393 protein-coding genes, 2 tRNA genes, 1 other RNA gene, 4 pseudogenes and 1 riboswitch (1 of these 401 cut by a window edge) are annotated in these 461,373 nt (G+C 62.5%); of the genes and pseudogenes, 208 read left to right on the forward strand and 192 right to left on the reverse strand.

The window, feature by feature from the left end; all coding sequences use genetic code 11:
• Positions 1-78 precede the first annotated feature (78 nt).
• Genes DSC91_RS28660 through fahA form a run of 3 tightly spaced genes read left to right on the forward strand, consistent with a single transcriptional unit; the run spans position 79 to position 4,162 of the window.
• Positions 79-1,443 (forward strand): MFS transporter, encoded by a 1,365-nt coding sequence (locus DSC91_RS28660; RefSeq protein WP_115781939.1) that lies wholly within the window; start codon positions 79-81, stop codon positions 1,441-1,443.
• 47 nt (positions 1,444-1,490) lie between these two features.
• The gene (hmgA, locus tag DSC91_RS28665; RefSeq protein ID WP_115781940.1) at positions 1,491-2,837 is read left to right on the forward strand and encodes a homogentisate 1,2-dioxygenase; all 1,347 of its coding nucleotides are present in this window, start codon (positions 1,491-1,493) and stop codon (positions 2,835-2,837) included.
• Complete coding sequence (fahA, locus tag DSC91_RS28670; RefSeq protein WP_115781941.1) at positions 2,834-4,162, forward strand: fumarylacetoacetase; 1,329 nt, start codon at positions 2,834-2,836, stop codon at positions 4,160-4,162. The genes hmgA and fahA overlap by 4 nt, the downstream gene beginning before the upstream one ends.
• Before the next feature lie 618 nt (positions 4,163-4,780).
• On the opposite strand, the gene DSC91_RS28680 is transcribed toward fahA, so the two are convergent.
• From DSC91_RS28680 to DSC91_RS28690, 3 genes are all read right to left on the reverse strand, one after another.
• Entirely contained in the window at positions 4,781-5,944 is a 1,164-nt protein-coding gene (locus DSC91_RS28680; RefSeq protein ID WP_115781942.1) for an MFS transporter, read from the reverse strand.
• Positions 5,945-6,138: 194 nt separating this feature from the next.
• On the reverse strand, positions 6,139-7,305 hold the full coding sequence (locus DSC91_RS28685) for an MFS transporter (protein ID WP_115781943.1): 1,167 nt from the start codon (positions 7,303-7,305) through the stop codon (positions 6,139-6,141).
• A gap of 213 nt (positions 7,306-7,518) precedes the next feature.
• Positions 7,519-8,343, reverse strand: coding sequence for a crotonase/enoyl-CoA hydratase family protein (locus DSC91_RS28690; protein ID WP_115781944.1), 825 nt, complete (start codon positions 8,341-8,343; stop codon positions 7,519-7,521).
• Positions 8,344-8,419: 76 nt separating this feature from the next.
• Between DSC91_RS28690 and DSC91_RS28695 the strand changes: the two genes are divergently transcribed.
• Entirely contained in the window at positions 8,420-9,043 is a 624-nt protein-coding gene (locus tag DSC91_RS28695; protein WP_115781945.1) for a plasmid fertility inhibition factor family protein, read from the forward strand.
• Here DSC91_RS28695 and DSC91_RS28700 read toward each other — a convergent pair.
• Complete coding sequence (locus tag DSC91_RS28700; protein ID WP_115781946.1) at positions 9,040-10,038, reverse strand: 2-hydroxyacid dehydrogenase; 999 nt, start codon at positions 10,036-10,038, stop codon at positions 9,040-9,042. The two genes, DSC91_RS28695 and DSC91_RS28700, sit on opposite strands and share 4 nt — an antisense overlap.
• Before the next feature lie 214 nt (positions 10,039-10,252).
• Entirely contained in the window at positions 10,253-10,459 is a 207-nt protein-coding gene (locus DSC91_RS37675) for a hypothetical protein (protein ID WP_162831475.1), read from the reverse strand.
• A 125-nt stretch (positions 10,460-10,584) separates the two neighbouring features.
• Between DSC91_RS37675 and aspT (DSC91_RS28705) the strand changes: the two genes are divergently transcribed.
• From aspT (DSC91_RS28705) to DSC91_RS28720, 4 genes are all read left to right on the forward strand, one after another.
• Positions 10,585-12,267 carry an aspartate-alanine antiporter gene (gene aspT / locus DSC91_RS28705; protein ID WP_115781947.1) on the forward strand — a complete coding sequence of 561 codons (1,683 nt, stop codon included), beginning with the start codon at positions 10,585-10,587 and terminating at the stop codon, positions 12,265-12,267.
• 118 nt (positions 12,268-12,385) lie between these two features.
• Positions 12,386-14,068, forward strand: coding sequence for an aspartate-alanine antiporter (gene aspT / locus DSC91_RS28710; RefSeq protein WP_115781948.1), 1,683 nt, complete (start codon positions 12,386-12,388; stop codon positions 14,066-14,068).
• A gap of 112 nt (positions 14,069-14,180) precedes the next feature.
• Complete coding sequence (locus DSC91_RS28715) at positions 14,181-15,845, forward strand: bifunctional aspartate transaminase/aspartate 4-decarboxylase (RefSeq protein ID WP_115781949.1); 1,665 nt, start codon at positions 14,181-14,183, stop codon at positions 15,843-15,845.
• Between the two features lie 112 nt (positions 15,846-15,957).
• Positions 15,958-17,187 carry a pyridoxal-phosphate-dependent aminotransferase family protein gene (locus DSC91_RS28720; RefSeq protein WP_115781950.1) on the forward strand — a complete coding sequence of 410 codons (1,230 nt, stop codon included), beginning with the start codon at positions 15,958-15,960 and terminating at the stop codon, positions 17,185-17,187.
• 826 nt (positions 17,188-18,013) lie between these two features.
• Here the strand turns inward: DSC91_RS28720 and DSC91_RS28725 are convergent.
• Positions 18,014-19,225, reverse strand: coding sequence for an MFS transporter (locus tag DSC91_RS28725; RefSeq protein ID WP_115781951.1), 1,212 nt, complete (start codon positions 19,223-19,225; stop codon positions 18,014-18,016).
• Positions 19,226-19,614: 389 nt separating this feature from the next.
• On the opposite strand from DSC91_RS28725, the gene xdhA reads away from it, so the two are divergent.
• From xdhA to xdhC, 3 genes are all read left to right on the forward strand, one after another.
• Complete coding sequence (gene xdhA / locus DSC91_RS28730; RefSeq protein WP_115781952.1) at positions 19,615-21,150, forward strand: xanthine dehydrogenase small subunit; 1,536 nt, start codon at positions 19,615-19,617, stop codon at positions 21,148-21,150.
• 28 nt (positions 21,151-21,178) lie between these two features.
• Positions 21,179-23,545, forward strand: coding sequence for a xanthine dehydrogenase molybdopterin binding subunit (gene xdhB, locus DSC91_RS28735; RefSeq protein ID WP_115781953.1), 2,367 nt, complete (start codon positions 21,179-21,181; stop codon positions 23,543-23,545).
• Positions 23,546-23,721: 176 nt separating this feature from the next.
• Positions 23,722-24,288, forward strand: a complete 567-nt coding sequence (gene xdhC / locus DSC91_RS28740) for a xanthine dehydrogenase accessory protein XdhC (protein WP_115783545.1) — start codon at positions 23,722-23,724, stop codon at positions 24,286-24,288.
• Positions 24,289-24,404: 116 nt separating this feature from the next.
• Here the strand turns inward: xdhC and DSC91_RS28745 are convergent, their stop codons facing one another.
• The 3 genes from DSC91_RS28745 to DSC91_RS28755 form a co-directional block, all read right to left on the reverse strand.
• Positions 24,405-25,385: a LysR substrate-binding domain-containing protein gene (locus DSC91_RS28745; RefSeq protein WP_115781954.1), complete on the reverse strand. Its 981-nt coding sequence runs from the start codon at positions 25,383-25,385 to the stop codon at positions 24,405-24,407.
• 246 nt (positions 25,386-25,631) lie between these two features.
• Complete coding sequence (locus DSC91_RS28750) at positions 25,632-26,276, reverse strand: 2-hydroxychromene-2-carboxylate isomerase (protein WP_115781955.1); 645 nt, start codon at positions 26,274-26,276, stop codon at positions 25,632-25,634.
• A gap of 165 nt (positions 26,277-26,441) precedes the next feature.
• On the reverse strand, positions 26,442-27,929 hold the full coding sequence (locus DSC91_RS28755) for a TAXI family TRAP transporter solute-binding subunit (protein WP_115781956.1): 1,488 nt from the start codon (positions 27,927-27,929) through the stop codon (positions 26,442-26,444).
• Between the two features lie 701 nt (positions 27,930-28,630).
• Here DSC91_RS28755 and DSC91_RS28760 point away from each other — a divergent pair.
• A complete protein-coding gene (locus DSC91_RS28760; RefSeq protein ID WP_115781957.1) occupies positions 28,631-28,984 on the forward strand; it encodes a BON domain-containing protein in 354 nt (117 codons plus the stop codon).
• A gap of 322 nt (positions 28,985-29,306) precedes the next feature.
• Positions 29,307-29,555: a hypothetical protein gene (locus tag DSC91_RS28765; protein WP_115781958.1), complete on the forward strand. Its 249-nt coding sequence runs from the start codon at positions 29,307-29,309 to the stop codon at positions 29,553-29,555.
• 97 nt (positions 29,556-29,652) lie between these two features.
• Here the strand turns inward: DSC91_RS28765 and DSC91_RS28770 are convergent, their stop codons facing one another.
• Together DSC91_RS28770 and DSC91_RS28775 are read right to left on the reverse strand one after the other, a co-directional pair.
• Positions 29,653-30,441 carry a sulfite exporter TauE/SafE family protein gene (locus tag DSC91_RS28770; protein WP_115781959.1) on the reverse strand — a complete coding sequence of 263 codons (789 nt, stop codon included), beginning with the start codon at positions 30,439-30,441 and terminating at the stop codon, positions 29,653-29,655.
• Between the two features lie 323 nt (positions 30,442-30,764).
• On the reverse strand, positions 30,765-31,424 hold the full coding sequence (locus tag DSC91_RS28775) for a LysE family translocator (protein WP_115781960.1): 660 nt from the start codon (positions 31,422-31,424) through the stop codon (positions 30,765-30,767).
• Between the two features lie 198 nt (positions 31,425-31,622).
• On the opposite strand from DSC91_RS28775, the gene DSC91_RS28780 reads away from it, so the two are divergent.
• From DSC91_RS28780 to DSC91_RS28795, 4 genes are all read left to right on the forward strand, one after another.
• A complete protein-coding gene (locus tag DSC91_RS28780) occupies positions 31,623-32,516 on the forward strand; it encodes a LysR family transcriptional regulator (protein WP_115781961.1) in 894 nt (297 codons plus the stop codon).
• A gap of 229 nt (positions 32,517-32,745) precedes the next feature.
• Positions 32,746-33,723 (forward strand): hydroxymethylglutaryl-CoA lyase, encoded by a 978-nt coding sequence (locus DSC91_RS28785; RefSeq protein ID WP_115781962.1) that lies wholly within the window; start codon positions 32,746-32,748, stop codon positions 33,721-33,723.
• Entirely contained in the window at positions 33,720-34,976 is a 1,257-nt protein-coding gene (locus DSC91_RS28790) for a CaiB/BaiF CoA transferase family protein (RefSeq protein ID WP_115781963.1), read from the forward strand. Before DSC91_RS28785 ends, DSC91_RS28790 begins: the two co-directional genes overlap by 4 nt.
• Positions 34,977-35,028: 52 nt before the next feature.
• Positions 35,029-36,513 carry an MFS transporter gene (locus tag DSC91_RS28795; protein ID WP_115781964.1) on the forward strand — a complete coding sequence of 495 codons (1,485 nt, stop codon included), beginning with the start codon at positions 35,029-35,031 and terminating at the stop codon, positions 36,511-36,513.
• 47 nt (positions 36,514-36,560) lie between these two features.
• Here DSC91_RS28795 and DSC91_RS37940 read toward each other — a convergent pair whose 3' ends face one another.
• From DSC91_RS37940 to DSC91_RS28820, 6 genes are all read right to left on the reverse strand, one after another.
• A complete protein-coding gene (locus tag DSC91_RS37940) occupies positions 36,561-36,701 on the reverse strand; it encodes a hypothetical protein (RefSeq protein WP_166618355.1) in 141 nt (46 codons plus the stop codon).
• Positions 36,702-37,020: 319 nt separating this feature from the next.
• Entirely contained in the window at positions 37,021-37,503 is a 483-nt protein-coding gene (locus tag DSC91_RS28800) for a lysozyme inhibitor LprI family protein (protein WP_115781965.1), read from the reverse strand.
• 37 nt (positions 37,504-37,540) lie between these two features.
• Positions 37,541-37,888 (reverse strand): hypothetical protein, encoded by a 348-nt coding sequence (locus DSC91_RS28805; RefSeq protein ID WP_244218028.1) that lies wholly within the window; start codon positions 37,886-37,888, stop codon positions 37,541-37,543.
• Positions 37,889-37,934: 46 nt separating this feature from the next.
• Positions 37,935-38,513 (reverse strand): lysozyme, encoded by a 579-nt coding sequence (locus DSC91_RS28810; RefSeq protein WP_115781966.1) that lies wholly within the window; start codon positions 38,511-38,513, stop codon positions 37,935-37,937.
• Positions 38,510-39,088, reverse strand: a complete 579-nt coding sequence (locus DSC91_RS28815; RefSeq protein ID WP_115781967.1) for a PAAR domain-containing protein — start codon at positions 39,086-39,088, stop codon at positions 38,510-38,512. Before DSC91_RS28815 ends, DSC91_RS28810 begins: the two co-directional genes overlap by 4 nt.
• Entirely contained in the window at positions 39,088-39,810 is a 723-nt protein-coding gene (locus DSC91_RS28820; protein WP_115781968.1) for a PAAR domain-containing protein, read from the reverse strand. Before DSC91_RS28820 ends, DSC91_RS28815 begins: the two co-directional genes overlap by 1 nt.
• 607 nt (positions 39,811-40,417) lie before the next feature.
• Between DSC91_RS28820 and DSC91_RS28825 the strand changes: the two genes are divergently transcribed.
• Positions 40,418-40,888 (forward strand): hypothetical protein, encoded by a 471-nt coding sequence (locus tag DSC91_RS28825; protein WP_115781969.1) that lies wholly within the window; start codon positions 40,418-40,420, stop codon positions 40,886-40,888.
• A 736-nt stretch (positions 40,889-41,624) separates the two neighbouring features.
• Here DSC91_RS28825 and DSC91_RS28835 read toward each other — a convergent pair.
• Positions 41,625-42,539: a helix-turn-helix domain-containing protein gene (locus tag DSC91_RS28835; RefSeq protein ID WP_279636320.1), complete on the reverse strand. Its 915-nt coding sequence runs from the start codon at positions 42,537-42,539 to the stop codon at positions 41,625-41,627.
• A gap of 331 nt (positions 42,540-42,870) precedes the next feature.
• Here DSC91_RS28835 and DSC91_RS28840 point away from each other — a divergent pair, with 331 nt between their 5' ends.
• Together DSC91_RS28840 and DSC91_RS28845 are read left to right on the forward strand one after the other, a co-directional pair.
• Positions 42,871-43,647: an SDR family NAD(P)-dependent oxidoreductase gene (locus DSC91_RS28840; protein ID WP_115781972.1), complete on the forward strand. Its 777-nt coding sequence runs from the start codon at positions 42,871-42,873 to the stop codon at positions 43,645-43,647.
• A 76-nt stretch (positions 43,648-43,723) separates the two neighbouring features.
• Positions 43,724-45,262 carry an amino acid permease gene (locus DSC91_RS28845; protein ID WP_115781973.1) on the forward strand — a complete coding sequence of 513 codons (1,539 nt, stop codon included), beginning with the start codon at positions 43,724-43,726 and terminating at the stop codon, positions 45,260-45,262.
• A 121-nt stretch (positions 45,263-45,383) separates the two neighbouring features.
• On the opposite strand, the gene DSC91_RS28850 is transcribed toward DSC91_RS28845, so the two are convergent.
• The gene (locus tag DSC91_RS28850; protein ID WP_115781974.1) at positions 45,384-47,327 is read right to left on the reverse strand and encodes a hypothetical protein; all 1,944 of its coding nucleotides are present in this window, start codon (positions 47,325-47,327) and stop codon (positions 45,384-45,386) included.
• A gap of 662 nt (positions 47,328-47,989) precedes the next feature.
• Here DSC91_RS28850 and DSC91_RS28855 point away from each other — a divergent pair.
• On the forward strand, positions 47,990-49,075 hold the full coding sequence (locus DSC91_RS28855) for a glycosyltransferase family 4 protein (RefSeq protein ID WP_115781975.1): 1,086 nt from the start codon (positions 47,990-47,992) through the stop codon (positions 49,073-49,075).
• 25 nt (positions 49,076-49,100) lie between these two features.
• Here DSC91_RS28855 and DSC91_RS28860 read toward each other — a convergent pair whose 3' ends face one another.
• The 4 genes from DSC91_RS28860 to DSC91_RS28870 all read right to left on the reverse strand — a co-directional run bounded on the left by DSC91_RS28860 (position 49,101) and on the right by DSC91_RS28870 (position 54,839).
• The gene (locus DSC91_RS28860) at positions 49,101-51,491 is read right to left on the reverse strand and encodes a PIG-L family deacetylase (protein ID WP_115781976.1); all 2,391 of its coding nucleotides are present in this window, start codon (positions 51,489-51,491) and stop codon (positions 49,101-49,103) included.
• 158 nt (positions 51,492-51,649) lie between these two features.
• Positions 51,650-52,102: a GDP-mannose mannosyl hydrolase gene (locus tag DSC91_RS28865; protein ID WP_115781977.1), complete on the reverse strand. Its 453-nt coding sequence runs from the start codon at positions 52,100-52,102 to the stop codon at positions 51,650-51,652.
• Positions 52,103-52,190: 88 nt separating this feature from the next.
• Positions 52,191-52,340, reverse strand: a complete 150-nt coding sequence (locus tag DSC91_RS37945; RefSeq protein WP_167470530.1) for a hypothetical protein — start codon at positions 52,338-52,340, stop codon at positions 52,191-52,193.
• A gap of 186 nt (positions 52,341-52,526) precedes the next feature.
• The gene (locus tag DSC91_RS28870; protein ID WP_115781978.1) at positions 52,527-54,839 is read right to left on the reverse strand and encodes a hypothetical protein; all 2,313 of its coding nucleotides are present in this window, start codon (positions 54,837-54,839) and stop codon (positions 52,527-52,529) included.
• An 809-nt stretch (positions 54,840-55,648) separates the two neighbouring features.
• On the opposite strand from DSC91_RS28870, the gene DSC91_RS28875 reads away from it, so the two are divergent.
• From DSC91_RS28875 to DSC91_RS28915, 9 genes are all read left to right on the forward strand, one after another.
• On the forward strand, positions 55,649-56,635 hold the full coding sequence (locus DSC91_RS28875) for a GlxA family transcriptional regulator (protein ID WP_115781979.1): 987 nt from the start codon (positions 55,649-55,651) through the stop codon (positions 56,633-56,635).
• Between the two features lie 99 nt (positions 56,636-56,734).
• Positions 56,735-58,324 (forward strand): sugar phosphate nucleotidyltransferase, encoded by a 1,590-nt coding sequence (locus tag DSC91_RS28880; protein WP_115781980.1) that lies wholly within the window; start codon positions 56,735-56,737, stop codon positions 58,322-58,324.
• Between the two features lie 55 nt (positions 58,325-58,379).
• A complete protein-coding gene (locus tag DSC91_RS28885) occupies positions 58,380-59,765 on the forward strand; it encodes an undecaprenyl-phosphate glucose phosphotransferase (protein ID WP_115781981.1) in 1,386 nt (461 codons plus the stop codon).
• 71 nt (positions 59,766-59,836) lie between these two features.
• The gene (locus DSC91_RS28890) at positions 59,837-60,976 is read left to right on the forward strand and encodes a polysaccharide biosynthesis/export family protein (protein WP_115781982.1); all 1,140 of its coding nucleotides are present in this window, start codon (positions 59,837-59,839) and stop codon (positions 60,974-60,976) included.
• Positions 60,977-61,024: 48 nt separating this feature from the next.
• Positions 61,025-63,259 (forward strand): polysaccharide biosynthesis tyrosine autokinase, encoded by a 2,235-nt coding sequence (locus DSC91_RS28895; protein ID WP_115781983.1) that lies wholly within the window; start codon positions 61,025-61,027, stop codon positions 63,257-63,259.
• Between the two features lie 81 nt (positions 63,260-63,340).
• Positions 63,341-64,459 carry a GDP-mannose 4,6-dehydratase gene (gmd, locus tag DSC91_RS28900; protein WP_115781984.1) on the forward strand — a complete coding sequence of 373 codons (1,119 nt, stop codon included), beginning with the start codon at positions 63,341-63,343 and terminating at the stop codon, positions 64,457-64,459.
• Between the two features lie 5 nt (positions 64,460-64,464).
• On the forward strand, positions 64,465-65,424 hold the full coding sequence (locus DSC91_RS28905) for a GDP-L-fucose synthase family protein (protein ID WP_115781985.1): 960 nt from the start codon (positions 64,465-64,467) through the stop codon (positions 65,422-65,424).
• A 113-nt stretch (positions 65,425-65,537) separates the two neighbouring features.
• Positions 65,538-66,680: a glycosyltransferase family 4 protein gene (locus DSC91_RS28910; RefSeq protein WP_115781986.1), complete on the forward strand. Its 1,143-nt coding sequence runs from the start codon at positions 65,538-65,540 to the stop codon at positions 66,678-66,680.
• A 55-nt stretch (positions 66,681-66,735) separates the two neighbouring features.
• Positions 66,736-68,073, forward strand: a complete 1,338-nt coding sequence (locus DSC91_RS28915; RefSeq protein WP_115781987.1) for a glycosyltransferase WbuB — start codon at positions 66,736-66,738, stop codon at positions 68,071-68,073.
• A gap of 31 nt (positions 68,074-68,104) precedes the next feature.
• Here DSC91_RS28915 and DSC91_RS28920 read toward each other — a convergent pair whose 3' ends face one another.
• Positions 68,105-68,596, reverse strand: a complete 492-nt coding sequence (locus tag DSC91_RS28920; RefSeq protein WP_229758297.1) for a hypothetical protein — start codon at positions 68,594-68,596, stop codon at positions 68,105-68,107.
• A gap of 197 nt (positions 68,597-68,793) precedes the next feature.
• On the opposite strand from DSC91_RS28920, the gene DSC91_RS28925 reads away from it, so the two are divergent.
• Together DSC91_RS28925 and DSC91_RS28930 are read left to right on the forward strand one after the other, a co-directional pair.
• Complete coding sequence (locus tag DSC91_RS28925) at positions 68,794-69,414, forward strand: LbetaH domain-containing protein (protein ID WP_115781989.1); 621 nt, start codon at positions 68,794-68,796, stop codon at positions 69,412-69,414.
• Between the two features lie 228 nt (positions 69,415-69,642).
• The gene (locus DSC91_RS28930; protein WP_115781990.1) at positions 69,643-71,385 is read left to right on the forward strand and encodes an FAD-dependent oxidoreductase; all 1,743 of its coding nucleotides are present in this window, start codon (positions 69,643-69,645) and stop codon (positions 71,383-71,385) included.
• 57 nt (positions 71,386-71,442) lie between these two features.
• Here DSC91_RS28930 and DSC91_RS28935 read toward each other — a convergent pair whose 3' ends face one another.
• Positions 71,443-72,660, reverse strand: a complete 1,218-nt coding sequence (locus DSC91_RS28935; RefSeq protein ID WP_115781991.1) for a glycosyltransferase — start codon at positions 72,658-72,660, stop codon at positions 71,443-71,445.
• Positions 72,661-72,674: 14 nt separating this feature from the next.
• Entirely contained in the window at positions 72,675-74,177 is a 1,503-nt protein-coding gene (locus tag DSC91_RS28940) for an O-antigen ligase family protein (protein ID WP_115781992.1), read from the reverse strand.
• 282 nt (positions 74,178-74,459) lie between these two features.
• On the opposite strand from DSC91_RS28940, the gene DSC91_RS28945 reads away from it, so the two are divergent.
• Positions 74,460-75,608 (forward strand): acyltransferase family protein, encoded by a 1,149-nt coding sequence (locus DSC91_RS28945; protein ID WP_115783547.1) that lies wholly within the window; start codon positions 74,460-74,462, stop codon positions 75,606-75,608.
• A 151-nt stretch (positions 75,609-75,759) separates the two neighbouring features.
• Here the strand turns inward: DSC91_RS28945 and DSC91_RS28950 are convergent, their stop codons facing one another.
• Positions 75,760-76,950 (reverse strand): glycosyltransferase, encoded by a 1,191-nt coding sequence (locus DSC91_RS28950; protein WP_115781993.1) that lies wholly within the window; start codon positions 76,948-76,950, stop codon positions 75,760-75,762.
• 349 nt (positions 76,951-77,299) lie between these two features.
• Between DSC91_RS28950 and DSC91_RS28955 the strand changes: the two genes are divergently transcribed.
• Positions 77,300-78,553: an oligosaccharide flippase family protein gene (locus DSC91_RS28955; RefSeq protein WP_115781994.1), complete on the forward strand. Its 1,254-nt coding sequence runs from the start codon at positions 77,300-77,302 to the stop codon at positions 78,551-78,553.
• Entirely contained in the window at positions 78,553-79,635 is a 1,083-nt protein-coding gene (locus tag DSC91_RS28960) for a glycosyltransferase (RefSeq protein WP_115781995.1), read from the forward strand. The genes DSC91_RS28955 and DSC91_RS28960 overlap by 1 nt, the downstream gene beginning before the upstream one ends.
• Positions 79,636-79,685: 50 nt before the next feature.
• Here the strand turns inward: DSC91_RS28960 and DSC91_RS28965 are convergent, their stop codons facing one another.
• The 4 genes from DSC91_RS28965 to DSC91_RS28980 form a co-directional block, all read right to left on the reverse strand.
• Positions 79,686-80,690, reverse strand: a complete 1,005-nt coding sequence (locus DSC91_RS28965) for a hypothetical protein (RefSeq protein WP_115781996.1) — start codon at positions 80,688-80,690, stop codon at positions 79,686-79,688.
• A gap of 80 nt (positions 80,691-80,770) precedes the next feature.
• Positions 80,771-81,400, reverse strand: coding sequence for a hypothetical protein (locus tag DSC91_RS38350; protein WP_115783548.1), 630 nt, complete (start codon positions 81,398-81,400; stop codon positions 80,771-80,773).
• 267 nt (positions 81,401-81,667) lie between these two features.
• Positions 81,668-82,519, reverse strand: coding sequence for a hypothetical protein (locus DSC91_RS28975; RefSeq protein WP_115781997.1), 852 nt, complete (start codon positions 82,517-82,519; stop codon positions 81,668-81,670).
• A 476-nt stretch (positions 82,520-82,995) separates the two neighbouring features.
• Positions 82,996-84,576: a methyl-accepting chemotaxis protein gene (locus DSC91_RS28980; RefSeq protein ID WP_115781998.1), complete on the reverse strand. Its 1,581-nt coding sequence runs from the start codon at positions 84,574-84,576 to the stop codon at positions 82,996-82,998.
• 661 nt (positions 84,577-85,237) lie between these two features.
• Here DSC91_RS28980 and DSC91_RS28985 point away from each other — a divergent pair.
• The gene (locus DSC91_RS28985; protein WP_115781999.1) at positions 85,238-86,368 is read left to right on the forward strand and encodes a porin; all 1,131 of its coding nucleotides are present in this window, start codon (positions 85,238-85,240) and stop codon (positions 86,366-86,368) included.
• A 304-nt stretch (positions 86,369-86,672) separates the two neighbouring features.
• On the opposite strand, the gene DSC91_RS28990 is transcribed toward DSC91_RS28985, so the two are convergent.
• On the reverse strand, positions 86,673-87,077 hold the full coding sequence (locus DSC91_RS28990; RefSeq protein ID WP_115782000.1) for a DUF2471 domain-containing protein: 405 nt from the start codon (positions 87,075-87,077) through the stop codon (positions 86,673-86,675).
• Positions 87,078-87,115: 38 nt separating this feature from the next.
• Complete coding sequence (locus DSC91_RS28995) at positions 87,116-87,397, reverse strand: CppA family protein (RefSeq protein ID WP_115782001.1); 282 nt, start codon at positions 87,395-87,397, stop codon at positions 87,116-87,118.
• 678 nt (positions 87,398-88,075) lie between these two features.
• On the opposite strand from DSC91_RS28995, the gene groES reads away from it, so the two are divergent.
• Positions 88,076-88,366, forward strand: coding sequence for a co-chaperone GroES (gene groES / locus DSC91_RS29005; protein WP_008923887.1), 291 nt, complete (start codon positions 88,076-88,078; stop codon positions 88,364-88,366).
• A 53-nt stretch (positions 88,367-88,419) separates the two neighbouring features.
• A complete protein-coding gene (groL, locus tag DSC91_RS29010; RefSeq protein ID WP_115782003.1) occupies positions 88,420-90,060 on the forward strand; it encodes a chaperonin GroEL in 1,641 nt (546 codons plus the stop codon).
• A gap of 130 nt (positions 90,061-90,190) precedes the next feature.
• Here the strand turns inward: groL and cysC are convergent, their stop codons facing one another.
• The 3 genes from cysC to DSC91_RS29025 form a co-directional block, all read right to left on the reverse strand.
• On the reverse strand, positions 90,191-90,820 hold the full coding sequence (cysC, locus tag DSC91_RS29015) for an adenylyl-sulfate kinase (RefSeq protein WP_115782004.1): 630 nt from the start codon (positions 90,818-90,820) through the stop codon (positions 90,191-90,193).
• An 18-nt stretch (positions 90,821-90,838) separates the two neighbouring features.
• A complete protein-coding gene (locus DSC91_RS29020; protein ID WP_115782005.1) occupies positions 90,839-92,050 on the reverse strand; it encodes a sulfotransferase family 2 domain-containing protein in 1,212 nt (403 codons plus the stop codon).
• A gap of 413 nt (positions 92,051-92,463) precedes the next feature.
• Positions 92,464-93,324 (reverse strand): hydroxymethylpyrimidine/phosphomethylpyrimidine kinase, encoded by an 861-nt coding sequence (locus tag DSC91_RS29025; RefSeq protein ID WP_115782006.1) that lies wholly within the window; start codon positions 93,322-93,324, stop codon positions 92,464-92,466.
• 309 nt (positions 93,325-93,633) lie between these two features.
• Here DSC91_RS29025 and DSC91_RS29030 point away from each other — a divergent pair, with 309 nt between their 5' ends.
• From DSC91_RS29030 to DSC91_RS29065, 8 genes are all read left to right on the forward strand, one after another.
• The gene (locus DSC91_RS29030; RefSeq protein ID WP_006047743.1) at positions 93,634-93,804 is read left to right on the forward strand and encodes a rubredoxin; all 171 of its coding nucleotides are present in this window, start codon (positions 93,634-93,636) and stop codon (positions 93,802-93,804) included.
• A gap of 256 nt (positions 93,805-94,060) precedes the next feature.
• Positions 94,061-95,470 carry a FimL-related protein gene (locus tag DSC91_RS29035; RefSeq protein ID WP_115782007.1) on the forward strand — a complete coding sequence of 470 codons (1,410 nt, stop codon included), beginning with the start codon at positions 94,061-94,063 and terminating at the stop codon, positions 95,468-95,470.
• Positions 95,471-95,730: 260 nt separating this feature from the next.
• Positions 95,731-96,309 (forward strand): YqgE/AlgH family protein, encoded by a 579-nt coding sequence (locus tag DSC91_RS29040; RefSeq protein ID WP_054041678.1) that lies wholly within the window; start codon positions 95,731-95,733, stop codon positions 96,307-96,309.
• Entirely contained in the window at positions 96,306-96,746 is a 441-nt protein-coding gene (gene ruvX, locus DSC91_RS29045) for a Holliday junction resolvase RuvX (protein ID WP_115782008.1), read from the forward strand. The genes DSC91_RS29040 and ruvX overlap by 4 nt, the downstream gene beginning before the upstream one ends.
• A complete protein-coding gene (pyrR, locus tag DSC91_RS29050; protein WP_115782009.1) occupies positions 96,733-97,275 on the forward strand; it encodes a bifunctional pyr operon transcriptional regulator/uracil phosphoribosyltransferase PyrR in 543 nt (180 codons plus the stop codon). Before ruvX ends, pyrR begins: the two co-directional genes overlap by 14 nt.
• 152 nt (positions 97,276-97,427) lie before the next feature.
• Positions 97,428-98,453: an aspartate carbamoyltransferase catalytic subunit gene (locus DSC91_RS29055; RefSeq protein WP_115782010.1), complete on the forward strand. Its 1,026-nt coding sequence runs from the start codon at positions 97,428-97,430 to the stop codon at positions 98,451-98,453.
• Between the two features lie 15 nt (positions 98,454-98,468).
• Positions 98,469-99,752: a dihydroorotase gene (locus DSC91_RS29060; RefSeq protein ID WP_115782011.1), complete on the forward strand. Its 1,284-nt coding sequence runs from the start codon at positions 98,469-98,471 to the stop codon at positions 99,750-99,752.
• A 34-nt stretch (positions 99,753-99,786) separates the two neighbouring features.
• On the forward strand, positions 99,787-100,668 hold the full coding sequence (locus DSC91_RS29065) for a lysophospholipid acyltransferase family protein (protein WP_115782012.1): 882 nt from the start codon (positions 99,787-99,789) through the stop codon (positions 100,666-100,668).
• Positions 100,669-100,703: 35 nt separating this feature from the next.
• Here the strand turns inward: DSC91_RS29065 and DSC91_RS29070 are convergent, their stop codons facing one another.
• Entirely contained in the window at positions 100,704-101,606 is a 903-nt protein-coding gene (locus DSC91_RS29070) for a symmetrical bis(5'-nucleosyl)-tetraphosphatase (RefSeq protein WP_115782013.1), read from the reverse strand.
• 225 nt (positions 101,607-101,831) lie between these two features.
• Here DSC91_RS29070 and DSC91_RS29075 point away from each other — a divergent pair, with 225 nt between their 5' ends.
• From DSC91_RS29075 to DSC91_RS29170, 20 genes are all read left to right on the forward strand, one after another.
• Complete coding sequence (locus DSC91_RS29075; RefSeq protein WP_115782014.1) at positions 101,832-102,740, forward strand: GDP-mannose 4,6-dehydratase; 909 nt, start codon at positions 101,832-101,834, stop codon at positions 102,738-102,740.
• Between the two features lie 308 nt (positions 102,741-103,048).
• Complete coding sequence (gene rfbB / locus DSC91_RS29080; RefSeq protein WP_115782015.1) at positions 103,049-104,110, forward strand: dTDP-glucose 4,6-dehydratase; 1,062 nt, start codon at positions 103,049-103,051, stop codon at positions 104,108-104,110.
• Positions 104,111-104,120: 10 nt separating this feature from the next.
• Complete coding sequence (gene rfbA, locus DSC91_RS29085) at positions 104,121-105,014, forward strand: glucose-1-phosphate thymidylyltransferase RfbA (protein ID WP_115782016.1); 894 nt, start codon at positions 104,121-104,123, stop codon at positions 105,012-105,014.
• On the forward strand, positions 104,999-105,550 hold the full coding sequence (gene rfbC, locus DSC91_RS29090) for a dTDP-4-dehydrorhamnose 3,5-epimerase (protein WP_115782017.1): 552 nt from the start codon (positions 104,999-105,001) through the stop codon (positions 105,548-105,550). Before rfbA ends, rfbC begins: the two co-directional genes overlap by 16 nt.
• Positions 105,551-105,560: 10 nt before the next feature.
• A complete protein-coding gene (gene rfbD, locus DSC91_RS29095; RefSeq protein WP_115782018.1) occupies positions 105,561-106,487 on the forward strand; it encodes a dTDP-4-dehydrorhamnose reductase in 927 nt (308 codons plus the stop codon).
• A 244-nt stretch (positions 106,488-106,731) separates the two neighbouring features.
• On the forward strand, positions 106,732-108,147 hold the full coding sequence (locus DSC91_RS29100) for a mannose-1-phosphate guanylyltransferase/mannose-6-phosphate isomerase (protein ID WP_115782019.1): 1,416 nt from the start codon (positions 106,732-106,734) through the stop codon (positions 108,145-108,147).
• 1 nt (position 108,148) lies between these two features.
• Complete coding sequence (locus DSC91_RS29105) at positions 108,149-108,967, forward strand: ABC transporter permease (protein WP_115782020.1); 819 nt, start codon at positions 108,149-108,151, stop codon at positions 108,965-108,967.
• 4 nt (positions 108,968-108,971) lie between these two features.
• Positions 108,972-109,748 carry an ABC transporter ATP-binding protein gene (locus tag DSC91_RS29110; protein ID WP_115782021.1) on the forward strand — a complete coding sequence of 259 codons (777 nt, stop codon included), beginning with the start codon at positions 108,972-108,974 and terminating at the stop codon, positions 109,746-109,748.
• A 212-nt stretch (positions 109,749-109,960) separates the two neighbouring features.
• Complete coding sequence (locus tag DSC91_RS29115) at positions 109,961-111,343, forward strand: phenylacetate--CoA ligase family protein (protein ID WP_115782022.1); 1,383 nt, start codon at positions 109,961-109,963, stop codon at positions 111,341-111,343.
• A complete protein-coding gene (locus tag DSC91_RS29120; protein ID WP_115782023.1) occupies positions 111,340-112,920 on the forward strand; it encodes a polysaccharide deacetylase family protein in 1,581 nt (526 codons plus the stop codon). Before DSC91_RS29115 ends, DSC91_RS29120 begins: the two co-directional genes overlap by 4 nt.
• A complete protein-coding gene (gene wecB / locus DSC91_RS29125) occupies positions 112,917-114,038 on the forward strand; it encodes a non-hydrolyzing UDP-N-acetylglucosamine 2-epimerase (RefSeq protein ID WP_115782024.1) in 1,122 nt (373 codons plus the stop codon). Before DSC91_RS29120 ends, wecB begins: the two co-directional genes overlap by 4 nt.
• Positions 114,031-115,287, forward strand: coding sequence for a glycosyltransferase (locus tag DSC91_RS29130; protein ID WP_115782025.1), 1,257 nt, complete (start codon positions 114,031-114,033; stop codon positions 115,285-115,287). The genes wecB and DSC91_RS29130 overlap by 8 nt, the downstream gene beginning before the upstream one ends.
• Positions 115,284-116,411: a glycosyltransferase gene (locus DSC91_RS29135; protein ID WP_115782026.1), complete on the forward strand. Its 1,128-nt coding sequence runs from the start codon at positions 115,284-115,286 to the stop codon at positions 116,409-116,411. Before DSC91_RS29130 ends, DSC91_RS29135 begins: the two co-directional genes overlap by 4 nt.
• 25 nt (positions 116,412-116,436) lie before the next feature.
• Positions 116,437-117,861 carry a UbiA family prenyltransferase gene (locus DSC91_RS29140; protein WP_115782027.1) on the forward strand — a complete coding sequence of 475 codons (1,425 nt, stop codon included), beginning with the start codon at positions 116,437-116,439 and terminating at the stop codon, positions 117,859-117,861.
• Positions 117,858-119,177 (forward strand): FAD-binding oxidoreductase, encoded by a 1,320-nt coding sequence (locus DSC91_RS29145; RefSeq protein WP_115782028.1) that lies wholly within the window; start codon positions 117,858-117,860, stop codon positions 119,175-119,177. Before DSC91_RS29140 ends, DSC91_RS29145 begins: the two co-directional genes overlap by 4 nt.
• Entirely contained in the window at positions 119,174-119,914 is a 741-nt protein-coding gene (locus DSC91_RS29150; RefSeq protein WP_115782029.1) for an SDR family oxidoreductase, read from the forward strand. The genes DSC91_RS29145 and DSC91_RS29150 overlap by 4 nt, the downstream gene beginning before the upstream one ends.
• Positions 119,915-119,922: 8 nt before the next feature.
• On the forward strand, positions 119,923-121,578 hold the full coding sequence (locus DSC91_RS29155) for a hypothetical protein (protein WP_162831477.1): 1,656 nt from the start codon (positions 119,923-119,925) through the stop codon (positions 121,576-121,578).
• A gap of 167 nt (positions 121,579-121,745) precedes the next feature.
• A complete protein-coding gene (locus DSC91_RS29160) occupies positions 121,746-122,684 on the forward strand; it encodes an NAD-dependent epimerase/dehydratase family protein (RefSeq protein WP_115782031.1) in 939 nt (312 codons plus the stop codon).
• A 14-nt stretch (positions 122,685-122,698) separates the two neighbouring features.
• A complete protein-coding gene (locus tag DSC91_RS29165; protein ID WP_115782032.1) occupies positions 122,699-123,982 on the forward strand; it encodes an NAD(P)/FAD-dependent oxidoreductase in 1,284 nt (427 codons plus the stop codon).
• A 2-nt stretch (positions 123,983-123,984) separates the two neighbouring features.
• Positions 123,985-124,407 (forward strand): GtrA family protein, encoded by a 423-nt coding sequence (locus DSC91_RS29170; RefSeq protein ID WP_115783549.1) that lies wholly within the window; start codon positions 123,985-123,987, stop codon positions 124,405-124,407.
• Between the two features lie 17 nt (positions 124,408-124,424).
• Here the strand turns inward: DSC91_RS29170 and DSC91_RS29175 are convergent, their stop codons facing one another.
• Together DSC91_RS29175 and DSC91_RS29180 are read right to left on the reverse strand one after the other, a co-directional pair.
• Positions 124,425-125,432: a methyltransferase domain-containing protein gene (locus DSC91_RS29175; protein ID WP_115782033.1), complete on the reverse strand. Its 1,008-nt coding sequence runs from the start codon at positions 125,430-125,432 to the stop codon at positions 124,425-124,427.
• A gap of 593 nt (positions 125,433-126,025) precedes the next feature.
• Complete coding sequence (locus tag DSC91_RS29180; protein WP_115782034.1) at positions 126,026-127,966, reverse strand: hypothetical protein; 1,941 nt, start codon at positions 127,964-127,966, stop codon at positions 126,026-126,028.
• 799 nt (positions 127,967-128,765) lie between these two features.
• Between DSC91_RS29180 and DSC91_RS29190 the strand changes: the two genes are divergently transcribed.
• Complete coding sequence (locus DSC91_RS29190; protein ID WP_115782036.1) at positions 128,766-129,494, forward strand: class I SAM-dependent methyltransferase; 729 nt, start codon at positions 128,766-128,768, stop codon at positions 129,492-129,494.
• Positions 129,495-129,531: 37 nt separating this feature from the next.
• On the opposite strand, the gene DSC91_RS29195 is transcribed toward DSC91_RS29190, so the two are convergent.
• From DSC91_RS29195 to DSC91_RS29230, 8 genes are read right to left on the reverse strand one after another with little or no spacing between them, the layout of a single operon-like run.
• Positions 129,532-130,410: a hypothetical protein gene (locus DSC91_RS29195; RefSeq protein ID WP_115782037.1), complete on the reverse strand. Its 879-nt coding sequence runs from the start codon at positions 130,408-130,410 to the stop codon at positions 129,532-129,534.
• Entirely contained in the window at positions 130,407-131,000 is a 594-nt protein-coding gene (locus tag DSC91_RS29200) for a histidine phosphatase family protein (protein WP_115782038.1), read from the reverse strand. Before DSC91_RS29200 ends, DSC91_RS29195 begins: the two co-directional genes overlap by 4 nt.
• Before the next feature lie 17 nt (positions 131,001-131,017).
• Positions 131,018-132,073, reverse strand: coding sequence for a glycosyltransferase (locus tag DSC91_RS29205; RefSeq protein WP_115782039.1), 1,056 nt, complete (start codon positions 132,071-132,073; stop codon positions 131,018-131,020).
• A gap of 1 nt (position 132,074) precedes the next feature.
• On the reverse strand, positions 132,075-133,058 hold the full coding sequence (locus DSC91_RS29210; protein WP_115782040.1) for a glycosyltransferase family 4 protein: 984 nt from the start codon (positions 133,056-133,058) through the stop codon (positions 132,075-132,077).
• The gene (locus DSC91_RS29215; protein WP_115782041.1) at positions 133,055-134,122 is read right to left on the reverse strand and encodes a glycosyltransferase family 4 protein; all 1,068 of its coding nucleotides are present in this window, start codon (positions 134,120-134,122) and stop codon (positions 133,055-133,057) included. Before DSC91_RS29215 ends, DSC91_RS29210 begins: the two co-directional genes overlap by 4 nt.
• Positions 134,119-136,461, reverse strand: coding sequence for a glycosyltransferase family 4 protein (locus DSC91_RS29220; protein WP_115782042.1), 2,343 nt, complete (start codon positions 136,459-136,461; stop codon positions 134,119-134,121). The genes DSC91_RS29215 and DSC91_RS29220 overlap by 4 nt, the downstream gene beginning before the upstream one ends.
• A gap of 4 nt (positions 136,462-136,465) precedes the next feature.
• Positions 136,466-138,640, reverse strand: a complete 2,175-nt coding sequence (locus DSC91_RS29225; RefSeq protein WP_115782043.1) for a glycosyltransferase family 2 protein — start codon at positions 138,638-138,640, stop codon at positions 136,466-136,468.
• Between the two features lie 4 nt (positions 138,641-138,644).
• Positions 138,645-139,622, reverse strand: a complete 978-nt coding sequence (locus DSC91_RS29230) for a glycosyltransferase family 4 protein (RefSeq protein ID WP_115782044.1) — start codon at positions 139,620-139,622, stop codon at positions 138,645-138,647.
• A 617-nt stretch (positions 139,623-140,239) separates the two neighbouring features.
• On the opposite strand from DSC91_RS29230, the gene DSC91_RS29240 reads away from it, so the two are divergent.
• Genes DSC91_RS29240 through DSC91_RS29250 form a run of 3 tightly spaced genes read left to right on the forward strand, consistent with a single transcriptional unit; the run spans position 140,240 to position 144,145 of the window.
• A complete protein-coding gene (locus DSC91_RS29240; protein ID WP_115782046.1) occupies positions 140,240-141,199 on the forward strand; it encodes a UDP-glucose 4-epimerase family protein in 960 nt (319 codons plus the stop codon).
• A 10-nt stretch (positions 141,200-141,209) separates the two neighbouring features.
• Positions 141,210-142,232, forward strand: coding sequence for an MraY family glycosyltransferase (locus tag DSC91_RS29245; protein WP_115782047.1), 1,023 nt, complete (start codon positions 141,210-141,212; stop codon positions 142,230-142,232).
• An 11-nt stretch (positions 142,233-142,243) separates the two neighbouring features.
• Complete coding sequence (locus tag DSC91_RS29250) at positions 142,244-144,145, forward strand: polysaccharide biosynthesis protein (RefSeq protein ID WP_115782048.1); 1,902 nt, start codon at positions 142,244-142,246, stop codon at positions 144,143-144,145.
• 51 nt (positions 144,146-144,196) lie between these two features.
• On the opposite strand, the gene DSC91_RS29255 is transcribed toward DSC91_RS29250, so the two are convergent.
• Complete coding sequence (locus DSC91_RS29255; protein ID WP_115782049.1) at positions 144,197-145,297, reverse strand: MraY family glycosyltransferase; 1,101 nt, start codon at positions 145,295-145,297, stop codon at positions 144,197-144,199.
• Positions 145,298-145,565: 268 nt separating this feature from the next.
• Between DSC91_RS29255 and DSC91_RS29260 the strand changes: the two genes are divergently transcribed.
• Positions 145,566-147,122: a methyl-accepting chemotaxis protein gene (locus tag DSC91_RS29260; protein ID WP_115782050.1), complete on the forward strand. Its 1,557-nt coding sequence runs from the start codon at positions 145,566-145,568 to the stop codon at positions 147,120-147,122.
• Between the two features lie 188 nt (positions 147,123-147,310).
• Entirely contained in the window at positions 147,311-148,807 is a 1,497-nt protein-coding gene (locus DSC91_RS29265; protein ID WP_229758253.1) for a hypothetical protein, read from the forward strand.
• A gap of 94 nt (positions 148,808-148,901) precedes the next feature.
• Here the strand turns inward: DSC91_RS29265 and galE are convergent, their stop codons facing one another.
• From galE to DSC91_RS29285, 4 genes are read right to left on the reverse strand one after another with little or no spacing between them, the layout of a single operon-like run.
• Positions 148,902-149,930: a UDP-glucose 4-epimerase GalE gene (gene galE, locus DSC91_RS29270; protein WP_115782052.1), complete on the reverse strand. Its 1,029-nt coding sequence runs from the start codon at positions 149,928-149,930 to the stop codon at positions 148,902-148,904.
• Positions 149,931-149,942: 12 nt separating this feature from the next.
• Entirely contained in the window at positions 149,943-151,091 is a 1,149-nt protein-coding gene (locus DSC91_RS29275; protein WP_115782053.1) for a glycosyltransferase family 4 protein, read from the reverse strand.
• 51 nt (positions 151,092-151,142) lie between these two features.
• Positions 151,143-151,970 (reverse strand): glycosyltransferase, encoded by an 828-nt coding sequence (locus tag DSC91_RS29280; protein ID WP_115782054.1) that lies wholly within the window; start codon positions 151,968-151,970, stop codon positions 151,143-151,145.
• A complete protein-coding gene (locus tag DSC91_RS29285) occupies positions 151,967-153,229 on the reverse strand; it encodes an oligosaccharide flippase family protein (RefSeq protein WP_115782055.1) in 1,263 nt (420 codons plus the stop codon). Before DSC91_RS29285 ends, DSC91_RS29280 begins: the two co-directional genes overlap by 4 nt.
• A gap of 304 nt (positions 153,230-153,533) precedes the next feature.
• Here DSC91_RS29285 and DSC91_RS29290 point away from each other — a divergent pair, with 304 nt between their 5' ends.
• From DSC91_RS29290 to DSC91_RS29310, 5 genes are all read left to right on the forward strand, one after another.
• A complete protein-coding gene (locus DSC91_RS29290) occupies positions 153,534-154,928 on the forward strand; it encodes a phosphomannomutase/phosphoglucomutase (protein WP_115782056.1) in 1,395 nt (464 codons plus the stop codon).
• Between the two features lie 248 nt (positions 154,929-155,176).
• Positions 155,177-156,178 (forward strand): lipopolysaccharide heptosyltransferase I, encoded by a 1,002-nt coding sequence (gene waaC / locus DSC91_RS29295; protein ID WP_115782057.1) that lies wholly within the window; start codon positions 155,177-155,179, stop codon positions 156,176-156,178.
• A 61-nt stretch (positions 156,179-156,239) separates the two neighbouring features.
• Positions 156,240-157,124 (forward strand): Kdo hydroxylase KdoO, encoded by an 885-nt coding sequence (gene kdoO / locus DSC91_RS29300; protein WP_115782058.1) that lies wholly within the window; start codon positions 156,240-156,242, stop codon positions 157,122-157,124.
• A 76-nt stretch (positions 157,125-157,200) separates the two neighbouring features.
• The gene (gene waaA, locus DSC91_RS29305; RefSeq protein WP_115782059.1) at positions 157,201-158,517 is read left to right on the forward strand and encodes a lipid IV(A) 3-deoxy-D-manno-octulosonic acid transferase; all 1,317 of its coding nucleotides are present in this window, start codon (positions 157,201-157,203) and stop codon (positions 158,515-158,517) included.
• A 124-nt stretch (positions 158,518-158,641) separates the two neighbouring features.
• Positions 158,642-159,394, forward strand: a complete 753-nt coding sequence (locus DSC91_RS29310; RefSeq protein ID WP_115782060.1) for a Fic family protein — start codon at positions 158,642-158,644, stop codon at positions 159,392-159,394.
• Between the two features lie 4 nt (positions 159,395-159,398).
• Here DSC91_RS29310 and ureG read toward each other — a convergent pair whose 3' ends face one another.
• The 13 genes from ureG to urtA form a co-directional block, all read right to left on the reverse strand.
• Positions 159,399-160,052, reverse strand: a complete 654-nt coding sequence (gene ureG, locus DSC91_RS29315; protein WP_115782061.1) for an urease accessory protein UreG — start codon at positions 160,050-160,052, stop codon at positions 159,399-159,401.
• Between the two features lie 11 nt (positions 160,053-160,063).
• Positions 160,064-160,744 carry an urease accessory protein UreF gene (locus DSC91_RS29320; protein ID WP_115782062.1) on the reverse strand — a complete coding sequence of 227 codons (681 nt, stop codon included), beginning with the start codon at positions 160,742-160,744 and terminating at the stop codon, positions 160,064-160,066.
• Entirely contained in the window at positions 160,731-161,363 is a 633-nt protein-coding gene (ureE, locus tag DSC91_RS29325; RefSeq protein WP_115782063.1) for an urease accessory protein UreE, read from the reverse strand. Before ureE ends, DSC91_RS29320 begins: the two co-directional genes overlap by 14 nt.
• A 3-nt stretch (positions 161,364-161,366) precedes the next feature.
• Complete coding sequence (ureC, locus tag DSC91_RS29330) at positions 161,367-163,073, reverse strand: urease subunit alpha (RefSeq protein WP_115782064.1); 1,707 nt, start codon at positions 163,071-163,073, stop codon at positions 161,367-161,369.
• 55 nt (positions 163,074-163,128) lie between these two features.
• A complete protein-coding gene (locus tag DSC91_RS29335) occupies positions 163,129-163,434 on the reverse strand; it encodes an urease subunit beta (RefSeq protein WP_054041797.1) in 306 nt (101 codons plus the stop codon).
• A gap of 17 nt (positions 163,435-163,451) precedes the next feature.
• On the reverse strand, positions 163,452-163,754 hold the full coding sequence (ureA, locus tag DSC91_RS29340; RefSeq protein ID WP_063495016.1) for an urease subunit gamma: 303 nt from the start codon (positions 163,752-163,754) through the stop codon (positions 163,452-163,454).
• A 162-nt stretch (positions 163,755-163,916) separates the two neighbouring features.
• Positions 163,917-164,720 carry a transporter substrate-binding domain-containing protein gene (locus DSC91_RS29345; protein ID WP_115782065.1) on the reverse strand — a complete coding sequence of 268 codons (804 nt, stop codon included), beginning with the start codon at positions 164,718-164,720 and terminating at the stop codon, positions 163,917-163,919.
• A gap of 217 nt (positions 164,721-164,937) precedes the next feature.
• The gene (locus tag DSC91_RS29350) at positions 164,938-165,819 is read right to left on the reverse strand and encodes an urease accessory protein UreD (protein WP_115782066.1); all 882 of its coding nucleotides are present in this window, start codon (positions 165,817-165,819) and stop codon (positions 164,938-164,940) included.
• A 181-nt stretch (positions 165,820-166,000) separates the two neighbouring features.
• Positions 166,001-166,693 (reverse strand): urea ABC transporter ATP-binding subunit UrtE, encoded by a 693-nt coding sequence (gene urtE / locus DSC91_RS29355; protein WP_115782067.1) that lies wholly within the window; start codon positions 166,691-166,693, stop codon positions 166,001-166,003.
• A gap of 73 nt (positions 166,694-166,766) precedes the next feature.
• Complete coding sequence (urtD, locus tag DSC91_RS29360) at positions 166,767-167,630, reverse strand: urea ABC transporter ATP-binding protein UrtD (RefSeq protein ID WP_115782068.1); 864 nt, start codon at positions 167,628-167,630, stop codon at positions 166,767-166,769.
• A complete protein-coding gene (urtC, locus tag DSC91_RS29365) occupies positions 167,627-168,835 on the reverse strand; it encodes an urea ABC transporter permease subunit UrtC (RefSeq protein ID WP_115782069.1) in 1,209 nt (402 codons plus the stop codon). Before urtC ends, urtD begins: the two co-directional genes overlap by 4 nt.
• Position 168,836: 1 nt before the next feature.
• Complete coding sequence (gene urtB / locus DSC91_RS29370) at positions 168,837-170,462, reverse strand: urea ABC transporter permease subunit UrtB (RefSeq protein ID WP_115782070.1); 1,626 nt, start codon at positions 170,460-170,462, stop codon at positions 168,837-168,839.
• Positions 170,463-170,644: 182 nt separating this feature from the next.
• Entirely contained in the window at positions 170,645-171,943 is a 1,299-nt protein-coding gene (gene urtA / locus DSC91_RS29375) for an urea ABC transporter substrate-binding protein (protein WP_115782071.1), read from the reverse strand.
• Positions 171,944-172,249: 306 nt separating this feature from the next.
• Here urtA and DSC91_RS38355 point away from each other — a divergent pair.
• A pseudogene (locus tag DSC91_RS38355) lies at positions 172,250-172,407 on the forward strand (omega-aminotransferase AptA); the annotation flags it as partial.
• Positions 172,408-172,496: 89 nt separating this feature from the next.
• Here the strand turns inward: DSC91_RS38355 and DSC91_RS29385 are convergent.
• From DSC91_RS29385 to DSC91_RS29410, 6 genes are all read right to left on the reverse strand, one after another.
• Positions 172,497-173,939 (reverse strand): DUF3443 domain-containing protein, encoded by a 1,443-nt coding sequence (locus DSC91_RS29385; protein WP_308422838.1) that lies wholly within the window; start codon positions 173,937-173,939, stop codon positions 172,497-172,499.
• A 29-nt stretch (positions 173,940-173,968) separates the two neighbouring features.
• Complete coding sequence (locus DSC91_RS29390; protein WP_115782073.1) at positions 173,969-174,418, reverse strand: DUF2844 domain-containing protein; 450 nt, start codon at positions 174,416-174,418, stop codon at positions 173,969-173,971.
• A gap of 141 nt (positions 174,419-174,559) precedes the next feature.
• On the reverse strand, positions 174,560-175,888 hold the full coding sequence (locus DSC91_RS29395; RefSeq protein ID WP_115782074.1) for a DUF3443 domain-containing protein: 1,329 nt from the start codon (positions 175,886-175,888) through the stop codon (positions 174,560-174,562).
• A gap of 31 nt (positions 175,889-175,919) precedes the next feature.
• The gene (locus DSC91_RS29400) at positions 175,920-176,393 is read right to left on the reverse strand and encodes a DUF2844 domain-containing protein (RefSeq protein ID WP_115782075.1); all 474 of its coding nucleotides are present in this window, start codon (positions 176,391-176,393) and stop codon (positions 175,920-175,922) included.
• A gap of 316 nt (positions 176,394-176,709) precedes the next feature.
• Entirely contained in the window at positions 176,710-177,033 is a 324-nt protein-coding gene (locus DSC91_RS29405; protein ID WP_115782076.1) for a rhodanese-like domain-containing protein, read from the reverse strand.
• A gap of 77 nt (positions 177,034-177,110) precedes the next feature.
• Positions 177,111-177,764 (reverse strand): protein-L-isoaspartate O-methyltransferase family protein, encoded by a 654-nt coding sequence (locus DSC91_RS29410; protein ID WP_115782077.1) that lies wholly within the window; start codon positions 177,762-177,764, stop codon positions 177,111-177,113.
• Positions 177,765-178,140: 376 nt separating this feature from the next.
• Between DSC91_RS29410 and DSC91_RS29415 the strand changes: the two genes are divergently transcribed.
• The 6 genes from DSC91_RS29415 (at position 178,141) to DSC91_RS29440 (ending at position 185,103) form a co-directional block, all read left to right on the forward strand.
• Complete coding sequence (locus DSC91_RS29415; RefSeq protein WP_373291882.1) at positions 178,141-179,196, forward strand: LacI family DNA-binding transcriptional regulator; 1,056 nt, start codon at positions 178,141-178,143, stop codon at positions 179,194-179,196.
• A gap of 3 nt (positions 179,197-179,199) precedes the next feature.
• Positions 179,200-180,687 (forward strand): sugar ABC transporter ATP-binding protein, encoded by a 1,488-nt coding sequence (locus DSC91_RS29420; protein WP_115782079.1) that lies wholly within the window; start codon positions 179,200-179,202, stop codon positions 180,685-180,687.
• Positions 180,668-181,681 carry an ABC transporter permease gene (locus DSC91_RS29425; RefSeq protein ID WP_115782080.1) on the forward strand — a complete coding sequence of 338 codons (1,014 nt, stop codon included), beginning with the start codon at positions 180,668-180,670 and terminating at the stop codon, positions 181,679-181,681. Before DSC91_RS29420 ends, DSC91_RS29425 begins: the two co-directional genes overlap by 20 nt.
• 83 nt (positions 181,682-181,764) lie before the next feature.
• The gene (locus DSC91_RS29430) at positions 181,765-182,727 is read left to right on the forward strand and encodes a substrate-binding domain-containing protein (RefSeq protein WP_115782081.1); all 963 of its coding nucleotides are present in this window, start codon (positions 181,765-181,767) and stop codon (positions 182,725-182,727) included.
• Positions 182,728-182,806: 79 nt separating this feature from the next.
• On the forward strand, positions 182,807-183,856 hold the full coding sequence (locus DSC91_RS29435) for a sugar phosphate isomerase/epimerase family protein (protein ID WP_115782082.1): 1,050 nt from the start codon (positions 182,807-182,809) through the stop codon (positions 183,854-183,856).
• A 95-nt stretch (positions 183,857-183,951) separates the two neighbouring features.
• Entirely contained in the window at positions 183,952-185,103 is a 1,152-nt protein-coding gene (locus DSC91_RS29440; protein ID WP_115782083.1) for a Gfo/Idh/MocA family protein, read from the forward strand.
• A 101-nt stretch (positions 185,104-185,204) separates the two neighbouring features.
• On the opposite strand, the gene DSC91_RS29445 is transcribed toward DSC91_RS29440, so the two are convergent.
• The 3 genes from DSC91_RS29445 to DSC91_RS29455 all read right to left on the reverse strand — a co-directional run bounded on the left by DSC91_RS29445 (position 185,205) and on the right by DSC91_RS29455 (position 187,721).
• The gene (locus DSC91_RS29445; protein WP_115782084.1) at positions 185,205-185,465 is read right to left on the reverse strand and encodes a hypothetical protein; all 261 of its coding nucleotides are present in this window, start codon (positions 185,463-185,465) and stop codon (positions 185,205-185,207) included.
• A gap of 119 nt (positions 185,466-185,584) precedes the next feature.
• Positions 185,585-186,745 (reverse strand): ABC transporter substrate-binding protein, encoded by a 1,161-nt coding sequence (locus DSC91_RS29450; RefSeq protein WP_115782085.1) that lies wholly within the window; start codon positions 186,743-186,745, stop codon positions 185,585-185,587.
• A 34-nt stretch (positions 186,746-186,779) separates the two neighbouring features.
• Positions 186,780-187,721 (reverse strand): CysB family HTH-type transcriptional regulator, encoded by a 942-nt coding sequence (locus DSC91_RS29455; RefSeq protein ID WP_115782086.1) that lies wholly within the window; start codon positions 187,719-187,721, stop codon positions 186,780-186,782.
• A 235-nt stretch (positions 187,722-187,956) separates the two neighbouring features.
• Here DSC91_RS29455 and DSC91_RS29460 point away from each other — a divergent pair, with 235 nt between their 5' ends.
• From DSC91_RS29460 to DSC91_RS29490, 7 genes are all read left to right on the forward strand, one after another.
• On the forward strand, positions 187,957-189,636 hold the full coding sequence (locus DSC91_RS29460) for a nitrite/sulfite reductase (protein WP_115782087.1): 1,680 nt from the start codon (positions 187,957-187,959) through the stop codon (positions 189,634-189,636).
• Between the two features lie 22 nt (positions 189,637-189,658).
• Positions 189,659-190,198, forward strand: coding sequence for a DUF934 domain-containing protein (locus tag DSC91_RS29465; RefSeq protein ID WP_115782088.1), 540 nt, complete (start codon positions 189,659-189,661; stop codon positions 190,196-190,198).
• Positions 190,195-190,950 carry a phosphoadenylyl-sulfate reductase gene (locus tag DSC91_RS29470; protein ID WP_115782089.1) on the forward strand — a complete coding sequence of 252 codons (756 nt, stop codon included), beginning with the start codon at positions 190,195-190,197 and terminating at the stop codon, positions 190,948-190,950. The genes DSC91_RS29465 and DSC91_RS29470 overlap by 4 nt, the downstream gene beginning before the upstream one ends.
• A gap of 131 nt (positions 190,951-191,081) precedes the next feature.
• A complete protein-coding gene (gene cysD, locus DSC91_RS29475; RefSeq protein ID WP_115782090.1) occupies positions 191,082-192,044 on the forward strand; it encodes a sulfate adenylyltransferase subunit CysD in 963 nt (320 codons plus the stop codon).
• A gap of 18 nt (positions 192,045-192,062) precedes the next feature.
• The gene (locus tag DSC91_RS29480; RefSeq protein WP_115782091.1) at positions 192,063-193,376 is read left to right on the forward strand and encodes a sulfate adenylyltransferase subunit 1; all 1,314 of its coding nucleotides are present in this window, start codon (positions 192,063-192,065) and stop codon (positions 193,374-193,376) included.
• 71 nt (positions 193,377-193,447) lie between these two features.
• Complete coding sequence (gene cobA / locus DSC91_RS29485) at positions 193,448-194,200, forward strand: uroporphyrinogen-III C-methyltransferase (protein ID WP_115782092.1); 753 nt, start codon at positions 193,448-193,450, stop codon at positions 194,198-194,200.
• A 712-nt stretch (positions 194,201-194,912) separates the two neighbouring features.
• Positions 194,913-195,365 (forward strand): hypothetical protein, encoded by a 453-nt coding sequence (locus DSC91_RS29490; RefSeq protein WP_115782093.1) that lies wholly within the window; start codon positions 194,913-194,915, stop codon positions 195,363-195,365.
• A gap of 162 nt (positions 195,366-195,527) precedes the next feature.
• Here DSC91_RS29490 and DSC91_RS29495 read toward each other — a convergent pair whose 3' ends face one another.
• From DSC91_RS29495 to lptF, 3 genes are read right to left on the reverse strand one after another with little or no spacing between them, the layout of a single operon-like run.
• Positions 195,528-195,914: a sirohydrochlorin chelatase gene (locus tag DSC91_RS29495; protein ID WP_115782094.1), complete on the reverse strand. Its 387-nt coding sequence runs from the start codon at positions 195,912-195,914 to the stop codon at positions 195,528-195,530.
• Positions 195,915-195,925: 11 nt separating this feature from the next.
• A complete protein-coding gene (gene lptG / locus DSC91_RS29500) occupies positions 195,926-197,074 on the reverse strand; it encodes an LPS export ABC transporter permease LptG (RefSeq protein ID WP_115782095.1) in 1,149 nt (382 codons plus the stop codon).
• A 3-nt stretch (positions 197,075-197,077) separates the two neighbouring features.
• A complete protein-coding gene (gene lptF / locus DSC91_RS29505; protein WP_115782096.1) occupies positions 197,078-198,175 on the reverse strand; it encodes an LPS export ABC transporter permease LptF in 1,098 nt (365 codons plus the stop codon).
• A gap of 137 nt (positions 198,176-198,312) precedes the next feature.
• On the opposite strand from lptF, the gene DSC91_RS29510 reads away from it, so the two are divergent.
• From DSC91_RS29510 to DSC91_RS29520, 3 genes are all read left to right on the forward strand, one after another.
• Positions 198,313-199,869 (forward strand): leucyl aminopeptidase, encoded by a 1,557-nt coding sequence (locus tag DSC91_RS29510; RefSeq protein ID WP_115782097.1) that lies wholly within the window; start codon positions 198,313-198,315, stop codon positions 199,867-199,869.
• Positions 199,870-199,921: 52 nt separating this feature from the next.
• The gene (locus DSC91_RS29515; RefSeq protein ID WP_115782098.1) at positions 199,922-200,338 is read left to right on the forward strand and encodes a DNA polymerase III subunit chi; all 417 of its coding nucleotides are present in this window, start codon (positions 199,922-199,924) and stop codon (positions 200,336-200,338) included.
• A gap of 92 nt (positions 200,339-200,430) precedes the next feature.
• Positions 200,431-201,213: a DUF2486 family protein gene (locus DSC91_RS29520; RefSeq protein WP_115782099.1), complete on the forward strand. Its 783-nt coding sequence runs from the start codon at positions 200,431-200,433 to the stop codon at positions 201,211-201,213.
• Between the two features lie 107 nt (positions 201,214-201,320).
• On the opposite strand, the gene DSC91_RS29525 is transcribed toward DSC91_RS29520, so the two are convergent.
• Together DSC91_RS29525 and ilvD are read right to left on the reverse strand one after the other, a co-directional pair.
• Complete coding sequence (locus DSC91_RS29525) at positions 201,321-201,659, reverse strand: c-type cytochrome (RefSeq protein WP_115782100.1); 339 nt, start codon at positions 201,657-201,659, stop codon at positions 201,321-201,323.
• Between the two features lie 184 nt (positions 201,660-201,843).
• On the reverse strand, positions 201,844-203,517 hold the full coding sequence (gene ilvD, locus DSC91_RS29530; protein WP_115782101.1) for a dihydroxy-acid dehydratase: 1,674 nt from the start codon (positions 203,515-203,517) through the stop codon (positions 201,844-201,846).
• Between the two features lie 223 nt (positions 203,518-203,740).
• Here ilvD and DSC91_RS29535 point away from each other — a divergent pair, with 223 nt between their 5' ends.
• Both DSC91_RS29535 and lgt read left to right on the forward strand, forming a co-directional pair.
• Complete coding sequence (locus tag DSC91_RS29535) at positions 203,741-204,730, forward strand: LysR family transcriptional regulator (protein ID WP_115782102.1); 990 nt, start codon at positions 203,741-203,743, stop codon at positions 204,728-204,730.
• A gap of 133 nt (positions 204,731-204,863) precedes the next feature.
• On the forward strand, positions 204,864-205,769 hold the full coding sequence (gene lgt / locus DSC91_RS29540) for a prolipoprotein diacylglyceryl transferase (RefSeq protein ID WP_115782103.1): 906 nt from the start codon (positions 204,864-204,866) through the stop codon (positions 205,767-205,769).
• 168 nt (positions 205,770-205,937) lie between these two features.
• Here lgt and DSC91_RS29545 read toward each other — a convergent pair whose 3' ends face one another.
• The 5 genes from DSC91_RS29545 to DSC91_RS29565 all read right to left on the reverse strand — a co-directional run bounded on the left by DSC91_RS29545 (position 205,938) and on the right by DSC91_RS29565 (position 208,360).
• Positions 205,938-206,669 (reverse strand): SIMPL domain-containing protein, encoded by a 732-nt coding sequence (locus DSC91_RS29545; protein ID WP_115782104.1) that lies wholly within the window; start codon positions 206,667-206,669, stop codon positions 205,938-205,940.
• 196 nt (positions 206,670-206,865) lie between these two features.
• A complete protein-coding gene (locus DSC91_RS29550) occupies positions 206,866-207,324 on the reverse strand; it encodes an EVE domain-containing protein (protein WP_115782105.1) in 459 nt (152 codons plus the stop codon).
• A 95-nt stretch (positions 207,325-207,419) separates the two neighbouring features.
• Positions 207,420-207,601, reverse strand: a non-coding RNA gene (gene ssrS / locus DSC91_RS29555) — 6S RNA.
• A gap of 91 nt (positions 207,602-207,692) precedes the next feature.
• Positions 207,693-208,007, reverse strand: coding sequence for a cell division protein ZapA (locus DSC91_RS29560; RefSeq protein WP_028200473.1), 315 nt, complete (start codon positions 208,005-208,007; stop codon positions 207,693-207,695).
• The gene (locus DSC91_RS29565) at positions 208,004-208,360 is read right to left on the reverse strand and encodes an ATPase (protein WP_115782106.1); all 357 of its coding nucleotides are present in this window, start codon (positions 208,358-208,360) and stop codon (positions 208,004-208,006) included. Before DSC91_RS29565 ends, DSC91_RS29560 begins: the two co-directional genes overlap by 4 nt.
• A gap of 207 nt (positions 208,361-208,567) precedes the next feature.
• A riboswitch (cobalamin riboswitch) is annotated at positions 208,568-208,824 on the forward strand.
• 91 nt (positions 208,825-208,915) lie between these two features.
• Here DSC91_RS29565 and DSC91_RS29570 point away from each other — a divergent pair.
• From DSC91_RS29570 to cobC, 6 genes are all read left to right on the forward strand, one after another.
• Positions 208,916-210,811, forward strand: a complete 1,896-nt coding sequence (locus DSC91_RS29570) for a TonB-dependent receptor domain-containing protein (protein WP_115782107.1) — start codon at positions 208,916-208,918, stop codon at positions 210,809-210,811.
• A 27-nt stretch (positions 210,812-210,838) separates the two neighbouring features.
• Complete coding sequence (locus DSC91_RS29575; protein WP_115782108.1) at positions 210,839-211,894, forward strand: FecCD family ABC transporter permease; 1,056 nt, start codon at positions 210,839-210,841, stop codon at positions 211,892-211,894.
• Complete coding sequence (locus DSC91_RS29580) at positions 211,891-212,730, forward strand: ABC transporter ATP-binding protein (protein ID WP_115782109.1); 840 nt, start codon at positions 211,891-211,893, stop codon at positions 212,728-212,730. Before DSC91_RS29575 ends, DSC91_RS29580 begins: the two co-directional genes overlap by 4 nt.
• 37 nt (positions 212,731-212,767) lie before the next feature.
• On the forward strand, positions 212,768-213,829 hold the full coding sequence (gene cobT, locus DSC91_RS29585) for a nicotinate-nucleotide--dimethylbenzimidazole phosphoribosyltransferase (RefSeq protein ID WP_115782110.1): 1,062 nt from the start codon (positions 212,768-212,770) through the stop codon (positions 213,827-213,829).
• A gap of 63 nt (positions 213,830-213,892) precedes the next feature.
• A complete protein-coding gene (locus DSC91_RS29590) occupies positions 213,893-214,669 on the forward strand; it encodes an adenosylcobinamide-GDP ribazoletransferase (RefSeq protein WP_115782111.1) in 777 nt (258 codons plus the stop codon).
• The gene (gene cobC / locus DSC91_RS29595; protein ID WP_115782112.1) at positions 214,654-215,244 is read left to right on the forward strand and encodes an alpha-ribazole phosphatase; all 591 of its coding nucleotides are present in this window, start codon (positions 214,654-214,656) and stop codon (positions 215,242-215,244) included. The genes DSC91_RS29590 and cobC overlap by 16 nt, the downstream gene beginning before the upstream one ends.
• A gap of 249 nt (positions 215,245-215,493) precedes the next feature.
• Here the strand turns inward: cobC and DSC91_RS29600 are convergent, their stop codons facing one another.
• The 4 genes from DSC91_RS29600 to cobU are packed head-to-tail and all read right to left on the reverse strand — an operon-like array spanning position 215,494 to position 218,933.
• Complete coding sequence (locus DSC91_RS29600; RefSeq protein ID WP_115782113.1) at positions 215,494-216,405, reverse strand: cobalamin-binding protein; 912 nt, start codon at positions 216,403-216,405, stop codon at positions 215,494-215,496.
• On the reverse strand, positions 216,402-217,427 hold the full coding sequence (gene cobD, locus DSC91_RS29605) for a threonine-phosphate decarboxylase CobD (RefSeq protein ID WP_115782114.1): 1,026 nt from the start codon (positions 217,425-217,427) through the stop codon (positions 216,402-216,404). The genes DSC91_RS29600 and cobD overlap by 4 nt, the downstream gene beginning before the upstream one ends.
• 16 nt (positions 217,428-217,443) lie before the next feature.
• Entirely contained in the window at positions 217,444-218,379 is a 936-nt protein-coding gene (gene cbiB / locus DSC91_RS29610; RefSeq protein WP_115783550.1) for an adenosylcobinamide-phosphate synthase CbiB, read from the reverse strand.
• A complete protein-coding gene (gene cobU / locus DSC91_RS29615; protein WP_115782115.1) occupies positions 218,379-218,933 on the reverse strand; it encodes a bifunctional adenosylcobinamide kinase/adenosylcobinamide-phosphate guanylyltransferase in 555 nt (184 codons plus the stop codon). Before cobU ends, cbiB begins: the two co-directional genes overlap by 1 nt.
• Positions 218,934-219,193: 260 nt before the next feature.
• Between cobU and DSC91_RS29620 the strand changes: the two genes are divergently transcribed.
• A complete protein-coding gene (locus DSC91_RS29620) occupies positions 219,194-220,663 on the forward strand; it encodes a cobyric acid synthase (protein ID WP_115783551.1) in 1,470 nt (489 codons plus the stop codon).
• A gap of 141 nt (positions 220,664-220,804) precedes the next feature.
• A complete protein-coding gene (locus tag DSC91_RS29625; protein WP_115782116.1) occupies positions 220,805-221,221 on the forward strand; it encodes a DoxX family protein in 417 nt (138 codons plus the stop codon).
• A gap of 268 nt (positions 221,222-221,489) precedes the next feature.
• Here DSC91_RS29625 and DSC91_RS29630 read toward each other — a convergent pair whose 3' ends face one another.
• Complete coding sequence (locus DSC91_RS29630) at positions 221,490-221,909, reverse strand: PaaI family thioesterase (RefSeq protein ID WP_115782117.1); 420 nt, start codon at positions 221,907-221,909, stop codon at positions 221,490-221,492.
• 210 nt (positions 221,910-222,119) lie between these two features.
• Here DSC91_RS29630 and DSC91_RS29635 point away from each other — a divergent pair, with 210 nt between their 5' ends.
• Complete coding sequence (locus DSC91_RS29635) at positions 222,120-222,758, forward strand: ParA family protein (RefSeq protein ID WP_115782118.1); 639 nt, start codon at positions 222,120-222,122, stop codon at positions 222,756-222,758.
• A 91-nt stretch (positions 222,759-222,849) separates the two neighbouring features.
• Here the strand turns inward: DSC91_RS29635 and panD are convergent, their stop codons facing one another.
• The 4 genes from panD to DSC91_RS29655 all read right to left on the reverse strand — a co-directional run bounded on the left by panD (position 222,850) and on the right by DSC91_RS29655 (position 225,371).
• Positions 222,850-223,236, reverse strand: coding sequence for an aspartate 1-decarboxylase (gene panD / locus DSC91_RS29640; RefSeq protein WP_012432059.1), 387 nt, complete (start codon positions 223,234-223,236; stop codon positions 222,850-222,852).
• A gap of 50 nt (positions 223,237-223,286) precedes the next feature.
• Positions 223,287-224,120, reverse strand: a complete 834-nt coding sequence (panC, locus tag DSC91_RS29645; RefSeq protein WP_115782119.1) for a pantoate--beta-alanine ligase — start codon at positions 224,118-224,120, stop codon at positions 223,287-223,289.
• Positions 224,121-224,308: 188 nt separating this feature from the next.
• Complete coding sequence (locus DSC91_RS29650) at positions 224,309-225,181, reverse strand: segregation and condensation protein A (protein ID WP_115782120.1); 873 nt, start codon at positions 225,179-225,181, stop codon at positions 224,309-224,311.
• 4 nt (positions 225,182-225,185) lie between these two features.
• On the reverse strand, positions 225,186-225,371 hold the full coding sequence (locus DSC91_RS29655) for a DUF3460 family protein (protein WP_054035105.1): 186 nt from the start codon (positions 225,369-225,371) through the stop codon (positions 225,186-225,188).
• A 435-nt stretch (positions 225,372-225,806) separates the two neighbouring features.
• Between DSC91_RS29655 and DSC91_RS29660 the strand changes: the two genes are divergently transcribed.
• Both DSC91_RS29660 and DSC91_RS29665 read left to right on the forward strand, forming a co-directional pair.
• Positions 225,807-227,645: an autotransporter assembly complex protein TamA gene (locus DSC91_RS29660; protein WP_115782121.1), complete on the forward strand. Its 1,839-nt coding sequence runs from the start codon at positions 225,807-225,809 to the stop codon at positions 227,643-227,645.
• Between the two features lie 28 nt (positions 227,646-227,673).
• Positions 227,674-231,933 (forward strand): translocation/assembly module TamB domain-containing protein, encoded by a 4,260-nt coding sequence (locus DSC91_RS29665; RefSeq protein ID WP_115782122.1) that lies wholly within the window; start codon positions 227,674-227,676, stop codon positions 231,931-231,933.
• Positions 231,934-232,046: 113 nt separating this feature from the next.
• On the opposite strand, the gene metG is transcribed toward DSC91_RS29665, so the two are convergent.
• Both metG and DSC91_RS29675 read right to left on the reverse strand, forming a co-directional pair.
• The gene (gene metG / locus DSC91_RS29670; protein ID WP_115782123.1) at positions 232,047-234,191 is read right to left on the reverse strand and encodes a methionine--tRNA ligase; all 2,145 of its coding nucleotides are present in this window, start codon (positions 234,189-234,191) and stop codon (positions 232,047-232,049) included.
• Positions 234,192-234,591: 400 nt separating this feature from the next.
• Complete coding sequence (locus DSC91_RS29675; protein WP_115782124.1) at positions 234,592-235,245, reverse strand: YiaD family glycine zipper/OmpA-like lipoprotein; 654 nt, start codon at positions 235,243-235,245, stop codon at positions 234,592-234,594.
• A gap of 331 nt (positions 235,246-235,576) precedes the next feature.
• Here DSC91_RS29675 and apbC point away from each other — a divergent pair, with 331 nt between their 5' ends.
• The 5 genes from apbC to DSC91_RS29700 all read left to right on the forward strand — a co-directional run bounded on the left by apbC (position 235,577) and on the right by DSC91_RS29700 (position 241,353).
• A complete protein-coding gene (gene apbC / locus DSC91_RS29680) occupies positions 235,577-236,665 on the forward strand; it encodes an iron-sulfur cluster carrier protein ApbC (RefSeq protein WP_115782125.1) in 1,089 nt (362 codons plus the stop codon).
• Positions 236,666-236,796: 131 nt separating this feature from the next.
• The gene (locus DSC91_RS29685; RefSeq protein ID WP_115782126.1) at positions 236,797-237,330 is read left to right on the forward strand and encodes a superoxide dismutase family protein; all 534 of its coding nucleotides are present in this window, start codon (positions 236,797-236,799) and stop codon (positions 237,328-237,330) included.
• A gap of 337 nt (positions 237,331-237,667) precedes the next feature.
• The gene (gene dcd, locus DSC91_RS29690) at positions 237,668-238,237 is read left to right on the forward strand and encodes a dCTP deaminase (protein ID WP_028200499.1); all 570 of its coding nucleotides are present in this window, start codon (positions 237,668-237,670) and stop codon (positions 238,235-238,237) included.
• Between the two features lie 84 nt (positions 238,238-238,321).
• Positions 238,322-240,607 carry an arginine/lysine/ornithine decarboxylase gene (locus DSC91_RS29695; protein ID WP_115782127.1) on the forward strand — a complete coding sequence of 762 codons (2,286 nt, stop codon included), beginning with the start codon at positions 238,322-238,324 and terminating at the stop codon, positions 240,605-240,607.
• Positions 240,608-240,609: 2 nt separating this feature from the next.
• Positions 240,610-241,353: a lysozyme inhibitor LprI family protein gene (locus tag DSC91_RS29700; RefSeq protein ID WP_115783552.1), complete on the forward strand. Its 744-nt coding sequence runs from the start codon at positions 240,610-240,612 to the stop codon at positions 241,351-241,353.
• Between the two features lie 722 nt (positions 241,354-242,075).
• Here the strand turns inward: DSC91_RS29700 and DSC91_RS29705 are convergent.
• The 3 genes from DSC91_RS29705 to zwf form a co-directional block, all read right to left on the reverse strand.
• On the reverse strand, positions 242,076-243,992 hold the full coding sequence (locus DSC91_RS29705) for a bifunctional transcriptional regulator/glucokinase (RefSeq protein WP_115782128.1): 1,917 nt from the start codon (positions 243,990-243,992) through the stop codon (positions 242,076-242,078).
• The gene (gene pgl, locus DSC91_RS29710) at positions 243,970-244,677 is read right to left on the reverse strand and encodes a 6-phosphogluconolactonase (RefSeq protein ID WP_115782129.1); all 708 of its coding nucleotides are present in this window, start codon (positions 244,675-244,677) and stop codon (positions 243,970-243,972) included. The genes DSC91_RS29705 and pgl overlap by 23 nt, the downstream gene beginning before the upstream one ends.
• A 196-nt stretch (positions 244,678-244,873) precedes the next feature.
• Complete coding sequence (zwf, locus tag DSC91_RS29715; RefSeq protein ID WP_115782130.1) at positions 244,874-246,337, reverse strand: glucose-6-phosphate dehydrogenase; 1,464 nt, start codon at positions 246,335-246,337, stop codon at positions 244,874-244,876.
• A gap of 533 nt (positions 246,338-246,870) precedes the next feature.
• Between zwf and DSC91_RS29720 the strand changes: the two genes are divergently transcribed.
• The 4 genes from DSC91_RS29720 (at position 246,871) to DSC91_RS29735 (ending at position 251,322) form a co-directional block, all read left to right on the forward strand.
• Positions 246,871-248,118: an ABC transporter substrate-binding protein gene (locus DSC91_RS29720; protein ID WP_115782131.1), complete on the forward strand. Its 1,248-nt coding sequence runs from the start codon at positions 246,871-246,873 to the stop codon at positions 248,116-248,118.
• Positions 248,119-248,316: 198 nt separating this feature from the next.
• On the forward strand, positions 248,317-249,255 hold the full coding sequence (locus DSC91_RS29725; RefSeq protein ID WP_115782132.1) for a carbohydrate ABC transporter permease: 939 nt from the start codon (positions 248,317-248,319) through the stop codon (positions 249,253-249,255).
• Positions 249,245-250,102, forward strand: a complete 858-nt coding sequence (locus DSC91_RS29730) for a carbohydrate ABC transporter permease (RefSeq protein WP_115782133.1) — start codon at positions 249,245-249,247, stop codon at positions 250,100-250,102. Before DSC91_RS29725 ends, DSC91_RS29730 begins: the two co-directional genes overlap by 11 nt.
• A gap of 104 nt (positions 250,103-250,206) precedes the next feature.
• Positions 250,207-251,322, forward strand: a complete 1,116-nt coding sequence (locus DSC91_RS29735; RefSeq protein ID WP_115782134.1) for an ABC transporter ATP-binding protein — start codon at positions 250,207-250,209, stop codon at positions 251,320-251,322.
• A gap of 137 nt (positions 251,323-251,459) precedes the next feature.
• Here the strand turns inward: DSC91_RS29735 and DSC91_RS29740 are convergent, their stop codons facing one another.
• The 6 genes from DSC91_RS29740 to trxB all read right to left on the reverse strand — a co-directional run bounded on the left by DSC91_RS29740 (position 251,460) and on the right by trxB (position 256,320).
• Positions 251,460-252,377 (reverse strand): LysR family transcriptional regulator, encoded by a 918-nt coding sequence (locus DSC91_RS29740; protein WP_115782135.1) that lies wholly within the window; start codon positions 252,375-252,377, stop codon positions 251,460-251,462.
• 158 nt (positions 252,378-252,535) lie between these two features.
• Positions 252,536-253,195 (reverse strand): glutathione S-transferase family protein, encoded by a 660-nt coding sequence (locus DSC91_RS29745; protein ID WP_115782136.1) that lies wholly within the window; start codon positions 253,193-253,195, stop codon positions 252,536-252,538.
• A gap of 350 nt (positions 253,196-253,545) precedes the next feature.
• Positions 253,546-254,166 carry a trimeric intracellular cation channel family protein gene (locus DSC91_RS29750; protein WP_115783553.1) on the reverse strand — a complete coding sequence of 207 codons (621 nt, stop codon included), beginning with the start codon at positions 254,164-254,166 and terminating at the stop codon, positions 253,546-253,548.
• 13 nt (positions 254,167-254,179) lie between these two features.
• Complete coding sequence (locus DSC91_RS29755) at positions 254,180-254,938, reverse strand: Smr/MutS family protein (protein WP_115782137.1); 759 nt, start codon at positions 254,936-254,938, stop codon at positions 254,180-254,182.
• 4 nt (positions 254,939-254,942) lie between these two features.
• On the reverse strand, positions 254,943-255,134 hold the full coding sequence (locus tag DSC91_RS37685) for a hypothetical protein (protein ID WP_162831478.1): 192 nt from the start codon (positions 255,132-255,134) through the stop codon (positions 254,943-254,945).
• A 187-nt stretch (positions 255,135-255,321) separates the two neighbouring features.
• A complete protein-coding gene (gene trxB / locus DSC91_RS29760) occupies positions 255,322-256,320 on the reverse strand; it encodes a thioredoxin-disulfide reductase (RefSeq protein ID WP_115782138.1) in 999 nt (332 codons plus the stop codon).
• Between the two features lie 336 nt (positions 256,321-256,656).
• Between trxB and DSC91_RS29765 the strand changes: the two genes are divergently transcribed.
• On the forward strand, positions 256,657-258,972 hold the full coding sequence (locus DSC91_RS29765) for a DNA translocase FtsK (protein ID WP_115782139.1): 2,316 nt from the start codon (positions 256,657-256,659) through the stop codon (positions 258,970-258,972).
• Positions 258,973-259,177: 205 nt separating this feature from the next.
• Entirely contained in the window at positions 259,178-259,915 is a 738-nt protein-coding gene (lolA, locus tag DSC91_RS29770) for an outer membrane lipoprotein chaperone LolA (RefSeq protein WP_115782140.1), read from the forward strand.
• 221 nt (positions 259,916-260,136) lie between these two features.
• On the opposite strand, the gene DSC91_RS29775 is transcribed toward lolA, so the two are convergent.
• Complete coding sequence (locus tag DSC91_RS29775) at positions 260,137-261,057, reverse strand: LysR family transcriptional regulator (protein WP_115782141.1); 921 nt, start codon at positions 261,055-261,057, stop codon at positions 260,137-260,139.
• Between the two features lie 170 nt (positions 261,058-261,227).
• Between DSC91_RS29775 and speB the strand changes: the two genes are divergently transcribed.
• Positions 261,228-262,217: an agmatinase gene (gene speB / locus DSC91_RS29780; RefSeq protein ID WP_115782142.1), complete on the forward strand. Its 990-nt coding sequence runs from the start codon at positions 261,228-261,230 to the stop codon at positions 262,215-262,217.
• 105 nt (positions 262,218-262,322) lie between these two features.
• Here the strand turns inward: speB and cytX are convergent, their stop codons facing one another.
• Positions 262,323-263,639: a putative hydroxymethylpyrimidine transporter CytX gene (gene cytX / locus DSC91_RS29785; RefSeq protein ID WP_115782143.1), complete on the reverse strand. Its 1,317-nt coding sequence runs from the start codon at positions 263,637-263,639 to the stop codon at positions 262,323-262,325.
• Positions 263,640-264,182: 543 nt separating this feature from the next.
• On the opposite strand from cytX, the gene DSC91_RS29790 reads away from it, so the two are divergent.
• The 3 genes from DSC91_RS29790 to DSC91_RS29800 all read left to right on the forward strand — a co-directional run bounded on the left by DSC91_RS29790 (position 264,183) and on the right by DSC91_RS29800 (position 267,258).
• The gene (locus tag DSC91_RS29790; protein WP_115782144.1) at positions 264,183-265,496 is read left to right on the forward strand and encodes a replication-associated recombination protein A; all 1,314 of its coding nucleotides are present in this window, start codon (positions 264,183-264,185) and stop codon (positions 265,494-265,496) included.
• Between the two features lie 193 nt (positions 265,497-265,689).
• Positions 265,690-266,985, forward strand: coding sequence for a serine--tRNA ligase (gene serS / locus DSC91_RS29795; RefSeq protein ID WP_115782145.1), 1,296 nt, complete (start codon positions 265,690-265,692; stop codon positions 266,983-266,985).
• 183 nt (positions 266,986-267,168) lie between these two features.
• Positions 267,169-267,258, forward strand: a tRNA-Ser gene (locus DSC91_RS29800).
• A gap of 514 nt (positions 267,259-267,772) precedes the next feature.
• Here DSC91_RS29800 and DSC91_RS29805 read toward each other — a convergent pair.
• From DSC91_RS29805 to DSC91_RS29810, 3 genes are all read right to left on the reverse strand, one after another.
• Positions 267,773-268,165: a hypothetical protein gene (locus DSC91_RS29805; protein ID WP_115782146.1), complete on the reverse strand. Its 393-nt coding sequence runs from the start codon at positions 268,163-268,165 to the stop codon at positions 267,773-267,775.
• 117 nt (positions 268,166-268,282) lie between these two features.
• Positions 268,283-268,615 carry a hypothetical protein gene (locus DSC91_RS37690; RefSeq protein ID WP_162831479.1) on the reverse strand — a complete coding sequence of 111 codons (333 nt, stop codon included), beginning with the start codon at positions 268,613-268,615 and terminating at the stop codon, positions 268,283-268,285.
• A 283-nt stretch (positions 268,616-268,898) separates the two neighbouring features.
• Positions 268,899-269,423: a hypothetical protein gene (locus DSC91_RS29810; RefSeq protein WP_115782147.1), complete on the reverse strand. Its 525-nt coding sequence runs from the start codon at positions 269,421-269,423 to the stop codon at positions 268,899-268,901.
• 472 nt (positions 269,424-269,895) lie between these two features.
• On the opposite strand from DSC91_RS29810, the gene DSC91_RS29815 reads away from it, so the two are divergent.
• The 8 genes from DSC91_RS29815 to DSC91_RS29850 all read left to right on the forward strand — a co-directional run bounded on the left by DSC91_RS29815 (position 269,896) and on the right by DSC91_RS29850 (position 276,410).
• Complete coding sequence (locus DSC91_RS29815; protein WP_115782148.1) at positions 269,896-270,654, forward strand: hypothetical protein; 759 nt, start codon at positions 269,896-269,898, stop codon at positions 270,652-270,654.
• 42 nt (positions 270,655-270,696) lie between these two features.
• On the forward strand, positions 270,697-271,887 hold the full coding sequence (locus DSC91_RS29820; RefSeq protein WP_115782149.1) for a transporter substrate-binding and LysM peptidoglycan-binding domain-containing protein: 1,191 nt from the start codon (positions 270,697-270,699) through the stop codon (positions 271,885-271,887).
• Positions 271,888-272,158: 271 nt separating this feature from the next.
• Entirely contained in the window at positions 272,159-272,944 is a 786-nt protein-coding gene (gene map / locus DSC91_RS29825) for a type I methionyl aminopeptidase (RefSeq protein WP_115782150.1), read from the forward strand.
• Positions 272,945-273,129: 185 nt separating this feature from the next.
• Positions 273,130-273,663: a GNAT family N-acetyltransferase gene (locus DSC91_RS29830; protein ID WP_115782151.1), complete on the forward strand. Its 534-nt coding sequence runs from the start codon at positions 273,130-273,132 to the stop codon at positions 273,661-273,663.
• Between the two features lie 226 nt (positions 273,664-273,889).
• On the forward strand, positions 273,890-274,729 hold the full coding sequence (gene minC, locus DSC91_RS29835) for a septum site-determining protein MinC (protein WP_115782152.1): 840 nt from the start codon (positions 273,890-273,892) through the stop codon (positions 274,727-274,729).
• 104 nt (positions 274,730-274,833) lie between these two features.
• Positions 274,834-275,649: a septum site-determining protein MinD gene (minD, locus tag DSC91_RS29840; protein ID WP_006048490.1), complete on the forward strand. Its 816-nt coding sequence runs from the start codon at positions 274,834-274,836 to the stop codon at positions 275,647-275,649.
• 14 nt (positions 275,650-275,663) lie between these two features.
• Complete coding sequence (gene minE / locus DSC91_RS29845) at positions 275,664-275,927, forward strand: cell division topological specificity factor MinE (RefSeq protein WP_028196771.1); 264 nt, start codon at positions 275,664-275,666, stop codon at positions 275,925-275,927.
• 171 nt (positions 275,928-276,098) lie between these two features.
• Positions 276,099-276,410, forward strand: a complete 312-nt coding sequence (locus tag DSC91_RS29850; protein WP_115782153.1) for a YXWGXW repeat-containing protein — start codon at positions 276,099-276,101, stop codon at positions 276,408-276,410.
• A gap of 234 nt (positions 276,411-276,644) precedes the next feature.
• Here the strand turns inward: DSC91_RS29850 and DSC91_RS29855 are convergent, their stop codons facing one another.
• On the reverse strand, positions 276,645-278,069 hold the full coding sequence (locus DSC91_RS29855) for a chloride channel protein (protein WP_115782154.1): 1,425 nt from the start codon (positions 278,067-278,069) through the stop codon (positions 276,645-276,647).
• Positions 278,070-278,281: 212 nt separating this feature from the next.
• Here DSC91_RS29855 and waaC (DSC91_RS29860) point away from each other — a divergent pair, with 212 nt between their 5' ends.
• Positions 278,282-279,286 (forward strand): lipopolysaccharide heptosyltransferase I, encoded by a 1,005-nt coding sequence (waaC, locus tag DSC91_RS29860; RefSeq protein WP_115782155.1) that lies wholly within the window; start codon positions 278,282-278,284, stop codon positions 279,284-279,286.
• A 718-nt stretch (positions 279,287-280,004) separates the two neighbouring features.
• Complete coding sequence (locus DSC91_RS38565) at positions 280,005-280,139, forward strand: hypothetical protein (protein ID WP_256390474.1); 135 nt, start codon at positions 280,005-280,007, stop codon at positions 280,137-280,139.
• 162 nt (positions 280,140-280,301) lie between these two features.
• Here the strand turns inward: DSC91_RS38565 and DSC91_RS29865 are convergent, their stop codons facing one another.
• From DSC91_RS29865 to DSC91_RS29875, 3 genes are all read right to left on the reverse strand, one after another.
• Positions 280,302-280,481, reverse strand: a complete 180-nt coding sequence (locus tag DSC91_RS29865; RefSeq protein WP_093643889.1) for a hypothetical protein — start codon at positions 280,479-280,481, stop codon at positions 280,302-280,304.
• 98 nt (positions 280,482-280,579) lie between these two features.
• Positions 280,580-281,887, reverse strand: coding sequence for an MFS transporter (locus tag DSC91_RS29870; protein ID WP_115782156.1), 1,308 nt, complete (start codon positions 281,885-281,887; stop codon positions 280,580-280,582).
• Between the two features lie 246 nt (positions 281,888-282,133).
• Positions 282,134-282,685: an energy transducer TonB family protein gene (locus DSC91_RS29875; RefSeq protein WP_115782157.1), complete on the reverse strand. Its 552-nt coding sequence runs from the start codon at positions 282,683-282,685 to the stop codon at positions 282,134-282,136.
• Positions 282,686-282,862: 177 nt separating this feature from the next.
• Here DSC91_RS29875 and DSC91_RS37695 point away from each other — a divergent pair, with 177 nt between their 5' ends.
• Positions 282,863-283,132 carry a hypothetical protein gene (locus DSC91_RS37695; protein WP_162831480.1) on the forward strand — a complete coding sequence of 90 codons (270 nt, stop codon included), beginning with the start codon at positions 282,863-282,865 and terminating at the stop codon, positions 283,130-283,132.
• On the opposite strand, the gene argH is transcribed toward DSC91_RS37695, so the two are convergent.
• Together argH and DSC91_RS29885 are read right to left on the reverse strand one after the other, a co-directional pair.
• The gene (argH, locus tag DSC91_RS29880) at positions 283,104-284,510 is read right to left on the reverse strand and encodes an argininosuccinate lyase (protein ID WP_115782158.1); all 1,407 of its coding nucleotides are present in this window, start codon (positions 284,508-284,510) and stop codon (positions 283,104-283,106) included. The genes DSC91_RS37695 and argH overlap by 29 nt on opposite strands.
• Positions 284,511-284,655: 145 nt before the next feature.
• A complete protein-coding gene (locus DSC91_RS29885; RefSeq protein ID WP_115782159.1) occupies positions 284,656-285,468 on the reverse strand; it encodes a helix-turn-helix transcriptional regulator in 813 nt (270 codons plus the stop codon).
• A 198-nt stretch (positions 285,469-285,666) separates the two neighbouring features.
• Here DSC91_RS29885 and DSC91_RS29890 point away from each other — a divergent pair, with 198 nt between their 5' ends.
• Entirely contained in the window at positions 285,667-286,419 is a 753-nt protein-coding gene (locus tag DSC91_RS29890) for a class I SAM-dependent methyltransferase (RefSeq protein WP_115782160.1), read from the forward strand.
• Positions 286,420-286,665: 246 nt separating this feature from the next.
• On the opposite strand, the gene ppc is transcribed toward DSC91_RS29890, so the two are convergent.
• Positions 286,666-289,893 carry a phosphoenolpyruvate carboxylase gene (ppc, locus tag DSC91_RS29895; RefSeq protein ID WP_115782161.1) on the reverse strand — a complete coding sequence of 1,076 codons (3,228 nt, stop codon included), beginning with the start codon at positions 289,891-289,893 and terminating at the stop codon, positions 286,666-286,668.
• 460 nt (positions 289,894-290,353) lie between these two features.
• Here ppc and hemC point away from each other — a divergent pair, with 460 nt between their 5' ends.
• The 3 genes from hemC to DSC91_RS29910 are packed head-to-tail and all read left to right on the forward strand — an operon-like array spanning position 290,354 to position 294,572.
• Positions 290,354-291,358, forward strand: coding sequence for a hydroxymethylbilane synthase (gene hemC / locus DSC91_RS29900; protein ID WP_115782162.1), 1,005 nt, complete (start codon positions 290,354-290,356; stop codon positions 291,356-291,358).
• Positions 291,358-293,379, forward strand: coding sequence for a fused uroporphyrinogen-III synthase HemD/membrane protein HemX (hemDX, locus tag DSC91_RS29905; RefSeq protein WP_115782163.1), 2,022 nt, complete (start codon positions 291,358-291,360; stop codon positions 293,377-293,379). The genes hemC and hemDX overlap by 1 nt, the downstream gene beginning before the upstream one ends.
• A gap of 2 nt (positions 293,380-293,381) precedes the next feature.
• Positions 293,382-294,572 carry a heme biosynthesis protein HemY gene (locus DSC91_RS29910; protein ID WP_115782164.1) on the forward strand — a complete coding sequence of 397 codons (1,191 nt, stop codon included), beginning with the start codon at positions 293,382-293,384 and terminating at the stop codon, positions 294,570-294,572.
• Positions 294,573-294,800: 228 nt separating this feature from the next.
• Here the strand turns inward: DSC91_RS29910 and DSC91_RS29915 are convergent, their stop codons facing one another.
• The 3 genes from DSC91_RS29915 to DSC91_RS29925 form a co-directional block, all read right to left on the reverse strand.
• Entirely contained in the window at positions 294,801-296,120 is a 1,320-nt protein-coding gene (locus DSC91_RS29915) for an MFS transporter (protein WP_115782165.1), read from the reverse strand.
• 84 nt (positions 296,121-296,204) lie between these two features.
• Positions 296,205-296,963: an SDR family oxidoreductase gene (locus DSC91_RS29920; protein ID WP_115782166.1), complete on the reverse strand. Its 759-nt coding sequence runs from the start codon at positions 296,961-296,963 to the stop codon at positions 296,205-296,207.
• A 118-nt stretch (positions 296,964-297,081) separates the two neighbouring features.
• Complete coding sequence (locus DSC91_RS29925) at positions 297,082-298,521, reverse strand: aldehyde dehydrogenase family protein (RefSeq protein WP_115782167.1); 1,440 nt, start codon at positions 298,519-298,521, stop codon at positions 297,082-297,084.
• 285 nt (positions 298,522-298,806) lie between these two features.
• On the opposite strand from DSC91_RS29925, the gene ppa reads away from it, so the two are divergent.
• Both ppa and DSC91_RS29935 read left to right on the forward strand, forming a co-directional pair.
• The gene (gene ppa, locus DSC91_RS29930) at positions 298,807-299,334 is read left to right on the forward strand and encodes an inorganic diphosphatase (protein ID WP_115783554.1); all 528 of its coding nucleotides are present in this window, start codon (positions 298,807-298,809) and stop codon (positions 299,332-299,334) included.
• A gap of 319 nt (positions 299,335-299,653) precedes the next feature.
• Positions 299,654-301,759, forward strand: coding sequence for an FUSC family protein (locus tag DSC91_RS29935; protein WP_115782168.1), 2,106 nt, complete (start codon positions 299,654-299,656; stop codon positions 301,757-301,759).
• Between the two features lie 123 nt (positions 301,760-301,882).
• Here DSC91_RS29935 and DSC91_RS29940 read toward each other — a convergent pair whose 3' ends face one another.
• The 9 genes from DSC91_RS29940 to DSC91_RS29975 all read right to left on the reverse strand — a co-directional run bounded on the left by DSC91_RS29940 (position 301,883) and on the right by DSC91_RS29975 (position 312,943).
• Positions 301,883-302,173 (reverse strand): PAAR domain-containing protein, encoded by a 291-nt coding sequence (locus tag DSC91_RS29940; RefSeq protein ID WP_115782169.1) that lies wholly within the window; start codon positions 302,171-302,173, stop codon positions 301,883-301,885.
• Between the two features lie 233 nt (positions 302,174-302,406).
• A complete protein-coding gene (locus tag DSC91_RS29945; RefSeq protein ID WP_115782170.1) occupies positions 302,407-302,985 on the reverse strand; it encodes a lysozyme inhibitor LprI family protein in 579 nt (192 codons plus the stop codon).
• A gap of 279 nt (positions 302,986-303,264) precedes the next feature.
• On the reverse strand, positions 303,265-304,296 hold the full coding sequence (locus DSC91_RS29950; protein ID WP_115782171.1) for a hypothetical protein: 1,032 nt from the start codon (positions 304,294-304,296) through the stop codon (positions 303,265-303,267).
• Positions 304,297-304,322: 26 nt separating this feature from the next.
• A complete protein-coding gene (locus DSC91_RS29955; protein WP_162831481.1) occupies positions 304,323-305,042 on the reverse strand; it encodes a lysozyme inhibitor LprI family protein in 720 nt (239 codons plus the stop codon).
• Between the two features lie 180 nt (positions 305,043-305,222).
• Positions 305,223-306,134: a hypothetical protein gene (locus tag DSC91_RS37700; RefSeq protein WP_162831482.1), complete on the reverse strand. Its 912-nt coding sequence runs from the start codon at positions 306,132-306,134 to the stop codon at positions 305,223-305,225.
• Positions 306,131-308,890, reverse strand: coding sequence for a lytic transglycosylase domain-containing protein (locus DSC91_RS29960; RefSeq protein ID WP_115782173.1), 2,760 nt, complete (start codon positions 308,888-308,890; stop codon positions 306,131-306,133). Before DSC91_RS29960 ends, DSC91_RS37700 begins: the two co-directional genes overlap by 4 nt.
• A gap of 73 nt (positions 308,891-308,963) precedes the next feature.
• Complete coding sequence (locus DSC91_RS29965; protein WP_115782174.1) at positions 308,964-311,267, reverse strand: type VI secretion system Vgr family protein; 2,304 nt, start codon at positions 311,265-311,267, stop codon at positions 308,964-308,966.
• A 170-nt stretch (positions 311,268-311,437) separates the two neighbouring features.
• Positions 311,438-311,764, reverse strand: coding sequence for a GIY-YIG nuclease family protein (locus DSC91_RS29970; RefSeq protein ID WP_115782175.1), 327 nt, complete (start codon positions 311,762-311,764; stop codon positions 311,438-311,440).
• Positions 311,765-311,773: 9 nt separating this feature from the next.
• Complete coding sequence (locus DSC91_RS29975; RefSeq protein WP_115782176.1) at positions 311,774-312,943, reverse strand: GNAT family N-acetyltransferase; 1,170 nt, start codon at positions 312,941-312,943, stop codon at positions 311,774-311,776.
• Between the two features lie 133 nt (positions 312,944-313,076).
• On the opposite strand from DSC91_RS29975, the gene DSC91_RS29980 reads away from it, so the two are divergent.
• Both DSC91_RS29980 and glnK read left to right on the forward strand, forming a co-directional pair.
• Positions 313,077-314,801, forward strand: a complete 1,725-nt coding sequence (locus DSC91_RS29980) for an NAD+ synthase (protein WP_115782177.1) — start codon at positions 313,077-313,079, stop codon at positions 314,799-314,801.
• 137 nt (positions 314,802-314,938) lie between these two features.
• Entirely contained in the window at positions 314,939-315,277 is a 339-nt protein-coding gene (gene glnK / locus DSC91_RS29985) for a P-II family nitrogen regulator (protein WP_006048444.1), read from the forward strand.
• A 266-nt stretch (positions 315,278-315,543) separates the two neighbouring features.
• Here the strand turns inward: glnK and DSC91_RS29990 are convergent, their stop codons facing one another.
• The 5 genes from DSC91_RS29990 to DSC91_RS30010 all read right to left on the reverse strand — a co-directional run bounded on the left by DSC91_RS29990 (position 315,544) and on the right by DSC91_RS30010 (position 320,588).
• Positions 315,544-316,695 (reverse strand): porin, encoded by a 1,152-nt coding sequence (locus tag DSC91_RS29990; RefSeq protein ID WP_115782178.1) that lies wholly within the window; start codon positions 316,693-316,695, stop codon positions 315,544-315,546.
• A gap of 592 nt (positions 316,696-317,287) precedes the next feature.
• On the reverse strand, positions 317,288-318,067 hold the full coding sequence (locus DSC91_RS29995; RefSeq protein ID WP_115782179.1) for an ABC transporter ATP-binding protein: 780 nt from the start codon (positions 318,065-318,067) through the stop codon (positions 317,288-317,290).
• 54 nt (positions 318,068-318,121) lie between these two features.
• Positions 318,122-318,835 carry an ABC transporter permease gene (locus tag DSC91_RS30000; protein ID WP_115782180.1) on the reverse strand — a complete coding sequence of 238 codons (714 nt, stop codon included), beginning with the start codon at positions 318,833-318,835 and terminating at the stop codon, positions 318,122-318,124.
• The gene (locus tag DSC91_RS30005; protein WP_115782181.1) at positions 318,832-319,521 is read right to left on the reverse strand and encodes an ABC transporter permease; all 690 of its coding nucleotides are present in this window, start codon (positions 319,519-319,521) and stop codon (positions 318,832-318,834) included. The genes DSC91_RS30000 and DSC91_RS30005 overlap by 4 nt, the downstream gene beginning before the upstream one ends.
• A 290-nt stretch (positions 319,522-319,811) precedes the next feature.
• Positions 319,812-320,588 (reverse strand): ABC transporter substrate-binding protein, encoded by a 777-nt coding sequence (locus DSC91_RS30010; RefSeq protein WP_115782182.1) that lies wholly within the window; start codon positions 320,586-320,588, stop codon positions 319,812-319,814.
• Positions 320,589-321,084: 496 nt separating this feature from the next.
• Here DSC91_RS30010 and DSC91_RS30015 point away from each other — a divergent pair, with 496 nt between their 5' ends.
• Complete coding sequence (locus tag DSC91_RS30015; protein WP_115782183.1) at positions 321,085-321,795, forward strand: pirin family protein; 711 nt, start codon at positions 321,085-321,087, stop codon at positions 321,793-321,795.
• A 219-nt stretch (positions 321,796-322,014) separates the two neighbouring features.
• Here DSC91_RS30015 and DSC91_RS30020 read toward each other — a convergent pair whose 3' ends face one another.
• Positions 322,015-322,542: a Spy/CpxP family protein refolding chaperone gene (locus tag DSC91_RS30020; protein ID WP_115782184.1), complete on the reverse strand. Its 528-nt coding sequence runs from the start codon at positions 322,540-322,542 to the stop codon at positions 322,015-322,017.
• Between the two features lie 219 nt (positions 322,543-322,761).
• Here DSC91_RS30020 and DSC91_RS30025 point away from each other — a divergent pair, with 219 nt between their 5' ends.
• The gene (locus DSC91_RS30025) at positions 322,762-323,487 is read left to right on the forward strand and encodes a response regulator (RefSeq protein ID WP_054035058.1); all 726 of its coding nucleotides are present in this window, start codon (positions 322,762-322,764) and stop codon (positions 323,485-323,487) included.
• Complete coding sequence (locus tag DSC91_RS30030; RefSeq protein ID WP_115782185.1) at positions 323,471-324,790, forward strand: ATP-binding protein; 1,320 nt, start codon at positions 323,471-323,473, stop codon at positions 324,788-324,790. Before DSC91_RS30025 ends, DSC91_RS30030 begins: the two co-directional genes overlap by 17 nt.
• 148 nt (positions 324,791-324,938) lie before the next feature.
• Here the strand turns inward: DSC91_RS30030 and DSC91_RS30035 are convergent, their stop codons facing one another.
• Together DSC91_RS30035 and DSC91_RS30040 are read right to left on the reverse strand one after the other, a co-directional pair.
• Positions 324,939-325,205: a hypothetical protein gene (locus DSC91_RS30035; protein ID WP_115782186.1), complete on the reverse strand. Its 267-nt coding sequence runs from the start codon at positions 325,203-325,205 to the stop codon at positions 324,939-324,941.
• 179 nt (positions 325,206-325,384) lie between these two features.
• Positions 325,385-327,076 carry a sensor domain-containing diguanylate cyclase gene (locus DSC91_RS30040; RefSeq protein WP_115782187.1) on the reverse strand — a complete coding sequence of 564 codons (1,692 nt, stop codon included), beginning with the start codon at positions 327,074-327,076 and terminating at the stop codon, positions 325,385-325,387.
• Positions 327,077-327,801: 725 nt separating this feature from the next.
• Between DSC91_RS30040 and DSC91_RS30045 the strand changes: the two genes are divergently transcribed.
• Both DSC91_RS30045 and DSC91_RS30050 read left to right on the forward strand, forming a co-directional pair.
• Complete coding sequence (locus DSC91_RS30045; protein WP_115782188.1) at positions 327,802-329,553, forward strand: ABC transporter permease; 1,752 nt, start codon at positions 327,802-327,804, stop codon at positions 329,551-329,553.
• 19 nt (positions 329,554-329,572) lie between these two features.
• The gene (locus tag DSC91_RS30050; RefSeq protein ID WP_115782189.1) at positions 329,573-330,919 is read left to right on the forward strand and encodes an ABC transporter ATP-binding protein; all 1,347 of its coding nucleotides are present in this window, start codon (positions 329,573-329,575) and stop codon (positions 330,917-330,919) included.
• A 62-nt stretch (positions 330,920-330,981) separates the two neighbouring features.
• Here the strand turns inward: DSC91_RS30050 and DSC91_RS30055 are convergent, their stop codons facing one another.
• The 3 genes from DSC91_RS30055 to DSC91_RS30065 form a co-directional block, all read right to left on the reverse strand.
• Positions 330,982-331,509 carry a hypothetical protein gene (locus tag DSC91_RS30055; RefSeq protein ID WP_115783555.1) on the reverse strand — a complete coding sequence of 176 codons (528 nt, stop codon included), beginning with the start codon at positions 331,507-331,509 and terminating at the stop codon, positions 330,982-330,984.
• Between the two features lie 89 nt (positions 331,510-331,598).
• Positions 331,599-332,195 (reverse strand): hypothetical protein, encoded by a 597-nt coding sequence (locus DSC91_RS30060; RefSeq protein ID WP_175171914.1) that lies wholly within the window; start codon positions 332,193-332,195, stop codon positions 331,599-331,601.
• Positions 332,196-332,639: 444 nt separating this feature from the next.
• Positions 332,640-333,701, reverse strand: coding sequence for a sigma-54 interaction domain-containing protein (locus DSC91_RS30065; RefSeq protein WP_115782190.1), 1,062 nt, complete (start codon positions 333,699-333,701; stop codon positions 332,640-332,642).
• A 355-nt stretch (positions 333,702-334,056) separates the two neighbouring features.
• On the opposite strand from DSC91_RS30065, the gene DSC91_RS30070 reads away from it, so the two are divergent.
• From DSC91_RS30070 to otsA, 6 genes are all read left to right on the forward strand, one after another.
• Positions 334,057-334,374, forward strand: coding sequence for an ElaB/YgaM/YqjD family protein (locus tag DSC91_RS30070; protein ID WP_115782191.1), 318 nt, complete (start codon positions 334,057-334,059; stop codon positions 334,372-334,374).
• Positions 334,375-334,422: 48 nt separating this feature from the next.
• The gene (locus DSC91_RS30075) at positions 334,423-334,695 is read left to right on the forward strand and encodes a hypothetical protein (protein ID WP_115782192.1); all 273 of its coding nucleotides are present in this window, start codon (positions 334,423-334,425) and stop codon (positions 334,693-334,695) included.
• Between the two features lie 313 nt (positions 334,696-335,008).
• On the forward strand, positions 335,009-336,409 hold the full coding sequence (locus DSC91_RS30080; protein WP_115782193.1) for a sigma-54-dependent transcriptional regulator: 1,401 nt from the start codon (positions 335,009-335,011) through the stop codon (positions 336,407-336,409).
• Positions 336,410-336,895: 486 nt separating this feature from the next.
• Complete coding sequence (locus DSC91_RS30085) at positions 336,896-337,126, forward strand: hypothetical protein (RefSeq protein WP_115782194.1); 231 nt, start codon at positions 336,896-336,898, stop codon at positions 337,124-337,126.
• 153 nt (positions 337,127-337,279) lie between these two features.
• On the forward strand, positions 337,280-337,489 hold the full coding sequence (locus DSC91_RS30090; protein ID WP_115782195.1) for a hypothetical protein: 210 nt from the start codon (positions 337,280-337,282) through the stop codon (positions 337,487-337,489).
• Positions 337,490-337,700: 211 nt separating this feature from the next.
• The gene (gene otsA, locus DSC91_RS30095) at positions 337,701-339,128 is read left to right on the forward strand and encodes an alpha,alpha-trehalose-phosphate synthase (UDP-forming) (RefSeq protein WP_115782196.1); all 1,428 of its coding nucleotides are present in this window, start codon (positions 337,701-337,703) and stop codon (positions 339,126-339,128) included.
• 46 nt (positions 339,129-339,174) lie between these two features.
• Here the strand turns inward: otsA and DSC91_RS30100 are convergent, their stop codons facing one another.
• From DSC91_RS30100 to DSC91_RS30115, 5 genes are all read right to left on the reverse strand, one after another.
• A complete protein-coding gene (locus DSC91_RS30100; RefSeq protein ID WP_115782197.1) occupies positions 339,175-340,617 on the reverse strand; it encodes an MFS transporter in 1,443 nt (480 codons plus the stop codon).
• 148 nt (positions 340,618-340,765) lie between these two features.
• Positions 340,766-341,269 carry a YbhB/YbcL family Raf kinase inhibitor-like protein gene (locus DSC91_RS30105; protein ID WP_115782198.1) on the reverse strand — a complete coding sequence of 168 codons (504 nt, stop codon included), beginning with the start codon at positions 341,267-341,269 and terminating at the stop codon, positions 340,766-340,768.
• Positions 341,270-341,464: 195 nt separating this feature from the next.
• Positions 341,465-341,911, reverse strand: a complete 447-nt coding sequence (locus DSC91_RS38050) for a very short patch repair endonuclease (RefSeq protein WP_175171916.1) — start codon at positions 341,909-341,911, stop codon at positions 341,465-341,467.
• A gap of 30 nt (positions 341,912-341,941) precedes the next feature.
• A complete protein-coding gene (dcm, locus tag DSC91_RS38055; protein WP_175171918.1) occupies positions 341,942-343,225 on the reverse strand; it encodes a DNA (cytosine-5-)-methyltransferase in 1,284 nt (427 codons plus the stop codon).
• 275 nt (positions 343,226-343,500) lie between these two features.
• Positions 343,501-343,824, reverse strand: coding sequence for a hypothetical protein (locus DSC91_RS30115; RefSeq protein ID WP_115782199.1), 324 nt, complete (start codon positions 343,822-343,824; stop codon positions 343,501-343,503).
• 176 nt (positions 343,825-344,000) lie between these two features.
• Here DSC91_RS30115 and DSC91_RS30120 point away from each other — a divergent pair, with 176 nt between their 5' ends.
• The 3 genes from DSC91_RS30120 to DSC91_RS30130 all read left to right on the forward strand — a co-directional run bounded on the left by DSC91_RS30120 (position 344,001) and on the right by DSC91_RS30130 (position 345,594).
• Positions 344,001-344,192, forward strand: a complete 192-nt coding sequence (locus DSC91_RS30120; RefSeq protein ID WP_115782200.1) for a CsbD family protein — start codon at positions 344,001-344,003, stop codon at positions 344,190-344,192.
• Between the two features lie 227 nt (positions 344,193-344,419).
• Complete coding sequence (locus DSC91_RS30125) at positions 344,420-344,641, forward strand: hypothetical protein (RefSeq protein ID WP_115782201.1); 222 nt, start codon at positions 344,420-344,422, stop codon at positions 344,639-344,641.
• Between the two features lie 245 nt (positions 344,642-344,886).
• Positions 344,887-345,594, forward strand: coding sequence for a glutathione S-transferase N-terminal domain-containing protein (locus DSC91_RS30130; RefSeq protein WP_115782202.1), 708 nt, complete (start codon positions 344,887-344,889; stop codon positions 345,592-345,594).
• A gap of 49 nt (positions 345,595-345,643) precedes the next feature.
• Here the strand turns inward: DSC91_RS30130 and DSC91_RS30135 are convergent, their stop codons facing one another.
• The 5 genes from DSC91_RS30135 to DSC91_RS30155 all read right to left on the reverse strand — a co-directional run bounded on the left by DSC91_RS30135 (position 345,644) and on the right by DSC91_RS30155 (position 347,863).
• Positions 345,644-345,856, reverse strand: coding sequence for a hypothetical protein (locus tag DSC91_RS30135; RefSeq protein WP_115782203.1), 213 nt, complete (start codon positions 345,854-345,856; stop codon positions 345,644-345,646).
• A 319-nt stretch (positions 345,857-346,175) separates the two neighbouring features.
• Positions 346,176-346,595, reverse strand: a complete 420-nt coding sequence (locus tag DSC91_RS30140; RefSeq protein ID WP_115782204.1) for a lysozyme inhibitor LprI family protein — start codon at positions 346,593-346,595, stop codon at positions 346,176-346,178.
• Positions 346,592-347,086, reverse strand: coding sequence for a lysozyme (locus DSC91_RS30145; RefSeq protein ID WP_115782205.1), 495 nt, complete (start codon positions 347,084-347,086; stop codon positions 346,592-346,594). Before DSC91_RS30145 ends, DSC91_RS30140 begins: the two co-directional genes overlap by 4 nt.
• A gap of 272 nt (positions 347,087-347,358) precedes the next feature.
• Positions 347,359-347,433: transfer RNA gene (locus tag DSC91_RS30150), tRNA-Arg, on the reverse strand.
• Positions 347,434-347,671: 238 nt separating this feature from the next.
• The gene (locus DSC91_RS30155) at positions 347,672-347,863 is read right to left on the reverse strand and encodes a rubredoxin (protein ID WP_115783557.1); all 192 of its coding nucleotides are present in this window, start codon (positions 347,861-347,863) and stop codon (positions 347,672-347,674) included.
• A 326-nt stretch (positions 347,864-348,189) separates the two neighbouring features.
• Between DSC91_RS30155 and DSC91_RS30160 the strand changes: the two genes are divergently transcribed.
• The 5 genes from DSC91_RS30160 (at position 348,190) to DSC91_RS30180 (ending at position 356,182) form a co-directional block, all read left to right on the forward strand.
• Complete coding sequence (locus tag DSC91_RS30160; RefSeq protein ID WP_115782206.1) at positions 348,190-348,591, forward strand: DUF4399 domain-containing protein; 402 nt, start codon at positions 348,190-348,192, stop codon at positions 348,589-348,591.
• A 233-nt stretch (positions 348,592-348,824) separates the two neighbouring features.
• Positions 348,825-350,756, forward strand: coding sequence for an ATP-binding cassette domain-containing protein (locus DSC91_RS30165; protein WP_115782207.1), 1,932 nt, complete (start codon positions 348,825-348,827; stop codon positions 350,754-350,756).
• Between the two features lie 283 nt (positions 350,757-351,039).
• The gene (locus tag DSC91_RS30170; RefSeq protein WP_115782208.1) at positions 351,040-353,025 is read left to right on the forward strand and encodes a DNA topoisomerase IV subunit B; all 1,986 of its coding nucleotides are present in this window, start codon (positions 351,040-351,042) and stop codon (positions 353,023-353,025) included.
• 66 nt (positions 353,026-353,091) lie between these two features.
• Entirely contained in the window at positions 353,092-355,416 is a 2,325-nt protein-coding gene (gene parC / locus DSC91_RS30175) for a DNA topoisomerase IV subunit A (protein WP_115782209.1), read from the forward strand.
• Between the two features lie 307 nt (positions 355,417-355,723).
• Positions 355,724-356,182, forward strand: coding sequence for a CopD family protein (locus tag DSC91_RS30180; RefSeq protein ID WP_115782210.1), 459 nt, complete (start codon positions 355,724-355,726; stop codon positions 356,180-356,182).
• A gap of 33 nt (positions 356,183-356,215) precedes the next feature.
• On the opposite strand, the gene DSC91_RS30185 is transcribed toward DSC91_RS30180, so the two are convergent.
• The 6 genes and pseudogenes from DSC91_RS30185 to DSC91_RS30210 all read right to left on the reverse strand — a co-directional run bounded on the left by DSC91_RS30185 (position 356,216) and on the right by DSC91_RS30210 (position 363,378).
• A complete protein-coding gene (locus tag DSC91_RS30185) occupies positions 356,216-357,424 on the reverse strand; it encodes a chromate transporter (protein ID WP_115782211.1) in 1,209 nt (402 codons plus the stop codon).
• A 219-nt stretch (positions 357,425-357,643) separates the two neighbouring features.
• Positions 357,644-360,010, reverse strand: a complete 2,367-nt coding sequence (locus DSC91_RS30190; RefSeq protein WP_115782212.1) for a bifunctional diguanylate cyclase/phosphodiesterase — start codon at positions 360,008-360,010, stop codon at positions 357,644-357,646.
• A 576-nt stretch (positions 360,011-360,586) separates the two neighbouring features.
• Positions 360,587-360,712, reverse strand: a pseudogene (locus DSC91_RS30195) (PhzF family phenazine biosynthesis protein); the annotation flags it as partial.
• A gap of 181 nt (positions 360,713-360,893) precedes the next feature.
• The gene (locus tag DSC91_RS30200) at positions 360,894-361,358 is read right to left on the reverse strand and encodes a RidA family protein (RefSeq protein ID WP_115782213.1); all 465 of its coding nucleotides are present in this window, start codon (positions 361,356-361,358) and stop codon (positions 360,894-360,896) included.
• A gap of 58 nt (positions 361,359-361,416) precedes the next feature.
• Positions 361,417-362,613: an aminotransferase-like domain-containing protein gene (locus DSC91_RS30205; RefSeq protein ID WP_115782214.1), complete on the reverse strand. Its 1,197-nt coding sequence runs from the start codon at positions 362,611-362,613 to the stop codon at positions 361,417-361,419.
• A gap of 75 nt (positions 362,614-362,688) precedes the next feature.
• Complete coding sequence (locus DSC91_RS30210) at positions 362,689-363,378, reverse strand: VOC family protein (RefSeq protein WP_115782215.1); 690 nt, start codon at positions 363,376-363,378, stop codon at positions 362,689-362,691.
• 280 nt (positions 363,379-363,658) lie between these two features.
• On the opposite strand from DSC91_RS30210, the gene DSC91_RS30215 reads away from it, so the two are divergent.
• Together DSC91_RS30215 and htpG are read left to right on the forward strand one after the other, a co-directional pair.
• Positions 363,659-365,113, forward strand: coding sequence for an aminotransferase-like domain-containing protein (locus tag DSC91_RS30215; RefSeq protein WP_115782216.1), 1,455 nt, complete (start codon positions 363,659-363,661; stop codon positions 365,111-365,113).
• A gap of 175 nt (positions 365,114-365,288) precedes the next feature.
• Complete coding sequence (htpG, locus tag DSC91_RS30220; RefSeq protein ID WP_115782217.1) at positions 365,289-367,187, forward strand: molecular chaperone HtpG; 1,899 nt, start codon at positions 365,289-365,291, stop codon at positions 367,185-367,187.
• Positions 367,188-367,347: 160 nt separating this feature from the next.
• Here the strand turns inward: htpG and DSC91_RS38360 are convergent, their stop codons facing one another.
• Positions 367,348-367,617: a hypothetical protein gene (locus tag DSC91_RS38360; protein ID WP_115782218.1), complete on the reverse strand. Its 270-nt coding sequence runs from the start codon at positions 367,615-367,617 to the stop codon at positions 367,348-367,350.
• 270 nt (positions 367,618-367,887) lie between these two features.
• Here DSC91_RS38360 and DSC91_RS30230 point away from each other — a divergent pair, with 270 nt between their 5' ends.
• Positions 367,888-369,774 carry a tetratricopeptide repeat protein gene (locus DSC91_RS30230; protein ID WP_115782219.1) on the forward strand — a complete coding sequence of 629 codons (1,887 nt, stop codon included), beginning with the start codon at positions 367,888-367,890 and terminating at the stop codon, positions 369,772-369,774.
• A gap of 122 nt (positions 369,775-369,896) precedes the next feature.
• Here DSC91_RS30230 and DSC91_RS30235 read toward each other — a convergent pair whose 3' ends face one another.
• Positions 369,897-370,400 (reverse strand): OmpA family protein, encoded by a 504-nt coding sequence (locus tag DSC91_RS30235; RefSeq protein ID WP_115782220.1) that lies wholly within the window; start codon positions 370,398-370,400, stop codon positions 369,897-369,899.
• 243 nt (positions 370,401-370,643) lie between these two features.
• Between DSC91_RS30235 and DSC91_RS30240 the strand changes: the two genes are divergently transcribed.
• The 6 genes from DSC91_RS30240 (at position 370,644) to DSC91_RS30265 (ending at position 376,130) form a co-directional block, all read left to right on the forward strand.
• Complete coding sequence (locus tag DSC91_RS30240) at positions 370,644-371,405, forward strand: chorismate--pyruvate lyase family protein (protein WP_115782221.1); 762 nt, start codon at positions 370,644-370,646, stop codon at positions 371,403-371,405.
• Positions 371,405-371,878 (forward strand): DNA-deoxyinosine glycosylase, encoded by a 474-nt coding sequence (locus DSC91_RS30245; protein ID WP_115782222.1) that lies wholly within the window; start codon positions 371,405-371,407, stop codon positions 371,876-371,878. The genes DSC91_RS30240 and DSC91_RS30245 overlap by 1 nt, the downstream gene beginning before the upstream one ends.
• Positions 371,875-372,798 (forward strand): class I SAM-dependent methyltransferase, encoded by a 924-nt coding sequence (locus tag DSC91_RS30250; RefSeq protein ID WP_115782223.1) that lies wholly within the window; start codon positions 371,875-371,877, stop codon positions 372,796-372,798. The genes DSC91_RS30245 and DSC91_RS30250 overlap by 4 nt, the downstream gene beginning before the upstream one ends.
• 293 nt (positions 372,799-373,091) lie before the next feature.
• Entirely contained in the window at positions 373,092-373,331 is a 240-nt protein-coding gene (locus DSC91_RS30255; RefSeq protein WP_115782224.1) for a DUF3311 domain-containing protein, read from the forward strand.
• Positions 373,331-374,881 (forward strand): monocarboxylate uptake permease MctP, encoded by a 1,551-nt coding sequence (mctP, locus tag DSC91_RS30260; protein ID WP_115782225.1) that lies wholly within the window; start codon positions 373,331-373,333, stop codon positions 374,879-374,881. Before DSC91_RS30255 ends, mctP begins: the two co-directional genes overlap by 1 nt.
• A gap of 124 nt (positions 374,882-375,005) precedes the next feature.
• The gene (locus tag DSC91_RS30265; protein WP_175171922.1) at positions 375,006-376,130 is read left to right on the forward strand and encodes an FUSC family protein; all 1,125 of its coding nucleotides are present in this window, start codon (positions 375,006-375,008) and stop codon (positions 376,128-376,130) included.
• Between the two features lie 214 nt (positions 376,131-376,344).
• Here DSC91_RS30265 and DSC91_RS30275 read toward each other — a convergent pair whose 3' ends face one another.
• From DSC91_RS30275 to DSC91_RS30300, 5 genes are all read right to left on the reverse strand, one after another.
• The gene (locus DSC91_RS30275) at positions 376,345-376,764 is read right to left on the reverse strand and encodes a VOC family protein (protein ID WP_115782228.1); all 420 of its coding nucleotides are present in this window, start codon (positions 376,762-376,764) and stop codon (positions 376,345-376,347) included.
• A 284-nt stretch (positions 376,765-377,048) separates the two neighbouring features.
• Positions 377,049-378,002, reverse strand: coding sequence for a transaldolase (gene tal / locus DSC91_RS30285; RefSeq protein ID WP_115782230.1), 954 nt, complete (start codon positions 378,000-378,002; stop codon positions 377,049-377,051).
• Between the two features lie 246 nt (positions 378,003-378,248).
• Positions 378,249-379,469 carry a benzoate/H(+) symporter BenE family transporter gene (locus DSC91_RS30290; protein ID WP_115782231.1) on the reverse strand — a complete coding sequence of 407 codons (1,221 nt, stop codon included), beginning with the start codon at positions 379,467-379,469 and terminating at the stop codon, positions 378,249-378,251.
• A gap of 39 nt (positions 379,470-379,508) precedes the next feature.
• Positions 379,509-380,684 carry a vWA domain-containing protein gene (locus DSC91_RS30295; RefSeq protein WP_115782232.1) on the reverse strand — a complete coding sequence of 392 codons (1,176 nt, stop codon included), beginning with the start codon at positions 380,682-380,684 and terminating at the stop codon, positions 379,509-379,511.
• 83 nt (positions 380,685-380,767) lie between these two features.
• Positions 380,768-381,610, reverse strand: a complete 843-nt coding sequence (locus tag DSC91_RS30300) for an AAA family ATPase (protein ID WP_115782233.1) — start codon at positions 381,608-381,610, stop codon at positions 380,768-380,770.
• 425 nt (positions 381,611-382,035) lie between these two features.
• Here DSC91_RS30300 and DSC91_RS30305 point away from each other — a divergent pair, with 425 nt between their 5' ends.
• Positions 382,036-382,404 carry a c-type cytochrome gene (locus DSC91_RS30305; protein WP_115782234.1) on the forward strand — a complete coding sequence of 123 codons (369 nt, stop codon included), beginning with the start codon at positions 382,036-382,038 and terminating at the stop codon, positions 382,402-382,404.
• 59 nt (positions 382,405-382,463) lie between these two features.
• Positions 382,464-382,847: a c-type cytochrome gene (locus DSC91_RS30310; RefSeq protein WP_115782235.1), complete on the forward strand. Its 384-nt coding sequence runs from the start codon at positions 382,464-382,466 to the stop codon at positions 382,845-382,847.
• Between the two features lie 209 nt (positions 382,848-383,056).
• Here the strand turns inward: DSC91_RS30310 and DSC91_RS30320 are convergent, their stop codons facing one another.
• The 3 genes from DSC91_RS30320 to rsxB form a co-directional block, all read right to left on the reverse strand.
• On the reverse strand, positions 383,057-383,491 hold the full coding sequence (locus tag DSC91_RS30320) for a DUF1841 family protein (protein ID WP_115782237.1): 435 nt from the start codon (positions 383,489-383,491) through the stop codon (positions 383,057-383,059).
• Positions 383,492-383,691: 200 nt separating this feature from the next.
• A complete protein-coding gene (nth, locus tag DSC91_RS30325) occupies positions 383,692-384,336 on the reverse strand; it encodes an endonuclease III (RefSeq protein ID WP_115782238.1) in 645 nt (214 codons plus the stop codon).
• 20 nt (positions 384,337-384,356) lie between these two features.
• Positions 384,357-385,205: an electron transport complex subunit RsxB gene (gene rsxB / locus DSC91_RS30330; RefSeq protein ID WP_115783558.1), complete on the reverse strand. Its 849-nt coding sequence runs from the start codon at positions 385,203-385,205 to the stop codon at positions 384,357-384,359.
• Positions 385,206-385,588: 383 nt separating this feature from the next.
• On the opposite strand from rsxB, the gene DSC91_RS30335 reads away from it, so the two are divergent.
• Complete coding sequence (locus DSC91_RS30335) at positions 385,589-386,221, forward strand: TetR/AcrR family transcriptional regulator (protein WP_115782239.1); 633 nt, start codon at positions 385,589-385,591, stop codon at positions 386,219-386,221.
• A 130-nt stretch (positions 386,222-386,351) separates the two neighbouring features.
• On the opposite strand, the gene DSC91_RS30340 is transcribed toward DSC91_RS30335, so the two are convergent.
• Positions 386,352-387,629 (reverse strand): polyhydroxyalkanoate depolymerase, encoded by a 1,278-nt coding sequence (locus DSC91_RS30340; protein WP_115782240.1) that lies wholly within the window; start codon positions 387,627-387,629, stop codon positions 386,352-386,354.
• Positions 387,630-387,808: 179 nt separating this feature from the next.
• A complete protein-coding gene (locus DSC91_RS30345) occupies positions 387,809-389,695 on the reverse strand; it encodes a glycoside hydrolase family 15 protein (protein WP_115782241.1) in 1,887 nt (628 codons plus the stop codon).
• A gap of 230 nt (positions 389,696-389,925) precedes the next feature.
• On the opposite strand from DSC91_RS30345, the gene DSC91_RS30350 reads away from it, so the two are divergent.
• Positions 389,926-390,171 carry a hypothetical protein gene (locus DSC91_RS30350; RefSeq protein ID WP_115783559.1) on the forward strand — a complete coding sequence of 82 codons (246 nt, stop codon included), beginning with the start codon at positions 389,926-389,928 and terminating at the stop codon, positions 390,169-390,171.
• A 248-nt stretch (positions 390,172-390,419) separates the two neighbouring features.
• Here the strand turns inward: DSC91_RS30350 and DSC91_RS30355 are convergent, their stop codons facing one another.
• Entirely contained in the window at positions 390,420-390,572 is a 153-nt protein-coding gene (locus tag DSC91_RS30355; RefSeq protein WP_073429502.1) for a DUF3096 domain-containing protein, read from the reverse strand.
• 265 nt (positions 390,573-390,837) lie between these two features.
• Between DSC91_RS30355 and DSC91_RS30360 the strand changes: the two genes are divergently transcribed.
• On the forward strand, positions 390,838-392,133 hold the full coding sequence (locus DSC91_RS30360) for a lactonase family protein (protein WP_115782242.1): 1,296 nt from the start codon (positions 390,838-390,840) through the stop codon (positions 392,131-392,133).
• A 13-nt stretch (positions 392,134-392,146) separates the two neighbouring features.
• Here DSC91_RS30360 and DSC91_RS38365 read toward each other — a convergent pair.
• Positions 392,147-395,053 (reverse strand): annotated as a pseudogene (locus DSC91_RS38365) (DNA translocase FtsK); the annotation flags it as partial.
• Positions 395,054-396,303: 1,250 nt separating this feature from the next.
• Positions 396,304-396,843 carry an META domain-containing protein gene (locus tag DSC91_RS30370; protein WP_115782244.1) on the reverse strand — a complete coding sequence of 180 codons (540 nt, stop codon included), beginning with the start codon at positions 396,841-396,843 and terminating at the stop codon, positions 396,304-396,306.
• Between the two features lie 194 nt (positions 396,844-397,037).
• Between DSC91_RS30370 and purT the strand changes: the two genes are divergently transcribed.
• The 6 genes from purT to DSC91_RS30405 all read left to right on the forward strand — a co-directional run bounded on the left by purT (position 397,038) and on the right by DSC91_RS30405 (position 404,709).
• Complete coding sequence (purT, locus tag DSC91_RS30375; protein WP_115782245.1) at positions 397,038-398,252, forward strand: formate-dependent phosphoribosylglycinamide formyltransferase; 1,215 nt, start codon at positions 397,038-397,040, stop codon at positions 398,250-398,252.
• 135 nt (positions 398,253-398,387) lie between these two features.
• A complete protein-coding gene (locus DSC91_RS30380; protein ID WP_115783560.1) occupies positions 398,388-398,600 on the forward strand; it encodes a DUF6726 family protein in 213 nt (70 codons plus the stop codon).
• Between the two features lie 164 nt (positions 398,601-398,764).
• Positions 398,765-399,133: an MliC family protein gene (locus tag DSC91_RS30385; protein ID WP_115782246.1), complete on the forward strand. Its 369-nt coding sequence runs from the start codon at positions 398,765-398,767 to the stop codon at positions 399,131-399,133.
• 321 nt (positions 399,134-399,454) lie between these two features.
• Positions 399,455-401,107: an acetolactate synthase large subunit gene (locus DSC91_RS30390; RefSeq protein WP_115782247.1), complete on the forward strand. Its 1,653-nt coding sequence runs from the start codon at positions 399,455-399,457 to the stop codon at positions 401,105-401,107.
• 183 nt (positions 401,108-401,290) lie between these two features.
• Positions 401,291-402,727, forward strand: coding sequence for an aldehyde dehydrogenase family protein (locus DSC91_RS30395; RefSeq protein ID WP_115782248.1), 1,437 nt, complete (start codon positions 401,291-401,293; stop codon positions 402,725-402,727).
• A 494-nt stretch (positions 402,728-403,221) separates the two neighbouring features.
• A complete protein-coding gene (locus DSC91_RS30405) occupies positions 403,222-404,709 on the forward strand; it encodes a DEAD/DEAH box helicase (protein WP_115783561.1) in 1,488 nt (495 codons plus the stop codon).
• 131 nt (positions 404,710-404,840) lie between these two features.
• Here DSC91_RS30405 and gluQRS read toward each other — a convergent pair whose 3' ends face one another.
• Positions 404,841-405,725, reverse strand: coding sequence for a tRNA glutamyl-Q(34) synthetase GluQRS (gene gluQRS, locus DSC91_RS30410; protein ID WP_115782249.1), 885 nt, complete (start codon positions 405,723-405,725; stop codon positions 404,841-404,843).
• Between the two features lie 172 nt (positions 405,726-405,897).
• Positions 405,898-406,761 carry a sulfurtransferase gene (locus tag DSC91_RS30420; RefSeq protein WP_115783562.1) on the reverse strand — a complete coding sequence of 288 codons (864 nt, stop codon included), beginning with the start codon at positions 406,759-406,761 and terminating at the stop codon, positions 405,898-405,900.
• A 271-nt stretch (positions 406,762-407,032) separates the two neighbouring features.
• Here DSC91_RS30420 and dnaE point away from each other — a divergent pair, with 271 nt between their 5' ends.
• The gene (gene dnaE, locus DSC91_RS30425; protein ID WP_115782251.1) at positions 407,033-410,611 is read left to right on the forward strand and encodes a DNA polymerase III subunit alpha; all 3,579 of its coding nucleotides are present in this window, start codon (positions 407,033-407,035) and stop codon (positions 410,609-410,611) included.
• Between the two features lie 70 nt (positions 410,612-410,681).
• On the opposite strand, the gene DSC91_RS30430 is transcribed toward dnaE, so the two are convergent.
• Entirely contained in the window at positions 410,682-411,434 is a 753-nt protein-coding gene (locus DSC91_RS30430; RefSeq protein WP_115782252.1) for a glycosyltransferase family 2 protein, read from the reverse strand.
• A gap of 288 nt (positions 411,435-411,722) precedes the next feature.
• On the opposite strand from DSC91_RS30430, the gene msbA reads away from it, so the two are divergent.
• Positions 411,723-413,516, forward strand: coding sequence for a lipid A export permease/ATP-binding protein MsbA (gene msbA, locus DSC91_RS30435; protein ID WP_115782253.1), 1,794 nt, complete (start codon positions 411,723-411,725; stop codon positions 413,514-413,516).
• Positions 413,517-413,984: 468 nt separating this feature from the next.
• Positions 413,985-415,028 (forward strand): glycosyltransferase family 2 protein, encoded by a 1,044-nt coding sequence (locus DSC91_RS30440; RefSeq protein ID WP_115782254.1) that lies wholly within the window; start codon positions 413,985-413,987, stop codon positions 415,026-415,028.
• A 30-nt stretch (positions 415,029-415,058) separates the two neighbouring features.
• Here the strand turns inward: DSC91_RS30440 and DSC91_RS30445 are convergent, their stop codons facing one another.
• Complete coding sequence (locus tag DSC91_RS30445) at positions 415,059-416,084, reverse strand: glycosyltransferase (RefSeq protein ID WP_115782255.1); 1,026 nt, start codon at positions 416,082-416,084, stop codon at positions 415,059-415,061.
• 154 nt (positions 416,085-416,238) lie between these two features.
• On the opposite strand from DSC91_RS30445, the gene DSC91_RS30450 reads away from it, so the two are divergent.
• Positions 416,239-417,318, forward strand: a complete 1,080-nt coding sequence (locus tag DSC91_RS30450; protein WP_115782256.1) for a glycosyltransferase family 4 protein — start codon at positions 416,239-416,241, stop codon at positions 417,316-417,318.
• A gap of 144 nt (positions 417,319-417,462) precedes the next feature.
• Here DSC91_RS30450 and DSC91_RS30455 read toward each other — a convergent pair whose 3' ends face one another.
• A complete protein-coding gene (locus tag DSC91_RS30455; RefSeq protein ID WP_115782257.1) occupies positions 417,463-418,761 on the reverse strand; it encodes an O-antigen ligase family protein in 1,299 nt (432 codons plus the stop codon).
• A 506-nt stretch (positions 418,762-419,267) separates the two neighbouring features.
• Between DSC91_RS30455 and DSC91_RS30460 the strand changes: the two genes are divergently transcribed.
• Positions 419,268-420,113: a glycosyltransferase family 2 protein gene (locus DSC91_RS30460; protein ID WP_115782258.1), complete on the forward strand. Its 846-nt coding sequence runs from the start codon at positions 419,268-419,270 to the stop codon at positions 420,111-420,113.
• 106 nt (positions 420,114-420,219) lie between these two features.
• Here DSC91_RS30460 and DSC91_RS30465 read toward each other — a convergent pair whose 3' ends face one another.
• Positions 420,220-420,540 carry a hypothetical protein gene (locus DSC91_RS30465; RefSeq protein ID WP_115782259.1) on the reverse strand — a complete coding sequence of 107 codons (321 nt, stop codon included), beginning with the start codon at positions 420,538-420,540 and terminating at the stop codon, positions 420,220-420,222.
• Between the two features lie 155 nt (positions 420,541-420,695).
• On the opposite strand from DSC91_RS30465, the gene DSC91_RS30470 reads away from it, so the two are divergent.
• The 4 genes and pseudogenes from DSC91_RS30470 to DSC91_RS30485 all read left to right on the forward strand — a co-directional run bounded on the left by DSC91_RS30470 (position 420,696) and on the right by DSC91_RS30485 (position 425,278).
• Positions 420,696-421,619, forward strand: coding sequence for a recombination-associated protein RdgC (locus DSC91_RS30470; RefSeq protein ID WP_115782260.1), 924 nt, complete (start codon positions 420,696-420,698; stop codon positions 421,617-421,619).
• 109 nt (positions 421,620-421,728) lie between these two features.
• Positions 421,729-422,070, forward strand: a pseudogene (locus DSC91_RS30475) (DUF308 domain-containing protein); the annotation flags it as partial.
• Between the two features lie 623 nt (positions 422,071-422,693).
• Positions 422,694-425,018, forward strand: a complete 2,325-nt coding sequence (locus tag DSC91_RS30480) for a DUF6531 domain-containing protein (protein ID WP_229758256.1) — start codon at positions 422,694-422,696, stop codon at positions 425,016-425,018.
• Positions 425,018-425,278: a hypothetical protein gene (locus tag DSC91_RS30485; protein ID WP_115782261.1), complete on the forward strand. Its 261-nt coding sequence runs from the start codon at positions 425,018-425,020 to the stop codon at positions 425,276-425,278. Before DSC91_RS30480 ends, DSC91_RS30485 begins: the two co-directional genes overlap by 1 nt.
• Positions 425,279-425,412: 134 nt before the next feature.
• On the opposite strand, the gene DSC91_RS30490 is transcribed toward DSC91_RS30485, so the two are convergent.
• Complete coding sequence (locus DSC91_RS30490; protein WP_341869799.1) at positions 425,413-426,132, reverse strand: glycosyltransferase family A protein; 720 nt, start codon at positions 426,130-426,132, stop codon at positions 425,413-425,415.
• Positions 426,133-426,449: 317 nt separating this feature from the next.
• Here DSC91_RS30490 and DSC91_RS30495 point away from each other — a divergent pair, with 317 nt between their 5' ends.
• A complete protein-coding gene (locus DSC91_RS30495; protein ID WP_229758257.1) occupies positions 426,450-426,776 on the forward strand; it encodes a transglutaminase N-terminal domain-containing protein in 327 nt (108 codons plus the stop codon).
• A gap of 114 nt (positions 426,777-426,890) precedes the next feature.
• Positions 426,891-427,694 (forward strand): transglutaminase-like domain-containing protein, encoded by an 804-nt coding sequence (locus DSC91_RS30500; RefSeq protein WP_115782263.1) that lies wholly within the window; start codon positions 426,891-426,893, stop codon positions 427,692-427,694.
• An 83-nt stretch (positions 427,695-427,777) separates the two neighbouring features.
• Here DSC91_RS30500 and DSC91_RS30505 read toward each other — a convergent pair whose 3' ends face one another.
• From DSC91_RS30505 to DSC91_RS30520, 3 genes are all read right to left on the reverse strand, one after another.
• Positions 427,778-428,986 (reverse strand): MFS transporter, encoded by a 1,209-nt coding sequence (locus tag DSC91_RS30505; protein ID WP_115782264.1) that lies wholly within the window; start codon positions 428,984-428,986, stop codon positions 427,778-427,780.
• A gap of 190 nt (positions 428,987-429,176) precedes the next feature.
• Entirely contained in the window at positions 429,177-429,653 is a 477-nt protein-coding gene (locus DSC91_RS30510) for a VOC family protein (RefSeq protein ID WP_115782265.1), read from the reverse strand.
• A 299-nt stretch (positions 429,654-429,952) separates the two neighbouring features.
• A complete protein-coding gene (locus DSC91_RS30520) occupies positions 429,953-431,590 on the reverse strand; it encodes an SH3 domain-containing C40 family peptidase (RefSeq protein WP_244218029.1) in 1,638 nt (545 codons plus the stop codon).
• A 384-nt stretch (positions 431,591-431,974) separates the two neighbouring features.
• On the opposite strand from DSC91_RS30520, the gene DSC91_RS30525 reads away from it, so the two are divergent.
• The 5 genes from DSC91_RS30525 (at position 431,975) to DSC91_RS30545 (ending at position 435,710) form a co-directional block, all read left to right on the forward strand.
• On the forward strand, positions 431,975-432,397 hold the full coding sequence (locus DSC91_RS30525) for a TOBE domain-containing protein (RefSeq protein WP_115782267.1): 423 nt from the start codon (positions 431,975-431,977) through the stop codon (positions 432,395-432,397).
• A 177-nt stretch (positions 432,398-432,574) separates the two neighbouring features.
• Positions 432,575-433,075 carry a GAF domain-containing protein gene (locus tag DSC91_RS30530; RefSeq protein WP_115783564.1) on the forward strand — a complete coding sequence of 167 codons (501 nt, stop codon included), beginning with the start codon at positions 432,575-432,577 and terminating at the stop codon, positions 433,073-433,075.
• 164 nt (positions 433,076-433,239) lie between these two features.
• Positions 433,240-434,319, forward strand: coding sequence for an aromatic ring-hydroxylating oxygenase subunit alpha (locus DSC91_RS30535; protein WP_115782268.1), 1,080 nt, complete (start codon positions 433,240-433,242; stop codon positions 434,317-434,319).
• Between the two features lie 42 nt (positions 434,320-434,361).
• A complete protein-coding gene (locus tag DSC91_RS30540; RefSeq protein ID WP_115782269.1) occupies positions 434,362-434,529 on the forward strand; it encodes a rubredoxin in 168 nt (55 codons plus the stop codon).
• A complete protein-coding gene (locus tag DSC91_RS30545; protein ID WP_115782270.1) occupies positions 434,526-435,710 on the forward strand; it encodes an NAD(P)/FAD-dependent oxidoreductase in 1,185 nt (394 codons plus the stop codon). The genes DSC91_RS30540 and DSC91_RS30545 overlap by 4 nt, the downstream gene beginning before the upstream one ends.
• A gap of 159 nt (positions 435,711-435,869) precedes the next feature.
• Here the strand turns inward: DSC91_RS30545 and DSC91_RS30550 are convergent, their stop codons facing one another.
• The gene (locus DSC91_RS30550) at positions 435,870-436,790 is read right to left on the reverse strand and encodes a LysR family transcriptional regulator (protein ID WP_115782271.1); all 921 of its coding nucleotides are present in this window, start codon (positions 436,788-436,790) and stop codon (positions 435,870-435,872) included.
• A 432-nt stretch (positions 436,791-437,222) separates the two neighbouring features.
• Between DSC91_RS30550 and DSC91_RS30555 the strand changes: the two genes are divergently transcribed.
• On the forward strand, positions 437,223-438,941 hold the full coding sequence (locus DSC91_RS30555) for a putative bifunctional diguanylate cyclase/phosphodiesterase (protein WP_115782272.1): 1,719 nt from the start codon (positions 437,223-437,225) through the stop codon (positions 438,939-438,941).
• 167 nt (positions 438,942-439,108) lie between these two features.
• Here DSC91_RS30555 and DSC91_RS30560 read toward each other — a convergent pair whose 3' ends face one another.
• The 11 genes from DSC91_RS30560 to upp form a co-directional block, all read right to left on the reverse strand.
• The gene (locus DSC91_RS30560) at positions 439,109-440,263 is read right to left on the reverse strand and encodes an extracellular catalytic domain type 1 short-chain-length polyhydroxyalkanoate depolymerase (RefSeq protein ID WP_115782273.1); all 1,155 of its coding nucleotides are present in this window, start codon (positions 440,261-440,263) and stop codon (positions 439,109-439,111) included.
• Between the two features lie 129 nt (positions 440,264-440,392).
• Entirely contained in the window at positions 440,393-440,818 is a 426-nt protein-coding gene (locus tag DSC91_RS30565) for a CopG family transcriptional regulator (protein ID WP_115782274.1), read from the reverse strand.
• A 492-nt stretch (positions 440,819-441,310) separates the two neighbouring features.
• Complete coding sequence (gene rng, locus DSC91_RS30570; protein ID WP_115782275.1) at positions 441,311-442,780, reverse strand: ribonuclease G; 1,470 nt, start codon at positions 442,778-442,780, stop codon at positions 441,311-441,313.
• A 9-nt stretch (positions 442,781-442,789) separates the two neighbouring features.
• Positions 442,790-443,419, reverse strand: a complete 630-nt coding sequence (locus DSC91_RS30575) for a Maf family protein (RefSeq protein ID WP_115782276.1) — start codon at positions 443,417-443,419, stop codon at positions 442,790-442,792.
• A 254-nt stretch (positions 443,420-443,673) separates the two neighbouring features.
• A complete protein-coding gene (rlmH, locus tag DSC91_RS30580; RefSeq protein ID WP_093639533.1) occupies positions 443,674-444,144 on the reverse strand; it encodes a 23S rRNA (pseudouridine(1915)-N(3))-methyltransferase RlmH in 471 nt (156 codons plus the stop codon).
• 78 nt (positions 444,145-444,222) lie between these two features.
• Positions 444,223-444,678 carry a ribosome silencing factor gene (gene rsfS, locus DSC91_RS30585; protein WP_115782277.1) on the reverse strand — a complete coding sequence of 152 codons (456 nt, stop codon included), beginning with the start codon at positions 444,676-444,678 and terminating at the stop codon, positions 444,223-444,225.
• A gap of 4 nt (positions 444,679-444,682) precedes the next feature.
• Entirely contained in the window at positions 444,683-445,435 is a 753-nt protein-coding gene (locus tag DSC91_RS30590; protein ID WP_115782278.1) for a nicotinate-nucleotide adenylyltransferase, read from the reverse strand.
• A gap of 26 nt (positions 445,436-445,461) precedes the next feature.
• On the reverse strand, positions 445,462-446,385 hold the full coding sequence (gene hemF, locus DSC91_RS30595; protein ID WP_115782279.1) for an oxygen-dependent coproporphyrinogen oxidase: 924 nt from the start codon (positions 446,383-446,385) through the stop codon (positions 445,462-445,464).
• Between the two features lie 230 nt (positions 446,386-446,615).
• Positions 446,616-447,914, reverse strand: a complete 1,299-nt coding sequence (purD, locus tag DSC91_RS30600) for a phosphoribosylamine--glycine ligase (RefSeq protein ID WP_115782280.1) — start codon at positions 447,912-447,914, stop codon at positions 446,616-446,618.
• Positions 447,915-448,177: 263 nt separating this feature from the next.
• The gene (locus DSC91_RS30605; protein WP_115782281.1) at positions 448,178-448,906 is read right to left on the reverse strand and encodes a YebC/PmpR family DNA-binding transcriptional regulator; all 729 of its coding nucleotides are present in this window, start codon (positions 448,904-448,906) and stop codon (positions 448,178-448,180) included.
• A gap of 457 nt (positions 448,907-449,363) precedes the next feature.
• Complete coding sequence (gene upp / locus DSC91_RS30610; protein WP_115782282.1) at positions 449,364-450,014, reverse strand: uracil phosphoribosyltransferase; 651 nt, start codon at positions 450,012-450,014, stop codon at positions 449,364-449,366.
• Between the two features lie 235 nt (positions 450,015-450,249).
• On the opposite strand from upp, the gene DSC91_RS30615 reads away from it, so the two are divergent.
• The 11 genes from DSC91_RS30615 to sugE all read left to right on the forward strand — a co-directional run.
• Positions 450,250-451,032: an SDR family oxidoreductase gene (locus tag DSC91_RS30615; protein WP_115782283.1), complete on the forward strand. Its 783-nt coding sequence runs from the start codon at positions 450,250-450,252 to the stop codon at positions 451,030-451,032.
• A 76-nt stretch (positions 451,033-451,108) separates the two neighbouring features.
• Positions 451,109-451,498, forward strand: coding sequence for a methylglyoxal synthase (locus DSC91_RS30620; RefSeq protein WP_115782284.1), 390 nt, complete (start codon positions 451,109-451,111; stop codon positions 451,496-451,498).
• 53 nt (positions 451,499-451,551) lie between these two features.
• Positions 451,552-452,526 (forward strand): quinone oxidoreductase family protein, encoded by a 975-nt coding sequence (locus DSC91_RS30625; RefSeq protein WP_115782285.1) that lies wholly within the window; start codon positions 451,552-451,554, stop codon positions 452,524-452,526.
• Positions 452,527-452,697: 171 nt separating this feature from the next.
• Positions 452,698-452,811, forward strand: a complete 114-nt coding sequence (locus tag DSC91_RS30630; protein WP_028196918.1) for a hypothetical protein — start codon at positions 452,698-452,700, stop codon at positions 452,809-452,811.
• Positions 452,808-452,900 (forward strand): K(+)-transporting ATPase subunit F, encoded by a 93-nt coding sequence (kdpF, locus tag DSC91_RS30635; protein WP_091795945.1) that lies wholly within the window; start codon positions 452,808-452,810, stop codon positions 452,898-452,900. Before DSC91_RS30630 ends, kdpF begins: the two co-directional genes overlap by 4 nt.
• On the forward strand, positions 452,897-454,702 hold the full coding sequence (gene kdpA, locus DSC91_RS30640; RefSeq protein ID WP_115782286.1) for a potassium-transporting ATPase subunit KdpA: 1,806 nt from the start codon (positions 452,897-452,899) through the stop codon (positions 454,700-454,702). The genes kdpF and kdpA overlap by 4 nt, the downstream gene beginning before the upstream one ends.
• Positions 454,703-454,770: 68 nt before the next feature.
• Positions 454,771-456,855 carry a potassium-transporting ATPase subunit KdpB gene (gene kdpB / locus DSC91_RS30645; protein WP_115782287.1) on the forward strand — a complete coding sequence of 695 codons (2,085 nt, stop codon included), beginning with the start codon at positions 454,771-454,773 and terminating at the stop codon, positions 456,853-456,855.
• Positions 456,856-456,885: 30 nt separating this feature from the next.
• Positions 456,886-457,464 carry a potassium-transporting ATPase subunit KdpC gene (kdpC, locus tag DSC91_RS30650; protein ID WP_115782288.1) on the forward strand — a complete coding sequence of 193 codons (579 nt, stop codon included), beginning with the start codon at positions 456,886-456,888 and terminating at the stop codon, positions 457,462-457,464.
• Positions 457,465-457,697: 233 nt separating this feature from the next.
• Positions 457,698-460,532 (forward strand): DUF4118 domain-containing protein, encoded by a 2,835-nt coding sequence (locus DSC91_RS30655; protein WP_115782289.1) that lies wholly within the window; start codon positions 457,698-457,700, stop codon positions 460,530-460,532.
• Positions 460,525-461,223 (forward strand): two-component system response regulator KdpE, encoded by a 699-nt coding sequence (gene kdpE / locus DSC91_RS30660; protein WP_115782290.1) that lies wholly within the window; start codon positions 460,525-460,527, stop codon positions 461,221-461,223. The genes DSC91_RS30655 and kdpE overlap by 8 nt, the downstream gene beginning before the upstream one ends.
• 144 nt (positions 461,224-461,367) lie before the next feature.
• Positions 461,368-461,373: the beginning of a quaternary ammonium compound efflux SMR transporter SugE gene (gene sugE / locus DSC91_RS30665; protein WP_093639567.1), read on the forward strand. Its footprint extends 315 nt past the window's final position; the window shows 6 of its 321 coding nt (coding positions 1-6); its start codon is at positions 461,368-461,370; its stop codon lies beyond the right edge, outside the window.

Here is a 461,373-nt window from a genome sequence, read left to right on the forward strand (position 1 = left end):
GGACAGGGCGCGTTTCCTGATCGTCGATCGAATGCGCGCCGCGACCGAACCATCCAGTCAGGACGAAGGGACAACCCGATGAGCGCTAAACCGGCCGCGGCCGCCGCCAATGTGATCGAAGTCGAGCGCGTGCTCGCCGACACGCATCACCCGGCATTCCAGTTGATGCTGCTCGCGCTATGCGGGCTGTGTCTCGTGATCGACGGCTTCGACGCGCAAGCGATGGGCTACGTCGCGCCGAGCGTGATCGGTGAATGGCATGTTTCGAAGGCGGCACTCGGGCCCGTGTTCAGCGCCAGCCTGTTCGGCATGTTGCTGGGCGCGTTGGGGTTGTCGGTGCTGGCTGATCGCGTGGGGCGGCGTCCGGTATTGATTGGCGCCACGTTTTTCTTCGCGCTATCGATGCTGGCCACACCCTTCGTCGCGACGATCCCCGCGCTGATCACGCTGCGCTTTATCACCGGCCTCGGGCTCGGCTGCATCATGCCGAACGCGATGGCCTTGGTCGGCGAATTCTCCGCCCCCGCGCATCGCGTCAAGCGCATGATGCTGGTGTCGTGCGGTTTCACGCTCGGCGCGGCTTTAGGCGGTTTCATCAGCGCCGCGCTGATTCCCGCGTACGGTTGGCGCTCCGTGTTCTGGGTGGGCGGCGCGGTGCCCTTGTTGCTCGCGTTCGCGATGCTCGCGGCATTGCCGGAGTCGCTGCAATTCCTTGTCCTCAAAGGACGCAGCGACCGCGCGTTGCGCTGGCTCGCGAAGTTCGATCCTGCGCTGGCGGTCGATGCGAATACGCGGGTGGTCGTGCGTGAGAAGGGCAACGGCGGGGCGCCCGTCGCCGAACTGTTTCGCGCGGGCCGTGGTCCGGTCACGCTGATTCTGTGGGCGATCAGTTTCATGAACCTGATCGATCTTTACTTCCTGTCGAACTGGCTGCCCACCGTGATGCGCGATGCCGGCTACTCGGCGGGCACGGCTGTGATCGTCGGCACGGTGCTGCAGACGGGCGGCGTGGCCGGCACTTTGCTGCTCGGCTGGTTTATCGAGCGGTTCGGCTTTGTGCGCGTGCTGTTCGTGTGTTTCGCCGGCGCGGCGCTGGCGGTCGGCACCATCGGTACGGCGGCGCATGCGTTGCCGTGGCTGTTGCTCGTCGTATTCGCGGGCGGCTTCTGCGTGGTCGGCGGACAGCCGGCGGTCAACGCGCTGGCCGGTCAGTTTTATCCAACCACGCTGCGCTCCACCGGTATCGGCTGGAGTCTCGGCATCGGGCGTATCGGCTCGGTGATCGGACCGCTGGTCGGCGGACAACTGATTGCGCTGAACTGGTCGAACGAATCGCTGTTTCATGCGGCCGCTGTGCCGGTGCTGTGCTCCGCGTTGCTGGTGATCGCGCTGGCCGCGGCGACGCGGCAACGCGGCAGCCCATCCGAGCCGCGCACGGCCTGAGACAGACCTCGCACGCCGATAGATCAAGTATCAACGGAGAACCTTGCATGGAAACCCATAACCGCACACCGAATACCGCCAGCTCGCGACTCGAGATCGAGCCGGGCTATCAGTCGGGATTCGCCAATGAATTCGCTACCGAGGCCTTGCCGGGTGCGTTGCCGGAGGGGCGCAATTCCCCGCAACGTGCGGCCTATGGCTTGTACGCCGAACAACTGTCGGGCACTGCGTTCACTGCGCCGCGCGGCCATAACCGCCGTTCGTGGCTGTACCGGATTCGTCCGGCGGCGGTCCACAAGCCGTTCACGCTGCTATCGTCGGAGCGGCTCGTCGCCAACTTCGCCGAGGTGCCGCCCACGCCGCCGAACCAGTTGCGCTGGGATGCATTGCCGATGCCGACCGGGCCGACCGATTTCGTCGACGGCTGGGTGACGATGGCGGGCAACGGTTCAGCCGAAGCGATGAACGGCTGCGCGATCCACGTGTACGCGGCGAATCGCTCGATGCAGGATCGTTTCTTCTACAGCGCCGACGGCGAATTGCTGATCGTGCCGCAGGAAGGCCGCCTGCATATCGCCACCGAGATGGGCCGACTCGATGTCGAGCCGTTCGAGATCGCGGTGATCCCGCGCGGCGTGCGCTTCGCGGTGAGCCTGCCGGACGGCGCGGCGCGCGGGTATATCTGCGAGAACTTCGGCGCGCTGCTGCGGCTGCCGGACCTCGGCCCGATCGGTTCGAACGGCCTCGCCAATCCACGCGATTTCCTCACGCCGCATGCCGCCTATGAAGACCGCGAAGGCGATTTCGAGCTTGTCGCCAAGATGAACGGCAATCTGTGGCGCGCGGACATCGGCCATTCACCGCTCGATGTGGTGGCATGGCACGGCAACTACGCGCCGTACAAATACGACCTGCGCCGCTTCAACACGATCGGTTCGATCAGCTTCGACCATCCGGATCCGTCGATCTTTCTGGTGCTGCAGTCGCAAAGCGATACGCCGGGTGTCGACACGATCGACTTCGTGATTTTCCCGCCGCGCTGGCTTGCGGCCGAAGATACGTTCCGCCCGCCCTGGTTTCATCGCAACGTCGCGAGTGAATTCATGGGCCTTGTGCACGGCGTATACGACGCGAAGGCCGAGGGTTTCGTGCCTGGCGGCGCGAGTCTGCACAACTGCATGTCGGGTCATGGCCCGGATGCGGAGACCTTCGAAAAAGCCTCGCATGGCGATACGTCCACGCCGATGAAAGTCGGCGACACGATGGCCTTCATGTTCGAAACGCGCACGCTGATCAAGCCGACTCGCTTCGCTCTCGAAACCGCGCAATTGCAGGCGCATTACTACGAGTGCTGGCAAGGTCTCAAGAAACACTTCAACCCGGAGCAACGATGAACGCATTGAGCGATCTCCAGGCGACGCTCGATCCGTCGCGCAAGAGCTGGGTCGAGTCGGCCAACGATTCGACCCACGATTTCTCGATCCAGAATTTGCCGTTCGGTATTTTCAGCGACAGGAACAACGGCGCGCGCCGAGTGGGCGTAGCGATTGGCGATGAGATCGCCGATCTGAGCGCACTCAAGTCCGCCGGCTTGCTCACGCTCCCGGTCGTTTCGAGCGATCCATCGATTGCGACGAAAGACCGGGCGTTCGAGCAAGACACGCTCAACGATTTCATCTCGCTCGGCCGCGACGCGTGGCGCAGCGTGCGCATCCAGTTGAGCAATCTGCTGGCGCGCGACACCGCGACTTTGCGCGACGATGCCGCCTTGCGTTCGAAAGTACTGGTGCGCCAGGCCGATGCGCAACTGCATCTGCCCGTGCAGATTCCGGGTTACACCGATTTCTATTCGTCGAAGGAACACGCGACGAACGTTGGCTCGATGTTTCGCGATCCGAAGAATGCGCTGCTGCCGAACTGGTCGGAAATGCCGATTGGCTACAACGGACGCGCGTCGTCGGTCGTGGTGAGCGGGACGCCGGTGCGGCGTCCTAACGGCCAGTTGAAGCTGCCGGATCAGGAGCGTCCCGTGTTCGGCGCATGCCGCAAGCTCGACATCGAGTTGGAGACGGGTTTCGTGATCGGCAGCGGCAATACGCTGGGCGAGCCGATTGCCTGTGCCGATGCCGAGGCGCACATCTTCGGCATGGTGCTGCTGAACGACTGGAGTGCCCGCGATATTCAGCAATGGGAATACGTGCCGCTTGGTCCGTTCAACTCCAAGGGTTTCGCGACCACGATCTCACCGTGGATCGTGACGCTCGACGCACTCGAGCCGTTTCGCGTCGAGCAGCCGGTGCAGGAGCCGCAACCGCTGGCGTACTTGCGCCATGACGGCAAGCACGCATTCGACATCGCGTTGGAAGTGACACTGCGGCCGCAAACGGCAAGGCAGGCCACCACAATTTCGCGGACCAATTTCAAGCACATGTACTGGACGATGGCGCAACAGCTCGCACATCACACGGTATCGGGCTGCAATACGCGGGTTGGCGATCTGATGGGTTCGGGCACGATCAGCGGCCCGACCGCCGACTCATGCGGCAGCCTGCTCGAATCCACGTGGAACGGCAAGAATCCGCTGGAATTGAAGGAAGGCGGCACACGCGGGTTTATCGAAGACGGCGACGAACTGACGTTTACGGGCTGGTGCCAGGGTGAAGGCTATCGCGTAGGCTTCGGGACATGCACCGGTAAGATCTTGCCCGCACAGAAGTAGACATAACGGAGGGCAGAAGTAACGGCGCCAACGCAGCTCGCCGACCCCCAAAAACGGGGAAGCCATGATGGCTTCCCCGTTTTAATATCGGTGCAGCACAGCACAGCACAGCACAGCACAGCACAGCACAGCACAGCACAGCACAGCACAGCACAGCACAGCACAGCACAGCACAGCACAGCACAGCACAGCACAGCCCACATCACGACGTCAAACCGGGGGTATGGCTGGGACATCTCGCGGAGGCAAAGCGGTCGGTTTTTCGCGAGTCGCAAACGGGGCATGTGGTTTCCCATGCATACCCGTCCGCGACGCACGCAGTGCGGAGTGGGAGCTGATGACACCCTAGTCACAAGCGCAAGCAGGTGCACGGGCACGGACTCCACGGAGCCACTACCCGATCCAGACAACGGTGCCCACTTAGCAAGATCGGTGTGAGCCGCTTTCTTTGCTTATCTTTCTTTGCGGCGGCAAAGAAAGTAAGTGCCGCCCCGCACAGGGGCGAACGCTAATAGACCACTAACAAATCAAGGAAACCCAAAAAATCCAGATCTAGGAAACCCCCCCCAAAAAAACCGAAATCAAAGAACCCCCACCACCACATACAACTAACAAAACTCAAGACCCCACAACCCGCATCGGCGCACGCCGCCTTTCCCACCAAACAGCCCCAAGAAACGCAAGCGCAGCAACCACCAGCACGCCGACCATCGCATCATTGCCGACCCCCTTCATCAACGCGCCAGCCACCAGCGGCCCACCAAAACTGGCCGCGCTCCACGACGCCCCCACCAGCGAGCTTGCCGACACCAGCGCGACACCGCGAAACCGCTCGCCGCAGGCGGCCATCGACAGCGTATAGATCGCCCCGGCCGTCGCGCCGAGCACATAGAGCAACGGCCAGCACGACCATGGCGAATTCACCGCCCACGGCAGCAATGGCAGCAGCACCACAACAATCACACCACAACCGATATGCACACGTTCGCGGCCGAGCCGGTCGGCAAGCCAGCCGATCGGAAACTGCATGGTCGTGTCGCCGAGCAGCAGGGCCGAGGCGAACAGCACGGCCACCTCGCTCGTGACGCCGTGCGACATTGCAAAAAGCGGCAGCAGCGACAGCGCGATCGTGTCGAACAACGCAAAAAAAGCCGTGCCGATCACGAGCACCGGCATCTGCGGCAGCACGTGGCGCCAACTGCCGTGCGCCGTGTGTTCGTCCTTCGACGCTTGCGGCGTCTTGCGAATGCTGGCTAGCGCGGGCAGGGCCAGCAGGAAGATCGCGCCGCAAATCAGGAAGCGCCAATGCATGAAGTCGGCGATCTGGCTCACCAGCACCGGGCCCGACATCTGGAATAGCGTGAAGTTGGTCGCGTAGATCGCGATGACCCGGGCGCGTGTGGCGTCGTCGGCGAGCTGGTTGACCCATGCTTCGCTGATCGTGAAGAGCAGCATCAGTGCAGCGCCGCAGAGTATGCGCAACGCGGCCCAGAGCCACAGATTCGAAGTGAACTGCATCAGCGCGGTCGCGACTCCAACGGTCAGCACCGCGCCGACGATCACCTGGCGACCGCTGAAACGCGCCGCGACCCAGCCGGCCAGCGGCACGACGATCAGGCCGCCGCCTGCTTGCGCGGCGGCCAGCAGACCGACCACGTCGGTGCCATAGCCGGCTTGCGTCAGCGCGAGGGAGGTGAGGGGAAGCGTGGCGCCGCTGCCGAGTCCGACGACGGCGACGCTAAGGATCAGGGCGAGGAAATCGCGCGTGAAGATGACGTTCATCGGCGGAGATGCTACTACGGCCGGCGGCCATTCGCATCTGGGTTCGGATTGCATGACTGCGGTCGAGGGCCGCGTTCGCTTCCTATCGAGGCGCTGCCCACCGCCCGGTCTGCAACGGCGCGTGGCCGGCGGCGGCGACACGGAACCTGTCCTGACCGAAGCCGTCCGCAGCAGTCTGCGCGCCTGTGCCTCAGTTATCCCGCCACGGCCATCCGCTGAGCGCGCCGGTCGATCGACACCGACCACAGCGTCAGCGCCAGGGCGCCAATCGACGTCGCCACGCCGACCCACGGCAGCGTGGTGAGCGGTGCGCCCGCGCCGATCGCCATGCCGCCGAGCCACGCGCCCGTGGCATTGCCGAGGTTGAACGCACCTTGATTGAGGGTCGACGCCAGATTCGGCGCATGGCTCGCGCGGTCGACGATCAGCATTTGCAGCGGCGGCACGATCGCGAAGGCCAGAATGCCCCACACGAAGATCGTGATCATGGCCGGGATCTCAGCGTGCATCGTGCCGGCGAAGACCGTCAGGATCACGACGATCGCCAGCAGAAACGCAACCAGCGAGGGCATCAGCCGCCAGTCCGCGAGCTTGCCGCCGAGCGTGCTGCCCACCGTCAAGCCGAGGCCGAACAGCAACAGCACGAAGGTGACCGCGTGCGGCGTGAAGCCGGTCACGTCTTCGAGAATCGGCGTGATGTAGGTGAAGGTGGAAAACAGGCTGGCCGACGCGAGCACGCTGATGCCGAGCACCATCAGCACTTGCGGGTTCTTCAGCACGCTGAATTCGCGCACGAGGCTCGCCTTCTGCATTTCAATCTTCGCCGGCAGGCACACGGCGAGCGCGCCCGCGGCGAGAACGCCGATGCCGGTCACGGCCCAGAAGGTCGCGCGCCAGCCGACTGCCTGGCCGAGCGCCGTACCGAGCGGCACGCCGAGCACGTTGGCGAGCGTCAAGCCGGTGAACATCAGCGCGATGGCCTGCGCACGCCGGTTCGGCGCGACGAGGCCGGCGGCAACCACCGAACCGATGCCGAAGAACGCGCCATGGCAAAACGCCGTGACGATGCGCGCGGCCATCAGCACCGCATAGCCCGGCGCGATCGCGCACAGCAGATTGCCGACGATGAAGACACCGATCAGGCTCATCAACGCCTTCTTGCGCGGCATGTTGGCCACGGCGATCGCCACGATCGGCGCGCCGATGGTGACGCCAAGCGCGTAAGCCGATACCAGCATGCCGGCCGCCGGGATCGACACGGACAGATCGCGCGCGACGTCGGGCAGCAGGCCCATGATCACGAATTCAGTGGTACCGATTCCAAAAGCGGCAACGGCAAGGGCGAGCAGGGGCAAAGGCATGGTGATGGAGCGTGAATCGGCGCGACGGGAAGCGTCGTGCGGCAGGCGCGCATTTTTCGGGACGAGAACGCATGCGCCATGCGAGGGGAAATCAGTAGGGGATTCTACCTAAGTCAAAAGAGCCTTGCTGAGCGTCGAGCAGGCTGTTGTTTTTTGCTGAAAGCTGTCCTGGCGTGCGCTTTGGCGTCGGTCTCCCAGCGTAGTGGCGTCGTTTTATGGCGTGCTTTCGTCTGACTTGAAAGTGTTGCCGTGACGGCCGGCGCCTTCCGTGAAACGCGTGGCGCCTGCAACACCCTCATCGAATACCGCCTGATAGCCGCCAGCGCCTTCGCGTTGCAGCGCCAGGGCGAGATCCTCGAGCGTGCCGTTTTCCAGCGCGGAGCGGCGGTCCGCGAGCAGCGCCGCCTGCGGAAAGGCCGCCAGTTCAGCGGCCAACCGTTCCGCCGCCGCGCGTGCCTCACCCTTACGCACGACGCGGTTGGCGAGGCCGAAACTGAGTGCTTCCTGCGCATTCACGGCGCGGCCAGTCAGGATCAGATCGAGTGCGCGCGATAGCCCGATCAGACGAGGCAAGCGGATCGTGCCGCCATCGATTAGCGGAATTCCGACGCGCCGGCAGAACACACCGAGCACGGCATCTTCCTCGACGACGCGCAGATCGCACATTGCTGCCAGTTCGAGGCCGCCCGCAACCGCGTAGCCCGCAATCGCGGCGATCACCGGCTTGCTGAAGCTCATGCGCGTCGGTCCCATTGGACCGGGACCGCTGCCGTCGGCGTGCAGTTCATTGCGGCGAGCCTCGTCGGTGAGCGCGGTGAGATCCGCGCCCGCGCAGAAGGTGCCGCCCGCGCCGAACAGCACGGCCGCGCGCCATGCCGGCTCCGCTTCGAAGCGGAGGAAGGCGGCGTTGAGCGCTTCGGCGGTGGGACGGTCGACGGCGTTGCGCCGCGCGGGCCGTTCGAGCACGATCGTGGCGACACCGGTGTCCTCGTTGGCTTCGATGCGCACGTGTTCATTTAGATTTTGCGTGGTTATCATCGTTATGTCCGTCAAGGTTTGCGTCCGGCCGCTCGCGCCGGATCCTCATGCAGTGTGATTAATACCGATGGTTGTCATGCATCTTTCACAATCGGCTCGTAGCGTTAGCGCTCTTTTAACGCGCTGGCGTGTTTTTGCCAGCTTATCGAGCCTGCTTTTGCCCTTGTCCAATTCATCGCCCGAAACCGCGCTGGGCTCTGCCGAGACGGTCTGGATCGTGCCTCTGCATGAACGTGAACATCCATGGTACGACCATGTGCGCCTTAAACGTGTCTTCGTGACGGACGGCACGCGCCATCAGGTGGTCATGGTCGACGCGCGCAAGTTGCTGGAATGCGCGGATCGCGACAACACCGATTACGTGTTGAAGCCGGTCGCCGAATGGCATTCGGGCAAGGTGCGCGGCATTCGCGAGTTCCTCGATCCAGAGAATCCACGCATTCCGCAGATGCCGTACGTGACGATCTCGACGCGTCGCGCGCAGGGTCTGCTGGGCTGGTTCGGTCTCGAGCGCGAGGGGGTGGTGGCGTTTCGCAACGGGCAGCATCGCGCGCGCTATCTGGCCGATGCGGGCGCGCGCTGGTTTCCGGTGGAAGTGCACGAGCGCGAGGTGGCCTTGCTGCGCGAGATGTGCGGCGCGGTGGACGACGCCCGCACGGCGATCCGCCCGACTACCGTGGATGGCGGCGGCAACCCCTAACTTCGCGCCTGCACGACATTGCGCGGCGTGCCGGCCTGCCAGGCCGCGACGTTCTCGAGCGTGGTCTGCGCGATCTCGTTCATCGCCTCGCGCGTGAAGAATGCCTGGTGCGCGGTCACGATCACGTTCGGGAACATCAACAGACGCGCCAGCACGTCGTCCTGCAACGGCAGGTTCGAGTGGTCCTCGAAAAAGAGGCCGCCTTCTTCCTCGTACACGTCGAGCCCGAGATGGCCGAGCTGGCCGTCCTTCAATGCACCGATCAGCGCATTGCTTTCGACCAGCCCGCCGCGCCCCGTATTGATCAGCATCGCACCGCGCTTCATCTTCGCGAGCGCGGGCCCGTCGATCAGATGGTACGTGCCGGGCACCAGCGGACAATGCAGACTGACGACGTCGCTTTCAGCCAGTAGCGTGTCGAGCGGCACGTAGCGCGCGCCGAGCGCAAGCAGATCGCCGGCCGGCGTGCCCGGGTCATGGGCGAGCACCTGCATGCCGAAGCCCGCCATGATGCGGCCGAACACGCGGCCGATCACGCCGGTGCCGATCACGCCCACCGTTTTGCCGTGCAGGTCGAAGCCGAGCAGCCCATGCAGCGAGAAGTCGCCTTCACGGGTGCGTGCGACGGCGCGCGGCAGGCGCCGGTTCAACGCCAGAATCAGGCCGACCGCATGCTCGGCGACTGCGTGCGGCGAATAGGCCGGCACGCGTGCAACAGTCATACCGAGACGGTCGGCCGCGGCCAGATCGACGTGATTGAAGCCCGCCGAGCGCAGCGCGATCATGCGCGTGCCGCCCGCGTGGAGACGCTCCAGAACGTTGGCGTCGACGTTGTCGTTGACGAACGGGCAGACCACTTCATAACCCTGCGCAAGGATCGCCGTTTCGACATCGAGGTGCGATTCCTGGAAGTGCAGATCATAGTGATGCGTGCGGTTGGCCTCGCCGAACGTGTCGCTGTCGTATTGGCGGCTACTAAACAGGATCATGCGCATGGGTGGCTCCGAAGGATGCGTGCCGGTGCGGCGAATGTCGATTCACGACGCGGCATGCCGGCAGGTCAGTATATCGGCCCTATATGGGAATGACCGCCGCTTGCAATGCGCGATTGGAAATTCAAATCGAACTTTGCTAAAGGTCATCTTTTGCGAAGCAAAAGCGGTCGCAAATGAAAATCATATTGACAGCGATGCTGAACTACAATATTTATTAAAAAAGAAGTCTCAAAGACGCACGAACATATCGTGCTGAAAACCGGCCATCAGCAGGGTATGTCTTTTTCATCGCATTAGACAACTTCGCGAGGAATGCGTGACTATCGAGCTTGCTGAAAAGCATTGCACTATTGTCGCTGCACTGCGGCACATCTTCTTCTTTGGCGCTAAAAGCGTCATGCCATTGCCATAATTTTTCCATTCAATGGAATCCGGTGATGCCGAATGAATAGTTCCTGAGTCGGAGTGACTCGGGTCGAATTCGTTTCATATTCCAGAAAGATTTTTTCAACTTTCTGCTAATAAACCGTAAATCGGCGAGCCAACATGATCGGTGAATTGCTGAGGTCTCAAGCGGAGATCGCGCTGTTCGCAAGCCTTGCAATCGGGTATTTCATTGGGTCGTTTCGCGTGGGGCCAATTCAGCTGGGCGGCGTCTGCGGCACGTTGATCGTGGCTTTGCTGCTGGGACAGACGGGCGCGCGGATTGCCCCCGATCTGAAGAACATCGCCTTCGCGCTGTTCATCTTCGCGCTGGGTTTCACCGGCGGACCGCAGTTCTTTGCCAACATTGGCCGGGGCTGGCGCTATGGTTTGCTCTCGGTGGTCGAGATCGTGTCGGTGCTGGTGCTGATCATGATCGCGGTCCTCGTGATGCGGCTCGATGCCGGCACGGCGGCCGGCTTGCTGGCCGGCGCCGCGACGGAGTCGGCCGTGATCGGCACGGCTTCGGAGGCGATTGCCAAACTCGGTTTCAGTGACGCAGAGACGCTGCGTCTGCAGGCCAACATCGTGACCGCGTACAGCGTGAGCTACCTGTTCGGCCTGATCACCATTGTCCTGTTTACCAGCCAGTTCGCGCCGCTGCTGCTGCGCGTCAATTTGCGCGAAGAAGCCGAGCGCGTATGGCACAAGCTCGGCGGCGACGGCGCGTTCGGCGAGGGGCAGGGAGCCGCCGCGCCGGCGCTCGTGGGCCGCGCATTCCGGGTCGACATGGCGGCCGGCGGGACGATCCGGGCGCTTGAACAGACGTACGGCTTCAACCTGACCATCGAGCGCGTGCGGCGCAACGGCGCCGACGTGCCGGTCGAGCCACAACTGACCTTGGCCGCCGGCGACCTGATCCTCGTGACCGGGCGGCGCGAAGCGATCGTGGCCGCGGCTGCCTGCCTCGGCGAAGAAGTGGCGGACGCCGGCTTCGGCCAGTTCGTGATGGACAAGCTCGACGTCGTGCTCACGCGTGGCGAGGCGCACGGTCTGACGGTCGCGCAGGTGCGCGAGCGGGCAAAGCCGGAAGAAGGGCGCGGCGTCTATATCGCGGCCGTCACGCGGTTTGAGACCACGGTGCCCGCGCTGCCCGGCACCGAGCTCAATCGCGGCGACGTGCTGACGCTGGTGGGCGCGAAGGCGGACGTCGAGCGCGGTGCGCGGCGTCTGGGCTACGTGCTCCCCGCGACTCAGAAAACCGACTTCGTGTATCTCGGCCTGGGCGTGCTGGCCGGCATGGCGATCGGCCATCTCGGCGGACGCATCGGCGGTGTGTCGATCGCGCTCGGCACGGGCGGCGGCTGCCTGCTGTCGGGTCTGCTGTTCGGCTGGATCCGTTCGCGTCATCCGCTGGTCGGCTCGCTGCCTTCGGCTGCCGCGCAAATTCTCAAGGACTTCGGTCTTGCCACCTTCATTGCCGCTGTCGGGCTGTCGGCGGGACCCGATGCGATCAAGCTGGTGCGCGAATACGGTCTGGCGCTGCCGGTCGCCGGCATTCTGATGGTGCTCGTGCCCGGTCTGTTGTCGCTCTGGATCGGCCGCGCATTTCTCAAGCTCGAAGCGCCCATGCTGCTCGGCGCCATTGCCGGCCAGCAATGCAGCACGCCGGCGATCAGCGCGCTGGTGGGCGTGACCGGCAACTCGACACCCGTGATCGGCTACACGATCACCTACGCACTCTCGAACATTCTGTTGCCGTTGATGGGGCCGGTCGTGGTCGGCCTCGCCGGGAAGTTCGGCTAGACGGGCGGATGGGCTGCGCGCGGCGTGGCGCGCAGTCGGGCGCATGCGGATGCCGTGAGGTCCGTATGTGCATGCAGTACCCAGTACTCAGTAGCGCAAACTATCCAGCGAGGGCATGATGGACTGGCTACATCACATTTTTCAAAAATCACCCGAGATTGCGCTGTTTCTGTCGCTTGCTGCCGGCTACTTCATCGGGCAGATCAACTTCGGTAAGTTCCAGTTGGGCGGTGTGGGCGGTTCATTGCTGGCCGCGGTCGTGATCAGTCAGGCGGGCGTGACGATCGACAACGGTGTGAAATCGGTGATGTTCGCCGTGTTCATTTACGCGGTCGGCTACGATTCCGGGCCGGGCTTCTTCAACTCGCTGAACCGCAAGACGCTGCGCGAGATCGCGATGGCGTTGTTTCTTGCTGTCTCCGCGCTGATCACCGTCGTGGTCTGCGCGAAGCTGTTCCATCTGAACAAGGGCCTTGCTGCGGGGCTCGCGGGTGGTGCGCTGACGCAGTCGGCGATCATCGGCACGGCCGGCGACGCCATCGCGCGTCTCGGTCTGCCCGTCGATCAGGTCAAGTCGCTGCAATCCGACGTGGCGATTGCCTACGCGGTGACCTATGTGTTCGGCTCGCTCGGCGCGATCATCGTCTGCGTGAACATCTTGCCGAAGTTCATGGGGCAGAGTCTGCGCGACGCCTCGATCGAAGCAGAGCGTGAGCTGTCTTCGGGTTCGTCGTCACTCGGCGCGGGGCAAATTCGTGCGTTGCCCGAACTCGTGGGGCGCGCGTACAGGATCGACGTCAGCGCCGGGAAAACGGTCAAGGCCGTCGAGACCCTGCATCAGGACATGTTGACGATCGAGCGGATCAAACGGGACGGCAAGAATCTGGAGCCGACGCCCGATCTGACCTTGCAACTCAACGACGAAGTGCTGGTGGTGGGCCGCCGTGAAGCGGTGGTCGCATTCGGCGCGAATGGCAACGAGATCGCGGACGTCGAGGACATTGGCGTCGTGATGCAGGCGCGCGAAGGCGTATTCACCCGCAAGGGCATGAACCACACGACGATCGCCGCCGCCCGCGAGGTTGTGGATCGGGACATGCGCCACGGCGTCTATATCCAGAGCGTCTCGCGCGCCGGCCAGCCGCTGCCCATCCTGCCCGAAACCAAGCTTGAGCACGGCGATGTGATCACCTTTTACGGGTCGCCGAAAGACACCAAGCGCGCCGTCGATGCAGCCGGCTACGAACTGCCGTACAGCAACAAGACCGACTTCATCTATATGGGTGTCGGCATCGTGCTGGGTCTGCTGATCGGTCTGATCGTCGTCGACGTAGGCGGCGTTCCGCTCACGCTCGGCTCCGGCGGCGGCTGTCTGCTGGCCGGCCTGCTGTTCGGCTGGATGCGCGGCAAGCATCCGATGTACGGCGCGATGCCGTCCGCGGCTTCGCAGTTGCTGAAGGATTTCGGCCTCGCGGCGTTCGTCGCGGTGGTCGGTTTGAATTCGGGCTTGCAGGCCGTGGTGACCGTCAAGCAGAGCGGCATGACGATCTTCCTGCTCGGCGTGATCGTCACGGTGATGCCGCTGGTACTGACGATGTTGTTTGGCCGTTACGTGCTGCGCTACAACAACGCGGCCATCCTGGCTGGCGCGCTGACAGGTTCACGCAGTGCCAATCCGGCATTCGGCGGTGTGCTCGATAAGGCGGAAAGCGCGGTGCCGACCGTGCCGTTCGCGATCACCTATGCGATTGCGAACGTCGCATTGACGCTGCTCGGACCGCTCGTGGTCGGGCTGGTTTAGCCTGACCTGGCCTGGTTTAGCGTACGCATTTATCGATCTCTCTTACGCCGGCGACAAGTGAACGATCACTCGCGACGCCGGTGTCATTCCCGTGCACATTGGAGAACGCATCATGGCAAAAGAGAAAAGCGGCAAGAAACAAGGCGACATGGCCCAAGCCGGCCTGGCGGCGCTCAGCCCGTTCGAACTCAAGGACGAACTGATCAAGGCCGCCGGCGGCGGCGCGGTGGAGCGTGCCGCCAACATGTCGATGCTCAACGCGGGGCGCGGCAACCCCAATTTCCTCGCGACGATTCCGCGCCATGGCTTCTGGCAGCTTGGCCTGTTTGCGATGCGCGAGTCGGAGCGTTCGTTTGCGTTCATGCCCGAGGGTGTTGGCGGCTTCCCGCGCCGCGAAGGACTCACGGAGCGCTTCGATCTGTTCCTGCGCGAAAACAGGGGCGTGCCCGGCATCGACTTTCTGCGCGGCGCCGTGTCGTATGTGCGCGATCAGCTCGGACTCTCCGCGGGCGACTTCCTCTATGAAATGTGCGAGGGCATTCTGGCGTCGAACTATCCGGTGCCGGACCGGATGCTTAAGTTATCCGAACTGATTGTCGGTCAGTATCTGCGCCGCGAGATGATCGGCAACCATCCGTTCGTGGGCGAGTTCGACGTGTTCGCGGTGGAAGGCGGCACGGCGGCAATGACGTACATCTTCAACACGATGCGCGAGAATCACCTGATCAAGCCGGGCGATACGATTGCGCTCGGCTTGCCGATCTTCACGCCGTACATCGAAATTCCGCGCCTGAACGACTATCGGCTGAACGTCGTCAATCTCGAAGCTACCGTTGAAAGCGGCTGGCAGTATTCGAAGAAGGAACTCGACAAGCTGCGTGATCCGAAGGTGAAGGCGTTCTTCCTCGTGAACCCGAGCAACCCGCCTTCGGTGAAAATCGACGACGAGAGCCTTCAATACATTGCGGACATCGTCAAGGAACGCCCCGATCTGATTCTGTTGACCGACGACGTGTACGGCACCTTCGCCGACGACTTCGTCTCGCTGTTCGCGCTCGCGCCGAAGAACACGATCCTCGTGTACTCGTACTCGAAGTATTTCGGTGCGACCGGCTGGCGTCTCGGCGTAATCGCGACGCATCGCGACAATGTGCTCGACAAGCTGATCGCCGAGCTGCCGAAAGACGCGAAGAAGCAGTTGCACGAGCGCTATGAATCGATCACGACGGAACCGGACAAGCTCAAGTTCATCGATCGGCTGGTCGCCGACAGCCGCACGGTCGCGCTGAATCACACGGCGGGTTTGTCGACGCCGCAGCAGGTGCAGATGGTGCTGTTCTCGCTGTTCTCGCTGATGGACACACCCGATGCGTACAAGAATGCGCTGAAGCGCCTGATTCGCAAGCGCAAGCAGGCGCTGTACGAGGAGGTCGGCATCTCGTTCGATGACGACGATCCGAACCAGGTCGACTACTACACGATTCTCGACATCGAGTTCCTTGGCGAGCGCATGTTCGGGCGCGAGTTTGTCGACTGGCTGCTGAAGAACACCGAGCCGTCCGAATTGCTGTTCCGCCTCGCACGCGAAGCGCGCGTGGTGCTGTTGCCGGGACGCGGCTTCGGCACGCAGCATCCTTCGGGACGGGTGTCGCTGGCCAATCTGAACGAGTCGGACTATCGGCAGATCGGCCGCGCGATGCGCAAGCTGATCGAGGAATATGTCGAGCGGTATAACGCGGCGACCGGCAAGAAGCTCGATAAGTCCAAGGTGAAGTGACAAACTCCTTGCGCAATCGCGCGGATCGGTGAATGATCGAACAGGCGGCCCCGCCAGTGTCATTGCTGGCGGGGCCGCTTGTCCCTTGCGTTCTGACATTCACGTACCGATCATGCCGACTTCATCGCTCTCTACCGAACCTGTTTCCTACGCTGTGCCCTGTCCGGTTGTCGAATCGCTCGACGCCATTCTTCCCGAAGAGCCGTTGCTGATGATGGGCGCCGGCCCCGTGCCGATTCCCGCGGCGGTAGCCAAGGCCAATACCGTGGTGATCAATCACCTGGGCAGCACGATGGTGAAGGTGATCGGCCAGGTGAAGACCATGGCGCGCTACGTGTTCCAGACCAATTCGAAGTGGGTGTTGGGCGTGGCCGGGCCGGGTTCTGCGGCGATGGAAATGGCGATCTCCAACCTCGCATGGGAAGGCACGAAAGTGCTCAGCATCAAGAACGGCTTTTTCAGCGAGCGGATGGCGGAGATGGGCCGGCGCGTTGGCGCGCACGTCGCGATGCTCGACGTCGAGGACGGCACGGTGGCGAGCCTCGAAAGCGTTGCCGAGGCGATTCGCCGCGAGCGGCCGGAGATCGTGACGATCGTGCAGGGCGAGACCTCGAACACGGTGTGGAATCACCATCTGAAGGACATTGCGGCGCTTGCGAAGGCCGCGGGTGCACTGGTCATCGTCGACGCGGTGTGTACGCTGAGCACGATGCCGCTCGAGATGGACGCGTGGGGGATCGATGCGGTGATTACGGGCGGGCAGAAAGGCTTGTCGTCGATCCCGGGTGTCTCGCTGATCGCGTTTTCGGATGAGGCGTGGGCACGCGTGAAGGGCCGCACGGCGTCGAATGCGCATTGGTGCCTCGATGCGTCGCTTGCGGAGAACTTCTGGCACAACGCGGGCTATCACTACACGGCGCCCGTGTCGGGTGTGCTGGCGCTGCACGAGGCGCTGCGTCTCGTATGCGCGGAGACGCTTGAAAAGCGCTTTGCGCGGCACTTGAAGTGTTCAGTGGCGCTTCAGGCGGGGATTACCGCACTGGGCTTGCAGCTTTACGCGCCGGCGCCTTGCCGACTGAACTCGGTGGTTGGCATCGTCGTGCCGGAGCGCTTGAGTTCTGCCGATATTTGTGGGCACATCTCGCGGCAACACCAGGTGGAAATTTCGGGTTCGTTCGGTTTGCCGATCGTGCGGATTGGGCAGATGGGGGAGCAGTGCCGGGAACACAACCTGTTCAGAACCTTGCATGCGCTCGGACGAACGATGGTGGATCTGGGCGTTAAGGTTGAGTTGCCGGCTGGCGTGGCGGCGCTTGAGCGCGGGTTGTCGGAAGGGAAGTGAGGGTTTTGTTTTCGCGGTGCTGGTTCTGTTTTTGTACCTGCGGTGTTGGGCTGTTTGCCTGTTCGGCGCGTTCGTGTCTGTGTGCCTGCGGTGTTGGGCTTTCCTTGATTTGTTAGTGGTCTATTAGCGTTCGCCCCTGTGCGGGGCAGGCACCTACTTTCTTTGCCGCCGCAAAGAAAGTAGGCAAAGAAAGCGGCTCAAACCGCTAATGCTAAGCGGGCACCGTGGTCTGCAACGGGTAGTGGTGCATCTGGAATCCGTGCCCTCGCACCTTCACGCGCCAGTGACAAAGGACTCATCAGCTCCCACTCCGCACTGCGTGCGTCGCGGACGGGTCTGCATGGGAAACCAGGGGCTTCGGTTCAAGTCAGTGGGGCCATCGGCTTTGCCTCGGCGACGCGCCAAGGCGACAGAGGCGAAACACTACGCCACTGCGCCGAAGGAGGCGTGAGCGCTAAAACGCAGCGATCGGTTTTCGGAAGTACGCTTCGGCGCGCGCAGCGCCGCCGGAAGTATGACGCCCTTGTCACTAGCACAAGCAGGGGCACGAACACAGATTCCAGATGCACCACTACCTGTTGTGGGCTGCGGGACCCACTTAGCAGGATCGGTGTGAGCCGCTTTCTCTTGCTTACTTCTCTTTGCGGCGGCAAAGAGAAGTAAGTGCCTGCCCCGCACAGGGGCGAACGCTAATAGACCACTAACAATGCAAGGAAAGGCACCAAACCAAGAAGCACAGACAAAAAGCACAAAACAGGCAAGCAGATCAAGAAAAGCCCCCCGCCGTAGGCAAACAGACAACAAGCACCCAGCAAGGCAAAAGAACTCAAGTCGCCGCAGGCGCATTAGGCACGCGCGAATTGCGCAAATACATCATGGTCGACAGCACGACTGCCAACGCAGAAGCCACCGCTGCAAAAAGAAACACCTGCGCATAACCGAACTCCCCAGCGATATACCCGGCCAACGGCCCCGTAATCCCCAGCGAGAGATCGAGAAACACAGAATAAGCCGACAAAGCCGCCCCACGGCTGGCAGGCGGCACGAGCCCAACCGCTTCGACGCCGAGAGCAGGGAACACCAGCGCAAACCCAAACCCGGTCAACGCCGCCCCCGCGAGGGCAATATGCGGCTCCGGCGCCAGCCACAACATCAACAGCCCCGCACATTCAAACGAAAACGAAGCAATCGCGACCCTGAACCCGCCGTAGGCCTTGATCGTGTTGGCGAACAACAGGCGCGCACCGATAAACAGCGTGCCGAAGACAGTCAACGACAAAGCCGCATTAGGCCAATGCCGCGCGGCATAAAACAGCGTGATGAACGTCGCAATCGACCCAAAGCCGGCCGAACCCAGCGCCAACCCGATCCCATGCGGCAGCACCCGCGTGAACACGCTTCGATACGACATCCGCTCGCCGTGCACGATCGGCACCGCCGCGATGGGCCGCGCCAGATAAAAACCGAGTGCCGCCAGCAGAATCACCAGAATGCCCAACGCGGCGAACCCGATCGCATGCGCGATCGCTACGCCGAGCGGCGCGCCAACCGCGAGCGCGCCGTAAGTCGCAATACCGTTCCACGAAATCACCCGCGCATTGTTGCTCGTGCCCACCCGGCCGATGCCCCACAGAATCGCGCCGGTGCCGCACAGGCTTTCGCCGAAACCCAGTACGAGACGGCTGCAGACCAGTAGCCCGAGGCTCAGCGCGGGCCAGCGCCCGCACAACACGGCCAGCAGCAACAAGATCCCGCTTGCCCCGCAACCCAGCAGGCCGATCGTCACTGTCCGCTTCGGCCCAAGCGAGTCGGCCGAGCGGCCGGCGAGCGGCCGCGATGCCAGCGTCGCCAGGTACTGCACGCTGATCGCCGCGCCGGCCAGGATCGCGCTGTAACCCAGGTCATCGTGGACGTAGCCAGGCAGCACCGCGAGCGGAATTCCGATCGTCAAGTAGCAAAGAAACGTGAAAAAGACGACCGGAATGATCTGCATGGTCGTCGCAAATTCGCTGCGAGGTGTCGCTGAGTCGGTGGGCATCGGGAAAACGAGACTTGAAAACGGCGGGAAGCCGTGATTTTCCCATGGAACCGATTCCCTTGCAGGGCTTGCTTAATAATTTCGTCGGCTAGATAAGGGTGCCGGATCGATATAGTGGTCCGTTTTCGCCCTGTACGAGTGGTCTTTTGATGCTTGACGGGTTAATAGGCTCTAGCTGTGTATGGCTGAAAAACTTTAATTCAACTAAAAATGCGGCAAAACAGCCATGCCAACATAAGCCAACCGACTCTCAAACCTATCTCTATATCGCTTCACGAATATGTCCCGCATGCGATCCGCGCTATGGGTTGGTTTTATTGATGGTGATAGTTTTCGAACCATCATCGCAGCACGTCCCCACGGACACAGAACAGTGAGAGTAACGAGACATGACTGAGCCGATTCGCTTCTACCACCGCAACGCGATCCGTGAGATCAAGGACGCGCCTGTCACCCGCACCGTTCTGCAGTACTTGCGCGAGGACGCGCATTGCACCGGCACCAAGGAAGGCTGCGCCGAAGGCGATTGCGGCGCGTGCACGGTCGTGATCGGCGAGCGCAACGAGGCGGGCGGCGTCGACTTCAAGGCGGTCAACGCCTGCATCCAGTTCGTGCCGACGTTGGACGGCAAGGCGCTCTTCACCGTCGAAGACCTGCGTCAGCCGGACGGTTCGCTGCATCCGGTGCAGGAAGCGATGGTCGAGTGCCACGGTTCGCAGTGCGGTTTCTGCACGCCGGGTTTCGTCATGTCGATGTGGTCGCTGTACGAAAAGCACGGCCACGAACATAGCTGCGCGAACCGGACCGTGCCGTCGCGCGACACCATCAGCAACGCGCTGACCGGCAATCTGTGCCGTTGCACTGGCTATCGTCCGATCGTCGACGCGGCCGTGCGCATGTTCGAAGCGCCCGCGCCGAAAGCGCCGGTCAATGTCGAAGCCTTGTCGAATGCGCTTGCCACGCTCGAACGCAAGGACACATTCCACTACCAGCACGCCGGCCAGCAGTTCGACGCGCCGCGCACTGTCGACGCGCTCGCGAAAATCAAGGAAGCCGAACCGGCGACCCGCATCCTCGCCGGCAGCACGGACATCGGCTTGTGGGTGACCAAGCAGATGCGTGAGCTGGGCAACATCGTCTACGTTGGGCAGATCGCGGCGCTGCAAAAGCTCGAAACCAATGACGAGTGGATCGAGATCGGCGCGGGCGTGACCGTCGAAAAGGCCTACGCCGAAATCGCGAAGCAATATCCGGAACTCACCGAAATGTGGCAACGCTTCGCGTCGCTGCCGATCCGCAACGCCGGCACGCTCGGCGGGAATATCGCCAACGGCTCGCCGATCGGCGATTCGATGCCTGGCCTGATCGCGCTCGGCGCGCATGTGATCGTGCGCGGCGGCGAGATCGAACGCGAAATGCCGCTTGAGGATCTGTACCTCGCGTATCAGAAGAAGGACATGGCGGAGCATGAGTTCGTCGTCGGACTCAAGGTGCCGACCCGCACCGGCGCACGCAAGAATCTGCAGTTCCGCACCTACAAACTGTCGAAGCGTTTCGACTCGGACATCTCGGCCGTGTGCGCCGCGTTCTCCTTCATCGCCGACGGCAACGTGATCCGCGAGCCGCGCATCGCGTTCGGCGGCATGGCCGCCACCTCGAAGCGCGCGACGCACGCCGAGGCCGTGCTGCGCGACGCCGAATGGCACGAAGCCACCGCGCAGGCCGCGATGCTCGCGCTCGGCAACGACTACGCGCCGCTGTCCGACATGCGCGCGACCAGCAACTACCGCCTCGAAGCGGCGAAGAACACCTTATACCGCTTCTGGCTCGAAACGCGTCCGAACAATCCGCTGCCGAAGAGCGCACTGGATGTTCGTGCAGTTGCCGCGGCCTGCGCCCCGGCCAGCGCCAGTGCCAGCGCCTGAAACGCCATAAGGATACGGAGAACAAAGAATGAATCAGCATGCCGAACCGTTCCTGAAAGACCTTCAGGATCTCGACGACTTTACCCAGGTCCACATCTCGCGTCCGCACGAGTCCGCGCACCTGCACGTAAGCGGCCGCGCCACTTACACCGACGACATCCCGACGCTGGCCGGCACGCTGCACGCCGCCCTCGGCCTGTCGCCGAAAGCGCACGCGAAGATCGTCTCCATGGCGCTCGATAAAGTGCGCGCCACGCCCGGCGTGGTCGCGATCTTCACCGCGGGCGACATTCCCGGCGTCAACGACGTGGGTCCGATCATCCACGGCGACGATCCGATTCTCGCGGACGGTATCGTGCAATACGTCGGCCAGCCGATGTTCATCGTAGTCGCGACCTCGCATGAAATCGCGCGTCTCGCTGCGCGCCGCGCCGAAGTCGTCTACGAAGAGCTGCCGGCCATCCTCACCGCGCAACAGGCCCGCGCCGCGAACCAGCACGTCTTGCCGCCGATGAAGCTCGCGCGCGGCGACGCCGGTACGAAGATCGCCCGCGCGGCGCGTCGCGAAGCCGGAGAGATGCTGCTCGGCGGCCAGGAACAGTTCTATCTGGAAGGCCAGATTTCGTACGCGGTGCCGAAGGACGACGACGGCATGCACGTCTACTGTTCGACCCAGCACCCGACCGAAATGCAGCACATGGTCGCGCACGCGTTGGGCGTGGCGTCGCACAACGTGCTGATCGAATGCCGTCGCATGGGTGGCGGCTTCGGCGGCAAGGAATCGCAATCGGGTCTGTTCGCGTGCTGCGCGGCGCTCGCTGCATGGAAGCTGCTGTGTCCGGTCAAGCTGCGTCCGGATCGCGACGACGACATGATGGTCACCGGCAAGCGCCACGATTTCCACTACACGTATGAAGTGGGCTACGACGACCAGGGCGTGATCGACGGCGTGAGCGTCGACATGACCTCGCGCTGCGGCTTCTCCGCCGACCTGTCCGGTCCGGTGATGACACGCGCGCTGTGCCACTTCGACAACGCGTACTGGCTGTCCGACGTATCGATCGACGGCTTTTGCGGCAAGACCAACACGCAGTCGAACACCGCGTTCCGCGGCTTCGGCGGTCCGCAAGGCGCATTCGCGATCGAGTACATCATGGACAACGTCGCGCGTTCGGTCGGCGAGGATTCGCTCGACGTGCGCCGCCGCAATCTGTACGGCAAGACCGAGCGCAACCAGACGCCGTACGGTCAGGTGGTCGAAGACAACGTGATTCACGAGCTGATCGACGAGCTCGAAGCGACCAGCGAATACCGCGCGCGCCGTGCGGCGATCAACGCGTTCAATGCGAACAACGAAGTACTGAAGAAGGGGCTGGCGCTCACGCCCGTCAAGTTCGGCATCGCGTTCAACGTGACTCACTTCAACCAGGCCGGCGCGCTGGTGCACATCTACACCGACGGCTCGGTGCTGGTGAACCACGGCGGCACCGAAATGGGCCAGGGTTTGAACACGAAGGTCGCGCAGGTCGTCGCGCATGAACTGGGCATCGGCTTCAACCGCATCCGCGTGACGGCAACCGATACGAGCAAGATCGCCAATACGTCGGCGACCGCGGCATCGACGGGTTCGGACCTGAACGGCAAGGCTGCGCAAGATGCCGCGCGCCAGTTGCGCGAGCGTCTGTCGGCTTTCGCCGCGGAGCGTTTCGGCGCAGGGCAGGTGGCTGCCTCGGAAGTGCGTTTCGTGCACGACCGCGTGGTGGTCGGCGAGGCGATCGTGCCGTTCGAAGAAGTGATCGCGAAGGCCTACGTCGCGCGTATCCAGCTCTGGTCGGACGGCTTCTACGCCACGCCGAAGCTCTACTGGGATCAATCGAAGCTGCAAGGCCGGCCGTTCTACTACTACTCGTACGGCGCGGCCGTGTCGGAAGTGGTGATCGATACGCTGACCGGCGAAATGCGCGTGCTGCGCGCGGACGCTTTGCACGACGTGGGCGCTTCGTTGAACCCGGCGCTCGACGTCGGCCAGGTGGAAGGCGCGTTCATCCAGGGCATGGGCTGGCTCACGACCGAAGAGTTGTGGTGGAACGCGGGCGGCAAGCTGATGACGCACGCGCCGTCCACCTACAAGATTCCGACCGTCAACGATACGCCGCCCGATTTCCGAGTGCGCCTGTTCAAGAATCGCAATGCGGAGGACAGCATCCACCGTTCGAAGGCGACCGGCGAGCCGCCGTTGCTGCTGCCGTTCTCGGTGTTCTTCGCCGTGCGCGATGCCGTGTCGGCCGTGGGCGACCACAAGGTCAATCCGCCGCTGAATGCGCCCGCTACCAGCGAGGAAATTCTCAAGGCCGTGGGCGCGGTGCGGGCAGCGACTGCGGCGGCGCGGCAGTAGACGTTGCGATGAAGGCGTGACGCTGGCCGGCCGCCGTGACACGCCGGAAATCGCGAGGAATTGGCGGCCGCCGCCAGGACCTTCAGCGCAGCCGGCGGCTGACCGCAGCGAGCAACTGTTAGAAACCGTCGGGCAGAGTAATCGTGCAATCATTGAAACCAACTGGATTGATCGCCATGAACGACTTTTCTTCCGTTCAGATCGGGCGGCGCAGCGCCGTGCAAGCGCCGCGTCCGGCGCCGATGCACATCGTGCTGTTCGGCGCGGGGCACGTTGGCCATGCGCTCGTCACGCTGCTCGGCAGCTTGCCGTGCGTCGTCCAGTGGGTCGATGAGCGCGACGAACTGTTTCCCGACGAAACGCCGCCCAACGTGCAGATCGAGGCGACCGACACGCCCGACGCGATCGTCGACGCGGCGCCGCCCGGCGCGTATTTCCTCGTGATGACGCACAACCACGCACTCGATTTTTCGCTCGCCGCGCGTATCATGCGGCGGCGCGATTTCACCTACTTCGGCATGATCGGCTCGAAGACGAAGCGGGTGAAATTCGAGCGCCGGCTGCTGGATCGCGGAGTGGATCTGGATCGGCTGGTGGAGATGACGTGCCCGATCGGCGTGACCGGCATCGTCGATAAGGCGCCTGCGGCGATCGCGGTGGCGGTGTGCGCTGAATTGCTGCAGATTCGGTCACGCCAGATCGCTGCGCTGGCAGTAACGCAGAAGCTTTGCGCGAGCGTGTGAGTAGAGAGTGCGAGGCGCCTGGCGTAAGGAGTTCAACGTCAGGTTCGTCACTTGAATTGCGCAGAAGAAAGGCGTACCGCATCAAGCGCTCGCCCGCCAGACTTCAAACCAGCACGTCAGCCCGCCGCGGCTGACGTTTCCTTTTTCGCCGGCCGTTTCGCGCGCCGCACCTTCTGCGCAACCAATTCATCCGACACCTGCGACATCAACGTGCGCAGCCAACCGACATCGCTCGGGCGATCCGGCTGCGGATGCCATAGCTGATAGCACTTGATGCGTGGAAACGGAATCGGCACGTCGACCACGGCGAGCGGCAGGATGCTCGCATAGTGCATCGCGAAACGGCGCGTGGTCGTGAAGATCAGATCCGATTGCAACAGCGTTTGCGGCACGAGGCCGAAGTAGGGCAGCGTGGCGACGATGCGCCGCTCGGCGCGGGCTCTCGCGAATCCAATGTCGACGGCGCCGCCGCCTGCGCCGCTATAAGGCGTCGGCGCGAGGTGCGGCGCGGCGAGATACGCTTCGCGCGTCATCGGCGTGCGCGCGAGCGGATGATCGGCGCGCATCAGGCATACCACCGTATCGGAGAACAGGTCGCTGCGCTCGAAACGCGGATCTGGCTTCGGCCAGTTGCCGATCACCAGATCGAGTTCACCCGCATCGAGCGCGGCCGAATGGTCGAGCATCGGACTTAGCGAATCGATCTCCAGACGCGCATGCGGCGCGGCTTCGCGAAACTGCGCGATCACGGTGGGCATGAAGAAGTCGTTCAGATAGTCCGGCGCGGCCACGCGGAAGGTGCGGCGCGAGCGGCCGGGATCGAAGTCGCCGTGCGGCGTCGCCACGAAATCGACTTCGCGCAGCACGCGTTGCGCCGAAGCCAGCAAGGATTCGCCGTATTCGGTCGGCACCATGCCCGACTTGCCGCGCACGAGGATCGGATCGTTCAGGGTCTCGCGCAGTTTGCGCAGCGCGGTGCTGATGGCGGGCTGGGTCTGATTCAGCCGCAGCGCGGTTTGCGTGACGCTGCGCTCGACCAGCAGCGTGCGCAGCACGCGCACGAGCCAGATATCGAGGGAGGCGGCGGAGTCGTCCATGGTTTAGGCGAGGCGGTGCAAGCAGGTCGGACCCGGATCAAGCGTCGTACGGAGCCGCCCGCGAACCGGATCGCGAGAGCGGGGCGCAAAGGTTATAACCTTAGGCCCGTTTCTGGTGTGGTGGCATAGCAGGCACGGTATGGCCGGCATCAGCGCGGCCTTTTTTGACGCCATCATGTCGAAAAAGGCGTGCGCGAGCGTAGGCACGGCGTGCCTGTTTGCACCAATCTTACGCCGTGCTTTCGCTCAAATGTCCGCAAAGCCCGAAGGCAGCGAACTCACCCGCTTCACTTCCTTCGAGTCGAGCCAGTTCGGCGTGCGTGCGCAATACAGCACCATGGGCAATGCGTCTTCGCCCCAGAACAATTGATCGTTCAGGTAGAAGGTCGGCACGCCGTAGACGCCCAGGCCGATCGCATCCGCGGTGTTGCGTTGCAATTGCGCCGCCACATCTGCATGCTTGATGAGTTCCGGGCCGTCGGGCATTCCGACGCGCTCGCACAGTTCGGCGAATGCCGCATCGCTCGACGGATCGCGTCCTTCGCGCCAGATGAAACGGAAAATCTCGCGCACGAAGCCGATGTCGCCCTTCGCCGCGGTGGCGAGCAGGAGCGGCTTCATGGAGTCGAACGGGTGGGCCGGCGGCATCTTGAACGGAATGCCGAGTTGCTCCGCGCGAAACAGCGCGTGACGGTACATGAAGGTGCGCTTGGCGGGCACGCTATAAGCGGGCCGCTGGCCCCAGTGGCGATACAGGTCGTTCAGCGCGACCGGCGTGAACGCGAAGTCGAAGCCCGGCCATTTGTCGTGTTGCTCGAGCAACAGGTACGTGAACGGCGAGACAAAATCGTAAAACCACAGTGGTTGCCTGGGGTCGGTGCCAACGGTCATGAATGTCTCCCGGATTGCCCTTTCCGCACGGTGTCGTCTGCTGGACCGTCGGAATTGTAATGATCTTACGCGGTGCAGCCGCTGCTTGCACCGGTCATTATCGTTTTGAGCCGGCGACGGCCAGCCGGGGGCATCGAACCCGATCGTGCGGGCTCGATGCGGGTCCTAGGCCGGGCGGCCGGCCGAACGCTCGTCGGCCTCGGCGGCGCCCCGCGCTTCAGGCGATTCCGTTGCGTCGTCGGCTTCCGGCTCGTCCGCTGAAGCAGGCGGCTGGGGGCCGTCGTCCGGCTCGCCTGCTGCGTCGCGCTGGGCCTCGCGGTTTTGCGTGAGCCGCTCGCGCACGAAGCCGATATGCTCGCGCAACACATAGAACTGATCCGCATAGGCGAGCGGCATCTTCAGACCGTTCACCGATTCCTCGATGGCATCGAGCCGCTCGATCAGCGACGCACGCTCGGCGGCCGAGTGCTCGCTGAGCGCGCTGCGTTCGATCGCGATCAGCGCGCCGTACCAGCGGTAGATGCGCGACTTCACCCGCCACGTGTACAGCGACGGCACGACGCGCAGCGCGGGAATCAGCAGCACGATCAGCGGCACCACGACCACCAGCAGCCGGTCCGCGAGGCTCGCCAGCCAGAACGGCAGGATCCGGTAGAGGAAGCTCTTGCCTGACTTGTAGTAGCGGGCGGCGTCGTCGCTGATCGGGAAATCGTGCGCGAGCGGCGCGGGGAATTCGCCGGCACGCTGCATGACGTTCGCTTTGCCGTGAACCTCGCGCGCCGCTTCGATCAGCAGATCGGACAGCGCGGGATGCAAGGAGTCGCGCGCCACCAGTTCGGCGGTCGGCGCCACCATGTGAATCGGCGTGGACGGCAGGTTCTTGCCGAGGTCGAACGCGCCCATCGGCATTTCGAGCTGCGTCAGATACGGAAAACGGCGCGTGTAGGCATCGGCCTGCGTGAAGTCGTAGAACTGGACGTTCGGCGTGCGATAGAGCTTACCCATCACCGCCGGTTGCGCCGAATCGCCGGCCAGAAACGCCGCGTCGACTTTGCCGGCGACGAGTGCCTGGGCGGCTTCCTCGCCCGAGAGCGGCAACAGCTTGGTCGGGCCGCCCGGCACGATGCCGTTTGCCTTGAGCAGCGCGAGCGCCAGTTCGCGCGTGCCGCTGCCCTCGGCGCCGACTGCGAGGCGCAAGCCCTTGAATTCGGAGAGCCGTGCGACCGTCGGCCCGTGATAGAAGATCGCCAGCGGGACATAGGCCACGCTGCCGAGCGACATCAGGCCATCGCTCGCCGGGCCGGGCGCAACGCCGTCCTGGACGAAGGCGACGTCGACGTTCGACTTCGGGTCCGAGAGCCGCTTGAGATTCTGCAGCGAGCCTTCCGAGGGCAAGACGTTCAAGGTGATGCGGTTGCGCGCCAGAATCTCCTTGTACTTCTGGGCCGCGTTCCAGAAGGTGCTGCCTTGGGGGCCGGCGCTGATCGTCAGCGTACTGGGCGGGGCGGGCTGGATCAGGCGCACGGCGACCCAGATCGCCGCGGCGGCGATCAGCAGGATCGGTCCGAACGAGACCGCCAGATCGCGCCAGGAGATCGCCACGAAACGGGCGACGAGACGGGGAGGGCGTTTGCGGCCGGTGGCTGGCTTCATCAGGTGAGGTGACGGCTACGGTCGAAAGTGAACGGAATGGCGGCCGCTCTGCGGAGCGCGAACCGGGGCGAAGCGTTCGCGCCATGCCGGGCGGGACGCCGCGCAAGGCGCACCCGCCGCGCGGCGGCGTGTCGCGCCGATGGTACCTGAGATTCGCGCGGCGGCGCAGCGTCCGGCCGGGAGGGGCGCCGTCAAACCCGTAACAATTCGTGAACGGCGCGTGAATGCCACGTGAATGGCGCGTGAACCGCGCGTGAACATCCCATGAAAGCCTCATGATGGTTCGGCGAAGCACGCCAGGGCCAAAAATATGAACGGCGCATGAATAAAACACGATCCATGCCGCCATGACAAGCGGCGCACCCCTCGCGTATGACTAAACCCTTTGCGCTTCTGGCGCGGCTAGATTAAATTGTGCATCGCTGCCGCGAACAGATGTTTGCGCAGCGCGACCCGGCACGACAGACAAGAACCGGGCGCGCTGGCGGACTTCGCGGCTTGCCGGCTCCCGTACCGCATTGCCTGCGCGATATCGCAGGCAACCACGGCGGCCGGCTTCTCTCGCCTCTCGCACACCGTGTCGCAGCCCTAGTCGGCCGTCGCTGAGCCGCGCCTTGTCGCGTCCAGAGCATGGCCGCCGGTAGTCGTAACGAAGCCGCTTGTACATGCGGTCCAATGTGTAGCTAAGGAGAATAGAAACTATGAAATCGGTCGGTTTTCTGAAAACGCTGGGCTCGGTTGTGGCAATGGTGGTGGCGTGCAATGTGTACGCTCAGGCAAGCGACGCAACGGCTACGGGCACGACCGCAGCACCGGCTGCAAGCGCCAAGGCCAGCAAGAAGGCGAATAGCCAACTGGGCCGCAAGGTGCGCGGGGCGCTCGCCAAGGCGCAAGGCATCGACGTCTCGAACATCGCCGTGCGTGCTCGTGGCGGCGCGATTACCTTGACGGGCTCGGTGCCTGATCAAAGCCAGATCGACGCTGCCGGCGAAACGGCCAAAGGCGTCGCCGGCGTGACGTCGGTGTCGAACAAGCTGACCGTGGTTCAGCAGTAAGACCGCTGCAATGAGCAGGCCGCGACAAGCGGCCTGGCATAGCGGCTTGCAGCAAGCGCGAAAGGCTGCAACAGGGGGTGCGTGCGATTCGATATCGCGTTATGCGCCATCGTGATGCATGCCAGTGCGAGGGTTCCGGCGAATAACCGGAGCCCTTTTTTTTCGCTTTATTTTTCGCAGCGGCGATTTTTGAAGCGATGATGATGGTTCCAGTCAGTGCCGGACTGAACGCCGGCGCCGCAACGGCCCGTCTGTGTGCTGTGACACACAATTGACGCGGCGCGAAGCGTACTGTGATGCAAGCGGAACCGGAGTCAACGTCATGGAAACCACGCCTTTGCGCTATACCGATCTGCCGCTCGGCGATCGGGCGGCTTTCGAACTGGTCTGTGCACGGCACGGCTTTGCGCCGGCGCATTTCGACATCAGCGCCTGCCCGGACCCGGTCGATGCCGAGCATGAGCGCCTCGTCACGGTTCGGCGGGGCGGCTGGGCGCAGTGCTATCACGACCAACACGGTCAATGGGTCAGGCAGTTCGAGACCGATCTGACCTGCAGGTTTTTCAAATAGAGCGGCTTGGGTGCGCCGGCGTCTTTATCCGCACCGAAGGCGGGCGCTTCGAACTGGGTATCGAGGCTGCCTGTTGATGCGGCCTGTCAGGGCCGCTTTATGACAGCACGAGGCGCACGCCAACCAGCGTAAGCGTGGCGGCGAGCACGTTGCGCAGCAGCGCGTCCGGTGCGCGCGACGACAGAAAACTGCCGATCGCGATGCCCGGCAACGACCCCACCAGCAGCGACAGCAGCATCGACCAGTCGACCGAGCCCAGCAGCCAATGACCGGCACCCGCCAGCAGCGTGAGCGGCACCGCGTGCGCGATATCGGAGCCGACGATGCGCGTGGTCGGCAGCAACGGATACAGCAGCAGCAACACCGTCACGCCGATGGCGCCCGCACCCACCGAGGTCAGCGACACCAGCACGCCCAGCACCGCGCCGGTCAGCATGGTGAGCGCGAGCGTACGCCCTTGCCTGGGCGCGCGCTGACGACGCGCGCCGAGCGCCGCGAGTTGCGGGCGGAATATGAGCGCCACGGCCGTCACCAGCAAGGCGGCGCCGAGCACGATCTGGATCAGCCGGCTCGCGCCCGGCGTGTCCATCCCGTACCGGTGTAGCAGGATCAGGGTGATGGTTGCGGCCGGCACGCTGCCGGATGCGAGACGCAGGGTGACCTGCCAGTCGACGGAGCCTTTCAGACCGTGCACCAGCGTGCCGGTTGCCTTGGTGGCGGCGGCGTACAGCAGATCGGTGCCGACCGCCGTAGCCGGGTGCACGTTGAACAGCAGGACCAGGATCGGCGTCATCAGCGAGCCGCCGCCGACACCCGTCAGTCCGACCAGAAAACCGACGAACAGGCCGGAGACGGAGTACAGCAGATCGATGTGGGGAAGAGCCATTGAGCGGACCGCTGACGGTCGGGTGGGTTGGACAGGTTAGACGGCAAGGCCGGCGCGCACTTTCTTTCCAGCGTCGGCGCATCCCGGCGACAGGCCCGCGACGGCGCGGCGAAAGCCGCTATTGTCGCAAAACTGCCGCGCTTGCGTACAAAGTGCTATGACGCGTCCTGTTAGGCCGTGCTGACCGGCGAGCGCCCGGGACTCGCGACGCTATGCGGTGGGTGGCGTCTGCCGGCGTGGTGTTCGTGGCGTTGCGCGGTCGCTCGTGAGTCTGGGGGCGCATCGTTGAGCACCCTTGCTTGCGCAGTGCCGTCAAACCTCACTCAAAGCGCGCGGCGAATTTCGACGATACCGAACGCCGCGAGCGTGATCCCGACGATCCGGTCGATCGCGACGCGCAGCTTGCTGCCGATCGCATGGCGCGCGAGCGACACCACGGTCACGAGAAAACACCACCAGGCGATCGAGCCACAGAACACACCGCCTACCGTGGTCAACGCGATGCCCGATGAAAATGCCCCGCGTGGTGCGAGCGTCGTGAACAGCGCGGCGAACATGATGACGGTTTGCGGATTGGTGAGCGTGAGCAGCAAGGAACTTGCATACGCGCGCAGCGCGCCGGCGCGGCCCACTTGTGCGAGCTTGGTGTCGCCGTTGCCGTTGCCGTTGCCGTTGCCGTTTGCCGCGTCGGCGGGCGCTTTCTGCAGCAGCGCACGCACGCCGAGATAAAGCAGAAACAGACCGGCGAGCAGATGCAAAGGCCGGTCGTAGGCGAGCATGAACTGCGAAATGCCGACAAGGCCGAGCGCCGCGATCAGACCGTAAACCGCGTCGCCGGTCGCAATGCCGAAGCCGATTGCAAGCCCCGCTCGCGGACCGCCGGTTAGCGTGCGGCGAATGCATAGCATGCCCATCGGGCCGACCGGTGCGGCAATCGCGAGGCCGACACCCGCGGAAGTGACGAAGAGACTGGCGGTGGACATGGGGAAACCTTTATCGGTTGTTCTATCGAGTGGTTCGTTGTGTGCGCAGTGATTTTGACACACGCTCAGCCCTCGTAACCTGCTGTGCGATCAACGATGCAAACCGGCGCACCGGCCGTGGATACCCTGGGAGGGACTCGGCCGCCGCCTTCCTCGGGCATAATTTTCCCACTTCATACACCCGGGGCGCGCCCGTTCATGTGGCAAATCGATCAGGTGACGTTGCGCTTGTTCATCGCCGTCTGCGAGGAAGGCACGATCGCGCGGGCGGCTGAGCGCGAGTTCATCGCGCCGTCCGCCGTCAGCAAGCGGCTCGCCGATCTCGAGGCGCTGGTCGACGTCGCATTGCTCTCGCGCAGCCAGCGTGGCGTGCGCGCGACCGCCGCCGGCGAGGCGCTGCTCAGGCATGCGCGGCTCATCATGCGCGGCCACGAACGCTTGCAGGCGGAGCTCAGCGAATACGCGGCCGGTGCACGCGGCCATGTACGGGTGCTGGCGAATGTGTCGTCGATGGTCGAGTTTCTGCCCGAGGCGCTGTCGGTGTTTCTGAAGGCCAATCCGCAGGTCCGTGTCGACGTCGAAGAGCGCGTCAGCGCCGAGATCGTGCGCGGTGTGGAAGAGGGCGTGGCCGATCTCGGCATTTGCCGCGATGTGGTGCCGATGGGCAGTCTCGACGTGCTGCAGTATCGCGCCGATCATCTCGCGCTGCTCGTGCCGCGCGATCATCCGCTGGCCGGCGAGGCCGCGATCGGCTTCGAGCAGACGCTGGCGTTCGATCATCTCGGTCTTGCATCGAACGCCTCGATGAATGCGCTGATGCAGCGCATTGCGGTGGAAAAAGGCAGCGAGCTCAATTATCGAACCTACGTATCGACTTTCGACGCCGCCTATCGTTTTATCCAGGCCGGCCTTGCCGTGGCGATCCTGCCGGGCGAGGCGCTGCCGAAGCACGCAGCCGATGAATACGGCATCGTCGCCGTGCCGTTGCGCGAAGCATGGGCCGAACGGCGCTTCGTGATCTGCATGCGCGACCGCAACGCGCTGACGCTGACGGCGTCGCATTTGCTGGACCATTTGTTGCGCTCGGCTTGAGCGTCGGCTTCTGGTTTCCGGCTGCCTCTGAGCTCCTTCTGAAAAGCCCTTAAGGGTTTCCCCTTTGCGGCGGCGCACGCCCGTCCAGCGTGCCTCTGCCGCCATCGCGAGCGGCGATGGAGTGCGTCGTCAACGCAGACTTTGCCGCGCAGCCGCGCGCGGGCACGCTGTCACTCAGCTGCTTCATTCCCTGCACTCCACGCAAGATTCAAGACCGGGATTCCAGACCATGAGTGAGACCCACGAGCGCGTCGTCGTAACCGAAGTCGGCATGCGCGACGGCCTGCAAAGCATCGCACGCACGATGCCCACCGAGTTCAAGCGACGCTGGATCGACGCCGCCTATGCCGCCGGCGTGCGGCATATGGAAGTCGCGTCGTTCGTGCCGGCGAAGCTGTTGCCGCAAATGGCCGACGCCGACGAAGTGATCGCCCATGCGCTCACCTACGACGATCTGATCGTGACAGCGTTGGTGCCGAACCTGAAAGGCGCGCAACGTGCGCTCGACTCCGGGGTGCACCGGATCGTCGCGCCGATTTCGGTGAGCACGGCGCATAGCTTGGCCAACGTGCGCAAGACGCCTGTCGAGATGATCGAGTCGTTTGCCGCGATGCGTGAGCTGATCGATGGCACGGCCGGCACGAACGCGCGGCGGGTGGAATTGATCGCCGGATTGTCGACCGTGTTCGGCTGCACGCTGCAAGGCGCGGTGCCTTACGCCGATATCGCCGCGATTGCGCGCGCCGCGTTGCAGGCAGGCGCCGATGTCATCGCACTCGGCGACACCACCGGTGAGGCGACGCCGCGCCAGGTCGGCGAAATCATCGAACTGGTCCGAGGGATCGCGGGAAAGAAGCTGCGCTCGCTGCATTTCCACGACACGCGCGGCCTCGGTCTCGCCAACACGCTGATCGCGCTGCAGCACGGCATCCGTGAATTCGACGCGTCGCTGGCGGGCCTCGGTGGTTGTCCGCATGCGCCGGGCGCGACCGGCAATGTGAACACCGAGGACCTCGTGTTCATGCTCGACAGCATGGGTTACGACACCGGCATCGACCTCACCCGGCTCATTGCGTCGCGCGACGTGCTCGCCGACGCGCTGCCTGGCGAACCGCTGTACGGCTATCTGGCGCGTGCGGGTGTGCCGAAGCAATTCAGTGCCGCCGCTCGACGTGTCGAATCCTCCGAATCACAGGTGCCGCAATGAATCCGCTTTCTTCCTCTTCAGCTTCTTCCGCATCTGCCGCATCTGCGTCTCCAGGCGCGCAACAGGGCGCGTTGCCGCTTGCGGGCATTCGCGTGGTCGAGCTGTCGCATATGGTGATGGGGCCGACGTGCGGGATGATTCTTGGCGACCTTGGCGCTGAAGTCATCAAGGTCGAGCCGCCGCGCGGCGACGGTACGCGCCGTTTGCTCGGCACCGGTGCGGGTTTTTTTCGGACCTTCAATCGCAACAAGAAAAGTGTCGCGCTCGACCTCGAATGTGAAGCGGGACTGGCCGCATTGCACAAGCTGGTCGATACCGCGGATGTTTTCGTCGAGAACTTCAAGCCGGGCCGCATGGCGGGCCTGGGTCTCGATTACGCGTCGCTTCGCGAACGCAATCCCAGGCTGATCTATGTTTCGCACAAAGGCTTTCTGAACGGGCCGTACGAACACCGTCTCGCGCTGGACGAAGTCGTGCAGATGATGGCCGGCCTCGCCTATATGACCGGACCGGTAGGCCGTCCGTTGCGTGCGGGCAGTTCGGTGAACGACATCATGGGCGGCATGTTCGGCGCGATCGGCGTGCTTGCCGCGCTGCACGAACGACATGTGAGCGGACGCGGCAAGGAAGTGCAGAGCGCGCTGTTCGAGAACTGCGTGCTGCTTTCCGCGCAACACATGCAGCAGTTCGCCGCGACTGGCGTGCCCGCTGCGCCAATGCCCGAGCGCATCAGCGCATGGGCCGTCTACGACGTGTTCCGGCTTGCCGACGACGAGCAGATGTTCATCGCCGCGACCGGCGATGGCCAATGGCGCGCGCTGTGCGCGATCCTCGGTCGCGCTGACCTGCTGGCGGACCCGCGTCTCGCGACCAATAACGACCGCGTGCTGGCGCGCGAGTGGTTGCTGCAGACACTCGGCGAAACCCTGAGTCGCTTCGAGGGCGCTGCGCTTGCGCCGCTGTTCGAACGTGACCATATTCCGTTCGCGTCGATCACGAAACCCGAGGACCTGTTCGACGATCCGCATTTGAATGAGAGCGGCGGCCTTGCGCGATTGACGCTCGATGACGGCAGCGAAACCGCGATGCCCTTGCTGCCGATTTCGATGGACGGCGCTCGTCTGCAACCGCGCCGGCCGATCGCAAAGATCGGCGAGCACACCGCCGATGTGTTGCGTGGTTTGGGCTACGACGAGGCGCAGATCGCGGCCTTGGGCGGTGGCGTGACGAAGGCGCCGCGAGAAGCTGCGTGAGTGTGGTCGGTCAATCTCATCCGGCGATAGACCGGAACATAGGAGACGGACGATGAAATCGTCGAATCAAACGGTGTTTGCAACAGCGGTCGGCGATGCCGGCACGTTGGGTGGTATGCCCTCAGGCGCTGGCGCATCGGCGACTGGCCGCGCAGAACAGATTGCGCTGGAAGGTGCGCGAATTTCCGCGCGGCTCGACCGCTTGCCGGCCACGCGTTCCATCTGGCAACTAGTAATGCTGCTAAGCCTCGGCCTCTTCTTCGAACTGTACGACTTGATGTTCTCGGGCTATATCGCGCCGGGCCTCGTGCGCAGCGGCATTCTCACCGCGACGACACACGGCCTGTTCGGCACCAGCGGGGTGGCGAGTTTCATCGCGGCGTTATTCGCGGGACTCTTTATCGGCACGGCGGCATGCGGTTTTCTCGCCGACCGCTTCGGGCGGCGTGCGATCTTCACGTGGTCGCTGCTGTGGTACACCGCGGCCAACATCATCATGGCGTTCCAGGACACGGCGCTTGGGCTCAACCTCTGGCGCTTCATCGCGGGAATCGGCATCGGCGTGGAGATCGTGACGATCGGCACATACATCTCCGAGCTCGTGCCGAAGCACGTGCGCGGTCGTGCTTCGGCCTTCTCGCAGGCAGTCGGTTTCTGCGCGGTGCCGATCGTCGCGTTTCTATCGTACTTGCTGGTGCCGCACCGTTATTTCGGTCTCGACGGCTGGCGGCTGGTCGTGCTGACCGGTGTAGTCGGCGCAATCGTGGTGTGGTGGATTCGTCTGCGTTTGCCGGAGAGCCCACGCTGGCTGGCACAGAAAGGCCGCATCGAGGAAGCCGACGCGGTGATGAAGCGACTCGAAGCGCGCGTGGAACGGGAATATGGACGGCCTTTGCCGGAGCCGGCGTTGCCTGAACCGGTGCGTGCGCGTGCCGCGTTTCGCGATCTGCTGGTGCCGCCGTATCGCAAGCGCACGCTGATGCTGATTATTTTCCACGTATTCCAGACGATGGGCTATTACGGCTTCGCGAACTGGATTCCGACGCTGCTGATCAAACAGGGCATTACCGTCACGACGAGTTTGATGTACGCGAGCGTCATCGCGATTGCCGCGCCCCTTGGACCATTGCTCGGGATGCTGATCGCCGACCGCTTCGAACGTAAGACGGTGATTATCTGCATGGCGGCGGTGAACGTGGTGTGCGGGCTGCTGTTCAGCCAGGCGCGGGAGACGGTGTTGCTCGTGAGCTTGGGGGTGTGCCTTGTGCTGGCGGGCAACATTATTTCGTACAGCTACCACGCCTATCAGGCCGAGCTATTTCCGACCAGCATTCGGGCGAGGGCGGTGGGATTTGTTTATTCGTGGAGCCGGATTTCGGCGATGTTTTCCGCATTTGTGATTGCGGGATGCTTGAGCCGGTTTGGCGTGAACGGGGTGTTTGTGTTTATCTCCGGCGCGATGATGATCGTCATGCTGGCCATCGGGACGCTTGGGCCGAAGACACGGGATGTCGCGTTGGAGGATATTTCGAAGTAGTGCTTTGCGGAGGGGCGATGCCCGCCTGGTGGGGCGGGCCTGCTCGTTTAGTGCTTCTTTGGCGTTGCCGAAACGGTCGGCGCCACGCGGATCGGCGGCGCGCCTGACGGCGTTGTGGCCGGTGTAGGTTTCTTGGCCTGCTTCGGTTTCTTTACTTCCCGGTTGCTGCGCATTTGACCTTTTGCCATGATGGACTCCCGATTGGCTTTTGTCGCTCCGTGAGGGAGCAGTTAGATAGTGTGCGCTGATTTCGGGGTTTAGGGGCGGGATTTTCTTTTTGCCTGCGTGGCAAAAAAAGGACGCTGCGTTAAGTGCTACCTTCCCCTGGTCGTGGACCGACTAGCGATTCCACCACGTGCCGAACCGAGGCGCCTTGGATGCCACGAAATTTGACCTTACTGGTTGGCGCGTGCGGCGCTCAACCAGTAAGGTCATGTTATTAACCACACCGAAGAGGTGCAAGCGCCAATGCTGGCGCTTGGGCAGCTATTTCATCCTCTGGCGAGCTTATTCATCAGTGTTCGCCTTCGCCAGTTCGTGAAGTCGATTTCTGGTGATCCGAGTCATGCAGTCCCAAAACTCAATAAAACGCGACGATGCAGGGCCGGTTTCATACACCTCGGCGTAGCAATAACTATCTCTGTATATTTCCCAATGGGCTTGCGCTTTTCTAAAATAAGGTAGTGCTTCGGGTTCGCCTTCGGATCGTAGAGCTTTGTCATTCTTTTCTATTTCCCGCGTAGCTATTGACACTCTTTTATTTAAGGAGTCAATTGCGATCTCAAATTCAAAGTGGGCGCACGCTGCTAAATCAAATCCTCCTAGCCTATCGTTTTTGCAATACAACTCAATCTGCTCACGGGTCTTGCCGGTGAAGTATACACTTGCGGGCTTGGCCTTCTTGTAGTCGAACGTCCGGCCGTAGATTGTTTCGGCGGACGCCGAATGAGAAATCGTGGAAAGCAATAAGAAAATAATAATGGATCGCATCGTAAATTCCCGTTCCCGCCAAAGCGGGGTATATTTTCTACCAATTTGCCATTGTTAGCAGATCCGTGAGGAACTTGTTTTGAATTTTGCGCAGCTCAAATATGCACTGTTGGTATAGCGCGGGATACATGGAACCGTCTGGGTTAGTCTCCCATCCAGCGCCGGCGTCGCGTTGCAATTCACAGAATTTCACCCCGTCGTCCTGCGCGGCCATATAGGCATCAAGCACTGCTGCATGCTCGTTGCTAGCCGGGATTTTTGAACGTATTTTCCTGTACAACAATTTGTTTTCTTCGGCCACCTCCGCTTGCAAACCGGCGAAGCATTGCGCATCGGAAAAACCGCCGCCTAAGTGCTTCAGGCATTCTGGGTTTGTTTTCGCCAATGCCCAGTCAGAAGATAGGACGAGGACCATAATTGCGAAGAGTTGCCTAGTGAGATGCATCGTAGAGCCCCGATGCGAAAAGGCGAGCTTCGGAATAACGACGCGGAGGAAGCCCTGGATTGCTGCCGATACGATACGTTAGAATGAACTCGAACATTCCGGTGTAATTTCCCGTGTTAAGCTTTCTAATTATCTCATCGGCTCCAGAGTTTGGTCCGCAATTGTAAACGATGCTTACCAGAGCGTCATATTCGAATTGAAAGAGGGGTACGTGTATGTCGTCGTTTAAACGACGCTCCATTCGCGCTACATCGTGCTTCTTGAAATCTCTCGCGCGCTCAAGCGAAATTGTCTGCCCGACCTGGATATGGTCCGATGGCACGATGCGATGTCCGCAGGCGACCGTTGGAATTCCAACGTTGTCGCGATACGCCTTTAGAATAAATCCGTCTGTAACGTAGTGTCCCTGAAAATTTGTACCATTCAATATGCCGGACTCCCATACCGCTATAAAGGAAAGCCCGTCATCGGACATTGTCCATGGTTTGCCCAGTCGCTGTGTGTAGACCGTTACAGACGAGTTTGGATTGGTGTTCGTCACTACGATTGCAAGTGGCTGAGTCATTGCGCACCTCGCAAATGGCCGAGGTGGATAGAAATATTCCTTGCGTGGTCTGTCTGATAGCGCGCCGTTCGCCCCTGCGAGTCGGTTACTCCATGCTTCAACTCACCAGACGGCAGGCGGATCGAGTAGTAGGTTTCTGCCAAAGGCTGACCATGCATATCCTTCAGTACGACCTGTTCGTCATAATGGCCGGTGAATGCGCTGCCGTTTTCTTCTGAGCGCGCAACGCCCGTGAAGCCGACGCTGCCTTGGTCAATCAGTCGGCAGCACTGGCCGTAAACGGAAATGACACGGGGGTGCGGCGTGCATTTGCACAGCACATGGTCGCCACCAAGGGCCATGTCTTGCCCCAATTCGCCGCTGTGTGGACGCCGGACCGAAACCGGGAACACGCCCGGAACGATCTTCCCCGCACTTTTACATTTGTCGCACCATGCCTCGTGTCCAATGTAGGCCACTCGCCTGGATCGTCCGTTGTCGTCCGTGATCGTGCAATTGTCTTTGCCCGTAACCACACAACCGCCGCCGCCGCTATCAAGCGGATCGCCTTCGACTACTGCGTAATAGATGGGCATTATTCAGCCTCCGCTCCGTGGCCTGGGAATAAGCCGGTCTCTTCGCTGATCGGATAGTGAGTGGCGGTGGCGATGTTCGCGTACATTGGGACGAAGCTGGTCGCATGTCCGTTGCGATGCGGGCTGTCAGTAATCACATCGCCGTTGTCCAGCATGCTTCCCACTACTGCGAGCGGTTTAAAGTGAGGCGTGTCCGGCAAGCCGACACCCGTGACGATTTGCGCGCGAGTGCCATCGGAGTATTCGATGAAGTCACCCGTACATGCCGCATTGCGGCCGGTATCACGGATTTGAAACGTACCAGTTACCTTGCGCAGTACGCCGCCTTGACGCGTTGTTGCTCCTGTGACGGCAAAGCGCCAGAGTTGGACGGTACCGGGTGGAGGAACATAGCCGCTATCAAACAGGCCTGCGATGATTTCGCCTTCGTGCACGGTGAAATAGGCGTCTTTCCACAGCGTCTCAATGATGCGGTCGCCATTGCTCAGACTACTTCCGACCAATGCAGCGGGGCGACCATTTAACACGCACATAAAACCCGAGCCGTCCACAATCACTGCCTCGCTGCCGTCGGTGTATGTCACAACATCGCCGACAGATGCCAGGCCGAGGCCGCAATGAGACGCACCACCTGTTGCGGTAGTAACACGTCCTCCGCGCTCGGTTAGCGAGCCGATTGTCGCGCACAGATATTTGATTTCTTTGCTCTGCTTATCTTTCATATGCTGTCTCCTGCAAGTAGTTGAACAAGACCAACTTGCCGAGACTCACTGCGTCTGAGCGCGACTGCTATAGGACAGATCCGAAACGATAACAATGTGATTCAGGGTGCATGAGCAATTGCATGAAACGTTAGGGACGGTGGCGGGATCGTTGTGAGTTCGGTTAAAGGTGCGTTAACTCTGGCTCTTGTGGCCGGGGGAAAGGCGACGTAGGAACACGTGCTGAGTATTGAAGATGCGTTGGGCGATTTACCCGATCCGCGCAGCGCCACGCCACGCCGTGCGCGGGGAAAATGTAAAGATTAGTTATAATTTGCGCGTTTAGCCTGTTTGGGCGATCGTCCCAAAAAATAGGTGATTTACATTGTTCCTGCCGTTAGACAAAAACGGCGCGGGTTTGACGGCCCGATGTTGTGTATGACCGCACTGCCTACGAGAGTAGGTAGTGCTCATCTCTGCGCGTTCTCTATGGGCGGGCGGTGGTGAGGGAGCCGCAAGGCTCGCCGGTTAATGGTCTCACAACCCGGTCCGTCAACCTTGCCACGTGCCCGCTCACCCATCTGTTAGTGAGTGTCGGGCGATTCAGGAACGAACTGGAAATCGCACCATGAGTAAAGCCACTAAGAAGACCCAATCCGCAGCACGTCCCCCTGTTGACGCTATCCAGTACGAAAGACTAGCGCTATCGGCGCACAACTTGTGCGGCCGGCAGTTGGATCAACTCAGGCGACTGTCTATTCTTGCGGCCTCAATATGCAGGAGTCCATCCATGACGAGGGAGGAGCGGCAGAGCCAGAAGGCGCTATTGGAACTGCTGGTTGAAACAGCTGAGGGGTATGAACGGGAGGTGGAATGCGATCGCGAACTGTACCAGGTGATCGCACTCGACGCTAAGGGGGTACCTCACAGTCGCATCACGGCCAACGTTGCGGCGAAACTGCTGTCCGAAGCCGCGCAAGCGGCGGGGGAAACATGGGCTGACGCGGAGCCGAGTACGAGTACGACTGCGACGGGCAAGCCAGTGCCAACAAGACCTGCCGCGAGGGCCGACGAGCAGCAGGCGGTCGTACAACACTGACCAGCCGCAGCGGTGACCACTTCGCACCGGAGAAGATGGTTCGAATTGCTCGCAGTCGATGCGGATGATGCGGTCGATGCGGATGGAGAGGCAGTTATCGTTGTTTGAACTGCCTTATCTAGACCGGGTTCTCCGTTCAGAAAAGGGGACTGCGAGCGTGGAAGCGAGGCACTTGCAGGCGATGTCGAGTCGGATGCGTTTGGTCCCGTTGTCCATAGCAGTTGGTTTCATGAAGTACCCGTCGGCGCGCGCAGCGCCGCCGGAAGTATGACGCCCTTGTCACAAGCACAGGCAGGGGCACGAACACAGATTCCAGATGCACCACTACCGTATGCTGGCTACGGTGCCCACTTAGCATTAGCGGTTTGAGCCGCTTTCTTTGCTTACTTTCTTTGCGGCGGCAAAGAAAGTAAGTGCCTGCCCCGCACAGGGGCGAACGCTAATAGACCACTAACAATTCAAGGAAAGGCCAACGCCGTAGGCGCACCGACACGAACGCGCCGGCAGGCAAACAATTCAAGGAAAGGCCAACACCGTAAGCACACCGACAAAAATGCGCTGCGCAGGCAATCAATTCAAGGAAAGACCAACGCCATAAGCACTCGGACGAAGAAGCGCCGCGCAGGCAAAGAAAGCCAGGAAAAGTCCAACGCCGCAGGCATACAAGCGAACAAGCGAACAAGCGAACAAGCGAACAAGCAAACGAACAAACGCCGCGCAGGCACAAACCCCAAACTCACCCCCCACGGCCCTTACTACGCCGCCAGGTCTCCGACGGCAACTCCCCAAACTGCCCACGATACTCGTTGGAGAAATTCCCAAAATGCCAAAACCCCCACCGCGTAGCGACTTCGGTCACCGAACCAGAACCTCCCAATTCACGCCGCACATGATCAAGCCGAACAGCACGTATATACGCTGAAGGATTCACCCCCAGGGTATCCTCAAACGCATACTGCAACGTGCGCCGGCTCGCACGAAACCGCGCACATAGCTCGGCCACGGACAGCGGGCAATCGGGCGACTCTTCAACCTGCTCACGAACGCTGCGCACGAGTTGCCAGTTCCGCGCGGTACGCGCTTCGACGCTCCCGTGTGGATCCGCATCCCGCACGCCCTGCAAGGCATCGGCAAGACCGAATATCACCGACTTCTCGAACGACGCCGCCACGCCGCGATCGTCGAGCAAAGCCGGCGTCGCAGCCACAGCGTCGAGCATTTGCTTCAGTACCTCGCGAAGGCCCTGCAATCTCGCGGGATCGATATTCAACACGCCCGGCCTCGCACCTAGCAGCAGCGCAATTTCATCGAGCTGCGAGCGCACCCGTTCATCGCTGATCGCACTGGGTTCGATCTCCAGATTCACCACCACGTGCTTGTCCGGCGATAAAAACTCGAACCCGCCATCGCCGGAAAACACATGCAGACCGTCACGATGACTCGTCTGCCCGCACAGGAGCGCATGCCCTTCGAGTTGGAAAGGAACGCCCACGGCAAGCTTGGAGCGCGCCACCTGACCGCGTTGATAAACCGTGCGGTTCAGCCGCTCCACCAGCACCCGTACACCGCCCGCGGCGAACGAACTCACCGAACCGTCGAAGGCGCCGCGCGAAATCTGGCAGTAGCTCTGGTTCCACGCGTCGAGCAACATCGCCTGCTCGTCGATGTTCCGGCAACGGCGAATCTCGACGGCGCTGCTTGTCTGATTGACCGGCTGCATAGCTTCTCCCGATTCCGTTAGCGCTCCCCGAAAGCCTCATGCCGACCAGTGTATGCGAAAAAAAATCCGCGCCGCACCTGGGGTTCAGGCTGTCCGCGCGCGCCCGGCGCGCTCGAATCGCTTCATGTAATGCATTTGTCAGAAAGGCGGATTTTTACGGGATTTTTACTTTTTGCCAATTTTGGATAGTCGCCGCTTTTTGCCGCCCCTACTTTGTGCACAACGCATTGCAACGCACTGGACACTCGAACGGGAGTCGCGCATGAGCAGATCGGCAGGCAGGCTGGAAGGCAAGATCGCAATCGTGTCGGGCGGCGCGACCGGCGCGGGCGGCGCGGCGTCGCTGCTGTTTGCGCAGGAGGGCGCGCAGGTCGCCGTGGTCGACATCAATACCGATGCAGGCGAGGAAGTCGTGACGCGAATTCGCGCGGCGGGCGGCACAGCGGAACTGTTCGCCGCCGATGTCTCGAAGCGCGCCGCCGTGGACGGCGCCGTGGCGAACATCATGGCGCGCTTCGGGCGCATCGACGTGCTGTTCAACCACGCCGGCAGCATCGTCGTGAAGCCGTTCGTCGATACCACCGACGAAGACTACGACTGGCTCATGAACGTCAACGTGAAAAGCATGTTCATGATGACCCGTGCGGTGCTGCCGCATATGCTCGCCGCGGGCGGCGGCTCGATCGTGTGCACGGCGTCGATTTCGTCGGTCGCGGCCACGCCGCTCGAAGTGCTGTACTGCACGACCAAGGGTGCGTGCGCCATGTTCGCGCGCTCGATTGCCGTCGAGTATCGCGACCGTGGCATTCGCTGCAATGCCGTATGCCCTGGTTTCATCGATACGCCGCATGGGCGCCGCGAAATCAGCGCGCTCGCCAAGTATGGCTTCGATGCGAGCGAGGCGGCACTGTCGGTGCAGCAGGGCCGTCTGTGCGCACCGGAAGAAGTCGCCCGCGCCGCGCTCTTTCTCGCCAGCGACGACGCCAGTTTCGTCAATGGCGCACACCTGTACGTGGATAACTGCTTTACGGCTGCGTGAGCCGGTCCTTCGTCGCGCGGTCACGCCTTAGCATCGCTCAGCCGCTTCGTCTTAACCCTGTTCAAAGGATCGCGTCATGGACATCAACACGGCGGTGCCGTCGGCGGAGTCGGCCGACAACGACGTCAAGCTGTTGCACAAGATGGGCTACGCGCAGGAACTGTCCCGGCGCATGGGGGCGTTCTCGAACTTCGCGGTGTCGTTCTCGCTGATCTGCATTCTGTCGGGCGGCATCACGTCGTTCCAGATGGGCTTGTCGGCGGCGGGCGGGGCCTCGATCGGACTCGGCTGGCCGCTCGGCTCGCTGTTCGCGTTGGTCGTGGCGGCGGCGATGGCGCAGATCGCGTCGTCGTATCCGACGGCCGGCGGCCTCTATCACTGGAGTTCGATTCTCGGCGGCAAAATGTGGGGCTGGCTCACTGCCTGGCTGAATCTGCTCGGTCTCGTGTTCGTGGTTGCCGCGATCAATTACGGCACCTATGATCCGTTCTTCCGCACGCTGATCGCGCCGATGTTCGGTGTGAGTCCCGATTCGCTCGGCTGGTGGCAGCAGACGCTCTTTCTGACGGTGATCACCGCTTCGCAAGCATTCCTGAATCATCGCGGCATTCGCATCACCAGCAAGATCACCGACCTGTCGGGCTATCTGATCTTTGTGGTGACAGTCATGCTGGTGGTGTCGCTGCTGGTGTATTCGCCGGTCAAGATCGATCTGTCGCGGCTCTATACGTTCACCAACTTCACGGGTGTCGATGGCGGCGCGTGGCCCAAGCAAACCATCGCCATGGCGTTTCTATCCGGCTTGCTGCTGACCGCTTATACGATCACGGGCTTCGACGCGTCCGCGCATACTTCGGAGGAGACGCATGAGGCGGCGCGCAATGTGCCGCGCGGCATCGTCGGCTCCGTGTTCTGGTCGACGACCTTCGGCTACGTGATGGTATGCGCGTTCGTGCTGGTGATGCCGGATATCGCTGCGGGGGTGAAGCAGGGCACCGGATTCTTCGAAGCGATTCTTGCGCCGATTCCGGGACCGTTGCGCATCCTGATCGAATTGCTGATGTTCTTCATCAACTACGTTTGTGGTCTTGCAGCCGTCACGTCGACCTCGCGCATGATGTTTGCGTTTGCCCGCGACGGCGGCTTGCCTGGCTCGAAGTGGCTGCGCAAGGTGAATGCGGCGCACCGCACGCCGGGCGCGGCGATCTGGACCTCGGCGGTGCTGGCCATCGTGGTGACCTTGTACGGCGATGCGTTTACGGTGCTGAGCGCGGGTAGCGCGGTGTTCCTGTTCATCTCCTACGCGATGCCGATTGCCGCCGGCATTTTCGCCGAGGGGCGCACGTGGAAGGAAAAAGGGCCGTTCCAGTTGGGCATGCTGTCGAAGCCGTTCGCGGTGGCAGCGGTCTTCGGCGCTCTCGTGCTCGCCTATGTCGGCATGCAGCCGCCGAATCAGAAAGTCGTGTACGTGATTGTCGGGTTGCTCGCGGTGTTGCTGGCGATCTGGTACGGAGCGGGTGTGCGCAAGAGCTTTGCGGGTCCGCCGATCGGTAAGGTGTCGAAGGAACGCGAGCAGGAACTGAGCGGGCTGGAGGGGCAGCTGGGGGAAAGCTGACGCGTTGCGAGTGCGCGGCCAGTGGTCGCCACGCATGTCTGAAAAAATAACGTCAGCCGGCTCTGAAGCCGGCTGACGTTTTTACATCATGCGGCATGCCGCATACCGCTGCGGCAGCGGGTTAGATACCGGTGTATCCCACCGGCACCGTCGCGTTGGACTTGGCAATGGACGCGTTGTTCGACACCACATACACCGGCGATTCGGTCAGGTTGAGCGCGAGCGTGCCGTTGCTGTAGTTCGCGATCGACGCATTGCCCATCATGTCGACCACCTTCACCGTGCCGCTCGTGCCCGGTGCGTCCACCGTGAGGCTATACGGCACGCCATAGGTCGAGCTGAAGCCGACGCTCGCGTCCCACACGCTATTGTTGTGCGCCCACAAGGCAGTGATCACCGCGCCGTTACCCACCTGCTGGAACGCGTAGGCGTAGACGCCGGTCGGCGTGCCGTTTACGGGTCCGAGCGTGTGCGTGCCGTCGAGCGTATGCGTCATCGCGCTGATCGCCATCGCGACCGGCTTCGGACTGATGTTCGTCGCGCCAAATGCGCCTTGCGCGTCGCTCAGGTCGAAGAACGTGCCGTAGCCGACTTCGCCCGGATAGTCCGCACCGTAGAACACGTAGGTCTGATCCGCGCCTTCGCCCAGCGTGATGATGTGCATGCGCGCCGCGACCGCCGCTTGCGCGTACAGCACGTTTGCGGTCGGATAGTTCGGACCGTAGGAGGCGCCGAGGTCGTAGCTGATGCCGGCTTCCGTCGAGAACAACTTCATGCCCGTGCGGTAGTCGGTGGCCATTTCCGCGCGCAGAGCGCGCATCTGGCCGCGCAGCGAACCTGAGGCGGTCGAGGGGTCGCTGTCGTAGCGCTCCGGCGGATGCGACGGCGAGGTGCCCGCGTCGTAGTAGCCGTGCGTCGACACCGCGTCGATGTATTGGCCGAAGCCGAGCGGCGCGAGACGCTTCAGACGCGTCGTGGTCAGGCTCGGGAACGCGTCGGCCGGGCCCATCACCACCGCGCTCGAATCGGTCGAGTGGATGCCTTGATAGACGGACTGATACAGCGCGATGAAATTGGCGTCGGTGTCGGTCCAGAACTGGTTGGGCTCCCACGTCACCTGATAGTAGTTCGCCGACTGGGTCGGGAAGTACGCCGCGCGAATCGCGCTCGATTCCGTGCCGACGCGGCTCATGTAGTTCTGGTAATACGAAAGGCTGGTCGGCACGCTCGTGTCGTCCTGGAACGCGCCGGTGCTGCTCGCCCAGGCGGGGATGCCGTCGAGACGGATCAGGCGCATCACGTTACCGGTCTTGTAGAACGGATCGAGATTGCTGGCCGAGGGATTGAACGTGTTCGCGCCGTTCGGCTCCATCGTCGAGAGTTGACGGTCGTCGATCGTCGACGAGATGCCGAGGTCGGCCAGCAGAGGACCGTTGTCGTTCGCGCCTTGCATGCCGAAGCGGTGCTGCTCCTGGTGTGCGTAGGTGACGGCAGGCACGACCTGGGAGAGATTCGGCAGCACACCGAAGGTTGCGATTCCGACTGGACGCGTGCCGGCTTGCGGCAGTTGACCGCCGTTCTGCGCGAGCGTGCCCGTCGCGGCGAAATAGCCGGCGAGCGTCGAGGTGCAGTTGAGCGTGATGGTCTTCGAACCGCTCGGGACGGCGGTGCTGCCGCTCGCCGCCACTCGGCCGATGGTGTCAGTGACGGCCCAGTTCAGCGTGTCGGCGTTCGGCACGTTGGTGCTGAAGGCGAGCTGGAAGGTGCTGCCGGACGCGAAGATGCGCGTGCCGTCCGCGCTGGGCGTGTCGGCGGAAAGGGTGGCGCTGCCGGAACCCGCCGAGACAGCCGGCGATGCACAACTGAGTGTGGCGATGACGTTGCCCGCGCCGTTCACCGTGGCGGTGCCGCCGGTGCTGCTGTTGCCCGCCGCAGTCGAGTTGGACGAGCCGGAGCTGCCGTTGAGCTGCGTTGTTGCGTTGCTGGCGCCATTACCGCCGCCGCCACCGCCGCAGCCTGCTAGTGCCAGGGAAAGTGTCGAGAGTAGGAGTAGTTGCGATTTCATCAATCTCTAACCAATGCGTTTTTTGAACGTACGAATCCGTGCCGCTCGTCATGGCGGAACTGGCGGAATCGGACGGCCGGGGAAGGTGTGACGAAAACAACTAACGTCTTGAGGAACAGCGCATTCCACATCGGAGTGCTTGAGTTCATCGCGCCGTTCGATGAACTTTTTACTGTCCTGTAAGCAGGAAAGGCTCGGATGGGAAGAATCGACAGCAACAATACGCATTAGTATGTTTAAAAGAAGTAACGAGTCGTTACGTATGAACAATGCCGCAGTACTAATTGCATTGATCGAATCAAAAAAATACGTGTGAGGAGACTAGTTCTTATCCGCCATTCGAAAGTAGGGTCGAAGAGATTTGCAACGGATGCCTAACTATGCGAATCAGGGTAAACCGCGGAGAAGTGGGCGATAGCGCTCATTCCATAGCCGATGGAGTCTTGGAGATGGCGTAAAAGTGCTGGGCCTTCGGTGTAAGGTTTTCTCGCGACAGTGACTTCGCAGCGGAACTGGCGCTGTTTTACGGAGACGAGGCGGTGTCCCGCGAAAGGGGCGCGCCGGATAAACGATGATGGATGCCGACGTTTTGGGGCGGGTGCTTTGCTCGTCGGCTTGTCCATCCGCTGCGCAAAAAAGGCGGTTATCCAGAGAGATAAATCGTGAGAATTCTTCAATTGGTTCATGCGCCGCGACTATCCGGGGCAGAGGTACTCGTAAAGGGTCTCGCGATTCAGCATCAGCGCGGCGGCCATCAAGTCTGCATTGCGTCGCTGCTTCCCCAGCAGGACGATTTCGTCGGCATTCGCGCAGAGCTGGAAGCCGCGGGTGTCACCTGCCTGTTCCCGAGCACTCGCTACGGCAGGGTGGGCAAACTGCTGCACCTGTATCGCGTGGTGCGCCAGTTCCGTCCCGACTTCATCGTGGCGCATGCCACGCTCGCCGCGCTCTACGTGCGTCTTCTGCCCGTGCACACGCCGATCGCCTGGGTGATGCACTCCGGTGTCAACGACTTCGAGAACGGCGCGCTCAAGCAGGCCGAACGCCTCCTTTCACGGCGCGCGAGAGCGATCATCGGCGTGTCGCAGCAAAACATCGACGACTACCTGCGAGAGATCGGCAGGCATCCGGCGATGGTCGTGATCCCGAATGGCGTGGACGCGTCGCTGTTCGCCGAAGACAGCAACACATCCGCACCGGATCTCGCCGTGCCTGCGAAACAGATTGTTCAGCTGGGCCGTTATATAGAAGGGAAGAGCCAGCTGCACACGATTCGCGCATTCGAGCGTGTCGTGCAGAGCGAGTCTGAAGCGCGCCTGCTGCTATGCGGTGTGGTCGAGGACGTTTCCTATCACGAGGCGGTGCTGTCGCTGGTTCATCAGCTCGGACTGGACAGCCGCGTGACGGTCTGCGGGCCACGTCTGGATGTGGCCGCGATCCTTCGGACCTCGCGGGTCTTTGCCATGCCTTCACGTTTCGAAGCGCAGAGCATCGGCTTTCTGGAGGCGCTCGCCTCGGGTATTCCTGTCGTGGCGAGCCGGATTCCGTCGTTCGGCTTTGCCAGTGGATTTGCCGGCGTCACTCTCGTCGATACGGCGGACCCTGAGGCCTATGGCGGCGCGTTGCTCAGGGCGCTCGACATGCCGCGTGCGAAACGGCAACTGGCGGGTTACACGTTGCACGACACGGCAGATCGCTACATGACGATCGCGCGGCAGTTCGTGCAGCCGCTGCGAGTGTCGACCTGAACCGGGTCGGATCGATCGGCTCGCGTTACTGCGCCAACCGGTCGATCCGCACCGTTTCCGAGAACAGCCCCGGCAGTTCAGCGAGTTCTTGGGCTGGGCCCAGCGCGAAACCGTCGCTTACCGGATAGCGTGTCAGCGCCGGTGCGCCGCCGGTGAAATAGAAATCGCCGAGCGTCGCGTCGGTTCGTCGGTAAAGCACGAGCGCTGAATTGCGCTTGTCGTGCACGAAAGCCGGAAAGACATCCGACCACGACATGCCACGCAAGGTCGCCGCCTGAACCGGCGCGCCGTTCGCATCCGCTGCGTCGAGCGTGGCAATGTCGATGACCGCGTCCTCGTCCGTCCCGTCGAGATGCGGAGTCAAAAAAATCAGCGTATCGCCTGCGTTGCCTTGCGCGGCACCCACCGTCACTTTGACGAAGTCGGGCAGGAAACTCGCTGGCAATAGTTTGCGTTCGCCGATGGTCATGCGCGTGCCGTCGTTGGCGATTGGCGTGAGCGCGAGCCGTCCGTCCGCTCCATCCACCGCGACCAGGGACGCGCGTGATCCGCCGGTTCGGACTGGCAGGAGATTGACGTTTTGCCGCAGCGTTTTTGCCTGCGCCAGGAGTGTCGGTGCTGTGCCCGATGAACCGGCTGAGCCTGTGGAAGACGTCAGCCAGAGGTCGAGCCCGCTATCGGTGCGCTTCTGCGCGAGCAGCACGCCGGCACGTCCTGTTCCGCCGAAATCGGCCGCCACATATTGCTGTGTCAACTCGGGCCTGAATGCACGGCTGGTCTGGAGCCAGAGACGCGGGGCCTCGAAGTGCTCGCCGGTACTGCGAAGCAACCAGAACGCGGTGCCGCCGTGGCGCGCGGTGATGATCATCAGGTCGGCCTTGCCGTCGCCGTCGAAGTCGCCGAGCAGAAAGCGCGCGCTATCGAAGCACAGTTTGTCATCCGCGCAACTGGGCGCCGTGGCGCGGGGATCGAAAGGGACAATGCCGGCGTACCAGAGGGCGGGTGGCGCCGCTTTCACGAGCGACGCCGCATACACGTTGAAGCCGGGTCCGTCGTGTTGCCGTTGCACGTAGACCGCGGCTTGCTCCCCCGTGCCGCCGATGTCGCCGACCATCGCGGCAGCGAGCCGCAGATCGGTGGCTTGAGTGCGTTGCGTGGTCGCCCAACGGTAGCGCGTGGTGAGCAGGGTGCAGCCGCGCATGGTGAGCTTGCCGTCGTTTTCGCCGAGACAGTGCCGCAGCGGCGTGTAAACGAGGCCGAAGTCCCACGGCGTCCAGCGTTGCGCCATGTCCCATTGATCGCAGGTCTCGGAGATCAGATAGCCGTCGCGCTCGGCGATGCATTGCGAAGTCGCAACGCTGACGAGCGCGGCGTTGCGCGTATTGCCGGGATAGACAGTCACGGGATCCCAACGCCATTGTTGCGCGGCTGAGCCCGTGCACGCGGCGAGTGTCGGCGCCCGGCCGCTGCCCGCCGAGGTCAGGCAGCGGCTCGCCGCCGCATTGAAGAGCTGAATGGGATGCGCTTGAAAATCCGCCATGCGGCGGTCGCTGCGATCGGCAAAGGCATAGCGGCGCGCGACCCAATTGCCGTTCCACTGAAACTCGCCGAATACGTGCGAAAAGTCGCTGCCGTCGACAGAAAAATAGCTGGCGACGATATCGCGCTTGCGTTGAACTTCGGCCGCCGGCACGTTGCCGGGCCAGTCGCCGGTCGGATAGGTAATGTGGTATTCGATCGGCACGCTTTTGTTCAGCGTCTGGGCGACGTGGCGCGTGATGCGCGCGGTGTAGATGTGATCGGGATGCTCGAGAAACGGTACGGTGTCCGGATTGAGCGTGTAGATTTGCGATGCCCCGGCGAGTATTGCTTTCAGTGTGGCCGACAGCGAGGCCCGGTCGTATTGCACGCGCACGGAGCCGTCGGCATTCATCGGATAGGTGGAAAGCGTGGCGTGCTGTTCCCACAGGAGGCCGAGCGGTTCGCGGCCGCCGCGCACGGCGCCGCCGGGCAGGCGGAATTCGAGCAGACGGACTTGCGGCTTCGCCTTCAGCACCATCTGATGCACGAGCTTACCGGCGATCGGAATATTCGTTTCGATCCATTCATCAGGCACTCCCGCCATGCGTGCATATGCGAGCCGCGAGGCCCGCTCGCGGGTCTGCACGTAAGCGAAATCCGCGCCGTTGGCGCCGCCGATCAGATGCACCGTGGTGATGCACCAGCCGGCGTCGAGCCGCTCGCTGATGGCGGGGTCCACGAAGAGCAGATCGTCGTCGAGGTGGGCGACGACGGTCACCAGCGTGCCGGCGCCGCAATCTGCCGCACGCGCGGAACTGGGAAGGAAAGCGAAGAAAAGTAGCGCTAGAAAAGCAATGGATGAATCGCGAACGAACCTGGCTGGCGATGATCGCATGTTGATTCGGGCCCTGACGGTGGGTTCGATCATACTGCACCGGCATGGGCCGCCGCGTTGGCGAACTCACAGTGGGCGTTACTTTGCGCGCCGCCGGCCGGTCATGGGAGCGCCGGGGCTTACTGGTGCCAACGGCAGCCGTGGCGTTAGCGCTGGCGCTAGCGGAAATAGGCCTTGGTGTTCTCGTGAACGTCGGGGCGCGCGAGCAGATCGGAAGGCGCAAGCCAGAGATAACCGCTGTGCTGGTCGAGCCGGCCTATCGAGAGGGTGCTGGTGAACTGCAGCGCATAGGCAAGCACGATGTAGTGTGTCGACACGTCAGGCTCGGCGGCGAAATTGTCTGCGTAGTGGTGCTCGAAAACGCCCTCGAAGCGGGCGGTCGAGCGTCTCAGTCTTGCGATGCCCAATTCGGCGTCGGCGATGCGTGTGAACGCTGCATCGAGCGTTTCGTCTTTGAGAATGCGGCCGCCGGGAACGAACCATGTGCCGCGAGCCGGACGATTGCGCCGATGACCGACCAGCACGCGGCCCTCGGCGTCGCTGACGATCAGATCGATCGCGACCAGCGGTGTCAGACGCACCACGTCCAGGAAATCGATCTCGGTCAGCATGTCATCTCCTGCGGGGCGCGCGCCGGTCGGGCGCGGGTTGGTCGTGAGGTGAATCCAGAACAATTCTGAAAGCGCGATTCTGAAGGCGTCAGTAGTCACGACCGTGCTCATCGTCCCGGGTGAGACGATTCGACACATTCGCCAGCAGCAGTGCGACCAGAATCGCGCCGATCGTGGCGAACAGAAACGCCCCGGCCATCGCGGCCAGCACCAGCATTGTCCATGCGAGGCCGTTCATGTCTCGGCTCCAGCGCGTCGATATGCGTGCGATCCAGCATTCGCCTGGATTCTACGTGCGCCAACAACGCGCTGCCCTGTCACATCACGCCGAAGTATCGGCACATCGCGACAGGGTGCGGTGGCGGCCGATGCGGCCGCGGCGGCCACCACGCGCGCCGTGCGCGGCACATCCGGAGAGACGCATTCAGCGAGGTGCGTAGCCCTCCGGCGTCGTGACCGAGTCCTTGAACACGCCGGCGTTGGCGGAGACCACATAAATGGGCGCCGGCGACAGCTTGAGACTCGCGACACCGTCGCGATACGGCAAGCTCGATGCGTTGCCCATCATGTCGAACACGGTCACTTCGCCCGACGTCCCGGGCGTGTCGACACGCAGACGATAGTCCGCGCTCTGGCTCGCGCTGAAGCCGGTTTTGGCGTTCCATGCGTCGTTGTCATGCATCCACAACGCGGTCACGATCTTGCCGCCGCCGAGCCGGCGGAACGCGTACGCGTAGACGCCTTTCGGTAAATCCTTGAGCGGCCCGAGCGTATCCGTTCCGTCGACGAGCCGCGTCATCGCGGCCACTGCGAGCGCGGCCGGCTTGGGGCTGATGCGAGCGGCGCCGTACGCGCCATTCGGGTGATCGAGTTCGAAAAAAACACCATAGCCGGGCGCGGCGTCCGGCATGTCCGCGAGGTAGAACACATAGGTCATGTCCGCGCCTTCGCCGAGCAGGATGAGATGCGTGCGCGCCACGACCGCTGCTTGCGCATACAGCACGTTCGCGCCCGGATAGTTCTTGCCATACGCCGCGCCGATGTCGTAGCTGATGCCAGTCTCGGTGACGAATAGCGGCGCGCCGGGTTTCAGGTACTGGTGCAGCTCGTGGCGCAGCGCGCGCATCGCGGCGGGCAGCGCGCCCGGCACGGTGCCCTGGTTGCCTGGGTCGGCCACGCGCTCGGGAGGGTGCGACGGCGTCGTGCCGATGTCGTAATAGCCGTGAATCGTCATACCGTCCATATAGCGGCCGATCCCGAGCGGACCGAGACGGCGCATCCACGTGACATTCGCCTGCACCGAGGCATACGTCACGCCCATCACCACGGCATGCGGGTCCGTCTGATGAATGCCCTCCCAGACAGCCTTATACATCGCGACGAAATTCGCGTCGGTATCGCGCCACGGCAGGCCGCCGTCGGCGTCCGGTTCCCACGTCACCTGATAGTAGTTGTCGCGCTGTTTGGGGAAGTAGGTCATCCGCGTGCGGTTGGACTCGGCGCCGACTTTGGCCATGTAGTCCTTCATCTGCGCGAGCGAGGTCGGTGCGTAGCTGTGCGTCTCCTTGCCGGTCGGGCTTGCCCACTGAGGAATGCCGTCGAGCTGGATCAGGCGCATGATGTCGCCGCGCCGGAAATAGGGGAGCAGCTGCTTGTTCGCAGGATCGAAGGTGCCCGCGTTTTTCGGCTCCTCCATGTACCAGTTGCGGTTGTCGTTCGCCCATGACAGACCGAGCGCGGTATAGACGGGCCGATAGCCGTCGCCGTCGCAACAGTGCTGTCCGGGTGCGAGGTAGGCGGTGCCCTGTCCGCCGAATCGATGCAGATCTTCGTAGGGAAAGCGAACGGCTGGCAACGCAGCGGAGGTGTCGGGCAGTATGCCGAAAGTGGCGATGCCCGCAGGACGTGTGCCGCGCGATTCGAGCTGACCGTGGGCGCGTTCCAGCGTGGCGGAGACGGCGAAGTAGCCGGCAACGGTCGACGCGCAATTGAGGGTCGACAGCGTGGCGCCCGCCGCAACGGGAAAGCGGCCGCTGGCACGCGCGGTATTCCAGCTGTCGCGGATCTGCCAGTTGAGCGTGTCGTTTTGCGTCGGACGTGTTGTGAAGACGAGCGCGAAAGGTTTGTCCACGGCGAACAGGCGCGTGCCGTCGCCAGGCGTGTCCGCTTCCAGCAGATCGCCGTTTGCGGGCGCACGCGTTTGTGAGGACGGCGCGGCGCAGCGCAGGCCCTGTCCGGGCGGCGCTTTCAAGGAAGTGGGCACCGTTGCCGCGGATTCTGGCGCGGGGGCCGTCGCAGTGTCCTTGTTAGCCGAGGCCGGCGCTGCAGCGGTGTTCCGGGCCGCCGCGCTCGAATCAGCCGCGCTCTGCGCAACCGCGCAACGCTTTTCCACACCGGGTGCCGGATCGCCGAACACACCGTTGTTGCAATCGGCGCTGTTAGAAAACGTCTTGATGACATGTTGCTCGACCGTGCCGTACAGCACGTCGCGTGTACCGCTGAACTGGCAGGTGCCGTATTCCGCCGCGCAGGGCGCCCACTTTCGGCCGTCAATCGTCAGATCGGCATTGCTCGCGCTGTCAGGACCGGCCGAACCCGCTGCTGCACCATACGAGGAGGTTGTCAGGATGCCCAGCACGATCAATGCCGCCGCGGAGGTGGCGCGCAGCACTAACCCGTGGACACCAGAGGCGCCGGCGAGTGATGGCGGCGCGCGATATTCGCGAACATCAGACATATGTTCCCCATGTCGTTCGACGATTGAGGTCGGGCACGTTCCTGCACCAAAGCGTCGCCGGATTGCTAGTTGACCAGGCCAGAGCCGCCTCAGGCTACCTCGTGTTGCAGAGTGTTGCGGAAACCACATAGGCTATTTCCGCAATTCGATGGCGTAAACGTACCGGCTCTCATCCGACAGAATCCGTCATTGGCCCGTCTATTGCCCGGCGGAATAAAGGTGTCTTATTGCCGTGTTTCACGTCTGAAACATTAATCGTCATGTTTATATTCTCCAGATCGAGTAACAACAAATTAGATAATTTTTTTCTCGCGAAAATTGCTTATATTGGATGCAGCTTTATATGTCCCTGCCGACCGAATATATTGTCAGAAGAAAGCCCTTCGGGCATCCGGTAAGAGTAAAGACTGGTGCAAGCAAGGGGCTGCCCTCATTCTGGCGATCTGGTGGAAAGAAGTCACTTCAAATCTGCGGAATGTCGGGCAGATCAAATTGCGACTCAAGCATTTCGAGTGGCGATTGTATGTGCATCAGCGCACAAAAAATCACATTAATCAGCAACTGGATTCGCGGAATGTAAATTCATTCATATGCGGAATCGGTATTCAATTCACTGAAAAAATAGTAGCGGAACAATTGTTCCGAAAATCACTGGCTGGCCACCCTGTTGAAACGCCAACATGTCTGCAGATTCGGTCATGGCGGCTAAATGCTTGATTGCGGATGGCTATGATGCACTGCACAGAGCATCCCTCTGTGTGGGCGTTCAAGGTTGAAGAGTAGATCCGTTTTCTGGAGAGAGGATGACTATGACCTGCGCGAGTCTCGAGTCTGCAATGTTGCGCTGGGTGCACGCACCGAACAAAGGTATGCGTCGCATCGCAGTCCTGATGTTCAACGACTGCTCGCTGCAAGGCGCGGGCGTGGTTGCCGAGGTGTTCCAGGCGGCCAACGAACTGGCATCGTCCGGTTCGGGTGGCTGGTTGTATGACGTTTCCTTCCTGTCGGCCGACGGCGGCATGGTGACTTCGTCATCCGCACTGCGGGTCTGGACCGACGGGCTCGACGCCCGGCATTACGGCGGCTTCGACGCGTTGTACGTTGCGGGCGGCAAAGGCGCATTCGCCGCAGCCGGCGACGAGCGGCTGATCGCCTGGTTACGGCGTGTTCGCCGCAATACCGGCATGATCCGGCCGATCGCGGAAGGGCGCGCGCTGCTTGAAGCGGCCTATGTGCCGGACGGCAAGGAAATCGGTGAATTCCGCCAGGCCCAGCCGATGGCGTCGCGCCAGACTGAGCAGAACGGCGATGCGGGCGACCGGCTTGAATCGATGAGAAGCGCGCTCGCCATGATCAAGCGCGATCTCGGCAGCGCGACCGCTCGCACGGTGGCCGAGCGCCTGCTCGCCGATTCGTGCTCGAACCTCGCACCGTTGCTCGGTGAAGACGGCGGTTTGAGCCCTGGCGACAAAGTGCGCGCGGCGGCCCGCTGGCTGCAAGAGAATTGCCAGCAATCGATTTCGATTGCCGATGCGGCGCAGTTCGCCGCGATGAGCGAGCGCAACTTCCTGCGCCGCTTCAAGATGGAAATGGGTATCACGCCCTCGAGTTTCCTGTTGCATGAGCGCCTCGCGGTGACCTGCAGCCTGCTGACCGAGTCGGAATTGCCGGTGGACAAGATTGCGCGGCGCACCGGCATGGGTAACGGTGACCGCCTTGCGAAGGTTTTCCGCAAGCGGATGAGAATTTCCCCCACCGAGTTCCGGATTCAAAGCCGCCGAATGGTCGGCGGATAGCGCACCGCGAACCGGCTGAACGCGGCCATCGCACCGTAGCTTCGTATCGTGCCGCGGTAATTATTTCCTCGATCTTGAACAATTATAAGGAATCCGAAAATGTTGGATAAGGGACCTGTGAGTGTTGCATCGACGAACCCGGACGGCGCCAGTGCCGGCACTGCCGGTACGCATTGCGCGCGCATTGTCCCGGTCATTCTTGCCGGTGGCTCGGGCACGCGGCTGTGGCCGGTGTCGCGCGAAAACTATCCGAAGCAACTGATCGACGTGGTCGGCTCCGACTCGCTGCTCCAGGCGACCGCGCGCCGTATGGACGGCTTCCCTGCCGGCTGGAGCGTGGACGTGTCGCCGATCATCGTGTGCGGCGAAGAACACCGGTTCGTGATCGCTGAGCAGCTTCTGCAAAACGGCGTCGAAGCGCGTCTGATCGTCGAGCCTGCGCGGCGCGATACGGCGCCTGCGCTGACGCTCGCGGCGTCGCTCGCGTGCAGGGACGGTGACGACGCGATTCTCATCGTGATGCCGGCCGACCATTCGATTGCGGATGTGCCCGCGCTGCAAGCTGCGCTGGAACATGCCGCCAGATACGCGGAACGGGGTTCGATCGCCACGCTGGGCGTGCCGCCCACGCGCCCGGATACCGGCTTCGGCTATATCCGCGTTGGCGCGGAATTGCCCGATGGCGGCCATGCGATCGACGGCTTCGTCGAGAAGCCGGCCGAGGAAATTGCCGCGCAGTACGTCGCTGCGGGCATGTATTGGTGGAACGCGGGGATCTTTGTCGTGCGGGCGCGCGTGTGGCTCGATACGCTGAAACGCTTGCAGCCCGAGATGCACGCGGCCTGCGAACGTGCATTCGCAAACGGCCGCGCCGAAGGCGCGTATTTCCGTCCGCTGGCGGATGCCTTCCTGAGTTCACCCGCCGACTCGATCGACTATGCCGTGATGGAGCGTCTCACCGATGTGAGCGACGCGAATGCCTCGGACGAAAACACCGAGACAGCGCCGACGCGCGCCACCAGCCCTCAAGCGCCCGAGGCGAAGCCGTCCGGTGTCGTCGTGCGGCTCGACGCGGGCTGGTCGGATCTCGGTTCCTGGGACGCCGTCTGGGCCGCGATGGAGAAGGACGCCAACGGCAACGCCGGGCGCGGCCGCGTGACGTTCGAAGGCGCGGTGTCGAGCTATGCGCATTCAGAAGGCCGGCTCGTCGCCTGTGTCGGCACGACCAATGTGGTGGTCGTCGAAACGGCGGACGCCGTGCTGGTGGTCGACCGCTCGCACGTGCAGGACGTCAAGGGCCTGGTGTCGCGCATCAAGGCGCAGCACGCGCCCGAGGCCGATGCGCATCGCAAGGTGCGGCGCCCGTGGGGTTTCTACGATTCCATCGACCACGGTGAACGCTTCCAGGTGAAGCGCATCGTCGTCACGCCAGGCGCGAAGCTTTCGCTGCAACTGCATCACCACCGGGCTGAACACTGGGTCGTCGTGCGCGGCACGGCGCTCGTCACGCGTGGTGAAGAACAGTTCCTGCTGAGCGAAAACGAATCGACCTTCATTCCGCTCGGCACACGTCACCGGCTCGAGAACCCGGGGAAAGTCCCGCTCGAAATCATTGAAGTCCAGTCTGGCACGTATCTCGGTGAAGACGACATTGTGAGGTTCAACGACAACTACGGCCGCTGTCCGTGACAGCGCCCTCAATCATGTGCGGAAGAGAACGAACGGCAAAAACGAGGTAAGCAAAATGCGCAAGTTCCAGGATTTGTTCGCGCGAATTATCGATGTCGCGTTGGTGCTCGCGGGTGCGGCGGTGGCGTCGCAGATCCGCTTTGATTACCTCGCTCAATCCGGGTTCTATTGGGCGCTCGTGATGTTTTCCGCCGCCTTCGCGCTGGCCATCTTTCCGGCGTTCGGCGTGTATGAATCGTGGCGCGGCCGTTCCAAGCTCTCGCTGGCCGGCCAGGTGTCGCTCGCGTGGCTGATGGTGCAGGCCAGTGCGCTTGTGCTGATGTATTCGCTGCACCGGATCGACTTCGTCTCGCGGCTGTGGTTCTCGTACTGGACGGCGATGACGGGCGGCATGCTGATTGCCTACCGGCTGATCACGCATGCGGTGCTGGCGCGTGCGCGCAGTGCCGGCCTGAATTTGCATCAGGTTGCGATCGTCGGCAGCGGCTCGCAATGCGACGCGATTATCCGGCGGATCGATTCGGACCCCGGCACAGGCTTTCGCGCCACGGCCGTCTATAACACGCGCCCGGACGTGTCTGCTGTGACCAGCGCACGGGTGCCTGTCTGCGAAACGGTGGATGCGCTTGCCGACTACATTCGCACCAACGACGTGCACGAGCTGTGGCTGATGGTGTCGCTCGCGGAAGAGCCCCTGATCTGCAAGCTGATCAGCGAGTTTCGCGACGATCTGGTGAATATTCGCTTCATACCGGACGTGCGCAGCATTGCATTGTTCGATGGCAGCGGCGTGATCGATCTGCTCGGCGTGCCGGCGATCAACCTGGTTGCGTCGCCGCTGTCGGCCAGTTCGATGTTGAAGAAGGAAATCTTCGACCGCCTGTTCGCGGCGTCGGCCTTGATCGGCCTCGCGCCGCTCCTGCTCTGCATTGCGATTGCGGTGAAGCTTTCGTCGCGCGGCCCGGTTCTCTTCAAGCAGAAGCGCAAAGGCGCGGACGGCCGCGTATTCACGATCTACAAGTTCCGCTCGATGCGACTGCATGCCGAGCCGAAGGGCACGCTCATACAGGCGACGCGAGACGATCCGCGCGTCACGCGCGTCGGCGCATTTCTGCGCCGCACGAGCCTCGACGAACTGCCGCAATTTTTCAACGTGTTGCGTGGCGATATGTCGGTCGTCGGACCGCGTCCCCATGCACTCGAGCACGACGACCTCTATCAGAAAGTGGTTGCCGGCTACATCAATCGCTATCGGATCAAGCCGGGCATTACAGGCTGGGCGCAGATCAACGGCTTTCGTGGCGAAACCGACCGCATCGAGAAGATGGAGCGTCGCGTCGAACATGACCTGTACTACCTGGGGCATTGGTCGTTCGCACTCGATATGCGGATTATCGGCGCGACGATTGTCGCCGGACTGGCGCATCGAAACGCTTACTGAGTACTAAGTAGTTAACAAGCACGCTAGGCGCTACCCCCTGAGGATAGTCCCTGGCGCTAGGAGGAAACACCATGAGCTCGCTTGGCATACGGACGGGAAGTCTCGTGATTTTCACCGTGACAACGCTGCTTGCCGGATGCGGAGAAGTACCGGGTCAACGGATGGTCACCCCAGCCGCGATTCAGGACACGGGAGGGGACTACAGCACGGAGGCGGCGCAGCAGCAGCAAATACCGATTACCGATATCAACCTCGCGCTGCTGCGCAAGATGAACGCGTCGCGGACGTCCGCGACGCTGCCGCCTGAGACGACCGCGCTGTTCGGCAAACCGACGGCGTACAAAGTCGGCCCGGGCGACGTGCTGCAGATCGTCGTATGGGACCACCCGGAACTTGCCGCCGCGCTTGGCCAGCCGGCGCAGAACGCGAAAACGTCGGATGCCGCGCCCGGCTTTCTGATCGACGAAAACGGCGACGTGCAGTTTCCGTATGCAGGCACGGTGCATGTGGCCGGCAAAGACGTCGGGTCGATCCAGAAGGAGCTGCACAGGCGCCTGAGCGTCGTGTATCAGAAGCCTGAAGTGACGGTGCGGGTGGCCTCGTTCCGCAACGCGCAGGTCTATGTCGACGGTGAAGTGCGCACGCCCGGCGCGCAGTCGGTCACCGACATTCCGCTGTCGTTGACGAGCGTGATCAACCAGGGCGGCGGCTTCAGCCCGAATGCGGATCGCAGCCGCGTCGAGCTGATCCGCAACGGCGTGACGTATCCGCTCAATGTGGACGATCTGATCAAGCGCGGCCGCAATCCGTCGGACATCTACCTGCAAGCGGGCGACATCGTACGCGTGGCCTCGCGGGAAGACAGCGGCGTCTATGTGATGGGCGAAGTCAACAAGCCGGCGACGATTCTGCCGATGCGCAACGGCTCGCTGACGCTTTCGCAGGCCATTTCCGATAGCGGCAGCTTCGACTCGAACACGGCGGCGGCGCGGCAGTTGTTCGTGATCCGCAATTCGACCAGCGACTCGCCGCAGGTCTACCACCTCGATGCGACTTCGCCGGTGTCCATGGTGCTCGCCAATCAATTCGAGCTTCAACCGAAGGACGTCGTGTATGTCGGTCAAGGCGGCCTGGTCCGCTTCAACCGCGTGCTGAACCTGCTGCTGCCGGCAATCAATGCCGCGGTGACGGGCGCGGTTCTTGCGAAATGACAACCGTGCAACGTGACCTGGCACCGCCGGGATTTGTTGGGTGAAAAAATGGCAATCAATTTCGAAAACCGTTACACCGACGTGTCCGCACAGGACGAGCTGCATCTTTCGGACTATCTGCGCACGATCGTGAGGGGGTGGCGCACGATCGTGATGGTGACGCTGATCGCACTCGCGCTGGGGTGCGCGTATGCCTTCCTCGCGCCGCCGACATATCGCGCGGATGTGCTGTTCCACGTCGAGGACAAGACGGCCAATGCCAACGCGAACGGCAAGGATTCCTTGCCGCCGCTCACCGGCATGTTCGACACCAAGCCTTCGACGGCGGCAGAGATCGAGTTGCTGAAGTCGCGTCTGGTCACCGAGGAAACGGTCAAGAAGCTGCACCTCGACATTACGGCGTCACCGCGTTATTTGCCGTTTATCGGCGGAATGATTGCGGGGCTGGTGAATGGGCAGTGGGGCCTCAGGTTGCCTCCTTTCATCAACCTGTCGGGCTACGCATGGGGTAACGAGAGCATTGCCGTGTCGCGCTTCGACACGTCGAAGGATTTCTACGATACGACCTTCACGCTGATTGCGGGCGACGCAGGCTCGTACGTGCTGCGCGACAAGAACGGGATCGCGATTCTCTCCGGCCATGTCGGCGAGACCGTGGAAACCGATACCGCCGATGGCCCGATCGCGTTGCACGTCGACAAGCTGGTCGGCGCGCCCGGCTCGCGTTTCGAACTGCAGCGCGCCTCGACGCTGGGCACCGTGGACCGCTTGCAAAAGGCGCTCGTAGTCGCCGAAACCACGCTGCAGTCCGGCGTGATCCGCACGAGTCTCGAAGGCGGCGATCCCGCGCTGACCGCGGCGATCGTCAACAGCATGGCGCGCGAATTCGTGCGTCAGGATGTGGAGAGCCGTTCGACCGAAGCGGAGCACATGCTGGCCTTCCTCGATCAGCAACTGCCCGGCTTGCGCAAGGAACTCGACGAAGCCGAGCAACGCTACAACAAATTCCGCAATGCGCACGGCACCGTCGATCTCGGCGAAGAAAGCCGCCTGCTGCTCCAGCAGGTTGTCGACAACAAGACGAAGCTGCTCGATCTGCAGCAGCAACGCGCGGAGATGTCGCAGCGCTTCACGGCGAATCACCCGGCGGTGGCCGCGCTCGATGCGCAGATCGCCGCATTGCAGGGCGCGGCGGCCACCATGAACCGCAGCGTGGCGGTGATGCCGGATACCGAGCAGACCGCGTTGCGCCTGCTGCGCGACGTGCACGTCGACACCGAGCTCTATACGAATCTGTTGAATAGCGCGCAGCAACTCCGGGTGGCGAAAGCCGGCCAGGTGGGCAACGTGCGCGTGGTGGACTTCGCCGAAACGCCTGACGAGCCGGTGCGTCCGAAGCGCGTGCTGGCGATCCTGATTTCGCTCGGCGGCGGCTTGCTGATCGGCATCATGCTGACCTTCTTCAAGCGCGCGATGTACGGCGGCGTGGAGCGTCCGGACGAACTCGAAGCGGTGCTCGGCGTGCCGGTGTTCGCGATCGTGCCGCGCAGCCAGACCCAGCTGCGTTTGCAGGAAAACGTCATGCTGCGCCGTCGCGGGCTTCATGTGCTCGCGCAGCAGGCGCCGGAGGACATCGCCGTGGAAGGCGTGCGCAATCTGCGGACCTCGTTGCAGCTGTCGCTCGATCACGCGGAGAACAACATCGTGATGATCACGGGTTCGCGGCCCGATACCGGCAAGTCGTTCCTGTCGGTGAATCTGGCGGCGCTGGTGGCGTCGGCGAACAAGCGGGTGCTGATTATCGACGGCGACATGCGCCGCGGCGACGTCCATTCGCATTTCGGCATCGCCCATCAGCCGGGGCTCTCGGATGTGCTGAGCGGCGGCGATCTCGCGTCGATGGTCCAGCGCGACGTGCTGCCCGGACTCGACGTGCTCGCCAAGGGCACGCTGCCCTCGCATCCATCCGAATTGCTGATGAGCAAGCGTTTCCAAACGATGCTCGACGACTTGAAGTCGCACTACGACATCGTGATCGTCGACACGCCGCCGGTGCTCGCCGTGACCGACTCGACGGTGATCGGCAAATACGCCGGCACGACGCTGCTGGTGGTGCGCCACGGCCGCCATCCGCTGAACGAGATTGCCGAGACGGCCAAGCGGCTGCTCAACGGCGGCGTTTCGCTTAAAGGTGTGTTGCTGACCGACGTGCCTCAGGAAGGGGCATTCCTCGGTTCCGGCTATCAAGGCGGTTATTACGGATACGACAGCATCGCGGGTTGAGGCGGCGGCTCCATGACGGGGCCGTTCACTCGATCGAGCTGTTGCACTGACATCGCAAAGTTCAATGAGGGGGGAAGCTTCATGAAACGCAAGGTCGCGCTGATTACCGGCATCACTGGACAGGACGGGTCGTATCTCGCCGAGCTGCTGCTCGCCAAGGATTACGACGTACACGGCATCAAACGCAGGTCATCGCTGTTCAATACGGACCGGATCGATCATCTCTATCGCGACCCGCACGACCCGGACCAGCGGCTCTTCCTGCATCACGCGGACCTGACCGACTCGACCAGCATCCTGCGCGTGATCCAGCGTGTCGAGCCCGACGAGATCTACAACCTCGCGGCGCAGAGCCACGTGGCGGTTTCGTTCGAGGAACCGGAATATACCGCTAACGCGGACGGCCTCGGCGCGTTGCGGATTCTCGAAGCGGTCCGCATTCTGGGCCTTCAACACGAGACGCGCTTCTATCAGGCTTCGACCTCGGAGCTGTACGGTCTCGTGCAACAGGTGCCGCAGTCCGAGGCCACGCCGTTCTATCCGCGCAGCCCGTATGCGGTCGCCAAGCTGTTCGCGTACTGGACCACGGTCAATTACCGCGAGGCATACGGACTCTATGCCTGCAACGGGATTCTGTTCAATCACGAATCGCCGGTGCGCGGCGAGACCTTCGTGACGCGCAAGATCACGCGCGCCATCGCGCGCATTGCGGTGGGCATGCAGAAGACCTTGTATCTGGGCAATCTGTCGGCGTTGCGCGACTGGGGTCATGCGCGCGACTACGTGGAGATGCAATGGCGCATGCTGCAACAGGAGCGGCCGGAGGATTACGTCATCGCCACCGGCGTGCAGTACAGCGTGCGTGAGTTCGTTCAGCATGCCGCCGCCGAGCTGGGCGTCACGGTGCGTTTCGAAGGCACCGGTGTGGAAGAAGTCGGCATCGTCGAAAAGGTGGAGGGGCGCGAAATCAAGATGTCGCCCGGCGATGTGATCGTGCGCGTCGATCCGCGCTACTTCCGGCCGGCCGAAGTCGAGACGTTGCTGGGCGATCCGTCGAAAGCCCATGCGCAGCTCGGCTGGAAGCCGACCACGTCGTTCAGCGCGCTCGTCAAGGAAATGGTGCGGGCGGACTATCAGATTGCGAGACGTGACGCGCTTGTCACGCTGGCCGGTTTCACGGCGCTGGAACATCACGAGTAACGGCGATGAACAAACAAGCACGCATCTTCGTGGCGGGCCACCGTGGCATGGTCGGCTCCGCGCTGGTCCGGCGGCTCCATGCCGCGGGTTATGTCAACGTCGTCACGCGGACGAGGGCGGAGCTCGACCTCACGGATCAGGCTGCCGTGAACGGCTTTTTCGAGCGGGAAAAGATCGAGGTGGTGCTGCTCGCGGCCGCGCGCGTGGGCGGCATTCTCGCCAATGCGTCGCAGCCCGGCGAGTTCATCTATGAAAACCTGACGATCGAAACCAATGTGATTCACGCCGCGTATCGCGCGCAGGTGGAGCGGCTGGTGTTCTTCGGGTCGTCTTGCATTTATCCGAAGCAATGTCCGCAGCCGATCCGCGAGGAGTATCTGTTGACCTCGCCGCTCGAGCCGACCAACGACGCCTACGCGATTGCGAAGATCGCCGGACTCAAGCTGTGCGAGGCGTACAACCGCGAATACAACACGCAGTACGTCTCGTTGATGCCGACCAATCTGTACGGCCCCAACGACAACTACGACCTGAACAGCAGCCATGTTTTACCGGCTTTGCTGAGAAAGGCGCACGAAGCGAAGGTGAACGGCTCCGCGAGCTTGACCGTGTGGGGCTCGGGGACGCCGCGCCGCGAGTTTCTGCACGTCGACGATCTCGCCGCGGCGACGCTCTTCGTGCTCGAGCACAACGTGACAGAAGGCCTGTTCAACGTCGGGGTGGGCGAAGACCTGTCGATTCGCGAGCTGGCCGAATGCATCTGCAAGGTGGCCGGCTTCGAGGGTGAACTCGTGTTCGATGCGTCGAAACCCGACGGCACGCCGCGCAAGCTGCTCGACGTATCGCGGCTCGCGCAAATGGGTTGGCACGCGACCATTGGCCTCGAAGAGGGCATCGCGTCCACGTACCGGGAATTCGTTGAACTACACGCCGGCTCGACCCCTGTTGCCGCCATGCACGTTTAGGCGCGTACCGAAGGGTCGTCGAGCGCGATTTCTGCAATGAGGGGGCGCGTGGAGCGTTTCGCGAGAGCAACGTGCAACGCACACAGGGACGATTTTCGAGGAGTGGCACAAAAATGACTGCGTCAGTCACGATCTTCCACAACGTCGTATGGTCGCGTCACAAGGGCGTCGTGTTCTCCGCCTTGCATAACATCTCGGCATCCGGCGCGATTCGCTACTCGATGGTGCAGATTGCGGATACCGAGCACGACCGTGTCGGCTTTTCGGACGTCGACTACTCGTACCATCGCTATCCGATGCAGAAGCTGTTCGACGGTTGCTACGAAGATGTGCCGACGCTGAAGATGATCGCGCGGCTCACCTGGGAAGTGTTGCGGACCAAGTCGGATCTGATCGTGCTGCCGGGCTACCACCGTCCGGAATACTGGGCGATGCTGGCGGCGTGCATCGTGACCGGCAAGCGGCGCGCGGTGTTCTGCGATTCGACCGCCCGCGACCGGCCCAAAAAACTGCTGACGTCGATTCCGAAGCGCGTGTTCTTTTCGCTGTGCGACGGCTATTTCGGTTTCGGCGAGCGCAGTCGCGAGTATCTGCTGTCGCTCGGCGCGAAGCGCGACAAGATTTTCGTGCCATGCCAGGCGGCGGCAATGCCCGGATCGTTTTCGCCGGAGCGCGCGCTGGTCGAGCGGGTTGCGGCGCGCGCCGGCAATCCGCCGGTGTTTCTGTACGTGGGCCGTCTTTCCGAAGAGAAGGGCATCGGCACGCTGATCGAGGCGTTCGCCGGCTTGCGGCGCCGTATTCCGGCGGCGAAGCTGCGCATCGTCGGCACGGGGCCGATGGCGGACGCGCTGCACGCGAAGGTGGCCGACCTCGAACTGGGCGACGCGGTGACCTTTGCCGGCAGTTTGCAGGACGAGCCGCTTACCCGGGAATACTACGGCGCGACCTGCATGGTGCTGCCGAGCTATAGCGAGCCGTGGGGACTCGTTGTCAACGAGGCGCTTGCGCATGGTTGTCCCGCGGTGGTGAGTGAGAGTTGCGGCTGTGTGCCGGAACTGGTGATCGACGGTGTGAGCGGCTATGCGTTCACGGCGGGCGATGTTGCCGGATTGCAGCGCACGATGCTCAAGGCGATGGAGGCGTTCGCCGACGCCGGCGGCACGGCGCGCCGTTGCATGGATGTGATTCGCCGTTTCGATCCGCCTTCTGCCGCCGCCAATATCGCGCGTGGCTGCGCGCTGATGCTGAGCGACTGATGCGCCTCACGGCCCCATCGCGCATGCAAAGCTCTAACCCGTTCTGGCAGTCACAATGAAGATTCTGATCTACGGCCTCAATTACGCGCCTGAACTCACGGGGGTGGGTAAGTACACCGCGGAAATGGCGGTGCTTCTGGCCAGACGCGGCCACGAGGTTCGCGTGGTGTGCGCGCCGCCTTATTACCCCGAGTGGCGCGTTGCGGCGAACTATGCGGCGTGGCGGTATCAACGCGAGACGCGCGACGGCGTGACGATCTGGCGCGCGCCGCTGTGGGTGCCGGCGCGTCCCGGCGGGCTGAAGCGGATGCTGCATCTGGCAAGCTTCGCGGCGAGTTCGTTGCCGCTGCTCGTCCGGCAGCTGCTATGGCGCCCCGACGCCGCGATGCTGATCGCGCCGACCCTGATGTGCGCGCCCGCCACGTTGGCGTTCGCACGTCTCGCGAGCGCGAGTGCGTGGCTGCACATTCAGGACTTCGAGGTCGACGCCGCTTTCGATCTGGGTCTTCTGAAGAGCTCGCGCGCTGCGCGCGTGGCGCGCTGGATCGAAAGCGCATTGCTGCGGCGCTTCGATACCGTGTCGTCGATTACGCCGCAGATGAGTGCGCGTGCGGCGCTCAAGGGTGTCGAGCCTTCGCGGGTCGTGTGCCTGCCTAACTGGGTCGACGTGTCGGCCATCTTTCCGTTGGCGCATACGAGCGACTACCGGCGCCTGCTGGGCATTCAGGCCGGTCAGAAGGTGGTGCTGTACTCGGGCAACATGGGCGCGAAACAGGGCATCGAAACGCTCGCCGATGCGGCGGCATCGCTTGCTGCGCGTGCCGACCTCACCTTCGTTTTTTGCGGCAGCGGCGCGGCGAAAGAGCATTTGCTCGAGCGTTGCGCAGGATTGACGAACTGCATTTTCATTCCGCTGCAACCGGTGGAGCGCCTGAACGAGTTGCTCAATCTCGCCGACATTCACGTTCTGCCGCAACGTGGCGATGCCGCGGATCTGGTGATGCCGTCCAAGCTCACCGGCATGTTTGCAAGCGGCCGCGCCGTCGTGGCGATGGCGCGGCGCGGCACGGCTCTTTACGACGCGGTGTCGCCGCGCGGCGTGGTGGTGCCGCCGGATAACGTCAAGGCTTTGGCGGCGGCGATCACGGTGCTGGCAAGCGATCCCGAACGCCGTGCGGCGCTCGGCAAGGCGGCACGCAACTATGCGAAACGCGCGCTATCGCCGGAGTCGACGATCGGCACGTTCGAAGCGCGGCTCGCGACGCTGGTTGGTGGTTCGCGTGGTCAGCATCCGAGTGTGGAGACACCGTATTTCAGCGCTCCGCGGTCTTCAGTCGCCACTGCGGTCCGGCAGCGCAAGCCGGCTACGACGGAGGAAGCCGCGCCGGATTGATCCGGTACGCGGCCATCTCATGAACGCGATGTCACCACGGGGATTTGTAGACGGCGTGCTTGCCCGTGTTGTACGGATCGGCGTAAGTGTTTTTCGCCGCGCCTTCGGGCATCAGGCCGTCGGCCGCATTCGGACGGCCGGGCTGGCCGGCCACGCGCACCTTGCCGTTGGCGGCGGCCTGCGCCTTGTTGGGCTGCTGGCCTTTACGCACTGCAGGCAGGGCAGGCCGCGCTCCGCCCAACACCGTCATGCGCTGTTCGTCGAGCAGGGCTGCCTGCTGGGCGTCGGCGGTATTGCCTTGCTGCGCGTCTGGCGAGCCGTAGTCGCGCGGGGCGCCGAGCAACTGCGCTTCGCTGTTGCGGTTTGCGGTGCCCGGTTTGGCGCGTGCTGCCGGGGCGGGGGTGCCGTAGCTGGTCGCAGCCGTAGCGGCAAGGGCCGGTGCGGCGGGCGCGGGCGCTGCTGCGTTCTGCGCGAGTGCCGGTGCGGCATAAGTCGCGATGGCGATCAGCAGCGAGGATGTCATAGGCCGAAGCGAGATGTTCATCGTATGCCCAGGGGAGATGCGGTCGCAATAGCGTTATCGTGCGCCAGGCTGTACGCGTGCAGCCGCCAAAACGCTTGCTCGTACGGCCATGAGACCGGCTTCAGTAAGGAGTCGAAACATAATGTAAGCGCGGTGCGGCGGTATGTTGAGTTCCACTCGTGGTCTGGAGAAATCTGATGGGTAACGCTGCCGACGATCCGCAAATCGGGCGTATGCCGGACGTCGGAGGCATGCGCGAGGATGGCCGCGTCATCGATCTGAGCCTCGCTGGAAAGGGCAACTATCGCGCGAAGCGCGGCGCCCTGATCGAGCTCGTCTGGTTCGTCGTTGAAGCCTGCGTCATCAACAACAAGCTGCTGCCGCTCTCGTCGGTCCGGGTTGCGCTGTTACGCCTGTTCGGCGCGAAGATCGGCACGGGTTGCCGCTTCGTGCATCCGTTGCGCGTGAAATCGCCGTGGAACCTCGAGGTAGGCGATAACTGCTGGTTCGGCGTCGACGTCTGGATCTACAACCAGGCGCTGATCCGCATCGGCTCGAATGTCTGCATTTCCCAGGGGACGTTCCTGAGTGCCGGCTCTCACGACATGAGCACCACGATGGATCTGCGCGTCGCGCCGATCGTCATCGAGGACGGCGTCTGGATCACGTCGAAATGTGTTGTGCAGATGGGGGTGACGATCGGCCGGTCGGCCGTGGTGACGCCGTTATCCGTCGTACATCGCTCGCTCGATCCAGGGGGCGTGTATGGCGGCAATCCATGTCGTTTTATCCGGAACCGTTTCGATTCCGTAACCTGAAGCACGGATAGAGAACCGCAGCGTTTATAAGCTGAGGAGGCCAGGTCGTTGACGAGCCGGAATGTCGGCGGCCGCGGTGGGATGGTCGATCGATGCCTTCGATCGACGCCCGCGGCGACGTCGATGATGCGTTCGGCACCGACATGTGCGTGGTTTGCTTGCCAGCCCCGGTTGGATGAGTAGCCGGATCGACGCACTTGGAAATGCATGAAAAAGATGGGAGTAGGGATGTTCATCGATACTCGCACGGTTCAACACAACACGGCCATTGAAACGACGGTCGGCATCATCGGCGGCGGTGTCGCCGGCATTACGCTTGCGCTGGAGATGTCGAGGGCGGGGATCGACACCTGCATGCTCGAGAGCGGGGGCTTCGGGCCTGATGACGAAACCCGCGACCTCTATCGCGGCGAGAATGTCGGGCTTCCCTATTCGTTCGCGGACGGCTCGCGCAGCCGCTATTTCGGCGGCAGCAGCAATTGCTGGGGCGGCTGGTGCCGGCCGCTCGATCCGTGGGACTTCGAGAAGCGCGACTGGATCCCGTACAGCGGCTGGCCGTTCGGTTTCGAAGAACTGGCGCCGTACTACGCGCGTACGCACGAACTGCTGAAGCTCGGCCCGCAGACTTTCGATCCTGCCTACTGGGAACGCGAGATCGGACGCCACGACGTGCGCCGCATACCGCTCGCGACCGGCGACATGCGCGACACCGTCGCGCAGTTCAGCCCGCCGGTGCGTTTCGGCAAGGCCTATCGCGACGAGCTGTCACGCTCGGCGCGGGTGCGCGTGTTTCTGTATGCGAATGTGCAGAACATCGACGCCGACGCTCAGGGCACGTCGGTTTCGCGGCTTCAGGTGGCGACCATTAGTGGACGCAAGATGACGGTGACCGCGCGGATTTTCGTGCTGGCCACAGGCGGCATCGAGAATGCGCGTCTCCTGCTCGCCTCGAACAACGTGCAGGCGGCCGGCCTCGGCAATGCCAACGATCTGGTGGGCCGCTATTTCATGGATCATCCGCGGATGATGTCCGGCAAAGTGCGTTTTCGTCCGGGCAACGCGCGCAATAAGCTGTACGACATCAAGTATCACTATCAGAATGCCGCGGTGTCGGCGCATGGCACGAAGATATCCTCGCAGTTCGCGCCGAAGCAGGAGTTGATGGAGCGCGAGAAGCTGCTGAATTCGCGCGTGTGGCTCTATTCGCGCTGGTACGGTGAGGGAACCGCGGGGTCCGAGGCGCTGATCCACTGCAAGGAAGCGTTGTTGCAAAAGGACCAGCCGGGCCGCAGCCTGAAAACCGATGTGGCGACGATGATCGCGCATCCGCTGCACACCGTGGGCTACGGTTTGACGCGGCTTTTGCAATGGCCGGCGCTGATCACCGACGTGACGTTGCAGGCGATCGTCGAAGCGGTGCCCGATCCGGATAGCCGGGTCACGTTATCGGCCGATAACCGCGACCGGTTCGGCATGCCGCGCGTGAAGGTGGAGTGGCGTCTGGGCGAACAGGTGCAACGCACCTTCGACAAAACGTTCGCGTTGCTCGCGCAGGAGTTGCAGATGGCCGGCATCGCGGACGTCGAACTCGACGCGCCGCTCGAAGGCCGCCGCTGGCCCGCGAAACTGGAGGGCACGTGGCATCACATGGGCACCACGCGCATGCACGATTCGCCACGCGAAGGCGTGGTCGATCGCGATTGCAAGGTGCACGGAATGAGCAATTTTTATGTGGCGGGCAGCTCGGTGTTTCCGACGGTCGGCGCCAACTTTCCGACCATCACGATCGCCGCGCTTGCGCTGCGCCTCGCAGGTCATCTGGTGCGGCAACTCGATGTCCCGGATATCGTCGGCAATACGCGGGGCGACGCCGCCAACAGTTCCCTGACGTCGATTCAGGCGCTGCAGCCGCAGGTCGAAACCCTGCCGATCGCGGCCTCGACGTTGACGCCATTGATGAAGGAGCAGTGAAGAACAGCCGGTGTCGGTGCGCGCCTTGCGCCGCGCGCCGTTATCGTTATTCCAACGTTACCGGCCAGGTTGAGTCGTGGCTTCGCGCAACGTGGCGAGCGTATTTCCGCGCGTTTCGCTGCTGCTGCCTTTCGTTTCCAGCAGCGTGGTCAACGCGCTGACCATGGTTTCGATCCGGAAGCGCGCCTCGAAAGTGCGCGCTGCCTGAGCGCGCATGGCGGCGCGCGCGGTGTCGTCGAGTTCGAGCCAGCGCACGAGATTCTTTTCCGTACCGTCCACCGTGTCGGGGGCCACCATCCCCGCACCGTCCGCTTCGATCTCGCGCCACACGTTGACCTTGTCGGAGATCAGCGCCGGCAGTCCGCAGCCGAGCGCTTCGGCAACCGCTACGCCGAAGTTCTCCTGATGCGAGGGCAGAACGAACACGTCGCTTGCGTGGAACGCGCCCCACTTGAGATCGCCCTGCAGCATGCCCGGCAGGCTGATGCGGTGCGCGATGCCGCCCGCCTGTGCCTGGGCGCGCAAACTGGCTATCCAGCCGGTCTCGTCGGGACCGGCGATCACGAGATGCAGCGACGGATCGCGGCCGGCGACGCGCGCGAACGCATCGATCAGCAGATCGCAGCCTTTTTTCGCGTGCACGCGGCCGAGAAACAGCACGATGCGTTTGCCGCGCAAGCCAGGCACGGCGTGCAGGAACGCTTCACGCAGGGGTGCTGCGTCGAGCGGCGGCACGGTCGTGCCGTACGGCACGATCCGCTCATGCGCCCGGTACAGCCAGAACGATTGACGGGCACGCGCGCACTCTTCCTCCGTCGTGAAGATGACGGCGCGTGCGTCGCGCAGTACCCGGTATTCGGCCCACGGCCAGTACAGCCACTTCTTCAGATGCTTGAGCGGGTAGGCCTGTTTGAACCACGGGTCGAGCATGCCATGCACGTACACGTAGTAGGGCACGGCGCTGCGGCGCAGCGCTTTCCACGCCGCCAAGCTGTGGTACTGCCACAAGCCGTGCACGATGACCGCATCGAAGCGATTGGCGTTGGCGGCGAGCCACGGCGCGAGTTGCGCGCTATAGCTATAGCGGCTGTTGACCGGGCCGAACGCGTGCGCCGGAAACGGAAAGGCTGCGAGGCAGGTGTCGCCGGGCGCATCGCAGGTGGCGACTTCGATTTCGTGCCCGGCGTCCTGCATCGCCGCACCGCTGCGACGAACGCCCTCGACCGGGCCGCCCGCGCGTGGATCGATGCTTGCAAGCAGATGGAGAATTTTCATCGGGCGATATTCGGTCAATTGGGCCGTCGATTGGGCGGTCGATCGGGGCCTCGCGTCGGCGTGGTGTGCGACATGAGGGCGCCGAACTGGCTGGAGCCGGGCGCGGCGGTTGCCGCGTGCGACATGCCGAGGATCGTCGCGAGATCCGCGCGGCCCGTGCCGGGTTGGATTCGGCCCGGCAATTCAGGCATGGCGGCCGGGTGCAAACGCGCAGGGACGGTGGGCGGGCGCCTTACCCGCGCCGGTAGTGCGCGCTGCAATCGCGCGTGCGTGGCGATCATCAGGCCGAGGGCCAGGCCGAATATCAGCCCTGAGAAGCGCGGCCCGAGCGGATTGCCACCGATCGACGTAGCCGGCAGCGCGGCGAACAGCATGATGGCGCGGCCTAGCACCGGAAGCATGGGGGCGTCGGGAACCACCACGCGCCAGTAGCGGTACGAGAAAAAGCAGATTGCCAGCGCGGCCAGGGTCGCCAAAGGCATGGCGATACCGAACAGCAGTCCGCCCGCGAAAAGCTGATAGACCCAGAAATTGTGACCCGCTGGCCATTCGTTGATCGCGTAAAAGTCTTTCTCGCTGATCTGGCCGGCGAGGTCCGGCAGGTAAACGGGGGAGTAGCGGTAGTAGTGCCCGTAGCCCTCGCCGAACAGCAGCGTTTCGGGCGACGCCGTCACCTGATCGTACTGATCGCGCATCTCGGCGAGACGGGTGATCGTGGTTGGATCCTTGCCGGTGACGGTTTCTTCAGACGCGAAAATACGCTGCGTCCAGTGCTCGGTGACGGTTGGAAAAGTCACGGCCACGATGCCGACCACGCCGGCCAGCACCGCGCCGGTCATCACGCTGCGGGCGGCCGTGCGCCAGACGAGCTGGATCGACGGCGCGCTCAGTGCCATCGCGATCAGGAACAGCAGGACTGTGCCGATCATCAAACTGCGCGTCACACTCAGCAACTCGATGATCACGCTGACCGCGAACACGCCAATGGTGAAAAACGAAAAACGTTTGGCGACGACGAATTCGTGCAGTAGCACGGCTTGCAACCCCAGCAAGGTCACGGAGATGATGCGAAAGCGCGCATCCTCGAGATCGCCGCTGGTGGCCACGCCATAGACGAAAGTGAACAGGAGGCAGATCACGTTGGAGACGAACACGGCTTTCTCGAACTGCGAGATTCTGTATTCGCTCCAGGGACGGCAAGCCACGAGGTAGCCCAGCAAAAACAGCACGAACGGCAGGAGAACGCGCAGATAGTTGCCGGTGTCGTTATCCTGAACAAGCTGGGCAACGATGCTGCCGAGCACGCACAGCAGCACGCTGAAAGTGACCACCGAGCGCAGCCGCGAGCCGTTGTGAACGCGTGGTGCGATCAGGACGAGAGCGAGTCCCGCGGCGATCACCGGGATGACGAATACGAACTGGACGAAGTGGCCTACGTTGGCGTCGGGCGCTTTATAGTCCAGCGCAAGCGGTAGCAGAAAAACCCATATCCAGGGCGTTGCGTACTGATGGCGCATTGCTGATTCCTCCCCGTGCTGTCGATCCGCCGTCGGTCCAAAGCGGACGGTCTCGCATCGGGTCATTGTGAGGGAATATCCCCGGTTGCCGGGTCCCTCTGTCCGGTTTCGTCGCCCATTGCCTGGGTTCTGGCGACAGGGGCAAGGCCGCTCCCTGCAAGACGCGCGCACACTTGTCGATGTTGTCGGCCAATGCCTTGATGTTGGCGCGCACGCACGCGTGCCGCCACGGAAGATGCAAAAAGGAACATGCGTCCGCGAATGGCGACAGGGGAGAACAACATGAAATTATTCGGCGGGGCGAGATCCGTAACAGCCGGGCGAGCCGTCGAGCTGGATTTCGTGCGCGGCATCGCCATTATCATGGTGATGGGGTTTCACTTTCATGCCGTTCATACCGGCAACTTCCTGATCGAGATCATCGAATACCCACTGAAGAATTTCGGGCGGGAAGGTGTCAATCTGTTCTTTACGCTGAGCGGTTTTCTGGTTGGCGGTCTGCTGCTTCGGCAGTACGCCGAAACAGGCAACGTCGACGCCAAGCGCTTTATCGTCCGGCGGATTTTCCGCATCTGGCCCGCGTATTACGTGTTGATCGCGTTTCATGTGCTGGCCGGGCGTCATCCGTGGAATACGTTTCTGATCCAGAACCTGACCCATCTGCAGAACTATCTGGGCACCTCGATTACCCAGACCTGGAGCCTCGCGGTCGAAGAACACTTTTATCTCGTGCTGCCTGCGCTGCTGTTGTTGTTCGCGCGCTGGCGCCTTGGCGCGTGGACGATCGTCGGCGTGCTCACGGGAATCTGTGCGGTGGTGCTCACCGCGCGTTGCTTCGCGGTGGCGGGCGGCAACCTGGAAGGGGCATTCGCGTATACGCAATACCGCATCGACAGTTTGCTGGTCGGCGTGATTCTGTCCGCGATCTACTGGATGAAACCGGGCGTCTATCATCAGCTCGCAAAGCGCAAGTGGCTGCTGATCGCCAGCGTCGTCCTGCTGTGCGCGTGGCTCGGCCTTGCGACGAAACACATCGCGCTCGACGAAAGCATCGGTTACACGATTCAGGCGCTTGGTTTCGCCGCGCTGATCGTGTTCGTGCTGGAGTATTCGGGATCGTTCAGGACGTCGTGGGTGTATCGCGGGATTGCGTGGATCGGCCTCTATTCGTACGGCATTTACCTGTGGCATTCGCTTGCGCTTGCGCCGGGCGACCTGGTGATCCGCAAAGCAACGGCCATGGGTCTTGCACCGAGCCTGATCTGGATCGTGGCGCTCATCGCACAGTTCGCTTTCGCGATTGCGATCGGCTACGTGACAACGCGTGCGATCGAATATCCGTTCCTGCTGATGCGCAACGCGCTGTTCCCGGCAAAGCGCAACAGTTCGGTGCGCCAGGAGGTGCCTGTTGCAGGCGGCCAGTTGTCCTGAGTATGTTCAAGCGTGCGCGGACAGGATCTGGCTTGGCTTCGCGCCAGCCAGCAGCGCTGCCGCGCTTGCCATGGCATCTCATGCATGGCGCGAGAGGCGCTCATGCGTCCCTGCAGAGGCGACGGTGTGTCGAAAAGGGCGTGTTGCCGGATCAGGCCATCTGCTGAAGCAAGGTCTGCTTGAATTGTCCGAGCGTATGCCGTGACAGCAGATCTTCGCGAGCAGCCGGAACGGCCTGGGGTTCGTGCGGCCACGAGGTCATGGTTTCGGTGATCGCCTTGCCGATCGAGGCGGAGCTCAGGTCCTTCAGAATCGGTCCCAGTTCGCAGCGCCGGCTGAACCAGCCGATCAGTCCGTCCTCCGTTGCAATCACGGGCTTGCCGAAGCGATACGCCTGCACGAGTACGCCGCTCATGCCGTAGTGTCCCTTGTAGCCTAGCCAGACTGCGTCGCAGGCGGAGAACAGATCACGCTCGACGTCGTTCGCGATGAACGAGTCCAGCACCAGCGGCGCGGGCGTGAGGCTGCGCACATGATTGCGCATGAAATGGCGCGTGCCCGCATCCTGCTCACCCGCGACGATCAGCGTGGGTGCGTGCTCAAGACGCGCCAGCGCGTGGACCAGCTCGTAGATGCCCTTGCGTTCGGTGATCGAGCCGTACACCAGCAGATAACGCTGCGTGGGGTCCAGTCCGAGACGCTCACGGGCCAGCAGCGGATTTTCCGCGCGCTCGTCCGGAAACGGGTCCGCGACATAGGCGACGGCCGCGCTGTCTTTAGAGGCATTGTGCGCGGACCATTCCGGCAGCGTCGGGTCGATCGTCAGCAAGGTGCGCAGCCCGGCGGAGCGAATCGCGCGCTTGAAAAGCAGCGCTTTGACCGCATTCACGATCGGTCGATCCGGCGACTTGATGCCGACCTTGTGATGATGGAAGGTCGAGCGCATCGTGATGCCGATCCAGGGTGTGTTGCGAAACGGCGAGCCGAGAAACGGCAAGGCATAGAAGAAGTAATCCGCATAGGGCACGACCACCAGCCTGATCGGCTGCGCGTGGCTGACGATTCGATGCACGTGCTTGAAATAGCGGTGAAAGCGCGAGTACTGGTTCGACCCGCGCAGCAGTCCGCGCGGCCGCTCCTCGGGATCGACGAACGCGATCTGCAGATCCGCGCGGTTCGCGGCGACGATCTGTCTGGCGAGCCGATGGTCTTCGTTGGCGGATTCCGTTGCGAGGATGCAGGGATAGCCCGCTTCCGTGCAGGCCTGCATGGTCCATTCGACATAGCGCCAGCGATGACCAGTGAGGTTGGGTTCCACAATCAGGACGTAGTCTTGTTCCATCGATTCAGTGGTCTTCCGTGGTCGAATGCGGCGTGGAAAAGCGCCCTCGCGCCGACTGTCTTAGGCGCTGGCTGAACAACGTTAGCATCGGCGTCGTCGGTGAATCCGTCTATTTGACCCGTTTTGTGGGTAAACGTACTAGTGTGCAATGGCTTCGGCTGAACGGAGCTAGCTGATGGCGGTTGTCGCCGATCCTGTCGCGGTAAGGTCGTATTTGGCTCTCGATGAAAAAACGCGCCAGCTTGCTGGTGCAACCTAACAAATCATGCGCCGGCGGCGTTTCGCAGCGATGCATTACATCGCTGCGAGTGGCCGACCCAACGGCGTTCCGATTCGACGGAGATTCAGCTTGCGGGCGATCAGGCTTCCGGCGCTCTCGATAGCGACCAGCTTCGGCGCGAGCGCGGCGACGTGGGTGCTATTGCAGCAGTTCGCCGTGCGTGGACTCGTAGCAGTCAAGTTTCTGGCGATTGGCCGGATGCTCGGGCCGGCGGCAATCGGCAGCGTGAGCGTGGCTTTGCTCGCGGTGGCGATTGCCGAGGCGTTGTCGGACACGGGTCTCGCGCAAGCAGTCATTCAGGGCGAACATCCGCCGTCGCGCTCGCAACTCGGCGCGGTGTGGACGACGCTGACCGCGCGGGGCGTGCTCATCTCGCTGCTGCTGGTCGCGCTCGCGCCATTGTTGAGCACCCAGTTTCATCTGAACGGTTCGCTGGTGCTGATCCAGCTTGCCGCGCTGCTGCCGCTGTTACGCGGACTCGCATCGCCCACTTACTACCTTGTGCAGCGCGAGCGGCGCTTCCAGCATATTGCCGGCGTCGAGGTCGGGGCGGCGTTGGTCGATTGTTCGGCCGGACTGGCGCTCGCGTATTTCGGCGCCGGTGCGGCCTCGGTGCTGCTCGGTCTCGTGGCCGGCGAAAGCCTGAAAAGCATCCTCACCTGGGCGACGATGAAACCGCGCCCGCCGATCCGCGCCGTATGGTCGGGCATCGGCCACTACGTCGGCTTCAGCCGCTGGATCTGGGCGAGCAGCGTGATCAATCTCCTGCTCAATCAGTTCGACAAGGTCGTGGTCGGCAAACTGCTCGGCCCGGCGCAACTGGGCGGCTATCAGATGTCGTCGCGGCTCGCGCAGATGCTGCTCGCCGACGCCGCCATCGCCATGTCGCAATACCTCTTCCCCACTTTCGCGGCACGTCATCGCCGGAGTCCGCAGGCAGCGTCGCGGCTGATCAAGATCTATCTGCTCGTGATCGCGATCGGGCTGGCGGGGTTCGTCGAGATCCTGAGGTTGATCGCCGAGCCGCTCTTTTCGCTGATTCTCGGCGCGGCCTGGTTGTCCGCGGTGCCGCTGTTCAGAATTCTGGTGATCAACATGGCGATCGGCGCGTTGATTGCCGTGCTGGTCGCGTATCTGCGCGCGGTGGGCGACGCGAAGGCGACGGTGCATGCGTCGCTGATCCAGGTCGTCGTGCTGCTGGTCAGCGTGCCGGTGGCGGTTCATTGGTGGGGTGTGACGGGTATTGCCTGGTCCATGACGCTCGGTCTTGGCTGCGCCGCTGGGTGGATGCTGTTCAGAACGCTGACTGCAAGGACTTCGTGATGCGCGTCTTACATCTGGTTCTGGCGCCGCGGTTGTCGGGCGCGGAAGTCCTCGCCAAGGATCTCGCGATCGATCAGAACGCCGAAGGCATGGCCGTGTGCGTGGCCTCGCTGTTGCCCGCGCACGCCGAATTCCTGCCCTTGCAGGAGGAACTGCAGCGGCACGGCGTGCAGTGCTGGTTTCCGTCACGGCGCAGGCGACTCGCCGGCAAACTGTCGACTTTGTTCGTCATGGTGCGGCGATTTCGCCCGGACGTGATTTTCGCGCACGCCACGATCCCTTCGTTTTATGCGCGGGCGCTGCCGCTGCGGGTGCCGGTCGTCTACGTCATGCATTCGGCGACCAACGATTTCGAGCGGCCGCTGTTCCGGCGCGTCGAGCACATCCTGTCGGGACGTGCCCGCGTGGTGATCAGCGTATCGCAGCAAGGCATGACCGACTACGTGCAGGCCATCGGGCCGCATCCTTCCATGATCGTGGTGCCCAACGGAGTCGACCTCGGCCGCTTTGCGTTTACCGACGGCGCCGGGCAGAGCGGCCGGGCGCCCCAGGTCGTGCAGATCGGGCGGTATGCGTCGGTGAAGAATCAGCTTCTGACGGTGCGCGCTTTCGGGCAGGTGCTCGAGCAGGTGACGGACGCGCGTCTCGTGCTGCACGGCGTGGTTGAAGATCCGGATTACCAGCGCACCGTCATTGGCCTCGTGCAGAAACTGGGGATCGCGCACCGCGTTGTGGTGGCCGGCCCGCGCACCGATGTGGCGAGCGTGCTGTCGGAGTCGAGCGTGTTCGTCATGCCCTCGCGCTCCGAGGGACACAGCGTGGCGTTTCTGGAAGCGTTGGCCTCCGGTATTCCGATCGTCGCGAGCAAGATTCCGTCGTTTGCTTTCGCGAACGGCTTTCCCGGTGTGCAGCTGGTCGATACGGACGATGTGCCGTGCTACGCGGATGCCGTGGTCGTGGCGCTAGGTCAGGCACGGGCGCAACGCTCGCTGGCCGGTCTGACGCTCAGTGACACGGCTGCCCGCTATCGGGCGATCGCGCATCAGGTCAGCAGTCGTCATCTCGCCGTGCCGGCCCGCTAGTTCTTCTTCACCTCGGCACGGGCTATTGCTTGCGTTGAGACAGCTGCCGGTCAGTGATGGCTGATGGCGGGGCTGCGCTCGTCGGGTCTCGTCTCGGCCGCGGGCGTCGACGGCCACGCGCTTGCCAGTTCGGACTCGCGCATCGCGAGGGTCAGCAGGCGCCGGGCTTCCTTGCTGCTCGAGTCGACCTGCAGGGCATCGCCGGCTTTGTGCCAGGCGCACGTCCATCGTGCGACATAGGCGCAACCTCGCGCCACGCTCAGGAGCGCATCCCGTTGCCGTTCACGCGCGGCGACGGTTTCGCGCATGCGCAGCGCGTCGGGGTTGTCCGGCTGGGCCGCGATGGCGGCCGCCAGGCGCGCTTTCGTTGCCGACAGATTGTTCTGCTGCAGATTGGCGCGAGCGGACCGGATCTGCTTCGAGGCCTCCACGGGCGATTTGGCGGGTGGGTTGTTGCTCTGATCGCTCGGGTTGTGTTTTGCCTCGGCCGATGCGCTCACCACGCGCCGCGGAGCCGGCGGCGCAGCAGCCGGTGGCGGGACAGGGGGAGATCGGACGGGCGCGGGCTTCACGGGCCGTTGAGCGACGTAGACCGGTGCGGACCGTTGAGCGGCGGCAACCGGCGGCCTGACGTTCTGAGTCTTCACTTTGCCGGATACCGCGATAGGGGTGCCGTCGTTCGAGTCGTTGCTGTGGATGAAACCCAGGTACACGGCGGATGCCACAACCAGCATCGATACGGCGAGCACGACCGGCTGGCGCCGTCTCTGCAGGACTGGGGCGGCGACCGACGACTCGTGAATAGTGGAATAGGGATCGGTTAGCGCTCGCGAGGTCGGGCGCCAGATTCGCGGCGTTGTTAGCCGCGTTGCCAGCATCGGCTGGGTGTCGCCCAGCGGCACGCTCAAAGGGGGCGGTGGCGGGCGGCGTGCGCCGAGCAAATCCACCGGACGCGCGTTGCACTCGGGGCACGGCGTAAAGCGACCGGCCAGCGACGCACCGCAGTGCTCGCATTGGGGGTAATCATGCGGATCGGAAGTAACGTCGCTAAGCATTGCCGTTTCGCAAACGGGCGCCGAATGCCGGCGCCACAATCGAAAAGAACCGGGCACGGCGGCGAGGCTTGCAAGCGGGATTACTGCACGACGACGTAACCCCTTGCTTGCATGCACGCGCCATACGCGGCCCAATACTGTGTCATTGGCGGTTCTGGTGCAGGCAGCGGCGGCAGCTTCACGCCGGATGCCGCGGCCGTCTGTGCCGCGCCGGCTGTTGCCGTCTCCGAGGCGCCGTTATCCGCGCGGGTTGCCGACGCCGGCGCCGGCGCGGTGGCTGCGTTAGTCGCGGTAGTCGCGGTAGTTGCGGTAGTTGCGGTAGTCGCGGATGCCGTAGTCGAACTTGCCGGCTTTGTCGCCGCAGCGCTCGTCGCCGTGCTCGCACCGGCTCCGCTTGCTGCAGGTGCGGTCGCGGCTGCGGGCATGCTTACACCCGGCGGGGTCGCGGAAAAGCTGCTGGGAGGCAACGGTGGCCGTGACGGCGCTCCCGTCGACGACGTTTTGGCCGGCGCAGGTTTGCGCGGCGGAATCTGCGATTCGTGCGCGATGTTGATCTTGGTCTGCTTGTTGGCCGTGGCGTAGCACATCGCCGCGTCGATGCTGCGCTGATACGCGCCTTGACTGCGGATTGGATAGATGAGCGGCTGCCATGCGAAGGCAGCACTGCTAAAGACCCATAGCGTCAATGCCGCATATATTCTGATTCCCATCGCAGTCGCTCCCGCAGCGATGTTTCGCCGTTCGCCGGCAATCGCGCTTCGCGGTATGTTCTCGTGGCTGCTGATTGTGCCGCTGAACGGCGGCGCATTGCCGCGAAGGCTGCTTTCTTCAGCGTAACACCGGGCCTTGTCGACGCAAGGCGCTGTATAGCGCGCGAAAACGCCATCCTGCAGTCGAATCAAGACACCTCGGCGTGAAAAGGCGGAAAAGCGCGGGAAGCAGGACGAAAACCTGGGGGATTCCCTGGACGCCGCGCGTCAGAGCCTCTCGAGAACCTCGAGGAACAGCAATATGCCGATGAAAAAGCCGATCCATCTGACGGTGGTCATAAGGTTGGAAAGCCGAACAGCTAGCGAATTCACGGCATCCGCAACAGGGTTCGTCAGTAATTCGTCATTGCGGCCGCTGTTTGCCGCGGCGGCACGCAATTGAGTCGTGGCGAGGTCGATACGAAGGTGGGTGACATAGCCCATTGCGATTTCCGGCCATTCGATCGTGCCGTCGCTTTTGTTGGGCCTGAGAAAAAGCTTCGGCCCGCGTTGAGCGTCGGCCATGGCACTTTCGGCCGTGTAGAGATGCCGCAACGCCAGCCCCAATTCGACCGAGCCCAACTGGCTATCGGACATCGCCTTCGAAAGCGCCTGTATGCAGGCTTCGGGAATGTGGCAGGCGAGCCACCACTGATCGGGTTCTTCGGTCTCCGCGTCGGCCCGATTGACGCCGAGACGAGCAGTGCCGAGCGGCACATCGGAAAACGAAATACCGAGTTCGTCCTCCAACTCGCGCAGACCTAAGCGGTCAGCCTTGCTGACGTCGCGTGCCTTGAAGGACACCTCGACGGTGCGCATTGCGTGTTCAGCATCGCCAATGATCGACAGCTCCTGGCCATCGAGATGTGCCACGCCGTGCAGCGAGGTGGAAAGCGTGGGCTGTTTGTCTGCGTCCACAGGCTCTGCGAGCTCTTGCGCCACATGAAGCTGCTCGAGCCGCAACCACATCGACTTGGCCGGGAGATACGTTCGCTTCTCGCCATCGACCCCAACATGTTCGAGGGCGCGATCCGTTCGCTCGATCAATTCCGTCGCGAGGTTTTTTTCGAAAAACACCATGGTGCGCCCCACTCGTGAGTGCATAGAGCCCCTGGGCGTAAACGACAAGGGCGTGGGTGTTGTCCGCCTGAGCGCGTGGTCAAGGCGCCGACGGTTGCGCATTGCAACGCAATACGCTGACGGGAGGGATTCTACCCATCCGAACGTTTGGGTGATATTAGGAAGAGCACATAGAAATAGCAATTTCTTTCGGGGTGCCGCGCGAGCGCTGCACATAGGCGCCCGGTTCCTGCACCGGGCGTCCACGAAGAGCACCGACTGAGACATGCATCGGGTATTTCCTGCGATTCACCTACACGCCGATGCACCGGATTGCGATCGCGGCGGGGTTTTCCCCTGGATTTGACGTAAGTCACCAAGGCTTGCGAACGGATGTCATCAGAGACGGCCACCCCGTCGCATTGTGTGTATCGATCACCGGCGCGCGTCGCAGGAAAGTTGTTCGTGTCACGCCGGAGACTGTCGTCGCATCTCTCTTAGCCCAGCGACGTGACAAGGCCTGCGCCGCGGTCGAGCTTGAAGATCGAGACGACTTGCACCAGTTCATGGGACTGGTTGCGCAGGCTGTTGGCCGCGGCGGTCATTTCTTCCACCAGCGCGGCGTTTTGCTGGGTGGCCTCGTCCATCTGGGTGACCGCCTCGCCCACCTGGGCCACGCCCAGGGATTGTTCGTTGCTGGCGGCACTGATCTCACCCATGGTGTCGGTAACGCGGCGGATGGAGCGCACGACTTCGGTCATGGTGAGGCCGGCCTGTTCTACCTGGGCCGAACCTTGAGCGACGCGTTCCACGCTGGCGCCGATGAGCTTTTTGATTTCCTTGGCCGCGTCGGCGGAACGTGCGGCCAGACTGCGCACTTCATTGGCCACTACCGCGAAGCCGCGGCCCTGCTCACCGGCACGGGCTGATTCCACCGCGGCGTTCAAGGCGAGGATGTTGGTCTGGAAGGCGATGCCGTCGATGACGCCGATGATGTCGGCGATTTTCCTGGAGCTGTCGTTGATACCTTTCATGGTTTCCACGACCTGATTGACGACTTCGCCACACTGGATGGCGACGTCAGATGTGTTCATGGCCAACTGGTTCGCCTGACGGGCATTGTCGGCGTTCTGGCGCACGGTGGAACTGAGCTGTTCCATGGAGGCGGCGGTTTCTTCCAGGGCGCTGGCCTGGCTTTCAGTGCGGGCGCTGAGGTCGTCGTTGCCCTGGGCGATTTCGGCACTGGCGGTGGCCACGTTTTCCGAGCCGGAACGTACGTTGGAGACAACGCGCACGAGACTGTTTTGCATGTCTCTCAGGCTGTTGAGCAACTGGCCGACTTCGTCGGTGCGGTGGTTGTCGATACGGGCGGTCAAATCGCCTTCGGCGACCTGGCGGGCTACCGCAGTGGCTTTTACCAGCGGTCTGGTGATGCTGCCCGAGATCAGCCACGCACACACCACGCTCAGCAGCAAGCTGACCACGCCAAGGGCGATCATCAGCAGGCGGCTGAATTCGTAGTTGGCCTCGATCTGCGTGGCCACCTTGTCAATTTCCTCGCGCTGCTGCTTCACTAACGCGTCGACCTTCGCTACGAAGAGCCTGGAAGCAGGGATGAACTGTTGCTCCAGCAACTGGTTCGCCTCCTCGGCTTTGCCCGACTTTTTCAATGCATAGATCTGGTCGCGGGTAGAGATAAAAATTTTGCGCTGTTCACCAATTGCGGCAAACAGCGACTTTTCCTCGTCCGAGCTCATCAACGCTTCTATCGACTTTTGCAAGGCTCCCGACACCTTGGACGAAGCCATTGCTTCTTCCACGAAGTAACTGGCAAGGCCAGGGTCAGCGCTCTTGGCAATCGCGGTCGTGCGGGTGACTGCGGTATTGATATTGCGCGACCAGTCGCTGACAAGCCGCTCGGTCTGGATTGGATTGGCAACCAGATCGCGGGTCGCCTTCGCCACAGAGGACAGGCGCGCAAGCCCTATGACGATGCTGATCATCGACATGATCAATACCAGAACGAAGCCCGCCGCCAGTCGCTTGGCGATGGGCAGGTTGGAAATAAACGTTGGCATAGTCAGTTGCTTCAATAAGAGGGAAATACCCGCTGACAATACGGACTATCAGAGATCGCTCACTACAGGTATACGGCAGCAAGCGCTGAAGACTGAAGGCATTATTTGACGAGGCATTCCTTAAATCGGAGTAAGGATGTCCTTATAAGAAAGTCAGCTTGAGCGGAGCCCATCGTCGTAATGGATCCATCGACGGTCGTTTGAGCATCTCCGCGGTGATCAATGAATACTTTTCCTCGGTACGGGCGGTCGCCAGTACGCGTGACTCCTGATGCAGCAACAGTCTGGCCCACGCTAGCAGTCGGCAATGGGCAACGGGTGACGGGACACACCGTCAAGGCGGCATCTGCGGAGCGGGGATGCACGGGGTGAAGAAGGACGGGAAGTTTCGGAAATGGAATGCCCCATCTCGGCTATTTACTTTCCGCAATTCGGCCATTAGATTGGCGGCCGTCTGGATATCTTTTCATCTGTTGCAATCCACGCAGTCCAGACCTTGGCTATGCGATGTCGCATAGCTTTTTTTGCTCTCTGCGAGAAAGATACAGAAAGTTTCCATTCCTAATTTTTGGTCGTGTTTACCCAACACTTTTTTGAATCGCATTTCACCGGCAGTTATTCTGCGCTCCGCGGGTTCAACAACTCAAACTTAAGGACGCAGATGAAGAAGACCACACTGGCAACGCTTTCGCTGGCCATGCTCGGCGCAACCGGCGTAGCTCACGCACAAAACAGCGTCACGCTGTACGGGATCGTCGATACGGGCCTGACTTACGTTTCAAACGACGGCGGCAGCAAGTCCATCAGCATGTCGTCGGGCAACGAGTCCGGTAGTCGCTGGGGCCTGAAAGGCTCAGAAGACCTGGGTGGTGGCCTGAAGACAATCTTCCAGGTGGAGAACGGTTTTAATTCGACCAACGGCAAACTCGGCCAGGGTAGCCGCATGTTCGGCCGCCAGGCGTTCGTTGGCCTGAGCAGTGACAAGTGGGGTACGCTCACGGCCGGTCGTCAATACGATCCGCTGGTTGACCTGGTTCAGCCGGTGCAGGGCGATGGCTTCCTCGGTGGCGTGTTCATCTCGCCGGGCGACATCGACAACGCCGACAACAGCGCGCGCGTGAATAACTCGATCAAGTACACCTCGCCGTCCTGGTCCGGCCTCCAGTTCGAAACCATGTACTCGCTGGGCGGAGTGGCTGGCGCGATGGGCTCGGGTCAGAGCTACGCTGCCGCAGCTGCATACAGCAACGGTCCGGTTAACCTGGCAGCGGGCTACTACCACCTGAGCAACGGCAGCGGCACGAACCGCGGTACGACGACGTGGGACTCGCTGTTCAACACGGCGGTCAACGCGGCGTATTCCACTGCGGCGTCGATCAACAATGCACGTATCGGCGGCAACTACGTATTCGGCACGGTGACCCTGGGTGGCTACCTCAGCCACGCCGAATACACTGTGGACGGTAGTTCGACATTCAAGCAGGCTGAAAAGTACAACACGGGTTCGGTGTACGCCGTCTGGCAGGTCTCGGCACCGCTGCAGACCGAGATCGGCTACGTGTACCTGAAGTCGAGCGGCAACTCGTCGGCAAAGTACAACCAGTTCGCGGTCGCGGCGGACTACTCGATCAGCAAGCGTACGGACTTCTACGCATGGGCAGCGTACACGACTGCATCAGGCACGCAAGACTCGTCGGGCACGGCCGCAGTCGCTGTCATCGGCTCGGCAACAGGCGATTCGGGCTCCAGCAAGCAGGCTACTGTAACCGTCGGTATCCGCCATAAGTTCTAATTGGTAGATGCCCTAAGGAAAGCCCGCATTGATGCGGGCTTTTTTGCTGTTATCACCCCGTTGTCACGCTCTTGCTAGTGCAACCTCTCCATGAAGTACAGGGAAGTGCTCGGGAGCGTTTGGGGAAAATATGCCCAAATCGCAGCTTGCCTTGCGAAGGGCTCTATCATCCACCGTCTCCAGAACGGTCACGCATTTCCCACACATTTCATTACTCGACCGAACTCTCGATTGGCGATCCTGAAGCGTTATTGTTTCGATGACGACCGGGCACAGATCGGGCGTTCAGCGTTGAATCGGCGCACTAGTCCTGAGTGGATGCATTGGTGGCGTCGGCCTGTACCAGCGCGCGCACGAGCAGGTACACGGCTGGCAGATTGTCGTCGTCACGTCGCCAGTCGACGGGTTCGTCGAGATCCATCCCGGACAAACGACTGTCCTCGAACCGGACAAACGTTGAGCGTACGGTCTCGTCGTGCCTTGCCCGGAAGCCCCGATTCTCGAAGACCTGTTCGTCGATTGTCAGCAGCGTGCGCCAGGTCGGCAATTGCGCGCCGCTTGAGTAACGGCGACGGCCATTGTCGAGGTAACGACCTGCGACCGTGGCAATGGTCTGCTGGAGGTCGAGCGACGCGCTGCGGAGTGCGCGTTCGAGGGCGACAGGATCGATGTCGTGGACATCCCTATCAAGAGCAGAGTCGTTAATCATGCTGTTATCTTCCTGAGGACTCACGGCAACTCGTAGCATCAGAGTTGATGCTTCAACGCTGCCTGGTTTCGCTGTGCCAACAACTGGCGGATCTGGGCAAGATAGTTATCGCCGACCGTGCAATCTTCAACAGGCCGGATAGGTTGACGAGGCGTTGGCGGACGTACGCCGAGATAGCGGCACACCGCTGACAGGTAGGGTTTGCCGTTGCCTCCCAGATGTCGCGCAGCAGCCGCCACGCGCACGTCTCCGACATGCTTGCGCAACCACGCAAGCGTTTCGCGATCACCGTCGTTCAAGATGCGGATGAGCTGGTTCATGACCGATCCTGTATATAAAAACAGTACTGTAAATTTATACAGTATTTGATCGGGATGCAAGTCAATTCGCAGGACGCCGGATTTGGCGGGAAGACGCGCTCGGGTCGGATAGTATGATGAATCGTCGGCGCTCGATTAACCCCGATCGAACGCCTCGATCACCATCTATCGAGGCCGTAGTGAGGACGGCCCTCAAGGTTCTGTTGTTGTCCTCGTTGGCTTTGCCAGCATGGTGACAGCGCTTCTGTCTCTTCTCTCAACCCTACGGCCATCGTGTCCAGGTTGGACGAAGCATTCCTGGCTGCCAGTGGGTTAAGGGATTTCCCCAGGCGAACGGTCGCCGGGAAAATGCGAGCGATCCGGTCGTCGATCGGCCCGTTCGCGAGTGATCGATGTCCAGTTTGACGGTGGCAAGACCATGCGGGTAGAACCCTGTTTTGAAAGGGAATTATTCGAGCCCGTCAGGATTTTGCTGCAGTGCGAGGTTCAGGCTCAAGTGAACGAAGTTCAACGGTAAGTAAATCCCGACAACGCCCGAGCAAGATCCCTTCTTGAATTTGTCACCACCCGTCCATATAATTAGCACTCGCTGCACGAGAGTGCTAACAACATCGCCGGCTGGCTCAGCCAGCCGGGTTTTCTCAGCGTTCTTCAGTCTCAATCAAGAGAGGAGTATGTATGAACCTTCGTCCTTTGCATGATCGCGTGATCGTCAAACGTCTGGATCAAGAAACCAAGACTGCGTCGGGCATCGTGATCCCCGAAGCCGCAGCGGAAAAGCCGGATCAAGGCGAAATCCTCGCAGTCGGCCCGGGCAAGCGTGACGACAAGGGCGCAGCAATCGCGCTCGACGTGAAGGTTGGCGACCGCGTCCTGTTCGGCAAGTACGCAGGCCAGACCGTCAAGGTCGATGGCAACGAACTGCTCGTGATGCGCGAAGAAGACATCATGGCCGTGGTGCAGAAGTAAGCGCAAAGCCGCTACTTTCCCGGTCATATCCAAAGAATTCAAGGAGTTAGAAGATGGCAGCTAAAGACGTCGTATTCGGTGATTCCGCCCGTGCCAAGATGGTCGAAGGCGTGAACATTCTCGCGAACGCTGTGAAGGTCACGCTGGGTCCGAAGGGCCGCAATGTTGTCCTGGAACGCAGCTTCGGCGGCCCGACGGTCACCAAGGACGGTGTGTCGGTCGCAAAAGAGATCGAACTGAAAGACAAGCTCCAGAACATGGGCGCACAAATGGTCAAGGAAGTGGCTTCCAAGACCAGCGACAACGCAGGTGACGGCACCACGACCGCAACGGTTCTGGCTCAGTCGATCGTCCGCGAAGGCATGAAGTACGTTGCATCGGGCATGAACCCGATGGACCTGAAGCGCGGTATCGACAAGGCTGTTGCAGCCGCGATCGAAGAACTGCGCAAGATCAGCAAGCCGTGCACGACCAACAAGGAAATCGCTCAGGTTGGCGCGATTTCGGCAAACAGCGACTCGTCGATCGGCGACCGTATCGCTGAAGCAATGGACAAGGTCGGCAAGGAAGGCGTCATCACCGTTGAAGACGGCAAGTCGCTGCAAGACGAGCTGGACGTTGTCGAAGGTATGCAATTCGACCGCGGCTACCTGTCGCCGTACTTCATCAACAACCCGGACAAGCAAGTTGCTGTTCTGGACAACCCGTTCGTGCTGCTGCACGACAAGAAGGTCTCGAACATTCGTGACCTCCTCCCGGTCCTGGAACAAGTCGCGAAGGCTGGCCGTCCGCTGCTGATCATCGCAGAAGACGTCGAAGGTGAAGCACTGGCAACGCTGGTTGTGAACAACATCCGCGGCATCCTGAAGACGGTGGCTGTCAAGGCTCCGGGCTTCGGCGATCGTCGTAAGGCCATGCTGGAAGACATCGCGATCCTGACCGGCGGTCAAGTCATCGCTGAAGAAACCGGCCTGACGCTCGAAAAGGCAACGCTGGCTGAACTGGGTCAGGCGAAGCGTATCGAAGTGGGCAAGGAAAACACGACGATCATCGACGGCGCTGGCGAAGCTGCAACCATCGAAGCACGTGTGAAGCAAGTGCGCACGCAAATCGAAGAAGCAACGTCGGACTACGACCGTGAAAAGCTGCAAGAACGCGTCGCCAAGCTGGCTGGCGGTGTTGCAGTGATCAAGGTCGGCGCTGCGACCGAAGTCGAAATGAAGGAAAAGAAGGCACGTGTCGAAGACGCACTGCACGCAACGCGCGCAGCTGTGGAAGAAGGCATCGTTGCTGGCGGCGGCGTCGCTCTGATCCGTGCACGCACGGCGATCGCCGGCCTGAAGGGCGCTAACGCCGATCAGGACGCAGGTATCAAGATCGTTCTGCGCGCAATGGAAGAGCCGCTGCGTCAGATCGTCACGAACGGTGGCGAAGAAGCCAGCGTCGTGGTGGCAGCTGTTGCAGCTGGCACGGGCAACTACGGCTACAACGCTGCAACCGGCGAGTACGTCGACCTGGTTGACGCAGGTGTCGTGGATCCGACGAAGGTGACGCGCACGGCGCTGCAAAACGCAGCTTCGGTCGCAGGCCTGCTGTTGACCACCGACGCAGCTGTTTGCGAACTGCCGAAGGAAGATGCGCCCATGGCTGGCGGTATGCCCGGCGGCATGGGCGGCATGGGCATGGACATGTAATTTCGATTGGGCCTCGGCTGAGGCCCAGTTGGAAACACATGGGGAAGTGCGTCGCGAGGCGTGCTTCTCGAAACGAAAAACCCGCAGAAATGCGGGTTTTTTGTTTTGCGGCCGGCGCTCAGGCGGTTCGCTATGACGAAGCTTCCACGCAAGCGGGATTCGCCAGACAGTTGTCGCGCAAGTAGGCGAATATATGCGCCACGCTTTCGGCCGGCGTTTGCGTTGCGGTGTCTATTCTCAGCTCAGGATCGGACGGGGCCTCATAGGCTGCCGATACGCCGGTGAATGAAGCGATTTCTCCGGCCCTGGCCTTGGCATAGAGACCTTTCGGATCACGGTCGGCGCAGGTGTCGACAGAGGCGGAGAGGTAAGTCTCGATGAACTGGCCGGCGCCGATAATATCGCGCGCCATCGCTCTGTCTTCACGCATGGGCGAGATGAGCGCCGTGATGACGATGAGGCCGGCATCGTTCATCAATTGGGCGACGTGTGCCACCCGGCGAATATTTTCGCGTCGATCTTTCCTGTCGAAGCTGAGGTCGCACGCCAGGCCGTGGCGAATATTGTCGCCATCGAGTACATAGCATGCGCGCCCTAGTGAAACGAGTTGCCGTTCCAGTTCGAAAGCAATGGTCGACTTGCCCGCCCCGGACAATCCGGTCAGCCAGATGGTGATGGGTTTCTGGCGGAGAATCTGCATCCTGTCGCGGGCGGTAACGGAGCCCTGGAAACGTTTCAGGAAGGCGTGAGAGTGTCCCATTGTGTGTTTCCCCGGCCGTCAGGCGCAGTGCCAACCTTGCCGCCAGATTCCTGCGTTGTGCAGGCGCTCTGGCGAATTTGCGATCGTGACGTGAAAACCGTCTGACGCGGCCGTAGGTAGCGGAATTGAAAATCCAGCGTGGGCGCTCGGGTATCCGGCACTCGCAACGTCGGGTCGATACTCGCCACTCCAACCTCTCGCGACGACGTCCGTACCAATGCAGACTTCGAGTGGAACTCTTTCTTCCGGCCGGCTGAGATTGACAGCCCAGCCCGAAATTATACCGTCGTGGATGTTGTCGACAAAACCGTCGTACATGTCGGCGGTAATGTGGGGCTGGCTCTGCGCGAACGCTATGTATTCCCTGATAGGGGTGAGGTCGAACCGGTTGATGACGCGCACCACGTTCGAGAGGAATGCTTCGTCAAAACCGAAAACGATCGAACTGTGCGCGTACGGATTTTCCAGCTGATTGATCGCCTCCTGGATGGTGCGCACCAACGCCAGGGCCTTGGAAAAAACGTCGCCTGCCTCCATGGCGTGTTGCGCGATCGCCTGGTTGACGTCGCGAAAGAGCGCGTAATCGAAGCGATTCTCTTCGGCAAACGTTTGCCTCGCCGTTTCGCTCAATTCAGTTCTGTTTCTGGGTGCGCCGCTTGTTTTGTTGGTTTCGAAAAAAAAGGGCAGTTCGAGTCCAGTCTTTCCGCAGAGCCGAAGTAAAAATTCGCTCATGTCTTCGCAGACGCCGGTGGCGGCGATATGCCGGCGAACATGGGCTCGCGCGACTTCGAGGCTGCTTTCGTCGACCACGGAATGGCCGCTCAACATCTGGGTAAACAGGTTTTTGCCAGCGAGTGATTCGCTGACCCATTCGTCTAGCGAGAGGGTGCCGCGCCGAACCAGGGCCTCGGTTGCCGACACGCTGGCCCCTCGCACAACGTCCCCATTCTTGCCGTTGGACGCGTACCAGTAGTGCGATATCTGCCGTGCAAGCGGATCGCGCAGAATCGTGCAATACGTTAGCGGGGTCTTCAGGTTCCTGTGCATGCCATAGGGTTGATGGCCTCCGCCAATTCTTGTCGCCATCAACCTGGCGTGACTGCTTTCCCAGCCCTGCCGATCCCACTCGAAATTGACGAACTGATCTTTACCTTTGTTCAGATCAAAAAATGAGATGACGGTGGAGCCCCCGCTCTTCGGCGGATGGATGAAAAAAATCGGTGAGGCCATGGGCGCTAAATGACAGATTTACGAAATGTAAAGTCTAACCTGACGATAAGGCCGGGATGAGTTTGGCGCTGTAACGTTTAATTACAAGTTCAAACGCGTGTTGGCGTCATGAAAGGCGAGGCGTTTACTTTCGATTTCGCAAGGATGTCGTGTTCTGCCAGATGCTGAGACGAGGGCGGAGGGAGATATCCATAGACAAGGCAGGTCTGCCGGCGCAGAGCTTTCCACGTCGATGCGTCGGCAGACGGAGAAGAGCGGGTGGGCGGCAAACGGCCGGGAAGCCGGGAGGCGCGCTTCCCAAAACAAAAAACCCGCAGAGACGCGGGTTTTCACTGGGACCGTTTGGTTGCGGCTGATCTGGACAAGCTCGCCGGGCGCCTGCGGCTTGCGCGGCAGGCGCTTCGAGTCGTCAGTCAGTGCCGTGCTTCGCCCGGTGTGGCGTCCTTGCCGGTAGCGGGTGGCGTGTCGTCGTCGCTGCTGCGGGCCCAGAAGAAGCGGTCCGGCAAATAAGCACCCATCCCTGGTCGGAACGCGTTGCGCATTGCCTGATACAGATACTCCTGCCCCTCGCGCACGGCTTCCGCCGGCTCCTGGCCGTTGGCCAGCAACGCGGCAATCGCGGAACCGAGCGTATCAGTGATGCCCATGACCCGATGGCTGCCGCGGTCCCACATATCCTGGCGCAGTTGGCCGTCTTCGCTGAACAGCGTATTGACGAGGCGGTGCGTGCCGGTTTCCGTCGACAGAATGTACTCGCAGCCTTGCGAGAGCAGATGTGAAATCGCCGCATCGAGGCTCGGCGCTTCGGCGTCGCCGTCCGGTTGGGCGAGGGCGAGCAGCGTGGCCGAATCGGCGACCAGCAGGGTGGTTTGCGGCGCCAGCAGGTCGGCGATCGCCTCGCGCAGTTCGTCGGCGGCGAGCACGTGTTCGTCGTCGAGCGTGAAGTCGGGGGCGAGGATCAGCGGGATGTCGTCGTAATCGGCGACCACCTCGGCAATCGCGCTCACCACTTCCGCGCGCGTGCACGCACCGACCTTGAATGCGGCGATCGGCATGTCTTCGAGCAGCATCCGGGCCTGGGTCGCAACCACTTCAGGATCGAGCCCGGTGACTTCGTCGCAGCTTGCCGAATCGCGCACGGTATAGCCCGTGAGCACGGAGACGCCATGGCAGCCCATGCTGGCAAGGGTCATCAGGTCGGCTTGCAGGCCGGAGCCGCCGGTGGGATCGGAAAGGCCGAAGGTGAGGACGATCGGAGGCGTATCGCTGGGCATGAAGATTTACAAAGAGGGGCTGTATTTAGGCGCAGACGGTGCGCAATCGACTCAATTATGCGGCCTAAACCACTGGCAAGGCGTTTTTTCGCATTCTTCGGCGCGTTGCGGCAAGCCAGCGGCACGTAAGCCGTACGTAACCGGCGACCAGGCGCGACCTTGCGCGCAAGCACCAGCCAAACCGACGCAACCCTCTAGCCAAAGGCCGTCGCACGCTAAGTTTGCGCGTTTCTGATTGCTAGGCATTGGGGCGGCAACACGGTACCATCATGGCTCCCGTTTCCACGGACTCTACGACGCGACACAAGAATGGAATATCAAAGCTGGATGTGCCTGATTTGCGGCTGGATTTACGACGAAGAAGCCGGTTTGCCGGACGAAGGCATTGCGCCGGGCACCCGCTGGGAGGACGTTCCAATTAACTGGACCTGCCCGGAATGCGGCGCGCGCAAAGAAGACTTCGAGATGGTCCAGATCTGAGGTGCGAGGGGCAAACGGCGGTGTCCGGCTGAGCGCCATGCCGCGTGAGCGCGGCGCGGCGTTGTGCGGGCGGCGCCGGCTGGAGCGAACGCGGTTCACGCGCTCGGAGCGCAACCCCGACGCGGCGGCGCGGAACATCCCTGGTTGCACCGTGTCGCAGCGGTAATCTGTCATTGTCCTGTCGCCAGTTCGCACGTTAGCCGATCAATCTCGTGCGGCGCTGAGCGGCGGCCCGTCAGCTTCCTGTCGCCTGCCCATGACTCTTCGATCCGCTGCACCCGATTCCTTCGATGCATTGCCCAATCCGCGCGGCGGCGCTGTCCGTCCCGCGGAGCTGGCGCTGGCCGAGGCGCTGCTGGCGTTCGAGCGGCGCAGCGAGAGCACTTCGGCGCTGCTGCGCGCGTCGCACGCGTTGCGCGAGGCCGGCTGGCTGAGCGCGCAGCGCTTCGCGGACGCGCTGGTGCGGCTCTCGCCTTTGGCCGAGGGCGAACCCGCCGAGGCGGACAGCGCGCGGCTCGTATTCGGCGCCGCGCTGCGCGATTTTCGCGCGGCGCTCGAGCGCCACAATCTGCGCGAGCTGTCCTGCTCGCCCATGCTGTTCAATCACTATCACGCGCTCTGTGCCCATCTGTCGGAGCACACGCCCGGCTCGACCGTCGCTTTCGAAGATCTCGCGCTGAGCGGCCGCCCGGTGCCGCCCGTGTCGCTGCACGCCAGGTCCGCGGATCAACTGGCCCATTTGCGGGCGAGCTACGAGCGCGCGCTGCTGCCGGTGCTGCGTTCGCAGCCCGATAGCAGTGGCGCCGCGCTGGCGTTCACGAACGCGGCGCTCGACGAGCTGGACGCCGTCTTTACCGAACTCGCCGGTCCGGACCCCTACGATTTCTGGCGCCTCGCCAAAGCCTGCGCCAAGGCGCTGCGCGTCAGCGGCCGTGCTACCGGAGAAGCCGACGCGCGGCGTTTCTATGCGCGTTGCAACCTCACCCTGGCCGATCACGCGCACGGCATCGAGCGCGCGCCGCGTTCGCTGGTGCGCGCGACGCTGGCGCTGCTGTGGCGCGATTACGCGCTATTCGGCGCTGCGGCGGAAGACGCCGATCAGGTCGAAGTGCTGCACGACTACGGCTTGACGGTCGATTGGCATGTCGCGGGCACGCAGGCATCCGAGATGCTGTGGGAAGCCGGCGCCGTGCAGGCGCAGGCGGTCAGTGCGACCCGCAGCGCGCTGACGCGCGAACTGGGCGTGCTGAGCGTCAATGCGCATGCGTATGAAGATTTCCTGCAAACCGCGGACGCGTCGATTTCGGCGTTGGCCGAGCACGCCCGCGCGGCCGATCAGCCGGAGAAAGCCGATCCGAGCGAAGCGTTGCAGGCGGGCGACGCCGCCTACCGGCTCGGCGCCGCCGCGTGCGCACTGGGTCTCGGCCACGTGGCGCTGGTTGCCGATGCGCTCGGGCTCGCGTGGCGGCGCCGCGCGCACGCCGGCGTATCGACGCCGGCGGTGCGCTCTCACGTCATTGTCGGCGCGCCGGCGGCGAGCACGCTCGAGCAGGCTGCCGAAGCGTTGCGCGCGATGCTGCACAAAGTCGCGGCGGGCGTCGCACCGACAGGCAGCACCGCTGCGCTGGCCGCCTTGACGCGTTCGATCGAGCAGGGCGGCGCCTGAACGCTGCCGCGGTATGGGCCGCCTGTCCCACGCGCCGGGACGCCTCCTCATCTGCCAACAGCGAGGCGCAAGGCCCGCACCCGGAGGCACGCGATATGCGTGTCGCAAAACACCGCTAACCGCGCCATGGACAAGGCCTGCGTGCGTGATAGAGTGCAACTTGATTCGCCGTCGATGGCTCGCGGCGCACCTCATCGCGCACATCGCGGTCCCGCGCTCAAAGCCCGCCATCCCGCACCGTCTTTGCTAAAATCCGAACTATGTCCAAGAGTACCGATCGCATCAATCTGACCAACCAGTTCCTGATCGCCATGCCGAGCATGGCGGATCCCACGTTTTCAGGAACGGTGGTCTACCTTTGCGATCACAGTGAGCGCGGCGCGCTCGGTCTCGTGATCAACCGGCCGACCGATATCGACCTGGAAGCGCTCTTCAGTCGCATCGACCTCAAGCTCGAGATCGAACCCCTTCTCCATGTGCCCGTGTATTTCGGCGGCCCGGTGCAAACCGAGCGCGGCTTCGTGCTGCACGATCCGAAAGACGGCAATGCCTATACGTCGTCGATGTCGGTGCCGGGCGGGCTCGAGATGACCACCTCGAAAGACGTGCTCGAGGCCGTCGCGAGCGGCACGGGTCCGGAGCGCTTCCTGCTCACGCTCGGCCATGCCGGCTGGGGCGCGGGTCAGCTCGAGGAAGAGATTTCGAAGAACGGCTGGCTCACGGTCGAGGCCGATCCGAAAATCGTTTTCGACGTGCCCGCCGAAGAGCGTCTGGAGGCCGCGCTCGCGCTGCTCGGCATTTCACTGTCGATGCTGTCGGGCGAAGCAGGTCACGCATGAGCCTGGCAGCCGGACGTGAGGCGACGCTGCTTGCGTTCGACTATGGTGAAAAGCGGATCGGCGTGGCGGTGGGCAATTCGCTCACCCGCAGCGCACGCGCGCTCGTGATCGTGCAGAACCGCAGCCGCGAATACCGTTTCGAGGCGATCGGCAAGCTGATCGCCGAGTGGAAGCCGGACGCGCTGGTGGTGGGCTTGCCCATGCACCCCGACGGCACGCCGCACGAAATGACCCAACTTGCGAAGCGCTTCGGCAATCAGCTGAACGGCCGCTTCAATCTGCCGGTGACATGGATCGACGAGCGCTATTCGTCGGTCGAGGCGAAGGCGGAAATCCGTGCCGGCAACGGCCGCGCCGACATGCTCGACGCCGAAGCCGCCAGCATCATCCTCCAGCAATATCTAGACGGACTTTCCGACGATCATGAGTTCCATTGACGCCGAAGCGCTCTACAGCGTATTGCTCGAACAGATTCGTGCCGCTTATGGCGACAAGCTTTGCGCCGGGCAAGACGATGCGCAAGGCGCCGTGCTGGCCGGCATCTACAGCGGCGGCGCGTGGCTTGCCGAGCGCCTCGCGCACGACCTGCAGGTGCCGAGCTTTGGCGTGGTGAATGTCGCGTTGCATCGCGACGACTACGCGAAAAAAGGCCTGCACTCGCAGGCAAGTCCAACCTCGCTGCCGTTTTCCGTGGACAAGCGCCGCATCGTGCTGGTGGACGACGTGCTGTACACCGGCCGCACGATTCGCGCGGCGTTGAACGAGCTGTACGACTATGGCCGTCCGGCATCGGTTGATCTGGCGGTGCTGGCCGATCGCGGTGGACGCGAATTGCCGGTGGCGGCGCGCTTCGTCGGCGGCGTGGTGGATGTGCCGGCCGATGCGACGCTCGTTCTTGCCCGCGAACAAGGCGGGGCTGACGGCAGCACGCTTTTCACATTTCATACTGAAGCACGCGTTGATTGAACGCGACTCCACCTATCCAGCAAAGCGGTTCGTGCGCTGTGGCGCTGAACGCGCCGATTGAACTGGTTGAACCGATTGAACCGATCGAACCGTCATACGCAGTCAGCATCGACACCGTACACGTTGAAGCCCGTATTTGAAGCAGGTACCCCATGAACACCGCCACCCCGGCCTCCCAGGATTCAGCCGACAGCGCCACCGAGCGCTTCCGTTATGGCTTCCTGAAGGGCAATCCGCAGCTCACGAAAAACGGCGAGCTCAAACATCTGTTGTCGATCGAAGGCTTGCCGAAGGCGATCGTCAATCACATTCTCGATACCGCCGACCAGTTCGTCAGCGTGACCGATCGCGAAGTGAAGAAGGTGCCGTTGTTGCGCGGCAAGTCGGTGTTCAACCTGTTCTTCGAGAACTCGACGCGCACCCGCACGACCTTCGAAATCGCCGCGACGCGCTTGTCGGCCGACGTGCTGAATCTGAACATCAATGCTTCGTCGACGAGCAAGGGTGAGTCGCTGCTCGACACGATCAACAACCTCTCGGCGATGCATGCCGATATGTTCGTCGTGCGTCATGCATCGAGCGGCGCGCCGTACCTGATCGCCCAGCATTGCGCGCCGCACGTGCACGTGATCAATGCCGGCGACGGCCGTCATGCACACCCCACCCAGGGTCTGCTCGACATGTACACGATCCGCCACTACAAGAAGGATTTCACGAATCTGCGTGTGGCGATCGTCGGCGACATTCTGCATTCGCGGGTCGCGCGCTCGGACATTCATGCGCTGACCACGCTCGGCGTGCCGGAAGTGCGCGCGATCGGTCCGCGCACGCTGCTGCCGGGCGGCCTCGAGCAAATGGGCGTGCGCGTATTCCACAACCTCGACGAAGGCCTGAAAGACGTCGACGTGATCATCATGCTGCGTCTGCAAAACGAGCGGATGAGCGGCGCGCTGCTGCCGTCGGCGCAGGAGTACTTCAAGAGCTGGGGTTTGACGCCGGAGCGCCTCGCGCTAGCCAAACCCGATGCGATCGTGATGCATCCGGGTCCGATGAATCGCGGCGTCGAAATCGATTCGCAGGTGGCCGACGGTCCGCAATCGGTGATTCTGAACCAGGTCACGTTCGGCATCGCGGTGCGCATGGCGGTGATGGGCATCGTCGCGGGCAATAACGGCTAAACATTAAGGCAGCGCATGAAGATTCATATTCAAGGCGGCACGCTGATCGATCCGGCGGCGGGCACCGAACAGCAGCAGGACATTTTTATCGCAGCGGGCAAGATCGTCGCTATCGGCAACGCGCCTGCTGATTTCGAAGCGGCGAAGACGATCGACGCGAAGGGCCTGCACATCGCGCCGGGCCTCGTCGACCTGTCCGCGCGCTTGCGCGAGCCGGGCTACGAACACAAGGCGACGCTCGAATCCGAAATGGCCGCGGCGCTCGCAGGCGGTGTGACGAGTCTCGTGTGTCCGCCGGATACCGATCCGACGCTCGATGAACCGGGCCTCGTGGAGATGCTCAAGTTCCGCGCGCGCAATCTGGACCAGGCGCATGTGTATCCGCTCGGCGCGTTGACCGTCGGCCTGAAAGGCCAGGTCATCACCGAGATGGTCGAGCTGACCGAGGCGGGCTGTATCGGCTTTTCGCAAGCCGACGTGCCGGTGGTCGACACGCAGGTATTGATGCGCGCGCTGCAGTACGCGAAGACATACGGCTACACCGTGTGGCTGCGCCCGGTCGATGCCTATCTCGGCCGTGGCGGCGTCGCCGCGAGCGGCGCGCTGGCGTCGCGGCTCGGGCTGTCGGGCGTGCCGGTGTCGGCCGAGACGATCGCGCTGCATACGATCTTCGAACTGGTCCGCGTGACGGGGGCGCGGGTGCATCTGTCGCACGTGTCGTCGGCGGCGGGCATCGAGTTGATGCGCGCGGCCAAGGCCGAGGGCTTGCCGGTGTCGTGCGACGTCACCGTGAACCACGTGCATCTGATCGACCTGGATATCGGCTACTTCGACGCGCAATTCCGGCTCGATCCGCCGTTGCGCCAGCAGCGCGATCGCGAAGCGATACGCGCGGGTCTCGTCGACGGCACGATCGACGCGATCTGCTCCGACCACACGCCGGTCGACGACGACGAAAAGCTGCTGCCGTTCGCCGAAGCCACGCCGGGTGCAACGGGCCTCGAGCTGTTCCTCTCGCTGACGGTCAAATGGGCCGACGAAGCGGGCGTGCCGTTGGCCAAGGCGCTGAACCGCATCACCACGGCGCCGGCCGACGTACTGAAGCTGGAGGCGGCCGGTCGCATCGCTGTGGGCGCCGTCGCCGATCTCTGCGTGTTCGACCGCCACGCGTATTGGCGCGTCGAGCCGCGTGCATTGAAGAGCCAGGGGCACAACACGCCGTTCCTCGGCTATGAACTGCCGGCGCGCGTGCGGGCCACCATCGTGGCCGGTCACGTGGCGTTCGAACAGCGCCAATAACCGCGGCATTGCCCAGTTACGGAAAGCCCCGACAATGAAGCTCGCGTTACGCAAGGCCCGTCTCATCGCGCATCTGCTGCACGGCATGTGGATCGTCGCGACGCGCTTTCCCAAAACCGACGCCGACGGCCGCCACACGCTCAACCGCGAATGGTCGCTGAAGATGCTGCGTCTATGCGGCATGCGGCTTGTCGTGCACAACGACAGCGCGCGGCTCGACCGCGGCGCGCTGGTGGTCGCCAATCACATCTCGTGGATCGACATCTACGTGATCAATGCGTGGCGGCCCACGCCGTTCGTCTCGAAGGCCGAGATCCGGCAGTGGCCGGTGGTCGGCTGGCTGGCGCAACAGCTGGATACGGTGTTCATCCAGCGCGAGAAGCGCAGCGACGCGAAGCGGATCATGCACGAACTGTCCGACCGCCTGAGCGCGGGTGAACTGATGTGCGTGTTTCCTGAGGGGACGACGACGAACGGTCTGGCGCTGCTGCCGTTTCACGCGAATATGTTCCAGGCCGCCGTGTCGGCCTCGGCGCCGGTGCAACCGCTGTGCATCATGTACGAAGATGCGCAGGGCCGGCAATCCACCGCGCCTGCCTATATCGACGATCTGACGCTGGCCGATTCGCTGAATATGCTGCTGCGCGGCGGGCCGTTGACCGCGCACGTGTATGTCGGCGCGCCGCTCGCGCCGGGTGCGGATCGGCGCACGCTGGCGGCGGAGGCGGAAGGGGTGATTGCAGCGGCGTTGCGGGAGATGCAGAGCGGTATGACGAGGTCCGGTGCGGCGATCGCGGCGTCGATTTCATCGGCCGGCGCGTACAACAACTCGCACAACGCACACAGCGCCTCTGACGCCGCCAACGCTTCGCCGGCGCTGATCGAACCCGTCGATCAACCCAGCCGGTCGGCTTAGCGGATCGGCTTGGCGAGTTGGCTTAGCGAGTTGGTTTAGTTGCCGCCGCCCGGCGTGCGGCACGCCTCGCAGTCGACCTGCGTCAGCGTGCGCTGCGCGGGATTCTGCGCAAGGCGCACGGCCGAGAGTTTCTCTCCCCAGACACAGCCGGAATCCAGTCCGATCAGGTTGTCGCGCAAGGTCAGCCCGAGCGCGGCCCAATGGCCGAACACCACGGTGATGTCCGCGGTCTTGCGCGACGGCACGTCGAACCACGGCATGCTGCCCGGCGGCGCCGAATTCAGGCCGCCGCTGCTGCTGAAATCCATCACGCCTTCGGCATTGCAGAAGCGCAGGCGCGTCAACGCGCTGCACGTCAGACGCAGCCGCTCGATCCCCTTGATGCCGGGCGTCCAGCGATTCGGCTCGTTGCCGTAGAGTCCCGCGAGCGTTTCCTTCCAGTTCGGCGCACGCAGCGCCCGCTGCAATTCGTCGGCGAGTTCCATCGTCAGGGCGGCATCCCATTGCGGCAACACGCCCGCATGCACCATCAGCATGCCGTTGTCGAAATGCGCGATCGGGCGGTGGCGGACCCAGTCGAGCAGATCGGCGGCATCCGGCGCGGCGAGAATGTCGTCGATCGTGTCGCCTTTCTTCGATTTGCGGATGCCCGCCGACACCGACAGCAGATGCAGATCGTGGTTGCCGAGCACCGGCACCGCACGGTCACCCAGCGCGATGATGTCGCGCAGCGTGGCGAGCGACTCGGACCCGCGATTGATCAGGTCGCCGGCGAACCACAGCGGTGTGCCTTCGGGCGGCGCGGCTTTGGCCAGCAGTTGCTGGAACGGCGTGCGACAGCCTTGCAGGTCGCCGAAAGCGAGCGGCAGCGGGTGCGGCTGAGGCATGCCAGCGAACGCGGCGGGGGAAGCGACGGCAGAAGCGGTGGAGAATGTCATCAGGAAGTCGGTGCAGTTCGATACACGCGGTTACGAACAAGGCGTGCCGCGTTGGGCGGTGCAGCAAGTTAGCGTGACATAATAGCCCGATTGGAGCACGGATATCGCGGCGTAAACGGTCGGTAATCGCCAGCAACCGGCATTCCCGGGGCATTGTCAGGCGCTCCGCCAGGACCGCGTGCGATATTGCACTACAACAGGATGACCCTCGTGAACGGAGAAAGCATGTCGTCTTTTCATGCGAATCAACCTATCCGCACGCTCGTCACCGGGGCGAGTGGCTTCACGGGCCGCTATCTGGTCGACAATCTGGTCGGCCGGGGCCATACCGTGATCGAAACAGTGGGGCGCAACGAGCCTGAAACGCCGACCCGCGTGAGGCTCGATATTACGTCGCCCGACGCCTGCCGGCGCGTGATCGAAACCTCGCGGCCCGACTACATCGTGCATCTGGCGGCGATCAGCTTCGTGGGCCATAACGATCCGCTCGACTTTTACCGCGTCAACGTGATCGGCACGCTGAATCTGCTGGAGGCCTGCGCGGCCGTCGGCCATACGCCCCGCAAGCTGTTGATCGCGAGCAGCGCGAATGTATACGGCAATGTCACCAGCGACGCCATCGACGAAACCTTCCCCGTCACGCCGGTGAACCACTACGCGGCCAGCAAGGCGGCCATGGAAACGATGGTGCGCACCTGGTTCGACCGGCTGCCCATCCTGATCGTGCGGCCGTTCAACTACACGGGCCGCGGCCAGGCATCGAATTTCCTCGTACCGAAGATCGTCGAGCATTTCGCGCGGCGCGAGCCGGCGATCGAGCTCGGCAATATCGACGTGGCGCGCGATTTCTCGGACGTGCGCTACGTGGCGAGCGCCTATGAGGCGCTGCTCGACTCCGAGGCCGCTTCTGAAACGGTCAATGTCTGTACCGGCACGCCTTATACGCTGCGGGACATTCTCTCGGCGGCGAGCGATCTGACCGGGCACGAGCTCGAGGTCCAGATCAATCCGGCCTTCGTGCGCCAAACCGACGTGAAGATGCTGGCCGGGTCGCCGGCCAAGCTGCGCTCGCTGGTGCCGAAGGTCGAGGCGATTCCGTTCATGGATACGCTGCGCTGGATGTTGGCGGCTTAACGGCGGAAACTGCCGGTATCTGCTCGAATTTTCCGCCATCTGCCGCCATCTTTCCCTGCCGCGCCGCGCCAAACCGTTCCCTTTGTAGGCAAGAGAAAGGAAACTTGTCAAGCTGTTTCAAGTTGTTAGGGTTCTAGTTTTTGCTCCGCGCGGCTTTATAATCAGCCTTTTATAAGATTGGCGTTTGAGCGCCTGCTCGCTGTGCGAGGGGCGGCGCCGGGCGTCGACAAAAATCGGACTCCACCACGCGGGGTGCGTAGATCGGTGAACCGATTCCGATCTGCCGCCAACATCTAGAAGGGAAATTCATGATCCTGGTAACGGGCGGTGCCGGCTTTATCGGCGCCAATTTCGTGCTCGACTGGCTCGATGCGTCGGACGAAGCGGTGCTGAATGTAGACAAACTGACCTACGCCGGCAATCTGGGTACGCTCAAGTCGCAACAGGGCAATCCCCGGCATGTGTTCGTGCGGGCCGATATCTGCGATCGTGCCGCGATGGATGCGCTCCTCGCCGAACACAAGCCGCGCGCCGTGCTGCACTTCGCCGCCGAAAGCCATGTGGACCGTTCGATCCACGGCCCGGCCGATTTCGTGCAGACCAACGTGGTCGGCACCTTCACGCTGCTCGAAGCCACCCGTCAGTACTGGAATACGCTCGGCGAGGCCGACAGGGCCGCGTTCCGTTTCCTGCACGTCTCGACCGACGAAGTGTTCGGCTCGCTGTCCGCTACCGATCCGCAATTTTCCGAAACCACGCCGTACGCGCCGAATAGCCCCTATTCGGCCACCAAGGCGGGGTCCGACCATCTGGTGCGCGCCTACCATCACACGTACGGCCTGCCGGTGCTCACCACGAACTGCTCGAACAATTACGGTCCGTACCAGTTCCCCGAGAAGCTGATCCCGCTGATGATCGCCAACGCGCTCGGCGGCAAGGCGCTGCCGGTGTACGGCGACGGTCAGAACGTGCGCGACTGGCTGTATGTCGGCGACCACTGCAGCGCGATCCGCGAAGTGCTCGCGCGCGGCACGCCGGGCGAAACGTACAACATCGGCGGCTGGAACGAAAAGAAGAACCTCGACGTCGTGCATACGCTGTGCGACCTGCTCGACCAGTTGCGTCCGAAGGCGGGCGCCTCGTACCGCGACCAGATCACCTACGTGAAGGACCGTCCGGGCCACGACCGCCGTTATGCGATCGACGCCCGCAAGCTCGAGCGCGAACTCGGCTGGAAACCGGCCGAGACGTTCGAGACCGGCCTGGCCAAAACGGTCCAGTGGTACCTGGACAATCAGGCGTGGTCTGACGAAGTCGCTTCGGGTGAATACCGGAAGTGGGTTGAGACCAACTACGCGCAGCGCGCGTAAGGGCACGGCAATGGCGCGCAAAGGCATTATTCTCGCGGGCGGATCGGGCACGCGCCTGTATCCGATCACGCACGTCGTCTCCAAGCAGTTGCTGCCGGTCTACGACAAACCGATGATCTACTACCCGCTGTCCACGCTGATGGTGGCGGGCATCCGCGACGTGCTGATCATCTCCACGCCGCAGGATACGCCGCGCTTCGAAGCCATGCTCGGCGACGGCAGCCAGTGGGGCATGAACATCCAGTACGCGGTTCAGCCCTCGCCGGACGGTCTCGCGCAGGCGTTCATCATCGGCCGCGACTTTGTGGGTCATGACCCGTCGGCGCTGATTCTCGGCGACAACATTTTCTACGGCCACGATCTCGCGAAGCAGCTCGAACGCGCGAACGGGCAGGACGAGGGCGCGACCGTCTTCGCCTATCACGTGCACGATCCGGAGCGCTATGGCGTGGTCGAATTCGACAAGCAGTTCCGCGCGTTGTCGATCGAGGAGAAGCCGCTCAAGCCGCGCTCGAATTACGCCGTGACCGGTTTGTACTTCTACGACAAACAGGTCTGCGATATCGCGGCGGACATCAAGCCGTCGCCGCGCGGCGAGCTCGAAATCACCGACGTCAACTCGCGTTATCTGGCCAACGCCGCGCTCAATGTCGAGATCATGGGGCGCGGTTATGCGTGGCTCGACACGGGCACGCACGATTCGCTGATCGAAGCCGCGACGTTCATCGCCACGCTGCAGAAACGCCAGGGTCTGGTGGTGGCGTGTCCGGAAGAGATTGCCTACCGCCAGGCGTGGATCGACGGTGAGCAACTGCTCGCGCTTGCCAGGCCGCTCGCGAAGAACGCCTACGGGCAGTATCTGCAAAACATTCTTACGGACCAAGTGGCATGGCCATCCAAGTAACCGCTACGGCGCTGCCGGAAGTCAAGATCATCGAGCCGAAGGTGTTCGGCGATGCACGGGGCTATTTCTACGAAAGCTTCAATGCGGTGGAGTTCGCGGAGCACGTGGAGCAGGACGTCACGTTCGTGCAGGACAACCATTCGCGTTCGGCGAAAGGCGTGCTGCGCGGCCTGCACTACCAGATCCAGCATGCGCAGGGCAAGCTCGTGCGCGTGGTGGAAGGGGAAGTGTTCGACGTTGCGGTCGACATCCGCAGGAGCTCGCCGAATTTCGGCAGGTGGGTGGGGGTGACGCTCTCGGTGGAGAACCATCGGCAGTTGTGGGTGCCGCCGGGTTTCGCGCACGGCTTTGTCGTGTTGTCCGAATCGGCGCAGTTCCTCTACAAGACCACCGACTACTGGTTCCCCGAGCACGAACGCAGCATCGTCTGGAACGATCCGGCGGTCGGCATCGAGTGGCCGATCGACTTCGAGCCGCTGCTGGCCGCGAAGGACGCGGCAGGCAAGCGCCTTGCCGATGCTGAAGTCTTCGCCTGAGGGGGCCTGAATGAGCGCACATGATGCCACGCGGACGATTCTCGTCACCGGTGTGAACGGCCAGGTTGGCTTCGAGCTCGCGCGTACGCTGCAGGGGCTCGGCAACGTGGTCGCGGTTGATCGCGCCACGCTGGATCTGTCGAATCTGGATCAGGTCCGTGCCGTTGTTCGCGAGGTACGGCCCGCGCTGATCGTCAACCCGGCGGCCTACACCGCGGTCGACAAGGCAGAAGAGGAATTCGATCTCGCCATGCGCATCAACGGCGAAGCGCCGGGCGTGCTGGCCGAAGAAGCGAAAAAACTCGGCGCAGCATTGATTCACTATTCGACCGACTACGTGTTCAGCGGCGAGAAAGACGGCGCTTACGTCGAAGACGATCCCACGGATCCGCAGAACGCGTATGGCCGCACCAAGCTCGCGGGCGAGCAGGCGATCGCCGCGACCGGCGTGAATCATCTGGTGCTTCGTACGAGCTGGGTGTACGGCACCCGCGGCAAGAATTTTCTGCTCACCATGCTGCGTCTTGGCGCTGACCGGCCCGAGTTGAAGGTCGTTGCCGATCAGTTCGGCGCGCCGACCTGGAGCAACACGATCGCGACGCTGAGCGCGCATCTGAGCGCGCAGGCTTTCGCCGCGGAAGACAGCGCTGCGTGGTGGAGCGAACGCTCGGGCATCTATCACCTGTGCGCCGGCGATGCGACTTCGTGGCACGGCTTCGCGTCGGCCATTTTCGAACTCGCGGATCTGCCGAACCGCCCGAAGGCGCTGCCGATTCCGGCGTCCGACTATCCGACGCCGGCAAAGCGTCCGTCCAATTCACGCATGTCGAACGAGAAGCTGGCACAGGTGTTCGGGCTGGCCGCGCCGCATTGGCGCGATGCCTTGAAGCTGTGCCTGACCGACGCTTTTCCACGGTCGCCCGCCGCCCGTTCCTGACGCATAGCACGCACCCCCCGCGCGAAGCTCGCCTGACGGCGTGGCGCCTTGGCTGTCTGACGATAGTGAAAGGGTGCGGGGGTAGAATATTGTTCGGTCTGGAAGACTCGCGCCGGCCCTGTATCCGGGTCAGGCGCGTCAATGTTCAGGGCGCGTGGATCGTCGCACGGCCCATTGATTTTGGGGTTGTGCTGACTTCACGGTCATGGCACTCCCGTAATAAATACGGTACTGAGGGGACTCTGTGAGTTTGTTGCCGATCATTCTTTGTGGCGGGGCGGGTTCGAGACTATGGCCGGTCTCGCGCGAGTCGCATCCGAAACCGTTCATCCGTCTCGCGGATGGCGAAAGCCTGCTGCAAAAGGCGTTCTTGCGCGCGGTCGCCCTGCCGGGCGTGAAGGAAGTGCTCACGGTAACGAACCGCGATCTGTTCTTCAAGACCGAAGACGATTTCCGCGAGGTGAACGCGAAAGGCTGTGCAACCTCGTTCATTCTCGAACCGTTCGGCCGCAACACGGCTGCGGCGGTTGCCACCGCGGCGTTGCATACGGCGAAAGTGCACGGCGACCAGACGGTCATGCTGGTGCTGGCCGCCGATCACCTGATTGCCGACCAGCAGGCGTTCGGCGCGGCTGTCGCGGCTGCGCAGAAGCTTGCGCTGGCAGGCAAGGTGGTGACCTTCGGCATGCATCCGGACACGCCCGAAACCGGCTACGGCTACATCGAGGCGGACGGCGACAAGGTCGTGCGCTTTGTCGAAAAGCCGTCGCTCGAGAAGGCCCGCGAGTATCTCGCCTCGGGCAAGTTCGTGTGGAACTCGGGCATGTTCTGCTTCACGGCGGGCACGATCCTGAAGGAAATGCGGCAGCACTGCCCCGAGATTCTCAGCGCGGCTGCCGAGTGCATGGAGAAGTCGCCCTCCGCCGAGGGTCAGGCCGGTGCTCAGGTCCGTCTCGAACCGGGCTCCTTTGGCGCAGTGCCGGACGTCTCGTTCGACTATGCGGTCATGGAGAAGTGCCAGCAGGCCGCGGTGGTTCGCTGCGACATCGGCTGGACGGACGTCGGTTCGTGGACGGCGCTCAGCGACCTCTCGCCGGCGGACGTCAGCGGCAACCGGGTGGAAGGCGAAGCGTTGCTGCTCGACGTCAAGAACTCCTATCTGCGCGGCGGCGAGCGCTTGATCGGCGCGGTGGGCGTCGAGAATCTGATCGTGATCGACACGCCGGATGCACTGCTCATCGCGCACAAAGACCGGGCTCAGGACGTGAAGCAGATCTTCGCCGAACTGAAGTCGCGCGGTCACGAAACCTATAAGGTGCATCGCACGGTGCACCGGCCCTGGGGCACTTACTCAGTGCTTGAAGAAGGCCCCCGCTTCAAGATCAAACGCATCGAAGTCAAACCGGGCGCGAGTCTCAGCTTGCAGATGCATCACCACCGCAACGAGCATTGGGTCGTGGTCAGCGGCATGGCCAAGGTCGTGAACGGAGAGAAGGAGTTCTTCGTGTCGACCAATGAGTCCACCTACATCCCGGCGGGCCACAAGCATCGCCTCGAGAACCCGGGCGTGGTCGAGCTCGTGATGATCGAAGTGCAGAGCGGCGAATATCTGGGCGAAGACGACATCGTCCGCTTTGAAGACATTTACGGACGTACTTGAGATGGATATTAGTTTTAGCAACGATTCAGAAGATCTGACTCGTCACAATGAAAGCGACGATCTGATCGTTGGCATGAAGGCGGCGCGGGTGTGGGGTACGCTGGGCTGGCACGATATCCGGCAACGGTATCGCCGTTCGGTGCTCGGGCCGTTCTGGTTTACGTTGAGCACGATCATCATGGTGGTGGTGCTGGGCGCGCTGTATTCCACCTTGCTGCATCAGGAAATCTCCAGCTATCTTCCGTACCTCGCAGTGGGCCTGGTCGTGTGGGCCTATCTGGCCTCGGTCGCCAACGAGGGCTGTATTGCCTTTATCGGCGCCGCCTACCTGATCAAGCAGATCCGTTTGCCGCTTACCGTGCACGTATGTCGCATTGCGTGGCGCAATTTTGTGATCCTGTTGCACAGCTTGCCGGTGGTCGTGGTGCTGCTGCTCATCTTCGGGCGTTGGCCGGGCTGGGAATTTCTGCTGGTGCCGTTCGCGCTCGCCATTCTGCTGCTGCACGGCGTGTGGCTCGGCGTGACGCTCGGCGTGTTGTGCGCGCGCTTTCGCGACATTCCGCCGATCGTCGCCAACCTGATCCAGGTCGTGTTCTTCTTCACGCCTGTGATGTGGTCCCCTGAAATCCTGAAGGACCGTGCGTGGGTCGCCGAATACAACCCGCTTTATCACCTGATCGAAACGGTGCGTGCGCCGCTGACCGGACGTCCGACGCATTGGCAGTCGTGGGCGTGGTCGATCGGTCTGTTGATCGTCGGTTTTGCCTTCGCGCAATTCCTGATGAAACGTTTCCGTAATCGCGTTCCTTACTGGCTTTGATATTGTGAGTTCTTCATCGATTGTTGCTCGTAACATCTCCGTCGAATTTCCGATCTACGAGAACTCCCATCGCTCGTTGAAAAAGGCGGTGCTCAATCTCACGACGGGTGGCCGGATCGGCCAGGACGCCGGTCGTCATGCGATCGTCAAGGCGATCGACGACCTGAGCTTCAGCTTCACCGAAGGCGAGCGCGTCGGTCTGATCGGCCACAACGGCTCGGGCAAGACAACCTTGTTGCGCACGCTCTCGGGCGTGTACGCGCCGGTGCGCGGCGAGCTCAAGGTGCAGGGCAAGATTGCTTCGCTGCTGGACGTGTCGATGGGCCTCGACCCCGATGCAACCGGCTTCGAAAACATCTATCTGCGCGGCATTCTCGACGGCCTGAAGCCGGCGCGTATCCGCAGCAAGATCGACGAAATCGCCGATTTCAGCCAGTTGGGCGATTACCTGAATCTGCCGGTGCGCACCTATTCGAGCGGGATGATGCTGCGTCTTGCATTCGCGATTTCGACCAGCGTCGAAGCCGACATCCTGATCATGGACGAGTGGCTGAGCGTGGGCGACGCGGAGTTCAGCGTCCGGGCGGCCGAACGTCTCGAGAGCCTGGTGGGCAAGGCGGCGCTGCTGGTCGTGGCTTCCCACGATCCGAATCTGGTGGCGCGCGTGTGCAATCGCAAGATTTCCATGGAGCACGGCAAGATGGTCTCCGACGAACCGGTGATCGCACCGGAAGTCAGCGAGGGGCCAATGATTAGCGACACTGCGCGGATACCGCACTAACGCCGCGAGCGGCGGGCATGCCTGAACCGGTCGCACGACCACGGCACTGCCCGGTGTGACCATTCAGATCAGTGTGATGCGGGTGCCGGGCTTCGGCCCGTAGACAGGCTTCGCGCCCAATACAACAGTGACATTAGTGCCACTGAACGCACCTGCGGACCTCCCGTGGCGCGTTCGGCGGGAGCCACACAGGCGCAACAAGGTTCGAACTCATGCGAGCTAACCATCCATTTCTGCGGTATTCCGAGTCCCTGCTGGTGCGCCAGCCGTTTCGCACGTTAAAGGGTTTCGCGGGCGGCTACATTGCGTATCCGATCGCGGAGAGTCGCGAAAAGCGCAGCGTGCGTCCGAAGATCGAAGAGCTGCGGCAGCACTATACGTTGCCGATGCCGCACCGTCGCCGCATCGCGCTGGAGCGGCTGGCCGGCATCCTCGAATTCGCCGGTGCGCAGGTGCCGTATTACCGCGACCTGTTCCAGGCGAAGCAGTTCGATCCGGCCAAGGTCAGGCAGGACCCACGGTATCTGGAAGAGCTTCCGTATCTGACCAAGGACATCATCCGCGAGCAGGGGCCGCGCATGCTGTCGATCCCGCTTGAAGCGGGCCGCCATCACGTGTGCAAGACCGGCGGCTCGACGGGACTGTCGACCACGATCTACTACGACCAGGAAGGCGCGGACTATTCGTCGGCGGTCACGTTCTACGCGCGCGAACGGATCGGCAAGCTGCGCCATCGTTCGGAACTTCACTTTGCCTGCCGTTTCCCGGATCAGGTGGTGCCTGAATGGCCGTCGCGCGAAGACTTCAAATGCTTCGCGATGAATCGCAGCAACATTTTCTTCGACCGGATCGACGATCAGGGTCTCGAAGAAATGTGGCAGACGCTCAAGCGTCGCAAGCCTTACCTCGCGCACTCGCATCCGTCGACCATGTATGCGCTTGCGTGCTACGTGCAGCGCAAGTACGGCGGCGGCAAAGCGTTCGCGGTGTTCGAGTCGAGCGGCGAATTGCTCGAGCCGCACGCCCGCGACATGATCGCGAAGGCGTTGCGGTGCCGCGTGATCGATCGCTACGGTCTCGCTGAGCTCGGCGTGATGGCCTACGAACTCGACGGCCACGAAGGCGGCTTCCAGATTCTCGAATCCGAAGGGTGGCCGGAAAGCCGCGTATCGGAAGGCAATCCCGATGGCGCGCATGAGCTCGTATTCACGGGTTTCCGCAACCGCTTGATGCCGTTGATCCGCTACGCAACGGGCGACCTCGCGCGCGTGCAGGAGACCGAAAAGGGATTCTTCCTGACGGATGTGGTCGGGCGGATTCACGACGTCGTGCCGATCAACGGCGTCGCGCACCCGACACACCATATTCAGGACATGCTCGACCATCGCGTCGGCGGGATTCAGGAGTTCCAGATCGATCTGCGAACCACGCCGCCGACCTTGCGAATCGTGCTTGAACCGACGTCGAACGCGGAAGAAACGACCAACAAGCTGCGTCACTTCTGGCAGGACGCCTTCACGATCGCCTATGTCGGACACGACGATCTGGTGCGTGTCGGCAGCCGGGCCAAATTTCGTCACGTGGTCACTGCATGATCGGGATTCTCTTCTCAGACGCGGCAGCGGAAGCCGGCCAGTATGCGTTGGCCGCCGTGCAGCGCTCCGTCAGTGCCACGCAGGCGCAACCGATCTCGCGCAGCACATTGCGCTCGATCGCGGCGCCGGATGTGGTCGTTGCGGTCGACGCGCCGGACGGCTGGAGTGCGGACCTGATCGCCTGGTTGACCGCGCGGCCCCGCAAGCTCGTCGTATTCGGCCGGATGCCGGTAGCGCTCGCGGACTATCTGCGCTATCAGCCGGCGGACGTGCCGGCCGGGTTGGCGAGTGCGAGCCGCAGTGCATCGGCGCCGGCGGGCGAAACGCGCGAGAGCGCCGCCGTGGTGCGCTATAGCGCGTTGACGCAGGCACTGGGCGGCCAGCCTTGGCACCGTCCGTTCGAGCGTTTCGACTTCACCGACGAGTGGAACAACCTCGGCTATGGCGCGATTCGCGGCGACGGCTCGATCTGGGCGGTCGCGCAAGCAGCCCAGGTGCCGGCCGAAGCGGAACTCGCGGCGGTCGTCGTAGACGGCGAGCGACAGTTTTCGTATGCCGCGCTGTGGGATACCGGTGCATCGAGTGTGCTGTGGTTCAACCGCGCAGTCGGCCCGTGCGACTCGTTCGAATGGCGCATGGTCGAGAATTTTCTGTCGGGCTACCGTTCGGACGCGTTGCCGTGTCAGCCGGTGCTGAGCGAGTTGCCGTGGGGTTACGACGCGGCGATCACGTCGCGGCTCGATTGCGACGAAGACGTCGAATCGGCGCGTCCGCTGTGGGAACGCTATCGGCGCCTGGGTGTGCCTTTCACGCTGGCGGTTCACACGCAGAACCTGGATCGCACGGAGCATCACGGCATTCTTCGTGAACTGCTCGCTGACAGGCAGCAGGGCGCGGTGCTGTCGCACACCGCAACCCATGCGCCGAACTGGGGTGGCAGCTATGAAAGCGCCCAAGCGGAAGGCGCGCATTCGGCGGCCTTGCTCGAAGCGGTGACGGGCGTCCCGGTGCGTTACGCCGTATCGCCGTTTCACCAGTCGCCACCGTATGCGATGCGCGGCCTGGCCGATGCCGGTTATGACGGTTGCGTCGGCGGAATCATCCGCAACGATCCGGAGTTCCTGACGGCGCGTGGCGGCGCGTTGGCCGGCTTGCCGGCAGGCTTCATCGGACATAGCCAGCAGTGCATGCTGCACGGCGAATGCATGCTCAACGAGGGCGACAAGCTTGCCGTTTTCAAGCAGGCCTTCGACTACGCCTACGCGACCAACACGCTGTTCGGCTATCTCGACCACCCGTTCTCCGAACGCTACGCCTATGGCTGGCCGGATGAGGCATTGCGTATCGATGCTCACGAGAAATTCATCGCGTACATCAGAAGCAAGGCGCGAAAACCGCTCTTCATGCACGAGGAAGCGGCGCTCGATTTTCTGAAGTTCAGGTCGCTGACCCAGGTGATCGAAGAGGGCGGTACGTTCCGCGTCCTGACGCCGTCGAATGGCGTCTCGCCGTTGACGCTGGGCGTCGAGTTTCGCGGCGCTCACGTGCAGGTCGAGGCAGGGAAGCCATTGCAATGAAAGTCATGGTGGTAATGGGCACGCGGCCCGAGGTCATCAAGCTGGCGCCCGTGGTGCGGGCCTTGCGTGCCGAGGTCGACACCGTCGTCTGCGCGAGCGGTCAGCATAAGGACATGGCTGCGCAGGCGCTCGCGTTCTTCGGCATCGAACCGGACATCACGCTCGATACGATGAGTCCGGGGCAATCGCTGAACGCATTGTCCTCGCGTCTTTTATCCGCGCTCGATCGTGCGCTGGAGCAAGTGCGCCCGGACTGGGTGATCGTGCAAGGCGACACGACGACGGCGTTTTGCGCGGGTCTCGCGGCCTTTCATCGCGGCATTCCCGTGGGCCACGTCGAAGCCGGATTGCGCACCGGCGATCTGGCAAGCCCGTTCCCCGAAGAAGCGAATCGCAGCCTGCTGAGCCGCATCACCACACTGCATTTCGCGCCAACCGAGCTTGCGCGTGAGAACCTGTTGAGCGAAGGCGTTGCCGCGGAAAAAATCGTCGTCACCGGCAATACGGTGGTGGATGCCATTGCCGCTGTGCGCCGGAGCTGGGACGCGGCGCCGCCGGATAGTCCGCTGCCGCCGTGGACGGGTGCCGAGCAGCAGCACATCCTCGTCACCTGTCATCGGCGCGAAAATTTCGGCGACGTGTTGCAGGACATTTGCCGCGTGCTGCGCGACCTGTGCCAGCGCTATGGCGACTACCGCTGGATTTTCCCGGTGCACCTGAATCCCGCTGTGCGCGAGCCCGTGCTGCGCGAACTGAACGGCATCCCGAACCTTGCCTTGATCGAGCCGGTCGATTATCCGACCAGTCTCTATCTGATCAGCGGCAGCGCGGTCGTTGTCAGCGACTCCGGCGGCATTCAGGAAGAAGCGCCCACTTTCGGCGTGCCGGTGGTCGTGATGCGCAATCACACCGAGCGGCGCGAAGGCGTGGATGCCGGTTTTGCGACGCTGGCCGGTCAGGCGTCGGAGAGTATCGAACGCGCGGTGATTGGCTGGCTCGACGATCCGGCGCGCCGCGAGGCGCTGCGTAATCGCGCGAACCCTTACGGCGACGGACTGGCCTCGCAGCGTATTCTCGACAGTCTGCTGGGCCGGCCGGTCGAGGTGTTCAGTGGTTGAAGGCAAGGACACGGCGTTTGCCGCGCGGGACTGCGTGTTGTTTTCGACCGCCGATTGGGATGAACCCTATTGGACCAACAAGCAGCACACGGCGAGCATTCTGGCCGCACGCGGCTGGCGCGTGCTTTACGTGGAGAGCGTCGGTTTCCGTTCGCCCAAAGTCGGCAGCGGGCGCGACTGGGCCCGCTTGTGGCGTCGTCTGTGGCGTGGCGTGCAATCGCTCGTGCTGGGGCCGCCGCGGCGCGCTGAGAACATCTGGGTGCTGTCGCCGTTGATGGTGCCGGCCGGGCATCACCTGCCGCTCGTGCGCTCGCTGAACCAGGCGTTGCTGCGCTTTTCCGTGACCCGTTTCGCGAAGTCGCGGCGCTTCAGGGATCCGGTCGTCTGGACCTATCACCCGTACATGCTCGACGCGATTGCGGCGCTGCCTCGCGGGCCGCTGGTGTATCACTGCGTCGACGATATCGCGGCGATTCCCGGTGTCGACGTGGACGCGTTCCGCAACGCGCAGCAAGCGCTGCTCGGGCGCTGCGAGGCGGTCTTCACGACGGCGATGTCGTTGAAGGAAACGTGCCAGCCGTTTAACCCCAACACGCATTTTTTCGGCAACGTGGTGGACGACACGCACTTCGGCGAGGCACGTGCCGATGGAGCGCTGCCGCCCGAGCTTGCCGCGATTCCCGAGCCGCGGCTGGTGTATCACGGCGTGCTGTCCGACTTCAAGGTCAACTTCCCGCTGCTCCTGCAGACCGCGCAGGCCCGGCCGCACTGGCAATGGGTCATCATCGGCGAGGAGCGCGAAGGGCAGCGCAGCGAATTGCTCGCGCAACTGGCGCGCTTGCCGAACGTGCATCTGCTCGGCTATCGGAGCTACCAGAGTTTGCCGCGCTATATGCGCGGCATGCAGGTCGGTGTACTGCCGACCTTGCTGAACGAATACACGCGTTCGATGTTCCCCATGAAGTTTTATGAGTTCCTCGCAGCGGGTTTGCCGGTGGTGTCGACCCCGTTGGATTTTGCGAAAGAGCCGCGTGCGGGTCTCGAAGTAGGGGGCGACCTCGGCGCCTTTATCGCCGCGATCGAGAAACAGCTTGCGCGCGGCAAGCTGAGCGCGGATGAGGCGCGTGCGGCGGTGGGCGAGAATACGTGGGAGCGCCGCTTGGACAAGATGCTGCAAATCACTTTCAGCGGCCGTGAATCGGGCAGCGGCAACGTGCAACCGCTTCACGACGCGGAGGTGCGCACGTGAAAGTGGTTCATGTTTACCGTACTTATTTCCCCGATCCGCCAGGCGGCTTGCAGGAAGCGATTCGCCAGATTGCACTGTCGACGCGCGCGTGCGGTGTCGAGCCACGCATTCTGACTTTGTCGCCGACACCCGCGCCAACCGAGATCGACTATCCCGAGGGGCGCGTCATCCGCGCCAAGTCCTGGGCGGCGCCGGCCTCGTGCGATCTCGGCGGCCCGGGCGCGTTGATGAAGTATCGGCAGATGGCCGACTGGGCCGACGTCGTGCATTTCCATTTTCCGTGGCCATTCGCCGATGTGCTGCATCTGCTGGGTCGGACGAAAAAACCGACCGTAATGACATATCACTCGGATATCGTGCGGCAGAAGGCGCTGGGCGCTGTCTACGGGCCGTTGATGCGGCGCACGCTGCGCAGCATGTCCGCAGTGGTGGCGACCTCGCCTGCCTATGCGCAAACCAGCGAGGCGCTGACGGAATGCGTGACGAAGGAACGGCTGAAGACCATTCCGCTCGGCATCATCGATTACCGCGACGAGCCGCATCCCGTGAATGCGCAGCGCGACCTGGCCAACCGTCTCGGTCTTGCAGCCGGCGAACCGTATTTTCTCGCCCTCGGCGTGCTGCGCTATTACAAGGGCCTGCACACGCTGATCGAGGCTGCGAGCCACGTGAATGCGAAAATCGTGATTGCGGGCTCCGGTCCGGAACGGGAGCGCCTGGCGGCGTTGGCGCAGCAAACGGGCGCGACCAACGTCGTTTTTGCCGGACAGGTGACGCACGAAGAAAAGGTCGCCCTGCTCAAGGGATGCCGCGCGATGGTATTGCCGTCGCACTTGCGCTCCGAAGCATTCGGCATGGTGCTGGCGGAGGCAGCCATGTTCGGCAAGCCGATGGTGTGCTGCGAAGTGGGATCCGGAACGTCCTACGTCAATCAACACGGTGTGACGGGTTTTGTCGTCGCGCCGGAACAATCAAAAGAACTGGCAGGCGCAATGAATGTGCTGCTGAGCGACGATGCGGTAGCGGCGGCGATGGGAAGCGCTGCTCGTGAGCGATACGAAACGCTGTTTTCGGGCGCGGCGCTGGGCAAAGCATATAGTGCGCTATACCGGGAAGTCGCGTGACGCGGCGAGGGGAAGGATTAGCGAAATGCAATGGAAAACACTGGCGGTAGATCTGGACGGCACGCTGATACGATCGGATATGCTGATCGAGACGGGCTTTGCCTATCTGAAGGCGAATCCGTTGCGCTTTTATCGTCCGTTGGTCTGGATTGCTCAAGGTGGCAAGGCGCACCTCAAGGCAAAGCTTGCCGCAGCTACGCACGTCGACGTCTCGACCTTGCCCTATGACCCGAAAGTGATCGAGTGGCTCAAGCGCGAGCGTGCGGCCGGCCGCTCGCTGGTGCTCGCCACCGCCAGCGACGCCCGCTACGCCGAAGCGATCTCCGGTCATCTCGGCTTGTTCGACAAGACGCTTGCCACCGACGGCAAGGTCAATCTGTCGTCAGGCCGCAAGCGCGATGCGCTGGTGCGCGAGTTCGGCAACAAGGGTTTCGATTACGCTGGCAACTCACACGACGATATCGCGGTCTGGGAAGCGGCTGAGCGCGCCTATGTGGTGAATCCCTCGCCCGGCGTAGCGCGGCGCGCGCAGAAAATCGGCAACGTCGAGAGCGTGCTGCAGACCCGCAAGAATCCGCTGCGCGTGTGGCTCAAAGCGCTGCGCGTGCACCAGTGGCTCAAGAACCTGCTGATCTTCATCCCGCTGCTGGCGTCGCATCAAGTATCGTCGCTGGAACTCGACCTGCGTGGCGTGCTGGCGTTCGTGCTGTTTGGTTTCTGCGCGTCGAGTGTCTATCTGCTCAACGACCTGCTCGATCTCGACGACGACCGGCATCATCCGACCAAGCGGCGACGGCCGTTCGCCTCGGGTTCGTTGTCGATCGTCTGGGGCATGGTGGCGTTTCCGGTCCTCGCGATCGGGGCGTTCGCGGGTGCGCTGATCTTGCTGCCCTGGCGGTTTGCCGCCGTGCTTGCAGGCTATTACGTCCTGACGATGTTGTATTCGTTTGTGCTCAAGCGCCGCGTGATTCTCGATGTCGTGGTGCTGGCAATGCTTTACACCGCGCGCATCATCGCCGGGACTGCGGCGTTCCGGATGACCCTGACGTTCTGGTTGCTGGGCTTTTCGATGTTTCTGTTTTTGAGCCTCGCGTTGGTGAAGCGCTATGCCGAACTACACGCGACGCGCGCTGCAGGCGGCGCGAAAGCGCGCGGGCGCGGCTACGTGGCCGACGACCTGTCGATGATCTCGTCGCTCGGCGCCGCCTCCGGTTATCTTTCGGTGCTGGTGCTCGCGCTCTACATTCAGGACTCGAAGACGACGCATCTTTACAGTCACCCGCAAGTGATCTGGCTGGCGTGTCCGTTGTTGCTCTACTGGATCAGCCGCACGTGGCTCATCACGCACCGCGGGCTGATGCATGACGACCCGGTGGTGTTCGCCGCCAAAGACCGCACGAGTTTGATGACCGTGGCGCTAATGGGTCTGGTGTTCTGGTTCGCCATATGACGAAGCCGCTCAAGTCCTGGGGGCGTTACCCAGATCATCCGCAGGCGGGCCATCCCGTGGTATGGCGCGACCGTCTGCAACCGGTCTGGGAGCAGGTGGCAGGCGCCAACGGCACGACGCTGGCCTATGGCAATGGCCGCAGCTACGGCGACAGTTGCCTTGCTGCGAGCGATCAGGTCGTGCATACGCGGCCACTCGATCGCTTTATCGCGGCTGACTGGCAAACCGGCGTGGTGCGCGCGGAAGCCGGTGCGACGCTCGACGACATTCTGCAAATCGCGGTTCCGCGCGGCTGGATGCTGCCTGTCACACCGGGCACAAAATACGTCACGCTGGGCGGCGCGGTCGCCAACGACGTGCACGGCAAGAACCATCACGTGCGGGGCACGTTCGGCCGTCATGTGCGCCGCTTTGCATTGCTGCGTTCGGAGCGCGAGGCGTTTGAATGCTCGCGGGAGGAGAATGCCGAGTTCTTCGCCGCAACGATCGGCGGCCTCGGGCTCACCGGTGTGATCGCCTGGGTGGAAATACAGCTGATGCCGATTCGCTCGAGTCGCGTGTCGGTGACGAGCATCCGCTTTGGCAATCTCGACGAGTTCTTTGCGTTGTCGGAAGAGCTCGACAGCAAGCACGAGTACAGCGTGGCATGGATCGATTGCCTGAGCCGTGGGTCGTCGCTCGGACGCGGCATCTTCATGGTCGGCGACCATGCGGAGCAGGGCGGTCTGCAGCTACCGGTCAAGAAGAAGCGCGCCGTGCCGATCACGCCGCCGATCTCGCTCATCAACCCGCTGACGCTGCGCGCATTCAATACGCTGTACTACAACCGTCAGCAGCAGAAAACGGTGCAAAGCGAAGTCGACTACGACAGCTACTTCTATCCGCTCGACAGCCTGCTTGAATGGCACCGGATTTACGGCAAGCGCGGGTTTCAACAGTATCAATGCGTGCTGCCCCAGGTTCATTCCCGCGACGCCATGCATGCCATTCTGGAGGCAATCGGGGAAAGCGGTACGGGCTCTTTTCTCGCCGTGCTCAAGCGCTGCGGCGATGCGGTCTCGCCGGGCCTGTTGTCTTTTCCGATGGAAGGGGCGTCGCTCGCGCTGGATTTTCCGCAGCACGATGAAAGCAATCGCCGGCTGTTCGAGCGACTCGACGCGATTGTCCGGGAAGCCGGCGGACGCTTGTACCCGGCGAAGGACGCCCATATGTCGGCGAGCGATTTCCAGCTCGCGTATCCGGCGTGGCGTCAGTTGGAGGCATTGCGCGATCCCGCGTTGATGTCCCGTTTTTGGCAACGAACAACACAAACATGAAAAAAGTCCTGATAGTCGGCGCAACTTCCGCCATTGCCATCGCCTGCGCGCGCCGTTGGGCGTCCGAAGGCGCGACGCTGTTTCTCGTCGGCCGGCAGGCGGAACGCCTGGAACAGATTGCCGCGGATCTCGTGGCGCGCGGCGCCAAGGCGGCGACGAGCCACGTGCTGGACATGAACGACTTCGATGCTCATCAAGCGATGCTCGATGCCTGCGTGGGCACGCTGGGCGGTATCGATGTCGCGTTGATCGCGCACGGAACCTTGTCCGATCAGAAGGCTTGCGAACAGGACGTGAAGGTTGCATTGCGCGAACTGTCCACCAATGGGCTGTCGGTCATCGCGTTGCTGACGCCGCTGGCGAATGTCATGGAAAGCGCGAAGAGCGGCGTGATTGCGGTGATTTCGTCGGTGGCAGGGGATCGGGGACGGCCTTCGAACTATGTCTACGGGACCGCGAAGGCTGCGGTGTCGACTTTCTGCGAAGGCTTGCGCGCGAGGCTGTTCAAGTCGGGCGTGCACGTGCTGACCATCAAGCCGGGGTTCGTGGATACGCCGATGACGGCCGGCATGCCGTTGCCTGGGCCGCTGGTCGCCACGCCTGAGCGTGTCGCGAACGATATTGTCCGTGCAGTCGAGAAGAAGAAGGATTCGATTTATACGCCGTGGTTCTGGTCGGGGATCATGTTGATCATCCGGTCGGTGCCGGGGTTCCTGTTTAAGAGGGCGTCGTTGTGAGAGGGCGTTTGACGACGGCTGCCGCGTGGGTGCTTGGGCTCTGTGGCTTGTTCGTCGTTGTCAGTTGTGTTGTCGGCGTGGTGGGAAGCTATTCGCCCGTGCCGTACTGGGACCAGTGGGATGGTGCCCTGGCGGGGTACATGCGCTTCGCAGACCACCAATGGTTCGTACTGTGGGAGCAACACAACGAACATAGGTTGCTGTTGCCACGGCTGATTTTCTGGACGGACATTCGATGGTTCGGCGGGCGTAATGTCATCAACCTCGTGGCGAATCTTGTCCTGCTTGGGGCTCTGGCAGTAACCGTGAGCCGCATCGCATCGCGCGGTAGGCGCGTGACCTGGACCGAAGGGGTTGCACTTGCTGGCGTCATCGCAACGATGGCCTTCTCCTGGATGCAGGATGAGAACCTGACCTGGGGGTTTGAGAATCAGTGGTTTGGCGCCTATCTGTTTGCGATGCTGGCATTTGACGCATTGGCGCGTAGCCGTGACACGTCCGGACTAAGCCGTCAGTTTTTGCTGGCCTTGCTATATGGCGCGTTTGCCGCGTACTGGATGGCGAGTGGCCTGTTGGTGCTGCCGGTGCTGCTCGCTCTTTCACTTTACATCGGTCTGTCGAAGCAGCGCGTCGCGTTGATAGGACTCGCAACCGCTGTGGTGTGGGCTGCTTACTTCAGGCACTACGCGTCGCCGCCGGCGCACGGAAGCGTGCTGAGTTCTGTACACCATCATCCGATCGAGATGGTCGAGTACGTGCTGCTTTACCTTGGTGGTCCAGTTTGGGCCGCGACTGCGCAGCTCTCGCTGACATATCTGGCTGGCGCCATTGTCGTGGTCGCGACACTGGTTGGTTTGTGGCTCGGGCGTAACCGCGAGACTCACGCGCTCGCATTGCTCGCTTTCGCCGTTTTTGTATGCGGCAGCGCATTCATTACCGCCGGGGGGCGCTTGCCCTTTGGCCTCGAATCCGCGTTTGCGCATCGTTACACCACGTCGTCGCTATTCGCGTGGTTGTCGCTTCTGCTTTACTTCTGGGTCAACGCTCGGCGGCCGCTGGCTCGGGCGGTGAATGCCGGGCTGTTTGCTTTGGCGCTGGTGGCGGTTCTGTCGTGTCAGGCCGCGGCTTTCAGCCCGGACCAAGATCGGTTGTTTGCCCTGAAATCGGCCGGACTTGCCTTACGCGAGGACGTATACGACAGCGAATGGACATATGCTGTGTATCCCGGAGTCAAGCCACTTCAGGCGATTGCGCAAGCCGCGCAGGCTCGGGGCTTGTCGATCTTTGAGCCATGCACGCGGGACTACCCGTGTGCGCCGGAGCAACCAACGGCGAATCGCTCGTGCGATGGCGCGATCGATACGATCAAGCCGACCGGCACGCCGGGGCGGTATATGGCCACCGGCTGGATTTTCGATCGGGATGCGAAGGTGCAACCGACTGACGTTGTTGTCGTCAATGCGCAAAACGAGTTGCGCGGATATGGGATTGTCGGCAGCCGCCGGCCCGATGTCGAGACAGCGCTTAAGCTCAATGTCGACCGTGTTGGCTGGACAAGTTTTTTCCGCGCCGATGGCAAGACTATTCGCGTCCTGGCGAAACACGCGGATACCTACTGTGCGTTGCCGGTAACAGGCAAAGTGCCCGAGCAAGCTGCGCAGTGACGTGGGTGCTACTGTTCCAACCGGACAGCGATGATGAATCTGAACTACACCCCCAATTTAGAAGGGGCGTTTCGCAAAGTTTACAATGTCGCGTTATCTGACGCGAGCATGTGCCGGCCCGTGTGCGGCGCATTACCTGAACTCGAGTAATCTGAACAAATAGATCAATGAACGATACGCGCATCATTCTCCCAGGCGGCGCCGGCCTCGTCGGCCAGAACCTTGTCGCTCGTCTCAAGCAGCGTGGGTATACGAACCTGGTCGTGCTCGACAAACATCGGGCCAATATCGAAGTCCTGCGCAGCGTGCATCCCGACATCACCGTCGAGTACGCAGATCTGGCTGAGCCGGGTGACTGGGCGCGTTATTTTGACGGTGCGGCGGTTGTCGTGATGCTGCAGGCGCAGATTGGCGGCCCGACGATCGAGCCATTCATTCGCAACAATTTGACGTCCACGACTCACGTGTTGGCGGCGATCAAGCAATTTAAGATTCCATACACGGTGCACATCAGTTCATCTGTCGTGGAATCCGTGGGCGACGATTTCTATACCGACACCAAGAAGCAGCAGGAAGAGATGGTGCTGGCTTCAGGCATTGAATGCGTGGTGCTGCGCCCGACACTCATGTTCGGCTGGTTTGACCGCAAACATCTTGGCTGGCTTTCGCGTTTCATGCAGCGCGTGCCGGTTTTCCCAATTCCCGGGAGCGGGCGTTACATGCGTCAGCCGCTCTATGCAGGCGATTTTTGCAACGTGATCATCAGTTGCATCGAATCGCGCATCAGCGGCAAGGTGTTCAACATCACGGGGTTGGAGCGCGTCGATTACATCGACATTATTCGGCAAATCAAGGCGGCTACGAACGCGGGTTGTGCGATTGTGCGCATCCCGTACGGACTGTTCTATGTGCTGTTGAAGATTTACGCGCTGTTCGACAAGAACCCGCCTTTCACGGCGGACCAGTTGAAAGCGCTGACCGCCGGCGACGAGTTCGAGGTGATCGACTGGGAGGGCATATTCCAGATCAAGGCCACGCCCTTCGCCAAGGCGATGCACGAGACCTTCAACGATCCTGTGTACAGCCAGATCGCGCTTGAATTTTGATGCAGGAAATAGTGATGACAGACGAAAAGATCGCGGTTTTGGGCGCGGGCCCCATGGGCCTCGGGGTCGCTTACCAGTTGGTTAAAGACGGGCGCAAGCCCGTTATATTCGAAGCAGACGACCGCGTGGGCGGTATGGCCGCATGCTTCGATTTCGGTGGATTGTCGATCGAGCGCTATTACCACTTTCACGCGATCTCCGATCACGCGTTCTTTGAAGTGCTGCGTGAACTTGGTATCGAAGACCAGATGAAATGGGTTGAGACCAAGATGGGTTACTACTACCAGGGACATGTGCAGGCGTGGGGAAACCCGATCGCGCTGCTCAAGTTCAAAGGGCTGAGCCTGACGGCGAAGATTCGCTACGGCCTTCACGCGTTCCTGTCCACCAAGCGCGACGATTGGCGTCCGCTCGACCACGTTGAAGCGTCCGGCTGGATTCGGCGCTGGATTGGCGAAGAGGCGTGGGAAGTGTTGTGGCGCCGGCTGTTCGACTATAAGTTCTACGACTATGCGTACAACTTGTCGGCAGCGTGGATCTGGAGTCGCATTCGCCGCATCGGCCGGTCGCGCTACGACTTGTTCCGCGAGAAGCTTGGTTATCTGGAGGGCGGCTCGGATACGCTGCTCGAAGGCATGCGGCGCTATATCGAAGCAAACGGCGGAGAGTTCCGTTTGGGTTCGCCCGCACAGAAAGTTGTGATCGAAGATGGCGCTGTCGAAGGCGTGCAGGTCAACGGTGAAGTGCTGCCCTTCGACAAGGTGATCAGCACGATTCCATTGCCGTATGTTCCGCGCGTCATTCCGGATTTGCCCGCTGACATATCGGCCGCGTTCAAGAGCATGAAGAACGTGGCGGTGGTCTGTGTGATCGCCAAGCTGAAGAAGGCTGTGACACAGAACTTCTGGCTGAACGTGAACGATCCGGACATGGATATTCCCGGCATCGTCGAGTACACGAACCTCCGCCCGCTCGGAGAGCATATTGTGTACGTCCCCTTTTACATGCCGGGCGAACACGCGAAATATCAGGAAGCGGACAGTGTTTTCATCGACAAGGTGAAGCGCTATCTGATGAAAATCAATCCGGCTTTGACCAGCGACGATTTCATCGATGTACGCGCGAGCCGTTACCGTTACGCACAGCCGATTTGCGAGCCGGGGTTCCTTGACCGGCTGCCGCCGATTCAACTGCCGGTGAAGGGGCTTCTGGTAGCCGATACGTCCTACTACTATCCGGAAGACCGGGGCATTTCCGAAAGTATCGGTTTGGCGCGAAAGATGGCGAGGATGCTGTGACGATGCCCGCAGGGACCGTGAAGGGGCGACTGGTGTCGCCCCGTTTCCTCAAGTTTCTTCTGGCTGGCGGGGTTGCGGCCGGAGTGAATTTCGGCAGCCGGATCATCTTCAATAACTGGATGCCGTTTACGGCGGCGATCGTGCTTGCGTATATCGCCGGCATGATCACCGCCTTCATCCTGACGAAGCTATTCGTCTTTACCGAGAGTGTTCACTCCACGTCGCGATCTGCGATGTTCTTTACGTTGGTGAATCTCGTCGCCGTGTTGCAGACGTGGGTGGTGAGCGTGGTGCTGGCTTTTCATCTCCTGCCCTGGCTCGGCGTTGTGTGGCACAAGAAAGAGATCGCTCACCTCGTGGGTGTGATCGTGCCGGTATTTACCAGCTACGTTGGTCACAAAAAGCTATCGTTTCGATCACACTAGGGCTGTGTTCGCCAGGTTCATTGCCCTATTCGGCGCAGCGTTGAGACCAATGACCGTAGCGGTCCGGTTATTTTCCAAGAAGTGGAATTTCTGAGTTCTTGGATCGCCTGGTGTGCCGCCTCCAATTTTCTCGAAAGGGCAAGATTGCGCGACCGTTCGAAGTCGAGTAGACCTGCGAGCGCTTCGTCGCTCGGAACGGAATTCCGCGGCACGGAAGTCTTCGCGGCACTCTTCATGGCCGTCCAACTGTCGACGATTTGCTGTTGGTCGTCCGAAGCTTTTAGCGTGACGAAGAATTCGATTTCATAGCGCTCTGTGTCGAAGAAATTGGCACAGGCGAAGTGGACCAGTCCGGTGAGTGTCAGACTCTCAAACAGACTCGCGAATGAGCGGGGTGTGAACGTCCAGCAATGCACGTCATGGTATGTGCCGTTCTGGAACGCATCGCGTGCAGGTGAAATTGCGTCTGCAAATGAATGGCAGCGCTCAACCGATTCGGCATTCAACTCGGTGTCCCAAGCGCGTCTGGCGTCGACATGGGAGACGTTCAACAGATGGTCGAGGATGCATATGGGTTGCGGTACACGCGCATGCGCAATGTAAGCGCTCAGAACATCGCATAGTTCCGTTTCGCGGCGGATGAGATCAAAGGTAAAACGCTTGTCAGGGACGGCGAGCCTCAGTTCTCCCTGCCGCTTTAGAATGGAATGCAGTTCCTCAAGCCATGTGATCAGGTCGGGGACGTGTTCGATTACGTGGGACGCAATGACATAGTCCACTGTCCTGCTCTTGAGGCACTCGCGCAATGTTCGGGTACCCCAAACAGCATCGATATCAACAATCTCGGCGATATCGACTGCGGGGTCGTTCCGATATTTGTTTCTTAGAGATTCGGAATCGGCATGGTCAATGTAGATGACATTACCTTCCGATTTTGTCACGACAGGACGAAATAGAGGTCCGATCTCCATACCGGTCAGTTGCTTCAGATTCAGCCCGTCGAGTAATTTCTGCTTGCGATTCATCAACTATTTCCTCGCAAAGTGAGCACTGAAACGATACCGTTCACCTGTCTTGGCTAAAGATGATCTTTGCGTGCCGAAGTCCCTGCCGGATCCGCACCCAAATTGAATGCACTCGGGATTGCCTCGTGAACGGTTGAGGAAAAGATCAAGACCTAAGCGTGAGGTTGATCTGGGTAGGCCCTTGGGCGTAGAGATAGGGCGGCGTGCTGCGGCGTGGCTCATTCACGGTTCGACTTTCGACCGCTAATTTGTCTATGATAGTGCCGGCAGCTACGGGAAGCGATCTGTTTTACTCGTCTTCCTGGGAGGCACCCTCAACCGATCGTCAGGAAGAGCGGCGATAGCGCGATGTCAGGCGAGGCAGACATCACCGGATTGCTTCCATTTTAGGGAGTTTTGCAGAAGTGGCAAAGCCGACAGATGTGAGTTGAGACAGGCTCTCCTGCGGCGTTGGCGAATCCGATCCGGCCCGCGTCTGGCAAAGCGTCTTTGATCGCCTAGGAAATGTCCGACGCTCGCTGGAAGACCTTCTTTGATGCTCAAAGCGAGAGCGTCAGAGCGTGCCTTCCAGCGTTGTCTGTTTGAAGCACTTGTTACTTCGTGGAGGAAAAGAGTTTTTGTGCGTCTGCTTGCGGCTGCATGCGAAGGGTCTCCAGCGTCACATGAATATTCTTTTTCCAAAGGAGATTGCTCGGCGAGACAAGGCGAATCTCTTTGACGCTTGCAGTATCGTGCCCAGCTGCCATCGCGACAAAATCATCGTTGGATGCCACTAGGGGAGACAGCACGAAACCGGTTTCCCCCATCTCTGGGATATATCGGTAACGAACGGTTTTGCCAGTCGTCAAAGCAAGTTCGATATATACCTGAGGCAATTTATAAGCCATCAGAACGGCTTGCCCTAGCAACGTGGGGCGCATGTGTATGCGCGCGATCACTATTCCGTCGTGAGCGGGAATGACGACCGGTTCGTTAGTTTTGGCATCCGTGTCGACGAGAGGCGTCGTGCTGGTTGCCCTTGGAGGCAACGTCTTTTTCATCTGAATGAATTTTCCCTGCTGCCCAACGATCGAGTAATTCGTCAGCAAGGCTCCCCAACTCAGCGCATCTTCCAGCGCACGGAGTCGGTCGTCGATCGCTCCGACGGAGAAGAGGACATTCTGCGGAGCAGACTTGCCTGTCAGATGGTCCGCGTTCGCCTGGTCAAGTTGCGGTCGATAGACTGAATAGCTTTGCAGAATGGGACGCCCCAACCATGGAATGTCATTTGCGAAAAGCATGGACAGATCTGTTGGATACACGTCCGTCGTACCTTCGATGCCGCTTACCGGTTCGGTTTGCCGGACCTTCATGAGACCATTTGTGAACTCATTGCCGAAATAGGCTGGATCAGTGAGGCGGCGTGCCAATCCATCTGACGTCATCGCGTATGACCAGAGGGGGCGATCAGCTATGTATTTGAGCGACCCCTGAGCCATTGACAATTCAAGCGATATCCAGATCGCGATGGATGCACACCCCAAGACCACTGCCTCGCGTTTGCGCAGCATTGTGGCGAGGGATAGAGCTACAAACAGGAGCGAGGTTGAGGACATGCGCTGATGACCGTCCTGGCGCACGAAACCGGCCTTGAATACAACAAAGAGATAGAAAGCAAGGCCAAGCACCGGTAACAGGCGCCGGTATCCTCGCTCCGAATTTACGAAAAACATCCATAGTGCTACCACGGCGGGTAGCATCCACAAGCCTACTTCGAGGAAAGGTCCATGAACTGACATTGCCTCGGAATATCCCGAGATGATCGGTCGCTGGGCTGTGAAGAAATTGGGTAGATTGACAAGGGATTGCCCACTCGCGCTCCAGCCAATACATAAGGATACGATCGCGACAATGGCTGACGTTGCGGCTAACGTTATTCGGCGCGCCAGGATAAGCATCAGGATTGCGCATCCGAGTTCGCCAAATGCCAGTCCAGCAAAACTTCCTTTGATAAGCGGCAGTGTGGATACCCCGCATACCGACACCAGAAAAAGGGTTGCGCGTGCCGGCGTGAGCTTCAGAAAGTTCGGGTGATCTTCCGCGCAACTGAGTCGTGCTGTAGCGAGCAGAACGACCAACGGTACGGCAAAGAAAATTGTGTCGCGAAGAATCGATTCCGAAATCGCCAGTGGTAGGAGAAGAAGTAGCGCGGGACGTCGATCAAAAGCGAGCAGTGCGAATCCGGCACATAAACCCGCTGCGATGATCGCGCTACCGATTAGCATGATTGTGTCGGTCGCCGGATGATAAAGCGTTGTGTAGACGGAAGCCCATGGACCGAAGGTGAAAATCACATCCTTGCCAAACACCATGTGCTCGGCAACAGCGACATTCATTGCGAACGCCCAGGACATGTCCAGACTGGGAACTTGGGCAAACCACGGCTGGAATGGCACGATTATGAGGCCGGAGACCAGAAGGGCTGCCACAGCCGACAATCGAACCAGCCAATCCTGCCATGCATAGCGGGCGCCACTAGTTTGCGTTGCGCTCATGATTTCCTGACGAATTTAATGTTTTTCTTGACCGCGTTCATCGGAAGCAGGCCAGCACCGATAGGCATAAGAAGTGGGAAGATGCTCATGTCGAACATGGCGTTCCAGTCAATGTCCGTGACTGACTTCGCCAGTGGTTGGGTAAAGATGGCCGAATGGTAGCAGAATCGGTAAACGCCGTTTTTAGCGTGTAGTGGCAAAGGCGTCGCGAAAGATGTGAACGGATGCGGTATCAAATTTCGCGCAACACTATGTCAAATCGCGTGCAACCCCACCCTTAGCGAGATCCTTGTAGAGTCCTGGTTCTTCGTCCCATTGATCCTCATATGGCGTGGGCGAGAAAAACGATACCCGTCATACATGGACGTGGCGGCAATCGGGGTGGCAAGCAGCGAGGCCCAAACAGAGAGGGTGCGCGACAGCGTATTCTTCAGCAATGGGCGCGCGAGAATGCCACCCGAACCGCCCGCGTTAGTCAGTGCTATCGCGACGGCGGTTATCCTCAGCACTTCGAGTGCTCCAACTTACGTTCCCCCTCCATCGTCGCCGCTGCGAGTACAGCGAGAACGATCCTCCATTGGCAACCCCTTCGGCTTTACCGGCAAGCATTGGAACGAACTGCCCCAGAGCGAATGATCGGGAGCGCCGACCTCGATGAAAACGGCCGACGGCCCAGTGTTGTCCTGTGCCCGCGCGAGCACGATTTCAATGCATGCCATGTACAATTACCAATCCTTACACGGTCGAAACGGTAAGCGCAACGCACACCTTCGGCCAAGCGGAGAGGGAGACAGGACCAATGCGCGAAGCGCCGATTCACCCAAACGATGACATGTTCCACGGTTCGCACGAGCACTACGCTTCGGTCGGCACGCAAATGGCCAACTTCGTTGCGCAGGCGGCCGAACTGGCTGGCACCGAATCGCCGACGATTCTCGAACTCCCATGCGGATATGGCCGCGTAACGCGTCAACTGGTGGAGCGATTTGACCCTTCGCGCATTCATGTGGCGGATATCATGGCCCCGTCCGTCGATTTCTGCGTGAAGACATTCGGGACCATCGGGTACCACGTCACCGAACCTGTGTACGAGTTTAAAAACATCCCTGCAGACGCATTCGATGTTGCTGCGCTAGGCTCGCTCGTTACGCATTTGTCCAGTCACAACGCTCGCTCGGTCATCAAACATTTCTTTTCGAAGATCAGGTCGGGTGGCGTCGGCGTCGTGACTACGCACGGCGAGAAATCTCGCGAGCATCTGGGCATCGGGGATTGCTATCAAGTGGGCGAGGCGGCACGTCAACATCTGTTGAACAGCTACGACGCAAATCAGTTTGGCTTCGTGAACTATCGAGCCGATCACTCACTCGAGGCAAAGACCGTGGATTACATTGGCGATAGCTACGGTATCTCGCTGATTCCCGGTGACTGGGTGAAAGACGTCTGCGCCGAAAACGGCCTGACTATCGTCGAACACCGCCCCGGTGGCTGGGACGGTCACCAGGACGTTTTTCTAATCAGGAAATAATTTAATCTACGCCGCTTTGCATCGTTGGCACCCGATGCTAACCCCGGGTAACGACATTCATCGTATGTGGATGCGGTCGCAAAGCATAGTAGTCGAAGAAATGCTGTTGCCACAGCGCGCAGACCGTATCCATCTGTTCGATGAGATCTGATCCGAAAGCATGGTCGGAGTCTGCCGCATCGATTTTGGCTTGCATGCGATCGAACAGCAGTCGCTCAAAGTCGTTGTTGCAATAGCCCTTTATTTGCTCGTGCGTGAGCGGATAGGGCACGGCGTTCAAGCCTGCATGAGTCGATACGAAAGTGCTGAATAGACGCTCGACAATGAACGGCAGAAAAGGCGCGGGATCTGTATGGCTGGTCTCCGCCATGACGTTTCGTGCCACGGCGTGAGCCGGTTCAGACTCCAGAAATTCGGCGATCGGAACCAGAACGCCGCCTACGTAGCGCTCCCAGAATAGCTGGGACCCCACCCAGAAATTGCTATAGGCGAGGTACCGCGAATCGTGCCTCGGCGTATCGCCAAGCGTCCAACCCAACTTGCAGGCGTCGATGAGTTCTTGCGCCGCACGGGTCAGTCCCGGATGAGCGTGTTCGCCTTGCATCCAGACGTTATACGACCAATAGGCAATCTGCGGAAATGGATTGATGAAGCAGACGTCCGCCTTGGCGTGCGCGCGCACGAATTCGAGGAAGCGGGCGCCCGATATCTTTGCCTTCAGGTTGAACTTCGGCGAGAACAATCCCGTGAAGTCGTGGCGTAGATGAACCTTGTTGCGATACATGTCGACAAGGATCCCGAATTCACGCCACTCTGAGCGTGTGTTTTCCGCACGCACGAGGGGAATAAACTCAGGGTCGGCGAGTGCCTGATCCTTCGCGTAAAGCGGTTCGTAGATCGCAACGCTCTTGTTCATACCTGGCCTACGCGCTCCACGCAGTAGCGTTTCAGGTCGCCGCGCCACTTCAGGTAAGTGAATGACGCATTGGGGACGGTGAAGCTGGGGTAATGCGTTTCGATGGGAATGCCCAGCAGGTGCTGTAGAACCACGCTGATGGGTCCGCCGTGTGCAACTGCTGCAGTCAATCCCGGTTCCGATGCATGGGGCAGTACTTCGAGATCTACCCAGTTGCGCACGCGATCGGCCATATCCAGATGCGACTCACCGCCTTCATAGCGATTGGTGATGTCGTGGTTGAACGTCGGATGCGCGGCGTTAAAGTCAGCTTCACGCCACGTGGCATAGATGCCGGGATTGGTCTCGGCAAGCCGGGAGTCGAGCTTCATCGGCGCTGAATCACCGAAGACGATTTGCGCTGTCTCATGCGCACGCCTCCACGGGCTGCAAAAGATGGGGGAGGGTTGATAAGCAAACCGCTCCAGTGTCTTCGCAAGCTGTGTGGACTGTGTTTTACCGAGGTCCGTGAGCGGATCCTGGTTGGTCGAAATGAGCAGTCCTTGCGCATTAGCGGTCGACTGGCCGTGCCTGATCAGTAGAAGGTCCATAGTTCGGATTGAGTCGGCTAGATTGAATTTTCGCTGGTTAAAAGTGCCATTAGCGTCTGCGCGGGTGCCGCAAGTCCAAACCGCTGGTGCACATCGTCGAACGCATTGCGTTTCAGCTTCTGTCGCAACTGGCTATCCTGATACATCTGCTCCATGGCCTCTGCCCACTCGTCAGGCGTATTGTTCACGAGATAGCCCGTCACGCCGTGCGTAACCGCATCTTCGTATACGGGGCTTTTCGAATAGATGCCCGGAATGCCGAGACTGCCATAGTCGATGTATTTGATACATGACTTGCAACTATTGAAGAACAGCGCCTCGGGGTCTTCCCGGCCGCCGAGCGGAACAACCGAGAACAGATAACCCGCATCGCGTATGGCGGACTTATAGGCCGCGTTGTCGAGAAAGCCCTTGGCTGTCAGGCGCGGAATCCGGGACATTTCCGGAAATCCATCGCCCCAAAATTCCAGCGACACTTCCGAATGCCGGTTCATGAAGTCCACAAGAACCTTGAAAAAGTCCTTTCTGAAGTGGACGAGTTTGATGCCGTCGGTGTTCGAAAACATGATCTTTGGCGGTTGGACCTCTCTCCAACCGCTCGGGCTCGCCGGAATGGCGCTGTGATCAAACCCGTTGGAAATGATCGATACGGACGAACGAATGCGCTGCAATTTATTGCGCAGCACGTCGTTGGATACGGTCGCTACGGAAGCATGCCGCAGCAGCCAGGTTATGTTCGCCAGCAGGTCGTCGTTCAGATCAGTGACGCTGTACATCGGCAAGTCGATGATCCAGTCGTCCATGTCGTAGATGGTTCGCAGGCCCAGATCGTTGGCCATGCGCATCAAATCTACCGCGCGGTTGGAGGTATGTTTATTGAACAATACCGCGTCAAAGCGCCTGAGCTGTCCGATGGTGATGTCGCCTTCGACAATCTCTTCCCATTCGATCATGCCGAGATTGGCCATATAACCGAGCAGGGGACCGAAGCGGGCGGCAATCGACCTCGACATCAGTTTGTCGTGCGATAGCGAAATGCGCTGCACTACCAGTAATCGTGGGATTCTTGGCATATCAAATACTTTCTCTTGCTAGCATCTCGGCAAGCTGTGGCCCAATGGTTGAAGCTGAATGCCGGTCCAGCACACGCTCGTACGTCTGCAAGATTTTCGATTCACGATCCGCGTCGGTCATGGCGGCTTCGATCGCGTTGGCCAATCCTTGTACCGAATCGGTGGGCGCATACCAGACACCGTCTGCGAAATGCTCGCGTTGCCAGGGGCCATCTCCAATAACAAGCGGTTTGCGCATGATGGCGCCCTCCAGGCTCGAACGTCCCGGCGGATCGATGCTGGCCTCAACGATGACGGCACAGTTGGAAATGATCGAACGCAGGAGCGCACTGCATGGCTGCACGAAGGGCAGGAAGGTGATGCCGGGGTGCGCTTCCTCCACACATTGCCGGTAATACGCATCGTCTCTCGCGCCCCCGACGAATACGCCTTCAAGCTTGAGCTCGTTCAACGCCCGGATCAATTGCAGCTGGTTCTTGATCGGTTCAATCAGGCCGAGGCATAACGCGAAGTTAGTCGCATTGCAAATCGTTGACAGCAAGTCGTTGTCGGCCGGAGCGAGAAAGCGATCGGACACACAGGTGGGAATCACCTGGAGCTTGTCGTCCGGGACGGGGACATACTGCGTAAAGTTGGCGAGTTCCGCTTGTGATTTGAATAACAGCTTGTGCGCGCCACGCGTGATTTCGACAATTCTCTCGACCTCGTTAGCGGGCGGTGCGTCGGTCCACCAGACATTCGGCCAAAGAAAGATCGGTTTGTTCTTGAGTTTGGCCTCTCGAAGAATCGCTTCTCCGTCGGCGTGCACCGAGAAATGGATGACGCCGTCGTAAAAGCTCAATGGACGGCTGCCGATTCCGTAAATGTCCGTATGAACACCGGAATCCCTCATGATTTCGGCGACCTGTACGAGTTCGGACTCGCCTCCGCCGCTCACCGTGAATGCTGTGCTGTACGTGGTGAGCAGGAATTTCAAACCCGTCATGTCGTTCTCCCGGTCGCAAGCTGTGTGAACAGATTGCGCCACACTTCATCGCTGGTCTTTAGAAGGATGTCCTTGGCGCGATTCGAATAAGTTTCGCGCGACCGCCCGGCCTTGTCCCCGGTGCCATCGATCAATTGCGCGAGCAACGTTGCCCATGCGTCGGCGGGCGCGTCAGCCGGCAATATGCTTTCGGCGAGACATAACTCCTCGGCTGCGGTGCCCGCGCGCACAAGCACGGGCTTCCCATAGTGCATCGCTTCCAGTACCGGCACGCAAAAACCCTCGTGGCGACTGGTCACTAACAAAGCGGCCGATCGTTCGAAGCAGTCAAGCAGGTCGCTGTCATCCAGCGTGCCCTTGAAATCGACATGGTCGAGTACGCCGAGTCCGCGAGCATAGTTAATCAGGTATTTCGAGTAGTCGTAGTTCGGCATGCTGCCTACAACCGACAACGTCGAATGCACACCCAGGTTGCGCAACTTGTGCAGAATCTCGATGCCGTCTTCGATCCGCTTGTGTGGAACGACGCGCCCCACCATCAGCAGTTCGGCGTTCGCGTGCGGTACGCTGTGCGAGGCCGGATTGCGGCTGAATACGGGCATGTCGGAGAAGACGGGCGGGACGGCTTCAATCGATGCATGCCCGGCCGCGCTTTCAAGCGCCTGCGCGGAAAAACGCGAATTCGCAACGAGTAAATCGAAGGCCCCAAGGGCGGGCAACTGGGCGAGTGCGTCCTGACATAATTGAGCGGTACGCGGCTCGAAAGCACGCAGCAGTTCCGGATCCGTTACGCCATGGAAATAGCCGATCTTCTTGCACTTCAACTGCGTTATCTGATCCAGGCGCGGGTCGAAAATCGAATAGCTGAGGAAAAGGATATCGTCGGGCTGAACGGCGGAATATAGCTCGCTGAGCGCGTGCACTTTCTCGTTAGCGGCATCATGGTTCTGTGCGTACAGTTCCGCTGCGAAGCCAAGCCGCCTCGCAGCTCGCGCCACGCCGAGGCAATGGTTGCCTACAGCGTCGCCGCTGAAGATGTCAGGCGCGCATATCAGCACTCTCATTGAGACACCGCTCCCGCTTTGATTTGCGCCAGTCTGTCTGCGTATGCGCGAGCGACCGCCTCGATCGAGTAGTCGCGCAGAATGCGTGCCTGGCCGGCCTTGGCAACGCGTTTCCGGCGATCCTTGTCTTCAAAGACCGTGCGGATCTGTTCCGCCGCGGTCGAGACGTCGGGATCGCACCAGTACTGGCCTTCATGAAACAGATAGTCGCCGGCACGCAAGGGGACGAGTTCTCCGTCGACGAGAAAGGACGTCTCCTCGTCGCAGAAATCCACATTTCCCGAGAAGTTGGTTACCACGACAGGCTGTCCCAGCAGCATGGCTTCAGCAATCACGCGCCCGAACCCTTCGCTACGATGGAGCGAGATATAAGCGTCGCAGGCGGCCATGAGATCGATCGTATCCTGACGGCTCAGTCGCTCCGAGACGATACGGATTCGAGGGTCCTGTGCCGCGAGTTCGCACACCGCGCGCCATGTCGGATCGCTGTCTCGCACATTCATCGCTTTGACGATCAGGCTAACGCCGGAGATCTGGGCGCTAAACGCTTTCTGAAACGCATGGATACCGGCGATGGGATTTTTCCGCGTCAGCCACGAGTTGCCGTCGAACATCAGGTAGAACAGGAACTCGTTCGACGGCAAGCCGAAGCGGCTGCGGTCGGGATGTACCGGCGCAGGGATGCTCACGGCCATCGGAACGTGATGGACAGCCGTTTCCCCTTGTCTCGCGAATGCCGATTGTACGAACCTGCTCTGCGCCCAGATTTCGTCGACGAGCCGATGCAGCTTGCCGAACGCGTTCGGCCACTGCGGCAATTCCCACGGCCATGCGCCGATTTTGTACGTGTCGGCTTCAATGAGCTTGCGTCCGCCCTCGAGCGCAAGTCGCAGCATTTCGGGCGGCGGCAGGCAAAAGACGCTCAACCCGTACTTGAGGTTGACGCTCAGCAGGTCGTCGACGGAGTTGTCGAGTTTCGCCGGGCCCGCCATGGGCGCAGTGATTAGCGCACGTGGGATAGCGGAGAGCCCAAGGGCTTTCGCCGCCATTCTGGCGTCTTCGCCGAGTCCGAGCACGCCCTGCGGAAATCCGACAATGTTGACGCCGAACGGTCGGGTGCGCCATGCGCGCTCGACCGACATAACGTATTGATTGTCGCTGCCATCAGGTTGCGTGCCTGCCGTCGTAACGGAGATCGAACCCAGCGTTGGATATTCGTTTCTGCCGTGGTTTTGCCACCAGGTTACCAGCGCGGTTTTTCCAGCTTGCGTGCTTGTGTCGAAGGCCGCCGTCAGGTCGGCACGGTCCCCTCGGATCGATTCAAGGAATCGCGGCACGGCAGCAGCGCCGACTCCGGGGGCGGGCTCCGATGCCAGCAAGGTCGGCAGGAGGCTGTTTGGCGACCATTGGATAACCGGGTAGGCGAACTGTCCCGCGCTATCCCACCAGGCCAGTGCGCCCAGGCGTCCAGTCAACGTATTCAGATCGAACGCCTGCCGCAAATCGGCCCGTTCGCGACACATCAGATTCAGGAAACGGGGCAGCGGGATTCCCGTGGCATTGTCTGGGTCCTCCAGCGCGAGGAGCCGTTCAGGCACGCCTGACAGTATCCATCTGATGCTCGGGTATTGGTCCTTTCTATGCTCGCGCCACCAGCCCAGAAATGCGATTCGACCGGCGAACGTGTCGAGGTCGTAAGCTTGCCGCAAATCGGCTCGCTCGTTTCTGATGAGGTGCAGCAGACGCGGGCACGGCACTTCGTCGACACTGCCGCCTTCGGGTGTGTCGAGAAGCGCGTGAAACATCTCGGCGGGGGACCAGGCGATCCTCGGGTATTCGACTTGACCGCGCTCTTGCCACCAGCTCACGCAACCCAACCGGCCGGCAACGGTGCTCAGGTCGAAAACCTGTTTCAAATCGACCCGGCTTTCGACGATGGCCGAAAGGAAAGCAGGCAGGTCGAAACCGGTCGGGCCGTCGATCTGGCCTGGATCGAGCAAAGTCGCGGTCAGATTCTTTCCGTCCAGAATGCTCGGTGCCGTGCTCTTCAGCCAATATGCGATGCCTCGCGGGTGTTCCGAGATCAGCGTTGCGTTATCGAGTTGCTCGACATACGCCAAATCCTGCGGTCTGGGTTGCCAATCGAAGTCTGGGTAATCCGTACGCGCAACCGATTCCCACCACAAATACAGGGCGATTCGGTCGGCGAGGGTTTTGCAGGAAAACTCAGCAAGGTCCCCACGAAACTTGAGCAGGAAGTAAACGGCGCTGGGCAACGCGAACCGTTCGCCTTCGGACGGGTGTCGTGCCTGGTCGAGCCACTCGGTTATTTTTGTCATTTGTTTACTGAATCAGATCGGCAACTCGGGGCGGCCACGCGAAGGAGAAGTCCTCGTGTTCCAACGTCAGGTTCGGCGAGTAGCACGGGTCATTCAACAGGAAATCGCCCCAGCGCTTCTGCACGTACGCGACTTCCCGATTGAATCGGGCGATCTTCTCCGGGTTGTCTTCGTATCCGCGAGTCGCCGACTCGTGGTGATACAACTCGGCATAAGGGGTCCACACATTGCGATACCCCTCTTTGCGAACGCGCAAGCAGAAGTCGACGTCGTTGAATGCGACCTGCAACTGTTCGTCGAGTCCGCCGACCTGCTTGAAAATCGATTGCCGCACCACGAGGCAGGCAGCGGTCACGGCGCACATCGAACTGCGCAGCAGTGTTCTCGAAAAGTAGCCCGGCTGAGGCTTGGCGCTATGTTTGTGCGAGTGACCGGCAACGCCTCCGACGCCGATAATGACGCCGGCATGCTGCAGCGTGTCGTTCGGATAGAGCAGCTTCGCGCCGACACAGCCTACGCCCGGTTGCAGCGCGAGCGACACCATTTCGCTCAGCCATTCCGGCGTGATGACTTCGATATCGTTGTTCATCAGACAGACGAAATCGGCCGTACTCGCAAGCCCTACGCGATTGTTCAGTGCCGAGTAGTTGAACGGCGCATCGTCGCGCTTCACGGTCACGACGCCATCTGCCTGCAAGCGGGCAAAGAGTTCGTGCGTTGCGGGCTCGACCGAACCGTTGTCGATGATCGTGATGCGGAAGTTCTGGTAGGTGGTCTTTTCCCGAATCGATGCCACACATTGCTCGACCAGACGAGCCGCGTCGCGCGTCGGAATGATGATTTCGACCGACGGTTGTGCGTCCGGGAGTTCGTAGCACACCTTGTTGTAGGCGCTGGCCCCGGGCGCCGTTTCGACATGGCCCTTTATGCCTTTTCTCTGCAAGTGCTCGTCAATTGCACGCAACGCTGCGATTTGTGCATACGGCTTGGCTTCATGCGTGGCTGCGGTGCTTTGCGGATGTACGCGCCAGTGATAGAGCACGCGCGGAATGTGATGAATCGCGCCTTCGCCGCAGTAGTCGAGGAATCGCAGCGCCAGATCGTAATCTTGAGAGCCGTTGAACTCGTCGCGGAATCCGCCGATTTCCCGCATGACCGAAGCACGGTACACGCCGAAGTGCGTGATCATGTTCTGGCTCATGAACAGGTCGTAGTTGAACGCCGGCTTGAAATACGGTTCGGAACGTACGCCGTCCACCGAAATCTTGTCTTCGTCCGAGTAGATCAACGCGGCGTCGGGGTGTTCATGAAGTGCCTCGGCGACACAATACAGCGCGAGGGGGTGGAGTTCGTCGTCGTGATCCAGAAGGCCGACGAAATCGCCTGAAACCAGTTCGAGCGCGCTGTTGCTCGCGGCACTAATGCGGCCGTTCGTGGTGCGGTAGGTCACCTTGATGCGAGGATCTTTGCGGGCGTACTCCGTCAGCGTTTTTCGAACGCCGGGGTCGGAGGAGTTGTCGTCCGCGATGCAAAGCTCCCAATGGTCGTACACCTGGTTGATGACCGAATCGATTGCTTTGCGAAGCCAGCGTTCCGGCGTGTTGTAGGTCGGCATCAGCACGCTGAACAGCGGCTTGTCTTTCCAGCCCGACGCACGCTTGCGCAGCGCGGTATAAACCGAGCGCTGCGGCTCGTGCGACTTGATCCATTTCGGATAGTCGCGACGGCCGTCGGCCACAGGCGCCGGTGCGTTCGTGGCCGTGCCGGGTTGTGCAGCGAGCATGCGGCGCGGCCGATGAAGAACGAACGGCACCTCGCGTGCCAGAAGCTCGATGTTGAAATTGCTGATGGAGAAGAGCCCCGGCTGCGCGATCGGATCCAGGCGCAACGTGTTCGTCGTGAAGGGCAGAAGCAGATCTTGCTTGACCGTGCCATCCGAACCGACGGTCATGTAGACAGCCGTTGCTTCGGACATGCCATGGCCTGCATCGTAGTAAAGCACGCAAGGCGACGCGGGCAACTTGTCGGTCTGCAACTGAAAGGAGATTCGGACATGTCGGCCCACCATCTTCTTCCAGCCTTTGATCCAGAACTGCGGATCGTTGTTGACCGCTAGCCACGGAAAGGCCGTGCTCGACGTTTTTTCAACGTTCTTCAAAGGACGCAACTGAAATTTCATATTCTCACACCAGGGAGCGGTAAGTCGTTTCTAATTGAGTGAGCACCGTTTGCCAGTTCAGGTGTCGACGGTGAGCCTCGGCGGTGTGCATCGTGCGCGAACCTGGCGGTTTGGCTGCCCGGCGTATCGCGTCCGCAATGCTGTCGACGTTTGAGGGATCCAGATATTCCACTTCGTTGCCGAAGTATTCGCGTGTCGACCCCACCTCGGTCACCGCGGCGGGGCATCCCGCAGCATGAGCCTCAAGCGCCGCGAGCCCAGGTGTCTCCAAGGTGCTCGGCAAAGCGAACACTTCGCATGCCGCGTAAGCGGAGCGCAGCACCGGCGAATCATGCGCCAATGTGCCGGCGTAAATAACCTGGTCGCCGCCTTCCGCGAAGCACGCCTTCGCATATTCCGGATCGCGCTGGTGGCCGATCAGAACGAGCTTGAGTTCGGGGAACGATTTCATCGCCTTGACCAGCGCCAACTGGTTTTTGCGTGGCTCGATGTTGCCCACGTTCAGCACGAAGCGATCGTGAATCTTGAATTCGCTGCGAAACAGTTCGGGCGCGACCGGCTCGTAAAAACTATCCTCGACGCCGTTCAGAACCGTGACGAATTTTTCCCGTGGAAGGCCAAAGATCCGCGCGAGCGTCTCGCATTCGATGTCGGAGTTCGCCACCACCCGGTCCGCTAACGAAAACTGGTGATGGATCTCGCCGATCGGATAGAGATGCTTGGTCTCCTCCGTCACCCATAGACTGGACGAGACCACCAGGGGCAAGCCCAACTGCTTCACGAAGTTGCAGAAATGGACCGAGCCGCCGACGCATGAGAAGAAGTGAACCACGTCATGGTCGAGGAACCGTGGGTTCCATGGATCGAACAGCGTGACGTCCACGCCATGCGCGGGCAGATGCTTACGATATGCAAGCAACTGTATTTCTCCGCCTCCGGGGGTATGGAAGGCCATTGGGTACGTGGCGAACAGCACTTTCATAGATGGGACTCTATCTGCTCAAACTTTTATTCAGATCGACAATTCGTGCCGGCGCACAGGTGCGCATAGGTATGCACGATGCGCTCGCGATCATGCGGCGCGGAACGGCGATCCGTAAGATGCGTGATGACGATCCGGCTGGCACGCCGCGGGACGTACGCGCTGCGGCGCGGCACTCAGCCTGGTGGTAACAGTGGTAACCAAGTGTCGACTCACCGGGGCGCTGGTCGTTGCGCCTCCACGTCGCTCTGGGGCGAAGCTGATTGTGCTGTCGTCGAGCACGTCGGACCGAAACTGCGAATTCCACATGCGCGAATATGTTTGAGATGTTAAGAAGTGTTCGAACTGGCGTCTGAGCGGCCCGTCCGTTTTATTATCACGCCCCGAGACTGCCGCCGTGCTTTCAGCCTGTTAGCTACTGACGTATTTTAGCGCCTAACGCTTACGATAATCGGGTTGACGCGGGAGCCGCCCGCATACAATACGCTTCCCAAACAGACTCCCATAGAAGCATCGCCGATGCCAGATTGTATCGTGTCTCATCAGCTCGTCCCTCCGTTTGTAGACTGGGTAATCCGTGCCGCAATGCGGTCACGTCGCCGATTGGACGCTGCCCGATGACCCAACGCGTGCTGATTACCGGCGCCAACGGTTTCGTCGGCCGTGCGGCATCCCGAGCATTGCTGCAGCGCGGCGACACGGTCACCGGTCTGGTACGCCGTCCGCAAACCACCGTCGAAGGCGTCCGCGAATGGCTCTTCGACGCGAACGACTTCGACGGCATCGACGAACGCTGGCCGTTGGCAACGCGCTGCGACGCGGTTATCCACCTCGCGGCGCGCGTCCACATGAAGCGCGAAACGACGGCCGATCCGCTTGCCGTCTATCGCGGCACCAACGTCACGGGCGCATTGCGCGTGGCCGCTGCTGCCCGCCGTGCGGGCGCGCGCCGCTTCGTTTTTGTGAGCAGCATCAAGGCGGTCGGCGAAAGCAGCGCAGGCCGCCCGATTACCGAGGCAGCTGAACCCGCGCCCACCGATCCGTACGGCATTTCCAAGCTCGAAGCCGAGCGCGCGTTGATCGACTACGGCCGTGAATCGGGCCTCGAAATCGTGATCGTGCGCCCGCCGCTGGTCTACGGCCCCGGCGTGCGCGCCAACTTCCTGCAATTGATGAGCGCCATTGCGAACGGCATCCCGCTGCCGCTCGGTTCGATCGCAGCCCGTCGCAGCCTCGTGTTCGTCGACAATCTGGCCGACGCGCTCGTGCACTGCACAACCGACCCGCGCGCCGCTGGCGAGACCTTCCACGTCACGGACGGCCGCGATCTCAGCGTCTCGGAGCTTGCCCGGGCGCTCGCCACGCAGCTACACGCGCCGGCGCGCCTCGTACCGGTTCCTGTCGGTTTTCTGAGCCTTGCCGGCCGCCTGACCGGCCGCTCGGCCCAGGTCGACCGGCTGATCGGCGAACTGCGGCTCGACAGTTCTCACATCCGCGAGCGCCTCGGCTGGTACCCGCCTTATACCGTCGAACATGGCCTGCTGGAAACAGCCGCCTGGTATCGCTCCACGCACTAAGCCGACCTCAATGCCGATCGCTTCGCTCCTTACCGCCTCTTTCGTGCACCTGCTCCTTTGGGGCGTATTGGCGCTGTGCGCATGCGCGGGGATCCTCTGGTTTCTGCTCCGGACCGGCCTTGCCTGGCGCCTTGCCACCGACATCCCCAACGACCGCTCGCTGCACACGCGCCCAACGCCGCGCGTAGGGGGCTGGGGCATCGTGCCGGTGGCCGTGGTCCTGATCTGGCTCGCCGCGCCGGCGCTATGGCTGCCCGCGCTGTTGGCCGCGCTGCTGGCCGCGTTGTCGCAAATCGACGACCGCCGCGGGTTGCCCGCCCGAGTCCGGTTCGGCGGCCACGCGGCGGCCGTGATTGCGCTGATCGTCGTCTATCCGGCCCTTGCGCCTTGGTGGGCCTTGGCCGCGCTGGCGTTCTTACTCATCTGGCTGGTCAATTTGTACAATTTCATGGACGGTTCGGACGGCCTTGCCGGTGGCATGGCCCTGTTCGGCTTTGGCGGCTATGCGATCGCCGCGTCCGTGTCGACCCATCCGGACCCCGCGCTCGCGTTGGCCTGTCTGGTCGTGGCGGGAGCGGCAGCGGGCTTTTTGCTGTTCAATTTTCACCCCGCACGGATCTTTCTCGGCGACGCGGGTTCGATCCCCCTGGGCTTTCTGGCCGGTGCTCTCGGCTATTGGGGCTGGCGCGAAAACGTGTGGCCGATCTGGTTCCCAGCGGTAAGTTTTTCCCCCTTTATTGGCGACGCCTCGGTTACGCTGCTTAAACGGCTGCTCCGTGGCGAAAAATTTTGGCAGGCGCACCGTGAACACTACTATCAAAGATTGGTGCAGGGCGGTTTCGGGCATGCATCGACAGCCCGAGTTTGGTATTTCTTCATGGTCGCGGGCATAATGCTTGCTTTGTGGGCACTGCGTATTGCTGTGGTTTATCAATGGCTTGCCGTCGTCGCATGGGCTGTTGTGCTCGTGCTCGCCGGGCTTTGCATTGATCGCTACTGGCGGCGCCATGTGATCCGTTCCGGGCAATCCTGAGGTTCTGCGCAATGAAAAGATTCAAGGCCCGATGGCTTTCGTTCAGTGCGTTTGCGTTCGACTTGTGCGCGGTGGCGCTGGCCTGGATGCTGGCCTACGTGATCCGTTTCAACGGGCCGGTGCCGGTCCAGTTCTGGTCGAGCGGCCTGCACGCCCTGGTCTGGGTGCTGCTGATCTACGCGGTGATGTTCCGCAGCTACGGGCTGTATCGGGGCATGTGGGTCTTTGCCAGCCTGCCCGACCTCGTGCGCATCGCCAAGGCGATCGGCGTCGGCGCGGTGGTCGTGGTTATCGGCTCGGCGCTGCTGCAGCCGGCGCCAGTCGTGCCACGCTCGGTCCTGATCGTTTCGCCCATGCTGCTTTTCCTCGCAATGGGCGGCTCGCGCGCGCTATACCGCGCTGCGAAGGAGTTCTATCGCTACGGCGGTCTCGTCGGGCAGGGCAAGCCCGTGCTGGTGCTCGGCGCGGGTAACGCCGGCGCCAATCTGGTGCGCGAGCTGAAACGCTCGGGCGAATGGCGCCTCGCCGGTCTGCTCGACGACGATCCGGTCAAGCAGGGCCGCGAAATCTACGGCTACCGCGTGCTGGGCGCCATCAGCGATCTGCAGAAGATCACGGCTGAAATGAAGGTCGAGCACGTGATCATTGCCGTGCCCTCGGCCTCGGTCGAAGCGCATCGCCGCATTGCCACGCTGTGCGTGCGCGCGGGCGTACGCGCGATGACATTGCCGGCGCTCACGCCGCTCACGCAAGGCCAGGCTTTCCTGTCGCGCGTGCGGCAGATCGATCTCGAAGACCTGCTGGGCCGCGATCCGGTCATGATCGACACGCAGCACGTCGAAGCGCTGCTTAAGAACCGCGTCGTGATGGTGACCGGCGCGGGCGGTTCGATCGGCTCCGAACTGTGCCGGCAAATCCTGCGTTACGGACCGGTGCAACTGGTGGCGTTCGACGTCTCCGAGTTCTCGATCTACCGTCTCAACGAAGAGTTGCGCGATAAATATCCCGAAGTATCGGTTGTGCCGATCATCGGCGACGCGAAGGATTCGTTGCTGCTCGACCAGGTGATGGGGCGTTACTGCCCGCATATCGTCTTTCACGCCGCGGCCTACAAGCACGTGCCGCTGATGGAAGAGGTGAACACCTGGCAGGCGGTGCGCAACAACGTGCTCGGCACGTATCGCGTGGGACGCGCGGCGATTCGCCACGACGTCTCTCATTTCGTTCTGATTTCCACCGACAAGGCCGTCAATCCGACCAACGTCATGGGCGCGAGCAAGCGTCTTGCGGAGATGGCTTGCGCAGCATTGCAGCAGGGTGCACGACGCACGCAGTTTGAAACCGTTCGGTTCGGCAACGTGCTTGGCAGTGCCGGCAGTGTGATCCCGAAGTTTCAGGAGCAGATTTCGCGCGGCGGCCCGGTGACGGTCACGCATCCGGAAATCACGCGGTTTTTCATGACGATTCCGGAAGCGTCGCAACTGGTGTTGCAGGCGTCCAGCATGGGGCACGGCGGTGAAATCTTCATTCTCGACATGGGCAAGCCGGTGCGGATCGCCGATCTCGCGCATGATCTGATCCGTCTTTACGGCTTTACCGAAGAGCAGATTCGTGTGGTGTTCACCGGTCTGCGTCCCGGCGAAAAGCTGTACGAAGAATTGCTGGCCGACGACGAAACCACCACCCGTACGCCGCATCCGAAGTTGCGTATCGCACGGGCGCGCGAAGTGCCGGACAGCTTCATCGACAATCTTCTGCCCTGGCTGATGCAACACCGCGTGCCGAGCGACGACGAAGTACGTCGCGACCTGCGCCGCTGGGTGCCGGAATATCAACCGGGCAGCGCGCCGGCGTTGCGTAGCGTCGGCAATGTGGGATCGGTTACGCGGGCTTCCTGGGAGTCGCACCGCTGAAAGTACAGCTGCTGTCATGCATAAAAAAGGCGCCTCAGGCGCCTTTCTCTATTACCGCTTCCCCTTCCTCACCACCATCCACCTCGGCGACTTGAACCGCACAATGCTCATATAGAGCCACACATAAGTCGCCGCGAACACCACCACAAAACAGAACAGATGCAGCGTATGCCGCCAGAACAACGTGGCCGGCACAACCGCAATCAGGCATAGCAACCAGAGATACGGCGAGGTGAGCGAGTTCCGCCGCGTCAACTCCCGCGCCGTCCGGGTGCCCACCGCCCAGCGCATCAACCGCTTATAAACCAGCATATGCAGATGCACGCCGTCGGGAATCCCTGGCGACATCCCGCGAATGAATTTCTTGCGGTAGATCGAGAAGCAGGTCTCGAAGATCGGATACATGAAAAGCAGCACCGGATACCACGCCGACACGTCGCGATTGCGCATCACCAGCATGATCGACAACTCGGCGAGCATGAAGCCGATGAAATAGGCGCCGCCGTCGCCGAGGAAAATCAGCCCGGCCGGGAAGTTCCAGATAAAGAAGCCGAGCACCGCGCCCATCATCATGAACGACGCCGACAGCACGATCGGATCCGACACCTGGAAGGCGACGTAAGCCAGCGAGGCGAACATCATGAACGCGACCATGGAGGCGAGGCCATTGAAGCCGTCGATGATGTTGATCGCGTTGGCCAGCGCAGCGACGGCCAGCACGGTGACCGCGCAGGAGATCACCGCATACGAGAGCAGAAAGTCGAGCGGCGGCACGCTGATGCGCGTCACGGCGATATTCAGCAGGAAGTAGGCGAGGGCGGCCGCCGCCATCGTGCAGACAAGCCGCGCGAGCGGCGAGACGCGCTTGGTCAGATCCTCGACCAATCCCGAACCGAACGCCGGCATGCCGCACGCGATCAGCCCCAGGATGCCGCCCGACACGGCCGGATACGCATGATGCAACTGCACGGCGGACACGATCAAGCCGATCAGAATCCCGGCGCCGCCAATGCGCGGCACCGGACGCACGTGGAACTTCTGCACGCCGGCCAGATCGGTATCGGTCGAGAATTTTTCATGCAAATGCGCATAGCGCACGATCAACAGCGTGATCAGCAGTGAAACGAGAAAGCCGAGCGCAAAACTAAGCATGAAAGTGGGCCTGAGCGAAGACGCCGAATTATACAAATGAAACGCATGTTGCCCAGAAAAGCAGCGCTCGAGCCAGGTGGTCGGTAAATCCCAGATAGTGAAGCTTTAACTGCCCGCAAAGCCATGCCTGTCATGGATTCCACCTATGCGGAGAGGTCTCGCGAAGGCCGTTAATCTGGATGCGGCGAAGTGTGAGTTGCCGGCGAAAAGACGGTCGCCGGCGTATCGCGGGGTTCGCCGCCGCTCAATGAGACGTTCCGGAGACCCAATGCTTAACAACATCACCATTCGTGGCGGCCTGACGCTAGTGATCAGCGTATTCGTCGTTTTCCTGCTGACCGTGATCGGCGTCGGCTACGGCGCGCTCAAGCTCGCGAATAGCAGCCTCGACGAAACGCAGCACAGCGCGGCGGCGCTCTCGCATCTGAAGGCGAGCTCGGAGAAGCTGCTGCAAGTGCAGCTCGCGCTCGGCTCCTATCAGACGCTCTTCAGCGTCGGCAAGCAGACCGACGACCTGTTGCCGGCCGCGCACAAGGTGCTGGTCGAGTCGAACAAGGACTTCGGCAACTACATGGCCGGCCCGTTCGCCAGCGAGGACGAGAAGAAGCTCGCGCAGAACGTCGAGCAGGCGCGCAGCGCGCTTGTCGACAAGGCAATCGAGCCTGAATTCAAGGCGCTGACCGACTTCGACTTCAATACCTTCCGCAACATTCAGGGTGAAACGGCGAACGCCTTTTACGCGGCCTATTCGAAGTCCATCGACACGCTGCAGCGCTTGCAGACGGACAGCCAGCGCAAGCAGGCCGAGACGGGAGCCCAGCGGTTCCAGATGGCGACGCTGCTGTTCGCGGGGATCGGCGCGATTTCCATCGTGATCGGCGTGATGGCGCGGGTTGGTTTGTCGGCGGCGGTGATCAAGCCGGTCAATACAACCATCAAGCACTTCGAGCGCATTGCCGCAGGCGATCTGTCGATCGCAATCAAAAGCAAGTCGCGCAACGAGATGGGCCAGCTACTCGGCGCATTGACGAAGATGCGCGACGGCCTCGTCGAGACGGTGGCAAAGGTGCGCGGCAGCACGACGGCGATTACGCAGGGTGCGAACGAGATTGCCTCGGGCAACGCCGATCTGTCGTCGCGGACCGAGCAGCAGGCGGCGGCCCTACAACAGACGGCGGCGAGCATGGAGCAGTTGTCGGCGACCGTGAAGCAGAACGCCGACAACGCGAAGCAGGCGAACCTGTTGGCGCAGGGTGCGCTGGATACGGTGACACGTGGCGGAGAAGTGGTGTCGCGCGTTACCGAGACGATGGACGGGATCACCGAATCGTCACGCAAGGTGGCCGAGATCATCGGCATGATCGAGGGGATCGCTTTTCAGACCAACATCCTGGCTTTGAACGCCGCCGTGGAAGCCGCGCGGGCCGGCGAGCAAGGGCGCGGGTTCGCGGTGGTGGCCTCGGAAGTGCGCAGCCTCGCGCAGCGCTCCGGCGCGGCGGCCAAGGAAATCAAGGAGCTGATCGGCGAGTCGGCCGCCAAGGTGGAGCAGGGGGCCTCCCTTGTGTCCAGTGCACAGAAGACGATTCGTGAAGCCATGGACGCGGTCCAGCGCGTGACGGGTGTCATGAACGAAATCGAGGCTTCCGCGCATGAACAGAGCGACGGCATCGAACAGGTCAACAAGGCCATCACCCAGATCGACGAGGTGACGCAACACAATGCGGCGCTCGTGGAGGAGGCTGCCGCAGCGGCAAAATCCCTGGAAGAACAGGTCGTCATCCTGAAGGATGCCGTTGCGGTGTTTCACCTTGATGAGGCGGCCTGATCCCGGGAATAATCTACTCTACAATCCTGTCCTTCCATAACCGCTTTCGCTTGCCGCTGATTTCGCGAGGCTATTTGAAAAGTCGCCTGGCCATAACGACGTCGAAACACAGCACCGCATTCGAATAACATGAAAACAGGTGCTCCGTGCTCAAGGGGTGGGTGGTTTTTGTCGTCTCAGCGATTTGCGTGGCGCTGTTTATCATCGTGTTCGGGCAGACTTTTTCGTCCGTCCAGCTTCATGAAACCGGGGATTTTGCGGCGAATTCCCTGCTGGTGCTTCAGGCCAAGCACTTCAACCTGCTAGTCGGCAATTATTCTCGCGTCGGATTCAACCATCCGGGCCCCGCGTTCCTTTACGTGCTTGCAGCAGGCGAAGCTGCATTTTTCGATCTGACGCGGTGGGTTGCTTCGCCGTTCTCCGGGCAGATTTATGCGGTGGCGCTGCTGTCCGGATTCTGGATCGCGTCGATCGGCGCGCTTTTGCGCAGAATGCAAGGGTCGATGCCGGCTGCCGTGACCACCACGGCTTTGTTTGTCGGTGTCAGCGCGTATATCAACTATCAGGCGTTCGCTGGCACCTGGTTCCCGCATCTCTACTACTTTGCCTTTGCCGCTTTTACGGTGTCCCTTGCTGCCTTGATCATGGGGCGCAGGGATGGACTCCTGTTGCTGGCGATCAGCCTGGGGTTCCTTCTGAATGGCCATGCGTCTTTCTTCGGCATAGCCGCAGTCATGCTCGCCTGCGCGGTCGTCGCGAATACGTGGCTTTATGTCCGGTCTCGCATCACGCGAGGCAGTTGGGTATTGAGCCGTGACTACCTCGCGGGAAATTTTCGGACGATCGCGAGCGCGGTGGGGATTGGGGCACTGTTTCTTGTCCCGCTCGCGATCCAGACCATTCTCCATTTTCCTGGACCGGTCGCCGAATATGCCGCTTTTGGCCATGCGCACCGTGCGAATCGCCTGGGAGAAGCGATACGTTTCGTTGGCCTGTTCTGGAGTAACGGCCTCTTTGGAATCCTGTTCGGCGCCGCCGCCTGTGCCGTCCTCGCAACCAGCGATTCGAGGCGCGAGAGTCAAGACCGCATTGGATCGGAGAGAGCAATCGTACTGTCATTGGCGAGCGCGACGGTTGGCTTCCTCTTTTATTCGGTCTTCGGCGTCGACAATTTTTCGCTCACCTACGTCGGGATTTTCTACTACGCGGTGCCCGCGCTTGCGCTGACGTTGCTATTGAAGCGCGTCATCGACAACGTGACGGCAGCGCCATTCGGCGTGGCGGTATGTGTCTGTGTCGCTGTGGGCGTTTTCACCGGTGTTCGGATCCATCAACCGCCTGAATACGTTTCTCAATACGACGACCCGCAGATTCCGGCCGTCTACGCGGCGATCAAGCAACTTGGCGCCGATGGTCTTGTGTTCGATCTCGACGCTTCTGCGAACTGGGAGCATCTCTGGTCTACCGTGGTGGGCACAGAGGTTTATGCGCGGCGTCTGGGAACCACGCCGTTTTGCATCGCGCAGAACTGGCAGCTTGTCTTCGCCCAGTCGGCACATTGCTCAGCGGCGCAAATCAGCGCCGCTCGCGGGCGCTATCTTGTATCGGCGGCGCCGAAGGCGGGGAGGGTGAGTGCGGCTAACGTTGCGGGTCTGTATTTCTATCCGCAAGGGGCCGTGAAGTAACTGAATCACTGCCTGGGTGAGCGTGACGCCGTCGAGTTTCAACAGCTTTTGCGTGTGCACCCGCACACGCAAAAGCGCCGGCAAATATGCGAGGCTACGCCTGCGCAAACCCCTGCGGATTGTTCGACTGCCACCGCCAGTGATCCGCGCACATCCTCTCGATCCCGAACTCGGCCTGCCAGCCAATCACATTCAAAGCCGCCGCCGGATCCGCAAAACACGAGGCCACATCACCCGGCCGCCGCGCCACGATCTCATAAGGCACTGGGCGCCCCGAAGCCTTCTCGAACGCCTTGACGACGTCGATCACGCTATACCCTTGCCCCGTCCCAAGATTCACCACAAAACTGGCATCGCGCTTGACCAGCGCGTCCAGCGCCGCCAGATGCCCACGCGCCAGGTCCACAACGTGGATATAGTCACGCACTCCGGTGCCGTCCGGCGTCTCATAGTCGCCGCCAAACACCCGCAGCTTTTCGAGCTTGCCGACAGCAACCTGCGCCACATAGGGCATCAGATTGTTCGGAATCCCAGCCGGATCCTCGCCGATCAATCCGCTCTCATGTGCGCCAACCGGATTGAAATAGCGCAGCGTCGCGATTCGCCATGAAGCATCCGCCACTTCCAGATCGCGCAAAACCTGCTCGGCGATCAGCTTCGACTGCCCATAAGGATTGGTCGCCGACAGCGGAAACGATTCGTCGATCGGCGAGCTCTTCGGCACGCCATACACCGTTGCCGACGAGCTGAATACGAACTGCTTCACGTTGCGATCGCGCATTACGCCGAGCAGCGTCAGCAAACTGCCGACGTTGTTGTTGTAGTACTCGATCGGCTTGGCGACCGATTCACCCACTGCCTTCAGCGCGGCAAAGTGAATCGCGCCGGTGATCGGGTGTGCATCGAAAATACGATTGAGCGCCGCTTCGTCGCGCGCGTCGGCTTCGTAGAAGCTCACGGCCTTGCCGGTGATGGTCTCCACGCGCCTCAGCGATTCGCGGTTGCTGTTCACGAGATTGTCGATTACCACGACGTCGTAACCGCCGTTCAGCAGTTCGACACACGTGTGCGAGCCGATAAATCCCGCACCGCCCGTTACCAGAATCGTGCCCTTCGTGGTCATGCTGTTGCTCCGTTAAAGTAAAACGCCCGTCATTTTCTGCACCAGGTCTTTATACGTTTCGACGACCACGCGCTCGTCGAATTCTTCCGCGACTTTCTGTCGGCCGCGTTCAGCCATTGCGCGGCGCTCCGCGCCGCTCATGTCGAGCATCTGTGCCAGCTTCGCCGCGAGACTCCCGGCATTGCGCACTTCGCACAGCAATCCATTGACGCCGTCCGCCACCACTTCACGGCAGCCGGGCACATCAGTCGTCACAATCGGCCGGCCCATCGCCGAGGCTTCCATCAGCGTGCGCGGCACGCCTTCGCGATAGGACGGCAACACGACGCAGTCCGCGTCGGCGATGAAAGGCCGCACGTCGTGCGCCTCGCCAAGATACGCGATGACGCCTTCCTGTTCCCACGCGGCCACTTCTTCGCGTGTGATCGCGCTGGGGTTGTCGACGCCGACCGGACCGAGCAATTGGAACCGCGCCTGAGGATAACGTTCACGCAAGCGCCGCGCGGCTTCGACATATTCGCCCACGCCCTTGTCCCACAGGAGCCGCCCGATCAGCACGAACTTGAATTCCGCGCGCTCCGGCAGCGGCGTGAAGGCGAATTGCTCGAGATCGACGCCTTCGCCATGCAGCAGACGCGCACGCTCAGGATGCACCAACAAATTCTGCTCGACAAACGCGGCCTGGTCGTCGCGATTCAGAAACCAGATTTCGCGCGGGAAGCGGAAGGCGAAACGGTACAGTTTTTTGGCGACAAGCGCCGCGCGGCTTTGCTGAATGAACACGTAACCGAGCCCGGTCGTCACCGCCACCGATTGCACGCCCGCCAGTTTCGCGGCGACCGAGCCATATATGTTCGGCTTGATCGTGTAGTGGAACACAACATGCGGGCGGATGCTTCGATACAAACGATACAACGACAAAAGTGTGTGCAGGTCGTCGCGCGGATTGGTGCCTTTGGACGCCACCGGCAATTCTATGCAGCGGCATCCCATCGCCGTGAGGAGTTCGAAGGTGCGGTCGCGCGGTGCGAGTACCGTCACGTCGACGCCGCGTCCGACCAGCATGCGAATCAGCCCTTGCCGATACGTATAGATTGCCCAGGCGGTGTTACAGACGAGTGTAATGCGCAGCGCGGGCGTCGATTTCAAGGCAGGCTTCATGCGGGAACGGGCTCGACGGTGAATATCATGGTGAATGACGGAGCAACGGAATCAATGGCCCGCACGCGGCGCGAGCAGCGTGCGTTTGACCCGCTGCAAGGCGCGGTAAGGCGTCACGAAATGCAGCAGGTTTTTGGCGAGGCCCAGCCAGTCGTACAGATTGGCGACGTTGAAGTAACGCAGTTGCAGCCGCAGCGTCGAGCTGACCTGGCGGCGCCGTTTGGTCGCGCTGATGCCGCCTTCGTTCAGCTCGTAATAGAGCCCGAGTTCCGGCAGGTTCGCGCAGTCGTAGCGCGCCATCAGGCGCACGAACAGATCGAGGTCCTCGGCGGAAGGATAGGCTGCGCGATAGTTGCCGACCGCGCGGACCGCGTCGATGCGCAGCATCATCGAAGGATGCGCGAGGCATGAACGGAAGAAGCGCAGGCGCCGGATCTCGTTCGGTTCGGCGGGCGGCGTCAGCATGAAAAGCGGCTTGCCTTCACGCGTCACGACCTGGGTCCACATGCCGAGGCCGGCCACTTGCGGATGCAGTTCCATGAACACGCGTTGCTTCGCGAGCCGTTGCGGCACGCTGCGGTCGCCCGCGTCGATGCGCGCTGCGTAACGAAAGCCGCGTTGCGCCAGGGCGTCGATGCCGGTTTGCAGCGCGCGCTCGATGCCGCCGTTCTGCGGCATGCGAAGTACCTCGATCCTCATGTTGGCGATCGCCGGCGCGACGATCGGCGGCGTGCTGCCGTCGTCGACGATCAGGACGTGGATTAGCGCGTTTTCGCTGAACGAGGCCAGCGTGAGATCGACGTCGGCCTGGCCGTTGTACGCGGGCATCAGGACCGCGACGTCGTCGAGAGAATGCGCGGCGGCGGATGAATTCGTCATGGGCGCAATTTGAAACGAATGTAATAAAGATTAACTGACGCGGCGGCGAGATAGCCGGCCGCGAGACCCACCAGCGCACCGTAAGCGCCCAGCCGCGGAATCGCCAGCAGATTGACGACGAACGCAACGGCCAGCGCGAGCAGCCACTTCGACAGCAACACGAATTTGGCCTGATATTTCAGCACGATCAGATTGCCGATCGCTTCGATGCCGGCCGGCACGGAGAGCCACACGGCCCAGCGGAAAATTTCGATGGCGCCTTCGAAGTCCGGCCCGAACACGCGGCGGATGATGAAGCCCGCCAGCAGATCCAGCACGATCGCGCCGCTCACCATCAGCGCGGCGGTCATGGCGGTGAGCCGCCACACGTTACGGCGCAATTGCGCGCCGTCCTGCACGCGGTAAATGAAGGCGGGCGCAATCGTCTGCGCGAGCATCAGTGCGAGCGTGATCCAGTTTTCGTTCAACTGCTGCGCGGCGGAATAGCGCCCGAGGTCGGCGAAGGAAATCGCCCGCTCGAGCATCAGTCTGTCCAGTTTCAGGAACAGATACATACTGATCAGGCCGATCCAGAACACCGTGCCGGCGCTTGCGAAGTGCTTGAAGAGCGAACGGTCGAGGTGCCAGCCGAGCTTGCCGCCATGCCGGCGGATGTAATAGATCAGCAGAACCGCGCTGATGAGCGCCGCTTCGGCGGCCCATAGCCAGCCAAAGCGCGCGGGTGTCGCCACGGCGCGCACCAGCAGATACACGAAGCCGGCCTTCAACACAGCCGTGCTCATGCTGGTGAGCAACTGCGGCTTGCTGTACGTCATGCTTTGCAGCCACGCATTGATCACGCCGACGAACGGTTCGCGGAACAGCATGGTCACCGCGAGGCCGGCGAGCATGGCGCCCACCAGCGGGTCGAAGAAGTGCAACGCGATGCCGAGCCACGTGAGCAGCAACGCCGCGACGGAAACCGAAAAGCGCAGCGCGAAGGCGCTGCCGAGCACCGTGCCCAGCTGGGTGGACGGCCGGCCGACGATGGTGGGCACCAGAATTTCCGCCCCGCACACCCAGGTGATCGGCGACAGCACCAGCAGCAGCGTGTTCGCGTACTGCCATTTACCGAAGGTGTCCGGCCCGAAGTAGCGCGCCAGCATGCCGCTGATCGCGATCGCCACGCCGATCTGCGTGAGCCGCTCCAGCCCTAGCCAGACGATATTGGTGAAGGCGCGCGTGACGTCGGGATTGGCGAAGCGCTTGAGCGTCAGCATCCGGGGGACACTCGCCAATGCGCTTGCACGGGTTGTGCGTGTCGCGCCTGTTGTGCGGGGGACGCAACGTCCGCCAAGGGGTTGTCTGTAACCGCCCACTTGGCCGACTGTCGCAGCAACTTTACAAAAGCAGGGCGTCTAAGCATTAGAATGGGCGTCTATTAGGGTATGTCCGAAAGGCGCAATTATAAGTTGGAACCGGATCGCTTCCGGCAAGGGCGCATCGCTCGGTTTAACAGACTGTTTTACCGATCCCTCGGCAATGTGCCGGTCAAAATTTTCCATTGCACGCAAGTGAGCCAACATGATCTCCAAATCTATTTTCAAGGCGTATGACATTCGCGGTGTGATCGGCAAGACGCTCGACGCCGACGCAGCGCGTTCGATCGGTCTCGCTTTTGGCAGCGAAGTGCGGGCGCAAGGCGGCGACGCCGTGGTGGTCGCGCGTGACGGACGCCTGTCGGGTCCGGAGCTGATCCAGGCGTTGTCGGACGGTCTGCGTGCGGCCGGTGTCGACGTGGTCAACGTCGGCATGGTGCCGACGCCGGTCGGCTACTTCGCGGCCAGCGTGCCGTTGCGGCTCGACGGCGGCGAGCGCCGCGTCGATTCGTGCATCGTCGTGACGGGCAGCCACAATCCGCCTGACTACAACGGCTTCAAGATGGTCCTGCGCGGCGCGGCTATTTACGGCGAGCAGATTCTCGCGCTGCATCAGCGCATCGTCGACGAAAACTTCTCCCAGGGCAGCGGCACGTACACCGAGTACGACATCGCCGACGCGTATCTGGATCGCATCGCGAGCGACGTCAAGCTCGCGCGTCCGATCAAGATCGTGGTCGACACCGGCAACGGTGTGGCGGGCGGCCTCGCGCCGAAGCTCTTCAGGAAGCTCGGTTGCGAACTGGTCGAACTGTTCACGGAGATCGACGGCAACTTCCCGAACCATCACCCTGACCCGGCTCACCCGGAAAACCTGCAGGACGTGATCCGCGCGTTGAAGGAAACCGACGCTGAAATCGGTTTCGCATTCGACGGCGACGGCGACCGTCTCGGCGTCGTCACCAAAGACGGCCAGATCATCTATCCGGACCGCCAACTGATGCTGTTCGCCGAAGAAGTGCTGTCGCGCAACAAGGGCGCGCAGATCATTTACGACGTGAAGTGCACGCGCAATCTGGCCAAGTGGGTGAAAGACAAGGGCGGCGAACCGCTCATGTGGAAGACCGGCCACTCGCTCGTGAAGGCGAAGCTGCGCGAAACCGGTGCGCCGCTGGCCGGCGAAATGAGCGGCCACGTGTTCTTCAAGGACCGCTGGTACGGTTTCGACGACGGCCTGTACACGGGCGCGCGGCTGCTCGAAATCCTCACGCGTGTGGCGGATCCGAGCAAGCTGCTGAACGCGCTGCCGAACTCGAATTCGACGCCGGAACTGCAATTGAAGCTCGAAGAAGGCGAAAACTTCGAACTGATCGCGCGTTTGCAGCAAAACGCGAAGTTCACCGGCGCGGACGACGTCGTGAAGATCGACGGCCTGCGCGTGGAGTATCCGGACGGTTTTGGTCTGGCACGTTCGTCGAACACCACGCCGGTGGTGGTGATGCGTTTCGAAGCCGATAGCGACGCAGCGCTCAAGCGCATCCAGGAAGACTTCCGCCGCGTGATCCTGGCGGAGAAGCCGGACGCGAAGCTGCCGTTCTAAAAGCTCCAGCGGCGGCGCGGTTCTTCGTGAACCGCGGCCACCGTCGAACGCGGCGCGGGTTTCACTTACCGCGCCGCGTTTTTTCATGCCAATTACCCGTGTCGCGCTAGAATTGCGCTCCTCGTGAGAAAACGCCGGGCCGCCCCAAGTTTTCTCGCCACCCCCTCGGGGGGCCTGGCGCGAAGCGACAGGTTTGGGGGCGCTTTTTTTCAACGCATCTTCGGGCCGGATAGCCGGTTTTCCCACACTTGAGCGTGCAAAAGATACTAATCGTGAGGGTGTCGTCATTGGGCGACGTCGTTCACAACATGCCGGTGATCGCCGACATCCGACGCCGCCATCCCGAGGCCCAGATCGACTGGCTGGTCGAGGAAAGCTTCGTGGGGCTCGTGGAGCTCGTCAGCGGCGTGCGGCGGGCGATTCCCGTGTCGCTGCGGCGCTGGCGTAAGCGCATCCTGTCGGCCGAGAACTGGCGCGAGATCGGCGCATTTCGCCGCGCGCTCGCCGCCGAGAACTACGACCTCGTGATCGACTGCCAGGGGCTCATCAAGACCGCGTGGGTCGCGAGCTTGGCGCGCGGACCGCTGGTCGGTCTCGCGAACCGTACCGACGGCGCGGGTTTCGAATGGCCGGTGCGCTTCTTCTACGGCAAGCGCGTGCCGATCGAGCCGCGCACCCACGTGGTCGAGCGGACGCGTCAACTGGTGGCCGCGGCGTTGAACGACCCGCTGCCGAAACCCACTGACGAGATCGACTTCGGCCTCGACACGGGCCGCGCGGCGCTGGCTCTGTCGGAGGCGAATCTGAATCTGCCGGTGCCTTACGTGGTGTTCGTGCACGCCACCTCGCGCGCCGACAAGCAGTGGCCCGATACCGCCTGGATCGAACTCGGCCAGTCTTTGGTGCGGCGCGGCGCGTCGATCGTGTTGCCGTGGGGCAGCGAGGAAGAGCGCGTCACCAGCGAACGGCTGGCGAAGGAGTTCGGCGGTGCGGCGATCGTGCCGCCCAGGCTCTCGCTGCAGGCGGTGGTCGGCCTGATCGACGGCGCCGCCGCGACCGTCGGTGTTGACACAGGTCTGGTTCACATTGCGGCGGCGCTGAAGCGGCCGACAGTCGAGTTGTACAATTTCGCCACCGCATGGCGTACTGGCGGCTACTGGTCGCCGAACGTCGTCAATCTCGGCACGGCCGGCAAGCCGCCCACGCTGCAGGAAGTCAAGTCCGCGCTGGCCGGTTTCGGCCTGCTGTAGCGCGGTAGCGCTGTAATGCGATGTGCTTCGCCTTAAGCTCCATCCGTTTTCAAGGGCGACCATGAACGAAACCCAGATCATCGAAGTAGCAAACGCTGACTGGCACGGACGCAATCTGTCCGTGCCGCGCGAGACGCTGCTGGCCGGCGTCGAACGCGGCAAGGTGCTGTATTTCCCCAATCTGCGCTTTGCTATCGAAGGCGGCGAACAGGCCTTGCTCGATCCCGCCTTCGCCGATCCGAGCCGCAAGAACATCAGTCTCGAGCCGAACGGCGGCGCGCTGCATGGCGTGGCCGGCGACGCCGTCACGCAGTCGGCGGTGCGCGCGTTGATCGCGCGTTATCAGTCCAATGCGCGCACGCTGGTCGACGGGCTCTTTCCCGAATACAACGGCAAGCTGCGTGTCGCGCCCACGAGTCTGCGGCTGCATCAGGTGGAAGGGCGCGAGACGTCGTGGCGCAAGGACGACAGCCGTCTGCATGTCGATGCCTTTCCGTCGCGGCCGAACTATGGCGAGCGCATTCTGCGCGTGTTCACCAACGTCAATCCGCTTGGCGCACCGCGCGTATGGCGCGTGGGCGAACCGTTCGAGGATATGGCGAGGCGCTTCCTGCCGCGCATCAAACCGCAGATGCCCGGCTCGGCGTGGCTGCTGAATCTGCTGCACGTCACCAAATCGCCGCGCAGCGAATACGACCATCTGATGCTGAATCTGCACGACAGCATGAAGGCCGACCTCGAGTATCAGAAGTCGAGCCCGCAGGAGACCATGCCGTTTCCGCCAGGCAGCGTGTGGGTGTGTTTCTCCGATCAGACCTCGCATGCGGTGATGTCCGGCCAGTTCATGCTGGAGCAGACTTTCTTCCTGCCGGTCAAGGCGATGGCGCAGCCGGACTGCGCGCCGCTCGGCATTCTCGAGCGCCTGAAGGGCAGGGCGCTGGTTTGAGCGCCGCTGTCTTTTTCGATCGCGCGGCGGCACGCGCGCTTGCATCCGGATTCGCTCTCGGGTGTGCGGGGTCCCGATGCTGAGGGCGATTTATAACGCGCTCTGGTGGATCGTCGCGCCGCTTGCCGTGCTGCGCTTGCTGATCCGTTCGCGCAAGGAGCGTGGCTATCGCGAGCATATTGCCGAGCGTTTCGGTTACGCGCGTGGCCGGCTGCCGGAAGACAATTCGCCGTTGATCTGGGTGCATGCGGTGTCGGTGGGCGAGACGCGTGCCGCGCAACCGCTGATCGACGCGTTGATGAAGGCCCGCCCCGACGCGCGAATTCTTTTAACCCATATGACGCCGAGCGGCCGCGCTACCGGCGAGCAGATTTTCGGCGACCGTGTGTTGCGCAGCTATCTGCCGTACGACATGCCGCACGCGGTGCGGCGGTTTTTGCGGACGTGGCGGCCGTCGCTCGGTCTGGTAATGGAAACAGAAGTGTGGCCGACGCTGATCGACGAATGCCGGCGCGCGGATGTGCCGCTGGTGCTGACCAATGCGCGCATGTCGGCACGCTCGTATAAGCGCGCGGCCAAGTTCGGCCGCGCGACCAAGGACGTGTTCGGCGGATTTGCGCGGGTGCTGGCGCAGAGCCCATCGGATGCGGAGCGGCTCACCGCGCTCGGTGCGCGTAATGTCGCGGTGCTCGGCAATCTCAAGTTCGATATGAGCACGCCGCCGGAACTGGCGGCGCGTGGTCATGCATGGCGCGCGGCGATCGGCACGCGGCCGGTTTGGGTTGCGGCGAGTACGCGTGAAGGCGAAGAGGAACGGGTGCTGCAGGCGTTCGCGGCGCTGGGTATCGACGATGCGTTGCTGATTCTGGTGCCGCGTCATCCGCAGCGGTTTAACGAAGTGGCGGCGTTGGTCGAGAAGGCCGGTTTGCGTATTGAGCGGCGTTCGACGTGGGCGCCTGCGGCGACGGTGGCATCGGCTGCGGCTTCAACTGCCGGCGGCGGTGTGCCTGCTTTGCCGCCTGACGTCAACGTGCTGCTCGGCGATTCGATGGGCGAGTTGGGCGCTTACTATGCCGCCTCGGATCTGGCGTTTATCGGCGGGAGTTTGCTGCCGCTCGGCGGGCAGAATCTGATCGAGGCGTGTGCGGTCGGTGTGCCGGTGCTGATCGGGCCGCATGTGTTCAATTTCACGCAAGCTACGGCGGATGCGGTCGCGGCCGGTGCGGCAGTGCAGGTGCAGGATCCGGCTGACCTGGCGCGGGCGCTGCGCGAACTGTTCGGCGACAAGGCAAGGCGGTTGGCGATGGGCGGCGCGGCTTCGGCGTTTGCCGCGCGTCATCGTGGCGCGACGGCGCGGACGGTGGATGTGTTGATGGCGGTGGTGCCGGAGTAGTCGTTCGAGCGCCGCTAAGGCGGTGCTTGCGTTATCGCTTCGCGCGCTAACTAACGGGATACGCCTAAGCGGGCTCTTGCATCAACGGCGCTGCGCGACGTGAACAACTTGATTGAGGCCGGCGATGACGCTTTTCACTGACCTCGGATTTCGATGGGATCGTGGCGCGATCCCACAAAATATCCCAACTCATACGATCAACCGGACGTGCTTCCGCTGTCATCGAATGCTTGCGGAGTTCGTGTGGGATGCGAGCGTACTTGAGGGAAATCCGCTCACCTTCACCGAAGTAAAAACGCTGTTGGATGGCGTAACAGTTGGCGGCCGGAAGATATCCGACCAGGGGCAAATATTGGGTCTGATCCGAGCGTCCAAACATCTGCTTGCAATCGTTAGGGACGGTCGGTTCGTGCTCAGTAAAGCGACGTTTTGCGACCTGTTTCGCCTTGTCACGTCAGATGAGAGATCGAGGTGCGGCGGCGCATTCCGCGGCGAAGACGAGGAAACGCGATACACGCCGGATGTGGCGTTAGGTGAAGCGGCGCGGCACACACCGCTACCGACCTTGCCTGGTGCCCCTGAACTCAACCGCGTTTTTGCCACTGGCACGCGCGCGTTGACCGATCAGGTTTCAAATGCATTTGAGCGGGGTTGCGCTTTCTTCCTGTTCGGCGCGTTGCAGCAGTTCTTCTTCGATGGCAACAAACGCACGTCGCGTTTCATGATGAACGGCGTATTGATGTCGAATGGCATCGACGCCATCAGTGTCCCAGCGCAGCGCGCTGGCGACTTCAACGAGAAGATGGTGCGGTTTTATCTGACGAAAGACGCGACGGAAATGATGGCATTCCTGCTGGAATGCCATCCGGGCGAGTGAGGCTTCAGGCCTTCAATAGCCCCTTCTTCTCGATAAACTTCACCACCACGTCCAGCCCGTCGAGCGCCTTCAGATTGCACATCACGAAGGGCCGCTCGCCGCGCATCTTTTTGGCATCCGAAGCCATCACGTCCAGATTCGCGCCGACCATCGGTGCGAGATCGGTCTTGTTGATCACCAGCAGATCTGACTTCGTGATGCCCGGGCCGCCTTTGCGCGGAATCTTTTCGCCGCCGGCCACGTCGATCACGTAGATGGTCAGGTCCGACAGCTCCGGACTGAAGGTCGCCGCGAGATTGTCACCGCCCGATTCGATGAATACGATGTCCGCATCGGGGAAACGCGTCAGCATGCGGTCGACGGCTTCGAGGTTGATCGATGCGTCTTCGCGAATCGCCGTATGCGGGCAGCCGCCCGTTTCCACACCCATGATCCGTTCGGCCGGCAACGCGCCTGCCACCGTCAACAGACGCTGGTCTTCCTTCGTGTAGATGTCGTTGGTGATCGCGACGAGGTCGTACTGTTCGCGCATCGCCTTGCAGAGCATTTCGAGCAGCGTGGTCTTGCCAGAGCCGACCGGGCCGCCGACGCCCACGCGCAGCGGCGGCAGTTTCTTCGTGCGGGCAGGCGGATGAGCGGGATGATGAGGTGCGTTCATGATGGATCGTTTTAAGAGCGAAAGAGCCGCGAATACTGCGACTCGTGACGCGCCGACAGAATGCCCAATTGCGGCGCGAAGGTGTTGATGTTGTCGGGCGAGGTGGCCAGGGCTCGCGTGACGGCGGCGTCGATCGGCTCGCGCAATGCGACGATGATGCGCTGGCCGGCGAGTTGGCCGAGCGGCACCGCCTTCAATGCGGCGGCGGCCTGGTTTTCCACCCAGCTGAAGGCGTAGGCCGCAAGAGCGGCGTCCGGCGCTGCGTCGTGGGCGAAAGCGGCGAATGCGAAAGCCGTGGGTTGGGCCAAGGGCTTGAGCGATGCCAGCGTCGTGCGCCGCTCGGCGTCGCCCCATTCCAGCGAGACGCATAGCTGTCTCAGTGACCAGCCCATCTGTTCCGTTTCGCGTCTGAGTTCCGCGGATTCGCGGCTTGCCAGGAATTCGCTGTTCGCTTCCTTCAGGCCGTCGGCGTCGTGCGCGCGCCAGCGTTCCATCTGATGCGCAAGAAACGGTAGCTCGCCGCGCGCAAGCACGTCGGTCAAACCACTCGCGATCCAATCGCGTGCGGAGTCGGCGTCGGTGATGAGTTGCGCTTCGATCGCCGCTTCGAGACCCTGCGAGTAGCTGAACGCGCCGATCGGCAATGCCGGCGACGCGAGATGCAGCAACGCTGTGAGTTCAGCGATGCGCATGGTGATGATGATGCCCGTGGTTGCACGATTCGTCGTGGACGTGATCGTTGTCTTTGTGATCGTGCGAATGGTCGTGGTCATGCTCATGATCATGCGAATGCCCATGATGCTCGCCGAACACCTGCTGCGCCAACGCATAGTCTTCAGCAAAGGTCTCATCGTGACCATGCTTGTGTCCGCCGCCATACGCGCCGGATTCCGGCTGAAACGGCATCGACACCTGATCCACGCTTGCGCCGATGCGCTTGAGCATATCGGCGAGCACCGGATCGTATTCGAGCTTCAGATAGTCCGCGCCGACTTCCACCGGCGTGTGGCGATTGCCGAGGTGATAGGCGGCGCGCGTCAACGTCAGCGCATCTTTCGCGCGAACGTACAGCACCGCTTCGGCTGCGGCGACCACGCGCACCAGGCCGCCATCGTCGGCGACCAGAACATCGCCGTCGCGCAGCACCGTGCCGCGCGGCAACAGCAGCGCGATTTCCTCGCCGTTATCGAGCGTCGCCGCAAGACGGCTCTTGCGGCGGTCATCGAAAGCGAGCGTCAAGGTCGGCGCACGCTTCACCAGCACAGGCGCCAGTTTCAGATGCGGCGCGATCAGTTTGTCGATGGTGCGCATGGTTTAGAACAGAAAGTAACGCTGCGCCATCGGCAGTACGGTGGCCGGCTCGCAGGTCAGCAACTGACCGTCCGCGATGACCTGGTACGTTTCCGGATCGACGCTGATCGCCGGGCGCCACGCGTTGTGAATCATGTCGGCCTTCGTGATGTTGCGGCAGTTCTTCACAGCAACGATACGCTTGTTCAGGCCATAGCGTTCGCCGACGCCCGCATCCGCAGCCAGCTGCGAAACGAAGGTCAGGGACGTGCGTCCCAACGCACCGCCACGCGTCGCGAACATCTCGCGATAGTGGACCGGTTGCGGCGTCGGAATCGACGCGTTCGGGTCGCCCATCTGCGCCATCGCGATCATGCCGCCCTTCAGGATCAGCGAAGGCTTGATGCCGAAAAATGCCGGTTCCCAGAACACCAGATCGGCCCACTTGCCTGGCTCGATCGAACCGACTTCATGCGAGATGCCGTGCGTGATGGCCGGGTTGATCGTGTACTTGGCGACATACCGCTTCGCACGGAAATTGTCGTGACGTGCGCTGTCTTCGGGCAGCGCGCCGCGTTGCACCTTCATCTTGTGAGCGGTCTGCCACGTGCGGATAATCACTTCGCCCACGCGCCCCATCGCCTGCGAATCCGACGACAGCATCGACAACGCGCCGAGGTCGTGCAGGATGTCTTCGGCAGCAATGGTCTCGCGACGGATACGCGATTCGGCAAAGGCGATATCTTCCGCAATCGACGGGTCCAGGTGGTGGCACACCATCAGCATGTCGAGATGTTCTTCGAGCGTGTTGACGGTGTAGGGGCGCGTCGGATTGGTGGACGAGGGCAGCACGTTCGCTTCGCCGCAGACCTTGATGATGTCCGGTGCGTGGCCGCCGCCCGCGCCTTCCGTGTGATACGTGTGAATCGTGCGGCCCTTGAACGCGGCTACCGTTGCCTCCACAAAACCCGCTTCGTTCAGCGTGTCGGTGTGGATCGCGACCTGCGTGTCGGTGTCGTCGGCAACAGAGAGACAGTTGTCGATTGCGGCCGGCGTCGTGCCCCAGTCTTCGTGCAGCTTCAAACCGATGGCACCCGCGGCGATCTGCTCCAGAGCAGGCTGCGGCTGGCTCACATTGCCCTTGCCGAGGAAGCCGAGATTCATCGGATAACCATCGGCCGCTTGCAGCATGCGTTCGAGATGCCACGGACCCGGCGTGCAAGTCGTCGCGTTGGTGCCCGTTGCCGGACCCGTGCCGCCGCCGAGCATCGTCGTCACGCCGCTCGCGAGCGCTTCCTCGATCTGCTGCGGGCTGATGAAGTGGATGTGCGTATCGATGCCGCCCGCCGTCACGATCAGGCCTTCGCCCGCGATCACTTCGGTGGACGCGCCGATCGCGATCGTCACGTTCGGCTGGATGTCGGGATTGCCCGCCTTGCCGATCGCGGCGATGCGGCCGTTCTTGATGCCGATGTCGGCCTTGACGATGCCCCAGTGATCGAGAATCACCGCATTCGTCACGACGGTGTCCACGACGTCGGCGTGCACGCGTTGCGACTGGCCCATGCCGTCGCGAATCACTTTGCCGCCGCCGAATTTCACTTCTTCGCCGTAGGTCGTGAAGTCGCGTTCGACTTCGATCAGCAACTCGGTGTCGGCGAGGCGCACGCGGTCGCCGGTAGTGGGGCCGAACATTTCCGCGTACGCGCGGCGGCCAATGCGTAAGGTCATGGTGTGGGTCCGGAAATGAGCAGGGTGGTCGGAGCAGGCGTGCGCGGTCGGCGCATCAAAGCTTGCCCATCACCTTGCCGTTGAAGCCGTAGACGACGCGATCGCCCGCCAGTTCGACCAGTTCGACGGTGCGTTCCTGGCCGGGCTCGAAGCGCACGGCGGTGCCCGCTGCGATGTTGAGCCGGAAGCCGCGCGCCGCTTCACGATCGAAGGAGAGCGCCTCGTTCACTTCGTAGAAATGATAGTGCGAGCCGATCTGCACGGGACGGTCGCCGGTATTCGACACGACCACCGTGACGGTGGCGCGGCCCGCGTTGAGTTCGTGTTCGCCGTCGTCGATGAGGAGTTCGCCGGGAATCATGGGGCTGCCTTGCGTGATTAGGGGATCGGGTGATGAACGGTGACGAGCTTGGTGCCGTCGGGGAACGTGGCTTCGACCTGGATGTCGGGGATCATTTCCGGCACGCCTTCCATCACGTCGGCGCGCGTCAGCAGCGTGGTGCCGTAGTGCATGACCTCGGCGACGGTCTTGCCGTCACGGGCCGCTTCCATCAACGCGGCGCTGATGAAGGCGACCGCTTCCGGGTAATTCAGTTTGAGGCCGCGCGCGCGGCGCCGCTCGGCGAGCAGCGCGGCGGTGAAGATCAGCAGCTTGTCCTTCTCGCGAGGTGTCAGCTTCATCGAATGTGTGCGTAGGGTTGCGCCGGTCCCCAGTGGGGCCGGCTGCGACAAGGGTAGGCGTTGCGCGTCGTGGCCGCGAGCGTGCTGCACACAGGATCGCAGCCACGACGCGTGCAACGCCGGATAAGCCGGCTACGGTACCAAGTCCGGCTAACGACGCGCTTACAGATCAGCCGGCAGCGGCGCGCCGAACCACTTCTTCGACATCGTGTTGAGCGTGCCGTCCTGCTTGGCCTGGGCGATGGCCGCGTTGACCTTTTGCTGCAAGCGCTCTTCGTTCTTGTTCATGCCGACGAAGCACGGCGAGTTCTTGATGACGAACTTCGGTTCCGGACGGCGCGGGGGATTCTTCGCCAGGATCGCGGCGGCGACGATGTTGCCGGCAGCGATCAACTGCACCTGACCCGAGAGGAACGCGGCGATGGTCGCGTTGTTATCTTCGAAGCGCTTGATGGTGGCGTTCGGCGCCATTTGCGTGAGGCCGATTTCTTCGAGTGCGCCGCGCGTGGCGCCGACCGTCTTGCCGGTGAGATCGGCGGGGCCGGCGACCTTGATGTCGGCGGGACCGAACACGCCCTGGTAGTACGGCGCGTAGGCCGTCGAGAAATCGATGACCTTGTCGCGCTCAGGCGTTTTGCCAAGCGACGAGATCACCAGATCGACCTTGCCCGTTTGCAGATACGGAATGCGGTTCGCGCTGTTGACCGGCACGAGTTCGAGCTTCACGTTCATCGACTTCGCGAGCAGGGCGGCGGTATCGATGTCATAGCCTTGCGGCTTCATATCCGCGCCGACCGAGCCGAACGGCGGATAGTCTTCCGGAACCGCGACTTTGAGCACACCGGCTTTGGCGATGTTGTCGAGCGTATCCGCGTGGGCGGCGGGTGCGTTGATGGCGAGGACGGGCGAGAGCAGCAGTGCGGCGAGCCAGGCGCGGCGCGCGGGGCGAAGAGTCGATCGGGTCATGTTAAGCGAGCGGTGGTGGCGGGTGGTCGGCTGCCGTCAGGACGCGGCAGCATCGTGGGAATTCTGACGCAAGGTATGTGCCATGGCGGTGCAGCATGGGCCGGTGGGACGGAAGGCGGGAGCATGCACTTCGGTGGAGCGTGTGTGCGCCCCGCATTGGTGCGTCTTGCGTCTTACGACGGTGAAAGGCAAGCGCACGCGCTTCAGGTCGGCAGATTCAAGTCGACCAGATGCGAAGCGGCACGGCTTCGACTCCATGCACCACCGGCCTCAACTGCATCCAGCATTGAGTCAAAGCGCGCTGCAGCGTTTCCATCGATCGCGAAACCGCCCGGACGAGCACAACTCCCTCGGTGACGCAGGAAGCCGCCGCTCGCAACGAATCGTCGAAGGGCAACTGGGCGGTGAGCCTTTCAGCGAGCGCATCGTCACAGGCCGGCCCAACGGCCCAAAGCGTTCCATATGCGGGAAACCCGGCAAGGCCTTGCGCGGCATCCCGCAACGGATCTTCCGCGCCAAGACTCGCACGTTCGAGCCACAGCGCCTCGCCATTCGGCCCAACGATCCGCGACACCGCGCGCAAATGCCCGGCCGTCCATCGTTCGCCGGCCGCTTGCCGCCCGAGTTGAGTGGCATCCCAGCCAATTGCCGTTGCACCCTCGCCAAGCGTCAGCGAGAAATCCAGCATCGCGTTGGCGTGATCGAAAACGATGTTGTTCTGCGGCAGCCAGTCGAGTTTCGCCTGAGGGCCGACGCGCACCGTAATATTTTGCCGCGCAGCACGGCCATTGGACTTGTACCACTTGGTCGCGCCGGGCGTGGTGATCACCGCATGGGCGCTATCACCCACTGCAACGTCGATATCGAGTCGATCGCCGCCCGCGATCCCGCCCGGCGGATGCACGATCACCGCGTGGCAGATAGTGTGGCCTTCCGGATAGAGCGGCCTCTGAACCCGCAACGGCCCATCGTGCAGCCGATGCCTGAGCGTGGTCCGTCCGCCCTCCTTGACGAAGCCGAGTTCGAGGCGCGCGCGCCATTGCGAGTGCGCGGTGGGTTGCGCGGTGGCGAGCGCGGCGTGGTTTTCGTGAAGCGACATGCGAATGGACTTGCGAATGTATGAGCGGGTGAGCGCGGTGTGGACGCTGCAACGGACGCGTTAGCGCGTAGCGTGCCCGAACGCATTAAGCAACGACGAGCCGCATTGCCACAGAATGCGCCGAGAATAGCACGCGGTATCGCAGTATCGCAGTATCGCGGTATCGCCGCGCCGATGCGCGTCAGACCGCGATCAGCGCACGCACGCCATCCGTATCCATGTTCGCACCTTCACCGCCCGCGACGATTTCACCGCGGCTCATCACCCAGTACCGGTCGGCGATTTCTTTCGCGAAGTCGTAATACTGTTCGACGAGCAGCACGGTCATGCCCATTTCTTCGACCAGCTGACGCAGCGTGCGGCCGATGTCCTGAATGATCGACGGCTGGATGCCTTCGGTGGGTTCATCGAGAATGAGCAATTGCGGATCGCTCATCAGCGCACGGCCGATCGCGAGCTGTTGTTGCTGACCACCCGAGAGATCGCCGCCGCGGCGGCTGCGCATATCCTTCAGGACTGGGAACAGTTCGTAGATGCGATCCGGGATTTTTTTCGGGGCTTTTTTGCTGGCGGCCCCGACCAGCAGATTTTCCTCGACCGTCAGCCGGGGGAAAATGTCGCGGCCTTGCGGGACGTAGGCGAGCCCTTTTTCCACGCGCGAGTAGGTCGGCAGTTTGGTGATCGGTGTGCCGCGCCAGGCGATCGAACCGCTCCTGGTCTGGACGACGCCCATCAGGCATCTAAGCAGCGTCGTTTTGCCGACACCGTTGCGGCCCAGCAGGACGGTGAGCTTGCCGTCGGGCACCGTGAGCTTCACGTCGCGCAGGATGTGGCTGCCGCCGTAGTACTGGTTCAGGTTTTCTACTTCTAGCATGTCGGTCGATCCTTGAATTCGGGTGGCTTTTTGCGGCCGTGGTTTGATTGTGGCCGTGGTTTGATGGTGACCATTACCGCCCGAGGTAAGACTCGATCACCGTCTCGTCCCGCTTCACCTCATCAAGCGTGCCGTGAGCGAGAACCCGCCCTTCGGCCATCACCGTCACTTTTCCCTTTTCACCCGAAAGCGCTGCCACAAACTCCATGTCGTGTTCGACAACCATCATCGAACACGTGCCGCGCAAATGATTGAGCAGCTCGGCTAACTGCATCGTCTCGTCATCGGTCATGCCGGCCGCGGGCTCATCGAGCAAAAGCAGCGCCGGCTGCTGCATCAGCAACATGCCGATCTCGAGCCGCTGCTTTTGTCCATGCGACAGCTCACCCGCCAGCCGCCGCGCTTCGCTCTCCAGGCCGATCAAAGCCAACGTCTCTTCAATCCGTGCTTGCGCGTCACGGTCCAACCGGGCGCGTAACGAAGCCAGCCACCCCTTGTCAGCCTTCATCGCCAACTCGAGGTTCTCCCACACTGGATGCTGCTCGAACACGGTCGGCTTCTGAAACTTGCGCCCAATGCCGGCGCGCGCAATAGAAGGCTCGTTCATCCGTGTCAAATCGATCGACTGCCCCAAAAAAACCTTGCCGGAATCCGGCTCGGTTTTCCCGGTGATGACATCCATCATCGTCGTCTTGCCTGCGCCGTTCGGCCCGATGATGCAACGCAACTCACCCGCCTCGATCGACAAGGTCAGCGCATTCAACGCGCGAAATCCATCGAAACTCACGGTCACGTCTTCAAGGTACAGAATCGTGCCGTGCGAAATATCGATCTCGCCCGGCACCACCGCGTGCCCCATGCTCGCGACGCCGCTCAGGGAGCGTTCAGCGGGCTCTTCAGGCAATGCAAGATCAGGAACCATCGGGTTTTCGTTCATGAGCGGTTCCTCTTGCGCGTCACCATGTCGATCAGCCCCATGATGCCGTTCGGCAGCAACAGCGGGACCAGCACGAAAATCAGGCCAAGAAAGAACAGCCAGTATTCAGGGAAGTTCGCCGTGAAAAAGCTCTTCGCGCCGTTCACCGCGAACGCGCCGACGATCGGTCCGATCAACGTGCCACGCCCACCTACCGCCACCCAGATTGCCATCTCGATCGAGTTGCCCGGCGACATCTCGCCCGGGTTGATGATGCCGACCTGCGGCACGTACAACGCGCCGGCAATTCCGCACAACACGGCGGAGACGGTCCACACGAACAGCTTGTAGGCGAGCGGGCTGTAGCCGAGGAACATCAGGCGCGCTTCGCCGTCACGCACGGCGGTGACCACGCGGCCCAGCTTCGACGTGACGATAGCCCGCGCACCGATAAAGGCCAGGATCAACACCGCGAAGGTGATCAGCAGGAGAGCCGTGCGCGTGCCTAGATGCGTGATCGGAAAGCCGCCGATACGCTTGAAGTCGGTAAAGCCGTTGTTGCCGCCGAACCCCGTTTCATTGCGGTAGAACAGGAGCATGGCGGCAAACGTCATCGCCTGCGTGATGATCGACAGGTAGACGCCCTTCACGCGTGAACGGAACGTGAAGAAGCCGAACACCCAGGCGACCACCGCCGGCACCAGCACCACCAGCAGCAGCGCATAGCCGAGGTGCTGCGTGCCTTCCCAGTACCACGGCAGTTGATGCCAGTCGAGAAACACCATGAAGTCGGGCAGATCGCTGCCGTATTTGCCGTCGTGGCCGATCGAGCGCATGAGGTACATGCCGATCGCGTAGCCGCCCAGCGCGAAGAACAGCGCGTGTCCCAGGCTCAGAATGCCGCAATAGCCCCACACGAGGTCGAGCGCCAGCGCGGCGATCGCATAGCACATGAACTTGCCGGTAATCGTCATCGCGTAGGCGGACAGATGCAGCGCGCTCGTCTCCGGGACTACCAGCGTGGCGAACGGCACGCCGAGGCCGAACACGATGATCAGCGCGATCAGCGCAAGCCAGGCGCGGCGCGACAGCAGCGCGGGACGTGGCGGCAGGCCGAGCGCGAAGCCGGACTGCGCTTCGCGTCCGGCCGCGGTGCCACCGCTCGCTGCGCCGGCGTGAGCGGACGGGTTTGCCGACGGCGTTGCCGATGAGGTAGCCGATGTCATCTCATGCCTCCGCGCTACGGCCCTTGAGGGCGAACATGCCCTGCGGACGCTTCTGGATGAACAGCACGATCAGCACGAGCACGGCGATCTTCGCGAGCACCGCGCCCCAGAACGGCTCGATCGCCTTGCTGATCAGCCCGAGCCCGAAGCCGCCGATCACCGTGCCGGCGAGCTGGCCGACGCCGCCAAGCACCACGGCCATGAACGAGTCGATGATGTAGCTCTGGCCGAGGTCCGGACCCACATTGCCGATCTGCGACAGCGCGCAGCCGCCCAGGCCGGCAATGCCCGCGCCGAACGCGAACGCATACGAATCGACGCGCGCGGTCTTTACGCCGACGCAGGCCGCCATCCGCCGGTTTTGCGTGACGGCTCGCACGAACAGACCGAGGCGGGTTTTAGTCAGGACAGCCCACGCAATCCCGACGACGATCAGCGAGAACGCCAGGATCGCCAGCCGGTTGTACGGCAGGATCAGATTCGGCAGCACGGTCACGCCGCCGCTCATCCACGCAGGGTTGGTCACCTGGACGTTCTGCGCGCCGAACAGCATGCGCGTCGCCTGAATCAGGATCAGGCTGACGCCGAACGTGGTCAGCAGGGTTTCGAGCGGACGGCCGTACAAATGCTTCAACACCAGCCGTTCGAGCACGATGCCGACCAGTCCGGCTGCCGCGAATGACGCCGGCACGGCGAGCAGCGGATACCAGTCGAATGCGCCGGGCGCAAAGCGCTGGAACAGGTTCTGCACGACATACGTTGCGTACGCGCCGATCATCAGGAATTCGCCGTGCGCCATATTGATCACGCCGATCAGCCCGTACGTGATCGCGAGACCCAGTGCGGCGAGCAGCAGCACGCTGCCGAGCGACAGGCCCGCGAACAGCGTGCCCGCGATCTGGCTGCGGCGCTGAATCGAATCGAGTTCGTCGATGCCGCTTTGCGCGGCGGCGCGCACCCGGCCGTCGGCTTCGTTGAAGGTGCCGTCCGGCTTCTTCGCGACGAGCGGACGCAGCAGTTCGTTCATGTCGAGATCGTGGCGCGCCGCAACCAGTTGCACGGCTTTGAGGCGCCTGGCCGGGTCGGCGTCGTGCAACGCGGTCATGGCCCACAGCGTGTCGAGGCGCTTCTTTAGCGCGGGGTCGGTTTCCTTCGCGCGCGCTGCGTCGACGAGCGGTTTGATCGACGGATCGGGGTTTTTCAGCAACGCGGTGATCGCGGCGTCACGTGTGGCGGCGTCAGGCGAATCGAGTTGCAGGCCCGAAAGGGCGCCTGCCACTTTCGAACGGAGAAGGTTGTTCAGCGTGACCGCTTGCGCGTCGCCGGCGGCGACCGTTTTGCCGGTGACCGCATCGCGTGCGGTATCGCCGTCTTGCAACAGCACGGCGCCGGAATCGGTGGCAAGCGCATTGTCTTCGGACAGGGCCTTGAGCACCGCGAGCGATTCTTTGTCGTGGTTGGCGATCAGTTTGTCGATGGCCGCGGATTTCGCATCGAAGTCGTCGCCGGCGAGCGGTGCGACGTCGGCGGGGGTGAGCGCAAAGGCAGCAAGCGGAGCGCTGGCGAGGAGCGCAAGCGCCACGCTGCCGATGCTGCGTCTTGCGAAGGTCAGGAATGAAAACGCCATGATGGCCTTTGAAGAAAAACCGGCAGGGCGGCGCGGCATCGAGCTCAAGAGCCGCTTGCCGCGCCGTCGGGTTGCTGCGCGCTAGGACCACGCTGTGACGGGCGGCATGTCTTACACATCCACCGAGAAATCACGTCGGCTCGTGGCAACGGCTAACCGCGCCGTTGCCGCGAGCCGTCCTGTCAGGCTACCCGCGAGCGCTTCAGGAACGCCGGGATCGAACTGACCACATCCGGCTTGCTCGAATTGCCGGCGATGAACGGGCTCCATGGCTGCGCGCGAATCGCGGTCTTGGTCTTCCACACCACGTTGAACTGGCCGTCGGCACGCACTTCGCCGATCATCACCGGCTTATGCAGATGGTGATTGCCGTCCATTTCGAGCGTGAAGCCCGACGGTGCCGCGAAGGTCTGGCCGACCATCGCCACACGCACCTTGTCCACGTCCGTGCTCTTCGCTTTCTCGACGGCCTGCTTCCACATATGGATGCCGACGAAAGTCGCTTCCATCGGGTCGTTCGTCACGCGCTTGGTGCCGCCCGGCAGGTTCTGCGACTTGACCCATTCGGCCCATTGCGCCTTGAACTTCGTGTTGGCCGGGTTCTTGACCGACATGAAGTAGTTCCATGCCGCGAGATTGCCGACCAGCGGCTTCGTATCGATGCCGCGCAGTTCTTCCTCGCCGACCGAGAACGCGACGACCGGCACGTCGGATGCCTTCAGCCCCTGGTTGCCCAGTTCCTTGTAGAACGGCACGTTCGAGTCGCCGTTGACGGTTGAGATCACCGCGGTCTTGCCGCCTTGCGAGAAGGTCTTGATGTTCGCGACGATGGTCTGATAGTCGCTGTGGCCGAACGGCGTGTAGACCTCCTGGATATCGGCTTCCTGCACGCCTTTCGACTTGAGGAACGCGCGCAGGATCTTGTTGGTCGTGCGGGGGTACACGTAGTCGGTGCCCAGCAGGAAGAAGCGCTTGGCGCCGCCGCCTTCCGCGCTCATCAGGTATTCGGTTGCCGGAATCGCCTGCTGATTCGGCGCGGCGCCCGTGTAGAACACGTTGCGCGACATTTCTTCGCCTTCGTACTGCACCGGATAGAACAGCAGGCCGTTCAGTTCCTCGAATACCGGCAGCACCGACTTGCGCGACACGGAAGTCCAGCAGCCGAACACGACCGCGCACTTTTCCTGGGTGATCAGCTGGCGCGCTTTTTCGGCGAACAGCGGCCAGTTCGACGCCGGGTCGACCACCACTGGTTCCAGCTTGCGGCCCATGACGCCGCCGTTCTTGTTGATGTCCGCGATGGTCATCAACGCGGTGTCCTTGAGCGACGTTTCCGAGATCGCCATCGTGCCGGACAGGGAATGCAGAATGCCTACTTTGATCGGACCGCTGCCCGATTGCGCCTGCGCAAACGGAACCTGACCTGCAAGCGCCAATGCGCCCGACATGGAGCCGAACTTCAACAGACTACGACGTTTCATGTATTTCCCCTTGCCATTGATGGTGACTGTTTATGGGCGTCGATTTCAGCCAGCAGGGCATATCCCGCATGACTTGCCGCTTGTGTACTGCAAGGCACATGCCATGCGGCAATTTCGGCTTGAAGTTAGCCAGGTGCGTGCTGCGGCGCGGGGATGCGCCACGTGAGTTATGCGTAATGTGGCGCAGAATTGGTGCAGGAACAGGGTGCGCGCCTCGTTCAGGTGCGTACCGCGCCGCGACGAAGCGTGTCCGTCGGCCAACGGGCGTCGGCGGTGCACGGTCGCTGCCCCTTTGTGCATGCGCCGCCTGGTGCGCGCGCTTATGACGTGTTCGTGCGGTGCCTCGAAAGGGGGCGTTGACACGCTATACCGGTGACATCCAGGTGTTCTCGCCGCGGTTGATTATTGAAGAGGCGCAGATTGATGAGATCTTCAGGACGGTGGCTGAGGTGTTGAGGGAGACGGCAGGACGCTGTCTTTCTAGCGCAAGAAAAAAGGCCGGCGCCTCGCGGCGCCGGTTTTTCTCTTACCGCATGAATGCTGCTACCGATGATCAGAAAGCGATGAACGGCCCCGCTTGCTTGCCGATCATCACGTTGTTGAGCACCGTGTAGACGTTGCGGCCGAAGAAGAATGGCAGCCCCCAGATGAACATTCCCGCCGACGGCGAGCCAAGACTATCGTAGGCCGCATACTGATTCGCCACCAGGCTCGAGCCGTTGCCCAGTGAGAACGGCACGGTGACGGGCATGGCGGCCTTATCGACGCCCGTCAGGATGGCGGACAGGCTGAGCGTGGTTGACGGCGTATACCAGTCATCTGAATAGGGAATCGTGTAATCCGCAAAGATGTTCGCATTGGAGCCGCTGTCGATGGCGCTCGAATACGAACGGCTCTTGTAGGTGGTCTGGAAGAAACCGTTCTGATCGAGCGCCACGATATTCGGGTTCGACGGCATCGCGTTGTTCGACTGCGTGCCGATGCCGAACACCAGTTCTCCCGTGGCGCGCAACTGACCACCCGCAGGCAGCGCGGGCAGGCGGATGATCGTGCCGTTGTTGTCGGAGATGAAGCTGGCCACCGGATTCATGACCTGTGTGTCGAGCGGGACGCGTGTGTTCGTGCACGACGTTGCGGACCTGCAGTAATAGTAGGCCGCCGGCAAGACGGTTTGCGCCGCAGCGGGATAGTCGCGTTGCGCCGGGCCGATGCCGAGCACGCCGTTGGCGCCGAGCGCGGATGCGGTGCCGAGGTTGTTGACGCCGCGCGAAACGCAATCTGACGGCGTGGCGTACGTGCCGTCGGCGATCACCTGCACGGGCAGATTGCCCGCCGTTTTGCCACCGATCGTCACGTCGGCCCGTTTGATCGGCCCCCACGTGTATCCGGAGCCGAACACCGCGCATTCGGCGATCGGCGCGCCGCCGGTCGGATCGTTGGTGGCGCCCGATTGCGCGGGCAGGCGGCCGGCGAGTGCCTGACCCAGCGCGCTCGCCAGTACTCGCACACCGACCGAGCCTGTATCCAGCTGCATGTGGTCGATGGTTGCGCATTGCGTGCTGTCCTGCACGCCGGGGAAGCAAAGCGTGACGCTCACGTACGGCATGTTGGCGTAGTTCCCCGTCCAACGTTCGACGGTGATCGGGACGGTGTTGATGTCGGCGATTGGGGTTGGGGTGGGCGTAGGAGTAGGACTCGGCGTTGGCGTTGGCGTTGGCGTCGGCGTTGGCGTTGGCGTTGGCGTTGGCGTTGGCGTCGGCGTCGGCGTTGGCGTTGGAGTCGGAGTTGGAGTTGGAGTTGGAGTTGGAGTTGGAGTGGGCGTCGGCGTCGGCGTCGGAGTCGGGCTCGGAGTCGGCGTCAGGCCAGGAGCCGGCGCCAGGTTTTCGTTGTTCTTCGTCGCGTTCGGGTCGCCGTTGTCACCACCACCACCGCAGCCCGATAGCGCCATACTGGCCGTCAGGAGCGCGAAGCAAAGTGTCTTGCTGAAAGTTTTCATCTGTGTATTCCGTGAATCGATACGCCGCTTCACTGCAGTTCGTCCATGCGAACGTTGGTGGGGACCCTGCGTGGCAAGTACGCCTTGCCGAAGAAGTGTCCAGGCCGGCCTGCTGATTCAACGTGAAAGCCGCCGTTGTGTTCGATCAACGGACCGGTGCCGCGCGCATGTGCCTGGCCCGCCGAGACGAAGCTGGGGAAATAGCTGCCAAGCAACGCGGCCATATCCGGGCGCACCGGCCCCTGCCACGTGACGGCAAACACGATATTCGCCGGCAGCACGTATTCGCGGATCGTGACGCCGTCGGCATCGCGCGACTCACGCACGGTATAAGCCGCAGCGGCAGAAGAGGAATTAGAGGTGGCCGAACGGAGCAGCATCTGCGGGGCCGAGCCCGCTCCAGGTGGACCGCCCAATGCCGCATACGACGCAAGCGGCAGCAGTGCCGCGGCAGCCAGCGCGATCTTTACAAATCTCATCACATTGCTCCAAAAACAAGTCGGAGCATGTTGCCTTCGGGCGATTAATGAGAGTGGGCGAAAAATCCCAATGCAAAGTCAGAAACGACGACGGGAGGCAGCGCCTCACGGCGTCGCCTCCCGTACCACATCTGAAAATCGTTAGAACGCGACGAACGGTCCTGTACGCGTGCCGATCTTGTTGGTTCCGATCACCGTGTACACGCTGCGGCCATAGAAAAACGGCAGGCCCCAGAGGAACATGCGGTTGTACGAGAAGTACGCCCCCACGTTGTTGTACGCGGCGTTGCCGCTTGCCGTCAGGTTAAGGACGTTGTCGATCGGGAAAGTCAGCTTGTAAGGCGCGCTGGAGCCATCGGTTGCTTCCATGGTCGCAGTCAGGTTGAGCGCGCTCGATGGCGTGTACCAACCCGAGGTGGTAGCTATCGAGCTATCGGGAAAGGCGTAGATATTGGTGCCGCTGTCGATCGCGCTCATGTTGAACACGTTCCCCTGATACTGGGTCGTGATGCTGCCGTACTTGTCCACCGCAAAGATGTTGGCATTGGCCGGCAGTGCGTTGTTCGCCTGTGTGCCGATACCGAATATCAGCTGCCCCGTAACGCTGGCCTGACCGCCGGCGGGCACGGCCGGCAAGCGGATGACCGTGCCGTTGTAATCGGCGTTGAATGCGGCAACAGGATTCATCACCTCCTTGGTGGCAATCATGCGCGTGCTGGTGCACGAATTCTGCGACGAGCAATAGTAGTAGAGCCCAGGCGCCGCGCTTTGCACTGCGTCCAGGGAATCGTAGGTGCCGTGCCCAATCCCTAGAATGCCGTTGGCGCCGAGACTTTTGACGGTGCTGAGATCGGCGCCGCCGTGCGCAATGCAATCTGACGGCGTATTGAACGCTCCATCGCCGATCACCTGGATCGGGATGTGGCTCGCCGTTCTGCTGCCGATTGTGATGTCGGCACGCTTGACCGACCCCCATGTGAAACCGGAAGCGAACGGCATGCATTCGGCGATCGGGTAGGCGCCGCCACGGTAAGCGCCGTCGGGTGTGTCGTCGAGTGCGCCGATTTGCGTGAGCAACTGGGGGTTCAGCGCCGGAATTGCGCTGGCCGCGATGCGTACGCCGGTTGAGCCGGTGTCCACCAGCATCCGGTCGACGGTCGCGCATTGGCTGGCGCTTTGCGGCGTGCCCGGGACGCACACGGTGATCGAGGCGAACAAACTGTTGATGCCGCCCATTGAGTTGTCGACGCGAATCGGCACCGTATTGTTCTTGTCGGTCTTGATGTTGCTCGCGTTGCCGGTGTCGCCCGTACCGCCCGACCCATTGGGCGGCTTGATCCAGTCGGGCGTGGCGTTCCAGCCGAGGGCGCCGCCTTTGCCATTTCCATCGCTGCTGCCGCCACCGCACGCGGCAAGGGCGACGCTCGCCCCTGCCATGATGATCCATAGCGTCTTCTTAAGAGTCTTCATCTTTTGATTTTTCCGTAACTCGGCGTTCATCTCACTGCAGATCGCCCGCGCGCAGGTTGGCGGGCATCAGGCGGGGCAAATAGGCTGCGCCGGTGAAGCGCCCCAAACGGCCCGCCGACTCGATGCGGAAGTCGTCACTGCCCTCGACTAGCGGCCCGGTGCCGCGCGCACGGCTTTCTGCGGCGCTGACGTAGGTGGGGAAATAGCTGCCGAGGAGCGCAATCATGTCCGGACGGATCGGTCCTGCCCACGTCACCGCGAATACGACGTTGCTGGGCAACACGTATTCGCGGATCGTGACGCCGTTGGCGTCACGCGACTCGCGCAGGGTGTAGGGCGCGGCGGTTGTTGTCTTAGCCGCGCCTGGAGCGGGGGAGGATTGCGGTGCGGCACGCAGTGTCGTCGGCGAGGAAGACGTGCCGGCGCCTGGAGCGCCGCCCAACGTTGCGCGCGATACGAGCGGCAAAAGCGTTGCGGCCAGTATTGCGATCCTCAGAAGTTTCATTACGCGCTCCGAAAAAATAATCGGAGCATGGTGCCTGTGGGGCACTTAGGAAACCGCAAGAAACTTCCGAGGCGATGACGAGAATGGTCTTAATGAAAGCGCCGTGCCGATTTCGTCTTAAATTGTCCTATCTTGTGGGGTCGGACAAGCGTTTGCATAAGACAAATGGCTGCTGACAACGGCGGACGACCGCGATAGCCCCAACGCTGAACGCCAGGGCGGAAGCACTGAAATGTAGAAAGGATGGAAGAGGTATTGCTACGGCTACGGCTACGGCACCGTCGGCAGCCGCCGACGGATCATCGCGACCGAGCAATCAATAGGTGGGAACGGTCGGGTCGACCTGGCGCGACCACGCGTCGATCCCGCCTTGCAGATTGAAGACGTTGGTATGGCCGCGCGATTCGAGGAACATCGCGACCTGAGCGCTGCGCGCGCCGTGATGGCATACGCAGACGATTTGCGCGTCGTCGTCGAGTTCTTCGCTGCGTGCGGGAATCTCACGCATCGGAATCGACACGGCGCCGGCGATCGACGCCGTCTGGATTTCCCACGGTTCGCGCACGTCGAGCAGCACGGGTGCGGGACGCGATTGATCGGCAAGCCATTCGGCGAGCGCGGGAGCGGTCAGATTTTGCATCAGCAGGACATCCGGTTCAAAGGACGGCGGCGCGCCAGCCGTCCGGAAAAACGTGCAGAAAGTGCAAAAGGTGCGAATTAAAACTTGAAGCGCGGCGGTTGCACGGCATTGATCAGCGGTTCGACATAGGTTTCGAACACGTCGGCAATGCGGTACTGCTTCTCGTCGATACGCGTGATGATCTGTGCCTTCATGACCGGCGCGGTGCCGACGAACGCCGCCAGACGGCCGCCGATCTTCAGGTGTTCGAGAATTTCCTGCGGCAGCACCGGCAGGCCGCCCGACACGCAGATCACGTCGTACGGCGCGGCGTTGGCCCAGCCGCGCGAGGCGTCGCCGGTGACGACTTCGGCGTTCAGCACGCCGTTGGCGATCAGGTTGTTCTTTGCCAGTTCAGCCAGTTCCGGTTCGATGTCGACCGTCAGCACGTGTTGCGCGCGATGCGCGAGCAGGGCGGCCATGTAACCCGAGCCGGCGCCGATTTCGAGCACGCTTTCGTGTTTCTTCACTGCCAGTTCCTGCAGCACGCGTGCTTCGACGCGCGGCGCCAGCATGTGCTGGCCGGCCGGCAGCGGCACTTCGAAGTCGACGAAGGCCAGATCGCGGTAGGCGGCGGGGACGAAGTTTTCACGCTTGACGATCGAGAGCAGATTCAGCACGTCCTGGTCGAGCACTTCCCAGGGGCGGATCTGCTGTTCGATCATGTTGAAACGCGCTTGCTCGATGTTCATGGTGGATTCGGCAGTGTGGTTTGGCGAGTTTGCGATTCTTTGCCGCTGACCGGCGGCCTCGGGGTAGGACTCCGGGCGTGGCTCCGGGGCACAAACCGGCAGTACAGCCCGGCAGTACTGCCCCGGTATGCAGGCCGCGGCGCGGTAACTGCGGGATTGTACCAAATGGCGGTGCGAATCCACGCTGCCGCGGGTACAGCGCCGCCGGGCCATACCCTGGACCGGCTCTCGCCATGCCTGCTTGACCCCGTATTAATCCCTAGCGATCCGTCCTTGCGATTCCCGCTTTCATCGCTCAAGAATGTAATCGATTACATTTTCGAGGCGAAATCACTTGTCCAAGTCGGTGCCCAAAGCGGTTCCTGCGGCGGCGTCGCTGTCGTCGACAGTGCGCCCGCAGCCTGAAACTCAGCCGCAGCGTCCGGCCGAGGGCCTGTCGATTGCCCAGGTGGCGGAGCAGGCGGGTGTCTCGGTGGCGACGGTGTCGCGCGTGCTGAACGGCCACGAGAACGTGCGGCCTGCCACGCGCGACAAGGTATTGGCAGCGGTCGACGCCAGCGGCTATCGCGTCAACGAACTCGCGCGCAACCTGCGGACCGCCGAAAGCCGCCTGCTGCTGACGATGGTGCCCGACGTCGGCAACCCCTTCTATGCAGAGATCGTGCGCGGCATCGACAGCGTCGCGCGCCAGCACGGCTATTTCATGTTGCTGTGCGACACGGGCGCCGATCCGGGACGCGAGCGCAGTTACTTCGATCTGCTGCGCCGCCGCCGCGCGGACGGCGCGATCTGCCTCGATCCCGCCACCATCCAGCAGGCGCTCGGCGAGGAATCCAGCGCGTTGCCGTGGGTCGCGTGCTGCGAGTTCGACCCGGCGATGGGCGTGCCGTACGTGGGCATCGACAACTACCAGGCGGCGGGCGACGCCGTGCGGCATCTGCTCGCGCGCGGCCACCGGCGCATCGGGCTGATCAATTCGGATGTCGACTATCTGTACGCGCGGCAGCGTCAGCAAGGCTATCTGGACGCGTTGAGCGAAGCGGGCATCACGCCGGACGAGCGTTGGCGCATGAACCTCAACAGTCTCGACTACGAGGCGGGCGCATCGGCTGCGGCCTTGCTGATGCAGCAGCCGCATGCATCCAACGCGGCGCCGAGCGCGATCTTCGCCGTCTCCGACACGCTGGCGATCGGCGTGATCCACGGCTTGCGCAGCGTCGGCAAGCGCGTGCCGGACGATGTCGCGGTGGTCGGTTTCGACGACATTTCGCTCGCCGCGCAAGTCGATCCGCCGCTCACCACCATCGCCCAGCCGATGCGCGAGCTCGGCGAAACCGCCGCGCGCCTCCTGCTGCAACGGCTCGCGAATCCATTGGCGAACGTGCCGGGCGTGCTGTTGCCGCATCGGCTCGTGATCCGCGGGAGCGCTTAAGCCATGAGTCTCGCCGTTCGCTTCGACGATATCCGCAAAGACTTCGGGCCGGTGCGCGTGTTGCACGGGGTGAGCTTCGATCTGGCGCCGGGGCGTATCTACGGTTTGCTCGGCGAGAACGGCGCGGGCAAATCGACGCTGATGAAAATTCTCGCCGGCTACGAGACGGCGACCTCGGGCACCTTGCTGGTCAACGGCCACGCGCAGCAGTTCATCGGTTCGCGCGACGCGGAAGCGGCCGGCATCGTGCTGATTCACCAGGAGTTCAATCTCGCCGAGCATCTGACGATCGCGCAGAACATGTATCTCGGTCATGAAAAGAAACGCGGCTGGTTCGTCGACGACGCTGCAATGCGCGCCGAAGCCGCGCGCTATCTTGCGCAGGTTGGCCTCGAGAAAGCGCCGGATACGATAGTGCGCGAGTTGATCGTCGCGGAAAAGCAGATGGTGGAGATCGCCAAGGCGCTGTCGCGGCGCGCACGTTTGCTCATCATGGACGAACCGACCGCCACGCTCACGCCGTCCGAAACCGAACGGCTTTTCACGCTGATGGCGAAGCTGAAAGCCGACGGCGTGACCATCGTCTACATCTCGCACAAACTCGATGAAGTCGAGCGCATCACCGATGAAGTGATCGTGATGCGCGACGGACGCTTTGTGGCGCGCAGCGAAACGGCGGCGCTCGCGCGGCAGCAGATGGCGAATCTGATGGTCGGGCGCGACGTGTCCGATATGTTTCCCGACAAGGTTACGGTGCCTGCCGACGCGCGGATCGCGTTAAAGGTAGAAGGCCTCGCCGTGCCGAACTGGGTCGAGGATCTGAGCTTCGACGTGCGCGCCGGCGAAGTGCTCGGTTTCGCGGGCCTCGTCGGCGCGGGCCGCACTGAAGCATTCGAAGCGCTCATCGGCCTGCGCAAACGCACGGCGGGCCGCATCGAGATCGCCGGCCGCCGCGCCGATCTGAAGAGCCCGCGCGACGCAATGCGCCACGGTCTCACATATCTGAGCGAAGACCGCAAAGGCAAGGGCTTGCATGTGAATCTGAGCCTGCAGGACAACGTCACGCTAATGACGCTCGAACGCTACGCCCATCCGTTGCTCGACATGAAAGCGGGGCGCGCGGCGTTGACGAAAGCGGTGAGCGACTTCGGCATCCGCACCGGCGATCTGTCGAGCCGTGCGCGCATGCTGTCCGGCGGCAATCAGCAGAAGCTCGCGCTCGCCAAGTTCCTGCAGCCCGATCCGAACGTGATCGTGCTCGACGAGCCGACGCGCGGCGTCGATGTCGGCGCGAAACGCGACATCTATTTCCTGATTCATCGTCTTGCCGCGCAGGGCCGCGCGGTGATCGTCATTTCATCCGAACTGATCGAGCTGATCGGCTTGTGCCATCGTGTCGCCGTGATGCGTGCGGGACGCCTGCAAACCACGCTCACGCTCGAACACCTGACCGAAGAGGAGTTGATCGCCCATGCGACCGGCACCCACTGAAGCCGTCCAATCCGGCCGTGCGTTGCGCTTTGCGCATCGCCTGTATGCGCTCGGGCCGCTCGTCGGGCTGATCCTGCTGTGCATCGTCGGCACGCTGCTCAACCGCGATTTCGCGACGCTCGACAACCTGATGAACGTGCTCACGCGCACGTCGTTCATCGGCATCATCGCGGTCGGCATGACCTTCGTGATCATTTCGGGCGGCATCGATCTGTCGGTCGGGTCGATGGCGGCGCTGATCGCGGGCAGCATGATCTGGCTGATGAACGGACTCGCCGCAGGCGTCGGCGGCCATACGTTCGCGCCTTTGCTGATCGTGACGCTCGGCATGGTGTTCGCGCTCGTGCTCGGCGGTTTGTTCGGCTGCGCGCACGGCCTGCTGATTACCAAAGGGCGCATTGAACCGTTCATCGTCACGCTGGGCACATTGGGCATTTTTCGCGCGGTGCTGACATGGCTCGCGGACGGCGGCGCGTTGACGTTGGATAACTCCTTGTCAGACCTGTACGGGCCCGTTTACTACGCGAGCCTCTTTGGCGTGCCCGTGCCGATCTGGGTGTTTCTGGTGGTTGCAGCGGGCGGCGCGTTGATCCTCAATCGCACCGCGTTCGGCCGCCACGTGCAGGCGATCGGCTCGAACGAACAGGTCGCGCGCTACGCGGCGATTCGCGTCGATACCGTCAAGATCGTGACGTACGTTCTGCTCGGCATTTGCGTCGGCGTGGCGACGGTGCTGTATGTGCCGCGGCTAGGCTCGGCCACGCCAACCACCGGCCTGCTCTGGGAGCTCGAGGCGATTGCATCGGTGGTGGTGGGCGGCACCGCGCTGAAGGGCGGCGAAGGGCGCGTGGTCGGCACGGTGATCGGCGCGATCCTGCTTTCGGTGATCGCCAATATTCTGAATCTGACCAGCATCATCAGCGTGTATCTGAACGCGGCGGTGCAGGGCGTCGTGATTATCTTCGTCGCGTTCGTGCAGCGTGGACGGCGGTAGGTAGTGCGCGTTGGGCTTCAAGGAATACAAGGGCAAGTTCCAGAATCGGGGCGCATGAACGCCTCACAATTGGAGACACAACCATGAAGCAGGTCATTCGAGCGGTCGGCGCCGGCATGCTGGCGTTGGGAATATTGGGCACGGCAGGTGTCGCGCGTGCCGATGATAAGGTCACGCTGGGCGTCGCGATTCCGACAGCGGACCACGGCTTTACGGGCGGCATTGTCTGGTGGGCGAACAAGGCGAAAGCCGATCTGGAGAAAGCGCATCCCGATCTCAAGGTGATCGTGAAGACCGCGGCCGGTGCGCCCGAACAGGCGAACCAGTTGCAGGATCTGGTGACGGTGAACAAGATCAACGCGCTGGTGATTTTCCCGTTCGAATCGGCCTCGCTCACGCAGCCGGTTGCCCAGGTGAAGAAGAAGGGCGTGTACGTGACGGTGGTCGATCGCGGCCTGACCGACACCAGCGCTCAGGATGCCTATGTAGCGGGCGACAACACCGCGTTCGGCAAGATTCCCGCCGAGTATCTGGCGAAAGCGCTCGACGGCAAGGGCGACATCGTCGCGCTGCGAGGCATTCCGACAACGCTCGACAACGAACGCTGGACCGCGTTTACGGGCGTGCTGAAGGCGTATCCGAACATCAAGATTCTCGATGCGAAGTACGCGAACTGGAATCGCGACGATGCTTTCAAGGTGATGCAGGACTATCTCACGCGCTTCAAGCACATCGACGCGGTCTGGGCGGCGGACGACGACATGGCCGTGGGTGTCCTCAAGGCGATCGAGCAGGCCAGGCGCAGCGACATCAAGATCGTGTTCGGCGGCGCGGGTTCGAAGGGCATGGTGAAGAACGTGATGGACAGCGCACCGATGATCAAGGCGGACGTCTCGTACTCGCCGAAATTCATCTACGACGCGATCAAACTCACCGCCGAAGCGCGTCTGAAGGGCGACAAACTGCCGCCGACCACGATCATTCCCTCGGTGCTGATCACGAAGGAAAACGCGCAGCAGTTCTATTTTCCTGACTCGCCGTTCTGATCCTGGGCACGCGGCGCGCGCTTGCCATGTTTGTGGCGAAGAGGCGTGACAGGCGCGCCATAGTTCGAGGAACCGTACGATGAAAACCATCAAAGGGCCGGCGATCTTTCTCGCTCAATTCATGGGCGACGACGTGCCGTTCGACAACTTCGCGCATCTGGCCGGCTGGGCCGCGGGTCTCGGCTTCAAGGGAATCCAGGTGCCGTGCGATACGCGCCTGATCGATCTTGAGCAGGCGGCCGCGAGCCAGGCGTATTGCGACGAGTTGCGCGAGATCGCGGAAGACGCGGGCGTGACGATCACCGAACTGTCCACGCATCTGCAAGGGCAACTGGTGGCCGTGCATCCCGCCTATGATCTGTTGTTCGACGGCTTTGCCGCGCAGCATGTGCGCGGCAATCCTGCCGCGCGCACGCAGTGGGCAGTCGAGCAGATGAAGCTCGCGGCGAAGGCCTCACAGCGTTTGGGCCTCGATACGCACGTGTCGTTTTCCGGCGCGTTGGCGTGGCCGTATCTGTACCCATGGCCACAGCGCCCGGCAGGTCTGATAGAAGCCGCCTTCGATGAACTCGCGCGCCGCTGGACGCCGATTCTCGATGCGTTCGACGAGGCCGGTGTCGACGTCTGCTACGAACTGCATCCGGGCGAGGACCTGCACGACGGTGTGACCTTCGAGCGCTTTCTCGGCGCGGTGAAGCACCATTCTCGCGCGAACATCCTCTACGACCCGAGCCATTTCGTCCTGCAGCAACTCGACTACCTCGCGTTCATCGACATCTATCACGAGCGCATCAAGGCGTTCCATGTGAAGGACGCGGAATTTCGGCCGAACGGCAAGCAAGGCGTGTATGGCGGCTATAGCGGCTGGGTTGAACGCGCGGGGCGCTTCCGCTCGCTCGGCGACGGGCAAATCGATTTCGGCGCGATCTTCTCGAAGATGGCGCAATACGATTTTCCTGGCTGGGCGGTGCTGGAATGGGAATGCGCGCTGAAGCATCCACAGGACGGCGCGCGTGAAGGCGCTGAGTTCATTCGGCGTCACATCATTCGCGTGGCCGATCATGCGTTCGACGATTTCGCGGGCAGTGGCGTGGATGCGGCGCAGCTAAAACGCGTGCTGGGTATTTGACGGCGACCAGCGGGCGATCCTCAGGCGAGCTGACAGCGAGTTGGCTGCGAGCTAACTGCGAAGCGGCCGAAGCCGCTCGCAAAGGAGTGAGTGCAATGGCACCGAGAATACTCAGCCTCGGCATGGTCGGCGGCGGGCAGGGCGCATTTATCGGTGCGGTGCATCGAATCGCGGCGCGGCTCGACGACCGGTTCGAACTGGTGGCGGGCGCGTTGTCGTCCGATCCGCAGCGCGCGCAGGCGAGCGCCGCCGAAGCAGGCATCGCGCGCAGCTATGCGGACTGGCGCGAGATGGCGCGCGCCGAAGCTGCGCGCGGCGACGGGATCGACGCAGTCGCGATCGTCACGCCGAATCATCTGCATGCGCCGGTGGCGACGGCTTTTCTCGAAGCGGGCATCCATGTGGTGTGTGACAAGCCGTTGGCGATTTCGCTGGTCGAAGGCGAGGCGCTCGCGAAGCTCGCTCGCGAGAAGAACAAGCTGTTTGCGCTGACGCATGCGTATTCCGGCTATCCGCTGGTGCGCCATGCTCGCGAACTCGTCGAACAAGGTGCGCTGGGCGAAATACGCGTGGTGCAGGTCGAATACGCGCAGGACTGGCTGGCTGAACCGATAGAAACGGGCGGCGCGAACAAGCAGGCGGGCTGGCGCACGGACCCGTCGTTGGCGGGCCCTGCCGGCTGTCTCGGCGATATCGGCACACATGCGTATCACCTGGCCGCGTTCGTTACACGAATGTTGCCTTTGGCGCTATCGGCCGAGTTGCACACCTTCGTACCCGGTCGCCGTATCGACGACCACGTGCAGGCCATGCTGCGTTATCCGAACGGCGCGCGCGGCATGCTATGGGCGAGCCAGGTGGCGAGCGGCGCGGAGAACGCGCTGCGTCTGCGGGTGTATGGAACGAAGGCCAGTTTGAGTTTCGACCAGGAGAATCCGAACGAATTGTGGTTCACGCCACTGGGTGGTTCGGCTGAGCGTCTGACGCGCGGACGGGTGAAAAGTGCGATTGCCGCGCACGCGACGCGTGTGCCGCAGGGGCATCCGGAGGGCTATCTGGAAGCGTTCGCCCAGTTGTACAAGGACGCGGCGTTACAGATCGAAGCGTTGAATGCGGGGCGGCCGTTGCCCGCCGAAAGCCTGCTGCTCACCACAGTGGACGACGGTGTGGCGGGCCTGCGCTTCATCGATGCGGTGCTGGCAAGCAGCGCGGCGGACGGTCAGTGGCGCGAGATCGCGAATGTCTGAGCATGGTGGTCGAACCGTCGGCCTTGGGTTCAGTGCGGCTCACTCCGGCCTGCTGACGCCAAGAGCCCTGCCTCGCCGCCACACCTCCTCCAGCGATCCTCTTAACCGCCCTTGCTTTTTCTGATCTGCTCTTCAAAAGCCATATCGAGCTTGCTTGCCTTACGTGGTTTCGGCGGCCCGAAACCGTCGACGAACTTGACGAAGTCGTCGAGCGTCAGCGGATCGGAGACTTTCTTGTCCGTGCCGCTCGATTTGTCGACCAGATAAAACAGGCCGCCGGACAGGCTGATCGCGGCGAACTGCGGGTTGCCGCTGCGGGTTTTCAGCCGCTCGACGGCGTGGATGGCTCGGGTGGTGCGCATGGTGTGGGACTGCTGGTCGGGAAAAGACTTCTACTGTAGCAACTTCGCGCGCAAGCCTGGTACACGCGGCTTGCGCGCGGCTGAACCGGAACGGAACGCGCCGCGCGCACTTGCCATGTTCACTGACTCAAATAAACGAACTTCCCGTTCCTGATGATGCCCATCACGCTCGCGCGCTGATCCAGCCCAACGTGGTCCTTCGCGCTGGTATTGACCACGCCGTTCGGCACGACCAGTTCATGCGCGTGCTCCAGTTCATCGCGCAATGCGGTGCGGAAAGCCGGCGTGCCTGGCTGCGCTGTCTTCAACGCACGCGCGACGGCATCCTGCAAACGCGGGTACACGCCTGCCGCATCGCCCGCGAATTGGGTCACGCTGCCTGGGCCGTACTTCGCTTCGTATTCGTTGGTGAACGCGAGCGCCGCCTTCTTCGCCGGATGATCCGCCGGCAGCGTGCGCGCCACCACGACCGGCTGGGTCGGGAACAGCGTGCCTTCCACGTCCTTGCCGCCCAGCTTGATGAACTCGGGTGTGGCGATGCCGTGCGTCTGATAGATCGGGCCTTTGAAGCCGCGCTCGATCAGCGTGCGCTGCGGCAGCACGGTCGGCGTGCCGGCGCCGGCGATCAGGATCGCGTCCGGTTTGGCGGCCATCAGCTTGAGGATCTGGCCGGTGACGCTGGCGTCGGTGCGGTTGTAGCGCTCGGTGGCCACCAGTTGAATATGGCGCAAGGCCGCGAACTTGCTGAACTCGTTGAGCCAGCTTTCGCCGTAACCGTCCGCGAAACCGATGAAGCCCACCGTCTTCACGTTGTGGTTCGACATGTAGCGCGTCATCACGTCGGCCATCGCGCTGTCGGTCTGCGCCATCTTGTAGGCCCACACCTTCTTGCCTTCCTGCGGCTCGACCACGCTCGCCGAGCCGATCAGCGTGATCATCGGCGTCTGGCTTTCGGCGACCGGATCGAGCGCGGCCATCGCCGCCGGCGTGATGTTCGGGCCGACGATCACGTCGACGTGATCCTCGTTGATCAGCTTGCGGATGTTGCGCACCGCATTGCCCGGGTCGGAGCCGTCGTCGAGGAAGATGTAGTCGGCTTTCTGGCCGGCGATCGTGGCCGGCCACATCAGCATCGCGTTCTTGCTCGTGATGCCGATCACGGCCGCGGGGCCGGTACTCGACAGGTCGACGCCGACCTTGATGTCGGCCTGTGCCGCGGTGGCGAGCAAGAGCGCGCCGAGAGCGGCGAGGCCGCGAAGTTTGTTGTTATGCGACATCATCAAGGGTCTCTCCGTAGCGGGAAGCGTGGTCAGTTCAAAGTTCGTAGGTTTCGTGTTCGCCCTTGAGCGCCTGTTCGATCAGCTTGCGGTTCATGCTCGGCGACAGCAGTTCGACGAGCGTATACACATAGCTGCGCAGATAGGCGCCCTGTTTCAGCGCGACCCGCGTCACATTGCTGCCGAACAGGTGGCCGACCGGCATGGCGCGCAAATGGCGGTCGCGCTCGGCGTTGAACGCGATATCCGCCATGATGCCGACGCCCAGACCGAGTTCGACGTAGGTCTTGATCACGTCGGCGTCGATCGCCTCCAGCACGATGTCCGGATGCAGTCCGCGCAGGCGGAACGCCTCGTTGATCTTGGTGCGGCCGGCGAAGGCGTTGTCGTACGTAATCAGCGGATATTGGGTCAGATCATCCAGCGACAAAAGTTTGCGGTCGAGCAGCGGATGGTCCGGTTGCATCACGGCGACGTGGTGCCACTGGAAGCAGGGTAGCGAGACCAGCTCCTTATAGTTGGCAACCGCCTCCGTGGCGATCGCCAGATCGGCCTGGTCGTGGATGACCATCTCGGCCACCTGCGTCGGGCTGCCTTGCAAAATTGAAAGGTGAACTTTCGGGAAGCGCTTCTTGAACTCCGCGATGGCGGCCGGAAGCGAGTAGCGCGCCTGGGTGTGGGTGGCGGCGATCACCAGATTGCCCTGATCCTGGGCCGCGTAATCTTTACCGACCCGTTTGAGGCTCTCGACCTCCTGCAGTATCCTCTCAACCGACTGAAGAATGATGCGCCCCGGCTCGGTCAGCGAGCGCACGCGCTTGCCGTGCCGTGTGAAGATTTCGACGCCCAGCTCGTCTTCCAGCTCGATGATCGCCTTGGAGACGCCCGGCTGGCTTGTATACAGTGCTTTGGCCGCTTCGGTCAGGTTGAAATTCTGCCGCACAGCCTCACGGACGAAGCGGAATTGATGCAGGTTCATATATAACCTCTCCGCATATCAAAAGAATTTTTTAGTCGTTTGAAATATAAGGCGAGTTTATTACGATCTGTCCATCTTTTTCAATATGGATATCTGTATTTGTCATAAGCAAATGAGAGATGGGTCTAAACCCTGACTCGGCTGGACTGACAAATAGAGATATCCAGGGCGCGGCGGAACCGGGTGGCCGGCCCCCGGACCGTCGTGTGTCACGCAAAAAAATTGGGGTCCCCGAATGTACCAATACGATCAGTACGACCAGACCATCGTCGATGAGCGGGTCGCGCAATACGCCGATCAGGTTCGCCGCCGCTTGTCGGGCGAATTGAGCGAAGAGGAGTTCCGTCCGCTGCGCCTGCAGAACGGCCTGTACATGCAGCGTCATGCGTACATGCACCGCATCGCGATTCCGTACGGCAATCTGCGCAGCGACCAGATGCGCGTGCTGGCCCAGATCGCCCGCGAGCACGACCGCGGCTACGGTCACTTTTCGACGCGCTCGAACATCCAGTACAACTGGATCAAGCTCGAAGAAACGCCGGAAATCCTGCGCAAGCTTGCAGCGGTGCAGATGCACGGCATCCAGACCTCGGGTAACTGTATCCGTAACATCACGGCCGATCAGTTCGCCGGCGTAGCGCCGGATGAAGTGGTCGATCCGCGTCCGTGGGCGGAAATTCTGCGCCAATGGTCGACGTTCCACCCGGAGTTCGCCTGGCTGCCGCGTAAGTTCAAGATCGCCGTGTCGGGTTCGAAGGAAGACCGCGCTGCCGTGCAGATTCACGACATGGGCGTGTATCTGAAGAAGAACGAGCAGGGCGAACTGGTGGCCGACATCCTGGCCGGCGGCGGCATGGGCCGTACGCCGATCATCGGCGCGATCATCCGTAAAGATCTGCCGTGGCAACACCTGCTGACGTACTGCGAAGCCGTGCTGCGCGTGTACAACCGCTACGGCCGCCGCGACAACATGTACAAGGCGCGCATCAAGATTCTCGTGAAGGCGTTGAGCCCGGAGAAATTCTCGGCGCAAGTCGAAGAAGAATGGCAACACCTGAAGGACGGCCCGTCGACGCTGACGCAAGCTGAAGTCGACCGCGTGTCGCAATACTTCCAGCCGCCGGTGTACGAAAAGCTGGCCGACACGGATGCATCGTTCGAAAAGCATTTGCTGGAAAACCGTGCGTTCGCCCGCTGGGTCGAACGTAATGTGCGTCCGCATAAGGTCGAGGGTTATTCGTCGGTCACGTTGTCGCTGAAGCCGACCACGATCGCTCCGGGCGATGCCACCGACGCGCAGATGGAAGCGGTCGCCGATTGGGCCGACGAGTACTCGCTCGGCGAAATCCGCGTGTCGCACGAACAGAACCTGATTCTCGCCAACGTGAAGAAGCGCGACCTGTTCGCGCTGTGGGAAAAGGCCAAGGCGCAAGGTTTCGCGACGCCGAACATCGGCTTGCTGACCGACATCATCGCGTGCCCGGGCGGTGATTTCTGCTCGCTCGCGAACGCCAAGTCGATTCCGATCGCGCTGGCGATTCAGGAGCGCTTCAACGATCTCGACTACGTGTACGACCTCGGCGACGTGTCGCTGAACATCTCGGGCTGTATCAATGCCTGCGGTCACCACCACGTCGGCAACATCGGCATTCTGGGCGTCGATAAGGACGGCTCGGAGTGGTATCAGGTGACGCTCGGCGGCGAGCAGGGCACGGGCGCCACCGGTGCGCATCTCGGCCGCGTGATCGGCCCGTCGTTCTCGGCGGAAGAAATGCCGGACGTGATGAGCAAGGTGATCGATACGTTCGTGGAAAACCGCCACGAAGGCGAGCGCTTCATCGAAACGTACAACCGCATCGGCATCACCCCGTTCAAGGAACGTGTGTACGCCTCGCGTCAACCGGCTCACGCGTAACCGCGAAAAGGATACTGAACAGATGGCTTCTATCATCAAGAATCGCGCGATCGTCAACGATGACTGGACGGTGGTGCGCGCCGCTGAAGACGGCACGCTGCCCGCAGTCGATGCGTTGCCGGCCGGCAAAGTGCTGGTGCCGCTCGCGCTGTGGCAGGCTTCCCGTGATGCATTGATCGCGTCGCGCACTACCGCTGAAATCGGCGTGTGGCTCGCGCCGGATAGCGAACCCGCGGATATCGTCGGCGACTTCGACGCGATCGCGCTGATCGGCGTGGACTTCCCGGTGTTCCGCGACGGCCGCGGCTATAGCATCGGCCGCCTGTTGCGCGAGCGTTATGGCTACAAGGGCGAACTGCGCGCGATCGGCGACGTGCTGCGCGATCAGCTGGCGTTCATGTTCCGCTGCGGCTTCGATGCTTACGCATTGCGCTCGGATAAAGACTTCGACGACGCGCTCAAGGCGTTCGACGAATTCAGCTTCAACTATCAGGGCGCGGTGAATTCGTCGCCGCTGTTCCGCCGCCGCGAAGCGGGCGAACTGGCAAAGGCCTCGGTATGAGCGGCGCACAATCCGCACAATTGCTCGCGCCGGAACTCGCCGCGAAGGTCGAGCGCCTCAATGCGCTGCTCGATTCGATCGCCGCGCGTCACGCGAACGTGAAGCTCGCCAGCAGCCTCGCAGCGGAAGACATGCTGCTCACGCATGCGATTCTGTCGCGTGGCGTCAAGATCGGCATTTTCTCGCTGAACACGGGCCGTCTGCATGCGGAAACGCTTGGCATGCTCGATCGCGTGAAAGAGCGCTACGGTTACGACATCGAGCAGTTTCATCCGCAAGCTGCAGCGGTTGAAGAATACGTCGGCTCACATGGTCTGAACGCGTTTTATGAAAGCGTCGATCTGCGCAAGCGCTGCTGCGAAATTCGCAAGGTGGAGCCGTTGAACCGCGCGCTGTCGGATGTCAGCGCCTGGGTGACGGGCCAACGCCGCGAGCAGTCGGTCACGCGTGCCGAACTGCACGAGGAAGAACACGACGCCGCTCGCAATATCGCCAAGTTCAATCCGCTGACGGACTGGACCGAAGCTGAAGTGTGGGACTATCTGAAAGCGTTGGACGTACCGGTCAATCCGCTGCATGCGCGCGGTTACCCGAGCATCGGCTGCGAACCTTGCACCCGCGCGATCCGTCCCGGCGAAGACAGCCGGGCAGGGCGCTGGTGGTGGGAGTCGCGCGATACGAAGGAATGCGGCCTGCACATCACGACGATTACGCCGATCCCTGTCAGCAGCAGCGAAAACGTTTCGGCGTAGTGCACGTAAGGCACGTAAAGCATTCAGGCGTTTCAGGCCTTGGTTTTTAGCTTGAACGCCGCACATACCGATTTGAATACTTCCGCGACGCGAGCAACCGCTTGCGACGCGAATCAACGAAGGACCCAAACATGAGCACCACGCTCGATTCCACTGTGAATGCACCGCTTGCCAACACGGCGAACCGGATGGACCACCTCGATTGGCTCGAAGCCGAGTCGATCCACATCCTGCGCGAACTGGTCGCCGAATGCAGCAAGCCCGCGCTGCTGTTTTCGGGCGGCAAGGATTCGGTCGTGGTGCTGCATCTCGCGTTGAAGGCCTTCGGCATCGGTGCGAATCGCAAGACCGTGCTGCCGTTCCCGCTCGTCCATATCGACACTGGCCACAACTACGACGAAGTGATCGACTTCCGCGATCGCCGCGCGAAAGAGATCGGTGCCGAACTGGTCGTGGGTCACGTCGAAGATTCGATCAAGCGCGGCACGGTGCGTCTGCGCCGCGAAACGGATTCGCGCAATGCCGCGCAAGCCGTGACGCTGCTCGAAACGATTGCTGAACACGAGTACACCGCGTTGATCGGCGGCGCGCGCCGCGACGAAGAAAAGGCTCGTGCAAAAGAACGGATCTTCTCGTTCCGCGACGAATTCGGTCAATGGGACCCGAAGGCTCAGCGCCCGGAACTGTGGAGCCTGTATAACGCGCGTCTGCATAACGGCGAACATCTGCGTGTGTTCCCGATCTCGAACTGGACCGAACTCGACGTGTGGCAATACATCGCCCGCGAACAACTCGAACTGCCGTCGATCTATTACGCGCATCAGCGTGAGATCGTGCGCCGCAACGGCCTGCTTGTGCCGGTCACGCCGCTCACGCCGATGCGTGAGGGCGAAACCAGCGAAACCGCGCTGGTGCGTTTCCGCACGGTGGGCGATATCAGCTGCACGTGCCCGGTGGAAAGCGATGCCGACGATCTCGAGAAGATCATCGCCGAAACGGCCGTGACCGAAATCACGGAACGCGGCGCAACGCGGATGGACGACCAGGTCTCCGAAGCCGCGATGGAACAGCGTAAGAAGCAAGGTTATTTCTAAGCACACGGGGCAATGCAAATGAACATTCATCAACCAGAAGACCTCGGCGTGCTGCGTTTTATCACTGCGGGCAGCGTCGACGATGGCAAGAGCACGTTGATCGGCCGCCTGCTGTACGACAGCAAGGCGGTGTTGAGCGATCAGCTCTCGGCACTGTCGCGCGCAAAGAATAAGCGTACCGTTGGCGACGAAATCGATTTGTCGCTGTTGACGGACGGCCTTGAAGCCGAGCGCGAACAGGGCATCACGATCGACGTCGCGTATCGTTACTTCGCGACGGCCAAGCGTAAGTTCATCATCGCCGACACGCCGGGCCACGAGCAGTACACGCGCAACATGGTGACGGGCGCATCGACCGCGCACGCAGCGATCATTCTGGTCGACGCGACCCGCGTGACGTTCATCGACGGCGTGGCGCAACTGCTGCCGCAAACCAAGCGTCACAGCGCGCTCGTGAAGCTGCTCGGCTTGCAGCACGCGATCGTCGCGATCAACAAGATGGATCTCGTCGACTACAGCGAAACGCGTTTCAACGAGATCCGCGATGCGTATGTCGAACTCGCGCGTCAACTCGGTCTGAACGATGTGCGCTTCGTGCCGGTGTCGGCGTTGAAGGGCGACAACATCGTGACGGCTAGCGAAAGCATGCCGTGGTACGCGGGCGAGCCGCTGCTCGATTTGCTCGAAGCGCTGCCGGTCGACGTTCCGACGGGCCAGGCGCTGCGTTTCCCGGTGCAATGGGTCGCGCGTCAGGACGGCAGCCAGGCCGACGATTTCCGCGGCTACATGGGCCGTGTCGAAGCGGGTGAAGTGAAGGTCGGCGACACCATCGTCGTGCTGCCGGCGAATCGCGAAGCAACGGTTGCCGAGATCATCGCGCCGGTGACGGGTGGTACGGCCGCGGTGGACCGTGCGTTTGCCGGCCAAACCGTGACGATCCGTCTGGCGGAAGACGTCGACGTGTCGCGCGGCGACACCTTCGTGCTGCGCGAAGCGGCGCCGGAACCGGCGAAGAAGCTGGAAGCGGATCTCTGCTGGTTCGACGACACGCCGCTGTCGACGCAGCGCAAGTACTTGCTGAAGCAGACCACCAACACGGTGTTCGCGCGGATCGGTGCGATCAAGGAAGTGCTGGACGTGCATACGCTTTCGCAGGCGACCGATCGCAAGGACCTGACGATGAACGACATTGGCCGCGTATCGCTGACGTTGCAAAAGCCGCTGGTGTGCGACGTGTACGACTCGCATCAGGGCACGGGCGCTTTCGTGCTGATCGACGAAGCGACGCATCACACCGTCGCGGCTGGGATGATTCGGGCGTTTTCGGCTTGAGTCGCTGACAGGGTGATCGGCGCGGTCGCGCTTCGGGTTTTGCACGAACCGGACGAATGAGGTTGAGACGTATGGGTAAGGTGTATCTGATCGGCGCAGGGCCAGGAGCCGCGGATCTCATCACGGTTCGGGGTGCGCGGTTGCTTGGCACGGCGGATGTGGTGTTGCATGACGCGCTTGTCGAGCCGGCAATGCTCGACTATGCGCCTGCTCACGCGCGGCGGATTGCGGTGGGTAAGCGCTGTGGCCAGCTTTCTACCGCGCAGCAGTTCATCAACAAGCAGATTGTGGATGCTGCGCTTGAGCACGATGTGGTGGTGCGTCTGAAGGGTGGCGATCCGATGTTGTTCGGGCGTGCCGATGAGGAGATGCGTGCGCTCGAGGCTGCAGGCATCGAGTACGAGGTGGTGCCTGGGATTACCGCTGCGCTGGCTAGCGCGGCTTCGTTGAAGCGGTCATTGACGCTTCGCGGCGTGTCTCGCAGTGTTGCGTTGGCCACGCATAGCCGGGCGGCTGATACTGAGGCGATTCGGGAGCAGGTGAATGCGGATTCGCTCGTGTTCTATATGGGCCGCGATAGCGGGCCTGAAATCGCACAGGAGCTGATCGATGCCGGGCGCGATGGCGCGACGCCTGTGGCGATTGTCGAAGCCTGCAGTACGCCTCGCGAGCGGATGCTCACTCTCACGCTTTCGGGGCTCGCGTGCGGCGAGGCTCAGCAGTGGCTCGATGCTTCGCAGCCTAGTCTTTTGATGATCGGGGAGGCGTTTGCTGCCCGGCAGCAGGGGGCCCGCTCCGCGGATGGGATGTTGGTGGCTGCTTGATGTTTTTTTTGCCTTTTGCAGCGCTTGTTTGGCCGTGTTCTTAGGACTTTGGCCTTTCCTTGATTTGTTAGTGGTCTATTAGCGTTCGCCCCTGTGCGGGGCAGGCACCTACTTTTCTTTGCCGGCTGCAAAGAAAAGTAGGCAAAAGAAAGCAGCTCAAACCGCTAATGCTAAGCGGGCACCGTGGCCCACAAGCGGTAGTGGCTCCGTGGAATCAGTGCCCGCGCCCCTGCACGCGTCAGTGACAAGGGCGTCATACTTCCCGTCTCACACTTCGTGCTCGCCGGAAGCGTTTGCCCAGCCGCGCTTCGCGCGACGTCACGGTCGGTTATCTACCACTACTCCGTTTCTTTGCTGAAGTTTCTTCAGTGCTGTAGTCCTGTGTGCGGGCGCGCGCTTGGGAAATTTCGGAAATGGTGGCTTCGCGCGCTCTTTAGCCCAAGCAGGCGATCACTCGCGAAACGATACGTTTTAAACTCAATTCGCCGTCAAAACAACGACGGTCAGGCTTGGCGGCCTGTTGCCAAACGCAGACCTGCCTCAGCAGGTCTGTGTCTATCTCTGCGCGTCTTATGGGCGGGCCGTGATGGGGGAGGCCTTCGGGCCTGCCGGTTTTCGTTTGGCGCCGGCCGCCAACCTTGTCATTGAGCCCGCTCACCACAGCGCATGCTGTGTGTCGGGCGATCCAGGTAAGTTTCAGGGAGATCGCGCCATGAGTAAATCCGCCAAAAATTCACGAGCCACGTCGCGCCCACCCGTTGACGCACTTCAGTACGAAAAACTCGCCCTATCCGCTTTCGGACTTGTTGAACGGCAACTAAGCCAACTGGACAAGTTGGTCACGCTTGCGGCCTCGATATTCAGGAGTCCGGCAGTGACGCGAGAAGAGAGGCATCGCCAGCGGAAATTGCTGGAAGTGCTGATCGACACCGGCGAGGATTATCAGCGAGAAGTCGAGATTGATCGCGAGTTGTACCAGGTCATTGCCCTTGACGCGAAGGGCGTGCCTCAAAGCTGCATCACCGCGCGTCACGCAGCGAACCTTCTGGCGAAGGCCTCACAGACGGCACCGGAGAGCTGCAAACGCACCCGCAAGATAAAGGCGACGCACAACAAGCAGGCGTGCTTCAGGACCATCACGCGCCCTGGTGCGACCGCACACTGACATAGGCGCGTGACCTCGCGCCGCAATCATAAAAAAGGCGCTTGCGCCTTTTTTAATGTCTCGGATTGTGCGTAGTCGACTGGATTTCCCGGGCAGAAATAAAAAAAGCGCGATTGCTCGCGCCATGCCTTTTACTGCGGATCGGAAGCCAAGACGAAATATTCAAACCTGCCGCAGGCAATACTGAGCGACAGCATCCAGAACCACTTCATCTTCACCAACAGCAACAGCGCACTCGATCTGAATAGAAGGATGCGACCCACGGCATTGCTCGATCAACGCCGGCAAATCCTTCCTGATATGCCCGCCCTGCCCAAAAAACACCGGCACGACGGTTACGACCGAGCACCCATCGTCGACAAGCTCGCCAACTGCAGTCGACAAATCCGGTTCCATCAACTCCAGAAAAGCCAGTCTGACCGACAGGGGCTCGCCGCCTCCCGAAGCACCAGCAGCGACCCGCAGCTTCTCGGCAAGTCTCTCGAACGGTTCCCGCCAGCGCACATCCCGCGCGCCATGCCCGAACAACACCATCCCATGCGCAGCCATAACAAAGGCTCCTAATGGCGATCAACCCACTTCAACCCCACCAGCCCAAGCACGAGATAAACGAGCCCAGGCGTAGCCGCGGTCAGCGGCGCAGGCCACGTATTCAATGTGCCGATATGCGAGAACAGCGTATTGAACAGCTGAAAACTCATCCCCAGCATAATCCCGCCGAACACCTTCACCCCCACCACGCCGGCACGCGTATGCAGATACGCAAACGGCAGCGACAACACCAGCATCACGAACACCGCGAACGGATACAGCAGCTTGCGCCACAGCGCAATTTCATACCGCTGCGTGTCCTGATGATTCTCGGTCAAATGCTGGATGTAGCGGAACAGATTGAACATCGACATCCGGTCCGGCGACACCAGCAGCACCGACAGGATCTGCGGCGTCAATTCCGAGCGCAGCGAGTACTCCGGCAACGCCACCTGCTTCGCACGGTACACCGGATTCAATGCATCGGCCGCCGTGCCCGGAGGAGGGGGGACGTCGAAAAGTTGCGTGTCCGTCACGTCAGTCAGTTGCCAGTGGCCCGGCGGCTGATACCTGCCGCTCTTCGCAATCCGCACGTTCGAGAGGCGGAACTTCGAATCGAATTCATAGATGCGCACGTTGCTGATTGTCGCGTCCGGCTTCAGTTCGCCGACGTTCACGAAGCGCGTTACCTGCTCGCCGTCCGCGCGCGCGGTGAGCGTGTCCTTCACCCACACGCCGGACTCGAAGTTGCTCGATACCGACGATCCCAGGGCTTCAAGCCGCACGCGTTCCGACAACTGATCCGTGTACGGACCGACCACTTCGCCGATCAGGTAAGTCAGGAACACCAGCGGAATGCCGATCTTCATGAGCGAGCGCAGCGCCCGATTGGTGGCGAGGCCCGACACGCGGAAAATCGTGTACTCGGAGTTCGCCGCCATTTGCGCGAACACGTAGATCGCGCTGATCAAGGCGGCGACCGGAATGATCTCGTAGAAGCGCGACGGTGTTTGCAGCGCGACGCGCAGCACCGCGTACTGGAACTTGTAGTTGCCGTGGCCGACGGAGTTCAGTTCGTTGATCAGGTCGAAGAAGAAGAACAGACCCGAAAACGCGAACAGAATAAAGATGAACGTGAGGTAGATCTGACGCGCGAAGTACCTTTCATAGATGCGCATCGGTCAGGCCCCCTGCGAACGGCGGAACGTCGCCCGCGTGAATAACGGCCGGTTGCGCACCCGCAGCCAGAAGATGAACGCGACGATCACCGCCACGATGATGTGCAGGCCCACCAGCCCAACGCCGAACGACATCTTGCCTTGCTCGATCCACGACTGCACCACGTTCAACAGATTTGAATACGTCAGATAGATCAGGACGGCCATCACCAGGTTGATCGTCCGGCTGCGCCGCGGGTTCTGGTGCGCGAGCGGAATTGCCAGCAGCATCAGGTTGATCGCGATCAGCGGCAGCCCCGCGCGCCAGGCGAATTCGGCAAGGTTGTCGTCGGTGGGGTTGCGCAGGAGCGTGAGCGTGGGCAAACCGGTGGTGGTCGGCGTATTGACGACCGGCTGGCTCTGGATCTTCAGGCCGTAGCGTTCGAATTCCATGATGCGGAAGTCCGGGTGGCCCGGTTCGCCGTCGTAGCGGCGGCCGTTTTCCAGCACGACGAAGCGGTCGCCGTTCTTGTGTGTTTCGGTGTGGCCGGTCTTCGACACGACCACGTTGACCTTGCCGTTTTCCGTGCTGGTCACGAACACATTCTCGACGCGCGCCTGGTCGGGCGACATCTTCTCGATGAAGAACACGCGGTGGTTGACCGCCGACTCGCGGAATTGACCCGGCGCGAGCAGCGAGACTTCATCGCGTTGCTGGAAGCGCGCGCGGATCAGCTTGCTCTGCTGATTCGACCACGGCCAGCCGACGAACACGAAGAACATGATAAGAATGACGATCGGCGTGGCGAAAATGCCGATCGGCTTGATGAAGCGCGTCAAACTGACGCCCGAGGCGAGCCAGACGACCATCTCGGAGTCTTTGTACCAGCGGGTCAGGACGAACAGGATCGACACGAACAGGGTCGCGACGAGCATGATCGCCACGTAGCCGATCACGGTCAGGCCGATCAGGACCAGCACGTCGCGCGGGTCGATCTCGCCCGAAGCGGCGAAGCCGACGATGCGGATCATCATCGTCGTCAGCACGAGCGTGAGGAGAACCATGAACACGGCACCAGCCGTATACGCGAGTTCGCGCTGGAGGGAGCGTTCGAAGATCATTATTGATGATGAGGTGGGGCGCTCTCGGTGACGCACGGGTTGGTTCCCGTCACGCCTCCGGTGCAGCCGCCGCGGGAAAAATAGCGGATAATTGCGGCTTTCATCCTAAGCCCAGATTTTATCCGAGGACAAGCGCGATGGACTTTAGCATAAAAGCCTGTGATTGGACCAAAGGCTCGTCAAACGGTTTCCTGACCGGGAAATCCGATTGCATCGTAATCGGCGTGTTCGAGTCGCAAACGCTCTCGGGCGCCGCGCTGGAGATCGACGCGGCCACCAAGGGCCTGCTGACCCGCGTCATCAAGGCCGGCGATATGGACGGCAAGGCCGGCACCACGCTGTTCCTGCATGAAGTTTCAGGCATCGGCGCCTCGCGCGTGCTGCTGGTCGGCCTCGGCAAGCAGGACGCTTTCAGTCAGAAAGCCTACGGCGAAGCCGTGCGGGCCGCCTGGCGCGCATTGCTCGGCACCAAGATCGTCCAGGTCACGTTCACGCTTGCCCAGTTGCCGATCCTCGAGCGCACGGCCGATTGGGGCGTGCGCGCCGCGATCCTCGCGCTGCGCGAGCTGAGCTACCGCTTCACGCAGATGAAGAGCAAGCCGGACAACGCCCCGCGGGCCTTGAAGCGCATCGTGTTCAGCGTCAACACCGGCGACGAGAAGGCCGCCAAGCTTGCAGCCAAGCAGGGTGCCGCGCTTGCCAACGGCATGGATCTGACGCGCGACCTCGGCAACCTGCCGAGCAACGTCTGTACGCCAACCCACCTTGCCAACACCGCCAAGAAGCTCGCCAAAGACTGGAAGCTGAAAGTCGAAGTGCTCGGCGAAAAGCAGTGCGAAGCGCTGAAGATGGGCTCGTTCCTGTCGGTCACCGCCGGCTCGGTCGAACCGGCTCAGTTCATCGTGCTGCAGTATCACGGCGGCGCCGCGAAAGCCGCGCCGGTGGTGCTGGTCGGCAAGGGCGTCACGTTCGACACCGGCGGCATTTCGTTGAAGCCGGGCGAAGGCATGGACGAGATGAAGTACGACATGTGCGGCGCCGGCTCGGTGCTGGGCACGTTGCGCGCCGTCGCCGAAATGGGTCTGAAGATCAACGTGGTCGGCATCATCCCGGCCGTCGAAAACATGCCGTCGGCCACCGCCACCAAACCGGGCGATATCGTCACCAGCATGAAGGGCCTGACGATCGAAGTGCTGAACACGGACGCCGAAGGCCGGCTGATCCTGTGCGACGCGCTCACCTACGCCGAGCGTTTCAAGCCGGCGGCGGTGATCGACATCGCCACGCTGACGGGCGCCTGCATCATCGCGCTGGGTCATCACAACAGCGGCCTGTTCTCGAAAGACGACGCGCTGGCGGGCGAATTGCTCGATGCCTCGCGTGAAGCCTCCGACCCGGCCTGGCGCCTGCCGCTCGACGACGAGTATCAGGAGCAGCTCAAGTCGAACTTCGCGGACGTCGCCAACATTGGCGGCCGTCCGGCGGGCAGCGTGACGGCGGCGTGCTTCCTGTCGCGCTTCACCGAGGCGTATCCGTGGGCGCATCTGGACATCGCCGGCACCGCGTGGAAGAGCGGTGCGGCAAAGGGGGCTACCGGCCGTCCGGTGCCGTTGCTCGCGCAGTTCCTGATCGACAGGGCCGCGGACGGTAGGGCCGCTGACGGTCGGGCCGCGGACGGTCGCGCCGCACAATGACGCGTTGCAGTAAGGTTGCGGGCGTCGCTGCAGACGCAAAGCGGAGTCGCCGATGACGAGAATCGATTTTCACTCGAACGTCGGCGATTCGCTGCTGTACGCATGCCGCCTGATCCGCAAGGCGTATCAGGCCGGCCAGCCGACCATCGTGCTGGCCGAGCGCGAGCGTCTACGGGCTTTCGACGAGCAGTTGTGGACGTTCTCGCCCCTCGACTTCGTGCCGCACTGCATGGCGGGCACGCCGCTTGCGGCGCAAACGCCAATCGTGCTGGCGTCGAACCTCGATGACGTGCCGCACCATCAGGTGCTGCTCAATCTCGGCGCCACGGTGCCGGCGCAATTCGCGCGCTTCGAGAGATTGCTGGAAGTAGTTGGCAACGCGCACGACGAACTCGCGGCTGGCCGCGAACGCTATCGTTTCTATCGCGATCGCGGCTATGCTTTGAACAACTACAAGCAAGGCAGCTAGGTCTCATTCCGCCGCGTCGCGTGGTGTTTTGTCGGATGGATTCGATGCGCGCGCGGCCTGCCTCAGCTTGGACTCAAACACGGAGAGCGCGCGTGTCCGATCCTAACGATAGTTCGATCCCGGTTCTGAACGAGATCCTCGTGCCGGGCAATCCAGCCCAGGCGCGCCCTGCGACGGGCGGCGCGGCGGCGCCGGCTACCCAGCCTGTGTCCGATCCGGAGACCGCGCAGGAGCCGGTCCTTGCGCCAGAACCCAGGCGCGAGCCGGAGCTTGCGCCAGAGTCCGTGAACGCGCCAAAGGAGCCGACACTCGCGCCGGAGCAAGCGCATGTGTCAGAGCACGCGCATGTGCCGGAGCAAACGCATGTGTCGGAGCAAGAGCATGTGCCGGAGCAGGCGCATGTGTCGGAGCAGGTGCATGTGCCGGAGCAAGAACATGCGCCGGAGCAAGCGCATCCGGCAGAGCCCGCTCACCCGAAAAAGCGCTCGAGGGCACACCACGCTGCCGGACACCGGCACGGACATGAGCCGGACTTTGCGTCAGCGGGGGTATTCGATCGGGCTGAACCGCATGCGCCCATCGAGGCGGGCGCGATCGTGCCGCCGGATATCGCTCACGAAGCCCTCGCACAGCCGCAGCCGAATCTCGATGCGGATGTCATCGCCGAACGTCTGCGTGGACGATTCGCGGGTTTCTTGACAGGCGAGGGGCGCGGCATCATCGAAGCACGTTGCCGCGAGGCGTTGCAGGATCACACGTCCTGGCTCGTCAACCAGATCACGCGCGAAGTGGCGCTGGCGCTGGAGACTGAATTGACCGGCTGGGTACAGGAGGCGGTCGATCAGGAGATCGCGCGGCGCTCGGGCGGCGCTTGATCATGGCAGAGGGCGCGCCGTTGTCCGGGCGCGCTACCCGCTTTAATCGGGCGGGGTTCGCTTGAGTCCTCGCTTGAAGCCTCATTTGAGTCGTCGTTTGAGCGCCGTTATTTGAGCGTCATCACCCAGCTCGCCAGCGTAGCCGCCTGATCGGGCGTGAGTTGCGTATTCGCGGGCATCGGCACCGCGCCCCACACCCCCGTGCTGCCATCCAGAATCTTGTGCTTCAGATAGGTGGCGGCATCTTCGCGGCCGGCGTATTTCGCGGCGACGTCATGCAGCGCCGGTCCCATGAATGGACGCGTCACCGAGTGGCAGCTCATGCAGTTCTGCTGCTGGGCCAACGTAAGGGCGGCGGCCTCCGCGTGTGCCGCCGGACTGCCGGCGCCTAACGTAACGCTCAGCACACCGGCCGCTGCAAGCGCTGCATACGACATTGATTTCATTCTGGTCTCCGCCGGTGCAAGTGCCCGACTCGTGGTTCACGCATTATAAAAGGAAAGGGGCGCACGGTTTTCCGTGCGCCCCTTTGCGCTTTTTCGTAACGGACGCAGCCGATGCGGCGTCGAGCCATGCTACGGGTCCGTCCCGGGAGCCGAGGCGGATCAGCGGCACGTGCTCAATGCGCGCTTAACCCGTCACCGCGCCCTTGTTGGCCGGCTGCGCCAACGCGGAGAACTTCGCCAGCACGCCACGCGTGTAACGCGGCTTAGGCTGCTGCCACGCAGCGCGGCGGCGTTCCAGTTCGGTGTCGTCAATGTTCAGTTGCAGAAGCAGCTTGTGCGCGTCGATCGTGATCGAGTCGCCTTCCTGCACGAGTGCGATCGTGCCGCCCACGAACGCTTCCGGCGCGACGTGACCGACCACCATGCCCCACGTGCCGCCCGAGAAGCGGCCGTCGGTGATCAGGCCGACGGTTTCGCCGAGCCCCTTGCCGATGATCGCCGAGGTCGGCGCGAGCATTTCCGGCATGCCAGGGCCGCCCTTCGGGCCGAGGTAGCGCAGCACGACCACATCGCCGGCAACGATCTTGTCGGCCAGAATGGCTTCCAGCGCGCTTTGCTCGTCGTCGAACACGCGGGCCGGACCGGTGATGACCGGGTTCTTCAGGCCGGTGATCTTGGCGACGGCGCCGTCGACGGCCAGATTGCCCTTCAGGATCGCCAGATGGCCTTCCTTGTACAGCGCCTGCTCGATCGGGAAAATCACCTGCTGATCGGCGCGCGGCTTGCTCGGCACGTCTTTCAGTTCTTCGGCGATCGTCTTTCCGGTGATCGTGATGCAATCGCCGTGCAACAGACCGGCGTCGAGCAGGATCTTCATGACTTGCGGAATGCCGCCGGCCTTGTGCAGATCGGTCGCCACGAACTGGCCCGACGGCTTCAGGTTGCAGAGCACCGGCACCTTCTTGCGCATGCGCTCGAAGTCTTCGATGGCCCATTCCACTTCAGCCGCGTGCGCGATGGCGAGGAAGTGCAGCACGGCGTTGGTCGAACCGCCCGTCGCCATGATCACGGCCACCGCGTTTTCGATCGACTTCTTCGTGACGATGTCGCGCGGCTTCAGATCCTTCTTGACCGCTTCGACCAGCACGCGCGCCGATTCGGCTGCCGAGTCGACCTTTTCCTGGTCCGGATTGGCCATCGTCGACGAATACAGGAGCGACATGCCCAGCGCTTCGAACGACGAGCTCATCGTGTTGGCGGTGTACATGCCGCCGCACGAGCCCGTGGACGGGCACGCGTTCTTTTCGACCCCTTCGAAATCTTCCTGCGACATCCGGCCGGCCGTGAACTCGCCCACGGCTTCGAACGACGACACGATGGTCAGGTCGGTGCCCTTCCAGTTGCCCGGACGGATCGTGCCGCCATACACGTAGATGCTCGGCACGTTTGCCCGCAACATGCCGATCATGCCGCCCGGCATGTTCTTGTCGCAGCCGCCGATCACCACCACGCCGTCCATCCACTGGCCTTGCACGCACGTCTCGATACAGTCGGAGATGACTTCGCGCGACACGAGCGAGTACTTCATGCCTTCGGTGCCCATCGACATGCCGTCCGAAATCGTCGGCGTGCCGAAGATCTGCGGATTCGCGTCCGCGCCCTTGACGGCGGCCACGGCGGCGTCGGCCAGGCGCTGCAGGCCGGCGTTACACGGCGTGATGGTCGAATGGCCGTTGGCGATGCCGATCATCGGCTTGTCGAAATCCTCTTTCTGATAGCCGAGTGCGTAGTACATCGAGCGGTTCGGCGAACGCGCCACGCCTTGCGTGATGTTCTTCGAACGACGGTTGTATGCCATGGGGGACTCCAATCTGTTTTGTTTTGATCCGTGCTGCGTGTGCGGGGCTCGGATGCTGCCGCAGAGGCCGGGGACACTGCCCATGCGTTGCCGGTGGCGTCGGCCGATCCGGCGGTTCGGGTCAGTTCAGTTTAGTTCCGACGCGTCGCGCTAGGGTGCAGTTTTGCGAAACGCGTGTCCAATATATTATTCAGGCTTGATTAGGTCGAAAAACATATTAATCATGCTGCCTGCCGTTCCTGACCTGCGCCAGTTGCGCTATTTCGTGACCGTCGCCGAAGAAAAACACTTCGGACGGGCGGCGGCGCGTCTTTCCATGACGCAGCCGCCGTTGTCGCAGTCGATCCGGGCGCTGGAGGAAACACTTGGCGTCGCGTTGTTCGCGCGTACCAAGCGCTCGGTCGAGCTCACGCCGGTGGGCGCTGCCCTGCTGCCCGATGTGCAGCGCCTGCTGGCGAGCGCCGAGGGGCTGCGGCCGCTGGCGCAGAGCCTCGCGCGAGGCGAGGCGGGGGCGCTGTCGCTGGCCTTCGTTTCGACAGCCGACTACGGCCTGCTGCCGTTGCTGCTGCGCGATTTCGGCGCACGCCATCCACGGGTGCGCCTCGAACTGACCGAAGCCACCAGCGACGTGCAGATCGACGAACTGGTGGCCGGGCGCATCGACGCGGGCCTCGTGATCGCGCCGCTACCGTCGCGCCATGCCCCCCAGCTCTCGTGGCTGCCGATCGCCCGCGAGCCGCTGGTGATCGCGATGTCGACGGACATGGCGAAGCGCGTGGGCAGCGCCGCCGGCTCCAGGGCCGATCCGCACGCGGAGTGGCTGGACACGCCCATCAGCCTGCGCGACGTCGCCGACGAGCCGCTCGTCATCTTTCCAAGGCGTCTGGCGCCAGGCTTTTATGACATCATTATGGATTGCTACGGCGTGGCGGGCCTGGCGCCCCGGGTCGGCCAGGAGGCAATCCAGATGCAGACGATCGTGAGCCTCGTGTCCGCCGGAATGGGCGTCGCACTGGTGCCGCAATCGTTGCGTAACCTGCGCCGCACCGGCGTCGTGTACCGGCCGCTCTCCGAATCGGTGCCGGCGATCGAGACGGGATTGGTTTGGCGCACGGCGGAGGTGAGTCCGGTATTGGCCGGCTTCATCGAGATCGTGCGGGCGCACGCGGCCGCCACGGAGGCGCAGTTCGCGGCGCCTCGCGTTCAGACTTAGGCGCGATGCTGCCGCGAACGCATTGCAAGCCGAACCGTCCAATGCATGCGCCGCATGATGCTCACACCGCCGGCTGCGACTTGAAACTCGACTAGAAATCCGCTTCTGAACCTGAACTGCCCATAACAACACGATGCTCATTCACCCGAATTTCGACCCCGTTGCCATTCATCTGGGGCCGCTTGCAGTGCGCTGGTATGGACTGATGTACCTCGTTGCGTTCATCGCGGCGATCGTCGTCGGCCGGTTGCGGCTGCGTTTGCCGTACGTCGCCGCGCAAGGCTGGACCGCTAAAGATATCGACGACATGCTGTTTTACGGTGTGCTCGGGACGATCCTCGGCGGCCGGCTCGGCTACGTGCTGTTCTATAAGGCGAGCTTTTACTTCGCGCATCCGCTCGACATCTTCAAGGTGTGGGAAGGCGGCATGTCGTTTCACGGCGGCTTCCTCGGCGTGACGTTGGCGATGGTGCTGTTCGCGTATCAGCGCAAGCGCTCGTGGCTGCAGGTCACCGATTTCGTCGCGCCGATGGTGCCGACCGGGCTCGCGGCAGGGCGCCTCGGCAATTTCATCAACGGTGAGTTGTGGGGCCGCGTGACCGATCCGTCGGCGCCGTGGGCGATGCTGTTTCCAGGCGCCGCGCCGGACGACGCCACGTGGCTCACCGCGCATCCGCAACTGGCCGCGAAATGGCATCTGAACGAAGTGTTCGCGCAATATCACATGCTGCCGCGTCATCCGTCGGAGTTGTATGAGATCGCGCTGGAAGGCGTGGCGCTGTTCTTCGTGCTGTTCTTCTTCTCACGCAAACCGAAGCCGATGGGCGCGATTTCCGCGGTGTTCCTGATCGGCTACGGCCTTGCGCGCTTCACGGTGGAATTCGCGCGCGAGCCGGACGATTTCCTCGGCTTGCTCGCAATGGGCCTCTCGATGGGCCAGTGGCTCTCGCTGCCGATGATCCTCGTGGGCATCGGGATACTGGTGTGGTCCTATCGCCGTGCGCGGCGTGAACCGGCGCAAGCCGTCGGTGCGAACTGAGCGCTCCGGTTTAGCGTACCCGTGCGGTTTCGTCGTCGATACGCGGTGAACCGGCGCGGTTGCCTCGCGCGCACTAACCGCTACGTTTTATCGTAGTGAGCAGCCAAGAAAAAAAGCCACGGCATGCCGTGGCTTTTCCATTAACGCGGGACGTCTGGCGCAAACGCGTTATTTCATCTGCACCGAGCCCGACACGTTGACCGTGACCGTCGACGTGCCGCCCTCGATCGGCACCGGCGCGGATGCCTTCGCATCGGCACTCATTGCGCGTGCGCTCATCATCATCATGGGACGCGGCATGACGCCGTTGTGCCCGACGTTGACCTCGCGAATCGAATAGCTGTTGTAACCGAACGCCTGCGCCGACGAGGCGGCTTGCTCGCGGAACGACTTGATGGCTTCGCCGGTGAGCTTCTGCTCCGCGGCACGCTGCGCTTCAGGCGAGAGCGAGAACTGCACGTTGCCGACCTGCATGGTCGATGCCATCTGACCGGCGAGCTTCGACGCCGCGGCGAAATCGTGCGATTCGAGCACAACTTCGGTACGGCCACGCCATGCGGAAATGCGGCCGTCACGATCGGTGGACGGGTAGATCGAGAAAGAGCCGGTGCGAGCCGTCACACCGCTCACGCCCTTGGCTTTTTGCAACGCCGCGTCGGCGCGCTGATTCAGCGTAGCGGTGAGCGCGGACGGATCGCTTGCTTCCTGCTCATAGAACAGCGTGATGTCGACGACGTCTTGCGGCACTTCCGCGCTGGCCTGCGCATTGAGCGACAGCACGCCCGCGGGCTGATACGGCGCCACACCCTGCGCGCGAGCCATGGCCGGTGTCAGCGCGAGCGCGGCAGGCGCGGCGCACACGAGCGCGAGAGCGAGTGCACGTGCGGTGTTTTTCGTCATTGTTGGACTCCTTGCTTGAACGGGTTGTGCGCGATTGGAGCGAACGCCATGCGATGGCACAACGTTTGCGAGTCCGTTAGGCGCTTGTAACCTGAGCTTGGTTCCCTAATTTGACGTTTGCTCAACGTTTGCCTTCGGTCGTGCGCCGATCTGAGCATGAGTCAAGCGACACCGGGTCACAGGTGCGCAGGCAACGTCAAACAAGACGTTTGGTGATGAAGCGCCACTCGGCTTCGGTCACCGGCGTGATCGACAGGCGGTTGCCTTTGACGAGCACGCGCATGTCCTTCAATTCCTCATGCTCGCGCAGCGCGGCAAGCGGAATCAACGGAATCTTCTTTTTGAACACCACATCGACGAGCAGCCAGCGCGGCGTTTCCTGCGACGACTTCGGGTCGTAGTAGGGGCTCTTCTTGTCGAATTGAGTGGGGTCCGGATACGCGGTGGACGATACCGCCGCGAGCCCCGCAATGCCTGGCTCGGGGCAACTCGAGTGATAGAACAGCACACCGTCGCCGACCTGCATCATGTCGCGCATGAAGTTGCGCGCCTGATAGTTGCGCACGCCAGTCCACGGCAACGTGTGTTGCGGCGCCTCTGCGAGATGGTCGATGCTTGCTTCGTCCGGTTCGGACTTCATTAGCCAGTAGCGCATGAATCGAATTGAACGTTAAAGGTTTGAGAATACAGAAGAAAAACCGGGACCAAAAGAAAAACGGCACCGAACCGAAGTCCGATGCCGTTTTGAAGAAGGTCCCCGCCTTAGCCGCTAGGCCGGCATCCTGAACCGGGGGTTCAGAATTGGTCGCAGTTAGCAGCACTTCGGGTACATCAGACAGAGTGACGCGCACACCCGTGCTACAAATTTCCACAACCGTGCACATGGCATTGGTTCAAGGAATATATGACCTTGGCGAACCAGGCAGGGAAGTCAAACCGATTGAATTCAAAACGTTTGCACGAATCTTTGCTCATGCACCTTGTTTGAATCCGCAGCCGATCTCGGGACCGGCTACAAGATACTTACTGCATGCTGTACTGCTGAATCACAGTACCCAGCTGTTCGTTCATTTGGTGCATTGTACGCCGGATTTCTTCTGCGGGAAATGCTTCTCCGTGCCGCACGCTGCTTTGCAGCTTAAGCAGTTCCGATGCCAGCGACAGCGCAGCCATGACAGCAATGCGATCCGTGCCGCGCACGTTGCTGCTATTGCGGATCTTCGACATCTCGGCGTCGACGCGTGCAACCGCTTCAAGCAGCGCGCCTTCGGTTTCCGGCGAGCAGGCGAGGCGATAGGGCACGCCGAGAATCGATACTTCGATCTGCTTGGTGGTCATGCATTTTCTCCGTGGCGGGTGACGTCGCGCTCGGCTTCGTCCTCATGCGGCGCGTCCTCGAGCAGATCGAGCTGATTGTCCGGCTCGCTGTGCGCGCGGGCCCGCGGCAGTTTTTCGAGGATCGCATTGAGGCGCACCTGGGCGTCGTCGATCTTTGCCGACAGCGCGTCGCGTTCCGCCTGCAGCGCATCGCGCTCCTCGCGCATCAACGCGAGTTCCGCGCGCGTGGCCTCTGCTTCGGCCCGCATTTGAGCGAGCTGATCTTCGAGCGCGAGCCGCGCCTCATTGTGGCGTTGGCTGATCGCGATCAGCTTGCCGATATTCTGGGAAAGTGTTTCGAGTTCGGTGAGCATCTGCTGCGTCCTCTAAAGACATCGCATTTTAGCGCGGAATGTCGCAGGTTCCGACAATTGTCTCGTTTCGAGACGTAACAACATCGCTTTGTGCACGCTTTTGTCGCCCCTATGATGAAAAACAACTCACGCATCGGACAATAACCTGCACTTAACAGAACAGTTCGCGCACGGATTAACCATTCTTGACGGACCTGAAGGCCGCTCCTAAACTGGCCGCACTCTGGTGCCCGCGCGTGCTTTTCCACAGTGCGCGCAGTTAAACGGGAAGCAGGGCGTGCCGTTCGCCTGAACGCACCAACCTGCGCTGCCCCCGCAACGGTAAGCGACCGCATGTGTCATGCAGGTCGATCCCGATCGCGTGTTTGAAGCCGAACACGCGAGTGTGCCACTGCGCGTCACGCGTGGGAAGGCGGGATCGATGTGTCGCCAGCCCGGATACCGGCCGGAGGGAGAGGCTCGTTCCCGCGCAAACGTAAAACAACGCGGGCGCCTCGTTACGCATCGGCCCGCGGGGAAGCGGGCCGTGCACGCTATCCACAGGAATGTCATCCCATGCTGTCCCCGATCGCTCGCACGGCGTTGCTCGCCTTTGCGAGCCTGCCGCTCGTCGCGCATGCGCAAGCTGCTGCGTCTTCGTCGCCGTCTTCCTCTTCCTCGGCCGATGGAGAGGCTGACGGTTCGTCACCCACGGTGTTGTCGCCTGTTGTCGTTACCGCGGAGCGCGGGCCGCAACCGCTCGCCGATGCGATCCCGCAGACCACGCTGTTCGATCAGCAGGACATCGCCGATACGACCGCAACCGATTTGCCCGGCCTCCTGCAACTCGCGCCCGGCGCGCAGATTTCGCGCACCGGTGGCCCGGGTTCCACGGCGAGCCTGTTTCTGCGCGGCGCGTCGTCGACGCAATCGCTTTTGCTGATCGATGGCGTGCGGGTCGATTCGGTGAGTCTCGGCGCGCCGCAACTCGCGCAGATTCCGCTCGACCAGATCGATCACGTCGAAGTCGTGAATGGCAACGTGTCCGCGTTATACGGGTCCGGCGCAATTGGCGGCGTGGTACAGGTATTCACGAAAGACGGCGGCGACCATCCGCCGCGTTTCAATTTTTCGGTGGGCTATGGCAGCTATCACACGCAGACGCAGCAGGCCGGCGTGAACGGCGCGCTGGATCAAGACGGCAACACCACCTTCAGCATCTCGCTCGCGCGTTCGAAAGACGACGGTTTCTCTTCGCTCAATCCGTCACAGGCACCCAACGCGAATCCGAACGCGAACGGCTATCTGAACGAAAGCATCTCGGCTTCGCTGCGTCGCAAGTTCGGCGACAAGTGGGACGCGGGCGTCACGTATTTCCAGTCGAACGGCAATAACAGCTACGACAACGCGTATGGTGTGCCGACCGATCTGAACAACCTGTACAGCAAAGTGCGTCAGTTGTCGGTGTTCGCGAACGGCAAGCTGACCGACGGGTGGACCACGCACTTCATCGTTTCCGAAGGCGACGACCGCAGCGTGTCGAATGCCAACGGCCTCTACAACGGCCGCTTCGATACGGACAATCGGCAGTACACGTGGCAGAACGATTTCGCGCTCGCCGCGCAGCAGAAACTGCAGGTCGGCTATGAGCATCTGGATCAGAGTCTCGACTCGGATACGTTTGCCGCGCCCGACCGGCATGTGGACTCAGGCTTTGCCGGCTATACGGGGCGTTTTGGGCGCAATCAGATTCAGGCCAACGTGCGGCGCGATCAGTATTCCGATTTCGGCGGAGCGAACAGTTACTATCTCGGCTACGGCTTCGACATCACCGAACATTGGAAGGCGACTGCAAGCTATTCGGATTCGTTCCGCGCGCCGAGTTTCGACGATCTGTACTATCCGACCAGCGGCAATCCGTCGATCCAGCCGGAGCGCAGCCATTCGATCGAGGCCGCGTTGCAGTACGCATCGAATGTGCTGGGCGTGATGCGTCTTACCGCGTTCCAGACGCGTTATTCGAATCTGATCGACTACGAGCAGGTCACGCCCGGCATCTATCTGGCCGAGAACGTCGGCCGTGCGAAAGTGCAGGGACTCGAAGGATCGTGGAGCGGTCATGTGGGCAAGACGGATGTGCGCGCGTCAGTGACACTGCAAAATCCCGTCGACCTCGATCGCGATACCGATCTCGTGCGGCGTGCGCGGCACTTCGCGTCGCTGGCGGTGAACCGCGGCATTGCGGGGTGGCGTGTCGGCGGCGAGTGGATCGTCAGCGGCGCCCGTGAAGACAGCAGCGGCACGCTGGGCGGTTACGGTGTGGTGAATCTGTCGGCGCGCTACGACATCACGAAAGCGTGGTACGTCGCCGCGCAGATCCAGAACCTGTTGAACAAGGACTATGAAACGGCCTACTCGTATAACTCGCCGCGGCGCGGTGCATATGTCACGGTCGGTTGGCAGCAGCAGTGACGACCGTACCTGCATGAGAACGTGCCGATGAACCGCAGCTCGAGCCCGATGCCCACGACCGCGTTGCGCGTGATGAGCGCGAAGCGCGCGGTCGCGATCTGGCTCGCGCTCGCGGCAATCGCGCTGGCCGTGCTGATGGCATCGCTTGCGCTGGGCAGCGTTTCGCTCGCGCCTGCGCGCGTGCTGGCGGCGTTGCTGCCGTCGCACGCGTCGCAAGTCGAGTCCGCCGATCTTGCCGGCGAGATCGTGCGCACGCTGCGTTTGCCGCGCGCGCTGGCGGGCTTCGCATGCGGCGCGTTGCTTGCGCTGGCCGGCGCGTTGCTGCAAGTGCTGTTGCGCAACCCGTTAGCCGAACCCTACGTATTGGGCGTGTCGGGCGGTGCGGCGACGTTCGCACTGGTCGCGATGATCGCCGGTTGCGCGTGGTGGATCGTCGACGCCAGCGCGTGCGCCGGCGCCTTCGTGTCGATTCTGCTGGTGCTCGGCCTCGCACGCCGCGAGCTGTGGCGGGGCGAGCCGCAGGACACGTCGCCGCGTTTGCTGCTGACCGGCGCGGTAATCGCGGCCGGCTGGGGCGCTGTCATCACCTTATTGCTGAACCTCGCGCCGGACAATCGGCTGCGCGGCATGCTGTTCTGGCTGACCGGCGATCTGAACGGCGGGGCGATGCCATGGACGGCGCTCGCCGCGCTCGTCGTCGTGCTGGTGGCGATCGTACCCGCTGCGCCGCGTCTGAACTTGCTGCTGCGAGGCGACGCCGCCGCGCAGGCACTTGGCGTCGCCGTGATGCCGCTGCGCCTGCGCGTGTATCTGGTGGCGTCGCTGGCAGCGGCCGCGGCGGTGACGACGGCGGGCACGATCGGCTTTGTCGGCCTCGTGGTGCCACATATGCTGCGGCTCGCGTTCGGCAACGATCAGCGCATGCTGCTGCCGGCTGCGGCGCTCGGCGGCGGTGTCGCGGTGATGGGTGCGGATCTGATCGCGCGTACCGTGATCGCACCGGCGCAATTGCCGGTCGGCGTGATCACGTCGATCGTCGGCGTGCCAGTGTTTTTGTGGATGCTGTTGCGCAGGCGCCGATGATGAACACTCACAACGCCCCGCATTCGGCGCTGAGCGCGCAACGCCTGACCTTGCGTGCGGGCAGGCGCACCTTGCTCGACGCGTTCACGCACACGTTCTATGCAGGCGAGATCTGGTGTATCGCTGGACCCAACGGCGCGGGTAAGACGACTTTGCTATCCACGCTCGCCGGCCTCGCGCAACCGTCGGCGGGTCATGTGGAACTGGACGGCGTGCGTCTCGCCGACTGGCAGCCGTTGCCGCTCGCACAGCGGCGCGCGCTGATGCCGCAAAGCGCCGCGGACGCCTTCAGCGCGAGCGTGCTCGACATCGTGATGCTGAACCGCTTTCCGCATCTGAGCGGCTGGGGTTGGGACAGTGAAGCCGATCGTGCCGCCGCGCAGGCCGCGCTGGATGTGTTGGGCCTCGCCGCATTCACCGCGCGCGACGTGCTGTCGCTTTCGGGTGGCGAACGTCAACGCGTCGCTCTCGCGGCCGTGTTGTGCCAGCAAGCGCCGCTGTTGCTGCTCGACGAACCGCTCTCGCATCTGGATTTGCACCACCAGATCGACTGTCTAGAAGCGCTGACCGCCTGGACGCACGAGCCTCGGCGTACAGTGATGTTTTCGTGTCACGACCTGAACCTCGCGCGCCGCTTCGCGACGCATGCGTTGCTGCTCGACGGCAACGGCGGCGCGTATGCTGGACCGGTGCACGACGTGCTGACGCCTACGCTGACGAGCCGTGCATTCGGCTATCCGTTGATTCTGATTCGCGACGGCGAACATGAGGCGCTGATTCCCGCGCCGCGCTCGCGTCACGAATCGCCTGCGGCTCATGACATACCGGCAGGCTAAGCGCTTTATGAAAACACTCTCTCTTTTAGACACGTCTATGACTTCTTTGCCAGGTTTGCCGGGATTGACCGAAGTCGAACCGCTCGATCAAACGCTGCGGGCCGAACTGCAACACATCATCGATACCAAGACCAAGCCGCCTGGCAGTCTTGGGAGGCTGGAAACGCTCGCGCGCCAGATGGGCCTGATCCAGCGTACGACACACCCCACGGTCGAACGTCCGGCGATGATCGTATTCGCCGGCGACCACGGTATTGCGCAGGAAGGGGTGAGTCCTTATCCGCAGGCGGTGACCGCGCAAATGGTCGCCAACTTTTTGGCGGGCGGCGCGGCGATCAATGCCTTGAGCCGCGTGTCCGGTGTCGAACTCGAAGTGGTCAACGCGGGCGTTGCGACGCCGTTGCCGTCCACAGACGGTCTCGTCGACATTCCGGTTGCGGCCGGCACGCGCAACTTCGCGCACGAACCCGCGATGACGCACGAGCAGGCGCTTGCCGCGCTGCAGGCGGGCGCGGCTCGCGTGCGGCATCACGCGGCGCTCGGCACCAATGTGATCGGCTTCGGCGAGATGGGTATTGCGAATACGTCGGCCGCCGCGTGTCTGATGAGCCGCCTGTGCGGTGTGCCGATCGACGAATGCGTCGGCCGTGGTACGGGTCTCGACAACGCGGGGCTCGCGAAAAAACGCAACGTACTCGCCTCCGCGCTCGCCCATCAGGCCGATTCCAATGATCCGCTTACGGTGCTCGCCACGTTCGGCGGCTTCGAAATTGCCATGATGACCGGCGCGTTTCTCGCCGCCGCGCAAGCGCGCATGACGATCCTTGTCGACGGGTTCATCGCGACCTCGGCCTTGCTGGTGGCCGACGCGTTTGCATCGAACGTGCGCGAGTATTGTGTGTTCGCGCATGCGTCGAATGAGGCGGGGCATCGGCGCATGCTCGATCATTTCGGCGCAATGCCACTGCTTTCACTCGACATGCGTCTCGGCGAAGGCACGGGTGCGGTACTGGCCGTGCCGTTGCTACGCGCGGCCGTGGCGTTCGTCAACGAAATGGCGAGCTTCGAATCGGCCGGTGTCGCGAATCGCGATGCGTGATCCGTCATACGAAGCGCTGCTGCACGGCACGCAGTCATACAGAAGCGTGTGCGCGGCTCACTCATGAATCCGCTCGCTGAACTGCGCTATTTCTTCACGGCGCTTGGCTATTTCACGCGCGTGCCTGTGCCGCGCTGGGTCGGCTATGAGCCGCACTATCTGAATGCGGCGGCACGTTATTTCCCGCTCGTCGGTCTATTGGTCGGCGGATTGAGCGCGCTGGTTTATCTCGCTGCGTTGCATGTCTTTCCGGCGAGTGTGGCGGTGCTGCTGTCGATGGCGATATCGCTTCTCGTCACCGGCGCCTTTCACGAGGACGGACTGGCCGATTGCGTCGATGCGTTCGGTGGCGCCTATATGCGCGAGGACGTGTTGCGCATCATGCATGATTCGCGCATCGGCGCTTTCGGCGCCATTGCGCTCGTGATTGCGCTGGCACTGAAGTGGCAAACGCTCGCCGCGTTGCCGCCGATGCGCGCCGCAAGTCTGATGATTGCAGCGCATGCCGCGAGCCGTGTGTTGGCCATCAGCTATCTGGCCACACTCGACTACGTGCGCGCCGAAGGCAAAGCCAAACCGGTTGCGCAACGCTTGAGCGGCCCGGCATTGCTCTGCGCAGCAGTGTTCGGTTTGCCGCTGTTGCTGTGGCCGAACTTGCTGGAATCGCCGAACTGGCGCTTCGCCTGCGTGACGCTTGCCGTACTGGTGGCGCTGCGCTTTGCATTGGGCCGCTATTTCGTCAGACGCATTGGTGGCTACACCGGCGATTGCCTCGGCTTCGCGCAACAGATATTTGAACTGAGCATCTACCTCGTGGGGCTCGCATGGATATCGTCCTGATTCGTCATCCTGCTGTCGTGCTCGATTCGGGTGTGTGCTACGGCCACAGCGACGTGGCGCTCGCCGAGGACGTCGAGACATCGGCGAGTGCGCTTGCGCTGAAACTGGCAACCTTGCAGATACCGCCGCCACGTGTGCTGATGTCGAGCCCGTTGACGCGTTGCGCGACCCTGGCCGCCGTCATGGCGAACGATTTTGGTTGCGCGCTCAGTCATGACGATCGTCTGAAGGAAATGAACTTCGGCGATTGGGAGGAGCAGCGTTGGGACGCGATCGATCGTGAGCTGCTCGATGCCTGGGCGGCTAACTTCGAACACGCGCGTGCGCATGGCGGCGAGAGCGTCGCGCAATTCGTCGCGCGGGTGCGGGCGTGGTTCGACGCGTTTGCGCAGACGCGCGAGTTGTCGCCTGCGTACGTGGTCACGCATGCCGGCGTCATGCGGGTGATCGCTTCGCTGGTGCTGGAGGTGCCGCTGGAAAACTGCCTGCGCTGGTCGTTGGAGATGACCGGGATTGTCTGGCTGCGCAGGGATGACGAGGCGCGGAAGTGGTCGTTGGTGAGGTGGAATGTGTGAGGGCGGCTCGGCTTGCGGTATGCGGGCCGGAATTCAATCGTGACAAGTTCCGAGCCAATCGTGCCACTTTTTTATCGCTAAACTGTGTATTCGCGCCATTTCTTACAAAAAGTGGCGCGATTAACCGATTTGCGCGACAAACCATGGACCAAAGTGGCACGATTAGGACTAGTCGTGCCATGGCACGAAGCCAGCTCAACCGTCGCGCGCTAGCGCGACGGTTCCCGCCTCACAGCTTTCACAGCGGCATCATTGCGCGCCATTCTTCCGCCGCGAGCGCGCAACTTCCAGGTCTTCGCACATTTGCTTCGCCCCTTGCGCGATACGCGGCGTGGGCCGGTTGATCAGATCGCCGTCGATGGCGAACAGATTGTTGTTCGCCACCGCTTTGAGGCCCGGCCACGCGCGCCATGTGTCGAGTTGCGGCAAGGTCGTGTCCGGTTTGGTCGCACCGGGCGCGGCGGTGACGATCGCCTCCGGATTGGCCGCGAGCACGGCTTCAGTCGAGACGGTCGGCACCAGTGGCTCGAGTTTCGCAAACACATTGCGACCGCCGCATAGCGCAATCACATTGCTGACCACATGTTCGCCGTTGAGCGTCATCAACGGCTGATCCCACACCTGATAGAACACGCCGACAGGCGGCCGGCTCGCATACTGCCTGCGCAGTTGTGCGATGTCCTGACGGTATGCCGCGGCGGCGGCTTCGGCGGCCGGCGAGGTGCCGAGCAATTGTCCGAGCTTCGTCAGCGACACGGCCACGTCGTCGAGACGATGCGGCTCGCTGAAGAACAGCGGCACATGCATCTCGCGAAGGCGGTCCAGTTGCCGCTGCGCATTGCCATGCCGCCACACGACGATCAGATCGGGCTTCAGCGCGACGATCCGTTCGAGATCGAGCGCCTTGTTGTCGCCGACGCGCGGCAGTTGTTTCGCTTCGGGTGGATAGTCGCTGTAGGACACGGCGCCGACCAGTTTCGCGCCACCGCCCGCGGCGTACAGCAATTCGGTGACATGCGGCGCAAGACTGATGACGCGTTGCGCGGGAGCGGGCAGTGTGACGGTTGCGCCAGTGTCGTCGGTGACGGTGATCGCGGCGTGCGCGTGCAGCATGCTCACACAAAGTAGCGTGGCGATGACAAAGCGTGCGAGTCGAATCATCGAACAGCCTCGCGCAAACTTTCTTCGAAACGCGCCCATTCCGTGTCGCTGGCGGGCAGTCCGAAACGCACGCTGCCCGTTGCCGCGAAGAGCCGTGTCCATACGCCGCGTTGCGCTAACGCCTCATGCAGTGCGGCGGCGCGTGCATCGCCGGTCCACGCAAAGAGGGGCGTGCTGTGGGTGGCGAGACCGTGTGCATGCAGCAGACTTACCAGACGCGCGCTTTCGGACTCGAGGCGTGTGCGCATCTGCTGCTGCCACGCCACGTCTTCAAACGCGGCCTTGACGGCATGGCGAGCCGGTCCGCTAACCGTCCACGCGCCCAGCGTAAGACGCAGTGCATCGAGCAAAGCCGGCGCGCCGAGTACGAATCCCGCGCGCACGCCCGCGAGCCCGAAGAATTTCCCTGGTGAACGCAACACGATCAACCCATCGCGATGAGTGCTCGCCGCGAGCGACGCCGAAGGCATCGTATCGGCGAAGGCCTCGTCGATCAGCAGCGTGCCGCCGCGTGCGACGAGTTGCGCGTGCCAGTGCAGCAGCTTGTCGGCGCTCAGATGCTCGACAGTCGGATTGTTAGGATTCACAACGACGACATGGAGGAGTTCGTCGGGCAACGTCTCCCAGGACACATCCAGCGGCAGAACCTCATGTCCGGCACGTTCGAATGCGGGCGCGTATTCGCTGTATGTGAGCGGCGCAATGCCGACTCGCGCACGTGACAAAAGCGACGGCAGCGCGCGGATCGCCGCCTGACTTCCCGCGACGGGCAGCACATGCGAGGCATCGGGCGCGCCGTAGTAGCGCGCGGCACAGGACGCGAAACCGTCGCCGTCGTCGGGCAGGCGGCGCCACGCATCGGCGGGAACCGGCGGTACCGGATAGCCGTGCGGATTGATGCCTGTCGACAGGTCGAGCCAGTGCGCGTACGGAATGCCGTAACGCTCGGCTGCTTCGTGCAGATTGCCGCCGTGAACCACGGCGTTGAGCGTGATATCGGAATGGGGCGTGCGCTTATCCATTCGCTTAGCCATTCGATCACGCATGAAAGGGCACGCTCAGCAACGCCAGCACGATCAGTACCGCCAGCCAGAGAATGACCGTCCGTTCGACCAGCATCAACGCCGCCGTGACGTGACTGGCTTTCGCGGGGTGTCCGAAACCGAGCGTCGGCCTGTGTTCAAGCGCGCCGTGATACACCGCGGGCCCGCCGATCAACACGTTCAGACTGCCCGCGCCCGACGCCATGACCGGCCCGGCGTTCGGGCTGTCCCAGCGCGGCGCCTGTTCGCGCCAGCAACGTAACGCGGTGTGCGTGTCGCCGAGCAACGCGTAACTCGCCGCGGTGAGGCGCGCGGGAATCCAGTTGAGCACGTCGTCGATGCGCGCGGCGGCCCAGCCGAAGCGCAAATAGCGCCGCGTGCGGTAGCCCCACATGGCATCGAGCGTATTGGCCAGACGAAACCCCAACGCGCCCGGACCACCCGCGATCGCGAACCAGAACAGCGCGCCGAAAATCGCGTCGTTGCCGTTTTCGAGCGCCGATTCGACGGCCGCACGCGACAGCGCCGCTTCGTCGGCATGGGCGGTTTCGCGCGAGACGATGCGTGAAGTCAGGAGGCGCGCTTGCGCGAGATCGCGTTGCGCCAATGCCTGGGCGATCGGCGCAATGTGATCGTGCAGACTGCGCGCGCCGAGGGCGAACCACAGCAGCACGACGTGCACCGCGCAGGCCGCAAAAAACGGCAGCACGGAGACGAGCCACCAGGCGATCAGCACCGGCGGCATCACCGCCAGCGACCACGCGAGCAGCCCCTTGAGACGCAAGCGCCGGCCGGTGTTGTAGCCCGCTTCGAGGCGCATCGCCCATTTGCCGAAGCCGACCAGCGGATGCGCGGTGCGCGGCTCACCGAGCCAACGGTCGACGGCGACGCCCGCCGTGGCGAGCGTAACGATCAGAGGCAGTGACAGCATCATGCGCTGCCCGCTGTTTTCAAGGCGAGCGGCAAGCCCGCGACCATCATGGTGACCTGGGTGCTCAACGCGGCAATACGCTGATTGAGGCGCCCGAGTTCGTCGACATAGAGGCGTGTTTCCGCGCCGAGCGGCACCACGCCCAGGCCGATTTCATTGCTGACCACGATGATCTTGCCTCTTGCGCCGACGAGCGCGGCTTCGAAGGCGGCAAAGTGCGTGTGATAGTGATCGACCGGCAAGCCGTCGCCGTCCGGCGGACACAGCAGGTTGGCGAGCCACAGCGTCAGGCAGTCGATCAGCGTGCAGTGACCGGGTGCGTCGATTTGCGTGACCGCGCCGGCGAGATCGACGCCGGCTTCGTGCAAAGCCCAATGCGCGGGGCGCCGCTCGCGATGATGCGCGATACGCGCGCTGAATTCGGCGTCGTCGGCCACACGCGCGGTGGCGATGTACGTGACGGGGAGGGCGCTGTCGTTCGCCAGTTGTTCGGCGTGCACGCTCTTGCCCGAACGGGCGCCGCCGAGAACGAAGGTGAGGTCGCGGGGAATCATCGCGTGATTGTACCGGCGTGCAGCGCTTGCCGGCACGATGGGATAATGCCGGGTTCAAAGCGCTGTGTTGTCGCTGCGTTGCTGTACTGCGGCGTCAAGTACGGCGTTATCGTTGCTGCTTCCTAGCTGCTTCCTAGCTGCTTCCTAGCTGCTTCGCTGCCGCTTCACTGCCTTCACTGCCTATTCACCGCCGAGCTCGACATTCCGTGACCGCCACTTCGAACCCGCTTGACGCCGTACCTGTGCCGCGCGGCACGCTGATGATCCAGGGCACTACGTCCGATGCGGGCAAGAGCACGCTCGTCGCGGGCTTGTGCCGACTGGCGCGCCGAGCCGGCGTCCGGGTTGCGCCGTTCAAGCCGCAGAACATGGCGCTCAACAGCGCGGTGACGGTGGATGGCGGCGAGATCGGCCGCGCGCAGGCCTTGCAGGCGGTGGCCGCGGGCATTGCCGCTCACACCGATCTGAACCCCGTGCTGCTCAAGCCGACCAGCGACCGCGGCGCGCAAGTGATCATCCACGGCAAGGCGCGCATGAACCTCGACGCCCGCGCCTACCACGACTACAAGCCGGTCGCGTTCGAGGCGGTGCTGCAATCGTATGCGCGTCTGCAAGCGGCGTACGACACGATTTTCGTCGAAGGCGCGGGCAGTCCCGCGGAGATCAATCTGCGCGACCGCGACATTGCCAACATGGGTTTCGCGGAAGCGGTCGACTGTCCGGTCGTGCTGATGGCCGACATCGACCGCGGCGGGGTGTTCGCGCATCTGACCGGGACGCTCGCGTGTCTGTCGGACAGCGAGCAGGCGCGTGTGCGCGGCTTCATCATCAACCGCTTTCGCGGCGACGTCGGTTTGCTGAAACCGGGGCTCGACTGGCTCGAAGCCAGGACCGGCAAACCGGTGCTCGGCGTGGTTCCGTATCTTCACGGCCTGACGCTCGACGCCGAAGACATGTTGCCGCCCGAGTTGCGCGCGGCACACAGTGGCCAAAGTGACGATCCGAACCGGATGCTGCGGGTGGTCGTACCGGTGTTGCCGCACATCAGCAATCACACCGATTTCGACGCGCTGCGCGCGCATCCGCAGGTCGATTTTCATTACGTTCGAAGCGGCACGCCGCCTCCGCCGGCCGATCTGATCATTCTGCCGGGCTCGAAGAATGTGCCGGGCGATCTGGCCTTTCTGCGTGCTCAGGGCTGGGACGCGGTGTTGCAACGGCATCTGCGCTATGGCGGCCGCGTGATCGGAATATGCGGCGGCATGCAGATGCTCGGACGCGAAGTGGCGGACCCGCATGGCGTGGAAGGCGCACCCGGAACAAGCGCGGGCCTTGGCTGGCTCGATTACTCGACGGTGCTGACACGCGAAAAAACGCTCAAGAACGTGACCGGGTGTCTCGCGCTGCCGGGGTCGCCCGAGGTGGCCGGCTACGAGATTCACATGGGTGAGACGCAAGGTCCGGCGCTCAGCTTGCCCGCGCTGCAATTGGGCGAAACGCCAAACGCGCGTCCCGACGGTGCGCTCTCGGCCGATGGCCAAATCCTCGCCACCTACGTGCACGGGCTGTTCGACACGCCGGACGCGTGCGCGGCACTGCTGGCGTGGGCGGGATTGCGCGACGCCGGGAAAATCGACTACCCGGCGTTGCGTGAGGCGTCGCTGGATCGTCTGGCTGACACGCTCGCCGAGCACCTTGATCTTTCGAAGCTTTTTGCTGCGTTAGGTTGATTGGGATCGACCCGACGGTGGCAATTCAATCCTATTGAGAAATAATCAAAGCCTGATAGGCGATTTGTCGCGTCATTTGGTTCGAATAGAGTCTTGATATCGACGCCCGATGCCGGCCGTCTCTCTCGTAAAGGACTTGTCATGAACTCGAACCGCTCCGCCGATCTGGCCGCCTTGATTCTTCGCCTCGCCTTGGGCGTTCTCTATCTCGCGCACAGCTTGCAGAAGATTTTTGTCTTCACGCTGCCGGGGACGGCGCAGTTTTTCGTTTCGCTCGGCTTGCCGGGCTGGCTCGGTTATGTAACGGCGTTCGTCGAATTGTTCGGCGGTATCGCGCTGCTGCTCGGCGTGCAGGTCCGCTGGGTCGCGCTGGTGCTGTTGCCGTTCATGCTCGGCGCCACGTCACAGCATCTGCATAACGGCTGGGGGTTCGCTTCGCCGCACGGCGGCTGGGAATATCCGGCTTTCTGGGCGGTAACTTTGGCCGTGCAGTCGCTGCTCGGCGGCGGAGCGTTGGCGCTGAGCGGTGCGAAGGCGCCGCGTGCAGTGGTCGCTTGATACGGTTTGGGCGGCCGCGCGGGCGGTTGCCAAACGTGGCAAGGCGGGAAGCCGGCGGGGAACCTGGGCACGCGGGCACCTGGGTACCCGGGCCCTAAGGCCCTCCAGCCCCCAAGCCCCCCAGCACTAAAGTGCCCTCGGTACTTCGCCTCGTCGGACAACAAAAAAGCACGCGCCGTGAGGCTGCGTGCTTTTTTACTGTCGTGAACCCGGGCGACCTCAGGCATTTCGGGCTCTTCTTCGCGCCCCCGCCCCCCGCTTCAATCAGTCAATACAGCACGATCTGCGTGCAGCGAAACAGCGCCATCGTTTTGCCGTTCGGATCGACGACTGTAGCGTCCCATACCTGGGTGCTGCGGCCCAGATGCACGGCCTTGGCGACCGCGCGGATCGTGCCTTCCGTCGCCGTGCCGAGAAAATTGCTTTTCAGTTCGACGGTCGTGAAATTGCGCGCCGTTTCGGGCAGATGCGCGAGGCAGGCATAGCCGCAGGCGGTGTCGGCGAGGCCGATCACGGTGGCGGCATGCAAAAAACCGTTCGGCGCCAGCAATTCCTCGCGCACGGTCAATTCCGCGCTCAGGGAGCCCTGTTCCAGCGCCAGAACATGCACGCCCAGCAAGCCGGGCAGCTTGCCCTTCTGACGTTCGTGCAGGCGCTCGATGGAGTATTCCGGGCGAAGTTTGCTCATGAGATTCGGGTCCTCGATGGAAAAAACAGCGGTATAAGGCCGTCAATAGCCGTTTGGGGGCTTCGGCCCCGGTGCATTTGTCGATATTATCAACGGCTGGATCGGCGGGTGAACCCGAAACCGGTACGGATCAGGACACATCGGCACAAGCCGGAGCAAACTGCGCGGTAAACCGGCTGGCGGCGCCCAGCCTTCTTTCCGGGAGAATTCATGACGGTAATCGTGGTGGCGAATCCGAAGGGCGGCGTGGGCAAAAGCACGCTGTCCACCAATCTGGCCGGTTATTTCGCGTCGCAAGGGGAGTGGATCGCGCTGGCTGACATGGATAAACAACAGTCTTCGCACGCGTGGCTGTCGTTGCGGCCGCCTGCGTTGCCGCCCATCGAGACCTGGGAGGTCGACCTCGAGAATCCCGCCAAACCGCCCAGAGGTCTGGAACACGCGGTCATCGACACGCCGGCCGGGTTGCACGGCAACCGGCTGAACATCGCGCTGGATCTGGCCGACAAGGTGATCGTGCCGCTGCAGCCGTCAATGTTCGACATTCTCGCCACCCAGGAATTTCTGGAGCGGCTGGCGAAGGAAAAGGCGGTCAGGAAAGGCGCGATCGAGATCGGCGTGGTGGGTATGCGCGTCGACGCGCGCACGCGCTCAGCGGAGCAGTTGCATCGCTTTGTCGAGGGATTGAAGCTGCCGGTGCTGGGTTACCTGCGCGACACCCAGAATTACGTGCAACTGGCGGCGCACGGCCTGACCTTGTGGGACGTCGCGAAAAGCCGCGTGGAGAAGGATCTGGAGCAGTGGCAGCCGATCATCCAATGGACCAACGGCGCCGGTAAGAAGGCTTGACGTGATTGGCAGGCGGCGTGGCCGCCCGCTACATGGAACCGCGCCATGAAAGGCCGGCTCAGGTCCAACTCAGGTCCAACTCAGGTCCAACTCAGGTCCAGTTCTGGGTCGGCACGTGATCGCGGCTGCCCTTGATCTTGTTGTTGTCGTCGACGAACACGAGATCCGGTTTCCAGCCTGCCTTCAGTTCCGCTTCGTCGACCACGGCGAATGCCGCGATGATCACCAGATCGCCCAGTTGCGCGCGCCGCGCGGCCGAACCGTTCAGCGAAATCATGCCGCTGCCCCGTTCGCCCTTGATCGCGTACGTCGAGAAACGCTCGCCGTTGTTGATGTTCCAGATGTCGATCCGTTCGTTTTCAACAATGTTCGCGGCTTCCAGCAAGTCTTCGTCGATCGCGCACGAGCCTTCGTAGTGCAGTTCGCAGTGCGTGACCGCGACACGGTGGATTTTCGACTTCAGCATGTTGCGTTGCATGACCAATCCCTTGTGGCTTCTTATGCGCGTTTGCGCAAGCTAAGACGGCTTCAGATTTCGAGGTTGTCGATGAGACGGGTGGTGCCGAGCTTGGCGGCAGCCAGCACGACCAGCTCAGCCTTCGCGTCTTGCGGACCCGGCGGCAGCAGATTCGAGCGCTTGCGCACCGCGATGTAATCCGGTTGCCAGCCGCGTGCGGCCAGTGCTGCCATCCCCGCCTGTTCGAGTTTTGCGAAGTCGCGGTCGCCGGCGAGCACCGCGTCGCGCACACGATTGAGCTCGGCGGCCAGCATCGGCGCTTCGGCGCGTTCGGCCGTTTGCAGAAAGCGGTTGCGCGAGCTGAGCGCGAGGCCGTCGGCGTCACGCACGGTTTCCGCGGCGATGATGTCGGTCGGCAGCGCGAACTGGTGGCACATGCTGCGCACGATCATCAACTGCTGGTAATCCTTCTTGCCGAACACCGCGACGCGCGGCTGCACGCACGACATCAGCTTCATCACCACCGTGCACACACCCTGGAAGAAACCCGGACGGAATTCACCTTCGAGGATGTCGCCCAGATCGTGCGGCGGATGCACGCGGTATTCCTGCGGCTCCGGGTACAGATCCCGTTCCGTCGGCGCGAACAGCACGTAGACGCCTTCTTTCTGCAGTTTCTCGATGTCGGCTTCGAGCGTGCGCGGATATTTGTCGAAATCCTCGTTCGGGCCGAACTGCAGGCGATTGACGAAGATGCTCGCCACCACCGGATCGCCGTGCTGGCGCGCGAGGCGCATCAGCGACAAATGGCCCTCGTGCAGATTGCCCATGGTCGGCACAAAGGCGGTGCGATTCTGGCCGCGCAACTGGTCGCGCAATTCATGGATCGAGCTGATGACTTTCATGATCGGACAGGGATTTCCTCGCGCGGCGCGAGACTCGGTTGGCGCAAAAACTCAGGTCTTTGCGTGGCCCGCGGCCTCACTGGTAATGACAGGTTCGGAGCGCGGGATTGTAGTGGATTTGTTCCGGCGGCGCACCGAAACGAGGCGTCCGCGGCTGCGATGGCGCATGCGGGCCCCGTTTTGCGGCGTCAGGCCGGCAGATAGGCGAGGCGCACATAGATCGGTGCGAACGGCTCGGCCTGCGTGATTTCGACGAGCGACTCGCGGCACAACTCGAGCATGGCGATGAAATTCACCACGACCACCGGCACGCCCTTGCTCGTGTCGAACAGGTCCGAGAACTCCATGAAGCGTGCATTCTGCAGTCGCCGCAGGATCGTACTCATATGCTCGCGCACCGACAACTCCTCGCGCGAAATCTTGTGGTGCTGAACCAGCTTGGCGCGCTTGATCACGTCGGCCCACGCGGCGCGCAGGTCTTCGCTATTCACGTCCGGGAAGCGCGGCGTGATGCTTTGCTCGATATACACCTCGGCGCGCAGGAAATCGCGGCCAAGCTGCGGCAGATGGTCGATACGCTGTGCCGCGAGCTTCATCTGCTCGTATTCGAGCAGGCGCCGCACCAGTTCGGCACGCGGATCTTCGGCTTCTTCGCCGCTATCGGCCTTTTTCACCGGCAACAACATGCGCGACTTGATCTCGATCAGCATGGCGGCCATCAGCAGATACTCGGACGCGAGTTCGAGATTGGTCTGGCGCAACTGATCGACGTAGCCGAGATACTGGACCGTGACATCCGCCATCGGGATGTCGAGGACGTTGAAGTTCTGCTTGCGGATCAGGTAGAGCAACAGATCCAGCGGGCCTTCGAACGTTTCGAGAAATACCTCGAGCGCGTCCGGCGGAATGTACAGATCCGTCGGCAGCTTGAAGAGCGGTTCGCCGTACAGGCGTGCGAAAGCGATGCCGTCTACGGTGTCCGGCGTCGAATCGGTGGCGGGCGCGGCAAGCGCGGCGTCGGGCGCCGGTGCGGCGCCCATGGCCTCGTCGGCGTGACTCACGCGCTTAGAAGTTTTGATAGTACGAGTAAGGCGTCTGCTCCACGCGCGAGGCTTTCTGCTCGGCGCGTTCTTCGAGGTCGATCGGCTGTTTGTCCCACAGCAGCGACCGGCCACGGCGCTGCTCAGCTTCCAGATTCGGTTTTTGTTGCTTGAGCTGGTTCAGGAACTGGGTGATGTCCGATTGATACATGGCTAGACGTCCGTGGTTGGGGGAAAGGCGGCTGCCGGCGCGAACCCGCGCGGCATCGCTGCTATTCCAGAATTTTACCGCATGCGCCGCGCGTGGTCGAAAAACGGTGGCCGGCGCGAGCGTCCCGCATGCGAAAACGCCCGGAACCCGCGCTGCTGCGATGCGTCAAAGGCGAGCACGCCGAAGGCGTCGGGGCGTCGGGGCATCAGGCGATTCGTTATGCGAATTCGGAGTGTGCATCCTTGTGCGTCCAGGTGGACGTCGTTACGCATGCCGCATGAGGACGGCGTACCCGCCCAAGGGCTCGCGGTGCCTCACGCCGCAAACGCCCTTTTGAGATGTGGCGCGGCTTCGCCGATGTGGTCAAATAGCGAGCTTCGGCCGCCGCGCCGAGTCCGAGCGACAGAATTCATCAACCACGGCCGGAGGTCCCGTTTGGCGGGGTGTGCGATCGAAGAGCCGCGTGTGCGGCGCTGCAAAACCGGTGACGAGCGGGGGCCGCTGACGCCCATTCGGCGCTGGCTGCGCGCGTGGCTGGCGTTCGGCATCGTCATGCTCATGCTTGCCTCGGTCGACGCGCACGCGGCGCGGCGCGCGGCCGCCAGCTACAAGGTCGATATCGAAGCCACGCCGCGCTCGCTGCGCAAGCTGCTCGAAGCGCATCTGGATGTGGCGCGGTTCGCCAAACGTCCGGACATCAGCGACGACCAGTTCGAATTTCTGATTACCGCCACGCCCCAGCAGGTGCGCGATCTGGCCGCCACGCAGGGCTATTTCACGGCGGTCGTGCGCACCGACGTGCGAACCGTCGACGACCAGAAACACGTGACGGTGAGCGTCGATCCCGGCCCGCAAACCCTCATCGCGTCGATTTCTTTATCGTTTCGCGGCCCGGTGCTGACCGAAGACCCGGCGCAGGAAAACGCCGCGCGCTTCGCGTTTTCGCTGCACGAGGGCGACCCGTTTTCGCAAGGCACCTGGGACGACGCGAAAAACGCGTCACTCAAGGCCTTGCAGGCGCGCCGTTATCTGGGTGCGAAGATTTACCACTCCGAGGCGCGGATCGACCCGCGCACGCATGAAGCGAGCTTGTCGGTGACATATGAGAGCGGCCCGACCTTCACGATGGGCAAGCTCGACGTATCCGGCACGCGGCGTTATCCGGAACAGATCGTCGACAACGTGAATCCGATTTCGGAAGGCGATATCTACGACGTGCAGCGCGTCGCCGAATTGCAGCGGCAGTTGCAGAACACGCCGTACTACGCGAGCGTGGCGATCGACGTGGACAGCGATCCGGCCAAGCCGGTCGAGACGCCGTTGCACGTGAAGGTGTCGGAGTATCCGTACAACAGTATCCGCGGCGGGGTCGGCTATTCGACCGACAACGGCCCGCTGGTTCAGGGCTCGTATTCGTATCTCGACACATTCGGCAAGGCGTGGCCGTTCACGGTCGACGGCCGCATCGATCAGATCCAGCAGTACGGGCAAATTCAGCTTGCAATGCCGCCGGGGCCGCGCGCATGGACCAATAGCGTGCTGGCTTCCTACACCACGACCGACGTGTCCGACACACGCATCTACAGTATCCGCGGCGGCGTGCAGCGGGCCCGTACGTCGCAGTTCATCGACTACAGCTACGCGCTCCTTTATTACCAGGACCGGCTCGACCAGAATGCGGCCGCGCCGACTACCAGCCGCGCGTTGGTGCCGTCATGGTCGTGGACCCGCCGCAATACCGACGATCCGTTGTTTCCGCGTTCGGGCAACCTGATTCACGTCGAGGCGGGCTTCGCGGTCAAGGGCGTGCTGACCGACCAGACGTTCGCGCGCGGCTACGCCCGTGGCCAGCAGTACTTGCCGATCGGCAGAGAAGATCTCGTGCTGTTCCGTGCCGAACTTGGCGGCGTGTTCACGAGCGGCAGTTCGAGCGGGATTCCGGCTTCGCTGCTGTTCCGCGCGGGTGGCTCGAATTCGATCCGTGGCTACAGCTATCAGAGCATTGGTAATAACGTCGACGGTTCGGTGCTGCCCACCAAGTACCTGGTGACCGCGGCGGCGGAGTATCAGCACTGGTTCAATCACGACTGGGGCGCAGCCGCGTTCTTCGACGTCGGCACCGCCACCGACACCTGGGGCGAGAAAGTCTTTTATCCAGGCGTCGGCGTTGGGGCGCGCTGGCGCAGCCCGGTCGGCCCGGTCAATGTCGACGTCGCCTACGGGATCCGTAATAGGAGCGTGCGGCCGTACCTGACTTTGGGCATCGCCTTCTGATGGAAACCTGCATCCACATGATCCACGCATGACCACGGACGTTTCCGCTCAACCCCCCGCGCAGCCGCCCGGCGCTCATCCGCCCGGCGAGCCGCCCGGACAGCCGCCCGGACAGCCGCCTCCGCCCGGCGCGCCGCAGCCCAGGCGCCGTCGCGGCCGGTTGCTGCTGAAAACGCTTGCGTGGATGGTCGCCGTGCTGGTGCTGCTGGTCGCCGTGGCGATTGGCCTCCTGTATGGCGCGCTGACCACTGAGCGTGGGACGGCTTACGCGTGGCAGGCGGCCGTCAAACTGCTCGGCGGCAAACTGGCCGGCACGGTGGAAAGCGGCGCGCTCTCGAGCGGCGTGCAACTCCGGCAGGTGCGCTGGCGCAGTCTCGACGGCAGCGGCACCGATATCCAGATCGACCGCGTGGCCGGTCGCTGGGGGCTGACGCGCAAGCCTTGGCGCTTCACCATCGACTATCTGCATGTCGGCACGATCGACGCCCGTGTCGGCACGTCGTCGGGCAGCAGCGGACCGCTGAACTTGCCGCAAGACTTGCGCTTGCCGATGCAACTCGAAGTGCGCGACGTGCAGGTCGACACACTGCTGTTGCGCGAGGGCGCGTCGACCACCGAGCTGTCCCGTTTCATGTTTCATGGGCGCAGCGATGGCCGGCACCACGAGGCCGCGATCGAGCGGCTCGACACGCCGTTCGGTGCCGTGACGGCGGCGGCCAGGCTCGATGGGGTCCGGCCGTTTCCGCTGACCGGCGATCTCGGCTATTCGGGCAAGGTCAATGAGGAGGCGGTACAGGTCGGTGGCCATCTGAGCGGTTCGCTGGAGAACCTCATCGCCGAGCTCGATGCCAGCGGCATGAAGCTTGCCGGCCATGCGCGCGTCGAGGCCACGCCGTTCGGCGACGTGCCGTTGCAACGCGCCACGCTGACTTTCGATCACATCAATCCGCAGGCGTTCGCACCAGGCGCGCCGCTGGCGGATCTGGCGGTGCGGGCGGAACTGCAGCCGGTGGGGCAAGGCGCGGCTAGCGGGCTCAATACCGACACAGCAGAAAAAGGCGCGGCAGGCTTCGCCGTCGCCGGCCATGTCTCGATCGTCAACGCGAGGCCGGGTGCGATCGACCAGAACCTGCTGCCCGTGATCGATGCCAACGCCGACGTGCACCTCGACGCCCAGGCGCAGCGCATCTCGAACCTGAAGGTGCGGCTCGTGAAGAGCGCCACGCTCGCTGGCGGCGGCGCGCTGACCGGCAAGCACGGCCAGTTCGATCTGCAAGTCGCCGGGCTCGATCTGAATGCGCTCGAAGCGACCGTACGGCCCACCCAGCTGTCCGGTCCGATCGGCATCCGTCTGAGCGACGACGTGCAAAGCCTGACGCTCGATCTTGCCGACCCGAAGGCCGGGTTGCGCGCGCAAGGCAAGGTGACCTTCGATCCCGCGCGACTGAGCTTCAACGACGTGCGTGTCACGTCGGGCAAAGGCCGCATCGATCTGTCGGGCGCGCTAAAGCACGACGCGAATTCCACCTACAACCTGAAAGCGCAACTGACCGATTTCGATCCGTTGACGCTAGCTTCGCAGATGGCGTCGCGCACGCCGGTAGCGGGCCCGGAGCCCACAGCGAGCAACGCCAAAAGCACGAAAGCCGCGCAAGGTGCGGCAGAAGCGGGCAGCGCCGCCGGTGCGAAAAGCGCGGCCCCTGCCGACAAAGCCGCCGCCGCGGTAAAGAACACCGCCAAGGCGGCGGTGCGGACCGAAGTGGTTCAGCGCAAAACGCCGCCGCCAAAGCGCGGCGCGCCGCCGGCACGCAAGATCGAGGCGCGCGTGAACGGCACGCTCACGGCGGCCGGCATGCTCGGTCCGGTCTTCACCACCAAGGCCGAATTCAAACTCGGCCCGAGTGTCTACGACGGCTTGCCGTTGACGGGCGGCGGCGTGGTCCAGTTGTCCGGCTCGCGAATTCTGCCGAGCCGCGCGAATCTCTCGGTGGCGGGCAATCAGGTGGACTTGCAGGGCAGCTTCGGCGCGCGCGGCGACCGGTTGCGTTTCCGTGTCGATGCGCCGGAACTCGAGCGCCTCGGCTTCGGCCTCGCCGGTCTCATTGCCGCGGATGGCGACGTCACCGGCTCGTTCGCGCATCCGAATGTCGTGCTGAACTACAAGGCGGACAGCGTGGTGTTCAGCAGCAACCGCATTGGCCATGCGGAAGGCCATGCCGAACTGCGCGACGGCGCGAACGGCGCGCTCGTCTTCACGACCGACGCGCGCAATCTCAGCGCCGGCGGTGTCGACCTCACCACGCTCACAGCACGCTTGTCCGGCACGCGCGCCAACCATACGCTGGAGGCGGCGGCCATCGGCAAACTGCAGGACCGTCCGCTCGATCTCACGCTCGCGGCCAACGGCAAACTGACCGAAGCACGCGAGGGCACGCGCTGGGACGGCACGGTGACTCGCCTGCAGAATCGCGGCACGCCGGCACTGAATCTGGAATCGCCGCTCGCCGTGAGCGCCGGACCGAGCCGCCTGACGCTCGGCGCGACCCGCCTCACGCTCGAAGGCGCGGTGCTGAGCCTGAAATCGTTCGCCTTCGACCACGGCAAGGTCCAGTCCGCGGGCACCCTGACCGGCATTTCGCTCGCACGCCTGCAGGATCTGCGACGGCAAATCACCGGCGAGCCGCCGGCCGTCAAAACCGATCTGGTGTTCGACGGCGACTGGGACTTCGCGCTCGGCAGCACCGCGAGCGGCCACGTCCAGTTGAAGCGTCGCAGCGGCGACGTCACGGTCGAAATCGGTCGCGGCCTCGCCTCGCTGGGCATCACGGATATGAGCGCGCGCGCCGAATTCAGCGGCGGCAATCGGCTGAATGCGACTGTCCACGCGCAGGCCAGCCGGATCGGCGTGGTCGACGCCGACGCGCACACCACACTGGTGATGCGCGACGGCTTCCTGACCGTCAACGAAGAGGGCGCGGTCAGCGGGAATGTGAATGCCAATGTGCCGTCGCTGAAAACGACCGGCGGCCTGTTCGGCCCAAGCTATCTGCTCGACGGTCACCTCGCGCTGAAACTGGCTCTCGGCGGCACGGTCGCCAAGCCGAACCTGACGGGCGCGCTGCTCGGCGAAGGCTTGTCGGCCACGCTGGTCGACCAGGGCGTGCAGTTGAAAGACGGCGTGGTGCGCATCGCGCTTTCGCAAAATCTGGTGGATTTCCAGCAGGTCGAGTTTCACGGTGCGAGCGGTACGCTGCGCGCCACCGGCCGTGTGCGCCTGGACGGCGCGGAACCGGACCTGTCCGCGAGCATCGTCGCGGATAAGCTGGAGTTGTTCGCGGCGCCGGACCGCAATCTGTCGCTGTCGGGCAGCGCGAGCGTGGCGAATGCCGGGGCGGAGGGCGGCATGGCGATCAACGGCAAGTTCGTGGTCGATCACGCGCTGTTCGACATGCCGGAGCAGTCCGCGCCGAAGCTTGGCGACGACGTGGTGGTCGTGCGTCCGGACGGCACGGTGGCGGGCGAGCGGTCGCCGCCCGCGGTGGCCGGCACGAACAAGCCGATCGGTCCGTTCGCGCCGCGCGCCAATATCGACATCAGTCTCGGCAACGACTTCCGCTTCCGCGGGCAAGGCGCCGATCTCGGCCTGAGCGGCACGATCACGGCGATGAGCGCGCCGAACCTGCCGCTGCGCGCGGTCGGCAATGTCCGTGTGACGCAAGGCTCGACCTACACCGCGTTCGGCCGCAAGCTCAACATCGAGAACGGCTTCTTCACGTTCAACGGTCCGGTGGCCAATCCTGGCATCAACATCCTGGCCATGCGCCGCAATCAGCAGGTCGAGGCGGGCGTGCAGGTCACGGGCACGGTCCAGTTCCCGGTTGCGAAGCTGGTGTCCGAGCCGAACGTGGCGGACAACGAAAAGCTCTCGTGGCTGCTGTTTGGGCACGGCACGGATCAGGGCAATAACCTTGGACAGCAAAGCACCATGACGACCGCGCTTGCCTTGCTCGGCAGCGCGAGCGGCAAACGGATCGCGCAGAGCTTCGGACTCGACGAGTTTTCGATCGGGCGAAGCGACGTCGGGCTGACCGATCCGCAAGTGGTGATGGTGTCGAAGGCGATCAACGAGTGGCTCGTGGTGGGCTACGAGCAGGGTCTGCAGTCGGCGAGCAATGCGATCAAGGCGACGGTGAACCTCACGCGCTATTGGTCGGTCGCGGCATATGGCGGCACCTTCGACGGCATAGAGCTGTTTTACACACGTCGCTTCGACCGGATCCGGTGGTGATGGCGGCGGAGTCGGTGGCGCGGGTCTGAGCAAGGCCACGCCACAAAAAAAACGGCACGCCTTGTTAAGCGTGCCGTTTTTCTTGATGCATGCAGCGTTCGACGCCGCGCGCTTTATTTCACGCGCATGCCCGGCTTCGCGCCGCTATCCGGTTCGAGGACGTAAAGGCCCGGCTCGGCTTTCTCGTCGGTCGCCGAGGCTGCCAGCACCATCCCTTCGGACAGGCCGAACTTCATCTTGCGCGGCGCGAGGTTTGCGACCATCACCGTCAGCTTGCCGATCAGTTGCTCCGGCTGATAGGCCGACTTGATACCCGAGAACACGTTGCGCGTCTTCTCTTCACCGATGTCGAGCGTGAGTTGCAGCAGCTTGTCCGAGCCGTCAACCGCCTTGCAGTCGACGATCTTCGCGACGCGCAGATCGATCCTGGCGAAATCGTCGATTGAGATGATGCCGGGCGTTTCGTCGTTGTTGGCGGCGGCTGCTTTCGCTGCTTTCGCGGCCTTCGACTTGGCCTTGGCATCCGCCGGCGCCGCGGCTTCCGGCGTGGTTTGAAGCGAATCGCGATTCGCTGCGATCAGCGCCTCGATCTGCTTCGGATCGACGCGCGTCATCAGATGCTTGTACGCGTTGATCGGGCGCGTGGAGGAGAGCGGCACGTTTGCGTCGGCCCACACCAGCGGTTCGATGCCGAGGAAGGCCTCCACCGCTTCCGCCAGCTTCGGCAACACCGGCTTGAGCGCCAGCGAGAGCAGACGGAACGCCTCGATGCTGACGCTGCAGGTTTCGTGCAGCGCGGCCGCGTTCGCCGGGTCTTTCGCCTGATCCCACGGCTTGGCGGTGTCGACGTAGGCGTTGACCGCGTCGGCCAGTTCCATGGTCTGACGCAGCGCGCGGTTGTACTCGCGTGCTTCGTAGTTCGCGGCGATTTGCGGCACGGCGGCGCGCAGTGTGGCGAGCAGCGGGTGCTGCATCGCGCTGTCCTGCACGAGGCCGTCGAAACGCTTGATCAGGAAACCGGCGGCGCGGCTCGCGATGTTCACGTATTTGCCGACCAGGTCGCTGTTCACGCGCGCCTGGAAGTCGTCGAGGTTCAGGTCGAGGTCTTCCATCGTGCTGTTTAGCTTGGCGGCGAAGTAGTAGCGCAGCCACTCCGGATTGAGGCCCGTGTCGATCACGCTTTGCGCGGTGATGAACGTGCCGCGCGACTTCGACATCTTCGCGCCGTCCACCGTCAGGAAGCCGTGCGCGAACACGTTGGTCGGCGTGCGGTGGCCCGAAAATTCGAGCATGGCCGGCCAGAACAGCGTGTGGAAATACAGAATGTCCTTCCCGATGAAGTGGTACTGCTCGGCGGTCGAGCCCTTGCGAATCCACGCGTCGAAGTCGAGGCCGCGTTTTTCGGCCAGGTTCTTGAAGCTTGCGTAATAGCCGACCGGTGCATCCAGCCACACGTAGAAATACTTGCCCGGCGCGCCCGGAATTTCGAAGCCGAAATACGGCGCGTCGCGCGAAATATCCCAGTCGGCGAGCTTGGCTTCGCCGGCCTCGCCGAGCCATTCGCGCATCTTGTTGGTGGCCTCCGGTTGCGCGAGGCCGCTGACCCATTCGCGCAGGAAATTTTCGCAACGCGGATCGGACAGCCGGAAGAAGTAGTGCGTCGAGGTCTTGCGAATCGGCGTGGCGCCCGAGACGACCGAATACGGATTGACCAGTTCGGTCGGCAGATAAGTCGAACCGCATACTTCGCAACTGTCGCCGTATTGATCCTTCGCGCCGCACTTCGGGCATTCGCCCTTGATGAAGCGGTCCGGCAGGAACATTTCCTTGACGGGATCGTATGCCTGCTCGATGTCGCGCGCTTCGATCAGGCCGGCGTCCTTGAGCGCCAGGTAGACCGATTCGCTCAGCACGCGGTTCTCTTCGGAATCGGTCGAGTAGTAATTGTCGAACGAAATCCCGAAGCTGTCGAAATCGCGCTTGTGCTCCTGCCAGACGCGGTCGATCAACTGCTTCGGCGTCAGACCTTCCTTCTCCGCGCGCAGCATGACGGGCGTGCCGTGCGTGTCGTCGGCGCCCACGTAGTAGACCTCGTGCCCGTGCATTCGCAACGTCCGGACCCAGATGTCCGTCTGGATATATTCAACCAGATGGCCGATATGGATTTGCCCATTCGCATACGGAAGGGCCGACGTGACGAGAACCTGGCGACGGCCTGACGGCGCGCCTGCGGAGAGATCGGTTGCGGGTGCTGACATAAGGATGGTGGGAGCCTGCGGTGGGACGAAACGTTGATTCTAGCAGGGCCGGCGCCGGGCGCGGACTGGGCCGGCGGCGGGGCGGGACGGTGTGTCCCCAGGGGAACGTCCTGCGTGGCGAAAACCGAGCGCCCAAAAAAAACCGGGGCTATTAACCCCGGAGCAACAACGACAAGAGGAGAATGGTGACGCGGCGGCTTCGCCAGCCACGTACCGTAAAGACAGACCGCGAATTTTCGGCAGAGTTCGAAATTTTTTTCGCTCTCGTGCGAGATTTTGTTTCCCCGGCTTTGGGCGCCTTACCGGACGCCGGCAGCCAGGGTTTCAAAAGCGGGTGTCGCCGGCCGGCGGCAAGCGTCGCCTGACGCCCGGCAGTTTCTCCCTCTTTCAGGCTGTGCCGTTATTGCGTGGCGTGCTGAGCCGTGGCGCGCAGATAGATTTCCACGCGACGGTTGGCGGCGCGGCCGGCTTCGGTGTTGTTGTCAGCGACCGGCTGGTTCTGGCCCATGCCTTGTGCCGACAGGCGTTGCGGCGCGACACCGCGTTGCCCCAGATAGCCCGTCACGCTTTGCGCACGGTTGACCGACAGCGTCTGGTTGTAAGCCGGCTGACCCGTGCTATCCGTGTAGCCGATCACCTGGGCGATCAGTTCCGGATTCTGCTGCATGGTCTGCGTCAACTGATCCAGCACCGGCGCGAACGACGGCTTGACCGCGTAGCTGTTGGTGTCGAACGTGACCGAGCTCGGGATGTTCAGCTTGAGCGAGCCGTCCGGCTGCTCGGTGATCTGCGTGCCGGTGCCCTTGGTGGCGCCCGACAGCTTGTTGTGAATGGCTTGCCAGTTGTAGCCGGTGATGCCGCCCACGGCTGCGCCGGCGCCCGCGCCGATCGCCGCACCCTTGCCGCCGCCGAAGATCGCGCCGATCGCCGCGCCGGTGGCGGCGCCTACGCCCGTGCCGACCGCCGTGTCAGTGCCTTGTTGAGTTGCGCAGCCAGCCAGCAACGAACCGGCAACGGCGAAAACGGCAAGGCGAGTCATGATTTTTGCATTCATTTTTTGATTCCTCTTGAGTGAAGCAGGTGGAAGCGATAAATCTATCCGCCGGACGTGACGGCCGTAAAGCGCGCGACTCGACAATGTGAGAATCCTGCGTCTTCCCTGGTCCTGGTCCGACAGCGGAGAAGGGTCTTCCGGCAAGGCTTGGCGCCAGCCACTACAATGATGACTGAAGTACGCAGCGATGCGACCCCATGGCGTTCCGCCTGCCCGAAGGGTGCATGGCGCGCCTGGTTTTAGCAATGCTGCCTAACAATTTTTTTCAAATTCCGGCGCGTGCCCGAAACTTGGATTCCGCTGCGCTGCAAGTGTTCCCCACGGAGTGTCAATGAGTATCGATCGGGCTTTGGTCGACGCTGCCCTCGCGGCCGTCACTGACCCCAACACGGGCAAGCCCTACGCGGCTGCCAAAAACATCAGGAACGTGGCCGTGGAGGGTGACACGGCCAGCCTCGAAGTGGTACTCGGCTATCCGGCCAAACGGCAGTTTGAAGCGATCCGCACGCAGTTCACCGATGCGCTGAAGGCTGTTCCGGGCGTGGCAAACGCACGCGTCGAGGTGTCCCAGAACATCGCTGCGCACACCGTGCAGCGCGGCGTCAAACTCTTGCCGAACGTTAAAAACATCGTTGCGGTAGCGTCGGGCAAGGGCGGGGTCGGCAAAAGCACGACCGCTGTGAACCTCGCGCTGGCACTGGCGAGCGAAGGCGCGTCGGTCGGTATCCTCGATGCGGACATCTATGGCCCGTCGTTGCCGATGATGCTCGGGATTGTCGGCCGTCCCGAATCACCCGACGAAAAGTCGATGAACCCGATGACCGGCCACGGCTTGCAGGCCAACTCGATCGGCTTTCTGATCGAGCAGGACAATCCGATGGTGTGGCGCGGCCCGATGGCCACTTCAGCGCTCGAGCAACTGCTGCGGCAGACCAACTGGCAAGATCTCGACTACCTGATCGTCGACATGCCGCCGGGCACCGGCGACATTCAGCTGACCTTGTCGCAGCGGGTGCCGGTGACGGGCGCCGTGATCGTCACGACGCCGCAGGACATCGCGCTGCTCGACGCAAAGAAGGGTCTCAAGATGTTCGAGAAGGTCGGCATTCCGATCCTCGGCATCGTCGAAAACATGGGTATGCATATCTGCTCGAATTGCGGCCACGAAGAGCATATCTTCGGCGCGGGCGGCGGCGAGCGGATGGGCAAGGAATATGGCGTCGACGTGCTCGGCAGCCTGCCGCTCGATATTGCCATCCGCGAGCAGGCCGACTCCGGCAAACCCACTGTCGTGGCGGATCCGCAAGGGCGTATTGCGGAGATCTACCGGTCGATCGCGCGCAAGGTTGCGATCCATATCGCCGAGCGGGCGCGCGACATGACCTCGAAGTTTCCCAGCATCGTTGTCCAGAACACCTGATCTGCCGTTCGGACAAGGGGTTAAAGCGGGGCCAAGTCGCCAATTTGCGTCTGGTCTCGCGGTATCATGTCGACTTCACAAGTTCGGCTCGGCGGCCGCAGGGGCGGCTGCCAGGCCGGCAAGAGGATCGCATGGGAAAACGAATCGACGGGCAGGCGGTGCATGCGTTCATCGTCCTGGCTGCCAGCAGTGTGCTTTTATGCGGCTGTAGCACGTTCCTGAGGCCACAGGAAAAGCGTGCGGACGCACAATTGCTGCCCACCGTGGGCAATCAGGCGCACGGCCTCGTCACGTTCATCGAGCGCTCGGACGGCGTGCAGGTCACCTACAATCTCGAGGGCTTGCCGCCCAATAGCGACCACGCGCTGCAAGTGCACGAGCGCGGCGACTGCAATGCCGCCGACGGCTCCAGCGCCGGCCAGGTGTTCTCGCCGGCAGCCGAGCGTCTGAAGGCCGGTGCCCGGGTCGAAGGCGATCTCGGCAACATCCACGCGGACGCGAACGGCGTGGCCACCGGTTTCATCGTTGCACCGGACGTGTCGCTCGACGGCATCCGCTCGGTATTGCAACGCGCGGTCCTGCTGCATCACGACGCGACCGACCCTTACGCGTATCCGCAGCATGGCGCGGGCCCCGCGCTCGCGTGCGGGTCGATTCGCCAGTGAGTACCCGCGCGCCACGTGCGTCGTCTGCGGGCGGCGCGGCTGCTTGACCCGGCTGCTTCAGCGTTCCGCAGTGGCTTCCGGGCGTGCGCCGGGCCGCTCCTTGACCATACCCGCGGCAGCATTTTCCTGATCGCGTAAAATAAGCGCCTTTCGTTGCGGGCGGCTGGCCCGGGGCACGTAGCCGAAGACGCCCGGCTCGGGACACCAGCCCGGCGGCGCGATTGCAGCGGCATGCCGTCCAGGCCGTTGTCCGATCGTTAGCCAACCAGTTGCCCGGAAGTTACGCCGGGCTGTTACCCGTCACACACCTGTCACTCAAGTCGAGCAGCGTTCACCTATGACTATCAAATCCGACAAGTGGATCCGGCGCATGGCCGAGTCGCACAACATGATCGAGCCGTTCGCGCCGGATCAGGTCCGCGTCTCCGAAGACGGCCGGAAGATTGTCAGCTACGGCACGTCGAGCTACGGTTACGACATCCGCTGCGCCGACGAATTCAAGATCTTCACCAATATCAACTCGACCATCGTCGATCCGAAGAACTTTGACGAGAAATCGTTTGTCGACTTCAAGGGCGATGTCTGCATCATTCCGCCGAATTCGTTCGCGCTGGCCCGCACGGTCGAATATTTCCGCATTCCGCGCAGCGTCCTGACCGTGTGTCTGGGCAAATCCACGTATGCGCGTTGCGGGATCATCGTCAACGTCACGCCGTTCGAGCCGGAATGGGAAGGACACGTCACGCTCGAATTCTCGAATACGACACCTTTGCCTGCGAAAATCTACGCGAACGAAGGCGTCGCCCAGGTGCTGTTTTTCGAAAGCGACGAAATTTGTGAGACGTCGTACGCGGATCGCGGCGGCAAATATCAAGGTCAGCACGGCGTCACGTTGCCCAAGACGTGACGTCGGCTGCGTACTGACCCACCAGCTATTCGGGTGACCGCTGCCTGGTCAGATGCAGCGGTCGTTCTTTTTGGAGAATCGCCCATGAAGTTTCGTTTTCCCGTCGTCATCATCGACGAAGATTTTCGCTCCGAGAATATCTCGGGTTCCGGCATCCGGGCTTTGGCCGAAGCTATCGAGAAAGAAGGCGCGGAAGTGCTCGGGTTGACGAGCTACGGCGATCTGACCTCGTTCGCGCAGCAGTCGAGCCGCGCATCGTGCTTCATCCTGTCGATCGACGACGACGAGCTGCTGCCGTACGTCGATAACGTCGTGGTGGAAGGCGAGACGCCGGAGCTGGCGGCCGCGATCATCGCGCTGCGCGCGTTCGTGACCGAAGTGCGCCGCCGCAACGCCGATATTCCGATCTTCCTGTACGGCGAAACGCGCACCTCGCGCCACCTGCCAAACGACATCCTGCGTGAACTGCACGGCTTCATCCACATGTTCGAGGACACGCCGGAGTTCGTCGCGCGTCACATCATTCGCGAGACCAAGGTGTACCTGGATTCGCTCGCGCCGCCGTTCTTCAAGGAACTGGTGCAGTACGCGGACGAGGGCTCGTATTCATGGCATTGCCCGGGCCACTCGGGCGGCGTCGCGTTTCTGAAGAGCCCGCTTGGCCAGATGTTCCACCAGTTCTTCGGCGAGAACATGCTGCGCGCCGACGTGTGCAATGCGGTCGACGAACTCGGCCAGCTGCTCGACCACACGGGTCCGGTTGCCGCCTCCGAGCGCAACGCCGCGCGCATTTTCAGCGCCGACCACGTGTTCTTCGTGACCAATGGCACGTCGACCTCGAACAAGATCGTCTGGCACGGCACGGTTGCACCGGGCGACATCGTGCTGGTGGACCGCAACTGCCACAAGTCGATCCTGCACGCGATCACCATGACCGGCGCGATTCCGGTGTTCCTCACGCCGACGCGCAACAACTTCGGCATCATCGGCCCGATTCCGCGCAGCGAATTCGAGCCGGAAAACATTCGCAAGAAAATCCTGGCGAATCCGTTCGCCCGCGAAGCGCTGGCCAGGAATCCGGATCTGAAGCCGCGCATTCTGACCATCACGCAGAGCACCTACGACGGCGTGATCTACAACGTCGAGATGATCAAGGAAATGCTCGGCGACTGGCTCGATACGCTGCACTTCGACGAAGCGTGGCTGCCGCATGCCGAATTCCACGAGTTCTATCAGGACATGCATGCGATCGGCGCGGGCCGTCCGCGCATCGGCGCGCTGGTGTTCGCCACGCACTCCACGCACAAGCTGCTGGCCGGTATTTCGCAGGCTTCGCAGATCGTCGTGCAGGATTCGAAGAATAGCCGCTTCGACAAGCATCGCTTCAATGAAGCGTATTTGATGCATACGTCCACCAGCCCGCAGTACGCGATCATTGCTTCGTGCGACGTGGCCGCGGCAATGATGGAAGCGCCGGGCGGCACGGCGCTCGTCGAAGAGTCGATCGCTGAAGCTTTGGATTTCCGCCGCGCGATGAGCAAGGTTGACGCCGAGTACGGCGACGACTGGTTCTTCAAGGTGTGGGGCCCGGACCAGTTTGCCGAAGAAGGCATCGGCTCGCGCGAAGACTGGATGCTGCGCCCGAACGACGCGTGGCACGGTTTCGGCCCGCTCGCCGACGGTTTCAACATGCTGGACCCGATCAAGGCGACCATCGTCACGCCGGGTCTGGATATGGACGGCGGCTTCGGCGAGTCCGGCATTCCGGCTGCGATCGTCACGAAGTACCTGGCCGAGCACGGCATCATTGTCGAGAAGACCGGTCTGTATTCGTTTTTCATCATGTTCACGATCGGCATCACCAAGGGCCGCTGGAACTCGATGGTGACTGAGTTGCAGCAGTTCAAGGACGACTACGACAACAACCAGCCGCTGTGGCGCGTGCTGCCCGAGTTCGTCTCGCATCATCCGATGTACGAGCGCGTGGGCTTGCGCGATCTGTGCCAGCAGATCCACAGCGTGTACCGCGCGAACGACATTGCGCGCCTGACGACCGAGATGTACCTGTCGAGCATGGAACCGGCGATGAAGCCGTCGGATGCATTCGCCAAGCTCGCGCACCGCGAGATCGACCGGGTACCGATCGACGAACTCGAAGGCCGCGTCACGTCGATTCTGCTGACGCCGTATCCGCCGGGCATTCCGCTGCTGATTCCGGGCGAGCGCTTCAACAAGACCATCGTCAACTATCTGCGTTTCGCGCGCGAGTTCAACGAGCGCTTCCCGGGTTTCCACACGGATATCCACGGACTGGTCGGCGAAACCATCAACGGGCGCATCGAATACTTCGTCGATTGCGTGCGCGCCTGACGATGTGGGTGGTGAAGCCCCTGCTGCACGCTGACGGCTGGCGGCGCGCGTTTGGCGCGCTGGCTTTGACGTTGGCGATGTCGGTGGCGGTGCTCGGCGTCGCGCCGCTTCGGGCGCATGCCGAAGTGGCCGCCGCCGACCCGATCGACGCGTCGATGCGCACCTGTCTTGCGCGCAGCGACATGTCGTCGACGGCGGGGCAGGTGCAGTGCATGGACAACGCGCGGATCGGCTGGAAGGCCGCGTTGGACGGCGCGTGGCAGCAGCTTCAGGCGAAGTTGCCGCAGGCGCAGCGCAAGCCATGGGAAAAGAGCCAGGCAAGCTGGCAGGCCTCACGCGATGTCGAGAAGCAGTTGCTGGCGGACGTGTTCGCGACGACGCACGGCTCGAGGTATGTGCTGGCCGAAGCGGATATGCAATTGCAGCCGGTGCGTGACCGCGCGCTTGCGTTGCGCAGCGCCTTGGCCAGGATCAGCGCCGGCGGCGGGGACCCGCCGCGCCGTCCGCGCGTCTGTACTGCCGACGCGCAATGCGAACACGCGATGTTCGATCTGAACCGCTATTACCGCCGCTTGCAGTCGAAGATGCCGGCGCGCTTGCGTCCGACCCTCGCGCGTGCTCAAAATGCCTGGACCGCGTATCTCAACGCTGCTACGCCGGTGATCGATGAAGGTAGCCGTATCGATATCATCGGTGCGAGGGTCGCGACGCTTAAGCGCTTGTCGGAGACGGTCGGCAACGACTGAATTGTTCGCGGTTTTCTTGTTGGCCTGCGCGGCGCTTTTGTCCGTATGCCTGGGGCTTTGGCCTTTCCTTGAATTGTTAGTGGTTTATTAGCGTTCGCCCCTGTGCGGGGCAGGCACTCACTTCTCTTTGCCGCCGCAAAGAGAAGTAAGCAAGAGAAAGCGGCTCACACCGATCTTGCTAAGCGGGCACCGTAGTTCACACACGGTAGTGGTGCATCTGGAATCTGTGTTCGTGCACCTGCATAGGCTGGTGACAAGGGAGTCATACTTCCGGCGGCGCTGCGCGCGCCGAAGAGCACTTCACAAAACCACCCACTCCGTTCTGGCGCTCAGGCCCAATCGAAGCCGCCGGGTTCCCACGCAGACCCGTCCGCGACGCACGCAGTGCGGAGTGGGAGCTGATGAGCCCTTTGTCACTAGCGCCTGAAGGTGCGAGGGCACGGATTCCAGATGCACCACTACCCGTTGCGCGCTACGGTGCCCACTTAGCATGAGCGGTGTGAGCCGCTTTCTCTTGCTTACTTCTCTTTGCGGCGGCAAAGAGAAGTAAGTGCCCGCCCCGCACAGGGGCGACGCTAATAGACCACTAGCAATGCAAGGAAAGCCCAACGCCGTACGCGTACAGACAACTGAAACGCCGAGCAGGCAACCACACACTCAAGAAAAGGCCAACACCGCAGGCAGCCAAACAAACACCCCGCCGCGAAGGCCCCAAAAAACCACTAATCACGCGGCGAAGAAGCCGCCCCATGACTCAACCAGTCGAGCACGGCAGTCGCATCATCATCCGCGCCCTGTCGCGCCTTGGCGACGGTCTCAGCCACATCCGCGCTAGGCATAGCGCGCCGAATCGCCACACCAACAGCAAGAATATCGATCATGACGAGATGCAATATCCGCGAAATCATCGACAACTGCGACTCGCGAATCTCAATGTGATCGGTCTCCAAAGCGACGGTGGCCCGCTTGGCCAGCGGCGTATTGCTGGACGTGATGGCAATCACCTTCGCTCCCGCCTGCATGGCGACATCCAGCACGCGCAGTAATTCAGGCGCACGCCCCGACTTCGACACGGCAACGATCACATCACCCTTGCCGAGCAAGGCAGCAGACGCCGCCTGCATATAGAGATCGCCGTAGGCGATCGTCGGAATACCAAACCGGAAGAACTTGTAGTGCGCGTCCTGCGCGACGATATTCGAATTGCCGAGCCCGTAAAACTCGATCCGCCGCGCGCCGTTCAACAGATCGATCGCCCGTTCGACCTGGTCGAAATTCAAATGCTCGCGCAGCTGCAAAATCGCCGACACGGTGTTGTCCAGCACCTTCGCGCCGAAGTCCGTCGCGGTATCGCCCAGATGCACCTGGCTATGACTCACCGGAATCGTGCCGGTCAAACCCGTCGCCAGTTTCAGCTTGAAATCCGACAAACCCTGGCAGCCGAGCGAGCGGCAAAAGCGGATCACCGTCGGCTGGCTCACGTCGGCCTTGCGCGCGATATCCACGATCGGATCGTTGATGATCGACCGCGGATGATTCAACGCGAGATCGGCCACGCGGCGCTCAGCCGGCGTCAACGCATCGCGCATCTGGCGAATCCGCTCGAACACGGCCGATGAACTGCCGCCCGCGCGGTTCGACAACTGCTCCGCGAGAATCGCCGAAACCCCCAGAAACGCCGGATACTCAGCGGTAATCACGTAGGTCGGCACGTTCTGCAAGTACGCCTCGAAGCGGCCCTTCGCCTCGAACCGTTTGCGGAACGACGAACGCGAGAAGAACTCGCCGAGCCGTGGCACGACGCCGCCGCCGATATAGATGCCACCCAATGCGCCGAGCGTCACCGCGATATTGCCGGCGAAGGTGCCGAGAATTCCGCAGAACACGTCGACGGATTCGGCCGCGAGCGGCTCGCCTTCCAGCGCGCGTTTGACGACCTCGACAGTGTCGACGTTCGCCGCCACACGCTTCTTGTCGCGGCCCGCCAGCGCACGATAGATCACTTCGATGCCGGGGCCCGCGGCCACGCGTTCGAACGAGACGTGCGACCACTTCTTGCGTGCGTACTGCAACACGATGTCTTCGCGCTCGTCGGCTGGCGCGAAGGTGGCGTGGCCGCCTTCGCTGCCGAGCGCGATCCAGCGGTCGTCGGCGGGAATCAGACCGGACACGCCCATGCCGGTGCCCGGGCCGAGCAAGCCGATCACGCTGTTCGGACGGCGCGTGCCGCCGCCCACCTGCACGCGCTGCGCGTCGGTCAGGCCGGGCAGTGCCATGGCTAGCGCGGTAAAGTCGTTCACCACCAGCAGCGTGTCGAAGCCGAGCGCGCGGCGCGTGGCTTCGATCGAGAAGCTCCAGTCGTGATTGGTCATGCTGACCTGATCGCCGTCGACCGGGTTCGCAATCGCAATCGCCGCATGATTCACGCGGCCGATCCTGGTGTCCTTCAGATACTTCTTGATGACTTCGGCAACGCCCGGATAGTCCGCACACGGATAGACCTGCACCGAGCCGATTTCGCCGGGGCTGGTTTCGAGCGCGAAACGCGCATTGGTGCCGCCGATGTCGGCGAGCAGCCTCGGTCCATCGGCGTGCTGGCCCGCGCCCGGAACAGCCTTAGTTTGCACACCAGTAGACATCGAGTCTCACTCCCTTGTCGTTTGCCAACTGCGAGATGGCATTTTTTTGTAGCGAAGCGGTGGCGGCATTCAGCACGTCCATCTTTCGCGGTCCTGCGATCAGCAAGAACAGGTGCTTCACTTCTTTCAAGGCGGACAGCGACCAGCTCACACGCGCATGCGGCGCGCTGCCGGGATGCACGGCAACGAAGCGCTCGGGAGTCGTGATCGCGTAGTCCCATTCGGGCGCATCCGCAAAAATCGACGCGGTGTGACCGTCTTCGCCCATGCCGAGAATCGCGACGTCCGGCACGGCGCTAAAGCGCGGGTCGGCGTTCAGCGCGGCAACGTGCGCGTTGAGGTCTCGCGTGGTGTCGGCCAGCGGCCAGAACGCGGCATGTTTGGCGGCGTTCTGCAACAGCGTGTCGTGCACGAGTTGCGAATTGCTCGCGCTGTCCGTTTCCGGCACCCAGCGGTCGTCGACCAGCGTCACGGCAATGCGCGCCCAGTCGAAGGATTGCGTGGACAACGTCTGCAGGAACGGACGCGGACTGCTGCCGCCGGACACTGCAAGCATTGCCGGGCGCGCGTCGTTGGTTGACGTGGCCGTCTGTGCGGCGAGCGACGCATGTAACGCATCGCCAACCGCTTTCGCCAACGCGTCGGATTGGGCGCGTTGGTCGTCGAAAGCGTGAAGCTCGATCACTTCTCCTCCGTGCTGCTTTCTTGTTAGATCTACGGAACGTACCGTGCTGCTCTCACGCGATGCCTGCAAGCGGGATGGCTTGCGGGCGCCTTCGTGATACCGGCGCCATTCCGTTCAGTTCGTCAGTGGGTCTTGCAGGCGCTGTGCCGTGCTTCGATCAGGATCGGGCATGGTACGACGCCGTAATTCGGTTGATTCAATTCTCTTCTTCGAGCCAGCAGGTACCGTGCTGCGCCAGCATCGCGCTCGCCGCGGCCGGTCCCCACGTGCCTGCCGCATACGGCTTGGGTGGCTTGTTAGAGGCGGCCCATTCGTTGAGGATCGGTTCGACCCAACGCCATGCCGCTTCCTGCTCGTCGCGCCTCACAAACAGCGCGAGGCGGCCGTTGATCACGTCGAGCAGCAGACGTTGATACGCCTCCATTTGCCCTTCGCGGAAGAACCGGTCGAACGCGAGGTCGAGGTGGACGCTGGCGAGATTCATCCCTTCGCCCGGCTGCTTCGCGAGACAGTAGAGGCGAATGGTTTCGTTCGGCTGCAAACGGATCACGAGACGGTTCGCACCGCCGCGCAACGCGGACGCGCCCAGTGCCGAATGCGGCACCGCACGAAAATTCACCACGATCTCCGCGACGCGATCCGCGAGACGCTTGCCCGTGCGCAGGAAAAACGGCACGCCGGACCAGCGCCAGTTTTCGATTTCCACCTTCACGGCGACGAAGGTTTCAGTGGTGCTGTCGGGCTTCACGCCAGGCTCGGTTGCATACGCCGGCACCCCGCTGCCGCGGATCACGCCCGCATGATACTGGCCGCGCACGGCGACCTTGCCGATATCGCGCGGATCGATCGGCTTCAATGCGCGCAGCACGCGCAGCTTTTCGTCGCGGACCGAGTCGGAATCCATCGAATGCGGCGGTTCCATCGCCACGATGGAAAGCAGTTGCAGCAAATGGTTCTGCACCATGTCGCGCAAGGCGCCGGTGTTGTCGTAGAAATCGCCGCGCGCTTCCACGCCGAGCTCTTCCGCAATCGTGATCTGAATGCTTTCCACCCATTCACGGCGCCACAACGGCTCGAACAGCACATTGCCGAAGCGCAGCGCCAGCAGGTTCTGCACCGGCTCCTTGCCGAGGTAGTGGTCGATCCGGTAGATCTGTTCTTCGGCGAAGATTTCACCGACTGCATCATTAATTGCGTTGGACGACTTGAGGTCGTAGCCAAGCGGCTTTTCCAGCACGATGCGCGAATTTTCGTTGAGCCCCACCGACGCCAGCGCGCGGCAGATCGGCACGAACAGCGACGGACCCGTTGCCAGATAGAACACGCGAATGCCGGGCCGGCCGCTCAGGGCGTCGCGCAGCAGCGTGAAGTCTTCGGGGTTGCCGAGATCGATCTTCACGAACTCGATACGGTCGAGGAAGCTCGCCCATGCCGTTTCATCCACACCGTTCTTCGACACGTGCGGCTTGACGTGCTCAACGACCCAGTCAATGTAGGCAGCACGGTCGGCCACATGCCGCGCCACCGCGACGATCTTGCCGCTGTCGGCCAGCATGCCGCCCGCACGGTGCGCTTCAAACAGTGCCGGCAGGATCTTGCGCATCGACAGGTCGCCGGTTCCGCCGAAGAGAACGAAGGTGAAGCTTGAGTCGGTTTGCATGAGTCTCCGTCGATATCCTGGGGCCGCCGTGAGGACCGAAAAAGGGCGACCGTAGTCCGATAAAATATTTTTTGACACTGAATTGTAGTTTAACTACAATCCAAATCAAGAGGTAGCGCTAATTCGATGAAAAAAGCGTGCGCTGTGAGGCTGGATGCGCGTTTTTCCGAATCGGCAGGCGTCCCCTGCATGTTAACGGACATTGCGTGCGAGCACGTGCCAGCATGCCCCCGGCGGCCCATACGGAAGGCCGGAAAGCTAACCTGGCGTCAGGGTTAACGTGCAAGGCACCTCGAGTCTGCCGCGCGCGACGCGGGCAGGCAAAAATCAAAAGAGGAGACAGTCAGTTGCATCCCGAATCACTCATCTCTTGAGCTTCCAGCGGCCGGATATTGGTCCGCCGGCACATGCCTCGACGCATGTGCCCGACCGTGCTCGATCGCCCAGTGTTTTGCCTGTTTGAACCAACCACAGCACCCTGGCGACATCAGGGGCCATTTGTTTTTTGTTCAGGTGTCTGGAGGAGATAAGCAATGAAATTTCGCGCGATCATGGGCGCTTTGTGCGCCGCAGGTCTGATGTGTGGCGTCTCGGCTGCGCAAGCGGCCGAATCGGTCGAAGTGTTGCACTGGTGGACTTCGGGCGGCGAATCGAAAGCCGTCGGCGTCCTCAAGGACGACATGACGAAGCAGGGTTACACGTGGAAGGACTTCGCGGTTGCTGGCGGCGCGGGTGCGGCCGCCATGACGGCACTCAAGACGCAGGTGATCTCGGGCAACGCGCCGAGCGCCGCGCAGATCAAGGGTCCGCTGATCCAGGACTGGGCTTCGCAAGGCGTGCTGGTGCCGATCGACCCGGCCGCGGCCGACTGGAAGAAGAACCTGCCGCCGGAAATCGACAAGATCATGCACGCGGACGGCCACTACGTGGGCGCGCCGTTCTCGGTGCACCGCGTGAACTGGCTGTACATCAACAAGGCAGCACTGGACAAGGCAGGCGGCAAGGTGCCGACCACGTGGCCTGAGTTCTTCGCGGTGGCCGACAAGATGAAGGCCGCGGGCATCCAGCCGATCGCGATGGGCGGTCAGCCGTGGCAAGACCTGACGCTGTGGGAAGACGTCGTGCTGTCGCAAGGCGCGGGCTTCTACAAGAAGGCGCTGGTCGACCTCGACGAGAAGACGCTGACGTCGGACCAGATGGTCGGCGTGTTCGACACGGTCCGCAAGATCCAGGGTTACTTCGACGCGGGCCGTACGGGTCGTGACTGGAACCTGGCCACGGCCATGGTCATCAACGGCAAGGCCGGCATGCAGTTCATGGGCGACTGGGCGAAGGGCGAGTTCGCCAACGCCGACAAGAAGGCGGGTTCGGACTACGTCTGCGCTGCGGTTCCGGGCACGGAAAAGGCCTACACGTTCAACGTCGACTCGTTCGTGTTCTTCCAGCAGAAGGGCCAGAAGACCGCAACGCCGGGTCAACTGGCATTGGCCAAGACGATCATGTCGCCGGAATTCCAGGAACAGTTCAGCCTGAACAAGGGTTCGATCCCGGTTCGTCTGGGCGTGTCGATGGCCAAGTTCGACGACTGCGCGAAGAAGTCGTACGCGGATGAACAGGTGGCGATCAAGTCGGGCGGCTATGTGCCTTCGCTGGCGCACGGCATGGCGCAACCGGATGCAGCAGCCGGTGCGATCTCGGACGTGGTCACGAAGTTCATGAACTCGCAGCAGGATTCGAAGAGCGCCGTTGCCGCGCTCGCGAAGGCTGCGAAGACCAAGTAAGTAGCGTCAAGCGAAGTGGCGCGCCTGGCGGTTCCCCTCGTGGGCGCCGGGCGCGTTCTTCAGATTGCTTGCAGCGGTTGCGTTACTTAGGGCGAGACGCTTCACCCCTGGTTTCATCGAGTCACACCTATGCCGTTCCGGCCTCGCGTTTTTCTTGCGTGAGCGCTCCGGCGGTACAGTTTCAGCAGGAGTCGAGTAGTGACTGCTTCTATCAGCGGAAACGGGAAAACGGCCTCCGTGACCCGCCGCACGTCGCCCATGGCGGCCCTTGCCGATCGCTGGATTCCGAAGCTGGTGCTCGCACCCAGCGTCGTGATCAGCCTGATCTTCGTGTATGGCTTCATTGCTATTACCGGCTATCTGTCGCTGTCGAATTCGCGACTGATGCCCCGTTATGAATTTGTCGGTCTCGATCGTTATCGCGAACTGTTCGATAACGATGTGTTCTGGACGTCGGCTGCCAACCTCGGCTGGTTCGGCATTCCGTTTATCGGTATCTGTATCGGCCTCGGTCTGTTCCTCGCGATCCTGCTCGATCAGCAGATCCGCAATGAAGGCGCGCTGCGCGCCGTGTTCCTGTACCCGATGGCGCTGTCGTTCATCGTGACGGGTACGGCGTGGCAATGGATCATGACGCCGAGCGTCGGTCTCGAGAAAGTGTTCCACGACTGGGGCTGGACGAGCTTCTCGTTCAGCTGGCTCGGCGACCCCGACAAGGCGATTTTCTGCGTCGTGATCGCAGCGGTGTGGCAATCCACCGGCTTTGTGATGGCGCTGTTCCTCGCGGGCTTGCGCGGTGTCGACGGTGAAATCTTCAAGGCCGCGCAGATGGACGGTGCAGGCTTGCCCACCATCTACCGCAAGATCGTGATTCCGAGCATGCGCCCGGTGTTCTTCTCCGTGCTGCTGATTCTCTGCCACATCACGATCAAGACCTTCGACCTGGTCGTCGCGTTGACCGCGGGCGGTCCGGGTACGTCTTCATCGCTGCCGGCTATTTTCATGTACACGTTTTCGTTCAATCGCGGGCAGTTGGGCGTCGGCGCGGCATCGTCGATGATGATGCTCGCGACCGTTGTGGCCGTGCTAGTGCCGCTGATGTATCTGGAATCGAGGAGCACCCGCAATGCAGCCTAAGATGACGATCAGCCGTGCCGTCATTTATGCGGCCTTGATTCTGTTTGCCCTGTATTTCCTGTTTCCGCTGTACGTGATGCTGTCCACGTCGTTCAAGGACATCGACCAGCTGCGCACCGGCAACCTGCTCACGCCGCCGTCGCATTGGACCGTCGACCCCTGGATCAAGGCATGGAGCGGTGCGTGTACGGGCGTGCGCTGCGACGGCATGCAACCGTTCTTCATGAACTCCGTGCGCATGGTGATCCCGGCGGTGCTGATCTCGTCGATCATCGGCGCGTTCAACGGTTATGTGCTCACGCACTGGCGCTTCCGTGGCGCGGATCCGATCTTCACGATGATCCTGGTTGGCTGCTTCATTCCGTTCCAGGCGATCCTGCTGCCGATGGCGCGTTTCGAAGGCTTGCTCGGCCTGTCGAATTCGATAACCGGTCTGGTGGTGGTGCACGTGATCTACGGTATCGCCTTCACCACGATGTTCTTCCGCAACTTCTACGTGAGCATTCCGGCTGAACTCGTGAAGGCCGCGCGGATCGACGGTGCCGGTTTCTTCACGATCTTCACGAAGATCCTGCTGCCGGTGTCGCTGCCGATTTTCATGGTGTGCCTGATCTGGCAATTCACGCAGATCTGGAATGACTTCCTGTTCGGGATTGTGTTCTCCGGCGTCGATTCGATGCCGATCACGGTGGCGCTGAACAACCTCGTGAACACCTCGACCGGCGTGAAGGAATACAACGTGGACATGGCCGGCGCGATCATCGCCGCACTGCCGACGCTGCTCGTCTACATCGTCGCCGGCCGCTATTTCGTGCGCGGTTTGACGGCGGGCGCAGTCAAGGGCTAACCCGGGGCTAGACCATACGCATCGCGGCGGCGCTTTGTTGATAATGCACCGCCGTCATCCGACCAGAGTTTTCAAGCAGTACCAGAGACAAGAGGATTCACAGCATGGCAAGCCTTTCCATCCGTGACGTGTACAAGACTTACCCGAACGGGGTACCGGTTCTGAAGGGTGTCAACATCGACATCGAAGACGGCCAGTTCCTGATTCTCGTCGGCGGCTCGGGCTGCGGGAAATCGACGCTGCTCAACATGATCGCCGGCCTCGAAACCGTGACCAAGGGCGAGATCCAGATCGACGGCAAGACGGTAAACAACCTCTCGCCGAAAGATCGCGACATCGCGATGGTGTTCCAGTCGTATGCGCTGTATCCGTCCATGACGGTGCGCGAGAACATCTCGTTCGGCCTGAACATCCGCAAGGTGCCGAAGCAGGAGCAGACGCAGATCGTCGACCGCGTGTCGAACACGCTGCAGATCACGCACCTGCTGGACCGCAAGCCGGGTCAGCTGTCCGGCGGTCAGCGTCAGCGCGTGGCGATGGGCCGTGCGCTTGCGCGCGATCCGGTGATGTTCCTGTTCGACGAGCCGCTGTCGAATCTCGACGCGAAGCTGCGTATCGAAATGCGCTCTGAAATCAAGCTGCTGCATCAACGCCTCGGCACGACGATCGTCTACGTGACGCACGATCAGATCGAAGCCATGACGCTCGGCGACCGCATCGCGGTGATGAAAGACGGCATCGTCCAGCAGTTCGGCGCGCCGCAGGAAATCTACGACTCGCCGTCGAATCTGTTCGTGGCCGGCTTTATCGGCGCGCCGCCGATGAACTTCATCCAGGGCAAGCTGGTGGAGCAGGGCGCGGGCGTCGCGCTCGAACTGGATACGGGCGTCGCGCGCACGGCGCTGAACCTGCCGTTCGACTCGGCCAAGGTGAAGTCGCATGTGGGGCGTGAAGTGATTCTGGGCCTGCGTCCGGAGCGCATCACCGACGCGCGCGGCGCACATGGCGACAACGCGAAGCTGCAGCCGATCGAAGTGAAGGTCGACGTGATCGAGCCGACCGGACCGGACACGCTGGTGTTCGCGCAGGTCAACGGCAAGCGCATCGTGAGCCGTGTGCACCCGGCGTCGAATCCGCAGCCGTTGTCGAATGCGACGCTGCTGTTCGATACGTCGAAAGCCGTGTTGTTCGATCCGTCGAATGAAGAGCGGATTGCCTGAGGCGGGTTATTCGCTGAGCGATTCGCATTGAAAAAGCCCCATGCGTTGTGAGACGCATGGGGCTTTTCTTCATTGGCCAGGGGCTGTTTGCATCGGGTGGCATCGGGCCCGCAACATGGCGCCCGTGCACAGTGACGTCACACGTCCGTGATGCGCAGATCCGGATTGTTCCGCGTCAGCTCGGTGACCCACTCCGTGAAGGCGCGAAGCCGCGAACTCAGATTGCGGCGATGCGCGTACAGGATCGACAGCGGTGTGCTGGGGCTCGTGTAGGTCGTGAGGATTTCCTTGAGCGCGCCTTGCGCGATCAGGTCCGCGACCATGTAGCGCGACGGCTGGATGATGCCGTGGCCGAGTGCGCCCGCGCCGATGTAGACGCTGCCGTCGTTGACCGCGAGCACGCTCTTCAATGTAACCTTGACGATCTCGCCGTCCACCTCGTACTCGAATGGAAAGGTCTTGCCGCTGCGCGCGGAAACGTAGTTGACCGCGCGATGCTCGCTAAGCTCGTCGAGCGTGGTCGGCGTGCCGTATTTCTCCAGATAGGCCGGCGACGCGCAGGTCACGATCCGCGCCTGACCGATGCGGCGCGCGACGAGACTCGACTCTTCCGGCGTGCCCATGCGGATCACGCAATCCACCCCGTCCTGAATCAGATCGATATTGCGATCCGCCAGTCCGAGCCGCACGTCGATCTCGGGGTATTGCCGGTAGAAGTCGTCGAGCGCGGGCAGCAGCAGCGCCCGGGCGAGCGTACCGGAGGTATCGACGCGAATCGTGCCGCTCGGATGTTCGCGCTTGTTCGAGAGCGACGATTCGGCATCGGTGACTTCGGCGAGGATGCGCACGCAGCGTTCGTAGAACAACGCGCCGTCTTCGGTGACGCTGACCTGCCGCGTCGAACGGTTCAGCAAGCGTACGCCGACGTGTTCTTCCAGTGCCTGAATGGTGCGGCTGACTTTGGCACGGGGCAGGTCGAGCGATTCGGATACTTTGGTGAAGCTGTTCGCTTCGACCACACGCGTAAATATCTCCATCGCTTCGAAACGGTCCATATTTTTGCCTTGTGAGTGATGGGCGGAAGTAGGTTTCGAAGTGAAGTGTATCGCTTGGAAATCGTGTTGTCGCAATGAGGCTAGCTGCGCGAGCGGGTTGGCCTGTCTGCTCCGCCCGCCTGTCGGCGCTGTTGCCCGATTGGGCCGGGTTCGTACGATCAATCCCGATCAGGCGCGCCAAGCGGGAACAGCGGGCGATACGGGCGCGCCTCGTCGACCGCGCGAGCGAACGATGGCCGGGCCAGCAGCCGCCTCCGGTAGGCGAGCACGTGCTCGAAGGCCGGGGCGATGCGATGCGTCCAGTCGGCATAGAAGAGGAACGGCGCCGCGCCGCAATCGGCGAGGCTGAAGGTATCGCCGGCCGCCCATTCGCGTCCGGCCATCACCTTGTCGAGCCAGCCGTAGGCGGTGTCGAGCATGTCGCGGGCCTCGGCCACGGCGCGCGGATCACGCTCCGGCTCGGCACGCATGCTGTCGTACACGATCTTCTGCTGCGGCGTGGAGATGTAGTTGTCGAAGAACCGATCCATGCTGCGCACTTCCAGCGCGGCGCGGGCATTGGCCGGCAAAAGCGCCACCGGCCCCGGGTGATACAGGCCGAGATACTCGACGATAATGCTCGCCTCCATCACGGTCCGGCTGCCGTCGACCAGCACGGGAAAGCGCTTGATCGGCCAGAGCGCGGCGAACTCCGCCATGACCTGCGGGTCGTCGTGCGCGAGCAGGCGCAGTTCGAATGGCGTGCCGTTCTCGTAAAGCGCGGTCAGCACCTTCTGGCAGTAGGACGAGAAGGGGTGGGCATAGAGTTTCAGGGTCATCGTGGTCACCTAGGGGGGGCGAGGAGCGCTGTGGCGCGATGTCGGCCGGAGGGGCCGTTTACCTGACGACGAACGACGGTGGCGGGAATCGACAACCGTGAAAACTTTAGCGAAGGACGAATGTTCATCCCGCATACGCTAAAACCGGACACAGCAAGCGCCTATTTGATGCGACTTGGCACGACAAAACGTCACAAACTACCGGGAAAGATTGTGCCTCGGAACCCGCGCTGCCTGGTTCCTGGCGGCGCGTTTGGTGAGGCCGGCCTGCTGGAGGACACCCGCCAGGCGAGTTCAGTGAGGCAAGCTTGGTGAGCCAACCGTAGTGAGCCAGGCTTGGTGGGGTAGGCTTAGTGAGGCAGCCGTATGTTGAACCTGAACGTCGCCAGCCTCGCGAGCAGGATGAAGGCGGTGGCGATCAACACGCTATAAACCGTATCGACGTTCGCGTAGTCCAGCAGCACGTACAACCAGCATCCTACAAAAGCGCAGGTCGCGTACGGCCGCGAATCGCGCAGAATCAGCGGCACCTCGTTGCACAGCACGTCGCGAATCACGCCGCCGAATACGCCGGCCAACACCCCCATCATCACCGACGTGAACCATGGCATCTGCGCGTCGTGCGCGATCGACGTGCCGGAAATGCTGAACAAGCCCAGCCCGATCGCATCGGCTACGAGCAAGACCCGCTCGGAGAGCAGGCGCGACGTCATCTTCAGCAGCGTCGGCGCAAACAACGACATCACGAAGATCGCGATCAGATAGGTTTGATGTTCGACCCAGTAAAAGGGCCGCCGCTCCAGCAGCACGTCGCGCAAGGTGCCGCCGCCGAAGGCCGTCGCGACGGCCACGAGGAAGGTGCCCACGGCGTCGAGCCGGCGGGTCCTCGCTTCGATAAAACCGGAAATCGCGTACGCGAAAATGGCCAGCGCTTCCATGACGGTCAGCGCCAGCGTCAGCCTCGGATGGATCACCGGGACTCCGTCAGGACTTGACTTGAGCCGGCACCGCGCCCGGCTGCAACAGCACGACTACTGCGCCGGCGCCGCCGTCATGCGGACGTGCCTGGCAGAAGGCGATCACCTCGGACTTCTGTACGAGCCACGCACGCACTTTGCCCTTCAATACGGGTTCTTTGCCGATCGACCCAAGGCCCTTGCCGTGAATCACGCGCAAACACCGCAGGCCGCGTTTCACCGACTCACGGATGAACTCGGCCAGCGCCTCGCGCGCTTCCTCGCGACGCATGCCGTGCAGATCGATTTGCGCCTGCACGATCCAATCGCCGCGCCGTAGTTTGCGCACGACTTCCTGACTTACGCCGGGGCGGCAATAGGAGAGCGTTTCGTCGGTTTCGAGCAGGATCTCGGGGTCGAACTCGTCGGAGATCGCTTCGTGCAGTACGGCTTCTTCGTCGAGCCTGGTCTGCACCGGCAGCGGCGACGGAGGATTGCGCGCCAGGCTGACGCGCGGCGGGACCGCCAGTGGCGCAACCGCGCCGATCTCGCGGCGAAACAGATCGGCGTCCGCCGAGGCTTCGCGCTGCGCCGCTGCTGCGGCCGCGCGTTCGCGTTCGCGCCGTTGCGTGTCGTTCTTTAACGCATCGCGCAAGGCACCGAGGCCGGCTAAACCCGCAGCCGGTTCGAGCTTCGGTTTGACGGCGGGTGCGGATACCTCGGGCGCGGGCCTGGTAACGGCTCTGGCGCGCTTCGGTTCGCTAGGATGGGGCTGATTCTTCGGCATATCGCTAATACACAGAAAAGTAGATCGAGCGCACGGCGCCGGTTGCGGCGCCTACTCGTGCAGCGGCGCATCGAAGCACCTGACCGTCAGGCTGGGCAAGCGTGTACACAGGCTGCAACGCCACGCCGTTAGGCTGGGCAAGCATCCACGCAAGCGGCAACGGCGCGCCGTCGGGCTGCACAAGCGGTAACGCCACGCCGTCAGGCTGCACAACCGTACACGCAGGCGCCAATGTAACGGCGTCGGCCAGCCGCCGGCACGACACGAACCGCGCGCTGACACCACGCAAAAAAGGCCGCCGGCTTTTCAGCCGCGGCCTTCTTCGGAGTAGGCGGCCGGACCATGCCCAGCGCCATTTTACCGTCGCGCTTAACTGTTGCGGATCAGCGTTCGGCTTCTGCGCTCATCACGTGCTCGCCAATCTCGTCGAGCGTTTCCAGATAGCGTTGCGCGTCGAGCGCGGCCATGCAGCCCGTGCCCGCGCTGGTGATCGCCTGACGATAGACGTGATCTTGCACGTCGCCCGCCGCGAACACGCCCGGCATGCTGGTTGCCGTTGCGAAACCGTTCAGGCCGCCCTTGGTGATGATGTAGCCGTTCTTCATCTCCAGTTGGCCTGCGAAAATGTCCGTGTTCGGCTTGTGGCCGATCGCGACGAAGAGGCCTTGCAGCGCGATGTCCGTGGTTTCGCCGGTTTGCGTGCTCTTGATGCGCAGGCCGGTTACGCCGGATTGGTCGCCGGTCACTTCGTCGAGCGTGCTGTTCCACTTGATCTCGACCACGCCTTCCTTTTCCTTCGCCAGCAAGCGGTCGATCAGGATCGGTTCGGCGCGGAACTTGTCACGGCGATGGATCACCGTCACTTTTTTCGCTATGCCGGAAAGATAGAGGGCTTCCTCGACTGCGGTATTGCCGCCGCCGACCACGGCCACATGTTGTTGCTTGTAGAAGAAACCGTCGCAGGTGGCGCAAGCCGACACGCCTTTACCCATGAACGCTTCTTCGGACGGCAGGCCGAGATACTGCGCCGATGCGCCCGTCGAGATGATCAGCGAGTCGCAGGTGTATTCGCCCGAGTCGCCGATCAGGCGGATCGGCTTTTCGTCCAGCTTGGCCGTATGGATGTGGTCGAAAATGATCTCGGTGTTGAAGCGCTCGGCGTGCTCCAGGAAGCGCGTCATCAATTCCGGGCCCTGCACGCCGTTCGCGTCGGCAGGCCAGTTTTCGACGTCGGTCGTGGTCATCAGCTGGCCGCCCTGGGCGAGACCCGTGATGAGCACCGGCGACAGGTTGGCGCGCGCCGCGTAGACCGCCGCCGTGTAGCCGGCGGGACCGGAACCGAGAATCAGAACTTTGGCGTGTTTCGTGGAAGTAGCGGGCATGATCGAAATCCTTTTACGGCGCCCGGCTCGCCCATGCGAGGCCGCGCGACTTGAGCTGAAACTATAGATGGGTATCAGAGCGGCATTATAAAGGGCGGCACGCCGGCCTGCTCCATGAAGCTTTCCGATCACGGCGATAGCGTTGCCGCGGGGCGCGGCAGGCTTCTGTGACGCCAATCGGCTAAGTTACCGTCATTTACAGCCTCGCGTGAGGCACTGCGTTTACAATAGGCCGCATCGATGGACCCGGCAGCCAGGAGCGGGTCTGGAGCCGCCTTGGGCGCCGCTCCGGGCCGCGGTTCTGGCGGCAGATCGGCCACACAAGCAACAGGATCAATGGCAAAAGCTCCCTATTCCGCGAGCGCGCAGGCATTGCCGCACCGCATGTCGCGCCTTTTCACCGAAATCCGCTGGATCTTGCAGGTGGCGCTCGGCGTTTTCCTGCTCATGGCGCTCGTCAGCTACAGCCGGCACGATCCGAGCTGGACGCATGCCGCGCAGGTCGACCGCATCGCCAACTGGGCGGGCCGGGTCGGTGCGTGGACGTCCGACATCCTGCTGCTGCTGTTCGGGCTGTCCGCCTACTGGTGGATCGTGCTGCTCGGCCGCCATATCTCCGCCAATTACCGCCGGATCACCCGTCACGAGGAGCCGCAGGAAGATGCGCCGCGCGATGCCGGCTGGCTCGCGGACGCGTTCGCGTTCATGCTGGTGTTGCTCGCCTGCGACGGCATCGAGGCGTTGCGCATGTGGTCGCTGAAAGTGCAGTTGCCGCGGGCGCCGGGCGGCGTGATCGGCGAGGCGGTCGCGCGTGGCGTATCGCATGCGCTCGGCTTCACGGGCGGCACGCTGGCCCTGCTGATCGCGCTCGGCATCGGTTTGTCGCTGTATTTCCGTTTTTCGTGGCTGTCGGTGTCGGAAAAGGTCGGCGAGTCGATCATTTCGGCGGTCACGTTCGCCAAGCTGCGCCGCGAGGCCGGCCGCGACCGCAAATTGGGCGAAGCCGCCGCCGTGAAGCGCGAAGGCAAGGTCGAAAAGGGCCGCGTGCGGATCGAGGAACACGAGCCGGTCATGATCGTGCCGCCCGTCGTCACGCCCGCCAAATCGGAGCGCGTCGAGAAAGAGCGGCAAGTGCCGCTGTTCACGGACCTGCCGGGCGACTCCACCTTGCCGCCGATCTCGCTGCTAGACGCGGCGCCTGCCGCGCAGGAAACCATTTCCGCCGACACGCTCGAATTCACCTCGCGTCTGATCGAGAAAAAGCTCAAGGACTTCGGCGTCGAAGTGAGCGTGGTCGCCGCATATCCGGGTCCGGTCGTCACGCGCTACGAAATCGAACCGGCCACCGGCGTGAAGGGCAGCCAGATCGTCGGTCTGGCAAAGGATCTGGCGCGTTCGCTGTCGCTGGTGTCGATTCGCGTGGTCGAAACGATTCCAGGCAAGAATTTCATGGCGCTGGAGTTGCCGAACCAGCGCCGTCAGACCGTGAGCCTCTCGGAGATTCTCGGTTCGGCGGTGTATGCGGATGCGGCTTCGCCGCTCACCATGGGTCTCGGCAAGGATATCGGCGGCAAGCCGGTGTGCGCCGACCTCGCGAAGATGCCCCACTTGCTGGTGGCCGGCACGACCGGTTCGGGCAAGTCGGTGGGTATCAACGCGATGATCCTGTCGCTGCTCTACAAGGCGAGCGCCGACCAGGTCCGCATGATCCTGATCGATCCGAAGATGCTCGAAATGAGCGTCTACGAGGGCATTCCGCATCTGCTGTGTCCGGTGGTGACGGACATGCGCCAGGCCGGTCACGCGCTGAATTGGGCGGTGGCCGAAATGGAGCGGCGCTACAAACTGATGAGCAAGCTCGGCGTGCGCAACCTCGCCGGCTACAACAACAAGATCGACGAAGCCGCCAAGCGCGAAGAGAAGCTGCCGAATCCGTTCAGCCTGACACCGGACGATCCGGAACCGCTCACGCGCCTGCCGAACATCGTCGTCGTGATCGACGAATTGGCCGACCTGATGATGGTGGTCGGCAAGAAGGTCGAAGAACTGATCGCGCGGATCGCGCAGAAGGCGCGCGCGGCCGGCATCCATCTGATTCTGGCCACGCAGCGTCCGTCGGTCGACGTCATTACCGGCCTGATCAAGGCCAACGTGCCGACGCGCATGGCCTTCCAGGTGTCGTCGAAGATCGACTCGCGCACGATTCTCGACCAGCAGGGCGCGGAGTCGCTGCTCGGCATGGGCGACATGCTGTACCTGCCGCCGGGCAGCGGTTTGCCGGTGCGTGTGCACGGCGCGTTCGTGTCGGACGAGGAAGTGCATCGCGTGGTCGACAAGCTCAAGGAGCAGGGCGAGCCGAACTATATCGAGGGCATTCTCGAAGGCGGCGTGACGGGAGAGGGCGACGAAGGCTCCGCGGGCGCCGGGGGATCCGGCTCGGGCGACGGCGAGTCGGACCCGCTATACGACCAGGCGGTCGACGTGGTGCTGAAAAACCGCCGCGCGTCGATCTCGCTGGTGCAGCGGCATTTGCGCATCGGCTATAACCGCGCGGCGCGTTTGCTCGAGCAGATGGAGAACTCGGGCGTGGTGTCGGCCATGTCTTCGAACGGCAATCGCGAGATCCTTGCGCCGGCGCGAGAAGCGGAATAAACCATCTATACCGCCATTCCGCAAAACTGGCCGCCACGCCCACAGCGTATAAGTCCCGCTTAAGGCTTCTTGCTTAAGCTGTTACCCAAAGCCGGGGGCTCGTTCCTCGGCTGCGCGGTTCAAGCTAACCGCTACGGTCACGCGGCTGCAGGCCCCAAAGCCGGCCCCGTGACCGCTCAACAAATTCAATCAAGGGAGAAACACCATGCAGCCAATCGCGCAGCAGTACGCCCGACAGAGTGCTCACCCCAGCCGTTTTGGCCATCTCGCTCGCACGATCGTCCGTGGGGTCGGCAGTGTGGCGATCGGTGCGTCGATGCTCGTCGCGTCGCAGGCATTCGCGAGCGGCACGGAGCAACTGAAGGCGTTCGTCGCCCAGGTGCATTCCGCGCGCGGTACCTTTGTGCAGCAGGAAGTGCGCGCGCCGAGCAAGGCGCAAGGTGCAAGCGGCGCGAGCGGCGTGCTGTCCACGGCGGGTAAGACCGGCACGTCGAGCGGCACGTTTACGTTCGCGCGTCCCGGCAAGTTCATCTGGCAATACGAGAAGCCTTACGCCCAACTGCTGCAAGCCGACGGCGACAAGCTCTACGTGTACGACAAGGATCTCAACCAGGTGACGGTGCGCAGTCTCGGCGGCGCGCTCGGGGCGAGCCCAGCGGCGATCCTCTTCGGCAGCAACGATCTGGACAAGAACTTCACGCTGCGCGATGCGGGCGTGAAGGCCGGCATCGACTGGCTCGAACTGACGCCCAAGGCGAAAGACACGCAGTTTCAGCGCGTCGGCATCGGCTTCAAGGATGGCAATCTTGAAGCGATGGAACTGCACGATGTGTTCGGCAACGTGACGCTGCTGACGTTTTCGAACATCCAGAAGAACCCGCCGCTGCCGGCCGACGCGTTCAAGTTCACGGTGCCGAAAGGTGCGGATGTGATCAACGGGTAAGCGGGTTGTTGTAGCCGATCGATTTGCAGAGGGGCCGCGTCTGTCGAGCGCGGCCTTTTTTCTTGCTGATCGACTGCAGGTGGGTTGCCGATCGTGCTGTGAGTTCTTTCAGGACGTGGGCCGGTTGTACAGACCTGCTATCCGTCTGTTTTCAGAACATGCACCAACAGCATCCGCGCCATTGATCGGCTTCGAAATCCTCCACGGGCTACGCCGAACCGCTACTCATCCGCTTCCAGCACCTGCATTGGGTGCGCGGCCTTCATATCGTCGATAAACGCTTCGACGATATCCGTCCGATGCTGCCGCGCCCGCGTGACCATATGAAACGCCACGCGGTAACGCATCTGTGCGGGATTCAACGCGGCCAGCAAGCCTTGCTTCACGAACGGCGCCGCGAAATGCCCCGGCAAATAGCCGAGATGATGCCCCGACAGCACCAGCATTGCGACCGCTTCCATGTTGTCCGCGACGGCGGTGACGTTCTGCGGCGTGGTCGAACTTTCGGCCTCGGGCAGCGGATAACTGCGCCATGCCCATTCGTGAGCCGCAGCCTCGGCAGGTGAAACATCGCCCGCCGAGGCGAACAGCGGATGCCCCTTTGCGCAATACGCGAACTGATCTTCGGCGAACACCTCGGTGTATTCGAGCGACGGCACGCGATGCCAGAAATAGCCGATGCCGACCTGAATGCGGCCGTTCAGCAGGAGTTCTTCGAGCTCGCCCGGCGAGCGCACCAGAATCGAAAATCGCACCGACTGATCGCGCGCCCGAAACCGGCCGATCGCGTCGCTGATACGCGCACTTGCCGATACCGGCGTGTGGCCGATCATGCCAATATCGAGTGTGCCGACCAGTTTGCGGCCGACATTGCGCGCCTGCATGCCGAAGGTGTCGACGGCGGCTAGCAGGGCACGGGCCGCGTCGATGAATTGCTCGCCACGCGCGGTCAGGCTGAAGCCGCCGCGGCCGCGCTCGCACAGCCGGTAGCCGAGGCGCGTTTCCAGCGTGGCGAGTTGCGTGCTGATGGTTGACTGGCCGACGTTGAGCGTGGCCTGGGCCGGCGAAACGCCGCCGGCGTCGACGATGGCGAGGAAGACGCGGATCAGCCGCAGGTCGAGATCGGTGAGTTGGGAGAACATACGTCAGGATACATCGCTGCAAATCAATGTGAAGTTTATTCTGTTTGTATTTTAACTTGCGGGAAACTGCTCAAGAATCGAGATTCATCCGGCAAGGTATGCTTTTTCATTGACCCTTCGGCCGGTTTGCCCGTTTCTGTTTGCTGCCCCCTTTTCATTGCCGAGACACGATGAATACTTCCTCCTTCATTTCCCCCGAGGCCGGTGAACGGCCGCAGCCGCTGTCCGGCAACGCCATGCCCCGCAGTGGCGGTATTGCGACGATGATGCGGCTGCCGAACGTCGGCTCGGCCGAAGGGTTCGACGCCTGCTTCGTCGGCGTACCGTTCGATCTCGGCACCTCGAACCGCACCGGCGCGCGCTTCGGACCGCGCCAGATCCGCAGCGAATCGGTGCTGCTGCGCCCCTACAACATGGCGACGCGTGCGGCGCCGTTCGATTCGCTGCGCGTGGCCGATCTCGGCGACGTCGCGATTAATCCGTACAACCTGCACGATTCGATCACGCGCATCGAAACCGCCTACGACGAAATCCTCCAGCACGACTGCAAGCCGATCACGCTGGGCGGCGACCACACGATCGCGCTGCCGATCCTGCGCGCGATTCATCGCAAGCACGGCAAGGTCGGCCTGATTCACGTCGACGCCCACGCCGACGTCAACGACACGATGATGGGCGAGAAGATCGCACACGGCACGCCGTTCCGCCGCGCGGTGGAAGAGGGTTTGCTGGATTGCGACCGCGTCGTGCAGATCGGTCTGCGCGGCACGGGTTACGCGGCTGAAGACTTCGACTGGTGCCGCGATCAGGGCTTTGAAGTGGTGCAGGCCGAGGCGTGCTGGAACCAGTCGCTCGTGCCGCTGATGGCGCGCGTGCGGGAACGCATGGGCGACGGTCCGGTGTACATCACGTTCGACATCGACGGTATCGATCCGGCTTTCGCGCCGGGCACGGGCACGCCGGAAATCGCCGGTTTGACGGTGCCGCAGGCGCTTGAGATCATTCGCGGCTCGCATGGGCTGAACATCGTCGGCTGCGATCTGGTTGAGGTCGCGCCGCCGTACGATCCGTTCGGCACGACCGCATTGCTCGGCGCGAATCTCGCGTTCGAATTGCTGTGCGTGTTGCCGGGTGTCGAGTATCGGGCGTCGAAGCGTTGAATAGCGCGTTGAGCTGCGTATTGAGCTAGTCAGGCTTGATGACGTATGAAGAGAAAAGGCCTGCATTTGCAGGCCTTTTCTGTATTGCAAGGATGCTTAAACGACTCAAGCGTAGGCAGTCTTCCGTGCCGACACCAACGCCAGATAACACACCGCGCCAATCACCAACGCGGGCAACGTAGCACCCAGATTCGGCAGCCATTGATTGATCACCTGATACGCAACGATCCCAATTGCCCACGACACAAACGCACTCAGATGCCAGCCGCCCGAGAAGCCATAACGGCCGTGCACGTCGGCGAGCACAGCCGCTTCAATACGACGCTTGCGCACGATGAAGTGATCCACCAGCACCACGCCGAACAGCGGTGCGAACACGGAGCCGATCAGCAGCAGGAAGTTCTGATACTTCGCCATCGGCACGAGCAAGGCGATCGCCGTACACAGCGCGCCGAATGCCGCCGACAGCAACGGCACGCTGCCGCGCGTCCAGAACGTACCGGTCGAGACCGCTGCCGAGTGGATGTCGGCGAACGCGTTGTCCACTTCGTCGATCAGGATCAGCAGCAGGGCGAGACCGCCGCCCGCTTGCGCCAGCGCGCCGGTCAAGAGCGCATCGCCTCCGCCTGCCGCGAGGCCATAGATCGCGCCGAGCGCGTAAAACCAGATGTTCGCAATGCCATAGCCGAGCAGCGTGCCGCGGAAGGCCTCGCCCGGGCGACGGCCGAAACGCGTGTAGTCGGCGATCAGCGGCAGCCACGAGAGCGGCATTGCGACCACCAGATCGATGGCGCCGCCGAACGACATCTCGCCCGTGCCAGGACGGCGCATCAGCGCAGCCAGATCGTGCTTGGCGAGCAGATTCCACGAGAGCCACGCTGCGCCCGCCAGCAGTAGCCAGATGCCCCACGTGCGCAGAAACCGGCGCACGAACGACAGCGGACCGCTGATCGCCAGCAGCGTCGCGAGCAAGCCGAAGATCACGGTCCAGATCAGCGGCATCGAGAAACCGAAAGCCTGCTTGGCGAGCGCATCGGCGGAATCGCGCATCACGATCACCTCGAACGAGCCCCAGCCGACCAGTTGCACCGCGTTCAGCACCGCGGGCACCGAGGCGCCGCGCACACCGAGCGTCGGCCGCAGCGACGACATCGCGGCGAGCCCCGTATCCGTGCCGATCACGCCTGCCAGTGCCAGCAATACGACGCCGATCACGCTGCCGATCACGATCGCCAGCAACGCGTGCGGCAGCGATAGCCCCGGCACCAGCAGCGCGCCCGCCTGCGCGACCAGCAGGCCGATGCCGAGCGAGAACCAGAGCGCGAAAGCGTCGCCGGTGCGGAACGCGCGGCGCGCGTCGGGCACCGGCGTGAGCGGTGCGTAGGTGGAGCCGGCGTCGCCGGCGAGTGGATCTTGTGCCATCTGGTCTTGTCCCTGTGTCGACCGGAGTTAGCGCTTTAGCTGTCGACCAGAGTTCGCGCGTCGGGTGAAGTTGGCGCTTTAGCGCTTACTCCAGCCCCATAGCGCGTTACTCTGGTCCCATGCAAAGCTTCTTACTCCGGTCCCATGCAACGTAGTTGCGGTTTGTGTTGCCTTTAAATTCGCGTGCAATGCCCGTGTTGCCGGTCAATCCGCGCGCGATGTTAGCGTGTCAGGCTGTCGGCGAGATTACTGGCTAATCGGCGCGCTCATTGGCGTGCGATTTTGCCAGCTGAGTGCTCGGTTCAGTTATCGGTCTCGCTAGCCTGCTGATTCGGGTGCTTTTTGCGTTGCTCATCGCAGATGATCTTGCTCGAACCTTGCTGCTCGAATCTCTCCGGCACAGCGCGCGCCCATCGCCCAGGCGCCGTCACTGTCATAATGCAGAGCGTTGCCCGCACCCCTGCGTGCTGGCGTGGCTCACCGGCAGCACGCCGCCTTCACACGGACCGCGTCCGGAAAAGCCGACATTATCCCTAAAACGTCATGTTTGAAGAAACCCGTGCCAATGTTCCGCTCGCCGAACGCCTGCGGCCCCGCAATATCGACGAAGTGATCGGCCAGAAGCACCTGCTCGGCCCGAACAAGCCGTTGCGGGTCGCTTTCGAATCCGGTGAAGCCCATTCGATGATCCTCTGGGGCCCGCCCGGCGTCGGCAAAACCACGCTCGCGCGGCTCATGGCCGATGCGTTTCATGCCGAGTTCATCGCGCTGTCCGCGGTGCTCTCGGGCGTGAAGGACATCCGCGAAGCCGTCGAGACCGCGCAGATTCATCGCGCGAACGGACACCAGACGCTGGTGTTCGTCGACGAAGTGCATCGCTTCAACAAGAGTCAGCAGGACGCATTCTTGCCGCACGTCGAGTCGGGGCTGTTCGTGTTCGTCGGCGCGACGACTGAGAATCCGTCGTTCGAGGTGAACAGCGCGTTGCTCTCGCGAGCCGCTGTCTACGTGCTGAAGAGCCTCACCGACGAAGAACAGCGCGAACTGCTCGACCGCGCGCAGCAAGAGCTTGGCGGCCTCACGTTCACGGACGAAGCCCGCGACGCCCTGATCGGTTCCGCCGACGGCGACGGCCGCAAGCTGCTCAACAACCTGGAAATCGTCGCACGCGCGGCGGCCCGGCAGAAGTCCACCGAAATCGACGGCGCCTTGCTTGGCAGCGCGCTCGCCGAGAATCTGCGCCGCTTCGACAAAGGCGGCGACGCATTCTACGACCAGATCAGCGCGTTGCATAAATCGGTGCGCGGCAGCAGCCCGGACGGCGCGCTGTACTGGTTCTGCCGCATGCTCGACGGCGGCGCGGACCCGCGTTATCTCGCACGGCGCATCGTGCGGATGGCGTGGGAAGACATCGGCCTCGCCGACCCGCGTGCGGCTCGCATCGCGCTCGACGCGTCCGAAACCTACGAGCGGCTCGGCACGCCCGAAGGCGAACTGGCGCTGGCGCAGGCGATCATTTATCTGGCGGTCGCGCCGAAGTCGAACGCGGGGTACAACGCGTACAACGAAGCAAGGCGGTTCGTGAGCAAGGACCAGTCGCGCGGCGTGCCGGTGCATCTGCGCAACGCGCCGACCAAGCTGATGAAGGAACTCGGCTACGGTCACGAATACCGCTACGCGCACGACGAACCCGATGCCTACGCGGCCGGCGAGACCTATCTGCCGGACAACATGCGCGACCCGCATTGGTACGAGCCGACGCCGCGCGGTCTTGAAGGCAAGATCGGCGACAAGATGGCGCGTCTGGCCGAACTCGACGCGCAGTGGCGCAGCGAGAACAAGCCGAAGAAGGGCTGAGCTTTTGCGGCTCGCCGAGGGCCTCGTTTTGTGCGTCCGTTGGCGCCGTTTCTCGCGCCTCGGCCGGCGCCTTGCCGCGCATCGTTTTCCGCGCCTTGCCGCCGTTCCGCGCGTCTTGACGACCTAACGCACCGGCCGCCCGCGCCGGTGCGCTAAAATCCCAGCTTCATATAACGAACACCTGCCCCATCCCATGCTCGACATCCAGCTGCTGCGCAAAGACCTCGACGGCGTCGCCAAACGCCTCGCCGACCGCGGCTATACCCTCGACGTGGCGGCTTTTGCCGCCCTCGAAGCGGAACGCCGCGACACCCAGACCCGTACCGAAGAGATGCAGGCGCGCCGCAACACGCTGTCGAAGCAGATCGGCGGGATGAAAGGGCGAGGCGAGGATACGTCGGCGCTGATGGCCGAAGTGGGCGGGATCGGCGACGAGATGAAGGCGTCCGCGGCCAAGCTCGACGATATCCAGAAGCGCCTGTCCGACCTGCTGCTCGGCGTGCCGAACCTGCCGCACGAAAGCGTGCCCGCGGGCAAGGACGAAACCGAGAACGTCGAAGTGCGCCGCTGGGGCACGCCGCGCCATTTCGACTTCGAGGTGAAGGATCACGTCGACGTGGGCACGCCGCTCGGCCTCGATTTCGAAACCGGCGCGAAACTGTCGGGCGCGCGTTTCACGTTGCTGCGCGGACAGATTGCGCGGCTGCATCGCGCGCTGGCGCAGTTCATGATCGACACGCACACGCAGCACCACGGCTACACCGAGGTGTACACGCCGTATATCGTGAATCCGGAGATTCTGTACGGCACCGGCCAGCTGCCGAAATTCGCCGACGACATGTTCCGCGTCGAGAAGGGCGGTGACGAGAACACGGTCACGCAGTATCTGATTTCGACGTCGGAAATTTCGCTGACGAACACGGTGCGCGACAGCATTCTCGAAGCGGACACGTTGCCGATCAAGCTGACCGCGCATTCGCCGTGCTTCCGCTCGGAAGCGGGTTCATATGGCCGCGATACGCGCGGGCTGATTCGCCAGCATCAGTTCGATAAGGTTGAGATGGTGCAGATCGTCGCGCCGGAAGCGTCGTATGACGCGCTTGAGGAGATGGTCGGTCACGCTGAGACGATTCTGCAGAAGCTCGAACTGCCGTACCGCGTGATTACGCTGTGCACCGGCGATATGGGTTTCTCGGCTGCGAAGACGTATGACCTGGAAGTGTGGGTGCCTGCGCAGAATACGTATCGCGAGATTTCTAGCTGTTCGAATACTGAGTCGTTCCAGGCTCGCCGCATGCAGGCGCGCTTCCGCAATGCGCAAGGCAAGCCGGAGCTGGTGCATACGCTGAACGGTTCGGGTTTGGCTGTGGGCCGTACGCTCGTGGCCGTGCTGGAGAATTTCCAGAACGCGGATGGTTCGGTGACGGTGCCGGTGGCGCTGCGTCCGTACCTCGGTGGGGTGGAGCGGCTGGAAGTGCCGGCGGCTTGAACGGCGCGAGGCTGATGCGCGGTTAATGCCGCTACCGATTGCCAAGTCTCCTTGAAATTTTTTTGACGAGGGGCTTGGAAATCGGATTCAGCTGTTCTATAATCTTTCTCTCCCAAGCAACGACCCGCTTGGATCTGACTCAGTAGCAACCAAGCGGCACTGTCGCTGTGAGTCGGAAGACCCGGAAAGGTGGCAGAGTGGTCGAATGCGCTGGACTCGAAATCCAGTGTACCTTTAGGGGTACCGTGAGTTCGAATCTCACCCTTTCCGCCAAATTTAAAAACCCCCGCTGAACGAAAGTTCTGCGGGGGTTTTTGCTTTTGGGGTGGTCGATGAAGCGCATTCGGTACGACGTGCGGATCAACCTGCTGCTTTCGAATACATGATAGGGCATCGACTCGAGATCCATTTGTTCAGGGACCGGGAACGCGTTTCCGCAATAGTCGATTTCGACATAGCTCAGATGTCCCGAATCATTGGCGAACAAAAGTATTTCTAGTGAGCCGGTGTTGCCGTCCTTGGCCAGATCACGAAAGTCGGCTTCGAATACCAGACCATAGCCGTACCCACTTGGGACTATTCTTGGCGCGCGTTCGGGCGCAGCCATTGATAGCGTGAAACTGTTGCAACCACATTCGCACACTTTGACGATGCCCGCGTTCGTGAACCGGGCCGCGAGCGCTTCGCGATTTGGGAATTGGCAACGCTCCAGGATAAATGCAATCCAGGCGGCGGCGCGGTGAACGTCATTCTTCGCGTGGCTCATAGAAGAGGGGCGGTGCAAATGTCAGGTGTTGTCGGCGCGGGAGGTTTTGCGTTTGACGGCCCATTTGTAGCGTTCAACCAGTCGGGCAGCAGCGGCCAGAGCTTGCTCCCGCCAACGATCCTCGACGGCTCGAATGTGGATATCCTCGCGCGCCAACGCATAAGGGGCCCAATGCGCTCGAACTTCGCCCACAGGCAAATGATTGCTCTCCGACGTAATGGCGCGGAACAACTGGAACTCAGGTTCGTTTTCGGCCCTTGTCCAGGAAGCGAGAGGACACATTGCACGAGCCGTTTCGATCACGCCCAATCTACCGCTAAGCAAATCCTTTGCTCGGGCGTGAATCTTTCGGCAATGCTTTCGCCAGAGCGCCTCGTTTGTAATTCCCATTGGCGTCGGGAAAGTTGGTTCCATCGGCTTCCTGTAGTTGATCCGGAATTAAGCCATTCGTCGAGGGCGATTCGTACGTGGACGTCGAGCGTTCGAAATGGCGGCTAAAGCCGCCATGATCATGCTTAGTGTTGTGTTTCGTCAGTTGGCTCGAGGGCGTTCGGCAACTTCAGTAACTTGTTTCCTTGACCGCCGTGCCATCAGCGATCCTGCGAGCATTCCGCGATACAAACCCACATCAGTCTTGGCCCGTCGCTCCGACTGACACGCTATTCCTTCCAGCGCAAGGATCAATTGCTCGTTGTCATCCGCTGACCAGCCGCCAATCCGGACCGACTGCGCAATGGCCGCTAACCGTCCAAATTGCTGGACATAAAATTCCCCCGCGCTTGCCGCTGCATCGAGCAGACCTTCGATAAACTCATCGTGCGTACGGGGTTTGGAAAGAGACGAAGGGGTATTTGAAGAAGTCACAAGACACTCCCGTTACATGATTGAGCCGCTATCGCGCGGCCATGTGCGGGTAGGTGATTCGAGCTGTCAAACTCGGCCACCTTTGTCCAGGCGACATCCAAAAGTATAAATCACCGCACCCAGCTAGAGATCAACCATCCAGGCAAATCGGAATCTTCTTCACGCCCCTTGCGGTTCATAGATACGCAAGTAGGATCGCGCGTCTCACAACCGAACGAGGCAGCGTTTCACCCGCCCCGACGGTGTCCGTCGAATCGCATCAAGTCAACCCATAACCCCCGCCTCAAAAGCCGTGCCAAACAGAAAGCGTCGCACCCGTATCGTGCGAATGGAGAACCGCAACCCGTGCCGTTCCAGAAAAGACCCAGTCGTCGACGATCAACGACAACCTTCGCTGCGGTTGCGCGCCGAGCGTTAGAGTCGCGTTTGGCAACTGGACTATTGAGAGCTGCGGCGCGGTCGATGGCCCCAGATTGAGATAACTCGATGCCTGCTGCGGCGCCGCCTCAGGCGTTGGCGTTGGCCTGGCATTCCCGGCGGCAAATCGAAAATCGCGGGTCGCCTGCGTGCTATAGAAACTTTCGATCTGCGCGTAAAACGGCTTTCTCCGATCCGACTGATATTCCATGTCATAGCGGTGCAAATACCGTTGCGGTTCCGGAATGGGCGGAACAACCGTCTCGGGTAGCGACGCGATACTCGCAACGGTCATCTCTTCGGCCGAATCGATGACAAGGTCGCCCGCGAACGCATATTGGCTCAGCATAAAAAATATTGCGCCGACAATCCTTTCGCTCAGGCAGGTCATGACCATGCCTCCAATGAAGGAATTGAAACGTCACGTTACTGACCGTTACGCCTAAGTGGACCGCCGACCGCCCCTGCAGTTTTGCTTTAATCAATACATTGTAGTCAGCCCTTCGCTTCTGGCTAGCAATGTATGCAGCGCCCTCCGTGCTCCGGAGATTGAGGTGGGACGCGGTACGGCCTGGCGCACGAATTGAAAGCAATTAGAAATAAATATGACGCTTTTTTGTCAGAAACATTCCCGACTGAATTCGATGTGCGCAGCCACTGCCTATTAGATCGATTCGCGTTCTCGATCCGCCGAACGACGGTGAAAAATAAGTGGCACTTCCCGAGTCGTCTGAGTGCCTGTAAAGTCATACAGCGTTTTCGCGTCGGGTCTAAAAATACCGACACCAAACGCATAGCCACAACGATGTCCCGAATAGTTTGCAAGACCGGTGTTGTAAAACAGGCTTCAAAAGGGGATTCACATGTCAGTCGGCAATTCGGTCGTTGACACGACCAAAAGCAGCACGAAATACAAAGTCATCAAGTGGTCGATTATCGGGTTGTGCATTGCTATCGGCGCACCGCTCGCCATTTTGCTGGTCAAGGGCCTGGTCGGCCTGATCCTCGCGGCGGTGATCGGGCTTGCGGCGATCAACTTCGGTCCCGTGCTCGCCATGAAGTTCGCGAACCAGAAGGTCAAGATGTTCGTGAACGAAGCGAAGTCGAACCCGATCGAGACGCTCTATAACGAGCTGGCCGAAAAGCAGGAAGGCGCCGAGCGGTTCAAGAAGAGCATCACCGACTTCCGCACCGAAGTAAAAAACTTCGAAGATAAAACCGCGCAGTTCAAAAAGCAGTATCCCGAAGACGCCGCGCGTTTCGAAACCCAACTCGCGACGATGAAAAAACTGCTGGCGTTTCGCGAGGGGCGCTATAAGCAGGTACAGGACGAACTCAAGCGATTTTCCGACGCGATCGACCGGGCCAAAGCACTGTGGGATATGTCGCAATCCGCGCAACGCATGAACAAGATTGCCGGCATGCAATCCAGCGACACGTTCGCGCAAATCAAGACGGACGCCGCGCTCGATTCCGTGATGAACTCGGTCAACAAGGCATTTTCCGAAATGGAAACGTCGCTGATGGAAAGCGCGGAAGTGCAGCAAGCCAAGGCCGCTACCGAGCTGGGCGCGATCAATCCGCCCGCCCAGCAACTGGGCTCGCCCGCAGCGCCCAAATAATCAGGCGCGCGTCGCTCGACCACTCAACTCGATCGAAAAACAATGAAGAAAATTCTGGCTTCGGTTCTTTTCCTGATCTTGCTCGCTGCCGGTTGGTATATCCACGAGGGCGGCCTGAAAAATCCGCTTAACACCGGCCAGAGCGCCGACAAAGACACCGTCGCGGTGAGCGGCGGAGGGAACGGCGGGGTGAACGGCGGGGTGAACGGGATAGACACCGGCAACCCCGGCAACGCCGACAAAACACCGGCCCCGAGCAACCCGGACGGTTTCGTGCCCAACAAGGACACGCTGAAGTCGATCCTGAGCAACGGCGTCGTACGCGTCAGCGTCGAAAATCCCTCGCGGCCGTTTTACTCGGAAGACAACGGCAAGCCGCAAGGCTTCAACGTCGACTTCGCCAACCTGCTGTTCGCCCAGAAAGAGTTCACCTCGGGCGACCATCCGACCATCGCGGTCGACACGCATCACGGCGTGGACACGTATCCGGCGGTCCCGGATCAACTGACGAAAACCGACAAGCAGGGCAACACCGTCGTCGACGTCGCCATGGACGGCCTGACGTTCCCCGACAACACCCCGAGCGGCGTGGTCTATTCGATTCCCTATGTCGAGGACTTCGGCTATTCGTTGATTGTCGCCAAGGGCTCGCCGGTCCGCTCCGCAGCCGATCTGGCGGGCAAAACGCTCGGAGTGCTGCAGGGCGATCCGGACGTGAAGGCGTTTGTGCAGAAAGCGTTTCCGAATAGCAAAATCGTCGAGCTATCGGATGCGAGCATCGAGGGGCAGCGTTCCTGGATGTCGCACTTCCTGGACGAGCATCAAGTCGACGCCATCGTCTACGACTATCCGTTCGGCGTATCGGAGATCAAGGGCACCGACCTGACGTTCGCGGTCACGAAGCTGGACGGCTCCAACCTCGCGTACAAGATCGGCGTGCGCAAGGAGGACAGCGCGCTGCTGATTTACCTGAACTCCGCGATTGCGAAGGTGAAGCAATCGCCGGCCTATCTGGACCTGCTGCGTAAATACTTCATCAGCGACCAGGTGCTCACCACCGCTGCGACCGGCGGCGAGAAGACCTACGTGGTCCGCTCCGGCGACACGCTGAATGCCATTGCCGCGAGCCAACTGGGAAGCGGCGCGCGGTTTGTGGAGGTGCAGAAGCGCAACAACCTGCCGAACCCGAACCTCATCCTGATCGGGCAGCACCTGATCATTCCGGTGCGCTGACGCGGTAGGTTTTCATGCCGGGCCTTCGCGGCCCGGCGACGCCGAGCGCAGCCATTACAGTACATACATGCGCTGCTCAGCCCGACAATCGAAAACATCAATAAGTTATGCTGACTTATTGCCGGATTCAGACATAACAGCGCTCCTCAGACGGTTCGCTGCCAATGCTGCGGACTCGCGACGCATACGCGTTTCCCGGCTCGGGGAGGCTGTCTGGCGATCCTCTGTACAATTGGACGATCGTCATCATCGACCCACCTCGACCGAATTCATGGCCATTACCTACAAGACTCCTGACGACATCGCCAAGCTGCGCATTTCCGGCCGCCTCGCGGCCGACGTACTGGCGATGATCGGCGAGCACGTCAAGGCCGGTGTCTCCACCGACGAGCTTGACGCACTGTGCAACGACTACATTGTCAATACACAAAAGTCGATTCCGGCAAATGTTGGCTATTTGGGTTTTCCGAAGACGGTATGCACGTCCGTCAACCAGGTGGTGTGCCACGGCATTCCCAACCGCAGCGAAATCCTGAAAGACGGCGACATCATCAATATCGACGTCGCGATCATCAAGGACGGTTATTTTGGCGACACCAGCCGCATGTATTGCGTCGGCCAGCCGAGCACCGTGGCGCGCCAGTTGATCGACACGACCTATGAAGCGATGCTGGCCGGCATTCGCGAGGTCAAGCCAGGCGCTACGCTTGGCGACGTCGGCTACGCCATCCAGAAGGTCGCGCAGCGCGACGGCTTTTCTATCGTGCGTGACTATTGCGGGCACGGCATCGGCCGTGTCTATCACGAAGACCCGCAAGTGTTGCACTACGGTCAGCCGGGCCAGGGCGTGCGTCTGAAGCCGGGCATGGTCTTCACGATCGAGCCCATGATCAACGCGGGCCGCGCCGGCACTGCGGTGCAGCGTGACGGCTGGACGGTGGTCACCAAAGACCGCTCGCTGTCGGCGCAATGGGAGCACATGATCGCCGTGACCGAAGAAGGCTACGAGCTGCTGACGCCGTGGCCGGACGGCACCGGCGCTTACGAAGCGCCTTGAACGCAGTCGCCCGCGCGCCTGACGAACCGGCTATCAAGGCGGCAGGCGTGCGAATTGCTGCGCAGTGGGCGCGCGGCGCCTGCACCTTGAAGCGGCGCTGCGGTTCAATCCGGTAAATAAGGATTTGACTCGCGCGCCGGTTCGGTTAAAGCTACGCCTTAGGGTTTCAAGGGGTTTCCGTCTGCATGAGTCCGTCATTGACCGTTCGCCGTATCGCCGCTGATCAGGGCGCCGTTTTCCGCGAACTCCGTACTGCGTCGCTGCGGGAGGCGCCCTATGCCTTCGGCGAAACGCTAGAGGACGCGCTGTCGGCGGATGCCGCCACGTTCGACGCCACCGCTGCCGACCACGCTGTTTCGTTTGTCTTCGCCAGTTTCATCCTCTATACCGAGGGGCATCCTGCAGGACTGATCGAAGCCTATTTCGACGACTCCGCGGCGCGTCGCGCGTTCGTCTGCGAGTTGTGGGTGGCGCCGGCCGTGCGTCATCTGCGAGGCGGTGAACTGCTGGTCGACACCGCCAGTTCCTGGCTCGCCGGCGAAGGCGCGATGGAAATCTACGCCTGGGTCGCCGACGCCAACCGCAATGCGATGCGCTTTTATGAGGCGCTCGGCTTTGGTCCGACCGGCGAGCACCGGCGCGTCGCACGCGCGCCCGAGCAGGTCGAAAGCCTGCTGGTGCGACACGTGCCGACCACTTCGCAGGTATTTCAGCAGTGATCCCGCGAGCGGCGCGTCTGCCTGCCGCTCACTTCCCATCCCCATCCGCGTCGCTACAGCGTTCATCGCCGAGTTCATGGCCAGATAGGCGGCCTAAGCACGGCCTGAATGGCCGAGGCGTGGCCACGTCATGGGTATTCAGGCCGCAGTGCCGCGTTCTCTCGGCAAAAAAACTCGCTCGTCGCCTGGACGCCTGTAAAATACGCAAAATTTTTTGCCGAACGCTATGTCGCCCAAGAAATCGCCCTTTTTCGAACTCCGCAGCGGCTCTGTCGACACGCTCCTGTTTGTGGTCAAGACAACCGACCTCGACGCAATGCGTGCCGAACTGACCCGGCGCTTCGAGGCGACCCCCGAATTTTTCGCTAACGATGTCGTCGCGATCGACGTGCGCCGGCTCGCCGAGAACGAACGCGTGCCGCTCGCCGACATCGCGCAACTGCTCGACAGCGTACGCATGCGTCCGGTCGGCGTGGTGGCCAACGCGCACCAGACATGGGCAGTGGAATCCGCGCTGCCCTTGCTCGAAGCGCGTGACCGTCGCGGCGCTTCCGCAAAGTCCGCTGACGAAGAAGCCGCCCATGCGGCCGTGACGGCACCGGAAGCGCCCGCCACGAACGCGACGCTGCCGGACGATCTGTTCTCGGCAGCACCCGTAGCGGCCACACCGGCCACAGCCGCCGCGGTCGAACCCGCACCCGCGGCCGAGCCCGTGCGCCTCGCCACGTCGTCGCAAACCACCGTGGTCGACAAGCCGCTGCGCTCGGGCCAGCGCATCTACGCGAAGGGCGATCTGGTCGTGCTCGGTCTGGTGAGCTACGGCGCGGAAGTGATCGCGGAAGGCAACATCCATATTTACGCGCCGCTGCGCGGCCGGGCGTTGGCCGGCGTGCAGGGCAATCACGACGCGCGCATTTTCTGCACGTGTCTCGAACCGGAACTGATCTCGATCGCGGGCATCTATCGTACGACCGAGAACCCGCTGCCGGCCGACGTGCTCGGCAAGCCGGTACAGATCTGGCTCGAAGAAGAAAAGTTGATGATTGAACCGCTGCGGCTCACCTGATCGACGTGAAGCGCGCGCTGCCCTGAACGCACACGGCACGCGGGGCTTCACGGCAAATATGGCCGCACATAACTGACGAAATTGACGAACACAAGGTAAGGGTAATGGCAAAAATCATTGTGGTGACTTCGGGCAAGGGCGGCGTGGGCAAGACGACCACGAGCGCGAGTTTTGCATCGGCCCTCGCACTGCGTGGCAGCAAAACCGCCGTGATCGACTTCGACGTCGGCCTGCGCAATCTCGACCTCATCATGGGCTGTGAGCGCCGTGTGGTGTACGACCTGATCAACGTGATCCAGGGCGAAGCCAATCTGAATCAGGCGCTGATCAAGGACAAGAAGTGCGAGAACCTGTTCATCCTGCCGGCCTCGCAAACGCGCGACAAAGACGCGCTGACCATGGAAGGCGTCGAGAAGGTCATCAACGACCTGATCGCGATGGACTTCGAATTCATCGTCTGCGATTCGCCGGCCGGTATCGAATCGGGCGCGCTGCTCGCCATGCACTTCGCCGACGAAGCGCTGATCGTGACCAATCCGGAAGTCTCCTCGGTGCGTGACTCGGACCGTATCCTCGGCATCCTGTCGTCGAAGACCAAGCGCGCGATCGAAGGCAAGGAGCCGATCAAGGAACACCTGCTGATCACCCGCTACAACCCGAAGCGCGTGAGCGAAGGCGAAATGCTGTCGCTCACCGACATCCAGGAAATTCTGCGCATCGATCTGATCGGCGTGATTCCGGAATCGGAAGCGGTGCTGCATGCGTCGAACCAGGGGCTGCCGGCCGTGCACCTCGACGGAACGGACGTTGCCGAAGCCTATAAAGATGTCGTGTCGCGTTTCCTCGGCGAGCAGAAATCGCTTCGCTTTACCGATTACCAGAAGCCAGGGCTGCTGCAGCGCCTCTTCGGCACCAAGTAAGGGGAGCGCACGTAATGTCGATTCTTTCGTTTTTGCTGGGCGAGAAGAAGAAGTCCGCGTCGGTAGCGAAGGAACGCCTGCAGTTGATCATCGCGCACGAGCGCGCCGGCGGCCATGCGCCTGCCGATTACCTGCCTGCGTTGCAACGCGAACTGGTGGCCGTGATTTCAAAATACGTGAAAATTTCCAACGACGATATTCGCGTGAGCCTGGAACGCCAGGACGACCTCGAAGTGCTCGAGGTCAAGATCGAAATACCGCAGGCGGGTTCCGCTTAACCTGCTGCGCGCTCTGTTTCATTTCGTCGATGTGACGTGATGAGATGGAGCGCGTCGAAATAATCCGTTGCACTTCAACGTGCGCCGTTACACGCGCGCAGTCAGCGTCTTCCTTCCCTCGCGCATTAAACGGATAACGCCGCACTCGGTGTCTATCCAAAGAGGGAAAACATGAACAAGACCTTTCGCTTGCTGATCGCCAACGCTGTTCTGATCGCGGCTGGTGCGTCCGCTGTCGCCTCTGCTTCGGCCGAGGAAATCGTCGTGATCGCGCCGTCCGCACCGCCGGCCGTGCGTTACGAAGCCGTGCCGGCGCCGCGCGTCGGCTATGTGTGGGATCACGGTCATTGGCGTTGGGATCACGGCCGCTATGTGTGGGTCGCGGGCCACTGGCAGGCCGAGCGCGTCGGCTACCACTGGGTGCCGGGCCACTGGGTCGAACACGGCCCGAACTATCGCTGGGTCGAAGGCCACTGGGCGTAAGTCCGCAGGCTCCAGCAGCGTGCGGCACGGCGCGATCCATACCGCGCGTGCCGTTCCCTCCAGTTTGACGATACAGGCGTAGCGCATGCGCCCGGCGTAGCTGCACGCCGGTGTTTCAGAGGAACACGTGATGAAAAAGAATCTGCTTCTGATCGCCGTACTGGCGGTCATGCTCGCCGGTTGCGTGGTCGTGCCGGCGCGGCCGGTTTATATGCGCGCGCCGGCGGTTGTCGTTTACTGACGCGGGGCGCCGTCTTCAGCGGGTGCCTCGCCGGTGATCTCATCGACGGCCGCGGGTTCGGGCGCCTCGACTTCAGGTATTTCAGGTGCTTCAGGCACCGGCGCAGGTGCAGGCTGCGGCAGCGGCGCCATATAGCGCTCCGCCAGCGATTCATACAACGGCGGCGCGAAGAATCGCGCCACGCGGCTCGCAATCAACGCGGTGGCCATCAGCGAAATCACCAGTGCATGACCGTCGATCATTTCCATCACGATCACGAACGACGTAATCGGCGACTGCGTGACGGCGGCCAGATAGCCCACCATCGCGAGGGCGATCAGCATCGGCAATTGCATCGAGTCGAACACCATGTGCAGCAGATTGCCGAAGCCCGCACCGATCGACAGCGACGGCGCGAAGATGCCGCCCGGGATGCCCGGCAGATACGAGCCGACCATCGAGATCATCTTCAGGAACGGATAGAGCACGGACAGGTGCTCATGCCCTTCGAGCAGGCCACGCGCTTCCGCATAGCCGCTGCCGAAAGTCGTGCCGCCGGAGACGAGGCCGGCCAGCGCGATCACGAAACCGCACAGCGCGGCGAACGCGACTGGCCGCTCGCTGTGCAACTGGCGCAGCGGCGCCGGAATCCAGCGCGCGGTGTTCAGCAGCAGCCAGCCGAACACGCCGCCCGCAATACCGGTGACGATTGCCGTGAGCACGACGGCCACCGCCAGCAGATCGGGAAAGTGCGCGCCGATCTGGATGGTGCCGAAATAGGTGTAGTTACCGTTCAGCCCAAGCGCGATCACACCGGCGATGATGATCGCCGTAATCAGCACGCCGCTCGCACGGGCCTCGAAGCTGCGCGTGAGCTCCTCGATTGCGAACACGATGCCCGCCAGTGGCGTATTGAACGCCGCGGACAAACCCGCTGCCGCGCCCGCGAGCACCAGCTGCCGCTCGATCTGCGCGTTCGAGCGCGGATACAGCCGCCGCAGATTGAACATCAGCGCGGCGCCGACCTGCACGGTCGGCCCTTCGCGTCCGATCGTGAAGCCGCCGAGAATCGCCAGAAACGACACGGCGATCTTGCCGAACAGAATCCGGAGCGATAGCAGCCGTGCGCCGTATTCTCCCGGCCTGGCATGCAGGGTGGCGATGACTTGTGGAATGCCGCTGCCTTCGGCGCCGCGGAAGAACTTGCGCGTGAGCCAGACGGCGAGTGCGGCGATCGCTGGCGTGACGATCAACGGCGCCCACTCGTGCTGCTGCTGCATGGTGCGGAATTCGCCGTAGCCCCAATCGATCAACCTTGCATACAGCACCGCCACGAGGCCGACGGCGATCGCGCCGAGCCAGAAGATGCCGTATTGACGCCACAGGCGCCTGGCGCGACGCGCGATGCCGGAAGAGAAGGGAGCGAATGCCCGGTACATGGGGAATGTGCTGGCGCAAAGGGTGAATTATAAAGCGCGCCGTATCGACAAAACGGTATGAAAGTGTTTTGAAATATAGTAAAAAGGATATTTGTAAACTTTCAGTGTAACGCGTTGTATTAATGACCAGATGGCGTGCCGCCGCGTTCAGCGAAGATTATTCCAATCGTCGGCTAAAATGGTTTGATGCTCGAACAACTAATAGGTCCTCAATGAAGCGAGTCCTTATCGTCAAGGTCACTTCACTCGGCGATATCGTGCAGGCATTGCCTGTCGTCGCCGACATCAAGCGCGCGTTTCCCGGCGTTGAAGTGGACTGGGCGGCCGACGAGGCATTCGCCGAAGTGGTGCATTGGAGCACGAGCGTGGACCGCGTGCTTTCCGCACCGCTGCGCCGCTTCAAGAAGGCGCGCCGCTGGGGCGATTTCAAGGCGATTGCAGCGTCGATCGCCGAATTGCGCGCGTATCGCTACGACTTCATCATCGACATTCACGGCGTGTACAAGAGCGCGATCATCGCGTTTCTGGCGCGTTCGTCGCAGCGTATTGGCTACCAGTCCCAGGATCTCGGCGAGCGGGGCGCCGCCTTTGCCTACACGGGGCGTTTCGGCCCGCGTCCGCGGTGCAATGCATGGCACGGCATGCGCATCAGCGCGGGCGAGGCGCTGGATTACGAGGTCGAAGGCCCGGCCGTCTACAGTCTGCGCTTGCCCGAACCGGCCACCGCACCGTTTGCAGCTGATAGCGCGCCGGTCGCGGCGCTGTTTCACGCCACCTCCAAAGACGACAAAAAGTGGCCGCTGACCCATTGGGTGGCGGTCGGCCGCGAGTTGGCGCAGCGCGGCTTTCAGGTGGTGCTGCCGTGGGGTTCGGAGGGCGAGCGCGCCGAGGCGGAGCAAATCGCGTCACAGGTACCGGGTTCGACCGTCCTGCCGAAGCTGAGCGTGACCGAAATCGCGCAGATGATCGACGCGTGCGCCCTGGTGGTCGGCACGGATACAGGTTTCGTTCATCTGGCGCATGCGTTGCAGAAGCGCACGGTCATGATTTTTGTGGCGACCTCGCCGTCGCATTGCGGTATTGACGCGCCGTTCCGCTCGATCTCGATCGGCGACGGTCACTCGGTGCCGCCGGTCACCGAGGCACTCGAGGCGATCGACTACGTGCACAGCGAGCCGCGTACCGTCGCCATGCAGCACGGATCGGCCGCAGCCTGAGCGCAGCTTCGCAGCGCGTTCGCGCAATCGTTTGCCAAAAGAAAAGAGGCGCGACGCGCAGTCGCCCAATCAAACGAGCGCTGCCACGGAACGCCTCCGAAAACGCCCGCGTCGGGGAACTACGGGCGGAGAGGAATCGCTGCAATGAACATACTGACTCACGTACTGAACGGTCACCTCGAGTGACCGACTCGGTTCTCAAGAGACCGCCGCCCGGCGGTCGAGTTCAATGCCGCATTCATCAAGGCATGCCGCACGCGTGCCGGCGGATTTCCGTGCCGCTCGTCGGCGTCCGGCAGCCAATTACTTGCGGCCGTTCACAGCGTTCGGACAAGCACCGCGCATTACACGCCTGTTAAATCTGTCGCTATTCGTTGAGTGCCTAATTGGCTGCATGCACAAGCCTTTGCATGGCTATTGGCTCAGCCATGACTCATGGAAACGCGTACGCCATACCCACGATCAGTGCCTCGTTCCGCGCACCCGCCACTGGCACGGCTTGCACGGAACGCGCATGTTCAAGGCAGTATAGGCGGTGTTTTTGTCTGAGGTGAATCCGTCGTTGTCGTGCTTGAGGCGCCGCGAGTCTTGGGGCCCGAAGGTGTAACACCCCTGAGATTTTCCCTTACAAATGGCAACCCTCGCGCGGGGCAGGGTCGTGTTCAATCGAGTCATTCGGGGTTTCGGCTCGAATGAATCTGACTCGAAGGAGAACAATATGAAACGCTTAATCCTGACCCTGATCGCAGGCACGTTGCTCGCAACGGCGCTCGGAGGCTGTATCGTTGCACCGGCGCCTGGCTATTACTACGGTGGCGGTTATTACCATCACGGCGGGTATTACTACCGGTAACGGCTAGTGGCGCGTGGACGGTCCGGGCGTAGCGCCAAACGCCGACGGCTGCCGGTTGCCTGCATAGGCACGGGCAGCCGCTCAACGGCTCCTTCGGATGATGTCGGACTGCTTCCACCGCGCCCAACCCTGTACCACGGGTGTATCGCGGCGTTCGAGCGCTCAGGCGAGCAGCATTTCGAAAGCGATCACCGCAGTGATCGCAGCCGCATTCGCGGCCAGCGCTTCCACGACAATACCCTTCCACGTCGCGGGACGAAAGCGCAAAGCCAGCAGCAGCGAACATAGCAACGCCAGCGCGATGATCATCACGATGTCCGCGTTGTGAAGGTGAATACTCATCAGGGCCTCCCTGCTTGCCTTAGGGTTATTGGAATCGAGTATAGGCAAGTCAAAAAGACGCGCAAGGCAGGGGATTTACCAGCGCGCCTTTGCCCGGATCACATCAGTTGCGAATCGCGCGTTTCGCGCATGCACAGCACACCGATCATGCTGACGGCCGCTGCAATCGAAACATAGGCGCCCACCCACGGCAGCCCGCCGTGCGCGGCCAGCACCTGCGCGATATACGGCGCAACCGACGCGCCGAGAATCCCGCCGAGGTTATAGGACACGCCTGCACCGGTATAGCGCACGTTGGTCGGAAACAGTTCCGGCAGCAGCGCGCCCATCGGCGCGAAGGTCACGCCCATCAGGAACAGTTCGATCACGAGGAACAGCAGCACCAGCGGCGTCTGTCCGCTGCCGAGCAACGGCGCCATGGTGAAGCCCGACAGGATCGCTGCGACGATGCCGACGATCAGCACCGGCTTGCGGCCATAACGATCGCTCGCCCAGGCGGAGAGCGGCGTGGCGAGCGCCATGAACACGACCGCGATGCACAGCATGCCGAGGAAAGTCGGCCGGGGAATATGCAGGACCGATACGCCGTACGACAGCGAAAACGTCGTGGCGTTGTAGAACAGCGTGTAGCAGACCACCATCGCCAGCGCGCCGAGGAGGGTCGGCAGCCCGTGTTGCGAGAACAGCGTGGCGATCGGCACCTTCACGCGTTCCTTGCGTTCAATGGCCGCCTGGAAGGCCGGCGTCTCGGCGATTTTCAGGCGCACGTACAAGCCGAGCACGACCAGCACCGCGCTGACGAGGAACGGCACGCGCCAGCCCCAGCTGCGGAATTGCTCGTCGCTCAACGACAACGCCAACGCGAAGAACAAACCGTTGGACGCCAGAAAACCGATCGACGGTCCCAGTTGCGGGAACATCCCGAACCAGCCGCGTTTGCCGGCCGGCGCGTTCTCGGTGGCGAGCAGCGCCGCGCCGCCCCATTCGCCGCCCAGTCCGATTCCCTGACCGAAGCGCAGCACGCACAGCAGGATCGGCGCGAGGCTGCCGATCGAGTCGTAGCCCGGCACGAAGCCAATCAGCGTGGTTGACACCCCCATCACCAGCAGCGACGCGACGAGCGTCGACTTGCGGCCGATCCTGTCGCCGAAGTGACCGAACAGGAACGAGCCGATCGGCCGCGCGACGAACGCGATGCCGAACGTGACGAAAGCCGACAAAGCCTGAGCGGTCGCCGAGCCGTGCGGGAAAAATACCGGTCCGATGACGAGCGCCGCAGCGGTCGCATAGACGTAGAAATCGTAGAACTCGATCGCGGTGCCGATGAAGCTCGCGAGGATGATCCGCGCGCTGCTGGTCTGCCCGGGCGCATTGGGCTGGGCCGCGGAAATCGGCGAAGTGGACATGCAGGGTCTCCTTATGTCGCGATGCCGCCGGGCGCCACACTGCGATATGGGGCGCCGCGTGGTCAGGCGGTATCTTTGTTTAAGTTCGTGTGCTTAGGCGCGTCTCGCCGGCGGGTGATGCTTTCTTCGGCGCGGGCGATGAAGCGACAGCTTACAACGGCGGACGTCAGTCGTCAGCCGTTAGCGCTCGTGCGCGATAGCGGTCATGCAGGAGGAACAACCAGGCGGGGTCCGTGAGGCGGGCGTTTACTCAATGGTCTGCGCTTGCGGCGAGGCGAACTCGCGCAGCTGGAACTTGCCGTTGTCGTTGAACAGCCAGTCTTCGAACAGTTCGAGCTGGCCACGGCCGTTCAGCAATTTACCGGGCGGTTGCGGCAGCGGCGCGGCGCGCCGCAAGGAGGCGAGCGCGGTGCTTTCGGCTTCGTCGTCGCCATTGGTGCGATATACCGACGACGCCACCACCTGTCCATCGCGATCCACCGTGAACGACACCACCACCAGCGAGCGCAGCATCGCTTGCGGCGTGCCGCGCAGCACATACGAAGGGCTGCGTTCGATGATGCGTTGAGCGACCGCGCTGCGATACTGGTCGAGCGTCGCGCTGTTGACGGCCGCGACCGGCGTGATGATGAGTGGGCGACCGGGCGGTGTGATCGTGCAGCCTGCCAGCGTTGCGAGCGCCAAAACCGAAGCCGCCGTCAACGAGGAAGCTGCGCCATGCGCATGCGACAGGGATGCGCTAACGCGTGAAGCGAAGCGTCCAGTCAGGCGGCGAAGGTGACGTGTGCGAATGGACATCGTCGAGGAAAGCACTGTGACGGGATCTAACTTGATGGTAGTCAAAAAACGCCAGGATGCAATTCTCGTTCACCCGATCCGTGCGTGGACCAACGCATGTAACGGGTTGAAATATGATCGGATTTCTCTTCGGCCAAAACACGCCTACACTTCGTTGGCCTCTTTCTAGAGGCATCGGTGGAAGTCTTTCATTTGGCCCGCTTCGCGCGGGCTTTCTTTTTTTGCGCGAGGCTTTGCGCAATCAATCCAGCCGCGAAATTGCCGCGAAACAGCGGCGAAAATAAAAAAGGCGAACCCGTCGAGGAGTTCGCCTTTGTTTTCATGCGCGGTCTGGCGCGGGCAGTGATGCTTGCGGCTATGTCAATGCAGGCCGTCTGCACGCCTTGCTCGACGCGGCAGTGCGCGCCGGGTTTTACCTTTACTTCAACGCTTCCCGCGCAGCCTTGACCGCTGCGAGCACCTGCTCGGGCGCGGTGCCGCCCGGATGATTGCGGCTTGCCACCGAACCTTCGAGCGTCAGATACGAGAACACGTCCTCGCCAATCAGATGCGCGACGTTCGGCAGTTCCTTACGCATTTCTTCCAGCGTCAGGTCGGCCAGATCGCAACCACGATCGGCACACACGCGAACCGCCAGCGCTACGGCTTCGTGCGCGTCGCGGAACGGCAGGCCGCGCTTGACGAGGTAGTCGGCCAGATCGGTTGCCGTGGAGAAGCCTTGCAACGCGGCATCGCGCATGGCTTGCGGCTTCACCGAAATACCCGCGACCATTTCAGCAAAGATGCGCAGCGTGTCCGCAACCGTATCGACGGTGTCGAACAACGGTTCCTTGTCTTCCTGATTGTCCTTGTTGTACGCGAGCGGCTGACCTTTCATCAACGTCAGCAGCGCGATCAGATGGCCGTTCACGCGGCCGGTCTTGCCACGCGCCAGTTCGGGCACGTCGGGGTTCTTCTTCTGCGGCATGATCGACGAGCCGGTGCAGAAACGGTCGGCCAGATCGATGAAGCCGACGCGCGGGCTCATCCACAGCACGAGTTCTTCCGAGAAGCGCGACACATGCGTCATGATCAATGCCGACGCGGCCGTGAATTCGATCGCGAAGTCGCGATCGGACACCGCGTCCAGCGAGTTCGCGCAGATGCCGTCGAAGCCGAGCGTCTTCGCCACGGCATGACGGTCGATCGGATAGCTGGTGCCGGCCAGAGCCGCAGCACCGAGCGGCAGACGGTTCACGCGCTTGCGGCAATCGATCATGCGTTCGGCGTCGCGCGAAAACATTTCGACGTAGGCGAGCAGGTGATGGCCGAACGTGACCGGCTGCGCGACCTGCAAGTGCGTGAAGCCCGGCATGATGGTCGACGCGTTCTTTTCCGCCATGTCGAGCAGGGCCGTGCGCAGTTCCGTCAGCAGGCCGCCGATACGGTCGATTTCGCCGCGCAGCCACAGACGGATGTCGGTGGCCACCTGGTCGTTACGCGAACGGCCGGTATGCAGGCGCTTGCCGGCGTCGCCGATCAGCGCGGTCAGGCGCGCTTCGATGTTCAGGTGGACGTCTTCCAGATCGAGTTGCCACTCGAACTCGCCTCGCTCGATTTCACCCTTGATTTGCGCCATGCCGCGCTGGATCGCGGCGAGGTCGTCGGCGGCGATGATCTTCTGCGCGGCCAGCATCGCGGCGTGCGCGAGCGACCCTTCGATGTCGACGAGCGCCAGACGCTTGTCGAAGAAAACCGACGACGTGTAACGTTTGACGAGCTCCGACATCGGCTCCGAGAAGCGAGCCGACCAGGCTTCGCCTTTTTTGTGCAGTTGGGACGTCATGGTGTTGGGCAGTTGAGCGAGGTGAGGAGGCTGACGGCGTTTGCGTACGGGCAGGCGCCGCCGAAGCGAAGAAAGACAGGGATTTTAACACCGGCGGGCGGCGTCCTCGACACGGCGCCCGCTGACTGTCCAGGCAAAGCGACCGCTATTCCCGCACCAGCACGACCAGCTTCAGATCCTCGCGATGCGCGGGCTTGAAGGTGATCTGGTCGTAGACGATGCGGCCGTCGCGCGGATGGTTGAACTCGCGCCGGCCGCCTTCGCGGCCGCCGACGTCCTGCGAGGCCCAGAAACGGGCGAACGCGTCGCTGGCTGCGGTCAGCGAGTCGATCAAAGCACGTGTCGGCGCGTCGTTCAGATGGCGAATCGAGTCGGCGCGGAATTCCGCGGCGAGGCGCCGCGCGCGCGTTTCCCAATCGACGATCAACTCACGGGCGGCCGGTTCGGTGAAGGTGTAGCGGAGCAGATTGCGGTCGTGCCCGCCGTCGAGCCAGCCGACGAACAGGTCGGCGGCGCGCTCGTTCCAGGCGAGCGCGTTCCACTGCCGGTCGAGCACGTAAGCGGGCGCGTTCACGAGCTGCACGGTTTCGAGCAGGGTGGCGGGCGCGTCGGCGGCGGCCGGATCGGGCTCGGCCGGGTCGCGTTGCGCGGCCAGCTCGAACAGATACGCCCGCTCGGCGCGCGACAATTGCAGCGCGACGGCGATCCGCGCCAGCGCGTCGGCGGAGGCGGAGACGGGCCGGCCCTGTTCAATCCACGTGTACCAGGTCGGGCTCACGCCGCACAGCTGCGCGACTTCCTCACGCCGCAAACCAGGCGTCCGGCGGCGCGGACCCGGTGGCAGGCCAAGCGCTTGCGGCGAGAGCCGTTCGCGGTGAGCGCGGATGAAGTCGCCGAGGGCGCGGGCGGGTGTGGCGTCGAGCGGCGGGGGATTCTCGGCGGAGGACGGCGTGGTCATTCTTCCTGGGCGGCGCTTGAAGGGGTGTCGGAGTCGTGTCGACGTGGTGCCGGGGTGGTGTTATCGATACCAGAATAATTGCTTAACTTGTACTGGTACACGGCGGGTTCTATTGTAACGACTGGAACGACGCAGTGCCGTCCGGACCAACCCGCGCTCAAGCACGGCGCAATCCCACATCAATAACCGGAGCCTTCCATGAAGCACCACGATCAAGTCGCCGACGCCTTCGGCTCGACCGCCGCCGCGTATTTGACGAGTCAGACGCATGCCACCGGCGCCGATCTGCAGACGCTGGCCGAATCGATCGCCGCGACGCCGGATGCCACGGTGCTCGACATGGGCTGCGGTGCGGGGCACGCGAGTTTCGCGGTGGCGCCGCACGCACAGGAAGTGATCGCGTACGACATCGCGCCGCCAATGCTGGCTACGGTCGAAGGCGCCGCGAAAGACCGCGGCCTGACCAACATCCGCACGCGACAGGGCGCCGCTGAAACGCTGCCGTTCGACGATCATTCGTTCGACTGGGTTATCAGCCGGATGAGTGCGCACCACTGGCACGACGTGGCGCAGGCGCTGTCCGAAGTGCGGCGCGTGTTGAAGCCGGGTGGCAAGGTGCTGTTCATCGACATCGCCGGCGCGGACCATCCGCTGCTCGACACGCATATTCAGGCGGTCGAACTGTTGCGCGACGGTTCGCATATCCGCGACTACCGTGCGGACGAATGGATTGCGTTGTTCGAAGCGGCCGGCTTCAAGGCATCGATTCGGGAGCGCTGGCGCATCGAGATCGAGTTCAGTTCGTGGGTGGCGCGCATGCGTACGCCGGAGCCGCGCGTGGTGGCGATTCGCTCGCTGTGGAGTCATTCGCCCGATGAGGTGCGCCAGTATTTCGATGTGCAGGAAGACGGCTCGTTCAAGCTCGATGCGCTGATGGTCGAGGCGCAATGAGGTGACCCGGCGAGTTGCAATGCGTGAGCAAGGTGCGACTCGGCGGCGAACAATGCACAAGATCCCGAGGACGGTTCGGAGCAACGGTGCCGGGTTCGGTATTCGGCACCAGAAAAACCGAAGCCGGGCACGGTCAGCTTGACCCATGCCCGGCTTCTTTCATTCGTCGATTGCAGCCGGACTCAGGTCAGTTGACCCTGTCCGGCCGAGACCCGAAACCAGCAGCAAGCGCTGGCTTAGCCCGTCTTAGCCCGTATTGCGCAGCCCCGCCGCAATCCCGTTGATGCTCAAATGAATCCCGCGCCGCACGCGTGCGTTGGTATCGCCCGCGCGGTGACGCTTGAGCAACTCGACCTGCAAGTGATTCAACGGATCGAGATACGGGAAGCGGTTCTTGATCGACCGCGCGAGCAACGGATTCTCCGCGAGCCGTTCGCTCTTGCCGGTAATCTCCGACAACACCTTCGACGTGCGCTCCCATTCCGCGACGATCCGCTCGAACACATGCTTGCGCAGCTTCTTGTCGGAGACGAGCGCGGCGTAGCGCGACGCGACCGCGAGGTCGGTCTTCGCCAGCACCATGTCCATATTGGAGAGCAGGTTCGAGAAGAACGGCCAGGTCTTGTGCATTTTCTTGAGCAGCGCGAGACGGCGGGTGCGCTCGGCTTCGCTCGGCGCGCTGTCCAGATGCGCCGCCACCGCGCTGCCGAAGCCATACCAGCCGGTCAGCAGCAAACGGCATTGGCCCCACGAGAAGCCCCACGGAATCGCGCGCAGATCTTCGATCTTGCGTTGCTTCGGGTCCTGCAATTTGCGCGAAGCCGGACGGCTGCCGATATTCAACTCGGCGATTTCCGAGATCGGCGTCGACTCGAAGAAATACTCCTTGAAGCCCGGCGTTTCGTAGACCAGCGCGCGATACGACGCCATCGCCGCGTCGGACAACTGCTGCATCGTCTCTTCGAAGGCGGGCAGTTGCGCGGGCGCATTGCCGTGCGGCAGCAACGACGCTTCAAGCGTGGCAGCCACCACCGTCTCCAGGTTGCGCCGGCCGATTTCCGGGTTGCCGAACTTGCTGGCGATCACTTCGCCTTGCTCGGTCAAGCGGATCTGGCCGTCGACGGTACCCGGCGGCTGCGACAGAATCGCCTGATAAGTCGGGCCGCCGCCACGGCCTACCGTGCCTCCGCGTCCGTGGAACAGGCGCAGAGTTACGCCGCGTTCGTTGAACAGCGACACGAGCGCCAGTTCGGCGCGGTACAGCTCCCAGTTCGACGTCAGGAAGCCGCCGTCCTTGTTGCTGTCCGAATAGCCGAGCATCACTTCCTGCTCGTTGCCCTGATGTTCGATCAGTGCGCCGACGCCCGGCAGCGCGATCAGATCGCGCATGATGTGCGGCGCGTTGCGCAAGTCGGGGATCGTTTCGAACAGCGGGATCACCATCAGCCCCGCGTGCGCCGGATCGTGCGCGTCGCCGAGGCGGCCGTGCAGCAGGCCGGTTTCCTTCTGCAGCAACATCACCTCGACCAGATCGCTGACGGTCTCCGTGTGCGAAATGATGTAGTTGCGCACCGCTCGCGCGCCGAACTTCTCGCGCGTGACGCGGGCCTCTTCGAGCACGCCGAGTTCGCTCTTCACGAGAGCGGAGTACTCGGCGTACGGCAGGCGCAACGGGCGCGGCTGCGAAAGTTCGGCGAGCAGCACCTTGAGCTTGTCTTCTTCGGAGAGCGACGCGTAGCCGTCTTCCACGCCCGCGCGTTTCAGCAACTCGGCGATCACCGCTTCATGGATGTCGGAACTCTGCCGCAAGTCGATGCTCGCCAGATGGAAGCCGAACACCTCGGCCGCGCGAGCGAGCGGCGACAGACGCGGTGCCGCGAGCGGTGCGCCATGATGCTCGGCGAGCGAATCGATCAGCACGTGCAGATCGCGCACGAATTCGGCGGAGTCGTCGTACGGCTTGGCGCGTATCGGCGCCGCGCCGCGGCCTGCGCTGCGCACCGGCACGCTGCCTTCGCCCAGACGCACGCGCGCGCTTGCCGCGAGCCGCGTGTACATGCCGATCAAGGCCCGGCGATACGGTTCGTCGGTACGGTGCGGCGACTGGTCGGGCGAGATGGCCGCGAGTTCCTTCAACGCGTCGCTTGCGCCGGCCAGCAGATTCGACACCGACAACTCGGCGCCCAGCTTGTGGACCTGCTCCATATAGTGTTCGAAAATCACCGCCGCCTGGCGGGTGATGGCGTGCTCGAGCGTTTCAGCCGTGACGTTCGGATTGCCGTCACGGTCGCCGCCGATCCAGCTGCCCATCTGGAAGAACGGCGGCAGGCGCGCATCGAGGCCGTGCTCGGCGAGCGCTTCTTCGATGTCGGCGTAGAGCGCCGGAATTTCTTCGAGGAAGGTCGCGCGGTAGTACGACAGCGCGTTTTCGATTTCATCGGCCACCGTCAGGCGCGAGTCGCGCAGCATCCGCGTTTGCCAGAGCGACGTGACGCTCGCACGCAGCATTGCTTCGTTATGCGCGCGTTCGCGGTTGGTCAACTGTTGATCGCGTTCGGCCAGCAGGCGCGCGACGTCGTGCTGCGCGTCGAGAATGCTCTTGCGTTGCACCTCGGTAGGATGCGCGGTCAGGACCGGCACGATCAGCGCGTCGTTGAAGAACTGCTGCAACACCGGCGTCGCGGCGGCGCCCGCCTCGACGAGCCGTTCGAGCGCGTGCGCCATGGTGCCCGGTTGCGAAGTCGAGCCGGCCAGCGCGTGAATCCGATGACGGCGATTGCGGTGGCGGTCTTCAGCGATGTTCGCAAGGTGCGAAAAGTAGCTGAACGCGCGCACCACGCTGACCGTTTGCTCCGGGCTCAGCGAACGCAGTTTCTTATCGAGCGTTTGCGCGGCGGCGCTGTCGTCCTCGCGGCGAAAACGCACGGCGGTCTGGCGGATCGTCTCCACGACGTCGAACACCGCGTCGCCTTCCTGTTCACGCAGCACATCGCCGAGCAGGCGACCCAGATAGCGGATGTCCTGGAATAGCGGATGGTCCTTGTCCTCGCGCGTGCGGCCACTGCTTTTCGACGCGGGCGCGATCGTATCCTGCGAAACGGCTTGCAGCTTGGGCGCCTTGGCGGCTTGCGGCGCGGCTTCGCTCGCGGCGACCTTGACCTTCGGAGACTTTGCTTTGGCCGGTTTCTGCGCCTGGGCGGCGTTCGCGGCCTGTGCCGCTTTACTACCTGCGCTGATGGCCTTCACCGGCTTGTCCGCCTTGGCGGGCGTGGAGGCTTTGGCGGATTTGGCGGCTTTGGCGACGTTAGCGGCCTGGCTGGCCTTGGCCGCTTTGCCGGCGCGTTTGGCAGGGGTGGACTGGGCAGCCGTTGCGGCGGAGGCAGAAGTGGCGGACGCTGCGGCGGCGTCGGCCGCTTGAGCGTTGGGCGATGCAGTGTTGCGGCGGGCAGGGCGCGCCGATCCGGAAGACGTCACGATGGGTTTCCTCAGGGAAGCCAGGGTCTGTTGAGTGATGAACTGCTACTGCGGAACTGCACTATGAGTTGCAACGTGAACTGCACGAAACCAGCATGAAACCAGCGCCAGGCTGGGACCCAGCTGGCACGAAGCGGTATGCGCCAATGGCCGCCGAAGACAATGCGCCGGAGAGGGTGGCCGCGTGCGCATTGGCACAAAGCGCACGAGGTGCGTGGCGTGCATGGCATGCACGATAGGCACGACAGGCACGTTGCGCCGCATTGCATCATCCCGCATGCCGCGCCCCGGTGCGCGAACGACCGTGCGTGAACAGGCTGGGATGGGGCAGGCGCGCGCCACGCGAGGCCCGTCTCCTCCATCGATACCGCGCCGGCACGGCGCTCCGCTGTGCCTTGAGACACAAGGGCGCGTGCTAACATTGATTGTTATTACATCCCGTCATTCGATCAGCAAGCTAATGAACACCGAGACGTTTTCCGCGCCACCCCACACGCTTGTGATTGCGTCGCGAGAAAGCCGCCTTGCCATGTGGCAGGCGGAGCATGTGCGATGTGCGCTGCACAAATTATATCCATCTTGTGACGTAAAAATCCTCGGAATGACGACACGTGGGGATCAAATTCTCGATCGCACTTTGTCGAAGGTTGGTGGTAAGGGCCTCTTCGTCAAGGAACTGGAAGCGGCGCTGGCCGACGGCCGCGCCGACCTGGCCGTGCACTCGCTCAAAGACGTGCCGATGACGTTGCCGGCGGGCTTCGCGCTCTCCACCATCATGGAACGCGAAGATCCGCGCGACGCGCTGGTGTCCAACGAGTACGACTCGCTTGCCGCGCTGCCGGCCGGCGCCGTGGTCGGCACCTCCAGCCTGCGCCGCGAGGCCATGCTGCGCATGCGGTATCCGCACCTCGTGGTGCGCCCGCTGCGCGGCAATCTGGACACCCGTCTGTCGAAACTCGATCGCGGCGACTATGCGGCGATCATTCTGGCGGCAGCCGGTTTGAAGCGCTTGGGTCTCGGCGAGCGCATCCGCGCGCTGCTCGATCCCGAAGACAGCTTGCCCGCAGCGGGTCAGGGCGCGCTCGGCATCGAGATTCGCGCCGATCGCGCGGACCTCGCGGCATGGCTCGCGCCGCTGCATCACGAACATACGGCCGCGGCCGTCGAAGCGGAGCGGATGGTGTCGCGCGCCCTCGGCGGCAGTTGCGAAGTGCCGCTCGCGGCCTATGCGACCTGGCACGACGGCGCGCTGCATCTGCGCGGCATCGTCGCTACGCCCGACGGTCAGCGGGTGTTGAGTGCGCAGGCATCGGCGCCGGCGCCCACCCTCGAGCGTGCCGTGGCGCTCGGCCAGGAAGTGGCGAACGCGCTCGAGCAGCAAGGCGCGATGGACATCGTCCGCGCGTTGAGCACGGCCAGCGGCCCCGGCGCAGGGGCTGCGGACAGCGCGGCGACCGCCGAGTGATGGCGGCCGGCATCCCGGGCAACACATCCTCATCCGTCGGCAAGGCGGCGTTCACGGTCGTGATTACGCGACCGGCCGGTCAGTCGAACGAATTGATCGCGCAACTCGCGGCAGCGGGCATTGCCGTGCTCGACTTTCCGCTGATCGACATCGCGCCTGTTACCGATGAAGCGCCGTTGCGCGCAGCGCTGGCCGCTTTGGAACGCTACGCACTGGTGGTGTTCGTCTCGCCCAACGCGGTCGATCACGCGTTTGCCCGCAGCGATACGATCTGGCCGCACGCGTTGCCGATCGGCGTAGTCGGGCCCGGCAGCGTGCAGGCGCTGGCGCGCCACGGCGTCGTGGCGCCGGCGTACAACATCGTCAGTCCGCCGTCCGTCCCCGACGACGATACGGCGCGCTTCGACTCCGAAGGCCTGTTCGCGGCGATCGATACGGCGCTCGGCGCGGCGAGCCTCGAAGGCAAGCGCGTACTGATCGTGCGCGGCGACGGCGGCCGCGAATGGCTTGCCGACCGCTTGCGCGAGGCGGGCGCCGAAGTCGAAACGGTCGCGGCCTATCGCCGCCTCGTGCCGGAACCGTCGATCGGCGGCTGGGCCCGCGTGCATGCGTTGCTGGCCGGCGAGCCGCATGCCTGGCTGCTTACCAGTTCGGAGGGCGTGCGCAACCTGCACGAACTCGCACAAGACCACCTGACCGGCGACGAAATCGCGCAACTGAAGCACGCCACCCTGGTCACGCCGCATCCCCGTATCGCGCAGACCGCGCGGGCATTGGGTTTTGATAGCATTACGGTGTCCGGTGCGGGCGACGAGCGTATTGCCCGCGCCTTGCTTGCCGCCGTCCCGACCGTTGTTCAACCGGTATCGTCCAACCCGGCTCATTCACCGGCTAAATCACGCATGACTGAAACGAACGCATCCACGAACGCTTCACCCCAGCCGTCCGCAACCACCGCGTTGCCGCCGAATCCACCCTTCACGCCCTACGAAGCGCAGCAAAAGCGCCGCAGCGCGAGCGGACCGCTGCTGTGGTTTGTCGTCGTGATCATCGCTTGTGCGGCGGGTGTGGGCGGGTATGCGCTCAATCGCAAGGTGGAGCGCACCGAGCAGCAGCTCGTGCAACGCCAGCAGGCCAACGACGCGCAGACCAACGATTTGCGCGTCAAGACCGATCAGGCGCTCGCCACGGTGCATCAATCCGACTCGCAGGTCGCGCAACTCGAAGGCAAGCTCGCCGATGCGCAAACCGCGCAGCAGGCGCTGCAACAGCAATACGCCGATCTCGCCCGCAATCGCGACGACTGGACGATGGCTGAAGTCGGCCAGATGCTGTCGGCCGCGAGCCAGCAATTGCAGCTCACCGGCAATACGCAGCTCGCGCTGTTCGCGCTGCAAAGCGCGGACACGCGTCTCGCCGCCTCGGATAGCCCGCAGGCCGTGACCGTGCGCAAGGCGATCGCGCAAGACATCGACAAGCTGAAGGCCGCGCCGTCCACGGATCTGACGGGCATGGCGATCAAGCTCGACAACGCAATCGACCAGGTCGACAGCCTGCCGCTCTCCGGCGAAGCACCGATTGCCCACGTCACGCCGAAGGCCGCGACCTGGGCCGACACGGCGAAGGTGGCAGCGGCCACCGGCGAGCCGCGCTGGAAAGTGTGGTGGCGCGAAGTCACGACCGGCATCGGCCAGCAGTTGACGAGCCTCGTGCAGGTGCGCCGCATCGACAACGCCGACGCCATGCTCGTCACGCCCGATCAAGGCTACTTCGTGCGCGAGAATCTGAAGCTGCGTTTGCTGTCGGCGCGGCTTGCGCTGCTCTCGCGCAACCAGACCACGCTGAAGTCCGACCTGCAGGCAGCGCAGGCCGCGCTTACGCGCTACTTCGACAACACGTCGAAGAAAACACTGACCGTGATCGATCTGGTCAAGCAGGTGGATGCGGGCTCGGCCGCGGTTGAACTGCCGAATCTGAACACCAGCCTGCAGGCCGTCAATCAATACCGGAGCCGAGGTTAATCATGGCAATCCGGGGACTTCTATGGCTCGCGTTGCTGTTCGCCATCGCGGTGGTGCTGGCGGTGGTCGGACGCTTCGACATGGGGCAGGTGCTGCTGGTTTATCCGCCGTATCGCGTCGACCTTTCGCTGAATCTGTTCGTGGTCGGACTGGTGGTGCTGTTCATCCTGCTGTATGCGCTGCTGCGCATCGTGCGCAATATCTGGCGCATGCCGCAGCGCGTGGCGGCCTACCGTGCGCGCTCGCGCGTCGCGAAGGCGCATGCCGCATTGCGCGACGCGATCGGCAATCTGTACGCCGGGCGTTTCTCACGCGCTGAAAAAGCCGCCAAAGATTCGCTCACGAATGGCGACAACAAGGGCGCGGCCGGTTTGATCGCGGCCACTGCGGCGCATCGCATGCATGAATATGCGCGGCGCGACGAGTGGCTTGCCCAGATCGACGAAGCCGACTGGCAGGACGCCCGCCTGATGGCCACCGCCGACATGCGTGCCGACGGCCGCGACGCGGACGGCGCGCTCGCCGCGCTGACGGAAATGCAGTCGCAGGGCGCAAGGCGGATTCACGCGCAGCAGATCACGTTGCGCGCGCAACAGCAATTGAAGAACTGGAGTGAAGTGCTCAAGCTCGTCAAGACGCTGGAAAAACGCGAGGCGATCCATCCGGCAGTGGCGGTGCGTTTGCGTCAGCTCGCGGCGGAAAACCTGCTGCGCGACCGGCGCCATAACGCCGATGCGCTGCTGGAGTTGTGGAATTCGCTGTCGGCGACGGAACGTCATTCGCCGCGTCTCGCCGATCTCGCCGCCGAACTGCTGGTAGCGCTGAATCGTCCGCAGGAAGCACGCAAGATCGTCGAAGAAGCGTTGGCGCAGAACTGGGATGCGCGTCTGCTGCGCCGCTATCCGGACACGACCGGCGGCGACGCGTTGCCGTTGATCCAGAAAGCCGAAGGCTGGCAGAAGGATCGCCCGGAAGACGCGGACTTGATGTTCGCCTTGGGCCGCTTGTGTTTGCATCAGCAGTTGTGGGGCAAGGCGCAATCGTTCCTTGAGCGCGCGCTGAAACTCGCCGACAACGAGACGCTGAAGATTCGTTCGCATCGCGCATTGGCGCGTTTGCATGAACAGCTTGGCGATTCCGGCAAGGCGAGCGAGCACTATCGAGAGAGTGCGTTGGCGATGAATATCGTGTGATGCGTTGAGCGCTGCGGTGCTCGTTTGATCGAGCGCCGCGGTAGATGGAAAAAAGCCCCCGGCTTCAATGGATGCCGGGGGCTTTTTCGTTGGCGACGTGATGCGTGGTGCGCATTGCGTGAAACGTGAGCCGGGGCTCGCGCTCCGCGCCCCGCGACTGACGACTCGTGACGAGCGGCGTTTTACGGTGCCTCCTGCCTCCTGCCTCACGTCACGCGGCGAGCCGCGCTACTTATTGACCATCTTCGCCGGCACACTGATCGCCAGCAGACCGCCGAGGATCATGAACGCCGCCAGCATATACATGCCGGAGTCGTTCGCGGCCGTTGCCTGCTTCAGCCAGCCGACCGCATAGGGGCTGAGAAAGCCAGCGAGATTGCCGATCGAATTGATCATCGCGATGCCGGCGGCCGCGCCCGTGCCGGCGAGGATCGCCGTCGGCAAACTCCAGAACAGCGGCAGGGTGGTCAGGATGCCCATGGTCGCGAGCGTGAGCGAGGCCATCGCCAGCACCGTGTTGTGCGCCCATACCACGGAGAGCACGAGGCCGATCGCCCCGGCGAAGGCCGGCAACGCGATGTGCCAGCGCCGCTCGCGTTTGCGGTCCGCGCTGCGCGACACGAACACCATCGCGACCACCGCCGCGGCAAACGGAATCGCGGACAGCAGGCCGATCATGAACGCGTCCGTTACACCGGTCGCCTTGATGATGGTCGGCAGCCAGAAGCTCACGCCATACAGGCCCATCACGAACGAGAAATACGTGAGACTCAGCATCAGCACGCGGCCGCTCGTGAGCACCTGACGAATCGGCATGTCGTGCTTGGTGGCTTCTTCTGCCGACACCTGACGCTCGAGCAGTTCCTTCTCTTCCGCGGTGAGCCACTTCGCCTTCGAGACGCGGTCGTCGAGCATCACGAACACCAGGATCCCGACGATCACCGACGGAATCCCTTCGAGTAGAAACAGCCACTGCCAGCCATGCCAGCCGTTCATGCCGTTGAAGCTCTTCAGGATATAGCCCGACACCGGGCCGCCGATCACGCCGGACAACGCGATTGCCGTCATGAACAAGGTGGTCATGCGGCCACGGCGATGCGCCGGATACCAGTATGTGAGGTACAGGATGATGCCGGGGAAGAAGCCCGCTTCGGCGAGACCGAGCAGGAAACGCATCGCGTAGAACATGGCCGTCGTGGTGACGAACATGGTCAGCATCGAGATCACGCCCCACGACACCATGATCCGTGCGATCCACACGCGTGCGCCCACCTTGTGCAGGATCACGTTGCTTGGAATCTCGAAGATGAAATAGCCGAGGAAGAAAATCCCCGCGCCGAAACCGTAGACCGCGTCGCTCAGGCCCAGATCGGTGGTCATCTGCAGCTTGGCGAAACCGACGTTGACGCGGTCGAGATACGCGACCACGTAGCAGAGCATCAGGAACGGCGCGAGCCGCCAGGTGACCTTGCGGTAGGTCGCCTCTTCAAAACTGGAAGGTGGCGCCCCCGCGCCGGGATGGTGGAGCGGATTTGCAGGACTAGCCATGGTGTCTCCTCTTTTCTTGTGGAAATGAAGTGCCGCTGTCGATCGCGATTCTAGCCGTGCTGGACGGTTTGGCTTGCATGGCGTTTACACGCAGCGCCCGCCGTCCACTTCGAGGCACACGCCGGTGATGAACTCGGCCTCGTCCGAGGCGAGATAGAGCGCCGCGTTGGCGATATCCTGCGGCGTCGAGAAGCGCCCGAGCGGAATGCCGGCGAGAAAGCGCTGGCGATTTTCCGGCGTATCTTCGACACCCATGAATTCCGGCAGTAGCGCCGTCTCGCCGATCACGGGATTCACACAGTTCACCCGAATGCGGTCCGGGCCCAGTTCGACGGCGAGCGACTTGCTGGCGATGATCACCGCGCCCTTGCTGCCGTTGTACCAGACGAGGCCCGGCCGCGGCCGCACGCCGGCCGTCGAGGCGATATTGATGAAAACGCCGCCGCCTTGCTGGCGGAAATACGGCACGAATTCCTGCACGCTCCAGTAGAGGCTTTTGACGTTCACCGCATAGACACGGTCGAACTCGGCTTCGGTCACGTCGAGCACCGGCTTGTTGCGATGCGTGGTGCCGGCGTTGTTGACGACGATCTGCACGCTGCCGAAGTCTTCGAGCGCGGCCTCGCGCAGTGTTTTCCAGTCCTCGCGTTGCGCGACGTTGCCGGCCACCGCGATCGCCTTGCCGCCGGCGAGGGCGATCTCGCTCGCCACACGTTCGGCCGCGGCACCGTTCAGATCGTTGATCACCACGTTCGCGCCTTCGCGCGCGTAGGTCTTCGCGATACCTTCGCCGAAACCCGAGCCGCCACCCGTGACGATGGCCGTTTTACCTGTCAACCGCATGATGTCTCCGTTGTTTGTTGTGGATGGTGATGCGCTTGTATCTGTGTATCTGTGTGTCTGGGTGTTTCCGCAGGCTGCCGCCTGCTGCCGTCTACCGCGAGTGCCTGACCAACCCTGCCTAGCCGTGACGGATCGCGATGGTTTTCAACACCGTGAAGCCATACAGCGCTTCGAAACCCTTTTCACGCCCATGGCCTGAATGCTTCACGCCGCCGAACGGCAATTCGACGCCGCCGCCCGCGCCATAGTTGTTGATGAACACCTGACCGGAGCGCAGGCGCCGCGCGAGGCGCATCTGCCGGCCACCGTCGCGCGTCCAGATACCCGCGACCAGACCGTATTGCGTGCCGTTCGCGAGCGAGAGCGCTTCGTCTTCGTCGGTGAACGACATCGCCGCGAGGACGGGGCCGAATACTTCGTCGCGCGCGAGACGGTGGCTCGCCGGCACGTCGCGCAGCAGGGTGGGCGCCTGATAAAAACCACTTTCCGGCGCTTCGGGGATGACCTCGCCGTGCGCCGCCATGGGGATGCCGTCGTGTTGCGCGTCGGAGAGAAAGTCCCACACGCGCTGTTGCTGCTTCGCATTGATCAGCGGACCGCAATCGAGATCGGCGTGCGACGGTCCGACCCGCAGCGCGTGGAACGCACCGCTTAGCCGGTCGAGCAACGGCTCGTAAATCGCCCGATCGATCAGCACGCGGCTGCCCGCCGAACAGGTTTGCCCGGCGTTCTGCACGATCGCCGACACCAGCACGGGTAAGGCCGCGTCGAGATCCGCGTCGGCGAAAACGATTTGCGGCGATTTGCCGCCCAGTTCGAGCGTGACCGGCACGTGGTTCTCGGCGGCCATTTGCGTCACGAGCTTGCCGGTTTCGGGCGAGCCGGTGAAGGAGATGTGATCGATGCCGGGATGACGCGCGAGGGCTGCGCCCGCTTCATGCCCAAAGCCGGTGACGATATTCAGCGCGCCCGCCGGCAAACCCGCCTCCGCCGCCAGTTCGGCGACGCGCAATACCGACAGGCACGCGTCTTCCGCCGGTTTGACGACGCACGCATTGCCGGTGGCGAGCGCCGCGCCGACGCTGCGGCCGAAGATCTGCATCGGGTAGTTCCACGGCACGATGTGGCCGGTCACGCCGTGCGGCTCGCGGATTGTCAGCACCGTGTAGCCGGCCTGGTATGGGAGCGTTTCGCCGTGCAGTTTGTCTGCCGCACCGGCGTAAAACTCGAAGTAGCGCGCCAGTGCGGCGGAATCGGCGCGCGCCTGTTTGAGCGGCTTGCCGGTGTCGCGGGCTTCGAGTTGAGCGAGTTCTTCCTGACGGGCGGCGACCAGCATAGACAGCCGGTACAGCACGCGGCCGCGTTCGGCGGCGCTTGCCTCGCCCCATGCTCCTTCAAAGGCGCGGCGGGCGGCGTGGACAGCGGCGTCGATATCCGCCGCGGTGCCGCGAGCCAGCCGGGTGAACGGCTGGCCGTCGGACGGATCGAGCACGGCGATCGTCTCGCCGCCTGAGGCAGCGGACCATTCGCCGCCGATGAAATGCCGGGCTTCTTCCATGCATGCTCCTTGAGGTGTCACGCAACCGAGGTTCAAGCCGTGACGCAGGCCGAGGTTCAAGCCGAGGTTCAGATGCGCAGTGTTCACAAACGAGAGGCACAATCGAGAGACGCCAGACGATTATCGCGCCGATCCAACCAGAGGCGCCATCGGCCGATTGGCTATAATGGCGTATTCCGCACTGTCCGGCTGTAGCGCCTCGTGCTGGCGGGTTTCACGATTCACGCCGCCCGAGTTCGCGCGCCGCACGCCGTGTTCCAAATTCCATCTGATCAGAGAGCGCTCATGAGCTTCAATCACGTCCCCGCAGGCAAAGACCTTCCGCAAGATTTCAACGTCATCATCGAAATCCCGGCGCAAAGCGATCCGGTGAAGTACGAAGCCGACAAGGAAACGGGCCTGCTCCACGTCGACCGTTTCATCAGCACGGGCATGCGCTATCCGGCGAATTACGGCTACATTCCGCAAACGCTGTCGGGCGACGGCGATCCGGTCGACGTGCTGGTGATCACGCCGTTCCCGCTGCTGGCCGGCTCGGTGGTTCGCGCACGCGCACTCGGCATGCTGCAAATGACCGACGAATCGGGCGTCGACGCCAAGCTGGTCGCCGTTCCGCACGACAAGGTCTGCCCGATGACCGCCGATCTCAAGTCGATCGACGACGTCCCGGCGTACCTGAAAGACCAGATCAAGCACTTCTTCGAGCAATACAAGGCGCTGGAAAAGGGCAAGTGGGTGAAGGTCGAAGGCTGGGCCGGCATCGAAGCCGCGCACAAGGAAATCACCGAAGGCGTGGCGAACTACAAGAAGTAAGCTGCGTTACACCGGTAGTCGATAAAAAACCGCGTGGACCTGCAAGGGCCACGCGGTTTTTTTTAGGGGCGGCGTTTTCGGAGATTCCCCTTCGCGTTCAATGCGTATTTGCCGCCCATCCGTCCATTGGCTTACCTAGTCACCAGAACGCCCGTCCGTTCCCGCACATAGCCACAACGCATCGACTGGATGAACCGAAGGCATTTTTATATCTCGGTGTTAACCCTTATCATTCGGCGGCCGTAGCAGGTTTCCTGTTGGCGGCGTATTAATGCGCTGACGCAGCGCCAACGCGCGTTTTTTGGAGCCCACCGTCCGGATGTTGAATCGCAAGTCCAACCCTTCGTCGCCACGCTGGTCGAGCCGCCTTTACGCAGGTCTGTACGCGCTCGTCACCGCGATCTACCGCGGACGGCCGGTATGGATGGTGTCGTTTTCGACGAGCGAGGCCAATCTGTCGGAAGGGCTGAGAGCGGCCTGTGCGTCGACCGCCATGCTGGTGCTTGGCAACCTGTTGCACGAGCCGGCCTTCGCATGGGCCGCGATTGGCGCCTTCTGGACCTGTCTCGCGGACGCTGCCGGCTCGAATCGCGCACGCTTCGCCTCGATGATGGGCTTTGCGCTGCTCTCGACCGTGTGCGGCGGCGTGACCGCTTTCGCTTCAGGCGAAGGGACAGTGCTCGCGGCGCTCGCCATTCTGCTATTCACGACGCTCGGCGGCTTCGGCAGAATCTGGGGCGCCGCGACTTCGCAGGTGACGATTCTCGCCGCGACCGCCTGCGTCGTGATGGTCGACCGGCCGATGCGCGACCTTCGTGAAGGCGTCGCGTTTCTCGGCATCTACCTCGCCGGATGCCTGTTCGCCGTCGTGCTGAGCTTGACGGTCTGGCGTATTCATCCGTTCGGCACGAGCCGCGCTTCGCTGCGCGCGGTGTATGTGCGTCTGGCCGACATCGCATTCGACAGCGCGCGCCTGCTCGAAGAGCGCGCGGCCCCAGGACAGTGGGCCGCGCATGCGGCGAAGTTTCGCGCCGATGCGCGGGCAACGCTGGAGCGCTCGCGCAAGGCGCTGGCGAACGTGCCGGACTCGAGAACGGCCGGCCGGGAAACCTACGACAATCTCCTTGCCCTGCTGACAGAAAGTGAAGCGCTTTTTGCGTATCTGATCGCGGTCACCGGCGCTTGCGAAAAAAACCCGGAAGACGCACGTCGCGCCAGACGCGCGGCTCGTCTGCTGACCGGGATCGGCGAAGTTCTGCGAAGAATCGGCACGGCCGCCAATGAAGCACAGTGGAATCGTCTCGCCGATCTGCAACGCCGTTTGCGCCGCCTCGCAACGCGGCTCGAATCCGCGTTGATGGAACCCGTGGCGCTGAAGTTTGACTTCGAACTGGTCGATTTCGCGCCGGCTTTTGCGCCGCCGCTCGGCTGGTCGGACAGTGCTGCGAGATTGCTGACGCGAATCTGGTCGACCCTCAAGGCAAACCTCTCATTTCAGTCGGTCGGCTTGCGCCACGCCGCACGCGTGGGCGTCACGACCACGGCGGGCTTTCTGGTCATACGGGCGCTCGGGCTTCCCTTCGGCTACTGGGCCACCATGGCGACGCTGCTGATCCTGCAACCTTCCATTGCCGCGACCTGGCCACGGAGTATCGAGCGCGCTGCCGGGAGCATCGTTGGGGGTGTGCTGGCGGCCGGCATCGGCTATGCGATTCATTCGCCCCTCGGCATTTCATTGGCGGTCTTTCCGCTGGTGGTGGCCACGATGGCGCTGCGCCCCGTTAGCTACAGCCTGTTCGTTCTGTTCCTGACACCGACCTTCGTACTCGTGGCCGACTTTGCGTCGCCCGGCGCGAACGAATTCGCCTACGCGCTGACGCGGCTTGGCAACAATGTGCTCGGCTGCGTATTGGCGCTGCTGGCAACGTTCTATCTGTGGCCGACGCGCGAGAAAGTCGACTATCGCGGCTATTTGAGCGAGGCGGTGCGGGCCAATCTCGGATATCTGAGAGCGGCACTGGAGTCGTCGGATCGGAGCGAGAAGGACATGGAGCGCTTGCGCCGAGCCGCCGGATTGGGCAGCAACAACGCCGAGGAGGCAATCGGCCGCATTCGACTCGAAAAGCTCGAGGACTCGATGGTGGACACGGTGACGCTGACGGTGCTGAGCGTGTTGCGAAAGATGGCAGGAACCGCGACTCAACTGCGCTTGAGTACGAACCGGCGCCGCATGCACGACGAACTCGGCGCATGGATTGTCGCGACAAGTGCCGACATCGAGGCGGCCTTGAATCGAAGCTTGCGGCCGATGCGGCGCGATCTGCCTGCGCGAGAGCAGTTGACGTCGTTAGAGGCGGATGCGGTGGGGGAAATCGCGCTGATGCACCGGCTGCTGACTGAGCGGATGCGTGAGGCGAGGGGGTAGCGGAAGCGGCAAGCGCAATTGGGGCACGCGTTCCTTGCCGCTATCGCCGCAACGGAAAGACGCCGGACAAGTCGCGCCTCTTTGATTTCCCGCAGTCTGCCTGAGTGCGTGCTTGTCTGACTCTCAGGCGCACATTCCCGATTGATTCTGTGAGGCGATGAGGAACGGTTTGGGATCGCATTTGCACATGCACCAGTCGTAGCCCAACGCTTGTTGACGACCGTCGACGCCCTGGTTTGGCAAACGCTCGCCTACGCACAAAACCGAGCCCTCTGTTTTGCATGTCGGGCACCAAATGGGATCGCCCTCGTAGACGACCGCGCGTCCGTGAAGCTGGTTGGCTTGCGAGGTCGCGTAGACCGTTCCTCCGGCTGTGGTGGTATCGCCTTCGCAGATATCAAAACGTTGGGTCATTCGTTTATTCCTTGAAAACGGGTTTTGTCAGATTGGGAACTGAGATGACAAAACGGTTGCTGTTAATAAATGAAGCGCGCTATAAGTGGCGCGCTCGCCACCGACACGCACTGTAATCGTCATTGTCAGGAAAATGGTATTTGCGCCGCCGGTTCGGCGAGTATTGGAGAATTATGGATTTTTAAGATAAAAAATAGACCTCCGTCGTTTGATTGACGCCCCGAGATGTAAATTCAGTATTCATAAAAAACTTGCCTTGCTATACATTCTCTTTTTTCTTCGTGAAATCGAGCGGCTAACAATTTGCAGTTTTCGGTTATGTAGTAATTCCAGTGGGAATCACTGTTTTCTAGAGCCATATTCGTCAGCTTGTCAATAAACCGACTTCTGTCGCCTCCCTCATAGAGTTTTGACACAATATCAGCGGCGCGAAAGAATTCATTCATGCCAGAGGCTGAATCTATGTACCGCAACTCTCTTGAGCGAGTCTTCGTAATCTCGTCAAGACAGCTCCATTTCTCTATTCCCGCCTCTTGACCGGGAGTGATGAAGTCATAGACGGCTTGGCATATTTTTTCCTTGTAAATTACCCATTCGCGCTGAGAAGTGAGGAGTATTTTTCTTTGCTGGGGCGAAAGTTTTTGCGCAAGAATCTTGTACGCTGAATTTAGATTTCTATCTGAGGATTCAAAATTAACTCTCACGCATTGCTCAAGTTCGCGGGTTATGATGCTGTCGCAGATCGGATCGGCGATTGCTGTGCTTGATAAAATTGATATTAAGAGCAGAGGGATGATATTTTTTAAAATCATCGGAATTGATTGCTTGGGTTGGTTGGCTTTTTGGGGTTTATGATAAATTTAATTTTTATATCTATTTTGTTAGGTGATCTGTTTTAATTGAAGTTCTTTCCAGAGTATTTTGCCGGCAGGAATAACTGGGGGCGTGTTCGGGTTCCGTCGTGCTGGCGTGAGATTCCACTCCTCCACCAAAGGAAAGCAGAACGTACGGTGGTACGAGATTGGGAAACAATCTCGAACTGCTACTATGCTGTATTGGTGGGCGCTCGGTGTTCATGGGCTTCGTCAAGCCTAATTTACCGTTAGTGCTTCTTTGGGAGGAGATCCGATCCACACGCCACGGGCAGTATGATCGAGGTGATTAAGTATGAAGAACCCCGTCGACACGTTCCGTTCGCCGATCTCCAGCAAATAAATTAGGTCGTCGTCTTTATATCCGTTCAGGGAAATACTTTCACTTTTCCCAGCATAAGCATAATGACCTTTCAAACATCCGTTGATTGCGCCAACTGTGTAGCCGACGGTGAATTGACTCGCGATCTTTGCCGTTCCATCCCGTATATGAGCTGCCGAATCGTTTCCGGATAGGCAGAGGAGGTTTCCGCCAAAAAATATCGATTCGGTTTGAAGATCAGCAATAAGTGCAAAGTTCAGCCCATTTGCCTGTGGAATAAATTCATATCCAGAAATGGAAAAAACAACGTTTCCATTTTTATCAAATATCGTAATTATTTGATTCATTGAGTCTGATATGCCTTTGTCACTGCATCTGGCAGCGTGATAGGTGCCGTAATCCAATCCAACTGGATTGACGCAAGCGGGTAGAGAAATTGTCTTAAGCCATGTGGGCTTGTTGCTATAGGAAATCATGCCGTCGTCATTAATTGCTCCGGACACGTCAAATTTCCCCAAGTCTGTTTTCTTGCACGATGTTCCGACCGACCTGACTTCATCGACAGAGTCATAGGCGGTCTTATAAATGCAATTGACGTACAATTTATTGGCAACTACCTTTATCGGGACAATGATGTGAAACTTATTTCTAGATCCATTTGAATCTATTTCCAGAGCAAGTCCTCCGCCCGCGAGACGCACCAAGGTCGAAGAAAGTGATGTTTCATTGATGATGAGATTGCTGTATTTGCCAATTAATTTTCCGGATTCATAAAATTCAACTATATCTTGTTGATTCCCTTCTTTGGCGCTCAGTTCTATCGTGTGTTCGGCATGCTGATAGTTCGTGCTGAGCGTCTTGGAAAGGGCGAATGCTGGAAGGATTGTTAAAATTATTGTGGTGAATATTGACTTCGGCATTTTGATCATGAGATTGAGTGGAATGTTTTGTGCGACTATGTCCGGTTCTGTTCAACAAGAAATTCAAGACGAGCCTTCATGAGGCTGAGGATGCATTTTTCATATGAGTGGCAAGTATTTCGTTTTTTTATCCAAAGCCTCTGACTATCTACAATGTGTTTTTCGTTTTCGTCAGTGTCTTTCGATTGTTGGAGCAGTCGGACATATGCTTCGTTTACGCTCCTATCAAAACTGATTAGTTCATTGGAGTTGCATATAGTTCGTTCTGTTTCGTTGGTTGATTTTGAGCAATCGAACGAGGCATTTATAAATGTGCCATCTTTTAATTTTTCGAGTGTCAAAATTGATTCGTTGCGCCATCGTAGATATAATTTATCCTCGGAAGCCAGAATTATCCAGGCTCCTCGTATCGCAGAATTTCCCAGCTTAGGATAGGAGATGCCCAGATCTGCTTGCCATAGGTTATTTCCGCAGATCGCACTAAATAATCTAACTGGATTTTCTGAATCTGAATTTAATCTGTAATCACTAATCGGGTCGGCGTATGCGCGCGGCGGGTAATCATAGCCGCCAATGCTGCGGAGCATCGCATCTTGAAAGGTGGTGTGAATAGATTTAAATGAGACATTCTTGCATTCATCTTTAAATTCTTCGGCGTCGTTCGTTATGGTGTCATTTTCAAATTTGAATGTGCGCCACTTCAGTCTAGGATCATCCCATCGATATTGGAGATTTCCTCCGGACGCTGTGTTCACGTGAACCTCCTGCACTTGCCACGTCCCAATTAACTCCGTTGGCAACGCCCCCGCAAGGACGCGAGCTGTTGTCACTGAGAGCACGGACGCCAGGAGAATCTGCAGGCTCAGGGCCCAAGGATTATGCATATAGTTTCTTTGAAAATGATATAGAGCTGTCGGTTTGTGTTGATGCGCTGGCTATTCTGAAAACCCTTGTTGGTAAATTGAAAAAGGAAGACATTTTGATTTGTCTGGCGTTTCCCATTCTCCGGAAATTTTTCCAGCCTGAATCAATCCGTGAAAATAGCCAGACACAGCCCCTCCCTTTCCGCCGAATTCTGTCAGTGAAAGTGAGCCATTTTTCGCCAATGTCCCTTCAATTTTTATAAATTTATCTGGATGACGGAGGTATCGATATTGGCCGGTAACGGTGTCTCCATGTTTCGTTATGGAGATGGCTATAAAAAGATTCTTGTCGAGGACTCCAGATAAATCATAATCTCCGTCTTCCACTGGGAGCCTCAAAGGACGGCATGCCACTACGTCAATCGGTATTGTGCTGTCTTGCGAATCAAACGGGACAAAGCATTGTTCTCCTTTAGGGTTTCGCGCATCGGTTGCCACATACAGCTTTGCGCTGGGCCAACCGGACGGTATAAGGGAGTAGAATTTTTGTTCTGAAGCTAGATTTCCCGCATTATCAAGGGTGTGCTCGTCGATCTCTAAGGTTGGTCCGGTAATTTTTCTTCCCACCCAGAGGGGGCCAGTTTTTGCGGTAGATTGCATAAGCGAAATGGAAAAGTAGTACACGGAGAAGGAAATCCATTTATTTTTCTTTTTCGTAATTGGAATTGCCGTAACAAGCCGATCATTTGAATGATTTTCCTGTACGAGGGCGTACTGAGTGCCATATTTGTAAATGGAGACATCGGAAAAAATACCAATTTTGCTAAGACCAGTTGCGATATTTTTTCCCATGCCGCGATCTATCAGTGAGCCAGTCTCGTCAAAGTATAGTGCGCACGATGCATCGACTTGGTGGCAAATCGTGGCTGCGGTGGCATGGAAAGCGCAGCACGCGGAGATGGCTAGAAATATTGTTTTTTTCATATGCATTCCATCAGCAAGGTTTCAAATTTTTTCGCGTACTCTGCAAATACTATATTTCTTTCGGTGCCATTTATTATGCGGCGCGCACCGACATAGTCTGCGTGAAATTCATTTATATAGTCGGAGAGTTTTTTGCCTGTGAAAATTCCGCGAATCATGCCTTCTACCATTATCACGGCCGCGTTTTTCCAGCTAAGGGCCTCATCTGGCTGATCAGCCAGATTAACGCCGACAATTGGTGTGAAGTTTTCATAGTTTGCTTTCCACGTAATTTGCACCAAGCCGCGGCCGCGGTATTTATATCCGTCGCCTTGAGTGTTGTTGTGGTGTGCTATGGCGCGAGTGGGGTTAAGGGCCGTGGGGCCTGAGCCGTAATCGCGTTCAGCCTTGTCGTAGGAAATTAGCTCGGAAAATGGGCCAAAGAAGGTTTGCGTATGGAAGTCATATGACTCAATGCGGGAAGTTGCTAACATATACGCAACGTACCGAATGTTGAAAATTTCACTTTTTGATGCGTATAGGAATTCAATCCACTCCAATAGTGTCTTTAGATTTTCCTCAGACTTTCCAGAGAGCGGAGGCAGATTGTGCTTCGGGCTTGAGGCACTTTCATACCAACCGAAGTTCGCCGAATGCGCGTCTTTGTACAGGGTTAAAAACTTCGCGATGTCTATGCGTCGGCGTGTTGCAAAATTCGCAACCAACGCAACCGGATGAATATGCAAAACAGTCGCACCACCCGGAAACCCCGCGACTTTACCCTTCACCTCGTCCCACCACTGCAGCTTCTTAATCCGCTCCAGCTCCTTCAACCAATTACCCTTCGCATTACGCATCAGCGGCGTAATTGCGTTCCAGCGAGACATATCCCCGCCCCATTCGCTTTCATAGCGCAGAATCACATGCGACATTGCCTGGGCGAGCGATGGCACGCGCATCGCCGCTTGCATCGCTTTCGCTGTCACCTTGCCGCTGTTCCCACCGGATTTCTCTCCGGCAACCGTCTGTTCGAGCTTTAAGAGCAGCGGACTATTGTTCACGGCCACGGCGGACGGCTCGAACGCCTTCTTCTCCTGCCAGTCTGCCGTATCGGTGACGAGCAGATTGCGTTTGAAGGCGTCCGTCAGATTGATCCCGGTTGCATCGACGATTTCGAAACCAGGCCACGCCCACGGGTTTTCCCACCGTGTTCCCGGATGCCGTGCGCTGCACACCCAGCCGCTCGCACTTTTGCCGTCAGCCGTGCGAAACGGCACACGCCACCAGCGCACGTTGTGTTCGTCGATCGCCTGTTTTTTTGCATCCAGGGCGTCGAGTTGCGCGCGCGAGTGAATCAGTGGGAATCCGCTCGCCGGGTCGGCGACGTCCTGCAGCCGAAGTGGAAACTCACTCCATGCCGGCATGCCGTTCACGGGTGCCGCCGCCTTGTCACGCTCAATCCACACGGGCGGACCATCCGCAACCAGCAGGCCGCTGGAGGTTTGCGAATATCTAGGCTGCACCTTTACCCAAGGGCCGCTTGAAGGGCTGTCGTCGGTAGGCTTGGTCGAATAGACCGGATGGTCCCGACCGAGTTTTCGATCAGCAGCGGCGACGTTTTGAACCAGCTTTGCGCCGGCATCAATGACAAGGAGTGTCTTCTGGTCCGCGGGCAATTGCGCGGCGCGTGTGCGACTCTTCGTCAGGAACGCGCTGAAGCCGTCATCCGCGAATACTTCCAGATGAAGCAGTTTGCGCCGCGAAGCAGGGGGCAAAGGCGTAGCCCGCTCGTAGTCCTGATACTCGCCGATCTGACCCAATAGCGTTCCCGCTTTCACTGGAATAGGAGCGGGAGGGACGACAACGTGGCCAACCTGTTTAGGCTCTTTGACGGATTGCAGTCCGGGCAGGAAGAGCCAGCCCCAATCGCCTTTGGGTGTTACCGCCGCACCGCCCGCCGTGCGGGCGTCCGATGCCTCCCACGGTAAGCTGCTGTCGTCGAGGCCGAATTCACCGCCGCTCGTCGGGCTCGTCATTCCGCCGGCGGCAATCGTTTGGATGTGCCCCCATGGGCCCCGCTTCTCGCCGATGATGACCTCGCAACCTTCGGGCAGAAATCCGACCTGCTGACCCGCGCTGTATTGGCCTTTTTTCTTTCCCGCTTTCGGCTCCGTCCAGACGAATGCCCCGGCCGCGCCGCCAGCGTCACCGTCAGCCGCGGGGTGCTGTCGGTCCTTGCCGAGAACGCTATACGCGTCAACATCCCACCAGTAAGGGCGCGGCACCTTGGGGGCGGCGAGATACGTGGTCCAGTCCGCCATATGCATGTAGAGGCTGTAAATGTCATGCGACTCGTCGGCGGGCTGCTGGCTTGTGTTGTTGGGCGCGGGAGGCATCGTCAGCCGGTGACGCACGAGGACAAACCCGGTCGAATAAGCGGCCCATTTCCCATCGGTGAATTGCAGGTGGGGATGAGCGTCATCGATCTTGTGGGCGACGATTTCCCCATCTGCGATGCAACGTACGCCGCGCGTTTGATCGAGTCGCGCCGCGGAGCCATTGCCGAAATGAATGCCGCCGTGCGGGAAGCCATTTACGCCCAGCGGAAAGAAACCGTCGTTCGTGAGCGACAGGGCGTCATAGAACTTTTGCGGGTCGACGATCTCCTTGTTGTCGGCGTCCCGAAACGGAAAGGCACACGTGAGTTGGGTCGGGACGCCTGGCGGCGGCTCGGGGGAGGGGGAGGTTGCAGGTGCAGGATGAGTTTGCGCGGGCATGTTTCAACGCCTGGTCAAGTGAATCAAGTGAATCAGGTGGAAAGCGAACAGGGACACCGGGTGCCTGGCGTCTTCAGCCGGAGAACCTGGAACCGTGGCCGCCCGTATCGGGCAGATCGTTCGAATAGGGCAGCGATGTCTTGGTCATCGCAGAGGTCGGGCGGTCTTTCCGCCAGGTCAAGGCCTTTTCGAAGAGGCCGCCCGGTGTCGCGATCTCGATGTTGCGATCGGTGAGACGGATATAGGAGCCACCTGCGCCGATCCAGAGTTCCTTGTGCGCGGACAGGATGAGCTTGCCTTCCGTGCTGGTGATGGTCATATCCCTAAGCGCCGACATCGTGAGTTCGTTGCTTTGCGCCTGTATCTGGACCTTGCCACGCGCGGCAAACAGCTTGATGCCGAGGTTGTGTGCGAACATGGACAATGCATCGCCTGCCGCCATGACGACGTTCTTCAAAGCGCTGACGTTGAAGCCCGCACCGGTCGCGATGTTCACGTCCTTACCTGCGCCAACCGATACGCGATGCGGTGTCGAAACAGCCACGCCCTTCGGCGAGGACAGCAGCATGACGGCCTCTTTCAGTTCGTTCACACTGTTCTTCAGCCATTCGTTTTCGGCCCTCAGGTCGGCTATCTCGGCCTTCGCCATGTTCGCCAGTTCGGCTAATTCCTGCGCCTGCGCCGATCGCGTCTGGAACTGGTTCATGGCCTCGACCATATCGGTCTGCTGGCCGCCTGCCTGCTGCTGCAGGTCGCTGCAAAGCATCAGCCCGCCGCCGGCACGCACCGCACCCTGGGCATCGGTGCGCAGTTCGAAGCCGCTGCCACGATGTTCACGCTTGCCGTTGACGATGTGTCCCAACGTCAGCTGGCTTTTGCCTGAGTGCCGGGTAGAAACCTTGGCGTGTTCCTGACCTTCCCAGTCTTCAAACTGGACCTCGTTGTCGCCCTGCGTGCGAATGACGTTGCGCGACATCCAGCGGTCCTGATTGGTAATCAGGTCGAGTTGCTGGCTGTTGTGATGGAACGCCGCGATGTAAGGTTTATTCGGATCGCCGTCCCGGAATTCAATGATGGCCTCCGTCCCTTCGACGGCGGGAAAGTGAAAGCCTGTTTGCCGGCCACCCGCGAACGGTTTGGCGAGGCGTAGCGGCATGCTTTCGCCACCGGCTGGCCATTCGCCGAAATCGCAGTCGAAGCGCACGACGTAATACCCCTGCTGCGTCAGATACGCGTACTTGTACTGGCCCGGCGACGTGACGCGGGCGCTCAGTGAGCCGGTAATCTTCGGCCACGTGTCGTCTTCGATCTTCAGGCGAAAGCGCCGGTTGGAGGGGATCGCCCGATAGGTGTTGCGATAGGGTTTGTCACGCGCGCCGGCATGTGTGACCTCGATCATGACGTGGCCGTCCGGTGCGTCGGGCAACTGCCAATCCGTGCGCAGGATCCTGCCGATGCACAGGCTGTGAACGTTGCTTTCACCTTCGTATACGACCTGCCACGCAATCGCCGCTTCATGACGTAGCTGCGCTTCCCATCGCGCACCGCCGGCGTCGAGATGATGCGTACCGTAGATATAGGGCTTGCCGAATGTCGTCGTGTCCTTAAGCGCGACATTGGCCTCTGCCTCGAAACGCTCCCATGCCTGATCGGGGTTGTAGTCGGCGACAGCGAACGACTCGGGCACCAGCTCGCTATGCGTGCGCAGCGCCGACACGGATTCAGCGCCAGTCTCCAGCCCCGACATTGGCCGGTAAGGCGCAGTCATGGTGGGCTGATAGATGTAGTGGTCGATATCGTCTCCGAACACGACGACATCACCGTGCTCGCCCGGCACGATGTAGCTGTAGATGCCTTCCTGCTGCATCAGGATGTTGATGAAGCGCCAGTCGCCCGTCTGGTATTGGAACCGGAACGGATGCTGAGGGTATCGGCGACGTAGCTTGAAGGTGAACTGATGGCCCGTGAGGCCATTGCGCCGCAAGATCGATTCGATAATCTCGGGCGCGCTCTGATGCTGGTAGGTTTGCGTGGTGCGCGGGGTCAGGCAGGCGATATGCGGTTCGACAACGATCTCGTACGTGCTGCAATCGTTCGTCGTCTTCACATGCGAGAAGCGTGTCACGCGCCCCCAGAATACGCGTGGCTCCTCGCCGCTTTCAGGCACGAGCCTGAACTTTGCCTCATGTCCGAGGATAACGTCTCGCGTCAATTTCTCCGGATGAGTCGCGACGATATCGATCCGATACGGCTGCCCCATCTTTTCGAGGGCGCTGAACGAGACGATCGAAATATCCTTGACCCTGTGCTCCCCCAGCACTTCGAGGAAATAGTGCGGGCTTAGGCGAGTGATGTCATGCCCGTTCCGGTTCTCCATTTTTTGCGTCTCCCACTTATATATCGCGACAGATCAACGTCTGCCGAGAATGCATAGGGAGGCCTTACGCACGCAATAAGACTTGTCCGAAACTGTGGGCGGCGAAAACAGGTTGAGGGGTTCTGAAACAGGCGGCGCGCTTTATAGGCCGCGCCATTGCGGTCATGCCGTCAGGTGTTGCTGGCTTCGTCTTCAGTTTCGTCGACGGCCGCCGGCTCGGGTACGGGCTCAGGCAGCACCGATTCAAGCGTACGAAGCCCCGCCGCCAGCGCCCGCTTTTCAGCGGGCAATAGCCGCTTGACCCAATACTCCGCGCGCGAAGCACTAGACCTGTCCGCCAACTCAAACGACACCAGCACTCGCACCGGCTTACGCGAACGCGTGTAACGCGCACCCATGCCGCTCGCATGCTTGTCGAAGCGCGCCTGGACGTCGGTGGCAATGCCGGTGTAGACGCTGCCGTCCGAGCATTCGAGCAGATACAGAAACCACGCCATGGGTATGCTTCAGCCTTTGAACGGATTGTGTTCGCGCAGCTCGTCCACATACGCGTGGATGCTGTTCTTTTCGTTGTCGAGGAAGTGGCCGACCGCATCGGCGAAGGCCGGATGCGCGAGCCAATGCGCCGAGCGCGTCACGGTCGGCAAAAACCCACGCGCCATCTTGTGCTCGCCCTGGGCGCCGCCTTCGAACGCACCGAGCTTTTCTTCGATGCAGAATTCGAGCGGCTGATAGTAAGCCGTTTCGAAGTGCAGGCAGGGCACGTGTTCCAACGCACCCCAGTAGCGGCCATAGAGCGTGCCGCCGGTTTTCCCGTCGCGCTGGTAGACCACGAGCGAGCTGGCGATCGGCTTGCCTTCGTATTCGGCGATCACCAGCAGCAGATTTTCCGGCATCGAGGCGCCGATCGTGCGGAAGAAATCGAGGTTCAGATACGGACTCGAAAAGTGCTCGCGGTAGGTTTGCCGATAGCACTTGCTGAAGAATCGCCAGTCGGCGTCCCGGATATCCTCGCCGCGAATCCGGCGCATCGTCACGCCGGCTTCCTGAACCTTGCGACGCTCCGCGCGGATGTTCTTGCGCTTCTTCTGTTCGAGCGTGGAGAGGAAATCGTCGAAGTCGCGATAGCCGTCGTTCAACCAGTGGAATTGCACGCCTTCGCGCTGCATCATGCCCATGTCGGTCAGCGCAGCGCCTTCCGTTTCGGTCGGAAACAGCACATGCAGCGACGATACGTCGGCTTGCTCGGCAAACGCCATCAACGTCGCGGCCAGATGCCGGAGCGCATGCGTATCCGCCGATAACAGCCGGTTGCCCTGCACCGGTGTGAACGGCACCGCGCACAGCAGCTTCGGGTAGTACGGCAGACCGTTGCGTTTGTACGCATCGGCCCAGGCCCAATCGAAGACGTACTCGCCGTACGAGTGCCCCTTCAGATACACGGGCGCGGCCGCCACGAGCTTGCCGGTGCGTGGGTCGGCGAGCGTGACGAATTGCGGCGCCCAGCCGGTATCGGCGACCGCGCATTGGGTCGCGTGCAGCGCGCTCAAGAACTCGTGCCGCAGAAACGGCGTGGGTTGCGCTTGCCGGGCGAGGAGGGCGTTCCATTCCGCGGCGTCGACCTCGGAGGGCGACGCCAGAATGCCCGTGCGATAATCAAAGCGTTCCTGGTTCAATCTGTGTGACTGTTCCCAATGAGCGACGCCAGGCGTGATGCGAAGCGTCGTTCGTTTATCCGATTTGTCCGTTGCCGTCGAGCTAACCAGCCGCGGTACTCGTAAGCCGTCTGGCTTGCCTGTCGATCCTGCCATGAAGACCCGAATCGCTCTTGCTCAAATCAATGTCACCGTCGGCGACTTCGCCGGCAATGTCGCGAAGATTGTCGCTGCCGCGCGGGCCGCGCACAACGATGGTGCGAAGCTGCTGATCGCGCCCGAACTCGCGCTCTCCGGCTATCCACCCGAAGATCTGCTGCTGCGTCCCGCGTTCTACGCCGCGAGCGCGGCGGCGCTTGCCGATCTGGCCGCGCAGCTGAAGCCCTTCGCCGGCTTGCATGTGGTCGTCGGCCATCCGCTGCGTGACGTGACACATGCGGTGGCACACGCGGCGACGCACGTCGCGGCGCACGGCCATGGTAATGCAAACGCGCCGATCGAGCGCGGTGTCCCGCCGGTCGACACCTTCAACGCCGCCTCGCTGATCGTGGACGGGGAAGTGGCCGGCACCTATCGCAAGCAGGATTTGCCGAATACGGAGGTGTTCGATGAGAAGCGCTACTTCGCTTCCGACCCGAAGCCGTTCGTGTTCGAACTGGACGGCGTGAAGTATGGCGTGGTGATTTGCGAGGACGCATGGCATGCGTCGGCCGCGCAAATGGCGAAGGCGGCAGGCGCGCAAGTGCTGCTGATTCCGAACGGTTCGCCGTATCACCTGAACAAGGAAGCGGTGCGCTTCGACATTCTGCGGGCGCGGATTCGCGAGACCGGCTTGCCCATGGTCTACGTGAACATGGTCGGCGCGCAGGACGAACTGGTGTTCGACGGCGGCTCGTTCGTGCTCGATGAACAGGGCGAGCTGGTCGCGAAGATGGCGCAGTTCGAGGAAGGCAACGCGATTGTCGAGTTCGACAACGGCAAGCCGGTGCCCGCGGCGATCGCGCCGGAGCTCTCGCTCGAGGCGCAGGTGTACGCCGCGCTCGTGATGGGCGTGCGCGACTACATCAACAAGAACGGTTTCCCGGGCGCGCTGATCGGTTTGTCGGGCGGCGTGGATTCGGCGCTGGTGCTGGCCGTCGCGTGCGACGCGCTGGGCGCGGATCGCGTGCGCGCGGTGATGATGCCGTCGCGCTACACCGCGGACATTTCAACCACCGACGCCGCCGAGATGGCGCGCCGGGTCGGCGTACGCTACGACGAAATCGCGATCGCGCCGATGTTCGACGCGTTCCGCGGCTCGCTCGCCGAGGAATTCGCAGGCCGCGCCGAAGACGCCACCGAAGAAAACATTCAGGCGCGCATTCGCGGCACCTTGCTGATGGCGCTGTCGAACAAGTTCGGCTCGATCGTGCTGACCACCGGCAACAAGAGCGAGATGGCGGTGGGCTACTGCACCTTGTACGGCGACATGGCCGGCGGCTTCGCGGTGATCAAGGACATCGCCAAGACGCTGGTCTACAAGCTGTGCCACTACCGCAATCAGGCCACGACGTTCAGCAGGCAGAACGTGATCCCCGAGCGGATTCTGACGCGCGCGCCGTCGGCGGAACTGCGCGAGAACCAGACCGATCAGGACAGCTTGCCGCCGTACGAAGTGCTCGATGCGATCATGCGCATGTACATGGAAGAGGACCGCTCGCTTGCCGAGATCATCGCGGCGGGCTACGCGGTCGACGACGTTAAGCGCGTCACGCGCCTCATCAAGATCAACGAGTACAAACGCCGGCAGGCACCGATCGGCATTCGCGTCACGCATCGGGCGTTCGGCCGCGACTGGCGTTATCCGATTACGTCGCGCTATACCGAGCCGGTGGAGTGAACGTCAGCCGGACGGCTGCGGACTTACCCGATAGCAGGCCAGAAGCGCGTGCCGGATTGCCGCAACGCATCCGGCGCGGCGTAGAATAAAAATCATCCATTCCCCTTCAACCTTCCAATCACGAGATGAGGTCCGCCATGAAGCGCATCACTGCAGTCATCAAACCGTTCAAACTCGACGAAGTGCGCGAGGCGCTCGCTGAAGTCGGCCTCACGGGGTTGACCGTGACTGAAGTCAAAGGCTTCGGTCGGCAAAAAGGCCACACCGAGCTCTATCGTGGTGCAGAGTACGTGGTCGACTTTCTGCCGAAAGTGAAGATCGAAGTGGTGGTCGCGGACAACCAGTGCGATCAGGTGATCGATGCGATCATCGGTGCGGCGCGCACCGGCAAGATCGGCGACGGCAAGATTTTCGTCGCGGACGTGGAGCGTGTGATCCGGATTCGCACGGGTGAGGAGAACGAAGCGGCGGTTTGAGCGGTTCGACTCGCACGGTTAAAGCGCAGAGTTAAAGCGCCGGTATTGGCATCCATCGCACGCACGCACCGATCAGGTGCGTCGAGGCAGTGGCAAAACCGTGCGCGCAAATAAAAAACGGTGCGATACCCTTTCGGACATCGCACCGATACGCGCCTCTCGCAGCAGCGTGAAAAAGATTCGCTTGAAGAAATCCTGACTACACCCCGAAGGAAGTCTCTTCCGGGGGCGCCCCAAAGGAAGTTCCCTTGGGGCACACCGTTCGATTAGAACGAGTGTTGAATACCTGCGTACACGCCGGTTTGGCTATGACCCGGCAGCGGGTTGTCCGTGCCGACTGCCGTACCCGAGTTATTCGCATTCAGGCCGTAGTTAGCCGTCTTGCTGTTTCGTGCCGTAGCAATCTGGATATCCAGCAGCGTGCGCTTGGACAGGTTGTACGAGCCGCCGACCGTGTAGATCGTCGCATTGCCTGCGCCATTGTTGCCGTTGACGTGATAGACCGCTGCGATCAGCGCCGCAGCCGGCGTTGCTTGCCAAGTCACACCGCCCCATTCGTGATCGAGGGTAGTAGGCTGCCCCGGGAGAACGCCCGTTGCGCCGGCCGAACGGATAGCCTGGTAAGCGGCCTGAACCTTGAACTGACCGAGGAACACGTTCACGAGAGCCGAGTATTCGCGCGATGCCGCGAACACGCCGGTTGAGATGTTGGCCGTATTGACGGCAGTGCCGGTCGGGCCGTACAGGCCGCCGTTAGCCGGGTTGCGGATTTCGTCGTACAGGCCGCGAATCTGGAACAGCGAGGTCGTGTAAGTGACTTGTGCGCCGGCTTCGCGACCTTGAGTGGTCGTGCCGTTACCGTTCCAGCTCGTTGCGTTCGACAGGGCGTATTGACCGTAGAAGTCAAAGCCTGCGATCTTCGGCGACTGGTACGCGAAGTTGTTGCTCGACTGCGGCCAGTTGCGGCCACGCACCAGCGATGCCGACGACCAGCTCGATTGACCGAACGGGTCGAAGTCCCACACGCCGTTCGAGATATAGAGCATGCGGCCCATCGTGAACGTACCGTACTGGTCGTTCGACACGCCGACAGTTGCCCAACGATTGAAGAGACCGCCGCCGCCAGGGCCTGCACCCGTCATGGTGTTGAAGGAGCCTTCCAACTGGAACAGAACCTTGTTGCCGCCGCCGATGTCCTCAACGCCCTTCATACCCCACAGGCTCGTACCCCAGTCGCCGCTTTCCGCGCGGAAACGATTCGTGCTGCCCGTTGCCTGGCCGTTTGCACCCGTGCCTTGCGGAACGCCCGTCATGTACTCAATGCCAGCGTCAAGGCGGCCGTACAGCGTCACGCTGCTTTGGGCGTGCGCAACTACACCGGCTGTCATCAGCGCAGCGGCGAGCAATGCTTTCTTCATCTTCTCCTCCATACCCTGTCAAAAAGTGAAACCCAGTACTGCGAATGGTGTTCGGACGCAAGCGCGCCGAACAGAAATCGGTACCAGGGAGATTAGCGGGTGGATTGGGTCTCCTGCCGTGACGGATAGCCTCAGCGGGCCATTCTTCGCGCCATGCCGATCCCTCGCCGACCGGTTCTCCTCTGTTGCTTTGAAGTGAAACTACTTTTAATGAACTTTGTTTTGCTACTTTGGTTACTAATTTATCAAAAATACCCCAGGGTGGGAGAAGAAATTAGTACCGGCTTGGGCCGGTGTCTCCAAATTGCAATACGAATATGCACAGGGAAGCGTTGCAGCGTCCCCAAAAAGACGGGAAACCCTTATGCCGCAAGGGAATCACGGATTGAGGCGAGCAACGTTAAGGATTGCCACTATTGACGCCTAAGATGCGGCAGAGTAGGGCGGAAAGAGGGTGGTTCGGGCCCGCTTTGGGGCCATTTTCGAGGCCAAAACGGCCGGAATGCACAGGTGAGCGAAGTAAAAAAGGCGCTAGTAAGCGCCTTGTAATACTACTTTGACTACAGCCCAAATAGCGGGCTGGTCGACAGTGTCATTTGAGGCTGCCGGAGAGGAACTGCTTGAGCCGTTCGCTCTTTGTGTTCCGGAAGACTTCGTCCGGATGGCCTTCTTCTTCGACGCGGCCTTGATGCAGGAACATCACGTGATTCGACACGTTGCGCGCGAACGCCATTTCGTGGGTGACGACGATCATCGTGCGGCCTTCTTCGGCGAGCGTCTGCATGACCTTGAGCACTTCGCCGACCAGCTCGGGATCGAGCGCGGAAGTCGGCTCGTCGAACAGCATCACGTCCGGATGCATGGCCAGCGCGCGCGCGATCGCGACGCGTTGCTGCTGACCGCCCGACAGATGCGAGGGATACTGCTTCTCGAGACGAGGTGCGAGGCCGACTTTCTCCAGATACTCGCGTGCCCGTTCTTCGGCTTCCTTGCGCTTCAGACCCAGCACGTTGACCGGTGCCTCGATGATGTTCTCGAGCACGTTCATGTGCGCCCACAGATTGAAGTGCTGGAACACCATCGACAGCTTGGTGCGTACGCGCTGCAACTGCTTCGGATCGGACACGCGCAGCGCGCCGGCCTTGCCGATCTGCGTGCGGACTTCTTCACCGTCCACGAAGATGCGCCCGGCGTTCGGCTGTTCGAGGAAATTGATGCAGCGGAGCATCGTGCTCTTGCCCGAGCCGGACGAGCCGATCACGCTGATCACGTCGCCGGCGTTGGCCTTCAGCGACACGCCCTTGAGGACTTCGTTGTCGCCGTACTGTTTGTGAAGCTCGTCGACGAAGAGCTTTTGCTTCCTGGTGTTCATCGGGGTCCTTGGCGGGCTTACTTGCTTGGGGGCGTAGCGCCCATCCTGTCTTGTTTACTTGCCTTGCGGCCGCAGGTAAGCGAGCCAGCGGCGCTCGGCGCGGCGGAACAGCCACACGAGCGCAAAAGAAATGCACAGATAGAGCAGGGCGGCGAGGCCGAACGCATTGAACGACTGATACGTGGCCGAGTTCACGTCGCGGGCGATCTTGAGAATGTCCGGCACGGTCGCGGTGAACGCGACGGTGGTGGCGTGCAGCATCAGGATCACTTCATTGCTGTAGTACGGCAACGCGCGGCGCAGCGCCGACGGCAGAATCACCCGTCGGTACAGCGTGAACGACGACATGCCATACGCGCGCGCCGCCTCGATCTCGCCATACGGCGTGGCCTTGATCGCGCCCGCGAAAATCTCGGTGGTGTACGCGCAGGTGTTCAGCGTGAAGGCGAGCAGCGTGCAGTGCATGCCGTCGCGAAAGAACGCGTTGGTCAGCTCGTGGTTGCGGATGATTTCGAGACTGTACAGGCCGGTGTAGCACAGCAGCAGCTGCACGTAGAGCGGCGTGCCGCGGAAGATGTACGTATACAGCCATACCAGGCCGGCGAGCCATTTCTTCTTCGACACGCGCGCGACCGCGAGGGGGATCGACAGGCAGAAGCCGAGTCCGATCGACACCACCAGCAGCCACAGCGTGATCACGACGCCGGTGAGGCGGTAGCCGTCGGTATACAGATAGTTGCGCCAGTATTCCTGAATGATCTCGATCATAGATCCGCCTTTCGCACGCCGGTCGAGTAACGCTTTTCGAGGTACATCAGCACGAAGTTGGACACTGTGGTGATGACGAGATAGATCGCCCCTGCGAACAGGGTGAAGAAGAAGAACCGCAATGTGCCCTTGCCGGCATCCTGCGAGGCCTTGACGACATCTGCGAGACCGATGATCGACACCAGCGCCGTGGCTTTGACCATCACCTGCCAGTTATTGCCGATGCCAGGCAGCGCGAAGCGCATCATCTGCGGGAACATGATCCGCGAGAACACCTGCCAGCCGGTCATGCCGTAGGCCGCGCCCGCTTCGAGCTGGCCGCGCGGCACCGCGAGGAACGCGCCGCGGAAAGTCTCGGTGAAGTACGCGCCGTAGATGAAACCCAGCACCGCGACGCCGGCCACGAATGGGTCGATGTCGATCTGGTCCCAGCCGAGCAGGTCGGTCAGGTTATTCAGCCAGATCTGGATGCTGTAGAACAGCAGCAGCATCAGCACCAGGTCCGGCACGCCGCGCACGAGCGTCGTGTAGACGGTGCCGGCACCATACGAGAAACGGTTTTTCGACAGTTTCGCCGCCGCGCCGAGCAGGCCCAGCACGAAAGCGAACGCCAGCGACAACACCGCCAGTTTGACGGTTTGCCAGGTGCCGTTGAGAAGCAGCGGGCCGTAGCCTTGAAGGAACATAGGGGGTCCTTGACGATGCGTTCGTGACGCACCGCGAAAGACGCGGCCAGCTCTGCACCGCGTTTGCCGCGAGCCTGGACTCGCCGTTTCCCGCGGCGCACAGCGCACCGCTGTGCAAATCATGACTGCAGGGCCGTTGCCGGTCTTGCAGCGCGCTTTTCGACTCTCGTCGTGAATCGGGGTTGAAGCTGCATCTGAAACTGCTGTTCAAGCTGCTTTTGAATCTCTTGCGACTGTATTACGAAGCCTCGGGAAAGCCCATGCGGGCGAGCCCCGAGTGAGTCACCCACTCAATGGCCAGGATTGATGTCGACGTCGAAGTACTGTTTTTCGAGCTTCCTGAACGTGCCGTCCTGGCGCACTTGCGCCAACGCCTGGTTGAACATCGCCTTCAGCGCGGCGTCATCCTTGCGCAGGCCGATGGCCGTGCCTTCACCGATCGTCTTTGGGTCTTTCACTTCCGGGCCGGCCCAGGCGAAGCCTTTGCCGCGCGGCGTCTTCAGGAACCCGGCGTCGGCTTGCAATTCGTCCTGCAAGGCGGCGTCGAGGCGTCCCGAAGCAATGTCGGCGTAAACCTGATCCTGATTCTGGTAGGACACCACGGTCACGCCTTTGGGCTCCCAATACGCCTTGGCGTAGGTTTCCTGAGTCGAGCCCTGCTCGACGCCGACATGCTTGCCCTTCAGCGATGCAGCCGTGGGCAGCAGCGGCGAGCCGGCTTTGGCGATCATGCGGGCCGGCGCGTCGAACAGCGTGTCGGAGAAGTCGATCTGCTCGCGGCGTTTGTCCGTGACGGTCAGCGACGATACGATCGCATCGAACTTCTTGCCCTTCAATGCCGGGATGATCCCGTCCAGGTCCTGCTCGACCCACACGCACTTGACGTTCATTTTCGCGCACAGCGCTTTCGTCAAATCGACGTCGAAGCCGACGACCTGGCCGCTGGCCGCCTTCGATTCGAACGGCGGGTAGCTGGCGTCCACCCCGATGCGCACGGTTTTCCATTCTTTCGCCATCGCGCTGGTGGCCATGACGGCAAGCGCCACGCACAGTGCGGCCTTCTTCATGTTTCTCCTGGATCAAACTGATCGTCGTGGTGTGCCGATCTCGACGACCGCCGGCTTGTGGCCGGCCGTCGCTATTCTAGGCGGTCAAAATTGTTGCGCCGCGTGCGAGCGTCGCTTCGGACCCGCCGGCGCGCGTTCGGCGCACACGCGTCTCGAAAAGGGCGGTATTTTACCCGAACAGGGGCAGGGCGCCAGTGCGGGGCGGCGCCGTCTGCCGATGGGCGGGCACATGCGTTGTGCATGCGCGACGATGGCGGGCCGCGGGCTGGTAGGCTTGCGCGCAGTCATTTGCGTTGATGTTCGACAAGCCGGCGTCCGGATATCGGATGCCTGTCTGGCGAGACGGGCCTCCACGCCGACTACCCGCGGCCGGCGCCGGCCGCGCCGCGCGATTGCACGGATTTATGAAACGATCCGGTGCGGCGTTGCCCGTTGTTTAGCGCGCTTCGCGCCCATACATTCTGGGCATCGTTAATTGACTCACCGGGAGACCCTCATGATCGAGATTCGCCGTTCCGACGAACGTGGCCACGCCAACCACGGCTGGCTCGACTCGTATCACAGCTTTTCGTTTGCCGACTACCGCGATCCGCAACACGTGCATTTCGGCCCGCTGCGGGTGATCAACGAAGACCGCATCGCCGGCGGCCAGGGCTTTGGCACGCACGGCCATCGGGACATGGAAATCGTCACGTATGTGCTAGAAGGCGCGCTCGCGCACCGCGACAGCATGGGTAACGGCTCGACCATCCGTCCCGGCGACGTGCAGCGCATGAGTGCCGGCACAGGCGTGCAGCACAGCGAATTCAACGCATCGCAGGACGAATCGGCGCACCTCCTGCAGATCTGGGTGATTCCGAAACGCGCGGGCGATCAGCCTGGCTACGAAGAAAAACGCTTCGACGATGCCGACAAGCGTGGGCGTCTGCGTGTGATCGCCTCGCCCGACGGGCGCGACGGCTCGGTGACGATTCACGCGGATGCATCGATTTACGCGGCGCTGATCGATGGCGCGGAACAGGCCACGTTCGTGTTGCCGAAGGGCCGGCTCGCGTATGTACACGTGGCGCGAGGCGCGCTGACCGTGAATGGCGAAGCGCTCCAGGCCGGCGACGCCGCCAAGCTCAGCGAAACCGATACGGTGACGCTCGAAAAGGGCGAGCGCGCCGAAGTGCTGCTGTTCGATCTCGGCCCCCTCAACGGGTAAATGTGGGAAAGCGTGGATCAGTGCGGTAAAGGCCGACCACGGTGGCGCTCATTCATCGCCCGATGCTCGAGGGGTGCCGGTTGCAAGCGCAACGGACAACGGGCAACCCGGCTTGAAGCATGAGTTGCGCGCATACAGAAACGCCACGGAAGTTTTTCCGTGGCGTTTCTGCATTCGGACGACGGCCGCACCGGCCGCCTTCCGCCTACGTCGACCCGCTTACTGATTCGCAGCCGGCGCCGATGCTGCGTCCTTGTGATGCTCCCAGCGGTCGCGCATCTTTTCGTGACGCGCTTCCATCTTCGCAAAACGCTGCTTCAGCGCCGTGCTGACGGTGGTCTTCTGCTGGTCGTTCAAGCCGTTATAGAACTTGAGCCACGCGTCCGTGGTTTGCTGGCGCAGTTGCGCGTCTTTCTGCTCGACTTGCTGATGCGCGGTGGCCATGGCGTTCAGATCGAGAATCGGCTGTTGCTGCGCGGCCTTCATCTGGTTCTTGATCTGTTCGTGGTTGGCGTGCATGGCCTCATGGTTCTGTTTCATGGTGTCGAGCGCGGCTTGCCATTGTTTCTCCTGATCCGCGTTCAGCTTCAACTGATCGTGCAGTTGCGTCAGTTCCTTCATGAAGTGGCCATGCCAGCCGCCGGGGCCGCCGTGATCGGCGGGTTGTGCGGCATAGGCAGCGCCCGCGCCGATGGCGAGGGCAGTGGCGGCAACGGCGAGAACGCGCGACATTTTTTTGGTGGACATGTAAGACTCCCTGTAATGGAATAGCCGACAGTGCAACCGGTCATGTGGACGGCCTGCATTCGGTAAGACACAGCGTAGAGAACTGCGTCCGGCGCTGTGTTACGTGGCGCGATGCGGCTGTTACGGGTGATTACGTACGGCTTTCACCGTAACACCCGGTAACCCTTGCGGGCCGTCTGAAATCGAAAACCCTTCCTGCTGCGCGTTAAACTTCATCCCATGGCTACTCAAATACTGGTTGTCGACGACGACGTCGAATTGCGCGATCTGCTGCGCGACTATCTGGCCCGTCAGGGCATCGAAGTCTCGGTGCTGCACGACGCGGGCACGCTCGAGCGCAGGCTCGAACGCGAGCGTCCGGATCTGATCGTGCTCGATCTGATGATGCCCGGCGTAGACGGGCTGACTGCGCTGCGCAAGCTGCGCGCGTCGGGCGACGACATTCCCGTGATCATGCTGACCGCGCGTGCTGACGACGTCGACCGGATTGTCGGGCTGGAGCTCGGCGCGGACGACTATCTCGGCAAGCCGTTCAACCCGCGCGAGCTGTTGGCGCGCGTGCAGGCAGTGCTGCGGCGCCGCCGCACGCTGCCGTCGGCGGCGGCGCCGGAGCAGCGCGAACCGTTCAACTTCGGCCGCTTCACGCTGGACTTTCAGTCGCGCACGCTGCATCTCGAAGACAAGCCGCTCACGCTGTCGGGCAGCGAATTCGCGCTCCTGAAGATCTTCGTCAACCACCCCATGCGCACGCTCACGCGTGAGCGCCTGCTCGAACTGCTGCATGGCCCGGAATACGACGGCACCGACCGCGGCATCGACGTGCAGGTGTGGCGTTTGCGTCGCATTCTCGAAACCGACCCGTCCACGCCGCGCTTCATTCAAACGGTGCGCGGACGCGGCTACGTGTTCGTGCCGGATGGCGAACAGCATGCGCCGGCCCATTGATTCGCTGTTCGGGCGCCTCGCGCTGCTAGTCATTGCGGTGCTGCTGCTGTCGCATTTCGCGTGGTACGCGCTCATGCGGCTCGAGCGCAGCCAATTGCAAACACGCTACGCAGTCGAGGAAGCCACCTTCCTCGTCGACGCGGTGCGCCAGCACGTCGCCCGCACGCCGGACCAGCCTTTGCCGTCGCGCGTCAGGCTGGTCGACCCGTCGAGCGCCGACGTGCCGCCGGATAGCACCAACCTGCCGCCCCCGCTCGAACGCTTCATCGAGGACGTGCGCGATCGCATGCCCACTGGCACGCTCGTGCGGATCGGCCAGCCTGGCCGTCCGCCCACGCTATGGGTGCGCGCCACCACCGATCGAAGTTGGATCGTGGTGCCGGTGCAGCCTTTGCGCACGCCCCGTTCGCTCGACCGTACGGTGCTGTGGCTCGCAATTATCTTTTCGTTCGCGGTGATGGCCGCGCTCTTCGCCGCGTGGGCGCTGCAGCAGCCGTTGCGCTCGCTCGCCCAGGCGGTGGCGCGCTTCGGGCGCGGCTTGCCGGTGCCGCCGGTGCCCGAGCGCGGTCCGCGCGAGTTGCGGCAGCTGACGCACGGCTTTAACCAGATGGTTCAGGAAGTGGCGCGTACTGAACACGACCGGGCCGTCATGCTGGCCGGCGTCGCGCACGATCTGAAAACGCCGCTGGCACGCATGCGGCTGCGCGCCGAAATGATGGAAGAAGTGAAGATGCGCGACGGCGTGGTGCGCGACGTCGATTCGATGACGCATATCGTCGAACAGTTTCTGGTGTTCGCACACGACGGCGCCGATCGCAGCGAAGCCGTCGAAGTGGACGCGCAGTGCGAGCGCGTGGTCCGCAGTTATCGCGCGGTCGCGGCCGGTGCGCCCGCCGTGCAGACCGAACTCAACGCGGGGCCGGGTTTCCTGTTGCCCGCGGCGACGCTCGACCGGATCCTGTCGAATCTGTTGGACAATGCCCATGCCTACGGCGCGCCGCCGATCGTCGTCGCCACCGCGCGCACGGCGCAAGGCTTCACGCTTTCGGTGAGCGACAACGGCAGCGGTATCGCCGCGCAGGATCTGATCAATGCCAGCCGGCCGTTCGTCCGGCTCGACCCGGCACGTGGCGGCAACGGCCATAGCGGGCTGGGACTCGCGATCGTCGAGCGTCTGGTGCGGCGTGCGGGTGGGGCGTGGGAGATCGGCAACCACGGTGGCCGTGGCTTGCGGGTCTTGATGAGCTTTCCGTTCGAAGTGGTGCCGCGTGTCGCGGCGGCTTCGGAAAACGCCTGGAGTTGAGCGGGGCAAGGGCGGCAGGCGCCGGCCCCGCAGTGTCAGTGCCGGAACGCAATGTCCGGATGCAATGGTCGCAATGCAGTGCCGAATGCGGCGTCCGCAATGCAATGCCCGATGCGCTGTCTGGAATGCGCGCCCGGCAAACCTTGCGCTAGTCTGAAAACAGCGTGTTCAACGCATTCGCCGCATCACCGTCCACCGTACTCCACGTTACCGTTTCGGCTTCGAAGATGTAGTGTGTCGTGTATTTGCCGAGACGCGCGAGTATCTCTTCCTGAATCAGTTCCGGCGCGACCTCCAGCTTCAGGTACCACGCGGTCGACGACAAGCGCGTCTGGAACGCGCCATATTCGGCCAGCAGATGGTCGAACGCGTCAGCATCCTGATCGCGACAGACGATGACCAGATTTCCCTTCATGCGAATCTCCCGTTAGAGCGGTAGCGGCAACCTCTATGTCAGGGTCGATGATACCTGCTTCGTTACGGGAAGCCCGAGGCCGCGACTTGCTTTGCACTTGCTTTGTATTGACGGCTGCATGCAGCCGGGCGCGGACGGCGCAGCGGCCTGGACGGATTATCGGGTGCCCTCGGCTGGCGTCACCAGGCGTTGGCTACCGTTCGCGCGGGCGGCGCGGTGTCGTCGGGCGGAAGGGCTTCGGTGCGGTCGCGGCCGCCCGACTTTGCCGCGTAAAGCGCCATGTCGGCGCGGCTCATGATGCGCTCGGGCAGATCGTCGGACGAGAGTTCGGTGATGCCGATGCTCACGCTCAAACCCACCGAGGGCGGCAACTTCGGCGAAGGAATCGCCTTTAGACGCAGGCGCAAACGTTCGACGACTTCGCGGCCGCCGGCCAGGTCCGTGGTCGGCAGCAGCAAGCCGAACTCTTCGCCGCCCAGCCGGCCGATCGCATCGGTGCCGCGCAGCTCGGCCCGGCAGGTGTCGACGAAATGTTCGAGCGCGCGGTCGCCGGCGGCGTGGCCGAAGCGGTCGTTAATCTGCTTGAAATGGTCGAGGTCGGCGATCGCCATGCACAGCGGCTCGTTGCCCGCATGCGCGCGTTCGATCTCGTGGCGCAGCAGGTCGAGGAAGTAGCGCCTCGACAGCGCGCCTGTCAAGGCGTCGTGGCGCGCCTCGGCCGAGAGCAGCGTGTTGGCCGATTGCAATTGTTCCGCGAGGTCGCGCGTGGCGCGATGGTGGCGCCGCTCGCGCACGTACGACACCGTGATGACCCACGCGAGCGCGACGGTGCCGGCCAGCGTCAGAAACACCAGCAGATGGTCGCGCTTGTGATTGCGCAGCAGTTCGGGCCAGGCCGCGAGCGGATCGACCAGGTGCGCCGACAGTCCCGAGTTCAGGCCGCCGCGTGCCTGGTACAGCGACGGCGTTGGCTGCTCGCGCATGCCGAACAGCTGTTCGGCGACGCTTGCGGGCACCCAGGGCGCCTGTTCGCGCACCCGTGTGTCGACCTGGATCTGGACGTCGGGGAGGATGTCGCGGCGATAGATGGTCAGGCGCTCGGCGGCACTCATCTGCGTGGCGTGCGAGTTCGGCAGCGCGTGACCTTCGAGTGCGCTGTTGTGCGCCATGATGATGACGCCGTTTTCATCGGCGACGAAGGTGCCGGCATGCGCGACCCAGTGGCGCAGCCGCGCGATCCCTACCTTGGCCACCACCACGCCGACCAGCAGGCCGTCGGCATACACCGGCGCCGCGATGAAGATGCCCGGTTCGCCGCTCTGGCGGCCGACGCCGTAGGCTTCCGAAAACGCGCCAAGCAGGGCGTTCGTCAGGTAGCCGCGGGTGCGCATATCGGCGCCGACGAAGGAGTGCTCCGCCGCAAGCGGTCTGTTGACGGAGTTGCTCGACGCGACGCAGACGCCGTTGGCGTTGACGAGCCAGACCTGGTCGAGCCCGGAGAAGCCTTGCGCGTCGTGCAGGAAATCGCCCACGGCGAGCATGTGTGGGTCTTTCAGCAACGCGGCGCGCAGGGCGGGTTCCGCCGCTTCGCCGTTCGCGGCATAATTCTGGGATTGCGCCAGCGCGTGCTGGACCAGGTCCATTTCGGCCATGGTCGCGGGAATGGCGCGGGCCATGGCGAGGTCGCTGGCGATCACCTCCGCCATGTTGTCGACGATCGACGTGGACATCTGGCGCTGCGTGCGCAAAGCCGCGTCCAGCTCTTGCTGTACCATCCGGTCCGCGACCATGCCGGCCACGAACCAGCAAACGAGCACGATCAGCACGAAGCTGATCGGTCCGGTTGCCTGGCGCAAGGTTGTCCTGTTCATCGGCCCTCTGATTCGTCTGGCTGTGACATGCAAATAGCTCTTTTGTAGCAGCGCGATGGCGCTGTTTCGCCGGTGTGGGTGCCGCTGGCGGAGCGCCCTCGGTGTGCGCCGCGTTGTGGGCCGGCCTGACCGCGAAGCGGCGTGCCGTCTCTTGATTTTAACCGTCATGGGGCCTGACGCCACCGTTATTGCGGTAATGCGAAGTGCGTCCGCCTTGCCCATCAGGTTCTTAACGGCAGCGCGTCAGCTTTCTGAATGGCTGCGCGGGCTTTCCGGATGCTTGAAATCCGTTCGCGCCGCAATGCCGAGGGCTGGGGAAGTGGCCGGCGCGCGACGGTAGAGAGCTCGCCGCACACGCGTCACTGTCGTCGGTCGAAGGCCGTTGCCGGGAGGTTCGCCGCTATTTGCTGCTATTTGCGGCGAAAGGTTGTGCCTGAAACATAGGATGGTGTAGTGTCGTGCCGTCCAAAACAAGGAAAGCCCGCCAGCCTTCGGGCGGCGCCTGCGACGACAGGAGCCCGGCTTGACGGTAGCGGTCCCAGGCGGGCTTGCCCACGGACCGGTCCGTCGCCGGTCCACGTGTCTCTCCAACGCTAACGATTTACCGTGCACATGCGTTTTGCCATGCCTGATTTCCGTTTTCCGGACCGACTTTCAGACTGCCGCGCCGAAACCGCGGCCTCCTTCGTGCGTTTGAGTACCTGTATGAATAGGGAGAGCGTCTGATGGATTTCAGCTTCAACCTGAAGCGCACAGCCAATGCCTCGGCATGGCGGGTGTTGCCCAATCGCTGGGACTTCGTTGCCTTTCCGCTGATCATCTGCATCATCGCGATGGCGGCGATCGGCTTTCACGAGACCCTGGCGCCGATGTCGACGCTCAAGACCCAGGCGATCTCGCTCGACCCGTCGAATCTGCCCGAGTACGCCATGCGCACCACGCTGCGCATGCTGGCTGCAATGGTCGCCTCGCTGATCTTCACGCTCGTGTACGGCACGCTGGCTGCCAAGAGCCGCCGCGCCGGCATGGTGCTGGTGCCGATTCTCGACATCCTGCAGTCGGTGCCGGTGCTTGGCTACATTTCGTTTACGGTCACGTTCTTCCTCGCGCTGTTTCCGGGCCGGGTGCTCGGTGCCGAACTGGCGGCGATCTTCGCGATCTTCACGAGCCAGGCATGGAACATGACGTTCAGCTTCTATCAGTCGCTGCGCACGGTGCCGCGCGACCTGGACGAAGTTTCGCGCGGCTTCCATCTGACTTCATGGCAGCGCTTCTGGAAACTCGAAGTGCCGTTCTCGATGCCGGGCCTCATCTGGAACATGATGATGTCGATGTCGGGCGGCTGGTTTTTCGTGGTCGCATCGGAAGCCATCACGGTCGGCAACAATACGATCACCCTGCCGGGGATCGGCGCCTACCTCGCGCAGGCGATTTCCGATAAGAATTTGCATGCAATCGGCTGGGTGATCCTTGCCATGACGGTCGTGATTCTTGCGTACGACCAGTTCATGTTCCGCCCGCTCGTCGCATGGGCCGATAAATTCCGCATGGAAACCACCAGCTCGGGCGATGCGCCGGAATCGTGGCTGCTCGACCTGATCCGCCGCACTCATCTGATTCACCGTCTGCTGGTGCCGCTCGGCTGGATGTTCGCCAAGGCCGCGCGCGTCAACTTCACGTTGCCGGCGTTTAACGCCCCGCGTTTCCAGATTCCGCAGCGCGAGAAGAGCTCGCGCGTCGGCGACCTTGTCTGGGCCGCCGTGGTGCTGCTTGCCACGGTTTATGTGGTGTATCGCGTGATTACGTACGTGCGGACCGGCGTGTCGCTCGACGAAGTCTGGCACGTGTTGGTATTGGGGCTCATCACCTTGCTGCGGGTGGCGGTGCTGATCGCCATCGCCTCGGTGATCTGGGTGCCGATCGGCGTGCTGATCGGCCTGCGGCCGGCGCTGGCCGAGAAGGTGCAGCCGATTGCGCAGTTCCTCGCCGCGTTCCCGGCGAACCTGCTGTTTCCGGTGTTCGTTATCGTCATCGTGCGCTTTCATCTGAACCCGGACATCTGGCTGTCGCCCCTGATCGTGCTCGGCACGCAGTGGTATATCCTGTTCAACGTGATTGCCGGCGCGAGTTCGTATCCGAACGACTACCGGGAAGCGGCCAAGAACTTCCACATTCGCGGCTGGCAATGGTGGCGTCAAGCAATGCTGCCGGGCATTTTCCCGTATTACGTGACCGGTGCGATTACCGCGTCGGGCGGTGCGTGGAACGCCAGTATCGTTGCTGAATTCGTCCAGTGGGGCGACACCAGGCTTGCCGCGCATGGCTTGGGCGCTTACATCGCGCAGACCACCGCAGCAGGCGACTATCCGAAGATCATTGTGGGCATCGCCGTGATGTCCCTGTTCGTGACCCTGTTCAACCGCCTGCTGTGGCGTCCGATGTTCGCCTACGCTGAAGCGAAGCTCCGGCTAGATTGAGAATTAAAGGCTAAACGCGATGCAAAATCCTAAAGCTGTTATGACCGCTGCGCCGATTCAGACTCCGCCGATGCCGCCGCGCCTCGGTGAAGAGATTCTGCGCGTCAAGGACGTGTGCCGCGGGTTCAACAAGTCGCAGGGCGAGCTGCTGGTCCTCGACGACGCGAATCTGTCGCTGCGCGAAGGCGAGATCGTCGGTTTGCTGGGCCGGTCGGGCTCGGGCAAGTCGACGCTGTTGCGCATCATCGCCGGTCTGATCGAGCCGACCGACGGCGAAGTCACGTATATGGGCAAGCCGCTCGACGGCCCGGCCAAGGGCGTGGCGATGGTGTTCCAGACCTTCGCGCTGTTCCCGTGGCTGACCGTGCTGCAAAACGTGGAAGCGGGACTCGAAGCACAAGGCGTCGGCGCGAGTGATCGCCGTACGCGCGCGCTGGCGGCGATCGACCTGATCGGTCTCGACGGTTTCGAAAACGCGTATCCGCGCGAGTTGTCGGGCGGCATGCGTCAGCGCGTCGGCTTTGCGCGCGCGCTGGTGGTCGACCCCACGTTGCTGCTGATGGACGAGCCGTTCTCCGCGCTCGACGTGCTGACCGCCGAAACGCTGCGTACCGACCTGCTCGACCTGTGGACGCAAGGCCGCATGCCGATCAAGGCGGTGCTGATCGTCACGCACAACATCGAGGAAGCGGTGTTCATGTGCGACCGGATTCTGGTGCTGTCGTCCAATCCGGGCCGCGTGATCGCCGAGATCAAGGTGCCGTTCAAGCATCCGCGTAACCGCCTCGACCCGGCATTCCGCCGGCTGGTCGACGAGATCTACGCGAAGATGACCGCGCGTCAGACCGACGAAAAGACCAAGAAGGGCCTCGAGCTGCACAGCTGGCTGCCGCATGTGTCGACCAACCTGATGGCCGGTCTGATCGAAACGCTGGCCGCCGCGCCGTACCACGGCCGTGCCGACATGCCGGAAATCGCCCGCTCACTGCACCTGGAGGTGGACGATCTGTTCCCGGTTGCCGAAGTGCTGCAGCATCTGGGCTTTGCCGACATCCGCGAAGGGGATATTTTCCTGACGCCGCCGGCGCGCGTGTTCTCTGAATTCGGCACCCAGGAGCGCAAGATGATGTTCGCCGAACATCTGCTGCGCCACGTGCCGCTCGCCGCGCGGATCAAGAAGGTGTTGAACGAACGGCCGGGACATCGTGCGCCGCGCGTGCGCTTCGAGCAGGAGCTGGAGGATTTTCTGTCGGACAGCGCCGCGGAAGAGACGCTCGACGCAGTCATCAACTGGGGCCGTTATGGCGAGATCTTCTCGTACAACGACCAGACCGAAATCTTCAGTCTGGAAGACGTGGAGTCTTAAATCCGGTCGAGTTGATTAAGACGCTTCGAGCAAAAGGCGGCAGGGGAGATCCTGCCGCTTTTTTATTGCAGAGCGCCCCAGCGCTCGACCGCCGGTTCCGCCGACGCCCACTTCCAGCCCTTGTCCTGCCGGCATGCGCTCGCGGTGTACCAGTCTTCGTGCGCGTTCGGGCCGTCGCCGTCCTGAACCGAGAACACGAATTCCTTGCACAGTGCGAGTGCCGAGCTGAACGCTCGCGTCACACGCACCTGGCCGTGGCCGTTCTCGATTGGGAGCGTGTGCTTGACCGCCCAGGGCCGCGTCTCGCCGACCGGCATCGCCCCTGCCAACGCGGCGATCATGTTTTGCTGATCGGTGTGCATGATGCGCATATAGCGGCCGACGGCTTCGTCGGTTGCGGCCTGCACGGCGATCCCGACGCCGATCCCGACCGCCGGATTCGAGGTCACGAGGCCTGACGCGACGCCGGCTGCAGCACCGCTCGCCGCGCCGACCGACGAGCAGCCGCTCGTCAGCAGGCTGGCGCCGACGCAGAGCGCGCCGGCCAGCACGAGCCGCAGCCGGTTGCCGGAGCGCTCCGCAGCAGGCATGCGCGGAATCAGGGCGGTACGCGCGCCATCGACGAGCGACAACTCGGACGGCGTGTCTTCATTCCGGAGAGGTGGACGCGACAGCGCTTTCATTGTAGCGCGCCCCAGCGTTCGGTAGCGGGTTCCGCCGACGCCCATTTCCAGTTGTCGCCATCGCGGCAGATCGACGCGACGTAGAACGCGCTGCTCGCCGGCACATTCTTGGTAGCGGTTTGATCGACCGAGAAGACGATCTCCTTGCAGTCGAGCGCGCCGGCGCTGATCGTGCGGCTGACCGTGACGCGGCCGTGTTCGTCGTCTTCGATCGGCATCGAGTGGGTCACGCTCCACGGTGCGATCGCGCCGACTTCGAGCGGTCCGGCGATTTTGGCAATGCCGTCCTGCGTATTCTTGTGAACCACGCGCTCGGAGTACTGCACGCCGGCACGGGCTGCGGCCACTGCGCCGAGACCGATGCCGGTGGCGACTGCCGCATTGCTGGTGATCTTGGCCGCGAGCGCGGCGCCCGCGATGCCGGCGCCGGCGGTGGCGCCTTCCGTGTAGAGCGAGCTACAGCCGCTCAACGCCGACGTGATCGCCACGGCCAACGCGACGAGCGCTGTTGTATTCGGACGTTCGCGTGTTGCCGCTTTGGACGCGCTGGTTGTTCGTTTTGCCCATTCGACCCGCACCATACTTTTTTGCATTTCCCTGTCCCTGCTCGTGCAAATGCCTTTCGCTCACGCACCGTTCACATGTGTTTCGAGTGTGTCGACGGTGCGTGCGCGAAAAGCACGTCTTCCTTATCGTTGCGCCATGCGCTGCCGCATTTTGCAGGATGCCATTTGTAATTGGCAGTGGGAAAGTGCAAGCAATTGCAAAAGATGGTGCGAGTCAAATCGGTTTCTGGTGAGAGCAAACCGATTTGATTGGTTATGCGAAGGGATTAATTGTGAGATGACAGGCGCGCGAAACCTGCTGTTTCGGCAGAGAGGGTGAATGCACGACACGCGCAGAAGAAGGACGCAAAAAGCAGACGGCGCGCATACTGAAAACTCACGCTCACGCTCACGCTCACGCTCACGCTCACGCTCAACCAACCAAACAAACAAACAAACAAACAAACAAACCGCGTGAGCCCCCGGTACGCCTTATTGCTCGTTTTCTTCGTCCGGGCCTTCTTCGCCGCCGTATGCGCTCAAACGGTTGTAAAGCGTTTTCAGACTCACGCCGAGCGCTTTGGCCGCACGCCGTTTGTCGCCGCCGCAATACTTGAGCGTGCCGAGAATGATCTGCCTTTGCGCATCGGCGAGCGGCGTGCCGATCCACACGCTCATCGCATCGCCCTGCGTGACGGGCTTTTTCACACGCGATGCGAGGTGCGGATGCGGCAACTCGACCGTCTTCTCCGCGAGAATGAACGCGCGATATACCGCGTTCTTCAACTCGCGCACGTTGCCCGGCCACGACCAGGTCCGCAGGGTTTCGATCGACCGTTTGCTGAAGCTCTTGCTCGCGTTTTCCTGCTGATTCAGCAAGGCGAGGAAGTGTTGAGCGAGCAGTTCGCGATCGTTCTCGCGTTCGCGCAACGGCGGCGCGCGCAACGGGAAAACCGCGAGCCGGTACATCAGGTCTTCACGCAGGCCGTTTTCCTTTACCGCCACCGCGGGGTCGCGATTCGTCGCCGCGATCACGCGTACGTTACCGCTAATCAGTTCGTTGCCGCCGACCCGAAAAAACGTGCCGGTTTCGAGCGCGCGCAAGAGCTTGACCTGGCGCACCGGCGCCATTTCCGTGATTTCGTCGAGAAACAGCGTGCCGCCGTTCGCATGCTCGAAGTAGCCGATGCGGCCCTGGACCGCGCCGGTGAAGCTGCCCTTTTCGTGGCCGAACAATTCGGCTTCGATGAGTTCGTCCGGAATCGCGCCGCAGTTCACGGCGACGAACGGTGCGTCCTTGCGGCTGCTTTGATCGTGAATCGTGCGGGCGATCAGCTCCTTGCCCGTGCCGGATTCGCCGATGATCAGCGCGGTCGCGTCCGTGCTGGCGACGCGTTCGATCTGTTCGTAAAGATCGAGCATCACCGGCGACGAGCCATACAGCAGCCCGTACGATTTCAGTCCCGCGACGCCGTCCGCGACGCGCTGCTTCGTCTGTGCCGACGCATTGCCGCCGGCGGAGACGGTGGGCGAGTCCAGATCGATTGACGCCATAGACGGGGTCCTGTGCAAATGGGGTTCGGTGTTGCGGCGCAGGCTTTGAAGCAAGACGGACCGTACGGTCACTATCTCACAGAAATCCGATTTAACCACTTTGGCGCCGCTTGCGGCAATCCATGTGACGGTCGGCGAAATAGTCCGGCACACCACCGGTCGAAAGTGCCTGAGCCCCGTGTCGGTATCGAATGGGAGCGGCAAATTTACCGGGCACGGCGGTTGCGCCGGGCATCCGATATGCGTGCGTTTTGAGCGTCTCTGTTCGAAGCGCGCCGGCGGCGGATGCGGCTCTCCGATTGTCCGCGACATGCCGGAAACAGGATGCGAACACCGAATTCGGAAGGAGTGAATGATGACTGACACGACGCAACAGTTAGCACTCGGTAGGCGGAAAATTGTCGAAGATCTTAGGGTGCTGCTGACAGACTCGGAAGAGATGCTTCGGCTTGCCGCCAACGTGCCGGGCGAAGGCGTCGATGCGTTACGCGAGCGGCTGGGGGCGCATGTCGAAACCCTGCAATCGGCGCTCGGCGATGCGCAGCAGAACGCACAGCGGCGTTACCGGGCTGCGGCCGTCAATACTGAACGCTATGTGCGGCGCAACCCGTGGCGCTCGATCGGTATTGCCGCGGGTACCGGCTTCCTGCTTGGCGTCCTCAGCAGGCGCTAACGCGCAGTGCCCGACGCTGATCCGTTTGACGATGACAAGGAGTCCACGATGGCACGACCCAAAATTGGCTTCTTCGGCGCGCTGGTGGCCCTCGGCGGGTTTCTGGCCGTGCGCCACCTGCAGCGAAACCGTGCCGCGCAGGTTTCTGCCGCGCGTGACCTGAGCCGCTGGGAAGGCGAGGGTGGAGCGGAGGCGCCGGCTGCGTCGTCCGGCAGCGTGACGGCGGGCGCCGGCCTGTCCACGCCACATACCGCGCATGGCGCAAATGGCCCGGTGCGTTCGAATGGCAAAGACGGCGCCTGGCCGTTCCCGCGCGGTTGAGGATCGGAACCAGCGCCTTGCGTGCGCGGCCGCGCCGGTGTGCCGTTTCTGCGAACGGCACCTGGCGCACATGACAAATTTGTCTCGATAAAGCCGTATAATGGGTAAATAGGCAACAATATCGTGCTTTTTTGGGGTTTTGCCCAATCGATTGTTGCGGCATTGAGTCAAGTCGGAGTCATGGCGCGGCTACGGAACGTTAGCGTGTGCTCACATCCGAGTGCGCATACGGCGCGATGGCATGCTGCCGGCCGGCTTCCCGTCATGCGGTTTTGCATGTCCCCTATTCACGCTTTCTGGCTTTCGAGACGCGATGCCACACGTACTGATTGTCGATGACGATGCCGGTACCCGCGAGGCGCTTTCCGCCATCATCGGGGAAGACGGTCTGACTACCGCCACTGCGGGCGATCTGCGCGAAGCGCGCATTCAACTGGTCCGGCAGATACCGGACGTCGTGTTTACCGACCTGAAGCTGCCCGACGGCAGCGGAGTCGATCTGTTTGAAGATCTCGATCCGCGCTCCGGCGTGGAGGTGATCGTGATTACCGGCCACGCCACGGTGGAGTCGGCGGTCAACGCGTTGAAGATGGGCGCCACCGACTATCTGGTGAAGCCGATCAACATGCAGCGCGTGAAGGCGATCCTCTCACGCTTGCCGCGCGCCGGCGACCTGAAGGCGGAAATCGGCACTTTGCGCGGCGAGTTGCGCCGCATGGGCCGCTTTGGGTTGATGCTCGGCAATTCGCCGGCTATGCAGGAGGTTTACGACCAGGTCGGCCGCGTTGCGCCGACAGCGGCCTCGGTCATGCTGGTGGGCGAGTCGGGCACCGGCAAGGAAGTCGCCGCCCAGACGCTGCACCAACTCAGCTTGCGCCGCAAGCACGCGTTCCTCGCGGTGAACTGCGGTGCGATTTCGCCGAACCTGATCGAATCGGAAATGTTCGGCCACGAGCGCGGCTCGTTCACCGGTGCCGACCGTCAGCACAAAGGTTATTTCGAACGCGCGAATGGCGGCACGCTGTTCCTCGACGAAATCACCGAAATGCCGACCGAGTTGCAGGTGAAGTTGCTGCGCGTGCTGGAAACGGGCATGTTCATGCGGGTCGGGACGACCAAGGAAATCGAAACGGACGTGCGCCTGATTGCGGCCACTAACCGCGATCCTGAGCAGGCGGTGCTGGAGGGCAAGTTGCGGCTCGATTTGTACCACCGGCTGAACGTGTTTCCGATCAGCTTGCCGCCGCTGCGCGACCGGGGTAAGGACGTCGAGTTGCTGGCGCAGGCGTTTCTCGACGAACTCAACGAGCGTCACAACACGAAGAAGCATTTCCCGGCCGCCGTGAAGGACATGCTGATGTCGTATCCGTGGCCGGGCAACGTGCGCGAGTTGAAGAACTATGTGCAGCGCGCGCACATCATGTCGGGTTCGGATTCGGACAGTACGGCGACGGTGCCGTTGCAGATCACGTTGTCGAAGCCTGCCGCCGGTACGGCAATTACGATTCCGTTTGGCACTTCGCTTGCCGAGGCGGATCGGCAGTTGATTCTGGCTACGCTCGAGCAATGTGGGGGCGTGAAGACGCGGGCTGCTGAGATTCTTGGGATTAGTTTGAAGACGCTTTATAACCGTCTCGTTGAGTATGGGAATGATGCGCGGGATGAGGGTGATGTTGCTGATGAGTCGCCCGCTTTGGGGGGGGCTGGGGGGTGAGGTTGTTTTTTTGCCTTTGGCGGTGAGTGTTTGTTTGTGTTTCTGCGTTTTGTGCTTTTCCTTGAATTGTTAGTGGTCTATTAGTGTTCGCCCCTGTGCGGGGCAGGCACCTACTTTTCTTTGCCGGCTGCAAAGAAAAAGTAGGCAAAAGAAAGCAGCTCAAACCACTGATGCTAAGTGGGCACCGTAGTTTGCAACGGGTAGTGGTGCATCTGGAATCCGTGTTCGCGCACCTCCATTCGCGTGTGACATGGGGCTCATCAGTTCCCACTCCGCACTACGTGCGTCGCGGACGGGTCTGCATGGGAAACCAGTGGCTTCGGTTGGGTGTGGTGGAGCCATCGGCTTCGCCTCGGTGAGGCGCTGAAGCGACAGTCGCGGCGCTGCGCGCGCCGAAGCGTACTTCATCAATCAGCTGGCGGTTCTTCTGCGTTCGATTCGGCATGGGCTTTGCTCGATTCGATGGAACCCGAACGAGGTGCCGACATGCTGGAATACGCCACCGTTTCTTCGCTTCCTCTTCCGATGCACGCTCATCGCCCTGAACCGATCGAGCCGCCGTCGCCGGATCCGGGCGAGCCCGATACGATTCCAAGTCCGACTCCGGATCCCGTCGAACCGGTTGCGCCGCCGATCGGCGATCCACCGCCGCAGCCCACGCAAACGCCACAAGCCTGTCGGCGTCAGCCGTCGCGTGCCGCCAGCATGCAACTCTGACCCGTTCCGTACGCTGCACCACAGTTCGGCGCAGCGAATTTATGTACTTGTTACAAAGACGGCGCATCTTTTACCGGCAAATTACCGTCGTGACCCCTACACTGAATTGACGCCGCTCCCGATCGCGGCGGGCTTCCCCTGGAGGCATCGATCATGAGACACCCAGCACTGCGACGTTCCGCGCGCCACTCGAAGCGCGATTCCCGGCCAGGCAGCAAGAGCGGCCCGCCGGAGTCGCCGGACCCGGCCGCGCAGAACCGCATCGCGCCCAACGCCCCGCCAGACGGCGAGCACAACCAAGGGGGCGTGCGACGGGAAGGACTGGAGTACCAGCGCGATCTCGGCTCGGAACAGGACGCCTGAGTCCGTCTGACCATCGTTAAGAAGGGTTCCGGTTTCGTCATACAAAGCAGAAAAAATTTCTTCGCGTTGCTTCAGCGTCGCGCGTTTCTGCTCGTTTGTCACATTTACATACATTTTTATTTCCAGCATCTCGTAAAACGGCACGCGACTTGCGTGCACCTTTTTGGCACATATCCGCATGCAACGAAACTACTGACTAGGTGGAGCACCAATGAGCAGACTGATCGTGGTATCGAATCGTGTGGCGCCGACCCAGGAAGGCCGCCCCGCAGCAGGCGGCCTCGCGATCGGCGTGCTGGACGCTTTGAAGGAAACCGGCGGAGTCTGGTTCGGCTGGAGCGGTGAAACGGTGAGCGAGCCGTCCGCTCCGTTGATCGAAAAGCAGGGCAACGTGACGTATGCGACGGTGGGCCTCACCAAGCGCGACTACGACCAGTACTATCGCGGCTTCTCCAACGCGACGCTCTGGCCGACGTTCCACTATCGCAACGATTTGTCACGCTACGACCGGCAGGAGTACGCGGGCTACCAGCGCGTCAACGCGGCGCTTGCCAGGCAGCTCAATGAACTGCTCAAACCCGACGACATCATCTGGGTGCACGACTACCACCTGCTGCCGTTCGCGCGCTGCCTGCGCGAGCTCGGCGTGAAGAATCCCATCGGCTTCTTCCTGCATATTCCGTTTCCGGTTCCGGAAGTACTCCGTACGATTCCGCCGCACGAGGAACTGGTCAAGGCAATGTGCAGCTACGACGTGATCGGTTTCCAGACCGAAGCGGACCGCCAGTCGTTCGTCGACTTCATCGAGCGCGGCCAGCACGGCACCTCGAGCGAAGACGGCATGGTGCACGCCTACAATCGTTTCCTGAAAGTGGCCGCGTACCCGATCGGCATCTATCCGGACGCGATCGCCAGGGCCGCCGAGCAGTTCACCGACCGCAAGCCGGTGCGCAGCCTGCGTGACGGCATGCGCGGGCGCAAGCTGATCATGAGCGTAGACCGGCTCGATTACTCGAAGGGTCTGGTGGAGCGCTTCCAGGCTTTCGAACGGTTGCTGCTGAATGCACCGGGTTGGCACGGACGCGTGTCGCTGGTGCAGATCGCGCCGCCGACGCGCGCGGATGTGCAGACGTATCAGCGCATTCGTCAGACGCTGGAGGGCGAGGCCGGCCGCATCAACGGCCGCTTCGCGCAACTCGACTGGACGCCGATCCAGTACCTGAACCGCAAATACGAGCGCAATCTGCTGATGGCGCTGTTCCGTCAATCGCAGGTCGGTTATGTGACGCCGCTGCGCGACGGGATGAACCTGGTCGCGAAAGAGTACGTCGCGTCGCAGGATCCGGCCGATCCGGGCGTGCTCGTGTTGTCGCAATTTGCCGGTGCGGCCGAGCAACTGCCGGGGGCGCTGGTCGTCAATCCATTCGATCTGTCACAGATGGCCGAGGCGCTGGAGCGTGCGCTGTCGATGCCGCTTGCCGAGCGTCAAGCGCGCCACGCGGACATGATGGCGCCGATGCGCGAGAACAATCTGTCGGTCTGGCGCGATACGTTCCTGGGCGATCTGCGCAACATCGCGACCGCCTCTTCGGTGACGGCCAAAGCGGTAAAGCTCGCTGACGTGACGGCCTCGTCGTAGCCGCATCAACGGCGGCGCGCGGGTCTTCAGGATCCGCGCGTGCTGGTCACGTCGAACTTTTTACCACACGCAACATGCTGACCACGGCGGCGACCGCCGAGAAGCAGGCTGCCACATACAGCACGACAGTCGGCCCATTCTGCGGCGCGATGCCGAAGATCAGCGCGACCAGCGCCGCGCCGAGCGTCTGACCGGTCAGGCGCGCGGTGCCGAGCATCCCGCTCGCACCGCCGCCGCGCTCACGCGGCGCCGCGGACAACATGGTCCGGTTGTTCGGCGACTGGAAGATCCCGAAGCCCGCGCCGCACAGCGCCATGCGCCACGCGATCTGCATGGGCTCGGGATGCGCGCCGAGGGTGGCGAGCAGCAGCAGGCCCACCGTCATCGCAACGAGGCCGACGCCGCCCAGCCAACCGGACGACACCTTGTCCGACAGCACGCCGGCAATCGGTGCGGCGATGATGATCACCGCCGGCCACGGCGTCATCAGCAAACCGGTTTCCACCTGCGACAAACCCAGCGTGTCCTGCAATAAAAACGGCAATGACACGAAGGCCAGCATCTGCGCGCAGAAGGAACAGACCGAGGTGCCGATCGACAGGGCGAACACCGGAATCCTCAGCAAATCGATCGGCAGCAGGGGCGCCGGCTGAGTCAACTGACGGCGCACGAAGAAGTAGCCGATCGCAATCGCGACGAGTGCCTCCGCGATGACCCAGCCGACGTGCTCGCCGTGACCGAGACCGTCGATTGCAAAGATCAGCAGGCCGAACACGAACGCGTTCATCACCGCGCTCAGATAGTCGTACGGCGACTCGTGGCCGGGATTCAGCGGCAGCGCCTTGAAGCCGCCGACAATCGCCGCGATCCCGATCGGCACATTGATCGCGAACAGCCACGGCCAGGAGGCGACGGCGAGCACGCCGGAGGCGACCGTCGGCCCGACCGCGGACGACACCGCGACGACCATCGCGTTGATCGCGACGCCGCGTCCAAGCTGCGAGGGCGGATAGATCATGCGCACGAGCGCCGTGTTCACGCTCATGATGCCTGCCGCTCCGAAGCCCTGGACCACGCGGGCGAGCGCGAGCGTCGGCAGCGAAGTGGACAGCGCGCACCCGAACGACGCCACCGTGAACAGGATCAGCCCGGCCAGATAGATGCGCCGGTAGCCGATGCGATCGCCGAGCGAAGCCAGCGGCAGCAATGAAATGGTGATGGCGAGCTGGTAAGCGTTGACGATCCAGATCGAGCCGGCTGCGCTCGCATGCAGATTGCGCGCGATGGTCGGCAGCGCCACGTTGGCAATCGCACTATCGAGCACCGCCAGCGTAAGGGCGAGGGCGATGACCAGCATCGCCCAGTAGCGTTGCGGAATCGGCAAGCCTAGTTCGGTGCTGTCCGGGAGCGGTGCGCCGGCGGCGAGTGGAGCAGCTGAGGCGGCATCGGCCGGCATCGAACCGTCCTTGCGCGATGGTTGTGCGTGCATCGTTCTTTTGATTTGGCGTGGAGCGGCGCATCGGTCCTGCGAACTTGCGATGAGCCACGCGCGCTACGCGCCGCCCCGGAAAGCCAGGATGGCGCGCAGCGACGATGCCGGGGCGCTGCGACCGCGCCCCGGCATCGCGTCTCACGCGTTATTTGAGTTCGTACAGACCGGTGTGGGTGGTCGAGTCGAGTTCGTTCAGATGCGTCATGAAGCGCGCGACCGCGTTGGTCGTTTCCGCATCGATCGGCAGATGCGGCACCTTCAGCGCATGCAGACGGAAGATGTAGCGATGCGTCCTGTCGCCGCGCGGCGGCGCCGCGCCGCCGAAGCCGACCGTGCCGTAGTCGTTGCGCACCTGCAGTGCGCCTTGCGGCAGCAGCGAACAGTCGGCCTTGCCGGCGTTGCGCGGCAGCGATCGGGCATCAGCCGGAATGTTGACGACGACCCAGTGCCAGAAACCGCTGCCGGTGGGCGCGTCGGGATCGTGAACGGTGAGCGCGAAGCTTTGGGTGTCGGCCGGCGGCGCATCCCAATGCAACGCGGGCGAGATGTTCTCGCCGTCTACGCCGAAGGCCTTGTCGTCATATTCGTGGGCTTTCGGCATAAAGCCGTTGGTGGGGAAATCGTCGGACCAGAGACGGAAATCAGCCATCGTGTGCCTCCCTTCTTGAGTGGTTCTGGGATGGTCGGAGCGTGCTCTTTTTGCTGCCGCCTGGCCGTTGAGCCCGCGGCCGGTTGCTGCCCGATTTCTGCAGCATCGGCACGCAAAAAATGCCCCGTGCAGCCAATCGAGTGTATCACCAGCGGCTGGGGAGTTAGCTCGAACTGGGCAGACTACAGGCAACTTTCAGCCGCGTTCCTCGAAGCTCGGCGCGTCGCTCTTCAACCACTCGGCGAGCCGTTGCAACACGCCTTCGATATCGCGATTCGCACCGCGCAAAGCGCATTCCCAGACCACCCCGACGCGCCAGCCGCTCGCGAGCAGCGCCGCCCGAACCTTGTCGTCGTTGCTGCGATTGCGGCCGATCTTGTCGCGCCAGAACTCGGGCCGCGTTTGCGGCCATTTGAACAGATGACAGTCGTGACCGTGCCAGAAACAGCCGTGCACCAGCACGACGGCGCGATAGCGCGGCAGCACGATATCCGGCCGGCCCGGCAGATCGCGCGCGTCCAGACGGAAGCGAAAGCCCCGGCCGTGCAGCAGGCTGCGGATCAGGATTTCCGGCTTCGTGTTGCGGCCGCGAATACCGGACATCATCCGGCTGCGCGTTGCGCTGTCGACGATATCGACCATCGTTAGCGTCCGGGCAAAGGATCGTGCCGCTCAGGAATAGAGCGAAAGGGCCTGCTTCGAACCATTGTGCGTCTCCTCGGCGAGCAGGGTTTGCACATGCGGCAGCATGATGCGCGCCACTTCCCGCATCACCGGCATCACGACGCTGTTGCCGAATTGCCGGTAAGCCTGCGTGTCGCTGACCGGAATCCTGAAGGTATCGGGAAAACCCATCAGCCGTGCGCATTCGCGCGGCGTGAGGCGGCGCGGCCGCAATCGCTCGCCTTGATAGACCAGAATCTCCGAGCCGTCCTTGTGATAACGCGCGGAGAGCGTGCGCGTGACGCTGTCAGGATAAGCCATGCCGAAGCCGAAGCCATTGCCCGCCGCGCGATGCTTGGCCGCGTAATTTTGCAGATAGGCCCAGAGATTCGGCGTAAGCGTGTACTTTGGCTGCACCCGTTTGATGGCGTGGTCGAAGAAGCGATCGTGGTCCCACGGCAGCACCGGTTCGCTGCCGTCCGTGCGATGCAGGATCGAGCCGAGGCGCGGGCCGCTTTCCGGCAGACGCAGATCGTCCCAGGAGAACGACGTCTTGCCGCGAAAGCCGACGATGATGATGCGCTCCCGGTGCTGCGGCGTGAAATGCTGGCCGTCGACCACGCGGTAGTGCACTTCGTAGCCGAGTTCGTCGCGCAGGGTTTGCAGGATCACGTCGAAGGTGCGGCCTTTGTCGTGCGAGAGCAGATTCTTCACGTTCTCCAGCAGGAACGCCGCGGGCCGCTTTGCCGCGATGATCCGCGCGACGTCGAAAAACAGCGTGCCCTGTGTCGTGCACTCGAAACCGTGCGGGCGACCCAGCGCGTTTTTCTTGCTGACGCCGGCAATCGAGAACGGCTGGCACGGAAAGCCGCCGAGCAGCACGTCGTGGCTCGGCACCTCTTCGGCGGGAAAGGAGACGATGTCGCCGATCAGCGTGTGGTCGCCGCCGGCAGGATAGTTCTCGCGATAGGTCCTGGTGGAGAAATCGTTCCACTCGCTCGTGAAGACGCAGTCGCCGCCGTGCGCCTCGAAACCCATCCGAATGCCGCCGATGCCGGCAAACAGATCGATGAAGCGGAATTGGGCGTCGCCGGTGGCAGCGCCCGCCTTCGTCCGGCCGCTGCTGTGCAGCAGATCCCGCAAGGCCGGCTCGAGCATCGATGGGCACGGTGTTTCGCCTTTTTCCCAGCGACGCACCGTCTTGATGTCCTTGCCGACGTGCGCGGCGATTTCGCGTTGAGTGAAGCGGGCGCGCGCCTGTCTGAGCAGGTCGAGCGGTGCGGCGAGGGTCACGGATGTCCTTGCTGGGAATTTTTGCGGACATTATGACCTAAGGTCGTCCCTTTTTCCTATTTCCACTGAGTGCGAGCAGAAAATATCCGGAAGCGCAAAGACCGCTTCTGTCTAAACGCGAATGTCACAGTTGGACGTGTAGGCTTGCAGCGTGACGCGAAATCCCTGCGTTGCGACGTGTTCAGGCCGCGACAGGGTTCGCGGCCTTTTTTTAGCGGGGAAGAGTGGCGCAGGCGACGTGGAGCGCCTGCCATCAAGGCTTGCCGCGCGTCAGATCAGCGGTGACGACCGGTGGCGAGCCGTGGCCGCGGGGCTGGAGCGGCGGCTGCCGGGGCGGGCGCATTCCATACTGGCAGGGGTTCGGCTTCGAACCGGTCCAACTGCAGCAGGAGGCTGTCGACCGTGCACAGTTGCGCGTGGGACAGATTGCCGGTGTCGAGCAACTGGTGCAGACGCTTGCGCCAGTAGGTGACCGGCAGGATCGGTCCGCCCAGGTCGCCTTGTAGAGACGGCCGCATCACGCGCGCAATATGTGCGATATCCCGATCGATCAGTGCGGCGTGGGATGATCCCGTCAGCGTAATGAGTGTGCGTTCCATAGCCCCTCCATGGCACCTTTACGGCAGGCTGCGGCGGGACTTTAGGGTTTTTTGAAATATTCTTCGCGGCCGGCGTTACCCGGCAAGACGGGCTGGCGGCGGGCGTGGGCACACCCGTTGCTGAATCGGGATACTGGCGTAGTGTCGCGCCGGCATTCCAGATATCGGAGCCGAACATGAATAAGGACCAGGTAAAAGGTGTAGGCGAGCAGATCAAGGGCAAGGTCAATGAAGCGCTCGGTAAGGCCACCCACAACCCGGGTAAAGAGCTTAAAGGCGACCTCCAGCAAGCCGCAGGCAAAGTGCAAAAGGCCTATGGCGATGCTAAGGAAAACGCCAAAGACAATGTAAAGCGCAACGCGCGATAGATCGGCGCGCGCTGTCGCTTGATGGGAAAAGGCGCTTTGGCGCCTTTTTTGTCTTATGGGGTTTGGGTGTCCGGCTTTGGCTGTCGGGCGTCAGGGCTTGGCTGCAAGGCGAAGGCCTCACGCTGTTTCGCACGGGAGTAGGGAGTAACCCGGGTTCGGCGCCGCGGACGCTCCGTGTGCCCTGCGCCGCCTTTAGACTTGGCGCATCCAATACGGAGGAGGCGCCTATGACACCCGAAAAAGTGCTTGCGATGTTCGAACGTCAGTACCTGGAGGGCAAAGCACCCGTCGACCTCGAAACCACCTGTGCGAGTTTCGCCACCTGGCTGGCGACGACGTGGGAGCAACACGATGGCGAGCAGAAGACGTTGCTGCTGACGGTCGGTGCGGCCTTGTGGCGTGAAGGGTATAACCTGCGCGCCGGTTCGGCGACCAAGGATTTGTGGTGAGCTTTAGCGCGGTTGGACGGTTGAGCGGTTGGGAAGGCAGCGCGTCGCGTGGCAACGTTCGCGTTGGAGTGATTCTGGCGTGATTCGAGGCGAGCCGCACTGAGGCGAGCTCGCACGCGTTTTTCCGAGCCGGTTTATATTGGGCGCTCGCGCGTTCGGGTCTTTCCTTTCGGCGGTCCAGCCGATCGCCGAAGCCCGACTCCCATTTTCAGCCGCAGCTTTCGCACAAGGATTACATCATCTCCATGACCGATCTCTCCGCCTTCCCGATCACGAAGAAATGGCCTGCCGCGCATCCGGACCGGATCCAGCTGTATTCGCTGCCGACGCCCAATGGCGTGAAGGTGTCGATCATGCTCGAAGAGACCGGTTTGCCCTATGAGCCGCACCTCGTGCGCTTCGATACGAACGACCAGATGTCGGCGGCGTTTCTGTCTTTGAATCCGAACAACAAGATTCCGGCGATCATCGATCCGAACGGCCCCGACGGCAAGCCGCTGCCGCTGTTCGAGTCCGGCGCGATTCTGATCTACCTCGCGGACAAGGCAGGCAAATTGATTCCGCAGGATGCCGCCGGCCGTTACGAAGCGATCCAGTGGGTGATGTTCCAGATGGGCGGCATCGGCCCGATGTTCGGCCAGGTGGGTTTCTTCCACAAGTTCGCCGGCAAGGAATACGAAGACAAGCGTCCGCGCGACCGATATATCGCCGAGTCGAAGCGGCTGCTTGCGGTGCTGGATCAGCAGCTCGAAGGACGCAACTGGATTCTGGGCGACAAGTACTCGATCGCCGATATCGCGACCTTCCCGTGGGTGCGCAATCTGATCGGCTTCTACGAAGCAGGGGATCTGGTCGGGATTGACGAGTTTTCGAATGTGAAACGCGTGCTGGCGGCGTTCGTTGCGCGTCCGGCGGTGGCGAGGGGATTGGAGATTCCGAAGCGGCCTTCGTGATGGGCTGAGGATGGTTTGTGCCGCGATGACGGGCGAGAACCCGGTTCGATCAAGGCAGTTCGGCCGGATCGCCACCCATCGCCCGGTAAAGGTCGCGCACAAACTCCTCGCTGACCGCATCCCACTCGGGTGAGGCGTAGAGAACGTCTTCGGGATTCTTCTTGCCCTGCGCGTGACGCAGCGTGCGCACGGTCATTTCGAGGGCCATCGCTTCTTCGTATAGAGGGTGGCCGGGGCGGAGGAGGCGGTCGTCGTTTTCCATGCCTGATTTTCGGCGTTCGGTGGGAATACTTTAGGTGTTCGCGGGTGGTGTGGTTTTGCAAGCCGCGTGGATTCGGCGGATGCGATCGGGCGAGCCTAGTTGGTATATGGGGCGCAGTGGGATTTGGCTTCAAGGGCACGCGTCGAACGAGCCTTGGCAGGTGTCGCTTCTGTGGTCGATCGTAGTCGAACGAGTTCAACTTAATGCCGTGCTCAACTAGGCCGACAACCGAGCGCATGTTTTGCAAAGAATAGTTGGAGCAGCGGCCAAGCTCTATCTCTTGACCCCCGCCGCTACCAGCTATACGCCGGGTCGTCGGTCAATCGCATCGGTGAATCGATGCGATTGCCTTCGTCATGCGGTCGGTTTCTGCTGCCTGGCACGCGGCGATCTCCATCGGCACGATCGAACCGCTGCCGTTTTCAGCCTCAGCGGACTTCTTGCAACTCGCATCGCGTCGCTTCTTCCACGCTGCGATTTTGTTCTCCAGGCGAGTTTTGCAGCCGGGCGATTTTCCGGCTTTATCGTCGACGACGTCCTGCAGTTTCTGTTCGGCAACCACCCGGTCACGCCATGCACAAAAATTCAGGCTCGTCTGGTTTGCGTCGCAGTTCGCCAGCATGCCCTGTACTTCGCTCGCAGGCAGCCCGCTTTGCCGCGAGATGACATCAGCGGGATCGACGGTGTCAGCCAATGCGGAAGAGCACGCAAGTGCGAGTGCCAGGAGTGCGGTCTTCATCGCGCGCCCTGAGCGAATGGCGCAGCCTCTTCACGGCGGCGATTGACAAGCCCAGTCACACGGCGCGGTGGCAGACGGCGACCTTGTGCGTCGCGCGGATGCACATAGACGCAGAGTGCCATGTTGCTTGCGACCAACCTGTCGTTACCCCGATTGGCGGCAGCAAACGTGTCGCGCGATCCGCTTTCGCCTGAGTTATAGGCGAAGCTCACCAGTGCGTCGAACTGCTCCTGTGTCAGTTCGTGATCTCTCACGTTGCTGCGAACAATCTGTTCGGTGAGTCGGACCTTCGTAGCAAGTTGCGCATTGACCTGTGCGACTGACACAGGGCGTTGGAGTTCGTCCGGAGTGCAGAATCCAAGATGGGCAAGTGTGCCGACTCCGTAGGTGCAGTTATTCGCTACGTCGTTGTAGTAGCTCATCACAGCACCTTCGCGACGGCGCAAATCCGCCCAGCCGGCAGAGCTTAAGCTCATTGATTCATTTGGCATAATTCCCTCGCCGAACTAAGTCGACAGGACTTTATCATTCGTCAGGGGAAAGCGTGGCAGGCGATTCGCGGGTTGCTCTTTATCAGGTAGACCTCTGACCGCATAGCTATTGAACGCTGTGGACGCGGCGCGATTCGGTGGCAAACGATACGCCGCCAATTACCCGCCAGCTGTGAATGGTTGTATTCGGGCGTCGCCGGAAATGAAAAACCCCGCGAAGCTTAACTTGGCGGGGTTTTCAGGATTTCGCTGGACGTCTTGAGGTGTGAATCTGGTCCCCCCGACAGGAATCGAACCTGTATCTAGCGCTTAGGAGGCACTTGTTCTATCCATTGAACTACGGGGAGAGGACCGAACCAAAACAATCGCTGCAATCCCGCCGACCAACAAGCCCAGCGAAGATCCGGCGCGTCCAAATTCGCCAGCGAGCGCAGAGTATATCAAACACGCCCGGCCGCGAGGAGGGCCGCAAAGCCCGTCCCACAAAGCAAACGGCCCAGCGGGCATTGCCCACTGGGCCGCGCGAACCGCCCGGCACCCCACCTCACGACATCAGGCAGCGCACCCCGGCTCAACCGAGCTCACTCAGAATTCCACCACCGCAAACTCCGCCTTGCCGACATCGCACAGCGGGCAGCGCCAGTCGTCCGGAATCGCGGCGAAGCGCGTGCCCGCGGCGATACCTTCTTCGGGAAGGCCTTCTTCCTCGTTGTAGATCCAGCCGCAAATCAGGCAGACCCAGCTCTTATATTCAGTCACTTCAATTACTTCGCTCACGACGTACTCTTCTTTGGTTCGGTGCATTGATCCGCGCAGTCTGCCCCTTTTTTGGGCATGGCGGCGACCTGCAATATTACCGGAATTTGTCAAACGGACCGCCAATTACCCATGCGGCATCGCCGCAAAGCGCCTGCGACGTATCCGGGCCTGCATGACGGACCCCGTCATACACAGCGTGTATGCTCTGATCCGCAGCTAGTCGTTCGGACAGGCGCGCCGGGCGTCTGGCATGCATTGCGACGATTGGCCTCAGGCGTCCGGAGCCGCGATCGACGCCTGGATGGCCCACGCATGACTCTCGTTTCCCCACCAGGAGAAAAACGATGTTTAAAAACAAATGGTTGGCCGGCACGGTATTGGCCGGGTTGCTCGCCGTATCGGGCGCGGCGCAGGCCGCAGGCGTGTCTTTCGTGCAACCGGCGGACGGCGCAACCGTTACCAATCCGGTGCACGTGGTGTTCGGCGTGGAAGGAATGGCGATCGCGCCGGCCGGCACGATGACGGACGGCACAGGCCATCATCATCTGCTGATCGACGGCAAGTCGCTTCCCAAGGGCGAAGTGATTCCCGCCACCGACAAATCGCTCCACTTCGGCAAGGGGCAGACCGAAACCGATCTGACCCTGCCGCCGGGCGACCATACGCTGACGCTGCAATTCGGCGACGGCGCGCATCGCTCGTATGGCCCGGAGATGAGCAAGACCATCACGGTGCACGTGAAGTAACGTGACGGAAGCGACGGCTGGGCGTGCGCGAGCGCCGTCCAGCCGCGGTTTCCATTTTGCATCCTGGCCTGCGCAGGGCTTGAACGCAGCCGGGCCCGGTGCGCATTGGGCTTACGGTTAATCGCCGTTTTGCAAGCCGGCCGTTCGACCTATCCTGTCCGGCATACAGGCACCCGCTCGCGCGCCCGGTACAATGGGCAGTTCCGACTCATCGCTGTCTTCTCCAAATCTCCATGTCGCTTTACACCATTACCGGAGCCCAACTGGCGTTCGGTCACGTCGCGTTGCTCGATCACGCGGATTTCTCTCTCGAAGCGGGCGAGCGCGTTGGGCTGATCGGCCGCAACGGCGCGGGCAAGTCGTCGCTGCTGAAGATCGTCGCCGATCTGGCCAAGCCGGACGACGGCCTCGTCACGCGCCAACAGGGTCTGACTTCGGTCTATGTGCCGCAGGAGCCGGAGTTCGATACGGACGACACCGTGTTCGAAGCGGTCGCCGCCGGTCTGACCCATGCCCGCGAGCTGCTGGATCAATACGACGCGGTCGCCAATCAGCTTGCCGACGAGCCGGAAGGCCCGGCGCACGACGCGCTGATGTCGCGCATGAACACCCTGCAATCGGCGCTTGACCATTCGGACGCCTGGAACTGGAGCACGCGCGTGGCCACCACGCTGCAGCAGATCGGTCTGAATGGCGAGGCGCGGGTCGGTTCGCTGTCGGGCGGGATGCAAAAGCGCGTCGCGCTGGCGCGCGCGCTGGTTGTGCAGCCGGACGTGCTGCTGCTCGACGAACCGACCAACCACCTCGACTTCGACGGCATCCGTTGGCTCGAGGAACTGCTGGTCTCGTTGCGCGCGGGCCTGCTCTTCATCACCCACGACCGCGCGTTTCTCGACCGTGTCGCCACGCGCATCGTCGAACTGGATCGCGGGCGTCTGCTGTCGTACCCGGGCAATTTCAGCGCCTACCAGACCCGGAAGGCGCAGCAGCTCGAAATCGAGCAAGTGGAAGCAGCCAAGTTCGACAAGCTGCTCGCCCAGGAAGAAGTGTGGATCCGCAAGGGCGTGGAAGCGCGCCGCACGCGCAGCGTCGGCCGGATCGCGCGGCTGGTGGAGATGCGCAAGGAACGCGCCGAGCGGCGCAATGTGCAAGGCAACGTGAAACTCGATGTGGGCCAGGGCGAGAAGTCCGGCAAGATCGTCGCCGAACTGACCGACGTCACCAAGCGCTACGGTTCGCGCACGGTGGTCGACAACTTCACCGCCACGGTGATGCGCGGCGACAAGATCGGCTTCGTCGGTCCGAACGGTGCGGGCAAGACCACGCTGCTGAAATTGATTCTCGGCGAGCTGCCGCCGGACGGAGGCACGGTGCGCATCGGCACCAATCTGCAGGTCGCTTACTTCGATCAGATGCGCGCGCAGCTCGATCTGGAGAAGAGCCTTGCCGATACGATCAGCCCGGGCAGCGAGTGGGTCGAAGTCAACGGCCAGAAGAAGCACGTGATGAGCTATCTCGGCGACTTCCTGTTCGCGCCGGAACGCGCGCGCTCGCCGGTCAAGTCGCTGTCGGGCGGTGAGCGCAATCGCCTGCTGCTGGCGCGTCTGTTCGCGCGGCCGGCCAACGTGCTGGTGCTCGACGAACCGACCAACGACCTCGACATCCCGACGCTCGAACTGCTCGAAGAACTGCTCACCGAATACGACGGCACCGTGCTGCTGGTCAGCCACGATCGCGCGTTTCTCGATAACGTCGCGACCTCGGTGATCGCGTCGGAGGGCGGCGGCAAGTGGCGCGAGTACGTCGGCGGCTTTACCGACTGGCAGATTCAGCGCGACCGTTCGCAGCAGATGGCGCAGGAAGCGCAGAAAGAGGTGGCTAAGGAAGTGGCGTCGAAAGACAGCGGCGCAAGCGGCGCGGGCCGCAATACGCAGCGCGCCGCCAAACTGTCGTTCAAGGATCAGCGCGAACTCGACGCGTTGCCGGCGAAAATTGCCGCGCTCGAAGCGGAGCAGAAAACCATCGGCGCTCAGCTCGAAGACGGTTCGGTCTTCGCGAAAGACGCTCAGGAAGGCACGCGTCTGACCGAGCGCTACGCCGCGATCGACGAGGAATTGCTGATCGCGCTGGAACGCTGGGACGAGCTGGAAAACAAGCGCAAGTGAACGGCCAATCCCGCATGTCGTGAATTGCCGCCTGTATTGAAATCAGTAAAATACCCCGCGAACAGGCGTCCCCCGGCGTTCGCACCGGCGGGCCGTTGCTGGGCTGTGGAGCCCGCATCGACCCGCCGTCGAGCGCGCCCATGGGAAGCCGGGCGGTAAAACAGCTTGCCCGCACTGCGGGCACCCCACCTAACCCCGTTGTTTCGTTTCGCTTTTTTTGAAAACTCAACGCATTGTCCACAGGACCTGTGGACAACGATGAACCGACGCACCCGAGTCAACCATGTCTACGAAAAAGCCAAACGCCGCGTATAGCGAAGCGTCGATCAAGGTGTTGAAGGGCCTGGAGCCGGTCAAGCAACGGCCCGGGATGTACACCCGCACCGAAAATCCGCTGCACATCATTCAGGAAGTGATCGACAACGCGTCGGACGAAGCCCTTGGCGGCCACGGCCGGCAAATCACGGTCACGCTCCACACTGACCATTCGGTCTCGGTCGAAGACGACGGCCGCGGCATTCCGTTCGGCCTGCACCCGGAAGAGGGCGTGCCGGTCGTCGAAATCGTTTTCACGCGCCTGCACGCGGGCGGCAAGTTCGACAAAGCCGCCGGCGGCGCCTACACGTTCTCGGGCGGCCTGCACGGCGTCGGCGTGTCGGTCACCAACGCGCTGTCCACCCGTCTCGACGTTACCGTGTGGCGCGACGGCAAAATCGCCGATCTGAGTTTCGCCAACGGCGACGTCGCCAAACAACTCGAAGTACGCCCCGCGGCCAAAGGCGACAAGAAGTCCGGCACGCGGGTCACCGCGTGGGCCAATCCGAAGTACTTCGATTCGCCGAACCTGCCGCTCGGCGAACTGCAACGTCTGCTGCGTTCGAAAGCGGTGCTGTTGCCGGGCGTCGAAGTCACGCTGATCAATGAAAAAACCGGCGAAACGCAAAGCTGGAAATACGAAGACGGTTTGCGCGGCTATCTGCTCGAAGGCATGAACGGCAGCGATCTGCTGATCCCGTTGTTCGAAGGCGAGCGCTATGTCGAAAACGCGCGCGCGAGCGAAGAGACGTTCGCTGAAGGCGAGGGTGCCGCGTGGGTCGTCGCGTGGAGCGAAGAAGGCACGCTCATGCGCGAGTCGTACGTCAATCTGATTCCGACGCCTGCGGGCGGCACGCACGAATCCGGTTTGCGTGACGGGCTGTACCAGGCAGTAAAGAGCTTCGTCGAGTTGCATAACCTGCAGCCGAAGGGCGTGAAGCTGCTGGCCGAAGACGTGTTCGCGCGCGTGTCGTTCGTGTTGTCGGCGAAGGTGCTCGATCCGCAATTTCAAGGGCAGATCAAGGAGCGCCTGAATAGCCGTGATGCGGTGAAACTGGTGTCGTCGTTCTCGCGGCCGGCTTTGGAGCTGTGGCTGAATCAGCACGTCGAGCACGGCAAGAAACTCGCGGACCTCGTCATCAAACAGGCTCAGGCGCGCACGCGCGCCGGCCAGAAGGTCGAGAAGCGCAAGAGCTCGGGCGTGGCCGTGCTGCCGGGCAAGCTGACCGATTGCGAATCGACGGAAATCGGCCGCAACGAACTGTTCCTCGTCGAGGGCGACTCGGCGGGCGGTTCGGCGAAAATGGGCCGCGACAAGGAATACCAGGCGATCCTGCCGCTGCGCGGCAAGGTGCTGAACACGTGGGAAACCGAGCGCGACCGCCTGTTCGCCAACAACGAAGTGCACGACATTTCAGTGGCGATCGGCGTCGATCCGCACAGTCCGGACGACAAGGTCGATCTGTCGAATTTGCGCTACGGCAAGATCTGCATCCTGTCGGACGCCGACGTCGACGGTTCGCACATTCAGGTGTTGCTGCTCACGCTGTTCTTCAAGCATTTCCCGCAACTGATCGAGCGCGGGCATGTGTGCGTGGCGCGTCCGCCGCTGTTCCGGGTCGATGCCCCCGCGCGCGGCAAGAAGCCGGCGCAAAAACTTTACGCACTCGACGAAGGCGAACTCGAAGCGATTCTGGACAAGCTGACCAAGGACGGCGTCCGCGAATCGCAATGGTCGATCAGCCGCTTCAAGGGCCTCGGCGAAATGAGTGCGGAGCAACTGTGGGACACCACGATGAACCCCGACACGCGGCGGCTCACGCCGGTGGCGCTCGGCGAACTCGACTATGACGCCACGGTGGCGCGCATGACGATGCTGATGGGCAAGGGCGAAGCGGCGTCGCGCCGCAGCTGGCTGGAAGAAAAGGGCAACGAAGTAGAAGCGGATATCTGAGCGCGCTTGCGATAGCGCGCCACCTTCGCACGAAAACTTCACGCCAAACACGGATACGGAATCTAGATGGACGACGATAACACTCTCGACCTTTTCACCGAGCCGCCGCCCCCGGAAGGCGACTTTCTCACGCTCGGCAATTACGCGGAAGGTGCGTATCTCCAATACGCCGTGAGCGTGGTGAAGGGGCGTGCGCTGCCGGATGTCTGCGACGGGCAGAAACCGGTGCAGCGCCGCATCCTGTATGCGATGAACGAACTGGGTCTAAGCGACAACGCCAAGCCGGTCAAGTCGGCACGCGTGGTGGGCGACGTGATCGGTAAGTATCATCCTCACGGCGATCAGTCTGCATACGACGCCTTGGTGCGCCTCGCGCAGAACTTTGCAATGCGGTACCCGTTGATTGACGGCCAGGGCAACTTCGGTTCGCGCGACGGCGACGGCGCGGCGGCGATGCGATACACCGAAGCGCGTCTTACGCCCATCGCGAAGTTGCTGCTCGACGAAATCGACCAGGGCACGGTCGATTTCATGCCCAACTATGACGGCGTTGAGCAAGAGCCGAGGCAACTGCCCGCGCGCTTGCCGTTCGTGTTGCTGAACGGCGCTTCAGGCATCGCAGTGGGGCTGGCCACGGAGATCCCATCGCACAATCTGCGCGAAGTCGCAGCGGCTGCGGTGGCGATGATCCGCAATCCGAAGATCGCGCACGACGAATTGATGCAGCACATTCCGGGGCCGGACTTCCCGGGCGGCGGCCAGATCATTTCGAGCGAAGCGGAGATTTCCGCCGCGTACGAAAGCGGCCGCGGCAGTCTGAAGGTGCGCGCGCGCTGGAAGATCGAAGAGCTGGCTCGTGGTCAATGGCAACTGGTGATTACCGAACTGCCACCGAATACGGCCGCGCAGAAGGTGCTCGAGGAAATCGAAGAGCAGACCAACCCGAAGATCAAGCTCGGCAAAAAGGCGCTCACGCCCGAACAACTGCAGACCAAGCAGACCATGCTCGCGCTGCTCGACGCCGTGCGCGACGAATCGGGCAAGGATGCGCCGGTGCGCCTCGTGTTCGAGCCGAAATCGAGCCGCATCGATCAGACGGAGTTCGTCAATTCGCTGCTCGCGCATACGAGCCTCGAATCGAACGCGTCGCTGAATCTGGTGATGGTGGGCGGCGACGGCCGGCCGCGCCAGAAGGGCTTGAGCGAAATCCTTCACGAGTGGATCGCGTTCCGCTTTGCGACGGTCACGCGCCGCACGCGTCATCGCTTGAGCAAGGTCGACGACCGGATTCATATCCTCGAAGGCCGGATGATCGTCTTTTTGAATATCGACGAAGTCATCCGCATCATTCGCGAGTCGGACGAACCGAAGGCTGCGTTGATCGCCGCGTTCGGCTTGTCCGATCGCCAGGCCGAAGACATTCTCGAAATCCGCCTGCGTCAGTTGGCGCGGCTCGAGAAGATCAAGATCGAGAAGGAACTGTCCGAACTGCGCGACGAGAAGGCCAAGCTCGAAGAACTGCTCGGCAGCGAGTCCGCGATGAAGCGATTGCTCATCAAGGAAATCGAAGGCGACGCGAAGCAATACGGCGACGAGCGCCGCACGCTGATCCAGCAGGAAAAGCGCGCCACGTTCGAAGCGCGCGTGGTCGACGAGCCGGTTACGGTGGTGGTGTCGCAGAAGGGCTGGGTCCGTGCGCTGAAGGGCCACGGGCTGGATGTGGCCGGCTTCACGTTCAAGGCCGGCGACGGGCTCTACGCAGCGTTCCAGTGCCGCACGCCGGACACGCTGGTCGCGTGGGGCAGCAATGGCCGCGTCTATTCGGTGGCGGTGGCGATGCTGCCGGGCGGACGGGGTGATGGCGTGCCGGTGACGTCGCTGATCGAGCTCGAATCGGGCAGCCACCTGATGCATTACTACGCGGCTTCCGCGGACCAGGCATTGCTGCTCGCATCGAGCAACGGCTTTGGCTTTGTTGCCAAGGTCGGCGATATGGTGAGCCGCGTGAAGGCCGGCAAATCGTTCATGACGATCGACGCGGGCGCCGCGCCGCTCGCACCGATGCCGATGCTGCCGGATGCGACGCACATTGCGTGTCTGTCTTCAGGCGGACGTCTGCTGGTGTTCGGCCTTGACGAAATGAAGACGCTCTCGGGCGGCGGACGCGGCGTCACGCTGATGGCGCTCGAGGACAACGAAACGCTGCTGCAGGCGCTGTCCATCAACAAGGCGGGCGTGGTGCTGATCGGCACGCGTCGCGGCGGCCGTATCGACGAAGAGAAGTTGAGCGGCGCCACGCTCACGCCGCACGTCGGCAAGCGGGCGCGCAAGGGGCGCGCGCCTGAGAGCAAGATGAAGCTCGACGGTATGCGTCCGGTACTCGCTGCGTAATCGCGGCGAATACCGAGTACCGAGTGGCGAGTCACGAGAAGTAGCGTAAAGCCAGGCATGAACGCGGCGTGTGCTTCAGAGCGCAAACAGCAACAACGCGCACTTTGAAGCACACGCCGCGCGTAGCAGAAATCCGGGGTGCAGTACCGTCGCGGTATCGGACGTGCTGCAATAACAACTACAAAGAATGTCAAGACGCCGCCTGTTCATGGAACTGCACGCATAGCGCGCGGTCGAATGCGCTCAATAGCCGCTACAAATATCACTCGTCATAAGCGGCGTGGCGTCGTCGGGAGAGGAAAACAAAATGAACAAAGCTGTCGAACTCGCGCTGTTTTTGCATCTGCTCGCGGTCGCAGTGTGGGTGGGCGGGATGGTGTTCGCGCATTTCTGTCTGCGTCCGGCCATTGCCGATCTTTCGCCGCAACTGCGCTTGCCATTGTGGGAATCGGTGTTCAGCCGCTTCTTCAACTGGGTCGCCGCAGCCGTGCTGGTGATTCTCCTTACCGGCGGTTTCCTGCTGACGCAATTCGGCGGCGGTCACGCCACATGGCCCTTGCATGCCATGGCCGGCCTCGGCATCGTGATGATGCTGATCTTCGGGCACATTCGCTTTGCCGTGTTCCCGCGCATTCGCCGTGCGGTGCAGGCACAGAAGTGGCCGGACGGCGCGCAAGCGGTCGGCACGATCCGGCGTCTGGTGCTGGTGAATATCGTGCTGGGCGTGGTGACGATCGGCGTGGCGGTGCTGTCGCGCGGGTTCTGAAGGCCGGCTATCCGGCGTCGACCACGCTGCCGCCTACTGCATCGCGCTGTAGGCGAGCCACAGCCCGCACACAACCGCCACCGTCCCGTACACCGCATACACCGGCAACTTGAGCTTCGCGAAGCACAGGCCGGAGAATAGCGCCGTCACCAGATACACGGGTTTGAACGGCACATGCCCTACGATGCGCAGCACGGCCACCGCGAGAAACGCGGTGGTGACCGCGCGCAGGATCCGCATGCCGTGTTCGAAGCGCGGATTGGCCTTCAACTGATGCAGATGACGCTGCGCCAGCACGACCAGGCAGCCCGACGGCACAAATAGCGCGAGTGTCGCAATCAGCGCACCTGCCCAGCCATCCACCAGATAGCCGAAGAACGGCACCACATTCAACAGCGGTCCGGGCGACAACGGAGAGAGCGAAAACGCCAAGGTGAAGTCGTTATCCGACACACCGATCGCCGGCGTGACAAACAGCGTCTTGAGCACCGGCAACGCCGAGAAGCCGCCGCCGAACAAGGTCATGCCCGCACCGGCCAGCCGCGGCCATAGCAGCGCCAGCTCATAGCGATGCGGCAACGGCAGGGCGAACAACACCAGCAGCACGCTCAATGCGCCCAGCAAGCGCCAGTCGCCGCGGTCGAGCGACACCGCGATGCGTGTATTGCGAACCGGGCTGGCCAGCCAGCCGGAGCCGAAGGCCGCGCTGAGCATCAACACATAGGCCGCGGGACTGTGCGCGTAGAAGAGCGCCACACATCCGAGCACCGCCGCGGTCCATTCGAGCTTGCCGCGCACCAGCGCGCGCGTCTGTTTGTACCAGGTGATCGCGATCAGCGTGGCGAGCACCACGCTGAAATGATTGAGCAAAGTTTGCGAGGCCGCGGCGCGCACGAGCGGTGTGCGATAGAAAATCGCGAACAGCGTCATCAAGGTAAAAAAAGGCAATACGCTTGCGACGCCCGCCACCCAGGCGCCGGCGCGTCCACGCAGCGCGTGCCCAAGTTGCACGGCGACATTGCAGCCCACCGGCCCGGGCACCATCCAGGCCAGCGCGATCAGATCGGAAAAGGCCACGCGCGAGAGCCGTCCCTCGCGTTCCACGTAGTGGTTTTCAAGTTGCGCCATCAGCGCGAGACCACCCCACGACAGCGCCGACAGGCCGAACACGACCCGGAACAACGTCCATAGCGGTTCCCGTTTTCCTTGTCTGGCGGCACTCTGGTTTGTGATCGACTGCATGGCGCCGCGAACCCCCGTACACGGGCGGCCCGCCCTTTAAGATCGTCGTTGTGTGTGTTGGCGCGGCCGGTAGCCGGCATCGCGCAGTGACGCATTACAGCGTGAATGTAGCCGGTTTTGCGACACTGCGGTGGGATAAGCGCGGGGCCGCAGCCCATACGCTCATAGGCTGCGTGCGGCGCTCCTGTGCGTGACGGGCGCGCCACCGACGGACCGCGTTCAGCTATTGGTGCTCGTGCTGGTGCTGGACACGCTGCGCGTACTGTCGACGTCATGCGCGGCGCGGTGCCCCTTCATGCCGCACACGCCGAAGCGTTCGAGCAGCGCCGGAATCGCTTCGACCGGCACCGGACGCGAGAACAGGAAACCCTGCGCCTCGATATGGCCGAGCGCGGCGAGCCACGCAATCTGCTCCTCGGTCTCGGTGCCTTCGACCACCACCGTGAGCCCGAGCGAACGCGCCAGGTTGACGATCGCGGTGACCATCACGCAGACGCTGCGGTCGCCGGGAATCGCCTGCACGAACGATCGGTCCACCTTCAGCGTATCGACCGAGAAGCGGTTCAGGTAGGAGAGCGACGAATAGCCCGTGCCGAAGTCGTCGAGCGCGATGCGCACGCCGAGACGCTTCAACGCGAAGATTTTCTCCGACACGAGTTCGGGATATTCCATCATTGCCGTCTCGGTGATTTCGAGCTCGAGGCGGCGCGCGGAGATGCCGCTTTCCTCGATGGCATGCGAGATGGTTTCGTACAGATCGCCGCGCCAGAACTGCACCGCGGAGATGTTGACCGCGAGCGACAGCGTGTCAAAGCCCTGTTGTTGCCACAACGCCAGTTGACGGCACGCGGTTTCGATCACGAAGTCGCCGATCGGTACGATCAGTCCGGTCGATTCCGCGACCGGAATGAATTCGTTCGCCGGAATCAAGCCGTGTTGCGGATGATTCCACCGCACCAGCGCTTCAAAGCCGGTGATGCAGCGGCGCGTCAGGTCGATCTTCGGCTGATAGGCGAGAAACAGCTGGCCTTCGGCGAGCGCGACGCGCAACTGCTGTTCCCACTTCATCAGGTGGTCCGCGCGGTGCGACAACTGCGGCGAATAGAACTGGTAGCAGTTCTTGCCCGCGTCCTTCGCGCTGTACATCGCGAGGTCGGCCTTTTTCAACAGGTCGATCTCGCTCTCATTGGCGACCGAGTAGAGTGCGATGCCGATGCTCGCGTGCAGCACGAACGAACTGCCGCGCACTTCGAAAGGCTTGGCGAACGCTTCGGCTGCGGCTTCGGCGAGCGTGACGGCGCGCTTCTCGACATCGTCGCCCTTGAGCACCACGACGAATTCGTCGCCGCCGATGCGGCTCAACGCGCCGCTGTCGCCGACTGCGGTGGCGAGGCGCGAGGCCGTCATTTGCAGCACGATGTCGCCGGCGTTGTGGCCCAGCGTGTCGTTGACGGTCTTGAAGTTGTCGAGGTCGATGAAAAGAATCGCGAGGCGCCCAAGATTGGAGTGCTGCGCCACGTCGTGCCGTAGTGTTTGCAGCGTCGCATAGCGATTGCGCAAACCGGTCAGCAGATCGTATTCGACCAGATGCGTCATCTCGCGCTCGCGCCCGAGCAGCTTGCCGATCAAACCGGTGGCGACCGCGAAGAAGCTCAGCATCGCGAGCGAGATGAAACCTGCCATCAGCAGATAGACGTTGCGCGTGTGGTTGTAGTCGGCGAATTCCTCGGCTTGCGACAGACCCACCAGCACGCCGAGCGGATAGCCGTCGATATGCCGGTACGAGACGATGCGCGTGACGTTGTCGATCGAATCGACGTAGGTGCCCGACACATGCTCCGAGGTCGGATACGAGCCGCTCGCCGAGAACGAGCCGCTGGCGGTGTCGACGCTGCCCGTGCGGCGCGCCAGCACCGCGCCGTTGTCCGAGATCACCGCGATCACGCCTTCACGGCCAATGGCCGCGTTGTTGTAGAAGTCGCTGGTGAAATAGCTCGGATCTTCGGAGACCACCACGACGCCCGCGAACGAGCCGTCGGGATGATTCAGGCGCCGCGTCATCTGCAAGGTCCAGTGGCCGGATACGCGGCCGAGCACCGGCTTGCTGATATACAACTGGTCGTCGTTTTCGTGTTCGTGGACCTTGAAGTGTTCGCGGTCCGACAAATCGATGTGCTTGGGATTGAGTTCGGCCGTGTTGGCGATCAGTGTGCCGTGCTCGTCGATCAGCGACACCTGCACCAGCGTCTCGCTTTGCACCACGCCTTTTTCCACCGTGCTGGCGAGGTCGAAATGACTCGGCGTTTTTTCGAACTCGAATTTGACGAAGCGGGTGATCTGGTCGACCTGGTGAATCGCCTTGACCGTGTGCTGTTCCAGCGCCGCGGAGAGAATCGCGGCAGAGGCCATCGCCTCACGATAGGTGGCTTCTTTCTCAACCGACAGGCGCGCGAAGATCACGGTCCAAAGCAGGATCAGCACCAGCACGCCGAGCGCCGGAATGGCGAGCAAGGCACGGCGGCGCGACACAGCAGGATCGCGGCGGGGTTTGGCTTCGCGCTGGTCGGAGAAGCGGAACTGGCTCATCGGGCGGCCCGTTCCCTGGTGCCGGCCAGTTGCAACTGCGCGAGCATTGACTGCGCTAATTTCATGGGTGGCTGCATGGTGACCAAGGTGCCGGTACTGCTGCGCAGGGGAAGGGAGCGTGGCGTCGTGCCTGACCATCCGCAGGTCATCGGGTACGTTTCGATATTACTTAATGCCACTGGATTAAGGAAGGGTCCACGCATCGGGTATACGCGGGCGCGGCTGGCCGCCCCGGTCAGCTGAATTCGCAGCCGGCGCAGCCGGCCTTGGGGCCGCGGCCTGGCAGTTGTTATCGAATATTTCATCGGGATCTGGAATTCAGGTGTACCAAGCCTCTCGTCATGCATAGCGCATTAGTCGCGCAAACGGTGCGGCATTTTGTTGTTAAGCGTGGCCTGAAGCGGCAAACACGGGCGGCATTCAGCGGCAGGCCGGCGCGCGCTACCCCGCAATCGGGCGCTGCGGCGTTCATGACAGCCGGAACCTGCCGTCGACGATCGTTACCGATGGCCCCCCGATCCACGTTTTGCCGGCTGCGCCGCCGTAGTGCACCGAAACGTTGCCGGCACGGCCCAGCGCGGTGCCCTGCATCTGATCCGCATCGAGTGCATCGGCATCGAACACGACCGCAAGCGGATTGCCCCTGAACGGCACCGACGTGAACATGTCGACTTGTTTGAAACCAACGGTGTGAGCGGTCATCGGGCGAAGTCCGGCGAATCCGGCAAATTGATAGGCTTGGCGGATTCTACCTGGTGGCAACAGAACGATCTACCTTGCCACAAATGCAAAACGCGCCGCAGGTGACGGACACCTCGCGACGCGTTCAGTACGCTCGGGACGGCCGGCCCGGTGAAGCGGCGGCCGAACCTGTTGGCGATTGTTATTCGACTTCGGCGATCATCTCGATCTCGACGCACGCGCCGAGCGGAATCTGCGCCACGCCGAACGCCGAGCGCGCATGCTTGCCGCGCTCGCCGAATACGTCCGCGATCAGTTCGGAGGCGCCGTTGGTCACCAGATGCTGCTCGGTGAACTCGAGCGTCGAGTTGACGAGGCTCATCAGCTTGACGATGCGCGTGACGCGGTTCAGGTCGCCCACGTGCGCATGCAGCGTGGCGAGCAGGTCGATCGCGATGGCGCGCGCGGCGGCCTTGCCTTCTTCGGTGGAGAGGGTGCCGCCGAGCTTGCCGGCCCACACCTTGCCGTCTTTCTTGGCGATGTGGCCCGACAGGTACACGGTGTTGCCGCTTTGTGCGCTCATGACATAGGCGGCTGCCGGCGCGCCTGCGGCCGGCAGTTCGATGCCCAGTTCCTTAAGCTTGTCGTACACATTTGTTTGAGCCATGGTGTCTGTCCTTGATCGGTAGTGGAGTTCGGTAGCCCGGCGGGGTGGCCGGCGTCGCTTAGACCTTCGCGCGGATCAGCGCCGCGAGACGCGACACGCCTTCGTCGATCCTGGCTGGAGGCACCGTGACGAACGAGAGGCGCAACGTATTGTGTTGGGCTTCGCTCGCGAAGAACGGACCGCCCGGCACGAACGCGACATTCTGCGCGACGGCTTCCTCGAGCAGCTTCATGCTGTCGATCTGCGCGGGCAGATTCACCCACACGAACATGCCGCCTTCCGGACGGTTCCAGCTTACGCCTTCAGGCATGTAACGTTCGAGCGAGGCGAGCATCGCCGCGCATTGGTCGCGGTACAGCTCGCGAATGGTCGGCACGTGCGTGTCGAGGAAGCCGTCCTTGATCACTTCGTACACGATGCGTTGCGTGAAGCTCGGCGTGTGCAGATCGGTGGCCTGCTTGGCTTGCACGAGCTTGAAGATCAATTCTTCGGGCGCAATGATGTAGCCGACCCGCAGACCCGGCGCCAGCACTTTCGAGAACGAGCCGAGATGGACGATGTGATCCGGCGCCATCGACAGCATGGTGGGCAGCGGTTCGCCTGCGTAGTCGAGCGCGCCGTAGGGATCGTCTTCGATCACCGGGAACGGCGCGGTCTTCGCGAACGCGGCCAATGCGCGGCGGCGCTCGACCGGCAGGCGGCGGCCCGTCGGATTCTGGAAGTTCGGTTGAGCGTACAGCAGACGCGCGCCGGCCGTCAGTTCGGGGGTGAGCGCTTCGGGGATCAGGCCTTGCTCGTCGGTCGGCACCTGCACGTAGCGCGGCTCGTACATCGAGAACGATTGCAGCGCGCCGAGGTAAGTAGGCGTTTCGACCAGTACGGGGCTGTCCGGGCACACCAGCACTTTGCCGAGCAGGTCGAGCGCCTGCTGCGAGCCGGTCGTGATCAGGACCTGCGAGGGACGAATCTGCGCGCCGTTCACCGAGTAGCGTTGCGCGATCCATTCACGCAGCGGCAAATAGCCTTCGGTCGCGCTGTACTGTAGCGCCGCGGCGGGCGCGTCGCGCAGGATGCGGTCGGATGCTTCGCGCATGCGTTCGGCCGGGAAGGTAGCCGGCGAGGGCAGGCCGCCCGCGAACGAAATGACTTCGGGCCGTTCCGTGACCTTCAGGATCTCGCGGATCGCCGAGCTCGTGAGCTTGCGTGCGCGTTCGGACAGTTGCCACGTGGGGGCTTTCAGGTCGCTTTGGTCCATGGTCTCCTCTGCTGGTATCTCTGGAACCGGTCAAAACTTCAATTATCGCGCGAGTCGGCGACCCGCGCGCGCTGCTTATTTAAGGGTCCGTAGACCCTCGGGTGTTTCAAACTCGGCGACGAGCGCCGCTGCGCCTTCCGTGGGCTCGAGGGCGAGCAGGTGCGCCGCGCCCAGCCAATGCAATTGCGCGGCGACCGTGTCGGCCTGTGGATGAATCGCTTTCAAAGCTTTCAGCGCAATGCCCGTTTCCGGCAAGACCGCCGACGGATGGCGCGGCGTGTCCCACTGGATCAGCGACGGCAGCACGCCGTCGCCGGCGCCTTGCCACGCGGGGAAGGCGCCATCGTCAGGCACCGACAGGCTCCACGTGAAATCGCCGCGCGTCATCGGCACGATCGGCGCGATGCGCTGCGGATACTGCGCTTGCCATGTCGCGAGCTGCTTCGGCCGGTCGACTCGGGCCACCCAGTGCGACAGGTACGGCCCTTTTTCGAGCCGCGCCTGCGTTGCCGGGTCGTCGAGGGCGAACAGGCGGGCACGGGGCGCGGCGCCATCCGCGGCTTCCGCCGCTTGCGGGTCGACCGCGATCACTTCCAGATACACGCCGCCCCACAGGTTCAGCAGGCGATTGTGCGTGCGCATCAGCGGGTGCGCGCCGCCGCCGGCCGGTGCGACGCCAAGGGTGTCGGCGACGTACTGCGTGCCCTCGTCGAGGGTACGGGCGGAAATCACGAGGTGATCGATTCGGAGCGAATGGGCAGTCATGTGGCGGATCGGGAAAACGGTTTCTGCGGTAAGCCGGAACGCGCGCCGGGTGCGGCAGCAGCGTTGCCGGGGTCGTAAGCATAACCGTTTGCCGGGTCGGCGGGCCAGGCGGATGGCGTTTGGGCGGGTCCTCCCCGAAGTCGCTCGCGTGCGGTCCATGCTGCCCGCGCCGCGTCATCATCCGTTGCTTATCTTAAATGTAGCCTTAAATGTAACGGTGGCCACCGGCACAGTAACGGTACAATCGATTCGATACCGTTCGGTACAGTTGGAGCCCGCCATGTCCGTCCCGCTTGCCCAGATTCCCACCCCGCACGATACGACGTCGCTGACGCTGGTCGAGCAGCTCGTCCAGTGGGCGTGCCGTCGCATCGAGGAGCGCGTATTCCGTCCCGGCATGCGCATGCCGTCGATCCGCAAGCTGGCGCTGGACAAGGGCGTATCGCGCTTCACCGTGGTCGAGGCGTACGAACGGCTGGTGGCGCAGGGTTACCTGGAGTCGCGGCGCGGTTCCGGCTTCTATGTACGCGAACGATTGACCGGTACGCCGACGGCTGAAATCCGCACGATCGCCGCAGCGGCGCCCGCGCCGGCCACGATCGATGTCGTCTGGCTGCTGCGCAACATGCTGCACACCGGCGCGCGCCCCGAGCGCAGTCCGGGCCTGGGCTACCTGCCGGGCCGCTGGCTCGACGGCGATCTGATCACCAACGCGCTGCGCACGCTCGGCCGGCAAAGCGGCGCGCAGATGCTCGGCATCGGCACGCCGCAGGGCTTTTTGCCGCTGCGCCAGCAGTTGCAGACGCGGCTGGAGGAGCTGGAAATCGGCGCTTCGCCGGATCAGATCGTGATGGTGTCCGGCATCACCCAGGCGATCGATCTGATTTCGCGGATCTACGTCAAGCCGGGCGATGCGGTGATCGTCGGCGATCCGGCCTGGTTTCAGATGTTCGGGCGTTTCGCGTCGCAGGGCGCGCATCTGGTCGGCATGCCGTATACGCCGGACGGGCCGGACCTCGACGCACTCGAGTCGCTGGTGCAGAACTGGCGGCCGAAAATGCTGGTGATCAATTCGGTGCTGCAGAATCCGACCGGCACATCGCTCACGGCCGCGCAGGCGTTTCGCATTTTGCGTCTTGCCGAGGCCTACGATTTCATCGTCGTCGAAGACGATATTTACGGTGATCTGTGCCCGCCGAGCCATCCGGGCACACGCCTCGCGAGTCTCGACCAGTTGAAGCGCGTGATTTACCTGGGCAGCTTTTCGAAGACGCTCGCGCCCAATCTGCGCGTGGGTTTTATCGCCAGCGCGCCGGAGGTGGCCACGGCCGTCAGCAATCAGAAAATGCTGGTTGGCATGACGAGCCCCGAACTGAACGAGCGCGTGCTCTACAAGATTCTCACCGAGGGCCATTACCGCCGGCACGTCGAGCGGCTGCGTGCGCGGCTCGACGGCGTGCGCGAAAAATCGGTGAGGATGCTCGAGAAGACCGGCATGAAGCTGTTTCTGACGCCCACGGCAGGTATGTTTCTGTGGGCCGACACCGGCGTCGATGCGAGCGCGCTTGCGGCTGCCGGCCACGAAGAAGGCTTTCTGCTGACGCCGGGGAGTCTGTTTTCTCCGCTGCAATCGCCAACCACCTGGATGCGCTTCAATATCGCCAACTGCGGCGATCCCGAGCTGGCGACGTTCCTATGCCGTTATCTGGACAGCGTCGCGCGGCGCGCCTCTTGAAACCGCGCCGGATTGCCCCCAAATGGGCGGGCAATCCGGCTACACGGCTTCCGGCGGCCCGATGATCCGGCCCGCCGGTGCGCAAAAAGCGCCGGCGGCGGCCGACGTGGCCCGCAGCACAGCCCGGCGCCACGCCCGACTAGAACCCCATTCGCAACAGAGAGGAAGTCCGACCATGGCACAAGAAACCATGAGCTTTCAGGCAGAAGTCAAACAACTTCTGCACCTGATGATCCATTCGCTGTACAGCAACAAGGAAATCTTTCTGCGCGAGCTGATCTCGAACGCATCCGATGCGGCCGACAAGCTCCGCTTCGAAGCGATCGCAAACAGCGCGCTGTACGAAAACGATTCGAATCTGCGGATTCGCGTCTCGTACGACAAGGCGGCGCGCACCATCACGCTCGACGATAACGGCATCGGCATGAGCCGTGACGAAGCGATCGCCAACCTCGGCACGATCGCGCGCTCGGGCACCAAGGAATTCTTCGGCAAGCTCTCCGGCGACCAGCAGAAAGATGCGGCGCTGATCGGCCAGTTTGGCGTGGGCTTCTACTCGGGCTTCATCGTCGCGGACAAGATCACGGTCGAAACGCGCCGCGCCGGCTTGCCGGCCTCGGAAGGCGTGCGTTGGGAAAGCGCGGGCGAGGGCGATTTCGCGGTGGAGCAGATCGAACGCGCCGCACGCGGCACGACGATCACGTTGCATCTGCGCGCCGATGAAGACGAGCTGCTGTCGTCGCATCGTCTGAAGTCGATCATCCAGAAGTACTCGGACCACGTCGCGCTGCCCATTCTGATGGCGAAGGAAGAGTGGGACGCCGAAAAGAGCGAGATGGTCACGAAGGACGAGGACGAGACCGTCAATCAGGCGAGCGCGCTGTGGACGCGTTCGAAGAACGACATCACCGAAGAACAGTACAAGCAGTTCTATCAGCACCTCTCGCACGATCATCAGGACCCGCTGACGTGGACGCATAACCGCGTCGAAGGCCGCAGCGAATACACGCAACTGCTATACGTCCCGACGCATGCGCCGTTCGACCTGTTCAACCGCGATCATCGCGCCGGCCTGAAACTGTACGTGAAGCGCGTGTTCATCATGGACGACGCCGAGCAACTCCTGCCGGCGTATCTGCGCTTCGTGAAGGGTGTGGTCGATTCGGCCGATCTGCCGTTGAACGTATCGCGCGAAATCCTGCAGGAAAGCCGCGACGTGAAGGCGATCCGCGAAGGCGTGACCAAGCGCTCGCTGTCGATGCTCGAAGAGTTGGCGAACTCGGAGAACGAGGCCGATAAGGAAAAGTACGCCGGCTTCTGGAAGGAATTCGGTCAGGTGCTGAAGGAAGGCATTGGCGAAGATTTCGCCAATCGCGAGCGCATCGCGAAGCTGGTGCGTTTCGCGTCGACGCATACGGAATTGCCGGAGCAGACGGTTTCGCTCGCCGACTACGTGTCGCGCATGAAGCCTGAGCAAACGAAGATCTACTACGTGACCGCCGACACCTGGCAGGCCGCGACCCACAGCCCGCATCTCGAGGTATTTCGCAAGAAGGGCGTGGAAGTGCTGCTGCTGACCGATCGCGTCGATGAATGGATGTTGTCGTTCCTGAACGAATTCGACGGCAAGCCGCTGCAAAGCGTCGCGCGCGGCGATCTCGATCTGGGTGCGCTGAATGACGAAGAAAAGCAGGCGCAGGAGAAGGTCGGCGAGGAATTCAAGCCGCTCGTCGACAAGATGAAAGAAGCGCTGAAGGACAAGGCCAAGGACGTGCGCTTGACGTTCCGCCTGACCGATTCGCCGTCTTGCCTCGTGGCCGACGACGGCGAAATGAGCGGTTATCTGCAACGTATGCTGAAGGCGGCCGGTCAGGAAGCGCCGTCGTTCCATCCGATTCTCGAAGTGAATCCGGAGCATGCGCTGGTGAAGGGCTTGCATGCGGACAGCGCGAATTTCGACGACTGGTGCCATCTGCTGTTCGATCAGGCGCTGCTTGCCGAGGGCGGCGCGCTGGAAGATCCCGCCAGCTTTGTGAAGCGGACCAATGCGTTGTTGTTGGCGCGTGCAGGTTGAGTTTTCGAGTTTGAATTGAGCTTGGTTCGGCGTCGCTTTGACGCTTGCGGTTGAAAAATGCGCTGCCTTGGCAGCGCATTTTTTTTGCCCTATGCCTCTTCACCGCCAGGCTGTCCGGCGGCAGGTTTTCCCAGGTGCACGAACGGGCTGTGGCAAGGCCTTAGTGTGCAGGCGCTTGTCCATGCAGATGACGCACTTGGGAAAGTACGGAGCCCGCCAGTTCCTTTGCTTCGATGCAGGAATGATGGTCGGCCAGTACTTTCGCAGCGAGGCTGCCGATCGCCGTGCTGGTCTGTTTCGACGTGTGGTGCTGTGCGAGCGCGGACCCGGCAAGTTCCTTTTCCTGATGCAGGGCGCTCGGGCGCCGCAAAACGACCGCAGCCAAATGGGCGATGCGGTCAGACGTTTCTTTTGAGTTCGTAGTATTCAAGCCTTACTCCTTTGTGTTTGTTTTCGATCCGGACGATGCTTGCGGCCTGCGAAACATCGGCCTGAAATAATTATGGTTAACTAATCAAGTGTATTCAACAACAGTAAATTGAGATTGATTTGTGAGATGTAAAAGGACGCTTTTGTCTTATGCTGGCGCGTTCAAAATTCAGATGCATCAAGGATTGTTTGCAATCTTTAAGCTGTTTATGCACTGAATCTTATTTCTGCGATTGCGCGCTTCCGCGTCGCGACAACTTTCTGTCTTCCTATGTCCGATTCCACCTTGGTGAAACCAGCCGATCCCGTGTTTCTTCTGTGGTCGATCTTGCGCGAGCAAGGTTTCGACGCCGCTGAGCGACGAGCCCTCGAACTCGTCGTAGAGGGGAGCACGCCGCAATTGCACGCAGACCTGTGCGCGGGGGCGGGGCGTTTCGAAGCCGCCTATCACAGTGCATCGCAGATGCAGACGCAGACGCAGACGCGGGCGCGGGCGCAGACGCAAGCGCAGCAGCAAGATCAAATGCAAGCGCAAACACAGGCGCAGATCCAAGCGGCTGCGAACGGCGCGCGTTACGCCCGGGTAGCCCTGTTCGCCGACGCGCTCGGCCGCGCTGACGCCGCCCAGCGCAACAGCGAATTGGCGGTAGCCGCTCAGTCGTCGGCTGTGACGGTCGAATGGATCGTCTGGCTGATCGATCGCTGCGGCGCGCATTCGGCGGCGGCGCACATGTTGCGCGCGTTTGAGCAGCATGCGCAACAGGATGCCCGCGCCCCCTGGTGGTTGGCGATCGCGCTTGCAGCGTCGCCGGATGCGAGCGCGCGCGCCGAGCGGCGCGCGGCGCTGTTGCGCGCCTATGCGCTCGATCCGGCGATCAATCCCGCGTTGCCGTTGCAGCTTGTGCTGGCTTTCCGTGCGATCCGCGATTGGCCCACGGTCGAACGCGTTTGTCGCGAGATGCTGGCGCGCCATCCCGCCGATGCAGAAATCGCCTGGCAACTGAGCCATGCGCAATGGCAGTGCAACGACGCCGCAGAAGCGGAGGCAACCATGCGCGCGGTCGATGCCGCCGCGCCCGGCAATGCTCACGTGCTGGGCGCAATCGGCATGTATCTCGCCGAGCAGGCGCGTTTTGCCGACAGCGAAGCGGCGCTGCAGGCAGCCCTCACGCTCGATCCGTCCGCGACGCAGGCGGCCGTCGATCTGGCCGATCTGAAATTGCGGCGTGGCGACTGGTCGAGCGCATGGCCGCACTTCGCGGCGCGTCTGATGCGCGACGATCGCGAGTCGAACAACATCGTGACGGTGATGGAACGGCTGTGTCCGCGCTGGCAGGGTCAACCGCTGGCCGGCAAGACCTTGATCGTGCACAGCGAACAGGGCAGCGGCGACGACATCCAGATGGTGCGCCTCGTGCACGAACTGGCGGCACGCGTGCGCGACGAGGGCGGCCGGCTTGTGCTCGCGGTGCGCCGCGCGTTACAGCCGCTGTTTGCGCGCTTTTACGCGGATTGCGTGTCCATCGAGGACGGGCCGCTCGGCAAGCCCCACTTTGGCTTGCCCATCATGAGCGTGCCGTCGGTGCTTGGCTTGCAGCCTGATCAGGTGCGCGGCGCTGCCTATCTATCGGCCGATGCAGGTCGCGTGACCGCATGGCGCGAGCGGATCAGCGCTTGGGGTGGCGCGGCGGCGCGAATGCATGTCGGCCTTGTCTGGTCGGGCAGCCCGACGCATCGGCGCGACGCGAAACGATCGATTCCGCTTGCAGCACTGGCCCCGGTGTTCGCGCTACCCAATGTGGTGTTTCATCCGTTGACGCCGGGCCGTCACGCAGACGTCGCGGCGTTGAGCGCGCAGGGCTATCGCGTGTGCGATCTGACTGCGCACTACGAGGCCGGTTTCGACGATGTGGCCGCGCACGCGATCGCGCTCGATGCCGTGGTCACGATCGACAGCGCGCCTTTGCATCTGGGCGGCGCGCTGGGGCGCCCGGTGCTGGCGATGCTCGACCACGTGTCGCATTGGGCGTGGGGCAATGAGGAGGCGCAACCGTGGTACGACTCGGTTGATCTGTTCCGGCAACCGCAGCCGGGTGCATGGGAGCCGGTCGTTGAGCGAGTGACGGCCCGTTTGCGGACGATGTTAAGCACTCGATAGATGTTCGCGCGAATCGCTTATCGCCTGGACGCCGTAAGGTCGCCCCGATAAGAACGCACACGTAAAAACGCCCGCATGATGCGGGCGTTTTTACGAAACTGGCATCGGATCGCGAATGCCTGCTACCGCCCCATCAGCGTATCCATCGTTTCGCCACGCACCACGATCTCGGTGCGGCGGTTCAGCGCGCGCCCTTCGGCGGTATCGTTGCTGGCGACGGGGTTGTCATAGGCATAGCCCTTCGTCCGGATCCGCTCCATCGGCACGCCACGCGCCACAAGCGCGTAGCCTACCGCCGTTGCGCGCGCTTCGGAAAGCTGCTGGTTATAGTCGAGCGTGCCGACATTGTCGGTGTAGCCCTCGACCAGCACCGGCTTCTTGCTGCGCTTGAGCAGAACGGCCGAACGATTGATGACGGCCGCCGCATCGCCGCGCACGTCGGATTTGCCGAACTCGAACAGCGCGGCTTCGGGCAGCCGGACGGAAACACCGTTAGCGACCGGCGCGACTTCGATGCCGACTGCCTTGTTCAACGACGTTTCCTTGTCGCGGTCCAGCGGTGCCGCGCAACCCGCCATCAGCACGACAGACATTGCGCATACGGTAGTGCCCAGGAACGTTTTCATGGTTCTTTTTCTCCATCAATATTCAATCACATGGTGCGCCCCTCGATCGCGGGCGGACCGTCGATTTGTTAAAGCACGAAGGTTGTATCGCGCGTCGCTGGACGAGGAGAATCGGAACTGTCCGAAATCGTTAGGCTGATTGATGCGATTCCGTCTGACATCGCGATCGCCTGACATCCTCGCTGGAACTGCAGACGCGGGACTCGCGATCCTCTGACAACGGCGCCGTTATAATCCGACACCATGCCTATCCGTTTCGATGCCGCCGACGCCCACTGGCGCGTCGCGCCCTTACCCGGCTTCAGTACCGCCCAGAAAGACTGGTTGACCCGCGGTGGATCGCTGACCGCGCATTTGCGCACGCTCGGCGCGGTTGCGGTGCGCGTGACGCGCGAAGCCGTCGCGCTGCCGTGGGCGGACGAGTACGCCGCGCTGGGTCTCGCCCCGCGCGCGCCGGTGTGGGTTCGGGAAGTGGTGTTGTCGGTCGACGGCGTGCCGTTTGTCGCGGCGCACAGCGTGGCGCCGCTCGCCGCGAGCGTCGGCGTATGGCAGGCCACGCGGCGGTTGCGTACGCGGCCGCTCGCCGAGTTGCTGTACAGCGATAGCAGCGTCGCGCGCTCGTCGCTGGTGAGCCGCAGATTGACGGCACGTCATCCGTTGTACCGGTTGGCCGAGCAGGAGATCGGCGCGCCGCCGCCGCACGCGCTGGTTGCGCGCCGCTCGGTGTTCGAGCGCCACGGTGCGCCTTTGATGGTGACCGAATGCATGTTGCCGACGCTTTGGGCGCATCTGGCGTTGTCGGCCCGTATGCCGTCTGCGCAGCCAGCGTCCGCTCATGCGCACCCATCGCCGCGCACGCATGTGCGGGAACACGGCCGGCCGCTCGAGCATACGGCGTCGCGCGCCCATGGCGCGCCGCGTGCGGAGCCAGGACAGCTGTCGGAACGGGACGCACGTGAAGCCGGTCACGTGCCGCCGGTATCGGACCATAAGGAACAGCGCTGATGCTGCGCGGCTTTCCTCCCGTCGTCGCGGCGGATACGCACACCTTGATTCTCGGCAGCTTTCCCGGCGAGGCATCGCTCGCGGCGACGCAGTATTACGCGCATCCGCGCAACCAGTTCTGGCGTTTGCTCGGCACCGTGCTCGACGATCCGCTCGCCGAACTCGCCTATGAAGCGCGGTTACGGCGTTTGCTTTCGCACGGCATCGGCGTATGGGACGTGCTTGCCGCGTGCCATCGCGAGGGGAGCCTGGATGCCGCCATCCGCAACGCGCAACCGAATGACTTCGCGTCTCTGCGCGAGCACGCGCCGCTGCTGCGCAAGGTCTGCTTCAACGGCAAGACGGCGGGCCGCTTTGCGCCGGTGATCGGCGAAGCCGGCTACGCCACCCTCGTATTGCCTTCGTCGAGTCCGGCGAATGCTATGCTCTCGTTCGACCAAAAATTGCGTCTCTGGCGCGACATCCTTACATGACGAAATTGATCAAGCGCGCCTCGGCTGAAGCGCGCGCTTTCCGCAACAAACACGCTGACGCCGGCGGCGCTGCGCTGAACAAACAGAAAGCCGCGAGCAATAAAAAACGCGCACCGCACGACGACGACCTGCACGACGCGCCGCAAATCGAAGCGCCGCGCAAGCCGCGTTTCGCGCCGGTCACGTTCTCGGAAGAGGGCGGCGTGCGCTTCCTGCACTTCGGCACGGAATGGGTGCAAGGCGCAATGCGTCTGCGCAAGCCGGATCACATCGAACTCGAGTACGCGCAGCAGATGATGGCCTGGCTGCTGTTCATCGAAACGCCGAAGCGTATCGTCCAGCTCGGTCTGGGCGCCGCTGCGCTGACCAAATTTGCGCACCGCTTCCTGAAGCGCGCAAAGGTCGAGGCGGTCGAGCTGAACCCGGCGGTGGTCGTAGCCGCGCGCACGATGTTCGACCTGCCGCACGACGACGCCCGTCTGACCGTGCACGAAATGGACGCATGGGACTTCGTCAACGACCGCGCCAACCATGGCACGATCGGCGCGTTGCAGATCGACGTCTACGATGCCACCGCGCGTGGCCCGGTGCTCGACAGTGTCGGTTTCTACCGCGCGGTGCGCGCGTGCCTGACCGGCGCGGGCGTGGTGACGGTGAACCTGTTCGGCGATCATCCGAGCTTCGTGCGCAACATGAAGCGTCTGAACGAAGCCTTCGACGGCCGCGTGGTCGCGCTGCCGGAAGTGCATGACGGCAACCGCATCGCAATCGCCTTCTCGGGCCCGGCGCTCGACGTGCCGTTCACGACACTGCAAGCGCGCGCGAAGCTGATCGAAGCGGAGCTCGGTTTGCCGGCGCGCAAGTGGATCAAGGGGCTGCAGGAATCGACCGGGCAGAACGGCAGTTCGTTCTCGGTTTGATGTGAGAATGGGGCGGGCCGGTTCGATTCGCTGAATACCCAACACGCATGTCGCCCATCGGCGACCCAGCCCCCGCGTCCAGCCGTCTCGCGCCACCTCTCATCTCTGCTAAATCGCCGCCCCGCGCGCCCCAGCAGCACCTTTGCGCCTCGGGTCGTCCCTGCTTGACCGGACGTTCTCGGCTCCTATACTCTTTCGAAGCTTTCGGGGTGCCCGTGGCCTACCTGCGACGGGACATCCACCACCCGTCCACACACGGGCCAACATTTCAATAATAGGGAAGAGGAGACGTCATGGCTCACGACGCCGACGCGAACAAGGCCAGCAAGCACTGGCTCTGGTTGCTGCTGTTGCCCTGGATCGCGATGATCTGGGTGCCGTCATACAACAAGGTCGAACCGCAGCTGTTCGATTTTCCGTTCTTCTACTGGTACCAGCTCCTTTGGGTGCTGATCAGCGCGATCATCACGGCGCTCGTGTACTTCAAGACCAAGACCCGCTCATCGGGCAGCTCGCAAGGGGGCGCACAATAATGAACGCCACCGCAACTTTCGTCTTCGTCCTGTTTTTCATCGGCGTCACCATTCTCGGTTTTATCGCGGCCCACTGGCGCAGGGGCGACCTCGCCCACCTGGAAGAGTGGGGCCTCGGCGGCCGGCGCTTCGGCACCATCGTCACGTGGTTCCTGCTGGGCGGCGACCTGTACACCGCCTACACCTTCATCGCCGTGCCGGCGCTGGTATTCGGTGCGGGCGCAACGGGTTTCTTTGCGCTGCCGTACACGATCCTGATCTATCCGTTCGCGTTCGTCGTGTTCCCGAAACTGTGGAGCATCGCCAAACGGCAAGGCTATGTGACTTCGGCCGACTTCGTTTCCGCTCGCTATGGCAGCCGCATGCTGGCGCTGGCGGTCGCCGTGACCGGCATCGTCGCGACGATGCCGTACATCGCGCTGCAACTGGTCGGTATCGAAGTGGTGATCGGCGCGCTGGGTTTCGACACCCAAGGCTTCGTCGGCGATCTGCCGCTGATCATCGCCTTCGCGATTCTGGCGGCGTACACCTATACGTCGGGCCTGCGTGCACCGGCCATGATCGCGGTGGTCAAGGACATCCTGATCTACATCACGATCTTCGCCGCGATCATCGTGATTCCACCGCAACTGGGCGGCTTCGGCCACATCTTCAGCGCGGTGCCGCCGGCCAAGCTGCTCCTGAAGGCGCCGGATGTTTCGAGCCTGAACGGCTACAGCGCGTACGCGACGCTTGCGGTGGGCTCGGCGCTCGCGCTGTTCCTGTATCCGCACTCGATCACGGCGGTGCTGTCGTCGAATTCGGGTAACACGATCCGCCGCAACATGGCGATGCTGCCGGCTTACTCGCTGGTGCTCGGCCTGCTCGCGCTGCTCGGCTTCATGGCCTTGGCTTCGGGCGTGAAGGACATGCCGGAGTTCGCGCCGTACTTCAAGGCGTTCGGCCCGAACTTCGCGGTGCCGGCGCTGTTCCTGCACTTCTTCCCGTCGTGGTTCGTCGGCGTGGCGTTCGCGGCGATCGGTATCGGCGCGCTGGTGCCGGCGGCCATCATGTCGATCGCGGCAGCGAACCTGTACACGCGCAACATCCACAAGGAGTTCGTGAACCGCAACATGACGCATGAGCAGGAGACCAACGTCGCGAAGCTGGTCTCGCTGATCGTCAAGGTCGGCGCGGTGGCGTTCATTCTCGGCTTGCCGCTCACGTATGCGATTCAGTTGCAACTGCTGGGCGGCATCTGGATCATCCAGACGCTGCCGGCCATCGTGCTGGGTCTCTACACGCGCGTGCTCGACTACCGCGGCCTGCTGATCGGCTGGGCGGCCGGCATCGCAACCGGCACGTGGATGGCGATTTCGCTGAAGCTGGCGGGCTCGATCTTCACGATCCATCTGTTCGGCATGGCGATTCCGGGCTACGCGGCGGTGTGGTCGCTGATCGTCAACCTGGTGGTGTCGGTGGTGGTGAGCCTTCTGGTGCGCATGTTCGGCATGCAGCGCGCCGAGGACCGTACCCGTCCGGAAGACTACCTGGACGTGGTCGAAGGCTAGGTCAGCCGTCCCATCTCGCCGGAAAAGCAACGCCCGCGGACAAAAGTTTGCGGGCGTTTGTCTTTCCGGGGTACTCCAGGGCACGATAGCGGAACTGTCCTTCAAAGCGTCCGTCGCGCGAGCCATGGCTTCTGCCGATTCCCCCCGCGTCGTTGTCCGCCGCTCGGCCATTAGCCGCATGGTGCGAACGATCACGTCGCCGTACTATCGCTATCGCCACGCGAAGGTACTCCATAGCCTGCGCGTCGGTGTCGCGATGCTGGTGTCGATTCTCGCGACCACCGGTATCAACATTCCACATGGCATCTGGTCGTCGGTGACCTTGCTGGTGGTGATCGGCGGCTTGCAGCATCACGGCAATATCCGCAAGAAGGCCGCCGACCGGGCGGCGGGAACGCTGCTCGGCGCGGCGATCGGGCTTCTGCTCATCCTGACGCAGAATCTGACCGGGTCGCTGCCGCTCACCTACGTGCTGATGTCGATCGTCGCGGGGATCTGCGCGTGGTTCGCGATTGGATCGTCGGGATACATCGGCCTGCTGACGGCGATCACGATGTGCGTCGTCGCGGGTCATGGCGACAATCTGATCGACGTCGGTCTATGGCGCACGCTGAACGTGCTGATCGGCATTGTGATCGCGCTGGCGTTTTCATTCGCGTTGCCGCTGCACGCGACTTATTCGTGGCGCTATGGGATTGCCGCCAATCTGCGCGACTGTGCGCGGATCTACACCCGTTTGCTGGAAGGCGAAACGATCAGCGAGGATGAACAGGTCAAACGCTTCCTCGCGATCAACAAGCGGCTGGTGCAGTTGCGCTCGCTGATGCCTTCGGTGGCGAAAGAGATCGATGTGCCGCAGGCCCGGCTCGAAGAAATCCAGCGGCTGCATCGCTCGGTGCTCAGTTCGCTGGAATTGCTGGCGACCGGCCCGCTGATGCGCGCCGATGCCGTGGCGCGTGCCGCGTATGCGCGGGAGTGCGGCGACGAGGTGCACGCCGTGCGCGGCATTATGCTGGCAATAGCGCGCGGCCTGCGCTTTGGCCGCGCGACGCACTTCGGCATTCCCGCCGCGTCGCCGCTCGCACCGGTGCGTAGCGACGCCGCGCTCGAACTGCCGCCCGACTTGCAGGGGCCTTACTGGCTCGGGCAGCGCCTGGCCGAACAGGTGGAGCGGTTGCGCGCGTTGCTGCTGGAGACCGAGCCGAACTGGAACATCGAGCGGCACTCGCGCACTGTGCTGAAGGCCTAGTTTTTCACGTTGGCCGGGTGAGCCGGCGTGGCCTGACAGGCTGCGGTTGCATACAGCACGGGTGCTCGATGGTTACGGTGATCGCGTCGGCAAACCGCTGCGACCGCAGTTGCGACCGCAGCAACTGACGCACCCGCAGCTGCGCCGGCACCCGCACTCGCGACCGCGCCTGCACTCGCGACCGCGCCCGCCGAAGCCCCCGTGCGTGTCTCGCTCAGGCTTCCGGCATCGTCACCATCCACGCGAGACCGAAGCGGTCCACCACCATCCCGAAGCCCTTGCTCCAGAAGGTGGCTTGCCACGGCATCGTCACCGTACCGCCATCGGCCAGCGCGTTGAAATATCTCTCGCCGGACTCGGCGTCGTCAGCCGTCAGCGAGAGGCTGAAGCCGCTGAAGGTGGCCTGCGGGTCGCAGTGGCCATCCGAGGCCATCCAGTTGGTCGAGCCGAGCTTGATCGTGGCGTGCATGATCTTTTCTTCCAGACCGGGCCGCGGCTGGTTTTCCGGGTCGGGGCTGGGCGGCGCGTCCTTGTAGCGCATCAGCAGCAACACCTCGGCGCCGAGCTTCTCGGTGTAGTACTTGAGCGCTTCTTCACAGCGGCCGTTGAAAAATACATAAGGCTGAACGTACATGATCGTCTCCCGGAATGGACTCTGCGGCGCCGCGTTCCTTCGGCAAATGACCGCGAAGGAGTGGGCGTGCAGACGATTGTAGTCGTCTGTTGCGGCGGCGATTGTGACATTGTGTCGACGGCAGGCGGCAGGCGGCAGGCGGCAGGCGGCAGGCGGCAGGCGGCAGGCAGCAGGCAGCAGGCAGCAGGCAGCAGGCAGCAGGCGCCAAACGGCATGCGGCCCTGAACCGGAAAGGCTCAGGGCCGCATGCTTGACCGCGTGTTTAAGCTCGACGCCAGCCGGCTTTAACGCAGCGCTTCGATCAGCTTCTCCAGCTTGACGGCGTCCGCGGCAAACGCGCGGATGCCTTCAGCGAGCTTTTCGGTCGCCATCGCTTCGTCGTTGACGAGGAAACGGAACGACGCCTCGTCGACCGGCACGCGTTCGATGCCCGCGCCCGTGCCCATTTCAGGCGACAGCTTGCGCTCGACCTTCTCGGTGCTCTCCTGCAGCTTTTGCAGCAGATCCGGGCTGATGGTCAGCAGATCGCAGCCGGCCAGTTCCAGAATCTGGCCAGGGGTGCGGAAGCTCGCGCCCATCACCTCGGTCTTGTAGCCAAACTTCTTGTAGTACGCGTAAATCCGGCGCACCGATTTGACGCCCGGATCGTTGGCGCCGCCGTCTTTCACTTCGTCCCACGCGCTACCGGCGTTCTTCTTGTACCAGTCGTAAATGCGGCCGACGAACGGCGAGATCAGTTGCGCGCCCGCTTCGGCACAGGCAGCGGCCTGCGCGAGCGAGAACAGCAGCGTCATGTTGCAGTGGATGCCTTCTTTCTGCAGCACTTCGGCGGCGCGGATGCCTTCCCACGTGGAGGCCAGCTTGATCAGCACGCGTTCGCGGCCGATGCCGTGGTCTTTGTACAGGGCGATCAGCTCGCGGCCCTTGGCGATCGACGCTTCGGTGTCGAACGACAGGCGCGCATCCACTTCGGTCGACACGCGGCCCGGAATGATCTTGAGAATTTCGGTGCCGAAGGCGATCAGCAACTGGTCGATGATTGCGCCGACCGGTTTCGACGCATGCGCTTTCACGGTTTTTTCGAGCAGCGGCTTGTAGTCGTCTTTCTGGACGGCCTTCAGAATCAGCGACGGATTGGTGGTCGCGTCCTGCGGCTTGTACTGCGCAAGCTGCTGGAAGTCGCCGGTATCGGCCACGACGGTGGTGTATTGCTTGAGTTGATCGAGTGCGGTTGTCATGTTCGAGCCTTCATGGCGCGCGTGCGCCGTGGTTCAGGAGAAATGAGATCGCCACCGGACGGAAGGACAAACCGTTCCGGCGGCCGCGGGTCACGCTGCAGCGTCTGCCCGTCATGTTGCCGGGGAATTTTGACGGAAAGCGCTGCCGGATGCTTCTATTCTATGGCGGATCGTCTGACGCAGTATTGACACTTGCTCCCGGCGATCCGTTCACAGGGATTTGGGATGACGGTTTCCGCCGACGATTCAGGCGCGCCGGGCGTTCAGCACCAGTTGCGTCAGCACGCCCGCCACCAGCCCCCAGAATGCCGAGCCGATCGAGAGCAGGGTGAGGCCCGAGGCCGTCACCATGAATGTCACCAGCGCCGCTTCACGCTGCTTCAGATCCTGCATCGCGTTGGCGAGGCCGCTCATGATCGAGCCGAACAGCGCCAGCGCCGCGACGGAAACCACCAGCGCCGTCGGCAAGGCCGCGAACAGCGCGGCGATGGTCGCGCCGAAAATCCCGGCGATCAGATAGAAAATACCGCACCAGACTGCGGCGGTGTAACGCTTGCCGCGGTTTTCGTGCGCTTCGGGGCCGGTACAGATCGCCGCCGTGATCGCTGCAAGATTGACGCCATGTGAGCCGAACGGCGCGAGCAGCAGCGAAGCGATGCCCGTCGTCGAAATCAGCGGCGCGGAGGGCGTGCTGAAGCCGTCCGCACGCAGCACGGCGATGCCCGGCACGTTCTGCGACGCCATCGCGACGACAAACAACGGAATGCCGATGCTGATGCTCGCCGCGACCGAAAACACCGGCATCGTGAACACGGGATGGGCGAGCGCGACATGAAAGCGGCTGAAGTCGAGCAGCCCGAGCCCGCCGGCGGCCGCCGTGCCGACGATCAGCGTCGTCACGATCGCATAGCGCGGCGCGAGGCGTTTGACGATCAGGTAGGTGAAGAACATGGTCAGCACGAGCGCGGTCTGGAACTGCGCCGCGCGGAAAATCTCGATGCCGATCTCGAACAGAATGCCCGCCAGCAAAGCCGAGGCGATGCCTGCCGGGATTTTTTTCATCAGCGTGTCGAACCAGCCGGTCAGGCCGACCAGGGTCAGCAACACCGAGCAGACGATGAACGCGCCGATCGCCTCGGGGTAGGCCACATGCGGCAGCGACGACACCAGCAGCGCGGCGCCGGGTGTCGACCAGGCAATCACGATCGGCGCGCGAAAGCGCAGCGAGAGGCCGATCGTGCAGACGGCCATGCCGATCGACAGCGCCCAGATCCACGACGAAATCTGCGCATCGTTGAGATGGGCGGCCTGGCCCGCCTGGAACATCAGCACGAGCGAGCTGGTATAGCCCGTCATCATCGCGACGAAGCCGGCGACGAGGGTGGACAGCGAGGTATCGGCAAACGGTCTGAGCCGTCCGGTGTGTGCGTTGACAGGGGACAAATCGGGCGATGACGACAAACTCATTCTGAAGCTTTTTATAGGGGGAGTGAAAACGCGACCTGCTTATTTGCTCAACATGCGCATCGCCGTTTCGAGTCCGGCGAGCGTGAGCGGATACATGCGGTGGCCGAGCACTTCCCGGATCGCGCTGACCGATTGCCGATAGGCCCACAAACCTTCCGGCTCCGGATTGAGCCATGCGTAGTGCGGGAAATGATCGGCGAGGCGGCGCAGCCACACGGCGCCGGCTTCGGCGTTGTTGTACTCGACCGAGCCGCCCGGCTGCAGCACTTCGTACGGACTCATGGTCGCGTCGCCGACAAAGATCAGCTTGTAGTCAGGCGTGAACTTGTGCAGCAGGTCCCACGTCGGCATGCGCTCGGCATGACGGCGGCGATTGTTCTTCCACAGGAAATCGTACACGCAGTTGTGGAAGTAATAGAACTCGAGATGCTTGAATTCGGCCTTGGCGGCGGAAAAGAGCTCTTCGGTGCGCTTGATGTGATCGTCCATCGAACCGCCCACGTCGAGCAGCATCAGCACTTTGACCTTGTTGTGCCGCTCCGGCACCATCTTCAGGTCGAGCCAGCCGGCGTTCGCCGCGGTGCTGCGGATCGTGTCGGGCAGATCGAGCTCTTCGGCCGCGCCTTCGCGGGCGAAACGGCGCAAGCGGCGCAGCGCGATCTTGATGTTGCGGGTGCCGATTTCGACCTGGTCGTCGTAATCGCGGTAGGCGCGCGCTTCCCACACCTTCACCGCCGTGCGGTTGCCCGCCGCGTCGCCGCCGATGCGCACGCCTTCCGGGTTGTAGCCGCCGTTGCCGAACGGCGAGGTGCCGCCCGTGCCGATCCATTTGTTGCCGCCTTCGTGGCGCTCTTTCTGTTCGTCGAACAGTTCCTTCAGGCGTTCCATCAGCTTGTCGAGGCCGCCCATCGCTTCGATCTGGGCTTTTTCCTCGGGCGACAGATCGCGTTGCAGCTTCTTCTTCAGCCAGTCGAGCGGGACGTCGAAGGCGAGCTCCGAGGCCTTCGCGACGCCATTGAAATACGCGCCGAACGCCTGGTCGAACTTGTCGAAATACTGTTCGTCCTTGACCAGCGTGATGCGCGCGAGATAGTAGAACTCGTCGAGCGACGGCGCGATCACGTTGGCTTTGAGCGCCTCGAGCAGCGTCAGGTATTCCTTCACCGACACCGGCAGTCTGGCGGCGCGTAGCGAGTAGAAGAAGTCGATCAGCATGCTGTGTCCTCGGCGGCGGATGGTCGGTGGACCGCGCTCATCAACGGGTATGCGCGGTCGAGCACCGGTTCATCACCGGTTGATCAACGGTTGTTGCGGTTCATGAAGATCAGCCGCTCGAACAGGCTTACGTCCTGCTCGTTCTTCAGGAGCGCGCCATGCAGCGGCGGGATGATCTGTTTCTGGTCGGACGAGCGCAGCGCTTCAGGCGGAATGTCCTCGGCGAGCAGCAGCTTCAGCCAGTCGAGGAGTTCCGACGTGGACGGCTTCTTCTTCAGGCCGGCGACGTTGCGCAACTCGAAGAAGCTCTGCATCGCCGCGGCGAGCAGTTCCTTCTTGATGCCGGGGTAGTGCACCTCGACGATCTGCTGCATCGTCACCGGGTCGGGGAATTTGATGTAGTGGAAAAAGCAGCGGCGCAGGAACGCATCGGGCAGTTCCTTCTCGTTGTTCGACGTGATGATCACGAGCGGGCGCTTTTTGGCGCGGACCAGCTCGTGGGTCTCGTACACGTAGAACTCCATGCGGTCGAGTTCGCGCAGCAGGTCGTTCGGGAATTCGATGTCGGCCTTGTCGATCTCGTCGATCAGGAGCACCGTTTGCTCCTCCGACTCGAACGCCTGCCACAACACGCCCTTGACGATGTAATTGCGGATGTCCTTGACGCGCTCGTCGCCGAGTTGCGAATCGCGCAGGCGCGACACCGCGTCGTACTCGTACAGGCCTTGCTGGGCCTTGGTGGTCGACTTGATATGCCATTGCAACAGCGGCATGCCGAGCGCGGCGGCGACCTCTTCGGCGAGCATGGTTTTGCCGGTGCCCGGTTCGCCCTTGATGAGCAACGGGCGCTTCAGCGTCATCGCGGCGTTGACCGCGAGCTTGAGGTCGTCAGTGGCGACGTATTGCGATGAGCCTTCAAAACGCATGGCGAGATGCTCTTTTTTGGGAAAAAACCCAGTATAAGTCAGAAGGCCTGTTGCGCTGAAACCGCCTGGCGTAAGGTGTCACCCGCGATGCCGGACGCCGGTTCGAGTGCGCTTGCGGCGCTCGCGAGCAGCCCGTGCTCGCCCGGCGCGCCCGGTGGGCGGGCGCGCCGGGTGTCGTGGGCCGGCCGGGCGGAGCGCGGCGGGCGCCACGAAGCCATGCGGAACAGGCGCGCCGGAGCAAAATGGCGCCGGCCGTGGCTTTGCGGTGGCCGGATACGCTGCTGGCCCCGCGCGGTGGACGTTCGGCGCGGCGTCGCGGTACAATTAGCCCGATTTTTTTGGCCTGCGTGGCTACCCTATAAGAAGAACGGCGCGGGCCGTTGCCTTTTTGGGCGCCCGTTTCCCCTCAAGCCAGGTTACATGCTATGAATAAATTCGTCGGCAAACACGTCGTGATCGCAGCGCTGTCGGTGCTCGCGGGCTATGCGGCCAGTGCGCAGGCAGCGGATGTCGTCGGCAACGCGAAGGCGGGCCAAGGCAAGGTCGCGATGTGTATTGGCTGCCACGGCATCCCTGAATACCGCACGGCTTATCCAGAGGTCTACCGCGTGCCCATGCTCGGCGGCCAGAATCAGGCATACCTCGAGAACGCCCTGCACGGCTACAAGAAGGGCGACCGCCACTTCGAAACGATGCGCGCAATCACCGCATCGCTGTCGGATCAGGACATTGCCGACATCGCTGCCTACTACGCAGCGCAAAGTTCCTCGTCGAAGAACAATCCCGACAAGTGATCGGCTGCGGTCACCCAACCGGTCACTCGGCTATTTATATTCGCGGGATAGGAGAATTCATGAATAAGCCCCAACAGGCACTCCACACGGTGTTCAAGGCTGCATGCGCGTCGGCGGCAGTCATCGGTCTGGTTGCAGCGAACGTCGCGCACGCCGCAGACGCCGGCAACGGCAAGGTGCTGGCGGACAGCCACAACTGCGCGGCCTGCCACGGCGTCAACCTGAACAAGCCGGTGAGCCCGGAATATCCGAAGCTCGCCGGTCAGCACTCCGACTATGTCTACTGGGCGCTGCGCCAGTACCAGATGGGCAACGGCAACCCGCACCTCGGTCGCAACAACGCGATCATGCAGGCGCAGGTGCAAAGCCTGTCGCAAAGCGACATGAAGGACCTCGCGGCCTACATCGAGTCGCTGGACGGCGCGCTGGTGCAGAAGAAGTAATCGCCGTCGCGCTGTTTTTGCGCTGTTTTCAGATTGAATGACACCCCGCTTCGGCGGGGTGTTGTGTTTTTAGGGCTCGGGTTGGGTGCTGGAGCGAGTTCGAGCGGCATGCTAACCGCTGAGCCCGCTGAGCCCGCTGAGCCCGCTGAGCCCGCTGAGCCTGCTGACTCCACTGAGCCCGCTGACTCCACTGAGACCGCTCAGTCGCTTCAGTCCCGCGTGGCGCGCCGCTCGATGCGCTGCAAGTACGCATCGGTGTCCGGCGGGGTGCCGGTGCGTTGCGCTTCCCAGATGGTTTCGCCGAGGCAATCCATGATCGCGTGCTGCGCCTCGTGAGTCGAGCCGAGCCGGGCGGCAAGCCGCTCGTGCGCCGCGCGGATGCCCGGCGGCTGGTCGATTGACAACTGTTCGGTGATCGCCAGATGCATCGACAGATGCAGGAACGGGTTGGTCTGGCCGCGTTCGGGCGAATAGTCCTGGGCCTGGGCGGCTTCCGTGTCGGTAAGGTCGGCGTGATATTCCGGATGCTCGACGATCCAGTCGGCGGCGATGGCTTCGAGCGGCGTCAGAATCTCGCCTTGACGCTGCTTGCGCCAGGTGTCGGTGAAAAATTGGCGGACTTCGTCGCGGCTGGGATTGAACATCGTGGGAACGGGGCGTTGGGCGTGAGGCGGGTTGGAAGGGGGTGATTTTACGCCGAGGCAGGGCGGCGTGCTGGCGGCGCGTCAGCGGACCGAAGCGCGGCGCAGGCCCTGGGCGTACAGGGTGCGTGCCACGTACGCGACGGACCAGCACGCCACGGCGACGCGGCGTCCTCTCGTGCGCTCGCCGAACGGCGCCGCCCTCAAAGATCCGGCGGCGGCGTCTTGGGCCGGAATTCGCACAGCGGCTCGATCACGCAGTGCCAGCATTCCGGGCGGCGCGCTTTGCATACATAGCGGCCGTGCAGAATCAGCCAGTGGTGGGCGTCCTGCTTGAACTCGGCGGGCGTGAATTTCTCCAGCGCCGCTTCGACCGCGCGCACGTCTTTGCCAGGCGCGAGGCCAGTTCGATTCGCAACCCGAAAGATATGCGTGTCGACGGCGATGGTTGGATGACCGAACGCCGTGTTCAGGATCACATTCGCCGTTTTGCGGCCGACCCCAGGCAAGCTTTCGAGCGCTTCGCGATCTTCCGGCACGTCGCCGCCGTACTGGTCGAGCAGAATGCGGCAGGTTGCGATCACATTCTTCGCCTTGGTCCGATAGAGGCCAATCGTCTTGATGTAGCCGGCCACCCCTTCTTCGCCGAGATCGAAGACTTTCTGCGGCGTGTTCGCGACCGGGAACATCTTGCGCATCGCCTTGTTCACCGACACGTCGGTGGCCTGCGCCGACAGCAGCACGGCGATCAGCAGTTCGAACGGTGTCGTGTATTCGAGCTCGGTCGTGGGATGCGGGTTGAGACTCTGAAGCGTCTCGTAGATAGCGCGGCGTTTATTCGCGTTCATGCGCGGCGTGGAGTTAAAGGTTAGCGTTTCGAGGGTGGAACTTCGGTGTTACCCCCGGTGTTACCCGGGGTGTTGTCCGCAGCGAGTCCCAGACGGCGGCGGCGTGCCTCGGCGGCGTCGATCTGCGCCTGCACGTCGGCGCTGACGCGCTCGGTGTTCTGCGGCCCTTGGCCCTTGGCGGCCAACTCTTCTTTCTTCTGGCGTGCTCGTTCGAGCGCGGCCTGAATGATCGCGCGTTTCTTCGCTTCGGCGGAGTCCGCGGCGGGTGCGGCGGGTGTGGCCGCGGCACCGGTTTCCGTTGCTGGAGCGGGCGCGCTGCTGACCGCTCGCCGCGCTGCAGCACGTGCCTCGGCAGCTTCGCGTTCACGTGCGAGACGGGCGTCGCGCAGGTTGTGGCGTTCGCGCGCGGCGTCGGCCTGACTCTGGCTCCATGCGTCCCAGCCGGTTGCTTCACCCGTGACCGGCGGCATCGCAATGCAGTCGACCGGGCAAGGCGGCACACACAGGTCGCAACCGGTGCAGAGCGCGGCGATCACCGTGTGCATCTGTTTCGGTGCGCCAACTATTGCATCGACCGGACAAGCCTGCATGCACAGCGTGCAGCCGATGCAAACTTGTTCGTCGATAACCGCCAACGGACGAGGCCGCTCGACGCCGTTGGCGGAATTGAGCGGAATCACCGGTTTGCCGAGCAGTGCGGCGAGGCGCGCGACGCCTTCGGCGCCACCCGGCGGGCACTGGTTGTAGTCGGCCTCGCCATGGGCGACGGCTTCGGCATACGGGCGGCAGGCGGGATAGCCGCACTTCGTGCATTGCGTTTGGGGCAGCAGATCTTCGATGCGATCTGCGAGTGTTCTGGAATCGGTCACGGTCACGACGTTGGGGCTTGCCTCGTGGCCGCACAGCGTACCGGGTGCGGATTAGGGAAAACACGCGGCAGGCCGGGGCAACACAAAAGCGCTGCGAAAGCGCAAACACGCGCCGATATAGGCAAGTACAGACACGAATAGAGGCGCGAATTTGTGCAACTAAGGCTGCAACTAAGCGCAAGCGCTGAGCTTGAACTAAATAGCACATTATCGCCGATTTCCCCAATTGCCATCCGCAATCCATGTGCCATAATCGAAGCGCTTTTTCGAAAGACCGCAGAAGGGTGTTCCCCCAACCAGCCCGTTCAGTGCTGTCGGTGCAAGGCCCGAGGAGAGGCCGGCGGCGCGATCCGGATAACGCGGCTCACGAAGACGATGCCACCATGAATCAGCCGAAAATCAAAAGAGATCCTGAAGGCACGCGGCGCCGCATTCTGCTTGCGGCGGCCGAAGAGTTTGCAAATGGAGGGTTGTTCGGCGCGCGCGTCGATCAGATCGCCCGCCGCGCGGAGACCAATGAACGCATGCTCTATTACTACTTCGGTAGCAAGGAGCAGCTTTTCACTGCGGTACTCGAGCACGCATTCAGCGCGCTCAATGAAGCGGAACGAACGCTCGAGCTGAACGGCATCGCGCCGGTCGAGGCCATCACACGTCTCGCGCATTTTGTTTGGGATTACTATCGCGATCATCCTGAGTTGCTGCGTCTCGTCAATAACGAGAATCTGCATGAGGCACGCTACATGCAGAAGTCGACGCGCATCCGCGAAATGATCTCGCCGATCGTCGCCACGCTCGGCAGCATTCTGGAGCGTGGTCAACGCGCGGGCCTGTTTCGCACCAACGTCGATCCATTGCGCTTTTATGTGACGCTGTCCGGCATGGGCTACTACATCGTGTCGAACCGTTTTACGCTTGAAGCGACACTCGGCCGCGATTTCAGCAGCGCGAGCGAACGCAGTGAGGTCATCCAGATGAACACCGAGTTGCTGCTTGCGTATCTGTTGCGGAAGTAAGGCCGCAGCGCGGCCGCGCATCTACGGCATAAGAAGCGGCAAAACAGGCGTCATAAGAAGCAAAAGAAGCAGTCCCGGAAACGACAACGGCCTCTAAAAAGAGGCCGTTGTCTATCTATGCGCGCGGTGCTCAGGCTTCGACTTTTTCCTTCGCTACCTTCGGCGCCTTGTTGTGCTCGAGGATGAAGTCGCGCAACTGCGGATAGATGATGGTGCGCCACCGGCGGCCCGAGAAAATGCCGTAATGGCCGCATTTCTCCGCGGTGAAGTGACGCTTGTTCTTCTCCGGAATGCCGCTGCACAACTCTTGCGCGGCGAACGTCTGACCGTCGCCGGAGATATCGTCCAACTCCCCTTCGATCGTGAAAAGCGCGGTCGTCTTGATGTCCTGCGGACGCACCCGCTCGCCCGCGACGTCCCACGTGCCTTCGGCGAGACTGAATTCCTGGAACACCACGCGGATCGTGTCGAGGTAATAGTCGGCGTCCATGTCGAGCACTGCGTTGTACTCGTCGTAGAAGCGGCGATGGGCTTCCGCGTCGTCTTCGTCGCCGCGCAGGAGGCTTTGGTAGAAGTCCCAGTGCGAGGCCGCGTGGCGCTCAGGATTCATCGCGACGAAGCCGGTGTGTTGCAGGAAGCCCGGGTAAACCTTACGGCCCACGCCAGGATAGTTCGGCGGCACCGTGAAGATCACGTTGTTTTCGAACCATTCATACGAGTGCTGCGTGGCGAGCGAGTTGACCGAGGTCGGGCTCTTACGCGCGTCGATCGGGCCGCCCATCATCGTCATGGTGCGCGGTGTGTCTTCGCCGCGGCTCGCCATCAGCGAAATGGCGGCGAGCACCGGAACGGTAGGCTGACATACCGAGATCACGTGCAGATTCTTCGCGCCGATGTGGCGGATGAATTCCTGGATGTAGGCGATGTAATCGTCGAGATGAAATTCGCCTTCTTCGAGCGGCACCATGCGTGCGTCGATCCAGTCGGTCAGATAAACCTTGTGGTCTTGCAGCAACGTGCGCACGGTATCGCGCAGGAGCGTGGCGTGGTGTCCTGACAACGGCGCGCACACCAGCACGACCGGCTCATCTTTCAATTGGGTAACAGCGCCGCTGTCGTCCGCGAAACGCTTGAAGCGCATCAGGCGGCAAAACGGCTTTTCGATGATCGTCTGTTCGATGATCGGAATGTTGTGACCGTCTTTGACAATCTGATGAAGGTTGAACTCAGGCTTTTCGTAATCTTTGCCGAGCCGGTAGAGCAGTTCGTAGCCGGCTGAAAGGCGTGTGGCGCCGGGCACATAGGCCAAAGGGCTGGCGGGATTCGCGAACGATTTCGACGCAGCTTGGGCCCAGGCGGTAAGGGGGCTCAACATCGCCCGTTGGAATTCGTGCAGTTGGTAGAGCATGGGTGCTCCGTTTAAGCGGTTCGCATGGGGCTTGGCAAACACGCGTGTGGCGTTGCGGCAGGCCGTATAGGTTGTAGGCACATTGATTTTCGGCCAACAGTCTGCTCGATCATACTGAACAAAGCGTACTTGTGCAATGCAGCAATTTACACGCGAACTGTGTGCAAACTGTCATTGAATCATGGTACTGGCGATGCTGCCGCGCCGCTATCGGGGGTTGCCGCAGCCTCAAGTTCTCCCGCCACGGTGCCGTTATGCGGCGGTTGCCCGGTTGCCTGAGCCATGGCCTGTTCGTGCTTCATCAGGTTAAGGCCGGTGTGCACCAGCGCGACGTGCGAAAAGCCTTGCGGGAAATTACCGACCAGGCGCTTCGCGGCCGGATCGTACTCTTCCGCGAGCAAACCGACGTCATTGCAGAGGTCGAGCAGCCGTTCGTACATCGCGGTGGCTTCGTCGATGCGGCCTTGCAGCGCCAGGTTGTCCACCATCCAGAACGAGCACGCGAGGAAGGTGCCTTCGCCGGGCGGCAGGCCGTCGTCGTATTCGGTGGTGCGGTAGCGCATCACGAAGCCGTCGTGCATCAAATCCTTTTCGATCGCTTCCACCGTGCCCTTGACGCGCGGGTCCGCCGGCGGGAGGAAGCCGACCAGCGGCATCAACAGCACGCTCGCATCGAGCTGGTCGCTGCCGTAGGACTGGGAGAACGCGTTGAGCGCCGGATTCCATGCCTTCGCGCAGACTTCCGCGTGGATTGCCGCGCGGGTCGTGCGCCATTCGTCGAGTGGGCCTTCCAGCTTGAACATTTCGGCGGACCGGATGGCGCGGTCGTAGGCGACCCACGCCATCACCTTGGAGAAGGTGAAGTGCTGGCGGCCGCCGCGCGTTTCCCAGATGCCTTCGTCCGGCTCCTGCCAGATCGTGTCGAGATGGCGGAGCAACGCGCGCTGCACGTTCCATGCGGTGTCGTCCGCCTGCAGGCCGCCGACGCGCGCGAGATGCAGCGCGTTCATCACTTCGCCGTAGACGTCGAGCTGGCGCTGACCGACCGCGTTGTTGCCGATCCGCACGGGCTTGGCATCCTGATAGCCCGGCAGCCAGTCGATTTCGAACTCGGGCAGGCGCCGCTCGCCGGCGATCCCGTACATGATCTGCAACTGGTCGGGCGCGCCGGCCATCACGCGGCCGAGCCAGCTGCGCCACGCGCGGGCTTCGTCGTAGTAGCCGCCGCGCATCATCGCGAGCAGCGTGATGGTGGCGTCGCGCAGCCAGCAGTAGCGGTAGTCCCAGTTGCGCGTGCCGCCCAACTGTTCGGGCAGCGAGGTGGTGGGCGCGGCGACGATGCCGCCGGTCGGCTCGTACGCAAGCGCCTTCAGCGTAATCAGCGAGCGCTGGATCTGCGCGGCCCATTTGCCTTCGACCGTGCTGCGCGCGGACCATTCGAGCCAATGGTTCTCGGTGCGGGCGAGCGACGTGTGCGGATCGCGTCCCGGCGGAATGCGCAGATGCGACGCCGCATAGGCCAGCGAAAACGGCACGCGCTCGCCTTCGCTCACGGTGAACGCGGAGACGGTCTTCATGTCCTCGCCACGCAACTCGACTGGCGTGCGCAGCACGACAGTGTCCGGGCCGACGATCGCCTTGACGCCGCTGTCGTGCTTCAGGCGATCCACCCACGGAACCGAAAAGCCATAGTCGAAGCGCAGCACCAGTTCCATCCGCATGCGCACCGCACCGCGTTTGCCGACCACGATCCGCACCATCTCCGACCAGCCGTTGCCCGGCGGCATGAAGTCGATCAGCGTGACCGCGCCGTCGGGCGTTTCGAAATCGGTTTCCAGGACCAGCGTCTCACCGCGATAACGGCGCGTGATCGTGGGCGGCGTATCCGAATCCGAGACCGGCGAAATCAGCCAGCGGCCGTTGTCGGGCGTGCCGAGCAGGGCGGCAAAGCACGCGCCGGAGTCGAAGCGCGGCCAGCAGAGCCAGTCGACCGAACCGTCGCGGGAGACGAGCGCGGCCGTGTGGCCGTCGCCGATGAGCGCATAGTCTTCGATGAGTGCGGGCATGGAGGAGCGTGCCTGTTTTACGCGAGGCGACGGCCGCCGCGCCTGGGGTCATTGTTTTTGCCGGGCTCGCGCCATGCGTTCTGGTTCAGCGCGCAATGCGGCAAAACGTGAGTTGGTAAATTGTCAAATCACTGCCTACAATCAATTTTCATGCCGATGCCTGGAGCCCTCTGGATCATGCACCGGCCCCGCCCTGGCGCATGCAGACGCCGTTTTCGAGGATCCAAGCAATGCTGAACCCGTCGAAATCCGATTGCATCACAATTCTCTCCGCTGCCAACGAACTGGCCGACGACTCGATGTTGCCGCTCGAACATGGCCAGCTGGGCCTGAGCCGTAACGGAATGCTGGCTGCGGCGGCCTTTCTGATCGAGCGGGCTTGTTTCCGCCGTCATCAGGAGGGCGACGGTCATTATGCCGTCGGCGGATTGTCGTTGCAGGGGCGCTTGCGGCTGGAACAGCTTTCGAACGGCTGACCGTCTGTCCACTGCGCGAGTTCGCACCGCGCGGCTGTGCGCGCTTGTCCTGTATCGGGCGCGTTGCATCCGGCGCGCAGTCGTCATGCACACGCCGCTTCCCCATGCCACGTGGTGCGCCGCCGCAGCGGCCATCCATAGGCGCTCCACTCCCCACACCGGAATCCCTTCGTGCGACGCGCTGCCGGGCCGGCACTGCGCCCGGTCGAGCGTCCCTTGTCGCTTCCATGGCTGACTGCCGCCGCCGCTCAGAAGTGCGACGCCCCCACGCCGAAAATCCCAATGATGCCGATGATGATCAGATAGAGCGCGACGATGTAGTTCAACAGGCGCGGCATGACGAGAATCAGAATACCGGCGATCAACGAAACCAGCGGGCCCAGGCTGAGTGTGACGTTCATGAAGACTCCATAGTGTGAGAGGGGGAGACGCGTTTGAAAAAACACCCCGCCGGCGGGACAATTGCTACACATGCGCCGATATGCCGGCTAGCCGTTCGAGGCCCGGCCTACGCGGCCCGGCCGATCGCGGCCCGGCCGGATTCGCTGCATGATCCGGCGCAACGCTTCTATACTTGCCTCGATAAAACAATTCGACCGATTGCGCGGCAGACCAGCGACACCGTTACAACCGAATCGACCAGATAACCGATGTAGAGGAGGTCACATGCTTCGCCGTCGCCGGGCCGCAATGCGTGCCGTCTCAAGCGCTCCTTTGCCTTCTGCTGCTCAATCCACCTCATGGCGCGTCGAGAGGCCGGCACCTCTTTGCTCCGCCCGCTCGATAATAAACGGTTTCGTGCTCATGGTCTCGATTGTTGCTTCGCATGCGTTTGCGCAAGATTCCGGCCCGGTTCCCGCCGACGGCGTTTATGACATGCTGGTCGGCACTTACACCGGCGGCAAGAGCGAAGGGGTGTACGTCTATCGCTTCGACACGAAGACGGGCGAAGCGACCCGCGTGTCGGTCGCGCAGACGGTCAACCCGTCGTATCTGGTGGTGAGCCGGGACCGCCGCTTCGTCTATGCGGTCAACGAATTGCCCGGCGACAACGGCCCGGCGACACAACGCGGCGGCATCAGCGCGTTTCGCTTCGACGCCGCGAGCGGCCAGCTCACCTTTCTCAACAAGGTCTCGGCGGACGGCAATGATCCGTGCTATCTGAGCCTGTCGCCGGACGGCAAATATCTGCTGACCGCGAACTACTCGGTGGCGGCCGATCCGGGCGGCAGCTTCGCGGTGTTCCCATTGCAGGCGGATGGCCAGGTCGGGGCGTCGGTGCTGACGGTGCACCATGAAGGCGGCGGTCCGGTGAAGGGTCGTCAGGACAACTCGCACGTGCATTCCACCGTGTTCTCGCCGGACGGTCATTACCTGTTCGCGCAGGACCTGGGCGCCGACAAGCTCTACTCGTACCGCTACACGCCGGACGGAAGCCGCGGCCTGTTCGGCCCGACCGATTGGCGCTACACCCAGGAGAAAGCGGGCACGGGCCCGCGTCACCTGGTGTTCGGCGCGGACGGCAAGCATGCGTATCTGACGAGCGAGTTGAGCGCTACGGTCAGCACCTTCAACTACGCCGACGGCAAGCTCACGCAGGTGCAAACGATCTCGTTGACCGAGCCCGGCTTCAAGGGCGCGGTAGGCGCCGCGGCCATTCACCTGTCGCCGGACGGGCGCTTTCTGTACGCCACGAATCGTGGCGATGCGAACGAGATCGTGATCTTCTCGGTCGATCCGGCCAACGGTCATCTGAAGAAGATTGGACACCAGTCGAGCCTTGGCAAGTCGCCGCGCGAATTCGCGATCGACCCGACCGGCAACTGGCTGATTGTCGGCAATCAGAACAGCGGCACGGTGTATGTGTTCAAGCGCGATCGGCAGAGCGGATTGCTCGAAGCGAATCCGAAGCGTATCGAGATCGACTCGCCGGTGGACTTCAAGCTGGTGTCGCCGTCGTGAGGCTGGGGCGTGTTCATTCCGCCGGTCCCGGCGCGAGCACTTCGCGGCTGCCGTTGATGCCCATTGCGGACACCAGGCCCGCCGTCTCCATCTGCTCGACGAGGCGCGCCGCGCGGTTATAACCGATGCGCAATTGCCGCTGCACCGACGAGATCGACGCGCGCCGCGTGCGTACTACGAAGGCGACGGCTTCATCGTAAAGCGGATCGGCTTCGGCATCCGGCGTGTCGCCGAACAGATCGGGCGACGCGCCTTCGGTAGCCGGGCCGTCGAGAATGCCTTCTTCGTACTGCGGTTCGCCGAACTGCTTCAGATACTCGACGATCCGATGTACTTCCTCGTCGGCGACGAACGCGCCGTGCACGCGCTGCGGATAACCCGTGCCTGGCGGCAGGAACAGCATGTCGCCCTGGCCGAGCAGGGATTCGGCGCCCATCTGATCGAGAATGGTGCGCGAGTCGATTTTCGACGACACCTGGAAGGCCACGCGCGTCGGAATGTTCGCCTTGATGAGGCCGGTGATCACGTCCACCGACGGACGCTGCGTCGCCAGAATCAGGTGAATGCCGGCGGCGCGCGCCTTCTGCGCGAGACGCGCGATCAGCTCCTCGATCTTCTTGCCCGCGACCATCATCAAGTCGGCCAGCTCGTCGATCACCACAACGATCAGCGGCAGCGGTGCGAGCGGTTCGGGCGCCTCCGGCGTCAGCGAGAACGGGTTGCCGAGCTTCTTGCCCTTGGCTTCCGTGTCGCGAATCTTCTGGTTGAAGCCTGCCAGGTTGCGCACACCGACCGCTGACATGAGCCGGTAGCGCTTTTCCATTTCGCCGACGCACCAGTTCAGCGCGTTGGCGGCCAGCTTCATGTCGGTCACGACCGGCGCGAGCAGATGCGGGATGCCTTCGTACACCGACAGCTCCAGCATCTTCGGGTCGATCATGATCAGGCGCACTTCTTCGGGCGTCGCCTTGTAGAGCAGCGAGCAGATCATCGCGTTGATCGCCACGGACTTGCCCGAACCCGTCGTGCCGGCCACCAGCATGTGCGGCGCCTTCGCCAGATCGGCGACCACCGGATGGCCGGTGATGTCCTTGCCCATCGCCAGCGTCAACTGTGAATGCGAGTTCTGGTAGACGCCGGCTTCGAGGATTTCGGACAGGCGGATCGTCTGCCGCTTCGCATTCGGCAACTCGAGACCCATGCAGGTCTTGCCGGGAATCGTCTCGACCACGCGAATGGACGTGAGACCAAGGCCGCGCGACAGGTCCTTCATCAGGCCGACAATCTGGCTGCCTCGCACGCCCAGCGCCGGCTCGACTTCGAAGCGCGTGATGACCGGGCCGGCCGAATGACCGACCACCGTGACCGGCACCTTGAATTCCTGTAGGCGCTGTTCGATCAGCAGGCCGGTTTCGATGAGATTTTCTTCTGAAACGGGTTCGACGTCGGTGTCGGCGCGCGCGAGCAGATCGAGCGTCGGCAACTCGACCATCGATGCCGCGGGTGCGCGAAATTCGAAGCCGTTAGCGGGGCTGTGGCCGCGCAGCGGCGCGCGCTGGATCGGGGGCTCCGGGGGGGCTGCGGGTTCGTCGACGATGGCGGCAGAGGCTATTGGTGCGGGCTGGACCGCGAAGCTTGGGAAGCGAACCACGTTCGACGCGTCCGAGGCGGTGCCTTGCGGCTCCGCTGCGGCTACGATGGCCGAGGCGGCGGGCGGGTTCAAATCGTCAGAACCGTCCGATACGTCCGATACGTCCGGCAGGGCAGGGGCATCCATCGCATCGGCGTCGACTGGCGCCGCTGCTTCGCTCGCGCTCGCGACGTGCCAAGGCGGTGTGGCGTGATACATCGGCACGGGCGTCGCGGTGTGCGCGTGAGTCGGCGCGATCTGTGCAACGTGTGTCGTCGCGTCCTGCGACGGCGTGTCGGCCGGGCTGGATGACGGCACTTCTTCCGTGCGCATTTCGCTAGCGTGCGCTAGGACCGCTGTATCGGCAGTAGTCGCCCCATTCGACGCCGCAATTTGAGAATCGAGTGCAGGCTGGTTAAACGGCTGCGCCTGTTTAGCGGGCGAATTTGCGTTGCTGTCTTTATCAATTTCGGGGTGTGTCGGTTCGTCTTCGACGAATGGCGACACGTCCGCTTGCGCGCGGCTCGCTTCCAACTGGGCCGCAAAGATTTGAAACGGCGTAGGCGTGGGCATCGGCGCTGCATACTGCATGGCTGGTGCTGGTGCTGGTGCTGGTGCTGGTGCTGGTGCTGGTGCTGGTGCTGGTGCTGGTGCTGGTGCTTGCACCAGTGCCTCCACTTGTACTGATGTCGACGGCTCTCCTGGTGCCGAAACCTCTATTGGTGTCGATGCATCTGCTGGTGCCGAAGCATCTGCTGGTGCCGAAACCTCCGCCGATGCCGAAGCCTCTGCCAATACCGCCTCTTGCGCCGACGCCAATGCGGATGCCGACATATGCACCGCGACCAACGGTGCCTGGATAACCGGCGGCTCAATCGGCCATTGCACGACGGGCTCGGTGCCTGGCTCGACCGGCGCTTCGGAAGCGGCTTCGATCCCCAGCGTTTCGACCTGCGACTGCGCCGGCGCAGCAGGGCGCTGCGGCGCGGCCCCGGCTACGTCCTGCAAAGGCGCGCTTACTACCGGCACCTCAGCCATTCCAAGTTCGCGTGCACTCGGCGAAGCCACGCCCGATTGCCCAGCCTCGACCGGCGGCTCGGCGCTCGCCGGAGTCGTCGTGACCGTCGCATTTTCCGCGCCGGTGCTGCGCGCGAGGCTGACGCCGGCGATGTCGGTCCAGCGCGCGGCGTTTTCCGCGATGCTGCGAAGGGTTTCCTGGACGCTGGCGGGCGGCGCGACCTTCTGCGCTGTGGCCATCGGCCGGGTATAACTCGGGGCCGGTGTACTGAGTGAAGCCGGATGCCGCGTTGTCTGTGCCGGCGCGGTGTTGCCGTTCGCGCGCGGAGCGGGCGAGAGCGGCTGCCCGGCGGCCGTGGAGCGAGCTCCCGAAAATGTCCCACCGGCGCCTGAACCCGGCATCGTCGACGGACGGCCTTCGCCGGCCGAAGCGTTCGTCGCCGAACCGGTTGCCGATGCGGGTGCGCGCGGCGCCGTTGCCGGCTCTCGCAACCATCCGGCCGGCGCAACCGGCTCGATTGGCATCCGTGCAGCCCGGTCTATGTTCGGCGAGGGCGTCTGGGTCGGCGTCTGCGCCTGCATCGGCACGTGTGGCCGTCGTGCTTGGCGCGGCGGCGTGGCGGACGTGCGCAGCACCGGCTCCGCCTGCGCGGGCTGGTTGCGCGTCTTCCCCGCGTCGGCGCGCCAGTTCGCTCCGGCGCTACGCGCCGCTGCGTCCCTGGCCGCCGCTGCACCGGCCGAACCGGTAGCCGCAGCCGCGCCGCGGCCGTTTGCCGGTGGCCGCCAGACGGTCGGGCGCGCATAGCGTCCATTGCTTTTGGGCGCCATCGTATTGGTGGACGTCGACAGGTGCGACGGCAAACCGTCGTCGACGCTGCGATGGCGGCGCGCTTCCTCGTCGCGTTTCGCGAGGCCGCGCGACAGACCGAGGCCGAATGCACCGTCGGCCCACACGACGGCGTCGCGCCAGCGGAAGTCGATCAGCCAGGGCAGGCTGATCGCGAGCAGGGCAAGCGCCGCGAGCGGCGTGCCGATATGTCCGAGCAGATGACCGAAGCCCGCTGCCAGCGCGTGGCCGAAGCCATTCACGCCGGCCGCGCCGACCAGCGACGCCTCCAGCGTGCAGCTTGCCACCATGACGCAGACGAAGCCGAGCCAAAGGCGGATCGTGCCGGGGCCGCGCAAACCCGCGCCGCCCGGCAGCACCGACTTCACGAGGCGCCACAAAAGAGGAATGAACCAGACGGCCGACCCGCCGAACCAGCCGAAAACTACCGTGTGCATACTAGACATCAACGAATGACGGACGCGTGGAAACGCAATCCGTCGAGTTTAACCGGCGAAGCCCGATGCTTCGAAGGCAGACGCAAGTATGCTTGCGTCAGAATGGGAAAGCAGGCCGATCCGCGGCCTGCCGTCGGTGAAAAACAACGGCTGCTAAGACAGCCTGCGCGTGCCGTCTGGGCAGCGCCGGCAGCAACCGGCCAACCGCTTGTCTGCCTGCGGATCGATCCGTCTACGTATCACTTGGCGCTGCGATCGAACGTGAGCGTGTCGCCGTTGTCGAGCACCAGCTGCATCTGCTGCGGGGCGCGCATCTGCACGCCGGTGCGGTCGATGTGGTTCAGCGCGTCGAGATACGAGCCTTCGATCTGTCCGCCCGGTGTCATGCACGCCATGCGCGTGCCGCCCAGGGTGCCGAAGCTCAGCTTGCCGTCCTTCAGCGCATACGAGCCCATGTAGCGATTGCAGCCTGAAAAGCCGCTGGCGTGACGCTGGCCTTTGTCGGTGGAGAGCACCAGCGTGATCGGCGCGCCCTGATCCGCGGACGGAATCGCACGCGCCGTGCCGTCGGCCTGTTTCCAGCCGGAGAGCACCCAACTGGTGTCGTCGAGCAGCTGCGTGGCCGCCGGGTTGAACGGATCGGGCGGCGCGGCTTCCGAATCGGGATGCTTCGGGATGGCGCACGCGCTGCAGAGCGCGGCGAGGCCCAACGCGGCGATGGCCGTGCGCGCATAAGGGATGAAGCGCGCAACACCTCGCGCGGAGGAGCTTTGGAGCATGACGTCGTTCCTCTTCAGACTGGCGAAGGCGTAAGGGTAACGCACTCGGCACGCCGCACGCGAGCGCGACGGCGCAGCGGATGCGGCACGGGATGCGCATGGGGGTGCGCATCGGGGTGCGCATCGGGGTGCGCATGTTAACATCGTGCTCTACCCAATCCCACCCTCATCCGACTTTTATATCTGGAGACCCCATGCAGATCGGCCAACGGATCGGCACGCCCCTTTCTGAATCCGCCACGCGCGTCATGCTGCTCGGCGCCGGCGAGCTCGGCAAGGAAGTGATCATCGCGCTGCAACGGCTGGGCGTCGAAGTGATCGCCGTTGACCGTTATCCGAACGCGCCGGGTCATCAGGTCGCCCATCGCGCGCACGTGATCGACATGACCGACCGCGCCGCCTTGCGCGCGCTGGTCGAACAGGAACGCCCGCACCTGATCGTTCCCGAGATCGAAGCCATCGCGACCGACGCACTTGCCGCCATCGAAAGCGACGGCCTCGCCGAAGTGATCCCGACCGCGCGCGCCACGCAACTCACCATGAACCGCGAAGGCATCCGCCGCCTGGCCGCTGAAGAACTCGGTCTGCCGACCTCGCCGTACGCGTTCGCCGATTCTCTCGAGGAACTGCGCGCGGGCATTGCCAAGGTCGGCTACCCGTGCGTGGTGAAGCCGGTGATGTCGTCGTCGGGCAAGGGGCAGTCGGTGCTGAAGAGCGACGCGGACGTCGACACCGCCTGGCAATACGCGATGGCGGGTGGCCGCGTGAATCACGGCCGGGTGATTGTCGAAGGGTTTATCGACTTCGAATACGAAATCACGCAACTGACCGTGCGCGCGATCGATCCGGCGAGCGGCGAAGTCAGCACGTATTTCTGCGACCCGATCGGGCACGTGCAGGTGGCGGGCGACTACGTCGAATCGTGGCAGCCGCAGCCGATGAGCCCGCTCGCGCTGGAGCGCTCGCGTGAAGTGGCGCACAAGGTGACGGCGGCATTGGGCGGCAGGGGCCTCTTTGGCGTGGAACTTTTCGTGCGCGGCGATGACGTATGGTTCTCGGAAGTGAGTCCGCGTCCGCACGATACGGGTCTGGTCACGCTGTGCTCGCAGCGCTTTTCGGAGTTCGAATTGCACGCGCGCGCGATTCTCGGTTTGCCGGTGGATACGTCGCTGCGGGCGCCGGGTGCGTCGGCGGTGATTTACGGTGGGCTGGACGAAGAGGCGATCGCTTTCGAAGGTGTCGCGGCGGCGTTGGCGGTGCCGAATGCGGATCTGCGGCTCTTCGGCAAGCCGGAGAGTTTCGTCAAGCGCCGCATGGGCGTGGCGCTGGCCACCGGCGAGACCACCGGGGAGGCGCGCTCGCGTGCTAAGCAGGCCGCGGCGGCGGTGCGGCCGGTTTCCACGAAGTAGCGCGCGTCGACGCGCGCTGCGGATCGCCGCGGCACATTGACGTGCGATGCTGATCTGCAATGCGGTCGCCGCGTGTTTCGCAAAGCCGTTGCGCGCGAAACCCGGCTCATGAAGTTCGTTGAAGTTGAGGTGCGTATGACCCTGGCGTTCCGCAAGAACACGCGGTTTGGAAGACTGGGCTCCTTCGGAGCACTTGGCGTGCTGCTTGTGCTCTGTGCCGGCCTGACGGGGTGCGGCCTCGCCGCTGCGCCGTGCCGGGTCGCGTCGGCTGGGTTGAAGATCGTGCCGCTGGTCGGGCATGTGGCCGCAGCGCCGACCGACGCCTGCGCCGACGTGATCGATCCGTGATCGATCCATGAGCAATGCGCGACCGGTTCACGATAGGGTCATGAGTGTTCCGGGCGCGTAACGCAGTCGCAGCCGCAGCCGCAGCCGCAGTTCCAGAGGCCAACACTGCTGCAGCGCAAGGCGCGCCGCCCATGCTTGATGTGCAACAACGATCGAGGCATCGAATGAAGAATTGGCTTGTTGCACTCACTGCGGCGGCGGGTCTTGCGGCGCTGGCCGGCAATGCGTGGGCCGCGCCGTTGAACCTCGCCGAGATTCAGGCCAGGAATCGTCAGACGCACAAATATACCTGCGCGACCGGCAAGATTCTGCAAGTGACCTACTGGAACACGGCGAACGGTCAGAGCTTTGCACTCGTGCCTGTCAAGGGCCGGCAACTGCTGTTCGTCAACACGATCTCGGCTTCCGGCGCGAAGTATCAGGCCGGTAGCTACACCTGGTGGACCAAGGGCCCGCGCGCCGACCTGTACGACGCGACGGATGGCGAAAACGCCCCGCCGATGCTGTCCGACTGCGTCACCATCAATCGCTGAGCATGATGCGGCGGCTTTCTTCAAACATGCCGCCTGCCTTTGCCTTTGCCTCTGCCTCTGCCTCTGCCTCTGCCTCTGCCTCGCGGCGCTGCCCGCCTGCGCACATCCTTTTCCTTCGAGTAGTAAGCTGTCCGGCATGGCATCGGCTGTGTCCGCTGCCATTGCTGCCGCCAATGTCGTCGCTATCACCGCTATCACTGCTGTCACCGCTAGCTCAGGCCGCGCAAGGAGCGCGCGGTTGTCGTCGTCTTCGATCGTCCGACACCGGACTTCAACGGGCGGGCTCATGGCCCGCATCCGTTTCATCAAGCGAGACCCTCCATGAAAGCATCGGACCTGTTCGTCAAATCGCTGGAAGCCGAAGGTGTCGAGTACGTGTTCGGCATTCCCGGTGAAGAAAATCTCGATCTGCTCGAATCGCTGCGCCGCTCGAAAATTCGCCTGATTCTCACGCGTCACGAGCAGGCGGCCGGTTTCATGGCCGCCACGTACGGACGCCTCACCGGACGCACCGGCGTGTGCCTGGCGACCCTCGGACCCGGCGCGACCAACTTCGTGACCGCCGCCGCCTACGCGCAATTGGGCGGCATGCCGATGTTGATGGTGACCGGGCAAAAGCCGATCAAGTCGAGCAAGCAGGGGCATTTTCAGATCGTCGACGTGGTGCGGATGATGGAGCCGCTCACCAAATACACGCGGCAGATCGTCTCGATCGCCAACATTCCGGCCGCGGTGCGCGAAGCGGTCCGTCAGGCCGAGGAAGAGCGGCCCGGCGCCACGCACCTCGAATTGCCTGAAGACGTCGCGCACGAAGAGGGCGACGGCCACCCGATTCCGAAAAGCTTCAGCCGCCGCCCCGTTGCCGAGGAAAAAGCCGTGGCGCGTGCGGTCGAGGCGATCACCAAAGCGAAGCATCCCTTGCTGATGATCGGCGCGGGCGGCAATCGCAAGACCACTACCAAGATGTTGCGCGAATTCGTCGACCAGATCGGCATTCCGTTCTTTACGACGCAGATGGGCAAGGGGGTGATCGACGAATCGCACCCGATGTGGCTAGGCAACGCCACCTTGTCCGACGGCGACTTCGTGCACCGTGCGATCGACCACGCGGATTGCATCATCAACGTGGGCCACGACGTGATCGAGAAGCCGCCGTTTTTCATGCGCAGCGGCGACGCCGGCGAGAAGACGGTGATTCACGTCAATTTTCTCGGCGCGGAAGTCGACACGGTGTATTTCCCGCAGATCGAAGTGGTCGGCGACATCGCCAACGCGGTGTGGCAACTCAAGGAAAGTCTCAAGGCGCGGCAGGAGCACTGGGATTTCACGCGTTTCAAGGAGATCAAGGAGCACTTCGAGGCGCATCTGGTCAAAGGCCAGCATGACGACCGTTTTCCGATGTACCCGGTGCGGATCGTCAACGACGTCTACGAGACCACGCCGGCGGACGGCATCGTGTGTCTGGACAACGGCATGTACAAGATCTGGTTCGCGCGCTATTACCGCGCGCACGAACCGAATTCGCTGCTGCTCGATAACGCGTTGGCGTCGATGGGCGCCGGGTTGCCGTCGGCGATCGCGACCAAGATCGTGCACCCGGACCGGAAGGTCATGGCGGTGTGCGGCGACGGCGGCTTCATGATGAATTCGCAGGAACTGGAAACGGCCGTGCGTCTCAAGCTCGATCTGGTGATCCTGATTTTGCGCGACGACGCGTTCGGCATGATCCGCTGGAAGCAGGAAAACATGAACTTCCCTGACTACGGCATGACGCTGCGCAACCCGGATTTCGTCGCGTATGCGGAGAGCTACGGCGCGAAGGGGCATCGCATTGAATCGGCCGCGGAATTCGCGCCGCTGCTGCGCGAATGTTTCGCGACGCCGGGTGTGCATGTGATCGACCTGCCGATCGACTACTCGGACAACGAGCGCGTGCTGAATCGCGAGATCAAGCGGCTCTCCGCGCAATTATGAGCGGCGGCTGACGCCAACGAGAGACAGCTGGGCAGGAAGCCGGCCGCATTTGCGCCGGCAGGACGTGGATGTCGCGCCCGCGCCGATAGCGAGCGGCGGCGAAATCGTGGAGGCGGCGTGCTGGGGCACAGCCCTTGCTGGCTGCAGGCTGCTGATGAGGCATCGAATCAAGGAGAACGCGTCATGTTGAACAAGACTTACCCGTACTACCTCGCCAACGTCGCGGTTGCTGCGAACACCGATCTCGAAGTCACGGATAAATTCAGCGGCGAAGTGGCGACCCGCGTGGCGATGGCGGACGCAGCGGCGATCGACAAAGCGATCGGCTATGCCGTCGATGCCATGCCGGCCTTGCGCGCGTTTCCGCCGTTCAAGCGCCAGGCCGTGCTCGAGCACTGCGTGAAGCGATTTCGCGAGCGTTACGACGAATTGGCGCTCGCGCTGTGCATCGAAGCCGGCAAGCCGATCAACGATTCGAAAGGCGAGGTCACGCGTCTGATCGACACCTTCAAGGTGGCGGCGGAAGAGTCGGTGCGCATCGACGGTGAGATCATCAATCTCGAGATTTCGCCGCGGGCGAAGGGCTATCACGGCTATGTGAAGCGTGTGCCGATCGGTCCGTGCTCGTTTATTTCGCCGTTCAATTTTCCGCTGAACCTGACCGCGCACAAGGTCGCGCCGGCGATCGCCGCGGGTGTGCCGTTCGTGTTGAAACCGGCGAGCCGCACGCCGGTCGGTGCGCTCATCATGGGCGAGATTCTGGCGGAAACCGACTTGCCGAAAGGCGCATTCTCGATTCTTCCCGCGCATCGCGACGGCGCCGACCTGTTCACCACCGACGAACGTTTCAAGCTGCTTTCCTTCACCGGCTCGCCCGCGGTGGGCTGGGACCTGAAGAAAAAGGCCGGCAAGAAGAAGGTGATTCTGGAGCTGGGCGGCAATGCGGCGGCGATCGTCGACGGCGATCAGGGCGGCAAGCTCGACTACGTGGTCGAGCGGCTGGCGTTCGGCGCGTTCTATCAGTCGGGGCAGAGTTGCATCGGCGTGCAGCGGATTCTGGTGCATGCAACGCTCTACGACGCGTTGCGCGAGAAGTTGATCGCCAGGACGAAGTCGCTCGTGATGGGCGATCCGAAGGACGAAAAGACCTTTGTCGGGCCGATGATCTCCGAATCGGAGTCGAGGCGTCTCGCCGGCTGGATGGACAGCGCGGTGCAGGCGGGCGCGAAGATCGTCGCGGGCGGCAAGGTCGAGGGCGCGATGTTCGAGGCCACGCTGCTCGAAGGCGTGAAGCGCGACACCGATCTGTATCGCAAGGAAGCCTTCGGCCCGGTGGCGATTCTGGAGCGTTTCGACGACTTCGACGCCGCGCTGGCCACCGTCAACGACAGCGACTTCGGCCTGCAAGCCGGTGTGTTCACCGATTCGCTCGCCCATGCGCACCGCGCGTGGGATGTGCTCGACGTGGGCGGCGTGGTGATCAACGACGTGCCGTCGTTCCGGGTCGACAACATGCCGTATGGCGGCGTGAAGGATTCCGGACTCGGCCGCGAGGGCATACGCTACGCGATCGAGGATATGACCGAGATGCGCTTGATGGTGATGCGCGAGACATGGTGATCGGGCGGGACGGCCGCATATGGCGATGACGGCCATGACGACGACGCGGGCGCCCGCCGGACCGCCTTCAGGTATTCGGGACTCCGTCGCGGTGCGTCGTCCGTGGGCCTGCGCCGGGCGTCCCGAAGCGGTGTTGCGGCGAACCCGACTGTCATGCATCTGTCGCACGCGCGCACTACGCTGCCTGCGAGGCGTTCCGGCCCTCGCAGGCAGTCTTCCGGAGGCGGCGTGGACGGTTTGGCGAGCGGTTCGCCGCCCCGCTTTCGCCGACGCAAGCAGAAAGCCGGCGGATGCGCCATGAGTGTTTTTGCTGAAGTGCTACAATACCGCCCTTTCCGGCGGGTGTTTCCGCCGGCCGGAGCCGGCCGCATTTTTCCCGTGATACTGACGGGTCCCGTGCGGAACGCCGTGGCTCCGCCTTCATCCTGATGCCCTCTGCGGTTCCGACCGCTGCCGCGCGCACCGCGCCAAGCGCATTTTTAGCGAAAGCCACCATGTCCGACACAGCCGTCACGCCCAGTACTGCGACTTTTGATCAATTCGGTCTCGCACCCGACATCCTGAAAGCCGTCAAAGAATCGGGCTACACCACCCCTACGCCGATCCAGGCGCAGGCGATTCCGGTCGTGCTGGCCGGCCGCGACATGATGGGCGCCGCGCAAACGGGCACCGGCAAGACCGCGAGCTTCTCGCTGCCGATCATCCAGCGCCTGCTGCCGCAAGCCAGCACGAGCGCATCGCCCGCCCGCCATCCGGTGCGCGCGCTGATCCTTACGCCGACTCGCGAACTGGCCGACCAGGTGGCGGCGAACGTGCAGTCGTATGCGAAGCACACGGCGCTGCGCAGCGCCGTGGTGTTCGGCGGTGTCGACATGAATCCGCAGTCCGAGCAGCTGCGCCGCGGCGTCGAAATTCTGATCGCCACGCCGGGCCGTCTGCTCGATCACGTGCAGCAGAAGACCGCCAATCTCGGCCAGGTGCAGATCCTCGTGCTCGACGAAGCCGACCGGATGCTCGACATGGGCTTCCTGCCGGATTTGCAGCGCATCCTGAACCTGCTGCCGAAGGAGCGTCAGACGCTGCTGTTTTCGGCCACGTTCTCGGGCGAAATCAAGAAGCTGGCCGCCACGTACCTGCGCAACCCGCAGACGATCGAAGTTGCGCGCAGCAATTCGACGGCGACCAACGTGACGCAGATCGTTTATGAAGTTGCCGAGGGCGACAAGACGGGTGCGGTCGTCAAACTGATTCGCGATCGCAGCCTCAAGCAGGTGATCGTGTTCTGCAACAGCAAGATTGGTGCGAGCCGTCTCGCGCGGAGTCTCGAGCGCGACGGCGTGGTCGCCACGGCGATTCACGGCGACCGGACGCAGAATGAACGGATGCAGGCGCTGGATGCATTCAAGCGAGGCGAAATCGAGGCGTTGGTGGCGACCGACGTTGCTGCGCGCGGTCTGGATATTGCCGAGCTGCCCGCCGTGATCAACTTCGATCTGCCGTTCAATGCGGAAGATTATGTGCACCGGATTGGCCGCACCGGGCGTGCCGGCGCGTCGGGCGACGCGTTGTCGCTGTGCAGCCCGAACGAGCGCAAGCAGCTTGCCGAGATCGAGAAGCTGATCAAGCGGCCTCTGGATGTGCAACACCTGACTGTGGATACGCCGGTGCGGCACCATCATGAAGATCGTCCGCCGCGGCGTGAGCGCGTGGATGGCCGTGCAGAGGGCCGTGACGAGCGGGGCGGTCGCCGGCGTTCGGGGGCTTCTTCGTCGGGTTCGTTCGATCGGCCGCATCATCATCGCGCGCAGCCTGTGGATGATTTTTTCCTTAAGCCTTACGAGCCCTCGGCGGCTTCTGTGAGGAAGGTTGAGGAGGCGGCGGCCTCGTCGGCCACTGCGCCGCAGAAGCCGGCTTCCAAGCAGCCGTTGGCTGCGCTGCTGGGTGGGTTCGGGATGCCCAGGAAGTCGCCGTCGTCTACCTGATTCCTGGCTTTTTGCCTTGGCCTTGCTGTTTTTTGTGCTCTTTTCCTAAGCGCTTTTTTTCTGGACGCTTATTTTCTGCACTGTTTGCTGGCGCTGCCTTCGTTCGAGGCGGCCGCTACGCCTCGCTGTCATCACACTCGCACGCCCGTGCGCTGCGCCCATGCTGCCGTCGCAGCAGCATAAAAGCTCTCCAGCGTAGTAGGCGCAGTCCTGCCTAATCCAAGACCCAGATGACGAGCAGCCGCGCTTAGCGCTTCAATCGGTTTGTCATGGTCGAGCGCGGTTGCGCCGTTCTGCTTGCTGAGTTTTTCGCCTTGTTCGTTCATGACCACCGGCACGTGCAGATAGTCCGGCGTCGGCACGCCCAGGCAACGCTGCAGGTAGATCTGCCGCGCCGTTGAGTCCATCAAGTCCGCGCCGCGCACGATGTGCGTGATCCCCGCGTCCGCATCGTCGACCACCACCGCCAGTTGATACGCCCACTGATCGTCGGCGCGCCTCAGGACGAAGTCACCGACCTCGGTGGCCAGGTTCTGCGTCTGCGTGCCCTGCCAGCGGTCTTCGAAAGTGATCACCGCAGCGTCGCCGTCGGGTACGCGCAGGCGCCATGCACGCGCCGGTTTGCCGTGCAGGCCGTTGCGGCAGGTGCCGGGGTAGGCGAGCGTGGTGTTGCGCGCGTGCGCATTCAACAACGAATCCGCGATCTCCTTGCGCGTACAGCCGCATGGATAGACCAGGCCGGCCGCCTTCAGTTGCTCCAGTGCTTCCTGATAGCGCGCCATGCGATGGCTTTGCCAGACGGGCGGCTCGTCGGCATGCATGCCGAAACACGTGAGGGTCGACAGAATCTCCTCGGCCGCGCCAGGCACGGTGCGAGGTCCGTCGATGTCTTCGATGCGCACCAGCCAAGCGCCGCCGTGCGTTCGCGCGTCGAGCCAGCTTGCGAGCGCGCTCACCAGCGAGCCGAAATGCAAGGGCCCCGTAGGCGACGGCGCGAAGCGTCCACGATAGGTCATGAGTCGGATGGCGCAGCGCAATGGGCCGTGCGCTTCGCATGTGCGACGGCCGGAGCGTCCAACGCGCCGGGCACGACCAACGCGCCGGGCACGACCAACGCGCCGGGCACGACCAGCGCACCGGGCACGGCCAGTGTGTCTCGCCGCGGTCGCGCGAAGGCGCTTGCGTGTGTCACGCGGCGCGCGCCGCCTTGCTGTCCGGATGACATTCCGGACACGTCTTGCCCGCCACGTACATCGGCGATTGTTGCGCCTCGGGCGTTACCACCGCGCGGCAGCCGAAGCATTGCGCGGTCGCGGTCGGCTCCAGTTGCGGATTGAGCGCGGTGCGGTAGTCGAACACGAAGCAGTCGCCGTGGTAGTGCGCGCCGCCCACTTCCTCGAAGTACTTCAGGATGCCGCCTTCGAGCTGATACACGTTCTCGATGCCGACTTCCTTCATGTGGATCGCAGCTTTCTCGCAGCGAATCCCGCCCGTGCAGAACGACACGACTGTCTTGCCTTCGAGGTCGGCGCGGTTTTGTTCGATGACTTCAGGAAATTCGCTGAATTTCGTAATGCGGTAATCGAGCGCGTCGTCGAACGTGCCGACGTCTACTTCGAACGCGTTGCGTGTGTCCAGCATCACAACGGGGCGGCCTTCGTCGTCATGGCCGCGGTCGAGCCAGTTTTTCAGCGTGGGAGCGTCGACGAACGGCGCGCGGCCAAGCTCCGGCCGGATGGCCGGCTTTTTCATCGTGATGATTTCGCGCTTGAGCTTGACCAGCATGCGGGTGAACGGCTGCTTGTCCGACAGGCTTTCCTTGAACTGCAGATTGACGAACTTGCCTTCGAACAGCGCGTCGTGACGGATGTAGTCGATGAAGGCGTTCGTGGCTTCGCGCGTACCCGCGACGAACAGGTTGATGCCTTCCGGCGCCAGCAGGACAGTGCCGCGCAAGCCGAGCGCATTGCAGCGCTCGGTAACGAACGGGCGCCATGCGGCGGTGTCTTCGATGGTCGCGAAATGATACGCGGCGAGATTGACGATACTCATGTGCATCCAGCGGTAAGAAGCGGCGGCGCGGAAAACGGGGCGCATTGAAACGCCTGCGTTCAAACTCCGTGCGGCGCGGCCACGTCGAAAAGGGCGAAACCCGTATTATCCCTCAAGCTGGCGCTTTGGCCGACCCGGCCGAATGGCCAACCCTTTGCGGCAGCGCAAATCGCCTGCACAACACGGGTGCGCGGTGCGCTCGCGTTGCCGTCCTAAGCCGAACGGCTAACGCGCGGTTTTGGCCTGAAAACTCCGGAAGGGTGGAGTTACAATGTCGCCCATGTCAGATCCCCGCTTCGTTCATCTTCGCGTCCACTCCGAATTCTCGATTGCCGACGGCATCGTGCGTCTTGACGACGTCGTCAAGGCCGCCGCCAAAGACGGTCAGGGTGCGCTCGCCCTCACCGACCTCGGCAACGCGTTCGGCCTCGTCCGTTTTTACAAGGAGGCTCGCGGCAAAGGGGTCAAACCCATTGCCGGCTGCGACGTCTGGATCACCAATCCGGACGACCGCGAGAAGTCTTCCCGTTTGCTGCTGCTGGTCAAGAACCGGCGCGGCTATCTGAATCTGTGCGAGCTGCTCAGCAAGGCGTCGCTCACTAACCAGTATCGCGGCCGTGCGGAAGTCGAAGCCGGCTGGCTCGAATCCGGTCTGGGTGAAGGCCTGCTCGCGTTGTCGGGTGCGCAACAGGGCGACATTGGCCTCGCGCTTGCCGCCGGTAACGAAGAAGCGGCCAAACGCAATGCATTGCATTGGGCAAAGGTGTTTCCCGGCGGCTTCTATATCGAGCTGCAACGGTGCGGTCAGCCGGGCGGCGAGCAGTACGTGCAGCAGGCGGTTGCGCTCGCGGCGTCGCTGAAATTACCGGTGGTGGCCACCCACCCCATGCAGTTCATGACGCCCGACGATTTCACCGCGCACGAGGCGCGCGTGTGTATTTCCGAAGGCGACATCCTGGCGAATCCGCGTCGCTCGAAGCGCTTTACGTCCGAGCAGTATTTCCGCACCCAGGAAGAAATGGCGGGGCTGTTCGCGGACCTTCCGGCGGCGCTCGCCAACAGTGTCGAAATCGCCAAGCGCTGTAATCTGACGCTCGAACTCGGCAAGCCGAAGCTGCCGCTCTTCCCGACGCCCGACGGCATGTCCCTCGACGACTACCTCGTGCAATTGTCGAAAGAGGGTCTCGAAAAGCGTCTCGAACAACTGTACCCGGATGCGGCCGAGCGCGAGGCGCAGCGCGAAACGTATTACCAGCGCCTCGAATTCGAGTGCGGCACGATCATCAAGATGGGCTTTCCGGGCTACTTCCTGATCGTTGCGGACTTCATTAACTGGGCCAAGAACAATGGCGTGCCGGTCGGTCCCGGCCGGGGTTCGGGTGCAGGTTCGCTGGTCGCGTATGCACTCGGCGTGACCGACCTTGATCCGCTGCGCTACAACCTGCTGTTCGAACGGTTCCTGAATCCGGAACGGGTCTCGATGCCCGACTTCGACATCGACTTCTGCCAGCACGGCCGCGACCGTGTGATTCAGTACGTGAAGGAGAAGTACGGCGCGGACGCCGTGTCGCAGATCGCCACCTTCGGCACGATGGCGGCGAAGGCCGCGGTGCGCGATATCGGCCGCGTGCTCGATCTCGGCTATATGTTCACGGACGGCATCGCCAAGCTGATTCCGTTCAAGCCGGGCAAGCACGTCACCATCGCCGACGCGATGAAGGAAGAGCCGCTGCTGCAGGAGCGCTTCGATAACGAAGACGAAGTGCATCAGATGCTCGAACTCGCGCAGCGCGTGGAAGGCCTGACGCGTAACGTCGGTATGCACGCCGGTGGCGTGCTGATCGCGCCCGGCAAGCTGACCGACTTCTGCCCGCTCTATACGCAGGGCGACGAAAGCGGTGTGGTGAGCCAGTACGACAAGGACGACGTCGAAGCCGTCGGCCTCGTGAAGTTCGACTTTTTGGGCCTCACCACGCTGACGATTCTCGATTGGGCCGAGCGCTACATCCGCCGTCTCGATCCGTCGAAAAAAGATTGGTCGCTCGCGCAGGTGCCGCTCGACGACGTGGCGTCGTTTTCGATCCTGAAGAAAGCGAATACGGTCGCCGTGTTCCAGCTGGAAAGCCGCGGCATGCAAGGCATGCTGAAAGACGCACAGCCTGACCGCTTCGAGGACATCATCGCGCTGGTGGCGTTGTACCGTCCGGGCCCAATGGATCTGATCCCGAGCTTCTGTGCGCGTAAGCACGGCCGCGAAGTGGTGGAGTATCCGGATCCGCGCGTCGAACCTGTTCTGAAAGAGACCTACGGCATCATGGTCTATCAGGAGCAGGTGATGCAGATGGCGCAGATCATCGGCGGCTACTCGCTGGGCGGCGCTGACTTGCTGCGTCGTGCGATGGGTAAGAAGAAGGCCGAGGAAATGGCCGAGCACCGCGAGCTGTTTCGCCAGGGCGCCTCGAAAAATGGGCTGACCGGCGAGAAAGCCGACGAAATCTTCGATTTGATGGAGAAGTTCGCGGGCTACGGCTTCAACAAATCGCACGCGGCGGCGTACGCGCTGCTTGCGTATTACACCGCATGGCTGAAGGCGCACCATCCGGCCGAATTCATGGCGGCGAATATGTCGCTCGCCATGGACGATACGGACAAGGTCAAGATCCTGTTCGAGGATTGCCTCACGAACAAGATGGCCGTGTTGCCGCCGGACGTCAATCTGTCGGCGTACCGTTTCGAGCCGGTCGCGGAACCGGACGGCAAGCGGTCGAAAACGATCCGCTATGGTCTCGGCGCAATCAAGGGCAGCGGCCAGAACGCGATCGAGGAAATCCTGCGCGCACGCGAAGAAGGTCTGTTCATCGACATCTTCGACTTCTGCAACCGGGTCGACCGGCGGATCGTCAATCGCCGGACGGTGGAGGCCTTGATCCGCGCCGGCGCGTTCGACACGCTGCATGCGAATCGCGCGCAGTTGATCGCCTCTGTCTCGCTGGCCATGGAAGCCGCCGAGCAGGCGAGCGCCAATGCGATGCAGGCGGGCCTGTTCGACATGGGCGACGCGCCCTCCCAAGGTCACGAGCTGGTCGACGAGCCGGAATGGCCGGAAAAGAAGAAGCTGCAGGAAGAGAAGGCCGCGCTCGGTTTCTACCTGTCGGGCCATCTGTTCGATGCCTACAAGGATGAAGTGCGCCGTTTCGTGCGCCAGAAGATCGGCGAACTGAAGGAAGGGCGCGACAAGCTGGTCGCCGGTGTGATCGCGTCGCTGCGTACGCAGATGACTCAGCGCGGCAAGATGTTGATCGCGCTGCTCGACGACGGCACCGGCCAATGCGAAGTGACCGTCTTCAACGAGACCTTCGAAGCGCACAAACAGCTTTTCAAGGAAGACGAGTTGCTGGTGGTGCAGGGCCAGGCGCGTAACGACGCATTCACCGGCGGCATCCGCTTCACGGTCGATACGGTCATGGACCTCGGCCGCGCGCGCTGTCGCTATGCAGAAGCCGTGAAGGTGCAGATGAACGGCAATGCGGATGCGTCGGCGTTGCGGCGCGTACTCGAGGCGCATAGCGCGGGGAAGGACGAGCCGCAAGCTGCGCCGGCGCCGGCGGCGTCATCGCGTGGCGGCAATGGAGGCGGTGGTGGTGGCCGCAACGGCGGCGGTTATGGCGGTGGTGGCCAGCGTCAGGCCGTGCAGATTCCGAATGGCCTCGCGGTGCAGGTGGTCTATCGCAGCGAAAATGCGCAAGGCGAAATGCGTCTGGGCGACGCGTGGCGCGTGAAGCCGACTGACGAACTACTCGCGGCATTGCGCGGCGAGTTTGCCGGAAGCGCGATCGAAATCGTTTATTGATAACCCGTTTGCCCACGCGGATTACATCGACCGCGCGGGCAAGGCGGATGCTATTCGCGTGGCCTTGATGCTACGGTTGGCTTTGCCGCGCCAGCTTCAGAAACCGGTAGTACACCGTTTCCGCGTTGAACACCGCGATCATGAAACCCGCGCGGCCGTCGAGAAATCCACGCCGCAGCACGTAGGTCCGCACGAACGCCCACGCGCCGCGCCCGAGCGCCTTGCCGAAACTGCCGCGCTTGCCCGCTGCGTGACGTTGCTGCGCGCCCGCTGTCGAATACGCGTCGAGCTTGCGCAATACGCCCTCGAAGTCTTCGTAGGAGTAGTGCATCAGCTTGCCGGTCAGGCGCTGCGACGGCACGTCGAACACCAGCCGCTCATGCACGAGGTCGTCGGAGAAACGCGCGGCGCCACGTTTGAACAGGCGCGGAATCCAGTCTGGATACCAGCCGCTGTGATGAATCCAGTGGCCGCAAAAGCTCGACAGCCGGTCCACCGCATACACGTCGGCGGTGGGCGCGGCCAGCGCCGCGCGGATGGCCGCCGCCAGTTCCGGCGAGACGATCTCGTCGGCGTCGAGCGAGAGAATCCAGCTGGTAGTGAGCGCGTCCACGGCACGGTTCTTTTGCGGGCCGAAGCCCGGCCAGCCGGTTTGCTCGATCACGCGCGCGCCGTGTGCCCGGGCGATGTCGGCGGTACCGTCGGTGCTGCCGCCGTCGATCACGACGATCTGATCGGCGAAGGCCACGGCCCGCAGGCATTCGGCCAGTCGCGCCGCCGCGTTTTTGGTGATGATGGCGACGCCGAGGGTGGTTTCTTGCATACCTGAGTTGCGTGGAGGGCGCGGGGTGACGGGATAGGTCGCGCAAGTATACACAGCGCGCGGTGGCCATGGCCGGACGCGCCGGACGGCCACGATCGGGCTGTAAATCTGGCCTGTGAATCCCGACTGTGAATCCCGACTGTGAAGCCGGCCGAGTCCGGCCGAATCTGACCACTCCATCACTACGGCCGCGCAATCCGCAACCGTTTACAATGCCGTATTTAATTTCACGTGCAGCGGGCATTCCGCCCGCCGCGCGGATGCAGTCCCGCATTTCCAGAGGATTCCTTGAGCGCGAAGCCAACGTTAAGCAAACCCATCGGTTCAGGTGAGGCATCGTCGCCTGCCGTCGTCTTTCGACGTTTGTGGCCGTATATCAAGCCGCTGATGTGGGTGGTGATCGGCGCGGTCGTCGCCATGGCCGTGAGCGCCGGCACCGACGCGGCAATCCCCGCATTGCTCAAACCGCTGCTGGACAAGGGTTTCGGCGCGCATGCCAGCGACAACGCCAAGTGGTTCGTACCGGTCGCGGTGATCGGCCTCGCGCTGATTCGCGGCGTCTCGCAATACGCGTCCGGTTATCTGCTCGCCTACGTGTCGAACAAAATCCTGCTCGATCTGCGCCTGAAGATGTTCGAGCGCATGATCCACACGAGCGTGGCGTTCTTCCAGCGCGAAACCGCGAGCACGGTGATCAACGCGATCGTCTTCGAGGTGAACCAGATTCTCAACGTGTTGTTGAGCGTGATGGTCACGCTGGTGCGCGATTCGCTGACTGTCGTTTTCCTGCTCGGCTATCTGTTCTATCTGAACTGGCGCCTGACGCTGATCGTCGCCGTGTTGCTGCCGGGGATCGGTTGGCTGGTGGGCAAGATCAACCGCCGTTTGCGGCGCCTGAACCGCGAACATCAACTGCTGACCAACGAACTGTCGTACATCGTCGAAGAGACGGTGGGCGGCTACAAGGTCGTCAAGGTGCACAACGGCGAGCAGTACGAGACGGACCGCTTCACGGCAATGAGCAAGCGCCTGCGCGGCTACGCCATGCGCATGACTGTCTCCGGCGGCCTCGCGCAACCGTTGACGCAGTTCCTCGCGTCGATCGCGCTTGCCGTGGTGATCACGATCGCGGTGGTGCAGTCCTCGTCGGATCAGACCACCGTCGGCGGCTTTGTGGCGTTCGTCACGTCGATGCTGCTGATCATCTCGCCGCTGAAGCACCTGATGGACGTGAACCAGCCGCTGCAACGCGGCATGACGGCATGCGAACTGATTTTCGGCCTGATCGACGAGCCGTCCGAACCGAAGGGCGGCGGTAAGCCGCTCGATCGCGCCCGCGGCGAAGTGGAATTCCGCGACGTATCGTTCAGCTACGGCAGCAACGCCACGCATAGCCGCCACACGCTCGATCACGTGTCGTTCAAGGTGGCGCCGGGCGAAATGGTGGCGCTCGCGGGCCCGTCGGGCAGCGGCAAGACCACGCTGGTGAATTTGCTGCCGCGCTTTTTCGATCCGACCGGCGGCGAGATTCTGGTCGACGGCGTCGCGCTGCCGGAATACGGCCTGCACGCGCTGCGCAGCCAGATCGCGATGGTCAGCCAGGACGTGGTGCTGTTCAACGACACGGTGGCCAACAACGTCGCTTATGGGCAAACCGCCGATCCGGACAAGGTCAAGGCGGCGCTGCGCGCGGCGAACCTGTGGGACACCGTCGAGGCGATGCCCAATGGCATCGATACCCTGGTCGGCGACAACGGCATGATGCTCTCGGGCGGTCAACGCCAGCGTCTGGCGATCGCGCGTGCAATCTACAAGGACGCGCCGATCCTGATTCTCGACGAAGCCACCTCGGCGCTGGATTCCGAATCCGAACGCCACGTGCAGGCGGCGCTGGAAACCTTGATGAAGGGCCGGACGACGCTCGTGATCGCGCACCGTCTGTCGACTATCGAACGCGCCGACCGGATTCTGGTGATGGAAGCCGGGCGTATTGTCGAGCGCGGCAGCCATCGCGAGTTGCTGACGCAAGGCGGGCTGTATGCGCACCTGCATCGCATTCAGTTCCAGCAGGACGCCGCCTGATCAGGCCTGGTTGGTCCGGATTGGTCCTGACTGGTCCTGTGGTCCTGTGGTCCTGTGATCCTGGTCGGGCCTGACCTTCCTTGGTCGGCCGAGTCGATCTGATTCGGCTTGGCCCGGTTCGATTCAAGCTGATTTGCCCGAATTCAGTTTGATCCAGCCTCGACTCGGATCCGTCGGACCGGCTTCGACCCAATTTTCCCGAATCCGGCCGGATCTGGCCAATCCCCCGCACGACGACACAGCCGGCCAGGCAGCGCTCCCAAGAGACGCCTGCCGCCCGCCGCCGGCAAACACCCCCTATCTCCCGCGCGCTTCGCAGCCGCTTCCCTTACAAATACTTGTCCATCGGCCTGTTTAGTCCAGTTTTTCGGATAGTGTTGTGTTTTAGTCTCAGTTTATTGCGCTTTTTATACACTAAACGCATGCTGCGGCCTGCGACAGAATTCCGCAGAGGAGAACCCACTAGCGATGCATCACGACGACCCCGCCGGCAAGCCGCTCGTTTCGATTGCGCTTGCAACCTATAACGGCCGCACCTATCTGCCCGAGCTTCTGGCTTCTCTGGAAGCGCAAAGCTGGCCGAATCTCGAGGTGGTGGTTTCCGACGACGCATCCACCGACGGCACACCGGAATTGCTGGCCGCTTATTCCGGCCGCGTATCAGTCCGCCTGGTGGGCAGCGGCGAACGAGTGGGCATCGTGCGCAATTTCGAGCGCGCGCTGACGGGCTGTCGCGGCGAGTATGTCGCGCTGGCGGATCAGGACGACGTATGGGCACCCGAGAAGCTCACCGACCTGATGCGCGATCTGCAAGCCGTGGAAAACGTCCGGGGCCTTGCCACGCCGGCCCTGGCGTTCTGCGACATCGAGTTGGTGGATGCGAAGCTGTGCCGTCTGTCGGCGTCCCTCTTCGACATCACGGCGAAGTCGTGCCGTGCCGAGCGTCTGCGGGATTTTCTGTTGAGCAACCATATTCCCGGCTGCGCGATGCTGGTCAACCGCGCCGCGCTCGACCGCGCGCTGCCGTTTCCTGCCGGCATCGTGATGCACGACTGGTGGCTGGCGATGGTGGTGGCGTCGTTTGGCGAGATCCGTCACGTGAGGGCGCCGCATCTGAAATACCGCCAGCACGAGAGCAACGCGGTCGGTGCGAGTGCGACCAATCTGCGGCCGGCGACCGGCGCGCGCGACGAATGCAGGTTCGAGGCGGCCGAACGGCGGGGCGCCAGCAAGCGGCGCCAGATCGACGGCATCGCGGATCAGATTCAACTGTTCGGGCGGCGTTTCGGGGCTGAGCTGCCGCGCGACGCGCGCGACGATATGAACGCGTTTTCGCGCGGCATCGAAAACTGGCGCGGCGCGCTCGAATTCGTGATGTTCAGCCACACCGGCGAGACCTTCCTGCGGGCAATGAAGATGATGCGGCGTTTGCGCAAGAGTCTGCTGAGCTTCGGCGTCGAGGCGCAGCAGCCGTTCGGCCGTCGGCTGCGCGGGCGGCGCAGCGCGTCGTAGCGCGTCCAGGGCGGCGGACGGGCAGCCGTTTCAGCTGCCTTTTTTCCGCGCGATTCGCTTGAGCCAGATTCCCGGCGCGTAGATTGCCGGACACGTCGCGTACAGAAACATGCGAATGCGCAGCCCGAGCTTTACGTTGAGACTGCGCGTAAGCAGCCCGATACGTTCCCCGAGGCCGCCGGCTTCGAACATCGCGTGAATGAATTGTTCGCGTGCGAGCTTGGGCGCCATCGCCGCACGCATGCGTTCGCCCACCCCGCCGATTTCCGCGTCACGCTGCAACTGCGCGAGTTCCGCCAGCCCATAGCGATTGCTTTGGCGCATGCGCGCAATCAACTCATCCACCGATCCATAGCGCCGTTTGCGCGACAGTCCGCCGCGCCGGTAGCGCACCAATGGTTCGCGCAGACTTGCGGCGCCGCCTGACAGGATTGCGCGCAGCACCATGATCTGATCTTCCGCGGCGGCGCCCGGCAGCATGGGCCCGAAGCGCTCGAACAGCCGTCGCGACCAGGTGTGCGCGGCGCCGATGAGCCAGGGACGGCCGGCGAGCCAGTCGTCGAAACTGCGATAAGTGTCGAGTTCGGTCGGCGTCATCCGTTCGTGGATGTTGCCGGCTTCGTCCATGTCTGCGAGGTCGGTGGCGATCAGGTCGGGGCGGCGATCGTGCGCGAGCCAGAAGTCGACCACCCGCTCGCAGCGGTTCGGCGCGGACATGTCGTCGCCCGCGGCAACGAACAGCAGCTCTCCCTCAGCCAGTTGCGCGATTTGCGACAGATGCGCGCTGATGCCCTGATTGACCGCATTACGGCGTGCGATCACCTTGTGCGGTCCGCGGTAGCCTGCGATCGCGGCTTCGATCGTGGCGAAGGTGGCGTCGCTGGAGGCGTCGTCCGAGATGATGATTTCGAGCGGCGCATAGGTTTGGGCCAGAGCGCTGCGCACGGCGTCGGCGATCTGCTTTTCCTGGTTGTAGGCGATCAGCAGGATCGACACCAGCGGGCGCTGGGTGTCCGACGCGGCGGAGGCAAGAATTGTCGACTGGCTATCGGTCATGGAATAGGGTGGGATCCGGTTCGGCTAGATTCTAATCGGTGAGGGCAGGGCCGCGTCATGTAGCGTCACGGGGCCATCCTTTACAATTGCCGCTGTCCCGAAAACCAGGCCGCGCGGTTCTCCGCCGCGCGGGCGCTTCACAGAGAACCGATCCTTGTCCGACCCGACCCGGCGTCCTGTCACCGACATCGCCTTGACCGCCCAGGCGCTGAAAAACAGCGGCGGCGCCGAGCGCTACACGCGCGACGTGATTGCCGGCCTGCATCGGATGGGCCTGCGTCCGACGCTGTTCGCCCGCGAGATCGACCGCGCGCTGCCTGAAGCGGCATGGGTCGACGCCCAGCCGCTCAATGTCCGTTGGGCGCCGCGCAAGCTGCGCAACCTGGCGTTCGACTGGCGTCTCAAGCAACGGCTGAAACGGCATCGTCCTGCGTGTGTCTTCTCGATCAATCACTCCACGCACGCCGACGTCGCGTTGTGCGGCGGCACGCATCCGGGTTCGCTCGCGGCCGCCGGCCGCGCCGCGCGCCGCAGCGACGAATGGCAGATCGACATGGAGCGGCGCGTCTATTCGCAGGCGCGTTCGATCGTCGCGCATTCGCAATTGATGAGCCGCGAGTTGCAGCGCTTTTACGGCGTGGCGGCCGACCGTATCGACGTGCTCTATCCGCCGGTCGACACGGCGCGCTTCCAGCCGTTGAACGACAGCGAACGAGCGGCGGTGCGCCGTCAGTTCGATCTTCCCGACGATCGCGTGATCTTCGTGTTTTCGTCGACCAGTCACGAACGCAAAGGCTATCCCTTGCTGGAAGCGTTTTTTGCGCAGACCACGCTGCCGGTGTGCCTGGTGGTGGCCGGCCGGCCGGTGCCGAAAACCAGCGACACGATTCGCTATGTCGGGTACTGCAAGGAAATCGAAAAGTTGTTTGCCGCTGCCGATTTCACCGTGGTGGCGTCGGCGTATGAGCCGTTCGGTCTGGTGGGGGTCGAGTCGGTGATGTGCGGCACGCCGCTTGTGATCGCCGACAACGTCGGCTCGGCGGAGACGGTCACCGGTACTGCGAAGATCGAGTTTTCGCGGCAGTCGGCAGGGAGTTTCGAGCGCGCCATTCTGAGCGCGATGGAGCGCGTGCAAGGCGGCGACGCGCGCATCGCCGAGCCGTTGCGCAGCCTGGTCTATGACCCGAGCGTCGATGCTCATGTCGCCGCGCTCTATGAGATGTTCACGCGTTGAACCGGCCGCGCCGCGCAAAGTGGCTGGGGCGGCTGAAATGGGGGCATTCGCGATTGGATCGGGCCGAGGCCGGCACAACGCGGGGTTTGAGTCGGCGGAAGTGGCCCGACGCCGGCTCGACGTCGGCCTCACGCCGCGCTCGAATCAGGCCTTGACGCCGGCAGCGGTTTGGCGGGCCGAAGGCGATCCGGCCGGTTGCGCCGCGGCAAGTTCACGCTTGCGCGCATCGATCACCGCGAGAAACGTGGCGACCAGTAGCGCGAGCAGTACCGTCACCATGATCGGCACGAGGACGTCGATGGTCAGCCCGAAAATCACCGTGCTGGTGGCGACCGCCAGACCTGCATAGGACGCCGCGCGAATCGCCGGGTCGCCCGAGCGCCGGTGACGCCAGAAGTACACCGAGATGCCGTAGTAGAACAGCAACAGGCAGATCACGCCGACCGCGCCCATCTCGGCGAGGGTCGAGAAAAAGTCGCTATGGGCGCGCTCGTTGACGATCTGGCTCTTCACTTCGCCACGCTTGGCCAGCACACCCAGCTCGTCCACCAGACGCCCCTTGCCGACGCCGTACACCGGATGACGCGTAAAGATCAGCCGCGACGCATTCCACAACTGAAGGCGCAGGCCTACCGATGTGTAGTCTTCGCCCTGATGCATCATCGACACATCGTTCGGTACTTCGGCGAGGCGTTTCTGAACCCGCTCGGTCGACAGGAGCGCCCCCGCGCCGATCACGATCGCCAGCGTCGTTATCAGGAAACGCTTCTTGTGTGCGTACCACTGGTACTGCAAGCCGAGCAGCACGACAAACACGGGCACGGCCAGCCAGCCGCCCCGGCTGCCCGACAGATAGGACGCGTAGCCGCCGCCCACCAGCGCCAGCAGTCGAAGCCCCAGCACACGCCAGTCGCGCGGCTTGTCCCAGCCCATGGTGAAGACCGACAGGAACCCGAGCAGCAGCGCGGTATCGCCGAACGGAATCGCATTCGTATAGGAATTATTCAGACGATTCGCATCCGTCCAGCCGCCGGCGGGTTGATCGACGAGTGCCCAGATGCCGGCCGCCAGCGCGCCGGCGGCACAACCCCAGCCGATCATGCGCAGATGCCTGGAAGGCAATTGCCGCAGCAGAAGGAAGACTGGCAGGGCAAGCATGAAGCGCGACAATGCGTCGAACTGACGCGGCAGCCAATAACCGAGCAGCGCCTGCTGGACGGCGATTGCCACGATAAAAGCCAGCATGCCGATCGTGTACCAGCGGTAAGTGCGCAATCCGGAGAAGTATCCCGGCGTGCGCCGGTTGGCCACGGCGGCGCCGAGCGCCAACGCGAGAATGACGAAGAAGCAGTAGCCCGTGCCGCCGCGCCATACGAGATTGACCGCGGGTGCGAAAAACAGCAGGGCTGTGCTGAGCCAGACCAGACTGGGAGCAAAAATCATAGGGCAACAATATGTAAGAACACTACCGTTCCGGTGGTGCAGTGGCGATGGCCGGACCCTTGGGTGCTTTTTCTAAGACGGTAGAGCGATCGCGATTATAACCGTGGGTCTCCTTGCAAAACGCTTGCTGAAGCACTCGGTAATGTGCTTGTCGAAGCGGCGCGGCCGTCGGCGTCACCTTGCCCCGGAGAGACTGGCGCAAAAGACAGCCGCCGTGGCCGCGGTGGCGTTTGGGCCGGGGCAACCGCCGTATTTGTCATATGAGCGGGCCGCGGCGGTACAATCCCCGGCGAAACTGACGGGCGATGCTGTTTGGGCCACCCGCGCGGCGCCGGGTTCCCACGGTGCCCGCAGACACACACGTCGCCGGCGATTCTCCGGCGCCGCTACCGGAGGATGTCGCCGGGACGGCAGCCATTTACATTGCATTGCACTGCACCACGCCGGATTGCCAATGCGGGATTGAACCGCGTTCGCGCCGGCGGCAAGCTCAACGGACCGAATCGATGTTCTCTATCATCATCCCGACCTGGAACAATCTGCCTTACCTGCGGCTCGTGATCGAGAGCCTGCGGCGTCATTCCACGCATACGCATCAGATCATCGTGCACGTGAACGACGGCTCGGACGGCACTTTGGCCTGGGTGCGCGACGAGGGTATCGAACACACCGCGTCGCCCGGCAACATCGGCATCTGTCACGCCGTCAATATCGCGGCGGCGCGCGCCACGCAGGACTACATCGTCTACATGAACGACGACATGTACTGCTGTCCCGGCTGGGACGACGCGCTCGTCAAGCGCCTCGCGCAGATGCCGGCCGACAACCTGTTCATGCTGTCCGGCACCATGATCGAACCGGTCGACTCCGGCAATCCGTGCGTCGTCGTGCAGAATTTCGGCCGCGACGTGGAGAGTTTCCGCGCCGGCGAACTGGTGGCCGCCACACCGCAACTCGTGCGCGCCGACTGGCGTGGCGCCACCTGGCCGCCGACGCTCGTGCATCGCGACTGGTGGTTCAAGGTCGGCGGCTATAGCAGCGAATTGAGCCCCGGCATGAGCAGCGACAACGACTTCTCGATGAAGCTGTGGGACGCCGGTTGCCGGGTGTTTCTCGGCGTTGGCGACAGCCTGGTCTATCACTTCCAGCAAAAGAGCACCGGCAAGGTCGTCAAGAACGATGGGCGCCGCCAGTTCCTCAACAAGTGGGGCATGACGCAAGCCACCTTCGATCGTTATTTCTTGCGACGCGGCACCGCGGTGGAAGGCGCTCAGGCAGTCGGCGAACCCGAGCGGACCGGCCGTCTGCGGCGTGCGTTGCTCAAGTCGCGCATCAAGCGCGCGTTTAGCTGAAACAGGTGCGCGTATTTGTGCGCGCATCCGCATGGTCCTTTGCAGCATGTGGCGGCGGACATCCGGCGGCGTTGTGCGTGCCGAGGCGCGTACGGAAGCGTGTGCCTTATACGCCGCCCGTCACCAGCGGCAGCACCGTCAAATCCGGGTGCGTGCCGTCGACAATGCTGCGCCCCACGTGCACCCCTTCATAGAGCGCTTCCTCCACGCTGGCGAAGCTCTCCTCGCCGTCCGCATGGAACGGCACCGAATGTCCGGGGATGGCCGGATCGGCGCCCGGATGGCACACGTAACCCACATACGTGCAACGATTATCAGGCACGGCCGACGGCTTCGTTTCGTCGCGCGGGTTTTTCGGGAAGGGTGCGACGTGAATTTCGAAACCCTCGTATTCCACCATCTGCCAAGGTGCGGTTTCATCGGCCATGGCCGCCTCCGTCTTTGTCGCGTCTATCAGAAAGTCTAGGTGATTTGAACGTAAAGCGCGCCCTGAGACTGATGCGGCAAACCACGATGCTTCGACCGTGCGCTCTTCGCGGTGTCATATAGAATGACGCGCTTTGCCCGTACAAGACCCCGCCCATGTGGTTCAAAAACCTTCAGTTGCACCGTCTTCCCGCTCCGTGGTCCGTCACCCCTGAACAAATGGAGAAATGGCTCGCGCCGCACGCGTTCGCGCCCGGCAACAGCGTCGAGATGCAAAGCCACGGCTGGGCGTCGCCGCGCGACAACGACTCGCTGGTGTATTCGCTCAACGGCCAGATGCTGCTGGTGTTTCGTGCCGAAAAGAAACTGCTGCCGGCTTCGGTCGTCACGCAAGTGACCAAGGCGCGTGCGCTCGAACTCGAAGAGCAGCAGGGCTTCAAACCCGGCCGCAAGCAGATGCGCGAACTCAAGGAGCAGGTGACCGATGAACTGCTGCCGCGCGCCTTCAGCATCCGCCGCGATACGCGCGTGTGGATCGATACCCGCAACGGTTGGCTCGTGATCGATGCGAGCTCGCAAGCGGTCGCCGACGAAGTGCGCGGCCTGCTGGTGAAGTCGATCGATCAACTGCCGCTCGGCACGGTGCGCGTCACGCAGTCGCCGGTTGCGGCGATGACCGGGTGGCTGCTTTCCGGCGAAGGTCCCGCGGGTTTCACGCTCGACCAGGACACCGAGTTGCGCTCGCCGGCGGAAGGCAACGCAACGGTGCGCTACGTCGGACATACTTTGGATGCCGAAGATATGCGCCGCCATATCGAAGCCGGCAAGCAATGCATGCGGCTCGCGATGACATGGGACGATCGCGTGTCGTTCGTGTTGACGCCTTCGCTCACGATCAAGCGGATCGCACCGCTCGACGTGCTCAAGGAAGCGAGCGACCCCACCGCGCAGAACGACGACGAGCGCTTCGATTCCGATGTTACGCTGATGACCGCCGAACTCGATCGCATGCTGTGCGATCTGCTCGACGCGCTGGGCGGCGAGCAGGGCGTGGACATGCCGCAAGCCGCGGCGGCGTGAGTGACAGTCATCTGAGCTGCGCTTGTCCGTGGTCGTGCGGTGCCCCGGCGCGATGCATTCGTGCGACGGCGCCGCGTGGCAGCGTCGTCAAGCGCGAACCACCGCTACGCGTCCGGACACCACCTACAACCTGAAGTACCGCAATTGCTCGAGCAGCGTATCGCGCGCACTGGAAGCGGCGATCGAAGGCGCATCGGCGCGCGTATGGGGCGGCCTTGGCGGCGGGCGGCCGTTTCTGCGGGGGATGACGGCGCCGGAGTTGTGGGTGGCCGCGCAACTGCGCGAACGCGCCGCGACGATGGCGTGGACCCCGGGCCTCACGCTCGACTATGCTCGCGCGCTCAGTATGCTCGCCGACCCGCGTCCGTCGGGCTGGGTGAAGATGGCGCGCCTCGCCGTGCGCCGCATGGTGCGCTCGCGGCAGCAATGGCGTGAGGAAGAGCGCAGTGCGCCGGCCACGATTGAACCACGACTTAGCCACAGCCATCGCGCGACATGGCCAGGCACCGCGCATGCCCAAGTTCGACGTAGCGGTGAAAACAGCAGGCGTATCAAGAGCTTGCCGATTTTGCCGGGCAGTTATGCACAGCCTTCTGAACAAAAACTGGGGATAACTTTGTGGCCGCTGTCCGGGCGGTTTGCCTGTGAGGTTTAGCCCGTTCTTCAAGAGTCCGGTTTTTAATCGCATTGTGTGCTGTTGTTAGCGCCCGTAGCGCTTTCTGGCGCTATCTATCACGCTTTCGTGGTCACGTGCTACGCCCCCGTTTTTTCCCTTCCGGCTGCCACAGGTTCGAGTGTCAGCCGCTGATCTCTTTCGCGTACGAATATCCCTCCTCTCTTGTTCCGATTGTTGTCACTTCGACGCGGTGGTGACTGACGGGCTACTGCGTGTTTCCCCGCGGATTGCGTAGGCGCCGTGAGCGCGACGTTTGTACTGGCACAGCGGAAATGTAGTTTTAGGAATTGTCGGATAGCGGGGATGGAATGCTCCTTATAGGGTGCTTGGGTCTCAAACAAGTAAAACAAATAAGGATGACTATAAAAAACAGAAGGTCTACAGAGAGTCCTGCAGGCATGATGGCCCGCCTGCTGACCGCATTCATGCTGCTCGTGGTCGCGTTTGGCGCCAACGCGGACGATTGCTTCACGCTTTACTCAAAGTCCGGTGCAACGCCGGGTTCAAAGACCTGCAAGATTGACGTGACTAGCAATACCCCAGGCGGGATGGGCAACTACGCCTGTATCAATGACCTCGCTCTAATCGAGCAGTGGTGCAACGCAACCGACAATCCGTCCGATGACTCCTGCCCGGTGGCAGACCCGGTGTTTCCAGCAAACGGCAACGTGACGATTTCCGAAGCTGACTTTGCCAGCGGTGATACGTCTCCCCTTGTCTTTCATCGAACATATCTTTCGAAGCCCTACGACAAGACGCAGACTGCGATGGGCGGCTACTGGGTCAACAACTGGCAGCGAAGACTTGATCTGTCGGCGGTTAATGCGAGCACGCCGAAAATCGTCGCTTATCGGGGTAACGGGCAGCCTCTGACATTCAAGTGGATTAGCGGAGCGTGGGCCGTGCCGGGAACCGCGGGTCTCTCCCTAACGAAAGCCGGCGACGGGTACTTATACCTCAAGGACGAACTGCTCGGTACGACCGAAGCCTATGCGGAGATCAGCGGCAAGTTCTATTCCGAAACAACCCGCACGGGTGTGATCCGCAAGGTTTTCTATGACGGCAGGCAGCGGCTGTCGGCGATCGCCTGGTGGCCGGCCGATAACGTAATACCGGCAACAGCGACATCAATCAGGCTGGAATACGACAGTAGCGACCGCGTCATTACCTTGGTCGATCCTTTGGGAATGCCCACCGACTATGCCTACGACGGGAAAGGCAATCTTGCATCGGTAACCAGACCCTATGGCTACGTTCGTCAGTATCTCTACGAGGACGCCCGTTTTCCAAACGCATTGACAGGCGTAAAGGACGAATCCGGATCGCGGGTTGCGACGTGGACCTACGATTCCAGCGGACGTGCAATCTCGGTCACGCATCCCGACACGACACGGAATGTGTCGCTCAGCTACGGTTCCGGTACGACGACGCTCAGCGACCTATCTGGCACCAGCACATACTCCTTTGATGCCGGAGTCACCTTGCGTCCTCGAACAATTACTACGCCAGCGGGCGCGGTATCGAGGACGTGGGATTCGGCAGGGAATCTGAAGCAGAGGCAGACGCCAGATGGAGGTGTCCAGTACATCTGGGACAGCGCCAACCGGCCAACGAAAGCAATTGCAACCGTTACCGGAAATAAGACCGTAACGACGATTGAGTACGCCGATGCCAGTTCATTGCGTCCGCATCTCGTTGCGACGCCGGGCAAGATCCGTGCGTTCGTCTACGACGCGCAGGGCAACGCCACTGGCTACGCGGAGGTGCAAACGACTGACCTGACAGGCGAACAGGGGATGCAGGCGGTCGGGGCGGGCAGCAAGACGACGGTCGGCGCAAGTTACGACGGAGCGGGCCGTCTCCTGTCAGCCACGGTCATCGAGGACGGGCAGAAGCTTGAGGACTGGACCTATACGTACGACGCAAAGGGCAACATCGCCACGACGAAGGATGCTGTATCGGGGTGGGCGATGCGAACGCTTGAGCGTAACGCCGCGAACCGGGCGACACAGATAGCCGGTAATAGCGGGCAGGCAAGCATCACTTACTATGGTAGTCGCGTTACGTCGTTTCAGTATAACGAACCGGCAAGTTCGGTTAATGGCGGACTCGCCCGTGTACTGGCAGTCGACTATCAATACGCTGCGAATGGCTCGGTGTCGTCACATTCGGCGAAGGTCTCGACTAACGGCGCGTGGTGGCAACCGATCAGCGACGCTGAGCTAGGCGTGTGGCTGACCAATTGGGAGTTGGGCAACGACCCGGTTGCGCCGCCGCCTATGCTCACGGGAATCAAGGGAGATGCCGGGGCCTTCGTTCCGGAAATGTGCGTTGAATGCTACATGGCGTGGAAAGCGAAGTTCACAGGGAAGCTTTTCGATAGTGAATTGAGCGATACATTGCCGACTTGGGGTGAGACAACCGAGCTAATGCTGAGCGATCAGTCGCAGGTTCCTTATCCTACTCTTGTGCCAGACCTGACTGGCTCCGCGAAGAGGTCAATGCTTTACGGCGCGCTCTTCGGAGCCGCGAGCGGTGACGGGGGTATGGTTAAATGTGGGAGCCGCGGTGATATAGAGTGGCGTGAGGGGGAATGTCATGCGAAGTATGAATCAGATATGCGTTTGTGCGCTTCGATCGCCTACCCGATGGGCGGCAAGCGTGGCGTCGCGCTATGCAAACAGCAGGCATTCCTAGACTATCAAGAGTGCAGAGGGTATTGATGGCTATTGATCCACCCCGTTCCGTAGTTCTGAACTACGACCAAGACAGTCAGCGATTGAATGTGCAGTTAGTTGAACCTGCCAAGCTGGCCCCGCTTCTGGCTGGAAAATTCACAGTGCCAATCCTGCTAGACGAATTCGATTTCAGGCTTGACGACGAGTTCGCGCGTCGGCTTGGAGTCGCAATGCTCAATGCGATCGCCTTGGGTCAGCCTGAAATCAGGCAATATATGACTGTCACGCAGCAACCAATCGACTAGTCGCCAGAAAAGTAATTGATCGGATGTTGTGCGCCATGACCGACCGATGTTTGGTCATGGCGCCAAGGCGAAGCGGACGGCCGCGCCGCGCAAGCTGCCACACATGATTTTGTGTGCACACGACTGCCATCACATCACCGGCCGGATGCTCCTCCCATCGCCTTAAATTGCGCGTAACTAACCATCTGAAAATGCTCACGGCCTGGCAGTTTTGCAATGATCTTTGAGTCGTCGGGCGGAATCTCTCCGAACATCTCGTAGTGAAATGCGAGCGTGCTCACGTAGTTGACGGTTGGCGCGGTGGAATGGAAATGAAGGTAACCACCGGTTTGCACGGCGTTCCAGAATACCCTGTCGCCGCTGATACTTTCGCGCGGGTCCTTGAATAGCCACGCCGCGCATGCGGGAAAGGCGGAGCGCGTAAGGAAATAACAGTTGGTGTCGTTGAAATCGAGGCCGTTGGATTCCTTGCAGATGCCAAGCATACGGCCGTCGGTGGTGAAAATATTCCGAGCTGCCGTGACTACCTGCGCACCCGTTTCCTCGACGATCATGCGCATCGTTTCGACATGGTTTGGCTCATACCAGTTGTCGGCGTCGAGAAAACAGATCGCATCAAATCCATTCGCGGCCGCGCAGGCGGCACCTACACCGCGAGGGGTATCCCCGTAGTCGGCGTGATTGGGAATCTTGATGTGCACGACACCTGGCCAGCTATCAACGTCGGAGTCAGGGAATCCATCGGCGACCATAAAGTGGGTCACGCTAGCTGCTTGCGCAAGGGTGCTTTCATGACATTTTCGTAGGACGTGACGCGGCTCTTTATAGTAGGCGCTAATGACGGCGACTCGCATGGAGGCTCTTCGTGAGATCGATGGAGCGGGGGATTGTAGCTATTGGCAACGCATCTCAGGCTATCTCGATTACATGCCGTCCGTGACGCCACCGTGCATCCAGCGGTGCTGCCGTCAAATGAGTGATTTCAACCAATATGGCGGGTGTATGCTCAAAGCGAAATCTTGTCGACGACAGCACCCCGCCACGCCGAATTCTGGCCGTGGCTCTTTCGGGATCAAACCGTGCCTGGCGCTCAGCGCCTACTACGGCAGCAGTTTTACTTGCGTGAACGTGATGCTCAGGACGAGTCCGGTTTCATCCATCGGCCTGTCAGATGACCGAGCCACAGCGTTTCACAGTGCGTCACGTCAGCGTCTATCGTTACTCGGAACCCGTGCGGTTCGGCGAACACCGGATGATGTTCCGCCCGCGCGCCAGCCACGACTTGCGCCTCGTCACGAGCCGGTTGGTGATTACGCCGACGCCGTCGCGGCTGCACTGGCTGCACGACGTGTTCGACAATTCCGTGGCGGTCGCGAGTTTCGTGGGCAAGGCGAGCGAATTGCGCTTCGACAGCGAAGCGACGCTCGAACACTTCGAGACGCCGCTGCCCGACTATGTGTTCGAGCCATACGCTGCGAGCGTGACCGAAGGTAAGTGAGAGGCGGGCCGGATGAATCGGCTTGTACAAATCGAACGTGTTTGCCGGGAGCGTCAACTCAGGTTGCTCCCCGTGCGCGTCAACTGAACGTTTCAACTGAAAGAGGGCGTCGCGATGAAATTGCGCGTTGGCTACGAGCTGGTCTATGAGTGCGTGCAACCGACGCCGATGATGCTGATGTTGAACACGCACTATTCGCACGCGAAGGACGTGCTGAGTCCGGATTTGCTGGCGGTCAATCCGCCGGTGCCGATCAGCCAGTATCGCGACGGATTCGGCAATCTGTGCAGCCGGATCGTGGCGCCGCAGGGACTGATTGCGTTGTCGACGAGTGCCGTGCTCGAAGTGTCGTCCGAGCCTGAGAGTCGGCCGCCGCTGACCGAGCAGCATCCGGTGGAAGCATTGCCCGACGATACGCTGGTGTTTCTGCTGGGCAGCCGATATTGCGAAACCGATCTGCTGTCCGAATTTGCGTGGCAGACGTTCGGCAAGATGCCGCTCGGGCGCGTGCGCGTGGATGCGATTTGCAATTACGTGCACGAGCACATTGTGTTTGGCTACGATTTCGCGCGGCCGACCAAGACAGCGTGGCAGGCGTGGCAGGAGAGGAAGGGCGTGTGCCGGGATTTCGCGCATCTGGCCGTGACGCTGTGCCGGGCGATGAATATCCCCGCGCGATATTGCACGGGATATATCAGCGATGTCGGCACGCCGCCGCCGTACGCGGCGATGGATTTCGCCGCGTGGTTCGAAGCCTATGTGGGAGGCTGCTGGCAGACCTTCGATCCGCGGAACAATGTGCCGCGTACGGGGCGAGTCTTGATGGCTCGCGGAAGAGATGCAGCCGACGTCGCGATCAGCAATGCGTTTGGGGTGACACAGTTAATGAAGTTCGATGTGGTGTGCGAGGCGATATAGCATCCATTCGCCTTCGGCGGCGGCTTTGTGGCGCCGGCGGCGCAAAGCCCAGGCATTTTCGGCCGTCGAGGCGTTTGTAGGCGTCATTCTCCGAGCACGAGCGCGCGCTTGCGCCGCAACAGCGCCGAGCCGATCGACACCGCCACGCCGACGCAACCCATCGCCGCCGAGAGAACCACGATCAGCAAGCCGGTTTGCGCCCGGGCCGAAAACACGCCGACCAGCAAACCGGCGAGCGGTTGCGTCATGTTGTTCAACAGGATCACCACGCCGGTTGTCTTGCCGTAGTCCTCGGGCGGGATGATTTTCTGCCGTGCGCTGCGGATATAGACATTGAACATCTTGTCGAAGCCGACAATCAGCAGGAAGCCGAATGCATAGCCCCAGGGCGCCGCACTCGCGCCGGCGATCACGCCGCCGGCACAGATTGAAATGAACGCGGCCCGGCCGAGCGTCGGTGCAGGCCAGGCGTTACGTGCGATCGTCAAAAGAATCAGTACCGTGGCCACGGCGCCGGCGGTTTGCAGGCCGGCATAGTAGCGGTTCGATTGCGCGTGAAAACCGGTCACCATCGCAGCGGATGTCGCGAGCGTCACACCGATCACCAGATTTTCGGCGGCGGCGAGCAGGACGATTTTCTTCAGACCGGGTAGCACCAGCACATGGCGCAGCGCGATGCGCAGGGGCATCGTCCAGTGACTCGAGGCAGCGGGCGGTGGATCGCCGGCGCGGAAACCGCTGGTGCGTTGCCACAGCAGCAGCGCCGCATCGGCAAGCAGAAACAGCATGCCGGTTGCGCCGACCACCCACTCCCAACGCCACACGCCGAGCAGTAGTGCGGCCAGCATCGGGCCGAGTACGAAACCCAGCTGGTCGGCCAACTGCGAGTAGGCGAGCACACGCTGGAACTGCTGCGTGCTGAAGATCTGCGGCAGCATGACTTCGCGTGCGACCAGCCCCTGGCTCGTGAGCACGCCGCACAATGCCGACAGTGCAATCAGCCAGCCGATGCCGCCAACCAGCGCATACGCCAGCACGCCGCCAAAACACACCAGCGCCCGCACGGTCTGGCTCACCCGCATCAGCTTGAGCGGCGAGATGCGGTCGCACAAGGCGCCGAAGAAGGGGAATACCAGGTAACGCGGCAGGGTTTCGACAAAGAACGCAAGACCTGACCACGAGACCTGGCGCGTCGTCTGAAACACGACGAGCGGAACGAGGAACAGCAGGACCTGGTCGGCGAGACGCGCGACAAACAGCGAGCAGAAGAAAGCCTGATGGTTGACGCGCACCGTTCATGTCCCGCCGTTTATGGGTCGAGACCGATCCTATCAAAGATCGACGGGCCGCGGTCCCGTAGTCTGATGGTTCCATGGAAGCCGCCCGTATGAAAACGGGCGGCTTCTTCCGGGTGACGCTCGAACCACAGGCATGGCGCGATTTCCGGCGTACGACCTCCTCGTCATGGCTGGCGTCTGCGGCTTATTGCGCGCCGCATCCCGCGCCCTGCATGCCTTCCTGAATCTGTTCCGGGGTCAGGTCGCGCTTGTGCGTGGCGAGCGACCAGCTGTGGCCGAACGGGTCCTTCACCTGGCCGTAGCGGTCGCCCCAGAACATGTCGGCAAGCGGCATGACGACGGTTGCGCCAGCCTCGACGGCCTGCTTGAAACTGGCGTCGACGTCTTCCACGTAGTAGTGAATCGTGACCGGCGTGCCTTTCAGCGCGTTCGGGCCCAGCGCGTTGTGATCGGGCCATTCGTCGGTCAGCATCAGCACGGAGTCGCCGATCTTCAGGGAGGCGTGCATCACTTTGCCGCCCGGCCCGGGCAGACGGTATTGCTCGACGGCGTTGAAAGCCTTGGTGTAGAAGGCGATGGCGTCCGCGGCGTTGGCGCAAATCAGATACGGGGTGAGCGAGTGCATCCCGTCCGGGATCGGTTTGACAGCGGTGCTGGACATGACGGCGTCTCCTTGAAGTAACAGGTTCGTGAGTTGAAAGACCGGCTGCGTGAGCCAGGCCTTCAACGTTACGACGAGTGCATCACGGTCGAATCGACACTCCGGAAAAAATATTTTTCAAGCGCGCCCGTGCGGCGTGGATGCGGGCGTGGGAATGGACAGGGAGGGGGACGTCGGCGTGGGCATGGACGCAGACGTCTGCGTGGACATGGGCATAAACGTGGGCATGGGCGTGGGACTGCGGCGCGGGGGTGGCGCCGCGCAGGCTCAACCGGCCGGGATCGGCATCCGTTGTTGCTTCAACCGGCCGGATTGTCGTCGTCCGTTGGCGCGGCGGGTGTGGAAGGTGCTGACGGCGTCGCCGCGCCACCGCCCGGCGCGCCGAGGATGCTGATCTGGAACGTCGGGGTCGCCGCGAGCGATTGCAGCGTCGCGTCTTCCGGAATGTGTTCGAACAGCGGCAGGATCACCGAGCCGCCGATCACCGCGCGCCGGCTGTTGTCGCCCGGACGCAGGCCCCACACGTCCTGGTAGACCACCGGCACCGCGACGCCGTTGCGGGTCGTGTTGCCGATGTACAGCATCACATGCCCGCCGATGTAGATCAGCGTGCGCAACGGTTCGCCATGCTGGGCCAGGTAATCGAGCCGTTGCGCGGGTGTCGACGCGGACAGATCGATCATGCGTCCCGCGCTCATCTGCGTCGACGAATGGCGCGGCAGCCACACGCCGAACGTCGCGAAGATGCTTTGCAGTTCCGACGAACAGTCGTTGTACAGGCCACTATTGCCCCAGCCGTACGGCCGCCCGATCAGCGTCTTCATCAGCATCGCGAGATGCCGCGGGGTGGCGGCGAGCGGCATCGGAGCGATCTGCGCATCGCTCAGCCGGGCGGTGCGGATGATCGCCTGGCCGTCCACATCTCGGGCCGGGACCAGGAGTTTGCGGGAGGCGGGGGCGTCGGCGGCGTCGCTCGCGGGTTGATTTGCCGGTGGTGCGGGCCGTGTGGCGTTGTCCGGCGCGAGCGGCAGCAACGTGCCGGCCGGCGCGTCGAAGCGGAACACGCCGCGGCTGTCGCGCACCGGCGCCGAGGCGACTGTCACGGCGCCCAACGACTTCGCGGTGGCGGCGCGCCACGTGTCGACGAAGCTGTCGCCGGTCAGGCCGACACCGTCGCTGCGCACCCAGCCTTGCACGTCGGGTGTCTGCACGTAGCGCCACGCGCCGTCGACACTGCTGCCCAGCACATACAGCGGCGTGCCGGGACGCACGGCTGAAATCTGCAGGTTGTCGAACGGATAGCCTTCGCCGGCGAGGTGACGATCGTAGAACGACGGGTCCGTGGTGGGCAGTTCGCGCACCATCAGGTTGCTGGTGGCGATCGCGCGGCGTTCGGGCTTGTAGACGGCCTCCTGCGTGAACTGGGCGACCTCCATGTTTTGCGCGATGGCGTCGATCCACGCCTTGTCGTGCGGCCGGAAATTCTCGCCGTAGCCGATTGCCGCGCCGCTCTTGCCGGTGTTGTCGAACTTGTCGATGCGGCGTTGCTGCAGCGCGACGATGTCCGCGCCGTGCTGGCGATAGACGCGCATCGCCACGTAAGCGGCGTTCCACGGCGACTGCGCGGTCGTGCCGGTGCCGAAATAGCGCGCGTAGAGGGCGCTGAAGTGCGCCTGCTGATCCGCGGGACGCAGGAACGGCTGGTCGTAGGCGGGGCTGTCCGGTTCGAGCCAGTGGTCGACGTTCTGGTCGTAATTGGCGATTGGGAACAGCGCGACCGTATCGACGCTCGCGCGGGCATCGCGGGTCGGCGGCGGATTGCTGCAGGCGGCGAAGGTAGCGGCAGCCGCGAGGGCGGCGCATAGCGTGGCGGCACGGCGGGCGTGCGGCAGTCGGGCGGCCAGGCGTGTGACAAAGCGTGCTGCAAAGCGGGGCATGACGGCGACAGGCATGGAGTTCGACGGTGATGGTCCAAGGGCACGATGATACGGTGTCGCGCAACGCCCCGGGCAGCGGATGCGTAGTGCACTGACGTGGAACGAGCGAGTGGGCTTTCTGGCGCTTACACGCACCTAGCCGGCGCTAGCGCCACGTCTCACGACATGAGGGCGACACGAAGGCGATCACCGGCGCTGGGCCCTCACGGCGTTATGAGTGTATTTACACAACGCTTATGTGTTTTCATTGAGTTTCGAATCGTCAATAGCGGCAGTGCCATACCGCACTTCACACGCAAGCGGCCGCACGGGCCGGGCGTTTCCTTACACTCGACACATCGCCTCGAAGCGTTTTTCACGAGGCGCCACAACCAGGAGAACATCATGCAAACCAGCGCACGCAATCAATTCGCCGGCGAAGTCGCCGAAGTCAAACATGGCGCCGTGAACGACGAAGTCACGTTGCGCACCCAGGACGGGCTCGAGATCGTCGCGATCATCACGCACGGCAGCGCGACGTCGCTCGGCCTCGCTGCCGGCAAGAAGGCTTTCGCGCTGGTCAAGGCGTCGTCGGTGATCGTGATGGTCGACGTGGCGGAGAACCAGGTGTCGGCACGCAATTGCATCGCCGGTACGGTCTCGGCGGTCACCCGGGGCGCGGTGAATTCGGAAGTGACCATCAGCGCGGGCGGCGCGCGGATCGCCGCGATCATCACCAACGATAGCGTCGACCGCCTCGCCCTCGCGAGCGGTAAGGCTGCGACGGCGATCTTCAAGGCATCGAGCGTGATCATCGGCGTCGAATGACGATCGACGCATGGCGTTGGCCACAGGCTTGGAGTCTGGACAACGCCATCCGGCCGCGCGTGGATCGGGCGGAAAGAGGGCGGCATGCGCGGCGCGGCGCGGCGTGAAGGAAATGGCGGCTTGATTTACACTGCACGCCTCGCGGTTCCTCTTTCCGCTTTCATTACGGACGCTGTCATGTTCGAAGTCTCCTCCGCCTCGCATCTCCCCAAAGCCGCGCACTACGAAGAACTGGTCGCCCAGGCGCGCGCGCTGCTCGCCGACGAAACCGACTGGGTCGCCAACGCCGCGAATTTCTCGGCGTTCGTATTTCATTCGCTGAGCGATCTGAATTGGGCCGGTTTCTACTTCCACGACGGCCGCGAACTGGTGGTTGGGCCCTTTCAGGGCAAGCCTGCCTGCGTCCGCATCGCGCTCGGCAAGGGTGTGTGCGGCACGGCTGCGCAAACCCGTCAGACGCAAGTGGTGCGTGACGTGCATGAATTTCCCGGCCATATCGCCTGCGATTCGGCATCGCAATCGGAAATCGTCGTGCCGCTCGTCGCGCCGGACGGCACGCTGATCGGCGTGTGGGATGTCGACAGCCCGGTCGTCGCACGTTTCGACGCGGAAGACGCGAAGGGGATGGAAGCGCTGTGCGCGGTGTTTATCGAAGCCGCGCTGCCGCGCGTATCGTAGGCGTTCCGGAACGAAACGATCCCGCTGTGCGGCGCGACCCTATGCTTTTTCGTACATAGACTAGATGCACTTCAGGGGATGGGTCGGCGGACCTCATCCCGCTATCGTTCTCTCCACGCGCTCAAGACAGCGCGACGAACCCCCACCAGGTTTTGGAGACATGCATGAGTTCCGCCACTGCTACTGCCGCCGTTACTGCCACCGCTGCGCCGCTGACATTCCAACGTTCCCCCGCTTTACCCCGCAATTGCACCTTCGATAGCCACGACTGGGAGATTCTCAGCCGCTACTGGCATCCGGTGGCGTTCGCCGCCGACGTGACCGACAAACCCATCAGCGTGACGCTGCTCGACGAGCCTTTGGTCGTGTTCCGCTCGAATGGTCAACTGGTGAGCGCGCGCGACATCTGTCCGCATCGCGGCGCGCCGCTCAGCCAGGGATGGGTCGATAACGGCGGCATCGTGTGCCCGTATCACGGCCTCGCGTACGGCAGCGACGGCAAGTGCAAGCACATTCCGTCGCAAACTGACGGTCCGATTCCCGAGCGCCTGCATCTCGTCACGTATGCGACGCAGGAAGCTTACGGCCTCGTGTGGGTGTCGCTAGGTGGCGGCACTGAAGCGTTGCCCGCGTTTCCCAACTGGGACGATCCGGACTTCCAGCAGATCCTGCCGCCCTCGATCGACATCAACGCTTCGGCGGGACGTCAGACTGAAGGCTTCATCGACGTCGCGCATTTTGCGTGGATTCACCACGACAGCTTCGCCGACCGGCACAACCCGGTGGTGCCGCAGTATTCGGTGGAACGGCGCGAACGCGGCATGCATGCGGAGTACGTGAGCACGGTCAGCAACTTCCCGAAGTCGATGCAGCATCGCGCGCCTGAGGGTTATCTCTGGCATCGCTTCTTCGACGTGGATGTGCCGTTCTTTGCGCGCCTGACCGTCCACTTTCCCGATAACGGCCGCCTGTCGATTCTGAATGCCGCGAGCCCGGTGTCCGCGCGCAAGACTCGCCTGTTCGTGCCGATCGTGCGCAACTTCGATAAGGATTTGCCGCTCGAGGATGTCTACGCGTTCAATCGTCAGGTGTTCGAAGAAGATCGCGCGATCGTCGAACAGCAACGCCCGGAAGATTTGCCGATCGACCGCGCGGCGGAAGCGCCGATTCTTGCCGACCGTTCGTCGGGTGCCTACCGTCGGGCGTTGGCCGAGATCGGCCTGGGCCAGGCGTATGTGCGCTAGTTCGTACTGCGGGTTCGTGATGGGTGATTTGGGAGAGAAGCCATGAAAGTATGGGAATGCGTGATCTGCGGCTTTCGCTATGACGAAGCACTGGGTCTGCCGGAAGCGGGCATCGCGCCGGGCACGCGCTGGGAAGACGTGCCGGACGACTGGTTGTGCCCGGACTGCGCGACCGGCAAACACGACTTTGAAATGCAGGTGGTCGCATGACGGACGCTCAGCATCAGGACAACGGGCAGCCGGTCGTGATCGTCGGCACCGGCATGGCGGGCTACACGGTCGCGCGCGAATTGCGCAAGCTCGACAGCACGGTGCCGATCGTGTTGATCAGCCGCGACGACGGCAGCTTCTATTCGAAGCCGATGTTGTCGAATGCGCTGGCGATGAAGAAAGAGCCGCAGACGTTGGCGAGTTTCGACGCCATGGCGATGGCCGCGCAGCTGGGCGCATGGATTCGTGTCAATCAGCGAGTGGAGCGCATTGTGCCGGCCGAGCGCACGCTGCTTGTCGACAATGCGTTGCTCGGCTACGGCAAGCTGGTGCTGGCCACGGGCGCGGACCCGCGACGCCTGAAGGTGGCGGGCGATGGCGCGGCCGACGTGATGTCGATCAACGACCTCGGCGATTACGCGCGTTTCAGGTTGGCGCTCACGCGCTGCCGCTCGGTGGCGATTCTGGGCGCGGGTCTGATCGGCTGCGAGTTCGCCAACGATCTGGCGGCCGCCGGTTATACGGTCAGTCTGATCGATCCTGCTTCGACGCCGCTGGCGCGCTTGCTCCCGCAAGACGTGGGCGAGATTTTCGCCCGCGCGTTGGATGAGGGCGGCATCCGTTTTCATCCTGGCCGCAGTGTGGATCGTATCGATCGTTTATCGGACGGTTATCGGCTGACGTTCGCCGAAGGCGAGCCGATCGTCGCGGATCTGGTCGTGTCGGCGGTTGGTCTCGTGCCGCGCACGGCGCTTGCGGCCGCCGCGGGTCTTGAGATCGATCAGGGCATCCGCACCGATGCATGGTGCCGCACCAGTGCGCCGGATATCTATGCACTCGGCGATTGCGCCGCGATCGACGGCAAAGTGCAGCCGTACGTCCTGCCGATCATGCACGCCGCGCGGGCGCTCGCGCGCACCCTCGCCGGGCAGCCGACGCGCGTCGCCTTTCCGGTGATGCCGATTACCGTGAAGACGCCTGCGAGTCCCGCCGTCGTCGTGACGCCCGAAGGCGAAGGCGCATGGTCGATCGAAACCGCCGGCGACGCGGCGAAACACGCGGCGCGCGCCGTGTGCCGGCATGCCGGCAGCGAGCGTCCGTTGGGCTTCGCCTTGCTCGGTGCGGCGATCGATGGCAAGGCCGCGCTGCTCAAGGCCATGGCAGAAGGGGCCGCCAGCTAACCCATAACAATCTTCCGTCTGACCGACCTCACTTTGTGATCGCACGGTGTTTTAAGGGCCTGTCACCTGCAACGCATCCGATGATCGCATTCGCGCCGCAAGCTTTGCTTGCGGCGTTTTTTTATCCGCCTGAAGGAGGTGCGTGGTGCTGGAGAATGCTTAGGAAGCCAGATCTTTGGCGACGTTGGCGATCAGCCTGCGCAGCCAGATCGCGGCAACACTGCGATGCGTGCGGTCGTGCCAGAGTTGATAGTAGGTGAGGGCCTGCGGCTCGCCGGGAATCGGCTCGATACGTAGCGGCAGCAGTTTGGTGTAGTGCGTCGCGAGCGCGCGGGTGGTGGTGAACAGCAGATTGGAGCGCGCCAGCACGTAGGGCGCCATGCCGAAATACGGCAGCGTCGTGGTGACGGTGCGCGACAGGCCGTTGCGGGCGAGTTCGATATCGACCGTGCCCCACGACGTCGTGTTGTAGGTCATCACCGCCAGGTGTTCCGCTTCTTCGTAGACGGGCTTGCTAAGCCGCCCCGGCTTGATGGGATGGCCGTTGCGCATCAGGCACACCAGTTCGTCCTTGCACAGCGGCTGCAGATGCAGATGCTCCGGTGGCGTGCGCCAGTTGCCGATCACCAGATCGAGAAAGCCGCCTTCCAGGCCGTGTTCGTAGCCGCCGTCCACCATCATCAGATGCCTGAACTCGAGCTTCGCACCGGGTGCTTCGCGATGAAACGCGTCGACCACGGCCGGGACGAAGAACGCATCGAGATAATCCGGCGAGCCGATCCGGAAGGTCTGGTTCGTGGTGGCCGGATCGAACGACGTGGTGGGATGCAGAATGGCCGCGATATTGTTCAGCGCCTGCGCCGTGGGTTCGATCAGCGTGAGTGCGTGCGCGGTGAGGACCATCCGGCTGCCGCTGCGTACCAGCAGCGGATCGCCGGTCATGTCGCGCAGTTTGCGCAGCGCCACGCTGACGGTCGGCTGCGATTGTCCGAGCAACGTTGCCGTGCGCGACACGCTCGATTCGGTGAGCAGCGTGTGCAGCACCTTGAGAAGGTGCGAATCGATGATTTCCTTGGACATGAACGACGGGACCCTGTTTCGTGCGGATCCATGCAGTGGGGCGGCGGATTTTTATCGAAGGATCGCGAGCAAAATATATCGGCGGATATAACGGTCGTCAATCCGTCGGAGCCCTGTGCCAAGGCGTCGAAGGCCGGTGCGCATTGAGTCATGAGGCGCGGCGTATCCCGGCAATAGCGTGCGCTTTATGGTGTGCGCGATGACGGGTGTATCGCTGCCGGAATCGGGGAATACACCGGGGGAAACGATTGTCGCGAGAGGTGTGCGGCCGGTGCGGTGGACCCGGCCAGGAAAGCCGCTATCATACGCACGTTACCCGGCGGATCGGACCGAAACCGCCGGGTTTGCCGGTTGCGCGGTGCGCGTCAGGAAACAAGCTCACCCGCTTTCCTCATTCGTTTTTAATACCCAGGAAACTCAAAGGCCGGCGCGATGCAAGCTCACCCCTACGCCGAAGCGCGCACACGCGACGCCGTGCTTGCGGCGGCGCCCTACGGCATGTTCATCTGCACCGCCGACGGCACGTTCGACTCGGTCAACGCGGCTTTCGAAAAGCTGACCGGCTTTGCCGCCGAAGAATTGATCGGCCGGCGCAGCTTTGAGTGCTTGCACGACCCGGCCGAACTCGCGAAGCGGCGCGCCGAATTGTGGCCGCTGCCGCCGCTGTCGGCGCCAGGCTCGCGCTATGAAGGCGAATGGACCTATGTGCGGCGCAACGGCACCCCGATTCGCGTGGTGTTCGCGCTGGCACCGCTCGCCGCCGAGCCGGCGCATTCCGGCGGTGCAGCCACGGGATCCGCCCGCTATGTCGGCATCGCCATCGACATGACGCGCTACGCGCAGTCCGAGGCGCGCTTGTGGTACGTCTCGCATCACGACGGCGTGACCCGGCTGCCGAATCAGACGCTTTTCACCGAACGCCTCGAGCTGACCATCGCGCGCTGCCAGCGCAGCGGCCATGGCTTTACCGTGCTGATCGCCGAACTCGACCATTTGCGCAAACTGCGCGATGCGCTCGGTTTGCATGCGGCCGAACTGGTGTTGCAGATCGTCGGCGAACGGCTGCGCGGCCTGTTCCCGAACGACGGTACGATCGCCTCGATCGGTGGCACGCAATTCGCGTTGCTGATCAACGAAACCGGCGCGGCGGCCGATACTTTCGCGGCCGAGGCACTGGGCCGCATCGCTGAATCGATCGACTACGCGGGCACCGCGCTGAACATCACCGCGAGTATCGGCGTCGTCGCATATCCCGCCGACGGCGCCGATGCGCCGACGCTGATGCGCCGCGCGGGCGTGGCGCTGTCGGCCGCGTCGGCGGTGAACGGCAATGCGGTGCGGCGCTTCTCCACGGCGCTCGAAGGCCAGGCGGCGCGCCGTTTCGAATTGCAGACGATGCTGCGCGAAGCGCTCGAGCGTCAGCAATTGCATCTCGTCTATCAGCCGCAGGTGACGCTTTCCGATGGCCGCATCGCGCAAGTGGAAACGCTGCTGCGCTGGAATCATCCGCAGCGTGGGTTGATCAGCCCGGTCGAGTTCGTGCCGGTCGCCGAAGAGTCGGGCCTGATCGAGCAGATCGGCGAGTGGGTGATTCGTACCGCGTGCCGCGACGCCGGCAAACTGCTGCGGCTCACCGGTACCTTGCCGCGAGTCGCGGTGAACGTATCGCCGCAACAGTTCCAACGGCACAATCTGTTCGAGACGATCCGCGAAGCACTCGAAGATGCCTCGCTCGACCCTTCGTATCTCGAGGTGGAAATCACCGAGGGCGTGCTGCTGGGCGACACCGAGCAGGCATTGCAGACGCTCCATGCATTGCGCGAATTGGGCGTTGAAGTCGCCGTGGATGATTTCGGCACCGGCTATTCGAGTCTCGCCTATCTCACGCGCTTTCCACTCAATCGCATCAAGATCGATCGCTCTTTTGTGATGCGCATGAGTACCGATCCGCAGTGCGAGGCGCTCGTCGGCGCGATTATCGCCATGGCCCATGCGTTGAAGCTGCGGGTGACCGCTGAAGGTGTGGAGACGGCCGAACAGGCCGCGCAACTGGAAGCGCTCGGCTGCGACGAAGCGCAAGGATTCTGGTTCTCGCGACCCATCACCATCGCGGCGCTGCGCAATTTGCTGAAGCCTTTGGGCACCGGTTGACGATCTGGTCGAATGGCGGCTGTCACGCTGTCAACTTGAAGTCGCCGTCTTTCGGTTGTCGTAGCGCGTCGCACCTCCTGCACGACGCGTGTCTTCCTTCCAGCAATGTGGAAAAGAGCAAGGCGCCGATTGGCGCCTTTTCGTCTGTTCGCGTGACGACGCGAAACTCATTGTGCAGCTTCGTTAGCGTGCGGGATCGCCGTGCCGCCCATACCGGATACGCGCGGATGGGCGAGGAAGAAGCGCAGCATTTCGACCGTTGCATCGGGGCCGGCTGGGTCCGCGTACGTGCCGCGCTGACTACCGCCTGCCCATGCGTGGCCCGCGCCATGAATCGACCAGACCTCCGCTTCGATGCCGTTCGCCGCGACGAGTCGTTGCACCGTGCAACCGCGCTTGCCGCTCGCTGGGCCTGCTGCGTGCGAGGACGTGCTGGGTGTCGCGACTGTTGTAACGCCTGAGTCGAAGCCTGCTACGAGCGCTGTGGCGTTCGAGGGATGCACCGTCGTGTCCGCATCGCCATGAAACACGATGAGCGGGCGCTGCGGTTCGACGCGCGGGTGGCTGCGATGCGCTTTGCCGCCCTTCATCGCGGCGAGCGCCGAAGGCAGATCCTTCGCACTTCCGTAGGCGAGGCCGGAATGCACGCAGGCCGCCGCGTACAGATCGGGCGACGTCTTCAGCATGATGTCCGCCATGGCGCCGCCTGCCGACAGACCCGCCACGTACACCCTTGCCGGATCGACGCGATAGCGCGCCATCACCTCGCGTGTGATGCCCGCGATCAACGACGGTTCACCCTGATCGCGCTGCTGGTCGGCAGGCTTGAACCAGTTCCAGCAGGTCGAATGATTGGCTGCTTGCGACTGATTCGGATACACGACGATGAAGCCACGACGCTCGGCCATTTCGTTCATGCGCGTGCCGGCCGCGAAGTCGTCGGCATTTTGCGTGCAGCCGTGCAGCATCACGATTAGCGGCAACGGGTCGCTCTGGTAGACGGCGGGTATGTAGAGCTTGTATTGGCGTTGGCCGGCGCTGTTGCTGAAGGTGTGGGTGCTGAAGGTGCCGGGTGTGTCGGCGTCGAAAGTGTGCTCTGACGGGGCGCTGGATGTGGCGTTGGCATGTGATTGGGCCTGCGTCCAGGCTTGTGCCCATTCGTTGACGCTCTGTGGCATGGGCGGAGTGTGCGCCTTGCCTGCGTTGTCCTTGCCGCCCGCGAGCGCGCGCTGGACCGCGGCGGTCGCTTCCTTCGGCCCCTTCGTGCGCAGCAGCTCGAAGGCTTCTTTCATCGACTTCAGGAAATCTTCATTTATTTTCATGATCGAGGGCTACAAGGTTGACTTGCATTGAGCGTGGCGGGGTCAGGCGATGAGCTTTGCGCATCTGACCGTGTTCGACCACGGGTTCAACCGCGTGCTCGACCATGGGATCAGCCACGCCAGGCGCGGTTACCTGATGCGTCCGGCGAGCGCCGCCTTGACTGCGGGCGACGCGTGAAACGCGCCGAGCACCGTCACCGATGCGATCGTGGCCGCCGCAAGTTCCGGCGGCACATCGCCTGCGATGCTGGCGAGGCCGAGCACGTGAATGTCCAGTCGCTCGTTCGCGGCTTGAGCGGTTTCGAGGTCTCGCCGGGAGAAGTGCTGCAGGCCGAGCACCATCGCGCGCCGGGTCACCGTTTCCGTGACGACCTGCGCGTGGTTGGCGAGCTGGTTGCGAATCGCCGTACGGATCAGGTCGGTGCGGTTCGAGTAAAAACCCTCTTCGACGAGCAAGTCGATCTGGCCCAGGTCGACCGGGCCGAGGTTGATGGTGATCTTTTCGGTCTCGCCGCCTTTGGGGCGGGAGGTGTCGACGAGCTTGAGGTTGGCCATTTCTATCCCGATTGGTGGTCGCCTAGCATCCCAGTGCCATCCAGATAACATCCAATGGGATGGTTATACGCGCATGGTTCGAACGGCGTCAACGAGGAAATTGAGGGCCGGGAGAGATTTGGGAGCGGAAATCCGGGGTTGTTCGAGCGGCAGGCGCTTTTAGCAGAAAGGCGTGAGTAACGACGTCAACACCTGACGATCAGCGGCCACTACTGCCGGCTTCGAAGTGGCGTGCGGACTGCTTCACTGACTCAAGCAAGGTCGACGAGCGGCTGCTTTTGTGGATCAGGTGGACCTTTGAACGGCAGATATCGGGGGAGCGGCTTTGCCGGCGGCTCCAGCGGCGGCTCGGGCGGTGTGCTCAATACCCGGAAGCTGGATGAGCGTCGCGAGACTCCTTCAAGAAGTCTCGCGAGTGGAAGGCGGTCAAATCATTGAGCTGAGAGGCTTCGATCAGGTGAGCTACGAGGCGCCACGGAGCGTATCGCCGCGCTACATCAGCACGATATCGTACTGCTCCTGGCTCAAATTCGACTCCACCTGCAGCGACACCGGCTTGCCGATGAAATCGATCAGCATCGCCAGATGCTGCGATTCTTCCTCCAGGAAAAGATCGATCACCTGCTGCGACGCCACCACGCGAAACTCGCGCGGATTGAACTGCCGCGACTCGCGCAGAATCTCGCGCAGCACGTCGTAGCACACCGTGCGCGGCGTCTTCACCTGGCCCTTGCCCTGACAAACCGGGCAGGGTTCGCACAGCACATGCGCCAACGATTCACGCGTGCGCTTGCGTGTCATCTCCACGAGCCCAAGCTGCGAGAAGCCATTCACGGTCACGCGCGTGCGATCGCGCGACAACGCCTTCTTCAATTCGCCGAGCACCTGATCGCGATGCTCGACGTTCTCCATATCGATGAAGTCGATGATGATCACGCCCCCCAGATTGCGCAGCCGCAATTGCCGCGCGATGGTGTGCGCGGCTTCGAGGTTGGTCTTGAAGATCGTATCGTCGAAGTTGCGTGCGCCGACGTAGCCGCCGGTGTTCACGTCGATGGTGGTCATCGCTTCGGTCTGGTCGATCACCAGATAGCCGCCCGACTTCAGATCGACGCGGCGTGACAATGCGCGCTGGATTTCCGCCTCGATGTTGTACAGATCGAAGAGCGGCCGCTCGCCGGTGTAGTGATGCAGCTTCGACGACACCGCCGGCGTGAACTCCGCCGCGAAGTCGGCGAGCATCTGATAGGTCTCGCGCGAGTCGACCTGGATGCGCGAGGTCTCGTCATTCACGAAATCGCGCAGCACGCGTTGTGCGAGATTCAGGTCCTGATACAGCAGGCTGGTCGGCGGCATGCGCTGACCTTGCGAGATGATCGTCGCCCACGTCTTGCGCAGATACGCGACGTCTCCGGCCAACTCTTCGCTCGTCGCATCTTCGGCGATGGTGCGGACGATGTAGCCGCCTTTTTCGTCCGCGGGCAGCACGGCGGTCAACCGCGCACGCACGGCCTCGCGTTCGGCTTCGCTCTCGATCTTCTGCGAGATGCCGATGTGCGGCTCCTGCGGCAGATACACAAGCGTGCGCCCGGCGATGCTCACCTGCGTGGATAGCCTTGCGCCCTTGGTGCCGATCGGATCCTTCACGACCTGCACCATCAGCGTCTGACCTTCGAAGACGATTTTTTCAATCGGCTGATGCGGCGTTTGATGTTGCGGCTCGCCGGCAATGCGCGGATGCCAGATATCCGCTACGTGCAGGAACGCCGCGCGCTCCAGGCCGATGTCGATAAAGGCGGATTGCATGCCCGGCAACACGCGGACGACTTTGCCGAGATAGACATTGCCGACGCGTCCTCGCGACAGCGTTCGTTCGACGTGAAGTTCCTGGACGGCGCCTTGCTGGACGAGCGCGACGCGCGTTTCCTGCGGCGTGACATTGATCAGGATTTCTTCATTCATGGTGTTATTTTAGAAGTCGATGCGCGCTGCGCGCAGGAGGGCAGCGGTTTCAAAAAGCGGCAAACCCATGATACCTGAATAGGACCCGTCGATATGCTCGATAAACTCGGCGGCGCGTCCCTGCACGCCATACGCGCCCGCCTTGCCGAGCGGCTCGCCGCTCGCGGCATAGCGGCGTACGGCGTCCGCTTGCAGTGCAGCAAAACGCACCTTCGATACCGACAGCGCGGCCGGCAGCACCGTGCCTTCCGCGTCGACCACCGCGACCGCCGTCAACACTTCGTGATCGCGGCCCGCGAGGCGCGTGAGCATCGCGACGGCATCGTCGGTGTCGACGGGCTTGCCGAGGATCGCGTCGTCGATCGTGACGGTTGTGTCGGCCACCAGGATCGGCCGTGCGGCATGCCCACCTGCCACGAGACGCACGCGCGCAGCGTGCGCCTTGGCGATGCACACGCGCTGCACATAATCGCGCGCGCGCTCACCGGGTAGCTCGGCTTCGAGCGCTTCGGCATCTTCATCGGGACGCGGCAGCAGCAATTCGAAGCGCACGCCGAGCTGTTGCAACAGCTCCTGACGGCGTGGACTCTGGGACGCAAGGTACACGAATGGATGCAGCGAAGCAGCTGGCGTTGGCATGAACAGGTCTCGATGAGGCGGGTTGCGTCACTGCGCGAGGAGCGCGCGATGCGCTTGTTGCGCTTGTCAGTCAAGCGTCGATCGGCGTGCGAAAGGGTGCAACAAAAAGTGCAACATAAGGCGCAACAAAAAACGCGTCGATGAGCATGCCGATATATACGTCAATAAGCGCGTCTGCGAACACGTCTACAAACGCATCAATCGGCGCAGACAACGAGACCCAAAACGGGCGGTCGGTCAGCGGCCTCGTTCGCTCACACGCGGTGATAGGGGTGATTTTGCGTGATGGTCCACGCGCGGTAAAGCTGCTCGGCGAGCAGCACGCGGACCATGGCGTGCGGCAGCGTCAGGCTGGAGACACGCAGCAGCATATCGGCGCGCGCTTTCAGATCGGGATCGAGCCCGTCGGCGCCGCCGATCAGAAACGCCACGTCGCGGCCGTCCTGCTGCCAGCCGGGCAGCGCGCCGGCGAGCTGCATGGTGGTCCAATCCTTGCCGCGTTCATCGAGCGCCACGATGCGCGCATTCTTCGGCAACGCGGCTTCGATTTTCTGCCGCTCGGCCGCCATCACGCTTTCGGCCGGCCGTCCCGATGAACGCTGCTCGGGCTTGATTTCACGCAGCTCGATGCGCAGTTCGGGCGGCATGCGCTTCGCGTATTCGTCGAAGCCGGTGGCGATCCAGTCAGGCATCTTGTGGCCGACGGCGAGGATGTGCAGTTTCATGACGGATGTAGTCGGGGGCGCAAGCGCTGCAATCGCTGACCCTGCGTCGCAGGCTCGAGCGGTTTGCCGGCCACGTGCTTACTTGCGGCGCACCGGCGTTTTGCGTGCGGGCTTCTTGGCAGCCGGCGCGTCGTCCTCTTCGTCCTCGTCGTCGGGTTCGCTCGCGCGCGCGCCGCCGAACGGATCCGGCGTCGCCAGCTTCAGGCGCACCGGCTTGTCACCCCAGATTTCTTCGAGGTTGTAGTACTGGCGCAGTGCCGGTTGCAGGATGTGCACGATCGCGTCGCCGCAATCGACCAGCACCCATTCGCCGATGTCCTCGCCCTCGGTGCTGACGATGTCGCCGCCGTTTTCCTTGACGCTCTCGCGCACGCTCGAAGCGAGTGCCTTGGTCTGGCGGTTCGAGGTGCCGGAGGCGACGATCACGCGATCGAACAGCGCGGTCAGGTGGCTGGTGTTGAACACCTTGATGTCTTGCGCTTTGACGTCTTCGAGAGCGTCGACGATCACGCGTTGCAGTTTGCGAATATCCATGGGGTTACCGGTGGTACAGATGATGTTGAAGAATATAGTCCCACACCGCAGTGGGGACATGGCTTGCGGCCTGGGTCTGGCTCTTGTCTTGCGGTTCGCTGCCCGCGAGGGCAAGCCGCTGGTTCACCTGTTCGCGCAGATGCGCGCGAATGTCGGTGGCCGAGACGTTGAACGCAAGCGTCGTATCGATCAGCAAGTGGCCGCAGGGCGTGGCTTGCAGAACGTCGGCACGGGCACGGCGCGCGGCGATTTCCTTCGCGACCACGGGTGGAATCGATGCGAGATCGAAACCGGGGCGCGTGGCCGCGCAGATGTGCGCGAACTCGAACAGGCGCCGCCAGTCGCGCCATGTGTCGAGATGCACCAGTTGATCCGCGCCGATCAGAAGCGCAATCGACGCATCCGGACCTTCGCGTTCACGCCATAACTGCAGCGTGTTGATCGTGTAGGTCGGACCGTCGTGTTCGATCTCGTCGGTCGCCACCCGCACGTTCACGCCCGGCAGCACCAACGCAGTGGCGGCGGCGCGGGTCATGGCCAGCCTGTGAACAGCCGCCGACACGTCCGTTTTCTGCCACGGCTGGCCGGCCGGCAGCAGCACCAGCTCGGTCAGGTTCAGCACCTCGGCGAAACGCCGCGCGAGCGCGAGGTGGCCGTCGTGGATCGGATCGAAAGTGCCGCCGAGCAGTCCGATCCGGCGAGGCAGGGCGACAGGATGAGCGTTCGGCTTCAGGTGAAGATCCTTTGTCGTGGTCACGGGGCGTGCGGTGCGGGCTTCAAGCCTCACACCCACTCGCGTGGCACGAGAAAATCGCTGTAGAGGCGCGCTTCCGGCGTGCCCGGTTCGGGCTGCCAGTTGTAGCGCCAGTTCACCACAGGCGGCATCGACATCAGAATCGATTCGGTGCGTCCGCCGCTCTGCAGCCCAAACAGTGTGCCACGGTCGAAGACCAGATTGAACTCGACGTAGCGGCCGCGCCGGTATGCCTGGAAGTCCCGCTCGGCTTCGCCGTACGGAATGTTGCGGCGCTTTTCGATGATCGGCAGATACGCTTTGAGGAATCCTTCGCCGACGCTTTTCAGCATCGCGAACGATTGATCGAAGCCCGGCGCCGAGAAATCGTCGAAGAAAATCCCGCCGATGCCACGCGGTTCGTTGCGGTGCTTGAGGAAGAAGTACTCGTCGCACCAGCGCTTGAAACTCGGGTAAAGGTCGGCGCCATAAGGCTGCAGCGCGTCGCGGCACACACGATGAAAATGCTGGGCGTCTTCCTCGTAGCCGTAGTACGGCGTCAGATCCATGCCGCCGCCGAACCAGAACACCGGCTCCTCGCCGGCCTTGGTCGCGATCAGCAGACGCACGTTCATATGCACGGTCGGGCAGTGCGGATTGTGCGGGTGCAGCACGAGCGAGACACCCATGGCTTCGAAACCACGGCCGGCCAGTTGCGGGCGCGCGGCGCTCGCCGAACCCGGCAACGTGTCGCCTGCCACGTCCGAAAAGCCGATGCCGGCCCGCTCGAAGAAGTTGCCGCCTTCCAGAATCCGCGTGCAGCCGCCACCGCGCAGCTTTTCGCCGGGGGCGCGCTGCCATGTGTCGGTCGCGAACGGCTTACCGTCGAACGCGCCGAGCGTGTCCGCGATATGCGTTTGCAGGCCTTGCAGCCAGCTGCGCACGGCCTGTGCGTCATAGCTCGAATCGGTCATGAGTGCAGATGCTGAGGGCGGCGCGCTCGTCGTGCCGCGGGTTCTTCGTGAAAGGCAGCCACCGGGACTTCGTCGGGATAGTCCCGCGAAGGCGTGACGCTACGGTTGTTGGCGCCGGGTGGAAGGCCGATCGACCGCGGTGCGCCCACATGGAGCGGTGGGCGCCGCGACGGCCGCGAAAACCCGCAGTGTAGCGCCGTTGGCGCCGCACGCGGGCGAGTGGGGCGGGCTTAGTGCTTGCCTTCGGTCTTGGCGTCGTGCTTGCGGTTCAATGCGCGGTAGCCGATGTCGCGGCGATATTGCATGCCGTCGAACGAGATCTGGTTGATCGTTTCATACGCGACCGATTGCGCGCTGCGTACCGAATCCGCCAGGCCGACCACGCACAGCACGCGGCCGCCCGAGGTGGTCAGCTTGCCGTCCGTCAGCGTGGTGCCGGCGTGGAACGTGACCGAATCGCCGTTTTCGGCCGGGATATCGCTGATCCGGTCACCCTTGCGCGGCGTGTCCGGATAGTTGTGCGCGGCGAGCACCACGCCAAGCGCCGTGCGGCGGTCCCATTCGAGTTCGATCGTATCGAGCGTGCCGGCGATGGCCTGTTCGACCACCTTCGAAAAGTCGCCCTTCAGGCGCGCCATGATCGGCTGCGTCTCCGGGTCGCCCATGCGGCAGTTGAATTCGAGCGTCTTCGGATTGCCTTGCGCGTCGATCATCAGGCCGGCGTACAGAAAGCCGGTGAAGCGGATGCCTTCTTTCTCCATGCCGCGCACGGTCGGCTGGATGATTTCGCGCATCACGCGCGCATGCAGTTGCGGCGTGACGATCGGCGCGGGCGAATAGGCGCCCATGCCGCCGGTGTTTGGCCCCTGGTCCGCGTCGAGCAGGCGCTTGTGATCCTGGCTCGAAGCGAGCGCCAGCACGTGCTTGCCGTCCACCATGACGATGAAGCTGGCTTCTTCGCCGGCGAGGAATTCCTCGATCACGACCCGCGCGCCGGCATCGCCCAGCTTGTTGTCCGACAGCATCATGTCGACCGCGGCGTGCGCTTCTTCCAGCGTTTGCGCGACCACGACGCCCTTGCCGGCGGCGAGGCCGTCGGCCTTGATCACGATCGGCGCGCCCTTGGCGTCCAGATACGCGTGCGCGGCGGCGACGTCGGCGAAGGTTTCGTATTCGGCGGTCGGGATGGCGTGGCGCTTCATGAACGCCTTGGCGAAATCTTTCGAGCTCTCGAGCTGCGCGGCTTCCTTGCTCGGCCCGAAAATCTTCAGACCGCGTGAGCGGAACAGATTGACGATGCCCGCGGCCAGTGGGCCTTCCGGTCCGACCAGCGTGAAAGCGATCTGCTCTTTCTCGACGAAATCGGCGAGCTCGGCCGGATCGGTGATGTCGATGTTGCGCAGACGCTCGTCCTGGGCGGTGCCGCCATTGCCGGGCGCAACGTAGACAAGCTGGACCCGCGGCGATTGCGCGAGCTTCCATGCGAGCGCATGTTCGCGACCGCCGGAACCGACGACGAGTAACTTCATGTGAATCCCCGAGACTTAAAAACCATAAACGGCCGAAGCATCACGCTCAGCCGTGGAATAACAGCGAGGTTTGCAATGGACCCGCAGCCAGGTAGCGGCGCAGGGCACATGGCGAACCCGGTGGCAGCGGTGCGGACGGGCACAAACCAACGCCCGGCCAACGCCCGTTCAACAGCAACGCAATGTTCAGACGCGAGCGCCAACCGGCGGCGCGGGCGCGTGGTTCGATGCCGATCCACGCGCGAGGCACCGCCGAGGCATGCTCACTCGTCGGCGATCGCGGCGTTTGTATAGACTTCCTGCACGTCGTCCAGATTTTCCAGCGCGTCGAGCAGCTTCTGCATTTTCACCGCGTCGTCGCCCGTGAATTCGACTTCCGTCTGAGGTTTCATCGTCACCTCGGCCACTTCGGCCTTGAAGCCCGCGGCTTCCAGCGCGGCCTTCACCTTCGGGAAATCGTTCGGCGGGCACAGCACCTCGATACTGCCGTCTTCATTCGTGAGGACGTCGTCGGCGCCGGCTTCGAGTGCGGCTTCCATCAGCTTGTCTTCCGGCGTGCCGGGCGCGAACAGGAACTGGCCGACGTGATCGAACATGAACGACACCGAGCCGTCCGTGCCCATGTTGCCGCCGTTCTTCGAGAACGCGTGACGCACGTCCGCCACCGTGCGGGTGCGGTTGTCGGTCATGGTATCCACGATCACCGCTGCGCCGCCGATGCCGTAGCCTTCGTAGCGGATTTCTTCGTAGTTTGCACCGTCCACACCGCCCACGCCGCGCTGGATCGCACGGTTGACGTTATCTTTCGGCATGTTGGCGTCGTACGCCTTTTCGACGGCCAGCCGCAGACGCGGGTTCGAGTCGATGTCGCCGCCGCCCATGCGCGCGGCCACCTGAATTTCCTTGATGAGCCGCGTCCAGACCTTGCCGCGCTTGGCGTCGGCCGCTGCTTTCTTATGCTTGATGTTGGCCCATTTCGAATGACCCGCCATACTTTTCTCCGTCGCGCGCGCCAGTGGGGCGCACGCATTGTGCAATTGTCGTTGCGATGTCGGGCGCGCGGCGCTGCTGATTGCGACCTTGCGCCTCGATGTCAAACCGCTCGCGCCGGACCGCCCGGTGTTGGACCGCCCGGTGTCGGACCTGCCTCAGCCTGATCGCGCCCGGCCAGACCCGGCTAGCGGGACCGAAGGTCGGCAGCGCGGTTGGGTGCGGGGCGGTGTGGTCAGCGGGCGGCACAGTGGCGCCCCAACTGCGCCGGTCCCGGCAGGCTCCGCGCAAAGGCGCGATGTGCCGGGTGGCAGTGCAAGTTGAGTCGCTCGTTGAGCGGATTCGAATTTTATCACGCCGCGAGGGTGCGGCAGAGGGTGCGTAGCCGGAAACTGCACGGAAATTGGGCAGCGGCGGTGTCTTGCGCGCGCCGCCCCCGTTGCTTTCTTCGGCCCGCTGTCAGTTTTTCGTGCCGAACAGGCGGTCGCCGGCGTCGCCGAGACCCGGCACGATGTACGCGTGCTCGTTCAGGTGCGAATCGAGCGACGCCACGTACAGCTTGACGTCCGGATGCGCGTCCTGGAACACCTGCACGCCTTCCGGCGCGGCCACCAGCGCGAGGAACAGGATGTTCTCGCCGCTCACGTTGCGGCGCTTGAGGACGTCCACCGCGTGGACGGCGGAGTAACCGGTCGCGACCATCGGATCGCACAGAATGAACACGCGGTCTTCCAGGTCCGGCAGGCGCACCAGATACTCGACCGGGCGATGGTCCTCGGCGCGATACACGCCGATGTGGCCCACACGCGCGGACGGCACCAGCTCCAGCAGGCCGTCCGACATGCCGATGCCGGCCCGCAGCACCGGCACGATCGCCAGTTTCTTGCCGGCGATCACCGGCGCGTCGATCTCGACCAGCGGCGTGGTGAGGCGGCGCGTGGTCATCGGCAGGTTGCGGGTGATTTCGTAGCCCATCAGCAGCGTGATCTCGCGCAGCAGTTCGCGGAACGTGCGGGTCGAGGTGTCCCGGTCGCGCATATGCGACAGCTTGTGCTGGATCAGCGGGTGATCGAGGATGAAAAGATTGGGAAAACGGCTGTCCTGGGTCATGGCGGGGGCGCAAGCGGCGGCTAGAGGGATCGGTTCGGCGCTCCGCACGGCCGAAACCGGCTGGCGGACGCGCCACGGCGCAAGTTTACCGAAAGAGTGGCGCCGGAAGATACCGGAGATTGCAGCAGCCCGGCGCAGTCCGGCACCGATTCTTCTAGAATCGGGGAAACTTTGCCACGATCGGCAACCGCGGGGCTCATCCCCCGCGCCACGACTACGTCACGAGGATACGCACATGGACATGGGAATCGCAGGGCGCACCGCGCTGGTTTGCGCGGCCAGCAAGGGTCTGGGGCGCGGCTGCGCGGAAGCGCTGGCAGCCGAAGGCGTCAACCTGACCATCGTCGCGCGCACGGCCGAGACGCTGGAGGCGACCGCCGCCGAGATTCGCAAGCAGAGCGGCGTCGAAGTGAAAACGGTGGCGTGCGACATCACCACGCCCGAAGGGCGCGCCGCGGCGCTCGCCGCCTGTCCGCAGCCGGACATTCTGGTCAACAACGCGGGCGGCCCGCCGCCGGGCGACTTCCGTAACTTCACGCACGAAGACTGGATTCGCGCGCTGGAGAGCAACATGCTCACGCCGATCGAGCTGATCCGCGCGACCATCGACGGGATGAGCGAGCGCGGCTTTGGGCGCATCGTCAACATCACGAGCTCGGCGGTCAAGGCGCCGATCGACGTGCTCGGCCTGTCCAACGGCGCGCGCTCGGGGCTGACCGGTTTCATTGCGGGACTGGCGCGCAGCAAGGTGGCCTCCGCGGGCGTGACGATCAACAGCCTGCTGCCGGGCCTGTTCGACACCGACCGCATCGCCACCACCTTCGCGGCGCAAGCCAACGCACAACACATTTCCGTCGACGACGCGCGCAAGCAGCGCATGAAGACGATTCCCGCCGGCCGGTTCGGCACGCGCGAAGAGTTTGGCCGCGCCTGTGCGTTTCTGTGCAGCGTGCATGCCGGCTATATCACCGGCCAGAACTGGCTGATCGACGGCGGCGCTTACCCCGGTACGTTCTGAGCGGGCACGTTCCGACGCACCAGCATCCTCTTCACTACAACAACGACAATCACAACGGTTTCAGGAGTCTTACGTCATGACCACCCGTATTGCGCTGATCGCGCACGATCACAAGAAAGACGACATCGTCAAACTGGCCGGCGAATACGTCGATACGCTCCGGCGCTGCGACATCATCGCGACCGGCACGACCGGCACGCGTATCGGTGACGCGCACGGCCTCACGGTCGAGCGCATGTTGTCCGGTCCGCATGGCGGCGACCTGCAGATCGGCGCGCAGCTCGCGGAAGGGCGGGTGGACATGGTGATCTTCCTGCGCGACCCGATGACGCCGCAGCCGCACGAACCGGATATCAACGCGCTGGTGCGTGCTTGCGACGTCCACAACATTCCGTGCGCCACCAATATTTCGACCGCGCGAATGATTCTCGACGTGCTGACCTTGCGCCTCACGCAACAGGTCTAGATCGACTTAGCGGTGTTGCAGGATCGAACGAAATCACAAACAAAGGAGGCGTGATGGTCAAAGCAATCCGATTCGAAAAAACCGGCGGCCCGGAGGTCATGAAATGGGTGGACGTCGAAGTGGGCGAGCCGGGTGCGGGCGAGATCCGCATCAGGCAGACTGCGGTTGGCCTGAACTATATCGACGTGTATTTCCGCACGGGCTTGTATCCGCTGCCGTTGCCCGGTGGCCTCGGCATGGAAGCGGCCGGTGAGGTGACGGCGGTCGGCACGGGCGTGACCGGTCTCAAAGCGGGCGATCGCGTGGCGTACGTGGCGCGTCCGCCGGGCGCGTACACGCAGGAGCGTGTGCTGCCGGCGGCGCAAGTCGTCAAGGTGCCGGACGCGTTGAGCGACGAGCAGGCGGCCTCCGTCATGCTGCAAGGGCTGACTGCGCAATATCTGCTGCGCCGCACGTATCCGGTGAAAGCCGGCGACACGATCCTGATTCAGGCCGCGGCCGGCGGTGTCGGCTTGCTGGTTTGCCAGTGGGCGAAGGCGCTCGGCGCAACGGTGATCGGCACGGTTAGCTCCGATGAAAAAGCCGAAATCGCCAAAGCTCACGGCTGCGATCACGCGGTTGTCTATACGCGAGAAAACTTCACCAAGCGCGTGCGCGAGATCACCAACGGTGCCGGTGTGCCGGTGGTGTACGACTCGATCGGTAAGGACACGTTTACAGGCTCGCTCGACTGCCTCGCGCCGCTCGGCTTGTTCGTGAGCTTCGGCAATGCCTCGGGGCCGTTGCCGCCGATCGACTCGTCGGAATTCGCCGGACGCGGCTCGTTGTTCTTTACGCGCCCGACGCTCTTCACCTATATCGCCAAACGCAGCGACTACGAGGCGATGTCCACGGAGCTCTTCGACGTGCTGGTGTCGGGCAAGGTGAAGGCGAGCATCAATCAGCGCTACGCGCTGGCCGATGTCGGGAAGGCGCACGCGGATCTTGAAGGGCGCCGCACCACGGGCTCGACGATTTTGCTACCGTAAACGCGCATTACCGCAAACCTATACCCCATTGGCAAAAGGCCGCTCCATTCGTGATGGAGCGGCCTTTTCCGTTTACGCGTTTTTTACACCCCATCTCAAATCTTTGACCAGCCCTTTACGCGCTTCGGCATAACGTTGCACCTATCCAAAGTCCGTGAATGGGGAATAAAAATGGATGTGCTGTATGTCGGGGGGCTGGTGCTGTTTTTCGCGCTGACCTTTGCATTGATTGCCGGCTGCGAGAAGCTGATGCAGTTCCGCCGTGGCCAGGGAGCGCGCTCATGAGCTGGATTCTCTGGTTGTCCGGTGCGGCGACCGCGCTGCTGTTTGTGTACCTGGTCTATGCGCTGTTGCGCGCGGAGGACATTGAATGAACTCGAACAATGTCCTGCAAGCGGGCCTCTTCATCGTCGTGCTGCTGGCTGCCGCGGTGCCGATGTCCCGCTATCTGAGCAATGTGATGGACGGCAGCTCGCGCGTGGTCCGTTTCGGCGGACCTGTCGAACGTTTGCTGTATCGCATCGCAGGCGTCGATCCGTCGGCGGAAATGGGCTGGAAGCACTACGCGATCGCCACGATCGCGTTCAACGCGCTCGGCACGCTTTTCCTTTACGTGTTGCTGCGCGTGCAAGGCTGGTTGCCGGGCAACCCGCAGCAATTCGGCCCGATGACGGTTGACGGCGCGTTCAATACGGCGGTCAGCTTCGTGACCAACACGAACTGGCAGGATTACACGCCTGAGCAGACCGTTGGCTATCTGGCGCAGATGCTCGGCTTTACCGTCCAGAACTTCTTTTCGGCTGCCACCGGCATCGTAGTGGTGATTGCGCTGATTCGCGGCTTCGCGCGTCACACCGCGCAAACCATCGGCAACTTCTGGGTCGACCTCACGCGAGTGACGCTTTACGTGTTGCTGCCGATGTCGGCGATCATTGCTGCGATCCTGATGAGCCAGGGCGTAATCCAGAACTTCAAGTCGTATCAGGACGTGCCCACGCTGCAAACCACGACGTACGCCGCACCGAAGCTCGATGCGCAAGGCAATCCGGTGAAGGACGCGAAGGGCAACCCGGTCACGGTCGATACGCCGGTGAAGACGCAAACCATCGCGATGGGTCCGGTTGCTTCGCAGGAAGCGATCAAGATGCTCGGCACCAACGGTGGCGGCTTCTTTAACGGCAACTCGGCGCATCCGTATGAAAACCCGACGCCGTTCTCGAATTTCCTGCAGATCTTCGCGATCCTGATCATTCCTGCGGCCCTGGCACTCGTATTCGGCCGGATGATCATGGACCGCAAGCAGGGCGTGGCCGTGCTCGCGGCAATGACGATCGCTTTCGGCGTATGCGTGTTCGGCGAAATCGGCGCCGAGCAATCGGGCAATCCGGCGTTCGCCGCGTTGCACGTCGATCAATCGGCGAATGCGATGCAGTCGGGCGGTAATGCGGAAGGCAAGGAAACGCGCTTCGGCATCGCGCAGTCGGGCATCTTCACGGTGGCGACCACGGCGGCTTCATGCGGCGCGGTAGCGAATACGCACGACTCGCTGACGCCGATCGGCGGCCTCTATCCGATGCTGCTGATGCAACTCGGCGAGGTGATCTTCGGCGGCGTGGGTTCCGGTATGTACGGCATGCTCGTGTTCGCCCTGCTGGCCGTGTTCGTGGCCGGCCTGATGATCGGCCGCACGCCTGAATACGTCGGCAAGAAGATCGAAGCGTACGAGATGAAGATGGTGTCGATCGTGGTGCTGCTGACGCCGCTGCTGGTGCTGGTGGGCACGTCGATCGCGGTGCTGACCGATGCGGGCAAGGCGGGTATCGCCAACCCCGGCGCGCACGGCTTCTCCGAAATCCTCTACGCGTTCAGCTCGGCCGCGAATAACAACGGCAGTGCGTTTGCCGGCCTGACGGTGAGCACGCCGTTCTACAACTGGCTCACGGCCATCGCGATGTGGTTCGGCCGCTTCGGCACGATCATCCCGGTGCTGGCGATCGCGGGCTCGCTCGCCGCCAAGAAGCGCATCGGCGTGACCGGCGGCACGCTGCCGACCCATGGCCCGCTGTTCGTCGTGCTGCTGCTCGGCACGGTGCTGCTGGTCGGCGCGCTGACCTATGTGCCTGCGCTTGCGCTCGGCCCCGGTGTCGAACATCTGATGATGATGGGCGCCCATTGAGGCGACTCATCGGGATGACACAGGCGACCAGCGAGTGAACACGCGCAAACGGGAAATTCGAGGATTCAATGACTGAACATAATGCAACCAGGTCCATGTTCGACCCGGCGCTGCTGCGCCCGGCGATCGTGGACTCCTTCAAAAAGCTCACGCCGCGCACGCAGTTCCGTAACCCGGTGATGTTCTGCGTGTATGTCGGAAGCATTCTGACGACTATTTTGTGGATCGCCGCGCTAGGCGGTCAGGCCGAGGCGCCCGCGGGCTTCATTCTCGCGGTCACCTTGTGGCTGTGGTTCACGGTGCTGTTCGCCAACTTCGCTGAAGCGCTCGCCGAAGGCCGTTCCAAGGCCCAGGCCGCGTCGCTGCGCAGCGCGAAGAAAGACGTGATGGCCAAGAAGCTCAACGAGCCGCATCCGAAGTCGCCGATCCGCATCACGACGGCCACCGATCTGCGCAAAGGCGACGTTGTGCTGGTCGAAACGGGCGACGTGATTCCGGCTGACGGCGAAGTGATCGACGGTGTCGCGTCGGTCGACGAATCGGCGATCACGGGCGAATCCGCACCGGTGATCCGCGAGTCGGGCGGCGACTTTTCGTCGGTGACGGGCGGCACGCGCGTGCTGTCGGACTGGATCGTCGTGCGGGTCACGGCCAATCCGGGCGAGGCCTTCCTCGACCGCATGATCGCGATGGTCGAAGGCGCGAAGCGTCAGAAAACGCCAAACGAAATCGCCCTGACGATCCTGCTGGTCGCGTTGACGATCGTGATGTTGCTGGCTACCGCCACGCTGCTGCCGTTCTCGATGTTCTCCGTCGAAGCTGCAAAAGCGGGTCACGTGGTCACGATTACGGCGCTGGTCGCGTTGCTGGTGTGCCTGATTCCGACCACCATCGGCGGGTTGTTGTCGGCCATCGGTGTGGCCGGCATGAGCCGCATGATGCAGGCGAACGTGATCGCCACCTCGGGCCGCGCTGTTGAAGCCGCAGGCGACGTCGACGTGTTGCTGCTCGACAAGACCGGCACGATCACGCTCGGCAACCGCCAGGCTTCGCAGTTCGTGCCGGCGCCGGGCTTGACCGAAGAAGCGCTGGCGGATGCCGCCCAGCTTTCGTCGCTCGCCGACGAAACGCCGGAAGGCCGCAGCATCGTCGTGCTGGCCAAGCAGCGCTTCAATATCCGTCAACGCGACATGGCCTCGCTGCATGCGGTGTTCCTCGCGTTCACGGCGCAAACGCGCATGAGCGGCGTTGACCTGCCGGGCCGTGAAATTCGCAAGGGCGCAGCCGACGCGGTGAAGAACTACGTCGAAGCGAATGGCGGCCGTTTCCCGAACGAAGTCAGCACGGCCGTGGCCGAAGTCGCTCGCCGCGGCAGCACGCCGCTGGTGGTCGCCGAGAAAGGCGAGCAGGGCGCACGCGTGCTCGGCGTGATCGAGTTGAAAGACGTGGTGAAGGGCGGCATCAAGGAGCGCTTCGCCGAGCTGCGCAAGATGGGCATCAAGACCATCATGGTGACCGGCGACAACCGGTTGACGGCAGCGGCGATTGCAGCAGAAGCGGGCGTCGATGATTTCCTCGCCGAAGCCACGCCGGAAGCGAAGCTCGCGACGATCCGTTCGCACCAGGCCGAAGGCCGCCTCGTGGCGATGACCGGCGACGGCACCAACGACGCCCCGGCGCTCGCACAAGCCGATGTGGCAGTGGCGATGAACACCGGCACGCAGGCCGCGAAAGAGGCCGGCAACATGGTCGACCTCGATTCGAATCCGACCAAGCTGATCGAGATCGTCGAGATCGGCAAGCAGATGCTGATGACGCGCGGCTCGCTCACCACGTTCTCGATTGCGAACGACGTGGCCAAGTACTTCGCGATCATCCCGGCGGCGTTCGCAACGACCTATCCCGCGCTGAATGCGCTGAACGTGATGCATCTGGCCACACCGGCCTCGGCGATCATGTCGGCGGTGATTTTCAACGCGCTGATCATCGTGCTGCTGATTCCGCTGGCGCTCAAAGGCGTGCGTTATCGCGCGCTCGGCGCGGCGATCCTGCTGCGCCGCAATCTGCTGATCTATGGCTTGGGCGGGATCATCGTGCCGTTCATCGGCATCAAGCTGATCGATATGGTGCTGGCCGCCTTCGGCTGGGTTTGAGCCGCGGCTGTTCAAGAGGAATGACTCATCATGAAAAATCTGTTCCGTCCGTTGATCGTGATCTTCGCGGTGCTGACCGCCGTCACCGGTCTCGCTTATCCCGCCGTGATGACCGTGGTCGGTCAGGCGGCCTTCAACAACCAGGCTAACGGCAGCATGCTCGAGCAGGACGGCAAGGTGGTCGGCTCGAAGCTGATCGGCCAGCAGTTCGATGCGCCGCAGTACTTCTGGGGCCGTCTGTCGGCCACCAGTCCGATGCCGTACAACCCGCAGGCTTCGGGCGGTTCGAACCTCGGTCCGACCAACCCGGCGTTGCTCGATGAAGTCAAAGGCCGCATCGACGCGTTGAAGGCGGCCGGCACGGATATGTCGAAGCCGGTGCCGGTCGATCTGGTGACGTCCTCGGGCAGCGGTCTCGATCCTGAGATCAGCCAGGCGGCGGCCGCCTATCAGATCGAACGCGTCGCCAAGGCGCGTAAGCTCGCTACCAACGATGTGCAGGCGCTGGTCGATCGTTATACGAGCGGCCGTCAGTTCGGTATTTTCGGTGAGCCGCGTGTGAATGTGCTGCAACTGAATCTGGCGCTCGATGAGATGAAACACGGTTGAGCGTGGCTGACATCGATAAGTGTGGTTGATGGCTGTGGTTCGAGGAGGCGGCGACCATGTGGTGCCGCCTTTGCCATTTGTTCGCGACTCCGCTTTTGCAGCGGGCCGCCTGGGCGCCGCATGTATCGTCGGCAAATGGCAGCCGGCGTGGCTGCTTGTGCCATTTGCGGCGCGGCCGCTGCCGTGCCACCATGCATGCACTATCGCTCGCCTTACTATGAAAACCATTGAGCATGAACCGCCCCGATCCTGACGAACTGCTCGACAAGCTGCAACGCGACGAAGAAAAGCGTCAGCGGGGCAGGCTGAAGATTTTCTTCGGCGCGTCGGCGGGCGTCGGCAAGACCTATGCGATGTTGCAGGCCGCGCGGCGCCGTGCCGATGAAGGTGCGGACGTGGTGGTCGGCATCGCCGAAACGCATGGCCGCAGCGAAACCGCTGCGCTGCTCGAAGGCCTCGACGTGCTGCCGCTCCAGCATATCGAGTATCGCGGCCGCAAGCTCGCCGAGTTCGATCTCGACGCCGCGCTCGCCCGCAAGCCGCAACTGATTCTCGTCGACGAGCTCGCGCACTCGAACGTGCAGGGCGCACGGCACCTGAAGCGCTGGCAGGACGTCTACGAACTGCTCGACGCGGGCATCGACGTCTACACCACGGTCAACGTCCAGCACCTCGAAAGCCTGAACGACGTGGTCGGCCAGATCACCGGCATCCGTGTCTGGGAGACGGTGCCCGACCGCGTGTTCGATCGCGCCGACGAAGTCACGCTGGTCGACCTGCCCGCCGAGGAACTGCTCGACCGGATGCGCGACGGCAAGGTGTATTTGCCGCAGCAGGCCGAGCGCGCGGTGCGCAATTTCTTTCGCAAGGGCAACCTGATCGCGCTGCGCGAGCTGGCATTGCGCCGGACCGCCGACCGTGTCGATGCGCAGATGCGGGAATATCGCGCCGACCGTTCGATCCAGCGGATCTGGCAGGCGCGCGAGCGCTTGCTGGTGTGCGTCGGCCCCGGCCCGGAAGCGCCGATGCTGGTGCGCGCCGCGGCGCGCCTTGCCGCCAGCCTGAAAGCCGACTGGATCGCCGTCTATGTGGAAACGCCCGCGCTGCAGCGCTTGCCCGATGCGCGCCGCGAACGCACGCTGAATGCGTTGAAGCTTGCCGCCGAACTTGGCGCCGAAACCGCGACGCTCGCCGGTATCGATGCCGTCGCCGCGCTGATCGGTTACGCGCAGGCGCGCAACGTCTCGAAGCTGGTGGCCGGCGCCTCGGCGCGCACCGGTCTCAAGCGCTGGCTGCGGCGGCCGCTCGGCGAGCGCATCGCCGAGCGCGCGGGCGATCTCGATCTCACGTTGATTCGCGCGTCGTCGGAACGTGACGGCGCTGAGCATCGCCGCTTGCTGAACACGACCGCCAACGCGTGGCGCGAGGCGCTGAGCACAGCGCGCGAACGTCGGTCGCCGCCGCGCGCCTACGGCATCGCGCTGGCGATTTGCGCCGCCATCACGCTGTTGTCGAGCCAGCTGATCGACCATATCGATCTGACCAACCTCGTCATGCTGTACCTGCTCGGCGTGATCTTCACGGCAGTGAAGCTGGGGCGCGGGCCGGGCGTCGTGCTGTCGTTCATGAGCGTGGCAGCTTTCGATTTCTTCTTCGTGCCGCCGCGCATGTCGTTGTCGGTGTCCGATACGCAGTACCTGCTGACCTTCTTCGGCATGCTGCTGACGTCGCTCGTCATCAGCCATCTCACGTCGAGCTTGCGCCGCGAGGCGAGTGTCGCGCGGCGCCGGGAGCAACGCACCGGCGCGATGTACGCGATGGCGCGTGAGCTGGCGGCGGCGCTCACCATGGAGCAGATCGTCGGCATCGGCAGCCGGCATGTGAGCGAAGTGTTCGGCGCGCGCGTCGCGATTCTGTTGCCGGACAGTGCCGATCAGGTGAAGCAGAAGATTGAGGATCCCGACGCGACGATCACGCTCGAAGGCGAGATGCTCGATATCGACGTCGGGCAATGGGTCTACGACCAGCAGAAACCCGCCGGACAAGGCACCGATACGCTGCCGGCCGCCGCCGCGCTCTATCTGCCGCTGAAAGCGCCGATGCGCACACGCGGCGTGCTCGCCGTCGTGATGCGTGACGAGCGCGAACTGGATGTACCGGAGCAGCAACGCATGCTCGACGCGTTCGCCGCGCAGATCGCGCTGGCTCTCGAACGGGTGCATTACGTCGACATTGCGCGCGATGCGCTCGTCAACATGGAATCCGAGCGCTTGCGCAATTCACTCCTCTCGGCGATTTCGCACGACCTGCGCACGCCGTTGACGACCATCGTCGGCTTCTCGTCGATGCTGGCGCAATCGCGCGAAGCGCATTCCAGTGCGCAGCCTGGCGACGATCTCGTCGACGCGATTCACGAAGAAGCGCTGCGCATGACCGGCATCGTCACCAATCTGCTCGACATGGCGCGCCTGCAGGCGGGCAGCCTGCAACTGAACCGGCAGTGGACGCTCCTCGAGGAAACGGTGGGCGCGGCGCTGCGGGCGTGCAAACGCGTGCTGGCGAATCATCCGGTGCAGGTGAAGCTGCCGGCGGATTTGCCGCTGCTGCACCTCGACGCCGTGCTGATGGAGCGGCTCTTCTCGAATCTGTTCGAGAACGCGGCCAAATACACGCCGCCGGACACGCCGCTGACGATCGGCGCGCAACGTCTCGACGCGGACGGCAAGTCGTACGTGCGCGTCGCGGTCGACGACAACGGACCGGGTCTGCCGGCCGGCATGGAAGCGCGTGTGTTCGAGAAATTCACGCGTGGCGAGAAGGAATCGGCCAAGCCGGGCATCGGTCTCGGTCTCGCAATCTGTCGCGCAATCGTGGAGGCGCACGGCGGTACAATCGGCGCGCTCAACCGGATGTCCGCGGATGGCCGTGTCGAAGGCGCGCGCTTCTGGTTCACGCTGCCGGTGGAAACGCCGCCCGAAGCACCGGATGCGCTGGAAGACGAAGGCGCCGACGCCTTGCCCGATCTCGACTCAACTTCTAACCCGCTTTCCAAGCCTAACCATGAGTGACCCGAGCATCACCGTCGTCCTGATTGAAGACGAAAAGCAGATTCGCCGCTTCGTGCGAACCGCGCTGGAAGGCGAGGGCATCGTCGTGCACGACGCCGAGACCGGTAAGCAAGGTCTCGTCGAAGCCGCGACGCGCAAGCCCGATCTCGTCATCGTCGATCTCGGCCTGCCCGATACCGACGGTCTCGACGTGATTCGCGAGCTGCGTGGCTGGAGCGAGTTGCCGGTCATCGTGTTGTCGGCGCGCACCCAGGAAACCGAGAAAGTTGCAGCGCTCGATGCCGGTGCGGACGATTACCTCACCAAGCCCTTCGGCGTCTCCGAACTGCTGGCGCGGATTCGTGCGCATATGCGGCGGCGTAACCAGGGCGGCGCGAATGAATCGCCGCTGGTGCGCTTCGGCGAGGTGACGGTCGACCTGGCCTTGCGGCAGGTGAGCCGCGACGGCGCCGCCGTCCATCTCACGCCGATCGAATACCGTCTGCTGGCGACGCTGGTTCGCCATGCCGGCCGCGTGCTGACGCACCGCCAGTTGCTGCGCGACGTGTGGGGGCCTTCGCATGTCGAGAGCCATCACTATCTGCGTATTTATATGGCGCATCTGCGTGGGAAACTGGAGCGCGACCCGGCGCAGCCGGAGCATATCGTCACGGAAACGGGCGTGGGATACCGGTTGGTCGGGGCGGTTTGAGCCTGACCAGGGCGTCCGCTACGCCCTTGCGGCTGCTCGCCGCAGCAAGGCGGTGGGCCATTTTTCTATAATTACAGTTCGTAAGGACGGCCTTGCGCATCCGCTACACACGGGGACGGCCCCATCTGATCATGGAGCTGTCTCATGTCC

This window comes from Paraburkholderia caffeinilytica (assembly GCF_003368325.1).
In the GTDB taxonomy this organism is placed as follows: Bacteria; Pseudomonadota; Gammaproteobacteria; order Burkholderiales; family Burkholderiaceae; genus Paraburkholderia; species Paraburkholderia caffeinilytica.

Bases quoted from the DNA above. Each gene is read 5' to 3' on its own strand.
- cobC (WP_115782112.1), top strand. From the start codon at position 214,654: ATGGATATCGTCCTGATTCGTCATCCTGCTGTCGTGCTCGATTCGGGT.
- DSC91_RS30290 (WP_115782231.1), bottom strand. From the start codon at position 379,469: ATGAGTTTGTCGTCATCGCCCGATTTGTCCCCTGTCAACGCACACACC.
- DSC91_RS30430 (WP_115782252.1), bottom strand. From the start codon at position 411,434: ATGCAAGAAACCACCCTCGGCGTCGCCATCATCACCAAAAACGCGGCG.
- groES (WP_008923887.1), top strand. From the start codon at position 88,076: ATGAACCTTCGTCCTTTGCATGATCGCGTGATCGTCAAACGTCTGGAT.
- lptF (WP_115782096.1), bottom strand. From the start codon at position 198,175: ATGATCTTCGAACGCTCCCTCCAGCGCGAACTCGCGTATACGGCTGGT.
- DSC91_RS29450 (WP_115782085.1), bottom strand. From the start codon at position 186,745: ATGATGTCGCATAACAACAAACTTCGCGGCCTCGCCGCTCTCGGCGCG.
- DSC91_RS30525 (WP_115782267.1), top strand. From the start codon at position 431,975: ATGCAAACCAGCGCACGCAATCAATTCGCCGGCGAAGTCGCCGAAGTC.
- DSC91_RS29405 (WP_115782076.1), bottom strand. From the start codon at position 177,033: ATGCAAAATCTGACCGCTCCCGCGCTCGCCGAATGGCTTGCCGATCAA.
- DSC91_RS29850 (WP_115782153.1), top strand. From the start codon at position 276,099: ATGAACAAGACCTTTCGCTTGCTGATCGCCAACGCTGTTCTGATCGCG.
- rsfS (WP_115782277.1), bottom strand. From the start codon at position 444,678: ATGGATATTCGCAAACTGCAACGCGTGATCGTCGACGCTCTCGAAGAC.
- DSC91_RS29705 (WP_115782128.1), bottom strand. From the start codon at position 243,992: ATGTCTACTGGTGTGCAAACTAAGGCTGTTCCGGGCGCGGGCCAGCAC.
- DSC91_RS28790 (WP_115781963.1), top strand. From the start codon at position 33,720: ATGAATCCGCTTTCTTCCTCTTCAGCTTCTTCCGCATCTGCCGCATCT.
- DSC91_RS29790 (WP_115782144.1), top strand. From the start codon at position 264,183: ATGTTTGAAGAAACCCGTGCCAATGTTCCGCTCGCCGAACGCCTGCGG.
- DSC91_RS29890 (WP_115782160.1), top strand. From the start codon at position 285,667: ATGAAGCACCACGATCAAGTCGCCGACGCCTTCGGCTCGACCGCCGCC.
- DSC91_RS30490 (WP_341869799.1), bottom strand. From the start codon at position 426,132: ATGCGAGTCGCCGTCATTAGCGCCTACTATAAAGAGCCGCGTCACGTC.
- DSC91_RS38565 (WP_256390474.1), top strand. From the start codon at position 280,005: ATGAAACGCTTAATCCTGACCCTGATCGCAGGCACGTTGCTCGCAACG.
- DSC91_RS30010 (WP_115782182.1), bottom strand. From the start codon at position 320,588: ATGAAGAAGGCCGCACTGTGCGTGGCGCTTGCCGTCATGGCCACCAGC.
- DSC91_RS37940 (WP_166618355.1), bottom strand. From the start codon at position 36,701: ATGGCAAAAGGTCAAATGCGCAGCAACCGGGAAGTAAAGAAACCGAAG.
- DSC91_RS38050 (WP_175171916.1), bottom strand. From the start codon at position 341,911: ATGGTCGATATCGTCGACAGCGCAACGCGCAGCCGGATGATGTCCGGT.
- DSC91_RS30310 (WP_115782235.1), top strand. From the start codon at position 382,464: ATGAATAAGCCCCAACAGGCACTCCACACGGTGTTCAAGGCTGCATGC.
- DSC91_RS30190 (WP_115782212.1), bottom strand. From the start codon at position 360,010: ATGAGCCAGTTCCGCTTCTCCGACCAGCGCGAAGCCAAACCCCGCCGC.
- rng (WP_115782275.1), bottom strand. From the start codon at position 442,780: ATGAATGAAGAAATCCTGATCAATGTCACGCCGCAGGAAACGCGCGTC.
- tal (WP_115782230.1), bottom strand. From the start codon at position 378,002: ATGACAACCGCACTCGATCAACTCAAGCAATACACCACCGTCGTGGCC.
- DSC91_RS29945 (WP_115782170.1), bottom strand. From the start codon at position 302,985: ATGATTTTAAAAAATATCATCCCTCTGCTCTTAATATCAATTTTATCA.
- DSC91_RS28780 (WP_115781961.1), top strand. From the start codon at position 31,623: ATGTGGCAAATCGATCAGGTGACGTTGCGCTTGTTCATCGCCGTCTGC.
- rfbB (WP_115782015.1), top strand. From the start codon at position 103,049: ATGATCCTGGTAACGGGCGGTGCCGGCTTTATCGGCGCCAATTTCGTG.
- DSC91_RS28815 (WP_115781967.1), bottom strand. From the start codon at position 39,088: ATGCCCATCTATTACGCAGTAGTCGAAGGCGATCCGCTTGATAGCGGC.
- DSC91_RS29030 (WP_006047743.1), top strand. From the start codon at position 93,634: ATGGAATATCAAAGCTGGATGTGCCTGATTTGCGGCTGGATTTACGAC.
- DSC91_RS30245 (WP_115782222.1), top strand. From the start codon at position 371,405: ATGCTGCGCGGCTTTCCTCCCGTCGTCGCGGCGGATACGCACACCTTG.
- DSC91_RS29935 (WP_115782168.1), top strand. From the start codon at position 299,654: ATGTTGAATCGCAAGTCCAACCCTTCGTCGCCACGCTGGTCGAGCCGC.
- DSC91_RS29755 (WP_115782137.1), bottom strand. From the start codon at position 254,938: ATGCCGAAGAATCAGCCCCATCCTAGCGAACCGAAGCGCGCCAGAGCC.
- groL (WP_115782003.1), top strand. From the start codon at position 88,420: ATGGCAGCTAAAGACGTCGTATTCGGTGATTCCGCCCGTGCCAAGATG.
- DSC91_RS29060 (WP_115782011.1), top strand. From the start codon at position 98,469: ATGAAGATTCATATTCAAGGCGGCACGCTGATCGATCCGGCGGCGGGC.
- DSC91_RS29250 (WP_115782048.1), top strand. From the start codon at position 142,244: ATGAAAAGATTCAAGGCCCGATGGCTTTCGTTCAGTGCGTTTGCGTTC.
- DSC91_RS28825 (WP_115781969.1), top strand. From the start codon at position 40,418: ATGAGTAAAGCCACTAAGAAGACCCAATCCGCAGCACGTCCCCCTGTT.
- DSC91_RS29620 (WP_115783551.1), top strand. From the start codon at position 219,194: ATGATCCAGGGCACTACGTCCGATGCGGGCAAGAGCACGCTCGTCGCG.
- DSC91_RS30215 (WP_115782216.1), top strand. From the start codon at position 363,659: ATGTCCGTCCCGCTTGCCCAGATTCCCACCCCGCACGATACGACGTCG.
- DSC91_RS29970 (WP_115782175.1), bottom strand. From the start codon at position 311,764: ATGGCGTGGTTTCTGTATCTGCTCGAATGCTCGGACGGCAGCGTCTAC.
- DSC91_RS29685 (WP_115782126.1), top strand. From the start codon at position 236,797: ATGGGAAAACGAATCGACGGGCAGGCGGTGCATGCGTTCATCGTCCTG.
- DSC91_RS30000 (WP_115782180.1), bottom strand. From the start codon at position 318,835: ATGATCGAGATCATTCAGGAATACTGGCGCAACTATCTGTATACCGAC.
- DSC91_RS28940 (WP_115781992.1), bottom strand. From the start codon at position 74,177: ATGCGCCATCAGTACGCAACGCCCTGGATATGGGTTTTTCTGCTACCG.
- DSC91_RS30105 (WP_115782198.1), bottom strand. From the start codon at position 341,269: ATGGCTGATTTCCGTCTCTGGTCCGACGATTTCCCCACCAACGGCTTT.
- serS (WP_115782145.1), top strand. From the start codon at position 265,690: ATGCTCGACATCCAGCTGCTGCGCAAAGACCTCGACGGCGTCGCCAAA.
- DSC91_RS28695 (WP_115781945.1), top strand. From the start codon at position 8,420: ATGCATCTTTCACAATCGGCTCGTAGCGTTAGCGCTCTTTTAACGCGC.
- kdpA (WP_115782286.1), top strand. From the start codon at position 452,897: ATGAACTCGAACAATGTCCTGCAAGCGGGCCTCTTCATCGTCGTGCTG.
- DSC91_RS28685 (WP_115781943.1), bottom strand. From the start codon at position 7,305: ATGCCTTTGCCCCTGCTCGCCCTTGCCGTTGCCGCTTTTGGAATCGGT.
- lolA (WP_115782140.1), top strand. From the start codon at position 259,178: ATGCAGCCAATCGCGCAGCAGTACGCCCGACAGAGTGCTCACCCCAGC.
- DSC91_RS30420 (WP_115783562.1), bottom strand. From the start codon at position 406,761: ATGAGTATCGTCAATCTCGCCGCGTATCATTTCGCGACCATCGAAGAC.
- DSC91_RS30300 (WP_115782233.1), bottom strand. From the start codon at position 381,610: ATGCGTTTTGAAGGCTCATCGCAATACGTCGCCACTGACGACCTCAAG.
- DSC91_RS37675 (WP_162831475.1), bottom strand. From the start codon at position 10,459: ATGGAAAAATTATGGCAATGGCATGACGCTTTTAGCGCCAAAGAAGAA.
- DSC91_RS29140 (WP_115782027.1), top strand. From the start codon at position 116,437: ATGCAATGGAAAACACTGGCGGTAGATCTGGACGGCACGCTGATACGA.
- DSC91_RS29765 (WP_115782139.1), top strand. From the start codon at position 256,657: ATGGCAAAAGCTCCCTATTCCGCGAGCGCGCAGGCATTGCCGCACCGC.
- DSC91_RS30500 (WP_115782263.1), top strand. From the start codon at position 426,891: ATGAAATTGCGCGTTGGCTACGAGCTGGTCTATGAGTGCGTGCAACCG.
- DSC91_RS29225 (WP_115782043.1), bottom strand. From the start codon at position 138,640: ATGAAATTTCAGTTGCGTCCTTTGAAGAACGTTGAAAAAACGTCGAGC.
- DSC91_RS29590 (WP_115782111.1), top strand. From the start codon at position 213,893: ATGAATCCGCTCGCTGAACTGCGCTATTTCTTCACGGCGCTTGGCTAT.
- DSC91_RS29865 (WP_093643889.1), bottom strand. From the start codon at position 280,481: ATGAGTATTCACCTTCACAACGCGGACATCGTGATGATCATCGCGCTG.
- DSC91_RS29525 (WP_115782100.1), bottom strand. From the start codon at position 201,659: ATGAAATCAATGTCGTATGCAGCGCTTGCAGCGGCCGGTGTGCTGAGC.
- DSC91_RS29120 (WP_115782023.1), top strand. From the start codon at position 111,340: ATGATCGGGATTCTCTTCTCAGACGCGGCAGCGGAAGCCGGCCAGTAT.
- DSC91_RS29070 (WP_115782013.1), bottom strand. From the start codon at position 101,606: ATGACATTCTCCACCGCTTCTGCCGTCGCTTCCCCCGCCGCGTTCGCT.
- kdoO (WP_115782058.1), top strand. From the start codon at position 156,240: ATGAACGAAACCCAGATCATCGAAGTAGCAAACGCTGACTGGCACGGA.
- aspT (WP_115781947.1), top strand. From the start codon at position 10,585: ATGATCGGTGAATTGCTGAGGTCTCAAGCGGAGATCGCGCTGTTCGCA.
- DSC91_RS29170 (WP_115783549.1), top strand. From the start codon at position 123,985: ATGCCCGCAGGGACCGTGAAGGGGCGACTGGTGTCGCCCCGTTTCCTC.
- DSC91_RS30520 (WP_244218029.1), bottom strand. From the start codon at position 431,590: ATGCCCCGCTTTGCAGCACGCTTTGTCACACGCCTGGCCGCCCGACTG.
- DSC91_RS29740 (WP_115782135.1), bottom strand. From the start codon at position 252,377: ATGGACCGTTTCGAAGCGATGGAGATATTTACGCGTGTGGTCGAAGCG.
- DSC91_RS30065 (WP_115782190.1), bottom strand. From the start codon at position 333,701: ATGGCGTCAATCGATCTGGACTCGCCCACCGTCTCCGCCGGCGGCAAT.
- DSC91_RS29730 (WP_115782133.1), top strand. From the start codon at position 249,245: ATGCAGCCTAAGATGACGATCAGCCGTGCCGTCATTTATGCGGCCTTG.
- DSC91_RS30655 (WP_115782289.1), top strand. From the start codon at position 457,698: ATGAACCGCCCCGATCCTGACGAACTGCTCGACAAGCTGCAACGCGAC.
- DSC91_RS30160 (WP_115782206.1), top strand. From the start codon at position 348,190: ATGTTTAAAAACAAATGGTTGGCCGGCACGGTATTGGCCGGGTTGCTC.
- DSC91_RS29990 (WP_115782178.1), bottom strand. From the start codon at position 316,695: ATGAAGAAAGCATTGCTCGCCGCTGCGCTGATGACAGCCGGTGTAGTT.
- xdhB (WP_115781953.1), top strand. From the start codon at position 21,179: ATGAATCAGCATGCCGAACCGTTCCTGAAAGACCTTCAGGATCTCGAC.
- DSC91_RS29440 (WP_115782083.1), top strand. From the start codon at position 183,952: ATGGCACCGAGAATACTCAGCCTCGGCATGGTCGGCGGCGGGCAGGGC.
- ruvX (WP_115782008.1), top strand. From the start codon at position 96,306: ATGAGCCTGGCAGCCGGACGTGAGGCGACGCTGCTTGCGTTCGACTAT.
- DSC91_RS28755 (WP_115781956.1), bottom strand. From the start codon at position 27,929: ATGAAGCCAGCCACCGGCCGCAAACGCCCTCCCCGTCTCGTCGCCCGT.
- DSC91_RS29735 (WP_115782134.1), top strand. From the start codon at position 250,207: ATGGCAAGCCTTTCCATCCGTGACGTGTACAAGACTTACCCGAACGGG.
- DSC91_RS30210 (WP_115782215.1), bottom strand. From the start codon at position 363,378: ATGACTGCCCATTCGCTCCGAATCGATCACCTCGTGATTTCCGCCCGT.
- DSC91_RS28945 (WP_115783547.1), top strand. From the start codon at position 74,460: ATGAAATTATTCGGCGGGGCGAGATCCGTAACAGCCGGGCGAGCCGTC.
- urtC (WP_115782069.1), bottom strand. From the start codon at position 168,835: ATGACATCGGCTACCTCATCGGCAACGCCGTCGGCAAACCCGTCCGCT.
- DSC91_RS30405 (WP_115783561.1), top strand. From the start codon at position 403,222: ATGTCCGACACAGCCGTCACGCCCAGTACTGCGACTTTTGATCAATTC.
- DSC91_RS29345 (WP_115782065.1), bottom strand. From the start codon at position 164,720: ATGACCCGATCGACTCTTCGCCCCGCGCGCCGCGCCTGGCTCGCCGCA.
- DSC91_RS29925 (WP_115782167.1), bottom strand. From the start codon at position 298,521: ATGGAAGAAGCCCGGCATTTCATCGGCGGCGAATGGTCCGCTGCCTCA.
- cysD (WP_115782090.1), top strand. From the start codon at position 191,082: ATGAGCACCACGCTCGATTCCACTGTGAATGCACCGCTTGCCAACACG.
- DSC91_RS29025 (WP_115782006.1), bottom strand. From the start codon at position 93,324: ATGCCCAGCGATACGCCTCCGATCGTCCTCACCTTCGGCCTTTCCGAT.
- htpG (WP_115782217.1), top strand. From the start codon at position 365,289: ATGGCACAAGAAACCATGAGCTTTCAGGCAGAAGTCAAACAACTTCTG.
- DSC91_RS29290 (WP_115782056.1), top strand. From the start codon at position 153,534: ATGATCTCCAAATCTATTTTCAAGGCGTATGACATTCGCGGTGTGATC.
- DSC91_RS29190 (WP_115782036.1), top strand. From the start codon at position 128,766: ATGCGCGAAGCGCCGATTCACCCAAACGATGACATGTTCCACGGTTCG.
- DSC91_RS29830 (WP_115782151.1), top strand. From the start codon at position 273,130: ATGAGTCCGTCATTGACCGTTCGCCGTATCGCCGCTGATCAGGGCGCC.
- DSC91_RS28660 (WP_115781939.1), top strand. From the start codon at position 79: ATGAGCGCTAAACCGGCCGCGGCCGCCGCCAATGTGATCGAAGTCGAG.
- xdhA (WP_115781952.1), top strand. From the start codon at position 19,615: ATGACTGAGCCGATTCGCTTCTACCACCGCAACGCGATCCGTGAGATC.
- DSC91_RS29545 (WP_115782104.1), bottom strand. From the start codon at position 206,669: ATGACGAAAAACACCGCACGTGCACTCGCTCTCGCGCTCGTGTGCGCC.
- DSC91_RS28785 (WP_115781962.1), top strand. From the start codon at position 32,746: ATGAGTGAGACCCACGAGCGCGTCGTCGTAACCGAAGTCGGCATGCGC.
- DSC91_RS30390 (WP_115782247.1), top strand. From the start codon at position 399,455: ATGAAAGCATCGGACCTGTTCGTCAAATCGCTGGAAGCCGAAGGTGTC.
- DSC91_RS30135 (WP_115782203.1), bottom strand. From the start codon at position 345,856: ATGGAAAACGACGACCGCCTCCTCCGCCCCGGCCACCCTCTATACGAA.
- DSC91_RS29775 (WP_115782141.1), bottom strand. From the start codon at position 261,057: ATGTTCTCCCAACTCACCGATCTCGACCTGCGGCTGATCCGCGTCTTC.
- DSC91_RS28920 (WP_229758297.1), bottom strand. From the start codon at position 68,596: ATGACATCCTCGCTGCTGATCGCCATCGCGACTTATGCCGCACCGGCA.
- DSC91_RS29220 (WP_115782042.1), bottom strand. From the start codon at position 136,461: ATGACAAAAATAACCGAGTGGCTCGACCAGGCACGACACCCGTCCGAA.
- DSC91_RS29040 (WP_054041678.1), top strand. From the start codon at position 95,731: ATGTCCAAGAGTACCGATCGCATCAATCTGACCAACCAGTTCCTGATC.
- hemF (WP_115782279.1), bottom strand. From the start codon at position 446,385: ATGACCGATTCGAGCTATGACGCACAGGCCGTGCGCAGCTGGCTGCAA.
- rlmH (WP_093639533.1), bottom strand. From the start codon at position 444,144: ATGAAACTGCACATCCTCGCCGTCGGCCACAAGATGCCTGACTGGATC.
- DSC91_RS29035 (WP_115782007.1), top strand. From the start codon at position 94,061: ATGACTCTTCGATCCGCTGCACCCGATTCCTTCGATGCATTGCCCAAT.
- DSC91_RS29700 (WP_115783552.1), top strand. From the start codon at position 240,610: ATGTGGGTGGTGAAGCCCCTGCTGCACGCTGACGGCTGGCGGCGCGCG.
- DSC91_RS30030 (WP_115782185.1), top strand. From the start codon at position 323,471: ATGCGCCGGCCCATTGATTCGCTGTTCGGGCGCCTCGCGCTGCTAGTC.
- dnaE (WP_115782251.1), top strand. From the start codon at position 407,033: ATGTCGCCCATGTCAGATCCCCGCTTCGTTCATCTTCGCGTCCACTCC.
- DSC91_RS37945 (WP_167470530.1), bottom strand. From the start codon at position 52,340: ATGAACGGCCTCGCATGGACAATGCTGGTGCTGGCCGCGATGGCCGGG.
- DSC91_RS28720 (WP_115781950.1), top strand. From the start codon at position 15,958: ATGCCGACTTCATCGCTCTCTACCGAACCTGTTTCCTACGCTGTGCCC.
- DSC91_RS29260 (WP_115782050.1), top strand. From the start codon at position 145,566: ATGCTTAACAACATCACCATTCGTGGCGGCCTGACGCTAGTGATCAGC.
- purT (WP_115782245.1), top strand. From the start codon at position 397,038: ATGCAGATCGGCCAACGGATCGGCACGCCCCTTTCTGAATCCGCCACG.
- DSC91_RS29940 (WP_115782169.1), bottom strand. From the start codon at position 302,173: ATGACCCAACGTTTTGATATCTGCGAAGGCGATACCACCACAGCCGGA.
- DSC91_RS28715 (WP_115781949.1), top strand. From the start codon at position 14,181: ATGGCAAAAGAGAAAAGCGGCAAGAAACAAGGCGACATGGCCCAAGCC.
- kdpB (WP_115782287.1), top strand. From the start codon at position 454,771: ATGACTGAACATAATGCAACCAGGTCCATGTTCGACCCGGCGCTGCTG.
- DSC91_RS28910 (WP_115781986.1), top strand. From the start codon at position 65,538: ATGACTGCGTCAGTCACGATCTTCCACAACGTCGTATGGTCGCGTCAC.
- DSC91_RS30575 (WP_115782276.1), bottom strand. From the start codon at position 443,419: ATGCCAACGCCAGCTGCTTCGCTGCATCCATTCGTGTACCTTGCGTCC.
- DSC91_RS30015 (WP_115782183.1), top strand. From the start codon at position 321,085: ATGATCGAGATTCGCCGTTCCGACGAACGTGGCCACGCCAACCACGGC.
- DSC91_RS30545 (WP_115782270.1), top strand. From the start codon at position 434,526: ATGACGGACGCTCAGCATCAGGACAACGGGCAGCCGGTCGTGATCGTC.
- DSC91_RS29560 (WP_028200473.1), bottom strand. From the start codon at position 208,007: ATGACCACCAAGCAGATCGAAGTATCGATTCTCGGCGTGCCCTATCGC.
- DSC91_RS29565 (WP_115782106.1), bottom strand. From the start codon at position 208,360: ATGCTCACCGAACTCGAAACACTTTCCCAGAATATCGGCAAGCTGATC.
- DSC91_RS28765 (WP_115781958.1), top strand. From the start codon at position 29,307: ATGGAAACCACGCCTTTGCGCTATACCGATCTGCCGCTCGGCGATCGG.
- waaC (WP_115782155.1), top strand. From the start codon at position 278,282: ATGAAGCGAGTCCTTATCGTCAAGGTCACTTCACTCGGCGATATCGTG.
- DSC91_RS28975 (WP_115781997.1), bottom strand. From the start codon at position 82,519: ATGGTGTTTTTCGAAAAAAACCTCGCGACGGAATTGATCGAGCGAACG.
- DSC91_RS28860 (WP_115781976.1), bottom strand. From the start codon at position 51,491: ATGCGATCATCGCCAGCCAGGTTCGTTCGCGATTCATCCATTGCTTTT.
- DSC91_RS30080 (WP_115782193.1), top strand. From the start codon at position 335,009: ATGCCACACGTACTGATTGTCGATGACGATGCCGGTACCCGCGAGGCG.
- DSC91_RS30605 (WP_115782281.1), bottom strand. From the start codon at position 448,906: ATGGCGGGTCATTCGAAATGGGCCAACATCAAGCATAAGAAAGCAGCG.
- DSC91_RS29410 (WP_115782077.1), bottom strand. From the start codon at position 177,764: ATGAACATCGAGCAAGCGCGTTTCAACATGATCGAACAGCAGATCCGC.
- DSC91_RS28875 (WP_115781979.1), top strand. From the start codon at position 55,649: ATGACCTGCGCGAGTCTCGAGTCTGCAATGTTGCGCTGGGTGCACGCA.
- DSC91_RS29665 (WP_115782122.1), top strand. From the start codon at position 227,674: ATGACCACGGACGTTTCCGCTCAACCCCCCGCGCAGCCGCCCGGCGCT.
- DSC91_RS30305 (WP_115782234.1), top strand. From the start codon at position 382,036: ATGAATAAATTCGTCGGCAAACACGTCGTGATCGCAGCGCTGTCGGTG.
- rfbA (WP_115782016.1), top strand. From the start codon at position 104,121: ATGGCGCGCAAAGGCATTATTCTCGCGGGCGGATCGGGCACGCGCCTG.
- DSC91_RS29255 (WP_115782049.1), bottom strand. From the start codon at position 145,297: ATGCTTAGTTTTGCGCTCGGCTTTCTCGTTTCACTGCTGATCACGCTG.
- rfbC (WP_115782017.1), top strand. From the start codon at position 104,999: ATGGCCATCCAAGTAACCGCTACGGCGCTGCCGGAAGTCAAGATCATC.
- DSC91_RS29580 (WP_115782109.1), top strand. From the start codon at position 211,891: ATGATGAACACTCACAACGCCCCGCATTCGGCGCTGAGCGCGCAACGC.
- DSC91_RS29815 (WP_115782148.1), top strand. From the start codon at position 269,896: ATGTCAGTCGGCAATTCGGTCGTTGACACGACCAAAAGCAGCACGAAA.
- DSC91_RS30265 (WP_175171922.1), top strand. From the start codon at position 375,006: ATGGCTTCTGCCGATTCCCCCCGCGTCGTTGTCCGCCGCTCGGCCATT.
- DSC91_RS30230 (WP_115782219.1), top strand. From the start codon at position 367,888: ATGTCCGATTCCACCTTGGTGAAACCAGCCGATCCCGTGTTTCTTCTG.
- kdpC (WP_115782288.1), top strand. From the start codon at position 456,886: ATGAAAAATCTGTTCCGTCCGTTGATCGTGATCTTCGCGGTGCTGACC.
- DSC91_RS37700 (WP_162831482.1), bottom strand. From the start codon at position 306,134: ATGAAAAAAACAATATTTCTAGCCATCTCCGCGTGCTGCGCTTTCCAT.
- DSC91_RS30480 (WP_229758256.1), top strand. From the start codon at position 422,694: ATGATGGCCCGCCTGCTGACCGCATTCATGCTGCTCGTGGTCGCGTTT.
- DSC91_RS29465 (WP_115782088.1), top strand. From the start codon at position 189,659: ATGGCTTCTATCATCAAGAATCGCGCGATCGTCAACGATGACTGGACG.
- DSC91_RS30060 (WP_175171914.1), bottom strand. From the start codon at position 332,195: ATGCAAAAAAGTATGGTGCGGGTCGAATGGGCAAAACGAACAACCAGC.
- otsA (WP_115782196.1), top strand. From the start codon at position 337,701: ATGAGCAGACTGATCGTGGTATCGAATCGTGTGGCGCCGACCCAGGAA.
- DSC91_RS30100 (WP_115782197.1), bottom strand. From the start codon at position 340,617: ATGCACGCACAACCATCGCGCAAGGACGGTTCGATGCCGGCCGATGCC.
- DSC91_RS29490 (WP_115782093.1), top strand. From the start codon at position 194,913: ATGAGTAAATCCGCCAAAAATTCACGAGCCACGTCGCGCCCACCCGTT.
- DSC91_RS30355 (WP_073429502.1), bottom strand. From the start codon at position 390,572: ATGAACGTCACACTCAGCCTGGGCCCGCTGGTTTCGTTGATCGCCGGT.
- DSC91_RS30075 (WP_115782192.1), top strand. From the start codon at position 334,423: ATGGCACGACCCAAAATTGGCTTCTTCGGCGCGCTGGTGGCCCTCGGC.
- DSC91_RS30180 (WP_115782210.1), top strand. From the start codon at position 355,724: ATGAACAAAGCTGTCGAACTCGCGCTGTTTTTGCATCTGCTCGCGGTC.
- DSC91_RS29200 (WP_115782038.1), bottom strand. From the start codon at position 131,000: ATGGACCTTCTACTGATCAGGCACGGCCAGTCGACCGCTAATGCGCAA.
- nth (WP_115782238.1), bottom strand. From the start codon at position 384,336: ATGAACGCGAATAAACGCCGCGCTATCTACGAGACGCTTCAGAGTCTC.
- DSC91_RS29995 (WP_115782179.1), bottom strand. From the start codon at position 318,067: ATGAACACCAGGAAGCAAAAGCTCTTCGTCGACGAGCTTCACAAACAG.
- DSC91_RS30385 (WP_115782246.1), top strand. From the start codon at position 398,765: ATGAAGAATTGGCTTGTTGCACTCACTGCGGCGGCGGGTCTTGCGGCG.
- speB (WP_115782142.1), top strand. From the start codon at position 261,228: ATGAATACTTCCTCCTTCATTTCCCCCGAGGCCGGTGAACGGCCGCAG.
- DSC91_RS29515 (WP_115782098.1), top strand. From the start codon at position 199,922: ATGACGAGAATCGATTTTCACTCGAACGTCGGCGATTCGCTGCTGTAC.
- DSC91_RS28750 (WP_115781955.1), bottom strand. From the start codon at position 26,276: ATGACCGTTGGCACCGACCCCAGGCAACCACTGTGGTTTTACGATTTT.
- DSC91_RS28725 (WP_115781951.1), bottom strand. From the start codon at position 19,225: ATGCCCACCGACTCAGCGACACCTCGCAGCGAATTTGCGACGACCATG.
- upp (WP_115782282.1), bottom strand. From the start codon at position 450,014: ATGACCCAGGACAGCCGTTTTCCCAATCTTTTCATCCTCGATCACCCG.
- DSC91_RS29420 (WP_115782079.1), top strand. From the start codon at position 179,200: ATGAGTCTCGCCGTTCGCTTCGACGATATCCGCAAAGACTTCGGGCCG.
- DSC91_RS29910 (WP_115782164.1), top strand. From the start codon at position 293,382: ATGGCAATCCGGGGACTTCTATGGCTCGCGTTGCTGTTCGCCATCGCG.
- DSC91_RS29240 (WP_115782046.1), top strand. From the start codon at position 140,240: ATGACCCAACGCGTGCTGATTACCGGCGCCAACGGTTTCGTCGGCCGT.
- DSC91_RS28770 (WP_115781959.1), bottom strand. From the start codon at position 30,441: ATGGCTCTTCCCCACATCGATCTGCTGTACTCCGTCTCCGGCCTGTTC.
- DSC91_RS30445 (WP_115782255.1), bottom strand. From the start codon at position 416,084: ATGACCGATAGCCAGTCGACAATTCTTGCCTCCGCCGCGTCGGACACC.
- DSC91_RS28880 (WP_115781980.1), top strand. From the start codon at position 56,735: ATGTTGGATAAGGGACCTGTGAGTGTTGCATCGACGAACCCGGACGGC.
- DSC91_RS29285 (WP_115782055.1), bottom strand. From the start codon at position 153,229: ATGCTGACGCTCAAGCGCTTCGCCAATCCCGACGTCACGCGCGCCTTC.
- DSC91_RS29820 (WP_115782149.1), top strand. From the start codon at position 270,697: ATGAAGAAAATTCTGGCTTCGGTTCTTTTCCTGATCTTGCTCGCTGCC.
- DSC91_RS30070 (WP_115782191.1), top strand. From the start codon at position 334,057: ATGACTGACACGACGCAACAGTTAGCACTCGGTAGGCGGAAAATTGTC.
- rfbD (WP_115782018.1), top strand. From the start codon at position 105,561: ATGAGCGCACATGATGCCACGCGGACGATTCTCGTCACCGGTGTGAAC.
- apbC (WP_115782125.1), top strand. From the start codon at position 235,577: ATGAGTATCGATCGGGCTTTGGTCGACGCTGCCCTCGCGGCCGTCACT.
- DSC91_RS29435 (WP_115782082.1), top strand. From the start codon at position 182,807: ATGAAAACCATCAAAGGGCCGGCGATCTTTCTCGCTCAATTCATGGGC.
- DSC91_RS28915 (WP_115781987.1), top strand. From the start codon at position 66,736: ATGAAGATTCTGATCTACGGCCTCAATTACGCGCCTGAACTCACGGGG.
- DSC91_RS29210 (WP_115782040.1), bottom strand. From the start codon at position 133,058: ATGACGGGTTTGAAATTCCTGCTCACCACGTACAGCACAGCATTCACG.
- DSC91_RS29960 (WP_115782173.1), bottom strand. From the start codon at position 308,890: ATGCCCGCGCAAACTCATCCTGCACCTGCAACCTCCCCCTCCCCCGAG.
- panD (WP_012432059.1), bottom strand. From the start codon at position 223,236: ATGCAACGCAACATGCTGAAGTCGAAAATCCACCGTGTCGCGGTCACG.
- DSC91_RS30535 (WP_115782268.1), top strand. From the start codon at position 433,240: ATGAGTTCCGCCACTGCTACTGCCGCCGTTACTGCCACCGCTGCGCCG.
- DSC91_RS28690 (WP_115781944.1), bottom strand. From the start codon at position 8,343: ATGATAACCACGCAAAATCTAAATGAACACGTGCGCATCGAAGCCAAC.
- cysC (WP_115782004.1), bottom strand. From the start codon at position 90,820: ATGGGACACTCTCACGCCTTCCTGAAACGTTTCCAGGGCTCCGTTACC.
- DSC91_RS29195 (WP_115782037.1), bottom strand. From the start codon at position 130,410: ATGAACAAGAGCGTTGCGATCTACGAACCGCTTTACGCGAAGGATCAG.
- DSC91_RS28995 (WP_115782001.1), bottom strand. From the start codon at position 87,397: ATGAACCAGCTCATCCGCATCTTGAACGACGGTGATCGCGAAACGCTT.
- DSC91_RS30565 (WP_115782274.1), bottom strand. From the start codon at position 440,818: ATGGCCAACCTCAAGCTCGTCGACACCTCCCGCCCCAAAGGCGGCGAG.
- ureC (WP_115782064.1), bottom strand. From the start codon at position 163,073: ATGACCTTACGCATTGGCCGCCGCGCGTACGCGGAAATGTTCGGCCCC.
- minC (WP_115782152.1), top strand. From the start codon at position 273,890: ATGTCGCCCAAGAAATCGCCCTTTTTCGAACTCCGCAGCGGCTCTGTC.
- DSC91_RS30360 (WP_115782242.1), top strand. From the start codon at position 390,838: ATGCTTCGCCGTCGCCGGGCCGCAATGCGTGCCGTCTCAAGCGCTCCT.
- DSC91_RS29275 (WP_115782053.1), bottom strand. From the start codon at position 151,091: ATGAAGCCTGCCTTGAAATCGACGCCCGCGCTGCGCATTACACTCGTC.
- ureG (WP_115782061.1), bottom strand. From the start codon at position 160,052: ATGAACGCACCTCATCATCCCGCTCATCCGCCTGCCCGCACGAAGAAA.
- DSC91_RS28890 (WP_115781982.1), top strand. From the start codon at position 59,837: ATGAGCTCGCTTGGCATACGGACGGGAAGTCTCGTGATTTTCACCGTG.
- DSC91_RS30510 (WP_115782265.1), bottom strand. From the start codon at position 429,653: ATGTCCAGCACCGCTGTCAAACCGATCCCGGACGGGATGCACTCGCTC.
- DSC91_RS30335 (WP_115782239.1), top strand. From the start codon at position 385,589: ATGAATCAGCCGAAAATCAAAAGAGATCCTGAAGGCACGCGGCGCCGC.
- DSC91_RS29460 (WP_115782087.1), top strand. From the start codon at position 187,957: ATGTACCAATACGATCAGTACGACCAGACCATCGTCGATGAGCGGGTC.
- DSC91_RS29215 (WP_115782041.1), bottom strand. From the start codon at position 134,122: ATGAGAGTGCTGATATGCGCGCCTGACATCTTCAGCGGCGACGCTGTA.
- minE (WP_028196771.1), top strand. From the start codon at position 275,664: ATGTCGATTCTTTCGTTTTTGCTGGGCGAGAAGAAGAAGTCCGCGTCG.
- hemC (WP_115782162.1), top strand. From the start codon at position 290,354: ATGAACACCGAGACGTTTTCCGCGCCACCCCACACGCTTGTGATTGCG.
- cobU (WP_115782115.1), bottom strand. From the start codon at position 218,933: ATGATTCCCCGCGACCTCACCTTCGTTCTCGGCGGCGCCCGTTCGGGC.
- DSC91_RS30170 (WP_115782208.1), top strand. From the start codon at position 351,040: ATGTCTACGAAAAAGCCAAACGCCGCGTATAGCGAAGCGTCGATCAAG.
- DSC91_RS29885 (WP_115782159.1), bottom strand. From the start codon at position 285,468: ATGACCACGCCGTCCTCCGCCGAGAATCCCCCGCCGCTCGACGCCACA.
- DSC91_RS28680 (WP_115781942.1), bottom strand. From the start codon at position 5,944: ATGAACGTCATCTTCACGCGCGATTTCCTCGCCCTGATCCTTAGCGTC.
- DSC91_RS29350 (WP_115782066.1), bottom strand. From the start codon at position 165,819: ATGTCGCTTCACGAAAACCACGCCGCGCTCGCCACCGCGCAACCCACC.
- DSC91_RS30035 (WP_115782186.1), bottom strand. From the start codon at position 325,205: ATGAAGGGAAATCTGGTCATCGTCTGTCGCGATCAGGATGCTGACGCG.
- DSC91_RS29625 (WP_115782116.1), top strand. From the start codon at position 220,805: ATGAACTCGAACCGCTCCGCCGATCTGGCCGCCTTGATTCTTCGCCTC.
- kdpF (WP_091795945.1), top strand. From the start codon at position 452,808: ATGAGCTGGATTCTCTGGTTGTCCGGTGCGGCGACCGCGCTGCTGTTT.
- DSC91_RS29870 (WP_115782156.1), bottom strand. From the start codon at position 281,887: ATGTCCACTTCGCCGATTTCCGCGGCCCAGCCCAATGCGCCCGGGCAG.
- urtD (WP_115782068.1), bottom strand. From the start codon at position 167,630: ATGAACGAAAACCCGATGGTTCCTGATCTTGCATTGCCTGAAGAGCCC.
- DSC91_RS29720 (WP_115782131.1), top strand. From the start codon at position 246,871: ATGAAATTTCGCGCGATCATGGGCGCTTTGTGCGCCGCAGGTCTGATG.
- DSC91_RS30295 (WP_115782232.1), bottom strand. From the start codon at position 380,684: ATGCTGATCGACTTCTTCTACTCGCTACGCGCCGCCAGACTGCCGGTG.
- DSC91_RS28980 (WP_115781998.1), bottom strand. From the start codon at position 84,576: ATGCCAACGTTTATTTCCAACCTGCCCATCGCCAAGCGACTGGCGGCG.
- DSC91_RS30140 (WP_115782204.1), bottom strand. From the start codon at position 346,595: ATGAAGACCGCACTCCTGGCACTCGCACTTGCGTGCTCTTCCGCATTG.
- DSC91_RS29920 (WP_115782166.1), bottom strand. From the start codon at position 296,963: ATGCGGTTGACAGGTAAAACGGCCATCGTCACGGGTGGCGGCTCGGGT.
- panC (WP_115782119.1), bottom strand. From the start codon at position 224,120: ATGAAAGTCATCAGCTCGATCCATGAATTGCGCGACCAGTTGCGCGGC.
- DSC91_RS28775 (WP_115781960.1), bottom strand. From the start codon at position 31,424: ATGTCCACCGCCAGTCTCTTCGTCACTTCCGCGGGTGTCGGCCTCGCG.
- DSC91_RS29635 (WP_115782118.1), top strand. From the start codon at position 222,120: ATGACGGTAATCGTGGTGGCGAATCCGAAGGGCGGCGTGGGCAAAAGC.
- DSC91_RS29745 (WP_115782136.1), bottom strand. From the start codon at position 253,195: ATGACCCTGAAACTCTATGCCCACCCCTTCTCGTCCTACTGCCAGAAG.
- DSC91_RS30115 (WP_115782199.1), bottom strand. From the start codon at position 343,824: ATGGAACGCACACTCATTACGCTGACGGGATCATCCCACGCCGCACTG.
- DSC91_RS29145 (WP_115782028.1), top strand. From the start codon at position 117,858: ATGACGAAGCCGCTCAAGTCCTGGGGGCGTTACCCAGATCATCCGCAG.
- DSC91_RS29335 (WP_054041797.1), bottom strand. From the start codon at position 163,434: ATGATTCCCGGCGAACTCCTCATCGACGACGGCGAACACGAACTCAAC.
- cobD (WP_115782114.1), bottom strand. From the start codon at position 217,427: ATGGATAAGCGCACGCCCCATTCCGATATCACGCTCAACGCCGTGGTT.
- DSC91_RS30235 (WP_115782220.1), bottom strand. From the start codon at position 370,400: ATGAAAACGTTCCTGGGCACTACCGTATGCGCAATGTCTGTCGTGCTG.
- DSC91_RS29245 (WP_115782047.1), top strand. From the start codon at position 141,210: ATGCCGATCGCTTCGCTCCTTACCGCCTCTTTCGTGCACCTGCTCCTT.
- kdpE (WP_115782290.1), top strand. From the start codon at position 460,525: ATGAGTGACCCGAGCATCACCGTCGTCCTGATTGAAGACGAAAAGCAG.
- parC (WP_115782209.1), top strand. From the start codon at position 353,092: ATGGACGACGATAACACTCTCGACCTTTTCACCGAGCCGCCGCCCCCG.
- fahA (WP_115781941.1), top strand. From the start codon at position 2,834: ATGAACGCATTGAGCGATCTCCAGGCGACGCTCGATCCGTCGCGCAAG.
- DSC91_RS30370 (WP_115782244.1), bottom strand. From the start codon at position 396,843: ATGCTCCAAAGCTCCTCCGCGCGAGGTGTTGCGCGCTTCATCCCTTAT.
- DSC91_RS30050 (WP_115782189.1), top strand. From the start codon at position 329,573: ATGCAAAATCCTAAAGCTGTTATGACCGCTGCGCCGATTCAGACTCCG.
- DSC91_RS29280 (WP_115782054.1), bottom strand. From the start codon at position 151,970: ATGACGAATTCATCCGCCGCCGCGCATTCTCTCGACGACGTCGCGGTC.
- DSC91_RS29065 (WP_115782012.1), top strand. From the start codon at position 99,787: ATGAAGCTCGCGTTACGCAAGGCCCGTCTCATCGCGCATCTGCTGCAC.
- waaA (WP_115782059.1), top strand. From the start codon at position 157,201: ATGCTGAGGGCGATTTATAACGCGCTCTGGTGGATCGTCGCGCCGCTT.
- DSC91_RS28985 (WP_115781999.1), top strand. From the start codon at position 85,238: ATGAAGAAGACCACACTGGCAACGCTTTCGCTGGCCATGCTCGGCGCA.
- DSC91_RS28745 (WP_115781954.1), bottom strand. From the start codon at position 25,385: ATGGACGACTCCGCCGCCTCCCTCGATATCTGGCTCGTGCGCGTGCTG.
- DSC91_RS30380 (WP_115783560.1), top strand. From the start codon at position 398,388: ATGACCCTGGCGTTCCGCAAGAACACGCGGTTTGGAAGACTGGGCTCC.
- ureE (WP_115782063.1), bottom strand. From the start codon at position 161,363: ATGCGCACCATCGACAAACTGATCGCGCCGCATCTGAAACTGGCGCCT.
- DSC91_RS29915 (WP_115782165.1), bottom strand. From the start codon at position 296,120: ATGGCTAGTCCTGCAAATCCGCTCCACCATCCCGGCGCGGGGGCGCCA.
- DSC91_RS29495 (WP_115782094.1), bottom strand. From the start codon at position 195,914: ATGGCTGCGCATGGGATGGTGTTGTTCGGGCATGGCGCGCGGGATGTG.
- DSC91_RS30625 (WP_115782285.1), top strand. From the start codon at position 451,552: ATGGTCAAAGCAATCCGATTCGAAAAAACCGGCGGCCCGGAGGTCATG.
- DSC91_RS29455 (WP_115782086.1), bottom strand. From the start codon at position 187,721: ATGAACCTGCATCAATTCCGCTTCGTCCGTGAGGCTGTGCGGCAGAAT.
- gluQRS (WP_115782249.1), bottom strand. From the start codon at position 405,725: ATGACCTATCGTGGACGCTTCGCGCCGTCGCCTACGGGGCCCTTGCAT.
- DSC91_RS28800 (WP_115781965.1), bottom strand. From the start codon at position 37,503: ATGCGATCCATTATTATTTTCTTATTGCTTTCCACGATTTCTCATTCG.
- DSC91_RS30145 (WP_115782205.1), bottom strand. From the start codon at position 347,086: ATGCCAAATGAATCAATGAGCTTAAGCTCTGCCGGCTGGGCGGATTTG.
- DSC91_RS29320 (WP_115782062.1), bottom strand. From the start codon at position 160,744: ATGCGCATCGCTGAACTCACAGCGTTGCTGCATCTCGCGTCGCCGGCA.
- mctP (WP_115782225.1), top strand. From the start codon at position 373,331: ATGAACGCCACCGCAACTTTCGTCTTCGTCCTGTTTTTCATCGGCGTC.
- metG (WP_115782123.1), bottom strand. From the start codon at position 234,191: ATGTCAGCACCCGCAACCGATCTCTCCGCAGGCGCGCCGTCAGGCCGT.
- DSC91_RS30275 (WP_115782228.1), bottom strand. From the start codon at position 376,764: ATGTACGTTCAGCCTTATGTATTTTTCAACGGCCGCTGTGAAGAAGCG.
- DSC91_RS28760 (WP_115781957.1), top strand. From the start codon at position 28,631: ATGAAATCGGTCGGTTTTCTGAAAACGCTGGGCTCGGTTGTGGCAATG.
- DSC91_RS30020 (WP_115782184.1), bottom strand. From the start codon at position 322,542: ATGTCCACCAAAAAAATGTCGCGCGTTCTCGCCGTTGCCGCCACTGCC.
- DSC91_RS30455 (WP_115782257.1), bottom strand. From the start codon at position 418,761: ATGATTTTTGCTCCCAGTCTGGTCTGGCTCAGCACAGCCCTGCTGTTT.
- DSC91_RS30200 (WP_115782213.1), bottom strand. From the start codon at position 361,358: ATGGCTCAAACAAATGTGTACGACAAGCTTAAGGAACTGGGCATCGAA.
- DSC91_RS28960 (WP_115781995.1), top strand. From the start codon at position 78,553: ATGCGCGTCTTACATCTGGTTCTGGCGCCGCGGTTGTCGGGCGCGGAA.
- DSC91_RS28795 (WP_115781964.1), top strand. From the start codon at position 35,029: ATGAAATCGTCGAATCAAACGGTGTTTGCAACAGCGGTCGGCGATGCC.
- pyrR (WP_115782009.1), top strand. From the start codon at position 96,733: ATGAGTTCCATTGACGCCGAAGCGCTCTACAGCGTATTGCTCGAACAG.
- DSC91_RS29575 (WP_115782108.1), top strand. From the start codon at position 210,839: ATGAACCGCAGCTCGAGCCCGATGCCCACGACCGCGTTGCGCGTGATG.
- DSC91_RS30560 (WP_115782273.1), bottom strand. From the start codon at position 440,263: ATGAAAATAAATGAAGATTTCCTGAAGTCGATGAAAGAAGCCTTCGAG.
- DSC91_RS28845 (WP_115781973.1), top strand. From the start codon at position 43,724: ATGGACATCAACACGGCGGTGCCGTCGGCGGAGTCGGCCGACAACGAC.
- DSC91_RS30630 (WP_028196918.1), top strand. From the start codon at position 452,698: ATGGATGTGCTGTATGTCGGGGGGCTGGTGCTGTTTTTCGCGCTGACC.
- cbiB (WP_115783550.1), bottom strand. From the start codon at position 218,379: ATGCTGTCACTGCCTCTGATCGTTACGCTCGCCACGGCGGGCGTCGCC.
- DSC91_RS29425 (WP_115782080.1), top strand. From the start codon at position 180,668: ATGCGACCGGCACCCACTGAAGCCGTCCAATCCGGCCGTGCGTTGCGC.
- DSC91_RS30165 (WP_115782207.1), top strand. From the start codon at position 348,825: ATGTCGCTTTACACCATTACCGGAGCCCAACTGGCGTTCGGTCACGTC.
- DSC91_RS29470 (WP_115782089.1), top strand. From the start codon at position 190,195: ATGAGCGGCGCACAATCCGCACAATTGCTCGCGCCGGAACTCGCCGCG.
- DSC91_RS30120 (WP_115782200.1), top strand. From the start codon at position 344,001: ATGAATAAGGACCAGGTAAAAGGTGTAGGCGAGCAGATCAAGGGCAAG.
- DSC91_RS28700 (WP_115781946.1), bottom strand. From the start codon at position 10,038: ATGCGCATGATCCTGTTTAGTAGCCGCCAATACGACAGCGACACGTTC.
- ilvD (WP_115782101.1), bottom strand. From the start codon at position 203,517: ATGGCATACAACCGTCGTTCGAAGAACATCACGCAAGGCGTGGCGCGT.
- DSC91_RS30350 (WP_115783559.1), top strand. From the start codon at position 389,926: ATGCTGAACCCGTCGAAATCCGATTGCATCACAATTCTCTCCGCTGCC.
- DSC91_RS30045 (WP_115782188.1), top strand. From the start codon at position 327,802: ATGGATTTCAGCTTCAACCTGAAGCGCACAGCCAATGCCTCGGCATGG.
- DSC91_RS30440 (WP_115782254.1), top strand. From the start codon at position 413,985: ATGCATCACGACGACCCCGCCGGCAAGCCGCTCGTTTCGATTGCGCTT.
- DSC91_RS29535 (WP_115782102.1), top strand. From the start codon at position 203,741: ATGCTGCCTGCCGTTCCTGACCTGCGCCAGTTGCGCTATTTCGTGACC.
- DSC91_RS29175 (WP_115782033.1), bottom strand. From the start codon at position 125,432: ATGAATCGCAAGCAGAAATTACTCGACGGGCTGAATCTGAAGCAACTG.
- DSC91_RS29400 (WP_115782075.1), bottom strand. From the start codon at position 176,393: ATGAAACTTCTGAGGATCGCAATACTGGCCGCAACGCTTTTGCCGCTC.
- aspT (WP_115781948.1), top strand. From the start codon at position 12,386: ATGGACTGGCTACATCACATTTTTCAAAAATCACCCGAGATTGCGCTG.
- DSC91_RS29150 (WP_115782029.1), top strand. From the start codon at position 119,174: ATGAAAAAAGTCCTGATAGTCGGCGCAACTTCCGCCATTGCCATCGCC.
- DSC91_RS29695 (WP_115782127.1), top strand. From the start codon at position 238,322: ATGAAGTTTCGTTTTCCCGTCGTCATCATCGACGAAGATTTTCGCTCC.
- DSC91_RS28935 (WP_115781991.1), bottom strand. From the start codon at position 72,660: ATGAAAATTCTCCATCTGCTTGCAAGCATCGATCCACGCGCGGGCGGC.
- hmgA (WP_115781940.1), top strand. From the start codon at position 1,491: ATGGAAACCCATAACCGCACACCGAATACCGCCAGCTCGCGACTCGAG.
- DSC91_RS30470 (WP_115782260.1), top strand. From the start codon at position 420,696: ATGTGGTTCAAAAACCTTCAGTTGCACCGTCTTCCCGCTCCGTGGTCC.
- DSC91_RS30530 (WP_115783564.1), top strand. From the start codon at position 432,575: ATGTTCGAAGTCTCCTCCGCCTCGCATCTCCCCAAAGCCGCGCACTAC.
- DSC91_RS29115 (WP_115782022.1), top strand. From the start codon at position 109,961: ATGCGAGCTAACCATCCATTTCTGCGGTATTCCGAGTCCCTGCTGGTG.
- gmd (WP_115781984.1), top strand. From the start codon at position 63,341: ATGAAACGCAAGGTCGCGCTGATTACCGGCATCACTGGACAGGACGGG.
- DSC91_RS30185 (WP_115782211.1), bottom strand. From the start codon at position 357,424: ATGCAGTCGATCACAAACCAGAGTGCCGCCAGACAAGGAAAACGGGAA.
- DSC91_RS30125 (WP_115782201.1), top strand. From the start codon at position 344,420: ATGACACCCGAAAAAGTGCTTGCGATGTTCGAACGTCAGTACCTGGAG.
- DSC91_RS29950 (WP_115782171.1), bottom strand. From the start codon at position 304,296: ATGATCAAAATGCCGAAGTCAATATTCACCACAATAATTTTAACAATC.
- DSC91_RS30620 (WP_115782284.1), top strand. From the start codon at position 451,109: ATGACCACCCGTATTGCGCTGATCGCGCACGATCACAAGAAAGACGAC.
- DSC91_RS28885 (WP_115781981.1), top strand. From the start codon at position 58,380: ATGCGCAAGTTCCAGGATTTGTTCGCGCGAATTATCGATGTCGCGTTG.
- DSC91_RS29055 (WP_115782010.1), top strand. From the start codon at position 97,428: ATGAACACCGCCACCCCGGCCTCCCAGGATTCAGCCGACAGCGCCACC.
- DSC91_RS29965 (WP_115782174.1), bottom strand. From the start codon at position 311,267: ATGGAGAACCGGAACGGGCATGACATCACTCGCCTAAGCCCGCACTAT.
- DSC91_RS30250 (WP_115782223.1), top strand. From the start codon at position 371,875: ATGACGAAATTGATCAAGCGCGCCTCGGCTGAAGCGCGCGCTTTCCGC.
- DSC91_RS29875 (WP_115782157.1), bottom strand. From the start codon at position 282,685: ATGTCCATTCGCACACGTCACCTTCGCCGCCTGACTGGACGCTTCGCT.
- purD (WP_115782280.1), bottom strand. From the start codon at position 447,914: ATGAAGTTACTCGTCGTCGGTTCCGGCGGTCGCGAACATGCGCTCGCA.
- DSC91_RS30550 (WP_115782271.1), bottom strand. From the start codon at position 436,790: ATGTCCAAGGAAATCATCGATTCGCACCTTCTCAAGGTGCTGCACACG.
- lgt (WP_115782103.1), top strand. From the start codon at position 204,864: ATGCTCATTCACCCGAATTTCGACCCCGTTGCCATTCATCTGGGGCCG.
- DSC91_RS30465 (WP_115782259.1), bottom strand. From the start codon at position 420,540: ATGGCCGATGAAACCGCACCTTGGCAGATGGTGGAATACGAGGGTTTC.
- DSC91_RS29160 (WP_115782031.1), top strand. From the start codon at position 121,746: ATGAACGATACGCGCATCATTCTCCCAGGCGGCGCCGGCCTCGTCGGC.
- DSC91_RS28870 (WP_115781978.1), bottom strand. From the start codon at position 54,839: ATGTCTGATGTTCGCGAATATCGCGCGCCGCCATCACTCGCCGGCGCC.
- ppa (WP_115783554.1), top strand. From the start codon at position 298,807: ATGAGCTTCAATCACGTCCCCGCAGGCAAAGACCTTCCGCAAGATTTC.
- urtA (WP_115782071.1), bottom strand. From the start codon at position 171,943: ATGAAACGTCGTAGTCTGTTGAAGTTCGGCTCCATGTCGGGCGCATTG.
- cobT (WP_115782110.1), top strand. From the start codon at position 212,768: ATGACTTCTTTGCCAGGTTTGCCGGGATTGACCGAAGTCGAACCGCTC.
- DSC91_RS30615 (WP_115782283.1), top strand. From the start codon at position 450,250: ATGGACATGGGAATCGCAGGGCGCACCGCGCTGGTTTGCGCGGCCAGC.
- DSC91_RS30255 (WP_115782224.1), top strand. From the start codon at position 373,092: ATGGCTCACGACGCCGACGCGAACAAGGCCAGCAAGCACTGGCTCTGG.
- DSC91_RS29980 (WP_115782177.1), top strand. From the start codon at position 313,077: ATGAAGACCCGAATCGCTCTTGCTCAAATCAATGTCACCGTCGGCGAC.
- DSC91_RS38350 (WP_115783548.1), bottom strand. From the start codon at position 81,400: ATGGGAATCAGAATATATGCGGCATTGACGCTATGGGTCTTTAGCAGT.
- DSC91_RS29480 (WP_115782091.1), top strand. From the start codon at position 192,063: ATGAACATTCATCAACCAGAAGACCTCGGCGTGCTGCGTTTTATCACT.
- DSC91_RS29510 (WP_115782097.1), top strand. From the start codon at position 198,313: ATGGACTTTAGCATAAAAGCCTGTGATTGGACCAAAGGCTCGTCAAAC.
- DSC91_RS29385 (WP_308422838.1), bottom strand. From the start codon at position 173,939: ATGAAAACTTTCAGCAAGACACTTTGCTTCGCGCTCCTGACGGCCAGT.
- DSC91_RS29810 (WP_115782147.1), bottom strand. From the start codon at position 269,423: ATGACCTGCCTGAGCGAAAGGATTGTCGGCGCAATATTTTTTATGCTG.
- DSC91_RS29105 (WP_115782020.1), top strand. From the start codon at position 108,149: ATGGATATTAGTTTTAGCAACGATTCAGAAGATCTGACTCGTCACAAT.
- DSC91_RS29180 (WP_115782034.1), bottom strand. From the start codon at position 127,966: ATGAGCGCAACGCAAACTAGTGGCGCCCGCTATGCATGGCAGGATTGG.
- DSC91_RS28930 (WP_115781990.1), top strand. From the start codon at position 69,643: ATGTTCATCGATACTCGCACGGTTCAACACAACACGGCCATTGAAACG.
- DSC91_RS28895 (WP_115781983.1), top strand. From the start codon at position 61,025: ATGGCAATCAATTTCGAAAACCGTTACACCGACGTGTCCGCACAGGAC.
- DSC91_RS30205 (WP_115782214.1), bottom strand. From the start codon at position 362,613: ATGGACCAAAGCGACCTGAAAGCCCCCACGTGGCAACTGTCCGAACGC.
- DSC91_RS29310 (WP_115782060.1), top strand. From the start codon at position 158,642: ATGACGCTTTTCACTGACCTCGGATTTCGATGGGATCGTGGCGCGATC.
- DSC91_RS28820 (WP_115781968.1), bottom strand. From the start codon at position 39,810: ATGAAAGATAAGCAGAGCAAAGAAATCAAATATCTGTGCGCGACAATC.
- glnK (WP_006048444.1), top strand. From the start codon at position 314,939: ATGAAGCGCATCACTGCAGTCATCAAACCGTTCAAACTCGACGAAGTG.
- xdhC (WP_115783545.1), top strand. From the start codon at position 23,722: ATGAACGACTTTTCTTCCGTTCAGATCGGGCGGCGCAGCGCCGTGCAA.
- DSC91_RS30340 (WP_115782240.1), bottom strand. From the start codon at position 387,629: ATGCTCTACCAACTGCACGAATTCCAACGGGCGATGTTGAGCCCCCTT.
- DSC91_RS30090 (WP_115782195.1), top strand. From the start codon at position 337,280: ATGAGACACCCAGCACTGCGACGTTCCGCGCGCCACTCGAAGCGCGAT.
- DSC91_RS29390 (WP_115782073.1), bottom strand. From the start codon at position 174,418: ATGAGATTTGTAAAGATCGCGCTGGCTGCCGCGGCACTGCTGCCGCTT.
- DSC91_RS29020 (WP_115782005.1), bottom strand. From the start codon at position 92,050: ATGGCCTCACCGATTTTTTTCATCCATCCGCCGAAGAGCGGGGGCTCC.
- DSC91_RS29655 (WP_054035105.1), bottom strand. From the start codon at position 225,371: ATGTATCAATCGGACATCACCCAGTTCCTGAACCAGCTCAAGCAACAA.
- DSC91_RS30005 (WP_115782181.1), bottom strand. From the start codon at position 319,521: ATGTTCCTTCAAGGCTACGGCCCGCTGCTTCTCAACGGCACCTGGCAA.
- DSC91_RS29230 (WP_115782044.1), bottom strand. From the start codon at position 139,622: ATGAAAGTGCTGTTCGCCACGTACCCAATGGCCTTCCATACCCCCGGA.
- hemDX (WP_115782163.1), top strand. From the start codon at position 291,358: ATGGCGGCCGGCATCCCGGGCAACACATCCTCATCCGTCGGCAAGGCG.
- dcd (WP_028200499.1), top strand. From the start codon at position 237,668: ATGACTATCAAATCCGACAAGTGGATCCGGCGCATGGCCGAGTCGCAC.
- minD (WP_006048490.1), top strand. From the start codon at position 274,834: ATGGCAAAAATCATTGTGGTGACTTCGGGCAAGGGCGGCGTGGGCAAG.
- argH (WP_115782158.1), bottom strand. From the start codon at position 284,510: ATGACGTCCCAACTGCACAAAAAAGGCGAAGCCTGGTCGGCTCGCTTC.
- DSC91_RS28965 (WP_115781996.1), bottom strand. From the start codon at position 80,690: ATGCTTAGCGACGTTACTTCCGATCCGCATGATTACCCCCAATGCGAG.
- DSC91_RS30320 (WP_115782237.1), bottom strand. From the start codon at position 383,491: ATGTTCAATCCCAGCCGCGACGAAGTCCGCCAATTTTTCACCGACACC.
- DSC91_RS30085 (WP_115782194.1), top strand. From the start codon at position 336,896: ATGCTGGAATACGCCACCGTTTCTTCGCTTCCTCTTCCGATGCACGCT.
- DSC91_RS28810 (WP_115781966.1), bottom strand. From the start codon at position 38,513: ATGACTCAGCCACTTGCAATCGTAGTGACGAACACCAATCCAAACTCG.
- urtE (WP_115782067.1), bottom strand. From the start codon at position 166,693: ATGCTAGAAGTAGAAAACCTGAACCAGTACTACGGCGGCAGCCACATC.
- DSC91_RS28925 (WP_115781989.1), top strand. From the start codon at position 68,794: ATGGGTAACGCTGCCGACGATCCGCAAATCGGGCGTATGCCGGACGTC.
- DSC91_RS30240 (WP_115782221.1), top strand. From the start codon at position 370,644: ATGCCTATCCGTTTCGATGCCGCCGACGCCCACTGGCGCGTCGCGCCC.
- DSC91_RS29445 (WP_115782084.1), bottom strand. From the start codon at position 185,465: ATGCGCACCACCCGAGCCATCCACGCCGTCGAGCGGCTGAAAACCCGC.
- DSC91_RS30495 (WP_229758257.1), top strand. From the start codon at position 426,450: ATGACCGAGCCACAGCGTTTCACAGTGCGTCACGTCAGCGTCTATCGT.
- DSC91_RS29395 (WP_115782074.1), bottom strand. From the start codon at position 175,888: ATGAAGACTCTTAAGAAGACGCTATGGATCATCATGGCAGGGGCGAGC.
- DSC91_RS30540 (WP_115782269.1), top strand. From the start codon at position 434,362: ATGAAAGTATGGGAATGCGTGATCTGCGGCTTTCGCTATGACGAAGCA.
- DSC91_RS30130 (WP_115782202.1), top strand. From the start codon at position 344,887: ATGACCGATCTCTCCGCCTTCCCGATCACGAAGAAATGGCCTGCCGCG.
- DSC91_RS29805 (WP_115782146.1), bottom strand. From the start codon at position 268,165: ATGGAACCAACTTTCCCGACGCCAATGGGAATTACAAACGAGGCGCTC.
- DSC91_RS29855 (WP_115782154.1), bottom strand. From the start codon at position 278,069: ATGTACCGGGCATTCGCTCCCTTCTCTTCCGGCATCGCGCGTCGCGCC.
- DSC91_RS29600 (WP_115782113.1), bottom strand. From the start codon at position 216,405: ATGATTCGACTCGCACGCTTTGTCATCGCCACGCTACTTTGTGTGAGC.
- DSC91_RS28990 (WP_115782000.1), bottom strand. From the start codon at position 87,077: ATGATTAACGACTCTGCTCTTGATAGGGATGTCCACGACATCGATCCT.
- galE (WP_115782052.1), bottom strand. From the start codon at position 149,930: ATGACCACGAAGGGCACGATTCTGGTAACGGGCGGTGCGGGATTTATC.
- DSC91_RS30055 (WP_115783555.1), bottom strand. From the start codon at position 331,509: ATGCCTGCTGCGGAGCGCTCCGGCAACCGGCTGCGGCTCGTGCTGGCC.
- DSC91_RS29075 (WP_115782014.1), top strand. From the start codon at position 101,832: ATGTCGTCTTTTCATGCGAATCAACCTATCCGCACGCTCGTCACCGGG.
- DSC91_RS29430 (WP_115782081.1), top strand. From the start codon at position 181,765: ATGAAGCAGGTCATTCGAGCGGTCGGCGCCGGCATGCTGGCGTTGGGA.
- DSC91_RS30025 (WP_054035058.1), top strand. From the start codon at position 322,762: ATGGCTACTCAAATACTGGTTGTCGACGACGACGTCGAATTGCGCGAT.
- cytX (WP_115782143.1), bottom strand. From the start codon at position 263,639: ATGGCACAAGATCCACTCGCCGGCGACGCCGGCTCCACCTACGCACCG.
- DSC91_RS29165 (WP_115782032.1), top strand. From the start codon at position 122,699: ATGACAGACGAAAAGATCGCGGTTTTGGGCGCGGGCCCCATGGGCCTC.
- ureA (WP_063495016.1), bottom strand. From the start codon at position 163,754: ATGAAGCTGACACCTCGCGAGAAGGACAAGCTGCTGATCTTCACCGCC.
- DSC91_RS30395 (WP_115782248.1), top strand. From the start codon at position 401,291: ATGTTGAACAAGACTTACCCGTACTACCTCGCCAACGTCGCGGTTGCT.
- DSC91_RS28865 (WP_115781977.1), bottom strand. From the start codon at position 52,102: ATGCTGACCGAGATCGATTTCCTGGACGTGGTGCGTCTGACACCGCTG.
- DSC91_RS30555 (WP_115782272.1), top strand. From the start codon at position 437,223: ATGCAAGCTCACCCCTACGCCGAAGCGCGCACACGCGACGCCGTGCTT.
- DSC91_RS28950 (WP_115781993.1), bottom strand. From the start codon at position 76,950: ATGGAACAAGACTACGTCCTGATTGTGGAACCCAACCTCACTGGTCAT.
- DSC91_RS28905 (WP_115781985.1), top strand. From the start codon at position 64,465: ATGAACAAACAAGCACGCATCTTCGTGGCGGGCCACCGTGGCATGGTC.
- DSC91_RS29675 (WP_115782124.1), bottom strand. From the start codon at position 235,245: ATGAATGCAAAAATCATGACTCGCCTTGCCGTTTTCGCCGTTGCCGGT.
- DSC91_RS29570 (WP_115782107.1), top strand. From the start codon at position 208,916: ATGCTGTCCCCGATCGCTCGCACGGCGTTGCTCGCCTTTGCGAGCCTG.
- urtB (WP_115782070.1), bottom strand. From the start codon at position 170,462: ATGGCGTTTTCATTCCTGACCTTCGCAAGACGCAGCATCGGCAGCGTG.
- zwf (WP_115782130.1), bottom strand. From the start codon at position 246,337: ATGCAAACCGACTCAAGCTTCACCTTCGTTCTCTTCGGCGGAACCGGC.
- DSC91_RS28850 (WP_115781974.1), bottom strand. From the start codon at position 47,327: ATGAAATCGCAACTACTCCTACTCTCGACACTTTCCCTGGCACTAGCA.
- DSC91_RS30040 (WP_115782187.1), bottom strand. From the start codon at position 327,076: ATGAACAGGACAACCTTGCGCCAGGCAACCGGACCGATCAGCTTCGTG.
- DSC91_RS30460 (WP_115782258.1), top strand. From the start codon at position 419,268: ATGTTCTCTATCATCATCCCGACCTGGAACAATCTGCCTTACCTGCGG.
- DSC91_RS30345 (WP_115782241.1), bottom strand. From the start codon at position 389,695: ATGCCCGCACTCATCGAAGACTATGCGCTCATCGGCGACGGCCACACG.
- DSC91_RS28835 (WP_279636320.1), bottom strand. From the start codon at position 42,539: ATGTTGCTCGACGCGTGGAACCAGAGCTACTGCCAGATTTCGCGCGGC.
- trxB (WP_115782138.1), bottom strand. From the start codon at position 256,320: ATGCCCGCTACTTCCACGAAACACGCCAAAGTTCTGATTCTCGGTTCC.
- map (WP_115782150.1), top strand. From the start codon at position 272,159: ATGGCCATTACCTACAAGACTCCTGACGACATCGCCAAGCTGCGCATT.
- DSC91_RS30485 (WP_115782261.1), top strand. From the start codon at position 425,018: ATGGCTATTGATCCACCCCGTTCCGTAGTTCTGAACTACGACCAAGAC.
- DSC91_RS29550 (WP_115782105.1), bottom strand. From the start codon at position 207,324: ATGCGCTACTGGCTAATGAAGTCCGAACCGGACGAAGCAAGCATCGAC.
- DSC91_RS28840 (WP_115781972.1), top strand. From the start codon at position 42,871: ATGAGCAGATCGGCAGGCAGGCTGGAAGGCAAGATCGCAATCGTGTCG.
- DSC91_RS29630 (WP_115782117.1), bottom strand. From the start codon at position 221,909: ATGAGCAAACTTCGCCCGGAATACTCCATCGAGCGCCTGCACGAACGT.
- cobA (WP_115782092.1), top strand. From the start codon at position 193,448: ATGGGTAAGGTGTATCTGATCGGCGCAGGGCCAGGAGCCGCGGATCTC.
- lptG (WP_115782095.1), bottom strand. From the start codon at position 197,074: ATGCGCATCTATGAAAGGTACTTCGCGCGTCAGATCTACCTCACGTTC.
- DSC91_RS29205 (WP_115782039.1), bottom strand. From the start codon at position 132,073: ATGCCAAGAATCCCACGATTACTGGTAGTGCAGCGCATTTCGCTATCG.
- wecB (WP_115782024.1), top strand. From the start codon at position 112,917: ATGAAAGTCATGGTGGTAATGGGCACGCGGCCCGAGGTCATCAAGCTG.